At 65.9% G+C, this 453158-nt stretch carries 425 protein-coding genes, 12 tRNA genes, 3 pseudogenes and 1 riboswitch (2 of these 441 running past the window's edge); of the genes and pseudogenes, 209 read left to right on the forward strand and 231 right to left on the reverse strand.

Features of this window, described 5'->3' with window-relative positions; genetic code table 11:
- The 5 genes from pdxA to lptF all read right to left on the reverse strand — a co-directional run.
- On the reverse strand, nt 1–615 hold the 5' portion of the coding sequence (gene pdxA, locus J2X45_RS02745; protein ID WP_310211010.1) for a 4-hydroxythreonine-4-phosphate dehydrogenase PdxA. Its footprint begins 387 nt before the window's first position; only the first 615 of its 1002 coding nucleotides appear in the window; it begins with the start codon at nt 613–615; its stop codon lies beyond the left edge, outside the window.
- On the reverse strand, nt 612–1961 hold the full coding sequence (locus tag J2X45_RS02750) for a peptidylprolyl isomerase (RefSeq protein ID WP_310211013.1): 1350 nt from the start codon (nt 1959–1961) through the stop codon (nt 612–614). Before J2X45_RS02750 ends, pdxA begins: the two co-directional genes overlap by 4 nt.
- 165 nt (nt 1962–2126) lie before the next feature.
- A complete protein-coding gene (locus J2X45_RS02755) occupies nt 2127–4559 on the reverse strand; it encodes an LPS-assembly protein LptD (protein WP_310211016.1) in 2433 nt (810 codons plus the stop codon).
- On the reverse strand, nt 4552–5658 hold the full coding sequence (gene lptG / locus J2X45_RS02760; protein WP_310211019.1) for an LPS export ABC transporter permease LptG: 1107 nt from the start codon (nt 5656–5658) through the stop codon (nt 4552–4554). The genes J2X45_RS02755 and lptG overlap by 8 nt, the downstream gene beginning before the upstream one ends.
- The gene (lptF, locus tag J2X45_RS02765; protein ID WP_310211022.1) at nt 5655–6794 is read right to left on the reverse strand and encodes an LPS export ABC transporter permease LptF; all 1140 of its coding nucleotides are present in this window, start codon (nt 6792–6794) and stop codon (nt 5655–5657) included. The genes lptG and lptF overlap by 4 nt, the downstream gene beginning before the upstream one ends.
- Before the next feature lie 226 nt (nt 6795–7020).
- Between lptF and J2X45_RS02770 the strand changes: the two genes are divergently transcribed.
- The 5 genes from J2X45_RS02770 to J2X45_RS02790 all read left to right on the forward strand — a co-directional run bounded on the left by J2X45_RS02770 (nt 7021) and on the right by J2X45_RS02790 (nt 12477).
- Nucleotides 7021–8502 carry a leucyl aminopeptidase gene (locus tag J2X45_RS02770; RefSeq protein WP_310211025.1) on the forward strand — a complete coding sequence of 494 codons (1482 nt, stop codon included), beginning with the start codon at nt 7021–7023 and terminating at the stop codon, nt 8500–8502.
- Nucleotides 8503–8622: 120 nt separating this feature from the next.
- Entirely contained in the window at nt 8623–9084 is a 462-nt protein-coding gene (locus J2X45_RS02775) for a DNA polymerase III subunit chi (RefSeq protein WP_310211027.1), read from the forward strand.
- Complete coding sequence (locus J2X45_RS02780; protein ID WP_310211031.1) at nt 9081–9422, forward strand: peptidase inhibitor I78; 342 nt, start codon at nt 9081–9083, stop codon at nt 9420–9422. The genes J2X45_RS02775 and J2X45_RS02780 overlap by 4 nt, the downstream gene beginning before the upstream one ends.
- 84 nt (nt 9423–9506) lie before the next feature.
- Nucleotides 9507–11990: an MASE1 domain-containing protein gene (locus J2X45_RS02785; RefSeq protein ID WP_310211034.1), complete on the forward strand. Its 2484-nt coding sequence runs from the start codon at nt 9507–9509 to the stop codon at nt 11988–11990.
- 100 nt (nt 11991–12090) lie between these two features.
- Nucleotides 12091–12477, forward strand: coding sequence for a cytochrome c (locus tag J2X45_RS02790; RefSeq protein WP_310211036.1), 387 nt, complete (start codon nt 12091–12093; stop codon nt 12475–12477).
- Between the two features lie 9 nt (nt 12478–12486).
- On the opposite strand, the gene J2X45_RS02795 is transcribed toward J2X45_RS02790, so the two are convergent.
- Nucleotides 12487–12885 carry a hypothetical protein gene (locus tag J2X45_RS02795; RefSeq protein WP_310211038.1) on the reverse strand — a complete coding sequence of 133 codons (399 nt, stop codon included), beginning with the start codon at nt 12883–12885 and terminating at the stop codon, nt 12487–12489.
- 77 nt (nt 12886–12962) lie between these two features.
- Nucleotides 12963–14828 carry an ABC-F family ATP-binding cassette domain-containing protein gene (locus J2X45_RS02800; RefSeq protein ID WP_310211043.1) on the reverse strand — a complete coding sequence of 622 codons (1866 nt, stop codon included), beginning with the start codon at nt 14826–14828 and terminating at the stop codon, nt 12963–12965.
- A 96-nt stretch (nt 14829–14924) separates the two neighbouring features.
- On the opposite strand from J2X45_RS02800, the gene ndk reads away from it, so the two are divergent.
- Nucleotides 14925–15344, forward strand: coding sequence for a nucleoside-diphosphate kinase (gene ndk / locus J2X45_RS02805; RefSeq protein WP_062099633.1), 420 nt, complete (start codon nt 14925–14927; stop codon nt 15342–15344).
- On the opposite strand, the gene J2X45_RS02810 is transcribed toward ndk, so the two are convergent.
- The gene (locus tag J2X45_RS02810; RefSeq protein ID WP_310211049.1) at nt 15341–15583 is read right to left on the reverse strand and encodes a hypothetical protein; all 243 of its coding nucleotides are present in this window, start codon (nt 15581–15583) and stop codon (nt 15341–15343) included. The two genes, ndk and J2X45_RS02810, sit on opposite strands and share 4 nt — an antisense overlap.
- Between J2X45_RS02810 and J2X45_RS02815 the strand changes: the two genes are divergently transcribed.
- On the forward strand, nt 15467–16066 hold the full coding sequence (locus J2X45_RS02815; protein WP_310212076.1) for a DUF1275 family protein: 600 nt from the start codon (nt 15467–15469) through the stop codon (nt 16064–16066). The genes J2X45_RS02810 and J2X45_RS02815 overlap by 117 nt on opposite strands.
- On the opposite strand, the gene J2X45_RS02820 is transcribed toward J2X45_RS02815, so the two are convergent.
- From J2X45_RS02820 to purM, 3 genes are read right to left on the reverse strand one after another with little or no spacing between them, the layout of a single operon-like run.
- Nucleotides 16063–16680 carry a DedA family protein gene (locus J2X45_RS02820; protein WP_310211053.1) on the reverse strand — a complete coding sequence of 206 codons (618 nt, stop codon included), beginning with the start codon at nt 16678–16680 and terminating at the stop codon, nt 16063–16065. The genes J2X45_RS02815 and J2X45_RS02820 overlap by 4 nt on opposite strands.
- A gap of 57 nt (nt 16681–16737) precedes the next feature.
- The gene (gene purN, locus J2X45_RS02825) at nt 16738–17340 is read right to left on the reverse strand and encodes a phosphoribosylglycinamide formyltransferase (protein ID WP_310211056.1); all 603 of its coding nucleotides are present in this window, start codon (nt 17338–17340) and stop codon (nt 16738–16740) included.
- The gene (gene purM, locus J2X45_RS02830; protein ID WP_310211059.1) at nt 17340–18365 is read right to left on the reverse strand and encodes a phosphoribosylformylglycinamidine cyclo-ligase; all 1026 of its coding nucleotides are present in this window, start codon (nt 18363–18365) and stop codon (nt 17340–17342) included. The genes purN and purM overlap by 1 nt, the downstream gene beginning before the upstream one ends.
- 125 nt (nt 18366–18490) lie before the next feature.
- On the opposite strand from purM, the gene rnd reads away from it, so the two are divergent.
- A complete protein-coding gene (rnd, locus tag J2X45_RS02835) occupies nt 18491–19660 on the forward strand; it encodes a ribonuclease D (RefSeq protein WP_310211062.1) in 1170 nt (389 codons plus the stop codon).
- A 116-nt stretch (nt 19661–19776) separates the two neighbouring features.
- The gene (locus tag J2X45_RS02840) at nt 19777–21072 is read left to right on the forward strand and encodes a serine hydrolase domain-containing protein (protein ID WP_310211064.1); all 1296 of its coding nucleotides are present in this window, start codon (nt 19777–19779) and stop codon (nt 21070–21072) included.
- A gap of 32 nt (nt 21073–21104) precedes the next feature.
- Here the strand turns inward: J2X45_RS02840 and J2X45_RS02845 are convergent, their stop codons facing one another.
- Together J2X45_RS02845 and J2X45_RS02850 are read right to left on the reverse strand one after the other, a co-directional pair.
- Nucleotides 21105–21374: a hypothetical protein gene (locus tag J2X45_RS02845; protein ID WP_310211067.1), complete on the reverse strand. Its 270-nt coding sequence runs from the start codon at nt 21372–21374 to the stop codon at nt 21105–21107.
- Nucleotides 21375–21530: 156 nt separating this feature from the next.
- On the reverse strand, nt 21531–23030 hold the full coding sequence (locus J2X45_RS02850; RefSeq protein WP_310211070.1) for a Ppx/GppA phosphatase family protein: 1500 nt from the start codon (nt 23028–23030) through the stop codon (nt 21531–21533).
- Between the two features lie 189 nt (nt 23031–23219).
- Between J2X45_RS02850 and J2X45_RS02855 the strand changes: the two genes are divergently transcribed.
- Nucleotides 23220–24191 (forward strand): choline/ethanolamine kinase family protein, encoded by a 972-nt coding sequence (locus J2X45_RS02855; protein WP_310211073.1) that lies wholly within the window; start codon nt 23220–23222, stop codon nt 24189–24191.
- Here the strand turns inward: J2X45_RS02855 and J2X45_RS02860 are convergent.
- The 4 genes from J2X45_RS02860 to J2X45_RS02875 all read right to left on the reverse strand — a co-directional run bounded on the left by J2X45_RS02860 (nt 24188) and on the right by J2X45_RS02875 (nt 28371).
- Nucleotides 24188–24583: a hypothetical protein gene (locus J2X45_RS02860; RefSeq protein WP_310211076.1), complete on the reverse strand. Its 396-nt coding sequence runs from the start codon at nt 24581–24583 to the stop codon at nt 24188–24190. The two genes, J2X45_RS02855 and J2X45_RS02860, sit on opposite strands and share 4 nt — an antisense overlap.
- Entirely contained in the window at nt 24580–26790 is a 2211-nt protein-coding gene (locus J2X45_RS02865; RefSeq protein ID WP_310211078.1) for an RNA degradosome polyphosphate kinase, read from the reverse strand. Before J2X45_RS02865 ends, J2X45_RS02860 begins: the two co-directional genes overlap by 4 nt.
- A 256-nt stretch (nt 26791–27046) precedes the next feature.
- Entirely contained in the window at nt 27047–27742 is a 696-nt protein-coding gene (locus J2X45_RS02870; RefSeq protein WP_310211080.1) for a chromosomal replication initiator DnaA, read from the reverse strand.
- A gap of 122 nt (nt 27743–27864) precedes the next feature.
- The gene (locus J2X45_RS02875; RefSeq protein ID WP_310211083.1) at nt 27865–28371 is read right to left on the reverse strand and encodes a hypothetical protein; all 507 of its coding nucleotides are present in this window, start codon (nt 28369–28371) and stop codon (nt 27865–27867) included.
- Nucleotides 28372–29610: 1239 nt separating this feature from the next.
- Here J2X45_RS02875 and J2X45_RS02880 point away from each other — a divergent pair.
- Complete coding sequence (locus tag J2X45_RS02880; RefSeq protein ID WP_310211086.1) at nt 29611–30351, forward strand: EcsC family protein; 741 nt, start codon at nt 29611–29613, stop codon at nt 30349–30351.
- A gap of 225 nt (nt 30352–30576) precedes the next feature.
- Here J2X45_RS02880 and J2X45_RS20295 read toward each other — a convergent pair.
- The 4 genes and pseudogenes from J2X45_RS20295 to J2X45_RS02905 all read right to left on the reverse strand — a co-directional run bounded on the left by J2X45_RS20295 (nt 30577) and on the right by J2X45_RS02905 (nt 36239).
- Nucleotides 30577–30889 (reverse strand): annotated as a pseudogene (locus J2X45_RS20295) (hypothetical protein).
- A 233-nt stretch (nt 30890–31122) separates the two neighbouring features.
- The gene (gene parE, locus J2X45_RS02895; protein WP_310211089.1) at nt 31123–33216 is read right to left on the reverse strand and encodes a DNA topoisomerase IV subunit B; all 2094 of its coding nucleotides are present in this window, start codon (nt 33214–33216) and stop codon (nt 31123–31125) included.
- 201 nt (nt 33217–33417) lie between these two features.
- Nucleotides 33418–34770: an amidohydrolase family protein gene (locus J2X45_RS02900; protein WP_310211092.1), complete on the reverse strand. Its 1353-nt coding sequence runs from the start codon at nt 34768–34770 to the stop codon at nt 33418–33420.
- Nucleotides 34770–36239 carry an amidohydrolase gene (locus tag J2X45_RS02905; protein ID WP_310211094.1) on the reverse strand — a complete coding sequence of 490 codons (1470 nt, stop codon included), beginning with the start codon at nt 36237–36239 and terminating at the stop codon, nt 34770–34772. Before J2X45_RS02905 ends, J2X45_RS02900 begins: the two co-directional genes overlap by 1 nt.
- A gap of 162 nt (nt 36240–36401) precedes the next feature.
- Between J2X45_RS02905 and J2X45_RS02910 the strand changes: the two genes are divergently transcribed.
- Nucleotides 36402–36797, forward strand: coding sequence for a putative quinol monooxygenase (locus J2X45_RS02910; protein WP_310211096.1), 396 nt, complete (start codon nt 36402–36404; stop codon nt 36795–36797).
- A gap of 66 nt (nt 36798–36863) precedes the next feature.
- Here J2X45_RS02910 and J2X45_RS02915 read toward each other — a convergent pair whose 3' ends face one another.
- From J2X45_RS02915 to J2X45_RS02925, 3 genes are all read right to left on the reverse strand, one after another.
- Complete coding sequence (locus tag J2X45_RS02915) at nt 36864–39044, reverse strand: TonB-dependent receptor domain-containing protein (protein ID WP_310211099.1); 2181 nt, start codon at nt 39042–39044, stop codon at nt 36864–36866.
- 294 nt (nt 39045–39338) lie between these two features.
- Nucleotides 39339–40748 carry a type I glutamate--ammonia ligase gene (gene glnA, locus J2X45_RS02920; protein ID WP_310211102.1) on the reverse strand — a complete coding sequence of 470 codons (1410 nt, stop codon included), beginning with the start codon at nt 40746–40748 and terminating at the stop codon, nt 39339–39341.
- A 43-nt stretch (nt 40749–40791) separates the two neighbouring features.
- Nucleotides 40792–41130 carry a P-II family nitrogen regulator gene (locus J2X45_RS02925; protein WP_010919834.1) on the reverse strand — a complete coding sequence of 113 codons (339 nt, stop codon included), beginning with the start codon at nt 41128–41130 and terminating at the stop codon, nt 40792–40794.
- A 236-nt stretch (nt 41131–41366) separates the two neighbouring features.
- On the opposite strand from J2X45_RS02925, the gene J2X45_RS02930 reads away from it, so the two are divergent.
- The 6 genes from J2X45_RS02930 (at nt 41367) to J2X45_RS02955 (ending at nt 47434) form a co-directional block, all read left to right on the forward strand.
- The gene (locus tag J2X45_RS02930) at nt 41367–42917 is read left to right on the forward strand and encodes an acetyl-CoA acetyltransferase (protein ID WP_310211107.1); all 1551 of its coding nucleotides are present in this window, start codon (nt 41367–41369) and stop codon (nt 42915–42917) included.
- A gap of 5 nt (nt 42918–42922) precedes the next feature.
- Entirely contained in the window at nt 42923–43492 is a 570-nt protein-coding gene (locus tag J2X45_RS02935; RefSeq protein WP_310211110.1) for a histidine phosphatase family protein, read from the forward strand.
- Between the two features lie 10 nt (nt 43493–43502).
- The gene (locus tag J2X45_RS02940; RefSeq protein ID WP_310211113.1) at nt 43503–44954 is read left to right on the forward strand and encodes an NAD(P)H-hydrate dehydratase; all 1452 of its coding nucleotides are present in this window, start codon (nt 43503–43505) and stop codon (nt 44952–44954) included.
- 44 nt (nt 44955–44998) lie between these two features.
- Nucleotides 44999–45083, forward strand: a tRNA-Leu gene (locus J2X45_RS02945).
- Nucleotides 45084–45265: 182 nt separating this feature from the next.
- Nucleotides 45266–46624 (forward strand): trigger factor, encoded by a 1359-nt coding sequence (tig, locus tag J2X45_RS02950; protein ID WP_310212078.1) that lies wholly within the window; start codon nt 45266–45268, stop codon nt 46622–46624.
- Between the two features lie 168 nt (nt 46625–46792).
- The gene (locus J2X45_RS02955; RefSeq protein WP_012640374.1) at nt 46793–47434 is read left to right on the forward strand and encodes an ATP-dependent Clp protease proteolytic subunit; all 642 of its coding nucleotides are present in this window, start codon (nt 46793–46795) and stop codon (nt 47432–47434) included.
- Between the two features lie 78 nt (nt 47435–47512).
- Here the strand turns inward: J2X45_RS02955 and J2X45_RS02960 are convergent, their stop codons facing one another.
- The gene (locus J2X45_RS02960; protein WP_310211119.1) at nt 47513–48181 is read right to left on the reverse strand and encodes an HAD-IB family hydrolase; all 669 of its coding nucleotides are present in this window, start codon (nt 48179–48181) and stop codon (nt 47513–47515) included.
- 338 nt (nt 48182–48519) lie between these two features.
- Here J2X45_RS02960 and clpX point away from each other — a divergent pair, with 338 nt between their 5' ends.
- The 6 genes from clpX (at nt 48520) to J2X45_RS02990 (ending at nt 55675) form a co-directional block, all read left to right on the forward strand.
- The gene (gene clpX, locus J2X45_RS02965; RefSeq protein WP_310211123.1) at nt 48520–49782 is read left to right on the forward strand and encodes an ATP-dependent protease ATP-binding subunit ClpX; all 1263 of its coding nucleotides are present in this window, start codon (nt 48520–48522) and stop codon (nt 49780–49782) included.
- 394 nt (nt 49783–50176) lie between these two features.
- A complete protein-coding gene (gene lon, locus J2X45_RS02970; protein ID WP_310211126.1) occupies nt 50177–52576 on the forward strand; it encodes an endopeptidase La in 2400 nt (799 codons plus the stop codon).
- 143 nt (nt 52577–52719) lie between these two features.
- Nucleotides 52720–52998, forward strand: coding sequence for an HU family DNA-binding protein (locus tag J2X45_RS02975; protein ID WP_310211129.1), 279 nt, complete (start codon nt 52720–52722; stop codon nt 52996–52998).
- Between the two features lie 109 nt (nt 52999–53107).
- Nucleotides 53108–53182, forward strand: a tRNA-Val gene (locus J2X45_RS02980).
- Nucleotides 53183–53302: 120 nt separating this feature from the next.
- Nucleotides 53303–54196: an SPFH domain-containing protein gene (locus J2X45_RS02985; protein WP_310211132.1), complete on the forward strand. Its 894-nt coding sequence runs from the start codon at nt 53303–53305 to the stop codon at nt 54194–54196.
- A 267-nt stretch (nt 54197–54463) separates the two neighbouring features.
- Nucleotides 54464–55675 carry a glycosyltransferase family 1 protein gene (locus J2X45_RS02990; RefSeq protein ID WP_310211136.1) on the forward strand — a complete coding sequence of 404 codons (1212 nt, stop codon included), beginning with the start codon at nt 54464–54466 and terminating at the stop codon, nt 55673–55675.
- On the opposite strand, the gene J2X45_RS02995 is transcribed toward J2X45_RS02990, so the two are convergent.
- The 3 genes from J2X45_RS02995 to J2X45_RS03005 form a co-directional block, all read right to left on the reverse strand.
- Nucleotides 55672–56685 carry an LLM class flavin-dependent oxidoreductase gene (locus J2X45_RS02995; RefSeq protein ID WP_310211139.1) on the reverse strand — a complete coding sequence of 338 codons (1014 nt, stop codon included), beginning with the start codon at nt 56683–56685 and terminating at the stop codon, nt 55672–55674. The two genes, J2X45_RS02990 and J2X45_RS02995, sit on opposite strands and share 4 nt — an antisense overlap.
- A gap of 58 nt (nt 56686–56743) precedes the next feature.
- Nucleotides 56744–56820: transfer RNA gene (locus J2X45_RS03000), tRNA-Asp, on the reverse strand.
- 65 nt (nt 56821–56885) lie between these two features.
- Nucleotides 56886–56962, reverse strand: a tRNA-Asp gene (locus J2X45_RS03005).
- A gap of 199 nt (nt 56963–57161) precedes the next feature.
- On the opposite strand from J2X45_RS03005, the gene J2X45_RS03010 reads away from it, so the two are divergent.
- The 28 genes from J2X45_RS03010 (at nt 57162) to J2X45_RS03145 (ending at nt 81055) form a co-directional block, all read left to right on the forward strand.
- On the forward strand, nt 57162–57539 hold the full coding sequence (locus J2X45_RS03010) for an NADH-quinone oxidoreductase subunit A (protein WP_010919822.1): 378 nt from the start codon (nt 57162–57164) through the stop codon (nt 57537–57539).
- Nucleotides 57509–58111, forward strand: coding sequence for an NADH-quinone oxidoreductase subunit B family protein (locus tag J2X45_RS03015; RefSeq protein WP_082749279.1), 603 nt, complete (start codon nt 57509–57511; stop codon nt 58109–58111). The genes J2X45_RS03010 and J2X45_RS03015 overlap by 31 nt, the downstream gene beginning before the upstream one ends.
- Nucleotides 58108–58701, forward strand: a complete 594-nt coding sequence (locus J2X45_RS03020; RefSeq protein ID WP_310211150.1) for an NADH-quinone oxidoreductase subunit C — start codon at nt 58108–58110, stop codon at nt 58699–58701. Before J2X45_RS03015 ends, J2X45_RS03020 begins: the two co-directional genes overlap by 4 nt.
- A 21-nt stretch (nt 58702–58722) precedes the next feature.
- Nucleotides 58723–59118, forward strand: a complete 396-nt coding sequence (locus J2X45_RS03025; protein ID WP_010919819.1) for a hypothetical protein — start codon at nt 58723–58725, stop codon at nt 59116–59118.
- A gap of 2 nt (nt 59119–59120) precedes the next feature.
- Nucleotides 59121–60371, forward strand: a complete 1251-nt coding sequence (locus tag J2X45_RS03030) for an NADH-quinone oxidoreductase subunit D (protein ID WP_310211155.1) — start codon at nt 59121–59123, stop codon at nt 60369–60371.
- Nucleotides 60368–60700 carry a nuclear transport factor 2 family protein gene (locus tag J2X45_RS03035; protein WP_310211158.1) on the forward strand — a complete coding sequence of 111 codons (333 nt, stop codon included), beginning with the start codon at nt 60368–60370 and terminating at the stop codon, nt 60698–60700. The genes J2X45_RS03030 and J2X45_RS03035 overlap by 4 nt, the downstream gene beginning before the upstream one ends.
- On the forward strand, nt 60697–61383 hold the full coding sequence (gene nuoE, locus J2X45_RS03040; RefSeq protein ID WP_310211162.1) for an NADH-quinone oxidoreductase subunit NuoE: 687 nt from the start codon (nt 60697–60699) through the stop codon (nt 61381–61383). Before J2X45_RS03035 ends, nuoE begins: the two co-directional genes overlap by 4 nt.
- Nucleotide 61384: 1 nt before the next feature.
- On the forward strand, nt 61385–61609 hold the full coding sequence (locus J2X45_RS03045) for a hypothetical protein (protein WP_096051203.1): 225 nt from the start codon (nt 61385–61387) through the stop codon (nt 61607–61609).
- Nucleotides 61606–61872, forward strand: a complete 267-nt coding sequence (locus J2X45_RS03050; protein ID WP_310211168.1) for a hypothetical protein — start codon at nt 61606–61608, stop codon at nt 61870–61872. Before J2X45_RS03045 ends, J2X45_RS03050 begins: the two co-directional genes overlap by 4 nt.
- Before the next feature lie 3 nt (nt 61873–61875).
- Entirely contained in the window at nt 61876–63195 is a 1320-nt protein-coding gene (nuoF, locus tag J2X45_RS03055) for an NADH-quinone oxidoreductase subunit NuoF (protein WP_310211171.1), read from the forward strand.
- 5 nt (nt 63196–63200) lie between these two features.
- Nucleotides 63201–65261 carry an NADH-quinone oxidoreductase subunit NuoG gene (gene nuoG, locus J2X45_RS03060; protein ID WP_310211174.1) on the forward strand — a complete coding sequence of 687 codons (2061 nt, stop codon included), beginning with the start codon at nt 63201–63203 and terminating at the stop codon, nt 65259–65261.
- Nucleotides 65262–65265: 4 nt separating this feature from the next.
- On the forward strand, nt 65266–66339 hold the full coding sequence (gene nuoH, locus J2X45_RS03065) for an NADH-quinone oxidoreductase subunit NuoH (RefSeq protein ID WP_310211176.1): 1074 nt from the start codon (nt 65266–65268) through the stop codon (nt 66337–66339).
- Entirely contained in the window at nt 66339–66578 is a 240-nt protein-coding gene (locus J2X45_RS03070; protein ID WP_310211179.1) for a hypothetical protein, read from the forward strand. The genes nuoH and J2X45_RS03070 overlap by 1 nt, the downstream gene beginning before the upstream one ends.
- Nucleotides 66575–66799: a hypothetical protein gene (locus tag J2X45_RS03075; RefSeq protein WP_310211182.1), complete on the forward strand. Its 225-nt coding sequence runs from the start codon at nt 66575–66577 to the stop codon at nt 66797–66799. Before J2X45_RS03070 ends, J2X45_RS03075 begins: the two co-directional genes overlap by 4 nt.
- Nucleotides 66800–66809: 10 nt before the next feature.
- Nucleotides 66810–67301, forward strand: a complete 492-nt coding sequence (gene nuoI, locus J2X45_RS03080) for an NADH-quinone oxidoreductase subunit NuoI (protein WP_010919808.1) — start codon at nt 66810–66812, stop codon at nt 67299–67301.
- An 82-nt stretch (nt 67302–67383) separates the two neighbouring features.
- Entirely contained in the window at nt 67384–68001 is a 618-nt protein-coding gene (locus J2X45_RS03085; RefSeq protein ID WP_062093367.1) for an NADH-quinone oxidoreductase subunit J, read from the forward strand.
- On the forward strand, nt 67998–68303 hold the full coding sequence (gene nuoK / locus J2X45_RS03090; protein ID WP_010919806.1) for an NADH-quinone oxidoreductase subunit NuoK: 306 nt from the start codon (nt 67998–68000) through the stop codon (nt 68301–68303). Before J2X45_RS03085 ends, nuoK begins: the two co-directional genes overlap by 4 nt.
- An 8-nt stretch (nt 68304–68311) precedes the next feature.
- Nucleotides 68312–70378, forward strand: coding sequence for an NADH-quinone oxidoreductase subunit L (gene nuoL / locus J2X45_RS03095; RefSeq protein ID WP_310211190.1), 2067 nt, complete (start codon nt 68312–68314; stop codon nt 70376–70378).
- Nucleotides 70375–71877 (forward strand): NADH-quinone oxidoreductase subunit M, encoded by a 1503-nt coding sequence (locus J2X45_RS03100; RefSeq protein ID WP_310211193.1) that lies wholly within the window; start codon nt 70375–70377, stop codon nt 71875–71877. Before nuoL ends, J2X45_RS03100 begins: the two co-directional genes overlap by 4 nt.
- Nucleotides 71870–73330, forward strand: coding sequence for an NADH-quinone oxidoreductase subunit NuoN (gene nuoN, locus J2X45_RS03105; protein WP_310211196.1), 1461 nt, complete (start codon nt 71870–71872; stop codon nt 73328–73330). Before J2X45_RS03100 ends, nuoN begins: the two co-directional genes overlap by 8 nt.
- A 1-nt stretch (nt 73331) precedes the next feature.
- Entirely contained in the window at nt 73332–74084 is a 753-nt protein-coding gene (locus tag J2X45_RS03110) for a biotin--[acetyl-CoA-carboxylase] ligase (RefSeq protein ID WP_310211199.1), read from the forward strand.
- Nucleotides 74081–74866 carry a type III pantothenate kinase gene (locus tag J2X45_RS03115; protein WP_310211203.1) on the forward strand — a complete coding sequence of 262 codons (786 nt, stop codon included), beginning with the start codon at nt 74081–74083 and terminating at the stop codon, nt 74864–74866. The genes J2X45_RS03110 and J2X45_RS03115 overlap by 4 nt, the downstream gene beginning before the upstream one ends.
- Nucleotides 74866–76545 (forward strand): ribonuclease J, encoded by a 1680-nt coding sequence (locus J2X45_RS03120; protein WP_310211206.1) that lies wholly within the window; start codon nt 74866–74868, stop codon nt 76543–76545. The genes J2X45_RS03115 and J2X45_RS03120 overlap by 1 nt, the downstream gene beginning before the upstream one ends.
- 107 nt (nt 76546–76652) lie before the next feature.
- Nucleotides 76653–77072 (forward strand): methylmalonyl-CoA epimerase, encoded by a 420-nt coding sequence (gene mce, locus J2X45_RS03125; RefSeq protein WP_310211209.1) that lies wholly within the window; start codon nt 76653–76655, stop codon nt 77070–77072.
- Nucleotides 77072–77332, forward strand: a complete 261-nt coding sequence (locus J2X45_RS03130) for a DUF1467 family protein (protein WP_310211212.1) — start codon at nt 77072–77074, stop codon at nt 77330–77332. Before mce ends, J2X45_RS03130 begins: the two co-directional genes overlap by 1 nt.
- Nucleotides 77333–77764: 432 nt before the next feature.
- Nucleotides 77765–79096, forward strand: a complete 1332-nt coding sequence (gene proS, locus J2X45_RS03135; RefSeq protein WP_310211215.1) for a proline--tRNA ligase — start codon at nt 77765–77767, stop codon at nt 79094–79096.
- A complete protein-coding gene (locus J2X45_RS03140; RefSeq protein WP_310211218.1) occupies nt 79096–80376 on the forward strand; it encodes a lipoprotein-releasing ABC transporter permease subunit in 1281 nt (426 codons plus the stop codon). Before proS ends, J2X45_RS03140 begins: the two co-directional genes overlap by 1 nt.
- The gene (locus J2X45_RS03145; protein WP_310211222.1) at nt 80369–81055 is read left to right on the forward strand and encodes an ABC transporter ATP-binding protein; all 687 of its coding nucleotides are present in this window, start codon (nt 80369–80371) and stop codon (nt 81053–81055) included. Before J2X45_RS03140 ends, J2X45_RS03145 begins: the two co-directional genes overlap by 8 nt.
- Here J2X45_RS03145 and J2X45_RS03150 read toward each other — a convergent pair.
- Nucleotides 81052–82011, reverse strand: a complete 960-nt coding sequence (locus tag J2X45_RS03150; RefSeq protein WP_310211224.1) for a nucleoside hydrolase — start codon at nt 82009–82011, stop codon at nt 81052–81054. The two genes, J2X45_RS03145 and J2X45_RS03150, sit on opposite strands and share 4 nt — an antisense overlap.
- 164 nt (nt 82012–82175) lie before the next feature.
- On the opposite strand from J2X45_RS03150, the gene sidA reads away from it, so the two are divergent.
- From sidA to J2X45_RS03165, 3 genes are all read left to right on the forward strand, one after another.
- Nucleotides 82176–82265, forward strand: a complete 90-nt coding sequence (gene sidA, locus J2X45_RS03155; RefSeq protein WP_096051222.1) for a cell division inhibitor SidA — start codon at nt 82176–82178, stop codon at nt 82263–82265.
- 35 nt (nt 82266–82300) lie between these two features.
- Entirely contained in the window at nt 82301–85732 is a 3432-nt protein-coding gene (gene dnaE / locus J2X45_RS03160; RefSeq protein ID WP_310211229.1) for a DNA polymerase III subunit alpha, read from the forward strand.
- Nucleotides 85733–85799: 67 nt separating this feature from the next.
- Nucleotides 85800–86150 (forward strand): GFA family protein, encoded by a 351-nt coding sequence (locus J2X45_RS03165; RefSeq protein WP_310211232.1) that lies wholly within the window; start codon nt 85800–85802, stop codon nt 86148–86150.
- 179 nt (nt 86151–86329) lie between these two features.
- Here J2X45_RS03165 and J2X45_RS03170 read toward each other — a convergent pair whose 3' ends face one another.
- Entirely contained in the window at nt 86330–86980 is a 651-nt protein-coding gene (locus J2X45_RS03170) for a haloacid dehalogenase-like hydrolase (RefSeq protein WP_310211236.1), read from the reverse strand.
- A 318-nt stretch (nt 86981–87298) separates the two neighbouring features.
- Between J2X45_RS03170 and rpsB the strand changes: the two genes are divergently transcribed.
- The 17 genes from rpsB to J2X45_RS03255 all read left to right on the forward strand — a co-directional run bounded on the left by rpsB (nt 87299) and on the right by J2X45_RS03255 (nt 104248).
- Complete coding sequence (gene rpsB, locus J2X45_RS03175; RefSeq protein ID WP_310211239.1) at nt 87299–88105, forward strand: 30S ribosomal protein S2; 807 nt, start codon at nt 87299–87301, stop codon at nt 88103–88105.
- Between the two features lie 139 nt (nt 88106–88244).
- The gene (tsf, locus tag J2X45_RS03180; protein WP_310211242.1) at nt 88245–89183 is read left to right on the forward strand and encodes a translation elongation factor Ts; all 939 of its coding nucleotides are present in this window, start codon (nt 88245–88247) and stop codon (nt 89181–89183) included.
- A 176-nt stretch (nt 89184–89359) separates the two neighbouring features.
- On the forward strand, nt 89360–90100 hold the full coding sequence (gene pyrH, locus J2X45_RS03185) for a UMP kinase (RefSeq protein WP_310211245.1): 741 nt from the start codon (nt 89360–89362) through the stop codon (nt 90098–90100).
- A gap of 25 nt (nt 90101–90125) precedes the next feature.
- Nucleotides 90126–90692, forward strand: coding sequence for a ribosome recycling factor (gene frr, locus J2X45_RS03190; RefSeq protein WP_310211248.1), 567 nt, complete (start codon nt 90126–90128; stop codon nt 90690–90692).
- Between the two features lie 51 nt (nt 90693–90743).
- Nucleotides 90744–91523 carry a polyprenyl diphosphate synthase gene (gene uppS, locus J2X45_RS03195; RefSeq protein ID WP_310211251.1) on the forward strand — a complete coding sequence of 260 codons (780 nt, stop codon included), beginning with the start codon at nt 90744–90746 and terminating at the stop codon, nt 91521–91523.
- The gene (locus tag J2X45_RS03200; RefSeq protein WP_310212080.1) at nt 91483–92328 is read left to right on the forward strand and encodes a phosphatidate cytidylyltransferase; all 846 of its coding nucleotides are present in this window, start codon (nt 91483–91485) and stop codon (nt 92326–92328) included. Before uppS ends, J2X45_RS03200 begins: the two co-directional genes overlap by 41 nt.
- Entirely contained in the window at nt 92316–93515 is a 1200-nt protein-coding gene (gene dxr / locus J2X45_RS03205) for a 1-deoxy-D-xylulose-5-phosphate reductoisomerase (protein ID WP_310211254.1), read from the forward strand. The genes J2X45_RS03200 and dxr overlap by 13 nt, the downstream gene beginning before the upstream one ends.
- 22 nt (nt 93516–93537) lie before the next feature.
- A complete protein-coding gene (locus J2X45_RS03210) occupies nt 93538–94734 on the forward strand; it encodes a M50 family metallopeptidase (RefSeq protein ID WP_310211256.1) in 1197 nt (398 codons plus the stop codon).
- Between the two features lie 17 nt (nt 94735–94751).
- The gene (gene bamA, locus J2X45_RS03215) at nt 94752–97115 is read left to right on the forward strand and encodes an outer membrane protein assembly factor BamA (RefSeq protein WP_310211258.1); all 2364 of its coding nucleotides are present in this window, start codon (nt 94752–94754) and stop codon (nt 97113–97115) included.
- A 2-nt stretch (nt 97116–97117) separates the two neighbouring features.
- Nucleotides 97118–97756 carry an OmpH family outer membrane protein gene (locus J2X45_RS03220; protein ID WP_310211260.1) on the forward strand — a complete coding sequence of 213 codons (639 nt, stop codon included), beginning with the start codon at nt 97118–97120 and terminating at the stop codon, nt 97754–97756.
- Between the two features lie 53 nt (nt 97757–97809).
- Entirely contained in the window at nt 97810–98835 is a 1026-nt protein-coding gene (lpxD, locus tag J2X45_RS03225) for a UDP-3-O-(3-hydroxymyristoyl)glucosamine N-acyltransferase (RefSeq protein ID WP_310211262.1), read from the forward strand.
- Nucleotides 98832–99311: a 3-hydroxyacyl-ACP dehydratase FabZ gene (gene fabZ / locus J2X45_RS03230; RefSeq protein WP_310211264.1), complete on the forward strand. Its 480-nt coding sequence runs from the start codon at nt 98832–98834 to the stop codon at nt 99309–99311. The genes lpxD and fabZ overlap by 4 nt, the downstream gene beginning before the upstream one ends.
- Nucleotides 99308–100099, forward strand: coding sequence for an acyl-ACP--UDP-N-acetylglucosamine O-acyltransferase (gene lpxA / locus J2X45_RS03235; protein WP_310211266.1), 792 nt, complete (start codon nt 99308–99310; stop codon nt 100097–100099). Before fabZ ends, lpxA begins: the two co-directional genes overlap by 4 nt.
- A 9-nt stretch (nt 100100–100108) precedes the next feature.
- Entirely contained in the window at nt 100109–100951 is an 843-nt protein-coding gene (locus J2X45_RS03240; RefSeq protein ID WP_310211268.1) for a UDP-2,3-diacylglucosamine diphosphatase, read from the forward strand.
- Nucleotides 100948–102138, forward strand: a complete 1191-nt coding sequence (lpxB, locus tag J2X45_RS03245) for a lipid-A-disaccharide synthase (protein WP_310211270.1) — start codon at nt 100948–100950, stop codon at nt 102136–102138. Before J2X45_RS03240 ends, lpxB begins: the two co-directional genes overlap by 4 nt.
- A gap of 623 nt (nt 102139–102761) precedes the next feature.
- Entirely contained in the window at nt 102762–103988 is a 1227-nt protein-coding gene (locus J2X45_RS03250) for a flagellar hook-length control protein FliK (RefSeq protein WP_310211272.1), read from the forward strand.
- The gene (locus J2X45_RS03255; RefSeq protein WP_310211274.1) at nt 103985–104248 is read left to right on the forward strand and encodes an EscU/YscU/HrcU family type III secretion system export apparatus switch protein; all 264 of its coding nucleotides are present in this window, start codon (nt 103985–103987) and stop codon (nt 104246–104248) included. Before J2X45_RS03250 ends, J2X45_RS03255 begins: the two co-directional genes overlap by 4 nt.
- A gap of 56 nt (nt 104249–104304) precedes the next feature.
- Here J2X45_RS03255 and gltA read toward each other — a convergent pair whose 3' ends face one another.
- Together gltA and gltX are read right to left on the reverse strand one after the other, a co-directional pair.
- Nucleotides 104305–105585, reverse strand: a complete 1281-nt coding sequence (gene gltA, locus J2X45_RS03260; protein WP_268067711.1) for a citrate synthase — start codon at nt 105583–105585, stop codon at nt 104305–104307.
- Between the two features lie 67 nt (nt 105586–105652).
- The gene (gene gltX, locus J2X45_RS03265; protein WP_310211276.1) at nt 105653–107065 is read right to left on the reverse strand and encodes a glutamate--tRNA ligase; all 1413 of its coding nucleotides are present in this window, start codon (nt 107063–107065) and stop codon (nt 105653–105655) included.
- Between the two features lie 162 nt (nt 107066–107227).
- On the opposite strand from gltX, the pseudogene J2X45_RS03270 reads away from it, so the two are divergent.
- Both J2X45_RS03270 and J2X45_RS03275 read left to right on the forward strand, forming a co-directional pair.
- A pseudogene (locus J2X45_RS03270) lies at nt 107228–109398 on the forward strand (ComEC/Rec2 family competence protein); the annotation flags it as partial.
- A 39-nt stretch (nt 109399–109437) separates the two neighbouring features.
- Entirely contained in the window at nt 109438–110205 is a 768-nt protein-coding gene (locus J2X45_RS03275) for an isocitrate lyase/phosphoenolpyruvate mutase family protein (protein ID WP_310212082.1), read from the forward strand.
- Between the two features lie 67 nt (nt 110206–110272).
- On the opposite strand, the gene lexA is transcribed toward J2X45_RS03275, so the two are convergent.
- The 6 genes from lexA to J2X45_RS03305 form a co-directional block, all read right to left on the reverse strand.
- Nucleotides 110273–110977 (reverse strand): transcriptional repressor LexA, encoded by a 705-nt coding sequence (lexA, locus tag J2X45_RS03280; protein WP_310211278.1) that lies wholly within the window; start codon nt 110975–110977, stop codon nt 110273–110275.
- Nucleotides 110978–111148: 171 nt separating this feature from the next.
- Nucleotides 111149–111985 (reverse strand): class I SAM-dependent methyltransferase, encoded by an 837-nt coding sequence (locus J2X45_RS03285; RefSeq protein ID WP_310211280.1) that lies wholly within the window; start codon nt 111983–111985, stop codon nt 111149–111151.
- Between the two features lie 50 nt (nt 111986–112035).
- The gene (locus J2X45_RS03290) at nt 112036–112626 is read right to left on the reverse strand and encodes a lysophospholipid acyltransferase family protein (RefSeq protein ID WP_310211282.1); all 591 of its coding nucleotides are present in this window, start codon (nt 112624–112626) and stop codon (nt 112036–112038) included.
- A 95-nt stretch (nt 112627–112721) separates the two neighbouring features.
- Nucleotides 112722–113510, reverse strand: coding sequence for an indole-3-glycerol phosphate synthase TrpC (gene trpC, locus J2X45_RS03295; protein WP_310211284.1), 789 nt, complete (start codon nt 113508–113510; stop codon nt 112722–112724).
- Nucleotides 113507–114532, reverse strand: a complete 1026-nt coding sequence (gene trpD / locus J2X45_RS03300; protein ID WP_310211285.1) for an anthranilate phosphoribosyltransferase — start codon at nt 114530–114532, stop codon at nt 113507–113509. Before trpD ends, trpC begins: the two co-directional genes overlap by 4 nt.
- 9 nt (nt 114533–114541) lie before the next feature.
- Nucleotides 114542–115138: an aminodeoxychorismate/anthranilate synthase component II gene (locus tag J2X45_RS03305; RefSeq protein ID WP_310211286.1), complete on the reverse strand. Its 597-nt coding sequence runs from the start codon at nt 115136–115138 to the stop codon at nt 114542–114544.
- Between the two features lie 227 nt (nt 115139–115365).
- Here J2X45_RS03305 and J2X45_RS03310 point away from each other — a divergent pair, with 227 nt between their 5' ends.
- Complete coding sequence (locus tag J2X45_RS03310) at nt 115366–115575, forward strand: hypothetical protein (RefSeq protein ID WP_310211288.1); 210 nt, start codon at nt 115366–115368, stop codon at nt 115573–115575.
- Nucleotides 115576–115597: 22 nt separating this feature from the next.
- Here the strand turns inward: J2X45_RS03310 and trpE are convergent, their stop codons facing one another.
- Both trpE and J2X45_RS03320 read right to left on the reverse strand, forming a co-directional pair.
- Nucleotides 115598–117139, reverse strand: a complete 1542-nt coding sequence (gene trpE, locus J2X45_RS03315; protein ID WP_310211290.1) for an anthranilate synthase component I — start codon at nt 117137–117139, stop codon at nt 115598–115600.
- The gene (locus J2X45_RS03320; protein ID WP_310211292.1) at nt 117139–119103 is read right to left on the reverse strand and encodes a SurA N-terminal domain-containing protein; all 1965 of its coding nucleotides are present in this window, start codon (nt 119101–119103) and stop codon (nt 117139–117141) included. The genes trpE and J2X45_RS03320 overlap by 1 nt, the downstream gene beginning before the upstream one ends.
- Before the next feature lie 139 nt (nt 119104–119242).
- Here J2X45_RS03320 and tpiA point away from each other — a divergent pair, with 139 nt between their 5' ends.
- Together tpiA and aspS are read left to right on the forward strand one after the other, a co-directional pair.
- Nucleotides 119243–120004: a triose-phosphate isomerase gene (tpiA, locus tag J2X45_RS03325; protein WP_310211294.1), complete on the forward strand. Its 762-nt coding sequence runs from the start codon at nt 119243–119245 to the stop codon at nt 120002–120004.
- 121 nt (nt 120005–120125) lie between these two features.
- A complete protein-coding gene (gene aspS / locus J2X45_RS03330) occupies nt 120126–121964 on the forward strand; it encodes an aspartate--tRNA ligase (RefSeq protein WP_310211296.1) in 1839 nt (612 codons plus the stop codon).
- 75 nt (nt 121965–122039) lie between these two features.
- On the opposite strand, the gene J2X45_RS03335 is transcribed toward aspS, so the two are convergent.
- The 3 genes from J2X45_RS03335 to J2X45_RS03345 all read right to left on the reverse strand — a co-directional run bounded on the left by J2X45_RS03335 (nt 122040) and on the right by J2X45_RS03345 (nt 126307).
- Nucleotides 122040–122915 (reverse strand): pentapeptide repeat-containing protein, encoded by an 876-nt coding sequence (locus J2X45_RS03335; protein ID WP_310211298.1) that lies wholly within the window; start codon nt 122913–122915, stop codon nt 122040–122042.
- Nucleotides 122916–123009: 94 nt separating this feature from the next.
- Nucleotides 123010–123510, reverse strand: coding sequence for a pentapeptide repeat-containing protein (locus tag J2X45_RS03340; RefSeq protein WP_310211300.1), 501 nt, complete (start codon nt 123508–123510; stop codon nt 123010–123012).
- Nucleotides 123511–123583: 73 nt separating this feature from the next.
- Nucleotides 123584–126307, reverse strand: a complete 2724-nt coding sequence (locus J2X45_RS03345; RefSeq protein WP_310211302.1) for a ribonucleotide reductase — start codon at nt 126305–126307, stop codon at nt 123584–123586.
- 156 nt (nt 126308–126463) lie between these two features.
- Between J2X45_RS03345 and J2X45_RS03350 the strand changes: the two genes are divergently transcribed.
- Genes J2X45_RS03350 through J2X45_RS03360 form a run of 3 tightly spaced genes read left to right on the forward strand, consistent with a single transcriptional unit; the run spans nt 126464 to nt 127654 of the window.
- Entirely contained in the window at nt 126464–126586 is a 123-nt protein-coding gene (locus tag J2X45_RS03350) for a hypothetical protein (RefSeq protein WP_310211303.1), read from the forward strand.
- Nucleotides 126586–126981, forward strand: a complete 396-nt coding sequence (locus tag J2X45_RS03355; RefSeq protein ID WP_310211305.1) for an NADH:ubiquinone oxidoreductase subunit NDUFA12 — start codon at nt 126586–126588, stop codon at nt 126979–126981. Before J2X45_RS03350 ends, J2X45_RS03355 begins: the two co-directional genes overlap by 1 nt.
- Before the next feature lie 4 nt (nt 126982–126985).
- Nucleotides 126986–127654 carry a DUF2155 domain-containing protein gene (locus J2X45_RS03360; protein ID WP_310211307.1) on the forward strand — a complete coding sequence of 223 codons (669 nt, stop codon included), beginning with the start codon at nt 126986–126988 and terminating at the stop codon, nt 127652–127654.
- Here J2X45_RS03360 and aat read toward each other — a convergent pair.
- Genes aat through aroQ form a run of 4 tightly spaced genes read right to left on the reverse strand, consistent with a single transcriptional unit; the run spans nt 127591 to nt 130623 of the window.
- Nucleotides 127591–128244: a leucyl/phenylalanyl-tRNA--protein transferase gene (aat, locus tag J2X45_RS03365; protein WP_310211310.1), complete on the reverse strand. Its 654-nt coding sequence runs from the start codon at nt 128242–128244 to the stop codon at nt 127591–127593. The two genes, J2X45_RS03360 and aat, sit on opposite strands and share 64 nt — an antisense overlap.
- 13 nt (nt 128245–128257) lie before the next feature.
- Complete coding sequence (accC, locus tag J2X45_RS03370) at nt 128258–129604, reverse strand: acetyl-CoA carboxylase biotin carboxylase subunit (RefSeq protein WP_310211312.1); 1347 nt, start codon at nt 129602–129604, stop codon at nt 128258–128260.
- A 5-nt stretch (nt 129605–129609) separates the two neighbouring features.
- Nucleotides 129610–130122 carry an acetyl-CoA carboxylase biotin carboxyl carrier protein gene (accB, locus tag J2X45_RS03375; protein WP_310211314.1) on the reverse strand — a complete coding sequence of 171 codons (513 nt, stop codon included), beginning with the start codon at nt 130120–130122 and terminating at the stop codon, nt 129610–129612.
- A 60-nt stretch (nt 130123–130182) separates the two neighbouring features.
- The gene (aroQ, locus tag J2X45_RS03380) at nt 130183–130623 is read right to left on the reverse strand and encodes a type II 3-dehydroquinate dehydratase (RefSeq protein WP_310211316.1); all 441 of its coding nucleotides are present in this window, start codon (nt 130621–130623) and stop codon (nt 130183–130185) included.
- A 78-nt stretch (nt 130624–130701) separates the two neighbouring features.
- Between aroQ and thiS the strand changes: the two genes are divergently transcribed.
- Both thiS and J2X45_RS03390 read left to right on the forward strand, forming a co-directional pair.
- The gene (gene thiS / locus J2X45_RS03385; RefSeq protein WP_310211318.1) at nt 130702–130902 is read left to right on the forward strand and encodes a sulfur carrier protein ThiS; all 201 of its coding nucleotides are present in this window, start codon (nt 130702–130704) and stop codon (nt 130900–130902) included.
- Between the two features lie 129 nt (nt 130903–131031).
- Nucleotides 131032–131841 carry a thiazole synthase gene (locus J2X45_RS03390; RefSeq protein WP_310211321.1) on the forward strand — a complete coding sequence of 270 codons (810 nt, stop codon included), beginning with the start codon at nt 131032–131034 and terminating at the stop codon, nt 131839–131841.
- 110 nt (nt 131842–131951) lie between these two features.
- Here J2X45_RS03390 and J2X45_RS03395 read toward each other — a convergent pair whose 3' ends face one another.
- The 4 genes from J2X45_RS03395 to J2X45_RS03410 form a co-directional block, all read right to left on the reverse strand.
- A complete protein-coding gene (locus J2X45_RS03395) occupies nt 131952–132692 on the reverse strand; it encodes a DsbA family protein (protein ID WP_310211323.1) in 741 nt (246 codons plus the stop codon).
- Nucleotides 132693–132715: 23 nt separating this feature from the next.
- Nucleotides 132716–134137 (reverse strand): M48 family metallopeptidase, encoded by a 1422-nt coding sequence (locus tag J2X45_RS03400; RefSeq protein WP_310211325.1) that lies wholly within the window; start codon nt 134135–134137, stop codon nt 132716–132718.
- A 143-nt stretch (nt 134138–134280) separates the two neighbouring features.
- Nucleotides 134281–136983, reverse strand: coding sequence for a ribonuclease E/G (locus J2X45_RS03405; RefSeq protein WP_310211327.1), 2703 nt, complete (start codon nt 136981–136983; stop codon nt 134281–134283).
- Nucleotides 136907–137125 carry a hypothetical protein gene (locus J2X45_RS03410; RefSeq protein ID WP_310211329.1) on the reverse strand — a complete coding sequence of 73 codons (219 nt, stop codon included), beginning with the start codon at nt 137123–137125 and terminating at the stop codon, nt 136907–136909. The genes J2X45_RS03405 and J2X45_RS03410 overlap by 77 nt, the downstream gene beginning before the upstream one ends.
- A gap of 368 nt (nt 137126–137493) precedes the next feature.
- Between J2X45_RS03410 and J2X45_RS03415 the strand changes: the two genes are divergently transcribed.
- The 3 genes from J2X45_RS03415 (at nt 137494) to prfB (ending at nt 142405) form a co-directional block, all read left to right on the forward strand.
- The gene (locus J2X45_RS03415) at nt 137494–138681 is read left to right on the forward strand and encodes an N-acetylmuramoyl-L-alanine amidase (RefSeq protein ID WP_310211332.1); all 1188 of its coding nucleotides are present in this window, start codon (nt 137494–137496) and stop codon (nt 138679–138681) included.
- 160 nt (nt 138682–138841) lie between these two features.
- Nucleotides 138842–141211: a penicillin-binding protein 1A gene (locus J2X45_RS03420; RefSeq protein WP_310211334.1), complete on the forward strand. Its 2370-nt coding sequence runs from the start codon at nt 138842–138844 to the stop codon at nt 141209–141211.
- Between the two features lie 68 nt (nt 141212–141279).
- Nucleotides 141280–142405 (forward strand): peptide chain release factor 2 gene (prfB, locus tag J2X45_RS03425; protein ID WP_310211336.1). Its coding sequence is split into 2 segments (ribosomal slippage): nt 141280–141348 and nt 141350–142405, totalling 1125 coding nucleotides; the frame shifts between segments, so codons are not numbered across the junction.
- A gap of 72 nt (nt 142406–142477) precedes the next feature.
- Here the strand turns inward: prfB and J2X45_RS03430 are convergent.
- The 5 genes from J2X45_RS03430 to J2X45_RS03450 all read right to left on the reverse strand — a co-directional run bounded on the left by J2X45_RS03430 (nt 142478) and on the right by J2X45_RS03450 (nt 146391).
- The gene (locus J2X45_RS03430; RefSeq protein WP_310211338.1) at nt 142478–142963 is read right to left on the reverse strand and encodes a polymer-forming cytoskeletal protein; all 486 of its coding nucleotides are present in this window, start codon (nt 142961–142963) and stop codon (nt 142478–142480) included.
- Nucleotides 142944–144095, reverse strand: coding sequence for a peptidoglycan DD-metalloendopeptidase family protein (locus J2X45_RS03435; RefSeq protein WP_310211340.1), 1152 nt, complete (start codon nt 144093–144095; stop codon nt 142944–142946). Before J2X45_RS03435 ends, J2X45_RS03430 begins: the two co-directional genes overlap by 20 nt.
- A 233-nt stretch (nt 144096–144328) precedes the next feature.
- Entirely contained in the window at nt 144329–144790 is a 462-nt protein-coding gene (locus tag J2X45_RS03440; protein WP_310211342.1) for a peroxiredoxin, read from the reverse strand.
- 129 nt (nt 144791–144919) lie between these two features.
- Nucleotides 144920–146245 (reverse strand): tyrosine--tRNA ligase, encoded by a 1326-nt coding sequence (gene tyrS / locus J2X45_RS03445; protein ID WP_310211344.1) that lies wholly within the window; start codon nt 146243–146245, stop codon nt 144920–144922.
- Between the two features lie 95 nt (nt 146246–146340).
- Nucleotides 146341–146391, reverse strand: a complete 51-nt coding sequence (locus J2X45_RS03450) for a hypothetical protein (protein WP_310212084.1) — start codon at nt 146389–146391, stop codon at nt 146341–146343.
- 43 nt (nt 146392–146434) lie between these two features.
- Here J2X45_RS03450 and J2X45_RS03455 point away from each other — a divergent pair, with 43 nt between their 5' ends.
- Nucleotides 146435–147541, forward strand: a complete 1107-nt coding sequence (locus J2X45_RS03455) for an anhydro-N-acetylmuramic acid kinase (protein ID WP_310211347.1) — start codon at nt 146435–146437, stop codon at nt 147539–147541.
- A 40-nt stretch (nt 147542–147581) separates the two neighbouring features.
- Here J2X45_RS03455 and J2X45_RS03460 read toward each other — a convergent pair whose 3' ends face one another.
- The gene (locus tag J2X45_RS03460) at nt 147582–148232 is read right to left on the reverse strand and encodes an alpha/beta hydrolase (RefSeq protein ID WP_096051276.1); all 651 of its coding nucleotides are present in this window, start codon (nt 148230–148232) and stop codon (nt 147582–147584) included.
- Between the two features lie 179 nt (nt 148233–148411).
- On the opposite strand from J2X45_RS03460, the gene J2X45_RS03465 reads away from it, so the two are divergent.
- The 10 genes from J2X45_RS03465 (at nt 148412) to J2X45_RS03510 (ending at nt 155933) form a co-directional block, all read left to right on the forward strand.
- Nucleotides 148412–148873, forward strand: a complete 462-nt coding sequence (locus J2X45_RS03465) for an Rrf2 family transcriptional regulator (protein ID WP_310211349.1) — start codon at nt 148412–148414, stop codon at nt 148871–148873.
- Complete coding sequence (locus J2X45_RS03470) at nt 148870–150009, forward strand: cysteine desulfurase family protein (protein ID WP_310211351.1); 1140 nt, start codon at nt 148870–148872, stop codon at nt 150007–150009. Before J2X45_RS03465 ends, J2X45_RS03470 begins: the two co-directional genes overlap by 4 nt.
- The gene (gene sufB, locus J2X45_RS03475) at nt 150009–151478 is read left to right on the forward strand and encodes a Fe-S cluster assembly protein SufB (RefSeq protein ID WP_310211353.1); all 1470 of its coding nucleotides are present in this window, start codon (nt 150009–150011) and stop codon (nt 151476–151478) included. The genes J2X45_RS03470 and sufB overlap by 1 nt, the downstream gene beginning before the upstream one ends.
- Nucleotides 151475–151864 carry a hypothetical protein gene (locus tag J2X45_RS03480; RefSeq protein WP_310211356.1) on the forward strand — a complete coding sequence of 130 codons (390 nt, stop codon included), beginning with the start codon at nt 151475–151477 and terminating at the stop codon, nt 151862–151864. The genes sufB and J2X45_RS03480 overlap by 4 nt, the downstream gene beginning before the upstream one ends.
- The gene (gene sufC, locus J2X45_RS03485; protein WP_310211358.1) at nt 151857–152606 is read left to right on the forward strand and encodes a Fe-S cluster assembly ATPase SufC; all 750 of its coding nucleotides are present in this window, start codon (nt 151857–151859) and stop codon (nt 152604–152606) included. Before J2X45_RS03480 ends, sufC begins: the two co-directional genes overlap by 8 nt.
- A complete protein-coding gene (sufD, locus tag J2X45_RS03490; protein ID WP_310211360.1) occupies nt 152603–153631 on the forward strand; it encodes a Fe-S cluster assembly protein SufD in 1029 nt (342 codons plus the stop codon). The genes sufC and sufD overlap by 4 nt, the downstream gene beginning before the upstream one ends.
- Nucleotides 153631–154857 (forward strand): cysteine desulfurase, encoded by a 1227-nt coding sequence (locus J2X45_RS03495; protein ID WP_310211362.1) that lies wholly within the window; start codon nt 153631–153633, stop codon nt 154855–154857. Before sufD ends, J2X45_RS03495 begins: the two co-directional genes overlap by 1 nt.
- A 7-nt stretch (nt 154858–154864) precedes the next feature.
- Nucleotides 154865–155221 (forward strand): SUF system Fe-S cluster assembly protein, encoded by a 357-nt coding sequence (locus tag J2X45_RS03500; RefSeq protein WP_010919725.1) that lies wholly within the window; start codon nt 154865–154867, stop codon nt 155219–155221.
- 110 nt (nt 155222–155331) lie between these two features.
- The gene (locus tag J2X45_RS03505; protein ID WP_310211365.1) at nt 155332–155733 is read left to right on the forward strand and encodes an iron-sulfur cluster assembly accessory protein; all 402 of its coding nucleotides are present in this window, start codon (nt 155332–155334) and stop codon (nt 155731–155733) included.
- Nucleotides 155733–155933 carry a hypothetical protein gene (locus J2X45_RS03510; protein ID WP_310211367.1) on the forward strand — a complete coding sequence of 67 codons (201 nt, stop codon included), beginning with the start codon at nt 155733–155735 and terminating at the stop codon, nt 155931–155933. The genes J2X45_RS03505 and J2X45_RS03510 overlap by 1 nt, the downstream gene beginning before the upstream one ends.
- Here the strand turns inward: J2X45_RS03510 and J2X45_RS03515 are convergent.
- A complete protein-coding gene (locus tag J2X45_RS03515; RefSeq protein ID WP_310211369.1) occupies nt 155930–156724 on the reverse strand; it encodes a lysophospholipid acyltransferase family protein in 795 nt (264 codons plus the stop codon). The genes J2X45_RS03510 and J2X45_RS03515 overlap by 4 nt on opposite strands.
- A gap of 13 nt (nt 156725–156737) precedes the next feature.
- Nucleotides 156738–157298: a TetR/AcrR family transcriptional regulator gene (locus tag J2X45_RS03520; protein WP_310211371.1), complete on the reverse strand. Its 561-nt coding sequence runs from the start codon at nt 157296–157298 to the stop codon at nt 156738–156740.
- A 94-nt stretch (nt 157299–157392) separates the two neighbouring features.
- Between J2X45_RS03520 and J2X45_RS03525 the strand changes: the two genes are divergently transcribed.
- From J2X45_RS03525 to J2X45_RS03535, 3 genes are read left to right on the forward strand one after another with little or no spacing between them, the layout of a single operon-like run.
- A complete protein-coding gene (locus tag J2X45_RS03525) occupies nt 157393–158364 on the forward strand; it encodes a glycosyltransferase family 9 protein (protein ID WP_310211373.1) in 972 nt (323 codons plus the stop codon).
- Nucleotides 158365–158769, forward strand: coding sequence for a DUF6165 family protein (locus J2X45_RS03530; RefSeq protein ID WP_310211374.1), 405 nt, complete (start codon nt 158365–158367; stop codon nt 158767–158769).
- Nucleotides 158766–159173 carry an ACT domain-containing protein gene (locus tag J2X45_RS03535; protein WP_310211376.1) on the forward strand — a complete coding sequence of 136 codons (408 nt, stop codon included), beginning with the start codon at nt 158766–158768 and terminating at the stop codon, nt 159171–159173. The genes J2X45_RS03530 and J2X45_RS03535 overlap by 4 nt, the downstream gene beginning before the upstream one ends.
- On the opposite strand, the gene J2X45_RS03540 is transcribed toward J2X45_RS03535, so the two are convergent.
- Nucleotides 159160–159963, reverse strand: a complete 804-nt coding sequence (locus J2X45_RS03540; RefSeq protein ID WP_310211378.1) for an enoyl-CoA hydratase/isomerase — start codon at nt 159961–159963, stop codon at nt 159160–159162. The two genes, J2X45_RS03535 and J2X45_RS03540, sit on opposite strands and share 14 nt — an antisense overlap.
- Nucleotides 159964–160099: 136 nt before the next feature.
- Nucleotides 160100–161161, reverse strand: a complete 1062-nt coding sequence (locus J2X45_RS03545) for a diguanylate cyclase domain-containing protein (RefSeq protein ID WP_310211380.1) — start codon at nt 161159–161161, stop codon at nt 160100–160102.
- A 193-nt stretch (nt 161162–161354) separates the two neighbouring features.
- On the opposite strand from J2X45_RS03545, the gene J2X45_RS03550 reads away from it, so the two are divergent.
- Together J2X45_RS03550 and J2X45_RS03555 are read left to right on the forward strand one after the other, a co-directional pair.
- Complete coding sequence (locus J2X45_RS03550; RefSeq protein WP_310211382.1) at nt 161355–162812, forward strand: coniferyl aldehyde dehydrogenase; 1458 nt, start codon at nt 161355–161357, stop codon at nt 162810–162812.
- A 32-nt stretch (nt 162813–162844) separates the two neighbouring features.
- Nucleotides 162845–163996, forward strand: coding sequence for a DUF563 domain-containing protein (locus J2X45_RS03555; protein WP_310211384.1), 1152 nt, complete (start codon nt 162845–162847; stop codon nt 163994–163996).
- A gap of 75 nt (nt 163997–164071) precedes the next feature.
- On the opposite strand, the gene J2X45_RS03560 is transcribed toward J2X45_RS03555, so the two are convergent.
- Nucleotides 164072–165643 (reverse strand): DEAD/DEAH box helicase, encoded by a 1572-nt coding sequence (locus tag J2X45_RS03560; protein WP_310211386.1) that lies wholly within the window; start codon nt 165641–165643, stop codon nt 164072–164074.
- Between the two features lie 142 nt (nt 165644–165785).
- On the opposite strand from J2X45_RS03560, the gene J2X45_RS03565 reads away from it, so the two are divergent.
- From J2X45_RS03565 to mfd, 3 genes are read left to right on the forward strand one after another with little or no spacing between them, the layout of a single operon-like run.
- Entirely contained in the window at nt 165786–166499 is a 714-nt protein-coding gene (locus J2X45_RS03565; protein WP_310211388.1) for a class I SAM-dependent methyltransferase, read from the forward strand.
- A 23-nt stretch (nt 166500–166522) separates the two neighbouring features.
- Entirely contained in the window at nt 166523–166816 is a 294-nt protein-coding gene (locus J2X45_RS03570; protein WP_310212087.1) for a succinate dehydrogenase assembly factor 2, read from the forward strand.
- Nucleotides 166817–166820: 4 nt separating this feature from the next.
- Nucleotides 166821–170288, forward strand: coding sequence for a transcription-repair coupling factor (gene mfd, locus J2X45_RS03575; protein WP_310211390.1), 3468 nt, complete (start codon nt 166821–166823; stop codon nt 170286–170288).
- A 60-nt stretch (nt 170289–170348) separates the two neighbouring features.
- Here the strand turns inward: mfd and J2X45_RS03580 are convergent, their stop codons facing one another.
- On the reverse strand, nt 170349–170864 hold the full coding sequence (locus J2X45_RS03580; RefSeq protein WP_310211392.1) for a GNAT family N-acetyltransferase: 516 nt from the start codon (nt 170862–170864) through the stop codon (nt 170349–170351).
- A gap of 140 nt (nt 170865–171004) precedes the next feature.
- On the opposite strand from J2X45_RS03580, the gene secG reads away from it, so the two are divergent.
- The 4 genes from secG (at nt 171005) to J2X45_RS03600 (ending at nt 174644) form a co-directional block, all read left to right on the forward strand.
- Complete coding sequence (gene secG / locus J2X45_RS03585; RefSeq protein WP_310211394.1) at nt 171005–171466, forward strand: preprotein translocase subunit SecG; 462 nt, start codon at nt 171005–171007, stop codon at nt 171464–171466.
- Nucleotides 171467–171580: 114 nt separating this feature from the next.
- Entirely contained in the window at nt 171581–173233 is a 1653-nt protein-coding gene (locus J2X45_RS03590) for a CTP synthase (RefSeq protein ID WP_310211396.1), read from the forward strand.
- A gap of 114 nt (nt 173234–173347) precedes the next feature.
- Nucleotides 173348–173530, forward strand: coding sequence for a 50S ribosomal protein L32 (gene rpmF / locus J2X45_RS03595; protein ID WP_010919589.1), 183 nt, complete (start codon nt 173348–173350; stop codon nt 173528–173530).
- Nucleotides 173531–173642: 112 nt separating this feature from the next.
- Entirely contained in the window at nt 173643–174644 is a 1002-nt protein-coding gene (locus J2X45_RS03600; RefSeq protein WP_310211399.1) for a retropepsin-like aspartic protease, read from the forward strand.
- A 12-nt stretch (nt 174645–174656) separates the two neighbouring features.
- Here the strand turns inward: J2X45_RS03600 and J2X45_RS03605 are convergent, their stop codons facing one another.
- Nucleotides 174657–175427, reverse strand: a complete 771-nt coding sequence (locus J2X45_RS03605) for an enoyl-CoA hydratase (protein WP_310211402.1) — start codon at nt 175425–175427, stop codon at nt 174657–174659.
- Nucleotides 175428–175540: 113 nt separating this feature from the next.
- Between J2X45_RS03605 and eno the strand changes: the two genes are divergently transcribed.
- The 8 genes from eno to J2X45_RS03645 all read left to right on the forward strand — a co-directional run bounded on the left by eno (nt 175541) and on the right by J2X45_RS03645 (nt 184913).
- The gene (gene eno, locus J2X45_RS03610; protein WP_310211404.1) at nt 175541–176821 is read left to right on the forward strand and encodes a phosphopyruvate hydratase; all 1281 of its coding nucleotides are present in this window, start codon (nt 175541–175543) and stop codon (nt 176819–176821) included.
- A gap of 354 nt (nt 176822–177175) precedes the next feature.
- Nucleotides 177176–177478, forward strand: a complete 303-nt coding sequence (locus tag J2X45_RS03615; RefSeq protein WP_096033270.1) for a septum formation initiator family protein — start codon at nt 177176–177178, stop codon at nt 177476–177478.
- A gap of 164 nt (nt 177479–177642) precedes the next feature.
- Nucleotides 177643–178674 (forward strand): pyruvate dehydrogenase (acetyl-transferring) E1 component subunit alpha, encoded by a 1032-nt coding sequence (gene pdhA, locus J2X45_RS03620; RefSeq protein WP_062099884.1) that lies wholly within the window; start codon nt 177643–177645, stop codon nt 178672–178674.
- A complete protein-coding gene (locus tag J2X45_RS03625; protein ID WP_310211407.1) occupies nt 178671–180023 on the forward strand; it encodes a pyruvate dehydrogenase complex E1 component subunit beta in 1353 nt (450 codons plus the stop codon). The genes pdhA and J2X45_RS03625 overlap by 4 nt, the downstream gene beginning before the upstream one ends.
- Nucleotides 180024–180165: 142 nt before the next feature.
- On the forward strand, nt 180166–181452 hold the full coding sequence (locus J2X45_RS03630; RefSeq protein WP_310211409.1) for a pyruvate dehydrogenase complex dihydrolipoamide acetyltransferase: 1287 nt from the start codon (nt 180166–180168) through the stop codon (nt 181450–181452).
- A gap of 18 nt (nt 181453–181470) precedes the next feature.
- Nucleotides 181471–181953 carry a glutathione peroxidase gene (locus J2X45_RS03635; protein ID WP_310211411.1) on the forward strand — a complete coding sequence of 161 codons (483 nt, stop codon included), beginning with the start codon at nt 181471–181473 and terminating at the stop codon, nt 181951–181953.
- A gap of 82 nt (nt 181954–182035) precedes the next feature.
- Complete coding sequence (lpdA, locus tag J2X45_RS03640) at nt 182036–183436, forward strand: dihydrolipoyl dehydrogenase (RefSeq protein ID WP_310211413.1); 1401 nt, start codon at nt 182036–182038, stop codon at nt 183434–183436.
- 19 nt (nt 183437–183455) lie between these two features.
- Nucleotides 183456–184913: a DUF6880 family protein gene (locus J2X45_RS03645; RefSeq protein WP_310211415.1), complete on the forward strand. Its 1458-nt coding sequence runs from the start codon at nt 183456–183458 to the stop codon at nt 184911–184913.
- Nucleotides 184914–184926: 13 nt separating this feature from the next.
- On the opposite strand, the gene J2X45_RS03650 is transcribed toward J2X45_RS03645, so the two are convergent.
- Together J2X45_RS03650 and J2X45_RS03655 are read right to left on the reverse strand one after the other, a co-directional pair.
- Nucleotides 184927–186480 carry an AMP-binding protein gene (locus J2X45_RS03650; RefSeq protein ID WP_310211417.1) on the reverse strand — a complete coding sequence of 518 codons (1554 nt, stop codon included), beginning with the start codon at nt 186478–186480 and terminating at the stop codon, nt 184927–184929.
- An 87-nt stretch (nt 186481–186567) separates the two neighbouring features.
- Nucleotides 186568–187644: an alpha/beta hydrolase gene (locus tag J2X45_RS03655; RefSeq protein WP_310211418.1), complete on the reverse strand. Its 1077-nt coding sequence runs from the start codon at nt 187642–187644 to the stop codon at nt 186568–186570.
- An 82-nt stretch (nt 187645–187726) separates the two neighbouring features.
- On the opposite strand from J2X45_RS03655, the gene lipA reads away from it, so the two are divergent.
- Entirely contained in the window at nt 187727–188704 is a 978-nt protein-coding gene (lipA, locus tag J2X45_RS03660) for a lipoyl synthase (protein ID WP_096033277.1), read from the forward strand.
- Between the two features lie 3 nt (nt 188705–188707).
- Entirely contained in the window at nt 188708–189160 is a 453-nt protein-coding gene (locus J2X45_RS03665; RefSeq protein WP_310211422.1) for a type II toxin-antitoxin system RatA family toxin, read from the forward strand.
- Between the two features lie 4 nt (nt 189161–189164).
- On the opposite strand, the gene J2X45_RS03670 is transcribed toward J2X45_RS03665, so the two are convergent.
- Both J2X45_RS03670 and J2X45_RS03675 read right to left on the reverse strand, forming a co-directional pair.
- Complete coding sequence (locus J2X45_RS03670; RefSeq protein ID WP_310211424.1) at nt 189165–189656, reverse strand: CinA family protein; 492 nt, start codon at nt 189654–189656, stop codon at nt 189165–189167.
- Between the two features lie 38 nt (nt 189657–189694).
- Entirely contained in the window at nt 189695–190843 is a 1149-nt protein-coding gene (locus J2X45_RS03675; protein ID WP_310211426.1) for a bifunctional 2-C-methyl-D-erythritol 4-phosphate cytidylyltransferase/2-C-methyl-D-erythritol 2,4-cyclodiphosphate synthase, read from the reverse strand.
- Nucleotides 190844–190942: 99 nt separating this feature from the next.
- Between J2X45_RS03675 and dusB the strand changes: the two genes are divergently transcribed.
- The 8 genes from dusB to hflX all read left to right on the forward strand — a co-directional run bounded on the left by dusB (nt 190943) and on the right by hflX (nt 200801).
- A complete protein-coding gene (gene dusB / locus J2X45_RS03680; RefSeq protein ID WP_310211428.1) occupies nt 190943–191950 on the forward strand; it encodes a tRNA dihydrouridine synthase DusB in 1008 nt (335 codons plus the stop codon).
- Nucleotides 191947–193068 (forward strand): nitrogen regulation protein NR(II), encoded by a 1122-nt coding sequence (locus J2X45_RS03685; protein ID WP_310211430.1) that lies wholly within the window; start codon nt 191947–191949, stop codon nt 193066–193068. Before dusB ends, J2X45_RS03685 begins: the two co-directional genes overlap by 4 nt.
- Nucleotides 193065–194486 (forward strand): sigma 54-interacting transcriptional regulator, encoded by a 1422-nt coding sequence (locus J2X45_RS03690; protein ID WP_310211432.1) that lies wholly within the window; start codon nt 193065–193067, stop codon nt 194484–194486. The genes J2X45_RS03685 and J2X45_RS03690 overlap by 4 nt, the downstream gene beginning before the upstream one ends.
- A 63-nt stretch (nt 194487–194549) precedes the next feature.
- Nucleotides 194550–196793: a PAS domain-containing sensor histidine kinase gene (locus J2X45_RS03695; RefSeq protein WP_310211434.1), complete on the forward strand. Its 2244-nt coding sequence runs from the start codon at nt 194550–194552 to the stop codon at nt 196791–196793.
- Nucleotides 196790–198178: a nitrogen assimilation response regulator NtrX gene (gene ntrX, locus J2X45_RS03700; RefSeq protein ID WP_310211435.1), complete on the forward strand. Its 1389-nt coding sequence runs from the start codon at nt 196790–196792 to the stop codon at nt 198176–198178. Before J2X45_RS03695 ends, ntrX begins: the two co-directional genes overlap by 4 nt.
- Complete coding sequence (locus J2X45_RS03705; protein WP_310211436.1) at nt 198179–199042, forward strand: D-amino-acid transaminase; 864 nt, start codon at nt 198179–198181, stop codon at nt 199040–199042. It begins immediately after the preceding gene.
- A gap of 157 nt (nt 199043–199199) precedes the next feature.
- The gene (gene hfq / locus J2X45_RS03710; protein WP_010919613.1) at nt 199200–199448 is read left to right on the forward strand and encodes an RNA chaperone Hfq; all 249 of its coding nucleotides are present in this window, start codon (nt 199200–199202) and stop codon (nt 199446–199448) included.
- Nucleotides 199449–199460: 12 nt separating this feature from the next.
- On the forward strand, nt 199461–200801 hold the full coding sequence (gene hflX / locus J2X45_RS03715) for a GTPase HflX (RefSeq protein WP_310211440.1): 1341 nt from the start codon (nt 199461–199463) through the stop codon (nt 200799–200801).
- Here the strand turns inward: hflX and mazG are convergent.
- The 3 genes from mazG to J2X45_RS03730 all read right to left on the reverse strand — a co-directional run bounded on the left by mazG (nt 200798) and on the right by J2X45_RS03730 (nt 203490).
- Complete coding sequence (gene mazG, locus J2X45_RS03720; protein ID WP_310211442.1) at nt 200798–201625, reverse strand: nucleoside triphosphate pyrophosphohydrolase; 828 nt, start codon at nt 201623–201625, stop codon at nt 200798–200800. The two genes, hflX and mazG, sit on opposite strands and share 4 nt — an antisense overlap.
- Complete coding sequence (locus J2X45_RS03725; protein WP_310211444.1) at nt 201588–203000, reverse strand: MFS transporter; 1413 nt, start codon at nt 202998–203000, stop codon at nt 201588–201590. The genes mazG and J2X45_RS03725 overlap by 38 nt, the downstream gene beginning before the upstream one ends.
- Before the next feature lie 253 nt (nt 203001–203253).
- On the reverse strand, nt 203254–203490 hold the full coding sequence (locus J2X45_RS03730) for a hypothetical protein (protein ID WP_310211446.1): 237 nt from the start codon (nt 203488–203490) through the stop codon (nt 203254–203256).
- A 384-nt stretch (nt 203491–203874) separates the two neighbouring features.
- Nucleotides 203875–204064, forward strand: a riboswitch (cobalamin riboswitch).
- A gap of 134 nt (nt 204065–204198) precedes the next feature.
- Here J2X45_RS03730 and J2X45_RS03740 point away from each other — a divergent pair.
- Entirely contained in the window at nt 204199–206151 is a 1953-nt protein-coding gene (locus tag J2X45_RS03740) for a TonB-dependent receptor domain-containing protein (protein ID WP_310211448.1), read from the forward strand.
- A 64-nt stretch (nt 206152–206215) separates the two neighbouring features.
- A complete protein-coding gene (locus J2X45_RS03745; protein ID WP_310211450.1) occupies nt 206216–207670 on the forward strand; it encodes a cobyric acid synthase in 1455 nt (484 codons plus the stop codon).
- On the opposite strand, the gene J2X45_RS03750 is transcribed toward J2X45_RS03745, so the two are convergent.
- The gene (locus tag J2X45_RS03750) at nt 207667–208242 is read right to left on the reverse strand and encodes a DUF2939 domain-containing protein (RefSeq protein ID WP_310211452.1); all 576 of its coding nucleotides are present in this window, start codon (nt 208240–208242) and stop codon (nt 207667–207669) included. The two genes, J2X45_RS03745 and J2X45_RS03750, sit on opposite strands and share 4 nt — an antisense overlap.
- Nucleotides 208243–208297: 55 nt before the next feature.
- Nucleotides 208298–209368 carry an alginate lyase family protein gene (locus J2X45_RS03755; RefSeq protein ID WP_310211453.1) on the reverse strand — a complete coding sequence of 357 codons (1071 nt, stop codon included), beginning with the start codon at nt 209366–209368 and terminating at the stop codon, nt 208298–208300.
- Between the two features lie 202 nt (nt 209369–209570).
- Here J2X45_RS03755 and J2X45_RS03760 point away from each other — a divergent pair, with 202 nt between their 5' ends.
- The 5 genes from J2X45_RS03760 to J2X45_RS03780 all read left to right on the forward strand — a co-directional run bounded on the left by J2X45_RS03760 (nt 209571) and on the right by J2X45_RS03780 (nt 218973).
- Nucleotides 209571–210617 carry a LacI family DNA-binding transcriptional regulator gene (locus tag J2X45_RS03760; RefSeq protein WP_310211455.1) on the forward strand — a complete coding sequence of 349 codons (1047 nt, stop codon included), beginning with the start codon at nt 209571–209573 and terminating at the stop codon, nt 210615–210617.
- A 135-nt stretch (nt 210618–210752) separates the two neighbouring features.
- Nucleotides 210753–213614, forward strand: coding sequence for a TonB-dependent receptor (locus J2X45_RS03765; RefSeq protein WP_310211457.1), 2862 nt, complete (start codon nt 210753–210755; stop codon nt 213612–213614).
- Between the two features lie 114 nt (nt 213615–213728).
- On the forward strand, nt 213729–215252 hold the full coding sequence (locus tag J2X45_RS03770) for a tryptophan 7-halogenase (RefSeq protein WP_310211459.1): 1524 nt from the start codon (nt 213729–213731) through the stop codon (nt 215250–215252).
- Nucleotides 215253–215275: 23 nt separating this feature from the next.
- Entirely contained in the window at nt 215276–217564 is a 2289-nt protein-coding gene (locus tag J2X45_RS03775; RefSeq protein WP_310211462.1) for a beta-glucosidase, read from the forward strand.
- Nucleotides 217564–218973, forward strand: a complete 1410-nt coding sequence (locus J2X45_RS03780; protein WP_310211464.1) for a glycoside hydrolase family 30 beta sandwich domain-containing protein — start codon at nt 217564–217566, stop codon at nt 218971–218973. The genes J2X45_RS03775 and J2X45_RS03780 overlap by 1 nt, the downstream gene beginning before the upstream one ends.
- Before the next feature lie 40 nt (nt 218974–219013).
- Here the strand turns inward: J2X45_RS03780 and J2X45_RS03785 are convergent, their stop codons facing one another.
- A complete protein-coding gene (locus J2X45_RS03785; RefSeq protein ID WP_310211466.1) occupies nt 219014–219970 on the reverse strand; it encodes an alpha/beta hydrolase in 957 nt (318 codons plus the stop codon).
- Between the two features lie 213 nt (nt 219971–220183).
- Here J2X45_RS03785 and J2X45_RS03790 point away from each other — a divergent pair, with 213 nt between their 5' ends.
- Nucleotides 220184–221203, forward strand: a complete 1020-nt coding sequence (locus tag J2X45_RS03790; protein WP_310211468.1) for a glycoside hydrolase family 43 protein — start codon at nt 220184–220186, stop codon at nt 221201–221203.
- Nucleotides 221204–221224: 21 nt separating this feature from the next.
- Here the strand turns inward: J2X45_RS03790 and J2X45_RS03795 are convergent, their stop codons facing one another.
- Together J2X45_RS03795 and J2X45_RS03800 are read right to left on the reverse strand one after the other, a co-directional pair.
- Nucleotides 221225–223747 (reverse strand): FtsX-like permease family protein, encoded by a 2523-nt coding sequence (locus J2X45_RS03795; RefSeq protein ID WP_310211469.1) that lies wholly within the window; start codon nt 223745–223747, stop codon nt 221225–221227.
- Entirely contained in the window at nt 223744–224430 is a 687-nt protein-coding gene (locus tag J2X45_RS03800; protein WP_310211471.1) for an ATP-binding cassette domain-containing protein, read from the reverse strand. The genes J2X45_RS03795 and J2X45_RS03800 overlap by 4 nt, the downstream gene beginning before the upstream one ends.
- A gap of 57 nt (nt 224431–224487) precedes the next feature.
- Between J2X45_RS03800 and J2X45_RS03805 the strand changes: the two genes are divergently transcribed.
- On the forward strand, nt 224488–225120 hold the full coding sequence (locus J2X45_RS03805) for an arylesterase (RefSeq protein WP_310211473.1): 633 nt from the start codon (nt 224488–224490) through the stop codon (nt 225118–225120).
- A gap of 181 nt (nt 225121–225301) precedes the next feature.
- On the opposite strand, the gene cobA is transcribed toward J2X45_RS03805, so the two are convergent.
- The 12 genes from cobA to J2X45_RS03865 all read right to left on the reverse strand — a co-directional run bounded on the left by cobA (nt 225302) and on the right by J2X45_RS03865 (nt 241143).
- Complete coding sequence (gene cobA, locus J2X45_RS03810) at nt 225302–226078, reverse strand: uroporphyrinogen-III C-methyltransferase (protein WP_310211475.1); 777 nt, start codon at nt 226076–226078, stop codon at nt 225302–225304.
- Nucleotides 226068–228746 carry a nitrate reductase gene (locus J2X45_RS03815; protein ID WP_310211476.1) on the reverse strand — a complete coding sequence of 893 codons (2679 nt, stop codon included), beginning with the start codon at nt 228744–228746 and terminating at the stop codon, nt 226068–226070. Before J2X45_RS03815 ends, cobA begins: the two co-directional genes overlap by 11 nt.
- Entirely contained in the window at nt 228747–229091 is a 345-nt protein-coding gene (gene nirD / locus J2X45_RS03820) for a nitrite reductase small subunit NirD (protein WP_310211477.1), read from the reverse strand.
- Nucleotides 229088–231556 carry a nitrite reductase large subunit NirB gene (gene nirB, locus J2X45_RS03825; protein ID WP_310211479.1) on the reverse strand — a complete coding sequence of 823 codons (2469 nt, stop codon included), beginning with the start codon at nt 231554–231556 and terminating at the stop codon, nt 229088–229090. Before nirB ends, nirD begins: the two co-directional genes overlap by 4 nt.
- A gap of 30 nt (nt 231557–231586) precedes the next feature.
- Complete coding sequence (locus J2X45_RS03830; RefSeq protein WP_310211480.1) at nt 231587–232807, reverse strand: nitrate/nitrite transporter; 1221 nt, start codon at nt 232805–232807, stop codon at nt 231587–231589.
- Between the two features lie 241 nt (nt 232808–233048).
- Nucleotides 233049–234206 carry a CmpA/NrtA family ABC transporter substrate-binding protein gene (locus tag J2X45_RS03835; RefSeq protein ID WP_310211482.1) on the reverse strand — a complete coding sequence of 386 codons (1158 nt, stop codon included), beginning with the start codon at nt 234204–234206 and terminating at the stop codon, nt 233049–233051.
- A complete protein-coding gene (locus tag J2X45_RS03840) occupies nt 234203–234775 on the reverse strand; it encodes an ANTAR domain-containing response regulator (RefSeq protein ID WP_181242849.1) in 573 nt (190 codons plus the stop codon). Before J2X45_RS03840 ends, J2X45_RS03835 begins: the two co-directional genes overlap by 4 nt.
- A gap of 154 nt (nt 234776–234929) precedes the next feature.
- Complete coding sequence (locus tag J2X45_RS03845) at nt 234930–235715, reverse strand: ABC transporter ATP-binding protein (RefSeq protein ID WP_310211485.1); 786 nt, start codon at nt 235713–235715, stop codon at nt 234930–234932.
- Between the two features lie 12 nt (nt 235716–235727).
- Nucleotides 235728–236618: a nitrate ABC transporter permease gene (gene ntrB, locus J2X45_RS03850; protein ID WP_310211487.1), complete on the reverse strand. Its 891-nt coding sequence runs from the start codon at nt 236616–236618 to the stop codon at nt 235728–235730.
- A gap of 11 nt (nt 236619–236629) precedes the next feature.
- Nucleotides 236630–237922 (reverse strand): CmpA/NrtA family ABC transporter substrate-binding protein, encoded by a 1293-nt coding sequence (locus tag J2X45_RS03855; protein ID WP_310211489.1) that lies wholly within the window; start codon nt 237920–237922, stop codon nt 236630–236632.
- Between the two features lie 11 nt (nt 237923–237933).
- Nucleotides 237934–239346, reverse strand: a complete 1413-nt coding sequence (locus J2X45_RS03860) for an alginate export family protein (protein ID WP_310211491.1) — start codon at nt 239344–239346, stop codon at nt 237934–237936.
- A 345-nt stretch (nt 239347–239691) separates the two neighbouring features.
- Nucleotides 239692–241143, reverse strand: coding sequence for a ShlB/FhaC/HecB family hemolysin secretion/activation protein (locus tag J2X45_RS03865; RefSeq protein WP_310211493.1), 1452 nt, complete (start codon nt 241141–241143; stop codon nt 239692–239694).
- 295 nt (nt 241144–241438) lie between these two features.
- On the opposite strand from J2X45_RS03865, the gene J2X45_RS03870 reads away from it, so the two are divergent.
- The 3 genes from J2X45_RS03870 to J2X45_RS03880 all read left to right on the forward strand — a co-directional run bounded on the left by J2X45_RS03870 (nt 241439) and on the right by J2X45_RS03880 (nt 246210).
- Nucleotides 241439–243382, forward strand: coding sequence for a FecR family protein (locus J2X45_RS03870; RefSeq protein WP_310211496.1), 1944 nt, complete (start codon nt 241439–241441; stop codon nt 243380–243382).
- Nucleotides 243383–243388: 6 nt separating this feature from the next.
- A complete protein-coding gene (locus J2X45_RS03875) occupies nt 243389–245755 on the forward strand; it encodes a CHASE2 domain-containing protein (protein WP_310211498.1) in 2367 nt (788 codons plus the stop codon).
- Between the two features lie 62 nt (nt 245756–245817).
- Nucleotides 245818–246210 (forward strand): response regulator, encoded by a 393-nt coding sequence (locus J2X45_RS03880; protein WP_310211500.1) that lies wholly within the window; start codon nt 245818–245820, stop codon nt 246208–246210.
- Nucleotides 246211–246586: 376 nt separating this feature from the next.
- Here the strand turns inward: J2X45_RS03880 and J2X45_RS03885 are convergent, their stop codons facing one another.
- The 6 genes from J2X45_RS03885 to J2X45_RS03910 all read right to left on the reverse strand — a co-directional run bounded on the left by J2X45_RS03885 (nt 246587) and on the right by J2X45_RS03910 (nt 251389).
- On the reverse strand, nt 246587–246793 hold the full coding sequence (locus J2X45_RS03885; RefSeq protein ID WP_096051306.1) for a hypothetical protein: 207 nt from the start codon (nt 246791–246793) through the stop codon (nt 246587–246589).
- A gap of 222 nt (nt 246794–247015) precedes the next feature.
- Nucleotides 247016–247834 (reverse strand): MBL fold metallo-hydrolase, encoded by an 819-nt coding sequence (locus J2X45_RS03890; protein WP_310211502.1) that lies wholly within the window; start codon nt 247832–247834, stop codon nt 247016–247018.
- On the reverse strand, nt 247831–248619 hold the full coding sequence (locus J2X45_RS03895) for a TatD family hydrolase (protein WP_310211504.1): 789 nt from the start codon (nt 248617–248619) through the stop codon (nt 247831–247833). The genes J2X45_RS03890 and J2X45_RS03895 overlap by 4 nt, the downstream gene beginning before the upstream one ends.
- Nucleotides 248616–249626 (reverse strand): DNA polymerase III subunit delta', encoded by a 1011-nt coding sequence (locus J2X45_RS03900; RefSeq protein WP_310212090.1) that lies wholly within the window; start codon nt 249624–249626, stop codon nt 248616–248618. The genes J2X45_RS03895 and J2X45_RS03900 overlap by 4 nt, the downstream gene beginning before the upstream one ends.
- Entirely contained in the window at nt 249623–250249 is a 627-nt protein-coding gene (tmk, locus tag J2X45_RS03905) for a dTMP kinase (protein WP_310211506.1), read from the reverse strand. Before tmk ends, J2X45_RS03900 begins: the two co-directional genes overlap by 4 nt.
- A gap of 144 nt (nt 250250–250393) precedes the next feature.
- A complete protein-coding gene (locus J2X45_RS03910; protein ID WP_310211508.1) occupies nt 250394–251389 on the reverse strand; it encodes a septal ring lytic transglycosylase RlpA family protein in 996 nt (331 codons plus the stop codon).
- A gap of 103 nt (nt 251390–251492) precedes the next feature.
- Between J2X45_RS03910 and J2X45_RS03915 the strand changes: the two genes are divergently transcribed.
- From J2X45_RS03915 to J2X45_RS03930, 4 genes are all read left to right on the forward strand, one after another.
- Nucleotides 251493–251582 (forward strand) — tRNA-Ser (locus J2X45_RS03915).
- A 39-nt stretch (nt 251583–251621) separates the two neighbouring features.
- Entirely contained in the window at nt 251622–252530 is a 909-nt protein-coding gene (locus tag J2X45_RS03920; protein WP_310211510.1) for a class I SAM-dependent methyltransferase, read from the forward strand.
- On the forward strand, nt 252527–253267 hold the full coding sequence (locus J2X45_RS03925) for a pseudouridine synthase (RefSeq protein ID WP_310211512.1): 741 nt from the start codon (nt 252527–252529) through the stop codon (nt 253265–253267). The genes J2X45_RS03920 and J2X45_RS03925 overlap by 4 nt, the downstream gene beginning before the upstream one ends.
- Nucleotides 253260–253493, forward strand: coding sequence for a sulfurtransferase TusA family protein (locus J2X45_RS03930; RefSeq protein ID WP_310211514.1), 234 nt, complete (start codon nt 253260–253262; stop codon nt 253491–253493). The genes J2X45_RS03925 and J2X45_RS03930 overlap by 8 nt, the downstream gene beginning before the upstream one ends.
- Here J2X45_RS03930 and J2X45_RS03935 read toward each other — a convergent pair.
- Both J2X45_RS03935 and J2X45_RS03940 read right to left on the reverse strand, forming a co-directional pair.
- A complete protein-coding gene (locus tag J2X45_RS03935; RefSeq protein WP_310211516.1) occupies nt 253465–254451 on the reverse strand; it encodes a YihY/virulence factor BrkB family protein in 987 nt (328 codons plus the stop codon). The genes J2X45_RS03930 and J2X45_RS03935 overlap by 29 nt on opposite strands.
- A 140-nt stretch (nt 254452–254591) precedes the next feature.
- Nucleotides 254592–255719, reverse strand: a complete 1128-nt coding sequence (locus J2X45_RS03940) for a CaiB/BaiF CoA-transferase family protein (protein ID WP_310211517.1) — start codon at nt 255717–255719, stop codon at nt 254592–254594.
- Nucleotides 255720–255947: 228 nt separating this feature from the next.
- Between J2X45_RS03940 and J2X45_RS03945 the strand changes: the two genes are divergently transcribed.
- The 4 genes from J2X45_RS03945 to J2X45_RS03960 all read left to right on the forward strand — a co-directional run bounded on the left by J2X45_RS03945 (nt 255948) and on the right by J2X45_RS03960 (nt 261004).
- On the forward strand, nt 255948–257273 hold the full coding sequence (locus J2X45_RS03945; RefSeq protein ID WP_310211518.1) for a PleD family two-component system response regulator: 1326 nt from the start codon (nt 255948–255950) through the stop codon (nt 257271–257273).
- An 81-nt stretch (nt 257274–257354) separates the two neighbouring features.
- Nucleotides 257355–257999 carry a DsbA family protein gene (locus J2X45_RS03950; protein WP_310211519.1) on the forward strand — a complete coding sequence of 215 codons (645 nt, stop codon included), beginning with the start codon at nt 257355–257357 and terminating at the stop codon, nt 257997–257999.
- 121 nt (nt 258000–258120) lie between these two features.
- Nucleotides 258121–258573, forward strand: a complete 453-nt coding sequence (locus J2X45_RS03955; RefSeq protein WP_310211521.1) for a hypothetical protein — start codon at nt 258121–258123, stop codon at nt 258571–258573.
- Nucleotides 258574–258808: 235 nt separating this feature from the next.
- Nucleotides 258809–261004 (forward strand): DEAD/DEAH box helicase, encoded by a 2196-nt coding sequence (locus J2X45_RS03960; RefSeq protein ID WP_310211523.1) that lies wholly within the window; start codon nt 258809–258811, stop codon nt 261002–261004.
- Between the two features lie 132 nt (nt 261005–261136).
- On the opposite strand, the gene J2X45_RS03965 is transcribed toward J2X45_RS03960, so the two are convergent.
- Complete coding sequence (locus tag J2X45_RS03965) at nt 261137–262318, reverse strand: NAD(P)/FAD-dependent oxidoreductase (protein ID WP_310211525.1); 1182 nt, start codon at nt 262316–262318, stop codon at nt 261137–261139.
- Nucleotides 262319–262469: 151 nt separating this feature from the next.
- Between J2X45_RS03965 and J2X45_RS03970 the strand changes: the two genes are divergently transcribed.
- Together J2X45_RS03970 and J2X45_RS03975 are read left to right on the forward strand one after the other, a co-directional pair.
- A complete protein-coding gene (locus J2X45_RS03970; protein ID WP_310211527.1) occupies nt 262470–263810 on the forward strand; it encodes an Hsp70 family protein in 1341 nt (446 codons plus the stop codon).
- An 89-nt stretch (nt 263811–263899) separates the two neighbouring features.
- On the forward strand, nt 263900–266338 hold the full coding sequence (locus J2X45_RS03975; RefSeq protein WP_310211529.1) for a hypothetical protein: 2439 nt from the start codon (nt 263900–263902) through the stop codon (nt 266336–266338).
- Nucleotides 266339–266344: 6 nt separating this feature from the next.
- On the opposite strand, the gene J2X45_RS03980 is transcribed toward J2X45_RS03975, so the two are convergent.
- The gene (locus J2X45_RS03980) at nt 266345–267241 is read right to left on the reverse strand and encodes a LysR family transcriptional regulator (RefSeq protein ID WP_310211531.1); all 897 of its coding nucleotides are present in this window, start codon (nt 267239–267241) and stop codon (nt 266345–266347) included.
- A 126-nt stretch (nt 267242–267367) separates the two neighbouring features.
- Here J2X45_RS03980 and J2X45_RS03985 point away from each other — a divergent pair, with 126 nt between their 5' ends.
- Complete coding sequence (locus J2X45_RS03985) at nt 267368–268066, forward strand: pirin family protein (protein WP_310211533.1); 699 nt, start codon at nt 267368–267370, stop codon at nt 268064–268066.
- Between the two features lie 97 nt (nt 268067–268163).
- Here J2X45_RS03985 and J2X45_RS03990 read toward each other — a convergent pair whose 3' ends face one another.
- Together J2X45_RS03990 and ppdK are read right to left on the reverse strand one after the other, a co-directional pair.
- The gene (locus tag J2X45_RS03990) at nt 268164–269084 is read right to left on the reverse strand and encodes a DUF4861 family protein (protein ID WP_310211535.1); all 921 of its coding nucleotides are present in this window, start codon (nt 269082–269084) and stop codon (nt 268164–268166) included.
- A gap of 209 nt (nt 269085–269293) precedes the next feature.
- Nucleotides 269294–271984: a pyruvate, phosphate dikinase gene (gene ppdK, locus J2X45_RS03995; protein ID WP_310211536.1), complete on the reverse strand. Its 2691-nt coding sequence runs from the start codon at nt 271982–271984 to the stop codon at nt 269294–269296.
- Between the two features lie 321 nt (nt 271985–272305).
- Here ppdK and J2X45_RS04000 point away from each other — a divergent pair, with 321 nt between their 5' ends.
- The gene (locus J2X45_RS04000; protein ID WP_310212093.1) at nt 272306–272842 is read left to right on the forward strand and encodes a GNAT family N-acetyltransferase; all 537 of its coding nucleotides are present in this window, start codon (nt 272306–272308) and stop codon (nt 272840–272842) included.
- A gap of 237 nt (nt 272843–273079) precedes the next feature.
- On the opposite strand, the gene J2X45_RS04005 is transcribed toward J2X45_RS04000, so the two are convergent.
- The 12 genes from J2X45_RS04005 to flbT all read right to left on the reverse strand — a co-directional run bounded on the left by J2X45_RS04005 (nt 273080) and on the right by flbT (nt 283725).
- Nucleotides 273080–273760 (reverse strand): hypothetical protein, encoded by a 681-nt coding sequence (locus tag J2X45_RS04005; RefSeq protein WP_310211538.1) that lies wholly within the window; start codon nt 273758–273760, stop codon nt 273080–273082.
- Between the two features lie 156 nt (nt 273761–273916).
- On the reverse strand, nt 273917–274423 hold the full coding sequence (ssb, locus tag J2X45_RS04010) for a single-stranded DNA-binding protein (protein WP_310211540.1): 507 nt from the start codon (nt 274421–274423) through the stop codon (nt 273917–273919).
- Nucleotides 274424–274578: 155 nt separating this feature from the next.
- On the reverse strand, nt 274579–274977 hold the full coding sequence (locus J2X45_RS04015) for a hypothetical protein (protein WP_310211542.1): 399 nt from the start codon (nt 274975–274977) through the stop codon (nt 274579–274581).
- A 17-nt stretch (nt 274978–274994) separates the two neighbouring features.
- Complete coding sequence (locus tag J2X45_RS04020; RefSeq protein ID WP_310211544.1) at nt 274995–275684, reverse strand: hypothetical protein; 690 nt, start codon at nt 275682–275684, stop codon at nt 274995–274997.
- A gap of 61 nt (nt 275685–275745) precedes the next feature.
- Nucleotides 275746–278610: a hypothetical protein gene (locus J2X45_RS04025; RefSeq protein ID WP_310211546.1), complete on the reverse strand. Its 2865-nt coding sequence runs from the start codon at nt 278608–278610 to the stop codon at nt 275746–275748.
- A gap of 79 nt (nt 278611–278689) precedes the next feature.
- Complete coding sequence (gene pseH / locus J2X45_RS04030) at nt 278690–279244, reverse strand: UDP-4-amino-4,6-dideoxy-N-acetyl-beta-L-altrosamine N-acetyltransferase (RefSeq protein WP_310211548.1); 555 nt, start codon at nt 279242–279244, stop codon at nt 278690–278692.
- Nucleotides 279245–279309: 65 nt separating this feature from the next.
- A complete protein-coding gene (locus tag J2X45_RS04035; RefSeq protein WP_310211550.1) occupies nt 279310–280146 on the reverse strand; it encodes a flagellin in 837 nt (278 codons plus the stop codon).
- A gap of 182 nt (nt 280147–280328) precedes the next feature.
- Nucleotides 280329–280697 (reverse strand): flagellar protein FlaG, encoded by a 369-nt coding sequence (locus J2X45_RS04040; RefSeq protein ID WP_310211551.1) that lies wholly within the window; start codon nt 280695–280697, stop codon nt 280329–280331.
- A 112-nt stretch (nt 280698–280809) separates the two neighbouring features.
- Entirely contained in the window at nt 280810–281631 is an 822-nt protein-coding gene (gene fljK / locus J2X45_RS04045) for a flagellin FljK (RefSeq protein ID WP_310211553.1), read from the reverse strand.
- Nucleotides 281632–281907: 276 nt separating this feature from the next.
- A complete protein-coding gene (gene fljL / locus J2X45_RS04050; RefSeq protein ID WP_310211556.1) occupies nt 281908–282729 on the reverse strand; it encodes a flagellin FljL in 822 nt (273 codons plus the stop codon).
- A 248-nt stretch (nt 282730–282977) separates the two neighbouring features.
- Nucleotides 282978–283340 (reverse strand): flagellar biosynthesis regulator FlaF, encoded by a 363-nt coding sequence (gene flaF, locus J2X45_RS04055; protein ID WP_096051364.1) that lies wholly within the window; start codon nt 283338–283340, stop codon nt 282978–282980.
- Complete coding sequence (gene flbT / locus J2X45_RS04060) at nt 283300–283725, reverse strand: flagellar biosynthesis repressor FlbT (protein ID WP_310211558.1); 426 nt, start codon at nt 283723–283725, stop codon at nt 283300–283302. Before flbT ends, flaF begins: the two co-directional genes overlap by 41 nt.
- A 198-nt stretch (nt 283726–283923) precedes the next feature.
- On the opposite strand from flbT, the gene J2X45_RS04065 reads away from it, so the two are divergent.
- From J2X45_RS04065 to J2X45_RS04080, 4 genes are all read left to right on the forward strand, one after another.
- Nucleotides 283924–285714 carry a tetratricopeptide repeat protein gene (locus J2X45_RS04065; protein WP_310211560.1) on the forward strand — a complete coding sequence of 597 codons (1791 nt, stop codon included), beginning with the start codon at nt 283924–283926 and terminating at the stop codon, nt 285712–285714.
- Between the two features lie 128 nt (nt 285715–285842).
- Nucleotides 285843–286424: a UDP-4-amino-4,6-dideoxy-N-acetyl-beta-L-altrosamine N-acetyltransferase gene (gene pseH, locus J2X45_RS04070; protein WP_310211562.1), complete on the forward strand. Its 582-nt coding sequence runs from the start codon at nt 285843–285845 to the stop codon at nt 286422–286424.
- Between the two features lie 107 nt (nt 286425–286531).
- Nucleotides 286532–287401 carry a MoxR family ATPase gene (locus tag J2X45_RS04075; protein ID WP_310211564.1) on the forward strand — a complete coding sequence of 290 codons (870 nt, stop codon included), beginning with the start codon at nt 286532–286534 and terminating at the stop codon, nt 287399–287401.
- A gap of 99 nt (nt 287402–287500) precedes the next feature.
- Nucleotides 287501–288310: a hypothetical protein gene (locus J2X45_RS04080; protein WP_310211566.1), complete on the forward strand. Its 810-nt coding sequence runs from the start codon at nt 287501–287503 to the stop codon at nt 288308–288310.
- A gap of 70 nt (nt 288311–288380) precedes the next feature.
- Here J2X45_RS04080 and J2X45_RS04085 read toward each other — a convergent pair whose 3' ends face one another.
- Both J2X45_RS04085 and J2X45_RS04090 read right to left on the reverse strand, forming a co-directional pair.
- Complete coding sequence (locus J2X45_RS04085) at nt 288381–288755, reverse strand: hypothetical protein (RefSeq protein WP_310211568.1); 375 nt, start codon at nt 288753–288755, stop codon at nt 288381–288383.
- Nucleotides 288756–288786: 31 nt separating this feature from the next.
- Nucleotides 288787–289599 (reverse strand): universal stress protein, encoded by an 813-nt coding sequence (locus J2X45_RS04090; RefSeq protein WP_310211570.1) that lies wholly within the window; start codon nt 289597–289599, stop codon nt 288787–288789.
- Nucleotides 289600–289705: 106 nt separating this feature from the next.
- On the opposite strand from J2X45_RS04090, the gene J2X45_RS04095 reads away from it, so the two are divergent.
- A complete protein-coding gene (locus tag J2X45_RS04095; protein WP_310212095.1) occupies nt 289706–290350 on the forward strand; it encodes an HD family hydrolase in 645 nt (214 codons plus the stop codon).
- A 9-nt stretch (nt 290351–290359) separates the two neighbouring features.
- Complete coding sequence (locus J2X45_RS04100; protein ID WP_310211572.1) at nt 290360–291340, forward strand: NrtR DNA-binding winged helix domain-containing protein; 981 nt, start codon at nt 290360–290362, stop codon at nt 291338–291340.
- Here J2X45_RS04100 and J2X45_RS04105 read toward each other — a convergent pair.
- The 3 genes from J2X45_RS04105 to J2X45_RS04115 all read right to left on the reverse strand — a co-directional run bounded on the left by J2X45_RS04105 (nt 291337) and on the right by J2X45_RS04115 (nt 293289).
- Nucleotides 291337–292248, reverse strand: coding sequence for a sterol desaturase family protein (locus J2X45_RS04105; protein WP_310211574.1), 912 nt, complete (start codon nt 292246–292248; stop codon nt 291337–291339). The genes J2X45_RS04100 and J2X45_RS04105 overlap by 4 nt on opposite strands.
- Nucleotides 292248–292631 (reverse strand): hypothetical protein, encoded by a 384-nt coding sequence (locus tag J2X45_RS04110; protein WP_310211576.1) that lies wholly within the window; start codon nt 292629–292631, stop codon nt 292248–292250. Before J2X45_RS04110 ends, J2X45_RS04105 begins: the two co-directional genes overlap by 1 nt.
- A 124-nt stretch (nt 292632–292755) precedes the next feature.
- Nucleotides 292756–293289, reverse strand: a complete 534-nt coding sequence (locus J2X45_RS04115; RefSeq protein WP_310211579.1) for a porin family protein — start codon at nt 293287–293289, stop codon at nt 292756–292758.
- Between the two features lie 238 nt (nt 293290–293527).
- Here J2X45_RS04115 and J2X45_RS04120 point away from each other — a divergent pair, with 238 nt between their 5' ends.
- The 6 genes from J2X45_RS04120 (at nt 293528) to recG (ending at nt 299429) form a co-directional block, all read left to right on the forward strand.
- Nucleotides 293528–294643, forward strand: coding sequence for a beta-ketoacyl-ACP synthase III (locus J2X45_RS04120; protein WP_310211582.1), 1116 nt, complete (start codon nt 293528–293530; stop codon nt 294641–294643).
- Nucleotides 294644–294751: 108 nt separating this feature from the next.
- Nucleotides 294752–295537 (forward strand): cystine ABC transporter substrate-binding protein, encoded by a 786-nt coding sequence (gene tcyJ / locus J2X45_RS04125; RefSeq protein WP_310211584.1) that lies wholly within the window; start codon nt 294752–294754, stop codon nt 295535–295537.
- Nucleotides 295538–295541: 4 nt separating this feature from the next.
- On the forward strand, nt 295542–296201 hold the full coding sequence (tcyL, locus tag J2X45_RS04130) for a cystine ABC transporter permease (RefSeq protein ID WP_310211586.1): 660 nt from the start codon (nt 295542–295544) through the stop codon (nt 296199–296201).
- A complete protein-coding gene (locus J2X45_RS04135; RefSeq protein ID WP_310211588.1) occupies nt 296198–296938 on the forward strand; it encodes an amino acid ABC transporter ATP-binding protein in 741 nt (246 codons plus the stop codon). The genes tcyL and J2X45_RS04135 overlap by 4 nt, the downstream gene beginning before the upstream one ends.
- A gap of 66 nt (nt 296939–297004) precedes the next feature.
- Nucleotides 297005–297307 (forward strand): hypothetical protein, encoded by a 303-nt coding sequence (locus J2X45_RS04140; RefSeq protein WP_310211590.1) that lies wholly within the window; start codon nt 297005–297007, stop codon nt 297305–297307.
- A gap of 40 nt (nt 297308–297347) precedes the next feature.
- A complete protein-coding gene (gene recG / locus J2X45_RS04145) occupies nt 297348–299429 on the forward strand; it encodes an ATP-dependent DNA helicase RecG (RefSeq protein WP_310211592.1) in 2082 nt (693 codons plus the stop codon).
- A 9-nt stretch (nt 299430–299438) separates the two neighbouring features.
- Here the strand turns inward: recG and J2X45_RS04150 are convergent, their stop codons facing one another.
- Nucleotides 299439–300383 carry a DUF808 domain-containing protein gene (locus J2X45_RS04150; RefSeq protein WP_310211594.1) on the reverse strand — a complete coding sequence of 315 codons (945 nt, stop codon included), beginning with the start codon at nt 300381–300383 and terminating at the stop codon, nt 299439–299441.
- Between the two features lie 111 nt (nt 300384–300494).
- Here J2X45_RS04150 and J2X45_RS04155 point away from each other — a divergent pair, with 111 nt between their 5' ends.
- On the forward strand, nt 300495–301463 hold the full coding sequence (locus tag J2X45_RS04155) for a phosphotransferase family protein (protein WP_310211596.1): 969 nt from the start codon (nt 300495–300497) through the stop codon (nt 301461–301463).
- The gene (locus tag J2X45_RS04160) at nt 301460–301840 is read left to right on the forward strand and encodes a DUF6285 domain-containing protein (RefSeq protein WP_310211598.1); all 381 of its coding nucleotides are present in this window, start codon (nt 301460–301462) and stop codon (nt 301838–301840) included. The genes J2X45_RS04155 and J2X45_RS04160 overlap by 4 nt, the downstream gene beginning before the upstream one ends.
- Here J2X45_RS04160 and J2X45_RS04165 read toward each other — a convergent pair.
- The 5 genes from J2X45_RS04165 to kdsA form a co-directional block, all read right to left on the reverse strand.
- Nucleotides 301805–302959 (reverse strand): DUF3089 domain-containing protein, encoded by a 1155-nt coding sequence (locus J2X45_RS04165; protein ID WP_310211600.1) that lies wholly within the window; start codon nt 302957–302959, stop codon nt 301805–301807. The genes J2X45_RS04160 and J2X45_RS04165 overlap by 36 nt on opposite strands.
- Before the next feature lie 31 nt (nt 302960–302990).
- Nucleotides 302991–304193, reverse strand: coding sequence for an acetyl-CoA acetyltransferase (locus J2X45_RS04170; protein WP_299017382.1), 1203 nt, complete (start codon nt 304191–304193; stop codon nt 302991–302993).
- A gap of 10 nt (nt 304194–304203) precedes the next feature.
- Nucleotides 304204–305670 carry a hydroxymethylglutaryl-CoA synthase family protein gene (locus J2X45_RS04175; RefSeq protein ID WP_310211602.1) on the reverse strand — a complete coding sequence of 489 codons (1467 nt, stop codon included), beginning with the start codon at nt 305668–305670 and terminating at the stop codon, nt 304204–304206.
- A 101-nt stretch (nt 305671–305771) separates the two neighbouring features.
- The gene (gene rfaD / locus J2X45_RS04180) at nt 305772–306773 is read right to left on the reverse strand and encodes an ADP-glyceromanno-heptose 6-epimerase (protein ID WP_310211604.1); all 1002 of its coding nucleotides are present in this window, start codon (nt 306771–306773) and stop codon (nt 305772–305774) included.
- 2 nt (nt 306774–306775) lie between these two features.
- Nucleotides 306776–307639, reverse strand: a complete 864-nt coding sequence (kdsA, locus tag J2X45_RS04185; RefSeq protein ID WP_310211606.1) for a 3-deoxy-8-phosphooctulonate synthase — start codon at nt 307637–307639, stop codon at nt 306776–306778.
- Nucleotides 307640–307700: 61 nt separating this feature from the next.
- Here kdsA and J2X45_RS04190 point away from each other — a divergent pair, with 61 nt between their 5' ends.
- From J2X45_RS04190 to J2X45_RS04215, 6 genes are all read left to right on the forward strand, one after another.
- Nucleotides 307701–309152: a deoxyribodipyrimidine photo-lyase gene (locus tag J2X45_RS04190; RefSeq protein ID WP_310211608.1), complete on the forward strand. Its 1452-nt coding sequence runs from the start codon at nt 307701–307703 to the stop codon at nt 309150–309152.
- 55 nt (nt 309153–309207) lie between these two features.
- Nucleotides 309208–310437 carry a cyclopropane-fatty-acyl-phospholipid synthase family protein gene (locus J2X45_RS04195; protein ID WP_310211610.1) on the forward strand — a complete coding sequence of 410 codons (1230 nt, stop codon included), beginning with the start codon at nt 309208–309210 and terminating at the stop codon, nt 310435–310437.
- Between the two features lie 175 nt (nt 310438–310612).
- A complete protein-coding gene (locus J2X45_RS04200; RefSeq protein ID WP_310211612.1) occupies nt 310613–311611 on the forward strand; it encodes a cysteine synthase A in 999 nt (332 codons plus the stop codon).
- 73 nt (nt 311612–311684) lie between these two features.
- A complete protein-coding gene (gene sseA, locus J2X45_RS04205) occupies nt 311685–312542 on the forward strand; it encodes a 3-mercaptopyruvate sulfurtransferase (protein ID WP_310211614.1) in 858 nt (285 codons plus the stop codon).
- Nucleotides 312543–312565: 23 nt separating this feature from the next.
- Nucleotides 312566–313726, forward strand: a complete 1161-nt coding sequence (gene metC / locus J2X45_RS04210) for a cystathionine beta-lyase (protein ID WP_310211616.1) — start codon at nt 312566–312568, stop codon at nt 313724–313726.
- A gap of 130 nt (nt 313727–313856) precedes the next feature.
- Entirely contained in the window at nt 313857–314933 is a 1077-nt protein-coding gene (locus J2X45_RS04215) for an alkene reductase (RefSeq protein WP_310211618.1), read from the forward strand.
- Between the two features lie 54 nt (nt 314934–314987).
- Here J2X45_RS04215 and J2X45_RS04220 read toward each other — a convergent pair whose 3' ends face one another.
- The 5 genes from J2X45_RS04220 to J2X45_RS04240 form a co-directional block, all read right to left on the reverse strand.
- Entirely contained in the window at nt 314988–316628 is a 1641-nt protein-coding gene (locus J2X45_RS04220; protein WP_310211620.1) for an NAD(P)/FAD-dependent oxidoreductase, read from the reverse strand.
- Between the two features lie 44 nt (nt 316629–316672).
- Nucleotides 316673–319015 (reverse strand): glycoside hydrolase family 95 protein, encoded by a 2343-nt coding sequence (locus J2X45_RS04225; protein WP_310211622.1) that lies wholly within the window; start codon nt 319013–319015, stop codon nt 316673–316675.
- 12 nt (nt 319016–319027) lie between these two features.
- Entirely contained in the window at nt 319028–320578 is a 1551-nt protein-coding gene (locus J2X45_RS04230; RefSeq protein WP_310211624.1) for an alpha-N-arabinofuranosidase, read from the reverse strand.
- A gap of 113 nt (nt 320579–320691) precedes the next feature.
- Nucleotides 320692–322494, reverse strand: coding sequence for an IlvD/Edd family dehydratase (locus J2X45_RS04235; RefSeq protein ID WP_310211626.1), 1803 nt, complete (start codon nt 322492–322494; stop codon nt 320692–320694).
- A 175-nt stretch (nt 322495–322669) separates the two neighbouring features.
- Entirely contained in the window at nt 322670–323413 is a 744-nt protein-coding gene (locus J2X45_RS04240; protein ID WP_310211628.1) for a FadR/GntR family transcriptional regulator, read from the reverse strand.
- A 172-nt stretch (nt 323414–323585) separates the two neighbouring features.
- Here J2X45_RS04240 and araD1 point away from each other — a divergent pair, with 172 nt between their 5' ends.
- Nucleotides 323586–324596, forward strand: a complete 1011-nt coding sequence (gene araD1, locus J2X45_RS04245) for an AraD1 family protein (RefSeq protein WP_310211630.1) — start codon at nt 323586–323588, stop codon at nt 324594–324596.
- A gap of 40 nt (nt 324597–324636) precedes the next feature.
- Nucleotides 324637–325773, forward strand: coding sequence for an aldose epimerase family protein (locus tag J2X45_RS04250; protein ID WP_310211632.1), 1137 nt, complete (start codon nt 324637–324639; stop codon nt 325771–325773).
- A 107-nt stretch (nt 325774–325880) separates the two neighbouring features.
- Here the strand turns inward: J2X45_RS04250 and J2X45_RS04255 are convergent, their stop codons facing one another.
- The 5 genes and pseudogenes from J2X45_RS04255 to J2X45_RS04275 form a co-directional block, all read right to left on the reverse strand.
- Nucleotides 325881–326306, reverse strand: a complete 426-nt coding sequence (locus J2X45_RS04255) for a hypothetical protein (RefSeq protein WP_310211635.1) — start codon at nt 326304–326306, stop codon at nt 325881–325883.
- Nucleotides 326307–326332: 26 nt separating this feature from the next.
- Nucleotides 326333–326551, reverse strand: a complete 219-nt coding sequence (locus J2X45_RS04260; RefSeq protein WP_310211637.1) for a hypothetical protein — start codon at nt 326549–326551, stop codon at nt 326333–326335.
- A 255-nt stretch (nt 326552–326806) separates the two neighbouring features.
- Nucleotides 326807–328552, reverse strand: coding sequence for an adenylate/guanylate cyclase domain-containing protein (locus J2X45_RS04265; protein ID WP_310211639.1), 1746 nt, complete (start codon nt 328550–328552; stop codon nt 326807–326809).
- A gap of 10 nt (nt 328553–328562) precedes the next feature.
- Nucleotides 328563–328970, reverse strand: coding sequence for a hypothetical protein (locus J2X45_RS04270; RefSeq protein WP_310211641.1), 408 nt, complete (start codon nt 328968–328970; stop codon nt 328563–328565).
- Nucleotides 328967–331029: pseudogene (locus J2X45_RS04275) on the reverse strand (TIR domain-containing protein). Before J2X45_RS04275 ends, J2X45_RS04270 begins: the two are co-directional and overlap by 4 nt.
- A 35-nt stretch (nt 331030–331064) precedes the next feature.
- Here J2X45_RS04275 and J2X45_RS04280 point away from each other — a divergent pair.
- Entirely contained in the window at nt 331065–331811 is a 747-nt protein-coding gene (locus J2X45_RS04280) for a Crp/Fnr family transcriptional regulator (RefSeq protein WP_310211645.1), read from the forward strand.
- Here the strand turns inward: J2X45_RS04280 and hemN are convergent.
- The 11 genes from hemN to ccoN all read right to left on the reverse strand — a co-directional run bounded on the left by hemN (nt 331808) and on the right by ccoN (nt 342711).
- Complete coding sequence (gene hemN / locus J2X45_RS04285; RefSeq protein ID WP_310211647.1) at nt 331808–333172, reverse strand: oxygen-independent coproporphyrinogen III oxidase; 1365 nt, start codon at nt 333170–333172, stop codon at nt 331808–331810. The genes J2X45_RS04280 and hemN overlap by 4 nt on opposite strands.
- Before the next feature lie 51 nt (nt 333173–333223).
- Nucleotides 333224–333991 carry a cyclic nucleotide-binding domain-containing protein gene (locus tag J2X45_RS04290; protein WP_310212098.1) on the reverse strand — a complete coding sequence of 256 codons (768 nt, stop codon included), beginning with the start codon at nt 333989–333991 and terminating at the stop codon, nt 333224–333226.
- Nucleotides 333992–334176: 185 nt separating this feature from the next.
- A complete protein-coding gene (locus J2X45_RS04295) occupies nt 334177–334821 on the reverse strand; it encodes an OmpW family outer membrane protein (protein ID WP_310211649.1) in 645 nt (214 codons plus the stop codon).
- A gap of 130 nt (nt 334822–334951) precedes the next feature.
- Nucleotides 334952–335119 (reverse strand): cbb3-type cytochrome oxidase assembly protein CcoS, encoded by a 168-nt coding sequence (ccoS, locus tag J2X45_RS04300; protein WP_010919284.1) that lies wholly within the window; start codon nt 335117–335119, stop codon nt 334952–334954.
- Nucleotides 335116–337290, reverse strand: a complete 2175-nt coding sequence (locus tag J2X45_RS04305) for a heavy metal translocating P-type ATPase (RefSeq protein ID WP_310211651.1) — start codon at nt 337288–337290, stop codon at nt 335116–335118. The genes ccoS and J2X45_RS04305 overlap by 4 nt, the downstream gene beginning before the upstream one ends.
- On the reverse strand, nt 337287–337787 hold the full coding sequence (locus J2X45_RS04310; RefSeq protein WP_310211653.1) for a FixH family protein: 501 nt from the start codon (nt 337785–337787) through the stop codon (nt 337287–337289). Before J2X45_RS04310 ends, J2X45_RS04305 begins: the two co-directional genes overlap by 4 nt.
- Nucleotides 337784–339277: a cytochrome c oxidase accessory protein CcoG gene (ccoG, locus tag J2X45_RS04315; protein WP_310211654.1), complete on the reverse strand. Its 1494-nt coding sequence runs from the start codon at nt 339275–339277 to the stop codon at nt 337784–337786. The genes J2X45_RS04310 and ccoG overlap by 4 nt, the downstream gene beginning before the upstream one ends.
- Nucleotides 339278–339282: 5 nt before the next feature.
- The gene (ccoP, locus tag J2X45_RS04320; protein WP_310211655.1) at nt 339283–340149 is read right to left on the reverse strand and encodes a cytochrome-c oxidase, cbb3-type subunit III; all 867 of its coding nucleotides are present in this window, start codon (nt 340147–340149) and stop codon (nt 339283–339285) included.
- Nucleotides 340149–340316: a cbb3-type cytochrome c oxidase subunit 3 gene (locus J2X45_RS04325; RefSeq protein WP_096033060.1), complete on the reverse strand. Its 168-nt coding sequence runs from the start codon at nt 340314–340316 to the stop codon at nt 340149–340151. Before J2X45_RS04325 ends, ccoP begins: the two co-directional genes overlap by 1 nt.
- Entirely contained in the window at nt 340313–341056 is a 744-nt protein-coding gene (ccoO, locus tag J2X45_RS04330) for a cytochrome-c oxidase, cbb3-type subunit II (RefSeq protein WP_310211657.1), read from the reverse strand. Before ccoO ends, J2X45_RS04325 begins: the two co-directional genes overlap by 4 nt.
- An 8-nt stretch (nt 341057–341064) precedes the next feature.
- Nucleotides 341065–342711 carry a cytochrome-c oxidase, cbb3-type subunit I gene (gene ccoN / locus J2X45_RS04335; RefSeq protein WP_310211659.1) on the reverse strand — a complete coding sequence of 549 codons (1647 nt, stop codon included), beginning with the start codon at nt 342709–342711 and terminating at the stop codon, nt 341065–341067.
- A gap of 125 nt (nt 342712–342836) precedes the next feature.
- Here ccoN and J2X45_RS04340 point away from each other — a divergent pair, with 125 nt between their 5' ends.
- A complete protein-coding gene (locus tag J2X45_RS04340) occupies nt 342837–343100 on the forward strand; it encodes a hypothetical protein (protein WP_310211661.1) in 264 nt (87 codons plus the stop codon).
- A gap of 89 nt (nt 343101–343189) precedes the next feature.
- Here J2X45_RS04340 and J2X45_RS04345 read toward each other — a convergent pair whose 3' ends face one another.
- Nucleotides 343190–344785: a methyl-accepting chemotaxis protein gene (locus tag J2X45_RS04345; protein ID WP_310211663.1), complete on the reverse strand. Its 1596-nt coding sequence runs from the start codon at nt 344783–344785 to the stop codon at nt 343190–343192.
- Nucleotides 344786–345010: 225 nt separating this feature from the next.
- Between J2X45_RS04345 and J2X45_RS04350 the strand changes: the two genes are divergently transcribed.
- From J2X45_RS04350 to J2X45_RS04365, 4 genes are all read left to right on the forward strand, one after another.
- The gene (locus J2X45_RS04350; RefSeq protein ID WP_310211664.1) at nt 345011–345325 is read left to right on the forward strand and encodes a hypothetical protein; all 315 of its coding nucleotides are present in this window, start codon (nt 345011–345013) and stop codon (nt 345323–345325) included.
- Nucleotides 345326–345438: 113 nt separating this feature from the next.
- On the forward strand, nt 345439–345522 hold the full coding sequence (locus J2X45_RS04355; RefSeq protein ID WP_127847013.1) for a hypothetical protein: 84 nt from the start codon (nt 345439–345441) through the stop codon (nt 345520–345522).
- Nucleotides 345523–345617: 95 nt separating this feature from the next.
- Entirely contained in the window at nt 345618–346709 is a 1092-nt protein-coding gene (locus J2X45_RS04360; RefSeq protein ID WP_310211666.1) for a 3-deoxy-7-phosphoheptulonate synthase, read from the forward strand.
- A gap of 142 nt (nt 346710–346851) precedes the next feature.
- Nucleotides 346852–348030, forward strand: a complete 1179-nt coding sequence (locus J2X45_RS04365; protein WP_310211668.1) for a lactate 2-monooxygenase — start codon at nt 346852–346854, stop codon at nt 348028–348030.
- Between the two features lie 53 nt (nt 348031–348083).
- Here the strand turns inward: J2X45_RS04365 and J2X45_RS04370 are convergent, their stop codons facing one another.
- Complete coding sequence (locus J2X45_RS04370) at nt 348084–349601, reverse strand: phosphoesterase (RefSeq protein WP_310211670.1); 1518 nt, start codon at nt 349599–349601, stop codon at nt 348084–348086.
- A gap of 250 nt (nt 349602–349851) precedes the next feature.
- Between J2X45_RS04370 and J2X45_RS04375 the strand changes: the two genes are divergently transcribed.
- Nucleotides 349852–351192, forward strand: coding sequence for an MFS transporter (locus J2X45_RS04375; protein WP_310211672.1), 1341 nt, complete (start codon nt 349852–349854; stop codon nt 351190–351192).
- Between the two features lie 105 nt (nt 351193–351297).
- Here the strand turns inward: J2X45_RS04375 and J2X45_RS04380 are convergent.
- The 13 genes from J2X45_RS04380 to J2X45_RS04440 form a co-directional block, all read right to left on the reverse strand.
- Nucleotides 351298–351374, reverse strand: a tRNA-Arg gene (locus tag J2X45_RS04380).
- Between the two features lie 28 nt (nt 351375–351402).
- Entirely contained in the window at nt 351403–351708 is a 306-nt protein-coding gene (locus tag J2X45_RS04385) for an ETC complex I subunit (protein ID WP_310211675.1), read from the reverse strand.
- Nucleotides 351709–351734: 26 nt separating this feature from the next.
- A tRNA-Pro gene (locus J2X45_RS04390) sits at nt 351735–351811 on the reverse strand.
- Nucleotides 351812–351875: 64 nt separating this feature from the next.
- Complete coding sequence (locus J2X45_RS04395) at nt 351876–352472, reverse strand: DUF192 domain-containing protein (protein ID WP_310211677.1); 597 nt, start codon at nt 352470–352472, stop codon at nt 351876–351878.
- Complete coding sequence (gene cspD / locus J2X45_RS04400) at nt 352399–352989, reverse strand: stationary phase survival cold shock domain protein CspD (protein WP_310211679.1); 591 nt, start codon at nt 352987–352989, stop codon at nt 352399–352401. Before cspD ends, J2X45_RS04395 begins: the two co-directional genes overlap by 74 nt.
- 172 nt (nt 352990–353161) lie before the next feature.
- A tRNA-Glu gene (locus J2X45_RS04405) sits at nt 353162–353236 on the reverse strand.
- A 45-nt stretch (nt 353237–353281) separates the two neighbouring features.
- A tRNA-Glu gene (locus J2X45_RS04410) sits at nt 353282–353356 on the reverse strand.
- A gap of 116 nt (nt 353357–353472) precedes the next feature.
- On the reverse strand, nt 353473–355293 hold the full coding sequence (gene recJ, locus J2X45_RS04415) for a single-stranded-DNA-specific exonuclease RecJ (protein WP_310211682.1): 1821 nt from the start codon (nt 355291–355293) through the stop codon (nt 353473–353475).
- A gap of 67 nt (nt 355294–355360) precedes the next feature.
- Nucleotides 355361–356338, reverse strand: a complete 978-nt coding sequence (locus J2X45_RS04420) for a class 1 fructose-bisphosphatase (protein ID WP_310211685.1) — start codon at nt 356336–356338, stop codon at nt 355361–355363.
- Nucleotides 356339–356398: 60 nt separating this feature from the next.
- Nucleotides 356399–357352: a class II fructose-bisphosphatase gene (glpX, locus tag J2X45_RS04425; RefSeq protein WP_310211688.1), complete on the reverse strand. Its 954-nt coding sequence runs from the start codon at nt 357350–357352 to the stop codon at nt 356399–356401.
- A 74-nt stretch (nt 357353–357426) separates the two neighbouring features.
- Nucleotides 357427–358716, reverse strand: coding sequence for a homoserine dehydrogenase (locus J2X45_RS04430; protein WP_310211690.1), 1290 nt, complete (start codon nt 358714–358716; stop codon nt 357427–357429).
- 36 nt (nt 358717–358752) lie between these two features.
- On the reverse strand, nt 358753–359973 hold the full coding sequence (locus J2X45_RS04435) for an LL-diaminopimelate aminotransferase (RefSeq protein ID WP_310211692.1): 1221 nt from the start codon (nt 359971–359973) through the stop codon (nt 358753–358755).
- A gap of 108 nt (nt 359974–360081) precedes the next feature.
- Nucleotides 360082–360522: a hypothetical protein gene (locus tag J2X45_RS04440; RefSeq protein ID WP_310211694.1), complete on the reverse strand. Its 441-nt coding sequence runs from the start codon at nt 360520–360522 to the stop codon at nt 360082–360084.
- Between the two features lie 89 nt (nt 360523–360611).
- On the opposite strand from J2X45_RS04440, the gene J2X45_RS04445 reads away from it, so the two are divergent.
- Nucleotides 360612–362624: a class I poly(R)-hydroxyalkanoic acid synthase gene (locus tag J2X45_RS04445; RefSeq protein WP_310211696.1), complete on the forward strand. Its 2013-nt coding sequence runs from the start codon at nt 360612–360614 to the stop codon at nt 362622–362624.
- Nucleotides 362625–362710: 86 nt separating this feature from the next.
- A complete protein-coding gene (locus tag J2X45_RS04450) occupies nt 362711–363343 on the forward strand; it encodes a DUF1287 domain-containing protein (protein WP_310211698.1) in 633 nt (210 codons plus the stop codon).
- A 4-nt stretch (nt 363344–363347) separates the two neighbouring features.
- Here J2X45_RS04450 and argC read toward each other — a convergent pair whose 3' ends face one another.
- From argC to rplM, 3 genes are all read right to left on the reverse strand, one after another.
- A complete protein-coding gene (argC, locus tag J2X45_RS04455; RefSeq protein ID WP_310211700.1) occupies nt 363348–364301 on the reverse strand; it encodes an N-acetyl-gamma-glutamyl-phosphate reductase in 954 nt (317 codons plus the stop codon).
- A 91-nt stretch (nt 364302–364392) separates the two neighbouring features.
- Nucleotides 364393–364866: a 30S ribosomal protein S9 gene (gene rpsI / locus J2X45_RS04460; RefSeq protein ID WP_004624294.1), complete on the reverse strand. Its 474-nt coding sequence runs from the start codon at nt 364864–364866 to the stop codon at nt 364393–364395.
- Nucleotides 364867–364869: 3 nt separating this feature from the next.
- Nucleotides 364870–365343 carry a 50S ribosomal protein L13 gene (gene rplM / locus J2X45_RS04465; RefSeq protein ID WP_310211705.1) on the reverse strand — a complete coding sequence of 158 codons (474 nt, stop codon included), beginning with the start codon at nt 365341–365343 and terminating at the stop codon, nt 364870–364872.
- Nucleotides 365344–365579: 236 nt separating this feature from the next.
- Between rplM and J2X45_RS04470 the strand changes: the two genes are divergently transcribed.
- Nucleotides 365580–366980 carry an alkaline phosphatase PhoX gene (locus J2X45_RS04470; RefSeq protein WP_310211709.1) on the forward strand — a complete coding sequence of 467 codons (1401 nt, stop codon included), beginning with the start codon at nt 365580–365582 and terminating at the stop codon, nt 366978–366980.
- Nucleotides 366981–367023: 43 nt separating this feature from the next.
- On the opposite strand, the gene J2X45_RS04475 is transcribed toward J2X45_RS04470, so the two are convergent.
- A complete protein-coding gene (locus J2X45_RS04475; RefSeq protein ID WP_310211712.1) occupies nt 367024–368055 on the reverse strand; it encodes a COX15/CtaA family protein in 1032 nt (343 codons plus the stop codon).
- A gap of 149 nt (nt 368056–368204) precedes the next feature.
- Between J2X45_RS04475 and J2X45_RS04480 the strand changes: the two genes are divergently transcribed.
- Nucleotides 368205–368456: a GlsB/YeaQ/YmgE family stress response membrane protein gene (locus tag J2X45_RS04480; RefSeq protein WP_310211714.1), complete on the forward strand. Its 252-nt coding sequence runs from the start codon at nt 368205–368207 to the stop codon at nt 368454–368456.
- Nucleotides 368453–368704 (forward strand): DUF2842 domain-containing protein, encoded by a 252-nt coding sequence (locus tag J2X45_RS04485; RefSeq protein ID WP_310211716.1) that lies wholly within the window; start codon nt 368453–368455, stop codon nt 368702–368704. The genes J2X45_RS04480 and J2X45_RS04485 overlap by 4 nt, the downstream gene beginning before the upstream one ends.
- A 65-nt stretch (nt 368705–368769) precedes the next feature.
- Here the strand turns inward: J2X45_RS04485 and J2X45_RS04490 are convergent.
- The 7 genes from J2X45_RS04490 to J2X45_RS04520 all read right to left on the reverse strand — a co-directional run bounded on the left by J2X45_RS04490 (nt 368770) and on the right by J2X45_RS04520 (nt 373149).
- Nucleotides 368770–368846, reverse strand: a tRNA-Pro gene (locus J2X45_RS04490).
- A gap of 63 nt (nt 368847–368909) precedes the next feature.
- Nucleotides 368910–369335: a MerR family transcriptional regulator gene (locus J2X45_RS04495; protein ID WP_310211720.1), complete on the reverse strand. Its 426-nt coding sequence runs from the start codon at nt 369333–369335 to the stop codon at nt 368910–368912.
- Between the two features lie 12 nt (nt 369336–369347).
- Entirely contained in the window at nt 369348–369650 is a 303-nt protein-coding gene (locus tag J2X45_RS04500) for an integration host factor subunit alpha (protein WP_096051474.1), read from the reverse strand.
- Between the two features lie 213 nt (nt 369651–369863).
- Nucleotides 369864–370841, reverse strand: coding sequence for a beta-ketoacyl-ACP synthase III (locus tag J2X45_RS04505; RefSeq protein WP_310211726.1), 978 nt, complete (start codon nt 370839–370841; stop codon nt 369864–369866).
- Nucleotides 370838–371920: a phosphate acyltransferase PlsX gene (plsX, locus tag J2X45_RS04510; RefSeq protein WP_310211729.1), complete on the reverse strand. Its 1083-nt coding sequence runs from the start codon at nt 371918–371920 to the stop codon at nt 370838–370840. Before plsX ends, J2X45_RS04505 begins: the two co-directional genes overlap by 4 nt.
- Before the next feature lie 174 nt (nt 371921–372094).
- A complete protein-coding gene (locus J2X45_RS04515) occupies nt 372095–372634 on the reverse strand; it encodes a DUF177 domain-containing protein (RefSeq protein ID WP_310211734.1) in 540 nt (179 codons plus the stop codon).
- Nucleotides 372619–373149 (reverse strand): ubiquinol-cytochrome C chaperone family protein, encoded by a 531-nt coding sequence (locus J2X45_RS04520; protein ID WP_310211738.1) that lies wholly within the window; start codon nt 373147–373149, stop codon nt 372619–372621. Before J2X45_RS04520 ends, J2X45_RS04515 begins: the two co-directional genes overlap by 16 nt.
- A gap of 121 nt (nt 373150–373270) precedes the next feature.
- On the opposite strand from J2X45_RS04520, the gene J2X45_RS04525 reads away from it, so the two are divergent.
- Together J2X45_RS04525 and J2X45_RS04530 are read left to right on the forward strand one after the other, a co-directional pair.
- On the forward strand, nt 373271–373753 hold the full coding sequence (locus tag J2X45_RS04525) for an outer membrane protein assembly factor BamE (protein ID WP_310211740.1): 483 nt from the start codon (nt 373271–373273) through the stop codon (nt 373751–373753).
- A gap of 263 nt (nt 373754–374016) precedes the next feature.
- On the forward strand, nt 374017–374559 hold the full coding sequence (locus J2X45_RS04530) for a response regulator (RefSeq protein WP_310211742.1): 543 nt from the start codon (nt 374017–374019) through the stop codon (nt 374557–374559).
- A 95-nt stretch (nt 374560–374654) separates the two neighbouring features.
- Here J2X45_RS04530 and J2X45_RS04535 read toward each other — a convergent pair whose 3' ends face one another.
- The 7 genes from J2X45_RS04535 to glyA form a co-directional block, all read right to left on the reverse strand.
- The gene (locus J2X45_RS04535) at nt 374655–376793 is read right to left on the reverse strand and encodes a sodium-translocating pyrophosphatase (RefSeq protein WP_310211744.1); all 2139 of its coding nucleotides are present in this window, start codon (nt 376791–376793) and stop codon (nt 374655–374657) included.
- A 245-nt stretch (nt 376794–377038) separates the two neighbouring features.
- Complete coding sequence (locus J2X45_RS04540) at nt 377039–377533, reverse strand: hypothetical protein (RefSeq protein WP_310211746.1); 495 nt, start codon at nt 377531–377533, stop codon at nt 377039–377041.
- Between the two features lie 48 nt (nt 377534–377581).
- Nucleotides 377582–378640 (reverse strand): thiamine-phosphate kinase, encoded by a 1059-nt coding sequence (gene thiL / locus J2X45_RS04545; RefSeq protein WP_310211748.1) that lies wholly within the window; start codon nt 378638–378640, stop codon nt 377582–377584.
- Nucleotides 378600–379049: a transcription antitermination factor NusB gene (nusB, locus tag J2X45_RS04550; protein ID WP_310211750.1), complete on the reverse strand. Its 450-nt coding sequence runs from the start codon at nt 379047–379049 to the stop codon at nt 378600–378602. Before nusB ends, thiL begins: the two co-directional genes overlap by 41 nt.
- Nucleotides 379046–379510, reverse strand: coding sequence for a 6,7-dimethyl-8-ribityllumazine synthase (ribH, locus tag J2X45_RS04555; protein ID WP_310211753.1), 465 nt, complete (start codon nt 379508–379510; stop codon nt 379046–379048). Before ribH ends, nusB begins: the two co-directional genes overlap by 4 nt.
- A gap of 65 nt (nt 379511–379575) precedes the next feature.
- A complete protein-coding gene (nrdR, locus tag J2X45_RS04560; protein ID WP_062099500.1) occupies nt 379576–380049 on the reverse strand; it encodes a transcriptional regulator NrdR in 474 nt (157 codons plus the stop codon).
- A gap of 32 nt (nt 380050–380081) precedes the next feature.
- A complete protein-coding gene (gene glyA, locus J2X45_RS04565) occupies nt 380082–381368 on the reverse strand; it encodes a serine hydroxymethyltransferase (protein WP_310211757.1) in 1287 nt (428 codons plus the stop codon).
- 164 nt (nt 381369–381532) lie between these two features.
- Between glyA and J2X45_RS04570 the strand changes: the two genes are divergently transcribed.
- Nucleotides 381533–381979, forward strand: coding sequence for a MucR family transcriptional regulator (locus J2X45_RS04570; RefSeq protein WP_310211761.1), 447 nt, complete (start codon nt 381533–381535; stop codon nt 381977–381979).
- Between the two features lie 97 nt (nt 381980–382076).
- On the opposite strand, the gene hemA is transcribed toward J2X45_RS04570, so the two are convergent.
- The 6 genes from hemA to J2X45_RS04600 form a co-directional block, all read right to left on the reverse strand.
- On the reverse strand, nt 382077–383303 hold the full coding sequence (gene hemA / locus J2X45_RS04575) for a 5-aminolevulinate synthase (RefSeq protein WP_310211764.1): 1227 nt from the start codon (nt 383301–383303) through the stop codon (nt 382077–382079).
- Between the two features lie 175 nt (nt 383304–383478).
- On the reverse strand, nt 383479–384375 hold the full coding sequence (mmsB, locus tag J2X45_RS04580; RefSeq protein ID WP_310211768.1) for a 3-hydroxyisobutyrate dehydrogenase: 897 nt from the start codon (nt 384373–384375) through the stop codon (nt 383479–383481).
- Nucleotides 384376–384446: 71 nt separating this feature from the next.
- Entirely contained in the window at nt 384447–385244 is a 798-nt protein-coding gene (locus J2X45_RS04585; RefSeq protein ID WP_310211770.1) for a class I SAM-dependent methyltransferase, read from the reverse strand.
- 57 nt (nt 385245–385301) lie between these two features.
- On the reverse strand, nt 385302–386354 hold the full coding sequence (locus J2X45_RS04590; RefSeq protein ID WP_310211773.1) for an enoyl-CoA hydratase/isomerase family protein: 1053 nt from the start codon (nt 386352–386354) through the stop codon (nt 385302–385304).
- 9 nt (nt 386355–386363) lie between these two features.
- Complete coding sequence (locus J2X45_RS04595; protein ID WP_310211776.1) at nt 386364–386963, reverse strand: histidine phosphatase family protein; 600 nt, start codon at nt 386961–386963, stop codon at nt 386364–386366.
- Nucleotides 386960–388105, reverse strand: a complete 1146-nt coding sequence (locus tag J2X45_RS04600) for an isobutyryl-CoA dehydrogenase (protein WP_310211779.1) — start codon at nt 388103–388105, stop codon at nt 386960–386962. The genes J2X45_RS04595 and J2X45_RS04600 overlap by 4 nt, the downstream gene beginning before the upstream one ends.
- Before the next feature lie 262 nt (nt 388106–388367).
- Between J2X45_RS04600 and J2X45_RS04610 the strand changes: the two genes are divergently transcribed.
- From J2X45_RS04610 to J2X45_RS04625, 4 genes are all read left to right on the forward strand, one after another.
- A complete protein-coding gene (locus J2X45_RS04610; protein WP_310211782.1) occupies nt 388368–388826 on the forward strand; it encodes a DUF2147 domain-containing protein in 459 nt (152 codons plus the stop codon).
- 144 nt (nt 388827–388970) lie between these two features.
- Nucleotides 388971–390470, forward strand: a complete 1500-nt coding sequence (locus tag J2X45_RS04615; protein ID WP_310211785.1) for an NAD(P)/FAD-dependent oxidoreductase — start codon at nt 388971–388973, stop codon at nt 390468–390470.
- Nucleotides 390471–390528: 58 nt separating this feature from the next.
- The gene (gene hemB, locus J2X45_RS04620) at nt 390529–391533 is read left to right on the forward strand and encodes a porphobilinogen synthase (RefSeq protein ID WP_310211787.1); all 1005 of its coding nucleotides are present in this window, start codon (nt 390529–390531) and stop codon (nt 391531–391533) included.
- Nucleotides 391534–391541: 8 nt separating this feature from the next.
- On the forward strand, nt 391542–391937 hold the full coding sequence (locus J2X45_RS04625; protein WP_310211790.1) for an NUDIX domain-containing protein: 396 nt from the start codon (nt 391542–391544) through the stop codon (nt 391935–391937).
- Here the strand turns inward: J2X45_RS04625 and J2X45_RS04630 are convergent.
- Nucleotides 391934–392566, reverse strand: a complete 633-nt coding sequence (locus tag J2X45_RS04630; protein WP_310211793.1) for a TetR/AcrR family transcriptional regulator — start codon at nt 392564–392566, stop codon at nt 391934–391936. The genes J2X45_RS04625 and J2X45_RS04630 overlap by 4 nt on opposite strands.
- 56 nt (nt 392567–392622) lie before the next feature.
- Here J2X45_RS04630 and J2X45_RS04635 point away from each other — a divergent pair, with 56 nt between their 5' ends.
- Nucleotides 392623–393480, forward strand: a complete 858-nt coding sequence (locus tag J2X45_RS04635) for a metal-dependent hydrolase (protein WP_310211795.1) — start codon at nt 392623–392625, stop codon at nt 393478–393480.
- A gap of 145 nt (nt 393481–393625) precedes the next feature.
- Here J2X45_RS04635 and glyS read toward each other — a convergent pair whose 3' ends face one another.
- The 4 genes from glyS to J2X45_RS04655 form a co-directional block, all read right to left on the reverse strand.
- Nucleotides 393626–395620, reverse strand: coding sequence for a glycine--tRNA ligase subunit beta (gene glyS / locus J2X45_RS04640; protein ID WP_310211798.1), 1995 nt, complete (start codon nt 395618–395620; stop codon nt 393626–393628).
- A 6-nt stretch (nt 395621–395626) separates the two neighbouring features.
- Nucleotides 395627–396526 (reverse strand): glycine--tRNA ligase subunit alpha, encoded by a 900-nt coding sequence (locus J2X45_RS04645; RefSeq protein ID WP_310211799.1) that lies wholly within the window; start codon nt 396524–396526, stop codon nt 395627–395629.
- A 143-nt stretch (nt 396527–396669) separates the two neighbouring features.
- On the reverse strand, nt 396670–397533 hold the full coding sequence (locus tag J2X45_RS04650) for a fasciclin domain-containing protein (protein ID WP_310211803.1): 864 nt from the start codon (nt 397531–397533) through the stop codon (nt 396670–396672).
- A gap of 84 nt (nt 397534–397617) precedes the next feature.
- Nucleotides 397618–397968, reverse strand: coding sequence for a DMT family protein (locus tag J2X45_RS04655; protein WP_310211805.1), 351 nt, complete (start codon nt 397966–397968; stop codon nt 397618–397620).
- 326 nt (nt 397969–398294) lie between these two features.
- Here J2X45_RS04655 and J2X45_RS04660 point away from each other — a divergent pair, with 326 nt between their 5' ends.
- Together J2X45_RS04660 and J2X45_RS04665 are read left to right on the forward strand one after the other, a co-directional pair.
- Nucleotides 398295–398633, forward strand: coding sequence for a P-II family nitrogen regulator (locus J2X45_RS04660; protein ID WP_010919216.1), 339 nt, complete (start codon nt 398295–398297; stop codon nt 398631–398633).
- Between the two features lie 26 nt (nt 398634–398659).
- The gene (locus J2X45_RS04665) at nt 398660–400195 is read left to right on the forward strand and encodes an ammonium transporter (RefSeq protein WP_310211808.1); all 1536 of its coding nucleotides are present in this window, start codon (nt 398660–398662) and stop codon (nt 400193–400195) included.
- A 75-nt stretch (nt 400196–400270) separates the two neighbouring features.
- Here the strand turns inward: J2X45_RS04665 and J2X45_RS04670 are convergent, their stop codons facing one another.
- The 4 genes from J2X45_RS04670 to J2X45_RS04685 all read right to left on the reverse strand — a co-directional run bounded on the left by J2X45_RS04670 (nt 400271) and on the right by J2X45_RS04685 (nt 405315).
- Nucleotides 400271–400909: a peptidylprolyl isomerase gene (locus J2X45_RS04670; RefSeq protein ID WP_310211810.1), complete on the reverse strand. Its 639-nt coding sequence runs from the start codon at nt 400907–400909 to the stop codon at nt 400271–400273.
- 10 nt (nt 400910–400919) lie between these two features.
- Nucleotides 400920–401792: a 4-(cytidine 5'-diphospho)-2-C-methyl-D-erythritol kinase gene (locus J2X45_RS04675; RefSeq protein WP_310211812.1), complete on the reverse strand. Its 873-nt coding sequence runs from the start codon at nt 401790–401792 to the stop codon at nt 400920–400922.
- A 41-nt stretch (nt 401793–401833) separates the two neighbouring features.
- A complete protein-coding gene (locus tag J2X45_RS04680; protein WP_310211815.1) occupies nt 401834–403564 on the reverse strand; it encodes a tetratricopeptide repeat protein in 1731 nt (576 codons plus the stop codon).
- 74 nt (nt 403565–403638) lie between these two features.
- Nucleotides 403639–405315, reverse strand: coding sequence for an electron transfer flavoprotein-ubiquinone oxidoreductase (locus tag J2X45_RS04685; protein ID WP_310211818.1), 1677 nt, complete (start codon nt 405313–405315; stop codon nt 403639–403641).
- A gap of 150 nt (nt 405316–405465) precedes the next feature.
- Here J2X45_RS04685 and J2X45_RS04690 point away from each other — a divergent pair, with 150 nt between their 5' ends.
- Both J2X45_RS04690 and J2X45_RS04695 read left to right on the forward strand, forming a co-directional pair.
- A complete protein-coding gene (locus tag J2X45_RS04690; protein WP_310211820.1) occupies nt 405466–406284 on the forward strand; it encodes a uracil-DNA glycosylase in 819 nt (272 codons plus the stop codon).
- Nucleotides 406285–406336: 52 nt separating this feature from the next.
- Nucleotides 406337–407947, forward strand: coding sequence for a lytic transglycosylase domain-containing protein (locus tag J2X45_RS04695; RefSeq protein WP_310211824.1), 1611 nt, complete (start codon nt 406337–406339; stop codon nt 407945–407947).
- A 27-nt stretch (nt 407948–407974) separates the two neighbouring features.
- Here J2X45_RS04695 and J2X45_RS04700 read toward each other — a convergent pair whose 3' ends face one another.
- From J2X45_RS04700 to J2X45_RS04730, 7 genes are all read right to left on the reverse strand, one after another.
- Nucleotides 407975–408442, reverse strand: a complete 468-nt coding sequence (locus J2X45_RS04700; protein ID WP_310211826.1) for a cell wall biosynthesis glycosyltransferase — start codon at nt 408440–408442, stop codon at nt 407975–407977.
- 107 nt (nt 408443–408549) lie between these two features.
- Entirely contained in the window at nt 408550–409632 is a 1083-nt protein-coding gene (locus J2X45_RS04705) for a PA0069 family radical SAM protein (protein WP_310211830.1), read from the reverse strand.
- Between the two features lie 64 nt (nt 409633–409696).
- Nucleotides 409697–410941: an RNA polymerase sigma factor gene (locus tag J2X45_RS04710; protein ID WP_310211832.1), complete on the reverse strand. Its 1245-nt coding sequence runs from the start codon at nt 410939–410941 to the stop codon at nt 409697–409699.
- Nucleotides 410938–411309 (reverse strand): YciI family protein, encoded by a 372-nt coding sequence (locus tag J2X45_RS04715; protein ID WP_310211835.1) that lies wholly within the window; start codon nt 411307–411309, stop codon nt 410938–410940. The genes J2X45_RS04710 and J2X45_RS04715 overlap by 4 nt, the downstream gene beginning before the upstream one ends.
- Nucleotides 411310–411383: 74 nt before the next feature.
- Nucleotides 411384–412391 (reverse strand): acyltransferase, encoded by a 1008-nt coding sequence (locus tag J2X45_RS04720; protein WP_310211837.1) that lies wholly within the window; start codon nt 412389–412391, stop codon nt 411384–411386.
- A 54-nt stretch (nt 412392–412445) separates the two neighbouring features.
- A complete protein-coding gene (locus tag J2X45_RS04725; RefSeq protein WP_310211840.1) occupies nt 412446–413513 on the reverse strand; it encodes a class I SAM-dependent methyltransferase in 1068 nt (355 codons plus the stop codon).
- A 7-nt stretch (nt 413514–413520) separates the two neighbouring features.
- Nucleotides 413521–414768, reverse strand: coding sequence for a class I SAM-dependent RNA methyltransferase (locus J2X45_RS04730; RefSeq protein WP_310211842.1), 1248 nt, complete (start codon nt 414766–414768; stop codon nt 413521–413523).
- Between the two features lie 179 nt (nt 414769–414947).
- Here J2X45_RS04730 and J2X45_RS04735 point away from each other — a divergent pair, with 179 nt between their 5' ends.
- A complete protein-coding gene (locus J2X45_RS04735) occupies nt 414948–415580 on the forward strand; it encodes a hypothetical protein (protein WP_310211843.1) in 633 nt (210 codons plus the stop codon).
- Nucleotides 415581–415646: 66 nt separating this feature from the next.
- On the opposite strand, the gene J2X45_RS04740 is transcribed toward J2X45_RS04735, so the two are convergent.
- Nucleotides 415647–416378, reverse strand: a complete 732-nt coding sequence (locus tag J2X45_RS04740; RefSeq protein ID WP_310211846.1) for a TlyA family RNA methyltransferase — start codon at nt 416376–416378, stop codon at nt 415647–415649.
- 119 nt (nt 416379–416497) lie between these two features.
- Between J2X45_RS04740 and J2X45_RS04745 the strand changes: the two genes are divergently transcribed.
- Nucleotides 416498–417985 (forward strand): amidase, encoded by a 1488-nt coding sequence (locus J2X45_RS04745; protein WP_310211848.1) that lies wholly within the window; start codon nt 416498–416500, stop codon nt 417983–417985.
- A gap of 54 nt (nt 417986–418039) precedes the next feature.
- Here the strand turns inward: J2X45_RS04745 and J2X45_RS04750 are convergent, their stop codons facing one another.
- From J2X45_RS04750 to J2X45_RS04775, 6 genes are all read right to left on the reverse strand, one after another.
- Nucleotides 418040–418405, reverse strand: coding sequence for a DUF1801 domain-containing protein (locus J2X45_RS04750; protein ID WP_310211850.1), 366 nt, complete (start codon nt 418403–418405; stop codon nt 418040–418042).
- Nucleotides 418406–418410: 5 nt separating this feature from the next.
- Nucleotides 418411–420162: a class I adenylate-forming enzyme family protein gene (locus tag J2X45_RS04755; protein WP_310211851.1), complete on the reverse strand. Its 1752-nt coding sequence runs from the start codon at nt 420160–420162 to the stop codon at nt 418411–418413.
- A 220-nt stretch (nt 420163–420382) separates the two neighbouring features.
- A complete protein-coding gene (locus J2X45_RS04760) occupies nt 420383–423103 on the reverse strand; it encodes a valine--tRNA ligase (protein WP_310211853.1) in 2721 nt (906 codons plus the stop codon).
- Nucleotides 423104–423229: 126 nt separating this feature from the next.
- Nucleotides 423230–423766, reverse strand: coding sequence for a pole-organizing protein PopZ (gene popZ, locus J2X45_RS04765; RefSeq protein ID WP_310211856.1), 537 nt, complete (start codon nt 423764–423766; stop codon nt 423230–423232).
- A 128-nt stretch (nt 423767–423894) separates the two neighbouring features.
- Nucleotides 423895–425346, reverse strand: a complete 1452-nt coding sequence (locus tag J2X45_RS04770; protein WP_310211858.1) for a TolC family outer membrane protein — start codon at nt 425344–425346, stop codon at nt 423895–423897.
- 125 nt (nt 425347–425471) lie between these two features.
- A complete protein-coding gene (locus J2X45_RS04775; RefSeq protein WP_310211861.1) occupies nt 425472–426044 on the reverse strand; it encodes a protein-L-isoaspartate O-methyltransferase in 573 nt (190 codons plus the stop codon).
- Nucleotides 426045–426338: 294 nt separating this feature from the next.
- On the opposite strand from J2X45_RS04775, the gene J2X45_RS04780 reads away from it, so the two are divergent.
- Nucleotides 426339–426485 (forward strand): hypothetical protein, encoded by a 147-nt coding sequence (locus J2X45_RS04780; protein ID WP_310211863.1) that lies wholly within the window; start codon nt 426339–426341, stop codon nt 426483–426485.
- Between the two features lie 44 nt (nt 426486–426529).
- Here the strand turns inward: J2X45_RS04780 and J2X45_RS04785 are convergent.
- The 3 genes from J2X45_RS04785 to J2X45_RS04795 form a co-directional block, all read right to left on the reverse strand.
- A tRNA-Asn gene (locus J2X45_RS04785) sits at nt 426530–426604 on the reverse strand.
- 135 nt (nt 426605–426739) lie between these two features.
- Nucleotides 426740–426814, reverse strand: a tRNA-Asn gene (locus J2X45_RS04790).
- A gap of 214 nt (nt 426815–427028) precedes the next feature.
- Nucleotides 427029–427733 (reverse strand): glutathione S-transferase N-terminal domain-containing protein, encoded by a 705-nt coding sequence (locus J2X45_RS04795; protein WP_310212106.1) that lies wholly within the window; start codon nt 427731–427733, stop codon nt 427029–427031.
- 164 nt (nt 427734–427897) lie between these two features.
- On the opposite strand from J2X45_RS04795, the gene J2X45_RS04800 reads away from it, so the two are divergent.
- Nucleotides 427898–428293 (forward strand): hypothetical protein, encoded by a 396-nt coding sequence (locus J2X45_RS04800; RefSeq protein WP_310211867.1) that lies wholly within the window; start codon nt 427898–427900, stop codon nt 428291–428293.
- A 1-nt stretch (nt 428294) separates the two neighbouring features.
- Here the strand turns inward: J2X45_RS04800 and J2X45_RS04805 are convergent, their stop codons facing one another.
- The 3 genes from J2X45_RS04805 to J2X45_RS04815 are packed head-to-tail and all read right to left on the reverse strand — an operon-like array spanning nt 428295 to nt 431458.
- Nucleotides 428295–428732, reverse strand: a complete 438-nt coding sequence (locus J2X45_RS04805; RefSeq protein WP_310211870.1) for a VOC family protein — start codon at nt 428730–428732, stop codon at nt 428295–428297.
- A gap of 60 nt (nt 428733–428792) precedes the next feature.
- A complete protein-coding gene (locus J2X45_RS04810; RefSeq protein WP_310211872.1) occupies nt 428793–430724 on the reverse strand; it encodes an ABC transporter ATP-binding protein/permease in 1932 nt (643 codons plus the stop codon).
- Nucleotides 430652–431458 (reverse strand): hypothetical protein, encoded by an 807-nt coding sequence (locus J2X45_RS04815; RefSeq protein ID WP_310211875.1) that lies wholly within the window; start codon nt 431456–431458, stop codon nt 430652–430654. The genes J2X45_RS04810 and J2X45_RS04815 overlap by 73 nt, the downstream gene beginning before the upstream one ends.
- 72 nt (nt 431459–431530) lie before the next feature.
- Between J2X45_RS04815 and J2X45_RS04820 the strand changes: the two genes are divergently transcribed.
- Nucleotides 431531–432139 (forward strand): TIGR00730 family Rossman fold protein, encoded by a 609-nt coding sequence (locus tag J2X45_RS04820; RefSeq protein ID WP_310211877.1) that lies wholly within the window; start codon nt 431531–431533, stop codon nt 432137–432139.
- Between the two features lie 101 nt (nt 432140–432240).
- Nucleotides 432241–432549: a CC_3452 family protein gene (locus J2X45_RS04825; RefSeq protein ID WP_310211878.1), complete on the forward strand. Its 309-nt coding sequence runs from the start codon at nt 432241–432243 to the stop codon at nt 432547–432549.
- Nucleotides 432550–432623: 74 nt separating this feature from the next.
- On the opposite strand, the gene J2X45_RS04830 is transcribed toward J2X45_RS04825, so the two are convergent.
- From J2X45_RS04830 to J2X45_RS04845, 4 genes are all read right to left on the reverse strand, one after another.
- Nucleotides 432624–432761, reverse strand: a complete 138-nt coding sequence (locus J2X45_RS04830) for a hypothetical protein (RefSeq protein WP_310212109.1) — start codon at nt 432759–432761, stop codon at nt 432624–432626.
- A 354-nt stretch (nt 432762–433115) separates the two neighbouring features.
- The gene (locus tag J2X45_RS04835; protein WP_310211879.1) at nt 433116–434255 is read right to left on the reverse strand and encodes an acyl-CoA dehydrogenase family protein; all 1140 of its coding nucleotides are present in this window, start codon (nt 434253–434255) and stop codon (nt 433116–433118) included.
- 126 nt (nt 434256–434381) lie between these two features.
- A complete protein-coding gene (locus J2X45_RS04840) occupies nt 434382–435596 on the reverse strand; it encodes an acyl-CoA dehydrogenase family protein (protein ID WP_310211881.1) in 1215 nt (404 codons plus the stop codon).
- A 150-nt stretch (nt 435597–435746) separates the two neighbouring features.
- Nucleotides 435747–436637, reverse strand: a complete 891-nt coding sequence (locus J2X45_RS04845; RefSeq protein WP_310211883.1) for a nicotinate-nucleotide--dimethylbenzimidazole phosphoribosyltransferase — start codon at nt 436635–436637, stop codon at nt 435747–435749.
- A gap of 90 nt (nt 436638–436727) precedes the next feature.
- Here J2X45_RS04845 and J2X45_RS04850 point away from each other — a divergent pair, with 90 nt between their 5' ends.
- Together J2X45_RS04850 and J2X45_RS04855 are read left to right on the forward strand one after the other, a co-directional pair.
- The gene (locus tag J2X45_RS04850) at nt 436728–436952 is read left to right on the forward strand and encodes a DUF1289 domain-containing protein (protein WP_310211885.1); all 225 of its coding nucleotides are present in this window, start codon (nt 436728–436730) and stop codon (nt 436950–436952) included.
- 217 nt (nt 436953–437169) lie between these two features.
- The gene (locus J2X45_RS04855; RefSeq protein ID WP_310211888.1) at nt 437170–437688 is read left to right on the forward strand and encodes a TIGR02281 family clan AA aspartic protease; all 519 of its coding nucleotides are present in this window, start codon (nt 437170–437172) and stop codon (nt 437686–437688) included.
- A gap of 1 nt (nt 437689) precedes the next feature.
- Here J2X45_RS04855 and dusA read toward each other — a convergent pair whose 3' ends face one another.
- Entirely contained in the window at nt 437690–438718 is a 1029-nt protein-coding gene (gene dusA, locus J2X45_RS04860) for a tRNA dihydrouridine(20/20a) synthase DusA (protein WP_310211890.1), read from the reverse strand.
- Between the two features lie 89 nt (nt 438719–438807).
- Here dusA and J2X45_RS04865 point away from each other — a divergent pair, with 89 nt between their 5' ends.
- Entirely contained in the window at nt 438808–439902 is a 1095-nt protein-coding gene (locus J2X45_RS04865; protein ID WP_310211893.1) for a site-specific integrase, read from the forward strand.
- Here the strand turns inward: J2X45_RS04865 and J2X45_RS04870 are convergent.
- Nucleotides 439899–440276, reverse strand: coding sequence for a hypothetical protein (locus J2X45_RS04870; protein WP_310211895.1), 378 nt, complete (start codon nt 440274–440276; stop codon nt 439899–439901). The genes J2X45_RS04865 and J2X45_RS04870 overlap by 4 nt on opposite strands.
- Nucleotides 440277–440457: 181 nt before the next feature.
- Here J2X45_RS04870 and J2X45_RS04875 point away from each other — a divergent pair, with 181 nt between their 5' ends.
- From J2X45_RS04875 to J2X45_RS04885, 3 genes are all read left to right on the forward strand, one after another.
- Nucleotides 440458–441345, forward strand: coding sequence for a DNA-processing protein DprA (locus tag J2X45_RS04875; protein ID WP_310211896.1), 888 nt, complete (start codon nt 440458–440460; stop codon nt 441343–441345).
- Entirely contained in the window at nt 441342–441989 is a 648-nt protein-coding gene (locus J2X45_RS04880) for a hypothetical protein (protein WP_310211898.1), read from the forward strand. The genes J2X45_RS04875 and J2X45_RS04880 overlap by 4 nt, the downstream gene beginning before the upstream one ends.
- A gap of 68 nt (nt 441990–442057) precedes the next feature.
- Nucleotides 442058–442183 (forward strand): hypothetical protein, encoded by a 126-nt coding sequence (locus J2X45_RS04885; RefSeq protein WP_310211901.1) that lies wholly within the window; start codon nt 442058–442060, stop codon nt 442181–442183.
- Here J2X45_RS04885 and J2X45_RS04890 read toward each other — a convergent pair.
- From J2X45_RS04890 to J2X45_RS04950, 13 genes are all read right to left on the reverse strand, one after another.
- The gene (locus J2X45_RS04890; protein ID WP_310211903.1) at nt 442180–442725 is read right to left on the reverse strand and encodes an antirestriction protein ArdA; all 546 of its coding nucleotides are present in this window, start codon (nt 442723–442725) and stop codon (nt 442180–442182) included. The two genes, J2X45_RS04885 and J2X45_RS04890, sit on opposite strands and share 4 nt — an antisense overlap.
- Before the next feature lie 407 nt (nt 442726–443132).
- Nucleotides 443133–443357, reverse strand: a complete 225-nt coding sequence (locus tag J2X45_RS04895; protein WP_096051539.1) for a DUF2274 domain-containing protein — start codon at nt 443355–443357, stop codon at nt 443133–443135.
- Nucleotides 443354–444505, reverse strand: a complete 1152-nt coding sequence (locus tag J2X45_RS04900; RefSeq protein ID WP_310211908.1) for a TrbI/VirB10 family protein — start codon at nt 444503–444505, stop codon at nt 443354–443356. Before J2X45_RS04900 ends, J2X45_RS04895 begins: the two co-directional genes overlap by 4 nt.
- Complete coding sequence (trbG, locus tag J2X45_RS04905; RefSeq protein ID WP_310211910.1) at nt 444505–445281, reverse strand: P-type conjugative transfer protein TrbG; 777 nt, start codon at nt 445279–445281, stop codon at nt 444505–444507. Before trbG ends, J2X45_RS04900 begins: the two co-directional genes overlap by 1 nt.
- On the reverse strand, nt 445278–445964 hold the full coding sequence (gene trbF, locus J2X45_RS04910) for a conjugal transfer protein TrbF (RefSeq protein ID WP_310211913.1): 687 nt from the start codon (nt 445962–445964) through the stop codon (nt 445278–445280). Before trbF ends, trbG begins: the two co-directional genes overlap by 4 nt.
- Nucleotides 445961–447229 carry a P-type conjugative transfer protein TrbL gene (trbL, locus tag J2X45_RS04915; RefSeq protein ID WP_310211916.1) on the reverse strand — a complete coding sequence of 423 codons (1269 nt, stop codon included), beginning with the start codon at nt 447227–447229 and terminating at the stop codon, nt 445961–445963. The genes trbF and trbL overlap by 4 nt, the downstream gene beginning before the upstream one ends.
- A complete protein-coding gene (gene trbK-alt / locus J2X45_RS04920; protein ID WP_310211919.1) occupies nt 447226–447453 on the reverse strand; it encodes a putative entry exclusion protein TrbK-alt in 228 nt (75 codons plus the stop codon). The genes trbL and trbK-alt overlap by 4 nt, the downstream gene beginning before the upstream one ends.
- Entirely contained in the window at nt 447450–448166 is a 717-nt protein-coding gene (gene trbJ / locus J2X45_RS04925; RefSeq protein WP_310211922.1) for a P-type conjugative transfer protein TrbJ, read from the reverse strand. The genes trbK-alt and trbJ overlap by 4 nt, the downstream gene beginning before the upstream one ends.
- Nucleotides 448163–450607: a conjugal transfer protein TrbE gene (gene trbE, locus J2X45_RS04930; protein WP_310211925.1), complete on the reverse strand. Its 2445-nt coding sequence runs from the start codon at nt 450605–450607 to the stop codon at nt 448163–448165. The genes trbJ and trbE overlap by 4 nt, the downstream gene beginning before the upstream one ends.
- Before the next feature lie 3 nt (nt 450608–450610).
- The gene (locus tag J2X45_RS04935; RefSeq protein WP_310211929.1) at nt 450611–450877 is read right to left on the reverse strand and encodes a VirB3 family type IV secretion system protein; all 267 of its coding nucleotides are present in this window, start codon (nt 450875–450877) and stop codon (nt 450611–450613) included.
- Nucleotides 450877–451281, reverse strand: coding sequence for a TrbC/VirB2 family protein (locus tag J2X45_RS04940; RefSeq protein WP_310211931.1), 405 nt, complete (start codon nt 451279–451281; stop codon nt 450877–450879). The genes J2X45_RS04935 and J2X45_RS04940 overlap by 1 nt, the downstream gene beginning before the upstream one ends.
- Before the next feature lie 41 nt (nt 451282–451322).
- Entirely contained in the window at nt 451323–452231 is a 909-nt protein-coding gene (trbB, locus tag J2X45_RS04945; protein ID WP_404980004.1) for a P-type conjugative transfer ATPase TrbB, read from the reverse strand.
- 168 nt (nt 452232–452399) lie between these two features.
- Entirely contained in the window at nt 452400–452771 is a 372-nt protein-coding gene (locus tag J2X45_RS04950) for a hypothetical protein (RefSeq protein ID WP_310211935.1), read from the reverse strand.
- A gap of 206 nt (nt 452772–452977) precedes the next feature.
- Between J2X45_RS04950 and J2X45_RS04955 the strand changes: the two genes are divergently transcribed.
- On the forward strand, nt 452978–453158 hold the 5' portion of the coding sequence (locus J2X45_RS04955) for a site-specific integrase (RefSeq protein ID WP_310211938.1). 686 nt of this gene lie beyond the right edge of the window; only the first 181 of its 867 coding nucleotides appear in the window; the start codon lies at nt 452978–452980; the stop codon falls past the right edge of the window.

The following is a 453158-nucleotide window of genomic DNA, read 5'->3' on the forward strand; positions in this document are numbered from 1 at the left end:
TCGCGGCGCGGCGATGGCGAAATCTCGGCGCAGGGCCTGAGCCGTCACGAGGCCCGCGTTGACGATAGCTTCAGTGGTCAGCGCCGAGGGGACTTTTCCAAGCGCGCTATGGATCGTCACCAGGGTGGCGCGCAGGTCGCCGGCCGCCAGCATCATCACGGGCCCGCGCGCGCCGTCCATCGTGGCGGCGGCCGTCAGCTCCGCCAGGAACTCGGTGTGTCCTGGAAACGGGAAGCCAGCCTCGTAGAGAGGGGCTTTGGCGATGGGCGCGGTCACGAGGCCGCTGATCGCTCCGGAGAGCGCCAGACCGACCCCCGTCTCGATCCAGCGGATGATTTGTGGGGCGTGGCTGGGCGAGGGCCGGCCGGATACGACCGCCGAAAGCAAGGGTATGTCGATGACGGGTAGGGCGTCGGCGAACGCCTGAGCGGCCTCTTGCGGCCGGGTGACGGTGCGGACCTTTACGCCGCCTCCGGCTGACGCCAGCAACTGAGCGTCGCCGATGACGACGAAGGCCGGACCCTCATCGCGCAGCGCGCGCCACGCCTTGGCGATGATCTCCGCGCCGACGCCGGCCGGATCGCCGGCGCTGATGGCGAGGGGGCGCGACGTCACCGGGTTTCGATGGTGGCCTGGTTGCGCAGGTCGCGAAGATAGCGCTTGGCGATCAGGGCGAGCTGCTGGCCGCGCAGGCGGTTCTCGATCTGGTCGTGCGTCGGGGCGTTGGCCCCGCCCTGGCGCTTGCCGCAAACGGCGATGAGGTGCAGGCCCGCGTCGGTGCGGATCGGATCCGAGATCTGACCCATCTCCAGCTTGTTGGCCGCTTCCTGGAAGGCCGGAGCAAGGTCGGTGATCTCCGCCTCGCCCAGATCGCCGGCGACCAGACCATCGACCTTGCCGGCGGTGGCTTCCAGCGTCTGGCAGCTGGTGATCTTCGGCTTCAGGTCGGTCAGCAGCTTGGTCGCAGCGTCGATCTGAGCTTGCGTCGCGTCCGCCGCCAGCGGCGCGGCGACCTGCTTGAGATCGACGATCGCGGTCTTCGATCCGGCGCGCTTGTCGCGAAGATAGATGATGTACACGCCATCCCTGACCTGGATGGGACGGGACAGTTGGCCGGGGCGCAGCTGCTCGAGCGCGGCGTCGACCTCGGGCGGCATTTCGCCCTGGCTGACCCAGCCGACCTCGCCCCCGTTGGCTGCGGTCGCCGAGCCCGAGAACTGGCGCGCGACGGCCGCGAACGGGGCGCCCTGTTGCATCTGGCTGATCAGCTGAGTCGCGCCGTTGACGGCGACCTCCATGCCGCCGACCCGGGCTGCGTCGAGGAAAACCTCGCTGATCTGGTACTGCGGCTTGGCCGCTGCGTCGGCGAGGCGGCGCTGATAGGCCTTGATCTGGTCTTCGCCGATGCGAAGGCGCGAGCCGTAGCGGCCCTGGATCCACGACTGCCAGCTGGATTCGGCCCGCAGCTGCGCGCGCCAGGTATCCAGGCCGATCCCTTGGGCCACCAACTGCTGCTTCAGCTGTTCCGGCTGCAGCCGGTTGGACTGAGCGATGTCGCCGATCTGCTCCTCGACTTCCTTGTCGGTGGAGATGATCGTGATCTTCTGCTGCTTCTCGACCCGCTTGAGCTCCTGCATCTGCAGGCGCTCGTCGATCAGGGAGCGCAGGGCCTCCTGCTCGATCTGCGGCAGGTTCTCCTGAGTCGGCTGCATGCCCGATGTCGCCATCAGCAGGCGCATGCGCTGCATCAGGTCGTAGCTCGAGATGATGTCGTCATTGACGACGGCCGCGACGCTTTCCGACAGCGGTTGAGGCGCCGCGGGCGCTTGCACGGCGGGCGGAGCAGCCTCAGGGGCCGTCTGTTGCCGGGCCATGGCGGGCGCGCCGAGGCTCGCCATGGTCAGGGCGAGAATGGACGCGGCGCCGGCCGCGAAAGTCGTCACGCTACGCGCAGACCGCATGGATAGTGTCGTTCCTCTAGCCCAGCCGCCCCTTTCGGAGCGCGGTCGTTTATCACAGTCTCGGCGGCGGCGGTCGCCCAACTGGCGTTCCGTTCGGCCATCGCCCCCGATAGACGCGCTCAACTGGCCTGCGGGTCCGCCCGCACGCCCCCCAAGCGCGGTCAATTAGTTGCTGCTGTACCCTGTATCACCCAATGTGGCGAGGGTTAGGCGGAAGACGATCGTACGATCAGGTTGCAGCCTCAGACCGCTGGCCGTCGAGGCGTAGCGGTCTTCCTGCTGGTAGATCACATCGATGCGGATGCAGTCGTCCTGATAGGCGACGCCCAGGTCGCGGCGACGCCACACGTCCTGCACCATGTCGCGTTGCCCAAACGCGGTGAGGGAGAACCGGTTGGTCAGCTTGAGCTCGCCGCGAGCTTCGAAGTTTTCCTGGCGGTTGCCGTTGGCGTCCAGTTCGTCCTTCAGGTAGCGGACCGAACCGCTGCCGCGCTTGGTGAAGGCGTCAACGCCGGTCTCGACCCGGTGAATCTCACGCGTCTCGGAGTCGAGACGCGTGCGGACGAAGGCGTTGATCCCCCGGATCGGCGTCACCGTGGCCGCAACGATCCAGTCGGAAGATTTGGTCTGCAGTCCAGTGCGGGTTGGCAGGAGCGGGTCGAATTCCGAGCGGAAACTGCGGCCCACCAGAATGCTGCCGCCACGGCCGTCCGGGCGCGCATAGGTCGCACGGCCACCGACGTTCAGGCGCTGGCCGCCTTCATAGAGGTCAAAGCCCGGCGACTTGTTCGCTTGGAAGAGATTGGTCTCGTCGAACTCGAGAGTCGCGCTGTCCTCGTTGTAGAGATAGCGCTTGGTTCCATCGCGGGCGACGACCACGGGCACGCGCGAGCTATCGGAACCGACCGCGACCTGGGCCAGCGGTTCAAGCACCACGCTGCCGCCGTTGGTCAGCGGCTTGTAGAAGGGCAGGCTGAAGTCGACGCCCCCGACGCCCAGCGCGCGGGTGTAGGTTTCCTTTGCGTCGTCACCGAGCGCTCGGGCGGCGGGCGTGACAAAGGTCTTGATCGCGTACGCATCGCCGCGCGCCTGAACGAACGGCGAAACCTTGAGGCCCGGTCCGATGATGTTGCTGGCGCGCCAGTCGGCCTTCACGCTGGCTCGGCTGGAGTCGACGCCGTTCTGGCCCTTGTAGGCGCCGAGGAAGTAGGGCGCTTCACCGAACTGCGACTCCGACCGGTTCAGCATGACGCCAGACCCCTGAAGACGCAGGCGGCCGCCCAGAACCGGGCTTTCCGGCTCCCAGCGGGCCTCGACCAGCGGACCGATCAGCGGAAACGCGCCGCTGTTTTCGAAGGCGTTCGCAGAGTTGGTGGCGGCGTTGATGCCCACGACGCGCAGGCCCTGCACGGACACCGCCGAGACGGAGAACCACGACCTCTGCGCCTGACGCGTCGCGTAAAGCTGCGACACCAGTCGGTGGTCGTCGCTCGTGAACAGACCGCGCTGTTGGTAGACGTCATTGACCTTGTACTTGTCGAACAGAAGCGCGTCCGACACCCGCTCGGCCGAGAAGCCCCATTTCCAGTGCTGGTCGATGTCGAACTTGCCGTTCGCCAGGATGTAGCTTCGGAAGGTCTCTTCGCCGAAGCGATCGCCCTTGATGTCGAATTCCTTGTCGTAGGTGAAGCCGCCGCGCGCCTCCAGCGTCCCCGAGTAGAAGCGCTTGCGGTAGCTCACATTCAGGAACGGGTTGACCTGGCTGTTGATCTGCGGGGCCACGATCACGTCCGACGAGGGCGAGATCACGTGATAGTAGGGTTGGTTATACGAAACGCCGCGGCCCTTGGAGAAGTCGAGCTTCGGGGCCAGGAAGCCTGAGCTGCGCTTGGCCTGCGGGTCCGGGTGCCAGAAGAGGGGCAGGTAGAGCACCGGCGCGCCCCACATGCGGATGACCGCGTTCTTGTAGTAGATAAGCTGCTTGGGCTTGTCCTGGACGATCTTGTCGGCGGCGACCGACCAGGTCGGGGTCGGCTTTTCGGCGCAGACCTCGCAAGGCGTATAGATCGCCTTGTTCAGTTCCTGGATGTTCTCGTTGCGGCGCACGGCGCTGGCGGCGGCGACCTTCATGTTCTGGTCAAGCCGCGCCGCGAAGTTGCGCGCGAAGCCGGCCTTCATGTCCCGGTCCAGCTCCAGATGGTCCGCGAACTCGGCGGTGCCGTCGGGGTTGATCAGTTGAACGTTTCCGTCCGCTGTGATCGCTCCGGTCTTGCTGTTGTAGATCACCTTGTCGGCGCGAAGGGTGCGGCCCTGATAGCGGGCTTCGACCGAACCTTCCGCGGTCATGATCTGGTTCTTGTCGTCTCGGATCAGAAGGTCCGATTCCAGATAGTAGCCGTCGTCGCCCAGCCCGTCGGAGGGCGCGGCCTTCACGACGGGCGTCGCAGGGATGGTCGCGAGGCTCTGCTGGGCCTCTGCCGCGCCGGCGCAGGCCAGCGCCAGCCAAGCCGCGCCGCTCATCAGCAGCGCGCGGCCGGTGGACGGGACGCTGGAGCGCGTTTCAGTCATGGACGACCCTGGAAACAATGACTCACCCATCTTCCGTATAGCAAAGCAACGTGAAGCCCACCAAAAGCGCGATGGTCGGCGGGGTCCAGGCAGCGATGAACGGGGCCAGAACGTCGGCCTTGCCCAATGTGCTGCACAGCTCGTTGAAGAAAAAGAACCCAAAGCCCAGCGCGACGCCTGATCCCGCCAGCATGGCCAATCCGCCCAGTCGCATCAGGCGCAACGAGAAAGCGGCCGCCAGGACCGACATCGCCGCAAAGAGCAGGGGCGTCGCGAGATCCTGCTGCAGACGAAGCTTGAAGGGAGCCGCAGAGAAACCGGCGTCTTCGGTGCGCTGGATGGTGGCGGGCAAGCGCCAGAGCGCCACAGCCTGCGGTGTGTTGAACCGCTCCGAGGCCGTCCGGTCATCCAGGTTGGACGGGATGGACAGGCTGTCGGAACGAATGGCGCCCGCGCCCGGGGTGGCTTCACGAACGCCATTCAAGCGCCAGAAGCCCGGCTCGAGGCGGGCTTCGTTCGCCTCGATCCGACGGGTGAAGTCCATCACGCCCTTGGCGTTCAGCGTGTAGACGAAGAGCGACACGCCCCGCAGGCGCACGGAGCCATCGACGAGCTCGCGGGCGCGGGCGCGGATCACGATCTGGCTCTTGTCGTCGCCCTGGCGCAGCCACGTGCCCTTGGGCGCCTCCTTGAGGTAGCCGTTCATCGTGCGGTCGCGTTCGGTCTCGAACTTGGCCGTCATCGCCGTGGTGAGCGGGTTCAGAAGGGTGATCGTCAGCAGGCCGATGACGAACGACGAGGCCGCCGCCGGCATAATGAAACGCCAGGCCGAGATCCCGGCCGCGCGCATGGCGATCAGCTCGCTGCGGCGGTTCAGCTCGACGAACGCCCACATCGTGCCGAACAGGAAGACGAAGGGCGCCAACACCAGAATGGTCGCCGGGGCCTGGAGGATGGTCAGGTACAGTAGGCGCAGGAAGCTGGCGTCGGCGCGTGTGCCCACGTTGCGGGCGATGTCGACAAAGGCGATTAGCATCACCATCGCGCCAAGCACCGCCAGGGCGCCGACCAGCGCGCCCATGGTGCGCTTGAGCACATAGCGTTCCAGCATCCCCATGGTCAGCATCACGCCGCTCCCGAAAGCGCGGGCGCGGCGGCGCCGGGCCGGGTCTTGCGCCGGGGCGAGACCTTCTGCCGGAAGATCTGCGACATCGCCCAGGCCATGGCGGCCACCGGCACGACGTACTGCAGCACGTTAAGCCAGGGATCGTCCTCGCACGCGGCCTGCACGCCGAAGCCGACAATGCGGACGATGGCGGCCGCCGCGCCGACGGCGGCGATGCGCTTGCCATAGCCCATGCGGCTGAACGAACCGCCCAGCACGGCCGCCAGCGCCATGCTCATCAGGGCGATGTTGTAGAGCGGCCCTGCAAAGCGCGAGTGGCCCTCGGCCAGCAGCTTGTCCTTGTTGCGCTGCTCCCACTCCTGGGTCAGGTCGGGAAAGAACAGCTCGTGCGGATAGCGGTCAGCGATCTTGTAGTGCAGCAGCTCGTCGCTGGCGAACAGGCTGGAGAGGTCGAAGGTGTACTCGTCGAACGAGGTGTACTGCAGCACGCCCTCGCGGGAGAACTGCTGGTTGCTACCATGGCGCATGATCAGCACCGGCTCGCCCTTGCGCGTGGCGATCTCGGCCTCGCGCGACGAATAGGTCGACGCCGCGCCGTTGGGCAGCTCCTGGTGGATGAACAGGTTCTGGATCTTGTTGTCGCGGTCGATCGACTGGGCGTAGACGGTCAGGCCCGGGCCGGGTTCGGTGAACTGTCCTGGCTGGACGAGCGTCGAGGCGACGTCGGTCTTGATCTCGAAGGCCGTCTCGCGGATCTGGCGCGCGCTCCAGGGCTGCAGCCACAGGCCCGAGACCAGCGAGATCAGCGCCGCGATCACCGCCAGCCGCATGGCCGGCGAGATGACGCGCCAGCGACTCATGCCGCCGGCGAAGCAGACGACGATCTCCTGCTCGGTGTGCAGTCGGTTCAGCGCCACCAGGGCGGCGACGAACAAGGCCAGCGGCATCATGATGCCCAGCAGTTGGGGCAGGGCCAGCAGGATGATCTTCAGGAAGACCACGGCGCTCTGGCGCTGCTCCACCAGTACGTCGAACTCCGACAGGCTGCGCGCCAGCAAGGCGAGCGCCACCAGCGCCGCGGTCGCCAGAAGCGTCGGGCCTAGCAACTGCCGGAAGAGATAGCGTTCGATGAGGCGCATGAAGACGGGGATCGGGGCGGATGGATTCGTGGGACGAACCCCGAAGATGCGCCGTTCTACACGGGGGCTTAACGCCAGCACAACCGGGGACCTTGCTTGGCTGTCCCGAGTGGAGCCGAACGGAGCCTTTTCTAAGGCGCGGCATTGGACTATGCCGCCTTGATGAGGTGAGCCGGCGCGCGGTCCGACGCGCCGCTTACGGTCGCCCAAATTGCAGGAGCGCGGCATGCGTATCGAGTTCGTTTCCGTCGACACCCAGGCTGGCGCCACCGCCGCCCTCGCGGTCCTGGCTCACGAAGGCGCAGCCCTGTCGCCGGAGGCCCGCGCGGCGAACGAAGCCACGAACGGCGCGCTGGCTCGCGCGATCGCCGGCGGCCGTTTCACCGGCGCCAAGGGGCAGACGCTGGACATCGTCGCGCCAAACGGCCTGGAAGCCGCGCGCGTCGTTCTGATCGGTGTCGACGGATCCGGCGCGGTCGAGCCTGAGGCGATCGAGCTGGCCGCCGCGTCAGCCTTTCAGGCGGTGAAGACCTCGGGCGTCGTCGAGCTGGTGCTCAAGCTGGGCGCCGACGCCGAGACCGCCGCCCGCGCCGCCTTCGGCGCTCGCCTGGCCGCCTATCGCTTCGACAAGTACCGCACCACCGAGAAGGCCGAGAAGAAGCCCTCGGTCCAGGTGATCAAGATCGCCGCCGCCGATCCGGTGAAGGCGCAGAAGGCCTATGAGCCGCTGGCGGCCCTGGCCGACGCCATCGTGTTCAGCCGCGACCTCGTCTCCGAGCCGGCCAACATCCTGCATCCCGAAGAGTTCGCCGCCCGCGCCAAGGGCCTGGAGCGCCTGGGCCTGGAAGTCGAGATCCTGGGCGAGGCCGAGATGGCCAAGCTCGGCATGGGCAGCCTGCTGGGCGTGGGCCAAGGCAGCGTCCGCGAGAGCCAGCTTGTGATCATGAAGTGGATGGGCGCGGCCGATAAGTCGGCCCAGCCGATCGCCTTCGTCGGCAAGGGCGTCTGCTTCGACACCGGCGGCATCTCGATCAAGCCGGCCGACGGCATGGAGGACATGAAGTGGGACATGGGCGGCGCGGCCGCAGTGGCCGGCGTCATGCACGCCCTGGCCGGCCGCAAGGCCAAGGTCAACGCCATCGGCGTGCTCGGCCTCGTCGAGAACATGCCCGACGGCAACGCGCAGCGTCCTGGCGACGTGGTCACCTCGATGTCGGGCCAGACCATCGAGGTCATAAACACCGACGCCGAAGGTCGCCTCGTGCTGGCCGACGCCCTCTGGTACACGCAGGAGCGCTTCAAGCCGCAGTTCATGATCGACCTGGCCACCCTGACCGGCGCGATCATCATTTCGCTGGGTCATGACTACGCCGGTTTGTTCAGCAATAACGATGGGTTGTCGGAAAAACTTCTTGCCGCCGGCAAGGCCGAGCGCGAGGCCCTTTGGCGTCTGCCGCTGCCGGCCGCCTACGAAAAGCAGATCGAAAGCCCGATCGCCGACATGAAGAACATCGGCGGCCGGCCGGCCGGCTCGATCACGGCGGGCCTGTTCCTGCAGCGCTTCGTCAACGGCGTGCCGTGGGCCCACCTCGACATCGCCTCGGTGGCTTGGAAGAAGCCGTCGGCCGATCCGACCGTGCCTGATGGGGCCGTCGGTTTTGGCGTGCGTCTGCTCAACCGCCTCGTCGCCGACGCCTACGAAGGCTGATCCGAAAAGGCTGTCATCCCGGCCAAGCGCGCAGCGCGCCGAGCCGGGACCGCCCCACGCGCCGCGTTTGTCGCGGTCCCGGGTCTTCGCTACGCTCGCCCGGGATGACAGGAAATCTCCATGACCGCTAACCCCTGCGAGGTCTGGTTCTACCACCTCGAGCGCTCGCCGCTCGAGGCGGTGCTGCCCGAGCTTCTCGAGAAGACGCTCGGGCGCGGCTGGAAGGCGCTGGTGCGCGGCGGCGATCCGCGCCGGATTGAAGCGCTGGACCAGCACCTCTGGACCTGGCGCGAGGACAGCTTCCTGCCGCACGGCCTGGCCAGCGAGCCGATGGCCGAGCGCCAGCCCGTGCTGCTGACCTCTGCCGAGGGGAACCCCAACGGGGGCGATGCGCTGTTTCTCATCGATGGGGCTGAACCTGGAGATCTTTCAGGGGTTTCGCGCTGCATCCTGCTGTTCGATGGCCGAGACGATCAGGCCCTGGCGCAGGCGCGTGGACGGTGGTCGATGTTCAAGAAGGCCGGGCATCCGGTGTCTTACTGGCGCCAGGGCGCCGAGCGCGGTTGGGAGAAGCAGGCATGAGACGAGCCGCGGCAGCGTTGATCGCGATGATGGTCCTGGCGGGGTGCTCCAGCGCGCCTGAACCTGCGCCCCCGCCGCCGCCCACGACGCCCACCGCGCCGCCCGCCATCGCCCTACCCACCCCCTCGCCGCAGAGCGAGCCCAAGGACGAGTGCGGCCTGAAGGACGCTCAGCAGTTCATCGGCAAGCCCCGCACCAGCCTTCCGGCGCCCGTCGATCCGTCCCGTTGGCGCGTCGCGTGCACAACCTGCCCCGTGACCATGGACTACCGCGCCGACCGGCTGAACATCCTGTTCAACGCCGATACCGGTATCGTCCAGCAAGTGAAGTGCGGCTGAACAGTTTGGCGGCCAAGCTTTTCTGGCGTGTCGGCACGGCGCATGAAATAACAGAATCAGCCCTTTCAAAGGCTGGTTCAGAGTATGGTCGTCAAACCGACGTCGGAGACAGGATCACGGGGTGATCTGGGCGCCGCGGCCTTGGTGGCCGTGGTCGCAGCATTGGGCTTCGCGCTTCTCGCCTATCTTTGTGTCGAGACGCCGCGCGCCTACGGCTATGTGACGCCGATCTGGCTCTCTAACGGCTTCCTGGCCGCCGTGCTGCTGTCATCACCCTCCAGGCGGTGGCCGGCCATCCTCCTGGGCGGTCTGGTCGGCGGTCTGGCCGCCGGCGCGCACGCGGGCGATAGCCTCTTGGTCAACCTGACCCTGGTGCCCCTGAATGTGCTGCAGGCCGGTCTCGCGGCTGTCCTGGTGCGTAGGACGGTCGGCGATGCGATCGATCTGGGACGACCGCGCGACATGCTGGCTTTCGTCCTGTTGGCCGGCGGTTTGGCGCCGCTGGTGATCGGGTCGCTCGCGGCCGTCGTCCATACCGCCCTGCGTGGCGGCGATCTCGTGCACAACATCATCACCTGGTCGCTGAACGACATCCTGGGCATGTTGTGCATAGGGCCAGCGCTCTTGGTGCTGCCGAGAGCCAACCACTACCTTCGCGAACGCCCGTTGACGCGGGATGGGGTTCTATCGGTCGTGGCCTGCTGTGTGATGGCGCTGATCGTGTTCGGCCAGGCCCGTTATCCGCTGTTGTTCCTGCTGCCGCCCATGATGCTGATCGCAGCCTGGCGTCAGGAGGTCTTCGGGGCAGCGCTGTGTTCGGCGCTGGTGGCTACCATCGCCCTTGTGCTGACGCTCACAGGACGCGGACCGATCACCCTCATCCAGGGCGGGGCCTATGATCAGTCTCTGGTCCTGCAGCTTTTCCTGGCGGCCTCGACCTTCATCAGTCTGCCGGCGGCGGCCCTTCAGCGACAACGGCGCGAAATCATGGCCAACCTCGTGAAGGCGCGCTCCGAGGCCGAGCTGAGCGAAGCCCGCTATAGGCTTCTGGCCGAGAATGCGCTGGACGTGATCGCCCACAGCGATCTCGACGGCCGAATGACCTACATGTCGCCGGCCACGTATGCGATCCTCGGATATGCGCCCGAAGACCTGCTGGGCTGGGCCTATATGAAGGTCCTTCACCCAGAGGACATTCCGCGTATCGCCGACCTGGTACGGGCCCAGCGGGAGGCCAGCGGGCGAGGTGAGGTTATGGCCATCACCGTCGAGTACCGCGCTTTCCGTAAGGACGGCGCGATGATCTGGCTGGAGTCGCGACCCATGCTGGCCTGCAGTCCGGAAACAGGTCAGGCCGTGGGCGTCACCGACATCATCCGCGACATCACCGCGCGCAAGACGCTGGAGATGGAGCTGCGCGCCGCCCGCGCCGAAGCCGAGGCCGCGGCCGCCGTGAAGGGCGAGTTCCTGGCCAATATGAGCCATGAACTTCGCACGCCGCTGACGGCGGTCATCGGCTTCGCCAATCTGTTGGCCGAAGAGCCGGATCTGGGCGGGCGATCACGGCGCTATGTCGACCGTATCGCCACGGGCGGTCAGACCCTGCTGACGACCATCAACGACATCCTGGACTTCTCTCGCCTCGAACAGGGCCGCATCGCGCTCCAACTACGCCCGGTCGTGATCGCCGACCTGGTCGCCGACGTTCTCGAGATCCTCGCGCCCGCCGCCACCGAAAAGCAGTTGGCGCTGCGGCCCTTGGGGGGCGAAGCCATGCCTGAGCGCGTGATCCTTGATCCTGAGCGCGTTCGCCAAGTGCTGCTGAACCTTGTCGGCAACGCGGTGAAATTCACCGAGGTCGGCGAAGTGTCGCTGGAGGCGGCCTACGACAACGATAAGGGCCGTTTGCGCATGAGCGTGATCGACACCGGCCCAGGGGTTGGCAAGGCCGATCAGGCGCTGATCTTCACCCGCTTCGCGCAGATCGACGCGGCGCTGAATCGCGAGCATGGCGGCGCCGGTCTGGGCCTGGCCATCTCGCGCGGCCTGGTGGAGCTGATGGGCGGCGAGATTGGCGTGGCGAGCAACCTGGGGCAGGGCGCGCGCTTCTGGTTTGAAATCCCGGCTGCGATTGTGTCGACGCCGGCCGCCGAAGGTGATGATGAAGCCCCGGACTTTCCAATGCCGCCGCCCGGGCGTCGTGTTCTGGTCGTCGACGACAACGCCGGTAACCGCGAACTGGTCCGCTCCGTGCTTGAGGCTGTCGGCGTCGAGGTGGCGGAAGCGGTCGACGGCGAAGACGGCGTCGCCGCCGCGCGCGCGGGCTCCTACGACGCCATCCTGATGGATTTACGAATGCCGCGCCTTGACGGCGTGGCGGCCGCGCTGCGGATCCGCGCCGAGAGCGGCCCCAGCGCCAAGGCGCCGATCATCGCCTTCTCGGCTGACGTGCGCGCCGGGCCATTGGACCCGGTGTTCGATGGAGCCACACCCAAGCCGCTGACCGTGATGTCGCTGCTCTCGACGCTCGCGGAGGCTCTTGAGCCGCCCGAGCCCGTAACGGCCTGAGATGGCCAGCGGCTCCCGGAAGGCCCAGCCCCTACGCGGTCTTCCGGAGTTGGCGGCGTCATGGTGAGGAGGCATCTTCAGAGCGACGGGAGTGACCGACATGCGAAAGCTATTGATAAGCGCTCTGGCGATGGCGGCCCTCACGGCGCCGTCGATTTCATCGGCCCAATCGTCGCGATCCACGGGTATCGCCGATGACGCCATTCCAGGCTCGCCGGCCCGGGGCGCGGCCTTCGCTGCCAAGCAATGCGCGAGCTGTCACGCGATCAGTGCGGACGGCGTAAGCCCGCGTTCAGACGCGCCGCCGTTCGGCGAGGTGGCCAAGAAATATGCGGACTATCGTTTGGATTGGGAGCTGGAGGCGATCGCGTCGGTGGGCCACTACGCCATGCCCGCCAAGGCGATGACGGCCATCCAGATCGCTGACGTCACGGCCTATCTGCGCACGCTCTACGATAAGCCTCACGACGATCACCGCCGCCGTTGACGGGCTCGCTCAGCGCTTGCCCACGCCGGGAAACTGAGCGACTCCGTCCTCAAACACGCCCAGATAGCCGAGCTCGCCGAGCAGAGGCGTCAGGTCCTCGACCAGATCGCCGGACTTCGGCAGGTGGACCGGACGGTCCTTCTGATCGTGCAGACGATAGACCGTCCACATCTTGCCGCGCGGCGCGGGCGCGCCGGGCTGGATGAACTTGTGCTCCCAGCCGACCAGGGCGGGCGAGCGGCCCACCTCGATATCAAACGGGCGATCGCGGAAGGCCAGATCCATCTCGATCCGCAACGCCTCGCCAATGCGGGTGTTCACCCATTCGGCGAACGCCTCCAGCACGACGTGCGACGACAACCCTTCGGGGTTGGCCACGACATGGTTGCGGGGATGACCTGTGCTCATAGGCCGCAGGATGCGCCGACAGGCGTTCGGGAAGCGCTAAACGACATGGTTTAGCGGCCGTTCACCCTGAGGTTGGTTCAGGCCTCGGCTTCGGCCAGTTCCTCGGCCAGGGTCATCCAGGTCTCCTCGGCCTCGCTGAGCTTGGCCTGGGCGTTGTCGCGGCGCTTGGTCAGTTCCGCCACCTTGCCCGGGTTCTTAACGTAGAGATCCGGGTCACCGAGTTGTGCCTCCAGTTCGGCCAGGTCGCGGGTGCGCCGGTTCATCACCTGCTCGGCGGCCTCGACCTTGCGGCGCAGGGGCTCGACAGCGGCCTTCTTCGGGGCGGCAGCGACGGGCTTTTCGGGTTCGCGGGCCACCTGGGTCGGCTTCACGGCCAGCTTGGCGCGTTCCAGCACGAACTTGGCGTAGTCGTCCATGTCGCCGTCGAAAGGCTTGACCGTGCCGTCGGCCGCCAGCCAAAGGCGGTCAGCGACCAGTTCCATCAGCGAGCGGTCGTGGGTGATCAGGATCACCGCGCCCATGTAGTCGTTCAGCGCGTCCAGCAAGGCCCGGCGGCTGTCGATGTCCAGGTGGTTGGTCGGCTCGTCCAGGATCAGCATGTGCGGGGCGTCCATCGCCACCAGGTTCAGCAGCAGTCGCGCGCGCTCGCCGCCCGACAGGCTCTCGACCTTGGTCTCCTGCTTTTCAAAGCCGAGACCGAACTGGGCCAGCTTGGAGCGCCGCGAGCTTTCCGTCGCCTCCGGCATGGCCCGGCGGATGATCTCCAGCGGCGTGTCGTTGGGATCCATCGCCTCGATCTGGTGCTGGTGGAACCAGCCGACCTTCATCTTCTTGTCGCGGTGGAACTCGCCGGCCTGCACGCCCAGCGCGCCGGCGATCATCTTGGCGAAGGTCGACTTACCCGCGCCGTTGACGCCCAGAAGACCGATGCGGTCATCCAGGTCCATGCGCAGGTTCAGGTTCTTCAGGATCGCGCGGCCCGCCTCATAACCGACGCTGGCCTTCTCCAGCCGGATCAGCGGCGGAGGCAGGGGCTTGGGCGGCGAGGGCAGGGTGAAGGGGGCGACGCGTTCTTCGATCGTGGTCGCCACCGGCTCCATTTTGGCCAGGCGCTTCATGCGCGACTGGGCCTGGGCGGCCTTCGAGGCCTTGGCCTTGAACCGGTCGACAAAGGCTTGCAGGTGGGCGCGCTCGGCGTCCTGCTTGGCCTTGGCCGACAGTTGCAGGCGAGCCTTCTCGGCGCGGCGCTTTTCGAAATCGTCGTAGCCGCCGGTGTAGAGCTCCAGCTTGCCGCCGGCCAGATGCAGCATGTGGGTGCAGCTGTTGTTCAGCAGTTCGCGGTCGTGGCTGACGATCAGGGCCGTATGCGGATACTTCTGCAGTCGCGCCTCCAGCCAGAGCGCGCCTTCCAGGTCCAGATAGTTGGTCGGTTCGTCCAGCAGCAGCATGTCCGGCTCGGCGAACAGGGCTGCGGCCAGGGCCACGCGCATCCGCCAGCCGCCGGAAAACTCGCTCATCGGGCGGCGCAGGTCGTCCTGGGTGAAGCCCAGGCCCACCAGGATTTCCGAGGCGCGGGCCGGGGCGGAGTCGGAGTCGATCTCGATCAGCCGGGCCCAGATCTCGCCCATCTCCTCGGGATCGGCGGTCTCCAGACGCGTCATCAGCGTGTGACGCTCGACATCGGCCTCCAGGACGGTTTCCAGCAGGCTGACCGGCGTAGCGGGGTGCTCCTGATCGACCGAGCCGATGCGGGCGTTCTTGGGCAGGCTGATTTCGTCGTCGCCCGCATGCAACTGACCCAGGATCAGCTTGAACAGCGTCGACTTGCCGACGCCATTGCGCCCGATCAGGCCGACCTTGGCGCCCGGCGGCAGACTGACGGTCGCCTTGTCGAAAAAGCGCCGACCCCACGCGTTGAAGGTCAGGTCGTTGATCTGCAGCATTTTTGTGAAGCTTACGCGGTGGGGTTGGCGGGGGCGGGGCGCACGGCTATAAGCCCGCAACCTCCCAATTCACAACTTTTCTGTGAGATCACTACCGTGACCGAACGCACCTTCTCGATCATCAAGCCGGACGCCACGCGTCGTAACCTGACCGGCGCCATCAACGCTGTGATCGAGGCCGCCGGCCTGCGCATCGTCGCTCAGCGTCGCGTGAAGCTGACCGAAGCCCAAGCCAAGAAGTTCTACGAAGTCCACGCCGAGCGTCCGTTCTACGGCGAACTGGTGGCCCAGATGACCGCCGAGCCGGTCGTCGTCCAAGTGCTGCAAGGCGACAACGCCGTGGCCAAGTACCGCGAAGTCATGGGCGCCACCAACCCGGCCAACGCCGACGAAGGCACCATCCGCAAGCAATTCGCCCTGTCGATCGGTGAAAACTCGGTCCACGGCTCGGACAGCCTCGAGAACGCCGGCATCGAAATCGCCCAGTTCTTCACGGAAGAAGAAATCGTCGGCTAATCGCCGTCGACATTTCTGATGACGCAGAGCGGCCGGATCGGTGACGATCCGGCCGCTTTCTTTTGCGCGGGAGTCTGGGCGTGCAGCACTATGGACGCAGCGAGGTGGCGCTGGCGGTGACGCTGTCGGGCGTGGCCGGCTATGTCGACGCCATCGGCTTTCTGAAGCTGGGCGGCTTCTTCGTCTCGTTCATGAGCGGCAACTCCACCCGGCTGGGCGTGGCGCTGGCGACGACACACTGGACGGCGGCGCTCACGGTCATCGGGCTTGTGGCGGCCTTCGTCGCGGGCGTGGTGCTGGGCGCGCTGACCGCCCGGGCGCTGGGCGAGACCCGGCGCTCGCCCGTGCTGGTGCTGGAGGCTGTTCTCCTGGCGGCGGGCGCGATCCTGTTGGCGCTTGGTCATGACCGGGTCGGCGTCGCGGCGGTCGCGATGGCTATGGGCGCGGAGAACGCGGTTTTCCAGCGCAACGGCGACGTCGCTGTCGGCCTGACCTACATGACCGGCGCCCTGGTCAAGGCGGGCCAGCGGATCGCAGGCGCGCTGGTCGGCGGTGAACCGAATGACTGGTGGCGTTACGCGCTGTTGTGGACCGGCCTGGCGGCGGGCGGGGCGCTGGGCGCGCTGAGCTATCTGACGATCGGCGCTGCGGCCTTGTGGCTTGCCGTCTTGATCGTGCTGGGCGGCGCGCTCTGGGCCGAGCGTCGTTACAGAGCGATCTAGGCCAGGGCGGCGCGGGGGCGCTGGAAAGCCAGCCAGACCGTGGCGACGATGATCAGCGCCGCGACCGCCAGGGGACCGGCGACACCCGGGTCGAGATCCAGGCGCTGCAGGTTGCTGACGGCGAAATAGCCCGGGGCCATCAGCGACACGACCCAGATCGGCGCCGTCAGGGCGCTGGCGATATGGAACCGCCACGGGCGCGCGCGGCTCATGCCGGCCAGGATCGGGATCATCGGACGGACGGGGCCGAGATAACGGGCGGCGATGATCGCCACCGCGCCGTGGCGGCGGGCCAGGAGCTTGGCGCGGGCGAACAGGCGACGACGACCCGAGAACAGCATGCGCGCCCCATGACGCCCGCCCAGACGGTGTCCGAGCAGATAGGAAAGGGCGTCGCCGATCGCCGCGCCGGCGCTGCACCACAGCACCGCTTCGACGGGGTGCATGACCCCTTGCGCCACCAAGGCGCCGGCGGCCAGCATCACGCCGACGATCGGGATCAGAACGCCCACCACCAGCAGCGCTTCCAGCAGGGTCAGCACAAACAGCACCAGACCCGCCAACACGCTGTTGTCGGCCGCAAGGGCGAAGGTCTGAGTCAGGAAGGCGTCCATGTCGACAGTATCGTTACCGACTGTGACGATTCTCTGACCCAGCGTCGTAAACGCGCGTCAATCTTGAGGTTTTGCCGCTGAAAGACCGCGACAGAACGTCGCCAGCGTCTCGGCGTAAAGGCGGTGTTCCTGCGCCAGCACGCGGGCGGCGAGGGCATGCTCGTCGTCGTCTGGCAGAATTGGAACACGGGCCTGGCCCAGGATCGGCCCCTCGTCGACGCCGGCCGTGACCAGGTGCACCGTACAGCCGGCCTCGACCTCGCCGGCGGCGATGGCGCGGGCGTGGGTGTCCAGGCCCGGATAGGCGGGCAGCAGGGAGGGATGGATGTTGAGCATCCGGCCCGCCCAGGCGTCCACCAGGAAGGGGGTGAGGATCCGCATGTAGCCAGCCAGGGCGATGACCTCGATCGCGCGGGCGCGCAGGGCCGCGTCGATGGCGCGCTCGTGCGCCTCGCGGTCCTTGCCGAACGGCTTCTGGTCGACGCACAGCGCCTCGACCCCGGCCGCGCCGGCGATCTCGAGGCCCTTGGCGTCGGGCTTGTTGGCCAGCACGAGGGCGATCTCGAACGGGCAGCCGGACGCTTGGGCGGCGCGGACCAGGGCCTCCATGTTGGAGCCCCGACCCGAGATCAGGACGGCGACTTTGGTCTTGGGGCTCATCAGGCCTTGACCAGCTGCCCGCAGATAAAGGCGTCCTCGCCGGCGTTCAGCAGGGCCGCCAGCACCGGCTCGGCGTCGGCCTGAGCCACAATGATGATGAAGCCCACGCCGCAGTTGAAGGTGCGGCGCATCTCGTGTTCGGTGATCCCGCCGGTCTTGGCCAGCCAGTCGAACACGGGCGGCAGGGCCCAGCTGTTCCAGTCGAATTCGGCGGCCAGGCCCTCGGCGATGGCGCGCGGCGGGTTCTCGATCAGGCCGCCGCCAGTGATGTGGGCGCCGCCCTTGACGCGGCCTGACTTGAGCAGCGGCAGCAGCGACTTCACATAGATGCGGGTCGGAGCCATCAGGGCCTCGGCCAGGGTCTTGCCGGCTTCGAAGGGGCAGGGCGCGTCCCAGGCCAGCCCCGAGCGCTCGACGACACGGCGCACCAGCGAATAGCCGTTCGAGTGCGGACCCGAGGAGCCCAGGCCGATGATGATGTCGCCGGCCCGCTGCTGGTCCAGCTTGGGCAGCACCGCGTCGCGATTGACCGCGCCGACCGAGAAGCCGGCCAGGTCGTACTCGCCGTCGGCGTACATGCCCGGCATTTCGGCGGTCTCGCCGCCGACCAGGGCCGAGCCCGAGATCTTGCAGCCCTCGGCGATGCCGGCGACGACGCTCTTGGCGGTCTCGACGTCCAGCTTGCCGGTGGCGAAGTAGTCCAGGAACATCAGCGGCTCGGCGCCCTGCGCCAAGAGGTCGTTGACGCACATGGCCACGAGATCGATGCCGACCGTGGCGTGCATGCCGGTGTCGATGGCGATGCGCAGCTTGGTGCCGACGCCGTCGGTGGTGGTGACCAGCAGCGGATCGTCGTAGCCGGCCGCCTTCAGGTCGAACAGCGCGCCGAAGCCGCCCAGGCTGGCCTCCGCGCCCGGGCGGCGCGTGGCCTTGGCCAAGGGCTTGATGGCGTCCACCAGGGCGTTGCCCGCATCGATATCGACACCCGCCTGGGCGTAGGTCAGGCCGTTCGGCAGATCGCTCATTGGCTCGCTCTGGTCTGTCGGAAGGCGACGGCGCCCTCCGAACTCGCGGAAAATTTGCTTCCCGGCCACGCTTGGCGCGTCTTGACGCTTGCAGACTCGGGGGTGCGCGAGGCTATTAGCAGCGGATGAAGCTGATCACCACCACCGCCGAGTTGGCGGCGTTCTGTAATGGCCTTGCGGGCGAGCCTTTCGTCGCCGTGGACACCGAGTTCATGCGCGAGACGACCTATTGGCCCAAGCTGTGCCTGATCCAGGTAGCGTCCCCCACCCAGGAAGCCGTCATCGACCCGCTGGCCGATGGTATCGATCTGGAGCCGCTGCTGGCCGTGATGCGTGACGAACGCATCCTCAAGGTGTTCCACGCCGCCCGCCAGGACGTCGAAATCTTCAATAACCTGAAGGCGATGCCCAAGCCGCTGTTCGACACGCAAGTGGCCGGCATGGCGGCGGGCTTCGGCGAGCAGATCGCCTATGACGCCCTGGTTCGGCAGATGCTGCGGATCGAGATCGACAAGTCCAGTCGCTTCACCGACTGGGCCCGTCGTCCGCTGACCGAGGCCCAGCTTTCCTACGCCCTGGCCGATGTGACCCACCTGGCCAAGCTGTTCCCGATCCTGCGCGAGCGCCTGGAGACCTCGGGTCGTCTGGCCTGGGTCGAGGAAGAGATGACCGCCATCTCTGATCCGGCCGCCTATGACGTGGACCCGGAGAAGGCCTGGCGTCGCCTCCGCCCACGCAAGACTGCGGCGAAATACCTGGCGGTGTTCAAAGCGGTGGCCGCCTGGCGCGAGCGCACCGCCCAGAACCGGGACCAGCCGCGCGGCCGCATCCTCAAGGACGAGGCGATCGACGAACTGGCCACCCAGACGCCCGGCAGCCTTGAAGCCCTCAACAACCTTCGTGGCGTGCCCAAGGGCTTCGGCGGCAGCAAGTTTGGTCCCGATCTCCTGGCCGCCATCAAGGACGCCCTGGCCGATCCCGAAGGCTACGCCCCCGTCGTCGACAAGCCGGGCCCGCCGCCGCCCCAGAACGCTGGCGCCGTGGTCGAGCTTCTGAAGGTCCTGCTCAAGGCCCGCGCCGAGGAAGCCGGCGTGGCGTCCAAGCTGATCGCCACGGTCTCGGATCTCGAAAAGATCGCCGCCGACGACAACGCCGCGACCCCGGCGCTGGCGGGCTGGCGCCGTGAGGCGTTTGGCTCCGACGCCCTGAAGATCAAGCGGGGCGAGCTGGCGCTGGTGCTGGACGGCGCCCGCGTGCGGGTGGTCGAGGTGCGTCGCGCGCCCAAAAGCGAGTAGTTCTCCCCAAGCCGTGACTGGCCCCCTGGTTGGGCCGAACAGCGAGTCTGCCTAGAAGGGACCGCATCGGGCCTAGCGCCGCGATCCGGTCCCTTTCTGGTTTCAAGAGTAGACGCGTGTTGGACACTGGCGAACAGAGCGACTGGGAGCGGCGGCGGCGCCTGAAATGGCTGGCCGCCGGCGTTGGGGGCCTGGTGCTTGCAGGTCTGATCGCTCTGCCTTTTCTCAAGCGCGCCGCGCCCGCCATCCTGCCGCCGCAGCTTTCCAGCGTCGTGGCGCCGATCCCGGAGGACCCTGCGGACTGGCGTGGTCGGATCGACTATCGCGCCGTTGACGCGCGCTTGAGAGCGATGATGACCGATCGCTCGATGCAGGGCTTGGCCGTGGCCATCGTCGAAGACGGCCGGTTGGCCTTCGTGCATGGCTATGGCTACACCGCCGCTGACAACGCCGAGCGCGTCAGCGCCAAGACAGTGTTTCGCTGGGCGTCGCTGTCCAAGACGGTCGCAGGAACCCTGACCGCACGACTGGCGGCTGACGGCGCGCTATCGCTGCAGGATCCGCTTTCCGTCTTCAACACCAGCCTGAAGCTGCCGGGCGACGCGCAGGTCGGCTTGACGCTGGAGCAACTGCTCGCCCAGCGCACCGGTCTTGGCCGCAACGCCTATGATGGGAGGCTGGAGGACGGCGAGGATCCCACCGTCATTCGCGGCTCGTTCGCGAGCCTAAAGCCGGTCTGCCCGCCGGGGACCTGTCACACCTACCAGAACATCGCATACGACACGATCACCGAGGTCGTCCACGCCCGCACCGGTCTGGACTACGCCGAGGCGGTCAAGCGTCGCCTGTTCGAGCCGCTCGGGATGAAGAACGCAACGTTCGGGGAGGGCGGGCTGAAGTCTTCGGCCCATTGGGCCAAGCCGTCGCGGCACGGTCGCGCGCTGCCGTTCTCAGACGCCTATTATCATGTCCCCGCCGCCGCCGGCGTGAACTCCACGATCGTGGATCTCGCCATCTGGATGCAGGCGCAGATGGGCTTGCGCCCTGACGTGCTCTCGACCGGCGTATTGGGCGAGGTGCAGCGCTCTCGTGTGGGAACGGGGAGGCCCTATGGACGGCTCAACATCGCGCGCGAGCTGAAAGGGCCGGGCTACGGCCTGGGCATGCGCAGCTTCACCTATCGCGGCCACGACCTTGTGGGGCATAGCGGCGGCGTGGCGGGATATCGCTCGACGATGATGTTCGAACCGGCGACACGGACCGGGATTGTCATGCTCTGGAACAGCGACGCCAACCTGCCGTTCCGCTATCAGGCCGAGTTCTTTGACCGCGTCTACGGGCTGCCCTTCACCGACTTTCTCGAGCTGGATCGGGGCGATCCCATCCCGAGCGGCTCGGAGCTGGCGGACTAGCCAAAGCAGACGCGGTCAGGAAACGCGGCGGATCAATGGGCGAATTGCGCCAGAGCTCCGCCAGCGGCGAGGCCAAGAGCGCAGAAAACGCCGAGGTGGAAGACCACGCCAATCGCCACCGTGCGGCGGACCGACCATGTGCTTTCCTGGGCGAAGACGCGGCCCAGTTCAGATTGCAGGGTGCGCGCGGCGCTGGTCACGGGCGCGTCGTGGTCGTTGGCCACTCGGAGTTCGGGGCGCTTGCGAGCGGCCGGAGCCGGAGCGATCGCGTCGAGATAGTCGAACTTACGCTGCAACATCACTGACCTCCACATTTGTTGTTGGAGGAAGGTTGCGCGAGACAGGGCTAACAAACTGTGCTCATCGCACACGTTTTCGCTGCGTCAACTTGTCATTTTCCCCGTATTGGGGAAGTTCAGATCGGATTAATCATGATCGGAACTGGCCAATACCTGGATTTACGCCGTGATAATCTTCGGTTTCAGTCCAAGATGTTGGGCGGCCGTGCTGGCGCGCTTATGAGTTTGTTCACCAAGAAGAAGATTTGCAAAGCCCGGCTCGGCGGCCAGGATCAGGTTGTGCTTGTCCAGGCTGAGCCGAGAATGGGCCAGCAGGCTGGGGCTGCGGCCTGAGAGGTCGCAGGCCAGGCGGATCGTCGCCCCCAGGGCCCGCGCGCGCTTCAGTTGCACCGGGCTTAACAGCCGTTCCAACGTCTGAAGTTCAGGCGGATGGAAGTTGGTGGCGTGTCGGGCGTGGGCGGCGGCTGCGAGGAAGCAGCGCTCGGCGTGGCCCTGGCCGGCGATCGGGGCGCGCAGCACCTGCTCGAATACCAGATCGGCACGATGATCGGGGTGCAGGCGTACGCCCATATCGGCCAGGCGGCAGGCGGCCGAGATCAGCACGGCGTCGCGATCTTCGAACAAGGCGGGCAGTTGGCTGAAGGCCGGCGCGATCCAGGCGTCCAGAGCCTGGCCAAGGTCGTCGGCGACGCCCTGGCGATGGCCAAGCGCCCAGCAGCCTTCGATCAGCGGATCCAGTCCCCGCACGCGGGGCGGCATGGCTTCGAACAGCAAGCCCTCGCGCACGCCGTAGGCCGAGATCTCGATGCGCTTGAGATGGAGCTGCTCGATCAGCGCCTCCAGCACGATGGCGGCGTAGGGCAGGGTCTCCGAGCGCTTCTTGCTCATGCCCTCGATACGCTCCAGCGAGCTCTTGGACTGGTGGGCGACAAGTCGCGCGGCGTCCAGCGCTTCGCTTGCGCTGATCTTGTACTGATGGACGACGTGCAGCGGATAGCCCGACAGGCGCATGTGCAGCAGGGCCAGGTTCCGCCAGGCGCCGCCGACGGCATGGAAGGTGTCCGTGCGGAAGTCAGCGGCGACCGCCGCCAGCCGTTCGTGGACCAGTCGGCGGACGCGCTCGGCGTCAAAGCCGTTGGCGGTTCCCCCCGGGCCCGCCAGACTGAAGGGCCCGAGCGGCAGGGTGACGCCACGACCCGCGCCGGTCTCCGACAGGTGGACCAGTTCAAGGCTCGCGCCGCCGAGGTCGCCGACCACGCCGGCGGCGTCGGGCGCGCCGGCCAGCACGCCAACGGCGGCGTAGTGCGCCTCCTCCTCACCGGACAGAACACGGACATTGAAACCGGTCTCTTCCCGCACACGGGTGATGAAGTCCGGGCCGTCCTCCGCCTCGCGCGCTGCGGCGGTGGCGACGACAAAGGTCTCGGCGGGATTCACCGCCTCCAGCACGGCGCGGAAGCGCTTCAAGGCCTGCAGGGTCTGGACGACGCCCTCGGGCGCCAGGCGGCCTGTCTTGGCGAGATCGCGGCCAAGGCCGGCCAGCACCTTCTCGTTGAACACGGTCCAGATGGCGCGGCCCTCCAGCCGGTACACCACCAGGCGGACCGAGTTGGAGCCGATATCGATGACAGCCGCGTCGCGCGGGGCCTGGAAGGGCATGGGCGTCCTTTAGCCTATTCCCCGGCGGGGGAAAGCGGGACCGATCGTCTCGTGACGAATTTCCATGGGGATGAGCGCGCGCATGAGGCGCCGGAACACCCAGGGGCCGCATGGCCTCAAAATATTACCCGGACAATATTGACTCATATTCTATCCGGGTAAATAACGCGCCCCCAACGGAGACGCACGATGACCCAGCGAACCAACGACCATCCCGCTGTACGAAGGGGCCTCGAAACGGCCTTCGGGACCGCGCGCCTCGACGCTTGCCGACCCCTGTCCGGCGGGCTTTCCGGGGCGCTGCTATTCAGGATCCGGGTGGGCGGGATCGACTACTTGCTGCGGATCGAGCCGGCGCGCGACGCGCTGCGCGACCCGCATCGCGGCTATCGGTGCCTGGCCCTGGCGTCGGAGGCCTGCCTGGCGCCGCGCGTCCGCTTCGCCGATCCTGAGGCGGGAGTGCTGATCACCGACTTCATCGAGACCGCAGACCTTCGGCTTGCGCAACGCGAGCCGCTGGCGGTCGAACTGGGCCAGGCGTTGCGGGCCCTGCATGCGATCCCGGACTTTCCGCTGCTGGTCGACTATCTGGACGCCCTGGCCGAACGGGTCGGGCGCGCCGCGCGCAGCGGCGTGCTGCCCAGAGGCGCGTTCGCCGCCTGGCCCGCGCTCTATGCGGCGTGCAGCAAGCTTCAGCCGCAACTGGTCGCCAGTCACAACGACCTCAATCCCGGCAATATTCTCGACGACGGCCGGCGTCTTTGGTTGATCGACTGGGAGGCGGCGTTCCGGGCCGACCGCTATGTGGACCTGGCGGCCGCAGCCAATGTCTATGCAACGGAGGCGGAGGCCGAAGCGCGGTTGCTGGCGGCCTATTTCGGGCGACCGGCGGAACCTGGCGAGCGCGCGCGGCTGTATCTGTTCCGGCAGGTCAACCACATCTTCCACGCCGCGATCTTCGCCGCAGGGCTGGCCGGGCAGGCGCGGGCGGCGAGCCTGGACGGGCCGTCGCTCGACGCGATCCATCAGCGCGTAGCCGCCGGCGAGCCGGTGTTCGCCACGCCCCAGGGGCGGTTGGACTACGCCCTGGCGCGGTTGCGGACGGCGACGGCCAACATCGAGAGCGCCGCCTTCGCCAAGGCGGCCGCGGAGGCCGCCTAGCGGTTGATCCGGCAGGCCACGGTGCGCCAGCCGTTGGCCTCGCGCCGGTGGTAGCAGGTGCCGTAGGCGAGCTGGTGGCCGTCGGCGCGCGGACCGCCCTTGGTCAGGGCCCAGGGAGCGGGGCCGAGCAGCAGCATGTCGGTGCTCTTGGCGCTGGGACCGCAGGGGCCCCACCAGCGCACGCCGTAGCCGCCGGCGATCCCGGGGCCGTAGACCTCGGCCGTGGCCTGGGCGAGTTTCTCCAGGCCCGGCGGCGGGGCGCCGAACCGGTCGAAGCCGGGGCGAGCGGGCAGGGCCTGGATCGCGCAGATCGCCTCGCGCCGCTCGCCTTTCGGCGCGCAGCCGGCGAGGACGGGAACCAGCAGCAGGACGGCGAGGGCGGCGCGCCTCACCGCTTGGGCTTGGGGCCCACGTGATCGAAGGCGCGCGGCAGATCGCGGGCCCCGTGACCGCGTCCCGACAGGCTGGGATTGGTCATGAAGTAGTCGTGCGCCGAGAACGCCCCCTTCGTCTTCCAGGCCGGATCGCGGGCGTAGTCGCCTTCGCTGTCCAGCTTCCAGCTCTGGGCCTCGTCGTTGAGGTTGGCGACCATGATCTGGTCCAGCACCTGCTGGTGGACGGTCGGGTTCTCGATCGGCACCAGGCTCTCGACCCGGCGGTCGAGATTGCGCGGCATCCAGTCGGCCGAGCTCATATAGAGCCGCGTCTGGGCGCTGGGCATCGGCGCGCCATTGGCGAAGGCCACGATGCGCGAGTGCTCCAGGAACCGGCCGACGATCGACTTGACCCGGATGTTCTCCGACAGGCCCTTGATGCCCGGCCGCAGGCAGCAGATGCCGCGCACCACCAGGTCGATCTGCACGCCCGCCTGGCTGGCCGCATAGAGGGCGTCGATGATCTGCGGATCCACGACCGCGTTCATCTTGGCCCAGATCCCGGCCGGACGGCCCGCGCGCGCCGCCTCGGCCTCCAGGGCGATCATCCGCAGGAGATCGGGCTTCAGCGTCTGGGGCGAAAACGACAGCTTCTCCAGCCGTCCGGGCTGGGCGTAGCCGGTGATGAAGTTGAACAGCTTGCCGCCGTCGCGCCCCAGGGCCGGGTCGCAGGTGAACAGCGAAAGGTCGGTGTAAACCCTGGCCGTCTGCGGGTGATAGTTGCCGGTGCCGAAGTGGCAGTAGGTGCGCAGGGCCTCGCCCTCGCGGCGCACCACCACCGACAGCTTGGCGTGGGTCTTCCAGTCGACGAAGCCGAACACCACGTGGACGCCCGCCCGCTCCAGGTCGCGCGCCCACTTGAGGTTATTCTCCTCGTCGAAGCGGGCCTTGATCTCGACCAGCGCCGTGACGTTCTTGCCGTTGTCGGCCGCCTCGATCAGGGCCGCCACGATCGGGCTGTCCTTGGAGGTGCGATACAGGGTCTGCTTGATCGCCAGCACGTTGGGATCGCGCGCGGCCTGACGCAGGAACTGCACCACCACGTCGAAGCTCTCGAACGGGTGGTGAACGAGAATGTCCTTCTCGCGGATCGCCGCGAAGCAGTCGCCGCCGTGGTCGCGGATGCGCTCGGGGAAGCGGGCGTTGAAGGGCGGGAACTTCAGGTCCGGACGGTCCGGCGGGATCAGCTCGGACATCTGGGCCAAACCCAGCTTGCCGTCGACCAGCACCACGTCCTCGGGCTCGGCGCGCAGGCCCTCGATGATGAACGCGCGCAGATCGGCCGGCATGGTGGTTTGGATCTTGACCCGCACCACCTGGCCCAGACGCCGCTTCTTCAGCCGCGCCTCGAACTCGCGCACCAGGTCTTCGGCCTCTTCCTCGATTTCGAGATCGCTGTCGCGGATCAGGCGGAACAGACCCCGGCCCTCGACCTCGTAGCCGGGGAACAGGTGGTCCAGGAACAGGATGATGAAGCTTTCCAGCGCCACGATCTTGCGCTGGCGCTTCTTGCCGCGCGAGACCACCGAGCTGAGCTCCCAGAACCGGCGCACCTGCGAGGGGATCGGGGCCAGGGCGTAGAGGTGCTTGTCGTCGGCGATGCGCCGCAGCTTCAGCGCCAGGCAGAAGCCCAGGTTCGGGATGAACGGGAACGGGTGGGCCGGATCGATCGCCAGCGGCGTCAGCACCGGGAAGATCTGATTGCGGAAGATCTCCTCGGCGCGGACCTTGTCCTCGCCCTCGATGTCCTTGGCGTCGAGGAGCTTGAGCCCCTCGTCCCACAGCTCGGTGCGCACCTGGCGCCAGATCTTCTGCTGCTCGGCCATCAGCTCGAAGGCCGAGGCGTTGATGCGGGTCAGTTGCTCGCTGGGGATCAGGCCGTCCTGGCTGACCACCCGCACGCCTTCGCGCACCTGACCCTTCAGGCCGGCCACGCGCACCATGTAGAATTCGTCGAGGTTGTTGGCGCTGATCGACAGGAACCGCAGCCGCTCCAGCAGCGGGTGGCGCGGATTGCCGCTCTCCTCCAGCACCCGCTGGTTGAAGGCCAGCCACGACAGTTCGCGGTTGAAGAACCGCTCGGGCGAGGCCATCAGCTCGGCGTCGAGCGACAGGGCGTCAGCGGGGACTTCGGCGTTGGCGGCGATCGGCAGGGCTTCGGTCATGTCATCTATATAGGCGAACTTTGTTCGTTCATGGTGAACGAGACAAGTGACGCGGTGACGACAGGAGAAAATGAATCCCTCTCTCTTTGAGAGAGGGAGGGGCCCGCGCCACAGGCGCGGGAGGGTGAGTGGTTACAGCCCTTCAAGCCCTGGCGCTGATCGTCATTCGGCGGCGCGAACGCCCGAGACATTCTATCCTCTCACCCTCCCACCGCTGCGCGGCGGGCCCCTCCCTCTCTCGAAGAGAGAGGGATTTTTACCCCTCATCCTCCCCCTCGAACCCCTCCAGCACTTCCCGCGCCAGGGCCTTGTTCAGTTCGCGCCGGCGGGCGGCGGCTTCCTCGTCCAGCAGGTCCGCCGCGGCGATGGCTTCGGCGGCCGAGCGGGGCAGGCGGGCGACGAGGTAGGGATAGAGGTCCGGCTCGGGCTTCAGGAGCCGCTGGGCGAAGGCCCGCCGCAGCACCGCCTCCAGCACCGTATCGTCGGGCTCGTCGAGGGCCGCCACTGACAGGGCGTTCAGCCGCGAGCGCAGGTCCGGCACCGCCGTCTCCCAGGCCAGAGGCGCGACCCGGCCGGTCAGCAGCACGGTCCCGCCGTCCACCCCGGCCATGTTGAGAAGGTGAAACAGCGCCTCGTCGCCCAGCGCGCCGCCCTGCGCCCGGCGGTCGGCGTCCTCGACCAGCACCGGCCGGCCGCGCAGGGGCGCCAGGTCCAGCGGCGCGGCGGCCGGATCGGCGGCGTCCACCACCACGGCCCCGACCTCATCGGCCCAGGCCCGCGCCAGATGCGTCTTGCCGCTTCCCGCCGGCCCGACCAAAGCGAGCCGCCCCTCCGGCCACGCCGGCCAGGCATCGACCCGCGCCACCGCCTCGGCGTTGACCGACGAGACGGCGAAGTCCTCCCGGCCATAGCTGGGGGTGAGGGACAGCGGCAGTCGAAACTGGGTGGACAAGCCCTTGGGGTCCGGCGTGGTGAACGTCAGGGCAAGGATATAGGCCGCTTCGGCGGGGCGGGGGAGGTGGCGGGGCTGGGGATGATGGGGATGGAAGGTTAGTGGGTGTGGATGGGGGCGTGCTATTTGCGCCAGAGTGACCTTGTTTGTTGTATAGCCAAGGTCGCTACGCCCTCCGCAGCCTTTCGGCTTGCTCCATTCTTTATCGCCTTCTTTTCGAGGATACGGCGATAGCGCTTCTCCCAAATAGTACAGAATCCCGTATCGGGAACCTCGAGTATCAGCGCCGGAGAGGTCAAAATACTATATTTTCCACCGGCCGGGGTGCCGGTTTGCAGGTATAGAGCGCGAGTCTGAGCGATGTGGTCAATTGCCTGTGCAAATATCCTGGCATCAAAATTAATTGAGAATTCAATACTTGCTGGATTTATAGCTGTGATGTGAAGGCTAATTATATTGCTGTCATTTATAGCTCTTCCCCACTCTGTCTTTACGTCGCCAAATTCGTAGTGCTTATGATTTAATATGTAATCGGAAACTTCCTTGTGTCCGGTATCGTCGACAACAATATGAGGTATCGGTTTCCCATCCATAACTTTTGGGTTGGACGAAACTCCGTACTGAAACACCGGTATGTTGGTGATTGTCGATTTAAATCTAGGTATTATTTTGGGCATCGGTCTTATCTTGAAGAATTATCGGATCGAAAGACGAAATATTTCCATCTGAGTCGATTGCAATCACGGTTGTTTGCGTGATTGATATCTTGGATAGAATCTCCTTTGGGACTCTAAATCTAACATTTCCGCTATGAATTTGCTTGGCTTCAATCTTAAGGGGCGGCTGGAGAAATCTGTCTTTATTTTCTTCATATATATATGAATCAAACGTAATTGACTGATCCGTTGATCCGCTTTTGTATTTAATTAGATATCTAATATTTTCTATAGATATATTCGAATCTGATGGATTCTTTATGCTTACTGAAAATATATAGTATCGGTGCGGGTCATCTTTTTCGTTCAAGTAATGACCGGACTCGTACCGAATAGAGAATTTCTTCTTTATCCTATCTTCCTTCGCTTTATTAATTGCGAAGGTTCTCGCCGAATAAAAGGCGTTGAGAGCCGAAATCGCGAGAGCAATCCAAGCCGCAATGCAGCTAGCGATAACTGCCCAATTCGGAGGGTCTGGGATGGATGCGGTAGGTGCAGGCAAAAGTGAAATCGCATGTTTAAGCGGTTGACCGATGAACCAAGCTATCGCGAGAGATGTGATATGCAACAGTCATTGCAAGTTGGTCCGGCTGGCGTGATTGCCCGCGTCCTCTCGCGGTCCCATCCTTAAATCTCTCGAAGGCTGCAGCGTGCAGGACTGACCAAGTCAGTCAAGGACCGCCCTCCGGGCGGCCGCGCGGCGGCGACGCGGAGCGTCGTCCTTGAGTGACTTGGACAGCCCTGCGATCGTCTCGCCGTGAGATGTAAGGCGGGCTCCTTCTCGGGCGAGAAGGGGCGGAACTGGGTCCAACCAAACCCCCGACCTCCCCGGCGAACGCCGGGGCCCAGATTCATCCGGATCGGTTTGGGTGGGCGCGCCCTGCGGCCTTGCGAGCGTTTTGGGGGCGGCGGGTTCGATCTGGACCCCGGCGTTCGCCGGGGAGGTCGGCGTTTCCGGAACCCTTCTCCCCTTGCGGGAGAAGCTGGCCCGCGCAGCGGGTCGGATGAGGGGTTTCTCGACGGGTCAGCGGGCGAAGGGGCGGGCGAGGGCGGTGCGGCCCCTCATCCGGCGCTCCGCGCCACCTTCTCCCGCAAGGGGAGAAGGGAAGCCGTGGCCTTCTCCCGCAAGGGGAGAAGGATTATCTCCACCCCATGACCCTCTCCCCCGACCTCCTCGCCTGGCGCGCCGACCTGATCCAGCCGCCGGGGCCGCTCAACGGCCTGGCGCGGGCCGCGCAGCAGCGGATCAACAGGATCATCCCCGAGAAGGTCCACGCCGCCATCACCACGGCCATCGAGGGCATGACGCGGGCGATGCTGACCGGGGCCGACTTCGCGACGGGCTCGCCGCTGCATGACCTGACGCTGGACGAGCGCCGGGCGCGGGCGGCCAAGGCGATCGACGGCTGGAAGAAGACGGCCGCCGTCGAGGGCGGCGTCACCGGGGCCGGGGGCTTCCTGATGGCGGCGGCCGATTTCCCGCTGCTGATGAGCTTCAAGATCAAGCTGTTGTTCGAGATCGCCGCCATCTTCGGCCATGACGGCACGGCGCTGCCCGAGCGGCTCTTTATCCTGCACGTCTTCGAGCTGGCCTTTTCCGACGGCGCGCACCGGGCCGGGGCGCTGGCGGCGCTGGACCACTGGGACTCCAAGCCCCATCCCCAACACCTGGACGACTTCGACTGGCGGGCCTTCCAGCAGCAGTACCGCGACCACATTGACCTGGCCAAACTGGCCCAGTTCCTCCCCGTGGTCGGCGCGCCGCTGGGGGCCATCGTCAACTGGCGCCTGGTCGAGAAACTGGGCCACACCGCCGTGATGGCCTACCGCATGCGGGCCGAGCAGGGGGCCAATCCCCAGATCGGGACGGGCGCTGAAGTCCCTCTCCTTTAGGGAGAGGGAGGGGCCCGCCGCGCATCGGCGGGAGGGTGAGGGGTTACGGTGTCAGCCGTGAAAGCCTCGCCTTTTCAGGTTCTTGTTAGCCGCTACCTGGTCCGGAAGCGGTGAAACCCCTCACCCTCCCAAGCCTTGCTTGGGCCCCTCCCTCTCCCTCTGGGAGAGGGGATTGGTTGGGCGTTTTCGCTGTTTCATCCCCGGCCTGAAAACCTGTCGTAGTCTCTATCCACCTCGTCGCGAGGAAAGGGCGCATGGCCAGCGACCAGTTGCGGCGGCGGGGGGCGGTCGAGCGGGGACAGGTTCGAGGGGGATACTCGAACGGTCCGGGGATCTGGTTGCTGGCCAGACCCGCCCGCCGTCGGCGTGGTTGAGGGCAAAGGGATGTGTCTTAGCCTGGAGTGGCTCGTCCTCCTCGACCGCTGGGACTTTCCGGAAACGGAAGGCCCAGGTCCCGGTAAGGCCTGAACAGGGCCACCTGACGGGACGCTGGCGGATAACGGCTGCGCGGAGCGTTCGGGCTTCGTCGAAACGGTATTTATCAAAGTCTTCCGGACGATGTCCGGCGCTCCGCGTCCCTTTCCAGACCTTCAGCGGGAGACCGCGTGAAGCGGCGGGGGTGTGGGTGGTCAGCGGGCCAAGATCCTCCCCCGCATCGCGGGGGAGGTGGCCCAGAGGGCCGGAGGGGGCGAACTCGGCGCCCGTCCAGATTGCCCCCTCCGTCGCTCCGCGACACCTCCCCCGCATCGCGGGGGAGGAACCGGAGCGCCCCTACAAATCCAGATCCGCCGCCGCGAACTCGGCGTTTTCCTGGATGAACCGGAAGCGCAGTTCGGGCTTGCGGCCCATCAGGGTCTCGACCAGGTCTTCGACGCTTTCCTCGTGGCGGGGCAGGGTCACGCGGGCCAGGGTGCGGCGCTTGGGGTCCATGGTGGTCTCCTTCAGCTGGGAGGCCATCATCTCGCCCAGGCCCTTGAAGCGGCCGATCTCGGGCTTCTTGCCCTTGAACACCGTGGCCAGGAGCTCGTCCTTGTGGGAGTCGTCGCGGGCGTATTCGGACTTGCCGCCGTGGCTGATGCGGTACAGCGGCGGCAGGGCCAGGAACAGGTGCCCCTGGCGGATCACGTCCGGCATGGTGCGGTAGAAGAAGGTGATCAACAGCGAGGCGATGTGGGCGCCGTCGACGTCGGCGTCCGTCATGATGATGATCCGCTCGTAGCGCAGATCCTCCTCGCGGTACTTGGAGCCGGCCTGGGCGCCCAGGGCCAGCATCAGGTCCGACAGCTCCTTGTTGGCGGTGAACTTCTCGCCGCTGGCTGAGGCCACGTTGAGGATCTTGCCGCGCAGGGGCAGGATCGCCTGGAACTTGCGGTCGCGGGCCTGCTTGGCTGAGCCGCCGGCGCTGTCGCCTTCGACGATGAAGAGCTCGGCGCCGTCGACCGCGCTGCCGGCGCAGTCGGCCAGCTTGCCCGGCAGGCGCAGCTTGCGGGTGGCGCTGGCGCGGGAGACCTCCTTGTCCTTGCGGCGCTTGAGGCGTTCCTCGGCCCGCTCGATGACAAACTCCAGCAGGGCCTGGGCGTTCTTGGGGCTGGAGGTCAGCCACAGGTCGAACGGGTCGCGCAGCGCCGCTTCCACGAAGCGCTGGGCCTCGGTGGTGGAGAGCTTTTCCTTGGTCTGGCCCTGGAACTCGGGGTTCTTGATGAACACCGAGATCAGGGCGCCGGCCTGGGCGACGACGTCGTCGGCGGTGATGATCGCGCCGCGCTTCTCGCCCTTGAGCTCGGCATAGGCCTTGAGGCCCCGGGTCAGGGCGGCGCGGAAGCCGCTCTCGTGGGTGCCGCCTTCGGGGGTGGGCACGGTGTTGCAGTACGACTGCATGAAGCCGTCGTGCTCGCCAAAGCCCTGGGGCGTCCAGCTGACGGCCCACTCGACGGCGCCGGCCTCGCCCTGGCGCTCGATGCGGCCCGAGAAGCTCTCGGGCGTGATCGTGGTCAGGCCCTTGGTCCGCTCGGCCAGGAAGTCGGCCAGGCCGTTGGGGAAGTGGAACGTGGCCTCGGGCGGGGTCTGGTCATGGATCCGCGAGGGATCGCAGGACCATTTGATCTGGACGCCGCGGAACAGATAGGCCTTCGAACGGGCCATGCGGTAGAGGCGCGCGGGCTTGAAATTGGTCCCCTCGCCGAAGATCTCGTCGTCGGGCTTGAAGCGCACCATGGTGCCCTTCTTCTTCGACGGCGCGACCTGCTGGATCGGACCCAGCGGCTTGCCGCGGGCGAAGACCTGGAGGTGCTCGAAGCCGTCGCGCCAGACGGTGACCTCGACGCGCTCGGACAGGGCGTTGACGACGCTGGCGCCGACGCCGTGCAGGCCGCCGGAGGTCTCGTAGGCCTTGCCCGTGAACTTACCGCCGGCGTGCAGGACGGTCATGATGACCTCCAGCGCCGACTTGCCGGGGTACTTGGGGTGCGGGTCGACGGGCATGCCGCGACCGTCGTCCTTGACCGACAGGAAGCCGTCGGCGTCGAGCTTGACCTCGATGGTCTTGGCGAAGCCGGCCACGGCCTCGTCCATCGAGTTATCGAGCACTTCGGCGAACAGGTGGTGCAGGGCCCGTTCGTCGGTGCCGCCGATGTACATGCCCGGCCGCTTGCGGACCGGCTCCAAGCCTTCCAGCACCTCGATGTCGGCGGCCGAGTATTCGCCGGGCTTGCCGGCGGGCGCGGCCTTCGACGGCGGGGGCGGCGGGATCGGGCGCGGCGTCGGCTCGACGTGCGGCTCCACGCTGGCCTTGAACGGCGCGGCGGGGACGGGCGCCAGGGCGTCGTCGTCACCAAACAGGGAAGGGGTCTTATCGGAGGAGGACATCAGGGGAAGTCTAGGCGATTCGAACGCGGGGGCCTCGTATGGCGGGCCCGGGATCCCCTGAAAAGAGAAAGTTGGGGACGCCCCCTCCGTCACGAGGCTTCGCCTCGCGCCACCTCCCCCGCTTCGCAAGGGAGGAGGAGAGCTTCCTCCCCCGTAAAACGGGGGAGGTGGCCCGCAGGGCCGGAGGGGGCGCTTTCCCGCCTAGCGATAGGCCGGCGGGTAGCCGCTCTGGTCGCTGGCCGCGTAGCGGGCCTTCAGCTGCTGGTGGCGGCCGTCCTTGGGCTGCTCGACACCGCCGACCAGCACGGCCGTCGGCCAGCTGGTGGTCTCCAGCGGGTCGCCGTTCCAGACGACCACGTCGGCGACCTTGCCGACCTCGAGCGACCCGACCTTGTCGGCTTGGCCCCAGATCTTGGCCGGGACCAGGGTCACGGCGGCCAGAGCGGCCGGATAGGGCAGGCCGTTGGCGACCGCCAAGCCGGCGTTCAGGCGCTCCTGCCGCAGGTTGTTGAAGTCCCGCGAGCCGTTGATCGCCACCGAAACGCCGGCGGCGTGCAGCCTTGCGGCGTTGTCTAGGCGCGAGCCCAGGGTCTCGAAGCTGTCGGGCAAGTCAGCCTGCGGATCCAGGATCACCGGCACGCCGGCCTTGGCGATGTCGCTCGCGACCATCCAGCCTTCCTCGACGCCTTCGAGGACGATCTTGACCTTCTCCTCGGCCGCCAGCTTCAGCGCCTGGCGGATGTCGGCGGCGCGGGAGACGCGGATCAACAGCGGGGTCTTGCCCTGGACGACCGGGATCAGGGCCGCGAGGTCCAGACGCGAGAGGCCAAAGTCGCGGGTGGCGCCCTGCTCGAACGCCGCGCGGCGGTTGGCGAACGCCCGGGCGTCCTCCAGGGCCGAGCGGATCAAGATCAGGTTGGCGCCCCGCGAGCCGCCGGCCGACCGCGCGCCGCTTTCGCCCAGCGAGACGGTGACGGCCAGCTTGGAGGCCTCGACGATGTCCGGGCTGCCGGCCTTCAGGCGGATGAACGCCGCCTGGCCGCCGAACAGCGGCGGGTCGCCGTCGCCGTGGGCGCCGGCGGTCATTTCCTCGACCACGCCGTCGTCGGCGTGCTCGTGAGCGCCGCCGCCGGTTCCGGACAGCACGGGGGTGACCGCCGAGCTGGTGATCCCGCCGTCACGGGCCAGGCCCAGGAAGGTCGAGGCCGGGTTGATGGCGTAGCTGATGTCGAAAGCGGCGGAGAGCGCGCTGCCGGTGCCGTCATCGCGGGTCTCGCGCACGCCGCTGATCTCGGACGCGCCGAGGTTCGAGGAGGGTGCGATCAGGCCAGGGGTGACGACCCCGCCCTTGGCGTCGATAACGCGGGCCCCGGTCGGAACCTGGACGCTGGCGCCGAGGGCGGCGATCTTGCCGTCCTTGATCACCAGGGTCCCGCTCGGGATGGCGGCGCTGGAAACCGGCTCGATGCGGGCGTTGACGATGGCGACCGTTTCGGCCGCCGCAGGGAAGGCCAGGGCGCAGGCGGCGCTGGCGAGAAGCAGGGACCGGATCATCAGTTGAACGCTCCTTGGCCGGGTTGGCCGAGCTCGAAATCGGACTTGGGCTGGAAGCGCGGATCCTTGCGGTCGTAGGTCAGCGCGCCGTCGATATAGACCTGCTCGGCCTGGGCGTAGACGCTGAACGGATCGCGGCTCCAGACCACCAGGTCTGCGGCCTTGCCGGGCTCGATCGAGCCGGTCTTGTCGCCGATGCCCATGGCCTTGGCCGGGTTGGCCGTGATCCACTTGATCGCCTCGGCTCGCGGAATGTTGATCCCGAGCTTGGCGCCGGCGGCCATGCCGATCGCAGCCTCCTGGTTCAGGCGCTGGGTCATGATCGCGTCGTCGGAGTGGATCACCACGCAGGCGCCGTTCTTGGCCAGGATCGCCGCGTTGGCGTCGATACCGTCCAGGCTTTCCATCTTGAAGCCGGTCCACGAGGCCCAGGTGGCCGAGCAGATCTCTTCCTTGGCCAGCACGGGCGCGAGCTTGTAGCTCTCGATCGCATGGTGGAACATCGTGATCTTGTAGCCAAACTCCTTGGCGATATCGATCATCACGGCCATTTCGTCGGCGCGGTAGCAGTGGTTCTGCACCAGGATCTCGCCCTTCAGCACGCCGGCCAGGGTTTCCAGCTGCAGGTCGCGCTTGGGCGCGTCGGCCTTTTCGCCCTTCTGCTGCTTGGCGCGGAAATCGTCCCACTTGCGGGCGTAGTCGGCCGCATCGATCCAGGCCCGACGGAAGCCAAAGGCGTTGCCCATCGCAGTCGAGGGATTGCGACCCTTGCCGCCATAGACGCGCTTGGGGTTCTCGCCGCAGGCCATCTTCAGGCCGTAGGGCGCGCCGGGGAACTTCATGCCCTGCATCGTCAGCGACGGGACGTTCTTCAAGGTCACCGACCGGCCGCCGAACAGGTTCGCCGACCCCGGGAGGATCATCAGGGTCGTCACGCCGCCGGCGCGGGCGCGGTTGAAGCCAGGATCCTGCGGCCAAACCGAGTGCTCGGACCAGACCTGAGCGGTGTTGGGGTCCGTGGCTTCGTTGCCGTCCGAGCGCGCCGATACGCCCGGCGACGGATAGACGCCAAGGTGGCTGTGCGCGTCGATGATGCCGGGCGTAATCCACTTGCCCTTGGCGTCGATGACCGCGATGTCCGCCGGGATCGGCGTTTCCGGTCCGCCGACGGACGTGATCTTGCCTTCGGAGACAAACACCACGCCGTTCTCGATCTGCTGGCCGGTCGCCGTCAGCACCGTGGCGCCGACGAACGCGGTCGCGCGGGACGGCAGCGGCTTGTAGGTGGACGGGAAACCTGTGGAGGCCTGTCCGTCCAGGCCCTTGGGCAGCGGCTTGACCTCAGTCTTCTCCGCCGGCTTGGCGGGCGCGGACGCTTTGGCGGGACCGCCGGTCCCGGTCGTCGCGCAGGCCGAGAGGCCCAGCGCGAGCAGGCTGGTGGCCATCGCCACGGAACGCCATCTGATCATGAAAAACCCCGACTCTCGAAGAGGGCGGAAGGACAGACGAAACGAACCGCGTTATCAAGTCGAACGGCGCACATTAGGTCGCCGAACTGAAAAAACTTTGCGCGGCGCCTCGAACCGCGCTCGCTTGTCGGAGGCGAAGCGAGCGCCGCCATAGGAGCGGAAATGAGCGATACGCACATTGGGCGACGGCGCGTCGTCGCGGGCGGCCTGGCGGGCGCCGCGCTTCCGATCGCTTCGCAGACTGTGGAGAGACCCAAGGCCATGTATGGACTGATCGGCCAGATGCTGGCCGCGCCCGGCAAGCGTGACGACCTGTTGGCTATCCTCAGGGAGGGAACGGCCGAAATGCCCGGTTGCCTGAGCTATGTGCTTGCGACCGACCCTGGCAATCCGGAGGCGATCTGGATCACCGAGGTCTGGACCGACAAGGCCGCGCACGCGGCGTCGTTGACCTTGCCGGCTGTCCAAGCCGCGATCGCGAAGGCAAGGCCCATCATCGCGGGTTTCCCGCAACGCTTTGAAACCACGCCCGTCGGCGGCCACGGCTTGAAGGCCTAGCGTCAAACAAAAGAAAAGGCCGCGGATCGCTCCGCGGCCTTCCCCCATCTACCCAGATCTTACGGCTTAGAAGCGCGCGTCGATCGAGACGCCGATCACCCGCGGCTCGTTGACGAACGCGGTCAGGTTGTTGAAGTCGATCGCGCCCTTGATGTTGCTCTCGTTGGTGATGTTGCGAGCAAAGGCCGCGACCTCCCAGCCAGCTTCCTTGTTGGCGTAGCCCAGCTTCAGACCGCCTTCGAAGTCACCCTTCGAGTAGAACTCCTTCGATTCGTAGAGGAACAGGTTCGTGTAGCCCTGCACCTTCCAGTCGGTGAAGGCGAACAGTTCGCCGCTGGCCACGGGGTAGGCGTAGCGCGCGGTAAAGTCGAAGGTGTACTTCGGCGCGTTCGGGAAGGGATTGCCGTTCACCAGCGCGGCGCCCGTGGCGGTCGTCGGGTCGGTCACCGTGCAGGCGGCGCAGGCGGCCACGGCCAGGGTGCTGTCCTTGATCTCGGTGTGAGCGTAGCTGTAGCCAGCGGTGACGACGAAGTTCGGCGTGACCACGAATTCGCTGTCCAGCTCCAGGCCGTAGGCCTCGCCCTTCTTGGCGTTGATCAGGCGGTTGGAGTTGCTGCCGCCGCCGACCGCGCTGAACTGCGGATCGTCGATGGTGTAGGCGAACACCGCGCCGTTCAGGCGAACGCGACGGTCAAAGAGCTCGCTCTTCAGACCCAGCTCGTACGACATGATCGTCTCGGACTTCGCGGCGGAGGCCGGCGAGAAGAAGGCGATGTCGCGGCCCTGGATCGACGGACCGCGGAAGCCCGACGCGACCTTGGCGTAGACGCTGACGTCCTCGTTGACGTTGTAGAACGCCGACAGGTCCCAGCTCACTTGCGAGTCCGACACCGAAACGGGCGCGGCCATGTTCGGGCCCGAGAGCACCTTCATGTCCTTGTCGTCATCGGTGTAGCGAAGGCCGCCGGTCAGCGAGAGCTGATCGCTGACCTTGTACGACGCCTGACCGAAGATGGCCCAGGCGGTGTTCTTCTGCTGAAGCGTGGTGGCCGGGGCGAAGAACGGGTTGGTCTGGATGGCGTACTTCGTGTCGAAGTAGAAGCCGCCGACCTGCCAGCTCAGCGCACCGTCGGTGTTGCTGGCCAGACGGATTTCCTGGGTCCACTGATCCAGTTCCTTGATGCCGTCCTGGGTGTCCGACGGGAACGGAATGAACCCCGGACCGGTCAGGTTGCCGCCGTCGATGTCGCCCCGGCTATAGCCGTGGGTGTTCTCATAGGCGGTGATCGAGGTCAGCTTGGCGACGCCAAAGTCGTAGCCGATGTTCGCCGAGGCGCCGTAGCCCTTGTAGCTCTGCGGGTTATTGGCGCCGGCGTCGAAATAGACGGTGTCGCGGTCGTAGTTCGCGTTGAGCTTGTTGGAGCCCTTGGTCAGGACGTTGGCGCGGAAGACGGCGGCGGTGCCGTCCAGGTCGCGGCCGTGGACGTTGAACAGCGCATCGAGCTTCTCGTTCGGGGTGAACAGCAGCTGCAGACGGCCGGCGCGCTCGTTGAAGCCGCCCATGACGTTCTTCTTCTTCGTGAAGCCATTGTCGATCCAGTCGTCACGGTGCTGGAACAGGACCGAAGCCCGCGCCGCGACCTTGCCTTCCACCAGGGCGCCGCCGACACCGCCGTCGAAGGTGAAGGTGTTGAAGCTGCCGTAGGTCGCCGAGGCGCGGCCCTTCATTTCTTCCGACGGCTTGATCGTGTCGAACTTGACGATGCCGGCCGTGGTGTTGCGGCCGAACAGGGTGCCTTGCGGGCCGCGCAGCACTTCCACGCGGTCCAGGTCATACAGCGGCGAGCTCTTCAGCACGACGTTTTCGAGGACGACTTCGTCCTGGATGATCGACACCGGCTGCGAGGCGGCCAGATCGAAGTCTGCATTGCCGAGGCCACGGATGTAGAAGCGCGGCGCGACGCGGCCGTTCGAGGATTCCGCGTACAGGCCGGGCGCCTTGGCCGACAGGGCCAGGATGTCGTCGCCGGCGGCGAAGGTCGATTGCAGGCGCTCGCCGCTGATGGCGGCCACCGAGACCGGAACGTCTTGCAGGTTTTCGCTGCGCTTCTGGGCGGTGATGATGACTTCGCCCACCTTGGTGTCCTGGGCGAACGCCGCCGGCGCGGCGGCCATCGCCGTGACCAGCGCGGCGGCGCCGCACGAGAGCGTCAGGGCGCGACGAAGGGAGCTATTGAGGCTGTGCATGAGATGTCCTGTCGAGACGCCGCGTCGCCAAGTTGTGATCCAGGCGTTGGCGGCGATTCTGTTTGCGCTGCGATAGGCCAAGTCTCCGCCCTGGGGATATCGCGCATCACGACTTTTCAGGAACTTGGGGGCGATTGCGTCGCCAATGTTGCGAACTTGCGACAATTTTGTTCAGTGGGCGCCTCTTAAGTAATAAGTTGTTCTACCTTTCGAGCTGCGAGCGTTTGCGGCGCAACGAAAAGGGGCCGGAGATCGCTCTCCGGCCCCTTGCCGTTCGTCCTAAGCCTTAAGCGCTTAGCACTTGTAGTACATGTCGAACTCGACCGGGTGCGGGTGCAGTTGCAGGCGCATCACCTCTTCCATCTTCAGCTCGATGTAGCTGTCGATGAAGTCGTCATCCATGACGCCGCCGGCCTTCAGGAAGGCGCGGTCCTTGTCGAGGTTTTCCAGGGCTTCGCGCAGCGAGCCGCAGACTTCCGGGATCTTCTTCTGTTCGCGCGGCGGCAGGTCGTACAGGTTCTTGTCGGCCGGAGCGCCCGGATCGATCTTGTTGATGATGCCGTCCAGGCCGGCCATCAGCAGAGCGACGAAGGTCAGGTACGGGTTGCCCATCGGGTCGGGGAAGCGGGCTTCCAGGCGCTTGGCCTTCGGGCTGTCGACGTGCGGGATGCGGATCGAGGCCGAGCGGTTGCGCGAGCTGTAGGCCAGCTTCACCGGCGCTTCGTAGCCGGGCACCAGACGCTTGTACGAGTTGGTCGTGGAGTTCGAGAACGCGTTGATGGCCTTCGCGTGCTTGATGATGCCGCCGATGTACCACAGGCATTCCTGCGACAGGCCAGCATACTTGTCGCCGGCGAACAGCGGCTTGCCGTCCTGCCAGATCGACTGGTGCACGTGCATGCCCGAGCCGTTGTCGGCGAACATCGGCTTGGCCATGAAGGTGGCGGTCTTGCCGTAGGCGGCCGCGACGTTGTGGATGACATACTTATAAAGCTGCATCCGGTCGGCCATGGTGACCATGGTGTCGAACTTCAGGCCAAGCTCGTGCTGGGCGGGGGCCACCTCGTGGTGGTGCTTCTCCGGCTTCATGCCCAGCTCGCCCATGACGGCCAGCATTTCGCCGCGCAGGTCCTGGCAGCTGTCGACCGGGTTGACCGGGAAGTAGCCGCCCTTCGGCCCCGGGCGATGGCCCATGTTGCCTTCAGCATATTGCTTGTTCGAGTTAACCGGCAGTTCGGTCGAGTCGAACGAATAGCTGGTGTCGTGCGGGGCGGTCGACCAGCGCACGTCGTCGAAGATGAAGAACTCGGCTTCCGGGCCGAAGTAGACGGTGTCGCCCACGCCCGCCGTCTTCAGATAGTTCAGCGCGGCCTTGGCGATCGATCGCGGGTCGCGGTTGTAGGGGGTGCCGGTGTCGGGGTTCACGACGTCGCAGAACAGCGCCAGCGTGGTCTGCTGGTAGAACGGGTCGATGATCGCGCTCGACAGGTCGGGGCGCAGCTTCATGTCCGACTCGTTGATGGCCTTCCAGCCGGCGATCGACGAGCCGTCGAACATGGTGCCGTCGTTCAGGAAGTCGTCGTCGACCAGATCAATGTCGAAGGTCACGTGCTGCATCTTGCCGCGCACGTCCGTGAAGCGGACGTCGACGTACTTCACGTCCTTTTCCTTGATCAGGTTCAGGATGTCCTTGGCGGTGCTCATTCCGTATCCCCTTGTAGAACTCTTTAGTTGCTGACGAACCGGCCTAGACGGCGGCCGGGCCGTTTTCTCCGGTTCGGATGCGGATCACTTCCGCGATCTCCGAGACGAAAATCTTGCCGTCGCCGATGCGGCCCGTGCGGGCGGCGCGGGTGATGGCCTCCAGCGCGGGCTCGAGCTGGCTGTCCTCTACCACGACCTCCACCTTGATCTTGGGAAGGAAGTCCACGACGTACTCGGCGCCGCGATACAGCTCGGTGTGGCCTTTCTGACGGCCGTAGCCCTTGGCCTCAAGCACGGTCATGCCCTGGACGCCCATGTCTTGCAGGGCCTCCTTCACCTCATCCAGCTTGAACGGCTTGATGACGGCTTCGATCTTCTTCATCGGTTCCACTTTCGGGCCCGTCGGCGGCGAACCGCCTTCTCTGAGGCGCAACCATCACGCCGCCCCGCGAGCCGCAAGCGAGCCCTCGCGACAAATCTGACCGAACGATTGACTTACGAGCATGTGATTGGAAATTGGGCACCTAGCGCCCGTTGTTTGGGCAAATCCAAAACCGCGCCCAAATGGCCTTGCGGCGCTTCATTTGACGCCTACGATCACGCCCAACGAACGTTTGAATGGGGGCGGATATGCGCGATGACACGCCGGTTTTGATCGGGGCGGGCCAATTCACCTATCGAGGAGACGCGGCAAATTCGCCGTCGCCGCTGGAACTGCTGAAAGTTGCGGCGGAACGTGCCGTGCAAGACGCGGGGCTGGAGGGGGCGGTTTTTGCCGAACTCGACGCAATGGCGGTTGTCGCGTTCAGCATTGACGCGCCAGGCGGGTTATCGAAGCTCCCGCTACCCCGGCTGAAGAACCCGCCGGCGTCTTTAGCGCGCGCGCTGTCAGCGGCGCCGCGTTGGAGCGTTTACACGGAAACCGGCGGCAATAGCCCGCAGCAAGCGGTCAATGTCGTGTGCGAACGGATCGCCCAAGGTCAGAACGATCTCGCCCTCGTCACTGGCGCTGAGTTCCTGGGCTCACTGATGAAGCGGCTGAAGGGGGGCTCGGGCTTCGACGGATGGGGCGACGACATCGAGAGCGCGCCAGACCGCATCGGTGATCCGCGTCCGGGCGTCACCCCGCAGGAGGCCGCTCACGGTCTGGGCTATCCGGTCAACACCTATCCGCTGTTCGAGAACGCTCTGCGAGCGCGCGACGGGGTCTCATTGGAAGAGCATCAAAAGCAGCTTGGAGCCTTCTTCGCGCCTTTCACCAAGGTCGCCGCGGCCAATCCTCACGCCTGGTTCCCGATCGAGCGCACCGCCGAAGAGCTGGTGACGGTCACCGAGCGCAATCGCATGGTGGGCTATCCCTATCCGAAGTATCTCAATGCGATCATGGAGGTCGATCAGTCTGCGGCCGTCTTGATCGCCAGCGTCAGGAAGGCGCGCGAACTGGGCGTGCCCGAGGACCGGTGGGTCTTCCTCCACGGCTGCGCGGATGCTTCGGACCTTTGGTACCCGCTCGAGCGGCAGGACTATCACTCCAGTCCGGCCATGCGCCTTACTGGAGAGCGGGCTCTGGAGATGGCCGGGATCGGTGTCGAGGACCTCGATCTGATCGACCTTTACTCGTGCTTCCCGTCCGCCGTGCGGATCGGCGCCGAGGAGATCGGCCTGGCGCTCGACGATCCGCGCGGGCTCACCCTCACCGGCGGCCTGCCTTACTTCGGCGGCCCCGGAAACAACTATGCGCTCCACGCCATCGCCGAGATGGTCGCCAGGCTGAGGGCCCAGCCTGGCGCCTACGGGCTCTCGACGGCCAACGGCTGGTTCCTGACCAAGCAGTCCGTGGGCATCTATTCGACGCGTCCGATCGAAGGAGAATGGGAACGCGAGCCGCCCTCGGTCATCCAGGCCAAGATCGATGCGTTGCCGCATCCTGAGATCGTCGAAAAGCCGGAGGGCAGGGCGGTCATCGAAACCTACACCGTCGTTCATGGCCGCGAGGGCGTGCGGATGGGGATCGTCATCGGGCGCGATAGCGAGGGCCGTCGGTTCGTGGCCCAGACGCCGGATGATCCGGCTGTGCTGCGCGACCTGGAAAGCCGCGAGGGTGTCGGGCGGTCGGGGACCGTCGGGCCTCATCCAGACGGGGTCCGCAATCTATTCGTGCCGGATTGAGCGCCATGAAAATCGTGCATGTGATCCGCCATGGGCGGCCAGCCTCGACCTGGGGCGGCGCGGACGGGGATCCGGGTCTGGATGACGCCGGGCTCTCGCAGGCGAAGGCGGTTGCGGATGAGATCCTGGGGTTGCCGGAAGGCGAACGGCCCCGAGCCGTCGTATCCTCGCCGTTGCGGCGATGCCGGGAAACAGCTGCGCCTTTGGCGGATGCCCTGGGTGTGGAGATCGTTATCGATCCGCGCGTGGGCGAGATCCCGACGCCGGCGGCGCTTTCTGCGGAAGAGCGCCCTGCCTGGCTCCGCACGGCCTTTGGCGGTCGCTGGGATGAGATCAAGGGCGATCTCGACTACACGACGTGGACCAGGAGCGTTGCGGCGGCTTTGAGCGAGCACGGCGGCGCGGCGGTGTTCAGTCATTTCGTGGCCTTGAATGGCGCGGTGTCGGTCGCGACCGGGCGACCGGAGGTGATGGCGTTTCGGCCGGACCACTGCTCCCGTACGGTGTTCGAAATCGACGGCGACCGCTTGATCCTGATCGCGAAAGGGCGAGAAGCTCAAAGTCAGGTGCTTTGAGGGAGGCCGTGTGGCCCGAGAGATCCTGACCGTCGCCGAGATGACTGCGGCCGACCGGGCGGCTGTGCTGGCGGGAACGCCCACGCCGGTTCTGATGGAGCGCGCCGGCGAAGCTGTGGGGCGGGCGGTGCGCGCCCGCTATCAGCGCCGCCCCGTGGTCGTATGGTGCGGACCCGGCGATAACGGCGGGGACGGATACGTTGCGGCCCGTCACCTGCGGCGACACGGCTGGCCAGTCGTTGTCGAAGCGGCCTATCCCCCAGCCACGGACGCCTGTCGCTGGGCGGCGTCGCGCTGGCGTGGCGAGGTCAGGACGTTGTCTGCGACACTGTCCGATGACACGCTCTATATAGACGCGATCTTCGGCGCGGGCCTGTCCCGGCCTCTGGAAGGTGAGGTCGCCGGCTTGGCGCGTGACGCCGCGCGACAGCCGTTGACGATCGTCGCGGTCGATACCCCGTCGGGCGTTCACGGCGATACGGGCCGCTCCTTGGACGGTGTCGCGTTAGCGGCCGAACTCACCGTCACTTTTCATCGTCGCAAGCCCGCCCATGTCCTGATCGAGGGGCGCAAAGCCTCCGGCGATATCGTGGTCGCCGATATCGGCCTTGCCTCGATGGGCGCTGCATCGCTCTTCGAGAATGCGCCGGATCTTTGGCTGGAGCGCTATCCCTGGCCGGCGATTGACGCCCACAAGCACAGCCGCGGGCGTCTGAGCGTTGTCAGCGGTGACGCCTGGAACACAGGGGCCGCCCGCCTCGCGGCGCGGGCCGGATTGAGGATCGGCGCTGGTGCGGTGACCTTGCTTTCGCCGCCGGCCGCCCTCGCCGTGAACGCTAGCCACCTTGAAGCTGTCATGCTGGCGCCCTTCGAGACTGACGGCGACCTAGCCACCAAGGCGCAGAGGGCGGATGCGGTCATCATCGGCCCCGCCGCCGGGGTGGGAGAGGCGACGGCGCGCAATCTGCGCGCTCTAGCGCAAACCGGCGCGGCCCTGGTGGCCGACGCGGACGCTCTGACGAGCTTCCAAAACGATCCCTCCGAACTGTTCGCCTGCCTGGACCGTGATGACGTGCTGACGCCGCACCCTGGGGAATTCGAGCGGATCTTCCCGGGCCTGCTGACGCGGGCGCCGGAACGGATCAGCGCGGCCCGCGAGGCGGCGCGCCTTGCGGGCGCCGTCGTGCTGCTCAAGGGCGCCGATACGGTTGTCGCCGCGCCGGATGGGCGCGCGGCGGTCAGCCTCAACGGAACGCCCTGGCTGGCCACCGCCGGCTCGGGTGACGTCCTGGCCGGGTTTATCGGCGGTTTGCTGGCGCAAGGGATGGAAAGCTTCGAGGCGGCCTGCGCCGGCGCGTGGATCCACGCGGCGTGTGGCGCTCTTCATGGGGTCGGCCTGATCGCCGAAGATCTGCCAGGTCTGGCGCCGAAGATCCTCGCTCGACTCCATCAAGGCGCCTGAGCGGACTTGCGCGGCGCGCTTGCAACCCGTAATGCCGGGCGCACGCGGATGTGGCGAAACTGGTAGACGCACTGGATTTAGGTTCCAGCGCCGCGAGGCGTGGAGGTTCGAGTCCTCTCATCCGCACCATACCTCTCGCAAAGCCCTTTTAGGGCGTGCGAGTTTTATCGCCGCCGCTCTTGGATGCTCGCGCACGTCGTGACATAAGGGCGCTCTTTCGCCGCCCGGCACGTCGCGGGCGGCGTCGATCTTTTGGACCCCAGGGCGGAGCTCGGGCGCCCGGCGCCCCGACCCGAGAATTAAGAATGTCGATGCAGATCGTTGAAAAGTCGGGCGAAGGCCTCAGCCGCGTTTTTGGCGTCACGGTGCCCGCGAGTGAACTGGCCACGCGTCTTGAAGCGCGGATCGCCGAAGTCGCCCCGCAAATGAACGTCAAGGGTTTCCGTCCGGGCAAGGTGCCGAAGGCCCACGTTCGTCGCCTGTACGGCAAGGCCCTGATGGGCGAAGTCATCGAGCAGGCCCTGAACGAGACGACCACCAAGGTCCTCGAAGAGAACAAGCTGCGCCCGGCTGGCCAGCCCGAACTGAACCCCTCGTCGGACATGGAAAAGGTCATCGCCGGCGGCGAAGACCTGGCGTTCGACCTCGCCGTCGAAGTGATGCCAGAGTTCGAGCCGATCGACCCGACGTCGATCGAGCTGGTGAAGCCGGTCTACAAGATCGCGGACGAGGAAGTCCAAGAGGCCCTGGAAGAACTCGCCAAGCAGGCCCGCACCTATGAGCCGCGCACCGGCAAGAGCCAGAAGGCCAAGGACGGCGACCAGCTGTTGATCGACTTCGTCGGCACCATTGACGGCGTTGAGTTCGCCGGCGGCAAGGCTGAAGGCGCCGAGCTTGTCCTGGGCTCGGGTCAGTTCATCCCCGGCTTCGAAGACCAACTGGTCGGCGCCAAGCCGGGCGACGACGTGGTGGTGAAGGTGAAGTTCCCGGAAGACTACCAGGCCAAGGATCTGGCCGGTAAGGACGCCGAGTTCGCCACCAAGGTTCAGGAAGTTCGTGCGCCGGTCGACCGCAAGGCCGACGACGAGCTGGCCAAGCGCCTGGGTCTGTCGGACCTGGCCGCTCTCACCGAGCTGCTGAAGTCGAACTTGTCGAGCCGCTACGACAATTCCTCGCGCTTCAAGCTGAAGCGTGCGCTGCTGGACGTGCTGGACACCAAGCACGACTTCCCGCTGCCGCCGCGCATGGTGGACGCTGAGTTCGCTGGCATCTGGCAACAGGTCGAGGCCGACAAGGCCCGTGGCGGCCTGCCGCCGGAAGACGCCGAGAAGTCGGAAGAGCAGCTGAAGGACGAGTACAAGAAGATCGCCGAGCGCCGCGTGCGCTTGGGTCTCGTGCTCGCCGAGATCGGCCGCAAGAACGACGTGGTCGTCACCGACCAGGAGCTGACCGACGCGATCATGCGCGAAGCCCGCCAGTACGGCGCCCAGGCTCAGCAAGTGTTCGACATGTATCGTCAGCGCGCCGACCTGCAGGCCGCCCTGCGCGCCCCGATCTACGAAGACAAGGTCGTCGACCTGATCTTCGGCAAGGCCAAGATCGAGGAAAAGGAAGTCTCCAAGGACGAGCTCCTGGAAGAAGACGACCTTCCGGAAGGCTACGGCGGCTAAGGCTCGCTGAAACCGAAATTGTGAAAGGCGCGGCTCGCGAGGGCCGCGCCTTTTTCATTTGGGTCCACGCCGCGCGCTCCTTGCAACCTGTTAAGGGGAACGCGATATGCGTGAGCGACGCCGCGCGGGGGCTGATTCGTTTTCGCGCCGCCAGCACACACGAAAAGGGTGATCCCCATGATGTACGATCCGGTTTCGACGGCGATGAACCTGGTGCCGATGGTGGTCGAGCAGACCAGCCGGGGCGAGCGCGCGTTCGACATCTTCTCTCGCCTGCTGAAGGAACGGATCATCTTCCTGACCGGTCCGGTCGAGGATGGCATGGCCAGCCTGATCTGCGCTCAGCTGCTCTTCCTCGAGTCCGAGAACCCGAAGAAGGAAATCGCCATGTACATCAACTCGCCGGGCGGCGTGGTGACGGCTGGCCTCGCGATCTACGACACCATGCAGTACATCAAGAGCCCGGTCTCGACGGTGTGCATGGGCATGGCCGCCTCGATGGGCTCGCTGCTGCTGGCGGCCGGCGCCGCAGGCCAGCGCATCTCGCTGCCAAACGCCCGCATCATGGTGCACCAGCCGTCGGGCGGCTTCCGTGGCCAGGCCTCGGATATCGAGCGCCACGCCGAAGACATCATCAAGACCAAGCGCCGCCTGAACGAAATCTACGTCAAGCACTGCGGCCGCACCTATGAAGAGGTCGAGCGCACGCTGGATCGCGACCACTTCATGAGCGCTGATGAGGCCAAGGCCTGGGGCCTAGTCGATCACGTCTACGACTCGCGTGACGCCGCCGAGGCCGGCGCCGAGTAAGCCGTCCCGGCAAACGAAGAAGCCGCCGACTTTCGGGTCGGCGGCTTTTTTGTTTTGATGATCCTGGGCTCGCCAGGGTTAGGCTGGCTTGCCCCGGAACACGCGGTAGCCTTTCTCGTCGGCGATCGCGAGCATCTCCGTGTCCCCGGAGGTGTCGCCGTAGGCCGCTGTGAGCCGCACGTCCGGCCCGAAGACCTCACGCAGGCGCAAAACCTTCTCCTTGGCCCGGCAATTGTTTCCGTCGAGGCCGCCAAGGATGCGGCCGTCTTCAGAGCACCTCAGGCGCGTGCCGATCAGCATGTCCGCGCCGAGGCCGCGGGCGAACGGCGCCACGATCAGGTCGGGGGAGGCGGTTACGATCACCATCTTGGCGCCCTTGGCGCGCCAGCTGCGCCACACCGCCACGGCGTCTGGTCTCAGTAGCGAGGGCGCAAAAGCTTCGGCGAAGGCGCGGGCGTCGTTCTCGATCTGGGTGATCGTCGCACCCTTCAGGAACTGGCGCACCGCGGCGGCCTTTAGCTTGCCCCGATTGCGGTCAAACACATAGGTGAGCAGCGCCGGCGTCAGGCGCAGGACGCCCAGCGGCCAGCGGCCTCCGGCGCGCCATTTCAGGAACGCGTTGAAGCTATCCTTCACGGTCAAGGTGCCGTCGAAATCGAAGGCTACGAGCAATGGCTCATGCCCCATCTCGCCGGTCATCGGGCGCGACGCGCTCAATCCTTTGGCCATCCAAGAACGCTTAGCCATTCAACCTTCATGCGAGCGCGATCGGCGCTCCGCCACCCTGACGAATCCTGGCTTTGTAATACGGCGTTACCGGCGGCGCTGTAAGGGTCTAGGCGCTCGACGCTTGCGCTAGGACGCCAATCGCCCAATTTAGTTGTACAGCCTACGACACGATCGGGCGGGTTCATGCGTTTCAAGGGGCGAAAGGGCCTGGCGAGGCTTGTGAACCGAGCGCGGATCGGGGAATGTCAAGGATTAGACAACTCCCGGCGTGTATTCTGCTTGCTTCGGTGGCGGCGTACGCGCTCGGAAGGGGCGTCTCGGCGTAAGCCGTCGTCGCCATAGTGTGAGAAGCGATCATGACGAAAGCCGCGAGCGGCGACACCAAGAGCACCCTGTACTGTTCTTTCTGCGGAAAGAGCCAACACGAGGTGCGCAAGCTCATCGCGGGACCGACGGTGTTCATTTGTGATGAATGCGTCGAGCTCTGCATGGACATCATCCGCGAAGAGCACAAGATCGCCTTCGTGAAATCCAAGGATGGCGTTCCGACGCCTCGCGAGATCTGCGAAGTCTTGGACGATTACGTGATCGGACAAGGTCACGCCAAGAAGGTCCTCGCGGTCGCGGTTCACAACCACTACAAGCGCCTGAACCACGCGTCGAAGAACAACGACGTCGAACTGGCCAAGTCGAACATCCTGCTGGTCGGTCCGACCGGCACGGGTAAGACCCTGCTGGCCCAGACCCTGGCGCGAATCATCGACGTTCCGTTCACGATGGCCGACGCCACGACGCTGACCGAAGCCGGTTATGTCGGCGAGGACGTCGAAAACATCGTGCTTAAGCTGCTGCAAGCCGCCGACTACAACGTTGAGCGCGCCCAACGCGGCATCGTCTACATCGACGAAATCGACAAGATCAGCCGCAAGTCCGACAACCCGTCGATCACCCGCGACGTGTCGGGCGAAGGCGTGCAGCAGGCCCTGCTGAAGATCATGGAAGGCACTGTCGCGTCTGTGCCGCCGCAAGGCGGACGCAAGCACCCTCAGCAGGAGTTCCTGCAGGTCGACACGACGAACATCCTGTTCATCTGCGGCGGCGCCTTTGCTGGTCTTGAGAAGATCATCTCCGCGCGCGGCGCGGCCAAGTCGATCGGCTTCGGCGCTAAGGTCACCGATCCCGAAGAGCGCCGTACGGGCGAGATCCTGCGGAACGTCGAGCCCGACGATCTGCAGCGTTTTGGCCTGATCCCGGAATTCATCGGCCGTCTGCCGGTGGTCGCAACCCTGGAGGACCTCGACGAAGCCGCCCTGGTCAAGATCCTGACCGAGCCGAAGAACGCCTTCGTCAAGCAGTACCAGCGCTTGTTCGAGATGGAGAACATCGGTCTGACCTTCACCGACGACGCCCTTCATCAGGTCGCCAAGAAGGCCATCGCTCGCAAGACCGGCGCGCGCGGCCTGCGTTCGATCATGGAAGGCATCCTGTTGGAGACCATGTTCGAACTGCCGACCTACGAAGGTGTCGAAGAGGTGGTGGTCAACGCCGAGGTCGTCGAAGGCCGTGCGCAACCGCTGCTGATCTACGCCGAAAAGAAGGGCGGGGCGGCCTCGGCCTAACCGAATCCTTCGTGCTGAATCAGGCGCGCCTTCGTCCGAGGGCGCGCCTTTTTTCGTGGATAACACTGCGCGAGTGAGCGCGCTGAGCATCCTGTCGTCCCGTCCTGGTGAGAGGGTAGCGATGTTGATGCGCCTCTGATGCGCGTGTGCGGGGTCTATTCTTTCTGATTTGGCCGTTTGCGTGGCATGGATCACTCAACTTGACCGAGGCCGCGCGACCAGTCGCCGCTGGTGGGCGAGCGCGCTTGAACCGTGTTGTAAAACGTCCACATAAATAATGACCATTCGCCCAGTCCCGGGCGGACGGGCCGATCGACTCAGGCGCATCGTCTGGTGTTACGGCGGCCCGCGTGGCCAGGCGCCTTTCGAGGCTTCGGCCGGGAGTATTGAGAACATGTCCGAACTACGTACGCTTCCTGTTTTGCCGCTGCGGGACATCGTGGTGTTCCCGCACATGGTGGTGCCGCTTTTCGTGGGCCGCGATAAATCCGTGCGTGCGCTCGAAGAGGTGATGCGCGGCGACAAACAGATCCTGCTCGTCACCCAGAAGAACTCGGCCGACGATGATCCGGCGCCGGGCGACATCTTCGACGTGGGCGTGCTGGCCACCGTGCTGCAACTGCTGAAGCTGCCCGACGGCACGGTCAAGGTGCTGGTCGAGGGCAAGGCGCGCGCCGCCGTCGTCAGCTTCACCGATCAGGAGTCCTACTATGAGGCCCAGATCGGGGAGGTTTCCGAGGACGAAGGGGCCGGGCCCGAGGCCGAGGCGCTGTCGCGGGCGGTCGTCGAACAGTTTGAGAACTACGTCAAACTGAACAAGAAGGTCCCGCCGGAGGCCCTGGCGTCGATCCCGCAGATCGCCGAGCCGGGCAAGCTGGCCGACAGCATCGCCGCGCATCTGTCGGTGAAGATCGGCGACAAGCAGCATCTGCTGGAAATCTTCGACGTCGTGAAGCGGCTGGAGAAGGTCTTCGCCCTGATGGAGGGCGAGATCTCGGTGCTGCAGGTCGAGAAGAAGATCCGCTCGCGCGTGAAGCGCCAGATGGAGAAGACCCAGCGCGAGTATTACCTCAACGAGCAGATGAAGGCGATCCAGCGCGAGCTGGGCGATCCCGACGATGCACGCGACGAGCTGATCGATCTCGAAAAGCGGATCAAGAAGACCAAGCTTTCCAAGGAAGCCCGCGCCAAGGCCGAGAGCGAGCTGAAGAAGCTTCGCAATATGAGCCCGATGTCGGCCGAGAGCACTGTGGTCCGGAACTATCTGGACTGGCTGCTGTCGATCCCGTGGGGCAAGGCCAAGACCAAGAAGATCGACCTTTCCGAGGCCGAAGACATTCTCGACGCCGATCACTACGGCCTGGAGAAGGTCAAGGAGCGGATTCTCGAGTATCTGGCCGTGCAAGCCCGCACCAACTCGCTGAAGGGGCCGATCCTGTGCCTCGTCGGCCCTCCGGGCGTGGGCAAGACCTCGCTCGGCAAGTCGATCGCCAAGGCGACGGGCCGAGAGTTCGTGCGCATGAGCCTGGGCGGCGTGCGTGACGAGGCCGAGATCCGCGGTCACCGCCGCACCTACATCGGCTCGATGCCCGGCAAGGTCGTCCAGTCGATGAAAAAGGCCAAGACGACCAACGCCTTCGTCCTGCTGGACGAGATCGACAAGATGGGCAGCGACTATCGCGGAGATCCCGCTTCGGCGCTGCTCGAGGTGTTGGACCCGTCGCAGAACTCGACCTTCGGCGACCACTATCTGGAGGTCGATTACGACCTGTCGCAGGTGATGTTCGTCACCACGGCCAACAGCCTGAACATGCCCCAGCCCTTGCTGGACCGCATGGAGATCATCCGCATCCCCGGCTACACCGAGGATGAAAAGCTGGAGATCGCCAAGCGGCACATCCTGCCCAAGCTGGCCAAGGATCACGGCTTGAAGCCGGCCGAGTTCGTCGTGCCGGACAAGGCGATCCGCGACCTCATCCGGTACTACACCCGGGAAGCTGGCGTGCGGTCCCTGGAGCGGGAACTGGGCGCTTTGGCGCGCAAGACGGTGCGGGACCTGGCGCGCGAGAAGCTGGCTTCGATCACCATCGATGATGAGCGTCTGGCCAAGTACGCCGGGGTCAAGAAGTACCGGTATGGTGAGACTGACGAGGTCGACCAGGTCGGCATCGTCACGGGTCTGGCCTGGACCGAGTTCGGCGGCGACATCCTCACCATCGAAGCGGTGAAGATGCCGGGCAAGGGCCGGATGCAGATCACCGGCAACCTCAAGGACGTGATGAAGGAGTCGATCGCGGCCGCGAACAGCTATGTCCGCTCGCGCGCGCTGCAGTTCGGCATCAAGCCGCCGGTCTTCGAGAAGACCGACGTGCACATCCACGTTCCCGATGGCGCCACGCCTAAGGACGGGCCATCGGCCGGTATCGCCATGGCCCTGGCCATGGTCTCGGTCCTGACCGGCATTCCGATCCGCAAGGATATCGCCATGACCGGCGAGATCACCTTGCGTGGTCGCGTCACCGCGATCGGCGGCCTGAAGGAGAAGCTGCTCGCGGCGCTCCGCTCTGGTGTGAAGACGGTTCTGATCCCGCAGGAGAACGAGAAGGACCTTGCCGACGTGCCCCAAACCGTGAAGGACGGGCTGGAGATCATCCCGGTCTCGACGGTGGACGAAGTCCTCAAGCACGCCCTGATCGGTCCGTTGACTCCCGTGGAGTGGAACGAGGCCGAGGAGCCGATTGCGGCGTCTGCGAAGAAAGACGATGGCGACGCCGACGCCATGTTAACCCACTAGGTTTAACTTAACGACGATAACTTAGGCGGCGCGGGAGTTTCCCGCGCCGCTCGCGTTTGACGAGGCTTTCCCAGCCGCCATAATCGTTTTGAGCGCAACGCCGTCAGCGACAAACGCGTGGTCGCTCAGGCTGGGAGAGAAACATGACCACAAAAGCCGAGCTCGTTACGGCGATCGCCGAAAAGGCAGGTATCAACAAGGGGCAAGCCAAGGACGCTTTGGAGGCCTTCATCGACGCGGTCACCGACTCTCTGAAGTCTGGCCAGGATGTGCGTCTGGTGGGCTTTGGCACCTTCAAGGCCGTGACGCGCGCCGCCGGCACCGCCCGCAATCCGCGCACTGGCGAGACCGTCAACCGCCCGGCGTCGAAGACCGCCCGGTTCCAGGTCGGGGAAGGACTGAAGTCGTCTTTGAACGGTTAGGTGACGTTGCAGTGTTCTCAAAAGGGCGGGGCGTCAGGCGATGACGCGCCGCCTTTTCGTTTTGGGCTTTGCGCAGGCTCTGGAGACGGCTAGAAGCGCCCACCCAAGAGGGCAGTTAGCTCAGCGGTAGAGCGTCTCGTTTACACCGAGAGGGTCGGGGGTTCGATCCCCTCACTGCCCACCATTCCTTCCTTGAGATCGTCTAGCGTCAGCGCTCCGATGGCCCCGCGCCAGCAGTGGAGGTTCGTCTCTTGAGAAATGCAATCAAAGTGATATCACTTTGATCGCAACTTTGGAGGCGTGCATGTCGGACGTTCGCACAATCAACCGCACCAATGAACGCGTTCGTGGGGGTGTGGGCGGAGGCCTGCCTCTGCTGCTTGCGCCTGTGATGATCATGGCAGGAATTTGGCTGGTGAAGCAGGGCGGCGGCGGCGGCGGACCGCTGCTCGTTGTCGCGGGGGTCCTTCTGTTAGTTGCCGGGGGTCTGATCAGCGCAGGCTTCTACGCGCTGCAGCCGAACGAAGCCGTCGTCATTACGCTCTTCGGCTCATACGTCGGCACGGACCGGTCTACGGGTCTTCGCTGGGTGCTGCCTTGGTACGGTCGCAAGAAGATTAGCCTGCGTGTTCGCAACGTCACCAGCGAGACGCTGAAGGTGAACGATAAGCGGGGCAATCCTATCGAGATCGCCGCCAACATCGTCTGGCGCGTTCAGGATTCCGCCCAAGCTCTGTTTGATGTGGATGACTATGCGACCTTCGTGAACATCCAGATCGAGACGGGCCTGCGCGAGGTCGCGTCCCATTACTCTTACGATCATGCGGAGGAAGGCGAACCCACCTTGCGGGCTGATGCAGAGGAGGTGGGGGATCGTCTGCGCAATGACCTGCAAGCGCGAACCGCCGTCGCGGGCGTCGCCATCGATGAGGCGCATCTCATGCATCTCGCCTATGCGCCGGAGATTGCGGGCTCCATGCTCAAGCGGCAGCAGGCCGAGGCGGTGCTGGCCGCCCGTCGCACGATCGTGGCGGGTGCGGTCGACATGGTCGAGAACGCTTTGAGCGCGCTCAGCGAGCGTGGCGTGGTGACGCTCGATGATGAGCGCCGCGCGGCCATGGTCTCCAACCTGCTCGTCGTCTTGTGTGCGGATCGGGAGGCTCAACCCGTCGTCAACACCGGCACACTGTACGGCTGACGTGGCGGGAGATCCGAAAGAGGTCAGGGGAGGGCGGCGCGCATTTCTCATGCGCGTCAGCCCCGACGTGCTCAGCGCTGTTGAACGCCTGGCGGAAGCCGAACTCAGAAGCGTAAATGCTCAGGTCGAAGTCTTGCTGCGGGAGGCCTTGAAGCGACGGGGTGTCAACCCAAGGTCTTCCGGGAGCGCAGAGGAACCGTAGCTGTCGCAAAAGCTTTATCGTTCCGGCGCCGAATAGGTGATCACGAGTAGCGATGAGGATTCGGCGTGACTGACCTGAGACCCGACCAGAATCTTGGCCAGAGGGGTCTTGAGATCGGGGGGCGGCCGCCCGCCGAGAGTGCAGTCCGTCTAGTCGACACCACCATGCTCTACGCTCCCCGGAGCGGAGGTGTGCGTCGCTACCTTTCCTCCAAGCGGTCATGGCTTGCCGGCAATCGTCCCGAGGTCAGACATACGCTCGTTGTTCCGGGCGCCCGGGACTCTCACGACGGCCAGGGGCGGGTTTCGATCTACGCGGCGCCATTGCCGTTCGGGGCTGGCTATCGCTGGCCGGTCGTCAAGCAGGCATGGATGGAGCGCCTGATCCGTCAGCAGCCTGACATCATAGAGGCGGGCGATCCGTACACGCCTGGCCTGGCCGCGCTTAGGGCGGGCGACGCCCTAGGCGTGCCTGTGGTCGGGTTTTGCCACACCGACCTTGGAAAACTGGCTGCGCTTCACATCGGCGATTGGGCGGAAAAGCCCGTGCAGAAACGCTGGGCCGCGATCTATCGCCAATTCGATCAGGCGGTCGCGCCCAGTCGTTTCATCGCGGGGCGTTTGATCGATGCTGGCGTTCGCGATGCGATCGGCCTTCCACTTGGGGTGGACACGGCGGTTTTCCGACCGGATCGCGCCGACCGCGACGGCCTGAGGCGGCGGTTGGGGGTCGCGGAAAACGAGCGACTTTTGGTGTTCGCCGGTCGGCCCGCGAAGGAAAAGAAGCTCGATGTTCTGGTCGCCGCCATTGAGCGTCTGGGCCATCCCTACAAGCTGCTGTTTGTCGGCGCGGGGGGCGGGGCTCCCGTCAGCGACCGCGCGCTTTGCATTGACTATGTGCGCGATCCCTTGGAGTTGGCCTCCATCCTCGCCAGTTGCGACGCCTTCGTTCACGCCAACGACAACGAGCCGTTCGGGTTGATCGTCCTGGAGGCGATGGCCTGCGGCCTGCCGGTTGTGGGCGTCGCGGCGGGCGGGGTGGCTGAGTCGGTGGACGCGGCCGTGGGACAGCTGGCCTACGCCTCGGAGTCCGCCGCCTTCGCTGAAGCGATCGAGGCCCTGTTTGAGCGTGATACGCGCCTCGTCGGAGAGGCCGCGCGTCGCCGAGCGCTAGAGCGTCATGGCTGGGACGCGGTTTTTGTCGAGCTCTGCGCCATCTATGGCCGACTGACCGGCCGGGCAGCGTTTGAAGCCCCCGCCGCGCAAGCCGCGCATTAGCCGCGGATCGCGGCCAGGATCTCGTAGCTGCGTTTACGCGCGGCGTGGTCGTGGATTTGCGCCGCGGCCATCAATTCGTCAGCGCCGGTCATCTCGAGGATCTGATCGATCTTGCGTTTGACCGTCTCGGCCGAGCCAATGGCGGCGTATTGGAGCGTGTGCTCCAACCCAGCCAACTCGGCCAGCGATGCGTGCTCGCGGATATCGTCCACCGGCGGCGGCAGCAGGCCTGGACGTCCTCGGCGCAAGGCCAGGAACTGTTGTTGGGTGGACGTGGCGAGCCGCCTGGCTTCCTCGTCAGAATCTGCGGCGCAGACGCCAATACAGACCATGGCGTACGGGCGCTCCAGCGCAGCCGACGGTTTGAAGTGGCGGCGATACAGCGCCAGGGCTTCCAGCAGGGCGTCCGGGGCGAAGTGCGCGGCGAAGGCGTAGGGCAGGCCGAGCGCCGCCGCCAACTGCGCGCCCCAGGTCGAGGAGCCGAGGATCCAGATCGGTACGTCCTGTCCTTCGCCCGGCACGGCGCGGACGCTTTGCTCCGCGCTCGCCGGTTGAAACCAATGCTGAAGTTCGACCACGTCCTGGGCGAACGAATCGACCGCCCCGGCGTACCGCCGCAGAGCGCGCATCGTGGACTGATCCGTCCCTGGGGCGCGCCCCAAACCCAAATCGATGCGACCAGGGTAAAGCGCGTTCAGGGTCCCAAACTGCTCGGCCACCATCAGCGGTGCATGGTTTGGCAGCATGACGCCGCCGGAGCCGACGCGAATCGTTGTCGTTGCAGCCGCCACCTGGCCGATGACGACGGCCGTCGCCGCGCTGGCGATTCCAGGCATGTTATGATGTTCGGCCAGCCAGTAGCGATGGAAGCCGAGCGCTTCGGCGTGGCGCGCCAGATCGATGCTGTTCTTCAGGGCCTGACCAACACTGGAGCCCTGAGGAACGGGCGCGAGGTCGAGAACCGAGATTGGCGGAGAAGCGGCGCGAGTCATATCCGCTAGATGGCGCAAACGCTGCGCGACACAAGCCTTGGCCGCAGAACTTCAAGTCATTTAGGAAGATGGACGGTGGCGCGAATGACGGGGCTCGAACCCGCGACCTCCGGCGTGACAGGCCGGCGCTCTAACCAACTGAGCTACATCCGCGTCGTGCGCCAGGGCGCGACGGTTGTCCGTAACCGAATGAGGGAAGTCTAACACCTCCGAAAGGGTGGCGCGAATGACGGGGCTCGAACCCGCGACCTCCGGCGTGACAGGCCGGCGCTCTAACCAACTGAGCTACATCCGCATACCCCTTCGCCGAAGCGAAAGTGCGACCCGCCAATCGGCGAGGCGCGTCTGATATGTCGGGCGAAGACTCGTGTCAACGGCCATCTCGAAGAACCGACAAATCGCCTTTCTTTGCGAACGTTTCTCAATGTGCGCGGGGTGTTTGAAGCGCTGGCGACAGTGGGCTACAACCCGCTCGATTCAAGCCAAGGGCTGTCATGACCGCCTTCCTTCTCCAATACCTGCCGATCGTGATCTTTCTCGGGATCGCGGCGGCCATCGGTATCGTCTTCCTCCTCGCCGCCGCGGTGCTCGCGCCCAAGGCGCCGGACCCGGAAAAGCTGTCCGCCTACGAGTGCGGCTTCAACGCTTTCGACGATGCGCGCATGAAGTTCGACGTCCGGTTCTATCTGGTGTCGATCCTTTTCATCATCTTCGACCTGGAAGTGGCGTTCCTGTTCCCCTGGGCGGTCACGCTGATGAAGTTGCCGCAGGACGTGGCGCAGTTCGCCTTCTGGTCGATGATGACCTTCCTGGGCGTCCTGACCGTCGGCTTCATCTATGAATGGAAGAAGGGCGCCCTCGAATGGGAGTGATCGTTCCCGCCAATTCGTCGTCGGTTCCGGCGCTGTCCGCCGGGCGCTCGACGGTCGAGGGCTATGACCCGAAGCTGCACGACCCGTTCTTCGACGGCGTCTCGCAACAGCTGGCCGACAAGGGCTTCATCACCGCCGCCGCCGACGATCTCATCACCTGGGCCCGCACCGGCTCGCTGATGTGGATGACGTTCGGTCTGGCCTGCTGCGCCGTCGAGATGATGCAGGCCTCGATGCCGCGCTACGATCTCGAGCGTTACGGCTTCGCCCCGCGCGCCAGCCCGCGTCAGTCGGACGTCATGATCGTCGCCGGCACGCTGACCAACAAGATGGCTCCGGCTCTGCGCAAGGTCTACGACCAGATGCCAGAGCCGCGCTACGTCATCTCGATGGGCAGCTGCGCCAATGGCGGCGGCTATTACTATTACAGCTACAGCGTCGTGCGCGGCTGCGACCGCGTCGTGCCGGTCGACATCTACGTGCCGGGCTGCCCGCCGACCGCCGAGGCGCTCGTCTATGGCGTGCTGCAACTGCAAAAGAAGATTCGCCGGACGGGGACGATCGAGCGATGAGCGAAGCCCTGGAACTGCTTGGTCAGGACATCGTCGCCCGTGCTCCGGGCGTGCTGGGACATTCTGTCGCATTCGGCGAACTGACCATCGTCGCCCGTTCGGCGTCGGTGATCGACACGCTGACGTTTCTGCGCGACGACGCAGCCTGCCGTTTTCACCAGCTGATCGACCTGACCGGTGTCGACTACCCGGAGCGCGCCGCGCGCTTCGATGTGGTCTATCACCTGCTGTCGCTGGTGAAGAACCATCGGATCCGCCTCAAGGTCTCTACCGATGAGGACACCCCCGTTCCCAGCGTGACGCCGGTGTTCCCGGTGGCTGACTGGTTCGAGCGCGAGGCGTTCGACATGTACGGGATCTTCTTCGACGGTCATCCTGACCTGCGTCGAATCCTGACCGACTACGGCTTCCACGGCCACCCGCTTCGGAAAGACTTCCCGATGACGGGCTATGTGGAAGTGCGCTACGACGACGAGCTCAAGCGTGTCGTCTATGAACCTGTGAAGATTACCGAGTTCCGTGCGTTCGATTTCCTCTCGCCCTGGGAAGGCGCCAAGTACGCTCTCCCCGGTGACGAGAAGGCGCAATAGCGAGCAAGGGGATGCCGACTCATGGGTTTGCGACGGCCTTCGTTCCGTTCCGCCACAGCGTTCTTCTTGGTCGCCTTTTCGACCGCGTTTCTGATGACCATCGGGATGCGGCTGACGGGGTGGTTCACGAAGGCGCCGACGATCTCGGCGGATCAGAACAAGTCGCTGGGCGTCGCGATCATGATCTCGGTGATCACGCTGGCGATCGGGGCCAGCATCCGGCGGATGGAAGTGGCCGAGCTGCGCAGCGCGCTGCTGGGAGCCGCCTCGGTCTTGCTGGCCTTGCCTTTGTCTCAGGCCGCGATCTCTCAAAGCTGGGACGTCGCGACCACCATCATCACCTTGCTGGGCGTCGTCTTGCTGATCGCGGGACTGATCGTGTCGCTCAGCATCGAACAGCGTAACGAAGGTCCGTAGCCATGACCGGCACGAACTCGCCCGCCGCGGCGACCGACTTCTTCCGTGACGACACCACGGTTCCGGCGATCCCGGAAACGCCCGTTCGGAAGTTCAACATCAACTTCGGCCCGCAGCACCCAGCCGCGCACGGCGTTTTGCGCCTGGTGCTGGAGCTGGACGGCGAAATCGTCGAACGCGTCGACCCGCATATCGGCCTGCTGCACCGTGGCACCGAGAAGCTGATGGAGGCGCGGACCTATCTGCAGAACGTCCCGTACTTCGACCGCCTCGACTATGTGGCGCCGATGAACCAGGAACACGCGTTCTGCCTGGCGATCGAAAAGCTGCTCGGCGTCGAGGTGCCGATCCGCGGCCAGATCATCCGCGTCCTGTACTCGGAAATCGGCCGTATCCTGAATCACCTGCTCAACGTGACGACCCAGGCGATGGACGTCGGCGCGCTGACGCCGCCGCTCTGGGGCTTCGAGGAGCGCGAGAAGCTGATGGTGTTCTACGAGCGCGCCTGCGGCGCTCGTTTGCACTCCAACTACTTCCGTCCGGGCGGCGTCCACCAGGACCTGCCGCCGGAGCTGGTCGAGGACATCGACGCCTGGGCCAAGGCCTTCCCGAAGATCTGCGACGACATCGAAGGCCTGATCACCGACAACCGCATCTTCAAGCAGCGCAACGTCGACATCGGCGTGGTCAGCAAGGAAGACGCGATCAGCTGGGGTTTCTCGGGCGTGATGGTCCGCGGTTCGGGCATCGCCTGGGATCTGCGCCGTAGCCAGCCCTACGAGAACTACAACGACTTCGAGTTCGACATCCCGCTGGGCAAGAACGGCGACTGCTATGATCGCTACCTGTGCCGCATGCAGGAGATGCGCGAGTCGACCAAGATCATCCGCCAGGCCTGCGAGATGCTGCGCAAGACGCACGGCCCGGTGCTGTCGGAAGACAACAAGGTCTCGCCGCCGCGTCGCGCCGAGATGAAGCGCTCGATGGAAGCGCTGATCCACCACTTCAAGCTTTACACTGAAGGCTTCAAGACGCCGGCCGGCGAAGTCTACGCCTGCGTCGAGGCGCCGAAGGGCGAGTTCGGCGTGTTCGTCGTCTCGGACGGCACCAACAAGCCGTATCGCTGCAAGATCCGCGCGCCGGGCTTCCCGCACCTGGCGGCGATGGACTGGTTGAACCGCGGCCACCAGCTGGCCGACGTCTCGGCCATTCTGGGCTCGCTGGACATCGTCTTCGGGGAGATCGACCGGTGAGCCTGGCCGATATAGCCCAGGCGCAGCTCGACGCCTACAACGCCCAGGATCTGGACGCCCACTGCGCCCACTTCACCGACGACGTGGTCGTCGCGGGGTTGAACGGTGACGTCGCGCGCACGGGCATCGAGGCCTATCGCGCCTTTTACGCCAAGACCTTCGCCGAGTTCCCCAAGAACCAGGCGAAGCTGCTGAACCGCATCGTGGTCGGGTCCAATGTGATCGACCACGAGCATGTCGACCGCGGCAACGGCGATGCGCCGTTCCAGGTCGCCGCCATCTACACCTTCAAGGGCGACAAGATCGCCCGCGTGGATTTCGCCCGATGAGCGTTCGTCGTCTCGCTAAAGAACAGCCCGCCAGCTTCGCCTTCTCGAAGGAAAGCCAAGCCAAGGCCGACTGGTGGAAGGCCAAGTATCCCGCCGAGCGCAAGCAGTCGGCGGTGATTCCGATGCTGTGGCTGGCCCAGAAGCAGGAAGGCTGGATCTCCGAGCCCGCGATCCAGGAGATCGCCAAGCAGCTCGAGATGCCGGTGATCCGCGTGCTCGAAGTGGCCACCTTCTACGTGATGTTCCAGCTGCAGCCGGTCGGCAAGGTCGCCTTCGTGCAGCTGTGCGGCACCACACCGTGCCAACTGCGTGGCGCGCTCGATCTGCGCAAGGTGCTGGAAGACAAGATCGGTCCGGCCCACCACGTCTCGAACGATGGCAAGTTCAGCTGGGAAGAGGTCGAGTGTCTCGGCGCCTGCTGCAACGCGCCGATGGCCGCGATCAATGACTACTACTACGAGGATCTGACCCCGGAGAGCCTGGCGCAGATTCTCGACGACTTCGCCGCCGGCAAGGCGCCGAAGCCGGGCAGCTATGAGGGCCGTGGCGCTTCGGAGCCGAAGGGTGCGATCCACACCCTGACCGATCCCAAGCTGTACGACGGTTCGTACGCCCAAAAGATCAAGATCCCGAACCTGCCCGAGAAGCCGAAGAAGGCCCCGAAGTCGGAGCCCGCCGCCTAACATGACCGCCGACGCCGCCCTCCAGAAGAAGCGCCTCACCGCGATGCTCGTCATCAACGCGGTGTGCTTCGTGCTGGCCGGCGTGGCTATCTACGGCGCGGTCTCGCTGCGGATTGACTGGCTGCGGCTGGTCTTCCTCGGCGCCATCGTTGCGGGTCTGGGTTCGCACATCTGGTTCATCCTGGGCTGGATGCGCGCGACCAAGGGGGAGGGCGCCTCGTCATGATCGACGACAGCGACCTCAACATCCGCAAGGCGGCCTATGTCGACACCCTCCGGGGTCTGCATCGTCGCGAGCGCAGCGTCGGCTTCGTCGCCTGCCTGATCGGCGCGATCCTGCTGGTCTGGGGTCGTGTCGTCGAAGGCGCGCCGTTGTGGGCGGTCGTGGCCGGTCTCGCCATTATTGGCGTGGGTTGGTCGCTTTTCGCCTATGTCATCATTCGTCGGACGCGCTATGTGCGCGCCCATCCATTCGATCCGCAAAGCTGAGTCATGGTCGGTATCCTCGAAGACAAGGACCGCATCTTCACGAACCTCTACGGTCTCCACGACTGGGGCCTTGAGGGCGCGAAGAAGCGCGGCTGCTGGAATGGCACCAAGGACATCCTGGACGCCGGGCGCGACTGGATCATCGAGAACATGAAGAACTCCGGCCTGCGCGGTCGGGGCGGCGCCGGTTTCTCGACGGGCCTGAAGTGGTCGTTCATGCCCAAGGAAGTGAAGGAAGGTCGTCCTCACTACCTGGTGGTCAACGCCGACGAATCCGAGCCGGGCACCTGCAAGGACCGGGAGATCATGCGGCATGACCCGCACCTCCTGATCGAGGGCTGCCTGATCGCCTCGCGCGCGATGCTGGCCCACGCCTGCTACATCTACATCCGCGGCGAGTACGTCTTCGAGCGCGAGCGCCTGGAAGCGGCGATCAAGCAGGCCTATGAGGCCAAGCTGATCGGCAAGAACAATGTCCATGGCTGGGACTTCGACCTCTACGTCCACCACGGCGCTGGCGCCTATATCTGCGGCGAAGAGACGGCCCTGCTGGAAAGCCTCGAAGGCAAGAAGGGCCAGCCGCGCCTGAAGCCGCCGTTCCCGGCCGGCGCAGGCCTCTACGGCATGCCGACCACTGTGAACAACGTCGAGTCGATCGCTGTCGCGGGCACGATCCTGCGTCGCGGCGCCGCTTGGTTCGCGGGCTTTGGTCGTCCGAACAACGCCGGCACCAAGCTGTTCTGCGTCTCGGGGCACGTGAACCTGCCCTGCAACGTCGAAGAAGCGATGAGCATCCCGTTCCGCCAACTGGTCGAGGACCACTGCGGCGGCATTCGCGGCGGCTGGGGTAACCTGAAGGCCGTCATCCCGGGCGGCTCTTCGGTGCCGATGATCCCCGCTGAGCAGTGCGAAGACCTGCCGATGGACTTCGACGCCTTGCGAAATCTGAAGTCGGGCCTGGGCACCGCCGCTGTCATCGTGATGGACAAGGACACTGACCTTGTCCGCGCCATCGCTCGTCTGTCGTACTTCTACAAGCACGAGAGCTGTGGCCAGTGCACGCCTTGCCGTGAAGGCACCGGCTGGATGTGGCGCGTCATGGAACGCATGGTCACCGGCGAGGCCGATCCGAAAGAGATCGACACCCTGCTGGACGTCACGACCCAGGTCGAAGGTCACACCATCTGCGCCCTGGGCGATGCGGCCGCCTGGCCGATCCAGGGCCTGTTCCGTCACTTCCGCCATGAGGTGGAGGAGCGGATCGCTTCCTATCGTAGCGGTCGCCTGCACGTGCAGGGCGCCAAGCTGATCGCGGCGGAGTAACAAGAATGGCAATCGCCAAGGTCAATGGCGTCGAGGTCGAGTTCGAACCCGGCATGACGGTTCTGCAGGTGGCGGAGCTGGCCGGGGAAGAGATCCCGCGCTTCTGCTATCACGAACGCCTGTCCATCGCCGGCAACTGCCGGATGTGTCTGGTTGAAGTGAAGCCCGGCCCGCCGAAGCCGCAGGCCTCGTGCGCCCTGCCGGCAGCCGAGGGTCAGGAGATCTTCACCAAGACTCCGATGGTCAAGAAGGCCCGGGAAGGGGTGATGGAGTTCCTGCTCATCAACCACCCGCTGGACTGCCCGATCTGTGACCAGGGCGGCGAGTGCGACCTGCAGGACCAGGCGGTTGGCTACGGCCGTGACGACAGCCGCTACGAAGAGAACAAGCGCGCCGTCGAAGAAAAATCGATGGGCCCTCTCATCAAGACCGTGATGACGCGCTGCATCCAGTGCACGCGCTGCGTCCGCTTCATCACCGAGGTCGCCGGCTCGCCCGAGATCGGCCTGATCTCGCGCGGCGAAGACGTTGAAATCACGACCTATCTAGGCGCGGCGGTGACCTCGGAGCTGAGCGCCAACGTCATCGACCTGTGCCCGGTCGGCGCCCTGACCTCCAAGCCCTACGCCTTCGAAGCCCGTCCGTGGGAGCTGAAGAAGACCGAAAGCGTCGACGTCATGGACGCCCTGGGCTCCTCGATCCGCGTCGACGCGCGTGGCGCGGCTGTGCTGCGCGTGCTTCCGCGCATCAATGACGAGGTCAACGAGGAATGGATCTCGGACAAGACCCGTTATGCGGTCGACGGCCTGGGCCGTCAGCGTCTTGACCGTCCGTATGTCCGCGTCGGCGGCAAGCTGAAGTCGGCGACCTGGGCCGAAGCCTTTGCAGCCATCGCCGCCAAGATCGGGGCGACGGCTCCGGAACGCATTGGCGTGATCGCCGGCGACCTGCAGGACGCCGAAAGCCTGAAGGCGACCAAGGACCTCTTCACCGCCCTGGGCGTGAAGAACCTCGACAGCCGTCAGGATGGTTCGACCCTGGGCGCGGGTCCGCGCGAGGGCTGGCTGTTCAACTCGACCATCGCCGGCATCGAAAACGCCGATGTGGTGCTGTTCGTCGGCGCCAACCCGCGTCTTGAGGCGCCGGTGCTCAACGCCCGCTTCCGCAAGCAATGGCTGGCCGGCAAGACCCGCTTCGGCGTGATCGGGGAACAGGCCGATCTGACTTTCGGCTACGACTATCTCGGCGCCGGCGCCAAGACGCTGTCGGGCCTGGCCAAGAGCAAGAACGACTTCGTCGCCGCCCTGAAGGCCGCCGAACGCCCGGCGATCATCATCGGCCAGGGCGCGCTGGCGCGCGCCGACGGCGCGGCGGTTCTGAAGGCCGCTGCGGGCCTCGCCAAGACCATGAAGGTTGTCCGCGAAGGCTGGAACGGCTGGAACGTGCTGCACACCGCCGCCGCCCGCGTGGCCGGCCTCGACATGGGCTTCGTCCCGGCCGAGGGTGGCCTTGCGACCCCCGACATGCTCAAGCCCGGCGCGCTGGACGTGCTGTTCCTGCTGGGCGCCGACGAGTGCGAAACCGCCGCGTCGGACGCCTTCAAGATCTATCTCGGCACCCATGGCGACAACGGGGCCCACAAGGCGGACGTGATCCTGCCGGGGGCGGCCTATACTGAAAAGAACGGCCTCTATGTGAACATGGAAGGGCGCGTCCAGATGGGCCGCCGCGCCGTGTTCCCGAAGGGCGAGGCCAAGGAAGACTGGTCGATCCTGCGGGCGCTGTCCGAGGTGCTGGGTCACAAGCTGCCTTACGACAGCCTGGACCAACTGCGCGCCAAGCTCTTTGCCGATCACCCGACCTTCGGTCAGATCGACTACGCGCCGGGCTCGGTGGCCACTTCGTTCGACGTCGGCGCTCTGGGCGCTGATGGTGAGGTCTCGGACGCGCCGTTCGAAAGCCCGATCAAGGCCTTCCACCTGACCAACCCCATCGCGCGCGCCAGCGTGACCATGGCCGAGTGCGCGGCCGTGGCCTCGGGCGCCGCCAAGATCGCGGCGGAGTAGGCCGATGCAAGCGTTCTTCGCCAACCCCGCCGTCTCCTGGACCCTGCTGACCACCGGCGGGATCCTGCTGGTCGTGATCTGGGTGCTGCTGAGCCTGGCGTTCCTGCTGCTGGCCGACCGCAAGATCTGGGCCGGCGTCCAGATGCGCAAAGGCCCGAACGTCGTGGGCCCGTTCGGCCTCCTGCAGTCCTTCGCCGACTTCTTCAAGTTCGTGCTGAAGGAGATCGTGATCCCCGCCGGCGCCGACAAGGTCGTCTTCATCCTGGCGCCGCTGATCAGCCTGATCCTGGCCTTCGTGGGCTGGGCCGTGGTGCCGTTCGCGCCGGGCTGGGTCGTCTCGAACCTCAACGTCGGCATTCTCTACCTGCTGGCGATGAGCTCGCTGGGCGTCTACGGCATCATCATGGGCGGCTGGGCTTCGAACTCGAAGTATCCGTTCCTGGGCGCTTTGCGCTCCGCGGCTCAGATGGTTTCCTATGAAGTCTCGATCGGCCTGATCATCATCACGGTGATTCTGCTGGCCGGCTCGATGAACCTGTCGACCATCGTCGAAAAGCAGTCGGGCTGGATCTGGAACTGGAACGTCTTTGGCGGCGCCGGGCTGAATAACCTGATCCTGCTGCCGGTCATGGTCGTGGCCATGGGCATGTTCTACATCTCGGCCCTGGCCGAGACGAACCGCCCGCCTTTCGACCTGCCAGAAGCCGAGTCGGAACTCGTGGCCGGCTATCAGGTCGAGTACAGCTCGACGCCGTACCTGCTGTTCATGGTCGCCGAGTATTCGAACATCGTCCTGATGTGCGCGATGATCAGCGTCCTGTTCTTTGGCGGCTGGAACCCCGGGTTCCCGACCGATTTCCTGAACAGCTGGCATCCGTTCGCGGCCAACTTCTTCCTGGCCTTGGTGTTCTACGCAAAGATCTGCTTCTGGTTCTTCATGTTCGCTATGGCGAAGGCCATCGTGCCTCGCTACCGCTACGACCAACTGATGCGTCTGGGCTGGAAGGTTTTCCTGCCGACGTCGCTGGTGCTGGTTGCTGCGGTCGCCGCCTGGCGTGTGTTCGGTCCGGCGGCCTGATGCGCCAGACCACGATCCTGGCCTTGACCCTAGTGGGCGCCGCCCTGGCGGCCTGCCAGGCGGTCTCGGCTCCGGATCGATCGTATTCCCTCGGTGACGGCGTCGTCAGCTATGACGATCTCCGACGCGAGGGCGACAAGTGCAAGGCTTCGGGTGGAACCATCCGGGCCAAGCAGGACGGGGGAGACCCCGCCCAGCTATCGAACTACACCTGCGTCATTCCCCGGACCGGGAAATGAGGCGGGCTGCTCTGGGGATTGCAGCTGTCGGCTTTCTGGCCGGGTGCTCGACCTGGAGCGAAAGCATTCCGCGGCCGCCGGAGCGGACGCTTGAGGACAAGGTCGAGGCGCGCCGCAAGGCTGACGACAAGACTCGAAAGTGCGTCCTCGAGCAGACGTTGCGGCGGCAGCAAAAAGAGCAGGGTAGGGACGTCCGTCCCCTCCCTAAGGAAAAGTGTTAGGAGAGCTCTGGTGTTCCAGCGCATCACTCAGGCGGTCAAGGGCGCGGCCCTTCTGGACTTCGCGGGCGCGTTCGGCCTGGCCATGAAGTATATGGTCGCGCCGAAGAAGACCGTGATCTATCCGAACGAGCGCAATCCGCAGTCGCCCCGTTTCCGCGGTGAGCACGCCCTGCGCCGCTATCCGTCGGGTGAAGAGCGTTGCATCGCCTGCAAGCTCTGCGAAGCCATCTGCCCAGCGCAAGCGATCACCATCGAGGCCGAACCGCGCGAGGACGGCAGCCGCCGGACGACCCGCTACGACATCGACATGGTCAAATGCATCTACTGCGGCCTGTGCCAGGAGGCATGCCCGGTGGACGCGATCGTCGAGGGCCCGAACACCGAGTTCGCGACCGAGACCCGCGAAGAGCTCTACTACGACAAGGAACGCCTTCTCGATAACGGCGACCGTTGGGAACGCCTGATCGCGAAGAATCTGGAGTTGGACGCGCCGTACCGCTAAAGACGGGGCCGAATCCGGGGTAGGCGGCGCGTCACACGGCGCGCCGTTGTTGGACTTAAGATTTCAGGGGAGCCCAGGGCCAATGCCCGTGCAGGCGATCGCATTTTATCTACTGGCTTTCGTGACCATAGCGGCGGGTCTCCTCGTCGTGTCGGCGCGTAACCCGGTGCACTCGGTGCTCTTCCTGATCACCGCCTTCTTCTCGGCCGCTGGTCTCTTCGTCCTGCTTGGCGCGGAGTTCCTGGCGATGCTGCTGGTCGTCGTTTATGTCGGCGCGGTCGCGGTGCTCTTCCTCTTCGTCGTCATGATGCTGGATGTGGACTTCGCCGAGCTTCGCCAAGGCTTCGTGCAGTACCTGCCCTTCGGCGGCGTGATCGCCTTGGTCATCGCCACGGAGATGGTGATGGTCGTCGCGGCTGTGGCTACGAACGGAGCCGCCGCGAAGAACGCTCTGCCGAACGCTTCGCCGGGCGGAGTTCCCAACACCGAAGCGATCGGTCGGGTGCTCTACACCGACTATGTCTTCTTCTTCCAACTGGCGGGCCTGGTGCTGCTGGTCGCCATGATCGGCGCCATCGTCCTGACCTTGCGCCACAAGCCGGGCGTCAAGCGCCAGGACATCGGCAAGCAGGTCGCCCGCACGCCCAAGACCGGCATGGAGCTGGTTCAGATCAAGCCGGGTGAGGGGATCTCCGAATGATCGGCCTGCCGCACTATCTCGTCGTCGCCGCGATCCTGTTCACGATCGGCGTCTTCGGCATCTTCGTGAACCGCAAGAACGTCATCGTCATCCTGATGTCGATCGAACTGATCCTTCTGGCGGTGAACATCAACCTCGTGGCGTTCTCGGCCTATCTGCACGACGTGGCGGGCCAGATCTTCGCGATGTTCGTCCTGACCGTCGCCGCCGCCGAGGCGGCCGTGGGTCTGGCGATCCTCGTCACCTTCTTCCGCAACCGCGGCGATATCGCGGTTGACGACGCCAGCATGATGAAGGGCTAAGCGACGTCATGCAGACGCTTGTCACCATTCTCGTTTTCGCGCCGATCATCGCCGCGGCGATCGCCGGCCTGTTCGGCCGTCGCATCGGCAATGTCGCATCGCAGTCGGTCACGACCGGCGCGCTGATCCTGTCGTGCGCGCTGTCCTGGTACACGTTCAGCCAGTGGACCTGGGGGCACATGGAGGCCTTTACGGTCAACCTGTTGCCATTCATCCACATCGGCGACTTCCAGGCCAACTGGGCGATCCGCATCGACGCCCTGTCGGCGACCATGCTGATCGTGGTCACGACGGTCTCGGCCCTCGTGCACATCTATTCCTGGGGCTACATGGCCGAGGACGACAGCAAGCCGCGCTTCTTCGCGTACCTGTCGCTCTTCACCTTCGCCATGCTGTCGCTGGTCACCGCCGCCGACTTCATGCAGCTGTTCTTCGGCTGGGAAGGCGTGGGTCTGGCCTCGTACCTGCTGATCGGCTTCTGGTTCAAGAAGCCCTCGGCTAGCGCCGCCGCCATCAAGGCCTTCGTCGTCAACCGCGTCGGCGACTTCGGTTTCGCGCTCGGCATCATGACCACCTACTGGGCGTTCGGCACGATCCAGTTCGCCGAGCTGTTCCCGCTGATCCAGGCCAACGCCGGCAAGACCTGGGAATTCGCCGGTCACCTGTGGCCGCTGATGGATATCGCCTGCTTCCTGCTGTTCATCGGCGCGATGGGCAAGTCGGCGCAGTTCTTCCTGCACACCTGGCTGCCCGACGCCATGGAAGGCCCGACCCCGGTGTCGGCCCTGATCCACGCGGCCACCATGGTGACCGCTGGCGTCTACATGCTGTGCCTGCTGTCGCCGATGTTCGAATACGCCCCCGTGGCTAAGAACATCGTCACGGTCATCGGCGCGGTGACGGCCCTGTTCGCCGCCACGGTCGGCCTGACCCAGAACGACATCAAGCGCGTGATCGCCTACTCGACCTGCTCGCAGCTGGGCTACATGTTCTTCGCGGCCGGCGTCGGCGCCTATCAGGCGGCGATGTTCCACCTGTTCACGCACGCCTTCTTCAAGGCGCTGCTGTTCCTGGGCGCCGGTTCGGTGATCCACGGCATGCACCACGAGCAGGACATGCGTCGTTACGGCGCCCTGGCCAAGCTGCTGCCGGTGACCTTCATCGCCATGACGATCGGTACGATCGCCATCACGGGCCTTGGCTTCCCGCCTCTGCACTTGGGCTTCGCCGGCTTCTACTCGAAGGACACCATCATTGAGGCGGCGTTCGCCGCTGGCGGCCATAACGCCTTGGCCATGTTCGCCTGGGTGATCGGCGTGCTCGTCGCGGGCCTGACCTCGTTCTACTCTTGGCGCTTGGCCTTCTTCACCTTCAACGGCACGGCGCGCTGGGGCCATGACGCCCACGGCCACGATGATCACGCGCATGCGGCGCACGGTCACGACAACCATGCCCACGGTCACGACGATCATGCCCATGACGATCACGGTCATGGTCACGACCACAAGCCGCACGAAAGCCCTTGGGTGATGCTGTTCCCGCTGGTCGTGCTGTCGATCGGCGCGGTCGCCGCCGGCTTCGTCTTCACCGGCTACTTCGTCGGCCACCACCAGGAAGAGTTCTGGCGCGGCGCCATCTACACCGCCCCGACCAACCACGTGCTGCACGAAGCGCACGAGGTGGCGACCTGGGTGAAGTGGAGCCCGCTCATCGCTTCGCTGATCGGCCTGCTGATCGCGGTCTATGTCTACCTGATCAAGGGCAATGAGCGCCTGGGCCTGAAGCTGGCCGAGCGCAAGGGTCCGCTGTACGTCTTCTTCTACAACAAGTGGTTCTTCGACGAGCTCTACGAGGCCACCTTCGTGCGCTTCGCCAAGTTCCTGGGGGACCTGTTCTGGAAGGGCGGCGACCAGAAGATCATCGACGGCCTTGGCCCCGATGGCGTGAGCGCGGTCTCGTATGAGGTCGGCAAGCGCACCGGCAAGCTGCAGACCGGCTATCTCTACCACTACGCGTTTGTCATGCTGCTCGGCGTCGCCGGCCTGCTGACCTTCGCCCTGTACGCATTCCGTTGAGGGGGACGGAGCTCATGAGCGGCCTTCTCAGCCTTACGACCTTCGCGCCCCTGGCCGGCGTCGCGGTGATCCTCGCCGCACGCGCCCTGCATGGCGCCGGAGAAAAGACCGACACCCTGGCCAAGTGGATCGCGCTCGTGACCACCCTGGTCACGTTCGGCCTGTCGATCGTTCTCACCGCCCAGTTCGACCCGAAGAACCCGGGCTTCCAATTCGTGGAAGACGTCGCCTGGTTCGCCGGCCTGCATTATCGCATGGGTGTGGACGGCATTTCAGTGCTGTTCGTCCTGCTGACCGCGTTCCTGCTGCCGATCTGTATCGTGGCCAGCTGGAAGTCGGTCGAGAAGCGCGTCGTCGAGTACCTGATCGCCTTCCTCGTGCTCGAGACCCTGGTGATCGGCGTCTTCTGCGCGCTGGATCTCGTGCTGTTCTACCTCTTCTTCGAGGGCGGCCTGGTTCCGATGTTCCTGATCATCGGCATCTGGGGCGGCAAGCGCCGGATCTACGCGGCCTACAAGTTCTTCCTCTACACGCTGCTCGGTTCGGTGCTGATGCTGGCCGCGATCCTGGCGATGATCGGGATCTCCGGCACGGCCTCGATCCCCGAGCTGATGACGTTCAAGTTCGCTCCTTGGCTGCAGACTTGGCTGTGGCTGGCCTTCTTCGCCTCGTTCGCGGTAAAGATGCCGATGTGGCCCGTCCACACCTGGCTGCCCGACGCCCACGTCGAGGCGCCGACGGCCGGTTCGGTCATCCTGGCGGGCATCCTGCTGAAGATGGGCGGCTACGGCTTCATGCGCTTCAGCCTGCCGATGTTCCCGCATGCTTCGGAGATGTTCCAGCCGCTGGTTTTCGCGATGTCGGCGATCGCCATCGTCTACACCTCGCTGGTCGCCTTCCGTCAGACCGACATCAAGAAGCTGATCGCCTATTCGTCGGTCGCCCACATGGGCTTCGTGACCATGGGCATCTTCTCGGGCAATGCGGCGGGCGAGCAGGGCGCTCTCTTCCAGATGCTGAGCCACGGGATCATCTCGGGCGCGCTCTTCCTGTGCGTCGGCGTGGTCTATGACCGCATGCACACCCGCGAAATCGCCTTTTATGGCGGCCTCACCAGCCGCATGCCGATGTACGCGGCGGTGTTCCTGCTGTTCACCATGGGCAATGTCGGCCTGCCGGGCACCTCGGGCTTCGTCGGTGAAATCCTGACCATGACCGGCGTCTACAAGGCCTCGACCTGGACGGCGATCGTCTCGGCGACTGGGGTCATCCTGTCGGCCATGTACGCCCTGACCCTCTATCGCCGCGTGATGTTCGGCGAGATCACCAATCCGCAGCTGACCACGATCACTGATCTGGACAAGCGCGAGATCCTGATCTTCGCCCCGCTGATCGTGTCGACGCTGGTGCTGGGTGTTTATCCCAATCTCGTTTTCAACCTGACCGCGACGTCTGTCGACGCGCTCGTCGGCGCCTGGCGCGCCGCCGTGGGTGGGTGAGGAGCCAATGACGTTTTCCGCCAACTTCTCGCTCGTGCTGCCTGAGGTCGTTCTCGCGATCGCGGCGCTGGTTCTACTGGTCGCCGGCGCCTTTCGAGGCAAGGTCGGGGCCATCTTCACGCTGGCGGCCGTCGCCTCCCTGATCGCCGCCGCCGCCACGGCGGTGCTGGGGCCCAAGGGCGCCGCGTTCGGCGGGGTCTACGTCGCCGACGCGGCCGCGACCTACGCCAAGGTGGCTATCTATCTTTCGAGCGCTGTGGCCGTCGTCCTCGGCGACCGATGGCTGGCTCAGCGGGGCGACCAGAAGTTTGAGTACGCGGTCCTGGTGATCCTGGCCGCGCTGGGCATGGGTGTCACCGCTTCGGCCGGTGACCTGATCAGCCTGTATGTCGGCGTCGAACTGCAATCGCTGGCGCTGTACGTTCTGGCCGCCATGCGCCGCGACGACGCCAAGTCCTCGGAAGCGGGCCTGAAGTACTTTGTGCTGGGCGCGCTGTCGTCGGGTCTGCTGCTGTACGGCAGCTCGCTGATCTACGGTTTTACCGGCTCGACGCACTTCAGCCAGATCGCCCTGGCTGCTGCGCACGGCGGCTCGCATGGCGTTGGCCTGCTGTTTGGCCTGGTCTTCGTGATCTGCGGTCTGGCCTTTAAGGTCTCCGCCGCGCCGTTCCACATGTGGACGCCGGACGTCTATGAAGGCGCGCCGACGCCGGTCGTCGGCTTCTTCGCCGCCGCCCCGAAGCTGGCCGCCATGATGATGTTCGCCCGCGTTCTGGGCGACGCCTTCCCGGCGGCCGAGACGCAGTGGCGCCAGGTGCTGGTGATTGCGGCCCTGCTGTCGGTCTTCGTGGGCGCCTTCGCCGGTCTGGCGCAGAGCAACCTGAAGCGCCTGTGGGCCTACTCCTCGATCGCGAATGTCGGTTACGCCCTGCTAGGCGTCGCCGCCGGCGGCGAGGTCGGCCTCCAGTCGATGCTGATCTTCATGACGCTTTATATGGTGGACGTGACCGGCTTCTTCGCCTGCCTGCAGGCGTTGAACCGCGACGGCAAACCGATGGAGACGATCCAGGACATGGCCGGTCTCGTGAAGCAGCGGCCCGGCGTCGCCCTGGCGATGACCGCGTTCTCGCTGTCGGCGCTGGGTCTGCCGCCGTTCTCCGGCTTCTGGGCGAAGTACTTCGTTTTCAAGGCCGCCATGGGTACGGGCGACGTCGTAATGCAGTGGGCCGCCGTACTGGGTCTGGTGGGTTCGGTGGTTGCGGCGTTCTATTACCTTCGCCTGATCAAGGCGATGTGGTTCGACGACGCTGCGGGCGGCGTGGACGCGCCGTCGCCGTCGGCCCGGGCCGTGGGTTTCGCCGCCGCGATCTTCTCGTTCCCGATCGTGCTCTTGGCCCTGGTCTGGCTCGAACCGGCCGCCAAGGCCGCCGCCGCCGCCTTTGGTCACGCGTGACGTGACGGGCGTTTCGCCCGTCACTGTCCCCCCCATTGTCGTTCTAGACGAGATCGACTCGACCAACGCAGAAGCCCGGCGCCGGGCCGATGCCGGCGAGGCGGGCACTATGTGGCTTGTCGGTCTTCGGCAAACCGCCGGCCGCGGTCGTCGGGGACGCGCCTGGGAGACCGGCGAGGGCAATCTCGCCGCAACGCTCCTATTCCGAACCGACAGGCCGCCCGCCGAAGCGGCGCAAGTATCGTTTGTCGCTGCGCTTGCGGTCGCCGATTTGCTCGCCCGCTACGTTCCAAGCCACCTCATCAGCCTGAAGTGGCCGAACGACCCGCTGCTGGCCGGATTGAAGGTCAGCGGCATTTTGGTTGAGTCTGGCGCTTCGCCGTTGGGCGGCCTTTGGCTGGCGGTGGGGGTCGGGGTGAATCTTAAACGCAAGCCGATCGACGCCGAGCGTCCAGCGACCGCGATCGCCACCTATCTGGAGACGCCGCCATCGCCGCAAGAGGCCGCCGAGGTTCTGGCAGAAGCCTTTGAACGCTGGCTCCGCACCTGGGACGTCCTAGGTTTTCCCGCCATCGCCGACGCCTGGACCGCGCGCGCCCATGGGCTGGGCGAGCCTTGCGTCGCTCGTCTTGGGCATGAGACCGTCGAAGGGATCGCTGAAGCCCTCGACGCCGATGGCGCGCTCCGTCTGCGCCTGGCCGATGGAAGTCTTCGCCGGATCACCGCCGGCGACGTGTTTTTTGGAGGCGCTTGATGCTGCTGGCCATTGAGCAAGGCAACACCAACACCATGTTCGCCATCCACGACGGCGCGTCGTGGGTGGCGCAATGGCGCTCGGCGACCGAGAGCACGCGCACCGCCGACGAATATGTCGTCTGGCTCTCGCAACTGCTGTCGATGCAGGGGTTGGGTTTCCGGGCGATCGATGCGGTGATCATCTCCAGCGTCGTGCCGCAATCGATCTTCAACCTGCGAAATCTGAGCCGGCGCTACTTCAACGTCGAACCGCTGGTGATCGGCGAGAACGCCAAGCTGGGGATCGATGTCCGGATCGAAAAGCCCTCCGAGGCCGGCGCCGACCGCCTCGTCAACGCAATTGGCGCGGCGATGATCTATCCTGGGCCGCTGGTGGTGATCGACAGCGGCACCGCCACCACGTTCGACATCGTGGCGGCCGACGGGGCTTTCGAAGGCGGCATCATCGCGCCCGGCATCAACCTGTCGATGCAGGCGCTGCACGAGGCGGCGGCGAAGCTGCCGCGCATCGCTATTCAGCGGCCTGCGGGTAACAAGATCGTGGGAACTGACACGGTGTCCGCGATGCAATCTGGCGTCTTCTGGGGGTATATCTCCCTGATTGAGGGTCTCGTCTCGCGGATCAAGGCCGAGCGCGGCGAGCCCATGACCGTCATCGCCACAGGCGGCGTCGCCTCGCTGTTCGAAGGCGCCACCGACAGCATCGACCACTTCGACTCCGATCTCACGATCCGGGGTCTCCTCGAAATCTACCGCCGAAACACCATCTCCGAGACGTGATGAAAAAGTCCAAGAACGACGAGTTCGTCTTCCTGCCTTTGGGCGGGTCGAACGAGATCGGCATGAATTTCAATCTTTACGGCTTCGGGCCGGCGCACGATCGCAAGTGGATCGTTGTCGACCTGGGTGTGACGTTTGGCGACCAAACGACACCAGGCGTCGAGATCATCCTGCCGGACCCGACCTATATCGAGCCCTATGCCGACGATATTCTTGGGATCGTGCTCACGCACGCCCACGAGGATCACCTCGGAGCCGTGCACTGGCTCTGGCCGCGCCTGAAGGCGCCCGTGTTCGCCACGCCGTTCACGGCCTTCCTGCTGCGTGAGAAGCTGCGGGACGCCGATCTGTTGGGCGAGGTGCAGATCACCGAGGTCCCGCTGGGCGGCAGCTTCAAGCTGGGGCCGTTCGAGCTCGAGCTGATCACCCTGACCCACTCGATCCCGGAGCCGAACGGCCTGGCGATCAAGACGCCCTTGGGCACCGTGCTCCATACCGGCGACTGGAAGATTGATCCCGAGCCGCAGCTGGGCGCGCCGACCGACGAGGCCGCCATCCGCCGTCTTGGCGATGAAGGCGTGCTGGCCATGGTCTGCGACAGCACCAACGTCTTCCAGGAAGGCTCGGCCGGTTCCGAAGCCGATGTCCGAGAGGCGCTTGGAGCATTGATCAAGAGCCTCAGCGGCAAGATCGCCGTTGCCTGTTTCGCGTCGAACGTGGCGCGGATGGACACGGTGATCCGCGCGGCTCAGGCTTGTGGGCGCAAGGTCAGCCTCGCTGGTCGCTCTATGCATCGCATGGCGGCTGCGGCGCGGTCCGTCGGGCTGTTGGAAGGCCTGGAGCCGTTCATCAACGACGATCAGGCCAAGCATCTGCCCGAGAACGAGGTCCTCTATCTCTGCACGGGCAGCCAGGGCGAGGCGCGCGCGGCATTGTCGCGAATCGCCGATGGCAGTCATCCGCATGTGAAGATGGGTTCGGGTGATCACGTGATCTTCAGCTCGCGGGTGATCCCGGGCAACGAGATCCCGATCCGTAACCTGCAGAACAAGCTGGCCGACCGGGGGGTGCGCCTGCACACCGAGCGCGATACGCCGGGCATTCACGTGTCGGGCCACCCGTGCCGCGATGAGCTGCGCCAGATGTATGCCTGGGTTCGTCCGCACATCGCCGTACCGACCCACGGAGAGCGCCGCCACCTGATCGAGCACGCGGCCTTGGCCAAGGACCTCCAGGTGCCTCACGCCGTCAGCCCGCGTAACGGCGACATGGTGCTATTGGCGCCGGGGCAACCCGGGATCATCGATGAGGTCCCCGCGGGCCGCCTCTATGTCGACGGCGGCGTGGTCACGCCCGAGAACGGCGAGGCGCTGCGTGAGCGTCGCCACGCGGCGTTCAACGGCGTGCTGGCGGTGTCGATCGTGCTCGATGGCCGCAACAAGATCGTCTCCGGTCCACAGATCCGCGGCATCGGCCTGACGGGAGACGATGAATACAGCCTGGAAGATGCGCTGGACGACCTCTGCGAGGAGGCCGAGACCGCCTTCAAGAAGCTGGACGGCGACGCCCGCGAGATCGACGAAACGATCGAAGGCGCGATCTCCCGCGCCGTGAAGAAGGCCGCATTCCGTATCTGGGAACGTAAGCCTGTCGTCGAGACGACGGTCCTTCGGCTCTGACCTGTTGGGCGTCTGCGGCGGGTCCGTGGACGCCCCATCTTTCCGCGTTGCAGCACTGGTGCTAGGCCAACAGCCAACAACCAGAAAAGCAGCGGGAGTTCCTCCAGATGATCGGCAAGCTCAATCACGTTGGCGTCGCCACGCCGTCCATCGACGAGTCGGTGAAGATGTATCGGGACCTGCTCGGCGCCACGTCGATCACCGACAAGTGGGCGATGCCTGAGCAGGGGGTCTGGGTCTGCTTCGTCAATCTGCCCAACAGCCAGATCGAATTGATCGAGCCCTATGGCGAGAACTCTCCTATCCACGGCTTCCTGGCCAAGAATCCCAAGGGCGGCCAGCACCACATCTGCTTCGAGGTAGAGAACATCTACGAAGCGCGTGACGCGCTCGTGGCGAAGGGCGCGACGGTGCTGGGCGAGCCCCGCATTGGAGCGCACGGCACGTTGATCATCTTCGTCCACCCTAAGGACATGGGTGGCATGCTTGTCGAACTCATGGAAACGCCAAAGGACGCGCATCACTGATGAGCCCGATCACCTGGTTCGCGATCTACATGACCATCTGGTGGACCGTGCTGTTCGCGGTCCTGCCGCTGGGATCGCGCAGCTTCTTTGAAGCCGGGATCAAGCCGCCGCCGGGCGTCGAGCCCGGCGCGCCGATGAACCCGAACCTCAAGCGCAAGTTCATCACCACCACCTGGCTGTCCGCCGTGGTGTTCGCGCTGTTCTTCCTGATTGTGCACTTCAAGCTCATCACGCTTCCGGACCTGCCGGCGGCCGTGTGACGTGTGAATGCACAAGCCTTGAGCGGGGCGCGACCGATTTGCCTCCAAACGCTCAAGGCTTGGGCGAACGATCTCATTGTTAGCGCTTCCGGCGGATGGGCGTGCCCCACCACCTGTTCGGTCAGTAGGGTGTGTTCAGGAGATCGGCCTTGCCGGTCTCGCTCTGTGGCGTCTTCCCCGACGATGACTGACAGGCCGCGCGGCGATCCGCGCGGCCTCTCTTTTTCGCGGCCGGGGCCATAGTTTAGCCCGAAGCGCGACCGCAGAAGTGGCAGTGGTTTCTGCGATAGTCGCGCTTACAAGCTTGGATGGACGAGTCTGCTGATGCGGTTGAGATCAAAGATCTGAACCGGGAAGGCTCTACCGCGTTGCCAAGCTGTCGGGCGAGGGGCTATCTCAGGCCCTTCTTGAATTCCCGGAGTTTCCAAGCTGATGCGCTTGTCGCGCTATTTCCTGCCGGTGCTGAAGGAAGCGCCGTCCGACGCCCAGATCGTTTCGCATCAGCTGATGCTCCGCGCCGGCATGATCCGCCAGGAAGCGGCGGGCATCTACGCCTGGCTGCCGCTGGGCCTGCGGGTCCTGAACAAGATCGAGCAGATCGTCCGCGAGGAAATGGATCGCGCTGGCGCCATCGAGCTCCTGATGCCGACCATCCAGCTGGCCGAGCTGTGGCGCGAAAGCGGCCGCTACGACGACTACGGCGACGAGATGCTGCGCATCACCGACCGCCACAAACGCGAACTGCTGTTTGGCCCCACCGCAGAGGAAGTCGTCACTGACATCTTCCGCGCCTCGATCAAGAGCTACAAGGACCTCCCCAAGAACCTCTACAACATCCAGTGGAAGTTTCGGGACGAGCGCCGCCCGCGCTTTGGCGTGATGCGCGGCCGTGAGTTCTTCATGAAGGACGCCTACAGCTTCGACCTCGACGCCGACGGCGCGCGCAAGTCGTACAACCGGATGTTCGTGGCCTATCTGAACCTGTTCGCGCGGATGGGCCTGAAGGCCGTACCGATGCGGGCCGACACCGGTCCGATCGGGGGCGACCTTTCCCACGAGTTCATCGTCCTGGCCGAGACCGGCGAAAGCGCCGTCTTCTGCCACAAGGACCTTGTCGAGATGCCGGCGCCGGGGCCGGACCTCGACTGGATCAACGGCGACCTGCAGCCGATCGTGAACCAGCGCACCGCGCTCTACGCCGCGACCGAGGAAATGCACGACGAGGCGGCCTTCAACGCCCTGCCGGAAGCCGACCGCCTGTCGGCGCGGGGCATCGAGGTCGGTCACATCTTCTCGTTCGGCACGAAGTACTCCGAGCCTATGAAGGCCACCGTTCAAGGCCCCGATGGCCAGCAGGTCCCGGTGCAGATGGGCAGCTACGGGGTCGGCGTCTCGCGCCTGCTGGGCGCGATCATCGAGGCCAGCCACGACGAGGGCGGCATCATCTGGCCGGAAAGCGTCGCCCCGTTCGACGTCGGCATCGTCAACATGCGCCAGGGCGACGCCGCTTGCGACGCCGCCTGCGAGACCGCCTACAACGCGCTCAAGGCCGCCGGCCGCGACGTGCTCTATGACGACACCGACGCCCGCGGCGGCGCCAAGTTCGCGACCATGGACCTGATCGGCCTGCCCTGGCAGTTGATCGTGGGCCCGAAGGGCATCGCCGAGGGCGTGGTCGAGATCAAGAACCGCAAGACCGGTGAGCGGCATACCGCCTCGCTGGAGTCCGTTCTCGACGGCCTGACTAAGAGCAAGACTGCTTGATGAAAGACGCCCGCGCCGCCGGTCCCTTCAGCCGCTGGGAGCGCTCTGTCGCTCGCCGGTACCTGTTCGCCAAGCGCAAGAACGGCGGCGTGGCGCTGATCTCGATCATTTCGTTCAGCGCGGTGATGCTGGCGGTCTTCGCGCTCATCACCGTGATGAGCGTGATGAACGGCTTCCGGGCCGAGCTACTCGGGCGCATCCTCGGCTTCAACGGGCACCTCTACGCCCAGTCGCCGCTGATCAACGGGCCGGATCGCGACACCATCATCCGTCGGATCAAGGCCGCGCCCGGAGTCATCCAGGCCGCGCCGATGGTCGAGGCCCAGGCGATGGTGATCGGTCCCACCCAGGTGACCGGCGCGATCGTGCGCGGGGTGGCGACCAGCGACCTGCGGCACATGTCGCTGATCTCGGGCAACATCAAGAAGGGCTCGCTGGAAGGCTTTGGCCAGGGCGAGTACGGCGGCGACATCGTGCTGATCGGCGATCGCATGGCGCAGACCCTGGGCGTCCAGCCTGGCGATCCGATCACCGTGATCTCGCCTTCCGGACCGGCTACCGCGTTCGGCAGTTCGACGCGTGAGAAGAATTATATTGTCGGCGGGGTCTTCAGCGTTGGCATGAGCCAGTTCGACGAGGCGTTCATCTATATGCCTCTAGAGCAGGCCCAGCTGTTCTTCGGCCGCGACACCACGGTCGACTATGTGGAGATCAAGGTCGACGACCCTGACAAGGCCAAGGCGCTCAAGCCGGCGGTCGAGGTCGCGTCCGGCCCGGGCGCTCTGGTGAACGATTGGATGGACAAAAATCACAGCTACTTCACCGCGCTGCAGGTCGAGCGCAAGGTGATGCGGCTGATCCTGTTCTGCATCGTAGCGATCGCGACCCTGAACATCATCTCCAGTCTCGTCATGCTGGTGAAGAACAAGGGCAAGGATATCGCCATCCTGCGCACCATGGGCGCCAGCCAAGGCGCGGTGCTGCGGATCTTCCTGATGGCCGGGGCCTCGATCGGCGTTGCCGGCACCCTGTGCGGTCTGGCGCTGGGCGTTCTGTTCTGCGCCTACATCACCCCGATCCAGAACTTCGTGGAATGGGCCACAGGGACGTCCGTGTTCAACGCTGACGTCTACATGCTCTCGCACATCCCGGCGAAGATCGACTGGCGCGAGGTGGGCGGCATTGTTCTCGCCTCAGCGGCCATGAGCATCCTGGCCACCTTGCCGCCCGCCCTGCGCGCCTCGCGCCTCGATCCGGTGGAGGCGCTCCGCTATGAGTGATCCTGTTCTCGCCCTGCGCGGCCTGGAACGCGTCTACAAGACCGAAGCCGGCGATCTCCCCGTCCTGCGAGGGGTCGATCTGGACGTCTATCCCGGCGAGGTCGTCGGCCTGATCGGTCCGTCTGGCTCGGGCAAGTCGTCACTGCTGCATTCAGCGGGCTTGCTGGAGCGGCCGGATGCGGGCCTTGTGGCTCTTGAGGGGCGTGACTGCTCTAAGCTCTCGGAGCGGGCGCGCACGCGTATTCGCCTTGCCACCGTCGGCTTCGTCTATCAGTTTCATCACCTTCTGCCGGAGTTCTCCGCACTGGAGAACGTCGCCATGCCGCTGACCATCGCAGGCAAGAGCCGCCGTGAGGCCGAGGCACGGGCTAAAGAGCTTCTGGAGGGGCTTGGCCTTGGGCACCGTCTGAACCACCAGCCGGCCCAGATGTCGGGCGGCGAGCAGCAGCGTGTGGCCATCGCCCGGGCTCTGGCCAATCGTCCGAAGCTCCTGCTGGCCGACGAGCCGACGGGAAACCTGGATCCGGCCACCTCCAGCGCTGTGTTCCAGTCGCTCTATCAAGTCTGCCGCGAACAAGGCGTCGCGGCCGTGATCGCGACCCACAACATGGAGCTGGCGCGGTACATGGATCGCGTGGTCGCCCTCAAGGACGGCCATCTGGAAGTCCAGCGCGGCTAGAGCAGGGCGGCTCTCATCGCCGCGAAAAATCCCGCGCGATCGATCGACTTGATGACGCGGGCGTTTGGCGGACGGCGCTTCAGCGCCGGGTCGGCGATCTCAATGTCCGGCAGGATCGAATGTGAGACGCTCAGATAGCCTCGGGTGAGCTCGCCGATGGTCTCGACATCGACGGCGCAGTGCTCGGCGTCCAGGATCAGGCTCTCGTCAAGAGCGATCGCGCAGGTCAGCGCATCGGGATGCAGGCTGCCATCCAGGCCCTCGGTCTCGCGGGCGAAGGCGAGCGATGCGCGGTTCACATCGGTGAAGAAACGCGCCTTGTCGGTGCCTAGAGCGTGAAGCGCGTCCAGTTGCTGCGTCGTCCACAGCCCGTCCTTCAAGGTCAGGGTCCAGGTGGCGATGGAGAGGTTGAAACCGGCGTTGACGATGATCTTGGCCGCCTCGGGATCGGCGTAGAAATTGTACTCCGCCGCCGGCGTCACGTTGCCGACGCCATTGTCGGTGCCACCCATGACCCACAGGTGTTTCAGCGCCTTGGCGATGCGCGGCTCGCGCTGATAGGCGACGGCGATGTTGGTCAGAGGCGCCTGGGCGATGAGGGTGATCTCGCCGGGGGCGGCCATGATCCGCCGAACCAGCTCGTCGACCGCGTGGCCGTCTGCGGGACGCTGCGCCGTCTTCGCAAAGCCGTTGTCGCTCATGCCATCGCGACCGAACACATAGGCGGCGTCCAGGGGCGCGCGCATCAGAGGGAACTGGGCCCCCGGATAGACCGGAACCTCGCCGGCCCGCCCGCAGCGCTCCAGCGTGACCAGCGCGTTCTCGGCGTGCTGCTCGAAGCCCACATTGCCGTGCGCGATGGTGATGGCCTCGAGCTGCACCCCCGGACGGGTGAGGGCGAGCATCAGGGAGAACACATCGTCTCCCGCCGTGTCGGTGTCGATAATCAGACGCATGGCGCTGATCTGGCCGACTCCGCGGGGCTTGGCCACTTGTTTCAAGGCCCGCTGGGGCCTGACCGTGGTTTGCGCGAAGAAAATGCAACAGAGCGCGATGGAACATCTTGTGAACAGAACAAAACCGGAATACGGAACAAAACAAGAAATCTGTGGAGGTTCCGATGATCCGTGTAGCGCGTGAGTCTTTGGCCCTTGTTTCCGTCGTCGGCTTCGTCTGGATGATGTGCACGGTGGCCAATCTCGTGGCCTGAGTCGCCGGTTGGCGATGATCTAGCGGAGGGCGCTCATGTCGGACGGGGAGGGGCAAGGTTTCGTCCACCTGCGGGTCCGCTCGGCCTATTCGCTGCTGGAAGGCGCCATCAAGGCAGACCAGATCGGCAAGCTGGCCGCCGAGGCCAAGATGCCGGCCGCCGGCCTTGCTGACCGCGCCAACCTGTTCGGGGCGCTTGAATACTCCTCCTACGCCAAGGATGCGGGCGTGCAGCCCATCATCGGCTGCGCCATTCCAGTGGTCGGCATCGGCGGCGGCCCCACCGAGCGCTGGGCTCGAGCGCCGACCATCATGTTGCTGGCCCAGAACGAGCGGGGCTATCTCAACCTCTCCGAACTGTCTTCGATCGCCTATCTCGACAGCGCCGAGTTGCCGGAGCCTGTCGTTCCTTGGGCGAAGGTGGCTGAGTACAGCGAGGGGCTGATCCTGCTGTCGGGCGGCACGGACGGGCCGGTCGATGCGCTATTCGCCGCCGGCAAGACCGCCGAGGCCTCGGCGGCCCTGGCCGAGATGCATCGCGTGTTCGGCGACCGCTTCTATGTCGAACTGCAGCGCCACGGACTTCCGCGCCAGGCGGCGGCGGAGCCCGGTCTCGTCAACTGGGCGTATGACCAGGACGTGCCGCTGGTGGCGACCAACGACGTCTATTTCGCCAAGCCGGGGTTCTACGACGCCCACGACGCGCTGCTGTGTATCTCCGACGGCGCGTTTGTTGGTCAGGACGAGCGTCGGCGCGTCACGCCTGAGCATTGGTTCAAGCCGGCGGACGAGATGCGCAAGCTGTTCGCCGATCTGCCTGAGGCCTGCGACAACACCCTCGATATCGCCCGGCGCTGCGCCTTCATGGTGCACAAGCGCGACCCGATCCTGCCCAGTTTCCCGACGGGCGACGGCCGCAACGAGGCCGAGGAACTCGAGCATCAGGCGCGCGAAGGCCTGAAGATGCGCCTTGAGGGACTGACCCTGTCGGCGCCCGAGGAAGAGTATTGGAAGCGGCTCGATTTTGAGCTCGGCATCATCAAGAAGATGGGCTTCCCGGGCTACTTCCTGATCGTTTCGGACTTCATCAAGTGGGGTAAGGCGCACGGCATCCCGGTCGGTCCGGGGCGGGGCTCGGGGGCGGGCTCGCTGGTGGCGTGGGTGCTGACCATCACCGACCTTGATCCGCTGCGGTTCGGCTTGCTGTTCGAGCGCTTCCTCAATCCCGAACGGGTTTCGATGCCCGACTTCGACGTCGACTTCTGTCAGGAGCGGCGCGAAGAGGTGATCTCCTATGTGCAGGAGAAGTACGGCCGCGATCGCGTGGCTCAGATCATCACCTTCGGCTCGCTGCAGGCGCGCGCCGTACTGCGCGACGTCGGGCGCGTGATGCAACTGCCGCTGGGTCTCGTCGACCGGCTCTGCAAGATGGTGCCCAACAACCCCGCCGCGCCGGTGACCCTGGCCCAGGCGATCGATCTGGAGCCGCGGCTCAAGCAGGCCAAGAAGGAAGACGCCAACGTCTCGGCGTGCCTGGATGTGGCGCTGCAGTTGGAGGGCCTCTTCCGTAACGCCTCGACCCACGCCGCCGGCGTGGTGATCGGCGATCGGCCGCTGACGCAGTTGACCCCGCTCTACAAGGATCCGCGCTCGGATCTGCCTGCCACCCAGTTCAACATGAAGTGGGTCGAGAGCGCGGGCTTGGTGAAGTTCGACTTTCTGGGCCTGAAGACGCTGACGGTGCTGGACCGCGCCGTAAAGCATCTCAAGAAGCGCGGTTTCGAGATCGATCTTGGCAAGCTGCCCTTCGACGACTCGAAGACCTACGAGTTGCTCGCCTCTGGCCAGACGGTCGGCGTGTTCCAGCTGGAAAGCCAGGGCATGCGCGACACGCTGCGCAAGATGCGCTGCGGCTCGATCGAGGAGATCACCGCGCTGATCTCGCTTTATCGTCCGGGACCGATGGACAACATCGACACCTTCGTCGACTGCAAGTTCGGTCGGAAGCCTGTCGACACCCTGCACCCCTCGCTCGAGACGGTGCTGAAGGAGACCTACGGCGTCATCGTCTATCAGGAACAGGTGATGCAGATCGCCCAGATCCTGGCGGGTTACAGCCTGGGCGAGGCCGACCTGCTCCGCCGCGCCATGGGCAAGAAGAAGAAGGAGGAGATGGATCTCCAGAAGATCCGTTTCGTCTCCGGCGCCAAGGAGAAGGGCGTCCCCGAGGAGCAGTCCGGCTCGATCTTCGAACTGGTCGCCAAGTTCGCTGGCTACGGCTTCAACAAGTCGCACGCCGCCGCCTACGCCTTCATTTCGTACCAGACCGCCTGGCTGAAGGCGAACACGCCCGTAGAGTTCTTCGCCGCGTCGATGAGCCTCGACTTGTCGAACACCGACAAGCTGGCGGTTTTCCACCAAGACGCGCGGCGGTTTGGGATCACGGTGCGCGCGCCGGATGTGAATCGGTCCGGCGCTGACTTCGAGGTCGAGAACGGCGAGGTGCTCTACGCGCTGGGCGCCATCCGCAATGTCGGCCTTGAGGCGATGAAGCATTTGGTGGCGGTGCGCGAGGAGGGCGGGCCGTTCCGCGACATCTTCGACTTTGTCGAGCGCATCGACCCCAAGCAGGTCAACAAGCGGGCGATCGAAAACTTGGCGCGGGCCGGCGCTTTCGACTCGATCCACAAGAACCGCGCCCAGATCGTCGCCTCGGCCGACGTCCTGATCGCCCATGCCCAGCGCTGCCACGCCGATCGCCAGGGCGGGCAGGGCGGCCTGTTCGGCTCCGACCCCGGCGCCGGTCGCCCGCGTCTGTCCAAGACCGAGAACTGGAACCAGGTCGATCTTCTGGATGAGGAACTGTCGGCCGTCGGTTTCTATCTGACCGGTCACCCGCTGGAAGACATGGTCGGCATGCTGCGACGCCGCCGCACCGTCATGCTCGCCGAGGCCATGGCCCAGGCCGAAGCTGGGGCGGAAGCCTTCCGGATGTGCGGTGTCGTGCGCCGTCGCCAGGAGCGGGCCTCGCAAAGCGGCGAGAAATTCGCCTTCGTCTCGCTGTCTGATCCCACCGGCGAGTACGAGGTGCTGTATCCGCCGGAATCCTTGCGTAAATGCCGGGATGTCCTTGAGCCTGGCAAGGCCGTGACGATCAAGGTTCGCGCCAAGGCGCGTGACGGCGAGGTGCGCTTCTTTGGCGACGACGCCGAACCGATCGAGAAGGCGGTGGAGAATGTCGTGGCGGGGCTGCGGGTCCACCTGTCGCCGTCCGCCGCAGAGATTGACGCCTTGAAGCGTCGCCTTGAACCCGCCCAGGCCCAGAAGGGCGGCGAGGTCACCTTCGTCGCGGCGATTGGCGGCGGCCGGGAGATCGAGCTGCGGCTGCCTGGGCGTTACACCCTGGATGCGGCTCTGCGTGGCGCGTTGAAGACCGCGCCCGGTGTGGCGCTGCTGGAGGACGTCTAGGAATATTTTCCTAGATCTCTGTTTTCGCTGATAGGCTGCGCTCAAGGGTGCGGGGAGGGAGGAAGGGTTGTCGCGACATCAGGGCGGATGCCAATGCGGTCAGGTTCGGTTCGCAGTCGAGCTCGAGCTTGATAACGCCATTCAGTGCAACTGCTCGCGGTGCGGCAAGCTGGGCTCGGTGCTGGCCTTCGCAGACTCAGCGTCCTTTGCGCTGGAGCGAGGCGAGGACTCGCTGACGGAGTTTCGGTTCAATACCCACAAGGTGGCCCACCTCTTCTGTCGCACCTGCGGTATTCAATCGTTCGGACGGGGAACCGCGCCGAACGGCCAGGACGTCATCGCCGTGAACCTGCGGTGCCTGGACGGCGTTGATGTGTTTGCGCTTAAGCCGCAGCCTGTGGACGGAAAGTCCTTCTAGCAAAAGCGCTTCGCGATCCCGCGCCGTCGCTTCTCGGCGTCGACGCCAGGGGGCCGTCAGGGCGGGCGTTGGAGCGAGGGCCACGGCGCCTTGGGATGTCCTCGGGCCTTAAAGCCCCCGGCGCCTCGATCCCGGGATCCGTGAGGCGCTGACTGTTTGTCGTGACAGGGATGGGGGCCCTACCAAGCCGCCGCCCGGGCGTTCCGCAAACCGGCGCGGAGCAGTTTTCGCTCCGCCGCCTTGCCGCCCTTGACGATCACCGGCCGCTCGGCGGCGCGCAACAGCGGCAGATCATCCAGGCTGTCGGTATAGGCGTACGCCCAGTGCGCGCCATGGCCCGCTTGCGCGAGGGCCTGGCATTTTCGCTGATGACGACAGTGTATATCCGCGACCCAGCCTCCCATGACCGGCTTAAGCGATGTTCCGAGCAGTTCAACAGGACGGTCGAGCGTGTCGAGCAGGGCCCTAGCCAGGCAGGTCGGCGCCGCCGTGACGACCACGATACGATCGCCAGCTCGGGCATGATCCTCCAGAACGCGCAGAGCTTGCGACTTCCAGCCCAGGCTGTTGGTTCCGTCTTTGAAAGACCGCGCGAAGCGTTCGCACGACGTGACAAGTTGGCGCTCGGTAAGGCCGACCGTGGAGATCCAGAGCAGCATCGACGCTCCGGTTCGGCGGGTGCTGGGCAGGGCTACCATCGGGAGCGCGAAAGGCAGAACCGCCAGCGCGGCCAAGAGGCGAAGCGGTGATTGCTTTGCCCGCTCCCACAACCAGGTGGCGGTCGAGTCGCCGTCGAGCAGCGTGCCGTCCATGTCGAACACCGCGAGCATACCCATCTCCGCTGCGCTATAAGCGTCAGCATACAGCCATGGTCCCGTGGAGGATTTGCGACATCGTCGGCGCTTTCTGTGGACGAACGCGGTCAGGTTGGCGCGGCGGATCGCCCCAAGGAAGGATGATGTTGCGGCTTACGACCCAAGAGCGGGCTTGCCTTTTCGTCCAACAGCGACTATCTGCGCGGCCATTCCACACGTGGACGTTCGGCAGCAACGGGGAGACATCCCGGTGACGCCGTTCCGGTCCCGCTCCAGAATGGTCTGGGTCGGGGGTGTCCACGGAGGTTCAACCGGAAAAAGGACAAAGGCCCGATGGCTCTTCCCGAATTCTCCATGCGTCAGCTCCTGGAAGCCGGCGCTCACTTCGGCCACCAGACTCACCGCTGGAACCCGAAGATGGACCGCTACATCTTCGGTTCGCGCTCGAACATCCACATCATTGACCTGTCGCAGTCGATCCCGCTGCTGCACCAAGCCCTGGTGAAGGTCCGTGAAGTCGCCGCCGCCGGCGGTCGCGTGCTGTTCGTCGGCACCAAGCGTCAGGCCAGTGACCCGGTCGCCACCGCCGCCAAGCGCTGCGCCCAGTACTACGTGAATCACCGCTGGCTCGGCGGCACCCTGACTAACTGGCGCACCGTCTCGGGCTCGATCGCTCGTCTGCGCGAACTGGAAGGCGTCCTGGCCGGCGAAGCTCAAGGCCGTTCCAAGAAGGAACTGCTGCAGCTGACCCGCGAGCGGGACAAGCTGGAACTGTCGCTGGGCGGCATCAAGGACATGGGCGGCATCCCCGACATCATGTTCGTGATCGACACCAACAAGGAAGCGATCGCGATCCTAGAAGCCCGCAAGCTGAATATCCCGGTCGTCGCCATCCTCGACACCAACTGCGATCCGGACGGCATCACCTACCCGATCCCGGGCAACGACGACGCCGCCCGCGCCCTGCAGTTGTACTGCGACTTGATCGCCGACGCTGTCCTGGACGGTCTGGCCGCTGGCCAAGCCGCCGCCGGCGTTGACCTGGGCGCTTCGGTTGCTCCGGTCGAGCCGGCCCTGGCCCGCGAAATGGCTCCGGAAGCTCCGGCCGCCGAAGCGGCTCCGGAATCGGCCGAAGGCTGATTTCCAACGTGTCCTCGCTCCGCGCGGGGACCGTCGCGACCCTGACATGGGACCGGGCTAAATAGCCCGGTCCCAACTCTTTATCGATTTGGCGAGCTAACAAGCTCGGTCGCCAACCGTTTGAATCTGGAGATTTTCGATGGCTGAGATCACCGCCGCCCTCGTCAAGGAACTGCGCGAAAAGTCCGGCGTCGGCATGATGGACTGCAAGAAGGCGCTGGCTGAAAACAACGGCGACATCGAAGCGTCCATCGACTGGCTGCGCGCCAAGGGCCTGTCCAAGGCCGCCAAGAAGGCTGACCGCGCCGCCGCCGAAGGCCTCGTCGCGATCGCCACCGCCGAGCAAGGCGCGGGCGAGACCGCCACGGCCGTCGAAGTGAACGCCGAAACCGACTTTGTGTCGCGCAACGACCTGTTCCAGGGCGCCGCCCGTCAGATCGCCGGCGCTGCGCTCGGCACCGACGGTTCGGTCGACGCGATTACCGCCGCCAAGCTGGCCGGCGGTGAGACCGTACAGGACCACCTGACAAACCTGATCGCCACGATCGGCGAGAACATGATGGTGCGTCGCGCCGCCAAGTGGTCGGTCGAGAACGGCGTCGTCGCCTCGTACATCCACAACGCCACCGCGCCGGACCTCGGCCGTATCGGCGTGCTGGTGGCCGTCGAGTCGACCGGCGACAAGACCGCCCTGCGCGAGCTGGGTCGCAAGATCGCGATGCACGTCGCCGCGACCTCGCCGCTGTCGCTGTCGCCGGACGATCTGGACCCGGCCGCCATCGAGCGTGAAAAGGCCGTGTTCACCGAGCAGGCGCTGGAGTCGGGCAAGCCCGCCGCCGTCGTCGAGAAGATGATCGAAGGCCGTATCCGCAAGTTCCTGGAAGAAGTCGTGCTGCTGAAGCAAGCCTTCGTCATGAACCCGGACCAGACCGTCGAGCAACTGGTCGCCGAAACCGCCAAGACCCTTGGCGCTCCCGTTGCCGTGAAGGGCTTCACGCGCTTGGCTCTCGGCGAAGGCGTCGAGAAGAAGCAAGACGACTTCGCGGCTGAAGTCGCCTCGATGACCGGTCAGGCCTAAGGCCTGATCCCGGCGCCCGATGGCGTCGGATCGAGAAATTGGGCGCGGCGCGTTTGACGCGCGCCGCGCCCTTTTCACGCCTGCCATCCGGCGTACGCACCTTGGTTGGCAAAACCCATCCCACTTCTGTAGAACGCACGTAATGTGCGTGCCGACGACTCAGGAATAGCGGTCCCATGTCCGATACCAGCGCGCCCCAGAAATATCGCCGCATCCTGCTGAAAGTGTCCGGCGAGGTCCTGATGGGCGACACGCCCTACGGGATCGACACCAACACGGTGCAATCTGTCGCTGAAGACGTCGCCGAAATCGTCAAGTCGGGCGTCGAGCTTTGCCTGGTCATCGGCGGTGGCAACATCTTCCGCGGCATGGCCGGGGCCGCCAAGGGCATGGAACGCTCGAGCGCTGACTACATGGGCATGTTGGCCACGGTGATGAACGCGCTGGCCATGCAGGATGCGCTTGAGCGCATTGGCGTGCAAACCCGCGTGCAGTCGGCGATCCCGATGGCCACGGTCTGCGAGCCCTATATTCGTCGCCGCGCCCAACGCCACCTTGAGAAGGGACGCGTGGTCATCTTCGCCGCTGGGACGGGCAACCCGTTCTTCACGACCGACACCGCCGCCGCCCTCCGCGCCGCAGAGATGCAGTGCGACGCTCTGTTCAAGGGCACGAGCGTCGATGGCGTCTACACCGCCGATCCCAAGAAGGATCCGACCGCTCAGCGCTATGATCGCCTGAGCTATATGGATGTCCTGGCCAAGGATCTCCGCGTCATGGACGCTTCGGCTGTGGCGCTGATGCGCGACAGCAGTATTCCGATCGTGGTCTTCTCGATCAAAGGGCGCGGCAATTTGCTGACGGTCCTGCGAGGTGAGGGGACCCACACCGTGGTCGCCGAAGACCGCGCCGCCTGAAATCAAGTCTAGCGAGGAGAGCCACATGGCCGCCGCCGAAAAACCCGTCCTGTCGCGCTATCGCGACCGCATGGACAAGGCCGTTTCCGCCCTGAAGGAAGAGTTCGGCAGCCTGCGCACCGGTCGCGCCTCGGCCAGCCTGCTCGACCAGGTCATGGTTGAGGCCTATGGCTCCACGACGCCGCTGAACGCGGTGGCTTCGGTCAGTGTGCCCGAGCCGCGCCAGATCAACGTCAGCGTCTGGGATCGCGGTGTCGTGGTCTCGGTCGAGAAGGCCATCCGCGCCTCGGGCCTGGGGCTGAACCCTGTGGTCGAAGGCCAGAACCTGCGCATCCCGATCCCGCCGCTGACCGAAGAGCGCCGCCGGGACCTGCAGAAGATCGCCGGCAAATACGCCGAGCAGCAGAAGATCGCCGTACGTAACGTCCGTCGCGACGCCAATGACGACCTCAAGAAGGCCGAGAAGGACGGGGCCATCGCTGAGGACGAGCGCAAGAAGATGGAAACCGAGGTCCAGAAGATGACCGACGAGGCCATCAAGCGGATCGACGAGGCCTTGAAAACCAAGGAACATGAGATCATGCAGGTTTAATCGCCCGCCTCGCGAGTTTTGATGGGGAGCGAAGAGGGAAGGTTGAAGCGAATGCCGGCGACCACCGGTCCGCAGGATGTTTCGGGGCGCGCCGGGGGGCAGCCGTCCACGGACCGCCTGCACGTGGCCATTATCATGGATGGCAACGGCCGCTGGGCGAAGCAGCGAGGCATGCCGCGCGTGCTGGGGCATCGCGCGGGGGTCAACGCTCTCAAGCGCACCGTCGAGGGCGCTCAGAACCAGAATGTCGGCGTTCTGACGGTGTTCGGGTTCTCGACTGAGAACTGGCGGCGTCCCGCTCAGGAGGTTTCCGAGCTCATGAGCCTGCTGAAGGCCTATGTCGAATCGGACCTGGAACGTCTGGCCAAGGCCGGGGTGCGCGTTCGCATCATCGGACGACGCACGGGCCTGTCTGCTGACATCGCCGAGGTGATCGAACGCGCTGAGCGGCGCACGGCGCAAAACTCTGAGTTCGTGCTTCAGGTCGCCTTCAACTACGGCGGGCAGGCCGATATCACCGATGCGGCGCGTGCGTTCGCCGAGCAGGTGGAGCGCGGCGAGGCCAAGGCCTCCGACCTCACTGAAAAGACTTTCGAACAACTCTTGTCGACAGCCTCGGCGCCGCCGCCCGACTTGATCGTCCGCACGAGCGGCGAGCGTCGGATCTCAAACTTCTTGTTGTGGGACTGCGCCTACGCCGAGCTCGTCTTCCAGGACGTTCTCTGGCCCGACTATGGACCCGAAGCGCTTGCGGCGGCCATCGCCGAGTATCGCGGCCGTGACCGCCGTTATGGAGGGGTCGCTGCCGATGACGTCGCCGTCGCCGGCTAAGCGCTTCAACTGGAGCAATCTTAGAACGCGCGTGGTCTCGGCGACCGTGCTCGTTCCCACCGTCGTGGCCGCAGTCTGGCTTGGCGGCTATTGGTTCATGGCTCTAGCCCTGGTCTGCGTTGGGCTGCTCGCCCGCGAGTGGGGCAAGATCAGCGCGCCAAAGGCGCCGAACGCGGTCGGCGCCGTTGTCGGTGTCTTCTGCGGCATCGCGGTGATCGCGGCGTTCTTTCAGCAGTTCCTTATCGCCTGGGCGGTTGTTCTGGCGGGCTCGTTCCTGGCGGGGCTCATCGCGCGCGGTGCGGTCGAGCGGCGCGCCGACGCCGCCTATGGCGTCGTCTATATCGCGCCCGCAGTAATCGCTCTGGTCTGGGTGCGTTCGCTGGAGGACGGGCTCTGGTGGACCTTGCTGCTCTTCGTGGTGACCTGGTTCGCTGACATTTTCGCTTATGTCGCAGGCAGCATCTTCAAAGGTCCGAAGCTTTGGCCTCGGATCTCGCCGAACAAAACCTGGGCGGGGTTTGTTGGTGGCCTTGCAGCCTCCACGATCGGCGCCGTCGTTGTCGCGTCATTGGCCAAGCTCAATCTGATTTGGCCTGTCGCGGCGCTTATAGGCCTGTTGGGCGGTCTGGCGACAATGGCCGGCGATCTATGGGAGTCGATGCTCAAGCGTCGTTTTGGCGTCAAGGACAGCGGAGACCTGATCCCGGGGCACGGGGGACTGCTGGATCGCGTGGACGGGCTGATGTTCGCCGCCATCGTGATCGCCGCTGTGCGCCTGGTTGATCACATCGGATGGCCGCAGTGATCTCGCCCCGAACGGTGGCGGTGCTGGGCTCGACCGGATCGATCGGCCTTTCGACCCTGAGCCTCTTCGAAGAGTCCGGGGCGCCAGTGCAGATCCTGGCGCTGGCCGCCGGTCGAAACGTGCAGCGCTTGATCGAACAGGCGAGGCGTTGGAAGCCCACCCTGGCGGTGATCGAAGACGAGAGCCTTCTTGACCAGTTGAGGTCCGGGCTGGCTGGAACAGGCGTTAAGGCGGCCGCCGGCTCTGCGGCGGTGAGCGAAGCCGCCGCCATGGGCGCAGATTGGGTCATGTCGGCGATCGTCGGCGCGGCGGGCCTTGCGCCCACAGTCGCAGCGGCGCGCACCGGAGCCGTTGTCGCACTGGCCAACAAGGAAAGCCTTGTTTGCGCCGGGCCGGCGTTGCTCGCGATCGCCAAGGCGGCGGGCGGCGCGGTCATCCCCGTCGATTCCGAGCACTCCGCGATCTTCCAGGTGCTGCAGCCTGACTGCGCTCACCGCGTGTCACGGCTAATCCTGACGGCCTCCGGCGGGCCGTTCCGGACGTGGGATCGGGCGGCGATGGCGCGCGCCACGCCCGAACAGGCGATCGCTCATCCCAACTGGTCGATGGGCGCCAAGATTTCGGTCGATTCCGCGACCATGATGAACAAGGGCCTCGAGATGATCGAGGCGTCGTATCTGTTCTCAACGCCGGAAGACCGGGTCGACGTCGTGATTCATCCGCAGTCGGTGATCCATAGCCTAGTGGAGTACGTCGACGGCTCCACGTTGGCTCAACTGGGCCCGCCGGATATGCGCGCTCCGATCGCTTGCGCTTTCTCGTGGCCCGATCGGCTGCCATGGCCCGCGCCGCGCCTTGATCTTGCCGCCTACGGCCAACTGACTTTCGAATCGCCCGACTTGGATCGGTTCCCCTCGATTGGGATCGCGCGTGAAGCGCTACGTCTGGGCGGGGCCGCACCGGCGGCGATGAACGCCGCCAATGAAGTCGCTGTGGCTGCTTTCCTTGACCGCCGTATCGGGTTTCTCGATATTGCCGGCGCGGTGGCGGGGACCCTCGAGCGCATGAACAGCTTGGGTGATCTCTCCGTCTCTGAGGGCGACGCTGTCGAGAGCGCTATGTTGATCGATGGCAGCGCTCGCCGCATTGCGGCCGAGGTTGTCGCGCAGAAGCGTCTGCGGGCCTGACCGGGGAGAGTATTTTCGCGCGATGATCGGCTTTCTGATCATGCTTGTGTCGCTGGTGTTCGTGTTGTCCGTCGTGGTGACGGTGCACGAGCTCGGACACTATTGGGCTGCGCGCGCTTGCGGCGTGGCTATCGAGCGCTTTTCTATCGGCTTTGGCGCGCCGCTGATCTCGTGGCGCGACAAGCAGGGCGTCGAATGGTGTGTGGCGTCGATACCGCTCGGTGGCTACGTCCGCTTCGCAGGCGACGAGAACGCCGCTAGCGTGCCCGATCAGAACGACCTCGATGCGATGCGGAACGAAATCCGCCGGCGCGAAGGCGACGAGGCGGTCAATCGCTACTTCCATTTCAAACCGGTCTGGCAACGCGCCTTCATCGCCGTGGCTGGCCCCATGGCGAACTTCATCCTGGCGATCCTGGTCTTCGCCGTGATCCTGGTGTCTTTCGGGGCCCAGAAGACCTCGACAACCGTTGGAGAAGTCGTCGCCGGCACGCCGGCCGCTGTCGCGGGTTTCAAGCCAGGCGATGTGATCCTACAGGCGGATAACCGCAAGATTCGATCGTTCCAGGACATTCAGGGCTATGTGGCTTTGCGGGCCAACTTGCCGATCGACTTCGCGGTCGAGCGTGAGGGGCGCACTGTGCATCTCACCGCCACGCCGCGTCTCGTGGAGCGCCAGAATGAAATCAGCGGCCGCGTGAAGGTCGGCGAACTGGGCCTGCGAAGCGCAACCGGCGGTCGTTTTGAGCGCTCGTCGTTGCTCAGCGCCATCCCGGACGCGACGGTCGAGGTCTGGGACATGATCAAGACCATCGCCTTCTATCTCGGTCGGCTCCTGATGGGACAACTCCCTGCAGACCAGATCAGCGGGATCATCGGCATTGGCCATACGGCGGGCGCTGTCACTAACGGGGTGGTCGAGCAGGCGCCGAACGGGAAGGCCCTCGCAATTGGGCTGCTGTATTCGCAGTTCTGGTTGATCGCGAGCCTGTCGGTCAGCATCGGCTTCATGAACCTGTTGCCGATACCTGTTCTCGATGGCGGCCACCTTGTGATGTACGCCTATGAGGCCGTTGCGAAACGGCCGCTGCGGGCGGAGTTCCAAGCCGCTGGCTTCCGCGCGGGGCTTGCCTTGATCCTGGGTTTCATGCTGTTCGCGGCATGGAACGACCTCAACCGCTACGACGTGTTCAAATTCATCGGCGGGCTTTTCACGTGAACGCCCGTCCTCCGTCCATGATTGGTCAAATGAACAAACTTCGCGCCCAAAGCGCCGCGTTCGCCACGGGTATGGCGCTGCTCCTCGGCTCGACGGCCCTGGTGGCGCCGCAGCAGGCTTTCGCCCAAGCGGCCCAGACGAGCGTGGTCCAGCGCATTCTGGTGCAGGGCAACGAGCGGATCGAGCAAGGCACGGTGTTGTCCTATCTGCCGATCCAACCGGGCGATACGGTCGATTCCCAGCGGCTCGATCTGGCGCTGAAGACACTGGCCCGAACCGACCTTTTCGCGGACGTGAAGATCGACATGGTGGGTGGCGATCTTGTCGTAAAGGTCGTCGAGAACCCGATCATCAATCAGGTCGTCTTCGAGGGGAATTCGTCCCTGAAGGAAGACAAGCTGAAGGACGAGGTGCAGATTCGTCCGCGCGGCATCTTCACGCGCGCCAAGGTCCAGGCTGACGTCCAGCGTATCATTGAGCTCTATCGCCGTTCCGGCCGCATTTCGGCGACGGTGACGCCCAAGGTGGTCGAGCTGCCGCAGAAGCGCGTCGACCTCGTGTTCGAGATCAGCGAAGGCGCCAAGAGCGGCGTGCTCGGCATCAATTTCCTGGGTAACGCCGAGTTCTCCGACAACGACCTCCGGGACGTGATCGTCACCAAGGAGAGCCGCTGGTACAAGATCCTGACCAGCAACGATAACTACGACCCCGACCGGATCGAGTACGACCGCGAGCAACTGCGCAAGCACTATCGCAATCGCGGCTATTTTGATTTCCGCGTGGTTTCGTCCGTCGCCGAGCTCGCGCCGGACAAGAACGGCTTTGCGGTCACCTACACGCTCGAGGAAGGGCCCAAGTACAAGTTCGGCAAGATCACCGTCGAAACCGAGCTGAAGAAGCTGGACGGCAATCTGCTGGCCCAGATCCTGCCCGTTCGCACCGGTCAGCTCTATGAGGATGAGCGGATCGAGCAGGCCACGGACGCGCTGACGTTCGCCGCCGGCGCGGCCGGTTTCGCCTTCGTGGACGTGCGCCCGCGCTATGTTCCCAACCGCGAGACCAAGACGGTCGACGTCGTGTTCCAGGTTCGTGAAGGGCCGCGCGTCTATGTCGATCGCATCGACATCGTCGGGAACACCCGTACGCTCGACTATGTTCTTCGCCGCGAGTTGGAGGTCGCCGAGGGCGACGCGTACAATCGTGTCCTGGTCGACCGATCCAAGAACAACATGCGTCGCCTCGGCTTCTTCAAGGAAGTCGAGATCGAGGACGCGCCCGGTTCCGCGCCCGATCGCACCAGCCTCCGCGTCAAGGTCGAGGAGCAGCCCACCGGCGAACTCTCGTTCAGCGCGGGCTACAGCTCGATCGACAAACTGGTGCTCGACGTCGGCATCACCGAGCGCAACTTCCGCGGCCGCGGCCAGAATCTGCGCGCCCGGGCGTCGGTGGGTTCGTTGCGCCAGCAGATCGACTTCGGTTTCAGCGAGCCGCGCTTCCTCGGCCGCAATCTGGTCGCCGGCGTGAACCTCTACACCTTCCGCTACGATCTTTCGGAGTACGCGGCCTACGACACCAAGTCGATCGGCGGCGACGTTCGGTTCGGCTTCCCGCTGACCAACGACGCCTCGATGAGCCTGCGCTACACGGTGCGTCAGGACGAGGTGAGCGTCGCCGACAGCCTCTGCACCAGCGGCTCGGTCTCGCAGATCCTCTGCTTGCAGCGGGGCGCCTACATCACCTCGCTGATCGGCTATGGTCTGCGCATCGACAAGCGGAACGATCCGATCAACCCGACCCGCGGCTGGTTCGCCGATCTGAACCAGGACCTCGCCGGCGTCGGCGGCGACGTGAAGTACCTCAAGACCGAGGCCGATGCGGGCTGGTACTGGGGCTTCACCAAGGATCTGGTGTTCAGCGCGACCGGCTCGTTCGGTTACATCGAGGGCTGGGGCGGCGACAATGTTCGCATCAACGACCGCTTCTATCGCGGCGGCACCTCGTTCCGCGGTTTCGAGATCGCCGGTATCGGTCCGCGCGATATCTCGAGTTCCTACAATTCGATGGGCGCGAAGCTCTACGCCATCAGCACCTTCGAGCTGACCGTGCCAACCTTCCTTCCTGAGCAGTATGGCATCAAGGCCGCCCTGTTCAGCGATGTGGGTACGGCTGGTCTGTTGGATGACGTGGATCGTCAGAAGTCGCCTGGCGTCTTCGATCCGAACATCCGGGATAACCTTGGCCTGCGTGCCTCGGCGGGTATCTCGATCGACTGGAAATCCCCCATGGGCCCCATTCGCTTCGACTTCAGCCGCATTCTGTCCAAGGAAAGCTACGACCGAACCGAAACGTTCCGGTTCTCCACCTCCACAAGGTTCCAATAAACATGTCCAAGTTCCTGTCCGCGGCCGCCTCCAGCGTTGTCGCGCTCGCCATCGCGACCAGCGCCTCGGCCCAGACGGCTCCGGCCGCCCCGCCGGCCGCCCCCGCCGTGACGCATGGCCCTGCGCTGCCGGGCGTCTGTATCTTCTCAAGCCCCCGCGCCGTGGGCAGCTCGCAGGTCGGCAAGGCCGTCGATGCGCGCCTGAAGACCATCATCCAACAGGTGAACGCCGAACTGACCGGCGAGCGCACCGCGCTGGACAATGAAGCCAAGGCCCTGGACGCCAAGAAGGCGACCATCGCGCAAGACGCTCTTGAGCAGCAAGCCGCGACCCTGCAAGCCAAGGCGAACGCCTGGCAGCGCAAGGGTCAGCTTCGTCAGAAGGAAGTCGAAGCCACCGAACAGAAGGCCCTGTCGCGCGTCTATTCTGAGCTGAACACGCCGATCCAGCAGGTCTACCAGGCCCAGAAGTGCAGCATCCTGCTGGACCGCGAGTCCGTGATGCTGGCCAACCCGGCCATGGACATCACCGACGCGGTCGTGGCCGCCCTGGACGCGCGCATCAAGACGCTGACCTTCGATCGTGAGCGTCTGGACCAGCAAGTCCCGGGCGCCGCGGCGCTGCAACCGACGAACAGGTAAGCGAATCGTCCCCCGCGTGGTTACGTAGGGGGACCTTTTCGTCGTGAGGAACCATGCCGGACCCGCGTTTCTTTGATAGCCTGGGTCCGGCTTTGCTTTCCGAGTTGGCCCAGGCGAGCGCCGCCGAACTGGCGGATGTTTCCCTGGCCGACAGACGTATCGCCTATGTCGCCCCACTCGATACTGCGGACGGGCAGGCGGTCACCTTCTTCTCCGACATCAAGCGGAAAGATGCCGCTTCAGCGACCCGGGCCGGCGCGTGCTTCGTGCGGGCCGAGCACAAGGATCTCCTGCCCGCGACATGCGCCGTGTTGGTCACCGCGCGGCCACAGGCCGCCTGGGCCGCCGCCGCTAACCGCCTGCACGCGCCGCGCCGTCACCAGGCTGGGGCGGCGGCTCTTCATCCCGATGCGATGCTTGAGACCGGCGTAGAGCTATCGCCGAATGTGACGATCGGGCAGGATGTCCGGATCGGGCGAGGCACGCGGATCGGCCCTGGCGCGGTGATCGGGCCCGGCGTTCTGATCGGCCGCGATTGCCGCATCGGCGCCAACGCGGTCATTGGGTTCGCGCTGCTAGGCGACGGCGTATCGATCTCTGCTGGCGCTGTCGTTGGCGAAGCGGGCTTTGGCGCTGCGCTTGGCCCACGGGGCATGGTGGATCTTCCGCAGCTCGGACGCGTCGTCATTCAGGACAACGTGACGCTGGGGGCCAATAGCTGCGTCGATCGCGGCGCCTTTGAAGATACGATCATCGGCGAGAACACCAAGATCGACAATCTGGTCCATGTCGCGCACAACGTCCGTATCGGGCGCAATTGCGTACTGGCGGCCTACACCGGCATTTCGGGCAGCACCGTCGTCGGCGACGGCGTCGCCTTCGGCGGCAAGGCCGGGGTGGCCGATCATTTGAACATTGGCTCGGGCGCGAGCATCGGGGCCGCCGCCTCGGTGTTCAAGGACGTGCCGGACGGTGAAACTTGGACGGGATTCCCCGCGCGGCCGCTGAAGCGGTGGCTCAGGGAGACCGCGTGGCTGTCGCGCATGGCGGGCGGTCGAGGCACGAGGGGCAGACCATGAGCGACAACGCCGAGCAAGCGGTGCAGACCGATATCGACATCGCGGAGATCCTGGCGCGTATCCCGCACCGCTATCCTTTCCTGCTCGTCGACCGGGCCGAAGCCTACACGCCCCACCAGTCGATCGTCGGCATCAAGTGCGTGACGATCAACGAGCCGTTCTTCCAGGGCCACTTCCCGGGCAACCCGGTCATGCCGGGCGTGCTGATCATTGAGGCCCTCGCCCAAACCGGCGCGGTGCTGATGAGCAAGTCGCTGGAGGTCGACACCGAGGGCAAGACGATCTTCTTCATGTCGGTCGACAACGCCCGCTTCCGCAATCCCGTGCGCCCCGGCGACGTGATCCGCATGGAAGTCGAGGTGGTGCGCGCGCGGTCCTCGATCTTCAAGTTCAAGGGCGTGGCCAAGGTCGGCGACAAGGTCGCCGCCGAGGCTGAATTCGCCGCCATGGTCGTCGAGACGGGGCCCAAGGCATGACCATTCACCCCACCGCCATCATCGCACCCGAAGCCAAGCTCGCGCCGGACGTCGAGGTCGGGCCCTACAGCATCGTGGGTCGGGATGTGACGCTGGCGGCTGGTGTGCGCCTGCTCTCCCACGTGGTGGTTGAGGGCGCGACGACGATCGGCGAAGGGTGCGTCGTTCATCCGTTCGCTAACCTCGGCGGTCCCCCGCAGCACCTGGGCCACAAGGGTGAGCGCACCGAACTGATCATCGGTCCGCGCAATATCATCCGCGAACACGTGACCATGCACACCGGCACAGCCTCCGGTAGGGGCATGACCACGATCGGATCCGATGGCCTCTACATGGTCGGCTCCCACGTCGCCCACGACTGCGCGGTCGGTGACTTCGTCGTGCTGGCGAAAGGGGCGACGCTGGGGGGGCACGTCACCATCGGAGACTACGTGTTCATGGGCGGCTTGGCCGCCGCGCACCAATTCTCCCGCATTGGCCGCTACAGCTTCATCGGCGGTCTCGCCGCAGTGACCAAGGATGTCATTCCGTATGGTTCGGTGTGGGGCAATCACGCGCACCTCGAGGGCCTGAACCTCGTGGGCCTCAAGCGTCGTGGTTTCCCGCGCGAGACCATCAATGCGCTACGGGCGGCCTACCGCCTCATGTTCGCGGACGAGGGCACCTTCCAGGAGCGCCTCGACGACGTTGTCGAGATCCACGCCGGCAACGCCGAGGTGATGGAGATCGTCGATTTCATCCGCGCCGACGCCAATCGCCCGCTCTGTTTGCCGGAGCGGGAGGTCTAGGGTTTCGCGATGCGAAAGTTGGGCCTGATCGCTGGCGGCGGCTCGCTCCCCGTCGAGTTGGCGTCCCACTGCGAGGCCGCTGGACGAGCCTTCGCCGTTATGCGTTTGCGCACGTTCGCGGACGCCGCGTTGGCGCGCCACCCGGGCGCCGAGGTGGGACTTGGCGAGTTCGGCAAGATCTTCAAGTCTCTGCGAGACGAGGGGTGCCAGGTCGTCTGCTTTGCGGGCAACGTCAGCCGTCCCGATTTCTCGGCGCTGATGCCGGATGCGCGGGGACTAAAGGTTCTGCCAGGTCTGATCGTCGCTGCGCGAAAGGGCGACGATGCGCTGCTCCGCCGCGTGCTCGACGAGTTCGAGAAGGAAGGCTTCGAGATCGAGGGCGCCCATGAGGTGATGGGCGAAATGACCCTGCCGCGCGGCCGCCTAGGCAAGGTCTCGCCGGCCCAAGAGCATATGGCCGATATCGACAAGGCGCTGCATGTCGCGCGCGAGATCGGGCGACTTGATATCGGGCAGGGCGCAGTCGTCTGCGACGGCCTTGTCCTTGCTGTCGAGGCGCAGGAGGGAACGGACGCAATGCTCCGCCGCGTGGCCGACCTGCCCGAGGCGATCCGCGGCCGGGCCGAGCGCCGGCTTGGTGTTCTGGCCAAAGCGCCCAAGCCGATCCAGGAGACGCGCGTGGATCTGCCCACCATCGGCGTCGCAACGATTCACCGCGCCGCACGGGCGGGGTTGGCGGGTATCGTCGGCGAGACCGGGCGGTTGCTCGTGGTCGATCGAGAGGCCGTCATCGCGGCCGCCGACGATGTGGGTCTGTTCATCCTGGGAGTCGACCCGCAGGAGCGGCCGTGACGACTAACGGTGAGAAGCCTCTCAAGGTCATGCTTGTCGCCGCCGAGGCGTCCGGCGACGCGCTTGGTGCGGGCCTGGCCAGGGCGCTGCGCGCCCGCCTTGGGGATGCTGTGACTTTTGTCGGTATCGGCGGAGCCAAGATGGCCGAGCAGGGCGTGGAGAGCCCCTTCGATATCGCCCAACTGTCGATCCTGGGCATCTTTGAGAGCCTCAAGGCTTATCCAAGGGCGATGGCGCGGTTGAAAGACACCGTCGCGCTGGCTGCGCGGGAGAAGCCGGACGTAGCCGTTCTGATCGACAGCTGGGGGTTCAACATCCGCTTGGCGCACGCGCTGCGCAAACTGGATCCAAACCTCCCGCTCGTGAAGTATGTCGCGCCCCAAGTCTGGGCATACCGCGAAGGCCGGGCTCATGCGCTCGCCAAGGCCGTCGATCTGTTGCTGTCCATCCAGCCCATGGATAGGCCGTACTTCGACGCCGCAGGCCTTCGTAACGTCTTTGTCGGCAACTCAGCCCTCGCCAAGCGTTTCGATCACGCGGATCCCGCTCGCCTGCGTGCGTCCATCGGCGCTTCAGCCTCCGAGCCGATTCTTCTGGTCCTGCCGGGCAGCCGCCCGTCCGAGATAGAGCGCGTGATGCCGGCCTTTGAGGACGCGGTTCGACGGCTGAAAGGGCAACGGCCGGCGCTCCAGGTTGTGGTTCCGACCGCCTACACTGTCGCCGAGGCGGTGAAAGCCCGGGTCGCCGGGTGGCCGTTCCGCGCGCACGTGATCGAGGACGAGGGCCTCAAGGACGATGCTTTCCTTGCGGGAGATGTCGCCTTGGCCTGCAGCGGCACCGTGACCACCGAACTCGCCCTGGCTGGGCGTCCGATGGTGGTCGGTTACAAGACCGGTGCGATCACCTACGCCATCATCAAGCGACTGATGAAGCCGCGATGGATCACGCTGTTCAACATCGCAGCCGGTAGAGCAGTGGCGCCGGAGTTCATTCAACAGGATTGCGAAGGCGAGCGTCTCGCCCGTGAAATCGCCATAAGGCTGGATGATCCCGCTCTCCGCGATAAACAGGTGGCTGAACAGTACCTGGCGCTCGACAAGATGGGACGGGGCATGCCCGACCCATCTGAAGCCGCCGCCGAGGCGTTGTTGAGCTTCTTGCGCCTACCCACAAAAGTCCCTGCATAGCCCAGCGCCAAGCGCGATATCGAAAGTTAACCGCTGATTTACGGTCGCGGCTCTAGCCTCGGAAAAGCGCTCGCTGTGGAGTCGTTGTCGTGGCTGTAGACCCGACCGCGCCCGTCTCTCCGATCATTCCAACCGTTCCGGCTGGAACCGCTGTGGAATCCAGCGTGATCGCTCAGGCGCTGGCCCGTCAGGCCGTGGCTGCCTCCACCATGCAACTCGCCGAGATTGCTGGCCAAGCTGCGGACAAAGCTGCATCGGTTCCGAAACTGGCGATGTCGGCTTCACAGACGGCGGCGAAGGATGCTGGTCACTCCGCATCAACGCGGGACGCCCGATCCAACCCCGTGCAGGGCGCCTCAGGAGCTATCCAATCCAGGCCAACCTTGGACACACGGGCAACACGGGCCGTCCGATCGGCGACAGCTGAAGCCGTCCCGCGTCAAGCCGGCCTTGCGCCACTTATGGCGGATGTCCGAGCCATCGTTGAAGAGCCAGACACGCCGCCAGCGGTTCGAGACGCCGGGCGGGCTTTACTGTCCACCACCCCGACGATCCAGGATATCACGACGGGCCGGGGCCTTCGTCAGGCGGTCGAACGGTCCGGGGTTCTGCTTGAAGCACACTTGGCCAGAGCGTCTGCCTCGCCGCAGAGCGCCAGCGCCCCACGCCCCCTAGTCCTCGAAGGCGACATCAAGGCGGCGCTATGGGTGTTTCGTAGCGCTCTGTCCGCCTGGCTGGCCAAGGTCGAGCCACCCAGCGACGCCGGCGCGCCTCCCGCCGCCTTGGCGAGCGAGGACGAGACCGCCGAATCGCCAGGATCGCCAAGGCCCTTGGCGCGGGAAAGCTCGGCGGGCGATCCGAACACTAGCTCGGGCCCGGTGACCGCCACGCCGGCCAGACAGAGCCGCCCGACCGCCGCCGTCTCCGAAGCGCCCTTACCAGCCACGACGCAGACGCCGGCGCCTCGGGTGCCCGACGATGCGGACAGCGCAGCGCCGGCCCGTCCGGCGGTGGCGACAGCCGTTCTTACTGACGGCCAGGACGCCGACCCGGAGCTCGCCGCACGGTTTGGGGCGTTTGTCGCGATCCCGGGAAACGCTGCTGAGCGTGCGCCGAGCAAGGCCTCTACCACCGGATCGAGCCTGCCGACGCTGTTGCAGGTCGCGCCGGAGGACGGCGACGGCGCGTCGCAGCGCACGTCGTTGGCGGAACCTCGATCGCTCGTCACACGCGGCTATGCCGGCGTGGCCGAAGACCGCCCCCGGACGCCGGCCCCACCTTATGCCAGTGGCCCCACGACCGGGCAGAGGCCCCTGGAGCCAGGAACGCCGCTAACGGGCGCGCCAGAAGCGGTGGCGCGGCGCCTGTTGAAAGGGACGCAATCGGCCCTGGCCCGGCAGGACCTGATGCAGATCGCTTCGTTGCCCGAGAGTTTCATCCACGAACAAGAGGCGGCAGAAGCTAGACCGGTCGCGACAAAGCTGAATTTCGACCTGCCGTTCGTCACCCCGCAAGGCGTCGCCGTCGCACAGTTCGAGATCAGCCGCGACGGCGGCGGCGCAGGAGGCGGCGGCGCAGCGACTTTGGAACAGACCTACCGCGCGCGCTTCTCGATCGATATTGAGCCGCTTGGACCGGTGCATGCGCAGGTCGTGCTCGCTGGCGCGCGAGCCCGCGTTTCGCTGTGGGCGGAACGGTCAGAGACGATTGCGAGACTCCGAGCGGGCGAAGAGGCTTTGGGCGCGGCCCTGCGCCAGGTCGAGCTGACGCCGGACGTTATGGTGCACTCAGGCGCGCCGCCGACGCCCGGAAGCGGGCCGTTGGGGCACTTCGTGGATCAAGCCTCGTGAGCGGGATCTCCGGGCCGTCACCCAGACCGCGCATCGCCGTGGCGCTTCTCTATGAACAGCCAAACGCGCCCAAAGTCGTCGCCTCTGGCCAGGGCTGGATCGGTGAGAAGATCATCGAGACCGCCAAGGAGCACGGCGTTCCGATCGAGGAAGACCCGGCGCTAGCTCAGGCCTTGTCCACGATCGAGATCGACGAAGAGATTCCCGAAGCGCTCTATCGCGCCGTCGCAGAGGTGTTGAGCTTCCTACTCAAGCGCTGAAACGAAAAAGGCCCCGCCTAAGCGGGGCCTGATCCGTGAATACGCGTCGCTGGCGCCTAGCGCTTGTCGAGCGTGACGTAGTCGCGCTGCGTGGCGCCCGTGTAGAGCTGACGCGGACGACCGATCTTGCGGGTCGGGTCCTCGAACATTTCCTTCCACTGGCTGATCCAGCCCACGGTGCGGGCCAGGGCGAACAGCACGGTGAACATGTTGGTCGGGAAGCCCATCGCGCGCAGGGTGATGCCCGAATAGAAGTCGATGTTCGGGTACAGCTTGCGGTCGACGAAGTACGGATCGTTCAGGGCGACCTTTTCCAGTTCTTGGGCGACCTGCAGCAGCGGATCGTTGTTGTGGCCCAGTTCGGCCAGAACCTCGTGCGCCGTCTTCTGCATGACCTTCGCGCGCGGGTCGAAGTTCTTGTACACGCGGTGGCCGAAGCCCATCAGCTTGTACTTCCGGTCCTTCACGCCCTGGACGTAGTCCTTGATGTTATCGACCGAACCGATGGTCTCCAGCATCTCGAGCGCTTCCTGGTTGGCGCCGCCGTGCGACGGGCCCCACAGGCAGGCGATGCCGGCGGCGATACAAGCGAACGGGTGCGCGCCAGACGAACCGGCCAGACGGACGGTCGAGGTCGAAGCGTTCTGCTCGTGGTCGGCGTGCAGGATGAAGATCCGGTCCATGGCGCGGGTTAGCACCGGGTTCGGCTTCCAGTCCTCGGCCGGCACGGCGAAGCACATGCGCAGGAAGTTTTCCGAGTACGACAGGTCATTGCGCGGCGACACGAACGGCTGGCCAACCGTGTACTTGTAGGCGCGGGCGGCGATCGTCGGCATCTTGGCGATCAGGCGATGGGCGCTGATCTCGCGCTCACGCGCGTCATCGACATTGATGCTGTCCGAATAGAACGCTGACAGGGCGCCGACGGCGCCGGTCATCACCGCCATCGGGTGGGCGTCGCGGCGGAAGCCCTCGAAGAAGCGGTCGAACTGGGCGTGCAACATCGTGTGGTAGGTGATGTTGTGCTCGAATTTGGCGAACTCGTCGGCCTTGGGCAGTTCGCCGTTCAGCAGCAGGTAGCAGACCTCAAGGAACGAGGACTTCTCGGCCAGCTGGTCGATCGGATAGCCGCGGTGCAGCAGAATGCCCGCGTCGCCGTCGATATAGGTGATCTTGCTCTCGCACGAGGCCGTCGAGGTGAAGCCCGGATCGAACGTGAAGTGATCGCTCTCACCGTAAATCTTGCGGACGTCGATGACGTCCGGACCCGTGCTGCCCTTGAGGATCGGCAGCTCATAGCTCTTGTCGCCGATCGTCAGCGTGGCTTTATCGGTCATCCGTAGACCCCTTCATTATTGGGACGGGCAGTCCAACTTTCGCTTTTCGCGGGTGCGTTATAGCGCCTCATGCGCGAGGCGCCAGCGCGTCGTCAAGACGGCCAATCGCCTCATCGCGGGAGAGGGCCGCCATGGTCTTGTTCAGGTCAGGGGCGGGCGCGCCGCCGGTGAGGATCCCGCGGAGGGCCGGGCCGAACTTGCCAAAACCGACGCCTTCGGATTCCGCGAATGATTTCAACACGGTTTCCAGGGTTGAGGCGTCGAAGGCCGGCGCGGCGGCCAGCTGGTCGCGCAGACGCTTCAGGCGTTCGACCGTCTCTTCTGTAAGCTGCTTTTGAGTTTTCTCTTCCAGCGCCAATGGACGGGTCTTCAGCGCGAATGCGCAGTGATCGACCAGTTCAAGGATCGTCTTGGCGCCTTCCTTGACCTCTGGAACCGTGCGCGCGATGCGCTCGGCCGCATCGGCGGGCAGGGGTTCGCCGCGCTTTTCCGCCGCCGCTAGGGCGAGCGCCGTCAGGCGCGCGTCGTCGGCCTTGCGCAGGTGCTGGGCGTTGGTGTGGTTCAGCTTGGCCCAGTCCAGGCGCGCGGGGGCTTTGACGACATCCGCCACGTCGAACCAGCTGATCGCCTGCTCGTCGGTGAAGACCTCGTCGTCCCCATGACCCCAGCCCAGGCGGGCCAGATAGTTGCGCATGCCTTCGGGGATATAGCCAAGGTCGGCGAACTCGCCGACGGCCTGGGCGCCGTGACGCTTGGACAGCTTGGCGCCGTCCGGCCCGTGGATCAGCGGGATGTGCGCGAAGGCCGGCACGGCCCAGTCCATGGCCTGATAGATCAGGGTCTGACGGGCGGCGTTGTTCAGATGGTCGTCGCCCCGGATCACATGGGTCACGCCCATGTCGTGGTCATCCACCACGACTGCCAGGTTGTAGGTCGGCGCGCCGTCTGCGCGGAGCAAGACAAGGTCGTCCAACTCGATGTTCTTGAAGGTGACGGGGCCCTTGACCAGGTCGTTGACCACGGTCTCGCCGTCCAGCGGCCCCTTGAAGCGGATCACGTGCGGCGCGGAGAGGTCGCCTTCCGGGGCTTCGCGCCACGGCGAGCGGATCGCGCGGCCTTCGGCGCGGGCCTTTTCGCGGGCGACTTCCAGTTCCTCGACGCTCATCCAGCAGCGATAGGCGCGGCCCTTGGCCAGCAGCTCATGCACCACCTCCACGTGACGCGGCGCGCGGGTGTGCTGGAAGACCACCTCGTCGTCGGACTTCAGGCCCAACCAGTCCAGGCCCTCGAAGATCGCGGCCACGGCCGCCTCGGTCGAGCGCTCGCGATCGGTGTCCTCGACGCGAATTAGGAACTTCCCTCCCGTATGGCGTGCATATAACCAGTTGAACAGCGCCGTGCGAGCGCCGCCGATATGCAGGAAACCGGTGGGCGAGGGGGCGAAGCGCGTGACAACGCCGGTGGAGGTGGGGTTCGACATGGACTTCAAGGCTGCAGGACAATGCGCCACGGCGGCGCTGGGAGACTTTCGCCGCGATACGGTGCGGGCGAGGCGTCTTAGCACGCTGCTTATGGCCGGGCCTAGCGGTTTTCCGCAGCGCGAAATGCGGTGCCTCGCCGGAAAAAATATAGCTGTTTCCGCGTGTTAGGCGTCGGGCTCTTGCCAAGTGAGCGAGGGGCCGCGTTCGGCGCGACACGTTGGACGCGGCTGGGCCGCGCTGTGGCGGACGAGGTCAGCAATAACCTCGACCGCCGATTTCTGTGGGCGCCCGTCGCGTTCGGCTTAGGCGCGGCGGCCTATCTGGAAACGAGGGTGGAACCGGCGCTCTGGGTCTTGGGGCTCATGGCGGCGAGCCTTTGTGTTGCAGCTTGGGCTACCCGCCGCTGGCACGCGCCGCCGATCATCGCGGTCTTGTTGGGGCTGGTGGCGTTCGGCGCGGCGGGCGCCTTCGCCGCCAAGGTTCGCAGCGAGCGCGTCGCCGCGCCCGTCATGAGCGGCGAGCGGGTGGTGCGGCGCGTCGAAGGGTTCGTCGTGGACGTCGTCAGCCCCGGCGCCGGGGGGCAACGTCTCCTGATTGCTCCGGTCAGGATCGCTGGATTGTCGTCAGAAGAAACCCCGCGTCGGATCCGTGTGACCATCGGTGAAGGTCCAGTCCCTCAACCAGGAAGCGCGATTCAGCTTCGTGCGATGCTTGGACCGCCTCCACCGCCTGCCGCGCCCGGCGCCTACGATTTCGCCCGCGACGCCTGGTTCGACTCGATCGGCGGCGTCGGTTTCTCTATCGGCGACATGGAGAGCGCTCGGCTGGACCCTCCGCCAGCGCGGCTGCGACTTGCCATGGCGGTGAACGCCCTCCGGTGGGACCTGGCTGAGCGGCTCCTCGCGCGGATGGGGTCGACGAGCGGCGGCGTCGGGGCCGCCATGGTGACGGGCCATGAGGCCTGGATCTCGGAGGTGCAGACCGACGCGATGCGAGCTTCGGGCTTGGCGCACATCCTGTCGATCTCCGGCTTGCATATGGCGATCGTGGGTGGGTTTGTCTTTGTGGTTTTCCGCCTTGGGGTCGCCGCCTGGCCTTGGCTGGCGCTTCGTGCGCCGGGAAAGAAGATCGCCGCCGTAGGCGGGCTGGTCGCGGTCCTGGGCTATCTGGTCATCTCCGGCGCGCCGCCGCCTGCCGAGCGCGCCGCCATTACGGCCAGCGTCGCTTTCCTGGCGATCCTCTTCGATCGACGCGCCATCACGCTGCACGGCCTGGCGCTGGCCGCGCTTCTGATCCTTCTGCTCAAGCCCGAAACGGCGGGCGAGCCGGGCTTTCAGATGTCCTTTGCGGCGACGGCCGCGCTCGTAGCTCTAGCCGAAGCCTGGCCGAGGCCGGTGCGCGAGCTGTCGACACCTTGGTGGATTCAGGGGCCGCAGGCTGCCGTCGCCTGGCTCGCCGCCAGCGTCGCTGCCAGCTTTGTGGCGGGCTTGGCCACCGCGCCGTTCGCTATGCAGCATTTCAACCGTGTCGCGGTGTGGGGGCTGCCGGCGAACCTGCTCGTGGCGCCATTGTCCTCGTTCGTCATCATGCCGTTTCTGGCGATCGGCGCTCTTCTGGAGCCTTTGGGGCTGAGCGCGCCGTTCTTGGCTATCGCCGGCTGGGGCGTCGACGCCATGCTCGGGGTGGCGAACCTCTTCGCCCAAGCGCACGGCGCGCAGCACGTCGTCGCCAGCGCGCCGCCCGAGGTTCTGCTGCTGGCTTTCCTGGGCCTGATGGTCCTCTGCCTCTGGAAGGGTCGCCTCCGCTGGATCGGCGCGCCTTTAGCGCTGGCCGTCGCCGTGTGGCCAAGGCCGCAGCCGCCAGATGCCTGGATCGCCGCCGACGGCGCGACGGCTGCCGTGCGTTCGGGTGACGCCGCTGTTCTGCTGCGGACCGATGCAAAACGGTTCGGAGCCGAGCTGTGGGCGCGACGCAGGGGGCTTCAGCCCACTACGTGGAGCCTCTACAGCTGCGACCGATGGATCTGCGCGCCAGCCCTGGGCGCGCCTGTGCGCCTGTCTTTGGCTTGGTCTCGCAAGGGTCCGGACGCTGAAACCCTGAGCGGTCTTTGCGTTCTGAGCGAGGTCGTGGTGGTGCGCGGGCCGCCGCCGCCGCGCATCCCGCCGCTGTGCGCCGAGACGGTGCTGCTGACTGGCGATGAATTTGCACGCTATGGCGCGGCCGAGCTCTATCGACAGCCGGACGGCTGGCGGATTGTCTGGGCGCAGCCGTTGCGCGGCGTCCGGCCCTGGAGCGGCTACTGACAGTCCGTGACGCGAAGAGGGCTAGAGAACGACCGACGAGTCGCGTTCACATCAGGAGAGGCCTAGCCATGTCAGATCCTTACGCCCACCGCCGCGCCGTGTTTCGAGCGCTGCATGGTGAAGGTTGCTTTGTGCTGCCTAACCCATGGGACGCCGGCGGCGCCAAGCGACTGGAACGGGCGGGTTTCAAGGCTCTGGCCTCGACGAGCGCAGGCATGGCTTGGGCGCTGGGGAAGAGCGATGGAGCGGTGACGCGCGATGAGGTCATCGCCCACCTGAAAATGCTCTGCGCCGCTACTGATCTACCGGTTAATGCGGACTTCGAGAACGGCTTCGGCAATACGCCCGCCGAGGTCGCTGAGAGCGTGTGTCTAGCGATCGAGGCCGGCGTTGCGGGGCTCTCGATCGAGGACTGGACAGGAGTGGCGCTCTATGACCCTCCGGCCGCCGTAGAGCGGCTCAAGGCGGCGCGTGCAGCGATCGACGCCAGCGGACGCGACGTGATGCTTGTCGGGCGCACGGAAGGATACCTGCGCGGCCGCCGCGACCTTGGGTCGACGCTCGAGCGGCTGAAAGCCTATGCTGAGGCCGGCGCCGATTGCCTTTACGCGCCCGCTGTTGCGGATCCGGCGGAGATTCGGGCGATCGTCGAGGCGGTCGCGCCCAAACCCGTGAATATTCTGCTCTGGGGGGACGACATGTCCGTAGAGAGCCTTGCGGAGCTTGGCGTGCGCCGTGTCAGCACCGGCGGCGCGCTCGCGGCGGCGGCCTGGGCCGGCTTCGACGCCGCCGCGAAGCGGCTGGCTGAAGCCGGGCGTCTTACGCCACAGTCCTGAGTACGAGAAAGGCCCTGATCCGTGCTGGATCAGGGCCTGACATCGCCGACGCGCTGCTTGTCTGAGTCTAGTGGTAGCGCCGTATCAGACCCACCAACTTGCCCTGCACCTCGACCTGATCGGGACCGAAGATGCGGGTCTCGTATTTGGGGTTGGCCGCTTCCAGAGCGATCGAGCCGCCCTTCTTGCGCAAGCGTTTCAGTGTGGCTTCCTCGCCCACTAAAGCAACGACGATCTCGCCTGAGGTGGCGGTGTCGCCCTTCTTGATGATCACATAGTCCCCATCGAGGATCCCGGCCTCGATCATCGAGTCCCCCTGGACCTCAAGAACATAGTGCTCGCCGCCGCCAAGCATCGCCTCCGGCACCGGCAGACGATCGCGTTCGTGTTGTATCGCGTCGATCGGGGTACCCGCAGCGATCTTGCCTAGGATCGGCAGATCTCGGCTGTCATTGGCCGGAACGGCCGTGCTGCTGGACGGGGGCGGCGCCCCGCCGCCTTCAAAGACCTGCGGGCGGAATGCGCCGCGCCCCTTGGGCGGCGCGGCGGTCGTGGCCTGCTGCGGCAGTTTCACCACTTCCAGCGCGCGCGCTCGGTGCGCTAGGCGACGAATGAAGCCGCGCTCCTCGAGAGCCGTGATCAAGCGATGGATCCCGGACTTGGAGGCCAGGTCGAGGGCTTCCTTCATCTCGTCGAACGAGGGCGAGACTCCGGTCTCCTTGATCCGTTCATGGATGAACATCAGCAGTTCGTGCTGCTTGCGCGTGAGCATGTCGGCCTCGGCTGGAGCGCGGAACAAACCGCAAACCTTGCGAATGTTCTCGTGGTGTTCCGCGCCAAAGTCAAGCCGAGCTTCGTTAACAGGGGAAAGCTTCGAGATTTCAGCGAGTTAGGTTTGCGATGGGCCAAAATCGCCGCAGAATCAGAAGCTTAATGAAATCTTTCAGGGGCGCTTGCGCGCCACGATAATGTCCTGGTCTTGCAGGGGTTCGCGCCGCCAGACCCCCAGCGCCTGGTTCAGGATCTCAAGCCCCAGTTCGTCGTATTGCGCTTGAACCTGCGCCAAGTCGTAGCCGATCACGGCCTCAGGCAGATCAGGCGTGGCGGTCCAGCAGCCGTCCAGCGGGTGGGTGAAGTCGAAGGCGATCTGGCCAGAACCGGTCTTGGCCCGAGCCTCGTCGTCGATCAGATACCAGGAGACGATGCTGATGCCGCCGGGCCGCAGGACCCGGCCGATCTCGCGCGCGAACTGCGCCTGGTCGGCCGCGAGCAGATGGGTGAACACCGAACCCAGCCAGACATAGTCGAAGCTGGCGTCGGGGTAGGGAAAGACATAGGCGCTGGCCGGCTGGGTTCCACCCGGGTTGTAGCGGTCGCTGTGCATGTCGGCGTGGAGGAACTCAAACCTCGAGTCACCAACCGCGATGTTGGCGCGGCACCAGTCGATCGCCTCGGCCATGACGTCGAAGCCCGCGTATCGGCCGCTCGCATCGAGATAGTCAACGAGGGGGGCGGCTGCGCGTCCGATCCCGCAGCCGACGTCGAGGATGGCGTGGTGAGGTTGCAGGCCGGCGTCGAGGAACAGCGCCTTGAACTGTTGCCCGACCCGCACGAAGTCGGCGTCGGCGGCCCCGACCAGGTGCCAGAGTTCCTTGGGGGCCTGGAGCGCTTCGGCCGGCGCGGTGACGGCCGTGGCGGGCGGTGTTGAGCTGAGTCGACCGCGGACAGACCTGATCGGACGCTGTGCGAGGCGCTTCAAGGCGGTCAGCAAGGCGCGCATCCGATTCTCCCCGTTGGAACGGCGCATGCCTTATAGACCAGCCCCGTGCGTCACGCGTGCGGCGCTGCGTCGAGATCGTCGAACCGGGTGGCCATCTCGGGGAATTTTGGCGTGCAGCTCTGGTAGAAGCTGGCGATCCGGCGCATGTCGGCGGCGTAGTCGCCGGTCGGATAGATCGCGGGACCGAGCGTCACGACTTTGCGCTTGTAGTCCATCATGCCCAGCACCATCGGGACCTTCGCCCCCGTGGCGATGTGGTAGAAACCCGTCTTCCATTGGCGCGCCTTGCCGCGCGTGCCTTCCGGGGCGATCGTCAGCATGAAGGTGTCGCGGCGGCCGAATTCCTCGACCATCGCCTTGACCATGTCCTTGGAGCGTTCGCGGTCCAAGGGGATACCGCCCAGATCACGCATCATCTGGTCGAACGGCGCCTTGAACAGCGAGGCCTTGCCGATGAAGCTGAGATCAAGGTTCAGGGCGTCGGCGGCGCCGACGAAATAGACGAAGTCCCAGTTGCTGGTGTGGGGCGCGGCGATCACGACGAACTTCCGCGTTTCGGGCGGTGCACCCTCGATCTTCCAGCCCTGCAGCTTGAAATTCGTAGCCAGGGCCCATTTCACGACCCGCGCGAGCCAGTTCATGCACGTTTCCTCAGCCGCGTTCTCGGCGCGGCGACGTTCGGAGGATGGGACTGCTTCGCCCTCAGGCGCCAGCGTTTCGGAAGCTCGTTTTGGGTTTAACCGATCAGGGCGCGCGTGGCGCTGGTCACGTCCGCGTGACGCATGAGGCTTTCGCCGACCAGCATGGCCTTGGCGCCGGTGGCTTCCATGCGGACGACATCGTCGTGGGTGAAGATACCGCTCTCGGTGACCAGAAGGGCCCTTTCGGGCGCCTGGGCGGAGAGGCGCTCGGTCACCGCCAGATCGACGACGAAGCTCTTCAGATCGCGGTTGTTGATCCCGACGAGCTCTGCGCCCAGCGCGCCGGCGCGCGCCATCTCTGCCTCGTCGTGAACCTCGACGAGGGCGTCCATGCCCAGACGCTTGGCCTCGGACATCAACTCCGCCGCTAGGACGTCGTCGATCATCGCCAGGATCACGAGAATCGCGTCGGCGCCCAAGGCGCGGCTTTCGGCCACCTGCCAGGGGTCAACCAGGAAATCCTTGCGAATGCAGGGCAGGGCGACGGCGGCGCGCGCCGCGACCAGATAGTCGTCGGCTCCCTGGAAGCTAGGTCCATCGGTCAGCACCGACAAACAGGCCGCGCCACCCGCCTCATAGGCCTTGGCCAGAACCGGCGGATCGAAGTCCTCGCGGATCAGGCCCTTGGATGGCGAGGCCTTCTTGATCTCCGCAATCAGGGAGAGCTTGCCAGGAGAATGATGCGCTTCCAAAGCGGCCTTGAACCCGCGCGGGGCCGAAGCGGTCTTGGCGGCAGCGTCGATATCGGCTTGGGCGCGCGCAGCTTTGCGGCCTGCGACGTCCTCGCGCTTGTAGGCGGCGATCTTGGCCAGGATGTCGGTCACGCGAGAGCTTCCGTATGGGTGGCGGCCACCAGGCCGGCGAGGGCGGTCTTGGCGCGCCCGCTATCAATCACTTCGCCCGCCAGGGCCACGCCCTCCGCCAGGGTCTCGACCTTGTCGGCGACGAGGAAGGCGGCGGCGGCGTTGAGCAGGACGATGTCGCGATAGGGGCCCTTCTCGCCATCGAACAGACGCGTCAGCGCGGCCGCGTTGAACGCGGGATCACCACCGGTCAGATCCGACAACGCGGCGCGCGGCAAGCCGACGGCCTCGGGGGTGATCTTGAACAGGCGGATAACGCCATCGCGCCATTCGGCGACCTCCGTCTCGCCGGTGGTCGTCAGCTCGTCCATGCCCGAGCCATGCACTGACCAAGCGCGCTCGGCTCCAAGGACGCCCAGGGCCTTGGCGATCGGCTCGACGAAGCGCGGCGCCGAGACGCCGACGACCTGCCGCTTGGCTCCGGCCGGATTGGTCAGCGGGCCCAGCAGGTTGAAAATGGTGCGGAAGCCCAGCTGCTGACGGATCGGCGAGACATGCTTCATCGCGCCGTGGTGGGCCTGAGCGAACAGGAAGCAGATACCGGCCTCATCCAGCGCCTTGCGCTGCTGCTCGCGCGTGGCGTCGATATTGACGCCCAAGGCTGTCAGAACGTCAGCTGTGCCGGACTTCGACGTGATGGCGCGATTGCCGTGCTTGGCGACCTTGAGACCGCCCCCCGCAGCGACGAAGCCAACCGCCGTGGAAATGTTCAGCGTGTGCAGGCCGTCTCCGCCAGTGCCGCAGACGTCGATGACGTCGTACGGATGCTCCAGCGGTATGGCGGCGCGGCGCATAGCGCGCGCGCAGGCTGCGATCTCGCCGACGGTTTCACCGCGCAGGCGGATGGCCGTAACGGCGGCCGCGACTTGCGCGGGCGTCGGCTCGCCGCGCAGGCAGGCGGCGAAGAACAGCTCAGCATCGTTTTCGTCGAGGGTTTGACCGTCGGCGAGTTTCGCCAAGAGCGGCTTGAAGGCGTCGGACATCTGAAACGCCTAGACCCAGACCGTCGCGTCGCGCTTGACGCCGGCCAGATCCATGAAATTGGCCAGCATCTGATGGCCGCCCTCAGTGGCGATCGACTCAGGGTGGAACTGCACGCCGAAGATCGGGCGCGTCTTATGCTGCACGCCCATGATCTCGCCATCGTCGGTCCAGGCGGTGACTTCCAGGTCGGCGGGAAGGTCTTCGCGACGGACGGCCAGGCTGTGATAGCGCGTCGCGGTGAAGGGGTTGGGCAGACCCTTGAAGATGCCCTTGTCGTTGTGACGGACCTTGCTGACCTTGCCGTGCATGACCGCCTTGGCGCGGATCACCTCACCACCAAAGGCCTGCCCGATGGCCTGGTGGCCCAGGCAGACGCCCAGGATTGGCAGGTCGGCCGGCGCGGCTTCCAACAGCGGCAGGCAGATGCCGGCCTGATCTGGCGCCTTAGGCCCTGGGGATAGCAGCACGGCGGCCGGCTTGAGGCCCAGCGCCTCGGTGACGCTGAGCGCGTCGTTGCGATAGACAGCCGTGTCGGCCCCCAGCTCGTTCAGGTAGTGGACGAGGTTGTACGTGAAGCTGTCGTAGTTATCGATGACGAGGATCATGACGCCGCCTTTCGGAGCTCGGTTCTAGAGCGTGACGCCGAAAGTGGGAACCGGTTTCGGCGCGAGTCACGCTCTAAGCATTTGATTTAGAGCCTCGTTATCGCGTCAAAAGGGTACCGTTTTGACGCGCCAGGCTCTACCGCGAGGCGGGCGCATGTGTAGCGCCATTTTCGCCTGCGGCTTTCAGTAACGGTTACAGCGGTCGCGGACTTGAGCATCATGGGCGCATGGACCCGCGTGATTCCGCCTTGGACCCTGTCGCTGTCGCCTATGTGCGCGCACTGCTGCGGCCCAAGCAACGTGTCCAGAAGATGGGGCCGGTGCTGGCCGCTGCGGCCTTCGCCGCGTTCTGCGCGCTCAGCTTCGCCACCGTCATGGTGCTGGCGCCGCCGGCGGTGACGCAGCACATTCCCAGCGATCGGCTGGGCGGTCCCTAGCGGAAGAAAACAGCCCTAAGGCTCAGCTGAATCGCCAGGCTTCTTCGGCCGCGCGCTTTAGGGCGCGGGACTTGTGCAGGGTCTCGTCGTACTCGGCGTCCGGATCGCTGTCGGCGACGATGCCGCCGCCGGCCTGGACGTACATCATACCGTCCTTCACCAGGGCCGTGCGCAACACGATGCAGGTGTCGACCGCGCCATCGGCGCCGAAATAGCCGACCGCGCCCGCGTAGCTGATGCCGCGTTTCTCGACCTCGAGTTCGTCGATGATCTCCATGGCGCGCACCTTGGGGGCGCCCGAGAGCGTACCTGCGGGGAGGGCGGCCATCAGGACGTCGACCGGATCGACGCCCTCGGGCGCTGTTCCCTCGACGTTCGAGACGATGTGCATCACGTGGCTATATCGTTCAATCGTGAAGCTCTCCGTCACCCGCACGTTCGGACCCTTAGGGCGCGCCTGGTCGGGCGGTGTGTTGCGTCCGTGCTGGTTCAGCATCGCCACGCGGCCCACATCGTTGCGGCCAAGATCGAGCAGCATCAGGTGCTCGGCGCGCTCCTTGGGATCGGCCAGCAGTTCGGCCTCGAGCGCGGCGTCTTCCTCCGGCGTCGCGCCGCGCGGGCGGGTGCCAGCGATTGGCCGGATGGTGATCTTGCCATCGCGCAGGCGCACCAGGATCTCGGGGCTGGAGCCGACGAGATTGAAACCGTCCAGGTTCAGGAAGAACAGGAACGGCGACGGATTGGTCCGGCGCAGCGAGCGATACAGAGCGAACGGCGGCAGGTCGAACGGCGCACGGAACCGGTGACTGGCTACGACCTGGAAGATATCGCCGGCGGCGATGTAGTCCTTGGCCTTGGCGACCACCTCAGCGTAGTCGGCGCGGTTGACCGGCGTGGTGAAGTCCATAGGTCCACGCGGCGCACGCGGCGCGTCGTGGGCGAGAGGACGGTGCAGATCGGCGATCACGGCCTCGATCCGCGCCCGCGCCGCGTCATGCGCCGCCTTGGCCGAAACGCCCGCTTGCGGACGTACGGTCGTGGTCAGGATGATCTCCTGAGCGATCGCGTCGAACACGGCGACGATCGAGGGACGAGTCATGATCCCGTCGGGCAGGTTCAGGGCGTCCGGATTGACGTCGGGCAGACGCTCGACCAGGCGCACTAGGTCATATCCAAGAGCGCCGAACACGCCCGCAGCCATCGGCGGCAGGCCCTTGGGCAGGTCCATGCGCGACCGCGCCACCAGATCGCGCAGGCTGTCGAGCGCGCCGCCTGGTTGGGGTGTGAACCGGCCGGCCACGATGTCGTCGCCTTCGGCGATCTCGGCCTGGTCGCCGCGACAGCGCCAGACGAGATCGGGGTTCATCGTCACGATCGAATAACGACCGCGCCAGGCGCCGCCCTCGACGCTCTCGAACAGGAAGCTGTAGGGACGCGCCTGGGCGATCTTCAGATAGGCCGAAACCGGGGTTTCCAGATCGTCGATCAGGCGGGTCCAAACGACCTGCTGCCGTCCGGAGTCATAGGCTTCCGAGAAGGCGTCGAACGCGGGCTCCAAACTCATTACTCGGCTTTCTTTCCGGCCTTGGCGGCTTCGGCCTTGGCCAGGGCGTCGGTGTCAACGCCGATGGCCTGACGGGCAAGGGTCAGGTTGCTCTTGGCCTTCATCTGTGTACGGGCGACGACACGGGTTGCCTCAGCCAGATCGCGCATCAGCCCATTGGCGGCCTGGCCGGCGGCCAGGACAGTGATCTGCGCGACGCTTGCGGTCGGCGCGGCGCGGACCGCGTCGAGCTTGGCGACGAGATAGGCCTCGCCCTGTTGACCGGCGCGCGCCGTGAAGACAGCGCCCGGTTTGGCCGCGAAAGCCGCCCCTAGGAACTCCTGGCCCAATGCCATGTTCTGCTGGGCGTTCTGGCGCGTCAGGCCGCCGGGGATCTTCTGGACCTTCGACTGCGCCGCGGTTGCGACCGCTTCCAGGGTCTCGCCCTTCTTGGCGCGAGCGGCGAGTTCGTCGGCCTTGGCCTTCATCCGCTTAGCCATTTCCTGCCCGAACCAAACGGCGGTCAGTTGCGGTTTGATCTCGGCCAGTGGCGGCAAGGCGGCAGGGATGATCCGCTCGACCTTCACGGCGTAGTAATCGCCCTTGCCTGCCTCGACGAGTTCGCTCTCGCCGCCTTGCGAGAGGTCGAAGGCGGTCTTGACGATGTCGGCTGTGAGGCCGGCGACAGGTTGGCCCGTTTGGTCAGCGCCCTGCGCCGTCACCGGCGCCGTCGTGATCACCAGCGCGCCGGCCTTGCTGGCCGCCGAGAGCAAGTCAGCGCCCGCGTCGCGTGCGTCCTGATAGGTTTGGGTCTGCTCATAGGCCTTGGCCTGCGCTGTCTGGGCGCGAACCTCGGCTTCGATCTGCGGGCGGACGCTGTCCAGCGAGGCGACGGCGCCGGGCGTGATCTTGGTCACCTTGACCACGGCGACACCCAGGTCGCCTGTGATCGGGCCGCTGACCTGGCCAGCCTGGAGAGCGAAGGCGGCTGCCGCCACCTTGCGGTCAGGCACCGCGGTCTTGGGCTTGTCGGTAAGGACCAGCGGCGTCTTGCCGTAGGCCTTGGCGACGGCGGCCGGATCTTCGCCCTTGGCGAGCCGCTGCGAGATCACCGCAGCCGACTTGGCGTCCGGCGCGGCGATTTGAATGATCGTCCGGGTTTCCGGCTTCGCCAGGCTGTCCTTCCGGAAGTCGAAGGCCTTCTGGACATCCGCCGGATTGATCGTCACCGAGGGCTCCAGCGCCGCAGCGCTCACGCGCATTATCGACAGCACGCGCGTCTCAGGGCGCGTCAGGCGGTCCGCGTTCTCCTTCATGAACGCCGTCAGCTGAGCGTCGGTCGGCGGGTTGGGGCGCTGAACGGAAGCAGGATTGACGACAAAGGCCGAGATTTCCCGGGCCTCCAGCATGTAGGCGCCCTGGAGTGCTGCATAGATGCGAGGGGCCTTCAGGCCGTCGGCGATCGCCGAAAAGAAGTGGGTCTGGGCGATTTCGTCGCGCAGCGAAGCCTCGTAGCCCTCCGGCGTCATGCCATTTTGCTGCATCAGCACCGCATAGGCCTGAGCGTCGAACTTGCCGGTGATCGGGTCGAATGGGCGCGTCGTTGGCGGCAATTGGCTCATCTGCTCGCGAACGGTGTCGGCGACCAGTTTGTCGGACGGCGCGACGCCCATCTTGTGCAGGGCGGCGGCCAGTGATTCTTGCAGCACCAGTTCCTGTACGATCTGGCGATCGACGCCTTGCTCGACAGCCTGATCAGGCGTGAGCGTCGCGCCATTTCGCTGCTCCATCGCCTTGCGGTAGTTGTCGAAGCGCTGCTTGAAGTCCGCCGCCGACATGGTCCGCGAGCCGGCGCTGATCACGCCGGAACCTTGCGGCCCCTTGAACACGTCGCTGATGCCGAAGATGGCGAAGCTGACAATCAGCAAGCCAAACAGCACCACCGCGAAGGGCGATTTGGCGAACTTGCGGAAACCGGCGAGCATGAGCGCGAAAACCTTCCAGACGGACCGCTGCGCATATGGACGCAACGGTCGAGAGCAGCGGGTATAGTAGAGCCGAAGGCGAGGGGGCAAGCGGCGTGGGCTTGACTTCCCAAGGGAGCGTGACCTCAAGAAGGCGCTCATGACCCTTTCGAGCACAAAGCCCCGGCCTCTGATCGCCGGAAACTGGAAGATGAACGGCCTTGCAGCCGCTCTTGACGAGGCGCGCGCTGTTGTCGCCGACCTTGAGATACAGCCGGCCGCCGCGCGCGTGGCGATCTTCCCGCCCGCCACCCTGCTGTCGAGATTGAGCGAGGCCGTGGGAGGCTCCGCTGTCTTAACGGGCGCGCAAGACTGCCACGGCAAGCCGAATGGCGCGCACACGGGCGACATCTCCGCCGGGATGATCGCCGACGCCGGGGGATCGCTTGTGATATGCGGTCACTCGGAGCGACGCACCGACCACGGCGAGTCCTCTGAACAAGTGGCCCGCAAGGCCGAAGCGGCGATCGCGGCGGGCCTGGAGCCGATCGTTTGTGTCGGCGAGACCCTGGAGACGCGAGAGGCCGGCGACGCCGTGGCGTTTGTTGTCGCCCAGGTGCGCGAGTCGCTTCCGCCGTCGGTGGCCGGCAAGGCATTCTGCGTGGCCTACGAGCCTCTCTGGGCGATCGGCACCGGTCGCACGGCGTCGGTCGACAACATCATCGAGATGCACGCGGCGATCCGGGCGGAGCTAGCCGCGATTTTCGGAGAGCAGGGCAAGGCGGTTCCCATTCTCTACGGCGGTTCGGTGAAGCCCGAAAACGCGGGCGAGATTCTGGCCGCAGCCGAGGTGGGCGGCGCCTTGGTGGGCGGCGCATCCCTCAAGGCCGTCGACTTCCTGGCCATCATCCGCGCCGTCTAGACTCCAAGATCATTCCAAAGGCGGGCCGAGCGAGCGCACGGTCCGCCCCAGAATCCTTGACATCGCGGCGCCCACGTGCGCCTTACCGCGCCTTGCAAATCAGCGCGTATTCAAGACTTTCATGACCACCATGCACGCCTATCGCACCCACAACTGCGGCGCCCTGCGCGCTTCCGACACCGGCGCGGCCGTGCGTCTGTCCGGCTGGATCCACCGCAAGCGCGACCACGGCGGGTTGGTTTTCATCGACCTGCGCGACCACTACGGTCTGACGCAGTTGGTCCTGCACCCTGAAACCCCGGGCTTCAGCGTGGTCGAGCGGCTCCGCGCCGAGAGCGTGATCCGCGTGGACGGCGAAGTCATCGCGCGTGACGCCAGCGTCGTGAACCCGAACCTGCCGACCGGCGAGATCGAGATCCGCGTGTCGGCCGTCGAGGTGCTGTCTGAGGCCGCCGAGCTGCCGCTGCCGGTCTTCGGCGAGCCGGATTATCCCGAAGAGATCCGCCTCAAGCACCGTTATCTCGACCTGCGTCGCGAGACGCTGCACAAGAACATCGTTCTGCGCTCGCGCGTGATCCAGTCGATCCGCAACCGCATGTTTGCGCAGGGCTTCAACGAGTTCCAGACGCCGATCCTGACCGCCAGCTCGCCAGAAGGCGCGCGCGACTTCCTGGTGCCCTCGCGTCTGCACCCCGAAAAGTTCTACGCGCTGCCGCAGGCGCCCCAGCAGTTCAAGCAGCTGCTGATGGTCTCGGGCTTTGACCGCTACTTCCAGATCGCCCCCTGCTTCCGCGACGAAGACCTGCGCGCTGACCGCAGCCTCGAGTTCTACCAGCTCGACGTCGAGATGAGCTTCGTCACCCAGGAAGACGTCTTCGCAGCGATCGAGCCGGTGATGCACGGCGTGTTCGAGGAGTTCTCGAACGGCAAGCCGGTGTCGCCGATCGACGGCGTCCACACTTTCACCAACGACTTTGGCCAATCGTTCGAGCACAAGGGGTTCGAACGACTGACCTACGCGCAGTCGATGGCTTGGTACGGCAGCGACAAGCCGGACCTGCGTAACCCGATCAAGATGCAGAACGTCTCGGAACACTTCCGTGACGGCGGCTTTGGTCTGTTCGCCAAGATCCTGGGCGCTGACGCTAAGAACCAGGTATGGGCGATCCCGGCTCCGACGGGCGGCAGCCGCGCCTTCTGCGACCGCATGAACAGCTGGGCTCAAGGCGAAGGCCAGCCGGGCTTGGGCTACGTGTTCTGGTCGGAAGACCAGGGCGGCTGGGGCGGCCCGATCGCCAAGAACCTGGGCGAGCCGACGCAAGCTCTGATGGAGTCGCTGGGCCTCGGCGCCGGCGACGCCGCCTTCTTCGTGGCCGGCGATCCCGCCGTGTTCGCCAAGTTCGCGGGCCTGGCCCGCACGCGCGTCGGCACGGAGCTGAAGCTGGTCGACGAGAACCAGTTCAAGTTCTGCTGGATCGTGGATTTCCCGATGTTCGAGTGGAACGAGGACGAGAAGAAGGTCGACTTCTCCCACAATCCGTTCTCGATGCCGCAGGGCGGTCTGGAGGCCCTGGAGACGCAGGACCCGCTGACTATTCGCGCCTATCAGTACGACATCGTCTGCAACGGGTACGAGCTCTGCTCGGGCGCGATCCGGAACCATAAGCCCGAGATCATGCTCAAAGCCTTCGCCACCGCAGGCTACGGCCCAGAGGTGGTCGAAGAGCAGTTTGGCGGCATGCTGAACGCCTTCCGCTACGGCGCGCCGCCGCACGGCGGCCTGGCGCCTGGCATCGACCGCATTGTCATGCTGCTGGCCGACCAAGTCGCCATCCGTGAAGTCATCGCCTTCCCGCTGAACCAGCAGGGTCAGGACCTGCTGATGAACGCGCCGGCCAACGTGCTCGACAAGCAGCTGAAGGAGCTGCACATCCGCACCGCGCCGCCGATCAAGGTGTAAGGCCCCTTCGAGGCGCCTATGAAAAAGCCCTCCGGTCCAGTGACCGGAGGGCTTTTTTGCTTCTGACGCAGAGGGTCAGTTCTTGGGCGGCTTGGGGGGCTTTGGCGGGGCCGGGGGCGCCGGCGGAGCCTTTGGCACAGCGCGCAACAACATGAAGTGCTGGCCACCACGAAGGCCGTTGCAGGGGCGGACGCTCAGGCCCGACGGCAGGCGCGTGCTGCTGTCGCCGCAGGCCTCGTCCAATTGGTCCTGATCTAGACCTCGGGCGCTAGATAGGTCCGCGCCGGTGAGATTGACCATGGTCAGGTCTGCGTTGCGGAAATCAGCGCCGTTGAAGATGGCGCCGCGAAGGCTCGAGCCTGTCAGATCGGCGTTGTGGAACCGTGCCCCGTCGAAACGCGCGCCCTGGAAGTTGGCGTGATTGATGTCGGCGTTCGAGAAGTCGGCGTCGCGGGCGTTGGCGCCGGACAGGTTCGCAGCGGTCAGTTCCGCATTGGAAAAGCGCGCCTTCTGCAGATTGGCGCCGACCATGTTGGCGGCGTGGAGCTCCGAGGAAGACAAGTCAACGCGGACCAGGGTGGCCTGGGTGAAATTGGCGCCGCTGCTCTCGATGCCGGACATCCGGGCGTCAGTGAAGTTGGCGCGGGTGAAGTTGGCGCCGCGCATCTCGGCGCCACGCAGGTCGGTCCGGCTCAGATCAGCCCAACCGAAGTCCGAGCCGTAGAACGCCGCGCCGCGGAGGTCGGCCCCGATCATGACGGCCTTGGCGAAGTTCGCGCCGGTGAACTTCGCGTTCATCAGCTTGCGCCCGGCCAGATCACAATTGGCGCACATACCGCCAAAGGAGGTCAGCTTGGCGACATCCTTGTCTTCAACCGACGCGTGGGCCGAGCTGGTCATGGCCAGCAGGCTCAGCGTCAAGGCGGCGATGGAAGCGCCCAAGCGGGACATAGACTTCTCCGTGCAGTCCATACGCGACTGTGTGAGTTACGGTTTGGACCGTCGGAGGCCTAGAGACCACTTAAATTGCGGTAATGACGGGGATTTAACGGCAGCGGGGAACGGATAACCCGCGCGGTAACAACGTGGAGTCGTCGCCACAAGCCTGACTCAACTGACTCTGTTTCAAGCCCGTGGCTCGGTCCATTTCAGCGCCTGAGAGGTTGACCCCAGAAAGCCTTGCGCCGGCGAAATTCGCGCCCTGCAGATAGGCGCCGACGAAGCTGGCGTTGGTGAGGTCGGACCGAACAAAGCTGGCCCCTGTCAGCACCGCGCCATAGGCGTTGACGTCTCGGAGGTCGCCGCCCGCAAAACTGGTCCGGTTCATGACGGCTGTTGAGAGGTCCGCCTGCCTCAACCGCGCGCCGGCGAGGTTCTTTCCCTTCAAGGTCAGGTTGGAGAGATCGGCCTGGAAGAGGTTGCAACGGGGGCAATTGGCGCCGTTGCGCACGGCCGCGATCTGGCCGGCGTTCTGGGCGTTGACCGGGGGCGCGGCGGCGAGCGCCATGCCGAGGACGGCGGCTGCGGGCAGGGCGATCGGTTTCATTCTGGCGCAGGTCCTGAGCGGAAAGGCTTGTCCGCACCCTGACCCAGCAAGCTTAACGCCAGCCAAACGGCCTTTACGACGACGCCATCGGGCCGGGACGTTCGGACTGCGCCCCGCAAGTGTCACAGACGGTCATGCCGCCGCGGCGCACCAGCGAAAGGTCGCCACAGGCCGGGCACATCTCGCCATCGGCCCCCGGGCGGTCGGCGCCCTCGACCCTACGCCGGCCGAAGCTGGCAAAGACCAGGTTGTCAGGCGTGGCGCCGCGCGAAAAACCTTTGGAAATGAAGCGGCTGGCGGGAACCGGATCGATGTCGTCGTCCAGCAGGTCATCCTCGGCGAGACGTTTGCCGGCGCCGAGTCCGTCAGCGTTGAACTCACCGGGATCGCCGTTGGCGAGGTCGTCGCGGCCGAGGTACGACACGCCGAGCTCGCGGAAGATGTAGTCGAGGATGGAGGTCGCGGACTTGATCGAGTCATTGCCCGTGACTGGGCCTGCCGGCTCGAACTTGGTGTAGACAAACGCATCGACGAACTCGTCCAGAGGCACGCCGTGCTGCAGGCCCAGCGAGACGGCGATGGCGAAGTTGTTCATCAGGCTCCGGAAGGCCGCGCCCTCCTTGTGCATGTCGATGAACAGCTCGCCGAGCTCGCCGTCCTCGTACTCGCCCGTATGCAGGTAGACCTTGTGCCCCCCGACAGCGGCCTTCTGGATGTAGCCCTTGCGACGGTCGGGCAGGCGGCGGCGTGAGCGGTCGCGTTCGACGATCCGCTCGACCACGCGCTCGGTCACTATCGGCTCGCGCGGCGGAGGAGGGCGAGGCGCTTCGGCCGCCGGTTCCTCGGGCAGATCCAGCTTGAAGTCGTGCGGCGTGGGCGCACGCTGCAGGCGCAGGGCGCGTACCCCGGCCCTGGCCGCTGCGGCCTGCGCGCGCACTGCGTCAGCCGGACGCGCATCGTGCGGGATCAGCACTGTCACGGCCGTCGGCAGACAGGCGAAGCTTTCCACGGCCGCCAGCATGGCCAGGCGTTCTGGGAACGTGGCGTTTTCGACGGAGCGGAACGCCTCGCGAAGGTCGGGATTGAGCGCCTCGCAGTCGCCCAGCGTACCTGCGCCCAGGGCGTGGCGTTCAGCTGCTGCGATCTCCGCGACCGAGAAGTCGGCGAAGGCCAGGGTGTCGAAATCGCGGCGGGCGACATCCTCGGCCGAGGCGCCGAGCACGTCGCGTAGGAATCCGGCCCCAACCACGGACGGGGCGAAGGCGGCGCGGATGCCGTGATGCTCGCGCAGGGCGCTCTCGGCCTTTTCAATCTCGTGAGCGGTAAAGCCACGCGCCTGCAGCATGGCGTGGTCGATCGCCGGGCTCTCGGCCAGAGAGCCATGGCCCAGCGCGTGGCGACGGGCGGCGTCGAGGTCGACGCCCTCGGAGGACAGCGCCTCGAACGCAGCGGCGCTGAACGTCGGCATCAAGAAGCCATCGGCCGTCTGGGCCACTGACACCGGCGCCATCGCACCCGCCGGGCCCACGGGCGCGCCGCCAAGGCGTAGCGTCGCCTCGGCGTCGACGAACGGACCGACCAGTCCGGCCGAGCGGAGGCCGTGCTTGCGGGCCAGGGCGTGCGCAGTCGCCAGTGAGGCCGCCGCTTCCGTCGCCAGCGCCGAGCGCAGGGCGGCGGCGCGAACCCGGCGTTCGGCTATGGTCTTGAGGACGCCTTGGCGGTCATGATCGAACGCGGGATCCTGACCCAGTACGGCGGCGGCCTCGGCGCTGGCCGACAGGGCGGCGCCGACGGCGAGAGCCCAGAGCGCGGCCGCGCCGTCTTTGCCTTCGATGCTCGTCTGGCTGTAGCCTTGGCTCAGCAGGCAGTCGCCCACGCCCGCCAGCGACAAGCGGGCCGGGCGATCGCCGCGATCCAGCTCCAGGGCCGTGGCCCACAGATGGCAGACAAAGGTGAAGCGCTCGATGTCGAACCCTTCGGCGTCCAGAAAGACGCTGGCGTCGATCGCCGCGCCGATCGCCGCGCCGCGAGACAGGGCTTCGGCGTCGGTCGGCGACAGCGCCAGGGTCAGGGCGCTGGTTTCCCAACCGACCTGGGCGGCGAGGGTGGCGTCCTCGTCGCCGGCGGAAACCGCTTGGCGAGTCGCGGCGGCGACCAGGGGGCGCTCGTCGTTCTCTGGGGGCGCGATCAGCGGCGCCCGAGGCTGGTCAGCCAGGGCGATGGCGTCGATGATGGTCTGATCGTCAGCGCCCAGCTCGCGCGCTTTCCGCGCCGCGCGGGCCAAGGCGGGGTTCTTGCGCACATCGCTGCAAGCGCGGCTGTCGCCCTGGCAGCGACGCACCGCATCGGCGACCTGATCGAGCGCGGCGTTCAACCGCGCGGCGGCTTGTGACGCCAGGACGCGCGCCCGGCGTTGGCTCAAGATGTCTCGCGCCTGACTCTGGAACTCAAAGTCGGTGATATCCGGCAGCTGTCGCAGGCCGGTTTGACCCGAGGTCGGTGTCGCGACCCCCGCCAGCATGGTCGTCAGCAGGGCCTCGCGGAACGCGTCGGCGTCGGCCTTGTCGCCGAAAAGACCGCGCGAGAGGCCCAGTTGCGCGACGCGGGCGGCGTATCGCGCCGGACCGCCGCCCAGCGGCGCCTTGGGCTCGACCTCGCCACCCCAGTCCAGCCAGGCTTCGACGCGCGCGTCCGACCAGGACGACGGCGCGGACACGACAACAACGCTGTCCGCCCGCTCCAGGTCACGCCATTCCATCGCGGGAGCAAGACCTGCGGCTTTGGCGGCGGTGCGCATGGGCGTTTCCTGGTCCGGGTGCCAGCTTAAGTGCTTACCAAATCCCTAACGCGTGATTCCACGCGGCCGGGATGGGCGTAAGGTCGCACCACAAGTTAGAACCTTGGTTCGTGACCCTCAATAGATGTTGCGGGTTATGAGGTGCTAATCCACAAGATGTTGAAGTTCGCCGCGGCGGGCGCGCGGCTGGACGGTGACGGCGCGGGGCGCTATGGTCCGGCCGCTTCGCCGCGCTCGTCGCGGCCTCGCAAAGCCTTGCAGATTCAGGTGCGAACGTAGTGCTGAAAGCGATCTTCACGTGGTGGAACGGCGCGACCCTCGGGCAGCGTTTCCACATCGGCCGCCGCGGTGTCTTCGTGGGTCAGGACGACTACGGCAATCGATACTTCGAAGCGCGCGACAACAGCGATAGCTACGATCAGCGTAAGCGCCGCTGGGTGATCTATAACGGCTATGCCGAGGCCTCGAAGGTCCCGGCTGAATGGAGCGGCTGGCTGCACTATACGCTGGACGAGCCGCCGACCCGCGAGCCTCTGAAGCGCCGCGAGTGGGAAAAGGACACGCTCCCGAACCTGACCGGCACCGTGCACGCCTGGCGTCCCAAGGGCTCGCTGACCCGTGGCGGTGAGCGTCAAGCCGCCACAAGCGACTATCAAGCCTGGTCTCCGGAATAGGGACATGGCCCGCCGGGCGTGCCTGATCGCGACGGTTAGCGTCCTCTCCGGCTTGGCCGTGGCGGGTATCGCTGTCGCGCGCCAAGCGGGAACGCCTCAAGCCCAGGCGCCAGCTACCGCGCCCGCTGCTGCGCCAGCGCCAGTAGCGCCCACCCCGAGACCGGCGCCGACGACGCCGGCCGCTGAGTTGAGGCCCGCCCAGCCCGTCCAGGTCGCGCCCGCCACGGCCAACCCGAACCCGCCAGCGTCGCCCGCGCCGGGCGTCGCAACCCAGGCTAAGCCGCCCACCTCGACGACCAAGCCTGCCGAGCCTGCCAAACGCGCGCGTTACTCGGTGGCCATCCTGCAGGCGCTAGATAAGGTCACCACCGAGACCATGCGGTTCGAGGTCCCGATCGGTCAGCCGATCCGGTACAAGACCCTGATCTTCACCGTACGGGCCTGCGAAACCGCCGCCGCCGACGAGGTCGCGCCGGAATCGGCCGCCTATGTGGTGGTCGACACCCAACCCAAGGCTCAGGCCGGTCGCGCCGCCCCGCCAGGGCGCCAGATCTACAAGGGCTGGATGTACGCCAGCTCGCCGGGCCTGAACCCGCTGCAGCACCCGGTCTATGACGCCTGGCTGATCGCCTGCAAACAGTCGATCCCGGTCGCGCCGGCCGCCAAGCCGTAGAAGTCGCCCTGGATCGTCAGGGCCTTGGATAGCCGGCGGCGATAGTCCGCTCGACTGATCTCCGTGACGCCGAACTGGGCCAGATGCTCGGTGAGAAACTGGGTGTCCAGCAGTTCGTACCCGCCCGCAGTCAAGCGCGCGACGAGGTGGACCAGCGCCACCTTGCTGGCGTCTCGCGCGGTCGAGAACATGCTCTCGCCGAAGAACGCCCCGCCCAACGACACGCCATAGAGTCCGCCGACAAGCTCATCGTCCAGCCACGTCTCGACGCTGTGGGCGAGGCCTCGGGCGTAGAGCTGACCATAGAGCCGCTGGATCGGATGATTGATCCAGGTGTCGAGCCTTCCGGGCCGCGAGGCGGCGCAGTTCTCGATCACCGCGTCGAATGCGGTGTCGACGCGAACCTCGTACGATCCATTGCGAACCGTGCGGGCTAGGCGCTTGGGAATGTGGAAAGTCCCGAGCGGCAGCACGCCGCGCCGCTCGGGATCGATCAGAAAGAGGCTCTCGTCCTCTCTTGCGTCGGCCATCGGAAAGACGCCGCGCGCATAGCAGGCGATCAGATCGTCGACCGTGAAGGCGTCGTCCATCGCAAACCGGACCTCAAGCTTCTTGGGCTTTGATCCAGCGTTCCAGCCAGTGGATGTTGTAGTCGCCGGCTAGGATGTCGGGCTGGACCAGCAGGTCCTGGAACAGCGGGATCGTGGTTTCGACGCCCCCCACCACCATCTCGCCCAGGCAACGCTTGAGGCGTGCGATGCACTCGGCGCGGTCACGGCCGTGCACGATCAGCTTGCCGATCAGGCTGTCGTAGTACGGCGGGATCGCGTAGCCGGTGTAGATCGCCGAATCCAGGCGAACGCCCAGGCCGCCCGGGGCGTGGAAGTCGGTGATCACGCCCGGCGAGGGCGTGAAGGTCCGCGCATTCTCGGCGTTGATCCGGCATTCGATGGCGTGGCCTTCGAAGACGACGTCCTCCTGGGTGAACGACAGCGGCAGGCCGGCGGCGATGCGGATCTGCTCGCGCACCAGGTCGATGCCGGTGATGGCTTCGGTGACCGGGTGTTCGACCTGCAGGCGGGTGTTCATCTCGATGAAGAAGAACTCGTCGTTCTCCCACAGGAACTCGATGGTCCCCACGCCCAGATAGCCGATGGCCTTGACCGCATCGACGACGATCTTGCCGATCTTGGCGCGACCTTCGGCCGACAGGGCCGGCGAGGGGGCTTCTTCCAGCACCTTCTGGTGACGGCGCTGCAGCGAGCAGTCGCGCTCGCCCAAGTGCACCACGTTGCCGTGGCTGTCGGCGATGACCTGCAGCTCGATGTGACGCGGCTTCTGGAGGTAGCGCTCCATATAGACCGTGTCGTCGCCGAAGGCGGCGCGGGCCTCGGCGCGTGCCGTCGACACCGCTTCGGCAAGGTCTTCACGCGTCTGGGCGACCTTCATCCCCCGCCCGCCGCCGCCAGCGGCGGCCTTGATCAGCACCGGGAAGCCGATCTTCTCGGCGGCCTCGAAGGCCTCTTCCTCGGTCGAGACGCCGCCGTCCGAGCCGGGGACGACCGGGATGCCGGCGTCCTTCACGGCCTGCTTGGCGGTGATCTTGTCGCCCATCATCCGGATGTGCTCGGGCTTAGGACCGATGAAGGTGAAGCCGTGCGCGCCCACGATCTCGGCGAAGCGGGCGTTCTCCGACAGGAAGCCATAGCCCGGGTGGATCGCCTGGGCGCCGGTGATCTCGGCGGCCGCGATGATCGACGGGATGTTCAGATAGCTCTTGGCGGCGGGCGCGGGGCCGATGCAGACGCTTTCGTCGGCCAGACGCACCCACATGGAGTTGCGGTCCGCCTCGGAGTGAACCGCCACGGTGGCGATGCCCATTTCCTTACAGGCGCGGTGAACCCGGAGCGCGATCTCGCCCCGGTTCGCGATGAGGATCTTGTCGAACATGAGCGTTACTCGATGACGACGAGCGGCTCGCCGAACTCGACGGGCTGGGCGTCGGCGACCAGGATCTCGACGATCTTGCCGGCCTTCGGAGCGGCGATCGGGTTCATGGTCTTCATGGCTTCGACGATCAGAAGGGTCTGGCCCGCCGAAACGGTGTCGCCGACCTTCACGAAGGCGTCAGCGCCCGGTTGCGGCGACAGATAGGCCGTGCCGACCATCGGCGACTTGACGGCGTCTCCACGCGCAGCGGCGGGCGCCGGGGCGGCTTCAGCGACTGGAGCGGGCGCAGCGGCAGCCGCAGCCGCGACGGGCGCCGGAGCATAGGCCGGCGCGGAAGCCTGGACGTAGTTGACCGGCGCGGCGGTCAGCTCGCGCGCGACGCGGATCTTCAGGCCGGCGTGCTCGACTTCGATCTCGGACAGGCCCGTGTCCTTCAGGATGTCCGCGATCTTGCGGACCAGACGGGCGTCGATCGCGGGAGCTTCGACCGGATCGGCGGGGGCCTTGGGGTTCGACATGGAAGCTTACCTTGTTCTTCTGATGCGCCGGGCGGCGGAAGGCGCCGGACGTTATCGTTGCTATTCGCGGATCAGGCCGAAGGCGGCCTCGATCGCCAGTTCGTAACTCGCCGCGCCGAAGCCGGAGACGATCCCCGTGGCCGCCAGCGAAACGTAGGTGTGGCGGCGGAATTCCTCCCTCGCCGCCGGGTTGGACAAGTGACACTCGATCACGGGAATGCTCAAGGTCTTGAGCGCATCCAGAAGCGCGATCGAGGTGTGGCCATAGCCGGCCGGATTGATGACCAGCGCCGAGGCCGACTCACGCGCCTCGTGCACCCAATCGATCAGCACGCCCTCATGGTTGGACTGGCGGAAGACCACCGAAACGCCACGCGAAGCCGCCCGCGCCTCACAGCGCGTCCGGACATCATCGAGGGTGTCCTTGCCGTAAATCTCGGGCTCGCGTTTCCCCAACAGGTTAAGGTTGGGCCCGCTCAGCACGTGGATCGGTTTTACCATGCGGCTCCGCCGTCGATTCCGAGGGTCTTGTATAGCCGCTTCCTCCGGGTCACAAGCACGGCTCGCTTCGGAGGAGAGATGAGGCTTTTACTGAACGGGGAAGAGCGGGATGTGGCCGGGGTGGTCACGATCGCTGATCTGGTGAGCAGCCTGGGCCTGGACGCCCGCAAGGTGGCGGTCGAGCGCAACCTCGAGATCGCGCCGCGCTCTAGCTACGCCGATACGGCGCTGGCCGATGGCGACCGCATCGAGATCGTCACTTTTATCGGCGGCGGTTGACCTTAAAGGCTGTCATCCCGGCTAAGTGCGAAGCACGCCGATCCGGTACCTCGGGATGCGCCGAGTTTGTTGCGCTCCCGGGTCTTCGCCCGGGATGACAGGGAAAGGACGGGGGCGTAAACCAGCCGCATGAACGCGCATGTTTCCCCCGACTCCGTCACCGCTGACAGCGACGAGACCTGGACCGTCGCCGGCCGCACCTTTCGCTCGCGCCTCATCGTGGGCACGGGCAAGTACAAGGACTATGCGACCAACGCCGCCGCCGCCCGCGCGGCCGGGGCCGAGATCGTCACGGTGGCCGTGCGGCGCGTGAACCTGACCGATCCCAGCCAGCCGCTGCTGGTCGACTACGTCAAGCCAACCGAATTCACCTATCTGCCCAACACCGCCGGCTGCTTCACCGGCGAGGACGCGGTGCGCACCCTGCGTCTGGCTCGCGAAGCGGGCGGCTGGGACCTCGTCAAGCTGGAGGTCCTCAGCGACCCCAAGACGCTGTTCCCCGACATGGAAGAGACCCTGCGCTCGCTGAAGCTGCTGGTCGCCGACGGCTTCCAGGTGATGGTCTACTGCTCGGACGACCCGGTCTACGCCCGCAAGCTGGAAGAGGCGGGCGCGGTGGCTATCATGCCGCTGGGCGCGCCGATCGGCTCAGGGCTCGGCATCCAGAACCGCGTCAACCTGCGCATCATCATCGAGAACGCCAAGGTGCCGGTCCTGGTCGACGCCGGCGTTGGCACGGCGTCCGACGCGGCGATCGGCATGGAGCTGGGCTGCGACGCCATCCTGATGAACACCGCCATCGCCGAGGCCAAGGACCCGATCCGTATGGCCAAGGCGATGAAGCACGCCGTCATCGCCGGCCGCGAGGCCTATCTGGCTGGCCGGATGCAAAAGCGGCTCTACGCCGATCCCAGCTCGCCGCTAGCAGGACTGATCTAGTTTGGAGAGATCGAAACCTCGCCCTTCGACAGGCTCAGGGTGAGGTTTCTAGTTGTACGCGGTTTGAATTAGCCCTCACCCTGAGCCTGTCGAAGGGCGAGGGCGGCGGCTCAACCCGCCTTGGCTCGCGCCGCCCGCGTCTGCTCAATCGCCAGCTTCAGGGCGTTGATGTCCGCGCCGGGCACCAGGGTGTCGCCGACGATGAAGGCGGGCGTGCCCGATAGGTTCAGGGCCCGCGCCAGAGCCTCGGTGTCGGCCAGATGCTGGGTGATGGCCTGGCTTTCGCCGACCGCCTTGGCCTTGTCCATGTCGATGCCGAGGCCCTTGGCGATGCGCAGGGCGCCCATCGCGTCGAGGGCGTTCTCGGCCATCAGCGCCTTGTGCAGCTCCAGGCTCTTGCCCTGGTCCTTGGCGCCCAGGGCGATGCGCGCGGCCGCTTCGCTGTCGTTGCCGAAGATCACGAAGTCCTTCAGCACCAGCCGGATGTCCGGGTTCTTCTGGACGAGCTCAAGCACCGCCGGCGTGGCCTGTCTGCAGAAGCCGCAGCGATAGTCGAAGAACTCGGTCACCGTGATCGTGCCGGCCGGATTGATGACGATGTCGCGCGGGTCGCGTTCGATCGCCTGCCGGTATTCGCCAATGGCCTTTTGCGACGACACCGCCTGCTGCGCGGCCTGCTTCTCCTGCAACTTCTGGCTGGCCTCCATCAGAACTTCGGGGTGTTCCAGCAGGTAGGCGCGAACCTTCTCGCCAAACGCCTTGTCCGGCTTGGATTGATCGCAGCCCGAAAGGGCCAGTCCGGCGATGGTCAGGGGAAGAACGAAGGTCGCGGCGCGACGAAGCAGGATCATGGAGGTCTCTGGAGGCGGGGCGGTCAGTGACCGGCGGAGGAGGGCATGGCGCTTTCCTTCGCCAGGTCCTTCAGTTCCTGGTTCGAGGGGCGCGAGGCCAGAACGATATCGGTCGCACGACGCCAGTCGGGCGTGTTTTTGGTCAGCAGTTCCCGAGCGCGCATGGCGAACACCTTGGCCTCGCGAACAGCGCCGAGCGAGAAGTACTGCTCGGCCGTCGCCAGACGCGCCTCACCATCCTTCTTCTGTTTGTCGTAGGCTTGGGCCAGCAAGCGCCAGGTCACCGGGTTGTCGGGCTCGTTCAGAAGGCTGCGCTTGAGCTCCTGAACGCCTTCCTCGACCTTCTTGGGATCATTCAGGTTGATCAGCGTCTGGCCCAGATTGATGCGCAGCAGGGCCGCGTCCGGCTTCAGCGCCACCGAGCGGCGCTGCGGCTCCTCGGCCTGCTCGACGCGGTTGAACTCGAAGAGCACCTGGCCCTTTAGCTCCCAGAGGTAGGGGTTGTCGGGATGGTCGGCGATCAGGCCATCGAGCAGCTTCAAAGCCCGATCCGGCTCCTTCATCTGATAATAGGCGATAGAGCGCGCGTAGCGGGCCGGAAACCCTGTGTCGGTCTCCTTGTACTTCATCAGCGCGACCTGGGGGTTGAGGAACCCTTCAAGCTTGGCCTTCATCACCTCGTGGCGGGCCAGATCCTCGGGCGTGTCGACAGTGTGGTAGTGCGACTGGCGCTCGACGCGGCTGCGCAGCACCTCAATCCGTTCCGAGGAAAGCGGGTGGCTCCGGAAGTAGGCGTATCGCCGGGCCTGATCGAAGACCTCCTGGTAGCGGAAGTTGTCGAAAAACTCGACGAGTCCGCGTCCCGATTGGCCGGTGGCCTCCAGGAACCCGGCGCCGGCCTGGTCGGCGCGCGACTCCTGCTCGCGGCTGTAGCCCAGTGCGCCCAGTGCGCCGGCGTATTGCGCGTTACCGATCAGCATGGCGCCCGCGTCCGGCGCGCCCGCGAGCGCAGCCAGCACGCCAAGGCCCATGGTCAGAATCATCGGCTTGAGGCCAGCGCGCATCATCTCGTCGGAACGGATGGGGTGGCCGCCAGCAAGGTGGCCGGTCTCGTGGGCGATGACGCCGCGCAGTTGATTGGGGTTCTCGGTCTGAAGGATCAGGCCCGTATTCAGGCCCATCTGCAGGCCTTGAGTCGCGAAGGCGTTCAGTGACTTGTCGCCCACGATCAGGATCCGGACGTTCTTCGGATCCAGTCCCGCCGCCGCGAAGATCGGATCAGAGTCGCGATGCAGGATCTCTTCGATTTCCGTGTCACGGATCAGAGAGGGGCCGTCGCTCTGGGCCTTGACCGATTGGGGCGTTGACAGGGTGGAGGCGAGCACGGCGAGGGCGCAGACAGCCCCACCTAGTCTCTTACTGGCCCGCCCGCTGCGCGAGGTCATCAAGTGATCTCCAGATCGCGCCCCCGCGAACCCTGACCAGTCTAACTTGGATCGCGAAGGCGAGGGAACAAGGGTTCTTCCTCGTCATGCGAAAGAATTCGACCCGCGCGCCGGGAAGACGCGCGGGTCGCTATCACTAGAGCCTACCGGCGCCACCAGCCCCGACGGGGCTTCTCCGGCGGCGCAGTGATCTCATTGGGATCGGGCTCGGCGGGTTTGGCCTCTTCGACGGCCGCGACCACCGGAGCGGGCTTTGGCGCAGCCTCGACAGCCGGGGCGGGCGGAGCCACCTCGACGGCCTCGGGCTCTGCAGCGTCGGCCACAAGAGACTCTGTCGTCGCCTCGGTGACGGCTTCCACCGTCTCCACAGCAGCTTCAGCGGCCTTCTTGCCGCGCGAACGCGAGCGCTTGGGCTTCTTGGGCGCTTCCTCGACTTCCGGCAGTTCGACCCAAACGTCCGCAGGCGGCGCGGCGATCACGGGCGGAGCCAGGATCGGCGCTTCGAAGGGCTCGGCCGGTTCGGCGGTCACGCTTTCGACGGCAGACACCTCGGCGATCGGGGCCTCATCACGCTGGCGACGGCCGCGGTCGCGACCGCGACGCCCGCGCTCTCGGCCCGGGCGCTCCTCGCGCTCGGCCCGTTCAGGACGCGGCGCGGCCTCGCTCGACGCCTCAGAGCGGGGCTCAGGCGCCGGACGACGCGACTCGCCGCCGCCGACCAGTGCGGCCGGATCATGCCAGGTGAAGACGTTCTCGCCGAAGGGCACCCGCGGACGGATCCACACAAAAGCGTCAGTCGGACGATCACCGTCCTCGCGACCGCCACGGCGACCACCCCGACGACCCCGACGGCGGCGACGGCGGCCGCCCTCATCGTCATCGCCGAATTCGGCGCGATCGTCATCCGCGGCGTCGGCGGCGACGTCCTCGTCTTCGCCCTCAGCCTCACCATCGCTCTCGCGATCATCACGGCGACCACGGCCGCGGCCGCGATCACGACGCCCACGGCGGCCCTTCCGGTCACCACGATCGTCATCACGGGCCGACTTGCGCGCCGACGCGTCGTCGTCGTCGGTATTCTCGCGGTCGATATCGTCCTCGTCCTCGAGGATGACCTCGTCTTCTTCTTCCTCGTCCTCGTAGGCGTTCGGATCGAAGTCGTCGTCTTCCTCGACAAACGGCGGCGGCGCCACGGCGATGCGCTCACCGAGCTCGGTGCGCTCTATCTCCTGGTCCCCGGCGTGCAGGCTGTCATCGACCACGACCGACACGAACAGGCCGTGCGTGGCCAGGAGGCGCTGCAGGTAGTCACGCTTTTCGTTGAGGATGTAGAGACCGACCGAGCGCGAGACCTTCAAGATCACGCTGCCCGAGCCCTTCAGGGCCTCGGCTTCGACCGCGCGGAGGGCGGCCAGGGCGCTCGATTCCACCGAACGGACACGTCCCGTGCCTTCGCAGTGCTCGCAGACATGGGTGGTGCCTTCCAGCACGCCGGTGCGGCGACGCTGGCGGCTGATCTCCATCAGGCCAAAGCCCGAGATCTTGCCCATCTGGATCCGCGCGCGGTCGTCCTTCAGCGCGTCCTTCAGCACCTTCTCGACCGTACGATTGTTCTTGGCTTCATCCATGTCGATGAAGTCGATGACGATCAGGCCAGCCAGGTCGCGCAGACGCAGCTGGCGGGCGGCTTCCTCGGCCGCTTCGCAGTTGGTCTTGAGGGCCGTCGCCTCGATGTTGCGCTCGCGCGTAGCCTTGCCCGAGTTGACGTCGATGGCGACCAGGGCCTCGGTCTGGTTTATCACCAGATAACCGCCGGAGCGCAGCGGCACGACCGGCGAGTAGATTTGGGCCAGATGGTCCTCGATCTTGTGCTTGACGAACAGCGGCGTCGGATCGCGGTAGTTGAAGACCTTCTTGGCCTGGCTCGGCATCAGCATGCGCATGAAGTCGCGCGCTTCCTTATAGCCGGCGTCGCCTTCGACCCAGATGCCGTCCAGGTCCTTGTCATACATGTCGCGGATGGCGCGTTTGACGAGGTCTTCTTCCTCGTAGATCAGCGCCGGCGCGATCGAGTGGAGCGTGTTCTCGCGGATATTCTCCCACAGACGCAGCAGATACTCGTAGTCGCGCTTGATCTCGGCCTTGGTCCGCTTGGCGCCGGCCGTACGGACAATCAGGCCCATGCCCTGCGGCACGTCCAGGCTCTGGACGACGCTCTTCAGACGCTTGCGGTCGGTGACGGCCGTGATCTTGCGGCTGATGCCGCCGCCACGGGCGGTGTTGGGCATCAGGACGCCGTAGCGGCCGGCGAGCGACAGGTAGGTGGTCAGGGCCGCGCCCTTGTTGCCGCGCTCTTCCTTGACGACCTGAACCAGCATGATCTGCCGGCGGCGGATTACTTCCTGGATCTTATACTTGCGCATCAGGCGGCGCTTGCGGCGCGCCAGCTCTTCTTCGACGTCGTCCTCGTCGTCGTCGACCGCGCGATCGCCGCCATTGACGTCGTCCTCGTCGTCACCGCCCGAGGCGCGACGCGAGATCGGCGTGTCATCCTCGTCATCGCCGGAGTCGTCGCGCATCAGCGCTTCACGGTCGGCGACCGGGATCTGGTAGTAGTCGGGGTGGATCTCGTTGAACGCCAGGAAACCGTGACGGTTGCCGCCGTACTCGATGAACGCAGCCTGCAGGCTGGGTTCGACGCGCGTCACCTTGGCGAGATAGATGTTTCCACGAAGCTGTTTGCGGGTCTGGCTCTCGAAATCGAACTCTTCAACCCGGGTACCGTCCACGACGACCACACGCGTCTCTTCGGCGTGTGCTGCGTCGATCAGCATCTTCTTCGACATAAAGGAAGTCTCCGCGGCGCGCTGCGGGCGCTGGGCCCGGTCGCCGATATGAATGAAGGGCGCGCGCGTCGCCGACCGTCGCACCGTCAGCGCGGTTGCGAAGGGTCAGGTGCCAAAGGCGGTCGGGTGCGGCGCAGCCCATTGAGGTTCGTTTGTCCCTACCGCGTCTGGCGCGGGATTGGATGGCGCGTCGTCGCCGGGACGGCGTTTGAGCCCGACGCGGGCCCCGTGGCGCGGCGTCTCTGCAGGCGTCTTGCCCGCCAGGTCGACCACGTCTCGAACACAATCTAATCTGCCGCCCCAGTGTCGAAAGGGGTTCAAGACCAAATTCGACGCCTGAGCGGCTCACGCGGAGTCGTGACGATCACGGATTTCGCGTGCGGCGGGACTGTAGCCACATTGGCGCGCAAAAGAAAAGGTTTCCCAGGGCGAACGCGACTTAACTCTTTCGCTACCCAGGGTGATCGATATTGAGCTCCAGTTCACCAGTTCCGGGTATCGCGGGCGGAAATGCGTAGACGTCTCATCAGTTTCGCTCGGATGGGCTGGGTCAGAGCCATGCTGATCGTTGGCGGGATGACGCTCGCCGGCGTGGCCGTGGCCACCGCTAAAGGTCCTGCGGCCCCTGCGGGTGTGCAGAAGGTTCGCTTTGGCGGGGATCGGGTCGAAACGCGGGTCGTCATTGATCTAGACCGCGCGGCGGCCGGAAAGCTGCTCGCGGATGGCGCGGCCGACCAGCGCCTCGTCATCGCTCTCCCGAACGTCATGGTTTCCGGCGATCTGCAGGGCGCCGGCCAGGGCCTTGTGAAGCGCTGGTTGATAGACGAGGTCGCCGGCGGCGCGCGGTTGCGGCTGGATCTGGCGAGCAAGGTCGAAGTCCGTCGGCGCTTCCTGTTGCCGCCGGGTGATGGCGCGACCGCTTATCGCTACGTGATCGACCTCAAGGCCGTGGACGGCGCCGTCGCGCCACAGGCGCCGCAGCCGACACTTGTCTCAGCGCCGGTCAAGGCGCCGCCCCTTCGCCTGAAGAAGGTGGTCGTGATCGATGCCGGACACGGCGGTAAAGACTCTGGCGCTGTCGGCGCCAACATCTTTGAGAAAGAAGTGACCCTGGCGGCGGCCAAGGCGCTCAAAGAGCGCCTCGAGCGGACGGGCCGTTTCCAGGTCGTGCTGACGCGCGAGACAGACACCTTCGTCCCCCTCGAATCGCGCGTGCAGATCGCGCGCCGCGCCGACGCGGATCTTTTCATCTCGCTTCACGCTGATTCTGGACCCGACGCGACGACGCGTGGGGCTTCGGTCTACACCTTGTCCGAGAAAGGCGCCGACCGTGTCGGCAGGGTCCTCGAGAAGGATGATTGGCTTATGAAGGCCAACATGCCGGGCCGTGACCGCGCGGTGAGCCAGATCCTGCTCGACCTGTCGCAACGGGCGACCAAGAACCGTTCGGCGGCCTTTGCGCAGTTGCTCCTGGCCAATGTGGGTGAAGAAACTGCTCTGCTGCGCCGCAGCCACCGCGACGCGGGCTTCATTGTGCTGCTCGCGCCGGATGTTCCGGCCGTATTGCTCGAAATGGGCTTCATCACCAATCCAGATGATGAAGCCTTCCTGAGCTCCAAGGCCAGTCGTGCGCGTCTCGTCGACGCTGTTGGCGACTCGATCGAGGCCTATTTTTCCTCCGGCGTTCGCAAGTCTTAGGCGACCACGCTTCCCCTTTCGACTGTCGCGCTCTAATCACAGGCATGATCGATCGCGTCGTCGCCGGCGAGGTGCGACCGCGAAACCGCTTACGGTTCCGCGACAAGCGATCTAGTGAAGAGTGTGCAGCGGGCGAGGGGGCCCGTTCGACGGAGGTCGCGTGGATCTGAAACCCACCGAACGATGGATGGCCATCGCGGGCGTGGCGGTGCTGTCGGCGATCGCCGTCGCGGGGTTCGCGATCGCGATCTATGCTGCCTGGCTGTTCCATGACATGCCCGACGCCGGTGAGCTGCAGGACTATCGTCCGCCTACCGCGACGCGCGTTTACGCCTGGGACGGCACCCTGATCGGCGAGTACTCCAAGGAGCGCCGGATCTTCATCCCGTACGACCAGATCCCACCGCAACTGGCGCAGGCGTTCCTGGCCGCCGAGGACCGCAACTTTTTCCAGCACGGCGGTGTCGACGTGGGCGGCCTGTCGCGCGCGATGATCAAGAACGTCGGCAATGCCGTTCGCGGGCGGCGTCTTGAGGGGGGGTCGACGATCACCCAGCAGGTGGCCAAGAACGTCCTGCTGACGTCCGACGCCACGGTGGGTCGCAAGTTCAAGGAAGCCATCCTGGCGCATCGCCTGGAGCAGTCGCTGACCAAGCAGCAGATCCTGGAACTCTATCTCAACGAAATCTGGCTGGGTTATCGCTCGTTCGGCGTTGGTGCGGCGGCCTACAACTATTTCGGCAAGGCCTTGCCGGACCTGACCCTGGCCGAGTGCGCCTATCTGGCCTCGCTGCCTAAGGGACCGGATAACTATCACCCCATCAGAAACCGAGCCAAGGCGATCACCCGTCGCAACTGGGTTCTGGGTCAGATGGCTGAGCAGGGATGGGTCTCTAAGGCCGACGCCCAGAAAGCTATGGCCGAGCCGCTGTCCGTCCAGGCCGCGCCCAAGCGCGCCGCCTATCGCGACGCCGACTACTTCGTCGAGGAAGTCCGCCAGCGCGGCATGGCCACCCTGGGTCCCCGCCTGAACGAAGGCGGCTATTACATGCGCACCACACTGGACCCGCGATTGCAGAGCGCGGCGCGGATAGCCTTGATGGACGGCCTGGAGAAGTACGACCGCCGCCATGGCTGGCGCGGAGCGTGGGGTCACGTTCAACCCAGCGACCTGAACTGGGAGAAGACGGCCCTGACCAAGGCAGCGCCTTCCGAACGTCGTCAATGGCGCGCGGCGCTGGTCACGTCCAACGATGGCCGGGTCCGGTTGGTCAAGAAGGAGGGCGAGGGGCAGATCGTCGCCGAGGACATGACGTGGGCCAAGGCTGGCAAGGGCTTGAAGGCCGGCGATCTTGTCTTCGTGGAAAGGACCGCTCAGGGCGGCTACCGGCTGCGTCAGATCCCCGCCGTCAACGGCGCCTTGGTGGCGATGGAGCCCTATACGGGGCGCGTCGTGGCGCTGGTCGGCGGCTACAGCTACTCGCTCTCAAACTTCAATCGAGCCACCCAGGCAATGCGCCAGCCCGGCTCGTCGTTCAAGCCGTTCGTCTACGCCGCCGCTCTGGAGAACGGTTACACCCCCGCTAGCGTGATCGTCGACAGCGCCATCACCTTCAAGGGCGCGAATGGCGAGGAGTGGAGCCCCGAGAACTATCACAAGGAGTTCTACGGCGCACAGCCGCTGCGCAAGGGCCTGGAGCAATCGATCAACGCCATGACCGTGCGCCTGGCCCAAGGCGTGGGCATGAAGAAGATCGTCGACTTCGCCAAGCGCACCGGCGTGGTTCGCGACATGGATCCGGTTCTCGCCATGGCCTTGGGGGCCGGGGAGACGACGCCCTTTAAGCTGACCGCGGCCTACGCGCCGTTCGTCAACGGCGGCCGCCGCGTCGAACCCCACCTGATCGAGCTGGTCCAGGACCGCGAGGGCAAGGTAATCTTCCGCGCCGACAAGCGCGACTGCGAGCGCTGCGACGCCGGGTTCAACGGCGACGAGAGCCCTAGGTTCGCCGCGCCAGGCGAGCAGGTCATGGACCCGGTCACCGCCTATCAGGTCACCTCGATGCTGCAGGGCGTGGTCCAGCGCGGCACCGCCGCCGCCGTCAGTTCGCTGGGGCGGCCCCTGGCGGGCAAGACCGGCACCACGAACGAGTATCGCAGCGCCTGGTTCGTCGGCTATTCGCCCAATCTGATCGTCGGCGTCTTCATCGGCTTCGACGACAACCGCTCGCTGGGCGAGGGTGAAACCGGCGCGACCGGTCCCGTGCCGATGTTCATGGATTTCATGAAAGTGGCGCTGGAAGGCCAGCCGGTGGTCGACTTCAAGCCTCCGAAGAACGCCAAGTTCGCCCTAGTTCGCGGCGTGCGCGAGGCCTTCCGGCCTGGCACCGAGCCTAAGGTCGAGGTCGCCCCGACCGAGGGTCCGATCCCGTATCAGGATTTGCCGCCTAGTCTGCCGCCCGTCTCCCCGCCGGCGACGCAGCCTGGTAAGCCCACCCAAAAGCCAGACCCGTTGAGCGGGCTCTACTGACGTCCATTGCGCGGGACAGCGACGCAAGTTATGTCCCGCGCCCTTCAACACTGTCACGGAGTTACGTGATGCGACCGGATGTCGAGGCCGCTGCGGCCGACATCGAGCAGTCCGTGGGACTGCTCAGGAGGCGTCTTTGACTGGGACGTCGCTCTCCGCAAGCTCGATGAGCTGAACGCCCGGGTCGAGGATCCGACCCTGTGGGACCGTCCGTCCGAGGCCCAGGCCGTATCCCGCGAGCGCGCGAACCTGGCCGCCAAGGTCGAGGCCGTGCAGTCGATCGAGCGCGACCTCAAGGACGCCCTCGAATACGCGGAACTGGCCGAGATGGAGTCCGACGAGGACTCGCTGAACGACGCCCGCACCCAGTTGAAGTCGCTGAAGGAACGCGCAGGTCGCGCCGAACTGGAGGCGCTGCTGTCGGGCGAGGCCGACGGCAACGACTGCTATGTCGAAATCAACTCCGGGGCCGGCGGCACCGAGTCCTGCGACTGGGCCGGCATTCTGCTGCGCATGTACACCCGTTGGGCCAACGCCCACGGCATGACGACCGAGCTGATCGAAGAGACCGACGGCGACCAGGCGGGGATCAAGTCCGCCACCCTGCTGGTCAAGGGCCCCAACGCCTATGGCTGGCTCAAGACCGAGGCGGGCGTCCACCGCCTCGTGCGGATCAGCCCGTATGACAGCAGCGCGCGCCGTCACACCTCGTTCGCTTCGGCCTGGGTCTATCCGGTGGTCGACGACAATATCGAGATCGAGATCAATCCGTCTGACGTGCGGACTGACACCTACCGCGCCTCGGGCGCCGGCGGTCAGCACATCAACAAGACCGACTCGGCGGTGCGCCTGACGCACATTCCGACCGGGATCGCAGTGGCCTGCCAAGCCGGCCGTTCGCAGCACCAGAACCGCGAAGAGGCCTGGAAGATGCTGCGCGCGCGCCTCTATGAGGCTGAACTCCAGAAGCGCGAGGCCGCGCAACAGGCGCTGGAGGACACCAAGACCGACATTGGCTGGGGCCACCAGATCCGTAGCTACGTCTTGCAGCCCTACCAGATGGTCAAGGACCTGCGGACCAACGTCGAGACCTCCGACACGCAAGGGGTCCTCGACGGCGATCTAGACGCCTTCATGGCGGCGTCGCTGGCTCAGCGCGTGGGTCACACCCGCGACGGCGGCGAAGCGTCCTAGTCCGCGCCGGACGACCAAAAGAAAACGCCCCGGAGCGATCCGGGGCGTTTTTGCGTTTCCGATGACGGGCGATCAACCGGCGGTCTTGGCGATCGCCAGGTGTTCAGGATGCGGCGCCGGTTGCGACGGGGCGGGGGCGGGGCGCTGGAACTTCAGGCTGCGCCCCTGGAAGAAGGCGCCGGTTTCCATGGCCAGTTGCTCGTGGGTGATGTCGCCGTCGACGTACGAGGTGCCGTATAGGCGAACCTGTTTGGAGGTGATTGCGCCGACAACGCGGCCGCGCACTTCGACCGCCTCGGCGTAGACCGAACCTTCGACATGACCCGTTTCGCCAACCGTGAGGCGGCCGACGCGAACATCGCCCTTCACCACGCCGTCGATCTGCAGTTCGCCTTCACCAGTGACACCACCCTCGATGGTCAGGTCGGCCGACAGAAGCGAGGCGACCTTCGGCGGCGCACGCCGCGTGGGTTCGGTCGGCGCGGCGGCCATCGGAGTCGGCAGCGGCTCGATGCGCGCGGGGGTCTTGTTGTTCGACTTAGCTTGCTTGCTGAACATACTCACCAGCCTTCAAGAAGCGGTTGGGGTTCTGAGCCTTGCCGTTGACCCAGACTTCATAGTGCAGGTGCGGCCCGGTTGAGCGGCCGGTCGAGCCCATGCCGCCGACCCGCGAGCCGATGGCCACACGCTCACCGACGCGGACGCTGATCGCGGCGAGGTGGGCGTAGCGGGTTTTGAAGCCGCCGCCATGGTCGACTTCGACAGTCTTGCCGTAGCCCGATCGGACGCCCGTGAACGACACGACGCCAGGGGCGGTGGCCATGATTGGCGTATGATAGCCGCCCGGGAAGTCGAGGCCCGAATGGAACGCCGGACGGCGGGTGAACGGATCGAACCGGACGCCGTAGCTGGAGGACAGGGCCGGGTTGCTGGTGGGCCGATAGAACGGAAGTTTCTTGGCGGCCGCCCCGAGCGAGCGCATGTCCGACATGTCGTTGGCGGCGCGCTGGATACGGGTGGCGAAGTCTTCGTCGACGTCCAGGACGGCGGCGAGGGCGCGGGGATCCTTGGCTTCGATCAGCGGACCGCCCAGCGACACGCCGCGACCGGTGTAGTTCCCCGCGTCCAGACCGGCCATCCGCATGGCCAGGCGCAGGCGCTCGGCGCGGCTCTTGGCGAAGCTTTCGGCGGCGTCAATCAGGCGCTCCTGGTCCATTCGAGTGGCCTGGACCCGCTGCACCGGGCTGGCGGCGAGCAAGCGCGGTTTGGCCACGGTCAGGGCTTCGGCGGCGCCGGGAACGCCCTTGAAATCGGAGACCAGAAGGGCGAGAGCGGCGTGTCGCTTCTCGACCGAGGCGGCGAGCTCTTCCAGCGAGCCGTTGGTGGCCGAGAGTTGCGCGACCGCGCTGTTCAGGCGGGCCTGACGATCAGCGTTCAGACGTTCATAGTAGGCCTTCTGCTTGATGACCTGCTGATCGGTCGAGCTGACTGCCAGGGCGTTGACCATCATCGCCGCAGTGCAGACGCCCATCCAAAGGGCGCCCACGGCGACGCCGGCGGCGCCCAGCAACTGCTTGTTGGTTGAGAAGACATAGCCGCGCATCTCGCCGCCGGAGCGGATGTAGATGTGCCGTTCGGGAAAAAGGGCTTCCAGAGATTGCCGCAGTCGCTTGAAGCGTTTGATCGCCATCGGCCCAGGAAACCCCCCGTTTCAGGTCCCGGCGATATGCAATGATAAAACGGAAGCGCGCAAGGGTCTTCGCGCCCGAAGAGAGCGCGAGTCGCAAAATTGAACTTTGCGCCTCAATGCTTAACGATCTCTGACCAGAACGGCCACGGCAGAACCCTGGTTCCGCGCCGAAACGTCACAAGCCGATGCGTTGTTGCAACACCCGGGCGCGTCTCCCGCGCGAGCCAACGGCGCTATTTGATTGCTTTAGCGGCGTTCATCACCGCCTTGATGTGGCCTGGGACCTTCACCTTGCGCCAGATCTCGCGGACAACGCCCTCGCGGTCGATCAGGAACGTCGAACGATCAATACCCATGTACTTGCGGCCGTACATGCTTTTTTCGACCCACGCGCCATAGGCCTCGACGACATCGCCCAGCGTGTCGGCGGCCAGCTCGATTGTCAGGTCGTGCTTGGCGCGGAACTTGGCGTGCGAAGCGGCGCTGTCTTTCGACACGCCAATGATCACTGCGCCCAGCTTCTGGAACTCCTCGACTTCCGACGAGAATTGCAGCGCCTCTGAGGTGCAGCCGGCGGTGTCGTCCTTCGGATAGAAATAGAGGACGACGTTCTTGCCTTTCAGGGCCGACAGGCTGACGCGACCGGTGTCGGTCGGCAGGTCGAAATCGGGAGCCTTGTCGCCGGGCTGCAGCATCGAACGCTTCCTTGAAGTTTGTCGTCCCGGCCCAGCGCTGAACACGCTGAGCCGGAACCGCCAATGGCCGTGAGTCTGGCCGAGTCCCGCCTTCGCTACGCCAGGGGCGGGATGACAATCAACTCATAACTAAACAGGCTTCACCAACACGATCTTCTTCTTGCCGGCCGCCAGCTTGACCACGCCTTCGACGAGGTCGGCGGCGGTGATCAAGCGGTTGGCGTCGGCCTCGGCCTTGTCGTTGACCTTGAGGCCGCCGCCTTGGGCCAGGCGGCGTGCTTCGCCGCGCGAGCCGGCCAGACCCGCGTCAGCAAACAGGGCCGCCAGCACGACGCCAGCCTCCAGATCGGCCGAGGGGATCTCGAAGGTCGGCAGGTCGGCCGAAAGCGCGCCTTGCTCGAACGCCTTTTCGGCGGCGTCGCGGGCCTTGCGGGCTTCTTCCTCGCCGTGGGCCATGCGGGTGGCCTCGTCGGCCAGCACCTTCTTGGCCTCGTTGATCTGGGCGCCTTGGAGCGCTTCCAGTTCAGCGATCTTGTCTAGCGGCAGATCCGTGAACAGCTTCAGGAAGCGGCCGACGTCGGCGTCCTCGGTGTTGCGCCAGAACTGCCAGTAGTCGTAGGGGCTCAGCTGCTCGGCGTTCAGCCACACCGCGCCCGCCGCCGTCTTGCCCATCTTGGCGCCGGAGGCCGTAGCCAAGAGCGGCGTCGTCAGGCCGAAGGCGCTCTTCTGGTCGACACGGCGGGTCAGCTCGACGCCGTTCAGGATGTTGCCCCATTGGTCCGAGCCGCCCATCTGCAGCACGCAGCCGTGGGCCCGATTGAGCTCCAGGAAGTCGACCGCCTGCATCAGCATGTAGTTGAACTCGAGGAACGTCATCGGCTGCTCGCGCTCAAGGCGCAGCTTGACCGAGTCGAAGGCCAGCATCCGGTTGACCGTGAAGTGAACGCCGTACTCGCGCAGGAACTGGACGTAACCGAACTTCGACAACCACACGTCGTTGTCGACCATGATCGCGTCGGTCGGACCGTCGCCGAAGGTCAGGAACTTCGAGAACACCGTCTTGATGCCCGCGATATTGGCCTGGATGTCGGCGTCGCTCAGCAGCTTGCGGCTCTCGTCCTTGCCCGTGGGATCGCCGACCTTGGTCGTGCCGCCGCCCATCAGGACGATCGGCTTGTGGCCGGCCTGCTGCAGGCGGCGCAGCAGCATGATCTGGATCAGCGACCCGACGTGCAGGCTGGGCGCGGTGGCGTCGAAGCCGATGTAGGCGACAATCGGGCCGCCTTGCGCCGCTGTGTCAAGTTCCTCCGGATGGGTGATCTGGTGGATGTAGCCGCGCGCCTCCAGGGTTCGCAGGAACTCTGACTTGAAGGACGAGGCGGCGGACATGGATTGACTCTCTGATTGGCTTGGCGGGCCGTCTAGCACGGCTTGGACTGTGTGTGAGGGGTTCATTTTGGACTCCGGGAGGATGCCGGAGCGCATGATCGACTGCGTTGAAGCGACCCCGGCGAGGCGGGGGCTAAGCGACGTGTCTGGTCGGCCTCCCGCTATGGCAGCGGGCGGTAATAGAAGCGGGCCAGGACGAAAGCGTCGATCATGGGGCCTAGCTACCGTTTAACGGGCATGGCAGTCAACGTTCCCATGAAGATCCTGGGATTCATGACCGGCACCTCGCTGGACGCGGTCGACATGGCGGTGCTTGAAACGGACGGCGTCGACATTCACGCTTTCGGACCGGCGGGGGAGCGCAAGCTGCGGGAGGCGACCCGTGACCTGCTGCTCAAGACCACCGACGTCGCTCGCGCCTGGCCGCGTGGCGCGCCCGAGCCGGTAATCTTCGAGGAGGCCCGCCGCGCGGTGGCGGACGAGCATTTTCAGGCCGCGGAAAGCTTCCTGGACGAGCACGGCCTGTCGTGGAGAGAGTTCGACCTGCTGGGCGTGCACGGCCAGACTGTCCTTCACGAGCGCCCAACGGCCGAGCGGCTAGGTCGCACAGTGCAGCTGCTGGACGCTGAGCGCCTGGCCAAGGCCTGCGGCCGGCCGGTGGCTTTCGATTTCCGCACCGCCGATGTCGCCGCGGGCGGGGAGGGCGCGCCTCTGGCCCCAATCTATCACGCCGCGCGCGCCCGGGCCTCGGGCCTCTCCGCGCCGGTCGCGGCGCTTAATGTTGGCGGGGTCGCCAACATCACCCTGATCGGCGCGGGCGGAGAGTTGTTGGCTTTCGACACGGGACCCGGCAACGGCATGATCGACCTGATGCTGCAGGAGCGGGGCCTGGGCCGCTTCGACGAGGACGGCCGGCTGGCCCGGGCCGGCCGCATCGATGAGGCCGCCTTGGCGGCCCTGCTCGACAGCGCCTACTTCGACGCGCCGGCGCCCAAGTCGCTGGATCGCTACGATTTCTCGCTGGCGCCGATCGAGCATCTGTCGGCGGAGGATGCGGCGGCGACCCTGGTGGCCTTCACCGCCGAGGCCGTGTTCAAGGCCTTCGCCCAGACCGGCGAGGCGCCGAGCGCCCTGATCGTCTGCGGTGGCGGGCGACACAATCCGGCGATCATGCAGACCCTGGCCAGGCGCGCGCCCGTGCCGGTCCATACCGCTGAGGCCTATGGCTGGCGCGGCGACAGCATCGAGGCCGAAGCCTTCGCCTATCTGGCGGCTAGAACGGCCCAGGGCCTGCCGATCAGCTTCCCCGGCACCACGGGTGTGACGGCGCCCATGACCGGCGGGCGGATAGTCGAACCCTGAAATAAAGAAGGCCTCCGCGAGGGAGGCCTTCTGAACGTCGCTAGATCGGGTTTTCCGCCAGGCGCTTGTCGAGATAGTCGCTGACGCTCTTCTCGACGCTGGGCAGGTGCTCGGCCCAGAAGTGGGTGGCCTTGTCGATGACTTCGTAGTCGATCGTGATGCCCTTCTGGGTGCGCAGCTTGGTCACCACGCGCTCCACCTCGACCGGCGGGGTGATGGTGTCGGCCGAACCGGTCAGGAAAAGGCCCGAGGCGGGGCAGGGCGCCAGGAAGCTGAAGTCGTACATGTTGGTCGGCGGCGAGACCGAGATGAAACCGTCCGTCTCGGGACGGCGCATCAGGAGTTGCATGCCGATATAGGCGCCGAAGTCGAAACCCGCGACCCAGGTCTGGCTGGCGGTCGGGTTGCTAGTCTGCAGCCAGTCCAGCGCGGTAGCCGCATCGGCCAGCTCGCCGATGCCGGCGTCAAACTCGCCCTGGCTGCGACCCACGCCGCGGAAATTGAACCGCAAGGTCGCGAAACCGCGCTTCATGAACAGGTGATACAGTTGCACCGAGACCGGGTGGTTCATATGACCGCCGGCTTTGGGGTGCGGGTGCAGGATCAGCGCGATCGGCGCCGTTTCGGTCTTGCCCGGAGAATAGCGACCTTCGATCCGGCCGGACGCGCCGGTCAAAATCACATCAGGCATATCGTCCCCTTTAGCTGGCCACGGCGGATCCTGGCCTTTTTGAGGGCCAGAATACTTGACCGCCGCGCTTGGTCTTCCTAAATCGCAGCCGCAATGCGGACACACCGTCCGCGCGCGAAGTCGCGGCTTGTAGCACACGCAAAAGCCGATGCGCGCGGAATCTGCAAGGGGTAAGGCTGATGCGCCTGAGCACCAAAGGCCGATACGCCGTGATGGCGATGACCGACCTGGCCAAGCGTCAGGACGAGAGCGATGGCCGCGCCGTGGCGCTGGCCGAGATCGCTGCGCGCCAGCAGATCTCGCTTTCCTATCTGGAGCAGCTCTTCGCGCGCCTGCGTCGCAAGGGTCTGGTGATTAGCGCCCGGGGGCCCGGCGGCGGCTATCGCCTAGCCAAGGCCTCAGATGAGACCTTCATCGCCGACATCGTGCTGGCGGTCGACGAGCCGCTGCGCGCCACCCGCTGCAACTTCACCAAGGGTCAGGCCAAGGGCTGCATGGCCGGCGGCGAGCGCTGCATGACGCATAACCTCTGGGAAGAGATGGGCCGCCAGATCCACGGCTATCTGGCTTCGGTCTCGGTCGCCGACGTGCTGGCGGGTGAACTGCGCCCGGCGCGCCCGATGGAGATCGCGGCCGAGTGAACGCTTCCCGACCCTCGGTCTATCTCGACTACAACGCCACGGCCCCCCTGAGGCCCGAGGTGCTTAAGGCGCTGCTGGACGCCTTGGAGAGTCCGGCCAATCCCTCGTCTGTTCATGCCGCCGGCCGCGCCGCCCGCGACCTGGTCGAGCGCGCCCGCGCCGAAGTCGGGGCCTTGGTCGGGGTGCCGGCCGGTTCGGTGACCTTTGTCAGCGGCGGCACCGAGGCCAACGCCTTGGCCATCGAGAGCGCCAAGGTCGCGGGCGTCGAGCGCATCATCATCTCCGCGATTGAGCACGACGCGGTGACCGAGACGGCCAAGGTCTCGGGTCTGCCGGTCGAAGTCCTGCCTGTGGATAGCAGCGGAGTCGCCGATCTCGACTGGCTGGCGCAAGCGCTTGCCAAGCCTGGCAAGGCCTTGGTCTGCCTGATGCTGGCCAACAACGAGACGGGCGTCATCCAGCCTGTGGATAAGGCCTCGCCTCTCGTCCGCGCCCACGAAGGCTGGCTGCATGTCGACGCCGTCCAAGCCGCCGGCAAGATCGCGATCGACTTTTCCGGTCTGGGCGCCGACACCATGGCGCTGTCTGCCCATAAGCTGGGCGGGCCGCAGGGCGTCGGCGCGCTGGTCGCCGGGACTCGCGCGAGCGTCTCCCGTCGCCTGCATGGCGGCGGTCAGGAGCGCGGCCGTCGGGCCGGCACCGAGAACGTTGCCGGGATTGCGGCGTTTGGCGCCGCCGCCAAGGCCGCCCATGAGGGTCTTGCCTCGATGGCCGAACAGGCCCAATGGCGCGACGCCCTGGCCGATCGGCTCAAGGCGGAAGGCGCGGTCGTGTTGGGCGAAGGCGTGGACCGGCTGCCGCAGACCCTGTGCTTCGCGGGCGAGGGCTTCGGGTCCGAAGTCCAGGTGATGAACATGGATCTGGCCGGGATCATGGTCAGCGCCGGCAGCGCTTGCTCTTCGGGCAAGGTCAAGGCGAGCCGCGTGGTGGAAGCCATGGGCCGCGCTGATCTCGCCCCATTCGCCCTGCGTATCAGCGGCGGCTGGGCGAGCACGGAGCGGGACTGGATCAAGTGCGGCGACGCCTGGCTCGCCGCGTGGAAGCGTATCGGCGCACGGCGCCGGGAGGTGGCTTAATGGCCGCGGTCAAAGAGACTGTCGAAACCGTCGCCGCGCTCGAGAAGTACGAGCACGGCTTTACCACCGACATCGATCAGGAGTTCGCCCCCAAGGGCCTCTCCGAGGACATCGTGCGCTTCATCTCGGCCAAGAAGGAAGAGCCGGAATGGATGCTGGAATGGCGGCTTGAAGCCTATCGCCGCTGGCTGGCGATGGACGAGCCCGACTGGGCCAAGGTCAGCTATCCGCCGATCGACTACCAGGACACCTACTACTACGCCGCCCCGAAAACCAAGGAAGGCCCCAAGAGCCTGGACGAAGTCGATCCGGAGCTGCTGGCCGTCTACGAAAAGCTCGGCATCCCTCTGAAGGAACAGGCGGTTCTGGCCGGCGTTGAAGGCGCGCCGCGCTACGCCGTCGACGCCGTGTTCGACAGCGTCAGCGTGGTGACCACCTTCAAGAAGGAACTGGCCCAGGCCGGCGTCATCTTCTGCTCGATGAGCGAGGCGGTCCGCGAGCATCCGGAGCTGGTGCGCCAGTACTTGGGCAGCGTGGTGCCGACCTCCGACAACTATTTCGCCTGCCTCAACAGCGCGGTCTTCTCGGACGGCAGTTTCGTCTACGTCCCGCCGGGCGTGCGCTGCCCGATGGAGCTGTCGACCTATTTCCGGATCAACGCCAAGGATTCTGGCCAGTTCGAGCGCACCCTGATCATCGCCGACAAGGGCGCGTACGTTTCGTATCTGGAAGGCTGCACGGCCCCAATGCGCGACGAGAACCAGCTGCACGCGGCCGTGGTCGAGCTCGTTCTGCTGGACGACGCCGAGATCAAGTACTCGACCGTCCAGAACTGGTACCCGGGCGATCCCGAGACCGGCAAGGGCGGCATCTACAACTTCGTGACCAAGCGCGCCGACTGCCGCGGCGACCGCAGCAAGGTGTCCTGGACCCAAGTCGAGACCGGCTCGGCCATCACCTGGAAGTATCCGTCCTGCGTGCTGCGCGGCGAGGGCTCTTCGGGCGAGTTCTATTCGATCGCCGTGACGAACGGTCATCAGCAGGCCGACACAGGCACCAAGATGATTCACCTGGGCGCCAACACCCGCTCGCGGATTGTCGCCAAGGGCATCAGCGCCGGCAAGTCGACCTCGACCTATCGCGGCTTGGTTTCGGCCCACCCCAAGGCCAAGGGCGCGCGCAACTTCACCCAGTGCGACAGCCTGTTGATCGGCAAGGACTGCGCGGCCCACACCGTGCCCTATATCGAGGCTCGTAACGGCCAGTCGGTGTTCGAGCACGAGGCCACCACCACGCGGCTGTCGGACGACCAGCTATTCTACTGCCAGCAGCGCGGCCTGTCGGAAGAGGAGTCGGTGGCCCTGCTGGTCAACGGCTTCGTCAAGGACGTGCTGCAGCAACTGCCCATGGAATTCGCCGTCGAGGCTCAGAAGCTCGTGGCGATCAGCCTGGAGGGCAGCGTGGGATGACCAACGTCACCCTCTACCAGCCTGTCGGCCTGGAGGAGCTGCAAGCGATCAAGGCGTCGGACTGGAGAGCCTTTCCGCCGCATGACATCGAGCAGCCGATCTTTCGGCCGGTCACCAACGAAGCCTTCGCGGCCCAGCTGGCGCGGGACTGGAACGCGGCGCACTCGACCTATCGCCGCGGATACGTCGTTCAGTTCGCCGTGTCGAAGACGTTCCTCGACGCCTATGAGAACAAGGTCTCCGGCACGCCCGGGCACGAGGAATACTGGATCCCGTCTGAGGATCTTTCGCTGCTAAACGCCGCCATCCAAGGCCAAATCGCCGTCGCCGGAACCTTCGCGGGGCACGACGCCGAGTACAGAAAACTCAACGAGACCCATGCTTAAGATCCAGAACCTTCACGCCCGCGTCGAGGACAAGCCGATCCTGAAGGGCGTCACGCTGGACGTGCCGGCCGGCGAGGTCCACGCGATCATGGGGCCGAACGGCGCCGGCAAGTCGACCCTGTCCTACGTGCTGACCGGCCGCGACGGCTATGAGGTCACCGAGGGCTCGGCCAGCCTGAACGGCGAGGACCTGTTGGCCCTGGAACCCAACGAACGGGCGGCCAAGGGCCTGTTCCTGTCGTTTCAATATCCGCTTGAAATTCCGGGCGTTCCGGCCCTGACCTTCATCCGCACCGCCCTCAACGCCCAGCGCCGCGCGCGGGGCGAGGACGAGATCGCCGCGCCGGCTTTCCTGAAGCTGGCCAAGGAAAAGGCCGCGGCGCTGAAGATCGACTTCGAGATGCTCAAGCGCGGCCTCAACGTCGGCTTCTCGGGCGGCGAGAAGAAGCGGATGGAAATCCTTCAAATGGCGATGCTTTCGCCGAAATTCCTGATCCTCGACGAGACGGACAGCGGACTCGACATTGATGCCCTGAAGATCGTGTCGGAAGGCGTTAACGCCCTGCGCTCGCCCGAGCGCGGCATGCTGGTCATCACCCACTACCAGCGCCTGCTGGACCACATCAAACCCGACAAGGTCCACGTGCTGGCCGCCGGCCGCATCGTCGCCTCGGGCGGTCCGGAACTGGCCCTGCAGCTGGAAGCCGAAGGCTATGACCGCATCGTGGGGGCGGCGGCTTGACCCTTTCGACCGCCCTCAAGACCGGCGACCTCTCGGCGCTGCCGTCGCGGCGTGACGAGGACTGGCGCTGGACCGACCTGCGGGGCCTGCTGAAGACCCTGCCGCCGGCCGCGCCGGCGCATGACGGCGAGGTTCCGGCCGGCCCGTTCGCAGGCTTGGCCGACGCCGAGACCGTGTTCGTCAACGGCCGCCGCACTGTCGCGTCGGACGTCGCCTCAGGCGTCGTCGCCCTGCGCTTCGTCGCGCTGGCCGACAAGACCGCGCAGGGCGCCAGCCACGCCTTGGTCGTCAAGCCAGGCGAAAGCTTGGTGCTGTTGGAAAGCCATGAAGGCCGCGCTGGGGCTTCTGTCTCCGACGTCGCGCTCGACATCGCCGTGGGCGAGGGCGCCTCGCTGGAGCGGATCGTGCTGGTCGATGACGAGGCCGAAGCGGTCAACGTCGTCACCGCCGAGGTCGCCCTGGCCCCCGGCGCCAAGTTCGCCCAGACCGTTCTGACCTCCGGCGCCCGTCGCCAGCGGATCGAGACCCGCGTCCGTCATCCCGGCGCCCATGCCGAGGTTCGCCTCGACGGCGCCTATCTTCTGGACGCCCAGCGGCACGCCGACCTGACCAGCGTCGTGACCCACGGTGGCCTCGACGGCGTCACCAGCCAGCTGACCAAGGGCATGGTCACCGACCAGGCCCGCGGTGTCTTTCAAGGCCGGATCGTGGTCGAGAAGGGCGCCGACCAGACCGACGCCCGGATGGGCCACCACGCCCTGATCCTGTCGGACAAGGCCGAGATCGACGCCAAGCCGGAACTGCTGATCTTCGCGGACGACGTCTCCTGCGCTCACGGCAACACGATCGGCGCGCTGGACGACGAGGTGCTGTTCTACGCCAAGCAGCGCGGTATCCCAGAAGCGGACGCCAAGGCCATGCTGACGCAAGCCTTCGTCGGTGAAGTGATCGAGCGTATCGTCCATGACGGCGCGCGCGAGCTCGCCGCCGCCTGGGTGGCCCGCAAGCTGGGGAGCGAGGCCTGATGGCTTTTGACGCGCCCTACGATGTCGCCGCGATCCGCGCACAGTTCCCCATCTTGGCGCGAGAAGTCCACGGCAAGCCGTTGATTTATCTCGACAGCGCCGCCAGCGCCCAGAAGCCCGACGCGGTGCTGGACGCCATGATGGGCCTGGCGCGGACCTCCTACGCCAATGTCCATCGCGGCCTGCACACGCTGGCCAACGAAACGACTGAAGCCTATGAAAAAGCGCGGGAAACCGTCGCGCGCTTCATCAACGCCGATCGCGACGAGGTCGTCTGGACCAAGAGCGCGACCGAGGCGGTGAACCTGGTCGCCAGCTCGTTTGGCCTGTCGCTGAACGCCGGCGACGAGATCGTGCTCTCCGAGATGGAGCACCATGCCAACATCGTCCCGTGGCACTTCCTGCGCGAGCGCAAGGGCGTGGTGTTGAAGTTCATCCCGGTGCTGGATGACGGGCGCCTGGACATGCAGGCCTATAAGGGCCTGCTGTCCGAGAAGACCAGGATGGTCGCCGTCACCCACATGTCCAACGTGCTGGGCACGGTCAATGACGTGGCCGAGATCGTCCGCCTGGCCCATGCGGCCGGCGCGCCGGTGCTGCTGGACGGCTGCCAGGGCGTGGTTCACACTAGGGTCGATGTGAAGGCCCTGGACGTCGACTTCTACGTGTTCTCCGGCCACAAGCTGTACGGCCCGACCGGCATCGGCGTGCTCTACGGCAAGGCCGAGCGCCTGGCGGCCTTGCCACCTTACCAGGGCGGTGGCGAGATGATCGCTTCGGTGGCGCTGGACAAGATCACCTACGCCGACCCGCCGCATCGCTTCGAAGCCGGCACCCCAGCGATCCTGGAGGCCGTGGGCTTGGGCGCGGCGATCGAGTGGCTGAACGGCCTGGATCGCGACGCCATCTTCGCTCACGAGCACGCCCTCTACGAGCGGGTCGCCGAGCGGCTGCGCGGCGTCAACGGCGTGCGGATCCTAGGCGAGGCGCCCGGCAAGGGCGCGGTTTTGTCCTTTACGGTCGAGGGCGCCCACGCCCACGACATCGCCCAGGTGCTGGACCGCTACGGCGTGGCCGTGCGCGCCGGGACCCACTGCGCCGAGCCCTTGATGCGCCGTTTCGGCGTCACGTCGAGCGCGCGCGCCTCCTTCGCCCTATATAACACCGAGGCCGAGGCCGACGCGTTCGTCGACGCGCTGGCCAAGGCCCGCAGTTTCTTCAGTTGAGCTCCCGATGACCGACGCCGCCTCCCAGGAAACCGTTACGGCTCTGACCCAGGACGAGCTGAATCGGCTGACGGATCAGCTGATCGAAAAGCTGAAGACCGTCTATGACCCGGAAATCCCGGTCGACATCTATGAGCTGGGCCTGATCTACAAGGTCGATGTCAGCGACTCCAAGGACGTCGCCATCGACATGACCCTGACCGCGCCGGGCTGCCCGGTGGCCGGCGAGATGCCGGGCTGGGTCAAGGACGCGGTGATGGAGATCCCGGGCCTGAAGTCCTGCACGGTCGAGCTGACCTTCGACCCGCCGTGGGACGCCTCGCGCATGAGCGACGAGGCCAAGCTGCAACTGAACATGTTCTAGTGTCTTTCCTCCGATCTTCCCGGCGAATGCCGGGACCCAGGTGAAGCCCGGAGCCGTTCCGGATGGATCTGGACCCCGGCGTTCGCCGGGGATGTCGGGTTAGGGAGTGTTTGAGCCTTATGGAACCGACCATCACAACGCGTCCCCGCCGTCCGCGCCCCAAGGTCGTCACCCTTACTGACGCCGCGGCCGCGCGCGTGAAGGAGATCATGGACAAGGCCGACCAGCCCTATGCGGGCTTGCGGGTCGGGGTGAAGAATGGCGGCTGCGCGGGCCAGGAGTACGTGTTCGAATACGCCAAGGAGAAAGGCCCGATCGACGAGGTCGTCGAGGACAAGGGCGTTACCATCCTGATCGAGCCCAAGGCCGTGCTGTTCCTGGTCGGGACCGAGATCGACTACGAGGTCACCAAGCTGTCCTCAAAGTTCGTGTTCCATAATCCCAACGAGACCGACGCCTGCGGCTGCGGCGAGAGCGTCACGATCCAGCCGGCGGCGGAGGTACAGGACTGATGCTGGCCAAGACCCCATCCTGCGTGGAATGCGGCCTGGCTTGGGGGGCTCCGCGCTTCAAGCATGAGGACGACGCGCCGCTCTACTGGTCGGACACGGGCTTGCTGTGCTCCTCGGCCTGCGCCCAGACCCATTTCGCCAAGCGGCGCGCCGAAGGGACCTTTGTGGCGATCCCGGCCGAGTGTCCGGTCGAGGTCTAGGCCGACGCCTCCGCCGCTCGAGGCGTCGAGGGCACGTTCTTCTTGCCATCCCACTCGACCAGCACGGAGGGCCTCACCGGCTCGCCGCGCGCTTGCGCGATCAGCGTATTGGTACGCCCCTCGATCGTCGTCTGCATCAGCGCCATGAAGTCGTCCTTCTCCAGGCCCTGGGGCAGGGCGGGCAGGAACTCGATCGTCGCGACGCCCGGCGTCTTCGCCTTCTCCTGCTGCTTCCAGAAGCAGCCGAGGTTTGTGGCGACAGGCACCACCGGCAGGCCGAAGTCCTTGCTCATGTAGTAGACGCCCGTGCGGTAGCGGAAATGCTCGCCCGGCGCGGCGAGGTGGCCTTCGGGATAGATCAGGATGCGCCGGCCTTCCGCCGCGATCTGGGCGGCGCTTTTGGACAGCGCCTCGCGCGCTTCGGGACCGCCGCAGCTGTCGACGACGATGGCGCCGAACTTTTTCAGGATCGCGCCGACCAGCGGGAACTTCTCCAGGTGATCGCCGGTGACGAAGCTGAGGTTGTCGACATGGGCGAACATTACAAAGCCATCGCCCCAGCTGTGGTGCTTGGCGGCGATGATGCAGGGACCCGAGGGCAGGTGCTCCTGGCCCTTCACCTGCACCTTGACGCCCGCCAGAGCGTCCAGCGCCCACAGCATACGACGGCTGTAGAGCCGCAGGGTGAAGGTGACGGCCTCGCGGCCTGGCGCCAGGGCGGCGAAGGCCGCCGACAGGCCGTAGAAGATCGACAGAACCCAATAGTAGGCGTTGAACAAAACGCTGCGCATTGAAGGGTGTCCTTTATCGCGCGAACAGCACGGCCTGGACGGCCGCGGTCATCAGGGGGGCGTGGGCGGAGAGGGCGTCGTCGCCCAGGCGGCCATAGGCCTTGTTCTGGGCGGTCTGGGTGATCACGCCGATGGCCATGGCGGCCAGCACGCGCGGGTCGCCCGGCGGCAGCTCGGCGTTGATCATCGCTCGCTTGATCAGGTCCTCGACCAGGGTGACCGGATCGCGGCCGTCTTCCTGATAGTAGGGCAGGAAGTGGTGTAACTGCAGCAGGTGGAACGAGAACAGCAGCCAGTCCTCGTCGGCGACCGCGCAATAGGCTTTCACCAGCGCCGCGGCCTTGGCCTTGATCCCGCTGGCGGCGGCGGCCTCCTCAGCGATCAGTGTCGAGAGCCGTCTGTGGCAACCCATGAAGAGGCCCAGCGCCAGGGCGTCCTTGCTCTTCCAGTGGCGATAGATCGCGCCTTCGGACACGCCGGCTCGGGCGGCGATGGTCTTGGTGGTCGTGGCGTCGACGCCTTCGGTGACGAAGGCCTCCAGCGCCCCGCGCTCGATGCGGGGTTTCGCGCTCATGAAACGAGCATTGCAGGCGGGCGAGGAATTGCAAGTGAGTGCTCACTTACATTTCCGTGATTGACCGTGATCGAGGAGGCGGCGACACACGGCCATGGTCCAGACGGTTCTTGTGTATTCGATGGGCGAGGTGATCGGCGACGGCCTGATCAAGCTGCCCTTCATCGCCGGCCTACGCGCGGCGTTTCCCGACGCGCGGATCAGCTGGTGCGCCGCCAAGGGCGAGACCGTCTATACGGGGCCGCTGAAGGCCGTCGTGGCCGGCTATGTCGACGAGGTGATCCTGGAGGGGCGTAACGGCGCGGCCGCGCTGGACAGTCTGCCGTGGTCGAGGCCGTTTAGCGGCCGAAGGTTCGACCTCGTCATCGACACCCAGGAGAACCTCCGCCGCAGCGCCGTCGCCCGTCGCGCCGCCGCCGGCCGCTTCGTTTCGGCCGCGCATCAGGCGCGTAACCAGGACTGGCCGGTCGCGGTGACCGACCGTCTGGCGCGACTACTGGCCCTGGCGACGGACGGGCAGGGCGCGCCGAGGCCCCTGACCCTGGCCCATCCCGACGCGCTGAAAGCCGCAGAGCTTCTGTTACCGGCCGGCCCGACCTATGTCGGCCTGGCCCCCGGCGCTGGCGGACAGGACAAGCGCTGGCCGCTCGAGAACTATCTCGAGCTGGCGCGGCGCGTGCAGACCAAGGGCTGGACGCCGGTCTTTCTGTTCGGTCCTGATGAAGCCGACGATGCGGCGATCGCCGCGCGTGAGGTTCCGCAGGCGCTGCAGCCCGAGCGCAACCGCACAGACGGTCTGTCCGTGAAGGGGCCGCTGCTGGTCATCGCTCTGGCCGGTCGCATGGCCGCCGGGGTCGCCAATGATGCGGGGCCCGGCCACATGCTGGCCGCCGGTGGCGCGCCCTTGCTCTCGCTGCAGCAGGACCGTCGCAAGGCTGTGAAGTTCCGCCCCGCCGCCCAGCAGCTTGAGATGCTGGTCGCGGAGGACTACGGAAGCGGCATGGGCGCACTGCCGGTCGACGCGGCTTGGGAGGCGCTCGAGAAGCTGGTTTCCGGAGCGTCCTGAATGTCCATCCTCGCGCCGATCTCGGCGGGCGAACTGGTCGACAAGATCACCATCCTGCGCGTGAAGGCCCAGCGCATCGGCGATCCGGCCAAGGAGGCCAATGTCCGCAAGGAGCTCGCGCTGCTGGAGGCGACGGCCCGCGAGCACCTGCCGGAAAACGCTGAGATCGCCCAGCTGACCGAAGCGCTGACCGCCGTCAACGCAGCCCTCTGGGACATCGAGGACGGCAAGCGCGACTGCGAGCGCCGCCAGGACTTTGGTCCTGACTTCGTGGCCCTGGCGCGCCGAGTCTATATCGACAACGACCGGCGCGCCGCGATCAAGCGCGCCATCAACGAAGCGGCCGGGTCTGAGATCGTCGAGGAAAAGAGCTACAAGCCCTACCTCGACGCTTCGGATAAATGACGGAGGTCGTTCGCGAAACTCGCGAAATGATCGCCGGTATGACGCCGGAGTTGAAGCCGGGACACTATGTCTTCTGCGCCGCCGGCGATCAGGACTGGGCGTCTCTGCAGCCGCTGGCGATGTTTCGCGAGGTCGAAGGCGTCAGCGTGATCCTCGAGCGCCGCACTGCGGAGGCGGCGGGGTTTGCGACTGAAGCGCCCATGGCTCTGATCACGTTGAACGTCTATTCGGCGCTGGGCGGCGTGGGTCTCACCGCAGCCGTGTCCGGCGCACTCGCCGCTGCGGGGATCGCCTGCAACATGGTCGCGGCGCTGCGCCACGACCATGTTTTTGTCCCCGCGCAGCAGGCGGAAGGAGCGATGCGCATCCTTCTGGACCTGCAGGCGTCCGCTAGCGTCCCTTGAACGCCGCAGCGCGCTTCTGGAGGAAGGCGGTGACGCCCTCGATGAAGTCTTCGGTCTTGCCGGCGATCTTCTGGGCTTTGCGCTCTGCGTGCAGTTGTCCGATCCAGTCGCTGTCCAGGCTGTCCCAGACAAGCTTGCGAATGACGCCCAGGGCAGCCGGTCCCTTGGCGAGCTCCAGCGCCAGGGCGTGCGCCGTCGCCATCAACTCGGCGTCCGGGACGCAACGGTTCACCAGGCCCCACTGCAAAGCTGTGGCGGCGGGAACCTTGTCGCCCAGCAGCATCATTTCCATGGCTCGCGCCTTGCCGATCAGGCGCGGCAGCAAGTAGGTCGAACCGCCGTCGGGCACGAGACCGATACGGCGGAACGCCTGCAGGAAGTAGGCGCTCTCGGCGGCGACGATCAGGTCGCCCATCAGCGCGATCGAGCAGCCGACCCCTGCGGCCGGGCCGTTGACCGCTGTGACGATCGGCAGCGGAAAGTCGCGCAGCAGCGTCATGAGCGGGTTGTAGACGGTTTCAAGCGCCGATCCGGCGTCGGGCTTGCCGTCGACGTCCGCCTCACGGCCAGCCGCGCCGCCGCCTGAGAGGTTGGCGCCCGAGCAGAAGCCACGACCTTCGCCGGTCAGGATCACCGCGCGAGCCTCGATCTTGCCGGCGGCGATCGAAGAGAAGGCGTGATGCAGTTCGCGCGCGACCTCGGGGCTGGCGGCGTTCAGCGTGGCCGGATCGGCGAGGGTGACAGTGGCGACGCCGTCCTGCGTCGAGACACGGATCTTCTGATAGTCCACGGCGGAGCCTCCCTTGTTCGTTGGGCCAGACTCTAGGCGCCTTTGCCCTTTGGGAAGGCTAGCGAAATCTTCGCAAACAGAAACGCCGCCGATCAGGGACCGGCGGCGTGAAGGTAGGTCTTCTGCTGAAAAAAGATCAGGCGGCGTTGGCTGCCCCGGGCATCGACTCCGCCGCCGTCACACGGTTGCGACCGCCACGCTTGGAGGCGTAAAGCGCCGCGTCCGCGCGTTCCATGACCGAGTGGCCCGACTCGCCCGCCTTGCGCTCGGCGAAACCCGAGGAAACCGTGATGGCGCCGAGATCCTCGTTGGTCGAGCGGCGCTTGAGCATGCGCGACGACACCTCAACGCGGATTTCCTCCAGCGTGGTGGCGACAATCGCAGCGCTTTCGCGCGGGAAGATCATGGCGAACTCTTCGCCACCGTAGCGGGCGGCGAAGCGGGGCGGGGCGGCGACACGGCCGATGACCGAAGCCACGTAACGGATGACCTGGTCACCGGTCTGGTGACCCCAGGTGTCGTTGAAGCCCTTGAAGTGGTCGATGTCGAGGACGGCCAGGCAAATCGAGGCGCCGTTCTCCTCGGCCTCGGCGCAGGCGCGGTCGAGCTCTTCGTCGAAGGCTTTGCGGTTAGCCAGGTTGGTCAAGCCGTCGGTCGTGGCGTCGCGGCGGACCTGTTCAAGATGCTCGCGCAAACGCTCGACCTCGGCGGTCGAGTCGGCGAGGCGCGCCTCCAGCGACTGGTTTTCCTTGTGCACGCGCCGCGTGGCTTCGGCGATGCTCCCGACGACCGCCTTGATCGCGGCGACGTCGGTCTGTGTATCCAAGCTCTTGCTCGCGCCGGCCAGTTCCTTGCCAAACGCAGCATTCGACTTCTGGGCGTTCTGTATGGCCTTGGAGACAGCCTCCAATTCCTTTGACAGGATGTCGCCGGCGTCACGGATCTGTTCGTTCAAGCGCGCCTTGGGCAAGAAGGTCGCTGCCAGCTCCTCGCTGACCAGCTCGGTCATGGGCTCTCCGAGCGAGATGAGCCGCGTCAATTCACGCGCGAGGGCGCCGTTCGGGTCGGCCACATAGTGCGTCCAAAGCTCAAAGTTCAGCGCGGTTGGCCAAACCTGATGCCGCTCCATGAGCTCCAGGGCGCGCGAGGCGATCTTATAAGCCTCGGGACCGCGCAGCGTGGTTTCGACGTCCGACATGTTTTCTTCCCTCATCGCCGCTGCCCTTGCGGCAACGTCGATCGCTTGGGTCCGGAGAGTACGCCGTAGAGTTCTTACGAGGCGTTAAGAACGAACGACGTTCGCTTGCGTCCCGTCGTCGCCTCCCGCATGGTGATCATTGATAAGATGAGCGCCGCGCCTTTGGGCCGGCCCCTGGGAGGAGCGACGAGCCATGAACGCACCGGTGAATCTGTCGTTCGACGCACACAAGGCGGCGATGAATGACGTGTTACAGCGCCAGAAGGCCGCACACCTCCGAGAAGGGCCGCCCAGCGCCGAGACGCGAATCGATTGGCTGAACCGGAGCATCGACCTGCTGGTCGGACACCAGGCTGAGATCGCCAAGGCGGTGAACGCCGACTTTGGCTCGCGGTCGCCCGAAGCGACCTCATTGACCGACGTCGCTGGCTCCATCGGGCCACTGAAGCACGCCCGCGATCATCTGACCAAGTGGATGAAACCGGAGAAGCGCAAGACGACGCCGACGATCCTGGGCCTATTCGGCGCCAAGGCCACGGTGCAATGGCAGCCCAAAGGGGTGGTCGGCGTGATCAGCCCCTGGAACTTCCCCGTTAACCTGACCTTCGCGCCCCTGGCCGGCGTATTCGCCGCCGGTAACCGGGCGATGATCAAGCCGTCGGAGTTCACGCCAGCGACCTCGGACCTTCTTAAGGCCATGTTCGCCAAGGCGTTCAGCGAAGAAGAGGTCGCGGTGTTCGTGGGCGGCCCTGAGGTCGGGCAGGCTTTCTCCGGTCTTGCGTTCGACCATCTCGTCTTCACGGGCGCGACCTCGGTGGCCAAGCACGTGATGCGCGCAGCGGCGGAAAATCTGGTGCCTGTGACCCTGGAGCTCGGCGGCAAGAGCCCCGTGATCCTCTCGCGCGGCGCGGACATGGGCACGGCCGCCGCGCGGATCATGAACGGCAAGACGCTGAACGCAGGTCAGATCTGCCTGGCGCCCGACTACGTTCTGGCCCCGCAGGAGGATGTCGAGCGCTTCGTTCAGGAAGCCCAGGCCGCCGTCGGACGCTACTTCCCGACGATCAAGGACAATCCCGACTACACCGCCGTGGTGGCCCAGCGCCATTATGACCGGGTGAAGGGCTATGTCGACGACGCCCGCGCCAAGGGCGCCCGGGTCGTCGAGATCAATCCAGCGGGCGAGGATCTTTCGCAACAGGAACACCGAAAGATCCCGCCGACCCTGATCATTGACCCCACCGACGACATGAAGGTCATGCAGGAAGAGATCTTCGGACCCGTCTTGCCGGTGAAGGGCTACAAGACCGTCGATGAAGCGGTCGACTATGTGAACGCGCACGACAGACCATTGGCCCTCTACTGGTTCGGAACCGACGAGGCCGAGAAGGACCGAGTTCTGGAGCGTACGACCAGCGGCGGGGTCACCGTCAATGACGTCATCTTCCATGTGGCGCAGGAGGACCTGCCATTCGGCGGTATCGGTCCGGCGGGCATGGGCGCCTATCACGGCTACGACGGCTTCCGAGAGTTCAGCCACCGCAAGGCCGTTTTCCAACAATTGAAGAAAGACATCGCTCCTATGCTGGGCCTGCGGCCACCCTATGGCGAGGGCATCCGCAAGTACCTCGCCGGGCAGATCAAGAAGTAGCCAATCGCGGCGCGGCATGCTCCAAGCGGGCCATGACCGCGCCGATTTCCCTGCGCCCCGTTGTGGAGGCGCGCGACCTGCCGCCTATGCTGCCGGACGCCCTGCGCGAGCGCTTCGCCCGGGGCGAAACCGGCGTGGCGTGGTCGCCCGAGCATGACGCTTCGGACGGCGCGCCAGTCGGCGTGCTAGGCGGCCCTGCAGCGTTGGCTTGGCCGTTCACGCTACCAGCGCCGCCGCCGGTGAATGTTCCGGCCTTGTGCGCGGTGGGTCCTTGCTGGTGGTATCCGGGCTTCGGCGCGGTGATCGGGACCGATGGCGCGCTTTACAACGCCACGGTTGGCGAGGCGCGACACGGCTCGGCCGATCTTTCCGCACTCCCGGGCGTCATATCGAGCGGCGCTGGCCTGTCAGCGCCCAAGGACGCGCCGTTCCTTGAAAGCGGCGCGGTTTTCCTGCCTTGGGGGGCGGGATTCAACTACGGGCACTTCGTCATCGACGCTCTTTCGTCGATCCTGGCGCTCGAGCAGGCGGGTCTTCTCACGGATACGCCGCTTCTGGCTCCGCGCCTGACGGACTGGCAGCGCGATCTGATCGCTATGGCCGCGCCCGGGTTCCAGTTGCAGGAGGTCGACGCGGCGATCGTCCGGCTTGGACGGGCGGCGTTCGCCACCAGCATGGATCATTTCCTGCACCACCCGAACGGCCTTCTGGCGACCTTGGCCGAGCGAGTCGCCGCGAACGCGCCTCCCGGCGCCGGTGCGCGGCGAATCTATCTGTCGCGTCGCGGCCAGTCGATGCGGGTAATGGTCGGCGAGGCGGCCTTCGAGCGGGCCCTGCAGGCGCGGGGCTTCAAGATCGTGCGTCCTGAAACCCTCGGCGCGCGCGAGCAGGTCGCTTTGATGCGCGACGCTGAGATCGTCGTGGGCGCTAGCGGCGCCGCCCTGGCCAACGCCGTGTTCCTCCCGCGCGGCGCGCGGGTGATCGAGATCCAGCCCGCGAACTTCACCAGCCAGTGGGTGAGGGCGGCCTGTCGTCAGGTCGGGGTCGAGTGGCGCGGCTATGTCTGCGCCTCGCCCAGTCCGGCGCACGCAGCGCCGCTGCTGGCGCGTCTGAGACGAGGCTTCAAGTTCGCTTTCAGGCCGGATCTGACCGACCTTCTCCGTTTCGTCGAAGCCGCGCTTTAGGCGCCCCGGACGTCAAACGAAAAAGCGCCGGACGATCGCCCGGCGCCTTCGTAAAGTTCGACCGTTCTTCGCAGACTATTTCGCGCCGCGCGGGGGACGGGCGAGGAAGGCCGGAACATCCGAGCCGAAGCCGACGACGCGGCGATCATCATCATCGCGATCGCGGACCGGCTGAACGCCGCGTACCGGACGTTCTGGACGTTCTGGACGTTCTGGACGTTCAGGGCGCTCGGCGCGGGCCGGGCGCTCGGCTTCGACCGCCGTCGGGGCGGGCGCGGCGGCCTTGGGTTCGCGTTCGCGGCGCGGGCGGCGTTCGCGCGCCGGTCGCTCTTCGGCCATCGCGGGCGCCTCGGCGACTTCGGCGACGGACTCGACGGGCGCTTCGACCGTCTCTTCGGCGCGATCACGGCCGCGAGCGCGTCCGCGTGCGGGACGATCGCCGCGCTCGCCACGGTCACGGTCACGACCACCGCGCTTGCGGTCGCCTTCGCGCTTTACCGTCACGGCGTTGGAGTAGTCGAGATCGAGCTTTTCTTCCTCGGGCGTCGAGCCGATCAGCTTGATGACCTTGTCGAAACCCTTGTCGTCGGCCGGGGTCACCAGCATGTAGGTAATGCCCGTCCGTCCAGCGCGACCGGTGCGGCCGATGCGGTGGACATAGTCGTCGGCATGGTGCGGGACGTCGTAGTTGAAGACGTGGCTGACGGCGGGGATATCGAGGCCGCGCGCGGCGACATCCGAGGCCACCAAGATCTTCAGCGCGCCAGACCGGAAGTCGGCCAAGGTCTTCATGCGCTGGGTCTGGTCGAGGTCGCCGTGGATCGGCGCGGCGTCGTAGCCGTGCACCTTCAACGACTTGGCGACGATGTCGACCTCGGTCTTGCGGTTGCAGAAAACGATGCCGGTCTCAATGCCGGCCTTCTCGATCAAGGCGCGCAGCGCGAGGCGCTTTGCCTTGGGATCAGAGGTTGGGACCTTGACCAGCAGTTGAGTGATGTTGGCGTTGGTGGTCGCCGGACGCGCCACCTCGATCCGAACGGGATCGCGCAGGAACTGCTTGGTCAGGCGGGTGATTTCCGGCGGCATCGTCGCCGAGAAGAACAGAGTCTGCTTCTTCGGCGGCGTCATCTTGAAGATGCGCTCGATGTCCGGGATGAAGCCCATGTCCAGCATGCGGTCGGCTTCGTCGACGACCAGGAACTGCACGCCGGTCATCAGCAGCTTGCCGCGCTCGAAGTGGTCGAGCAGGCGGCCCGGCGTGGCGATCAGGACGTCGACGCCGCGGTCCAGCTTCTTTTCCTGGTCGCCGAACGACACGCCGCCGATCAGCAGGGCCCAGGAGAGCTTGGTGCCCTTGGCGTACTTTTCGAAGCTGGCGGCCACCTGGTCGGCCAGTTCACGGGTCGGAGCGATGACCAGGGCGCGCGGCATGCGGGCCTTGGCGCGTCCCGACTGCAGACGGTCGATCAGCGGAAGGGTGAAGGCGGCGGTCTTGCCGGTGCCCGTCTGGGCGATGCCGAGGACGTCCTGGCCGGCGAGGGCCACCGGGATGGCCTGGGCCTGAATGGGCGTGGCAGTGGTATAGCCGGTGTCGGCGACCGCCTGCAGGGTCGTGGGCGAGAGCCCGAGGTCGGAAAATTCGGTCATTTACACGCTGGTCTGCTCGGAGCCGCCCGTGCTTGGGCGAGCGGGCGGCGCGGATTCGCCAGACCTGCTCCGAAGCTGGGGATAAATAGGCCGAAAGTCGGCAAAGTCAATCGTCGCAAGGGCGAAGCGGAGTATTCGAAAGATGAACGACGGGGGGTGGAAAAACTCCGCCAAGGCCTGGATCGCCGACATGGGCGAGCGGGGCGATTACGGTCGGCGGTTTGTTCTTGATGCGCCGATGATCGCGCGGCTGCGGCGCTTGGAAGGTGGCAAGGCGCTGGATGTCGGCTGCGGGGAAGGGCGGTTCTGTCGGATCCTTCGGGCCGAAGGCTTTGATCCTACGGGGCTGGACCCGACCGCCGAGTTGCTCGAAGCGGCGCGGGCGCGTGACCCCCAGGGCGCCTATGTCGACGGTCGCGCCGAGGAGCTGGGGTTCGCCGACGCGAGTTTCGATCTTGTGGTGTCGTGTCTGTCGCTGATCGACATAGCGGCGGCCGATCGCGCCATCGCCGAGATGGCCCGGGTGCTCAAGCCCGGAGGGACTTTGCTGGTCGCCAACCTCACGAGCTTCTCCACCGCGCGCGCCAATGACGGCTGGCAGAGGAACCTACTGGGTCACCCCAAGCATTTCGCGATCGACCACTATCTGGAGGTTCGCGCCAAGTGGGAGGCTTGGCGCGGCATCCGGATCATCAATTGGCACCGCCCCTTGAAGGACTACATGCAGTGGTTCCTGGCGCAGGGCCTCGTCCTCACTCACTTCGACGAGCCTGCGCCCACCGGCGGCGATCCGTCGCGTGCTGACAGGTACCGACGTGCCCCATGGTACGTGATCATGGAGTGGCGCAAGCCCTGACGCCGCTCTATATCCGCCCGCACATGACCATCGACCACGACTCCCGCCTTCGCCGCCTTCGTTTCCGCGCCTGGCACCGCGGCTTTCGCGAAGCGGACCTCATCCTGGGGCCGTTCGCGGACACCCATGGGCCGAGCCTGACGCCCGAGCAGTTCGACACGCTCGAGACCCTGCTCGAGCAGTCGGATCGCGAGATCTACGCCTGGATCGTGGGACAGGAGCCGACGCCGGCGGAATTTGAAACTGATGTCATGGCGAAGATCCGCGCGTTCAGGTTCGAGGCGCATGCTTCGCGCCCGACTGGAGATGGCGCCTGACATCATGAGCTACGACGCCAAGCAGATCGCCAAGGCCGCCGGCGGCCTGACCCTGGCCGGCGCGCCGGAGGGCTTTGACGCCCTGGTCATGGCCGACATCGCCCGCGCGCGCGGCGGCCTGACCGCCTTCGTCGCCCGCGACACCGCCCGAGCCGGCGCCTTTGTCGACGCGCTGAAATTCTTCGCGCCCGAAATCGAGGCGGTGCTGTTTCCGTCATGGGACTGCCTGCCTTACGACCGGATCGGTCCGTCCTCGGGCGTCTCGGCGACCCGCATGGCGACGCTGTCTAGGCTGGCGCGCGGGCTTGGCGACAGCAAGGCCGCGATCTTGGTGATCGCCGCGCCGGCGCTCCTGCAGCGCGTGCCGACCAAAGAGGTGCTGCTCCGCGCCTCGTACTCGGCCAAGGTCGGCAACAGCGTCGATATCAAGGACCTCGAGCGCTATTTCGCCGTGAACGGCTACACGCGCGCCTCCACGGTGTCGGAGCGTGGCGAGTTCGCGATCCGCGGCGGGGTGATCGACGTCTATCCGCCGGCCGCCGAGGAGCCGGTGCGCCTTGATCTGTTCGGCGACACGCTGGAAAGCATCCGCGCCTTCGATCCCGAAACCCAGCGTTCGACCAAGCAACTGAAGGAGATCGATCTCCTGCCGGTCAGCGAGGCGCTGCTGGACGCCGACGGCATCTCGCGCTTCCGCAAGGGCTATGTCGCCGAGTTCGGCGCGCCAGGCGATGATCCGCTGTACGCGGCCGTCAGCGAGGGCGGTCGCCGGGCCGGTCTCGAACACTGGCTGCCGCTGTTCTACGAGCGGATGTCGACGCTGTTTGACTATCTGCCCGCCGGGGCGCTGATCGGCGTCGACAACCAGGCCGCCGAGGCGCGCGATGAGCGCCTGGCCATGATCCAGGACGCCTATGACGCCCGCGCGAGCGCCGACCGCAAGTCGGCCTATCGTCCTCTGGCGCCCGAGGCGCTGTACCTGACCGCCGAGGAGTGGGAGCGCGAACTCTCTGACCGCCCCCATCGGCGTTTCACCCCGTTCCAGCCGCAAGGACTCGATGTCGTTGACCTGGGCGCCAAGCTTGGCCGCGTGTTCGCCGCCGAGCGGGCGCAGGACAGCGTCAATCTCTTCGAAGCGACCGCCGACCACGCCAAGAAACTGGCTGCGGAGGGCAAGCGGGTGTTGTTCGCCTCGTGGTCCGAGGGCTCTTCGGAACGCCTGGGGACCATGCTGGCCGATCACGGCCTGAAGAAGATCCCCTATGCCGGCTATTGGCAGGCGGCCAAGGCCAATGACCCCAAGGTTCCTCAGCGCGTCGTGCTGCCGCTGGACCACGGCTTCGAGACCGACAGCCTGGCGGTCATCTCCGAGACCGACATCCTGGGCGATCGCTTGGCGCGCCCGCGCAAGAAGCGCCGCGCCGCCAACTTCCTGGCTGAGGCCAGCGCCCTGACGCCGGGGGATCTCGTCGTCCACATCGACCACGGCATCGGCCGCTATGAGGGCCTCAAGACCCTCGACGTCCAGGGCGCGCCGCATGACTGCCTGGACCTGCTGTATGGCGGCGAGGCCAAGCTCTATCTGCCGGTCGAGAACATCGACCTCTTGACCCGCTACGGCGCCGCCGACGCCGACAACGTGCAGCTGGACAAGCTGGGCGGGGCGGCCTGGCAAGGCCGTAAGGCGAAAGCCAAGGAGCGCCTGCGGGTCATGGCCGAGGGCCTGATCCAGATCGCCGCCGCCCGCCAGCTGAAGACCGTCGAGGAGACCGACCCGCCGTCGGGCGTGTTCGACGAGTTCTGCGCCCGCTTCCCCTACGAGGAGACGGACGACCAGCTCAGCGCCATCCACGACGTTCTGGAAGACCTGTCGTCGGGCAAGCCGATGGACCGCCTGATCTGCGGCGACGTCGGCTTCGGCAAGACCGAAGTCGCTTTGCGCGCGGCCTTCGTGGTGGCGATGAGCGGCAAGCAGGTCGCGGTCGTCTGCCCGACGACCCTGCTGGCGCGCCAGCACTACAAGACCTTCAAGGACCGCTTCCAGGGCTGGCCGGTCAAGGTCACGCGCCTGTCGCGCCTGGTCACTGGCAAGGAAGCCGCCGAAACCCGCGAGGGGTTGGCCAATGGCCAGTTCGAGATCGTGGTCGGCACCCACGCCGTCCTGTCCAAGCAGGTGGCGTTCAAGGACCTGGGCCTCGTCATCGTCGACGAGGAGCAGCACTTCGGGGTCAAGCACAAGGAGAAGCTGAAAGAGCTTCGCGCCGATGTGCACATGCTGACGCTTACGGCCACGCCGATCCCGCGCACCCTGCAGATGGCGCTGAGCGGCATCCGCGAGATGTCCATCATCGCCACCCCGCCGGTCGATCGCCTGGCGGTGCGGACCTACATCAGTCCGTTTGACCCGGTGACCCTGCGCGAGGCCTTGCTGCGCGAGAAGTATCGTGGCGGCCAGTCCTACTATGTGGTGCCGCGCATCAAGGACCTGGAGGACATCGAGAAGTTCCTCCGCACCCAGGTGCCCGAGGTGAAGTACGTCGTCGGCCACGGCCAGATGGCGGCCACCCAGCTGGAAGACGTGATGACGGCCTTCTACGAGGGCCAGTACGACGTGCTTCTTGCGACGACGATCGTGGAAAGCGGCCTCGATATCCCGTCGGCCAACACCCTGATCGTCCACCGCGCCGACATGTTCGGCCTGGCTCAGCTCTATCAGATCCGAGGCCGCGTCGGCCGCTCCAAGGCCAGGGCCTACGCCTATCTAACGACCCCGGTCGAAAAGTCCCTGACCCTGTCGGCCGAGAAGCGCCTGCAGGTGCTGCAGTCGCTGGACAGCCTGGGCGCCGGCTTCCAGCTGGCCAGCCATGACCTGGACCAGCGCGGCGGCGGCAACCTCCTGGGCGACGAGCAGAGCGGCCACATCAAGGAGATCGGCGTCGAGCTCTATCAGCAGATGCTGGAGGACGCCGTCGCCGAGTTGAAGCAGCGACAAGGCCAGGAGGCTCTCCTGGAAGACCGGGGCTGGTCGCCGCAGATCAACACCGGCGCGGCCGTGATGATCCCGGACGACTATGTGCCGGACCTCAATGTGCGTCTGTCGCTCTATCGCCGCCTGTCCGAGGCTGAGCAGGCCGCCGACCGCGAAGCCCTGGCCGCCGAGATGATCGACCGCTTCGGCCCGCTGCCGCCCGAAACCGACAGCTTGCTGAAGGTCGTGGCCATCAAGGGCCTGTGCCGCGAGGCCAATGTCGCCAAGATCGACGTCGGCCCAAAGGGCGCAGTGGCCAGCTTCCGAAACGACAGCTACGCGAACCCGCTGGGGCTGATGCAGCACGTCGCCAAGAACAGCCTGATCTGGAAGGTGCGCCCCGACCAGAAGGTCGTGATCAAGGGCGAATGGGACACACCCGCCCAGCGTCTCGACGCGGCCGAGAAGATTCTGACGGTCCTGGCCAAGCTGGCGAAGGGGTAGCGGCGTGAAAGGGTGGCCTAGGCGACCCCGGCCTCGCCAGGCGCAGGAGGATTGGAGCGCTTACAGCTTCAGCACATAGACCCGCCGGTCGCGGCGTTCGCCGTCGCGGTGCACCGCGCCCTTCATGTAGCCGTCAGCGCGGAAGCCAAGCTTGGCCAACAGGCGCTCGGCGGCCGCGTCGCCGACATGGACGCGAGCTGTGATGGTCTTCAGGTCCTCGGCGGCGACCTGGGCGAGCAGGGCGCTCAGGGCCTCCAAGCCAAAACCCTGGCCCCACCCCGCGCGGGCGATGGCGAAGCGGATCTCGGCGCTGTCGCGTCGGCGATCGATATCAAAGAATTCGCAGAAGCCGATGAACGCGCCATCGTCGGCGCGGCGGATGGCCCAATAGGCGGCGTCGCCAGCGGCCATCTCCTCGACCTGAGCCGCAACGCGACTCGCCACCTCATCCGGGTCCTCGATCGGCTCCTGGTCGAGACCGGACATCACCTCGGCGTCGCTGAAGAATGGATAGACCAGCGGCGCGTCGTCCACCGTGAGGGGGGCGATGATGAGGCGTTTGGTCTCGAGGATCATGCGGTCCTTGGAAGAGGCTTGAGGGCTTGCGTTCGCGACGACGCTTCCCAGCTATGGCGTGTAGCCGCCTCTAGTGGTAGAGGGGCCGCTTCGTTTTTCGCGCGGGTTTGGCCTGCGCCCGGATCGAGAATACATTCGTCATGCTCATCGGCGTTCTGCTGGCCATCAACATCGTCGTTTGCCTCGCCTTGATCGGGGTGGTGCTGCTGCAGCGTTCCGAGGGCGGCGCCCTGGGCATGGGCGGCAACTCGGGCGGCTTGATGACCGCACGCGGCGCTGGCGACCTGCTGACGCGGATCACCTGGATTCTGTTCTCGATCTTCCTGATCATCAGCCTGACGCTGACCATCCTGACCGGCCGTCTGGACAAGAGCGGCTCGGTCGCCGACAGCATCCAGGGCCTGGACGCAAAGACGCTGCAGAACGTGCCGGCCCCGACGCCGGCTCCGGGCTCGCTGAACTCGCTCCCCTCGTCGGCCCAGCCGGGCGCGATCCAGGCGCCGGCGCCGCAGATCAACACGCCCGCGCCGGCCGCCCAGCAGCCCGCGCTCCTGGCTCCCGCCGAGCCGGCCCCGGCTCCGGCCAGCCAGCCCAAGCCCTAACCGTCCCCGACGGCGCTTTCACCGACCCCCGAGGGCCACCTCGGGGGTTTAATCTTGTTGATGAACGCGGGTCTTTCTCCCCGCGTCCACGAATCACGGGTAATCTGGTCGCCCATGACGCGGTACATCTTCATCACCGGCGGCGTGGTTTCCTCGCTTGGCAAAGGTCTGGCCTCGGCGGCGCTCGGCGCGCTGCTGCAAGCGCGCGGCTACAAGGTCCGCCTCCGTAAGCTCGACCCCTATCTCAACGTCGATCCGGGCACGATGAGCCCGTATCAGCACGGCGAGGTCTTCGTGACCGACGACGGGGCCGAAACCGACCTCGACCTTGGCCACTACGAGCGCTTCACCGGCGTGTCGGCGACCAAGGCCGACAACATCACCACTGGCCAGATCTACAAGACGATCATCGAGAAGGAGCGCCGCGGCGACTATCTGGGCGCGACCGTCCAGGTGATCCCGCACGTGACCAACGAGATCAAGGACTTCGTCCTGTCGCCGGCCATGGACGAGACGGGCGAGAAGGCCGTTGACTTCGTGCTGGTCGAGATCGGCGGCACGGTCGGCGACATCGAGGGGCTGCCGTTCTTCGAAGCCATCCGCCAGCTGCGCCAGGACCTGCCGCGCGGCCAGAGCTGCTACGTGCACCTGACCCTGCTGCCGTTCATCAAGACGGCCGGCGAGATGAAGACCAAGCCGACCCAGCACTCGGTCAAGGAGCTGCGCTCGATCGGCATCCAGCCGGACATCCTGCTGTGCCGCTGCGAGCAGGAGATCCCGGCCGAGGAAAAGCGCAAGATCGCCCAGTTCTGCAACGTGCGGCCCAGCGCGGTGATCCAGGCGATGGACTCATCGTCCATCTACGCCGTGCCGATCGACTATCACGAGCAGGGTCTGGACGCCGAGGTGCTGGACGTGTTCGGTATGCGCGACGCGCCGGCGCCGGACCTGTCGCGCTGGAAAACCATCGACGACACCGTCCAGCATCCCGATGGCGAGGTCACCATCGCCGTGGTCGGCAAGTACACGGTGCTCAAGGACGCCTACAAGTCGCTGATCGAGGCCCTGCATCACGGGGGCTTGGCCAACAAGGTCAAGGTCAACCTCGACTGGGTCGAGAGCGAGACCTTCGAGGGCGACGAGGGGGCGGCTGCAGCGCGCCTGGAGAACGCCCACGCCATCATGGTGCCCGGCGGCTTCGGCGAACGCGGCGCGGAAGGCAAGATCCGCGCGGCCCAATTCGCCCGCGAACGCAAGGTGCCGTACTTCGGCATCTGCTTCGGCATGCAGATGGCGGTCATCGAGACCCTGCGGAACGTCGCGGGGATCACCGACGCCAGCTCCAGCGAATTTGGCCCTACGGAGCGTCCTGTGGTCGGCATCATGACCGAGTGGATCAAGGGCAACGAGACCGTCCAGCGCCGCGCCAGCGACGACTTGGGCGGGACCATGCGCCTGGGCGCCTATGACGCCGTCCTGACGGCCGGTTCGAAGGTCGCCGAGATCTATGGCGCGACTGAGATCAGCGAACGCCACCGCCACCGCTACGAGGTCAATATCGGCTACGTCCACCTGATGGAGGATGCAGGCCTGAAACTGACCGGCCGCTCGCCCAACGGCGTGCTGCCCGAGATCGTCGAGCGGGACGACCATCCGTGGTTCATCGGGGTGCAGTATCACCCTGAACTGAAGAGCCGTCCGTTCGCCCCGCACCCGCTTTTCGCCAGCTTTATCGCGGCCGCGAAGGAGCATGGACGCCTCGTCTGATGACGAGGTTGCATCTTCCTACAGATTCGGGCATAAGCCCGCCCTCACGCGGCGGCTCGGGCGCTCCCAAGCCGCCGCTCTCGATTTTCACGCTCAGCGAGCAGAGTCACTTCGATGGCCGTTCCTAAAAGAAAAACTTCGCCTTCTCGCCGGAACATGCGCCGGTCGCACCACGCCCTGGGCGCCAACTCGTTCATCGAGGACAAGGACACGGGCGAACTGCGTCGTCCGCACCATGTCGATCTGAAGACCGGCATGTACAACGGCAAGCAGATCCTGACGCCGAAGGAAGACTAAGTCTCCTTTCGCCTCTGACGATTTGAAAGCGCCGCCGGGCTGGTACCGGCGGCGCTTTTCGTCGTGCGCGCCGAAAAACGGTGTTACCCTTCCCGTTGGGAGGAGCGAGCCGATGGTCACACGTCGCGCGCTGGCCGGAGGATTGGGATCAATCCTTGCCGGGCCTGGCTTATTGAGCACAACCGCTGTCGCCGGCGGAGTTGGCCAGACTGCGCCTAAGGGCGGGAAGAACGAGCGCGCCGCCAAGCTGGCCGAAGAGCCGCTCGTGATTCTCGATGCGGCGCTCGACAGCGACTCCCGGCTGACCGTCGCGACGACGATCAATGGCGTGAGCGGCTTCCGCTTTGTCGTCGATACTGGCGCGGATAGGACCGTGCTGACCCCTGGCTTGGCCGAGCGCCTCAACCTGCCGCGAGGACCCGATGTCCTTGTCCATGGCGCCACCGCCGCAGTCACCTGCCAGACAGCGCTGGTCCAGACATTGCGGGCCGGAGAAACCGGTCTGACGAACAGCATCCTGCCGGTATTGCCCTACGATCGCGTTGGCGCCGATGGACTGCTTGGGGTCGATGCTCTCGAAGGACGAAATGTCGTCATCGACTTTCGTCGGAACCAGCTCGAGGTCCGGCGAAGCTCGCCCAGCTTCGAGCCCTATGTCAGTTCGCGCGAGGTGTCGGTCGTCGCGGATTCGCGCTACGGGCGGCTCACGCTGGCGGACTCGCGGATCGCCGGCGCCCGATCCTTGGCTTTCATCGACTCCGGCGGTGGGGTCAGCATCGGCAATATGGCTTTGGCGCGTGCGATCGCGGCGAAGCGCCGCCGCTCACCCGACCCGGTCGAACGGATCCGTTTGCTTACCGCGAGCGGCGAAATTCAGTTGGGCGAATTCCGCATCATCCCAAACATCAAGATGGGCGACCTGCGGCTGACCAATACCCCGATGGCGTTTGCGGATCTCCACGTCTTCAACCACTGGGGTCTCAACGAGCGACCTGCGGCCCTGTTCGGAGTCGACCTCCTGAGGCTGTTCGCCAGGGTCGAGTTGGATTTCGGCGCTGGAAAAGTCCTGTTCCGGCTCGGGCAGGGCGGTTTTCCCACGGTGCTACAGGCGTAGAACCGGGCCGTACTACTGCCCCCGACCACGTTCCATAACGTGATGTCGCTGCTGCTCGACCGCCTCGGGCGTCACGGCGCGATTGCGATCACTTGACCTGCTGTTCTCCAGCGAAAGGCCTTCGCCGAGGGCCAAGGCGTATCCATCGTCGATCAGGGACTTGTAGAAGGCGAGCGTGTCCACGGGGATGCTGGACATGGCCTCGGCCATGCGCAGCGCCGCCGGCAACAATTCGCTCGCGGACGTGACGCGATTGACCAGCCCCCAGTCCGCAGCGGTGCGAGCGTCCAGGAAGTTCCCGGTCAAGGACAGCTCCTTGGCTCTGTAGGGCCCGATGAGGCGGGAAAGCTTCTGGGAAAGCCCCCAGCCCGGCATGATCCCAACGCGTGCATGGGTGTCGGCGAACCGCGCGTTCTCTGACGCCAGCAGGACGTCGCATGCCAACGCCACCTCGAACCCACCGGTGATCGCGACGCCGTTGATCGCTCCGATGACGGGCTTGCGGCAACGTTCGATCGCGCGCACCGGATTAGAGCGGGCGTCCTGATCGTTCGCCGCACCTAGCGCTGTGGGATCGCCGCCCAGCTCCTTGAGATCCAGTCCGGCAGTGAAGGCTCGATCGCCGGCGCCCGTCAGGACGACCACGCTGACGTCGGGATCCTGGTCCAGTCGCACCATGGCGTCATGCAGCGCCAGCCGAAGGGCCTTGGAGAGGGCGTTCATGGCTTCGGGTCGGTTCATCGTGACAACCGCCACGGATCCATGTCGTTCGACCAGCAGCATGGGGTCCTCCCTTGGATTATTGACGATCACGCGGCCTCCCATGGGGAAGTCAAGTTGCGCCCCGGACGCTTGGGGGCTAAGGCTCCCGCGCCTTTGGCCTTGAGGAGAAGTCCATGACCGAGATCGTCGACATCATCGCCCGTGAAATTCTCGACAGCCGGGGCAACCCGACCGTCGAAGTCGATGTCATTCTCGAGGACGGCGCCTTTGGCCGCGCCGCCGTGCCGTCGGGCGCCTCGACGGGCGCGCACGAAGCCAACGAAAAGCGCGATGGCGACAAGGCGCGCTATCTGGGCAAGGGCGTCCAGCAGGCTGTCGACGCCGTCAACGGCGAGATCTTCGACGCGCTGTCGGGCGTCGACGCCGAAGACCAGCGCCGGGTCGACAACTTGCTGATTGAGCTGGACGGCACGCCGAACAAGGCGCGCCTGGGCGCCAACGCCATCCTGGGCGTGTCGCTGGCCACCGCGAAGGCCGCCGCCGAGTCGGCCGGCCTGCCGCTCTACAAGTACGTCGGCGGCGTCAACGCCCGTGTCCTGCCGACCCCGATGATGAACATCATCAACGGCGGCGCCCATGCCGACAATCCGATCGACATCCAGGAATTCATGATCCTGCCGACCGGCGCCAAGGACTTCCGCGAAGGCCTGCGGATGGGCGCGGAGATCTTCCACGCCCTGAAGAAGGCCCTGAAGGACGCCGGTCACAACACCAATGTCGGCGACGAAGGCGGCTTCGCCCCTAATCTGGCGTCGGCTGAAGCTGCGCTCGACTTCATCGTCAAGGCTGGCGAGAAGGCCGGATACAAGGCTGGTGACGACTTCGTCCTGGGCCTCGACGTCGCCTCGACCGAGTTCTTCAAGAACGGCAAGTATGAGCTGGAAGGCGAGGGCAAGTCGCTGGATCCCGCCGCCATGGTCGACTACCTGGCCGGCCTGGTCGCCAAGTTCCCGATCCTGACGATCGAAGACGGTATGGCCGAAGACGATTTCGACGGCTGGAAGCTGCTGACCGATACGCTGGGCAAGAAGGTGCAGCTGGTCGGCGACGATCTCTTCGTCACCAATCCCAAGCGCCTGCAGATCGGCCTCGACAAGGGCTTGGCCAACTCGATCCTGGTCAAGGTCAACCAGATCGGCACGCTGTCGGAGACGATCGACGCCGTCGAGCTCGCTCACCGTCATGGCTACACCAGCGTCATGAGCCACCGCTCGGGCGAGACCGAAGACAGCACGATCGCCGATCTGGCGGTCGCGCTGAACTGCGGTCAAATCAAGACGGGCTCGCTGGCGCGCTCGGACCGCACGGCCAAGTACAACCAGCTCCTGCGTATCCAGGAAATGCTGGATGACCAGGGCGTCTACGCCGGCCGGGCGGCGCTCAAGGGTCGCTAGGACGACTGGTTCAAGTTTAAGCTGAAGGGGGCGCGCCTGCGAAAGCGGGCGCGCCCTTTACGTGTGCGATTCCCGCTCGGATCGGCTTAGCGAGGGGGAAGCAGACTTCGTCGAACATCGTTTACCCACAAATTTTCTAAAAGCGGCTCGGTCGTTTCAAACGAGACCAATTTCCTCGCCTTCGCTACCGCGAAATAGCTTCGGCGGCGCGGTATCTAGATGCGGATGAAACGATCTCAGATGAAAGCATCATTCGCCTGTCTGGCGATCGGTCGATAACCCTGCTCAACACCCGGATTTAGAAGGCGTTAAGGCCAGTCGGCGATCCTGCGAATCCCTCTTTGGGACGCCAAGATGTTCGCCCGACTGCAACCCTTCCTGCCGACCGCGGCGATCTTCTTCCTGATTTTTTACTTCGCCTTTCACGCTCTGACGGGCGATCGAGGCCTGCTTTCCATTTCGCAGCGCAATGCGGACCTCGCAGCAAAAACGAGAGAACTCAGGAAGATACGCGCGGAGAGGATGGACCTGGAGGCCCGCGCTCGTCTATTACGCAGCGGCAGTCTGTCGGCTGATCTTTTGGAAGAGCGCGCTCGCTCGCTCCTAGGATACGCCGATCCGAGGGACTATGTGATCCGGGTCAAGCGTTCGCGCTGATCCGTCATTACACTCGGGGATGACGGCGGATCGTACGAGGATCGCCGAGATTCGCGTTCGATTTGAGTAGACACCAGGGCGTGACCTTCGCGGAACCGACGAATTTTCGGCCGGAAGCGCTCATCGGATGAAGGCCGCGATGAAGATTGGCCAGGGAGATTTGAATGGCGCGCACGCGCAAGGCTGACGCCTCCGAGGGAAAGGCGCCGGAAACCGGTGTCAACGCCTTCGTCGGCAAGGACGAGCTCCTGAAATTCTATCAGGACATGCTGCTGATCCGCCGCTTTGAGGAGCGCGCCGGCCAGCTTTACGGCATGGGTCTGATCGGCGGCTTCTGCCACCTGTACATCGGTCAGGAAGCCATCGCGGTCGGCATGCAGTCGATCTCCCAGAAGGGCGACCAGATCATCACGGGCTACCGTGACCACGGCCACATGCTGGCGGCGGGCATGGATCCCCGCGAAGTCATGGCTGAACTGACCGGCCGGGCCGGCGGTTCGTCCAAGGGCAAGGGCGGGTCGATGCACATGTTCGACATCGCTACCGGCTTCTACGGCGGTCACGGCATCGTCGGCGCTCAGGTGGCGCTCGGCACCGGCCTGGCTCTGGCCAACAGCTACAAGAACAACGGCAACGTCTCGTACGCCTACATGGGCGACGGCGCGGCCAACCAAGGCCAGGTCTACGAAAGCTTCAACATGGCTCAGCTGTGGAAGCTGCCGGTCGTGTACGTGATCGAGAACAACCAATACGCCATGGGCACGGCCGTCGAGCGCGCCGCCTCGGAAACCGCGTTCCACAAGCGCGGCGTCTCGTTCCGCATCCCGGGCGAGGAAGTCGACGGCATGGACGTCATCGCCGTCCGCGAAGCCGGCGCCCGCGCCACCGAGCACGCCCGCAGCGGCCAAGGTCCCTACATCCTCGAGATGAAGACCTATCGCTATCGCGGCCACTCGATGTCGGATCCGGCCAAGTACCGGACCAAGGAAGAGGTCGACGAGGTCAAGACGACCCGTGACCCCATCGACCACATCAAGGAACGTCTGGCCAAGGCCGGCGTCACTGAAGACGACCTGAAGGGTGTCGACGCGGAAGTGAAGCGCATCGTCGCCGAGGCCGCCGAATTCGCCCGCACAAGCCCCGAGCCCGATCCCTCGGAACTGTATACCGACGTCTACCTGGAGGCCGCCGAGTGACGGACATCCTGATGCCCGCGCTTTCCCCCACGATGGAGGAAGGCACCCTGGCCAAGTGGCTGGTGAAGGAAGGCGACACCATCAAGGCCGGCGACGTCATCGCCGAGATCGAGACCGACAAGGCGACGATGGAAGTCGAAGCCGTCGATGAGGGCGTGATCGAAGCCATCCTGGTTCCGGCCGGTAGCGAGAACGTCAAGGTCAATACGCTGATCGCGCGCCTGAAGGGCGAAGGTGAAGCTGCGGCTCCTGCCGCTGCCGCTCCCGCCGCAGAAGTCGCGCCGGCCCCGGTCGCGGCGGCTCCGGCTGCTGGCGGTCCGATCTCCGCCGTGTCGACCTTCGCCGATCCCGAGATCGACGGTAAGCCGCTGAAGAAGATCACGGTCCGGGACGCCCTGCGCGACGCCATGGCCGAAGAGATGCGCCGCGACGACCGCGTGTTCCTGATGGGCGAGGAAGTCGCCCAGTACCAGGGCGCTTACAAGGTCAGCCGCGAGCTGCTGCAGGAGTTCGGCGACCGTCGCGTCATCGACACGCCGATCACCGAGCACGGCTTCGCCGGTATGGGCGTCGGCGCGGCCATGGCCGGCCTGAAGCCGATCGTCGAGTTCATGACGTGGAACTTCGCCATGCAGGCGATCGACCACATCATCAACTCGGCCGCCAAGACGCTCTACATGTCGGGCGGCCAGATCAAGTCGTCGATCGTGTTCCGTGGCCCGAACGGCGCGGCTTCGCGCGTCGGCGCCCAGCACAGCCAGGACTACGCCGCCTGGTACGGCAATGTTCCGGGCCTGAAGGTCATTGCGCCCTACGACGCTGCTGACGCCAAGGGCCTGCTGAAGGCCGCGATCCGCGATCCGAACCCGGTCGTCTTCCTCGAGCACGAGATGATGTACGGCCATGAGTTCGACATCCCGGACGTTGAGGACTGGGTCGTGCCGATCGGCAAGGCCAAGGTCCGTCGTCAAGGTTCGGACGTCACGCTGGTCGCCTACAGCCGCATGGTCGGCTTCGCCCTGAAGGCGGCCGAGGAGCTGGAGAAGGAAGGCATCGCCGCCGAGGTCGTCGACCTGCGCACGATCCGTCCAATGGACCACGCGACCATCCTGGAAAGCGTCAAGAAGACCAACCGCCTGGTCACGGTCGAGGAAGGTTGGGGCCCGATGGGCGTCGGCGCCGAAATCGTCGCCCGGATCACCGAGTTCGGCTTCGACTACCTGGACGCCCCGCCGCTGCGGGTCTGCCAGGAAGACGTGCCGCTGCCCTATGCGGCGAACCTGGAAGCCCTCAGCCTGCCTTCGGTCGAGAAGATCGTGAAGGCGGCCAAGACGGTTTGCTACCGCTAAGAGATCGCGGCCCTCGCCCCCGGGCGGGGGCCGCTGCTCTTGGCCAAGACATTCATCCCGCGTCAAAGCGGGGTATCGTGGACGCCGGCCCTTTCCGAAAAAGGGGCTCCACAACGTCCCGAACGATTGAGGAAAAAGCTCAATGTCGATCGACATTCTGATGCCCGCCCTGTCGCCCACCATGGAGGAGGGGACCCTCGCCAAGTGGCACGTCAAGGTCGGCGACACCGTCAAGGCCGGCGACGTGATCGCCGAGATCGAGACCGACAAGGCGACGATGGAAGTCGAAGCCGTCGATGAAGGCGTCGTGGAAGCGATCCTGGTCGAGGCCGGGACCGAGAACGTCAAGGTCAACGCGCTGATCGCCAAGCTGGCGGGCGAGGGCGAAAGCCCCGCGCCGGCGCCGAAGGCCGAGGCGCCGAAGGCCGCGGCTGCGGCGGCGGCTCCCGCTGCTGCGGCTCCTGCCGCTGCTCCGGCTGCTCCCGCTCCGGTCGCTGCTGACGGTTCGCGCGTGTTCGCGTCGCCGCTGGCTCGCCGCCTGGCTTCGGCCGCCGGCCTGGACTTGAAGGCCATCAAGGGCACGGGGCCGCATGGTCGCGTTATCAAGTCGGACGTCGAAGCCGCTAAGTCCGGCGCGCCCTCCGCCAAGGCCGCTCCGGCTTCGGCGCCCGCCGCTGCAGCTCCGGCCGCCGCCGCGCCGCGTCAGGCCCAGTCGCTGGAGCAGATGGGCATCCCCGCCGGCTCCTACGACCTCGTTCCACTGGACGGCATGCGCAAGACCATCGCCCGTCGCATGACGGAGAGCTTCCGCGACGTCCCGCACTTCCCGCTGACGATCGATCTCGAGATCGACGCCCTGCTGGCCGCTCGCGCCAAGATCAATGGCCTGCTTGAGAAGCAGGGCGTGAAGGTCTCGGTGAACGACATCGTCATCAAGGCCGCCGCCGTGGCTCTGAAGCAGGTGCCGGAAGCCAACGCCAGCTACACGCCGGAAGGCATCGCCATGCACCACCACGCCGACATCGCCGTCGCCGTGGCGGTCGATGGCGGCCTGATCACCCCGATCATCCGCAAGGCCGAGACCAAGGGCCTGGCCCAGATCTCCGCCGAGATGAAAGACCTGGCCCAGCGCGCCAAGGACAAGAAGCTGAAGCCCGAGGAATTCCAAGGCGGCACCTTCTCGATCAGCAACCTCGGCATGTTCGGCATCAAGTCGTTCGCCTCGATCATCAACGAGCCGCAGGGCGCGATCATGAGCGTCGGCGCGGGCGAGCAGCGTCCGGTCGTCAAGAACGGCCAGCTGGCCGTGGCCACGGTCATGACCGTGACCCTGACCTGCGATCACCGCGTGGTCGACGGCTCGGTCGGCGCCAAGTTCCTGGCGGCGTTCAAGCCGCTGATCGAAGAACCGCTGACCCTGATCGTCTGATCAGGGCGCGGGGAGGGGATGGCCATGTCGGTCTACGACTATTCCGCCAAGACGCTGGACGGCCAGGACGTGAGCCTGGCCGACTATCGCGGACAGGTTCTGCTGATCGTGAACACCGCCAGCAAGTGCGGGTTCACGCCTCAGTACGAAGGCCTGGAGGCGCTCTACAAAGCGTACAAGGATCGTGACTTCACGGTGCTGGCCTTCCCCTGCAACCAGTTCGGCGCTCAGGAGCCGGGCGACGCCGCCGAGATCGCGAACTTCTGCTCGCTGACCTACGACGTGAGCTTCCCGGTCATGAGCAAGATCGATGTGAACGGCGCCGACGCCCATCCGCTCTACAAGTTCCTCAAGAAGGAACAGAAGGGCGTGCTGGGCACCGAGGCGATCAAATGGAACTTCACCAAGTTCCTGATCGGCAAGGACGGCCAGGTCGTCGATCGGTTCGCGCCGACCGTGAAGCCGGAAGACCTGAAGGTCGCGGTCGAGGCGCTGCTCTAGTTTCTCCCAGACCGGTTTGCAGACTGGTCGATCGGCGTCGCGCGCTCCCTCGTGCGGTCGCCAAAGTCAGGGTTAGAAGAACATGTCCACGGAATTCGATGTCGTCGTCATCGGCGCCGGTCCTGGCGGCTATGTGGCCGCGATCCGCGCCAGCCAGCTGGGCCTGAAGACGGCCATCGTCGAGCGTGAAAACCTGGGCGGCATCTGCCTGAACTGGGGCTGTATCCCGACCAAGGCGCTGCTGAAGTCCGGCGAGGTCTACGAGCAGCTGTCGCACCTGGGCGGCTATGGTCTGTCGGTCGAGAAGGCCTCTTTCGACTTCGGCAAGATCATCGAGCGTTCGCGCGGCGTGGCCAAGAACATGTCGGGCGGCATCGCCTTCCTGATGAAGAAGCACAAGATCGAGGTGATCGAAGGCGAGGCCAAGCTCGAGAAGGGCGCCCCGGCGCCCAAGGTCGTCATCGCCCTGAAGGCCGGCGGCAGCCGCACTGTGCAGGCCAAGAACGTGATCCTGGCCAGCGGCGCCCGCGCCCGCGAAATTCCGGCCATCGGCGCAGTTTCGGACGGCGACAAGATCTGGACCTATCGCGACGCCCTGGCGCCGAAGTCGATGCCGAAGTCCCTGGTCGTGATCGGCTCGGGCGCCATCGGCATCGAGTTCGCGAGCTTCTATCGCGCCTTGGGCGCCGAAGTGACCGTCGTCGAAGCCATCGACCGCATCATGCCGGTGGAGGACGAAGAGGTCTCGAAGGCCGCCCAGAAGGCGTTCGAGAAGCGCGGCATCAAGTTCCGCGTCGGCGCCAAGGTCAGCAAGATCGAGAAGACCAAGGACGGCGTGGCCGTCACCGTGGAAGCCGGCGGCAAGATCGAGCAGCTGACCGCCGAGAAGTGCATCGTGGCCGTCGGCATCGCGCCGAACAACGATGGCCTGGAAGCCCTGGGCGTCAGCCTGGATCGCGGCCACGTCGTCACCGACAAGCACTGCCGCACCAATGTGCCCGGCCTCTACGCTATCGGCGACATCGCCGGCGCGCCCTGGCTCGCCCACAAGGCCAGCCACGAAGGCGTCCACGCTGCGGAAGCGATCGCCGGCTACAAGACCCCCAACGTCCACTCGCCGATCCCGGGCTGCACCTACGCCAACCCGCAGGTCGCCTCGGTCGGCTACACCGAAGCCGGCGCCAAGGCCGCCGGCATCGAGGTCAAGGCCGGCCGCTTCCCGTTCCGCGTCAACGGCAAGGCCGTGGCGGCGGGCGAGGTCGAAGGCTTCGTGAAGACCGTGTTCGACGCCAAGACCGGCGCCCTGATCGGCGCGCACATGATCGGCCACGAAGTGACCGAGATGATCCAGGGCTTCGTCACCGCCATCACCCTGGAAGCGACCGAGGAAGACCTGCACGGCGTCGTCTACGCCCACCCGACGATGTCGGAAGCGATGCACGAAGCGGCTCTGGACGCCTACGGACGCGTGCTGCACATCTAGGGCAGCATAGGGAGTCTGGATGGCGCGCAAGGCCGCCGCGACAGCGGGTGAAAAGCCGAAGGTGCGGAAGGGGTCCAAGACGACCCTTTCCGAGGCCAATCTGGCGGATCTCGGCGCCGAGCGGCTCGCCGCCATCCTGCTCGACCTCGCCAGCGACAGCCACGTCAAACGCGTGCTGCGGCTGGAACTGTTCGCCGAGGCCAGCGCCGAAGGCCTGGCGTTGGAAATCTCCAAGCGCCTGGCGACGATCGGCAAGTCGTCGTCCCGCATCCACTGGCGCAAGCGCCCGGCTTTCGCCCGGGACCTCGATTTGCATCGCCGGATGATCGAGCGGCTGGCCCAGGACGATGCGACCGCCGCGCTCAGCCTGATGCTCGATCTGCTGGACTTGGCGTCTCCGACCCTGGATCGCCTGAGCCAACCCGATGGGCCGATCGGCGATGTCTTCCTGACGGCTCGCGACTCCATCGGCGCCATCGCCGAGAAGGCCGTGCCCGAGCCGATCGCTCTGGCGGAGCGGACCGCCAAGATCTTGGCGACCGACTATCACGCCCAGATGGGATCGCTCGCCAGCGCCCTGGCCTCCGCCATGGGGCCACAGGGGCGGGCCCATCTGCGGCAGGTGCTGGAGACCGTTCTGGCGATGAACGCCAAGAGGCTGCGCGGCGCGGACCCGATGGCGGCGGTCTACAAGGACGCCTTGCGGCGCCTTGCGGACGCTAGCGGCGATATCGACGCCTTCGAGGCGACCTTCGCGCCGGAGCTTCGTCGCACGCCGCTCGTCTCGGCCGAGATCGCCCGGCGCTTGCTCGCGGCCGGCCGTGGCGAAGACGCCTTGGCCACGCTACAGGCCGGCGCGCCCGGCGAAGCGCGGGGACGCCATCCCACGTCCGTCGAGGAGCGCGCCGCCTGGGAAGAGGTGATGCTGGAGGCGCTGGAGGCCACCGGGCATCGTCAGGAGGCCCAACAGCGCCGCTGGGCGGAGTTCGAGCGCACGCTCTCCATTCCGCTTCTGAGAACCTACCTGAAGGGCCTTCCAGACTTCGACGACGTCGAGGCCGAGGACCAGGCCAAGGCGGTCGCGCGACGCTTCCCGCGCTTTGACACCGCGCTGGCGTTCTTCGTGTCTTGGCCGGACTTCCCGGCGGCCTCGCGTCTGGTCCTGTCCCGTTCGGGCGAGATCAACGGCGCGGACGACGTCCTCATCACCGAGGCGGCGCGGCGGCTCGAGGGGAGCTATCCGCTAGCGGCCACGCTGCTGTTGCGCGCCTCCATCCAGCATGTGCTGACCTACGGCGTGGCGACACGCTACAGCGACGCCGCGCGTCAGTTGCTGGAGGCCGAGTCTCTCGCCGTCATGGTCGGTGACTTCGGCGAATATCCGGACCACGCGAGCTTCGTCGCCGATCTCCGGGCGACGCACGCCCGCAAGCAGGGTTTCCGCGCCGAGCTTGAAGCGCTCGGCGCGTCCTTCTAGCCGGCGTAACGCCTCAGGCGGCTTGGGTGTCGGTTTCCGCCATGCGCTGGATCGCGACATAGTCGGTCTTGCCGCTGCCGAGCACGGGGACTTCCGTGACCTTGAGGATCTTGCGCGGCACCGCCAGTTCCGGGGCGCCGATCGTCTGGGCGTGCGCCACAAGCGGCGCGACATCTGCGTCGTGGCGATCGGTGACCAGAATGAGCTTTTCGCCCTTCTTTTTGTCGGGCATCGAGATCACCGCATGCCGTCCGTCCGGCCAGACCGCAGAGGCGAGGTCTTCGGCGGCGGTCAGAGAGACCATCTCGCCGCCGATCTTGGCGAAGCGCTTCACGCGGCCCTTGATGGTGATCCACTGGTCGTCGGTCATGCTCACGACATCGCCGGTATCATGCCAACCACCCTCGGGGGCGTCGACGCCGCCGTCTTCGCGCAGGTAGCCCGCCATGATGTTGGGACCCCGCACAAAGAGCCGGCCGCCTTCTGGAATGCCCTCGACCGGTTCGATACGCACTTCCTGACCGGGGAGCAGACCGCCCACGGTGCCGGGACGGTTGTCGGTGGGCTTGTTCACCGCGATGACGGGCGAGGCCTCGGTCGCGCCGTAGCCTTCCAGCAGCGGCACGCCGCCGAAGCGCTCCTTAATCAGTGTATGAGTCTCATCGCGCACCTTCTCGGCGCCGCAAACCACGAACTCCAGGCCCGACAGTTCGTCGGACTCCGCCGCGCGGGCGTACTGGTTCACGAAGGTGTCCGTCGCCAGCAGGATCGAGGCCTTGGCGTCCTTGATCAGCGGCGGGATCTGCTTGGTGTGCAGCGGCGAAGGATACTGGAACGCCTTCATACCGGTCAGGATCGGCAGGATCACGCCGCCGGTTAGCCCGAAGCAGTGGAAGACGGGCAGGGGATTGAACATCACCCAATCCGGGTCTAGCTCGATGTGCGCGGCCACCTGCATGGCGTTCTGGACCAGGTTCTCCTGGCTCAGCACCACGCCGCGGGGGGCGCCGAAGCTGCCGGACGTGAAGAGAACAACGCCCTTATCCGAGGGCTTGGCCGGCGCACGAAACTGACGCGGGAACATGCCGGCTGCGGCGGCGAACAGCTTGTCCGGTAGGCCGATCGTGCCGCGCACGTCCTCCAGATAGGTCACCTGCGCCTGCTCGCCGATCGCATCGACGATGTCATGCAGCTTGCCCAGTTCGATAAACTTGTGGGCTGTGAGCACGCGGTTGATCTTGGCCAGCTTGCAGGCGGCCTTGATGTTCCGGATCCCCGCCGTGAAGTTCAGCATCGTCGGCACGCGCCCGAAGGCGTGCAGGGCGAAGAAGGTGACGACCGAACCCGCGCCGGAAGGCAGGAGCACACCGACGTGCTCGCCTGGTTTGGTCATGGCGGCGATCTTACGGCCCAGCGCGAAGCTGGCCCGGATAAGATCGGTGTAGGTCAACGGATTGCGATCCTGGTCCTCCAGGATCGGCTTCTTGGCGCCATACTTGTCGCGGGCGTCGATGAGGGCGTCGAAGATGGCCTTTTGGCCGTTCCGCACGTCGTAAGCTACCGGCATCCCGGCGAAACCTCCCCGATGAGCTAAGGCGCTCTCGTTCGTTAAACGCCGAGTCTGCCGGGGAAGGTCCAGCTTTGCAAGAAAGAGTCACAATCCGTGACGATCATCCTTGCCGGGCGGGGTTTGGGTCGGCTTTCGAGGCGCGGCGAACGTCGTAACCTCCGCCAACCAGGCGTTGCGCACGCTGTCCGATTCCATATGCAGATCATGACCTGCGTTGGGGTAGCGGACCTGCTTGCACGCCTTCATCTCGTGACACAGCTGCGCTTGCGGACCGGCCGTGGCGACGCCGTCCTGTTCCCCACTGAGCAACAGGACCGGGACAGCCACCTTACGGGCGTCCTGCGCGGCAGCTTCTGACGCATCGAAAAAGGCGGCGAACCAGCCAAGGCTTCGACCGCCCATCCGGAGGTCCGGGTTCGCAAGCATCCATGCGGCCTGCACCTTGCCGCGCGTGACGTCATGGGTGAGTCCTTGGACCGCGCCGTCAGGCGCGTCCCGACGCCAGCCCGGCTGGTCCGGGGATCGAACCCAGCCAAGCCGCAGCGCCCTGAGCGCCGGCGCGAACCGCGCAAAGTCCGCGCGAGGCCGGGGGAGGCTCTTCAGGCCGAACGTCGGCGCGGAGAGCACCAAGGCTTCCATGGGGAGGCCGGTCTGCGCGGCTCTCAGGGCGATCAAGCCACCTTCGCCGTGACCCAATACGACCAAGGGCGTGTCGCCCCGTGGGCGGATCACGGTTCGGACGAACGCCTTCACCGTCGCAACGTCCGGATCAAGGCTATCGACATGTCCAAGGTCGCGCCAAGGCGTCAACCGCTCAGACCCGCCTTGACCCTGGCGCTCCAGGACCCAGACGCTAAAGCCCTGACGGGTGAGATCGGTGACCGTCTCGAACCACTTTTCAGCGCTCTCGCCATAACCGGGGAGCACGAGGATCGTGGCGCGGGGCGCGACAGGGGGCGCGGCCACCCCATAGCGCTGTACGGTCGCCTCGCCACTCTTCACGTATCCCCACGCCCAACCCTGCGGCGGATAGAAGCGTGACGTCACAGCAGGAGGCGTGCGGCTCTCGGCGAACGGCGCGCGCGAAGCTCCGTCACCGCACGCGGAAACGGCCAGGCAGAGCGCGATAGCCGGAGCGGCTGTGAGGGGGCGATGACGCATACACCTCAGTCATTTCGCGCCTTGGGGCCTTACGCAAGATCAAGCGCTTGATCCGAAGGGCAAGAAGACCGATTTAGGCGCCATGGCCACGGTGATCGACACGCTGAAGGCTCGCGGCTCGGAAGACCGGGCGGCGCGCCATCCCGAAAAGCAGAACCGCCCGGATACGCCGGTGCTCCGCAAACCGGAGTGGTTACGCGTGCGCGCGCCCGGCTCGGGTCAGTACAACGAGACCAAAGGCATTGTGCGGGAGCACAAGCTTCACACGGTCTGCGAGGAAGCGGCCTGTCCGAACATCGGCGAGTGCTGGAGCCAGAAGCACGCGACCATGATGATCATGGGCGAGATCTGCACCCGCGCCTGCGCTTTCTGCAACGTCACGACGGGCCTGCCCACCCAGCTGGATCCCGATGAACCGCGGCGAGTCGCCGAGGCCGTCGCCAAGATGGGCCTCAAGCACGTCGTCATCACGTCGGTGGACCGCGATGACCTTCTGGACGGAGGCGCGCGCCACTTCGCGGAGGTCGTCACGTCCATCCGGGCCGCCGCTCCGGGGACGACGATTGAGATTCTGACCCCGGATTTCCTGCGCAAAGAGGGCGCCGAGAACGTGGTCATCGACTCCAAGCCGGACGTCTTCAACCACAATCTCGAAACCGTGCCGCGGCTCTATCTCAAGATCCGTCCCGGGGCGCGTTACTACAACTCGCTGCGCCTGCTGGACCGCGTGAAGCAGCGCGATCCCTCCCAGTTCACCAAGTCGGGCCTGATGGTCGGCCTGGGTGAAACCAAGGAGGAGGTCATGCAGGTGATGGACGACATGCGCTCGGCCGGGGTCGACTTCATCACCATCGGCCAGTACCTGCAGCCCACCCGCAAGCACGCGGCGATCGACCGCTTCGTGACGCCCGAAGAGTTCAAGGCCTATGAGGCGATCGCGCGGGCCAAGGGTTTCCTGATGGTCTCGTCCAGCCCACTGACGCGCTCGTCGCACCATGCCGGCGAGGACTTCGCCAAGCTGCAGGCGGCGCGGCGCGCCCTCGACGCTCGCACGGCGTAAGCCTTGCATCGACACGTCGTTTCGAGGGTGCTGCCTTACACGCCCGAGCAGCTGTTCGAGCTGGTCGGCGATGTCGAGACGTATCCGAAGTTTGTCCCGTGGATCACCGGCATGCGGACCTGGAACGGTCGCGTCGACGGGGCGGTCAGCACGGTCGACGCTGAAGCCCAGGTCGGCTTCTCGTTCCTTCGGGAAAAGTTCGCCACGCGCGTTCGACGCGATCGCGACGCCCTCTCGATCGACGTCAGCCTGCTCTATGGTCCCTTCAAGCGTCTCAGCAACGGCTGGCGCTTCGTACCTGACGGCGATGCGACGCGGGTCGAGTTCGTGATCGACTTCGCTTTCAAGTCAGCGCTTCTGGACGCCATGCTGGCGGCGAATGTCGACAAGGCGGCCGGCAAGCTCATCGCCTGTTTCGAAGAGCGCGCGCGTCAGCTGCACGGCGCGCGGGCCTAGCGCCTCAGGCCACCGCTTCCCGGAGCATCTCGAGCGCGGTGCGCACCGCCGCCAGTTGCACGGCCTCGCGGGTCTCTCCGTCGAAGCGCTCGAGGCGATGAACGACAGAGCGGTTGGCGCGGGCGACGGCGAAGTGAACCGTTCCCACGGGCTTCATCGGCGATCCGCCGCCGGGGCCCGCAACGCCCGTGATCGCGACGGCGACATGGCCGTGGCTCTCGCGCAGCGCGCCCTCGGCCATCATCCGCGCGACAGGCTCAGAGACCGCGCCATGGTCGGCGATCAGGTCGCCCGGGACGCCCAGCATCTCGGACTTGGCGCGATTGGTGTAGGTTACAAAGCCGCGCTCGAAGACGTCTGACGCGCCCGAGATCGAGCAGATCGCCCCAGCCACAAGACCGCCCGTACAGCTCTCGGCTGAGACGAGGCGCAGGGACCGCGCACGGGCCTCGTCGATCAGCAGGCGCGCCAGGGTCTGGATTTCAAGCGGGAACATCAGAACCTCCGATCTCGCGAGTTTGCAGACTATCCCAATCAGGCCGGGGTCTCGACCGAGACGACCGCCGACGCCGCCAAGCCCTCGCCGCGGCCGGTGAACCCCATCTTCTCGGTCGTGGTCGCCTTCACACTCACGCGATCAATAGGCAGGGAGAGGATCTCGGCCAGGCGCTCACGCATCGCCTGGCGGTGCGGCTTGATCTTGGGGCGCTCGCAGATCAGGGTCACGTCGACATTGACCAGCGCCCCGCCCTTAGCCGCCACAAGGTCGACCGCATGCTTGAGAAACTGGTCCGACGCCGCGCCCTTCCACTTCGGATCGGTCGGGGGGAAGTGGTCGCCGATGTCGCCTTCACCGATAGCGCCAAGGATCGCGTCGGTCAGCGCGTGCAGGCCCGCATCCGCGTCTGAGTGCCCAATCAAGGTCTCGTCATGCTTGATGGCGACGCCGCAGAGCCAGACTTCCTCGCCAGGCCCCCAACGGTGCGCATCGAAGCCTTGGCCGACACGGGTGACGCGCGCGGCGCCGGCAAGACGTTCGGCCATGGCGAAATCCTCGGGATAGGTCAGTTTGTTCAGGAGCGGATCGCCAGGGATCATGGCGATGCGACCGCCGGCGGCCTCGACCACCTGGGCGTCATCTGTCGGCTCGCCGTCCGCCCATCGGGCGTAGGCGGCCAGCAACCTGTCGCGCGGCGCCGCTTGAGGCGTCTGTGCGCGCCACAGGTGCTCTCGGGAAACGGTCCTGGCTGATGCGTCGGGCGATGCTAGCTTGAGGGTGTCCGCAACCGCCAAGGCGGGCAGGGCGAGATCGGCGTTGGCCAGCGCACGCAGAAGACCGTCAATGATCTTCCGGTTGACGAAGGGGCGCGCGGCGTCGTGGATCAAGACAGACTCGTCGCCAGGGCGCTCGGAGAGCGCGGCAAGGCCTGCCTGGACTGAGAGCGCCCGCGTCGCGCCGCCGAGCGTGGTGCGCCAGCCGCTTAGGCCCGCCAGAACGTCTGTAGCCGCGCTTTCGCCGTCGCGTGTCGTGACAATGATGATCTCCGCCGCGCCTGCGGCGAGGAAGGCCTCAACCGACCAGCGCAACACGGGTTTGCCGGCCAAAAGCCGCCACTGTTTAGCTTGGCCCGGCCCGGCTCTTGTCCCTGAGCCAGCGGCCACGATGACGACGGAAAAACTCATGCGGGCTGTTTAGTCGCGCGCCGCCGCTTGTCCAGTCGATACGGGCTTTACTGCGGCGCACAATATGCCTAAAAAGACGGCTTCGGGGATGATTATAAAATGAGCAAAGCGCTCGATATCGGTGGCGTCGAGGTTCCGGGCCGGGTGTGGATAGCACCCATGACGGGCGTATCGGATCTGCCTTTCAGAGAAACGGCCTCGGCGCTTGGCGCGCCCTATGTGGCCACCGAGATGGTCGCCAGCGCCGAATTTGCGAAGGGGCGTCCCGATGTCGTCCGGCGGGCGGCGGTCGGTGAGGGCCTTCCCCTGACGGTGATCCAGCTGGTGGGTCGCGACGTCGACTTCATGGCGCAAGGCGCGCGGATGGCCCAAGAGGCCGGCGCTGAGATTATCGATTTGAATTTCGGCTGCCCGGCCAAGGAGGTCGCCGCCGGCGCGGCTTGTGGATCAGCTCTGATGCGAGAGCCGGATCTCGCGGAAGCCTTGGTCGCCGCCGCCGTCGAGGCTGTCGACGTGCCGGTGACGGTCAAGATGCGACTGGGCTGGGACATCGACTGCCTCAATGCGCCAGATATTGCGCGGCGCGCCGAAGCCGCCGGGGCCAAGGCCGTCACGGTGCATGGGCGGACGCGCAATCAGTTCTACAAGGGCGTCGCAGACTGGTCGGCCGTTGCGGCCGTTAAGCGCGCGGTCTCCGTCCCGGTTTTGGTCAATGGCGATATCGTCGACGGTGACAGCGCCCGGGAGGCGCTGGAGCAGTCCGGCGCTGATGGGGTGATGATCGGTCGCGGCGTTTATGGTCGGCCCTGGATCGCAGGGGCGATCGAGGCGGCCCTGGAGGGGCGAGGTTTCGAAGAGCCCGCCGCCGAGGAGCGGCTAGCGATCGCGGTCACCCACTTTCGCCGCAGCCTCTCATTCTACGGAGAGCGTCTCGGACTGAAGATGTTCCGCAAGCATCTTGCGTCCTACATCGAGGCGGCGCCGTGGCCGGAAACTGCCGAAGCGCGCCGGGCGGCGCGGGCCAGCTTGTGCAGACTTGAAGATCCCGCCGCCGTGGAACGGGCGTTGCGCGACCTTTGGCTGGTGGGCGGGAGACAAGCCGCATGACTGACCGTGCTCGCGTTCTCGGCGGTCTCGCGACCGAGGCTCTGAAGGCTGCGGCGTTCGATTTGAGCCCAGAGCCGGCTCTCGTCGTCGACCAAGACGGCGGCCTGGTCGCAGTAAACGAAGCTGCAGAGGCCTTGTTCGGCCATGGCCTGTCGCTCCTGGCGCGCGGGCGATTCCGCGCGGCGCTTCCTCCCGGTTCAGTGCTGGTCTCTCTGCTCGATCGAGCGGTGTTCGAAGGCGCTCCGGTTCGGGAGCACGGCGTCGAGGTCAATCTCTTTGGCCAACCGCCCTTCGAGGCGGATGGCGCGGCGGTTCCGTTGGGCGATGGCTCAGTGCTGCTGACCCTGCACGTCAAGGGCGTGCTTGGCGTGGACCGCAGCGCCGACGCGGCGGGGCTTCGCTCGGTGGTGGGCCTTGGCAAGATGCTGGCACACGAGATCAAGAATCCGCTGGCCGGCATCCGCGGCGCCGCGCAGTTGCTGAAGACCGGCGCGAGCGCGGTTGACCAGCCCCTGGCGCAGTTGATCGTCGATGAGACGGACCGGATCAGACGCCTGGTGGATCGCATGGAGGCGTTCTCAGAGCAGGCGCCGACGTCTCGGGAGCCCGTCAACATCCACCAGGTGCTGGATCGGGTCCGCGCCTTGGTGGCGAATGGCGTCGCCGACGGCCTCACGCTCAAGGAGAGCTATGATCCCTCGTTGCCGCCGGTCTGGGGCGACGAGGATCACCTGATCCAGATTTTCCTGAACCTGATGAAGAACGCAGCCGAGGCCGCGCACATGCGCGGCGACGATCGCGGCGTGTTGTCGATTCATACGGCGTGGCGGCCCGGCGTCCGTGTCCGCGGCGCTGACGGAAAAGCCGCCAGCGGCGCGCCAATCGAGGTTCGTGTGATCGACAACGGACCGGGCGTGCCATCCACCCTGCGCGACCATCTCTTCCAGCCGTTTGTCACCACCAAGTCTAACGGGACAGGGCTCGGCCTGGCCTTGGTCACAAAATTAGTCACCGCGCACGGCGGTTTGATCGATTTCGAGTCTGAGCCCGGCCGCACCGTCTTCCGCGTGTTGTTGCCTGTTGCCCCTGAAGTCAGTTCCGGAGACGTCCGAGCATGAACGCCGCGAGCAAGAAAATCCTGATCGCCGACGACGACAGCTCGGTCCGTCTCGTCCTCAGTCAAGCCTTCACCCGCCTGGGTTACCAAGTTCGGGCCACTGGCAACGCCACCACTCTTTTGAAGTGGGTGACCGATGGCGAAGGGGACCTTGTTGTCACCGACGTGATGATGCCCGACGAAAACGTCTTCGACGTTTTGCCGCGAATCCGGAAAGAGCGGCCGAAGCTACCGATCATCGTGATGAGCGCGCAGAACACGCTTCTCACGGCCGTCAACGCTGCTGACGCTGGCGCCTTCGAGTATGTCTCCAAGCCCTTTGATCTGGACGACGTCACCGCTGCGGCGCGTCGAGCCCTGTCGCGGCCAGCGGACACCGAAGCCTCGAAGGCGCAGGCGCGTGCGATGCGCGACGAGCGCCTGCCTCTCATCGGCCGTTCGGCGCCCATGCAAGAGGTCTATCGCACGATCGCGCGGCTGGTCGGCGCGGACCTGACGGTCCTGATCCTCGGCGAAAGCGGAACGGGCAAGGAGCTGGTGGCGCGCGCGCTCCACGAGCTAGGCCGCCGCCGCGATGGGAAGTTCGTGGTGATCAACCTCGCCGCCGTCCCGCGCGAGCGCGTCGAGGCCGAGCTCTTCGGGCGCGGGGAGGGCGACAACGGTCGCCTGGTCGAGGCCGACGGCGGCACGCTGTTCCTCGACGAGATTGGCGACATGCCGCTCGACGCCCAGACCCGCCTGCTGCGTGTGATCGATGGCACCGAGCCGGTGATCAACCCGAAGACCGGGCGGCGCCCAAATGTTCGGATCATCGCCGCGACCAACCGTGATCTGCGGGGCCTGATCCAGCAGGGACTGTTCCGCGAGGATCTGTTCTTCCGGCTCAACGTCGCGCCCGTCCGTTTGCCGCCGCTGCGCGATCGCGCCGAAGACATTCCCGATCTGGCGCGGACTTTCCTGCTCCGGGCTGCGCGCGAAGGGCTGCCTGCCAAGACGATCGATCAGGGCGCTCTGGACCGTCTCAAGAGCCACCCGTGGCCCGGAAATGTTCGTGAACTCGAAAACCTGATGCGACGGATGTGCGCGCTCTACGCCGAAGAGCTGATCACAGCGCGTATCGTCGACAGAGAATTGCAAGACCACGCGCCGGCGGTTCGAGCGGATGAGGGTCCGGTCACGTTGTCGATGCTGGTCGAGCGTCACCTGGCGTCGCACTTCGCCGATCAGCCCGACGGCGTTCCCGCGCCAGGCCTCTATGATCGCATTCTGGAGGAGGTGGAGCGCCCCCTGATCCAGCTGACGCTCTCCGCGACCCGTGGGAACCAGGTGCGAGCCGCCGAGATCCTCGGCCTGAATCGCAACACGCTCCGCAAGAAGATCCAGGATCTGGGAGTGGAGATGACCCGGGGGCGTCGCTGAAGTTGCAGCTTTCTTGGCACATAACTGTTGAATTTGAGCCACACGCTCCTAAACTCGTGAGCGATGTCTTCAGTGGCTTATGCGACGGGATCCGATAGTCCGCCGACCCGGTTTAGCCGGGCCTGGTGGCGGGGGGTTTTGCGGTCGCGCTACCTGATCGGTGGTGGCTACGCGCTGGCGGTGATCCTGACCGTCGCCGGCGTGGCCCTGGCCTCGTCGCCGCCGCGAACCGACTCGATCGGCGCCGCCAGCACGGTGATCCTGGTCGTTCTGGGCTTCAATCTGGTCCTCATTTTAGGCGTGGCGACCGTCGTCGGGCTCCGGCTCTACGAGCTGATCGACGCGCGGGCGAGCGACGCCGGGGCGCGGCTGCACTTGCGGTTCGTGGGCCTGTTTTCGCTGGCGGCGGTCGCGCCCGCCGTGATCGTCGCCCTGTTCTTTGGCGTGCTGGTCAATCGCGGGGTCGACGGCTGGTTCAGCGAGCGTGTCCAGACCGTGGTCGGCAACTCGGCCAAGGTCGCCAACTCCTACGTCGAGCAGCAGAAGAACTACATTTCCGAGCATATCGGACCGATGGCGACCAGCCTGAACCAAGCGGCCCCAGCGCTGGCGCAATCGCCCGTCGCCTTTGGTCATTTCCTCGCCGGCCTGACGCAGGACAACGGCTTCTCCGCCGCCTATGTGCTTGATCGCGACGGCAGAATCCTCGCCCGCACCGAGTCGGAAGGCGCGCCGCCATTCCTGGCGCCGCCACCGGCAAGCTTCGATTGGGCCGACGGCGGTGAGGCGAGCGCGCAGCGCTTCGTTTCGACCGACCTTTTCCGCACCCTCTATAAGCTCAAGGGCTTCGACGACGGCTATCTCTACGTCGTTCGGCCGATCGAGAAGGGCATTCTCAATCACCTGATCGAGACCCAGGACGCGCTGATCTCGTATCGTGACGCCGAGCGCAGTCGGGGGCGTATACAGGCGATCTTCGGCTTGAGCTACCTCGAGACAGCCCTGCTCGTCCTCGTGGCCGCCATCTGGGTGGGGATCGCGGCTGCGAACTCGATCGCCGGGCCTGTGGCGGGGCTCGTCGAGGCCGCCGGGCGCGTGTCTGGGGGCGATCTCGACGCGCGGGTGGAAGTCGAAAGAGGCCCCGAAGAGATCCGGGCGCTCTCAAACGCCTTCAACATGATGACCAGCGAGCTACAGCTGCAACAAGCGGCGCTGAAGGCCGCGAGCCTGGATGCAGAGAGTCGTCGACAGTTCATCGAGACAGTGCTCTCAGGCGTCAGCGCGGGCGTTGTCAGCCTGGATGATCGCGGCAAGATCTCGGCCGTAAACCGACGCGCGGTGGCGTTGCTTGGTCTGCCGAACGACGCGATTGGCGTCGATCTGATCGCGCTGGCTCCCGAGTTCGAAACGGTCATGACCGCGCTGTTGGAAAGCCGGCCCGATACGGACGTCGAGGTCGACATCATGCGCGAAGGGGAGACTCGGCGCTTGCGGGTGCGCGCGGCAGGCCATTTCGCCGAAGGGCTGGTGCTCACCTTCGATGACATAACGCGCCTCGTGGCGGCCCAGCGGAACGCCGCCTGGAAGGATGTCGCGCGACGGATCGCTCACGAGATCAAGAATCCCCTGACCCCGATCCAGCTGTCGGCTGAACGCCTGCGACGCAAGTATCGCAAGGAGATCGCCAGCGATCTCGAGACCTTCGATCGCTGCACCGACACCATTATCCGACAGGTTGGCGATATCGGGCGGATGGTGGACGAGTTCTCGGCCTTCGCCCGGATGCCGGCGCCGCGCTTCGAGCCCGCGAACCTGACTGAAATGCTGCGGCAGGCGGTCTTCGCCCAACGGTTCCAGGACGCCGAGATCGAGGTCAAGCTTGAGGAGCCGGGCGACGGGGATGTCTGGATCACGAGCGACGAGCGCATGATCGGTCAGGCGCTGACGAACATCCTCAAGAATGCTGGCGAGGCGGTCGGCGCCCGACGGGTGAACGAACCCGAGCTCCGTGGGCGCATCATGGCGACCCTCGTCTGGGACGGTGAGGAGCTCTGCGTCACGATCGAGGACAACGGCGTGGGCTTACCCGCCAAGGATCGGGACCGCTTGACCGAACCCTATGTGACCACCCGCGAGAAAGGCACGGGCCTTGGCCTGGCCATCGTCAAGCGGATCATGGAGGACCATGGCGGCAGCCTGGCCCTCGTCGATGCGCGCGAACCGCCTGGCGCGCGCGTCGTCATGAAGTTTCCAACGACCGCGCGCCTGCCCGTCGCGGCCCAGAGTGGCGTTGAGGAGATGATATGAGCGCCGACGTTCTAGTGGTGGATGACGAGGCCGATATCCGGGACCTCGTGGCCGGCATCCTCGAGGATGAGGGCTACGCCGTCCGGACGGCTGCGGATTCCGATCAGGCCCTCGCGGCGATCCGCGCGCGCAAGCCCGCGTTGCTGGTTCTGGACATCTGGATGCAGGGCGGCGGCATGGACGGGCTGGAACTGCTCGACATGGTCAAGGCGCTGGACGCTGACCTGCCCGTCATCATGATTTCAGGACACGGCAATATCGAGACGGCCGTGAGCGCGATCAAACGGGGCGCCTATGAGTTCTTGGAAAAGCCCTTCAAGTCCGACCGCCTTCTTCTGGTCGTCGAGCGCGCGCTGGAGGCCGCCGGCCTTCGTCGGGAAAACCGCCGGCTCCGCGCGCAGACGCTGGCGCCGGATGGTCTGATCGGCAAGTCTGCGGCTGCGCAAGCTTTGCGCCAGCTGATCTTGAAGGTCGCGCCGGCGAATAGCCGGGTTCTCGTGTCCGGTCCGCCCGGCTCGGGCAAGGAGCTGGTCGCACGCCTGATCCATGGCGCGAGCGCTCGCGCCCGGCAGGAGTTCGTCGCAGTCAGTGCTGCGGGCATGGCTCCAGAGCGGCTGGATGTGGAGCTCTTTGGCGAAGAAGGCGAGGGCGGTCGGCCCCGCAAGATCGGCGTCTTCGAACGCGCGCATGGCGGAACGTTGTATCTCGACGAGGTGGCGGACATGCCTCGCGAGACTCAAGGCCGGATCCTGCGTGTCCTGGTGGAGCAGCGCTTCCGTCGGGTCGGCGGCGACAACGATGTGCAAGTGGACGTGCGGGTCATATCGTCGAGTTCGCGCGATCTGCGAGACGAGATCGCGGCTGGCCGGTTCCGGGAGGACCTTTTCCATCGCCTCAACGTGGTGCCCGTGCGCGTGCCGGGTCTTGCAGAGCGGCGAGAGGATATTCCGGAGCTAATCACCTACTTTGTCGATCGTATCAGCGAGGCCACGGGACTGGCCCGGCGCCGGCTTGGGGAAGACGCTCTGGCCACGCTCCAGGTCCAGACCTGGCCCGGAAATGTGCGCCAGCTGCGCAATAACGTCGAGCGCATGCTGATCTTGGCCTCCGGCGAGCCGGGCGACTTGATCACCGCCGAGATGCTGTCTGGTTCGGAACAGCCCAGCGCCGGCAACGCCGGTGCGATCGGCGCGGAGCGGATCATCGCCTTGCCCTTGCGGGAGGCGCGGGAACTCTTCGAGCGGGAGTATCTGAACGCGCAGATCCTGCGGTTTGGCGGGAACATCTCGCGCACGGCCAATTTCATCGGCATGGAGCGCTCAGCGCTGCACCGCAAGCTGAAGTCCCTGGGCGTTTCGGGCGCCCGGGGTGACGAGGAAGAATAGATGTCGCGTTTCGCCTATGTGAACGGCCGCTTTGTCCGCCATGGCGAGGCTGCGGTGCATATCGAGGATCGCGGCTACCAGCTCGCCGACGGCGTCTACGAGGTCTGGGCGGTTTTTGACGGCAAGCTGGCGGACGCGGAAGGCCACTTCGCACGCCTGTGGCGCAGCCTTGATGAGCTGCGGATCGCCCATCCGATGAGCGAGGCAGCATTGACAATGGTCCTGCGCGAGGCGGTGCGGCGCAACAAGGTCCGTGAAGGCCTTTGCTATCTTCAGGTGACGCGAGGCGTCGCGCGGCGCGATCATGCCTTCCCGAACCCAGCGGTTCTCCCGTCCGTCGTCGTGACCGCTCGGTCGCTTGATCGCGCCGCCAGCGAGGCCAAGGCGGCGCTGGGCGCTTCGGTCATCTCCGTGCCGGAGAACCGCTGGGGCCGTTGCGACATCAAGTCGATCGGTCTCCTGCCGAACGCCCTGGCCAAGCAGGCCGCCCGCGAGCGCGGCGCGATCGAGGCCTGGTTTGTCGATGACATGGGCTTGGTCACCGAAGGCGCATCGTCCAACGCCTGGATCATTGATGCGGACGGCGTGCTGCGAACCCGCGACACCAACGCCAACATCCTGCGTGGCGTTACGCGCTATACGCTCCTGGATGTGATCCGGGAGAGCGGCCTGACGGTCAGCGAAAAGCCCTTCACCATCGCCGAGGCTCAGGAGGCCAAGGAGGCTTTCATCACCGGCGCGGGCTCGCTGGTGACCTCGATCGTTCAGGTGGACGGGGTGACGTTGGGCGACGGAAAGCCAGGCCCCGTGGCGAAACGCCTTCGTGCGCTCTATATCGAGAAGGCGCGCCAGAAAGCCGTCTGAGATCGGAACAATCTCCGGACTTGGCGGTCCTCGGGCGCAAGGCTGGATGGAATTTTTCGCTGCGAGCGTGTCGCTTTCGGCGAAAAATGATCTAGCATGATCCTGTTTGTGTGGGGGGCGTGTGGCCCTCCGAGAACAATGAGAGGGGAACCCCCGTATGTCCGCCGAGAAGAAGCAGAACCTTCAAGACACCTTCCTGAACAGCGTTCGCAAGTCGAAGACGCCGCTCACCATCTTCCTCGTCAATGGCGTCAAGCTGCAGGGCGTGGTCAGCTGGTTCGACAATTTCTGCGTCCTGCTGCGTCGCGACGGCCAGTCGCAACTGGTCTACAAACACGCCATTTCCACCATCATGCCGGCTCAACCCGTTCAGCTCTATGAGCCGAGCGCCGACGCCGACGACTGACCCTAGAGCCGTTTGTCCAAATCCATTTCCAAGTCGATTGACCACGCTGCGCCGATCCTGAAGGCGCTCGTGATCCATCCCTCGCGTCCTTTGCGCGGCCAGGCGGCCCTCGAAGCCCGGGATCCCAACGCCCGGCTCGAGGAGGCCGTCGGCCTCGCGGTGGCGCTTGACCTCGACGTCGTGGAGGCGCTGGTCGCGCCCCTGCGCGTCGTCACGCCCGCCACCCTGTTCGGCAAGGGCAAGGTCGAGGAGTTCGCCTCCATCTGCGAGGTCGAGCACGTCGACGTCGCGGTCTTCGACGACCAGCTCACGCCCATCCAGCAGCGCAATCTCGAAAAGGCGCTGAAGGTGAAGGTCGTCGACCGCACCGGCCTGATCCTCGAGATCTTCGCCCGCCGGGCCCGGACCCGCGAGGGCCGTCTGCAAGTCGAACTGGCCAGGCTGGAGTACGAGCGCTCGCGCCTCGTGCGGACCTGGACCCACCTGGAGCGCCAGCGCGGCGGCACCGGCTCGACCGGCGGCCCGGGCGAAACCCAGATCGAAATCGACCGCCGCCTGATCGCCGGCACGATCCTCAAGCTCAAGAAGGAGCTCGAGGAAGTCCGCCGGACGCGGACGCTTCACCGCAGCGCCCGCAAGAAGGTTCCGTACCCGACCGTCGCCCTGGTCGGCTACACGAACGCGGGCAAGTCCACGCTGTTCAATCGGCTGACCGAGGCCGAGGTTCTGGCCAAGGACATGCTGTTCGCCACGCTGGATCCGACCCTTCGCACCGTGAAGCTGCCGGACGGTCGCCCGGCGATCATGTCCGACACGGTGGGCTTCATCTCCGACCTGCCGCACGAGCTGGTCGAGGCCTTCCGCGCCACCCTTGAGGAGGTGCAGGAGGCCGACGTCGTGCTGCACGTTCGTGACGTCGCCAATCCCGACAGCGAGGCGCAGGCCCGCGACGTCGAGACCGTGCTGTCCGAACTGGGTGTCACGTTCGACGAGGGCAAGACCGTCGTCGAGGTGTGGAACAAGGTGGACCTGCTCTCGGAAGACGATCGCGAGATCGTCGAGGGCCAGGCCCGGCGCAATGACGCCTCGGCGGTTTCGGCGGTCACGGGCGAGGGCTGCGAAGCCTTGCTGCGCCGGATCGCCGGCCTCATCGACGACTCGCCGCCGGTGGAGGTGAGTCTCGCCGCGCAGGACGGCCAGGCTCTGGCCTGGATCTATCGCAACGGCCGCGTGCTCAGCCGCTATGACGGCCCAGCCGGGGAGGTGACCTTGGTCGCCCGCCTCGATGCCCAGGCCCTGGGCCGGTTCGAGCGCCAGTTTCCGGGCGCGCAGGTTTCGGCGGCGGTCGACTAAGGCGCTTTCTCCGCCGCTTTCGCATCGTTCCAGAGCGCGTCCATTTCGGCCAGATCAGACTGGTCGGGCGCCTTGCCGCGCTTGGCCAGTTCGGTCTCGACGAAGCCGAAGCGGCGCGTGAACTTGGCGTTGGTGGCCCGCAGGGCGTCCTCGGGATCCACGTCCAGCTTGCGAGCCAAGTTGGCGCAGACGAAGAGGATGTCGCCCAGCTCCTCGCGCGCCTTGGCCAGGTCGCCGGCTTCGATCTCGACCGCGATCTCTTCGGTCTCCTCGCGTAGCTTGTCGAGCACCTCATGGGCCGTCGGCCAATCGAAGCCGACGCGGGCGGCGCGCTTGGTCAGCTTCACCGCGCGGGTGAGGGCGGGCAGGCCGGTCGGCACGTCGTCCAGCACGCCCGTCTTGGCCTTGGCCTGCCGTTCCTGCGCCTTCAACTGCTCCCAGCCGGCGACCTGGTCCGAGAGGGTCTCATAGGCGTGATCGCCGAAGACGTGCGGGTGGCGGCGGATCATCTTGTCGGAGATGGCGCGCGCCACGTCCGTGATGTCGAAGGCCCCTTGCTCCTGCGCCATGCGCGAGTGGAACACCACCTGCAGCAGAAGGTCGCCCAGCTCCTCCTTCAGGTCCGAAAGATCGCCGCGCTCGATGGCGTCGGCGACCTCATAGGCTTCCTCGACCGTGTAGGGCGCGATGGTCGCGAAGGTCTGCTCCAGATCCCACGGGCAGCCGCCCTGAGGGTCCCGCAGTTTCGCCATGATCTCGATCAGGGCGAACAGCGGGTGCTGGTCGTCACTCGGCGGGGCCAAGGGCGGCGTTTGAGGGGACATGCGAATCCGAGGGGCCTGAGGACTTGGAAGCGTCCGCCGCCGCCGCGTCCCGCGCCGCAAGCTGGCGCTGGATTTCGGCGAGGCGGGTCGCGTCCAGCGGATAGCGCATCATGATCGCAGCGACCACCAGTCCCAGCACGGCCGGCGCGATCGCGTACATGCCGATCAGGGCCGCATCGCCCTCGGGGGTGGACACCTTGGGATCAAAGCCCATCCAGCCCAGGGCGATGAACACCGCCACCGCCAGGGCGTAGCCCAGCTTCACCGTGCCGGTGACGATGGCGTAGAGCAGGCCGGTCTTGTCGACGCCGCTCTCCAGGCGCTCCTCGTCGCCGATGTCGGCCATCATCGAACGCACCAGCACCGGCGCGGCGGAGTAGGGCAGGCCGGCCAACACCAGCAGGAACATGCCCATCACCGAGCTTCCGGCCGGCATGAACATCGCGGCGACCTGGACAAAGGCGTAGACGATGGCGGCGACGACGAGCGCCTTGTGCTTGCCCAGCTTCTTGGCCAGAAGCGGCCAAAGCGGCGCGCCCGCCAGAGCGGCCAGGAAATAGACCAGCAGCAGCACGCCCGCCTGGGTCTTGTCGAAGCCCTTGATCCGCTCGAAGAAGAACAGGAACAGCGTGCCGGCGATCCCGGGGGCCAGGCCCATCAGAAGGTCGGCGAACAGCAGACGCTGCACCGAAGGCCGCATCAGCAGTCGCCAGTATTGCGCCAGGCCGGTCTTGCCGTGCTGGGGCGGGGCCGCTGGTTCCTTCACGGTCATGACGGCGAGCAGCACCGTGATCGGCAGCAGAATGACGATGAACCAGCCCATGGCCCGGACGCTGTCGATGTGGTCGCCCTTGAGCACGCCGGTGATGAAGGGCGGCAGGCACAGCACCAGGATCATCCCGACGACGTTCGCCGCCTGCCACCAGCCATAGACGCGCGAGCGTTGCTCGTAGTCGCTCGACAGCACCGCGCCCCAGGCGGTCTGGGACAGCACCACGATCGAGTAGCCGCCGTAGAGCACCGCGAGCCAGAACCAGAGATAGAGCGAGCCGACACCCGGTTCAGCCATGAACAGCGCGTAGCAGCCTGCGGTCAGAATCGGCGCGCCGATCAGCATCCAGGGGCGAAAGCGCCCCATCCGCATGCGGGTGCGATCCAGCAGGCCGCCGAAGAGGGGGTCGAACAGGATGTCGATCAGCTTGACGATCAGGAACGCCGAACCGACGACGGTCAGCGAAAGGCCCAGCGAGTTGATGTAGTATTCGGGCAGATAGACCACGAGCGGCAGGCCCATGGCCGCAACCGGAATGCAGGGCGCGGCGAACGCCGCCAGCGTCCACGAAGACGCCTTCTGAGGAGACTGGGCCTCGGACATACTCAAACTTCTCCCCGCGCCGTTGATCGCGCTTTCAAACGAGTGTGCGAGGATTATCCGGCCAGCGCTAGCCTGTTCCTCGATATGAGCACGGCGCCGCCGCTTCACGCGGCCGACCGCTGAAGGGATGGAAAGGGACGCGGAGCGCCGGACGTTCGTCCGGAGTGTGAGAGTTGAATACCGTTTCGACGAAGCTCGACGCTCCGCGCAGCCGTTATCCGTCCGCGTCCCGTCAGGTGGCCCTGTTCAAGCCTTACCGGGACCCGAGCGCTTGGTTTCCCAGACGCTCGACGGTCGGAGAGGACGAGCCACTACAGGCTAAGACACATCCTTTTGCCTCCAACCACGCCGACGGCGGGCGGGTGAGCCCAGCAAGCTCAGCCCCGGACCGTCCGAGTATCCCCCTCGAACCTGTCCCCGCTCGACCGCCCCCCGCCGCCGCAAATGGTCGCTGGCCATGCGCCCTTTCTTCGCGACGAGGTGGGACCATTGTGCGGACGGTTTGGCGGGGGATGCGTCGATTTTGGATGGGCCCGAGGTTGAGCAGGCTAAGGCGTTGATTGTGTTGGGTCGGGAAGGCGACGATCCCCGTGCGATAACGGGGATTGGGGTGTCTGGCGCTTACGTTGCGAAGCGGACGTCGCCAATGTCGGTGAAGGGTGGAAGTCGGACACGCCGCAGGCCCCCACCGGACCATGCTTCGCATGGTCGTCCGCCCCCTGGGGGGCAGAAGGTTCGCGCTACTTCTTCCCCCTCCGGGGTAGGAGCGCCGAAGGCGCGGAGGGGGCAAGAATGGGTCGTGAACAGAACCCAGGCCTGCGCCCGCAAAGCCAGTCACCCAACCTCCACATTGACCGTGTGCGGCGCAGCCTATAGCTCTGGCCCCGCGTCAGGTTCCTCGCGAGAGGATGAATAGGGAACGAGGTTGAAGACCTCGGCTGCCCCCGCAACTGTAAGCGGCGAGCTTCGCGTCACATGCCACTGGGCCCCAAAGGCCTGGGAAGGCGACGCCCAGAAGCATTGACCCGTGAGCCAGGAGACCTGCCCGGCGCAGTCGTTCATCGCTCGGCCGGGGTGCGCCGAACGAACGGGATCTCCCGAGAAACGACAGTCAACAGGCCGCGCGGCGGCCTGAGCGTCCGCGTCTTCGCGGGCGTTCGGGATGTCGTGTGGGTCGTTCATAACGGGAAGACTGAACATGATCCGAGCCCTTTTGAGCTCCACCGCCCTGGCCACCGCGCTGATCGCCGCGCCCGCCTTCGCCGACGACCAGAAAGCCCCCGAGGCCGACGTCGCCGGCGCGGCCGGCGCCAACGGCGTCGCCGAGCTGGTAGTCACCGCCACCCGCACCGCCCAACCGATCGAGAAGGTCGGCGCGTCGGTGACCGTCCTGACCGAGCCGGTGATTCAGGCCAGCCAGGCGATCTCGGTCACCGAACTGCTCGCCCAGACGCCCAGCGTCACCTTCGCGCGCAACGGCGGCGTCGGCTCGGCGACCAGCCTCTACATCCGCGGCGCGGAGAGCCATCACACGGTCGTGCTGATCGACGGCGTGAAGCTGAACGATCCGTCGTCCACCCAAGGCGGCTTCAACAGCGGCAACCTGCTGGTGGGCGACGTCTCGCGCATCGAGGTGCTGCGCGGCGCCCAATCCACGCTTTGGGGCAGCCAGGCGATCGGCGGCGTCGTCAACATCGTCACGGCCGAACCGACCACGCCGCTTACGAGCACGCTGTCGGCCGAGGCTGGCGCGCGCAAGACCGGCTATCTGCGCGGCGCCGTCGGCGGCGCTTCGGACAAGGTCACCTGGCGCGTCGCGGGCGGCTACTACACCACCGACGGCTTCTCCTCGTACAAGCTGGGCCAAGAGAAGGACGGCTATCAGAACACGGGCCTGTCGGGCCGTCTGCGGGTGAAGCTGAGCGACGCGGTTTCGGTGGAGACCCGCGCGGTCTATTCGCGCGGCAAGAATGACTTCGACGGCTTCAACACCGACAGCCCCGAGTTTGGGCGCACCAAGGAGCTGGTGGTCTATCAGGGCCTGAACGCCGCCCTGCTGGACGGCCGCTGGAACAACCGCGTCGGCTTTGCCTACACCGACACCGACCGCCAGAACTACAATCCTGCCCGCGCCGCCGTGCCGATGACGTTTGACGCCGCCGGCAAGAACAAGCGCTGGGAGTATCAGGGCGTCTTCGCGATCACCGAAACCTGGACCGCCACCTTCGGCGCCGAGAGCGAGCGCTCGCGCATGCGCACCCGCTCGCCGTCGGTCGCGAATCCGAACGTGGCGTTCCGCACCGGCAAGATCAGCGCCGACAGCCTGTATGGCCAACTGCAGGCCGAAATCGCGCCGGGCCTGACTGTGACCGGCGGTCTGCGCTACGAGGACCACGACGCCTACGGCGCCCACACGCTGGGCCAGGTCGGCGCGGCCTGGGCGCTGAACGACAACGCGACGGTGCTTCGTGCGGGGTACAACCAGGGTTTCCGGGCGCCGGGCCTCTATGAGCTGTTCAGCGAGTACGGCAACGCCGTGCTCTCGCCCGAGGAGTTCGACAGCTGGGAAGCCGGGGTCGAGCAGCGCTTCCTGGAAGGCAAGGTCCGCGCCTCAGCCACGGTCTTCCACCGTGAGGCCGACAACGAGATCCGCTTCTTCTCGTGCGCGTTCGGCGCGACCGACTCGATGTGCGCGCCGGGCGGGGTCTTCCGGTTCGGCTACTACCGCAACCTCCAGAAGACCAAGGCGCAAGGCCTGGAGCTGATCGCCGAGGCGCGCCCGACCGCGCGCCTGACGGTCACCGGCAACTACACCTATACCCAGGCCGAACTGGCGGCGGGCGCCAATGACGGCAAGCAGCTGTCGCGTCGTCCGAAGAACCTGGCCAATCTGTCGGCGACCTATCGCTGGCCGGTCGGCCTCTCGACGACGGTGGCGGTCCGCCATGTGGGCAAGACCTACAACAACGAGGCCAACACTGTGGCGGTCTCAAGCTACGCCACCGTGGACCTGCGGGCGTCCTATCCGATCAGCGACACCCTCGAGGTCTACGGCCGGGTCGAGAACGCCTTGGACAAGGACTATCAGACCATCCTGAACTACGGCACGCCGGGCCGTGGCGCGTTCGTGGGTCTGCGGGCGCGCTTCTAAACTGAGGAGGGGCGGGGAACTGTGTTCCTCGCCCCTGGCTCATTCGCGTGAGGGAGACCAGCGTATGGCCGCCTTGATGATCCAGGGCTGCGGCTCGGATGTCGGAAAGTCGGTGCTGGTCGCCGGCCTGTGCCGGGTGTTCGCCAATCGCGGCTTCGCCGTGCGGCCCTTCAAGCCTCAGAACATGTCGAACAACGCCGCCGTCACCGCTGACGGCGGCGAGATCGGCCGCGCTCAGGCCTTGCAGGCGATCGCCTGCCGGACGCCGCCGACGGTCGACATGAACCCCGTGCTGCTCAAGCCGCAAAGCGATGTCGGCGCCCAGGTCGTCGTACGCGGCCGGATGGCGGGGTCTTGGGCGGCCCGTGGCTATCAGGACCATAAGGCCAGCCTCTTGCCCACGGTGCTGGAGAGCTTTCGCACGCTCGAGCGCCAAAGCGATCTCGTCGTTGTCGAGGGGGCCGGCAGCCCGGCCGAGATCAATCTGCGGGCCGGCGACATCGCCAATATGGGCTTCGCCCGCGCCGCCGATGTGCCGGTCGTCCTGGTCGGCGATATCGACCGGGGCCATGTGATCGCCGCCTTGGTGGGGGCGCACGCCGTGCTCGATCCGGAAGATCGGGCGATGATCAAAGGCTTTTTGATCAACAAGTTTCGCGGCGATCCGGCGCTGTTCGACGACGGGCGGCGCGCCATCGTGGAGCGCACCGGCTGGACGGATCTGGGCATGGCGCCGTGGCTGGCGGCGGCGCGGCGGCTGCCGGCCGAGGACGCGGTTGTACTGGACGCGCTGCCGGCGGGGCGGAGCGGTAAGGTTCGTATCGTGGTTCCGATGTTGTCCCGCATCGCCAATTTCGACGAGTTCGACGCGTTGCGCGCCGAGCCTGGCGTCGAGTTCGCCTTCGTGCCGCCTGGCGCGCCCCTGCCGGGCGATATGGATCTGGTGATCCTCCCCGGCACGAAGGCGACGCGCGCGGACCTCGATTTCGTTCGTGTCCAGGGTTGGGACATCGACCTGCGCGCTCATCTGCGTCGCGGCGGCCGGGTGCTGGGGATCTGCGGCGGCTACCAGATGCTGGGGCGGCGGGTGGCCGATCCTGAAGGCGTCGAGGGTGCGCCGGGCGCTTCGGAAGGTCTTGGCCTGCTCGACGTCGAAACCGTCATGACCAGCGACAAGACGCTGCGGCCGGTGGCGGGGCGGCTCCAGGGCGGCGCGCGCTTCGAAGGCTATGAGATGCACGTGGGTCGCACCACGGGCGCGGCGCAGCCGATGCTGACCTTCGACACGGGCGAGGCGGACGGCGCCGTCTCGACGGATGGGCGCGTCAGCGGCTGCTACGTCCACGGCCTGTTCGATGGCGGTGAGGCCCGCGCGGCCTTGCTGTCGGCGCTGGGCGCCACGTCTGACGCCGTTGATCAAGCCCGCCGTGTGGACTTGTCCCTGGATGAGATCGCCGCCGCCCTAGAAACCGCGTTCGACATACCCGCCCTGGCGAAACTCGCCGGCCTCTCGCTCTAGGTCGCTTGCGAAAGGTCGATCCGCACCAGCTTCCAGCGGAAGAGACCCTGGCGCTCCAGGGTGAGGCCGAACGCGGGCTCATCGGGCTTGGCCTTGTCGCGGTAGGTCGCCTTGAAACGATCCAGCCCCTCATAGCCGTAGCGAATCTCGGTGTCGGACTTGGCGCGCGGCTTGGCGGTCTCGACGCGCGGCCCCTGATCGGAGGGCGATATCTTCGCCGGCGCGCGGCTGGTGGCGACCATTTCCGCGATGGCGTCCGGCGTGGCGAAGCCGTCGACGGCCTTGTCGACCACGCCGATCATCAGGAGCTGGCCGAACGCGGCGAACGGATTGTCGCGCAGTTCCGGGTCCTGCTCGACCGCCCGGGTCATCGCCGCCTTGAGCTGGGATTTCAGGCTGTCACGAACGGCGGGGAAGTCGACAAGGCGTTCCAGTTTGGCGCGGTCGCCGGTCTTGGCGGCTTTGGTGAGGCTATGCAGCGCCAGCACTGGCGAGGCGAAATAGGCCGCAACGAAAGCGACCAAGACCAGGCCGATGGCCCCGCCGGTCAGGATACGCTTGGCACGAGTCATGACGTCCTCCTGGCCCGATTGGGTCAGAGCCGGGCGGGGCGGTCAACCGATGGCGCTACCCGGCCGGGGCGCGGGAAGCGCGAAGGATCTCGATCCAGACAGGCGGCCGCTTGCCCGTTCGCCTTACCAAATCTTCGCGGAGCGCGAGGAACCGTGCGTCCAGAAGGCTGGCCAGGCTGTAGGTCCCGACGCCGTTGGCGACGTCCCAGGCGTGCGGCGCGTACTCCTTCTGGCCCGACGCGGCGCGGTCTCGGTCGAACTGGATCTTGGAGTTGGCGAACTCGATGTGGGTCTTGTCGCCCCGCGCATAGGCGGCAAGCCAGTCAAGCGATTTGGGTAAGCTGGAATCCTCCGCGCTGGTCCACCCGAACCAGTCCTCGCCGTGGGCCTGGGCAGCCAGGGCGGCCATCATCAGCGGATCCAGGTTGTAGGTCACATAGTGCAGGGCGTCGCGCTCGTGGAAATCGTACGTCGACCCGTCAGCGTAGAGATTGACGCCGATCTGCTTGCGAAAGGCCTGCCGCGCTCGGGCGATGACGGCGGCCTCGCCGGTCTGGTAGGCGGCCAGGGTCGCCAGCTTGATCCGGTGGCTCTGCCAGTTGGTTTCAGCGTTGCGCGGCCCTGCGTCCATGGCGTCGAGATAGCCGATCGCCATCTTGCACCAGAAGGCGTCGAGCTTGGTCTGGGTCGACGGCGCCAACTCGGTGCGCGTCAGGTCGTAGGCCATGATCAGGGTGTCGAAACCCGTCTCGTCGATCGGGTTGAACGACATCTGATAAACGTCCGCCCAGGCCTCCAGATAGCGCCCCGTGGCGTCCAGGAAGCGACGGTCCCCGGTCAGGCGCCAGGCGATGGCGAGGTTGAGGACGATCGGCTGATCCTGCTTGGCCCTGATGCTGATGTCGCGGATGCCATGGCCAGGCAAGGTGCCTTCGGTGTGCAGGCGGGGCAGGGGGGCCGGAGGACGGTCGACCGTTTCCAGCGCTCGGGCGACGACCGCCTCGCGCAGCGCGGGGGCGAGGGGTCCTTGGCCGAAGGTTTTTCCCAGGATCGCGAACTCCGCAGCGTGCGCCGCGACCGGCGTCAAAAACGCGGCGGCCAAGATGGCGAGCCCCTTGGTTCTCATGGCGATCTCCCAACACAGCTCGTCACGAAAGCCGCGAGCCTGACGAAAGATATCTGGCCACTGGTACGATCTGTCAATAATTGGTCATGCCAATAAATGAAAATTGGCAAGCTCAGATCCGCGCCGTACCTCGCGGGCGTTGAGCGGCTTGTGTTGCTCTGCTTTCCTGACCATCTTCCCGGCGCTCGGAGGGGGAGCCCATTTGACGACCAAGAGACCCACAATCGACGATGTCGCCCGGCTGTCGGGCGTGGCGCGCGTGACGGTCTCGCGGGTGCTCAACGGCGGGCCTAACGTGCGCGACGAGGTCCGCGCTCGGGTCATGCAGGCGGTGGAGACCCTCGACTACAAGGTCAATCCGCAGGCGCGCAGCCTCGCGGGCGGGGCCAGCCGGCTGCTGGCCTTCGTCTTTGCGTCTGACCCCGAAAACGAGCCGAACTCCTACTATGAATCGGCGCTGGAACTGGGCGCCCTGCGGGCCTGCCTGGCGCTGGGCTATCAGGTTCTGGTCCAGAACGTGCCGCAGCAGACCCCGGATCGTGAGAAGCGGATCCTGGACCTGATCACGACCCAACGCTGCGAGGGCCTGATCCTGTCGCCGCCCTATAGCGACGACGTCGCGCTGATCGAGGCGGCGCTCGCGCAAGGTTGTAAGGTCGTGACGGTCTCTCCCGGCGGACCTGGACGCGGCAAGGCCGACGGCGTCGGCGTCGACGACGAAGCCGGCGGTTACGACATGACCCGCGAACTCCTGCGCCTGGGTCATCGACGATTCGGCTTTATCGCCGGTCTTGAGGGACACCTTTCCGCCGATCGCCGCCTCAAGGGCTTTCGCAAGGCGCTCGCCGAGCAAGGGTTGGGGGAGGGCGACTCTGTCGTCGTGCGCGGGGATTTCACCTTCCGCTCTGGCACCCGACTGGCGCCGGAGCTTCTCGACCATCCGCTCAAGCCCACCGCGCTGGTTTGCGCCAATGACGACATGGCGGCGGGCGTGCTGTCCGCCGCCCACGCGCGGGGCCTGAGCATCCCGCAGGACCTGTCGATCACGGGCTTCGATGACGCCCCGGTCGCCGGCATCGTCTGGCCGCCGCTGACCACCGTGCATCAGCCGGTGAAGGTCCTGGGACAGCGCGCCGTCGAGCTTCTGGTGGCGCGCCTGACCGGGGTGAACGTCTCCAACGCGGCGGTCTTCGACGAGCTTGAGCACGCCGTCGTCACGCGGCAAACGACGACTGTCCCCCGCCTCTAGATCGACTGATCTTGACAACGTTGTCGCTCATAGCGCAATTGGAAGCGCTTCCATAGAGGCGCTTTCACGGCTATTGAGCCTGACAACGAGAACGATACGTCGCCGCAGCAGGGCGAGATCAGAGGGGGAGAGCTAATGCGAAACCGCACCAACAGCGGCGCGCGTCCGTCCAACAAGCGATTCTACGGCACGGCTTCGGCCGCCGCGATCACCCTGGCTCTGGCCGGGTCGGGCGCCGCCTGGGCGCAGACCGCGCCCCAGACGACCACGCCCGAAGATGACGCCGTCGAAGCCATCGTGGTGACCGGCATCAAGGCCGGCATCCAGAACTCGATCAACATCAAGAAGAACGAAACCTCGATCGTCGAGGCCGTCTCGGCTGAAGACATCGGCAAGCTGCCGGACGTTTCGATCGGCGAGTCGATCGCGCGCCTGCCGGGCCTGGCCGCCCAGCGCGTCAACGGCCGCGCCCAGGTGATCTCGATCCGGGGTCTTGCGCCGGACTTCACCACGACGCTGCTGAACGGCCGACAGCAGGCCAGCTCGGGCGACAACCGCGCCGTCGAGTTCGACCAGTATCCGTCGGAACTGCTGTCCAGCGTGGTGATCTACAAGACGCCGGACGCCCAGGTCTCGGGCATGGGCCTGTCGGGCACGGCCGACCTACGCACCGTCCGCCCGCTCGAGTTCGGCAAGCGCGCCCTTGCGGTCAACATCCGCGGCGAGAAGACCGCCGGCAAGAAGCTGAATGACGACGTCAGCAATTGGGGCGGCCGCTACAGCGCCAGCTACATCAACCAGTTCGCCGACGGCACGTTCGGTGTGGCGCTCGGCTACGCCCACCTGGATTCCCCGTCGCAGGTGAAGCACTACAAGGCCTACGGCTACGAAGCCTTCGGCTTCGCCGTCACGCCCGACAGCGCCGACAACGCTCTGATCCTCAACGGCCAGGAGCTTTTCGCGACCTCGCGCCTGAACAAGCGCGACGCCGTCATCGGCATCTTCGAGTACCAGCCGAACGACCAGATCCACTCCACCCTGGACCTCTACTATTCGACCTTCCGCCAGAAAGAGACCACGCGCGGCGCGCAATGGTTCTCGAACGGTTGGGCCGACAACGCGACCTTCACCAACGTCAAGACCGAGGACCTGGGCGGCTCCCAGTTCGCCCGCAGCGGACTGCTGAACAACGCGGTCCCGCAGTTGCGCAATGACTACAACACCCGGATGGACCAGCTGTTCGCGGCGGGTCTAAACAACGAATTCCAGCTTTCCGAGCGCACCAAGCTTGTCGCCGATCTGTCCTATTCCTCCAATAAGCGGAAGGAACAGATCATGGAAACCTACGCGGGCTATGGCCGCGGCGTCGGCGGCGTGACCCCGAGCACGCCGAACATCGGCCGGGTGTTCGACAAGATCGGCTTCCAGGTCGCCGACAACGGATTCTCGCAATACGACGAAGGCTTCAACTACGCCGACGCCAGCAAGGTGACGCTGGGCGACCGCGCCCCCTGGGGCGGCTGGGGCCACGACGGGGCGATCCGCTTCCCGCACGTGAAGGAAGACGTCACCACGATCGACGTTCACCTCGAACACGACATGGACGGCTTCATCACCCAGGTCAGCGCGGGCGTGAACCACACCAAGCGCGACAAGGGCAAGACGGTCTCGGACAACGACCTGTTCCTGAAGAACGCCCGTCAGCAGGTCTATGTCGACGCGGCCGATCTCGTGGATCCGACCCAGCTGGGCTTCGCCGGATTTGGCGGGGTTCTCAGCGTCAACATCGGCGACGTCTGGCGCAAGTACTATAACTGGGCGCCGATCCTCGACGCCAACTACTACGACAAGACCTGGGACATCACCGAGAAGGTTACGACCTTCTTCGCCCGCACCAACTTCCAGGCCGGCGACCTGCGCGGCAACCTGGGCGTTCAGGTGGTCAAGCAGGAGCAGGCCTCGTCGGGCGTCGTGATCAACGGCACCGAGCCGGGCAAGCCGATCACGCCCAGCAAGATCGCGGTCAAGGACGACTACACCGACGTCCTGCCCAGCATGAACCTGATCTACGACCTGGGCGGTGGCCATCGCCTGCGCTTTGCGTTGTCCAAGACCATGGCGCGTCCGCGCATGGACGACATGCGGGCCAACGTCACGCCCGGCTTCAATTCGCTGGTCTGTTCGGGCCAACCCTGCGCACCGGGCACGACGGTTAATCCGTGGTCGGCCAGCGGCGGCAACCCGAACCTGAAGCCCTGGATGGCCAAGGCGGCTGACCTTGCCTACGAGTGGTACGTCAGTCCCGCGACCTACGTCTCGGTGGCCGGCTTCTACAAGAAGCTCGACACCTACATCTATTCGCAAAGCGGCAAGTTCGACTTCACTGGCATCCCGCTGCCGACGACGGCGACGGCGATCCCGCCGGGCATCACCATCAGCCCGATCGGTCAGATCACCCTGCCGGCCAACGGCAACGGTGGCGTGGTCAAGGGTCTGGAGTTCAGCGGCGCGGTGGATCTTGGCCAGTTCGCCGACCTGCTGAAGGGTTTCGGCATGCAAGGCAGCCTGTCGCTGACCAAGTCGAACCTGAACCCCACCACCAGCACCGACCCCAAGCAGAAGGTCCGCATTCCGGGCTTGTCGGGTACGGTCTACAACGTGACGGGCTATTACGAGCGCGCCGGCTTCCAGGCGCGGATCAGCCAGCGCTATCGCTCGGCCTTCAAGGGCGAGGTCGTGCAGCTGTTCGCCACACGCGGCTTCACCGAGATCCTGGCCGACAAGCAGGTCGACGCCCAGATCGGCTACACCTTCCAGGACGGGCCGATGGAGAACCTGGGCCTGTTGCTGCAGGTCAACAACCTGACGAACTCGCCGTACCGGACCCGTCTGGGCCTGGATGGCGGCGGCACCAAGACCAGCGGCGGCGGCGCGCTGCCGGAAACCTACGAAAAGTACGGCCGCCAGATCCTGTTCGGCGTGAACTATCGGTTCTAGGCAAGGGGCTGAACGGGCCGCTCTCCCCAGCGGACCTGTTCGCCAGGCAAGAACCCATCGGGGCGGGGTCGTCGCAAGACGGCCCCGACCTTCGACCTAACGGGAGGCGGGTGGTTGAAACCGCTCAAGAAGATACTGATCGCTGGCGGCGGCTCCGCCGGATGGATGACGGCCGCGCTGTGCTCGCGCCTGTTCCACGGCCTGTACGAGATCGTCCTCGTTGAGTCCGAGGAGATCGGCACGGTCGGGGTAGGGGAGGCGACCATCCCCGCCATCAAGAAGTTCAATGAGCTCCTGGGGCTCGACGAGGACGACTTCCTGCGCAAGACGCAGGGCTCGTTCAAGCTGGGCATCCAGTTCAAGAACTGGTGGCGCAGAGGCGAGAGCTATCTCCACGGCTTTGGCGTCATCGGTCAGGACCTGGGCTGGCTGCGCTGCCACCAGTACTGGCTGCGGATGCGGGAGCTGGGTCGGGCGGGCGACTTCGACAACCTGTCGATCAACAACGCCATGGCGCTGGGCAACAAGTTCATGCGCGCCCGCGCCGATATGGCCGACTCGCCGATCGGCCATATCGCCCACGCCTTCCATTTCGACGCCGGCCTCTACGCCAAGCACTTGTCGACCTACGCCCAGGCGCGGGGCGCCAAGCGCCGCGAGGGCAAGATCGTCGATGTCATGTTGCGCGCCGACGACGGCTTCGTGCAGTCAGTGACGATGGAGGACGGCGAGGTCATCACCGCCGACCTCTTCGTCGACTGCTCGGGCTTCCGGGGTCTGATCATCGAGCAGGCGCTCAAGACCGGCTACGAGGACTGGACGCACTGGCTCCCCTGCGACCGCGCCGTCGCCGTGCCGTGCGACCGTTCGGAGCACTTCACGCCCTACACGCGCTCGACCGCCCATGACGCCGGCTGGCAATGGCGGATCCCGCTGCAGCACCGAACGGGCAACGGCCACGTCTACTCCAGTCAGTACATCGACGACGACGAGGCCGAGCGCGTCCTGCTGTCGAATCTCGACGGCGCCCAGCGCGCCGACCCGCTGCGCATCCGGTTCAAGACCGGCAAGCGCAAGAAGATCTGGAACAAGAACTGCGTCGCGATCGGCCTCGCCAGCGGGTTCCTGGAGCCTCTGGAGTCGACCAGTCTGCATCTGATCCAGTCGGCCGTGATCCGCATGGTGCGGCTGCTGCCGGACGCTGAATTTGACCAGGCGACGATCGACGAGTTCAACCGCCAGACCGACTTCGAATACGAGCGGATCCGCGACTTTATCATCCTGCACTACAAGGCCACCGAGCGCGACGACAGTCCGTTCTGGCGCTATTGCCGCGACATGGAGATCCCCGCCACGCTGCAGCGGAAGATGGATCTCTTCCGCGCCAACGGCCGGGTGTTCCGCGAAGACGACGAATTGTTCACCGAGGAGAGCTGGATCCAGGTCTTCCTCGGCCAGGGCGTGATACCGCGCGCCTACGACCCGCTGGTGCACGTCCAGACCGACGATGAGATCGCGCAGTTTCTCGGCGATATCGAAACGGTCATCGGCAAGTGCCTGAACGTGATGCCCTCGCACGCCGAGTTCGTCGCGCGCGCCTGTCCGGCGCCGCCGCTCGCGCCCCCGTCCACCTCATAGTCACGCTTATCCGGAGCACCGCCATGACGACCGCCGCCCAGCCTTCATCTGCCTTGCGGATCCTGCGCCGGACAACCGCCGCCATGGCATTGCTCGCATTCCTGCCCATGTCGGGCGCGGTCGCCCAGGTCGTGCCGACGCAGGACAGCGCGCCCCTGGCCGCTCGGGCGAACGACCCGGCTTGGGTGCGCGCCGACGCTCTCGTCAAGCAGATGACGCTCGACGAGAAGATCGCGTACCTGCACGGCCTGTTTCCGCCCAACACCAAGCCGGCCCCGGCCGACATGATCCCATCGGCGGGCTATGTGCCGGGCGTCCCGCGCCTGAAGATCCCGACCCTGCGCGAGAGCGACGCCAGCCTGGGCGTCGCCAACCAGGTGGAGCAGCGCAAGGGCGACGTGGCCACGGCCCTGCCGTCCGGCCTGGCTCTGGCATCGACCTTCGAGCCGAAGCTGGCCTTCGATGGTGGCGCGATGATCGGCGCCGAGGCGCGCGCCAAGACCTTCAACGTGTTGCTGGCCGGCGGCGTGAACCTGACCCGCGACCCGTGGGCCGGCCGCAACTTCGAGTATCTGGGCGAGGATCCCCTGCTGGCCGGCGAGATGGTCGCCGAGCAGATCAAGGGCGTGCAGTCCAACAAGATTGTCTCAACGATCAAGCACTTCGCGCTGAACGCTCAGGAGACGGGCCGGCACGTGATGGACGCCCAGATCGATGAGGCGGATCTTCGCGAGAGCGACCTCCTGGCCTTTCAACTCGCGATCGAGAAGAGCAACCCGGCCTCGGTCATGTGCGCCTACAACAAGGTCAATGGCGACTGGGCCTGCGAGAACGATTTCCTGCTCAACAAGGTGCTCAAGCGCGACTGGAACTATCCAGGCTGGGTGATGTCGGACTGGGGCGCGGTGCACAGCACGGTCAACGCCGCGCTGGCGGGGCTGGACCAGCAGTCGGGCCAGGAGCTCGACACCCAGATTTTCTTCGGCGACGATCTGAAGGCCGCCGTGGCCAAGGGCGAGGTCAGCCAAGCGCGTCTGGACGACATGGTCCGGCGCATCCTGCACGGGGTGATTAGCTCGGGCCTGATGGACAATCCGACCCCGGCGACGGCCCAGCCGATCGACTACGACGCTCACGCTAAGGTCGCCCAGACCGTCGCCGAGCGCGGCTCGGTGCTGCTGAAGAACGATCGCGGACTGCTGCCGCTGGCCAAGACCGCCAGGCGGATCGTGCTGATCGGGGCCCATGCCGATGTTGGCGTGCTCTCGGGCGGCGGCTCGTCGCAAGTCCGCTCGGTGGGCGGGGCGCCGGTCGAGATCCCGCTGAACGGCGGCGAGGCGGCGTCCTTTGTGCGGGTCACCTGGCACGCGTCCTCACCGCTGCAGGCGATCAAGGCCGCCAATCCGGGCGCCGAGGTGTCGTACGTCGACAGCAAGGACCCCGCCGCCGCCGCGGCCGCCGCCAAGGACGCCGACGTCGCCATCGTCTTCGCCTGGCACTGGCAGACCGAGGCCCAGGATGCGCCGTCGATCGCGTTGCCCGAGAACCAGGACGCCCTGATCGAGGCGGTGTCGGCGGCCAACAAGAACGCGGTCGTCGTGCTTGAGACCGGCGGTCCGGTGCTGATGCCCTGGCTCGATAAGGTCGGCGCGGTGCTGCAGGCTTGGTACCCGGGCCAGCGCGGCGGCCAAGCCATCGCGCGTCTGCTGTTTGGCGAGGTCAATCCGTCGGGCCGCCTGGCCATGACCTTCCCGAAAACCGAGGATCAGGCGCCGCGCGCCAGCGCCCCGGGTTTCGCCGAGCAGGCGGCGATCGATGACGCCCGCCGCGCCGGCCAGAAGGCGGGCCCGATCAAGGGCTTCCCGGTGCGCTACGTCGAAGGCGCGGCGGTCGGCTACCGCTGGTACGCCCAGGAAAAGCGCCAGCCGCTCTATCCGTTCGGCTACGGCCTTTCCTACACCACGTTCGGCTACAAGAACCTCAAGGTCGAGGACGGCGAGGGCCTGAAGGTCAGCTTCGACGTCACCAACACCGGCAAGGTCGCCGGCGCAGACACGCCGCAGCTCTATGTCACCTCGGGCCAGCGCAAGGCCATGCTCCGGCTGGCGGGCTACCAGAAGGTGGATCTGGCGCCGGGCGAGACCAAGCGGGTCACCCTCAGCGTCGAGCCGCGCATCCTGGCCGACTACGACACCGCCAAGCCGGGCTGGACCATCGCGGCGGGGACCTATCCGCTATATGTGGGTCGCAACGCGGGCGAGCCGGTCCTGACCGGCAGCGCCAAGCTGAAGGCCTGGTCGAGGAAGCCCTGATGCGTCTACGCCTTGTGTCCCTGACGGTCGCGGCTCTGGCCGCGACCTCGCCGGTCCTGGCCGCGCCCAAGCTGCGCGCCTGGGTCACGACCGGCGACAAGAGCCAGCTGCTGACCGCGCAAGCGCCTGCGGCGGCCGCGTCCGTCGAGGCGGTGGCGGGGCTGCCGGTCATCACGGTCGACGCCCAGGAGCGCCACCAGTCCATGGTCGGCTTCGGCGCCTCGATCACCGACGCCTCGGCCTGGCTGATCCAGAACAAGCTCAAGCCCGCCGAGCGCGACGCGCTCCTGCGCGAGCTGTTCGGACGCGGGGAAGGCGGTCTGGGCTTCAGCTTCACCCGCGTGACCATCGGCGCGTCCGACTTCTCGCTGGACCATTACAGCCTCAACGATCCGGCAGACGGCGCGTCCGATCCGGATCTGAAGCACTTCTCGCTGGCGCGTCCGGAGCAATACGTTTTCCCCACCGTCCGGGCGGCCCTCAAGATCAATCCGGACCTGAAGGTCATGGCCTCGCCCTGGAGCGCGCCAGCCTGGATGAAGACCACGGGCTCGCTGGTCAAAGGCCAGCTGAAGGACGAGGCCTATCCGGTCTACGCTCGCTTCTTCGCCCGCTACATCAAGGATGCCGCCAAGGTTGGCGTGCCGACTGACTACCTCAGCATCCAGAATGAGCCGGATTTCGAGCCCGAGAACTATCCGGGCATGCGTTGGCTGCCGCAGGACCGTGCGCGGTTCTTCGGCGAGCATCTGGCCCCGGTGTTCCAACGCGAGAAGATCAAGACGCGCGTGCTCGACTGGGACCACAACTGGGACCAGCCGCAGCAGCCGCTGACGGTTCTGGCGGATCCCAAGGCTCGAGCGTTCCTGACGGGCGTGGCCTGGCACTGCTACGCGGGCGACGTCTCGGCGCAGGACAAGGTGCGCGCGGCCTATCCGGATAAGGAGGTGTTTTTCACCGAGTGTTCGGGCGGGGAGTGGGCGCCCAAGTTCGACGACAGCTTCTCGTGGATGGTCGAGCAACTGATCATCGGCTCGACCCGCGGCGGCGCGCGCGGCGTGCTGATGTGGAACTTGGCGCTGGACGAGAAGTTCGGCCCGCACGCCGGCGGCTGCGGCGACTGTCGCGGGGTGGTTTCGATCGACAGCCAGACGGGCGCGGTAACCCGCACGCAGGAATATTACGCCTTTGGCCACGCCAGCCGTTTCGTGAAGCCCGGCGCGGTGCGGATTGGTTCGCCGGCAAAGGTCGAGGGGCTGCGGACCGTGGCGTTCCAGAACTCCGACGGCCAGCGCGTCTTGATCGTCTTGAATGTGTCGACCGCCCCAGCCGACTTCGCCATCTTGTCCGCGAACACGCGGTTCAAGGCGTCCTTGCCCGCGAGATCCGCCGGTACCTTCGTCTGGTAGCCAGCGGCCGGCGCTCTACAGCGCCGGCCGCTCGTTCGGTTCAGGCCTTCGGCTTGAGCATGCCGTGCATACCGATCCAGCGGACATAGGCGTCGAACCAGCCGGTGCTGGTGGTGGTTTTCGGATACATGCCAAAGCCGTGGCCGCCTTGCTCATACAGGTGGAACTCGGCCGGACGCTTGGCCGTGCGCCAGCTGTCGATCAGGCCAAAGCCGCTGTTGGCGAAGAAGGGATCGTCGGCGGCCAGCGCCACGAACATCGGCGGCGCGTCGGCCGGGGTCGTGACCGGCGACAACGGCCCATAGATCAGGCCGATGAAGGCGGGTTTGGCGTCGCCACCGCTCAGGGTCGTCGTCAGAGTCAGCATGGCGCCGGCCGAGAAGCCCAGCATGCCGATCCGGTCCGGATCCACCCGCCATTCGGCCGCGCGCTTGCGGACGAGCGCGAAAGCGGCGCGGGAGTCGGCCAGTTGCGGCGCGAGGCCCGCCATCGCCGCCTGCGGGTCAGGCCGGGGCCGCTGCGCCGTGCCGGAGAACATCTCCTGCATCGACCGCTCGAAGCCCGCCATGTCCGGCGGGGTCTGGTTGAGGCGGTACTTGAGGACGAATGCGGCGACGCCCTTGTCGGCCAAGGCGCGCGCCGCGTCCCAGCCTTCGTTTTCCATCGACAGGGTGCGGAAGCCGCCCCCCGGTGCGATGATCACCGCCGCGCCCGTGGCCTTGGCGGGGTCCGGAAGGAACGGCGTCAGCGTCGCTTCCGTGACGTTGCGGGCGAAGACGCTGCCATACTGGCTGTGCCAGGATTCCGGCGCCGTCGCGCCGGGCAGGGGACCCGTACCGAGCGCGATCGCAGTCGGCTGCGCCGGAATAGCGATCGGCGTCATCTTGTCGTTCTGGGCCGCCGCAGCTCCCGCGGTGGCGATGCTCAGCGTGAAGGCGACTAGAGCCAAGCCCATGGATCCCCGTAGCCCGCCCGAGCGCCGTATCTTACCGTTCATGCGTCTCTCCCTTTCGCATGCCGATCGCGCGCCTAGCCCGGTTTGCCACCGTTCGCTTTCGACTGACGCGCGATCTCGTTGTTTCATGTCTGACAAAAGAATCCGTGATGCGCCAGATGTCTCGCTCAGACTGTAGAGTCGATGACGTCATTTCTCGGCGTTGACGGTTTGATTTGTCCGAGTAAATGTCGCGCGTTGTTTGGGAGGCGCATGATGAAGCTGAAGCTCGCCGCGGCCACGCTGGCCCTTATCGCTAGCCTGAGCGGGCCAAGCCTCGCCGCGGAGGAGGGGGGCTGGCTGCCCCTGAGCGCCAATCCGATCTTCCGCGACAAGTTCACGGCGGATCCCGCGCCGCTGGTCGTCGGCGATCGTCTGTACCTCTATGTCGGCCGAGACGAAGCGCAACGCGACGAGATGTTCAACATGCGCGAGTGGCTGGTCTATTCCACCACCGACATGAAGACGTGGACCTCGCATCCACCGATCATGAAGGTCGCCGACTTCAAGTGGGCGCAGAAGGACGCCTGGGCGTCACAGGCGATCCAGAAGAACGGCAAGTTCTATTTCTACGCCGCCGTCGAACACGACAAGACGCGGCCCGGCAAGGCGATCGCCGTCGCGGTGTCCGACAGCCCGACCGGACCGTTCGTCGATGCGCGCGGCTCCGCCCTGATCACCAACGATATGACCCCCAAAGGCACGCACAGCTGGGAGGATATCGATCCGACCGTCTGGACCGACGACGACGGCACGACGTGGATCGCCTGGGGCAATCGCCAGTGCTACATCGCCAAGCTCAAGCCCAACATGATCGAGATCGACGGCCCGATCACCGAGATCACGCCGCCGCATTTCGAGGAAGGGCCCTGGCTGCACAAGCGCGACGGGCTCTACTACCTGACCTACGCCTCCCTGGATCGCTCCACGCAGCGCGACGAGCACGTATCCTACGCCACCGCACCGGCTATCACGGGACCCTGGACCTATCGCGGGCTGCTGACCGGCTCAGGCAAGTACAGCTTCACGATCCACCCCGGCATCGTGCAGTTCAAGGGCGCTTGGTACATCTTCCTGCACAACGCGACCCTGACGATCGGCGACCTGAACGGCGCGATCGGCCGGCGCGCGGTCACCGTGGAACCGCTGAGCTATAATCCAGACGGCACGATGAAGCCGGTGGTCCAGACCGACCGCGCGGACTCCTTCGTGGCGACGGTCGTCCCGGCGAAGTGACTGAAGCCGGTCCTGCGGGCGCTAGTCGCCCCGCAGGACCGGCGCAGGTCTTTGCGCAAGAGCCAGGCTGGCGGCGATAAGGCCTCCCAGCGTCGCCAGGCCCGTCGCGCCCGCCAGCAGCGCCAGAACGCCGCTCCAGTCGACACTCCAGCTGGCCTCGAAGACCTTGACCACCACGGGCCAGGCTGCGGCGAACCCGAAGATCACGCCGGCCGCTCCGGCGATCAAACCGACAGCGCCGTACTCGATCACGTAGGCCACGAGGATCTGACCCCGGGTGGCGCCCAGCACCTTGAGGGTCGCCGCTTCCCGGGCGCGCGCCCGGGCGCCGGCCGCGATGGCGCCGGCCAGGACCAAAAGGCCAGCCAGGCCCGCCACCGCCGCTGCGCCGCGCACCGCCAGGGCCAGGCGGTCGAAGAGGGCGGCGGCCGACTCCAACTGCTCGCGCACGCTGATTACGTTGACGGTCGGCAGGGTCTGGCCAAGCTTGCGGGTCAGGGCGGCTTCCTGGGCCTTGTCCATCCGCGCGATGGCCACGCTGCGAAGCTCGGCGCCCTCCAGCGTTGCGGGGTTGAGGATCAGGTTGAAGTTCGGGCCAAAGCCGCCGAACTCCACTTTGCGCAGCACCGTGATCCACGCTTCGATCTCTTGTCCCAGAACCAGCAGGGTGACCTTGTCGCCCAGCTTGAGCCCGGCGGCTTCAGCGATCTCGGCGCTCATGGCCAGCTTGGGCGGGCCGGCGTCGTTCTCCGCCCACCAGCGCCCGGCGACGACGCCAGCGTTCTTCGGCTCCTTGCCCAGGGTCGACAGGCTGATATCGTTGTCGAACGCCCATCGCGCCGAGGGCTTGACGCTCCTCGGATCGATCGGCTTGCCCTTCACCGCGATGATGCGGCCCGTGACGAACGGCATGCGCAGATAGGTGTCCTCGGTCAGCGGCCCCATGACCGAAGCCGCCGTCGCGTCGAAGGTCGCGGCCTGATCGGCCGGGATCTCGGTGAACACCATGGCCGGCGCGGTGCGCGGGGCCACGTCGCTGACCTGGGCCAGGAGCGCCGACTGGATCAGCACCACGCATGCCAGCAGCGCGACGCCCAGGCCGATCGCCGGGCTGGCCGTTCGGGCCGCCGAGCGAGGGCCTGCGAGGTTGGCGAGGCCAAGCTTGGCGGGACCTCGGGTGAGGCCGCGCGCCTTGCCGGCCGCCCAGGCGGCGGACCGGCCCAGCGCGGCCAGCAGGCCAAACGACACCGCCACCCCGGCGATCATGATGGCGGCGGCCATCGGGGTCGGGGCGGTGGCGACCGCCAGCGCGGCCAAACCCAGGCCGGCCAGACCCGCACCGACGGTTTCGACGCCGAACGGAAGCCGGCCTTTGGGCGCGCGCCGGAACAGGGCCGACGGCGGCGTGGTTCGCGCTCGCGCCAGGGGCAGCAACGAGAACGCCGCCGCAGCCAGAAGCCCGAACAGCGCGGCCTTGGCCAGGGGTAGGGGATAGATCTTGAACAGCGCGGGCACCGGCAGACTGGAGCCCGCCAACTGCCCCAGGATCAACGGCGCGGCGCCGCCGACGACGAGGCCGATCGCGATGCCCAGCAAGGCCAGAACCGCGATCTGGATCAGGTGCAGATCGCGGATCAACCCGCTTTGTGCGCCCAGGGCCTTCAGCACGGCGATCGCCGGCTCCCGCGCCGAGAGATAGGCCGAAACGGCCCCCGCGACGCCCAGACCGCCCGCGACCAGCGAGGCTAGGCCGATGAAGCCCAGGAAGTATTCGAGCTGGTCGATCAGGCGACGCGCGCCCGGCGCGGCGTCCAGGCGGTCGCGCACTCGCATCCGCGAGTCCGGAAGCGAAGCCTGCACCGCCTTGCCGATGGCGCGAGGGTCCTGATCGGGCGAAAGCGCGACACGCACCGTCCGGCTCGTTAGGCCGCCGGGCGCCAAAAGACCGGATCGCTCCAGCACCTCCCCCCGGACCAGGACACGGGGCGCGATGGCGAAGCCGCGCGACAGGCCGTCTGGCTCGCCGGTCAATCGCGCGCCCACGATCAGCGTCATGGGGCCGGCCTCGAAGCGGTCGCCGATCTTCAGGTTCAGGCGATCCAGCAGCGCCGGCTCCACCGCCGCGCCCGGCACACCGTTTCGATCGGCCAGGGCGGCTTGCAGGTTCGGCGCGCCGTCCAGGGTCACGGCGCCGGCGAGCGGAAACTGTCCGTCCACCCCGCGCAGATTGACCAGCCGCCGCTCGCCGCTGGGAGCCTGCGCCATGGCGCGCGCGGTCGCGGCGTAGGTGGTCACGCCCAGCTTGTCGAAGGTCTGGCGCTCCTTGGGCGTGAAATCGCGGTTCTCGATCGAGAACGCCAGGTCGCCGCCCAGGATCTCACGCGCCTGGCTGGCCAGGCCCTGCCGGAAGGCTTCCGCCGTCGAGCCGGCGGCCGCGATCGCCGCGACGCCCAGCGCCAGGCAGGCCAGGAAAATGCGGAAACCACGCACGCCCGAGCGCAGTTCGCGGGCGGCGAGGCGGAAGGCGAGGGGCGTACGGCTCACGAGACGATCCGTCCGTCTGCCATCCGCACAATCCGGTCGGCGCGGGTGGCTAGCACCGGGTCATGGGTGACCATGACCATCGCCGCGCCGACCTCAGACACCAGGTTGAACATCAGGTCCGCCACCGAGGCCGCGGTCGCGCCATCAAGGTTGCCTGTGGGTTCGTCGGCGAAGAGCAGGGCGGGGCGGGCGGCCAGGGCGCGGGCGAGGGCGACGCGCTGCTGTTCGCCGCCCGACAGCTGGTGGGGGTAATGGGTCAGGCGGCCCGACAGACCGACCCGGCCGAGCCAATCGCGCGCCGTGGCCATCGCGTTCCGCGCGCCGTCGATCTCCAGCGGCGTCGCGACGTTCTCCTCGGCGGTCATGTTGGGCAGCAGGTGGAACGACTGGAACACCAGGGCCGCGCGACCGCGTCGCAGGCGCGCGCGGCCGTCCTCGTTCAACTTGGCCAGATCCTGGCCAAACAGGCGAACCTGCCCCGCCGTCGGCTCCTCCAGACCCGCGCCGACGGCGATCAGCGACGACTTGCCCGAGCCTGACGGACCGATGATGGCGACACGTTCGCCCGGGTTCACGACAAGGTCGACGCCGCGCAGGATATTCACAGGACCGGCGGAGGAGGGCAGGGTCAGGGCGACGGCGTCGAGGACCAGGGGCGCGGCGGGCGTAACGTCGTCGGACATGGCTTTTCCTGCAGGGCCGGTCCTTGTTTGGCCGGCAGCAAGACTACATAGGAAAGCATGAGCCCGACCGCACACCGTTTTCCCAACCGTCGACGTTTTTTGCTGGGGATCGGCCTGTTGAGCCAGATCGCCGCCGCGCCAAAGCCGGTCGTGATCACCGTGCTGGGCGACTCCATCACGGCAGGCCTCGGCTTGCCCGCACGCGATGCCATGCCCGCCCAGTTGCAGGCGGCGCTGGGACGGCGCGGCGTTTCGGCGATCGTGCGGCCTGCCGGCGTCTCCGGCGACACCAGCGGCGGCGGCTTGGCCCGTGTCGGCTTCAGCGTGTCGAAGGATACGAAACTCTGCGTGGTGGCGCTGGGCGGCAACGATCTCTTGCAGGGCGTCGATCCGGCCCAGACCAAGGCGAACCTGCGTGGCGTCCTGCAAAAGCTCAAGGCGCGCAACGTGCGAGCGGTGCTGGTCGGCGTGGCGGCGCCCCCAAGGATCGGCGCCAGCTACGCGCGTGAGTTCAACGCCATTTATCCGAGCCTCGCCAAAGAGTTCGGCGTGCCGCTTTACGCCAATATCCTGGCCGGCGTCGTCGGCGACCCCGCGCTCATGCAGCGCGACGGCATCCATCCCAACGCCAAAGGCGCGAAGCGGATCGGCGAGACCCTGGCCGCGATTGTCGCCAAGGCCCTGAAATAGACTGAAGGCTGGAGCGGGCCTCGGGTTGCAGCTATCGCAGCCATATCTCGTCTAAGATATATTATCGGAAGTTGGCGCCTTTTTCGGGCGTACCGCATCGAGCGCTTCTTCAACAAGCTCCGGCGCGATCCAAACGGACTAGCAGCGCGTCATGGGCGCGAGCGAGTCAGCGGTGGAGCGTTCACGATGCGCGCTCTCGGAAGCCGTCGCTGGCGTTGCTGGCTTGAGCTTGCGCCGCAGCGGCGACCTCGCCGACGACGATAAGCACAGGACCGCCATGCGTCGTAATCGGTCCTGCCGTCAGCGCCGCGAGAGATGTCGTCGTCAGACGCGCGTCAGCAGCGCCAGCCCGTTCGATCACGGCCACGGGCGTTGAGATTGTGCGCCCTGCAGCGACCAAAGCCCTGGCGAGGTCGGGAGCAGCCTCAGCCCCCATATAGACTGCAAGGGTCGCCTCGGGGTCAGCGCCCGAGCGCCAGTCATGCGCCATCGCACCGTCCTGAACCCGAGCCGTCGTGAAGACCACACGTCGCGCCTGTCCACGATGGGTCAGCGGGAATCCAAACTGGGCCGCAGCGGCGCAGGCCGCCGTAACGCCAGGCACCACCTCGGTCGCAACACCGTAAGCGTTCAGGAACGCCGCCTCTTCGCCCACGCGGCCAAAGATCGATGGATCCCCGCCCTTCAGACGCACCACCCGCAGACCGCGCCGCGCCAAGCGCAGCATGATCCGGTTGATCTCGCCCTGCGTCATACTGGGCTTGCCAGCGCGCTTTCCGGTCTGGATTCGGATACAGCCAGGCGGAGCCAGGGCGATGGCCTCCTCCGAACACAAGGCGTCGTAAAGAAGCGCCCCGGCTTCCTTGACCGCGCGCATCGCCCGCACCGTCATCAGATCGACAGGCCCAGGTCCCGCGCCGACCAACAGAACCCGCCCGGGCTCAACGCTAGAGGACATCGGCGGTCTCCCGTTTGGCGTCGGCGAGGACGCGGATCATGCGGCTGATCTCAGGGCGGCAGGAGCCGCAGTTCGTGCCCGCGCCGGTGGCGGCCGCGACGGCGTCGGTCGTGGAGGCTCCGGCGGCTATGGCCGCCTCGATCGCCTTGCCGCCGACCTTGAGGCAAGCGCAGACCATCGGACCCTTGTCGACCGGCGCGCCCGGTGGGAAGCCATGCAGCAGGGTTGCGCGAGTCTCGGCCGTCAACGACGCGCCGAACAGATCGACCAGCCAATCGCGTGGCGGCAAGCGGCCGGACTCTGTCATGTAGAGGACGGCGATCAGCGTGTCGTCGCGGATCCAGGCCTCTCGCATCGCGCCGGTGGCGGCGTCTTCGTAGGCGACGATCTCGCCCGTCAGGCCCCGCGCGAGACGCTTGCGCAAAGCCGTGCGCTGAGAGCGATCTCCCCGTCCGGCGAACTCGTGTTGGTGGCAGGCCTCTCGCGGCGTGCGTCGCCAGACTAGCTCTGGGTCGACGACGACCGCCGGTTCACGCGCGAGGAAAAACCCCTTCCAGGTTTCGCGATAGGCGCCGAGGCGCGCCGGCGTGTGCTTGAACTCGGGCTGGCCCGAGGTCGGGTCCGTCATCGGCGCCACGAGGGCGTTGGCGCGACCGGCCGGCGCGAAGGCGTCGGTCCAGTGCATCGGCATGAACAGCGAACCACGCCGCTGCCGATCACTGAGCTTGGCGACGGCCACCGCCTCGGCGCGGGTCGTCATGACCCGAGCCAGCGCGCCGTCGGTCAGTCCGACCGCCTTGGCGTCATCGGGGTGAACCTCGACATAGGGCTCGGGCGCGTGCCGACAGAGGTCGGGCGCGAGGCTCGTACGGGTCATGGTGTGCCACTGATCGCGGATGCGGCCGGTGTTCAGCGCCATCGGGAACTTGTCGCTGGTCGCCTCGGCCGGTCCGCGAGGCCGCACCGGAACCAGCCGCGCGCGGCCATTGGCGGTCTGGAAGCGTCCGTCCTCGAACAATCGCGCCCTGCCCTGCCCCTGGGCGTCGACGGGCCACTGAACCGGCCCCAGCGCGTCGTAGGCCTGAGGATCCAGCCGGGTGAGCCCCTCCAGATTGAGCACGCGCCCCTGGTTCTCATAGGCCGTCAGGCGGGCCCACTCCCGAAACACGCTCGCCGCGTGCGGCCAACCAAAACCGTCGAAACCCATCGCGGCGGCGACGTCCGCGATGATCCGCCAATCGGCGCGGGCCTGGCCTGGCGGCGGAAAGAGCGCTCGTTGGCGCGAGATCCGCCGCTCGGAGTTGGTCACCGTGCCGTCCTTCTCGCCCCAGGCCAGGGCCGGCAGCTTGACGTCGGCGAAGGCCGTGGTGTCGGTCTCGACGCAGTCTGAGACCACCACGAACGGGCAGCGATCCAGCGCTTCGCGGACAGCGCCGCTGGCCGGCAGGCTGACCGCAGGATTGGTGGCCATCACCCACAGCGCCTTTATGCGTCCGTCACGGACCGCCTCGAACATGTCGATCGCCTTCAGCCCCGGAGCGCGGGCCGTGTTTGGCGCGCCCCAGAAGCGGGCGACGCGGTCGCGCTCCTCCGGGGCGAAGTCCATATGGCCGGCCAGGGTGTTGGCCATGCCGCCGGTCTCCCGGCCGCCCATGGCGTTCGGCTGTCCTGTGATCGAGAATGGGCAGGCCCCGGGCTTGCCGACCCGGCCCGTCGCGAGGTGAGCGTTGATGATGGCCAGCCCCTTGGCGACGCCCTGAGCCGACTGGTTGGCCCCCATAGAGAACAGGCTGACCGTACGCGGATGGGCGGCGAAGAGATCAAAGAAGGTCTTCAGGTCCGCAAGGGCCAGGCCGCAGTCGGCCGCCACCGCTGAAGGCGACTGGTCGTCCTCCTCCAGCGCCGCGACCACCGCCGCATAGCCGTCGACATGGTCGCGCAGGAAGTCTCCGTTGATCGCGCCGCGCCGGATCAGATCGGCCAGCAAACCGTTCCAGAGCCGCACGTCGCTCTGTGGCGCCAGGGCCAGATGCAGGTCAGCGCCCTCGGCGGTGTCTGTGCGGCGCGGGTCAATGACGACATGCTTCTGCCCCCGCGCCTTGGCCGCCTCCATCCGCCGGAATAGCACCGGGTGGGTCCAGGCGGCGTTGTGGCCGCTGAACACCACGAGGTCCGCCAGGTCGAGATCCTCGTAGCAGCCGGGCACGAGATCCGCCCCGAACGCCTGCTTGTGGGCGACCACGGCCGAGGCCATGCACAGGCGGCTGTTGGTGTCGATATTGCCCGAGCCGATGAAGCCCTTCATCAGCTTGTTGGCGACGTAATAGTCCTCGGTCAGCAGCTGTCCCGAGACGTAGAAGGCGACGCTGTCGGGACCATGCCGGGCGATCGTCTCTCGAAAACGCCGGGCGACAAGGCTCGTGGCTTCGTCCCAGCTGGCGGCGCGTCCCTGGATCGTCGGTTCCAGCAACCGGCCCGCCAGCGAGACCGTCGCGCCCAGCGCGGTCCCCTTCGAACACAGTCGGCCATGATTGGCGGGGTGAGCCGCGTCGCCGGAGATCGCCACCGCGCGCGTTCCGGCCGCCGTCGCGCCGATCACGCCGCAACCCACCCCGCAATAGGGGCAGGCCGTGCGAGTGGCAGTCAGAGCGGCGGAGCCATCGGCCATCTAGAGATTTCCATCCAGGCTGAGCAACAGGCGGCCGTCCTCGACGCGCAGGGCGACGACGGGCGTGCAGCCCTTACCCTTGTCGGCGCCCATCGCCTCGCCGGTGGCCAGGTCGATGTTCCAGGCGTGCAGCGGGCACGTCACGGCGCGACCATGAACGATGCCTTCGCTGAGCGGACCGCCCTTGTGCGGGCATTTGTCCATCAGGGCGAAGACGTCGCCGTCGCCGGTGCGGAAGATGGCGATGTCCCCGCGCGGGCTGGGCACGCGCCGCGCGCCGCGTCGCGGCACGTCGGTCACCGCGCCGACATCGATCCAGGCCGGGGCCTTCACATGCGTGTTCATGCGGGGGCGAACTCCATCCGGCGGCTCATCGGGGTGAATTCCTCGTTGTGACGGCCCGCCACGCGCTCGGCCCACGGATCGATCCGGGCGAAGCGCTGCGAGTAGGCGAAGCGGTCGTAGAGGGCCTTGCGCTGATCGGGATCTGTGACCTGGGCACGGATCGTCTCCAGGCCCACGCGGTCCATCCATTTGTAGACCCGCTCCAAGTACCAGCCCTCCTCACGGTAGAGTTGCATGGCCGCAGCGATGACCCAGACCGCCTCGTCCTCGGTCGCCACCCGGGTCAGGACCTGGGTGCCTTGGATGTGCAGGCCGGCCGCGCCGCCGATGTGGATCTCGTAGCCGCTGTCGACGCAGACCACGCCGAAGTCCTTGCAGGTGGCCTCGGCGCAGTTGCGTGGGCAGCCGGACACGGCCAGCTTGACCTTGGCCGGGGCCCACGAGCCCCAAAGGAACTTCTCCAGCCGCATGCCAAGGCCGGTGGAGTCCTGGGTGCCGAACCGGCACCAGTCGGAGCCGACGCAGGTCTTCACCGTCCGCAGGCCCTTGGCGTAGGCGTGGCCGCTGACCATGCCGGCGGCGTTCAGGTCGGCCCAGACGGCCGGCAGGTCGTCCTTCTTGACGCCCAGGAGGTCGATCCGCTGGCCGCCGGTGACCTTGACCGCCGGGATGGCGAACTTCTCGGCGACGTCGGCGATGGCCCGAAGCTCGGCCGGACTGGTCATGCCGCCCCACATGCGGGGCACCACCGAATAGGTGCCGTCCTTCTGGATGTTGGCGTGGACTCGCTCGTTGATGAACCGCGACTGTTTGTCGTCGCGGTATTCGTCGGGCCAGGCGCACAACAGGTAGTAGTTCAGCGCGGGTCGACACGAGGCGCAGCCATCGGGCGTGGACCACTCCAGGGCCTGCATGACCGCAGGCATCGACTTCAGGCCCTGATCGACGATCGCCCGCCGCACCTCGCCGTGGGTCTTGGACGAGCACTTGCAGATCGGCTTGGGCCCGGTCTGGGCCTGGAAGCCGTCGCCCAGGGTCAACTTCAAGACCTGCTCCACCAGCGGCGTGCAGGATCCGCACGAGGCCGAGGCCTTAGTCACCGCCCGGACATCGTCCAGCGTGGTGAGGCCTTGAGCCGTGATCGCAGAGGTGATCGCCCCTTTGCAGACGCCGTTGCAGCCGCAGATTTCCTGCGTATCGGGCATGGCCGCAACGGCCGCGCTAGGGTCCAGGCCGGCCAACCCCTCCGTGATCGCCTGGCCGAAGATCAGGGTCTCGCGAATGCCGGCGACGTCGGCGCCGGCCTTCATCAAGTCAAAGTACCAACCGCCGTCCGCCGCATCACCAAACAGCACAGCGCCGGCGACCTTGCCCTCCTCGATCACCACCCGCTTGTAGACCCCGCGCGCGGCGTCCCGGAAGACGATGTCTTCGCAGCCCTCGCCGCCCGCGAACTTTCCGGCCGAGAACACGTCAACGCCGGAGACCTTGAGGCGGGTCGAAAGAACCGAGCCCTGATAGGCCCCCTCCCCGTCTGTCAGCGCCTCCGCCAGCGCGCGACACATCTCCCAGATCGGCGCGACGAGACCGTAGCATTGGCCGCGATGCTCGACGCATTCCCCGACCGCGAAGACATCCGGATCGGAGGTTCGCATGGCGTCGTCGACGACCACGCCGCGGTTTACGCCAAGACCGGCGGCCTTGGCGAGGGTCGCGTTCGGACGGATGCCCACCGCCATGACCAGCAGGTCGCAGGGCAGCACGCGACCGTCCTTGAGCTTGAGGCCCGTGACCTGGCCTTCCGCCCCGACGATCTCCTCAGAGTGCGCGCCCAGCACCGTCTCGACGCCGCGATCGGCCAGGGCCTCGCGCAGCAGGAAGCCGGCGCTTTCGTCAAGCTGGCGCTCCATCAGCACGTCCATTAGGTGGACGACGGTGGCGGCCATGCCGCGCCGCGCCAGGCCATAGGCGGCCTCCAGCCCCAGAAGGCCGCCGCCGATGACCACCGCCCGCGCGTCCGGCTTGGCCGAGGCCGCCAGCATCGCGTTGACGTCGTCGAGGTCGCGGAAGGTGACCACGCCCTTCAGGTCACCGCCGGGCAACGGCAGGCGGAACGGATCGGAGCCGGTGGCCAGGATCAGCTTGTCGTAGCCGACCTCCAGTCCCCCTTCGGCGGTGACGGTGCGGGCGGCCAGATCGATCGCGGTGACCGCGCGGCCGGCGTGCAGGGTGATGGCGTTGTCGCGGTACCAGGCCTCGTCATTGATGACGATGTCCTCGAAGGCCTTCTCGCCGGCCAGCACGGGCGAGAGCATGATGCGGTTGTAATTCACCCGCGGCTCGGCGCCGAAGATGGTGACGTCGTAGCGGTCGGGATCGCGCTTGAGCACTTCCTCGACCGCCCGGCAACCGGCCATGCCGTTACCGATGACGACCAGGCGCAATTTGGGCGTGGCTTGGGTCATAAGGCTTCTCTTTGAGGGAGGCGTTGGGGGTTAGACGCGAACCGGCGCGGAGTCGCCGTGCAAGGTCGGCCACACGGCCCGCCAGCGGGCCTTGAGGCTGAACAGCGCGATCAAGGCGAAGACGGCCAGGAGGGCGAAACCGATGAAGCCGGACTGGTAGGAGCCGGTCATCTTCTTGGCCAGACCCAGGGTCGAGGCCAGGTAGAAGCCGCCAATCCCGCCGGTCATGCCGATCAGGCCGGTCATCACGCCGATTTCCTTGCGGAACCGCTGCGGGGCCAGCTGGAACACCGCGCCGTTGCCGGCGCCCAAGGCCAGCATGGCGAACAGCAGGACCGCCAAGGCCACGGCCGCCGTCGGCAGCTGGAAGCTGGCCACCGTCAGGCCGACCGCAGCCAGAACATAGACCACGCTCAGCGTCCGCACCCCGCCGTAGCGGTCGGCGAGCGCGCCGCCGACCGGACGGATGAACGAGCCGGCGAACACGCAGGCGGCGGTGAAGAACCCGGCGATCACCGGATCCAGACCGTACTCGGAGTTGAAGTACATGGTCAGCGACGAGGCCAGGCCCACGAAGCCGCCGAAGGTCACCCCGTACAGCAACATCAGCCACCAGGCGTCGGGAACCTTCAGGACATCCAGGTACTCGGCGAGCTTCTTGGGCGCAGGCTGCTCGGGCGCATCCTTGGCCAGGACCAGATAGGCGACGAAGGCGAAGGCCAGAGGGATCGCCGCCAGGCCGATGACGTTCTGCCAGCCGAAGGTCTTGGCCAGGGCCGGCGCGAACAGGGCGGCCAGGGCCGTGCCGGAATTGCCGGCGCCGGCGATGCCGAGAGCCAGACCCTGATGCTCCTGCGGATACCAGCGCGAGGCCAGCGGCAGCGCCACCGCGAAGGATGCGCCGGCCACGCCCAGCACCACGCCCAGGGCCAGGATCTGCTGATAGTTGTGCAGTCCCACGCCCCAGGCGGTGACCAGACCCGCCAGCACGATCAGTTGACCGATGATGCCGGTTTTCTTGGGACCGATGCGATCGACGAGCACGCCGTTCACGAGCCGCAGCACCGCGCCGGCGAGCACCGGCACGGCCACCATCAGGCCCTTCTGGGCGGGATCAAGGCCGAAGTCCTTGGCGATCGCCACGCCCAGCGGGCCCAGGATCACCCAGACCATGAAGCTGAGGTCGAAATAGAGAAAGGCGGCGAACAGGGTCGGGGTGTGTCCGGCCTTGAGGAATTCGCGGGAGATCATGATGGCCTCGATCGTCTGCGTGTCTGCGTGTCTGCGAGAGCGAGGCGGCGGCGCCTCGGGCGACTGACCGCATCGGAGCGGTCCTCTGGCAGCCGCGAACGCCGTTGTTCGTTGGCCTGGACGTCAGTGGAACGCGAGAGCGCCGGGGAGTCACCCACTCGTTTGCGACGCAGCACACCCCGGACGGGTTCGAACGATTGCTCAGCAAACGGGCGGCGCAAACGCCTTGAAAATAGGCAGGTCAGCGCCGCGCACGACCGATCGCGAAGCTCGCAGCATAGGCCGCTGGCGCCGCCGGGTCGAACAGGCGGCGATCAAACAGCCTTGCTTCGACCGGCTGGGCGGCGTCCTCGAAGCTGATCGCCGGATCCAGGATCGGGTCCAGCGACAGGGCTGCAGCGCGATAGAGGTCGGGGCGGTAGACACTGTGGACCAGCGCCGCCAGATCGACTCCAGACTCCACCTGACCCCAGCGGACCATCTGCGAGGCGAACCACAGCCCGTGCTCGGGACGGGGCAGGCCCGCCCCGTCCCGGTGGAACACGATCTCGCCCCTGAGGGCGCGGGCGATGGTCTCCGGCGCTGCGCCGATCCACTCCGGCCGCGCCAGCAGCTCGACCAGGGCTTCGCGGTTCTCGGGCGCATCGGCCCAGGCCGCCGCCCGCATCACAGCCCGCAGGCAGGCCTTGAGATCGTCGGGCCGGCTGGCGGCGAAGCCCGCCGCCATACCCAGGATCTTGTCGGGACCCGAGGGCCAGAACTGAGAGGCGGTGATCAGCATGCGGCCGACGCCCTCGGCCTCGGCCACGGCATTCCAAGGCGCGCCGACGCAGAACCCGTCCACCGCTCCGGCCCGCATCTGCTCGACCATGCGCGGCGGCGGGATGACGACAATGCGGACGTCCTGGTCCGGATCGATCCCGCCCTCGGCCAGCCAGTAGCGCAGCAAGTAGTTGTGCATCGAGGCCGGAAACACGACCGCGAAGGTCAGGGGCGGTTCGCCCCGCGTCCGCCGCGCCGCCGCCACGCCGGCCAGCGCCGTAGCCATGGTCAGCGGACCGTCCAGCGCCGACGGAGCAACCGCGCGCATAGCCTCGGCCAGGGCGGACGACACCGTCACCGCGCTGCCGTTCCGGTTCAGGGCCAGCGGGGCGATGATCCGCCCCTCTTCCGCCCCTTTTGCCACCCCATTGGCGGCAAGGGCCATCGGGGCCAGCATATGGGCGCCGTCCAGCGCCCCCACAGCGACCTTGTCGCGCACGGTGGCCCAAGAGGCCTCGCGCGAGAGCTCGACCTCAAGCCCCTCCTCGGCGAAGAAGCCCATGGTCTTGGCGACGGCCAACGGCGCGCAGTCCGTTAGAGGAATGAAGCCCAGGCGCAGATCCAGGAAGCCGCTCACGCGCCGTCTCCCCGCAGCACCCCGGCGAAGGCCAGCAGATCGGCGGCCACCGCCCCGATGGGCTTGCCTCGATCCATGGCCAGCTTCCTCAGCAGCCGATAGGCGCCGTCCTCATCAAGGCCGCGCTCCTTCATCAGAAGGCCCTTGGCGCGCTCGACGGTCTTTCGCGCCTCCAAGTCGGCCTTGGCCTTGGCGAGATCGCCGCGCAACTGCTGGGTCAAGGCGAAGCGGCTCATGGCCACGTCCAGGATCGGCCGCACCCGCCCCGGAGCCAGGCCGTCGACCACATAGGCCGCCACGCCGGCGCGCACGGCCTGTTCGGCCAGGCCCGGCTCGGAGCGGTCCACGAACATCACCACCGGGTGGCCCTGGCTGGACTCCCTCAGGCTGTCCAGCGTGTCCCGGTCGGGGCTCTCGGCGGCGATCACGACCACATCGGGCGCGAATGCGACGACTTCGGCTTCGTTGTAGACGGCCGCGTGGCGGACCTCCAAGGGCTGAACACCCTCGAGGCCCTGGGCCACAAGCGCCGCCCGGGCGGCGTCAGGATCGATCACGAGCACGCGCATCGCCCGCAGTCCTAGGTCCGCGCGCCGGGATCGGGAGCGGGAATCCGCCCCATATCGCCTCGACGCGCGGAATGCTGAAAATGAAGGCGCCGACGCCCAGAAGACCGGCGCCTCGGTGCGAGGGGCCCCAACGGCGACGCCGACGCCCAAACCGTCACGCCGCGCGGCGTGCGTAGAGGAACTCGATCACCGCCGCGCGCGCATGGACATAGGTCGGATGCTCCGCCACCGCCAAACGGTCGCGCGGCCGCTCCAGCGGCACGTCCAGCACCTGCCCCACGCAGGCGCGCGGGCCGTTGGTCATCATCACGATGCGGTCGGACAGCAGCGTCGCCTCATCGACATCGTGGGTGATCATCAGCACCGTGTTCTTCAGCGCCGAATGGATCTCCATCACGCTGTCCTGAAGGTGCGCCCGGGTCAGGGCGTCCAGCGCGCCGAACGGCTCGTCCAGCAGCAGGACCTTGGGCTCCATCGACAGGGCGCGGGCGATACCGACCCGCTGCTTCATCCCCCCCGAGATTTCGGAGGGCCGCTTGTCCAGCGCATGGGTCATTTTCACCAGATCGAGATTGTGAAGCACCCAGTCCTTGCGCTCAGCCGGCGATTTGACGCCGCCGAACACCTTGTCGACCGCGAGCGAGACGTTCTCGCGGACCGACAGCCATGGCAGCAGCGAGTGGTTCTGGAACACCACCGCCCGGTCGGGGCCCGGGGCGTTGACCTCCTGGCGATCCAGGATCACCGCGCCCGTGGTGACGGGCACGAGGCCCGCCACCACGTTCAGCAAGGTCGACTTGCCACAGCCGGAGTGACCGATGATCGAAACGAACTCGCCCTTGTCGATCTTCAGGTCGACACCGGTCAGCACCTCGCTGCGGGTCGCCCCCTTGGCGAAGGTGACGCCGACGTTCTCGATGGAGAGATAGGCCTTGGCCATATGCGTCGATCCCTAGCTGGCCGCGCTGCCGCGCGACACGACGTGGCCGACCAGGGCCACCAAACGGTCAAGGAAGAACCCGGTCAGACCAACCCAGGCCAGTCCCACGAGAATGTCGGAGATGCGCGAGGCGTTGTACTGATCCCAGATGAAGAAGCCGATGCCGACGCCGCCCAGCAGCATTTCCGAAGCGACGATGGCCAGCCAGCTCATGCCGATGCCGATCCGCAGGCCCGTGAAGATGTAGGGTGTGGTGGCCGGCAGCAGGATCTTGAAGAAGTACTCGACCGGCGACAGGCGCAGCACCTTGGCGACGTTGACATAGTCGCTGGGGATGTTCCGCACGCCCACGGCCGTGTTGATGATGATCGGCCAGATGGCGGTGATGAAGATCACGAACAGGGCCGAGGGTTGGGCCTGATGGAAGGCCGCCAGCGAGATCGGCAGCCAGGCCAGCGGCGGCACCGTCCGCAGGACCTGGAAGATCGGGTCCAGGCTGCGGTGCGCCCAGCGGTTGGAGCCGACGAACACGCCAAGCAGCACCCCGACGACCGCCGAGATCGAGAAGCCGATCCCCACGCGCTGCAGGCTGGTCGCCACGTGCCAGAACAGACCCTTGTCGACGCCGCCATTGTCATAGAACGGGTTGAGGATCAGCTCCTTGGACTCCAGCCACACCTGCTTGGGCGACGGCAGTCCCGTATAGGACTCCCCGACGATGGCCTGCCACACGCCGAGGATCACCAGCAGGGTGACCAGCGGCGGCAGGGTCGTGGCGGCGACGGCGGCGGCGCGCCGTCCCAGCTCCGACAGGATGGAGGGCCGCGACGGCGCCGGCGTCGGCTCCAACGACGGTGGCGAAGTCGGCGAAGCCGGACTGAACACGGGCTTGGGATAGGCCATCGTCCGTCTCCCTAGACCAGCTTCTTGATCGGCTGGCTGGCCAGGTAGGCGCCCGGATTGGCCGGGTCGAAGACCTTGCCGTCGAAGAAGCGCTCGACGCCGCGGCTGTCGCCGGCCGGACCCGCCTGGCCAATCGACTTGGCGGCGGCGCGCCAGATGTCAGAGCGGTTGACCTTATCGACCAGGGCCTTGGTGTTGGTCTTTTGCGGCAGCACGCCCCAGCGGATGTCTTCGGTCAGGAACCACAGATCGTGGGACTTGAACGGGAAGCTGGCGTTGTCGGCCCAGAACTTCATCCGGTGCGGCGAGTTCTTCAGCGTGCGACCGTCGCCATAGTCCACCGTGCCTTGCAGGCGGGGCAGGATGTCACCCATCGGCACGTTGATGTACTGGCGGCCCGACACGATCGAGCACATCTGCGGTAGGTTCGACGCCTTGTCGCACCACATCTGGGCTTCCTGCACCGCAGCCGTGATCGCCTGGGCCGCGCGCGGATACTTGTCGACCCACGAAGCCCGCATGCCGAGCGCCTTCTCGGGGTGGTTCATCCATAGCTCGGAGGTCAAGCAGGCCGTATAGCCGACCTTCTGGTTGACCAGTTGGCCGTTCCAGGGTTCGCCCACGCAGAAGGCGTCCTGCGTGCCGGCCTTCATGTTGGCCACCATCTGCGGCGGCGGGATCACGATGGTCGAGACATCGACGTCAGGGTTGATGCCGCCCGCCGCAAGCCAGTAGCGCACCCAAAGGTCGTGCGTGCCGCCGCGGAAGGTCATGGCGACCTTGGCGATGTTACCCGCTGCCTTCATCTGCAGGAACTTGGCCTTGGCCCCGGCGCTGTTGAGGCCGACCTTCACGCTCTTGAGGTCGTTGCCGACCGAAATCCCCTGCCCGTTCGTGTTCAGGCGCGCCAAGATGTACATCGGCGTCGGCGCGCCGCCGGTGATCGTTCCGGTGGTCATCAAATAGGGCATAGGCGTCAGGATGTGCGCGCCGTCGATGCCGCCGCGTTCAGCGCCCAGCACCAGGTTGTCACGGGTGGCGGCCCAGGAGGCCTGCTTGACCACCTCGATGTCGGGCATGCCGTACTTGGCGAACAGGCCGCGTTCCTTGGCGATGATCAGCGGCGAGCTGTCGGTCAGGGCGATAAAGCCCAGCCGCGCCTTGGCGACTTCGGGGCCCGCCCCGGCGGCGTGAGCGCCGCCCGGGAAGGCGACCTTGGCGGCGGCGAGCGTGGCGGCCGCGCCCATCAGGGCGCCGCGACGGGTCAGGCCAGACGCTGGCTTGTCAGTCTTGGTCATGATCACAGATCCCAGGTCTAGAATTTGTATTCGAGGGTCAGCCAGGTCTTGGTGCGCGAGGCTGGCGGCGCGGCGGTCCCGACGGGCACGGTCTTGGCCCGCTCGAAGTCGGCGTACTTCAGTTGAACCGAGAGTTTGGTGGTGATGGCGGCCGTGTACTGGAGGTTCCACTCGTGGCCGAGGTCCACGCCGGTCCGCTCGCTGGTGAAGTCGTGGTAGCGGACGATCAGATCGATGTTGAAGAAGTAGGTCGCCCGGAAGCGCGGCTTGACGTTTAGGGACAGGTTCAGGTCCTTGATCCCATCGACGAAGCTCTTGTTGCCGCCGGGGGAGACGAAGGCGTCGCTCCAGCCGTTGAAGGCATGGACCGTGGCCAGCGGCGTGGTGAAGCCCCTAGCACCGTCGCCCTCGAGGGACTCGTAGGCCAGCTTGACCGAATAGATGTCGAATGTGCCCGCGATGTCTGCCGACAAATAGTCCAACGCGTAGTCTGCGGTGTTGCGATGGTAGTCGGACTGTCGGGCGAAGGTGGCGTTGTAGGCCACCTGATAGAGACCTAGCCACGTCTTACCCGAGGCCTTCACCCCCTTGGTCAGTGACGAATTGATCGCCGAGTTGCCAAAGTCGAGCGCGTAGACGAAGCCCTGCACGCGCAAAGCCTCGGCTGGCGACCAAGTAGCGTTGAACAGGTGGCTGTCGCTGTCCCAGTCGCGCAGTTCGCCCAAAATCCGGTTGATGTGCGTGACGTAGGCGTAGGTCGCCTTTAAGCGGCCGTAAGACAGATCTGCTCGGACGGCGTCAAATGTCTGCTCGTCCTGCCGCCAGCCGACATTGCCGACAAAGCGTTGGTCATCCAGCAGGATGCGTTGGCGACCTGCGGTGATCTGAACCGCCGCGTTCGGCGTCCAGGTCAGTTGGGCCCGGTTCAGTTCGGTGACGTCTGGATCGTTGATGATCGGATAGCGCGCCTTGTCGGCCCCGTTCAGCGGAGGCGTCGTCGCACCGGGCACGTTGACAGCGTAGTGCTCGTTGCCGACCTGACGGACATCCTCGAACTCAACCAGACCCTTCACGGCCTTGAACTCAGCCGTTTCCCAGCCCACACGCGTGCGGACGGTGAAGGCGTCGCCCTTTTCACGCAGAGTGGCCGTGCGGGTCTGATCGACGGTTTCGTAGCGGCTCCGCACCTCGAGGATCAGCTTGCCTGCGCCGATCTGGTCGCTGAGCGTCGGTGGCGGCGGCGCGGGTGGTGGCGCGGGCTCGGGTTCGGCGGCTGACTCCGCAACGGGTTCTGGCGCCAACTGCTGCGCAGCCGCTTCGTCAACCGGCTTTGCGTTCGGATCGGGCGCCGCCTGCGACCAAGCGGCTGTACTCCAGGCGAGCGTGCTCACGGCCGCGCCGCAGCGCAGCAGAAACCGGACAGATTTCATGCCTTCATCCCCTAAGGCCAAAACAAAAGACGCCCGGCGAGACCACGCGCAGTGGTCTCCCCGGACGTCGTTGTCCAAGCTTGCCAGACGGCCTACAGCGCCGCCGGCGGCTCTTGCGAGCCAACGGGAAACCTCGTTGTTCCCCGTGTCTCGAACAGTTGACGAGAGCCTTGCGGCGACGACAACCGATAAGCGGCCTGACTCTCCCGTCTAAGCGTCCGCGCACGAATATTGCACAGCAGCAAAGCACGACTGCGCAGATCTCTGCCCACTATTGTCGCGCTTCAAGCCAGTCGGCGAGATGCGACAAAGGCTAGCGCGCCTGAAACCTGCGGAAACGAGCGCCTAGAACCATGCCCAGAGCGAGCCGAACGCGCGCCAGTCTTTGTCGCCCGTCTCGAAGGGCGTCCGGCTGAGTGGCCTTGCGGCTTCCAGCTTGGCGGTAAAGCGGCCATGGAGCGTCACGCGCAGCCCCGCGCCCGCCGATGAAAACGCCGCAGACGGCACGCTGACGGCGCTGGCCTTGTTCCAGACCTTGGCCGCATCGACGAAGACATAGGTCTGAAAGAAGGTGATCGCCGATTTCTTGGGGGCGAACCCGTAGCGAAGCTCGGCCAGCCCGGCCACACCACTGTCGCCGGAAATCTCAGCATAGTTATAGGCTCGCCCGTACGGCTGACCGCCCGGCGCGAACTCCTCGGACAGCAGCAAAGCGCCAGGACTCCATTGCCCGTCGGCGGCAAGGTAGACGCCGGCCCGGGACCCGATGTCGCGATAATGACTGGCGCCGAAATTGACCTTCCAGAAGTCGCCGTCCGCGTCATAGCGCGAGTGCGACGTGCCGGCGTCGCGCGTCGCGCCAAGAACTTCCAGCCCCTTGGACACCTGAACGTAGCCGCTGATTGAACTGTCGCCGCCGCCGTGATCCGCCTGCAGCGAGCCGCGCAACACACGAAGGTCGTCGGAATAGGCGCCATTGTTGCGGAAAACCTGCTCGACGTGGCGCCCATCGACGGTGACCGCCGCCCATAGCGATTGCTTGCGCCCCCGAATGAGTGGTTGGGCCACGCGCAGGCTCGCCGCACGGCTCTGGGTGCCGACCTTGTTGTTTAGCGGGGTGGAGCCCTGCCGCGACTCCGAGGCCGAGACGGCGGCCCGCATGCGCGCCCCCGAAGCCAGAGAGGCCCCGTAGGACAACTCTCCCTGGACGAACTCGCCCGGATCGTCCGGCACGGTCAGGACGGAGATCGCGAGTTGGTCTCCCGATCGGAGCAGGCTATTGCGGGCGATACGCGTGTTGGCCTGAACAGGACCGACCGACTTGGCGCCACGATTGTCCAAATAGACGCTTCCACTCCAACGCTTCAGCCCGGCGGCGACGACAAGCTTGTGGCGAGCCGGGTCTTCCAGGAACGGCTCGAGCCGCGAGCGCGGCTGGACGCCGGGAAGGTCTGCGGCCAGGGTCAGTCGGCGTTCCAGATCGGTCAGACGAAGCGGCCGCCGCTCGGTAAGCCCGGCCAGCATGGCTTCCAGCGCCGGCGCGGCGTCACCGGTCACCTCGACCTCGCCGACATAGCCCTCATAGACCCGGATACGCGCATGCCCGCCCGGCGGCTGGGGCGGAACGATAGCGCGTGTGAGGAAGTATCCGTCTGCGCGGTACTTATCAGTGATCGCCTGGGCGATCTTCACCAGATCGTCCATCGTGATCTCCCGCGCCAGGTAGGAGGCGTAGAGCGGCGCCAGATCCTTCAGGGGATAGGCGCTCACGCCGTCGACCGTGACACTGGTCAGCACGAAGCGCGCGTGAGCAGGGGCAGCCGAGGGAGTCGCCTCTCGGGCGGAAGCCGGAGCAAGAAAGCCGGACGCGACCAGAAGTGGAGCGACCATCATGAGCTTAACCTTCAGAAATACTTCGCCCCTCCGCACGTCGCCTCGCACCTCCAATATCAACCGCAAGATGTTCTAGTATATGTAAGAGATAAACCCTCCATTAACGCAGTTTGTAAACCAGGCCGGTTAGCTTGGAGTTAGAAAGTCCGCTTTATACCTAGGCAAATACACCGGGGCTATGCGGCGAAGGAACCGTCAAATGAGCATCTCGCGCGGGCCTATCGCCATCTCTGTCACGGCGCTGCTGACCCTGTACGGCGGCTGTGTCTTTGCCGCCGACTGGAAACTCGTCGAAGTCAACGGCGTGGTCCGTATCGCTGCCCCCGGAAAAGCCCCCGCTACCGCGCAGGCCAATCAGGTCGTGCCGGTCGGCAGTGTCGTCACCACCGCAGCCGGCGGTCGCGCGGCTCTCTACAATGGCGCGCAGCGCATCACGCTGGCGCCCAACAGCCGCATGACTGTCGCTCCGGAGTCGAATGACGGCTTGACCCGTGTGATGCAGGACCTGGGCTCGATCCTCTTCCAGATCAACAAGAAGCCGACCCAGCATTTTCGTGTCGAAACGCCGCTGCTGGCGGCTGTCGTCAAGGGCACGACGTTTACCGTGAACGTCGAGCTGAACGCCGACTCCGTCCACGTGGCTGAAGGTCTGGTAGAGGTGCGGGCCAATCAGGGCAACGCCGTCCGCGATGTGAGCGCGGGCGCGACCGGGGCCGTCATGCGCGATGCGCCGCAGCAGCTGAACGTCGAGGTTCCGAGCGCCGCTACCGACGCACCCCTGCCGCCTCAGACGGCCGCGATCGACTACAACCTGGTTTCCGGCGGCCTGATCGAAGGCCCGATCCAACAAGGTGCGATGGTTTCGACATCGGGCCTGCACGCAGCGGCGGAGGCTGCAGCGCCGGCGCAAAATGAAAATCCTGCGGCGACCGTTCTCGCGCTCGCCTCCCCGCCGCCCTACGCGCCCACCAGCACCGAGGCCAGTGGGGACGCCGTCCTCGCGGCCACGGTGACCAACAGCGCCGCCGGCGCGAACGCCGGGACAGACGGTCTCGCTGCGGGCGCCGCCGCCAACGGCTCGGGCAACGGCAACAGCGGCGGCAACACCGGCGTCGGCTCGGACAACAGCAACGCCGGCGGCAACGGCAACAGCGGCGGCTCAGGCAACAGCAATGCCGGTGGCAACGGAGCCAGCGGCTCAAGCAACAGCAACGCCGGTGCAAACGGCAACGGCAACAGCGGCGGCAACGGCAACGCCGGCGGAAACGGCAATGGTAACGCCGGCGGCAACACCGGCGGCGGCTCAGGCAACAGCAATGCCGGTGGCAACGGAGCCAGCGGGTCGAGCAACAGCAACGCCGGTGCAAACGGCAACAGCGGCGTCGGCACCGACAACAACAACGCCGGTGGCAACGGCAACGGCAACGGCAATGCCGGCGGCGGCTCCACGTCCGGCGCCTCGGGCGGCTCCAACGGTGACGGCAACACCTCCACCGTCTCCAGCAACGGGAGCGGGAACGGCAACGGCAATGCCGGCGGCGGCTCCACGTCCGGCGCCTCGGGCGGCTCCAACGGTGACGGCAACACCTCCACCGTCTCCAGCAACGGGAGCGGGAACGGCAACGGCAATGCCGGCGGCGGCTCCACCACCGGCGCTACAGGCGGCTCCAACGGCGACGGCAACGGCAACGCCGGCACCAGCAACGGGAACGGCAACGGCAACGCCGGCGGCGGCTCCACCACCGGCGCTTCGGGCGGCTCCAGCGGGGACGGCAGCACCTCCACCGGCTCCAGCAACGGCAACGGCAACGGCAACGGTAACGCCGCCGGCGGCGGCGGCTCCACCTCCGGCGCTTCGGGTGGCTCCAACGGCGACGGCAACGGCAACGCCGGCACCAGCAACGGGAACGGCAACGGCAACGCCGGCGGCGGCTCCGCCACCGGCGCTACAGGCGGCTCCAACGGCGACGGCAGCACCTCCACCGGCTCCAGCAACGGGAGCGGGAACGGCAACGGCAACGGCAACGGCAATGCCGGCGGCGGCTCCACCACCGGCGCTGCGGGCGGCTCCAACGGCGACGCCTCGACAGGTTCGGGCAACAGCGGCGGGAACGGCAACGGCAATGGCGGACCGAAGGAATAGGTCCTGATGAAAGCCGGATCGCCTCGACGCAAAGACACCCTTGCGCGCCTCCAGCGCGCGGCTGGCGTATTGATCGTCGCGGCGGCCGCATGCCTGGCCTATGCCCTGGGCGCACTGTCTCCACTTGACGACGCCCTATCGCAGCAACGCTTCAGGCTGCTCTCGCGACAGCCCAGCGCCACCCTCACAGTGGTGGAGATCGACGTCGACAGCCTCCGGGCGGCCGAAACCTGGCCCTGGAGCCGCGAACGCTTCGCCAAGGCCATCGACAACCTCAACCGCGCCGGGGCTCAAACTGTCGGCCTGGACGTCGACTTCAGCGCCCGCTCGTCCGTCGCCGCCGATGACGCGCTGGCGACGGTCATCCGCCGCTGGCCCGGCCAGGTGATCCTGCCCACCTTCGTCCAACAGGCCGGGCATGGCGCCGACAGGCGCCAAGTGGCGACCCGCCCGCTCGCCGCTCTGGCGGAAGAAGCGATCCTAGCCAGCGTCAACGTCCCGGTGGACGCCGACGGCCGGGTGCGACGATATCCGAACGGCTTCGAGACAGTGGACGGCCTGCGCCCATCGATGGCCGCCACACTGCTGGGTCGGTCGCCAAGGGCGGCGAGCTTTCTGATCGACTACGGCCTCGACGCCAAGGCGATCAACCGGATCAGCTTCCAGGACGTCTATGCGGGTCGCTTCGATCCCGCCCTCGTGCGCGGCAAAAACGTGCTGATCGGGTCGACGGCGATCGAGCTGGGCGACCAGTTCGCTACACCAAAGCGCGGCGTGCTCCAGGGTGTCTATATCCACGCTCTGGCCTATGAGAGCCTGCTGGCCGGCCGCGATCTGCGCCCGCTCGGATGGCCGTTTCTGGTCATGGCCGTCATCTTGACCGCGACGTTTCTGCGTCCGAGAGCCAAGGCCGATTACGGCAGCGCTCTGCGCCGGCACGTCCTGGTCCTGACCCTTGCGCTCGGCCTGCCCGTCGCGCTGCAGGCCTGGGCGCCGATCTCGGTCGACGCCGCCCCCGTCCTGGTCGCTCAAGGACTGAGCCTGGTCTGGCTGGTCCGCACTGAACTCAAGCGTCGCGCCGACAGTGTGATCGAAGCGCGCGAGACGCATCTGCGACAACTGGCCGACCACATGCGTGAAAGCCGCGACCGCATCCGTGTGGCGCACGACGAGCTCGCCGTCGCCAACGCCGCGCTTGACCGCGCGCTCAGGGCGCGAACCGACTTCCTCGCCATGACCAGCCACGAGATCCGCACGCCGCTGAACGGCGTGATGGGAATGACCCAGGTCATCCTGGCCGATCCCAACTTACCCGCCGGGGTGCGCGAGAAAGTGCGCCTCGCCCACGCCAGTGGCGAAACCATGCTCGCGCTCGTCAATGACCTGCTGGACGTCGCCAAGATGGAAAGCGGGACGATCTCAATCGCCAAGGCCCGGATGGACCTTCACAGCCTCTTCGACGAGACGCTCGCGCTCTGGTCGGACAAGGCCCGCGCGAAGGGGCTGTCTCTGTACGGCGATCGCGCTGGAACACCGTCGCTGATTGAGGAAGACGCCGGCCGCCTTCGCCAGATTCTGTTCAACCTGTTGGGCAATGCGATCAAGTTCACGGATAAGGGCCAAGTGTCACTTACGGCAGGTGTCGATGCGTCGGATGCCGGCGACCAACTTGTGATCCAAGTGTCCGACTCCGGCATAGGCATAGCGCCGGAAGACATCGAACGTATTTTCGAACCCTTCACCCAGGCCGACGCCAGCACGACGCGAAAGCACGAGGGAACCGGGCTTGGCCTGGCGATCTGCCGACGCCTCGCCGTCGCCATGGGCGGAACGCTTGTGGCGGAAAGCGAAATTGGCTCCGGCTCGGTCTTCACGGTCAGGCTACCTCTCCGTGCGATCTGCACCAAAGGCCGTCAGGCAGGCGCCCCCGAAACTCTCTCCACTGCGTCGGCGCTGCTTGTCGAGGGCAACCCCCTGGCCCGGGGCGTGATGAAGGCGACACTTTCAGACAGGGTCGCGTCTCTCGAAATCGCCGCGTCGCTCGCCGAGGCGCTTTCGGCGATGGCGCTCCGCAACTACGACGTCCTGCTCGTCGAGGGGAAGGTGCTGGGCGGGCTGCCCGACGAGCTCATCAACAATCTTCGCCACCTGAAGAAATCCGGCGCCGCTCAGCGGGTTGCCTTAATGTGGGGCGGAGATCCGGGCGAGGTCGCGGCGCTGTCGGAAGTCGCCGATCTGGTGGTGCAGAAGCCGATCTCCCCCGCCGAACTGGTCGAAAGACTGGACGGGCTGTTCATGACGTCGCCAGCGCCCAGCGCAGAGGTTTACAAAGACATTTTGTCGCAGCCAACCGAGGAAGGGCGGGCCGCTTAGTGTTTTGTAAGACCGAAGGATCAATCCTCTCCCCCCGAAAGACAACGTATTGAGAGGTCCAGATGCGCGTGCTCTTCGTCGATGACAACGCCATGAACCGGACGGTCGTGAAGAGCATGCTCACGGCCGCAGAGGTGGTGATGGTCGAAGCCGAGAGCGCCGAGATCGGCCTCGACCTGATCGAGGCGGACCACTTCGACCTGATTCTGATGGACCTGCGCATGCCGGGCATGGACGGGCTGGCGGCGATCGCCCACATTCGCGCGCGCCTGGACGAAAAGGCCCGTCTTCCGATCATTGTCGTGACCGCCGACAATGGCCCCGACATCCGCGCCAGGGCCTGCGCAATCGGCGCGAATGACCTCCTCCACAAACCCGTGCAGATGGAGACCCTGTTCGACGCCATTGGCCGAGCCATCGCCGCCAGCGGCGAATCCAGAGCTGTTCTAGCTTAGATCCTTCGCCGACGCTTTTCACAGCGCCCTCGCGCTTCGCGCGATTGGAGGTTGAGTGAAGCGATAGAACAGATTTTCCCGATCGCGGGAGCCAGCACCTCTGCCGCCGTCAAAAAGCGGACCTTCCCAACTTCGGTCATTGAGTCAAATAGAGGCCTGAGAGGGAGTGCGGATTCTCATCCACAGAGGAAGTCTGAACGTCAAAGCCACGTCTGGCGCCGATGGCGGTTCATAAACTCAGATTTTTCAGCCAGTTGCTAAAAGCAACATCCCCCGGACATGCGCAGGTTCGGAAATAATAATGGTACTGCGTTGATGGTGCTGCGCGCTCCAGTGGCGCTGCGCAGAACATAAGGTAATCAGGGAAAAACAGCGCCTAGGCGGCGACGCGAGCGTCTAGAGCGGCCAGCTTGGCGAGCACCCGATCAAGTGTCGAGCGCTTCACTGGTTTGCCGTCGCGAAGCTTCGTCCAGGTCGTTTCGCTGATCGCGTAACAGTCGAACAAATGCTCACGCGTGACCGCCGGCAGGCGCGCCCGCAGGCGTTGGAATACTTCTCGCGAGATGGTGACGGTTTCGGCCATGGTCTTTGGGCGAGTGAATCTCGGGAAAATGACTCTACCGCGTCCCTATGACGGTGTTGTTGGACGAGCTTATTTCAACGCTGTTACGTAAGGCCAAGTTTTCACCAAACTGACGCTTCGGCGAGTTTGCGCGCCCAGACGTCAAGCCGCCGTTCCTGCGGTGAGCAATGACGACGCAATGCCTGCAAATGCGCAAACTTGCCAGGCAAGCGCGCGTCGTTCCTAGCGCGTCCCTGAAACGCTGATGCGCATGCCATCGTAGCCAGGCTCGACATTCGCGGGCAAACGCGCCGCCAGCGCCTGGTAGTCCAGGTCGATGTGCAGATTGGTCAGGATTGCGCGGCGGGGCTTGGCGCGCGCGATCCATTCCAGGGCAAGATCGACATGGGCGTGCGTGGGATGCGGAGTCCAGCGCAGCGCGTCGACAATCCAGACATCCAGGTCCTGAAGCGCCGCCCAGCTTTCCTCGGGTATGGCGCGCGCATCCGGCGTATAGGCTACGCCGCCGATCCGATAGCCGACCGCGCGCACCTCGCCGTGATCCACATCGAAGGTCTGGACGGCGATATCGCCGCTCGGGCCCTCGATCGTGAAGTCCACGCCGAGCGGCGGGATCAGCCGCGGCTCGCAGATCGCGGGGTAACCGCCCTGACTGACGAAGATGTAGGTGAAGCGCTGCGTCAAACCGTCGTACGTCGCCTGATCCATATAAGTCGGGATTCTGGCGCGCTGATTGAGAAAGAACGGACGCAGGTCATCGATGCCGTGGGCCTGATCGGCGTGGTCGTGGGTGAACAGCGCCGCGTCCATGCGGCGCACGCCCGCCCTCGCCGTCTGCAGCCGCAGATCTGGCGAGGTGTCGATGATCAAGGTCGTCTCGTGCAACGGGCCCGCTGGCGACGGACGACGCACCAGCAGCGAACAGCGCGACCGGTGATTTCGCGGGTCGCTCGGATCACAGTCGCCCCAGTTGCCGTCCGCGCGCGGCACGCCGCCCGAGGATCCGGAGCCCAGGATCGTGAACTCGAGCGCGCCGCTCACGGGCGCGGGATCCGATCGAACAACGCGAAGAACGCGTCTTCGGTCCGCTGCTCGGTTTCGGCGCGGCTCCAGCCCCGGATCTCGGCGAGCTTATCGTAGATGTGCGGCAGGAAAGCCGGCTCGTTGCGACGCCCGCGCATGGGCACGGGAGCCAGATACGGGCAGTCGGTCTCGACGATGATGCGGTCGGCGGGCATGTCGCGGATGACCGCCCTCACCTCTTCGGCCGCCTTGAACGTCGCGATGCCCGAGACCGAGAACCAGGCGCCCAGCGCGGCCGCCCGCGCGGCCAGTTCGGCGCCGCTGGTGTAGCAGTGCATCAGGATCTTGAATGGCCCCGCCGCATGCTCGGCCTCGAGGATCTCGCCCATAACCTCGTCGGCTTCACGCGTATGCAGGACCAGCGGCAGCCCGCTCTCGCGCGCCGCGATACAGTGTTGGCGGAAGACGGCAGCCTGCACCTCGCGGGGCGACAGGTCGTAGTGGAAATCCAGCCCGCACTCGCCGATGCCGACCACACGCGGTCGCTGGGCCAGCTCCACAAGGGTCGCGGCGGTCAGGTTCGGGTTTTCCTTGGCCTCGTGGGGGTGCGTGCCGACGGTGCACCAGATGTCCGGCTCGGCCATGGCGATGGCGTGGACGGCCTCGAACGAGGAGACCTTGTCGCAGATGGTCACCATCATGGCGATCCCGGCCTCGCGCGCGCGCGCGATGACGGCGTCCTTGTCTTCGGCGAACTGAGGCGCGTGAAGGTTTACGTGACTGTCGATGAGCATGCGGCTCACATCGCCGTCTTGGCCGCCGCGCGCAAGTCCGAGATCACACTCCAGAACACATCGGCCCGGTCAAGGTTCACCGCCTCGGCCTCGGCCGGCCAGCTCGAGAGCCGCTCCCACGCCGCCGCCCAACGGTCGAGGCCCGGGGAGTTCTTGCCGTCTGCGGCGACCTGGGTTGCGAAGATGCGGACCTGATCGGCCAGGCGATCCATAAGAAGCTCGAACCGCGCCGCGCCCTCGGCGCCGCGGAAGGTGTCGGCCATGGCCAGCAGCGCGCCCTCGTCGAGCTTTGGCAGGCTGCGCAGAATCTCGTTGGCGGCGTCGTCGATCGCAATCGCCCCGGCGGCCGCCAGTTGCAACGCCCGTCCCGGCGCGCCATGCGCCATCCGCGCCAGGCGTTCGGCGTCGCGGTGCGGAACGTCCGCCATACGCTCAACCATCTCGGCGGCGGCCGCCACGCCCGGTGCGGGAATGGCGAGCCGGCGGCAGCGCGAGCGGATCGTCGGCAGCAGCTTGCCCGGGGCATGGCTGATCAGCAGGATCACACCTCGCGCCGGCGGCTCCTCCAGAGTCTTCAGCACCGCATTGGCGGCGTTGACGTTGAGATCGTCTGCGGCGTCGATAATGGCCACGCGATAGGGTGAGACGGCGGGCGAATTGGCGAAGAATTCCGGCAGTTTGCGTGCTTCATCGACCGGAATGGATTTACGCGCCTTGCCATCGTCGGTCAGGCGCTCCAGCACCATCAGATCGGGATGCGACCGCGCGGCGACCTGACGGCTGACCACATCCGAAGGGGCGGCGCCTAGAAGGCCTTGCGATGGGTCCGGGCGAGCACCCAGGAGGCGGCGCGCCATACGATAGGCCAGGGTCGCCTTGCCGACGCCCTCGGGGCCCGTGAGCAGCCACGCGTGGTGCAGTCGCCCGCGATCCAGCGCGTCCAGGAACGCCGCCTCGGCCGCAGATTGACCATCCAGTCGGTAGACGTCGCGAGGATGGGCCGGAGCAAGCATCAGAGGCCCAGGCGTTGCGCGACGACGTCCGTGATCGCCGCCGTAACGGCGTCGAGCTCGGCGTCGGCGTTGATCACCACGCAGCGCTCAGGCTCCTGGCGAGCAATCTCAAGATAGCCGGCGCGAAGCCGCTCGTGGAACGCCAGGCCCTTCGACTCGAACCGCGCCGCGCCGCCGCGCGCTTCGGCCCGTTGCAGGCCAACCTGAGCGGGCAGGTCAAGGATCAGCGTAAGCACTGGAATCGTACCGCCCAGCACATGCTCTTCCAAGGCGGCGATTAGGCTGGCCGGCGCATCGCCGCCTGCGCCCTGATAGGCGCGCGTAGAGTCCGCATAGCGATCGCAAAGAACGACCGCGCCGCGCGCCAGGGCCGGGCGGATCACCCGCTCAACGTGATCGCGGCGGGCCGCGTACATCAAGAGGCTTTCGGTGACCGGCGACCAGCGATCGGCGGCGCCGTTGACCAGCAGGTCGCGGATCGCCTCGGCGCCCGGACTGCCCCCCGGCTCACGCGTGACAATCACGTCGTGGCCGGCCGCGCTGAGGCGGTCGGCGAGGCGACGGATCTGGGTGGACTTTCCTGCCCCCTCCCCGCCTTCGAAACTGATGAAGAAACCCTGGGTCACCGGTCTCCATTCGACCGGTTTGAAAGGCTTGTCCAGAGCTTTGCGCGTCAGAGCAGAAGGGCTCCGACGCGATAACAGGGCCCCAAATCAAACACTTAGTGCGCGACTCGTGCCGAAACCGACTTCCACTTTCGGCGTCACGCTCTAGGGGCGCAGGATGGTTGCTCCGGAATAGCCCAGTTCCTCGACCTGGCGCCGCAGGGTCCAGGCCGCGCTCTCATCCTCGCCAGCCGCGACGGTGACCCGATAGAGGGTGCCCGTCGCCCGCTCGATCGCTTCGATCGACGCGCGGCCAGCGCTGGTGAGCTGCCTCACCGCCTTTTCGGCGTTCTCGCGGCTTGAGAACGAGCCGGCCTGAATTCGAAACGCCGACTTGCTGCTCGCGAACACCGGATCTGGCGGATTGATCGGCGGCGCGGACTGCTGGATCGGCGCAGGAGTCCAGGTCGGCTCGCGACGCGCCGGCAGCACTTGAACGCGTTGCGGCGGCTCCTGGATGTCCTCGAAGCTGCGCAGCGACGGTCGTGGTCGCGGCGGTGGCGCCTGCGGCGGCGCCGGCGCGGCTTGCGCATACTGACGGGGAGCCTCGATGGCGCGGCGGGGCGCAGGGCCAACATACTTGACCCGAACCCGCGCGACGCCCTGTCGACGATAACCCAGTTCCTCGGCGGCCGCCTTGGACAGGTCGATGATCCGGTCGCCGACGAAGGGCCCTCGATCATTGACGCGGACGATCATCTTCCGGCCGTTGTCGAGATTGGTCACCTCAACGAGGCTCGGCAAAGGTAGCGTCTTGTGGGCCGCCGACGGCAGATCCATGTCGAAGATCTCGCCGTTCGACGTCCTGCGGTTATGGAACTGCTCGCCGTACCAGGACCCGATGCCGACGACGTTGTAGTCCTTGTCCTCGTGCGGATAATACCAGACACCCTTGATCTGATAGGGCTTTTCCGTCCCGCGCAGCGGCTTGCCGTCACGGCCGATCATCGAGCCCGGTCGCGGCGCGCTGCCCGTACTGGTCGCCACCGTGCGGCCGACCTCGTACTTGGGCGTGGCGCAGGCGGCGAGGCTGAAGGCCGCCAAAGCCATCATGCTAAAGCGCCGCGCGAACCGCCAAACCTGTTCGATACCCTGGTTCATCCGATCGTCGTCCGACGGGCAGCACCCTTCCGAGCGTTAAAGTTGGCAGGTTTGTTTTGAAGTCTGGTTAAGGCGCGAGCACGCTGATATAGCCGCCTGCTCCGGACAGGTGGCCGAGTGGTTTAAGGCAGCGGTCTTGAAAACCGCCGTAGGTGGAAGCCTACCGTGGGTTCGAATCCCACCCTGTCCGCCAGACGCTTCCGCGCAGGCGGAAAACGCTTTCAGGACAAGCATGTCGGCGAACCGCACCGCGCTCTATGGCCAGCCCGATCATGATCTGGCGCCCTCTGCTTCCGACGCCGTGCAACTTTCGCCCCTGATCGTCGGATCCACGAATCTCACCGACGTCGCCGACGAGTCCTTCGACGCCGTGACGGTGCGCGCGCCGGCGGGCGCGATCGAGCGGCGGTATGTGCTGGCGCACGCCCTGCGCGTCCTGGCCCCTGGCGGCCGCCTGACGGCGTTCGCGCCCAAGGATCGCGGCGGTCTGCGCTTGAAGAAGGAACTCCAGGCGCTGGGCTGTGAGGTGGGCGAGAGCGCGCGTCGCCACAACCGGATCTGCGTGTCGCTGCGCCCCGTATCCAGCGCCGCTCTTGAAGACGCCATAGCGGCGGGAGCCCCGCGCCAGATCGCCGAAAACGGGCTCTGGACGCAGCCTGGCGTTTTCAGCTGGGATCGTCTGGACGCAGGCACCAACGCGCTGTTGCAGGTCCTGCCGCCCTTCTCCGGCGTCGGCGCGGACCTTGGCAGTGGCATCGGATTGCTGGCCCTGAATGTGCTGGCTTCGCCGAAGGTCACGAAGCTGACGCTGGTCGAACTGGACCATCGGGCGGTCAAGGTCTCTCGGCGCAATGTCACCGATCCTCGGGCGGAGATCGTCTGGGCCGACGCGCGTCAGGCCGGCTTGAAGGATCTCGACTTCATCGTCAGCAATCCGCCGTTTCATGACGGCGGTGGCGAAGACAAGGCTCTGGGGCAGGCTTTCATCCGAGCGGCCGCCGACGCCCTGCGCAAGGGCGGCGCGCTGTGGATCGTGGCCAACCGCCACCTGCCGTACGAGGCGATCCTGGCCGAGAGTTTCGCCAAGGTCCGTCTCGTCGCCGAAGGCGGCGGCTACAAGGTGTTCGAGGCCAAGAAATGAGCAAGGCGCTGATGGCGCGCCTGGACCGGCTGCTGGCCAACCTCGGCTATGGCAGCCGCAAGGACGTCCAGGCCCTGGTCGCCAGCGGCAAGGTTACGCTGGACGGCGCCGTGCTGAAGGACGCCGGGGCCCGTATCGCGGTTGACGCAACCTTGCCCGAGCGCATGACCATCCGCGGCGCGCCCGTGGATCCGCCTGCGCCCCTGGTGCTGATGATGCACAAGCCTCTCGGCGTCGTGTGCTCGCACAAGGAGGACGGCGATAAGATCTACGACCTTCTGCCCCGCCGCTGGCGCTTGCGTGACCCGGGACTCTCGACGGTGGGGCGCCTCGACAAGGACACGAGCGGCCTGATCCTGATCACCGACGACGGCGATTTCCTGCATCGGGTCATCTCGCCCAAGCGCCATGTGCCCAAGACCTATCTGGCGACCCTGGACCGCCCGCTGACCGGCTCTGAAGGTGAGATTTTTGCCGCTGGGACGCTGATGCTGGACAGCGAGGAAAAGCCCCTGCTCCCGGCCAAGCTCGATGTCGTGGACGCCCTAACGGCGCGCCTGACGATCACCGAAGGGCGCTATCACCAGGTACGGCGCATGTTCGCGGCGGTCGGCAACCACGTCGTAACCCTGCACCGCGAGCGGATCGGTGGCATCGTGCTGCCCGACGACCTCGCGCCTGGCCAGCATCGTATTCTGCCGGCGGCGCAAGCCGAACAGGTGTTCGCCGATGGCTGAGCCGATCCTCGTCGACGCGCGGGGGCATCATTGTCCGGTGCCGACCTTGAAGCTGCGCAAGGCGCATGAGGCCGCAGCGGCGGGCGCGGAGCTGGTGCTTCTGGCGACCGATCCCATGGCCCGCATCGACGCGCCGCATTTCGCGGGTCAGGTCGGCGCCACCGTGCTCGACGTGACGGACCTGGATGGCGGCGTGATCAGGATTCGGGTTCGGAAGGCGCCTTGAGCGCGATCCGGCGCGGACCTTCCAGCAGCGCCCGCGGCCGCTCGTCCAGCGCGATCTCGACCTCGGTCGCCAGAGCGCCGCCGAAGAAGATGGCGTTCACGCTCCACGAGAGCCAGATCAGGAAGATGATCACGGCCGAAATCGAGCCGTACGTCGCGCCCAGATGGACGATCTTCTCGACGTAGAAGGCGCTGGCCCACGACATGAAGACGCACAGCGCCGCAGCAGTGACCCCGCCCGCGATCGAGGCGCGCCAGCCGACCACCTCGCGAGACATCGCATAGCGGTAGACAAGGCTCATCCCGACCACGATGCCGAAACTGGCCCAGGTCCATTCGGATTGGATCCACGAGACCCCCGCCAGCGGCCGCAACTCCAGGGCCGAGCCGAGCAGGCGCAGCGTCAGGAATATGCCCGACATGATGAAGAGCAGGCCGAAGGCCGCCATCAGCACGAGCAAGGCCATCAGGTTGAAGCCCAGAAAGCCGCGCTGGTTCTCCTCGTCGTGGATGAACGAGAGGCCAGCGAGCAGGGCCTTGAAGCCCCGATGCGCGGCGTAGGCGCCGACGATCAGGACGACGCCGCTCTGTAGGGAGATGGTCTGGCCGGGCGCGTGGGCGAGCCGGGTGAGCTCGTCCTGAACGATTGATCGCGCGCCGGCTGGAATCAGTTCGGCCAGTTTCACCGCCTGCCAAGCGGCGGTCTCGGGCGTGAGAAAGAAGCTGTAGAGACCGATCAGAATCGCCAGGCCCGGGAAGACGGCCAAGAGCGCGAAAAACGAGACACCGCCGACGTAAAGCATCACGTCGCGGCCCCAGAGACGGGACAGCGCGAGCCCCAGGACGCGAAGGATTTCGCGGGCCCAGTGGGTCGGGTCAAGGTCGAGATCGCGCCAGCGGATGCGTTGCAGCGGGTCGTGCATCCGCCGGACCATGGCCGCGCAGCCCCTCGAAGTCAAAGACGCGCCACCTGGGGGAGGTGGCGCGTCTCCGCAGGACTTGCCTGAGAACCGATCGCCGCTTCGAGGGACGGATGGGCGCGACGACCGATCGACGCTGGCACCCTAGAAAGTCCCGCCTGAACGGCGCCTGAACGAAATCAGAGCGCGCCGGACGCCTTCAGCGCCTCGATCGCCGCAGGGCTGAAGCCCCAATCGGCGAGGGCTTCGTCGTTATTCCCGCCGATCTTCGGCGGCGGTCCCTGGATCGCGCCCGGCGTCGCCGAGAAGCGCGGCGCAGGCGCGGGCTGGGTGACGCCGGCGACCTCGACAAAGGTCTGGCGGGCGGCGTTGTGCGCGTGGTTCGGCGCCTCGTCCATGGTGAGGACCGGGGCGAAGCAGACGTCCGTGGCGTCCATGATCGCGCACCACTCGGCCTGGGTCTTGGTCTTGATGACGGCGGCCAGTTTGTCGTGCAGTTCCGGCCACTCTTCGCGGCTCATCTGGTGCTGGAACTGCGGATCGGTGATCCCGGTCTTTTCCAGCAGGAGCAGGTAGAACTGTGGCTCGATCGAACCGATCGAAACCCATTTGCCGTCCGAGCATTCGTAGGTGTCGTAGAAGTGGGCGCCGCCGTCGAGCATGTTCGACCGCCGTCCCTCGCCCCACATCCCGGCCGCCTTGAAACCATAGAACATGGCCATCAGCGAGGCCGCGCCGTCGCTCATGGCGCAGTCGATCACCTGGCCCTGCCCGGTCGACCGCGCATGGATCACCCCCGCCAGCAAACCGAACGCCAGGTACAGCGCCCCGCCCCCGAAATCGCCGACCAGATTCAGCGGCGGCACCGGTTTGTCCGTCGTGCCGATGGCGTGCAGGGCGCCGGTGATGGCGATGTAGTTCATGTCATGGCCGGCGGCCTTGGCGTAGGGGCCGGTCTGACCCCAGCCCGTCATGCGGCCGTAGACCAGCTTCGGATTGCGGGCGAGGACGACGTCGGGACCAAGCCCCAGCCGCTCCATGACGCCGGGGCGGAAGCCCTCGATCAGGCCGTCGGCCTGTTCCAGCAACTTCAGGCACGTCTCGATCGATTCGGGGTTCTTCAGATCCAGCGCCACGGAACGGCGGCCGCGCGCCGTGACATCGGCGGGTGAACCTCGACCCTGTCCCTTGCGGTCGATGCGCACGACATCCGCGCCGAGGTCCGACAGCAGCATGCCGCAGAAGGGGCCCGGTCCAATGCCGGCGAACTCAACGATCTTCAGTCCCGAAAGCGGCCCCTGGCCCATGACGCAATCTCCCTGTCAGCCCTATGAACCTGGCTGATTGGAGCCAGTAGAGCGATACTGACGTTCGGTCAGGCAAGCCGGGATCAGCGAGACGCGGCGGTTCTTCGATTCACCCCCAGCCTGCGGCGTTGCGCGGCTTTGACGACGCGAACCCTCTGCTATGGTGCGCCGTCGAATCCTGCGGGCCCCGACGGGGTCTGCGTCGTATGAGTTCGGGCGGAGGTTGGTTTGGCGGTTGACGCCCGGATCCTGATCGTGGCGCGCGATGATGTTCGCGCCGGACCGCTGGCCGAGGGGCTGGACCGGTTGGGCTGGCGCACGATCACCGCGCGAGGCCCCTACGCCGCGCTCGCCGCCTTGGGCGACCTGCCCATTGAGGCGGTGATCGTCGATCTCGCCAGCGCCGGTCCCGAAACACAGACCCTGGCGCGCCGCCTGAAGGCGGCGGTCGCTCCACGCCGCCTGCCGGTCATCGCGATCAGCGAACCCGACACCGATTTCCGCAGTCAGTCGTTCGATCTGACGCTCTCCCCGCCCCTGCACCCCTCTCAAGCCGCCTTGCGGCTGGAGTCGCTGGTGCGTACGGCGATCGCCGAGGAGGAGTTCGAGCTCCGTCTTGAAACCTTCGGCGAACGCGGCCGACGGCTCGATCTGCCGGAACCTTCGGATGCGCCCTATCGCATCCTGGCCGTCGGCGAACCCGCGCCGCAATTCCTGGCCCTGTCCAACGCCCTGCAGGCCAGTGGCGCAGAGGTTGTCGGCGCGTTCACCGCCTATACGGCCTTTGACTATCTGCACGAGCGGCCGTTCGACTCGGTGGTGCTGTGGGCTGGCGACAGCCAGCAGGAGGCGCTGTCGATCGCTGCGGGCATGCGGCGCAACACGCGCCTATTCCACATCCCGGCCCTGCTTTACCTGAAGGCCGAAAGCTATGTGACGATGTCGGAGGCCTTCCATCGGGGCGTGTCCGACGTCGCCTCGCCCGAGACGCCGGAGAGCGAGACGGCGATGCGGGTCATGGAGCTGGCCCGCAGCTTCCGCCGAGGCGAAGCCATCCGCGGCGCGCTCGAAAAGGCGCGCAGTTCGGGCCTGATGGACGCCGCCACGGGCCTCTTCACGCGCGACCTGTTCGCTGCGCACCTCGCGCGGCTGGCCAGCGCCGCGCGAGAACGGGCGCGGCCGCTTTCGATTTGCGTTCTGCGCGTCGCCGACAAGCCCGAGACCGTCTGGGCGCGCCAGAACGGCTGGCTGGATCGCGCCATTCCGCAGATCGGTTCGATGGTCGGACGCCTGGTGCGGGTCGAGGATACGCCCGCGCGTCTGGCGACAGAGGTCTTCGCCTTGGCCCTGCCCGCCACTAACCAGAACGCCGCCCGCGCCGCGGCCGAACGGATCGCCGCCGTGATCGGCTGCACCGCCTTCGACGCGGGCGAGGACCGCGCGCCGTTCGTCTGCGAATTCGATATCGGCGTGGCCGAGGTCCAGCCGGGCGAAGGCGCGGTAAAGGCCCTGGAACGGGCGGCGGCCGCCGCGCTCAAGCGCGAGGCTGGCTGAAGCTTGGCGCTTGGGGCGCAAGGCCGCGCGTCCTATATGGAACACGTCCTGTAGCGGACGTTTTTTCCTTGGGAGTTCGCCATGAGCCAGCCGCAAGCCATGATCATCGACGTCGTGGCCGATGTCGTCTGCCCATGGTGCTATCTCGGCTGGCGTCGCCTGAAGTCGGCGGTCGCCCTGCGCCCGGACCTAACGGCGCAACTGATATGGCGCCCCTATCAGTTGGATCCGACGCTCCCCGAGGAGGGCGTCGATCGCAAGACCTACATGGCGCAGAAGTTCAAGGATCCTGACAAGCTGAAGGCCGTCCACACCGCGCTGGTCGAAGGGGGCGTCGAGGAAGGGATCGTCTTTAACTTCGACGCCATCGCCCTGTCGCCGAACACCAATGCCGCCCATCGCCTGATCCGTTGGGCCCTGACGGCCGGGGTGCAGGACCAAGTCGTCGAAGCGCTGTTCAAAGCCTATTTCGAGCAAGGCCTCGACATCGGTGACCCTATCGTCCTGGGCGACATCGCCGAGGCGGCGGGCATGGAGCGTCTTGTGGTGCTGCAGCTGCTCTCCGAGGGGGCCGACAAGGAGGCCGTAGCCCGCGAGCACGCCATGGCTGTCCAGGGCGGCGTGACCGGCGTGCCGTTCGCGATCTTCGCCGGCAAGGTTGCGGTCGTCGGGGCCGAGGCTCCGGAGCGTATCGCCCAAGCGATCGATCAGGCGCTGGCAGGTTAGCCTCCCCTGACACCCGGCGTTCCGGTCAGGATGACGGCAGAGAAGGCGACGGCTTGACACGTAGAATTACACTCGTAATTATCCATTGAGTATTACGGCTGTAATCAAGCAGGAGCTTTCGATGCGCCTACGCCCCCTATTCCCCGTCGCGGTCGCCGCCGCGATGTTGGCAACCCCCGCCCTGGCCTCGACGGTCCTGACACCGTCGGGCGACAACCCCTTGACCCTCATGGCGATCTTCGCGAACGCCGCCGCGCCCGTGCAGCTGATCGCCTTGCTGCTGGTCGCCGGACTGTTCGTCAGCCCAATCGTAGCCGCCCTACGTCCGCACGCCCGTTTGCTGCGGGCGATCAACAAGAGCGCCCTGCCCCTGGGCTTTGCAGCGGCCGCCTACACCTTGCTGGCCGGCGCCGTCGGCATCGCTAATCTCGGCGCCACGCCCAGCCTTGCTGTTGTGGCTCCAGGTCTGGCTGAAGCTTTGATGATGGCCATGCTAGGCCTGCTGACCGCCGGCGTGGCGCGCCTGGCGAGTGAACTGACGTCGCGGCGCAAGGCCGAAACCGGCGTCGTCTAGCCGCGACAAAAACGCCGCTCGCACAACCCCGCTTGCTTTTTGCACCGCAACAAGCGCATAAGGCCGCTCATCGAGCCCCCTTTGTGTCGCTTCGGCGGCGGAAGGGGGCTATTTTTGTTGGAATTCGACCAAGAAGCGGTCCGAGGGAAGCGTTCAAGGCTTCAAAGGGGCCCGATTTGGTCATGGCGCGAGCCGCGCGTGTTTGTGTGCGGCCGCAGACGTGAATTGGACCCATATGCCCTTCCCCGCCTCCCACCCCGCTCTTGAGCGGGCTCTCGCCGCTCAAGGTTACGCCGAGCCCACCCCCGTCCAGGCCGCCGTGCTGGCCGCCGACGCCGCTGACCGCGACCTGCTGGTCAGCGCCCAGACAGGCTCGGGCAAGACCGTCGCCTTCGGCCTCGCGGCCGCCCCCACCCTACTGGGCGACGCCGAGACCTTCGGCCAGGCCGCCGAGCCGCTGGCCCTGGTCATCGCCCCCACCCGCGAACTGGCCATGCAGGTCAATCGCGAGCTGGGCTGGCTGTACGCCGAAGCCAAAGCCGCGGTGATCAACTGCGTCGGCGGCATGGACGCCCGCCGCGAGCAGCGCGCGCTGAACTACGGCGCGCACATCGTCGTCGGCACGCCGGGCCGCCTGCGCGACCACATCGAGCGCGGTCACCTGGATCTCTCCAAGCTGAAGGTCGCCGTCCTCGACGAGGCCGACGAGATGCTGGACATGGGCTTCCGCGAGGACCTCGAGTTCATCCTCGACGCCGCGCCGCCCGAGCGCCGCACCCTGCTGTTCTCGGCCACCCTGGCGCGCGACATCGTCGAGCTGGCCAAGCGCTATCAGAACGACGCCGTCCGCATCGACACGATCGGCCGCAACGAACCGCACCGCGACATCGAGTATCGCGCCGTGCGCGTGGCCCCCAACGAGGTCGAGCACGCGGTCGTCAACCTGCTGCGTTTCTTCGAGGCCCCCGGCGCCCTGGTGTTCGCCAACACCCGCGAGAGCGTCCGCAGCCTGCACGCCAAGCTGCGCGAGCGCGGCTTCGCCGTCGTCGGCCTGTCGGGCGAGCTGTCCCAGCGTGAACGCGCCGACGCCCTGCAGGCCCTGCGCGACGGTCACGCCCGCGTCTGCGTCGCCACTGACGTCGCCGCGCGCGGCCTTGATTTGCCTGACCTGGGCCTCGTCATCCATGCCGAGCTGCCGATCAACAAGGCTACGCTCCTGCACCGTTCGGGCCGCACCGGACGCGCCGGCAAGAAAGGCGTCAGCGCTCTGGTTGTGCCCTACACCCGTCGCCGCAAGGCCGAGCAGCTGCTGTACGCCGCCGGCGTCGAGGCCGACTGGGGCGGCGCCCCCAGCGCCGACTCGATCCGCGAGAAGGACCAGGAGCGGCTGCTCGAGGACCCGATCTTCAGCGAGGCCTCGACCGACGAGGACATCGCCCTGGCCGAGGCCATGCTGGCCAAGCGAACCCCGGTCGAGATCGCCGCAGCGCTTATCCGCACCCGCCGCGCCAAGCTACCCTCGCCGGAAGACATCTATGACGACCCGCGCCACGGGGCCGATCCGGGTCCGCGCTCGCGTGAACCCCGTGAGCCTCGCGAACTCGGGGAACGCCCCGAGCGCGAGCCGCGCGTCAGCATGGAAGGCTCGGAGTGGTTCCGGATCAGCGTCGGCCGTCGCGGCAATGCGGACCCCAAGTGGCTGATCCCGATGATCTGTCGCCTGGGCCACATCACCAAGAAGGACATCGGCGCGATCCGGATTTTCGACTATGACACCAAGTTCGAGATCTCGGCCGAGGCGGCGGTGAAGTTCGGCGCGGCGGTCCAGACGACGGTGCGCGAGGACGTCTCGATCACCCCGACCACGGCGCCAGCGGCGCGCGAAGCCGGCCCGCGCCGTGAGTTCACGCCGCGTCCGCCGCGCGGCGACAACGACGGTCCGCGCGAGTACAAGCCGCGCCCGCCGCGCGCCAACGCCCCTGGTTCGCGCGATCACACCCCGCGGCCGTCCAGCTTCGGCGACGACGGCTTCAGCAACGCCAAACCCTATAACCGTGGCGAAGAGCCCAAGGGCGACTACAAGCCCCGCCGCGCCCCGCGCGACAACGACGCGCCGCGCCCGTACTCGCCGCAGGACTCCGACGGCGCTCCCAAGCGCGCCTTCAAGCCGCGCCACGAGGCCGGCGCCGACGCGCCGCGCGAATACAAGCCCCGCGCTCCCCGCGCTGACGGCGATGCGCCCAAGAAGCCCTTCAAAAAGGCTTTCAGCGACAACGCCGCCGGTCCCAAGCCGTACGCTAAACCTTACGCCGGCAAGCGCGACGGCGATGGTCCCGCCAAGCCGTTCCGGGGCCCCAAGCCGTTCAAGGCCAAGAACTTTGACGCCAAGCCCGGCGGCAAGCCAGCTGGAAAGCCGTTCAAGAAGAAGTAGTTAGCGATCTAAATCCTCCCCCCCAGTGGGGGAGGTGTCGGCTCGAAGAGACGAACGGGGGGGAAGCGGCAGGCTCTGCAGCACTTCCCTCTCCGGCCTTCGGCCACCTCCGCCTCTAGGGGGAGGATTTTGCTAGACGCTCTGCCCCGCGCTCCAGCCTGAACTCCAGGCCCACTGGAAGTTATAGCCGCCCAGCCAGCCGGTGACGTCCACCACCTCGCCGATGAAGTAGAGCCCGGGCACGGCCTTGGCCTCAAGGGTGCGGGAGTCCAGCGCTTCGGTGTCGACCCCGCCCAGCGTTACTTCAGCGGTGCGATAGCCTTCCGAACCGACGGGCTTGAAGGTCCAGGCGTTGACCGCAGCGGCCAGCCGCCCCAGCTTCTTGTCCGAACAGTCAGCGATATTGCCCTTATCGGCGGCTTCTTCCTCGGCGATCACTTGCGCGACGCGCTTGGGCAGCAAGCTCGAGAGCACCGTCGCCACCGCCTGACGCGGCGTGGCCGTACGCGCGGTCTTCAGCGCCGCCAGGGCGTCGACGCCGGGCGCCATATCGACCCGGATCTCGTCGCCTTCCCGCCAGTAGGACGATATCTGCAGGATCGAGGGACCCGAAAGCCCTCGGTGCGTGAACAGCATGCCTTCCTGGAACTTGGTCTTGCCGTGGGCGACCACGGCGTCCAGCGCCACGCCCGAGAGTGGGGTCAACCGCGCCAGCATGCCCGCCTCGAAGGTCAGTGGCACAAGCGCGGGGCGGGTCTCGATGATATTGAGGCCAAACTGCCTAGCGATATCGTAACCCAAGCCCGTAGCGCCCATCTTCGGGATCGACTTGCCGCCGCTGGCCACCACGAGCGAGGCGCAGCCGACCTTGCCTGAAGAGAGGAAGACCTCGAATCCGGACGCAGCCTTGGCCACGCTCTCCACGCTGGTCTCCAGCCGCAGCGTCACGCCGGCGGCCTTCATCTCCGTCAGCAGCATGGTGATGATCTGCTTGGCCGAGCCGTCGCAGAAGAGCTGTCCCAGGGTCTTCTCGTGGTAGGCGATGCCATACCGCTCGACGAGCGCGATGAAGTCGCGCGGGCGATAACGCCGCAGCGCCGACAGGGCGAACTTCGGATTGGCCGACAGGAAATTATGGATCGACGCGCCAGTGTTGGTGAAGTTGCAGCGCCCGCCGCCGCTGATGCGGATCTTTTCGCCGGGCGCCTTGGCATGGTCGATAATCAGGACCGAGCGTCCGCGCTTGCCGGCCTCGATGGCGCACATCATGCCGGCCGCACCCGCGCCGATCACCACAACGTCGAAAGTTTCCAAGGTTTTTCCGTTCTTTGCTGGCCCTCCTTCGAGCGGAGGCGGCCGCGCAAGTCAACTGATCCAAGGGCGGCGAACCGCCACATCGGCTTGACCTTCCAGCGGAAGGCGTTACGACGCTCGCCCCCTCCCGCACCGCACGATCGAGCCCCCCATGACGGCCGCTTCCTCCGCTTCGGCCCCAGGCGCGCCGACCATCGGCGTCGACTTTGGCACCACCAACACCGTGGTCTCCCTGACCCTGGGCGATGATCAGGCGCGGCTGGTCCGCTATTCGATCAACAACCGCGACCTCTTCGCCTTCCGCTCCGCGCTCAGCTTCCACAGCGTCCAGGGCGTGGGCGAGGCGGCGAACGAGCGGGTGGTCGAGGCCGGTCCCTGGGCGATCGAGTCCTATCTGGAGGATCCGCTGGAGACGCGGTTCATCCAGTCGTTTAAGACCTTCGCCGCCTCGGCCGCCTTCACCGAGACCCGCATTCTCAACAAGCGCTACCAATTCGAAGATCTGCTGGCCGCCTTCCTGCTGCGCCTGCGCGACCATGCGGGCGCGCAGCTGTCTGACCTGCCGCCGCGGATCATCGTCGGCCGCCCGGTGACGTTCGCGGGCTCCTCGCCCGACGAGGCGCTGGCGTTGACGCGCTATGAGGCCGCCTTCCAGCGCCTGGGCTTCACCGACATACGCTACGCCTATGAGCCCGTCGGCGCGGCCTTCTTCTTCGCCCGGCAACTGCAGCAGGACGCCACCGTGCTGGTGGCCGACTTCGGCGGCGGCACCAGCGACTTTTCGCTGGTCCGGTTCGAGCGCGCCGCGGACGGGACGCTACGCTCCACGCCGCTGTCGCGTTCGGGGGTCGGCGTCGCTGGCGACGCCTTCGACTACCGCATCATCGACCAACTCGTGTCGCCGGAACTCGGCAAGGGCTCGGACTACCGCTCGTTCTCCAACAGCCTGCCGATCCCGCAGCGCTACTACGCCGCCTTCGCCCGCTGGGACCAACTGGCCCTGCTGCGCGCCTCTAAGGACATGCGGGACATTCGCGCTCTGGAGCGCACCGCGCTGGAGCCCGACAAGATCGCCGCGCTCATCGAGGTGCTGGACGGCAATCACGGCTACGCCCTCTACCGTTCTGTCTCGGCGCTGAAGGAGGCGCTGTCGAGCCAGGACCAGGCGACCTTCCGGTTCGAAGCCGGCTCGGTGCGGATCGAGAAACCCGTGACGCGGCCCGAGTTCGAAGCCTGGATCGCTCCCGAGCTGGCGGCCATCGAAACCGCCGTCGGCCAGGCCCTCGATGAGGCCAACCTCACCGAGGCCGGCGTTGATCGGGTGTTCCTGACCGGCGGCAGCTCTTTCGTACCCGCCGTACGCGAGATCTTCCTGCGTCGTTTCGGCGCCGACAAGATCGAGACTGGCGGCGAGTTTGAGTCTATCGCCTCGGGCCTGGCGCTGATCGGGCGCGAGGCGGACCTTGATCTCTGGACCATGCGCGCAAGCTAGGCCCTCTTCGCCGCATGGTGGCGCCCCGCGCTTTGGCTTAGGGTTAACGCGAACGATTCGCGTCGCGACCTTGTGGGGCAACGAATCCAGTGCCGATTTCGTATCTGTCCGCCGCCCAGATCGCCGCGCTGGCGACGACGACGATACAGACCCTGTCGACCACCAAGCTGGAGGGCCTGACCAAGACGCAGGTCGGCGCGCTCTCGGACGCGGCGATCGGCACGCTGGACGCCAGTCAGGTCTCGGCGCTCTCGGCGACCCAGGTCAAGGGTCTGACAGCCACCCAGATCCCGGCATTCGCCCAGAACCTCTTGTTCGATGTCGACCAGCTTCAGGCGTTCAGCGGCGCGCAACTGAACGCCCTGACCTCAACCCAGCTAGCCAAGCTCGACGCCGACCGACTGCAAGCGCTGAGCGCCGTCCAGATCGGCGCGCTGGACGCCACCCACTTCACGGCGTTGGACGCAACCCAGATCGCGGCGCTGAGCACGACCCAGCTGACACAGCTGACCACGACCCAGATCTCCGCTTTCAGCGCAACCGACCTTGAAGAGCTGTCTCCGGCAAAGCTCTCTGCGCTGACGGGAACCCAGCTCGGGGCCCTGCCCGCTGATCTTATCCCATCGCTGCAAGGCGCCAGGCTGTCAGCGCTGAGCACCACCCAGCTCCAGAGCATGACTGCGACGCAGGTCGCGGCCTTGTCGACGACCCAGCTGAGAAGCCTGGACGAAAACCTGAAGGTGCTAGGCGTCGCTCAGATCGGCGCTCTGTCGGCGGCCCAGGCTGCCGTTCTGTCGGACGCGGTCGTGGGCGGACTCACCGCGACGCAGCTTGGCGCGCTGAGCGCCGACGGCCTGTCCGGACTCTCGGCAACGCAGGTAGCGGGCCTTACCGGGACACAACTGGCTGGACTGAAACCGGCCCAACTGCGGGCGCTGAGCGAAAATGATCTAGCCGAGTTCACGCCGGCCCAGATGCGCCACTTCAGCGCTGCTCAGCTCTCGGCCCTGACCACGACGGGCCTGAACAGCCTGGCCGCTGATCGGGTCCAGGTGTTCGATGCGACGCAGTTGACCGCCTTGACGACCACTCAGATCGCTGGCCTGACCGGCGATGATCTGGCCGAATTCACGCCGGCCCAGGTGGAAGTGCTGGCCACGACGCAGTTGGCCGCTCTGTCCCCGACGGCGCTCAACAGCCTTGGCCGTGATCAGGTCCAGGCGCTGACCGGGACGCAGCTGAAGAGCCTCAGCCGAACCCAGATCGGCGGCCTGTCCGAGACGAGCCTCGCGGCCTTCACGCCCGATCAAGTGCAAGTCTTCAGCACGACGCAACTGAGCGGCTTGTCGCCGAGCGCGTTCAACAGCCTGAACGCCAGTCAGGTCCAAGCCCTGACCGCGACCCAGCTTGCCGGGCTGACCACGACACAGATTGCCGGACTGACCGAGACGGATTTCGCCGAGTTCACGCCGGATCAGGCGGCGGCCTTGAGCGGCGTCCAAATCGCGGCGCTGGCTACGACGACCTTGAACGCCATCGCTCAGAGCCAGATCCAGGGCCTAAGCGAAACGCAGCTCGCCGCGCTGACCTCGACCCAGATCACGGGGCTCTCCACAACCAGCCTCGACAAGTTCTCCACCACCCAGCTCAAGGCCTTTGCGCCATCGCAGCTGGCGGCCTTAACGACCACCAACTTCAACCGTTTGAGCGCCAGCACGATGCGGGCTCTATCCGCCACGCAATTGGCGGCGGTCAGCCTCCCCCAGATTAGCGCCTTGAATGAAACGGACTTTGCGCGCTTCACGGCCACCCAGGTGGCCAGCTTCAGCGGCGAACAGATCGGCGCGCTGTCGACGACCAACTTTAACGGTCTCAGCCAAACCCAAGTCGCGGCGCTATCGTCCGGCCAGTTGGCGGGCGTCAGTACGACCCAGATGGGCGGCCTCACGAACACCGACTTGGCCGAGCTCTCCGCAACTCAGTTCGCAGCCCTCAGCGGGACTCAGGTCGGCGGACTATCGACGAGCCATCTCACCGGCCTGGATCGGACGGCTTTCCAGACGTTGACGGAGAACCAGATCGCCGGCCTGAGCGCCAGCCAACTGAGCGCCCTCTCACAGACCGACATCGCCGACTTCACAACCACCCAGGTGGCGGCCCTGACCGCGAGCCAGCTGGTGGCGATCTCAGTAACCAACCTGATTGCGCTTTCGCCCGACCAGTATGCGGCCCTGACGCCCGGCGCGCTGAAGGGGCTCTCGTCCTTCCAGCTGCGCAATCTGTCGCCCACCGTTTTCAGTCAGCTCAGCGAGACCCAGGTTCAGGCGCTGAACGCCAGCCAACTGGGCTCGCTTTCGACCGCCGTCATCGCGAGCCTGACCACGACCCAGATCGGGTATCTGGCCCCAACGCAGATTCCGGGCCTGACCATCAATCAACTGGATTGGCTATCGACCACCAACATCGCCGCCATGACGCCGCTCCAGGTCGGCGCGTTCACGCCGGCGCAGGTCGAGAGCCTCGGCTAACCGGCTTCAGCGCGCCAGCGCCTTGGCCAAATAGCTCGCCAGGACCTCGACCCGCGCGGGACGCGGGCCTCCCGGCGGCATGACGAGATGCAACGCGATCGGCGCGGAGCACCACTCGCCGAGCACCGCTTCCAGGCGCCCTTCGGCCAAAGCCGGCCCCACGATGAAGTCCGGCAGCATCGCCACGCCGGTTCCCGCCAGCAGTGCCGGCAAGAGCGCATCGCCGTTGTTGGCGCGCACCACGGCGCGGGGGCGGACGGCCGCCTCCTCGCCACCCGCTCTCTGGAAACGCCAAGTCTCCGGCGTCGTCTGGTGGCCATAGGTCAGGCCGCGATGCTCGGCGAGGTCCGCTGGGCGCCCTGGACGGCCGTGACGATCCCAGTACGCTGGTGCAGCGACGACGTAGCGCTGCACCGGCCGCAGTCGCCGCGCGACCAAGGAGCTGTCTGGCAAATCCGCGACACGCAGGGCGATATCGAATCCCATGCCGATCAGGTCGACGGTCGCATCCGAAAGATGCAGGTCGATGGAAACGTCCGGATAGGCTTCCAGAAAGGCGGGCAGCACCGGCGCGAGACTGGCCAGACCCAGCGACATCGGCGCAGCCATGCGGACAAGGCCTCTCGGCGCGGCGGACTGGCTGGAAGCCTCCTCCTCGGCGGCCTCAGCCTCGGCCAACACACGGCTGGCGCGGTCCACGAGCGCCTGACCGGCGTCCGTCAGCGCCAGACGACGGGACGTGCGGTTGAAGAGCCTGGCGCCCAGGCGAAGCTCCAGCCGCGTCACGGCCTTGGACACTGTGGCCTTCGACATGGCCAGGGCTTCGGACGCGGCGGCGAACGAGCGCAACTCCGCAACCTTGGCGAAGACGGCTAGACCCTCGAGATCAGGAAGCTTGGACATGAATATATGCTATTTTTAGAAACGATGAATTTCAATAGTTTCCATTTATAATCCCGACGCCAACCCTATCTTCTCCTCAACAGGACGCGCCGACGCGGCGCGCCAGAGAGACTGAAAGGTAGAGCCATGATCGACCGCAAACCGTTCGACAAGCTTGGCGGCGCCGACCACGGTTGGCTGAAAGCCAAACACCACTTCTCGTTCGCCAGCTACTATGACCCCAACAACATGAACTGGGGCGCGCTGCGGGTTTGGAACGACGACGAGATCGCTCCGAACACCGGCTTTCCGCCGCATCCGCACAGCGACATGGAAATCATCACCTATGTCCGCGACGGCGCGATCACCCACCAGGACAACCTGGGCAACAAGGGCCGCACGGTCGCTGGCGACGTCCAGGTAATGAGCGCGGGCTCGGGCATCCGTCACGCCGAGTACAATCTCGAGCCGGAAACGACCCGGATCTTCCAGATCTGGATCGAGCCCAAGTCGTTCGGCGGCGCCCCCTCCTGGGGCTCCAAGCCGTTCCCCAGGGGCGACCGCTCGGGAAAGTTCGTGACGCTGGCCAGCGGCTTCTCGGATGACGCCGACGCCCTGCCGATCCGCACCGACGCCCGCGTTCTGGGCGCGACGCTGAAGGCTGGCGAGACCACGACCTACGCCTTGGGCAAGACCCGCAACGGCTATCTGGTGCCGGCGGTCGGTTCGGTCGAGGTCAATGGCGTCAAGCTGAACGCCCGGGACGGCGCCGGCATCAAAGATGAGGACGTGATCACCGTCACCGCCCTGGAAGACGCCGAACTGGTGCTGGTCGACGCGGCCTAACGACGGATCGAACTGGCTGTCCGCCCCCTCCCCCATGGCGGACAGCCATGCGCCGCCCCGAGGATACCCCGCCTCGGGGCGGCTTTTCGTTAGGCTGTCAGTTCGCGGGGTCGAAGTCGGGCGTCTGGGCCGCGACATAGGCGTCCCATTCAGCGGCGCTATGGAAATCCAGACCTTTGTCCCAAGCCGCGCCCATATAGTAGACGAACGGCTTGCCGGGCTCGACCTTGATCAGCACGAGGTAGTTGTCGAAGTCCTGCCGCACCTCAACAACGGCTTTCGGGTCGACCATGAGAGCGATCGCCATTGAGCCCTTTTGGGGATCCGCAGGCTCGAAGAATGTGACGCGGCCGGGCGCCAGGTCCTTGCGTAAGACCCCTGCGCCGCTGGGCCGCTTGCGTTTGGAAATGCCGATCCCGACCACGATGGGTCCTGGCTTGTCTGAGCGGATCGTCGACACCATGCGGGTGAAGTTGGTTCCCATCGGCAGCGAGAACGTCCGCGTCTCCCAGACCTTGCGGTCCACATCGACTGGCCAGGGCGCATAGTCCACGCTGAAGGCGGCTACATCCGGCCCGTTTATATGGACCTTCACGTCGCTCCAGTTACGCGACGTCCAGAGCTTGTTGTCGTGCCAGACACCGAGGCCGCCCGCGCCGCGGGCCGTGCCGACATCGTAGAAGTCCAGGCCTTCGCCATGGTCGGTGTGCTGGTCGCCAGTGCGCAACTGGCGGTCCATGTAGGGCCAGCGGACGCTCTTGCCCCAAGCGTCGATGCCCGAAGTCGACGGCGGCTCGGTCTTTTCCAAGTCACGGCTATAGATGCGGTGCGCTGTGCGGTCGTTCTCCCAGAGGATGTCGTTGAAGCGATACGGCGCCAGGGTGACCGCTGCGCGCGGTACCTGACCTGCAGCGTCGGGCTTCTCCAGGGTCTTGCCCGGGAGATGCGCCTGGGCCAAGGCGAAACTGGGGACGGCTGACAGGGACACGGCCAGGACGGCGACGAGGGTCTTCCACATCACAAGCGCTCCTCGAAGGCGGCGCGTCGTTGGCGCGCCATAAAGGCTCAGGCGGTTGGGATATCGCGGCCCCCAGAAATGGTCTAGCCAAATTGCAGAACTGGACAGACCAAAGCGCAGTAGCCCAGGCCTGAAAGGCAAGGCCCAACGAAAGGAGCCCCGGACCTTTCAGCCCGGGGCTCTTCCCGAAAGAATTAGATAAAGCCGGCTCAGCCCTTGGCGTTCGCCAGGGCCGCCTGGGCCGCCGCCAGACGCGCGATCGGCACGCGGTAGGGCGAGCAAGACACGTAGTCCAGGCCGACCTTCTCGCAGAAGCCGATCGAGGCGGGATCGCCGCCATGTTCGCCGCAAATGCCCAGCTTGACGTCCGGACGCACCGCGCGGCCGCGTTCGGCGGCCAGACGGATCAGGTCGCCGACGCCGTCCTGGTCGAGGCTGACGAAGGGGTCCTTCTCGAAGATGCCCTTCTCGATATAGGCGTTCAGGAACTTGCCCGCGTCGTCACGGCTGATGCCGAACGTCGTCTGGGTCAGGTCATTGGTGCCAAAGCTGAAGAACTCGGCGTTGTCGGCCAGGTCGCCGGCGCGCAGGGCCGCGCGGGGCAGCTCGATCATGGTGCCGACCGTGTACTTCAGGTCCACGCCCTGCTCTTCCAGCACCGCCTTGGCGACGCGGTCGGTCAGGTCGCGCAGGTACTTCATCTCCTCGCCCTTGGCGACCAGCGGGTGCATGATTTCCGGCACCGGCGCGGCCTTGCCCGACTTGGCGATCTCGCACGCCGCCTCGAGTATGGCGCGGACCTGCATCTCGTAGATCTCGGGATACGAGACACCCAGACGGCAGCCGCGGTGGCCCAGCATCGGGTTGGTTTCGTGCAGCTCCTTGGCGCGGCGCATGAGCTTGGCCGCGTCCAGCCCCGTGGCGTCCGCCACGGCCTGAACGTCTTCCTCGGTGTGCGGCAGGAACTCGTGCAGCGGCGGATCCAAGAGGCGGATCGTGACCGGCAGGCCTTCCATGATCGTGAAGAGCTCGACGAAGTCGGCTTTCTGGAACGGCGCAATCTTCGCCAGGGCGGCGCGGCGGCCCTTTTCGTCATCCGCCAGGATCATCTCACGCACGGCGGCGATCCGGGTGTCGTCGAAGAACATGTGCTCGGTGCGGCACAGGCCAATGCCCTCGGCGCCGAACTGGCGGGCGGTCTTGGCGTCCAGAGGCGTCTCGGCGTTGGCCCGCACCTTCAGGCGACGGACCTGGTCGGCCCAGCCCATCAGGGTGGCGAAGTCACCGGTCAGCTCGGGCTCGATCATCTTCGGCGCGCCGACCAGGATGTCGCCGGTGGAGCCGTCGATGGTGATGATCTCGCCGGCCTTGAAGTCGCGGCCACGAACGCGGAACAGGCCTTCCTTCTCGAAGATGGCCACGTCGCCGGCGCCCGAGACGCAGGGTCGGCCCATGCCGCGCGCCACCACAGCGGCGTGGCTGGTCATGCCGCCGCGCGCCGTGATGATGCCGCGCGCGGCGTGCATGCCATGGATGTCCTCGGGGCTGGTTTCCTCGCGCACCAGGATCACCGACTCGCCGTTTGCGGCGGCCTTCTCGGCGGCGTCGCTGTCGAAGACGATCTTGCCGGTGGCCGCGCCAGGCGAGGCCGGCAGGCCCTTGGCGATCACGTCACGATGGGCCGACGGATCGATGGTCGGGTGCAGCAGCTGGTCCAGCGAGGCGGGCTCCACCCGACCGACGGCTTCCGAGGTCGAGATTACGCCTTCGGCCGCCATGTCGACAGCGATCTTCAGCGCGGCCTTGGCGGTGCGCTTCCCGTTGCGGGTCTGCAGCATGTAGAGCTTGCCCTGCTCCACGGTGAACTCGATGTCCTGCATGTCGCGGTAGTGGCGCTCCAGCGTCTCCACGACCGTCTTGAACTGACCGAACACCTCCGGCATCGCCTCTTCCATCGAGGGGGCGACGTCACCCATCTCCTCACGGGCGGCCTTGGTCAGGGACTGCGGCGTGCGGATGCCCGCCACCACGTCCTCGCCCTGGGCGTTGATCAGGAACTCGCCGTACAGGCGGTTGTCGCCGTTCGACGGATTGCGGGTGAAGGCCACGCCGGTCGCAGAGGTCTCGCCCATGTTGCCGAACACCATCGACTGGATGTTCACGGCCGTGCCCCAGCTTTCGGGGATGTCGTGCATGCGGCGATAGAACTTCGCGCGGTCGTTCATCCAGCTGGCGAACACGGCGCCCACGGCGCCCCACAGCTGCTCCTGGGCGTCCTGCGGGAACGGCTTGCCCAACTGCTCGCGGACGGCGGCCTTGTAGTCCTTGATCACGGCGGCCCAGTCGTCGGCGGTGAGGCCGGTGTCGACATGGACGTCCAGGCGATCCTTATGGTCGTCGAGGATCTCCTCGAACATATGATGCTCGAGGTTTAGCACGACGTTCGAGTACATCTGGATGAAGCGACGGTAGCTGTCGTAGGCGAAGCGGCGGTCGCCCGACAGCTTGGCCAGACCCTCGACGGTCTCGTCGTTGAGGCCCAGGTTCAGCACCGTGTCCATCATGCCCGGCATCGAGGCCCGAGCGCCCGAGCGCACCGACACCAGCAGCGGGTTGGTCACATCGCCGAACTGCTTGCCGGTGATCTCCTCGATCTTGACCAGCCCCGCCTGGACCTGAGCGGCGAGCTCGGCCGGGTACTGCTTGCCGTTCGCATAGTAGTGGACGCAAGCCTCGGTGGTGATCGTAAAGCCGGGCGGCACAGGCAGACCCAGGGACGACATCTCCGCGAGATTGGCCCCCTTGCCGCCAAGGAGGTTCTTCATCGAGGCGTCGCCGTCCGCGCCGCCTCCGCCGAATGCATAAACCCATTGGGCCTTGGTCAGCGTCTCAACCGGCATCTTTGAATTCACCCTGCGATAAGTGAAAAGGCCGCGCCCCTCTGATGGGGGTCGTCTCACCTTGGAACAGCGCTGCTTTGTTGCGATCCCGCAGTGCAATATCCGGGGGTCTCAGTAGCACTTCGGTCAAGAACGCGTCCACAGGCCGTTGGCGTTCCAAGCCACAACACGAGAATTCGGCAAATAATTCCAATGACAACGTTGTCCGCCATGGGTGGCTGGCGATGTTCTCGGCAAACTTGGCTCAATCGCTCGACTTGCACCTTGAACGAACGATTGTCGGACCTTGTCTTCGCGCCACAAAACGCCTTCGATCGCTCCATGACGGCGCGGATCATTCGACTCGGGACTTTATTGCGGGACGCTGACGCCATCGCCGACCTGCATACGCGCAGCCGTCAGCATGCTTATCGTGGACTCTATGGCGACCACTATCTGGACCATCAACTCCCCGCCATTTCACGCGCGGTCTGGCGCGAGCGCTTTCAGGACTATGCCCCCAGCACCGACCTGATCCTGGCCGCCATGGACGACGGACAAACCGTCGCCCTCGCCTACGCCTCTTTTAGGGTGAATCCCGATGTCGGTCTCCTTATCGACAACCTTCACGTCGCCCCTGAACGGAAGGGCCAGGGCCTTGGCTCGCGGCTGCTGACCAAGATCGCCCGGTGGCTGCGCGATGAGCACGCGGGCGCGGCCTTGCATCTGGAGGTCTATGCGCCGAACGTGGAGGCCTTGGGCTTTTACGCGCGCAAGGGCGGTGTGGAGGTGGCGCGCTACCGCGAAACGCCGCCTGGCGGACGCGAGGTTGAGGTCGCTCGCTTCCGGTGGTCGCGACCAGAGGATCTGTTGGCCTGACCGCCAGACGCACCGCGTGAAGAGAACGACGGAACCCTCACAGGCATCCGTCGCTCGCCCCCGATCGGTTCGCGTCTAAGGCTCTGACGGCCATTGCACGCGGAACCCATCGCCCCACCGGTCCAACTCCCACAAGAGCAGACACCCTGTCGTAGCCGCTGCGGAGTCGCCGCGATGTGACGTTTCGCACAAGGCGCGCGTCCAGTTCGTCTGCGCCAACAGCGAGAACGGCTCTCTCTAGCGGGCGCGGTAAACGCTGCGCAGATAGGCTTGATCCGCCTCCGTCAGCGCTTTGGGCGCGCCTGCGCTGGCGTCGAACAAGGTCATGATCGAGTCCGACGGCGCGGGGCGCACGCGCACATCCGCAAGCGAAACCATGGCGAGGTAGTCCGCCAAGGCTGACACCTTGACGTCCTGCGCCTTGGTCGCGTCGACAACAATCAAGGTGTTGTGCGGCCGCGCATCGCCGGCGGCCGAACCGCGCACATCACCACCGTGGACCCAGCGGACCGGGCGGGCCTCCGCTCTGAAGGCCTCAGCCGACTCGGCGGGCACGCCTCGGTAGTTGAAACGCTTGGCGCGCGAGGCCTCGCGGATCAGCGCGTCCGGCTCGGCCGAGAACAGCACAACGACGTTGGGTTCGCAGGCGCGTTTGGCGTAGGTCGCACCGGCTTGCCGGGCGACCTGGTGCATACGCGCGGCGACATAGGCGTTCACGTCCGCAGAGGCGCCGCGAACCAGGGGGCACACCCCTTCGCGGGCGCTGCCAGGCGATGTTTGCCGAAGCCGAGACATCTCCGCCTCGAGCCCATTCTGACGTCGAGCGTCGCCCATGAGGGTGTCGGCCTGTCGCGCCGAAACGCCAGACGCAGCCGCCAAGGCGGCTGTAACTGCGAGACCAAAAATCACGGCTTCCATGATTGCTCTCCGCTGATACGAAAAGCAAAACACAACCTAGAAACGATGTCGAGGCGACTTTCCCGCAAACGTGAAAACGGCGGATGCTCCCTCCGGACCATCCGCCACGCATTTTCAGACGGGCGAGAGATCGACCATCCCGCCGCTGCTCGCGCCCTAGAACGGGATCTCGTCGTCCAGGTCCGCCGAGAAGCTCTCGCGCGGGCCACTGGGCTGGCTGCGCTGGCCGCCGCCGAAGCTGGAACCGCCGCCGCCCGAATAGCCGCCGCCGTACTCGTCGCCGCCGCCCGACGACATGCCGGCGTCACCGCCGCGGCCGCCCAGCATCGTCAGTTCGCCACGGAACTTCTGCAGCACGATCTCGGTCGAATACTTTTCCTGGCCGGTATTGTCAGTCCATTTGCGGGTCTGCAGCGCGCCCTCGATGTAGACGGTCGAGCCCTTGCGCAGGTACTGCTCAGCGACCTTGACGAGGTTGTCGTTGAAGATCACGACGCGGTGCCATTCGGTCTTTTCCTTGCGTTCGCCGCTGGTGCGGTCGCGCCAAGTTTCCGACGTCGCGATCCGCAGGTTGGCGACGCGGTCGCCCGAACCCAGGCTACGGATCTCGGGATCCGCCCCGAGATTACCCACCAGAATGACCTTGTTGACGCTGCCCGCCATCGCTTGGACCTTGCTCTCGCCCGGCGACCCATGCGCCGGAATCTGAGGCGAGACGTTAACGGGCCACTAACACGGAAGCAAGTTTTGTTCTCGTAACGTTCTTGTGGGCAAGCCGGACGATTGTGGACAGACCGCGCCGCTGTCGACTGCGCGCCCTACTCGGCTGGAACGCGCTTGATGGCGCCCGGAACCGCCAGCCGGCCATCGCCCGTCCGCACGAGCGACATGAAGCGCGGCCCTTCGTAAGTCTGACCGACGTAGATCCCTTCCTTCTCAATGAAGATGAAGGAACCCTGGTACGATCCGACCATGCTGCGGCTGTTGGACTGGCCAAGGCGCACGAACCGCATCCGCATGCCTTCCAAGGTGGCCGCGCATTCTTCCAGTTGCGGCACATTCCGGCTAACCGGATTGAAGCGCAGCGTCTTGTCCTTGTTGGTCGCGACATGGAAGCAGACGCCCTTCTCGAACGGCGCCTTGGTCTGCTTCTGGCAACCAGCGAGCACGAGACCCGAAAGGGCGATGACGGCGGCGGCGAGGACGGTCTTCTTCATGGATTACACTTATAAGCCTATCCGGCGTTCGGGATAGAGCAGTTCGCGGCCTGCTCGAACGCGGTGTGGAAGCTGCGGTTATCCGACGAAATCTCGACGCGCCCAGGAACCAAGCGCAAGGTTTCCTCACCCCAACGCCCATAGGTCGCACCGCCTGTTTTCTCGCATCGCCCGCCGAACAGTTGCTGGGCGCAGGCGTTCAGCGTGATGTCTCCAGGCAGTCGCCGCCACTCGTTGCCAGCATAGCGCCAGCATGCCGCCAGCGGCGCAGTCGCGGAGGCGGACGCTGGCGTCGCCTGTGTCGCGGTCTGGGCCGGTGCAGTCGCCGGCGGCGTAGCGACAGTCGGGGTCGGAGGAAGCGGCGTCAACACCATCCCGGCCTGGTCAGCGGCGGCCAAAGCGCCCGTCTCGTCGACGCCCACATCCAAGGCGCCCGTGGCGACCCCGTTCTTTTTGGCGCACTCCGCCAAGGTGATCTCGCCCGCAAAGGCGCCGCCCACGAAACAGCGCAGCGGACGCGCGGGATCCAGCTTGGTGTCGTCGGCGCGGCCAGTCTCGACGATCAGGCCTGCACGCGCAGCCGGTGGCTCCTCCGCCGGCTTCTTGTCATGGCCTGACATCAGGGCCACAGCGATGCCGAGACCTGCGACAAGCGCCAGCGCCGCGCCGCCGCCCAGGATGATCCGTCGATCGTTCAGAAGGTCCATGTCTCTTGGCTACGACGCGACGATGACGCTTTCAAGCGCGGCGGTCGTGGAAAAGAGCAGGTTAGCCGCCCGTCAGGCGATTGAGCGCCGCCTGATAGTTCGCGACCTGGTTTTTCAGATAAGCCGGAACCGTGCCCCCCGTCTTGCCGGAGCTCGTCCCGCCGTCGGCCTTGATGCCAAGCGCCGTGTCGGCGATTTCGCGATAGGCGCTCCGAACCTGCGACATCGCCCGGGTGATGACCATGTTGGCGTTCTTGCGCCCCGCCTCGGTCGTCAGGTCCAGTTCGGGCGGGAGCTGCAAGCCATAGACCGGGCCCTTACCATCGGCCGAAACGGTCTTGCCGTCCTCGGTCTTGGTGGCTCGAACGACGCCGCCCGCGATGCCGAGTGAGCGGAGGACATCGGTTCCGCCCTTACCTGGCACGATCTCGAGGGTGGCGTTATTGGACGCGGGGCTGATCTTCAGAACACGACTGTTGCCGCTGGAGGCGGTCTCGACCTTGGCGCGGAAGCCCGAGGCGCGCTTGATCTTGTCGGCGAGGGTTTCCAGCGTGTCGTTGGCGTCGATCGTAACCGTTGTCAGAGCGCCGCGTTCGCGCGTGCGGATCTGGAAGGTGTCGCCAGCGCGCGCCGATGTGGCTGACACGATGCGATTGGACTGGCTGAAGTCCATGGCGCCGCTCGGCAAGCCGAACGCGTCCAGGGCTGACGCGCCGGACGCAGAGACGGCGACCGAAGTCGGGGCGGCGTAGCCATCCTTGCCGGTGACGCGCTGGCTCCAATCGACCTGGCCCGTACCGACATTAATCTGAGCGACGTAGCCGTCCTTGGTTCCGACCGTTTCTTCGCCGTCCAGGTTCTTGCCCGCCGCGCCGACCAGCCAAGCCGTGCCGTTAGAGACAGCGAAGCCCGTAACGGTATCGTCTCCGGTGCCGCCATAATAGGTCAGCGTATCGTTGGTGTTGTCCGAGATATCGAGGGACATCCGCCCCACGAAGCCATCCATGCCTCCTGATGGCGGCGTCGTCGCGCCGCCGATCGACATCAGGTTGTTGGCCGTGTAGCCGCCCACATAGAGTTGGCCGCCATCGATCTTCAGGCCGACAATGTCGCCGCCCTTCAGCGAGCCCAGATCGCGGGTCGCGCCCGCCGTCAGGGTCGCCGTCTTGGTGTAGGTGACGGGCACGCTCTCGTAGGCGCCGTACTGGTTCTGCTTGGTGACGTTCTCGGTCACCACCGACGCGTTGACCTCGAAGCTGCGAAGCATCGCCTGGCCGTTCTCCTTGGACCCTACGATGACCTGGGAGCCATTGACGACGATGTCCGAGACGGAATCGTTCTCCGCCGTCCCGAACTTCTGGGTGAACAGCGCCGCAGGTTTGCCATTGGCGTCCGTCGCAAAAGCCGACAGGTAGGCGTCCCAGCCGCCGGTGGGATCCGTGCCCACCGACCCCGGAAGATCCGACTTGCTGCGGCCGCCCACGTAGAGAACGCCATTGGCGCCAAAAGCCACGGCGGTCGCCTCATCCTCCTGCAGGCCGCCCCGACGAACCGTCCATTGCTCGTCGCCCTTGGCGTCGTAACGCGTGACGAAGCTGTCGGTGGTGTTCGAGCTGTCGCTGTTGTTGATGGGGCCGTTGACCGCGCCCTGCAGCCTGCCGCTGACCGACCCGGCCACAGCGACGCTGCCATCATCGGCGACGGCCAGCGACAGGCCGCTGGCGTTGTCAGTGGCGCCCAGCGAGCGGGCGTACAGAAGGTGGCCCGCGCTGTCATACTTGAGTAGCGCGACGTCGCTTTCCCCCTTGATCGGTTGACCGTTGATATCGGTCTTGCCGTCGACCTCGGTGGCGACGTCCGCCAGCATGTAGATCGAGCCGTCCGCGCCGGTGACCGACTTGCGAACGCTGGAAATCGTACCCTGGAGCGTCTCACTGAAGACCTTGCCGCCAGGCGCGCCCGCGCCAGGCCCGCCGGCGGTTCCGGCGGCGCTGTACTTGGTCAAGGTCGTTTCGAAGACGCCGTCGTCTGTCTCAGTCTTCTTGTCGGGATCCGGATCGCCGGCCCGGGTGGTGACATAGACCGCGGGCGCCGTGGTCGGCGCGCTGAAGGTCAATTGCTCAACGGAGTCGCCGTTGACCCGCAACGCGAAGTCATCGCCGGTGGCCGGCAACTTTACGGGCTTGCCGTTCACCTGAACGGTGCGCTCCTCGCCGACCGTGCGTTGCACGGAGAAGTCGGTGTTGAAACCCGCCGCCTTCATCTTGCCGTTCATGTAGCTGACGACGTTCGACATGGTCCGCGGCGTCGTGCCCATGTCGACCAAGTTCATGGTGACGGTCGAAGTGACGCCGAAACTCTTCACAGAGATATCGAACGACACGTTCCCCTGGAACCTTGGAACTTCGTCATCGACCTGGCCACTGTACAGCGTGTCGGTCGTATAGCTGTAGGTCGCCTTGGGCACGCCGACCGTACCCTTGTCGCTGGTCATGACCGCGCCGGTCGTCAGGCGCATCTGGTCGAGGGACAGGTTCTGCACATAGCCGCTGACCTCGCCGAGTCCCTTGGTCAGGGCCGTCTGCAAACGCGAAACCTCGCCGTCGGTTACGCCTTTCTCGCCGGCGCGTGCGGCGATCGCAGAAAGGGTATTGAGCGCCTGATACGTAGCGAACAGCTTTTTGTAGTCGGGACTGACGCCCTTCAGGCTGGAGGTGTTGGCGCCCTCGTCGATGAGCTTGCGCCCCGCCAGCGCCGATCGCACGAGTTCACTGGCGGGCGGAGATGCGTTGCTAAGCCACGGCGCGCTCGGCACCACGGCCTTGGACCGCGATGGCGAGGTCGAAACACTCGACGTGCCAGCGCCCGTCAGGCCCGTGCGGGCCTGATAGTAGCTAAGCAGCGCGCTGGAATCGAAAGTGATCACGGCGAGTCCTGGCCGGGGCGCGAATCTCCCCGCTGTTACCCTTGCCTCAGGATCGCTGACGACTCGTTAAGACTTGAGATTAAGCGGCGATAAGGTGGGCGTCGGAGAGCGCACGTCGCGCCGCCTCACGCAACTCGGACCACTCCGACGCAAGGATCCCGAGCAGAACAACGTCGCGAGGTTGACCGCCCTTCAACACGTGACCGCGGAGGTAGCCCTCGCGGCGGAAACCGGCGGTCGACTGGGCCTTCAGAGCGGCGTCGTTGTCGGCCATCACCTCGGCGAAAACCTTATGCAAACCCAACTCCTGGAAAGCGCGATCCAAGCCCAGAACCTGGGCCGCGCGCCCAACACCCCTGCCCCGCGCTTCGGCCGAGCCCAGGAACCAGTTCCAGCTTGCACGACGATGGTGGCTGGTCAGCCCTGTGAGCGTGAGAAGCCCCATGGGCGCTCCGCCTCGCGTGATCATCCAGCCGCGCAGGTCCGGATCGCTGCGCAACGCCTGAAACCAGAGGGCGTGAGCCTCTCGACTAGGGAAATCGGCGTCCGACATCCAGCGGTCGACCTCGGGTTCGGACCGCCACTGAAAGAGGATCGCCTCGTCCTCGTCCAACAAGTCTCGCAGCTCGATCATGCCCGTAGCCGAATCCCCGGTTCGCCCAGCGGCAGCTTAGTCCCTGGGCGCGGCGGGACCTAGCGTTACCCGCCCTTGAACAGCGAGAGGATGATCTGCGGCGCGCCGTTGGCGATCGAAAGAGCCTGGGCGCCAAGCTGCTGCTTTACCTGCAGGGCCTGCAAGCGAGCGCTTTCCTTGGCGAGGTCGGCGTCCACCAGGTTGCCGACGCCCGTCTCCAGCACGTCGTTGAGCTTGGAGACAAAGGTGTTGTGTGCGTCGATCTGCTTGGCCTGGGTGCCGATATTGCCAACGGCCTGGTTCACGGCGCTCAGCGTCGCGTCCAGTCGCGTGAGAACATTCCCCGCGTTCGTGGGATCAAGAATGTCGTCGGTCGCCGTCAGCGTATTGATCGTACCGCCCAGTGACAGGTTCTGCAGGGTCAGGGTGATCGCTTGGCCAGCGTCCGCGTCCGCAAGGAAGTTCATGTCGGCGGCTTGGCTGCCATCGAGCAGATTGGCGCCATCGAACGTCGCACTCCGGATCACCTGGGTCAGGTTCTTCACCAGTCCCTGGAAGTCGGCGTTCAGGGCTTGGCGCGATGTCGTGGTAAGCGAGGTGTCCTTGGCGGCGACCACCTTCTCGCGCATCAGCTTGAGCAGGTCGGAAACGGACTCGCCGGCCGCCAGAGCGACATCGGCGATCGACGTGGCCCGATCCAGGCTCATCTTCACGGCGCCAAGCGCGCTCATGTCGGCGCGCTGCGCCTGAGCGATCGACCAAACTGCGGCGTTATCCTTGGCGGTCGAGATCGCCTCACCCGTATTGATACGGGTCTGCACCGCTTGCATGTCGTCGTTGGTGCGGTTGAGATTCTGCAGCGCGATCAGCGCGGGCTGGTTCGTGTTGACGCTAAGCGCCATGCGCGGCCTCCGATCGGCGATTTTGCCGTTGGTTGCGATCGCGCGCGATTCGGCGAGCGATCTAATCGCCGCCGACATTGACCCCAGAAAGTAAGATTATGGTTAACGCTTATAAACCATATCTGTTTACGCCTGCGGCGCACAGCCGCACGGCGACCTAAGGGACGGGTCGTCAGTCGACCTCAGGCCTGGCCGTCGAAAACATCGCCCGTTTCGTAGTCGGGACCATCACGCATCTTCAGGACCTCCTCGCGAGGAAACTGCTGCAGCGTCTCTCCCGTGCGGCGGTCAACGGTCTTGTAGACAAAGGCGCCGGAGGCCTCGTCGTGCTCGATCACCAGGCGCAGATCGCCAGGTTGCGGGCCGTCATCAACCGGCTTCTCGGCCTCAGCGGCCTGGGCGCGATCCGATTTGACCGCCGCCTCGGCGTCCGCCACCTTCGCAGCCTGATCCACAACGGACTTTGCGCCCTCGGAGAGATCCAGGGCGTTCGACGGCGCGACAGGGGCTATAAAGTCTCTGATGGCCGACAGTGCGGCTTTAGGTTCCATGTCTTACTTACCGACGTTTTTGGGTCGGCCCTCCATTTCTGTTGTGGCCTATCCCGCAACCGAACCGGAGAAGGCGGGGGCGAGCCGAGCGGCTCGCCCCCGTCCCTGCCCCTTAGCGGAACAGGCTCAGGATCGACGACGAAGACTGGTTCGCGATCGACAGCGCCTGGACGCCCAGCTGCTGCTTGGTTTGCAGCGACTGCAGCTTGGCGCTTTCCTTGGCGAGGTCGGCGTCCACCAGGTTGCCCACGCCGGCGTCCAGACTGTCTTGCAGCTTGCCGACGAAGGTCAGGTGGGTGTCGAGACCAACCGAGCTGGTGCCCAGCGAGGCCAGCTTGTTGGTCGCCGTCTGCAGCGCCGTGTCGATGGTGGTGATCATCGTCTTGGCGGCGGCGGCCGTCGTGAAGGTCGAGGCCGAGGTCAGGCCCAGGCCCGCCAGCGAGATGGTCTTGGCGTTGACGGTGAAGCCCGAGCCGTCCGAGTTGGCCAGGAAGGTCAGCTTGGTGGTCGAACCGTCCGCGATGCTGACGCCGTTGAACTTGGCGTTCGTCGCCGCCTTTTCGATCTGGTCGCGCAGCGAGTCGAAGTCTGACTTGAGGGCGTTGAACGAAGCGGTGTTCAGCGAGGTGTCGGAAGCGGCCAGGGCCTTTTCCTTCATCTTGCCGAGCAGGTCGGTAATGGTGTCGCCGGCGGCGAGCGCGACGTCGATCGTCGACTGGCCACGCTGCAGCGAGTCCTTCACGGCGTTCATGCTGGCGGCGGTGGCCGACTGGTTCTTGGCGGTCGCCCAGATGGCGCCGTTATCCTTGGCGCTGGCGATCTTCTTGCCCGTGTTGATCCGCTGCTGAACGGTGGTCAACTCGGAGTTCGTGCCGTTCAGGTTTTGCAGGGCGATCATCGCGCCCGCGTTCGTATTGATGCTGTTCAGCGCCATAACGAAAGAGTCCTTTTCAAGGTGTCCGACGCCATTTTGGCTGCCGGGAGCTTTTTGCTCGGAAGGACTAGAAGCAATTGCCGGGCCAATTCTGCCCAGCGGCAACGCCGAGCTAAATCACTGAAAAGTATGCGTTATAGTTCCATTAACGACGAAGACCCCCGGCAATTTCTGCCGGGGGCCTTTCGCCATGGGAAATTGTTGCCGGGCACTATCTGCGCACCCAGCAGGAAAGAGGCGCCGGACGGCTTTTGACGACCGTCCGGCGTATCGGGATCACCCCTTGAACAGCGACAGGATCGACTGCGGCGTCTGGTTGGCGATCGAGAGCGCTTGAACACCGAGTTGCTGCTTGGTTTGCAGCGACTGCAGCTTGGCGCTTTCCTTCGCCAGATCCGCATCCACCAGGTTGCCGACACCGGCGTCCAGGCTGTCCTGCAGCTTGCCCACGAAGGTCAGGTGCGTATCCAGACCGACAGAGGACGTACCGAGAGACGACAGCTTGTTCGTGGCCGTCTGCAACGAGGATGTGATCGTCGCGATCATGGTCTTGGCCGTAGCGGCGTCGGTGAAAGTCGAGGCCGCCGTCAGACCGATGCCCGTGAGGGACAGGGTCTGAGCAGTCACCGTGAAGTTGCTGCCATCCTCGTTGGCGAGGAAGGAGAGCTTCGTGGTGCTGCCGTCAGCGAGGCTGACGCCGTTGAACTTCGCATTCTCCGCGGCCTTTTGTAGCTGGTCGCGCAGAGACTCGAAGTCCGCCTTGAGAGCATTGAACGAGGCGGTGTTCAGCGAGGTGTCGGAAGCGGCCAGGGCCTTTTCCTTCATCTTCGTGAGCAGATCCGTGATGGTGTCACCCGCAGCGAGCGCCACATCGATCGTCGACTGACCGCGTTGGAGAGAGTCCTTCACGGAGTTCAACGATGAGGCGGTCGCGCTCTGCATCTTTGCCATCGACCAGATCGCGCCATTGTCCTTGGCGTTAGCGACCTTCTTGCCGGTGTTGATACGGCCCTGAGTGGCGGCGAGCTCCGTGTTAGTTGCGTTCAGGTTCTGGAGCGCCAGCAGCGCACCAGGATTGGTGTTGATCGAGTTCAGCATTTGATACCTACCGTTTTGGTGGGATTTGTCCGGCGTATTGCCGGGCTGGCGTTTTGCCCGCGCGAACCATCGCAAGCGGCGGGCCAGTTCCGAGCCGCCCTCAAACCAAAATTATCTATATGTTTTTGCTGAACTTTTCCGAGCGTCAGAGCCGGAAACAGAACCGCCCGGCGAATGCAACATTCGCCGGGCGGCAGGTTTTTCCAGAAGGGCTAGGCAAGACATTCAGTCTTGCCTGAAATTCAGAATCAGGCCGCGTCGGCGCGTCCAGCCAGCCCCTGCATGATCATGCGATTGATCTCGATAAGGGGTTCAAAATCCTCCTCCTTGCGCATCACGGCGCTGGAGTGACGACCGACCCAAAGGCTCAGCGAAATGATGCTGGCGCGCAGCTCCATCGGGAGCTGGTTCTCAGGAAGAGAGCAATCGGTCGCAAGCGCTGACCAGACCTTCCGGTTCCAGTCCAGCGCGTCAATCCGCGTGGCGATGTCGTCCGCCGGGGCTTGCGACGCGTCCATCAGGGCGCGCGTCACCTGCCCGAACAGGCGGTACTCCATTTCACGGGGATTCTCAGCCCGCGTCGCCGCCTGCTGATACGCCCGAAGAGACATGCCCCAACCTCTCGTCTTCGTACTCGATAAGCTTCCGGCTCAACATGAGAGCCTTGTAGTATTCTCGCGCCATCACGTGCTTTGAGATGGCGATGCAATCCTGAAGGACTACAGGGTTGCGCACAACGCCCATAAATTCGTTAAGGCGAGTGGCGAATTCCTCGTAAAACTTCTCAGCCCCGGTCTCGTCTAGATACATCATCATCACCGGGAAGTAGATGTGACGCGCAGGCGTCGTCACCTGGTCCGGCTGCATGATGTCCTTCTCGCGAAGGACGGAGGCCTTGTTCTGGAGCACCAGAACACCGCGCCGGTCTCCGTTCTGGACCACGGCGCCGTTGAGAACGAACTTCTCTCCAGGCTTCAGCGACAGCTTCAAAGGCACTTGATGCCGCTCCCTTTCGTTGACGCTGCAAGCCCAGACCCGTCAAGACGACGGCTTCGACAGCAAGCTAGGCGAACACATGTTAACGCCACCTTGCCGCCCCCAGCGACCGCGTTTGCGACCGTAAGACGCAGCTTAGGACTCAGTTAAGCATAGCGCCTCAAAACATGGTTAACAGCAAAGTCTGAGACCTCCGCCATGTCCCGTAAAAGCGCTCTGGAAACCTCAGCAAGCGTCCTCGCCCAGGCCGATGTCGGCGCATCAGGCATCCATCCGGGGGTGATCGCCAACGCGATGGGCGATTCGGCTTCCAGCGAAGCGCTGGATCGCCTGAAACGTGCGGCGCAGGACACCAAGAACGCCGAAAACGCCAAGGCGTTGGCGCGCGCGGTTCAGGCCGTGCAACTGCAGGACTACGCCAAAGCCGACAAACTGGCTCTGAAACTCCTCGAAAAGGACGAGCGCCTGGGCCTGGCCTGGCACATCCTGGCGATCGCGCGCGAAAAGACCGGAGACTTCGCCTCGTCGCTCCGCGCTTACGAAGCTGCGCTGTCCCTGCTCGCCGACCATGGCCCCGTCGCGGGCGACCTTGGCCGCCTCGCCTTCCGGATGAACATGCCGGAGCTGGCCGCCAAGTTCTTTGCGCACTACCGCCTAGCCCGGCCCGACGACGTCGAAGGTGCCAACAACCTTGCGTGCGCGCTCCGCGAACTGAACCGCGAAAGCGAAGCCATCGAAGTGCTGAAGGCGGCGCTCGGCGCCAACCCCGAGGCGGCGGTGCTCTGGAACACCCTGGGCACGGTGCTGTGCAATATCGGCGATGGCGCCGGCTCGATCGTGTTCTTCGACGAAGCCCTTCGCTTGGCGCCGGATCTGGCCAAGGCCTATCACAACCGCGCGTTCGCCAAGCTGGACCTTGGCGATATCGAGAGCGCGTTGGCCGATTGCGAGGCGGCCATGCGCAACCCAGGCTCGCCGGAAGACCTGGCGATGATGCAGTTCGCCCGCGCCACCATTCTCCTGGCGCTGGGCCGCGTGGCCGAAGGCTGGGAGGCTTACGAGTCGCGCTTCTCACCGGCGCTGAGCGATGCGCCACGGTTCCAGATTCCCGGCGTCCGCTGGTCAGGACAGGATCTCAAGGGCAAGTCATTGATGATCACCACCGAGCAGGGTCTCGGCGATGAAGTCATGTTCGCCAACATGCTGCCCGATATCCTTGAGGCGCTCGGGCCGGACGGGTTTCTGTCCCTGGCGGTCGAACGCCGCCTGACGCCCCTGTTCGAGCGCTCGTTCCCGAGCGTCGAGGTCACCGCTCACCGGACGGTCGCCTATGAAGGCCGCGTGTTCCGGGCGGCGCCCTACATCGAAAACTGGGACCGTTTCGACTACTGGGCGGCGATCGGCGACTTCCTCCCCAGCCTGCGCGCCTCAGCCGCGGCGTTTCCCAAACGCCAAGCCTTCCTTCAGCCGGATCCGGCGCGCGTGGCGCATTGGAAAACGCAACTTGAGAAGCTTGGCCCCGGCCCCAAGGTCGGCCTTCTGTGGAAGAGCCTGAAGCTCAACGCCGAGCGCGCGCGGCAGTTCTCACCGTTCCATCTATGGGAGCCCGTGCTGCATACTCCCGGCGCGGTTTTCGTGAACCTGCAATACGGTGATTGCGACGAAGAGATCGCGTTCGCCAAGGAGGAGCTTGGCGTCGAGATCTGGCAGCCTGATGGAATCGACCTGAAGGCTGATCTCGATGATGTCGCAGCACTGTGCGCGGCGGTCGATCTGGTCATCGGCTTCTCTAACGCCACCATAAACCTGGCCGGCGCGGTGGGGACCCCGATCTTCATGCTGACCGGGGCCTCGTCCTGGACACGCCTTGGGACCGACTACTACCCTTGGTATCCGAGCGTGCGCTGTTTCGTCACCGAGCAGTACGGCGTCTGGGAGCCGACCATGGGCCGCGTGGCCGATGCGCTGCGCGATTTCGCCACACCGTGACTGGCCGCCTCGGTTGAGGCGGATCAAAGCCTGAGCCCTTGAACTGGACAGACTGGACCAGCGTTGGGGTTGTCGCCTCAACGCTTCCACATGCGCGCCAGCGCGCGCGCTGGTCCGGAGCTCGGGACATGGTGGCGGTGAGACTGCGCAGTGTCGCAGAAGATGATCGCGAGAGGCTTCTGACCTGGCGCAACAGCCCAGATGTCTCGGCCTACATGTACTCAGACCACAAGATCGGTCACGAAGAGCACGATCACTGGTTCGACGTCGCGCGGCATGACCCGCGGCGTCGCTACTGGATCATCGAGGCCAACCACGAACCGGTCGGTTTGGCGAACTTGGCCGATATCGATCTCGTCCACAGGCGTTGCGCCTGGGCCTACTACCTAGCCAGCCCCAAGGTCCGGGGCCTTGGCGTAGGATCCCGGGTCGAGTTTGAGGTCATCGAGTACGTGTTCGGGCAACTGGGCCTCAACAAGCTTTGGTGTGAGGTGCTTGTTTCGAACGAGAGCGTCTGGCGACTGCACGAGCTCTACGGTTTCCAGCGCGAAGCGTTGTTCCGGCAACATGTGATGAAGCAGGGCCACGAGGTCGATGTGGTGGGCTTGGGACTGCTGGCCAGCGACTGGGCGGTCCGACGCGACGCCATGGCGGAACGGCTTCGAGCGAAGGGATACGACATCCCGAGCAGCACCTGCCGAGCAGCCTAGGCTCGCCTTCCCTATCGACACCCTTGCCAAGCGCGCGAGCGCCGGTAGTTTGATCCGCTGAATTTGAACAACTGTTCGAACCGGATCCGATTCCGGCGGAGATAGGCATGAGCCAGCGCTTCGAAGGTACTTCTGACTACGTGGCCACCGACGACCTCAAGGTCGCGGTCAACGCCGCCGTGGCGCTTGAGCGCCCGCTTCTGATCAAGGGCGAACCCGGCACGGGTAAGACCGTCCTGGCCTACGAAGTCGCCAAGGCGATGGGCGCGCCGCTGATCACCTGGCACATCAAATCGACGACCAAGGCCCAGCAGGGTCTCTACGAGTACGATGCGGTTACCCGCCTGCGCGACAGCCAGCTGGGCGACGAGCGCGTCAAGGACGTCAAGAACTACATCAAGAAGGGCAAGCTCTGGGAAGCCTTCGAGAGCGAGGTTCGCCCGGTGCTGCTGATCGACGAGATCGACAAGGCCGACATCGAGTTCCCGAACGACCTTCTGCAGGAGCTCGATCGCAACGAGTTCTACGTCTACGAGACGAATGAGACGATCAAGGCCAAGGTCCGGCCGATCATCATCATCACCTCGAACAACGAGAAGGAACTGCCGGACGCGTTCCTGCGCCGCTGCTTCTTCCACTACATCCGCTTTCCGGAAGCCGACACGATGCAGGCCATCGTCGACGTCCACTTCCCGGGCATCAAGCAGAAGCTGGTAGCCGAGGCTCTGCGCATCTTCTACGACATGCGCAAGGTGCCGGGCCTGAAGAAGAAGCCGTCGACGTCTGAGTTGCTGGACTGGCTGAAGCTGCTGCTGGTCGAGGATATCGACGATCAGGTCCTGCGCGAGAAGGATCCCACCAAGCTGATCCCGCCGCTGCATGGCGCGCTGCTCAAGAACGAGCAGGACGTCCATCTGTTCGAACGTCTGGCGTTCCTCGCCCGCCGTGAGGGATCGGGCGCGCGTCCGGGTCAGTAGCCCGGCTGCGACGAAACGGCACTTACCGGGATTTCACTGGACGCGCGTCAGACGCACGGCCACCTTCCCCGCTATATGCGGGTAGGCCAAGGGAACACCATGCGTCACTCAAAATGGCTGGTCGCGACGCTACTGATCGGCGCGGGCGTGTCCGCCTTGACCGCTTGTCAGCCTGCGGCGTCGGACAAGGAGACGCGCACAGAACGCCGCCTTGGTCGCGAGGCGGTCCGCGCGATCGAGCGTCTGGATTGCCCGGAACGCCAGGGCGGACTTACCCGCGTCAGCGCCGCTGCGGACGGCCAGTCGTGTTCGTACGCGTCGAGCGAAGGGACGGTTGATCTGCGGCTTGTTCACCTGAACGGCGGCGACGCCGAGGCGGCTCTGGCCCCGATCGAAGCTGAACTGAAGGGCGTGATCCCCACGCCAGAAGCCCCGCCTAAGCCCCCCGAGGCTAAGGCGGGCAAGAACAAGACCAGCATCCATCTGCCGGGCGTCTCGATCGACGCTCACGGAGACACCGCAGACATTCGGATCGGCCACCTAACGATCAATAGCGACGGCGGGACCGCGGAGGTCAAGGTCAACAAGAACGTCAACATCAAGAGCAACGACGGCCACGCCTCCGTCAATGTCAGCGCTGAGGACGGCCACGAAGGCGACGTCACCATCAGGGCGAATGATAACGGCGCGGAAATCCGCGCCTTGAAGGGCGGCGACGCCGTGCGCTCCACTCTGATCCTCGCCAATGACAAGGCTCCGAATGGTTATCGCGTCGCGGGCTACGAAGCCCGTGGCCCTAAAGGCGGTCCGCTGGCCGTGGCGATTGTCAAGGCCAAGAACCGTAACACCGACGACCATGATCTCTTCAAGGACATGAAGGCGTTAGTTCGCCACAACGTCGGCGGCTGACCACGAGAGAAACCCCGGCTGCGCGATTGCTTGGCAGGGGTTCGTGTCCCGACCACGCTGCAGTTTACGTCTACTGCAGCGGCGTGACCTCCATGACCTTGTAGGTCAACGGGCGGCCATCCTCATCCGTCACGGTGACATACTCGCCCAACGCAAAGCGATGGTCGCCCAGGCGATGCAACGGCTCGTCGTCGGCCTCTTCAGCCGCGTCATAGTCGAAAAACCAGCGCTGACCGCGCTTGTTCAGGCGACCGTCGACGGCGTCCTCGTCAGGCGCGAAGCGCCGTACGCTGCACGACCCCTTGACCTTGGCGTACTCGCCTTCGTCGATGCGACCGTCCTCGGTGAGCGGCGCTGTCAGGGCGTAGCCGCGATGATCATCGCCGCCAGCGAACTCGGTGCCAGGATTGCGCGCCAAGCGCATGACGATCCGGGATAGAGACATAAGCCTCCCTTTCTTCTATAATTTCAGTCTTTTAGTGCGACAGGAACAACGATGGGCCGTCACTGTTCAGTAACGTGCGGGTGGTGCCCCCGAAGATGAACTCCTGAAGCCGCGGGTGACCGAAAGCCCCCGCGACCAGAAGGTTGGCATTGACGTCCTTGGCCGCGTCCAGCAGGAGCGATCCTGCGTCGCCGCTTCCTTCCAGCGCCCGCACGCTGGCCTTGACCCCGCGCGCGGCGAGGAATTCGACAAGGCGATCCAGTTCGAAAGCCCGCGACGAGGCAGCCGGCGCGCCGGCCACAACCACAGCGCTGGCCTTTTCCAGAAGCGGCAAGGCCGTGCGTACGGCGCGGCTGGCCTCCTTGCCGCCATCCCAGGCGACCAGGGCCACGCCATCCGTCCTAAAGCCTGGACGAGCCACCAGGGTGGGACGCTGCTCGTCGGCCACCAGTTGCTGGAAAGACTCGGCCAACGGCCCCTTCCCGCGCGCCGCAGCGTCGTCGAACACGATAACGTCGGAGAGCCGGCCTTCCATCGCCAAACCGGCCCAGACGGGCGAGTCCAGGCTGATGACGCGCGTGCGACCATAGCCGAGCTCGGCGGCCAGCTTGCCAACAGCCTTGGCCCCTTCCTGGGCGGCTTCCTTCAGGCTTTCCAGCGCGGTGACCTGCACCCCGCCCATGAAACCTTCACCCATCCAGGGCATCAGGTCGGCCATGTCGGCCGGCGCGTGGACGCAAGCCAGTTCCGCCTCGAAGGCGGCCGCCAAGGTCGCGGCGGAGGTCAGGACGCCTTGGTCGTTTGGGGTTCCGGCCAGCGGAACCATGATTCTCGCCCAACTCATGATCGAACTCCCTTTCGAGGGCATTTCCACAGATGACCGCGACGCCCTCATTGATCTTTCGCAACCAATGCGCCAGTCAACCGACTTCATCGTGAGGAACGATCTCGTGGCCAAAGGGCTGCAAAGGGGCGGACCGCCCCGCGCGTGGCAAAGAATGCTCTCCGGACGTCGGCTCGACCTGCTCGATCCGTCGCCGATGGACATCGAAATCGAGGACATCGCCCATGGCTTGGCGCGCGTGGCGCGCTGGAACGGCCAAACCGTCGGCGAACACGGCTTCTCCGTCGCCCAGCACAGTCTGGTCGTCGAGGAGATCGCCGCGCACATCAAGCCCGACTTGGAACCGCGCTGGCGCCTGGCCGCACTGCTGCACGACGCCAGCGAGTATGTGATCGGCGACATGATCAGCCCGTTCAAGGCGGCGCTGGGCGTCAGCTACAAGGATTTCGAGACCCGGCTGGAGGACGCGATCCACATTCGCTTTGGTCTTCCGGTAAAGACCCCCGCGCCGATCAAGAAGCTGATCAAGCAGGCCGACCGCGCCTGCGCCTTCTTCGAGGCCACCCAGCTGGCGGGCTTCGAGCACGGCGAGTCGCTAGCCATCTTCGGCGCGCCGCCAGCCGGCTATGATCTGCAGATCACGCCGCTGGCGCCCTTCGAGGCCCAGACGCGCTATGTGCAGCGCTTCCACGTACTGTCGCGCGCGGCGGGCTATGAGTCCGCGCCCGACGCGGCGTTCGAAACCGAGTAGCGGGGTGCGATGAACACGGCGGTCGTCATCGGTCTGTCGGCGGTAGTCGTCGCGATCCGCGACGGCGAGGCCGTGGTCCTGACCGTGCGGCCGCACGACGCGGTCACCGACATCGCCTCGCCGCTCTCAGGCCTGCCGTTCGGCCCGTTCGATCCCGAGGCGCACCGCACCTTCGAGCTGGGCCTGAGGGCTTTCGTGACCCAGCAGACTCGCTTCCAGCTGGGCTATGTCGAGCAGCTCTACACCTTCGGCGACAAGGGCCGCGACGCGCCCCGCGCCGAGGTGGGGGCCGGCGCCGCGCGCGTTGTTTCAGTCGGCTATCTGGGCCTGACGCCCAAGGCGGTCGACACCGACGCCCCCGACACCGCCTGGGCCCCGTGGACCCAGTTCTTCCCCTGGGAGGACTGGCGCGCCGGCCGCCCCGCCCTGCTCGACGACGCCATCACGCCTGCGCTCAAACGCTGGGCCGCTGATGACGCAGGCAAGTGGTCCCGCGCCCGCCTGGCCTTCGCTCTGGACGGCGCGCCGTGGAACGAGGAGCGGGTGCTGGAGCGGTATGAGCTTCTCTATGAGGCGGGCCTCGCCCCCGAAGCCGCCCGCGACCGGGCCCGCGCCGACGGTCAGGACCCCGCCGAACCCGCCGCCCTGTCGGCGGCTCTCGGCGAACCGATGATCTCAGACCACCGGAGAATCCTGGCCACAGGCCTTTCGCGCCTGCGCGGCAAGATCAAGTATCGCCCGGTGGTGTTCGAGCTGACCCCCGAGGAGTTCACCCTCTCGACCCTGCAGCGCACGGTCGAGGCCATCGCCGGCGTACCCCTGCACAAGCAGAACTTCCGCCGCGTCGTTGAGCGTGAGGAACTGGTCGAGGGCCTGGGCCGGCTCGACGCTGAAACCGGTGGCCGTCCGGCCGAACTGTTCCGCTTCCGCCGCGAGATGCTGGCGACGCGGCAGGCGACGGGGCTGTCGCTTCCGCTGCTGCGAGACTAGCTCGCCTTTTCGGCTTCGACCCGCGCCCGCCACTTGGCCTTCAAAGTGTGCGAGGTGTCGCGCGAGCCGTCTGGGCTCCAGCCTGGCGAGCCGAACACATAGCCTAGCGCCTCCTTCGGCGACTTCGAGCCCGCGACGTCCTTGGCGATGCCGACCCACTCGTGGAAGACGTTGTGCAGCAGGTTGAAGTTCCCAAGGTTCTTCACCGTGCCATAGCGGCAAGGCTCCTCGTCGACCTCGGGGATGAAAGTGCCGAACATCCGGTCCCAAATGATCAGGATGCCGGCGTAGTTGGCGTCCAGATAGCGCGGGTTGCGGGCGTGGTGGACGCGGTGATGCGAGGGCGTATTGAACACCGCCTCGAACCAGCGCGGCATGCGCTTGACCGCTTCGGTGTGGATCCAGAACTGGTAGACGAGGCTGATCCCCTTCTGGATCGCCACCATGGCTGGCGGAAAGCCCAGGAACGATAGCGGCAGCCACAGCAGCCAGGTTCCGGCGACGCCGCCGGTCCAGGTCTGTCGCAGGGCGGTCGACAGGTTGTAGTGTGTTGAGGTGTGATGGTTCACATGGCTGGCCCACCAGAACCGCCGCTCGTGGGCGATGCGGTGGAACCAGTAGTAGGTCAGGTCCTCCAGGAAGAAGACGGCGACCCACGCCCAGACCGCCGTCATCGGGATCGTGAACAGCCGGTGCTGATAAACCCAGACCGTGGTGGCGAAGACCACGCCGCCGAACAGCGCGCCGGCGATCGTGCTGCCAAGGCCCATGCTGAGCGACATGGCCGTATCGCGCGTCTCGTAGTTCGCCTTGGCCTTGCCAAAGCGGCCCAGCAGGATTTCCAGGATGATGGCGAGCACGAAGAACGGTATCGCCAGCTGGACGGGGTCGAAGGGGGCTTTCAGCATCAGGCGAGCTCTTTCGGCGGCCAGACGTCGTCGTTGACGGCGAAGGTGGGACGGGCGTCGGAAACACGAACGGCCAGACGGCCGCCGGTCGGCTTCAGCGAAGCGACTTTGGTCCACGGAAGGTCCCGCGCGACATAGCCGTCGCCACGCCGATAGAGGATCAGCGCGAGGTCCGCGTCACGGGCGATCAAACCGGCGCCATCGGCGGCGATCCAGGTCGCCTTGGGACGATGATCTGGGAATTCGACATCGAGCAGCGCCTTGGCCGACTCGGCGTCAAGAGGGGGCGTTGGGCGAGCCACGCCCAGCCAACGAACGAACGCCACCAACAGCGTCACAGCGACGACAGAGCCGCCCAACTGAATCAACAGCGCCTTGTCCAAGACCGCCGCATCCCCCCGTAACTTATTGCCGTTCAGATTGACGACCGGGGAACCGTCGTCAAGCGCCCAAAGAGAATGGCGCGCCCGTAAGGACGCGCCACACTCAGGGTCGAGGGCCTGTCAACTAGAAGTGGCGGACGTAGCCAACCGACACGGTGTTCGAGCTCAGGTCGCTCTTGGTGTACTCCGACTTCGTCCAGTCGGCGCGAATGCCGTTCTTGCCGTCCAGCTTGTACTCGGCGCCGACGCCATAGTTCCAGCTGTCACGGCTGCCATCGAACTGCGTCGCCGCAGGATTGTTGGTGCTGAACTTGGTCGTGCCGTAACCGACGCGCGCCGTCAGGTCCAAGTTCGGATTCACGGGGAGGTAGCCCACGGCGTAACCCGCGACCTGATGCTCCATCTTCACTCGTGCAGGACCGCCCGGGGTGTAAATCTTGTCGCTATCGACGCCGCCGGCGACCTCGCCCTCGACGCCGAAATAAGGCGTAAGCTTGGCGCCGACGCGCCCCTGAATTGCGCCGGTGTCAGCGCCCTTGGTTCGAGTTTGACCATAGTTCAGCGAACCATAGATGTCCGGAGAGGTCTGGGCTTGGGCGAACATCGGGGCCGCGAGAACCGAACCAGCGACCAGGGTGGTAGCGATGAGAGTTTTCATTCTTATACTCCAATTCTACTCGTAGTCTTCAGCCCACTCAGCCATCCCCTGCTAGGAGCATAACGCGGCGACCATGCGGCGGTTCACGGCCCCGTTTGGGGCCATTGCGTGTCGATCGCCCGACCGCGGGTGGATGACGAGACCGCCAACCGTGCTATCTACGCGCTCAAACAAGCGTCAGAACGCAGACCCGACTCCCACCGGAGCGAGGTCCGCGCGCATCATCGGGACCGTCGTCTTGCCGCAAGCCGTCATCGCCGCCACGGGGCTGTACACCCCGCCTCACAGCATCTCGAACGCCGAGCTGGTCGAGGCCTTCAACACCTTCGTCGAGCGCTTCAACGCCGCCAACGCCGAGGCCATCGCGGCCGGCGACGTCGTGGCCCTCGCCCCATCCTCACCCGAATTCATCGAGAAGGCCTCGGGCATCAAGTCGCGCTTCGTCGTCAACAAGGACGGCATTGTCGACCCCGACCTGATGCGGCCGATCATCCCCGAACGCCCGAATGAAGAGATCTCGATCCTGGCCGAGATCGCTGTCGAGGCGGCCAAGCAGGCGATCGAACGCTGGGGCAAGCCCGTCTCGGAGATCGGCGCGGTGATCTGCGCGGCCTCGAACATGCAGCGCGCCTACCCGGCCATGGCGATCGAGGTGCAGCAGGCGCTCGGCATCGAGGGCTTCGCGTTCGACATGAACGTCGCCTGCTCCTCGGCGACCTTCGGCATCAAGACCGCCGCCGACTTTGTCACCAGCGGGAGCGCCAAGACGGTGCTGATGGTCAATCCCGAGATCTGCTCGGGTCACCTGAACTTCAAGGATCGCGATAGCCACTTCATCTTCGGCGACGTCGCCACGGCGGTAATCATCGAGGACGCCGACCAGGCGCAAGGCGGCTGGGAGATTGTGGGCACGCGCCTGAAGACCCAGTTCTCGAACAACATCCGCAACAACTTCGGCTTCTTGAACCGCGCTGCGCCGGAAGGGATCGGCGCCAAGGACAAGCTCTTCGTTCAGGAAGGCCGCAAGGTGTTCCGCGAGGTCGTGCCGATGGTTAGCGAGATGATCGTGCAGCACGCCCAGGACCTGGGCGTCGATCCTACGGGCCTCAAGCGTTTGTGGCTTCACCAGGCCAACATCAACATGAACGAAATGATCGGCCGCAAGGTGCTGGGTCGCGATCCCGCGCCGGGCGAGAACGTCATCATCCTGGACGAGTACGCCAACACGAGCTCGGCCGGCTCGATCATCGCCTTCCACTCGGCGAACGACGACTTCGCGCCAGGCGAGACCGGCCTGATCTGCAGCTTCGGCGCCGGCTATTCGGCGGGCACGGTCTTCGTCCGCAAGCGCTGATCCGGACCAGCGGGGGCGTAGGCGCCCCCCTTTCTCCAGATGCTGGCTAGCGGACCGCGCGCGCCTGTATAGAAATGCGCGACATTGTTTCGCCGTAAGGTCTATTCGATGCGATTCCCTGCCCGCCGCGCTGTGATCTCCGGCCTTGCCCTCGCCCTGCTCGCCGCATGCGGTAAGAAGACGGAGGCCGATATTGGGGGCTGGGATCGGATCAAGGCGTCGGGCAAGTTGCGTGTCGGCCTGGAAGGCACCTACCCGCCGTTCAATTTCCAGGACAAGGCGGGCCAACTCGCAGGCTTCGAGGTCGATTTCGCCAAGGCGCTGGCCGAGCAATTAGGCCTTGCGGTCGAGTTTAGCCCGGCGCCGTTCGCCGGGCTGTTGGGCTCATTGGAGTCGGGCCGCGTCGATGTGGTCATCAACCAGATCACCATCACCCCCGATCGTCAGGCCAAGTACGACTTCTCCGAGCCCTACACCGTCTCAGGCATTCAGATCATTGCGCTGAAGGGCAAGCCTGCGCCTAGCAAACCCGAAGACCTCGCAGGCAAGAAGGTCGGGGTGGGGCTAGGAACCAACTACGAGCAGTGGCTCCGCGCCAACGTGCCCAGCGCGGACGTGCGCAGCTATGAGGACGATCCCACCAAGTATCAGGACCTGCGCGCCGGCCGGATCGATGCGGTGCTGAACGATCGTCTGGTCGCCGCCGACTTCGTCAAGACCTCCCCCGAGTTCGTCGCCTCTGGACAGCCGTTCGCTGCGCAAGGCTCGGGCGTCGCCATGAAGAAGGATCCCGGCTTGAAGGTCGTGATCAACCAGGCCATCGACGCCCTGCGGGCTAACGGCAAACTCGCGGCGATCTCGCAGGCGTGGTTTGGCATGGACGTCACCCAATAGCGCCATGGACACCGGCCTCGACCTGCTGCGCCAGTCGGCCCCGCTCCTGCTGAAGGGCGCGGGCTATACGATCATCCTCAGCGTCATCGGGATGAGCCTTGGAGTGGCTATGGGCTTCGTCCTGGCCCTGATGCGCCTGTCGCGTTCGGCGCTGCTGCGATGGCCGGCCGCTGTCTATGTGTCGGCGTTTCGAGGCACGCCGCTGCTGGTCCAGCTGTTCCTGATCTACTACGGGCTGCCCGAGTTCGGGATCGAGATGCCGCCCCTCCTGGCGGCTGGTATCGGCTTTTCGCTGAACGTGGCGGCCTACAGTTGCGAGATCCTGCGCAGCGCGATCGCCGCCGTCGACAAGGGCCAGTGGGAGGCCGCCAGCGTACTGGGCATGAGCCGTGGCCAGGCCCTGCGCCGTGTGATCCTGCCCCAGGCGGCGCGAACCGCCGTCGCGCCGCTCTCGAACAGCTTCATAAGCCTGGTGAAGGACACCTCGCTGGCTGCGACCATCCAGGTGCCGGAACTGTTCCGCCAGGCCCAGCTGATCACCGCGCGGACCTACGAGATCTTCACCATGTATCTGGCTGCGGCGGCGATCTACTGGATCCTCTCCACGATCCTGGCCGCCGTCCAGACGCGCCTTGAGCGCCGTGCCGCAGAGGGCCGCCGATGAGCGCGATCGACGCCAAGTCCCTGAAGAAGAGCTTCGGCGACACGCCCGTCCTGGCGGGCGTGGACCTGGCTGTCGCGCCCGGCGAGGCGGTGGCGATTATTGGTCCCAGCGGCTCGGGCAAGAGCACCCTGCTCCGTTGCCTGGCCGGTCTTGAGCCTATCAACGACGGCGCCCTGACGATCGCAGGGGTGAACGCCGACACCAAAACGCCCCTGGCCAAGGCGCTGAACGGACGGGTCGGCTTCGTCTTCCAGAGCTTCAACCTGTTCCCGCACCGAACGGCTTTAGAGAACGTGATCGAAGGCCCGATCGTCGTTCGCAAGGAAGATCCAGCCAAGGCGCGCGCCAAGGGTTTGGCGTTGCTGGAAAAAGTCGGGCTTTCCGATCGCGTCGAGGCCTACCCCTCCGCCCTCTCCGGCGGCCAGCAGCAACGCTGCGCCATCGCTCGCGCCCTGGCGATGGACCCCGAGGTCATTCTGTTCGACGAGCCCACCTCCGCTCTGGACCCCGAACTGGTGGGCGAAGTCCTGGCTGTTATCAGGGACCTCGCCGCAGAGAAGCGCACGATGGTGATCGTCACCCATCAGATGGATTTCGCCCGCGACGTGGCCGAGCGGACGATTTTCATGGACGGCGGCGTGATCGTGGAGCAAGGACCGTCGCGTCAGCTCCTCGCCTCGCCGCGCGAAGAGCGGACCCGGCGGTTCCTGGCCAGATCGGGCGTCCTGCAGCCATAATTTGGCCCACGGGACGCTTCACGACCTGACCGCCGACGCCGGGTGGCTTTTTATGGCGAGGACAGCGTGAAGCCTTACATCGAACTCAAGGGCGCCTCGGGCGCCGTGTACCGCTATAAACTGGCCGAGAACGGCGAACCTGGGACAACGATCGCTGGGAATTTTGTCTATCTCGACGCCAAGGGCGCGGTGGTGTTCGCCGGTCAGGCCAACAATCTCGTGGACGCCAAGGCCCGCTGGTCGGAGGCCTACGCCCGTCATGGCGCTACGGGCCTGTACACCCGCCTCAACGTCTCGGGAGCCTCGCGCGCCGAGGAGTACTCCGATCTGGTGATCGCGCTTCAGCCTGTGATGAATCAGGCCGACTAGGCTCGCCCGCAAGGCGGTGGGGCGGCTAAGGTCGTGACGCATGCGCCCGGAGATTCTCTTCCCCCTGTTCACCTCAGTCTCCACGCTCAAAGGCGTGGGGCCGCGCGTCGCGCCGCTGGTTGAAAAGCTGGCCGGACCCATCGTTCGGGACGTGCTGTTCACCGCGCCGTCAGGGCTGATCCGGCGTATGACCACGACGGTTGACCAAGCGGTCGAAGACCAGGTCCAGACCTTCCTCGTCACCATCGACGGTCACCAGCCGCCGCATCGCCTGGGGCAGCCCTGGAAGATCCGGGCTTGGGACGGGACGGGATTCCTGACGCTGGTCTGGTTCAAGGGTCACGGGCCGCATCTAGAGCGCCAGCACCCTAAAGGGGCCCGCCGAGCCGTCAGCGGCAAGGTCGAGCGGCCTGAAGGCTTCGCCTCCGAACTGCAGATCGCCCACCCCGACTACATCGTCGCCGAGGAGAAGGCCGGCGATATTCCGTTCGTGGAAACGGTCTATCCCGCTACCCATGGATTGCCCTCGCGGACGTTTCGAAAGTTCGCGCTTGAGTCGTTGGAGCGCGCCCCCGCGCTGCCGGAATGGCAAGACGCCGCCTGGCGCGAGCGCGAAAAGCTCCCGACCTGGCGAGAGGCCCTGGCGGCGCTGCATGCGCCCGCAAGTGAAGCGGATCTATCGCCTCTTGCGTGTCCGCGCCGACGCTTGGCCTACGATGAGCTTCTGGCGCATCAACTGGCGCTGGCGCAGCGCAAGGCGACCCGCCGCGCGCACCCCGGCCCGCGTGTCCCGGCCGGCCCGCTTTCAGACGCGGCCGAGAAGGCCCTGCCCTTCAAGCTGACCGGCGCACAAATTCGCGCGCTCTCCGAAATACGGGGCGATCTTGCGTCCGGCGAGCGGATGAGCCGCTTGCTGCAGGGCGACGTCGGTTCCGGCAAGACAGTGGTCGCGATGCTGGCCATGGCCGACGCCGCCAGCGCGGGCCTGCAGTCGGCCTTGATGGCCCCGACCGAGATCCTGGCCCGGCAACACTTCGAGACCATCGCCGCGCCTCTTGAGGCCTTAGGCCTGTCGGTGATCCTGCTCACGGGACGCGACAAGGGCGCTGGTCGTGCGGCCAAGCTGGCGGGCCTCGCCGAGGGGACTCATCACATCGCCGTGGGCACTCACGCACTTTTCCAGGACGACGTCAAATTCCGCTCCCTAGCCCTGACCATCATCGACGAACAGCATCGTTTCGGCGTCAACGAGCGTCGCCGCCTACAGGAAAAGGGCGAAGGCGTGCATCTCTTGGCCATGTCGGCGACGCCCATTCCCCGGACGCTGGAACTGACCGTCTTTGGCGACCTCGACGTGTCCCGGATCGACGAGAAACCGCCGGGCCGCACGCCCGTCGCCACCCGCGCCGCGCCAACGCCGCGTGTGCCGGAGATCATCGAACGTCTGCGCGGCGCGATCGCCGGCGGCGCTCAGGCCTTCTGGATCTGCCCTCTGGTGTCAGAGTCAGACAAGGTCGACCTGCGCGCCGCCGAAGACCGCGCAGCCGATCTCGCGCGCCATCTGCCGGGCGTTGGCCTCGTCCATGGCCAGATGCCGCCCGCCGAGAAGGACGCAGTCATGCAGCGCTTCGTCGACGGCGAGGTCAGCGTGCTGGTCGCCACCACAGTGGTCGAGGTGGGCGTGAACGTGCCCAACGCCAGCATCATGGTCATCGAGCACGCCAACCGCTTTGGCCTGGCCCAGTTGCACCAACTGCGCGGGCGGGTGGGCCGGGGAACGCGCGAGAGCGCCTGCGTGCTGCTCTACGACCCGCCGCTGTCGGAGGTGGCCCAACAGCGCTTGGACATCCTTCGGCGCAGCGACGACGGCTTCGAGATCGCTGAGAAGGATCTTGAGCTTCGAGGCGGCGGCGACCCGCTCGGTCTGAAACAGAGCGGCTTCCCGGCCTATCGCTTGGCCGACCCTGTCGCGCACCGCGACCTGATCGCCGTCGCGGCCGACGACGCCCGCCTGATCCTGGCGCGCGACCCGGCGCTTACCTCGCCGCGCGGCCAAGCGCTGCGGATGCTGCAGGAACTCTTTGACTGGAAGCCGACATCGGCGCTGAACGAGGCGGGCTAGTCCCCGGGGTCAGTGCGCCGCCGCGCCCTTGCGGTGATGCCAGAGGTGCATGACCCCCGCCAGGACTCCGCCGATCGCCAGGCCGACAACCGCCGAGCCCAGAGCGAAAGCCAGCCAACCGGTCACAGGTCCCACAACCGGCGCCTGAGCCCCCCAACGTGAGAGGCCCTCAACCCAGTGGGGGATCGGCGTGAAGTGGAAGTGCTCGAGTCCGTGCACGATAATGCCACCGCCAACCCAGAGCATGGCCGCTGTTCCGATCACCGTGAGAGCCTCCATCGTCACCGGCATGGCCTTCACCAGACCTCTCCCGAAAGCCTGCGCGCGCATGTTCGGGCGGCGGGACAGGTGCAGGCCGATGTCGTCCATCTTCACGATCAACGCGACCGCGCCATAGACAACCACGGTCAGCAACACGCCCACCAAGGCCAGCGCGCCGGCCTGCAGCGGCAGGCTAAGGTGCGCGACCTCGGCCAAGGCGATCGCCATGATCTCGCCCGAGAGGATCAGGTCGGTGCGGATCGCGCCGTCGACCTTCTGCTTTTCGAGATCAGGACCGCTGAGCGCCAGCTCTTCGATCGCTTCGCCTTCGGCTTCGGGAGTGAACGCCTCCAGGACCTTCTCCGTCGCCTCGAAGGCGAGATAGGCGCCCCCGACCATCAGGATGGGCGTCACCGCCCAGGGCGCGAAGGCCGATAACAGGAGGGCCCCAGGCAGCAGGAAGATCAGCTTGTTGCGAAGCGAGCCCACCGCGATCTTCCAGACGATCGGCAGCTCCCGATCAGGCGTGAAGCCCATGGCGTAGCCGGGCGTCACCGCAGCGTCGTCGACGACCACGCCGACCGCCTTTGTCCCCGCCTTGCCCGCGGCGGCGCCGACGTCGTCGAGCGAAGCGGCGGCGAGCTTTGTGATGGCCGCGACGTCGTCGAGCAGCGCGGCAAGGCCGGAGGGCATGGGAGATCCTGTTTCAAGCGCGTGAGCGACCTGTGCGTAAGGCGCGCCGCGTTCGTCGTAAAGCGCGGAGGCTCTTGCGTGACGCAAGGTGAGGCCGGAAACCATCCGTCCATGGACGTCGCCACCGCTCTCGACCTGCTCGCTCCTCGCCTGTCGCCCGCAGCAACCGGCGTCGTCAATGCACGGCGCCTTTCGGGCGGGGCCAGTCTCGAAACCTGGGCTTTCGACTTGAGCGACGGCACGCCGCTGATCCTGCGTCGTCGCCCGGATGGCGCCCTGCCCCGTGAAACCGCCTTGCCCCTCGCGTCCGAAGCCGCCCTGATCCGCGCCGCTGGCGCCGCAGGCGCGCCGACCCCCGGCGTGGCCCACATCTGTGAGCCGGGCGACCGGTTGGGCGAAGCCTATGTGATGCATCGGCTCGAAGGCGAAACCCTGGGTCGCCGTATCGTCCGCGATGAGGCTTTCGCCGGAGTTCGTGCGGGGCTCGCCCGCCGCTGCGGCGAGGTGCTGGCCCAGATCCATGCCACGCCGGCCGATCAGCTGCCGCCGCTGGCGACTTCGGATGCGTGCGGCGAACTGGCCCGCTACGAGGGTGTCTATCGCGACCTTGGTGCGCAGCGGCCAATCCTGGAGGCCGCGTTCCGGTGGCTGGAGGCCATTGCGCCGTCGCCGCCCGAGCGGCCCGTACTGGTCCATGGCGACTTCCGAAACGGCAATCTGATGATCCATCCGGACCGAGGTCTCGTCGGCGTACTCGACTGGGAGCTGGCCCATCTAGGCGACCCGGCTGAGGACCTGGGATGGATTTGTGTCAACTCGTGGCGCTTTGGGGAATGGCGAAAGCCAGTCGGCGGCTTTGGTGACTACGCCGAACTGCTGGCGGGTTATGGCGGTGAGATCGCGCTAGACCGCGTCCGGTTCTGGCAGGCGCTGGGCTCACTGAAATGGGCGGTGATGTGCCTGATGATGTACCAGAGCTTCGCGACCGGCGCGGACACCTCGGTCGAGCGCGCCATGATCGGGCGGCGGACCAGCGAAGCCGAGATCGATCTGGTGACCCTGATGGAGAGCGCGGCGTGATCAGCCATCCGACCGCCGCCGAGCTAGAGCAAGCCGTCGCCGCTTTCGACGCCGAATCCGCCGCCCCAGGCGACGCACGCCACGTCTTTCTCGCCCGCGTGGCCGACAACGCTCGCGCGATCCTCGCGCGTGAGGCCGAGCAAGGTGGGCCGCTAGAGGCCGAGGCGACGGGACGGCTGACGGATCTCCTTGGCCAGACAGGCGACTTCCAGACGCTCAACCATCAGCTCTGCCTGGCGCTCAGAAGCGGGCGGCTATCCCCACAGGACCCGCGCGTTCTCGCCCATCTGAAGGCGACCGCGATCGGTCAGATCGCCATCGATCAACCGACCTACGGCGGGCTAGCCGCCCTGCTGGCCGGCGGCGACGGGGCCTAGTGGGCGACCTATCTTGGCCTCGGCTCGCATCACGGCATCAGCTTCGATGTCGGCATAGAATAGATTGAAGCCGTCGACCTTGCGCCGATCCGCCCAGGACCCCGTGTCGCGTAGCGCGTTCGACTTCGGCCGGCTGGTGCGCAGGAGTCCGTTTTCACACCGCGCGGAGACCTGGCGCTGCAAGAAAGCCGGACGGGCGCCCCAGTCCAGGCCGGTGGCGTTGGCCGCGCCCAGGTTCATGCGCGCCGGGGCGCGCTCGGTCGTGACAGCGCCCAGCAGCGGATTGAAGCACAGCGGCTGACGATGCTCGAGGTTCACCAGCTGGTCCGCGCCGTCCCAGACGAGAGAGCGTCCCGTCAGCTCCTGGGCGGCGCGGAAGTCACCTTCCTGGGCCGAAGCCCAGGCCGCCACGCAGCCGGTCTGTCCCCGCTTGAGACAGGCCCTCAGAGGGGCGTCGGCGCCGTATTCGTCGGCCGGCACGATGGTCTCGATCAGATAGGCCGCCACCAGACGGCGCTTGAGCTCGGGCTTGCCCGCGATCTCCTCGCGGAGCAGCCGCGCGACCATTGAGCCGCCCTGCTCGACCCCGACGATCACGAACGGACGATCCTGACCGTAACGCGCGGTATAGGCCCGGAAGGCCTGGAGCACGTCGCCATAGGCGAAACGGCGCGCGTCGCGAGCGTCGTCGCGCAGGGTCAGATAGGTATAGAGGCTGGCTTGGCGATATCGCGGCGCGAAGAGCCGCCCGACCCGCTCGAACGGCCCCGCATAGTTCGGCAGCACCACCCGCGAGAGGAAGCGCTGGGCCTTCGGCTGGTCGATGCCGCCATTCCAGTCGCGGCCGCCATCAAAGGTGGTGGGATGGACGAAGAACACATCGACAGGCGACGTATCTGCGCTCGGAGCTTCCGCCTTGGCCGGCAGCAGGGCCCAGGCCTCGCGCTTGCCATAGTCCGGCGCCGGCGGCGGCTTGTAGGTCAGAAACGGGATCTTGGGATCCAGCGCGTTGCTGAGGATGTCGTAGCGCCAGATGAAGGCGGCCGCGAGGATCAGCGCCAGAAACAGCGCCACCCCCGCGAAAATCCAGCGCTTGAAGCCTTGGAAAGATCCGCCCATGCGCTTGGGTTACACCAAGCCTTGGACGGCTTTAAGCCCCTTCCTGGCCGATGATGGCGACCGAGCAGACATTGCTGGCCGGCGCGCCACCCAGATTGTGAGTCATGCCAAACACCGGGTTGGCCAACTGCCGCTCGCCCGCGCGCCCTTGGAGCTGCAGGTACATCTCGTACAGCATCCGCAAGCCCGACGCGCCGATCGGGTGGCCGAAGCATTTGAGACCACCGTCGATCTGGCACGGAACGCCGCCGTCGGCGTCGTAGAAGCCATCCAGCACGTCGCGCCAGCCCTGGCCTTCCGGCGAAATGAACAGGTCCTCCATGGTCACCAGCTCGGTGACGGAGAAGCAGTCGTGCACCTCCATCATCGAGATCTGCTCGCGCGGACGCTCGATGCCGGCCTCCTTGTAGGCCTTGCCAGCGGCGATGCGGGCGGTGTGGAAGTGACTGCCGTCCCAGCCGTTGTACTGGCTCTCGTAGCCGTTGGAGACCGACAGCTGCAAGGCCTTGACGGTGACCAGGTCGTGCTTGCCGAGGGCGCGTGCGATCTCGGGCGTGGTGACGATGGCCGCCGCCGCGCCGTCCGAGACGCCGCAGCAGTCGAACAGGCCCAGCGGTTCGGCGATCAGCGGCGCGTTCAGCGCCTGCTCCTCTGTGATCGGCTTGCGCAGGTGGGCCTTGGGGTTCTTGGCGCCGTTGGCGTGACTCTTGACCGAAACGTGGGCGATGGCGCGCTTGAGGTCTTCCTTGGAAACCCCATGCTTCGCGCGGTAGGCGCTGGCCAGCTGCGCGAAGTTCCCGGGCGCCGACCCGTTTGGCATGACCTGCGGGCTTAGCGTGCCTGGGTTAGCAACCGGCAGACCACCGTACCCGGTGTCCTTCAGCTTCTCGACCCCGACGGCCAGGGCGATGTCGGCCGCGCCGGCCGCGACCGCGTAGACCGCGCCGCGGAAGGCTTCTGAACCGGAGGCGCAGAAGTTCTCGACGCGGGTGACGGCGATGTTGGGCAGACGCAGGGCGATCGACAGCGGCGTGCCGCCCTTCCCCGAGCCGATCTCGTCGATATGGGTGGAGAACCAGGCCGCATCCAACTGGGTCGGTTCGATGCCGGCGTCCTGCATGGCCTCCAAATAGGCCTCGACCATCAGGTCGTCAGGACCAGCGTCCCAGCGTTCGCCGAACTTGCTGCAGCCCATCCCGAGAATGGCGACCTTATCGCGGATACCTTGAGGCATGTCGGTCTCCCTATTCGGCGGCTTGCGAGGTTTGAGCGGCGATGGCGGCCCGGTCGGGCGTGGCCTTCCAGAAGTAGCGGACGAAGCCGCGCTTCTCGTCGACCTCCTTGATGCGGAACACCATCCGCACCGGCAGGCCGGTCTCGACGTCACCCGGCGAGACGTCGGTGATGTCCATCATGATCCGGCCACCGCCCTCGAAAACGACCATGCCATAGTGGTTCGGCGGGGCCATCGAAAAGGTCAGATAATCAGCCGAGTAGCTGAGAATGCTCGCGCGGCGTTCGGCGAACTTGTACGGCTCCTGGGTGTCGACGGCGGGATTGTTAGGGGCCACCGAAATGCGGGTGCGCGGGAACTGAATGACCCCCGTCTCGCGGCAGCGGCCGCCCACAAGGCCCAGGATCATGTCCTCATTGCGATAGAGGGTGGTCAGGGCCGTCTTGTTGTCCTTCTCGGCCCGCATGCCCTTGTCCCAGTCAACAAGGCCATTGAAGGTCAGGAACTTCAGATAGTTGGTCTCAACTTCTCGATCGGCGAGAGAACCGGTCACGCCCCGCGCAGGACGCGCGCCCTCGCCTGTGGCGCGAAACACCAGGGCCTCGGCCCCTTGGCCGAACTGGGCGACCAGGATGGTGTCCCCGGCCTTGGCCTGCTCCAACGCGTGGGCCAGCATGATCGGACCATGCGCGCAGCCCGCTTCACCCATGACGGCGGCGAGGTTGTCGCGGACGGCCTCCGGCCTGATCCCGACAGACTTCGCGACGGTGGCGGCCATGCCGGCGAATGTCGACGGGAAGCAGAAATGATCGATATCCGAAGCACTTAACCCCGAAACCTCAAGCGCCCTGCCGATCGCCGGCGGAACCAGTTTGACGATTCCCTCGTCGCGGATCCAGCGCTCTTCCCAGTAGTAGTCAAAGCCCCCGTCATCGCCCCGGAAGTGGTCGACGAAGTCGTCGGTGACGCTGCCGCGCCCCAGGAACTCGGCCGCGCCGGGACCATCCGAAATCACGAAGGCGGCTGCGCCGTCGCCGAAGTCCAGCTCTTGAGCCGAGACCGCACGGGCCTTGCGGTGCTCGCCCACCGCGACGAGAGAGGTTCCGCCCGCAGCCAGCGCCTGCCCCAGCGCCGTCAGCCCGCAACGCTGTGAGCCCGTCACGTCGCTGGCGGTGATCGACTTCTCAAGGGTCAGCGCCGCCGACACGATCCCCGCGTTCAGCCGGTCGGCGAACGGCGCGGTCGTCGAGGCGAAATAGAGGCTGTCGATCTGCGAGCGATCGTCTTCGGGACCAAGGGCGTCGCGCGCCGCCTCGACCGCCATGGTCAGGGCGTCCTCGTCCCAGTTGGCCATGGACCGCTCGCCCTTGCCCTTGGCCTTGAGGTTCGGCGCGACCCAAGCGTTGGCCTCGGTGACGGCCTTGCGGCTCAAACGCAATCGCGGCGCATAGGCGCCCCAGGCGGCGATGCCGACCATTTCTCGCTCCCTGCCTGCCGGGGCTCGACCCGACTTATCGGCGTTCAGCTTACGCTCGCGGAAATGGACGGCAACCGTGCCCCGACGTTAGCGGGGCGCGCCTAGCGGTAGGGATCGTCGGTGTTCAGATAGCCCGCCACATAGTCGGCCACACCGTCCTCCAGCGCCGTCATCGGGGCGTTGTAGCCAGCCGCGCGCAGGCGGCTCATGTCGGCCTGGGTGTAGTACTGGTACTTGCCTCGCAGCACCTCGGGCATGTCGATATAGGTGATATCGGGCTCGCGGCCCGCCGCCTCGAAGGTGGCCACGGCCAGATCCCGGAACGAGCGCGCCTTACCCGAACCGAGATTGAAGACGCCGTTGACGGCCGGGCTGTTGGCCAGCCAGCCGACCACGTCGACCACGTCGCGGACATAGACGAAATCGCGCAGCTGGCCGCCGTCCTGGTAGTCCGGGTGATGCGACTTGAAGAGCTTCACCCCTTCGCCCGCCGCGATGCGCGGCCAGATCTGGGCCACCACAGACTTCATGCCGCCCTTGTGGTCCTCGTTGGGGCCATAGACGTTGAAGAACTTCAGGCCCGCCCACTGGGCCGGCGCATGGCCACGTTGGGCCTCACGCACGGCATAGATGTCGAAGAGGGCCTTGGACCAACCATAGGCGTTCAAGGGCCGCAGGGCCCGCAGCGAGGCCAGATCGTCCTTGCCGTCGAAACCCAGGCCGCCGTCGCCATAGGTGGCGGCGGACGACGCGTAGAACAGGCGCTTGCCGTGCTGGGCGCACCAGTCCCACAGGTCGCGCGAAAGCACGAAGTTGGACTGCACGATCTTGTCGGCGTCGACTTCGGTGGTCGAAGAGACCGCGCCCATGTGGACCACCAGCTCGACCTCGGCGCCGCGCTTGGCGAGCCAGTCGAACAGCTGCTCGGGCGCGACGAAGTCGGCGATCGTATGCTTGGCGATGTTGCGCCACTTGCCGCTGGCCGCGTCGCGCAAGCGATCGCAGACGACAACATCCAGCGCCGGGTCTTCGCAGAGCCGCGCGACGATGTTCGAACCGATGAAACCGGCGCCGCCGGTGACCAGGACGATGCGGCGGCTCATGCTCAGGCGGCCTTGGTCAGGGCGTCGTAGCGCAGTAGGTTGGCGACCAGGGCCTCGAACTGGTTCATCGGCACCATGTTCGGACCGTCCGACGGCGCATTGTCGGGATCGGGATGGGTCTCGATGAAGACGCAGGCCACGCCCACCGCCACGGCGGCGCGGGCCAGGGTCGGCACAAACTCGCGCTGGCCGCCCGAGGACGTGCCCTGCCCGCCCGGCTGCTGGACGCTATGGGTGGCGTCGAACACCACGGGGCAGCCGATCTCCTTCATGATTGGCAAGCTGCGCATGTCGCTCACCAGGGTGTTGTAGCCGAACGAGGCGCCGCGCTCGCAGGCCATGACGTTGGGGTTGCCCGCACCCGTGACCTTGGCGATCACGTTCTTCATGTCCCAGGGGGCCAGGAACTGACCCTTCTTGATATTGATCGCGCGGCCGGTGTTGGCGGCGGCGACCAGCAGGTCGGTCTGGCGGCAAAGGAAGGCCGGGATTTGGATGACGTCGACGGCCTCGGCCACGATCGGACAGTGGCTGGTCTCGTGCACGTCGGTCAGGGTCGGCAGGCCGGTGACCTCGCGGATCTCCTGGAAGATCGCCAGGCTGTCCCTCAAGCCGATGCCGCGCTGGGCGTTAGCCGAGGTGCGATTGGCCTTGTCGTAGGAGGTCTTGTAGATCAGGCCGACCCCCAGACGGTCAGCCATCTCCTTCAGCGCGTGCGCCGTCTCCAGAGCGTGCTGGCGGCTCTCCATCTGGCAGGGGCCGGCGATGATCGACAGCTTTTCGCCGTTGCCGATGCGAACGGGCGCGCCGTTCGGCGTCTTGATCTCGACGACGGCGTTGGGGGCGACGGCTTTGGGCTGATCCACGGCGGCTATTCCAGCGTATTAGGGCTTCGGGCGCCCCAGAGGTGACCCTTGGGACAAGACGGTGCAAGTGCGGAACGACTCTGGCGACAGCAAGGCGGGCTCTGACGCCGTCATCGTGTGGTTTCGCAAGGACCTGCGCATAGCCGACAATCCGGCTCTGCGCCATGCTGCGGAGAGCGGCCGTCCGGTGATCCCGCTCTACATTCTCGACGAGACGCCTGGCGTGCGCCCGATGGGCGGCGCTTCACTCTGGTGGCTCGACAAGTCGCTCACGAGCCTGGCTGAGCGCCTCGAGGCCTTGGGCGCCAAGCTCATCCTCCGCAAAGGCGTCGCAGCGCAGGTGCTCGATGAGGTCATCGCGCAATCCGGCGCGACCTGTGTCCTGTGGAACCGGCTCTACGACCAGGCCTCCATGGACCGGGACGCGGCGATCAAGGCCGCCCTCAAGGATCGCGGCGTCGATTGCCAGAGCTTCAACGCCAGCCTTTTGAACGAGCCCTGGACGGTCAAGAACGGTTCGGGCCAACCCTACAAGGTCTTCACCCCCTACTGGCGCGCGGCGCGCGAGCATCTGACCCGCGTGGAGGCGACCGGCGCGCCTGGTCGCCTGGCGCCGTCGGACTGTGCTCCCCATGGCGACCGCCTCGCCGATTGGGGGCTGCACCCGACAAAGCCCGACTGGTCCCAAGGCTTCGCCGCCTGGACGCCCGGAGAAATGGGCGCCCACGCGCGGCTTGACGCCTTCCTCAAAGGTCCGATCGACGGCTACGGAGACCAGCGCGACGTCCCGGGCGTCGAGGCGACATCAAAGCTCTCGCCGCATCTCCACTTTGGAGAGATCGGGCCTCGCCAGGTCTGGATGGCGACCCGCAACGCCGCGGACCAGGGGGACATCCCGGTCGCCGAGGCCGACAAGTTCCTGTCGGAGATCGGCTGGCGCGAGTTCAACCATTCGATCCTGTTCCATTGGCCGCAGATGCCCAGCCGAAACTTCAAGCCGGAGTTCGACAGCTTTCCCTGGATCAAGGACGAGCGCGCGCTGGAGGCCTGGAAAAAGGGCCAGACCGGCTACCCAATCGTCGACGCCGGGATGCGTGAACTCTGGACGACAGGCTTCATGCACAACCGGGTACGCATGATCGTCGCCTCGTTCCTGATCAAGCACCTGATGATCGACTGGCGTGAGGGTGAGGCCTGGTTCTGGGATACGCTTGTGGACGCCGATCTGGCCAACAACGTGGGCAACTGGCAGTGGACCGCCGGCAGCGGAGCTGACGCCTCCCCCTACTTCCGGATATTCAATCCCATCGCCCAAGGCGAAAAGTTTGACCCCAAGGGTGACTATGTCCGACGCTGGGTTCCCGAGCTGCGCAGCATGCCTGACGAGGTTATCCACAAGCCATGGACCAAACCCCTGCATCTGACCGCCGGCGCCAAACGTCTCTATAGCCGACCGATCGTGGACCACGCCAAGGCGCGGGAGCGTGCGCTGGAGGCTTATCACAGCCTCTAGATGAGCGCGGGGTTTACAGGGCGGTCGTCGAAGGCGTTAATGAACGCGTAACCGGATGCGAGGCCTAGCCTTGGAAACTGCGCTCTGGAACGATCCCGATCTGCGAACCGCCCCCACAGCCTTCCGCGCGGCCTTGCGTGTCGTCGCCAGCAATTGGGACGCTGGCTCGATCACCTGGATCCTGCCGACTGGCAAGACGCTCAGGATCACCGGGCCGAATCCGGGTCCTGATGCGACGCTCAAGGTCAATGATTACAATTTCATGCGACGGGCTTTTACGTCCGGCGCTATCGGCTTCGCCGAGGGCTTCATGGCGGGCGAATGGGAAACACCTGACCTGTCGGCCGTGCTAGAGGCGTTCTCACTGAACTTCGACAAGCTGGGCGCGCTGGTGTCGGGCAATCCGCTGATGCGGGCCATTCACAGTCTCTACCACCTCCTGCACCGCAATAGCCGCTCGGGCTCGAAGAAGAACATCCACGCCCACTACGACCTGGGGAACAGTTTCTACTCGCGGTGGCTAGACCCCACGATGACCTATTCATCAGCGCTCTACGAACGGCCCGGCCAATCGCTGCCGGAGGCGCAGCGCGCCAAGTATGCGGCGCTGGCCCGCACCATCGATCTTGCGCCGGGCAAGCATGTGCTGGAGATCGGCTGCGGCTGGGGCGGCTTTGCGGAGTTCGCCGCCAAGGAGGTGGGGGCCAAGGTCACCGGCATCACCATTTCGCAGGCGCAGTACGATTTCGCCCGCAAGCGTCTGTTCGAACAGGGTCTTTCGGAGAAGGCCGATATCCGACTGGTCGACTACCGGGATGTCGAAGGCCGCTACGACGCCGTCGCCTCCATCGAGATGTTCGAAGCGGTGGGCGAGGAGTACTGGCCTGCCTATTTCAGCAAGGTCCGCGACGTTCTCGCGCCGGGCGGGCGCGCCGGCTTGCAGATCATCACCATTCGCGACGAACTGTTCGACGAGTATCGCGGACAGACCGATTTCATCCAGCGTTACATCTTCCCGGGCGGCATGCTGCCCAGCGAAGCCCGCCTGAAGGAAGAGACCGAGCGCGCAGGCCTGGAATGGAGTGATCTCAAGCGCTTCGGCCAGAATTATGCCGACACCCTGGCCGAATGGGCCCGCCGGTTCGAAGCCGCCTGGAGCGAGATTCGCAAGGACGGGTTCGATGAGCGCTTCCGTCGTCTATGGCGGTTCTATCTGAGCTACTGCGAAGCGGGCTTCCGGACTGAGCGGACCAACGTGATCCAGCTGGGTCTCAGTCGAGCCTAATTGGTCAGCCTTTGGGCTCAGCTTTCGATCCGGTGTCTTGTGGATAAGGGCCTAAGCACCTCCATCCATTGATGCTTTACCCGTGCACGTGTTGCGCCTTCAGGAAAACTGGGGTTGCGCACGGGCGGCGCGACACGATCTACCAGCGATCCGAAAAACTGCCCCAAGGCTCGCCATGTCCGTCCTGCCCAGCGTCCTCGACGCGATCGGAAACACACCCCTGATCCGTCTCGCCCGCGCCAGCGAAGCGACCGGATGCGAGATCCTGGGCAAGGCCGAGTTCATGAACCCGGGGCAGTCGGTCAAGGATCGCGCGGCGCGGGCCATCATCCGGGACGCGGAAGCCAAGGGCTTGCTCAAGCCCGGCGGCCGCATCGTCGAGGGCACGGCGGGCAACACCGGCATCGGCCTTGCCATGGTCGCCTCGGCGCTGGGCTACAAGACGACCATCGTCATCCCCCGCACACAGAGCCAGGAGAAAAAGGACGCGATCCGCTTGCTGGGCGCGGAGTTGGTTGAGGTGGACGCGGTCCCCTACTCCAATCCTGACAATTACGTCCGCTATTCCGGGCGCTTGGCCGAGGAACTTGCCAGAAGCGAACCCAACGGCGTGATCTGGGCCAACCAGTTCGACAACACCGCCAATCGCGACGCGCACTACCGCACCACGGGCCCGGAAATCTTCGAGCAGACAAGCGGTAAGGTCGACGGATTCATCTGCGCTGTCGGCTCGGGCGGGACCCTGGCCGGCGTGGCTGCGGCGCTGCGCGAACGCAATCCCAGCGTCAGGATCGGCCTGGCTGATCCCTACGGCGCGGCGCTCTATTCCTGGTACAAGGACGGTGAACTGAAATCGGAGGGCTCATCGATCAGCGAGGGGATCGGCCAGGGCCGGATCACGGCCAATCTCGAGGACCTGGTCATCGATGATCCATTCCGCGTCTCCGACGAGGAGATGTTGCAGGTCCTCTATGATCTCGTTCAACACGAAGGCCTGTGCCTGGGCGGATCGGCGGGGATCAACGTCGCCGGCGCGATCAAACTGGCCAAGGCGATGGGTCCGGGCCACACCATCGTGACGGTGCTTTGCGACCATGGCTCGCGCTACCAGTCCAAGCTGTTCAACCCCGTCTTCCTTAAGGAAAAGGGCCTGCCGACGCCGCCCTGGATGTAGCTTGCGATCGAGGCGCGTGGGGGCGATGTTGCCCGGCCCGCAACGTGGCGAGTCAGACCCCGAAAGGCGCCCCATGACCACCCCGTCCGATCCGCTTGTGACCACCGCTTGGCTGGCTCAGCATCTCGACGCTCCGGACGTAAGAGTGGTCGACGCCTCATGGCACATGCCCGCCGCGCAGCGCGACCCGCACAAGGAGTTCCTCACGGCGCATATTCCGGGCGCCGTGTTCTTCGATATCGACGAGATCGCCGACGAGACCAGCGATCTTCCGCACATGATCCCGTCGCCCACAAAGTTCGCCTCACGGGTCCGCAAGTTGGGGCTCGGCGATGGCTCGCGCATTGTGGTCTACGACAGCACCGGCATTCTGCCCGCCGCGCGCGTCTGGTGGCATTTCCGCGCCATGGGCCACGAGGATGTCGTCGTGCTGGACGGCGGTCTTCCCAAATGGATCGCCGAGGGTCGCCCGACGGAGGATGGCCCTGCCATGCCGCAAGAACGGCATTTCACGCCGCGCTATCAAGCCGACGTCTATCGCTCGCTGGAGCAGATGCGCGACATCGTCGCGACCGGTCGCGAGCAGATCATCGACGCGCGCGCCGCAGGACGGTTCGAAGGCGTCGATCCCGAACCCCGCGCCGGCCTGCGCGGCGGCCACATGCCGGGCGCCCGCAACATCCCCCTGTCGGCCTTGATCGCGCCGGATGGGACCCTGCTGTTGGCGGATAAGCTGAAGCCGGTGTTCGAAGCCGCCGGCGTCGACATCAACCGGCCCGTCGTCTCCACCTGCGGCTCTGGCATCACGGCCTCGGTCGTAGCCCTTGCGCTGGCCCGCATGGGCAAGCCGCGCTCGGCGGTTTATGACGGCTCGTGGACGGAATGGGGCGGCCTGGCGGATACGCCGGTCGTCACGGGCCCGGCCCAGTAGTCCCCCCGACCTCGAGACCCGCCATGGATGAAGAAACCCGCCTGATCCACACGGGCTCGGAGCCCGCTCGCCTGGGACGGACGGTCAATCCGCCTATCCAGCGCGGCTCGACCGTCCTGCTGCCCGACGCCGCTTCGCTGTACGACGACGATCAGCTGACCTACGGCATCACGGGCCTCTCCACGCCAACCGCGCTGCAGAGCGCGCTCGCCGAGTTGGAAGGCGCGACGAATGTCACCCTCTATCCGTCGGGCCTCGCCGCGATCACCGGGGCCCTGTTGGCCGTCCTGAAAGCCGGGGACGAGGTGCTCGTCGTCGACAGCGCCTACAAGCCGACCCGCCGTTTCTGCGACCGCGTGCTGGGCCGCTTCGGCGTGACCACGCGTTACTACGACCCGAAGCTCTCGCCCGATGCGCTGATGGCCCTGGTGACGCCTAGCACCCGTCTGATCGTGCTAGAAGCACCTGGCTCGCTGACCTTCGAGATGCAGGACATTCCCGCCATCGCCGCAGCGGCCAACGCGCGGGGCGTCATGACCCTGATCGACAACACCTGGGCGGCGGGCCTGCTGTTCAAGCCGCTGGCGCATGGCGTCACCCTCAGCGTCCAGGCCCTGACGAAGTATGTCGGCGGGCATTCGGACTGCTTTATGGGTTCAGTCGCGACGCGTGACGACGCCGTCGCCAAGCTGCTCGGCGACGCCATGTGGGACATCGGCTGGTCGGTGTCGTCCGATGACGCCTACACCATGCTGCGCGGCCTGCGCACCCTTTCGACGCGCCTTCCCCGCCACGCAGAGAACGGTCTGACCATGGCGCGCTGGCTGCAACAGCGTCCCGAGGTCGCACGCGTGCTGCATCCCGCCCTCCCCGGCGATCCCGGCCACGCGATCTGGAAGCGGGATTTCACCGGGGCCTGCGGCCTGTTCGGAGTGGTGCTCAAGCCGTGCTCCCAGAAGGCGGTCCATGCGTTCATGGACAGCCTGACGCTGTTCGGTCTGGGATTCTCCTGGGGCGGTTACGAGAGCCTGGCGCTGCACTGCGACCCGCAGCTGGGCGCGCGCTCGATCCCGGTGACGCTGGAAGGGCCACTGCTGCGTTTCCACATTGGTCTGGAGAGCATCGAGGACCTCAAGGCCGATCTCCGCCGAGGCTTCGAGGCCCTGACGGCGCATCCGGCCTAGCCGGCTTCGAGAATTCCACAGGCCGCTTTCAGAGGAAATCAGCCCCTGTCTCGGTTGCGGTTCGGGCCGGCGTGACCAGATAGGTCCGCAGACGCCGACGGTTGGTCGGCGCATGCCTAGGGACGAGTTCATGCCCAACCTGTTCGATCCGCTGCGCGTCGGCGACCTGACCCTGCCCAATCGTGTCGTGATGGCGCCGCTCACGCGACTGCGCGCCGGTCCGACCCATATCCCGAACGCCTTGATGGCCGAGTACTACGCCCAGCGCGCCTCCGCCGGCCTGCTGATCAGCGAAGGCGTGCCGGTCTCGCCGCAGGGCGTCGGCTACCCGGGTGTTCCGGGCATCTGGTCGGCCGAGCAGACCGAGGCCTGGAAGCAGGTCACCAAGGCCGTGCATGACAAGGGCGGCCGCATCTTCATGCAGATCTGGCACGTCGGCCGCATCTCCGACCCGTCGCACCTCAATGGCGCCTCGCCAGTGGGCCCCAGCCCGATCGCCGCCAAGGGGCATGTCAGCTTGCTTCGCCCCGAACGTCCCTACCCGGTCCCGCACGCCCTCTCGATCGAAGAGATCCAAGGCGTCGTCGAAGACTTCCGGCGCGCAGCCGAGAACGCTCAGGCCGCCGGCTTTGATGGCGTGCAGCTGCACGGCGCCAACGGCTATCTGCTCGACCAGTTCCTTCAGGACGGCAGCAACCAGCGCACCGACGCCTATGGCGGTTCGATCGAGAACCGCGCCCGTCTGCTGCTCGAGGCGACGGACGCGGCGATTTCGGTATGGGGCGCCGACCGGGTCGGGGTGCACCTCGCCCCCCGCCCGGACAGCCACACCATGGGCGACAGCGATCTGGCCAATACTTTCGGCCATGTCGCCGCGGCGCTGAGCCAGCGCAAGATCGCCTTCGTCTCGGCGCGCGAATACGAGGCGCCCGACAGCCTCGGCCCAGCGCTCAAGGCGGCGTTCGGCGGCCCCTACATCGCCAATGAGAAGTTCGACCTGGTCAGCGCGAACGCAGCCATAGAGGCCGGGCGCGCCGACGCGATCGCCTTCGGCAAGGCCTATATCGCGAACCCGGATCTGGTGGAGCGTCTCAAGGCCGGCGCGCCGCTGAACGCGCCGGACCCGTCGACCTTCTATGGCTACGACAACGGGCCGCGCGGCTACACGGACTATCCGACCCTGGCAGAGGCCACCGAGGCCGCCTAGAGAGAGCCGCACGAAACGGCGCGCCGAGCCCGTACGATCCGGCTCGGCGCGCTTTCAGCAGGCGCTGACCAAGCCCTCGGCGATGTATTGCTTGGCAACGGCTTCGGCGACCTTGATGCCGTCGACGGCCGCCGAGAGGATGCCACCGGCATAGCCTGCGCCCTCGCCCGCCGGATAGAGGCCGGCGGTGTTGAGGCTCTGGAAGTCCTTGCCGCGGGTGATCCGCACCGGCGAGGAGGTCCGGGTTTCCACGCCGGTCAGCACGACGTCGGGATGATCATAGCCAGGAATCTGGCGACCGAAGACCGGCAGAGCTTCGCGCATGGCCTCGATGGCGAAGCCGGGCAGACATTGCGCCAGATCCGTCAGATGGACGCCCGGCTTGTACGACGGCGTCACGGCGCCGAAGGCGGTCGAGGGACGCCCGGCCAGGAAGTCGCCGACCAGCTGGCCCGGGGCCTTGTAGGTGCCTCCGCCCGCCTGGAACGCCAGGCTCTCCCACTTCCGCTGAAAATCGACGCCAGCCAGCGGATGCCCCGGATAGTCGCGCTCAGGATCAATATCGACAACGAAGCCGGAATTGGCGTTCCGCTCATTGCGCGAATACTGGCTCATGCCGTTGGTCACGACGCGACCCGGCTCGGATGTCGCGGCTACGACGGTGCCGCCCGGGCACATGCAGAAACTGTAGACCGTCCGCCCGTTCTTGGTGTGATGCGAGATGGCGTAGGCCGCCGCGCCCAGGTCCTTGTGTCCCGCGCAGTCACCAAAGCGCGCGCGATCGATCCAGGATTGCGGATGCTCGATCCGCACACCAATCGAGAACGGCTTGGCTTCAATATGGACGCCGCGATCATACAGAACCTGGAACGTGTCGCGGGAGCTGTGCCCCAGGGCCATGACCACGTGGCTGGCCGGCAGGTACGGCTGGCCGGCGATGTGCAGCCCCTTCACGCGCCGCACGCCGTCCTCGCCCACCGCGATGTCGAAGTCCTCGACCCGGTGCTGCCAGCGATACTCACCGCCCAGGCTCTCGATCAGGGCCCGCATGTTCTCGACCATGTGCACCAGGCGGAAGGTGCCGATATGCGGATGGGCCTCTGTCAGGATCTCCTCGGGCGCTCCGGCCTTGACGAACTCGGTGAGCACCTTGCGGCCCAGGAAGCGCGGATCCTTGATCTGGCTGTAGAGCTTGCCGTCCGAGAAGGTTCCCGCCCCGCCCTCGCCGAACTGGACGTTGGACTCCGGGTTCAACTCGCTGCGGCGCCAAAGCCCCCAGGTGTCCTTGGTGCGCTCGCGCACGACCTTGCCGCGGTCGACGATGATCGGCTTCAGGCCCATCTGCGCCAGGATCAGGCCGGCGAACAGCCCGCAAGGACCCGCGCCGATGACGACCGGGCGCGGCCCATCAAAGCCTTCGGGGGCCTTGGCGACGAAGCGATAGCCGGTGTCCGGCGTGACCCGCACATGGTGGTCGCCCTCGAACCGGCGCAGCACCTCGGCCTCGTCGCGCAGGACGACATCGACCGAATAGACCATCTGGATGGCGGACTTCTTGCGCGCGTCGTTGGCGCGGCGGGCCACCGCGAAACTCACTAGGTCCGAGGCCGGCACGCCCAGACGCGCCAGGATGGCGGGCTCCATCGCGTCCGGCGGGTGGCCGAGCGGCAGCTTCAGTTCCGAAATACGCAGCATGACGCGCCTCTTAGCCGGAACGCGGCCGATGCGCCATCCAGGAGCTAGATCTGAACCAGCCGGCCTGCGCGCAGACCAATGCGGCGGGCTTGCCCCTTCCGCAGATCGAGCACCAGATGTGAGCTCCCGCAGACGAGCCGAACGGAGCCATCCGCTCCAGCTCTGACGATCGCCTCCTCAAGCCGCCCCGCCCGCCAGCGTACGTCGACACCCACTGCGCCCCGCGCGCGAAGGCCCGTCATGTGTCCGGTCGGCCAGGCGGACGGCAAGGCCGGCAGCAGGTGGATGTGATCGTTGCGACTTTGCAGGATCATCTCGGTCATGCCCGAGACGCCACCGAAATTGCCGTCGATCTGGAACGGCGGATGGGAGTCGAACATGTTCGGGTAGGTGCGCTCGGGCCCAAGCAGCAGCTTGAGAATGTGATGGGCGTGATCCCCCTCGCCCAGCCGAGCCCAGAGGTTCAGTCGCCAGGCGATGGCCCAGCCCGTCGACAGATCGCCCCGCGTCTGGAGGCTGGTCCGCGCCGCCGCCGCCAAGGCGGGCGTCTGGTCGATCGTGATCTGGTCCGACGGGAACAGGCCGTAGAGATGCGAGACGTGGCGGTGCTGGATGTCCGGCGCCTCGGCGTCCCAGTCCTCGAGCCACTCCTGCAGTTGTCCGTCCTTGCCGATCTTGTAGGGCGCCAAGCGGGCGCAGGCGGACGTCAGCTCGGCGACGAAGGCTTCGTCCCGCCCGAGGATCGCCTCGGCCTTCAGGCAGTTATCGAACAGGTCCCTGAGGATGGCCTGATCCATCGTGGGCCCGGCGACGAGAGCGGCGCCGCGAGCGTGCTCGTTCTCGGGCGAGATCGACGGGCTTGTCACCAGCGCGCCGGAGACAGGGTCGACCACCAAGGTGTCGAGGAAGAAGCGCGCCGCGCCCTTCATGAGCGGATAGACGCGCGCCAGATAAGCCCGGTCGCGCCCGTAGTCATAGTGATCCCAAACGTGCTTGCAGAGCCAAGCCCCGCCGGTCGGCCAGACCCCGTACTTCGCGCCGTCGATGGGCCCTGTCGCGCGCCACAGATCGGTGTTGTGGTGTGTGACCCAACCGCGTGCGCCATACACCGCCTTGGCCATGCGCTCGCCTGTCTGCGCGATATCCGAAACCAGGGCGATCAATGGCTCGACCAGTTCGGGGAGCGCCGTCGGCTCGGCCGGCCAGTAGTTCATCTCGGTGTTGATGTTGATCGTGTACTTGCCACCCCAGGGCGCTGAGGTCTTGTCGTTCCAGATCCCCTGCAGGTTGGCCGGTTGGCTTCCGGGTCGCGAACAGGCGATCAGCAGGTAGCGCCCGTATTGGAAGTAGAGCGCCGCGAGGGATGGGTCGTCCGTCATGGGCGAGCGACGGACCCGCTGGTCGGTCGGCGCCAGCGCAGCCCGCGTGTGACCAAAATCGACGCTCACGCGCCGAAAGAGCGCGCGGTGATCGGCTTGATGTCGCTCGAGCAACCGGGGCCACGACCGGCCGGCCGAGCGCGCCAGTGTCGCCACATTGAGCGCGCGGGGATCGCCGGAGACATCATCATAGCGGCGAAAGCTGGTCGCGGCCGCGATCAGCAGGACGACCTCGTCCGCCGCCTCCACGCATAGTTTGCCGTCACGGCGCATGACCCGGCCGCCCATGGCGCGAACCTGGACGCGGCATTCAAACCGCAGACGCGCCGGTACGCCTTGCTGACTGTCGTTGACGCCAGACAGAACCAGCGCTTCCCCCTCAACGGCGACATCGCTCTTGAGGGGCGAGGCGAAGCTCAGCTCTACAGAGATCGCGCCGGCTCGGCTGGCTGACAGTCGAAAGACGATCACCCCGTCCGGCGCGCTGGCGAAAACCTCGCGCTGGTGCGCCACGCCGCCCAGCCGAAAGCGCGTCGTCGCAATCGCCCCGTCGAGATCCAGCTCTCGCCTGTAGTCCGAGATCGGCTGGGTCAGACCCGGAAAGTCCAGACGCAGGTCGCCGATCGTCTGGTAAGACATCTGATGCTTGGGTCGCGCCAGGAACTTGGCGTCGGCCAGCGCCTCGGCCTTGGCGTACTCCCCCGCCGCGATCAGGCGTCGGATCTCAGGCAGCGCGGCGCTAGCCTCGGGATTGATCGGCTCATAGGGCCCGCCCGCCCACAGCGTGTCTTCGTTCAACTGCAGCCGTTCGGCCGCCACGCCGCCAAAGACCATCGCGCCAAGCCTGCCGGAGCCGACCGGCAGGGCCTCGACCCACTCGACGGCGGGCTGCCGGTACCAAAGGCGTTGGTTCAGCGCCTCGACTGAGCGGGCGCGCACTGGCGCGGCGCCGACCAGCGCCGAGCCGCCCAGAGCAGCGACGGCGCTACGGCGCGTAGGCCTGATCACCACGCGCCGTCCCTAGTCCAGCTTGACCACAACGACAGACTTCGACGGGATGTCCAGGGTCAGGCGATCACCGGCCAGCCTGGCGCCCTTGAAGTCGACCGGAACCACAGCGGGCTTGGCGCCGAAGGCGTTCATCGCGTCCATCTTGTCGGCGGTGAGAACCTGTCCGCTCACGGCCTTGGCCTTCAGGCCCGCCAGGGAAACGCTCAGCTTCACGCCATCATCCGGAGACATGTTGGCGATCGCGACATAGACCTTGCCGTCCTTGCCCTTGGCGGCCGAGGCGTTGAAAGCCGGGATCTTGCTGCCGGCGACGTCGATCTCTGGCGCCTTGGTCTCAAACGGGATCGCCGTCGAGTCCTGGAACGGCACGTACATCTGGTGGGCGTAGTAGGTCGGGGTCAGCACCATCTGGTCGCCCTTGGTCAGGATGACCGCCTGAAGGACGTTGATGGTCTGGGCGATGTTCGCCATCCGCACGCGCTCGGCGTACTGGTGGAAGATGTTGAAGTTCGCCGCAGCCAGCACGCCGTCACGCAAGGTGTTCAGCTGGTAGAGGTGGCCGGGGTTCGTGCCCGGCTCGGGATCGTACCAAGTCCCCCACTCGTCCACATAGAGCCCGATACGCTTCTGGGGATCATTGCGATCCATCACCGCGATGTGCTGGCGAAGCAGGTCGTCCATCCGCAGGGTCTGCGCGAACGACTTGCCCCAGGCGGCCTTGTCGAAGCCGGTGGCCGCGCCCTTCTTGTTCCAGTCGCCAGTCTGGATCGTGTAGTAATGCAGCGAGATGGCGTCCATCTGCTTGCCTGCCGCCTTGGTCAGAACGTCGGTCCAATTCACGTCGAACGAATTGGCGCCAGAGGCTACCCGAACCGCGGGATTGTCGCTGTTCTTATGGAAGAATGACGAGAAGCGGCGGTATTCGTTGGCGTAGTAGTCCGCCGTCATTTCGCCGCCGCAGCCCCAGTTTTCGTTGCCGATACCGATGAAAGGCACCTTCCACGGCTTGTCGCGACCGTTGGCGCGGCGCTCCTGGGCCAAGGTGTCGTCACCCGGCGAGGTCATGTACTCGATCCACTCGCGCATCTCGGTCGGGTTGGACGAGCCGACATTGACCGCGACATAGGGATCGGCGCCGACCTGCTCAGCGAAGTCCATGAACTCGTGGGTGCCGAACGCATTGGTCTCGGGCGAGCCGCCCCACCAGTTGTTCTTGCGCGAGGGACGCTTGTCGCGAGGACCAATCCCGTCGCGCCAGTGATATTCATCGGCGAAACAGCCGCCCGGCCAGCGGATCACGGGCGTCTTGATCGCCTTCAGCGCCCCGACGACGTCGCTGCGAACGCCTCGGACGTTGGGGATCTTCGAGTCCGGCCCGACCCAGATGCCATCATAGACGCCGGCGCCCAGATGCTCGGAAAATTGACCGTAGATGTAGCGCGAGATCGCGGGACCGGTCTGGTCGGCCCTCAACGTCGCCGAGGCGGCGATTTCGCCCGCCTGCGCCCCCGCCGCCATGGCCAGCAGCGCGACCGCCGCGCCTAACCACTTGCCGCCCATGGTTCTCTCCCTATCGACGATCTGTCGTTGAGGAAGCCATAGCAGTCGACCATTTGTCCGACAATATAGTTTCAGGATCGCCGTTCGCCGAAGGTTGTAACCCGCGATGATCCCTAGTGATTATCGCGCGGCAGGCCCTTGGTCTGGGCGATCCGCTGGTACTTTACGGCGGGCTCAAGCACCGCCCCCGCATCCATCTGTCCGACAACGGCGCGCTGGATCTCCTGCCAGGGCGTCTGGCTTTCGGGATAGGCGTAGCCGCCTACGGCTTCCAAGGCCCTGCGACGCTCCACGACTTCAGACGCGGAGATCAGCACGTCCACTCGGGACTTGCGCAAATCAAAGCGAACCCGGTCCCCCGTCTTCAGCAGAGCAAGCCCACCGCCGGCCGCGGCTTCCGGCGAGGCGTTGAGGATCGACGGCGACCCTGACGTGCCCGATTGGCGTCCGTCGCCGATGCAGGGCAGCTGATGAATCCCCTGTTTGATCAGATAGTCCGGCGCCCGCATGTTCACGACCTCGGCCGCGCCGGGATAGCCGATGGGGCCTGCGCCACGCATGAACAGGATCGAGTTGGCCGTGATCCCCAAGGTCGGATCATCGATCCGGTGGTGATAGTCCTCGGGCCCGTCGAAGACGATCGCGTCGCCCTCGAAAGCGTCCGGGTCCTCAGGGTTGGACAGATAGCGCGCGCGGAACTCGTCGCTTATCACGCTGGTCTTCATGATGGCGGAGTTGAACAGATTGCCGCGCATGATCGCAAAGCCGGCGCGTTCGACGAGCGGACGCGTAAACGGACGAATGACGTCCTCATCCTCGATGACGGCGCCGCGATATTGCTCGCCGATGTTCTGGCCGGACACCGCCCGAGCGTCTTCGTGGATCAGGCCCTGCGCGATCAGTTGGCCAAACACCGCCGGCACGCCGCCGGCACGATAATAGTCCTCGCCGAGATATTCGCCAGCGGGCTGCAGGTTGACCAGCAGCGGCACGTCCTTGCCGGCAGCCTCCCAATCCTCAAGCTTGAGCTCAACATCCATGTGACGCGCCAGGGCGTTCAGGTGGATCGGCGCATTGGTCGAGCCGCCGATGGCGGAGTTGACCACGATCGCGTTCAGGAAGGACTCGCGGGTCAGGATGTCCGATGGCTTGAGGTCCTCGGCCACCATCTCGACGATCCGGAGGCCCGTGCGATAGGCGTTCTCCTGGCGGTCTCGGTAAGGCGCGGGGATCGCGGCCGAGCCCGGCAACGACATGCCGAGGGCTTCGGTCAAGGAGTTCATCGTCGTCGCCGTGCCCATGGTGTTGCAATAACCGGTCGACGGCGCGGAACTGGCCACGAGCTTGATAAAGCCGGCGTTGTCGATCTCGCCGGCGGCCAGCATCTCTCGCGCCTTCCACACGATGGTGCCCGAGCCGGTGCGCTTGCCCTTGTGCCAACCATTCAGCATGGGGCCAACCGACAGGGCTATGGCGGGAATGTTGACCGTCGCCGCCGCCATCAGGCAGGCGGGCGTGGTCTTGTCGCAGCCGATCGTGAGCACCACCCCGTCCAGCGGATAGCCGTAGAGCAGCTCGACAAGGCCCAGGTACGAAAGATTGCGATCCAGACCCGCAGTGGGCCGTTTGCCAGTCTCCTGGATCGGATGCACCGGGAACTCCAGCGCGATCCCGCCAGCGCTGCGGATGCCCTCGCGCACGCGCTCCGCCAAAACTAGGTGATGGCGGTTGCACGGCGATAGGTCCGAACCGGTCTGAGCGATCCCGATGATGGGCCGGCCCGACTGCAGCTCTTCCAAGGTGAGGCCAAAATTCAGGTAGCGCTCCAGATAGAGCGCCGTCATGTCGATATTGTCCGGATTGTCGAACCAGGCCCGCGAGCGGAGCGTGCGGGGGGAGACTTTAGGGACGCTCATGACAACCCTTGATGACCAGGAACCGGCGGCTGCGACCGCCGGAATTCGACGCGGAACGACCACGCCGGCCTGTCACCGCCTCGCTTTTCATTTGTCTGACTATACCCTGCATCACAGGGCGTCAACGCAAGCGTCTCCCGGCCTTAGGGGTGACGAAACCAACCCGATACAGGGCTTAAGCCGTCATTGATGCGCGGGTGTCTTCCAGGGCGAGCGTGACCAACCGCTCCATCGCCTCGCGGGCTTGGTCCTCACGTCCGGCGGCGATGGCGTCGAACACTTTCCAGTGGTCCGGAACAGGATCCCGCGCGAGATCGCGGGAGCGTTGCTTGAAGATCGTGGTCCAGCGGACCGCCGCGCCGATGCTGCTGCTGAGTGTGAACAGCGGTCCGTTCGCCGTGGCCTCCAAAACCGCGTCGTGGAAGTCGCGATCAGCCGCCTGCCCCGCTTCGGTCGCCAACGTCTCGTGCTGCATGGTGACCAGCGCAGCGCGCATACGCTCCAGCTGGCCAGCGTCCCGGCGCTTCGCCGCGAGCGCAGCCGCAGCAGGTTCAACGATCATACGCAGCTCATAGAGCTCCTGGAGAAAGGACTCGCTGGGCTCGGACTCGAAGAACCAGGACAGAACCTCGGGATCCAGAAGACGCCACCGCGCGCGGGGACTGACCCGGGTCCCCGTTTTTGGTCTGCTCTCGACAAGGCCCTTCGCCGCGAGGATCCGGATAGCTTCGCGATAGGCGCTTCGCGAGACCTGGAGCCTTTCGCTGGCCTCAATCTCGTTGGTCAGCACGTCCCCCGGTTGGTGCTTTCCCGAGACAATCGCCGCGCCGAGCGATCGTGCGATCGCCCCGTGGAGGCGACCTGGCGCTTCTTCGCGCTCGGGTTCGCCGCCGCCCTCATCGCGTCTCGCCTTGGCCACTCGCTCATCGCTCCAACTTGCCTTGCAGGCGATGGACCTGCGGTGGCGGAGTCTAGGAATGTCACAGGGCCTGGAACAAGGAAATTCGGTCGCGGTCCGGACGACAGCGGTTTGACAGCGCGGTCAGGACAGTTATTTGTCTGACCATTATCAATCTCTGGAGTTCAGACGGGTGGTGCTTCGATTCGCGCAGCTGAAAACACCGGAAGGCGACCGGCGGCTCGTCGCGATCGATAATTCGCGCCGCGCGCGCCGAGTGGAGGTCGCAGATACGCTCTATGAGCTGGCCCAGGTCGCTATCCGCGTCGACGCCACGCTATCAGAGGCGGCTCAAGCGCGGCCTTTGGGGGAAACCCTTGATTTCGACGCTGCCCTCGTCGAGGGCCGGGTGCTGGCGCCGATAGATCATCCTGATCCCGCACACTTGCTGCTGACCGGCACCGGCCTGACCCACTTGGGCTCCGCCGAGAGCCGCGATCAGATGCACAAGGCCGCAATCGCCCACCAGGCCGGGACAGACGAGCCACTGACCGATTCCCGCCGGATGTTCCTGATGGGCGTGGCAGGCGGTAAGCCGCCGGCTGGCGAGATCGGCGCGCAGCCCGAATGGTTCTATAAGGGCGACGGCTCGCAACTGGTTGGTCCCGGCCAGCCCCTGGTCTCCCCGTCCTTTGCCGAGGACGGTGGCGAGGAGCCCGAGATCGCGGGCGTCTATATCGTGGGCCCAGACGGAACGCCCTACCGCCTAGGCTATTGCCTGGCGAACGAGTTCTCCGACCATGTCGTCGAGCGCGGCAACTATCTCTGGCTGGCGCACTCCAAGCTTCGCAACGCCGCCCTTGGCCCTGAACTGCTGACGGGACGCCTGCCCGAGGAAATCCATGGCGCCAGCCGGATCATCCGGAACGGCAAGGTCGCCTGGGAACAGCCATTCCTGTCCGGCGAGGGCAACATGTCCCACGCCCTGGCGAACCTGGAACACCATCACTTCAAGTACGACCTGTTCCGACGCCCCGGCGACCTCCACGTCCACTTCTTCGGCGCGGCGACGCTATCGTTCGCCTCAGGGTTCCAGACCCAGGAAGGTGACGTCTTCGAGATCGAAGCGCCGCCGTTCCATTATCCCGCGCGCAATCGGCTCGCGCGGGGGGCGTCCACCGTGACGACCGTCAAGTCACTGTAGAGCGGCCTCGCCGCCAATAATGATATCGAGGGAGAGGACCATGAAGCTGAAGACTATCGCGCTGTGCGGCGCGGCCCTGCTTTTCGCCGGGACAGCGCAAGCGGCGGACCTCTCGCGCAAGCCTTTCGGCAAGCTGCCCTCGGGCGAGGCGGTCGAGGCTCTGACTCTCACCAACGCAAACGGCGTGAGCGCCACAGTCATCACCTACGGCGCGACCCTGCAGTCGCTGATCGCGCCGGGCCGCGACGGTAAAACCGCCGATGTCGCCCTCGGCTTTGCGGACGCCGCCGGTTACGCCAGCAATAATAGCTATTTCGGGGCCAGCGTCGGCCGGTTCGCCAACCGGATCGGCAAAGGGCGCTTCACCCTGGACGGCAAGACCTACCAACTGGCCTTGAACAATGACGGCGTCGCCGCGCTTCATGGCGGGGTCAAAGGCTTCGACAAAGTCGTCTGGAAGGTGCTGGACGCCAAGTCTGGGCCAGTCGCCTCGGTGACCTTTGGCTATGTCAGCCCCGACGGGGAGGAAGGCTATCCGGGCACGCTGACGGTCACGGCGACCTATGCTCTGGACGAGCAGAATCAGCTGACGATCACCTACGGCGCGACCACCGACAAACCGACGATCGTCAACCTGACCAACCACGCCCTGTTCAACATGGCCGGCGAAGGCGCTCCCGAGGGCGCTCTGGGCAACGTGCTCACCATTCCGGCTGACGGCTACACCCCCGTCGACGCCGAGCTAATCCCGACCGGGCTGGTGACCCCCGTCGCAGGGACCGCCTTTGACTTCCGAAAACCCACGGCGGTTGGTGATCGTATCCGTGACGCTAACGATCCGCAGTTGGTTATTGGACGGGGCTACGACCACAACTATGTCCTGAATGGTCCGTCGGGCGGGGCGCTGCGACTGGCGGCCCGCCTGTCGGATCCCAAGAGCGGCCGTGCCCTGGAGATCCTGTCCACCGAGCCTGGGATTCAATTCTACGCCGGCAACTTCATGAATGGCCTGATGATCGGCAAGAGCGGCAAGATGTATCGACAGGGCGACGGCATCGCGCTTGAACCCCAGCACTTTCCCGATGCGCCCAACAAGCCGCAGTTCGCGTCGACGAGGCTCAATCCCGGTCAGACCTATCGGAACACGATGGTGTTCCGCCTGACTGTCGATCGCTAGAGCGTGATAGCCGAAAGTGTGCGCGGCTTCGGCGGCTATCACGCTCTAAACGTTTGATTTAGAGCGTGATAGCCGCTTCAAATGTAGCCATTTGAAGCAGACAGGCTCTAGCCAGGATCAGACCACGTGCGGGGCTCGTTCAGCGCCTCGCCGATGAGTCGGTTGGCGGTCTCCACACGACTCTCCCCTGCAGTGGGATCTGCGGCGAGCAGGCGCTTGATCCGCGCCTCACGCGCCTTTGCGCGCGAGGCCTCGGCTAGCCGCTCGTCGATGAGGGCCATGCTCAGCCGCACGCTATCGCCTTGGGAAGCAAGGCGGTGCTCAAGGTCGGCGATGGTCTGACGGCTCTGTTCTAGGGCGTTCCAAGCCTCGTCTCGTTGGTCGCTGACAAGCTGCAACACGCGCATGGTCTCAGCTAAGCGCCCCCGTACCGTGATCGCGCGAACGACGAAGAAGGCGACCATCGCAACGGACAGCAGCCAGAGCGCCTTGATGAAAAGAGGCGCTAGCGCCGCGCCGGCCAGAGTGTCCATCGCCACAATCCCGCAAGCCTCGAAAACTAGACTCCGCCGCGGCCGAACCGGGCTTCGTTGATCGTTGTCGTGGCGTACCGGAGGACGTCGTTGACGACGCCCGAAAGGGTTTCGCCCGAGAGATCGTGCTCACGAGCCCAGACATTCACGGCATGGCGAAGAAACGTGCTCGCCACCTCGGTGGCGCCCTCTCCGCCTCCGGCGACGACGGTTGGTTCTGAGATCAAGGTGCGGTCCAGGCTCATACGCGGCTCCTCCGGCGGCACGAGACGCTGCTCGCTCCACCAATCCTGAAAAGACGGACCCAGCCGGCGGGTGGCTGGGTCCGCAGTCGGGTCTCACGGCGACGAACGGCGGAGCTGAGTAGCCATGGCCTCAGGAAGACATAGGACCTCTCATCCCCACAGAGCGCGACGCAGTCGACGCGTGAACTGTGTTCAAGTCAGCGCAGTCTGGATGTGAGGATTTGCACAGCGCGCCGGACCAAAGCGCGAATTCGATCAGATGGCTCGGGTCAGGCTGAAGATCGGCGTCGCCGGGAATCCCTTGCGTCCCTGGGTTCGCCCGACATAGCCGCAGCGCAGCGTGTCGCCGTGAAAGGTCGCCAACGCCCCAGCGAGCGCCTCGCTGACGCAGATTGATCCAGGGGCGACATCGGGTTCGATCCTGGCGGCCACCACGACGTGGGCGCCCATCACTGCGGGCGCCTTCGTCATCGGATTTGTGCGAAGGTGGACCGGGCCGTAGTGCCCCGCGATGCGTAGGCCAAGGCTCCTCGGCAGGCCCAACGCTCTCAGATCCAGAGCGCGATGCGCTTCCATCAGCGCCAGAGCCGCGCGCGCCGCGTCGATGGGGGCGTCGAATACCAGGAACAAGCCGTCACCCCAAGTTTCGAGATGAATCGGGCGAGCGGAAAGCGACTCAATCGCACTCGCCAAGCGCGCCATCACTGCATCCACGAAGACGGGGATCTGATCATCGCGAAGCGCGCCAAATCCCTGCACGTCGGCGAACAGCATGGCCTTCATGCCGCGCCTGGGGTCGGCGCCAGCGCCTGGCGGGCGGGGTGCCGGCAGCGGCCGCTCAATTTCGATCACCGCGCGTTGTCGGCCGCTTTGCGACCAGTAGTTCAAGTCCGCGTGCACGCCTGCAGGCCCGGCCCCCGCGTGACCGTCCCAGATCGCCAGTTGCATAGCCTTGGTCGACAGCGTCGCCGCGCGCAGCACCGCGCAGCCCATCGCGAACTGGCTTGAGTACGCGAAGACCTGTTCGTCGCCTAGGAAAGGGTCTGAGGAAGCGTATCTGAGCGAGGTGGCGCGAGACAAGCACCGCTCGAAACGGTCAATCCACGCGTCGCCATACGGCGCGACGGATACGCGCACAAAAGAGCTTTGCTCAACGGGTAGCACCACATGCAACTCAGCCCCGGAGGCCAGAAGCGCCTCGGCGAAAATAATGTCGCCGCCCGCCGCCAAGCTTCCGTAGCCAAAGCCGACTCTCTCACTCACGAGCAAGGCATCGACACGCTGACGTAGCGCGGAACCGCAAAGGGCCGCGCCGCTGGTGTCGAGGATATGCCCCGTAAAATGCGCGCAGGCTGGAGGCCGCAAGGGCTCAAGCCAAGCCACGTCCACGCGCGTCTCGCGGCACAGCACCTCCAACTGTCGAAGCGTCGACGCATGCGCCGCATAGGCGGTGGGCGCCAGGCTGACCGCGTCGGTCATAGCGTCACGCGCAGCGTGGAGATCACCGGTGAGGAAGTGGGCCTCGGCGCGGCTCGCAGCTTCGTAATAGGCCCCTTCGCCAGTTAAGCCGTTAGCCGGGGACATGGCCAGCACAGCCCGCGCACGTGCAGCAGCGCCCGACGCGTCCCCCGCTACAAGCGTCATGGTCGCAGCGTTGATGGCCCCGTAAACGCCACCGTATGCCCCAAACAGCTTTTCATACTGGCGGATCGACGCCCTAGCGAACGCAAGCCGGCGTCGTCCCCGCGCCGACAGCGCGACATCCTTCAACAGGCGCGCGCCTAGCGCTATGGCCTCATGGTTCTCGGTGCGATCCAGTCCCAGTCGCACATACTCCGACCGGGCGAAATCCAAGGCCCCGGCGCGCGCCAAGCATAGGACCGCAAAGTAGGCGGCCTGCTTGTCGTCATGCCGGGTCTCAACCGCAGCATGGGCTATGTCATAGGCGGCAAGGACCTCGCCTCGCCGTATGAGCGCGACCACATGCTCTGGATCAAACATCCCGCCAGGATCAGGGAATGCGGCCAGCGCCGTTATCAATGTTGGGATCGAGATCGATCTTCTGGCCGTGCGAATCCAGCATCAGGAGGCTGTAGGTGTACTCACCCATCCGCTGATCCTCGTAGATGATCTTGAAACGCGACCGCGGGGCCAAGTCGCCGCCATCGATAGAGTATGGCACCCAGACATAGCTTGAGAAGTTCACGCCGAAATCGCGCTGGATTTCGATGGGTCTGCGCTGAAACGACCAACCCGCATTGATGAGCTGATCGCTTAGAGTGAACACCAGTTCGCAGCGCTCGCTCAGATCCAGGAACAGCCGTTTGGGCCGCCGCGGGTCTACAAAGTTCATGAAGTTGTAGCGCTCATCCAAGCCAATGACGAGTTCCACAACTTTTTCGGGTGCTGGTTCGGTCATTTCAAGTCTCCCGACTGAGAATGTCACCTGCAGGCGACTCTCGCCAAAACGCAACAAACCCAGGGTGCGCGTATCCCTCTTGCCTGAGATACCGCACGATTCTCATCGCTTCGTCGCGCTGGCCGACAGTCCAATAAGCGCGCGCCAGGACGTCGAGACTGGCGGGCGGAAGCGATTTGCGACGGGGCGACAGCGTCTTGATGGCGGCGGCGGGCTTCCCCTCAGTGAACTGCGCATAGCCGAGCAGGTCAGAGTGACTGGTCATTGTATCAGGAGCGCCCTTGGAAGACGCAAGGCGCTCACCAAGGCGCTTGGCCATGACCTTGGCCCCGGCGGTGTCGCCAGCGCTCAAAGCCAGAACGATCGTCTGCCGAGCTAGGCGTCCGTCAAGATCGGCTCGCCAATCCGTCGCTTGTTGCCCTTTCCGAGATCGCGCCAAGGTCGCGCTCGCAGCGGCATGCCGGGACCTTGCCGCGGCCAGAGCGCCGGAGCGCGTCTCAACGTCGATCAGGTCGAGTTCACCAACGAGAACATATTCCCGCCAGCGCGTGTTGGTGGGGTCCAGGGCTGCAAGCTCTCGCAAGCGAACGTTCGCGGCGGTCAATCGACGGCGCGCGTCCTCAAGCCGACCCAAATCGATCTCAAGCCTGCCAAGACCAAGCTGTGTCGCGACACTCTTCGCCGCCAGCCTCTGGTCCTTCGGGAACGCCGCCACGCCCTCTTCCAAAAGATCGGCGGCGGCCTTGCGCTCTATGAAAGCGTCGCGCGGCTTGGCCAGCATAAGCAGAGCGTCTGCGATCCATGCGCGCGCGTTGGCCGCATCGGTCAGGCGCTGCTTGTCATCCGGAGACCTCAGGCGCTCGGCCTCGAAGATCTTGAAGGCGGTTCGAAACGCCACGAGCGCCTCCTCGGCGCGCCCCTCTTCAAACAACAGCGTTCCGAGATTGCTTCCGGCGTAAGCCTCCTCGACCCGCCACTCCGCACGATTGGGATTGATCGCAACCAAGCGCTGGGCGAGTTCGGCGTAACGCTTGAAGCCCCGCTCGGCCTGCGCGACCTCGCCGCGACGCCATTCCATATAGGCCAGCCAGTAGACGTTCTGGGCTTCGTCGAAGACACGGTCGCCATCATTCGGAGAGCGCTCCACAAGCGCGTGTGTCGTCGCAGCAGCCTGGGCGAAGGCGTCTTGCGCGCCAGCCAAATCGCCACGCTGCTCCCGGATCGTTCCCAAAAGGGTCTGCGCCTTTGCGCGCTGGGCCAACGCCTTGTCGTCCAGTCGGTCGCTTTGCGCCTTGGCGTAGTAGGCCAGGACCTTGGCGCTCACGCCGTCCAGGAGATCCAAACGACCGACGGGCTCCAACTGTTCACGAAGATCACCCAGCATGTAAGCGACGAGGGCTTCAGTCTCATCGCGCTGCTCGCGTGCAATCTGGCGCGACTTCAAGGTCACGACGGTCATCGCGCCCATCCCAACCGTGATCGCTAGCGCCAGGCTGCTGAAGGCCGCCATCAGGCGTAGTCGCCGACGCGCGTCGCGCTGCACCAACCGATCCAGATTGACGCCCAACAGGCGCGCGGCGATCCGGAGCTTGGCGAGCCTCTTTCCGTCGGCGTCCTGCCGCAGGTCCACCGCCAGAGGCTCGACACCCGCCGGCAGCGCTGCGTTCAAGGCGGGCGGCAAGAGTTCCCTAAGGGAGACCTGCTCTGGCGCGTCGGGCGCGATCACGCTGATCACATGGTCCGCGCCTCTCGAAGCGAGAAAATAGGCGACTTCCTTGTCCACCCAGTGCGATGCGGCGGACTGGGGCGAGCACAGGATGATGAGGGTATCGGAACGATCCAGCGCCTCGCGGATCACCTCGCTCAGGTCAGCGGCCGCTGACAGCTCATCCCGATCGCGGAAGATCGGCTTCAAATCGCTCTCAGCCGCCTCCGCGCCACCAGACCGGAGCCCACGGGGCGGGCGATAGCTCTCGAGGCCGCGATGGAGCCATTCGGCGGCTTTGCGATCGTGATGACTATAGCTGATAAAGGCCTTGTACCGTTGTCGGCTATTCATCATCGCCCCCGATCGACAGCGCAGGAGCGTAACAAATGACCGTGATTCCACCGTCGGCTCAGCGCGTCGTGACCCATACGCCGAACGGGGGAGCGCCAGAAGACCATCGGAACAACAAACTGTTTCGACACATGACACGGGAAGAGATCGAGGCGCTGGCGCCGCGCCTCGAGCAGTTGCGCTACGGTAAGGGCGAGATGATCGTCCAGCGTCACGACCAGGATGAAGGGATCTATCTCTTGCTGGAGGGCGCGCTCTTGGCCAACCAGTACGCACGGTCGGGACGCGAGGTCGGTTATCGTCGCCTGAGTCCCGGGGCCTATTTCGGAGAGATCTCGGCGATCGACGGCCTGCCAAGATCGGTGAACATCGTAGCCTTGGAGGATGTTCGACTTGTCCGGCTGCCGGCGCGCCTGATCCGGGACCTCTTCGAGTCGTCACCCCGCTTCATGCGAGCCCTGCTAGAAGACATGGCGGCGCTAACGCGCTCTCTTACCGATCGCCTGTTCGAGTTGACCGCGATTTCGGTCGCCTGCCGCGTCGACATAGAACTTCTGCGAATAGCCTCGGCCGCAGGGGGCGACGGACGCACGGCCGTTATCCACCCCTGCCCTACGCACGCCGAGCTAGCCGTTCTGGTGGGCAGTCAACGCGAACCGGTCACACGCGAGCTGAACCGGCTCGCCAGCCTCAACATCGTCCGCCAGACGGGGCGCTCGCTGCACGTGCTGGACATGGAAGCCCTGGCCAAAGAGGTCGAGCGGATCGGTGGAGAGCTTTAGACGGCCTTGGCATGGCGGTTGACCGCGACCGGCAGCCGTTCATCGAACGCAGCAGCGACCACACGCATCAAGCGGCGCGCCGACTCTGGGATCACGACGGAGCTGCCATCGAGCACGCAAAGGCCGGCGACTTCGACAGCCGAGAGACTGGCGAGACTGCTCGCTAGATGATCCGGCGCAAAGCCATGGGCCGCGCAAATAGCCGCGACATCGACCCGCATGTCGCACATCAGTCGCTCGATCACGGCCGAGCGCAGGCGGTCTTCGTCGGTGATCGCCAAGGCGCGCCCCAAAGGCGGCTCGTCCCGGGCGATCTTGGCCGCCCAAGCGTCAGTCGGCGTCAGGTTCTGGACGAAACCCTCTCGAAACTGGCCGATCGAGGACGGACCAATCGGAACCAGCACAGGCGCGGGATCATCGGTGTAGCCTTGGAAATTCCTGCGGAGCCGCCCCTCCGCCGCAGCCCGGCTCAGCGGGTCGTCGGGCAGCGCATAGTGGTCGAGACCGATCCGCACATAGCCCGCTTCGATCAACGCGGCATCGGCGGCATCCGCCTGCGCCCACCGGCCGTCGATATCCGCGAGATCCGCCTCGCGGATCATTGTCTGGTGCTTCTTCATCCACGGCACGTGGGCGTAACCGAACACCGCGATGCGATCCGGCCTCAGTTCCAACGCAGCCTTCGTGGAGGCGTAGACATTGTCGACGGTCTGCCCGGGCAAGCCGTACATCAGGTCGAAGTTCAGCGCGTCAATGCCCGCAGCGCGCAGGCGATCGACGGCGGCGCTGACCTGTTCGAAGGGCTGGACGCGGTTGACCAGCGCCTGCACCCCCGGATCGAAGGTCTGCACGCCTAGGCTCACGCGGGTCACGCCAGCCTCGCCGGCTGCGTCCACGAACGCGTCCGAAAGCATTCCTGGATCGAGCTCGGCGGCGATCTCGGCGCCGGGCCGAACATGGAACGTGCTCGTGAGTTGCGCCACGAGGCGCTTGAAGTCGACGGGACTCAGTGCGTTGGGACTGCCGCCGCCGAAATGAAGATGCGCAAGCCCGTCATGCTCGCCCAGGCGGCGAGCCGTCAAATCGATCTCGCGCGCCAGGACCTCGGCATACGTCCCCACCCGTTCATAGGTGTGAGCGATCGAGGTGTTGCAGCCACAATACCAGCATAGCCGCCGACAAAACGGCACGTGAACATAGACCGACAGGTGATCGTCAGACCGGGTCTGAGCGAACCAGCCGGCGGCCTGATCGATTTGCGCAGCGTCGAACGCCACCGCAGTGGGATAGCTCGTGTAGCGCGGCAGGTTGCGCTCGGCGTGCGCCCGCTGAACGGACGAAAGAACGGTCTGGGTGATCATCGGTTCGGATGCTTTGTGAAGTTGGTGCTGGAACGGCCTGGCCTGTCAGCGCTAGTGCGACGCCATCATGGTGCGAGCGCCACGGCGACGCTCGCGCTCGGCCTGGCTGAAGGCTTCACCGATATCGTTGTCGATCATGGCGTCGGGATGGGCCAACTGCGCCAGGCTGTCAGACTGACGGAGCGTGACCGTGGCTCCATCGATCTCGACCCCATGCGGGGTCAGGCTGGAGAAGGCCCGTGAGAGGTTTTCCGGCGTCATACCGAGCAGTGAGGCCAGGACGCGCTTGCGACAGGGCAGCTTGACCACGGATCCGCCCCCTTGCCGTTCTTGCTGCGCCAACAGATAGCTGACCAGCCGTTCCCTGGCCGTCCGCAGTTTGCAGTTTTTCAGGGAGCGCACCGCGCCGCTGAAGCAACCGGCGAGTTCTTCCGCCACCGCGCGGGCCAACCCCGCATCCTGGCTCAGCGCCTGCCTGAAGGCTTCGCCAGGGACCATGAGGATCAAGCTTGCCTTGGTGGCTCGCGCCGTCATCAAGCTCGGGCTGTCCAGGACGATGGAAGCCAGGCCCAACGTGGCGGTGGGCCACAGCAGCGCGAGGGTGGACTCGCGGTCACTGGAGCTCCCCTCCAGCTCGATCGCCCCCTCAAGGAGCACGAACAGGAAGTTGTCCGGCAGTCCTTGGGTCGTCAGTTGCGATCCGCGCGGAAAGCGTTGGAGGAAGGCGCCGCGCATGAGCCGATCAAAGACCTCGTCAGTTGCAGCCTCGAACAGCGGTAAGGCCTGAACGCGTACAAGATCGGGGGCTTCTAGAGACATGATCGGCGCGCTCCTCGGCTTCTTGCGAGCTGTATGCGCGGATGGGGCCAGCGTGACCTTGACGCCGATCAATCGGCCTCACGATCTGCGTCACGTCCCGATCAAGCAGAGAAACAAAAGCTCCCCGCCGGCGGACCGACGGGGAGCAAGAGAACGGACGACCGGGGGGGACGTCCGCCGGGGGGTTAGAATTGGCGCGAGAGGCCGATCGAGGCGACGACCGGATCAAGGTCGACCTTCGCCTTCAGCGCGCCGCCGTTGATCTTGGCGTCAGTGCTGAAATAGACCTTCTTGACGTCGGCGTTCAGTAGCCAGCTGTTCTTCATCTTGATGTTCACCCCGGCCTGCAGCGCATAGCCGACACCGTCGTCGACCTTCACGGTGAAGCCATTCTTGTTCTTGTCGCTGTAGAACAGCATGTAGTTCAGGCCGGCGCCGAAATAGGGGCTGACCTGCGAGGCCGGCAGCGGGTGATACTGCAGCGTGACGACGGGCGGCAGGACCCAGGTCTTGTGCACCAGTACGTCGGTGCCCGGACCTTGAGCGCGGATGTTGTGTTCCGTCGTGCCCAAGATCGCCTCCACGGCGACCTTGTCGGTGAGGAAGTAGGTGAAGCCGAGCGTCGGCTTGATGTCGTTGCCGACGTGCGCCTTCAGGCCCGAATTGGCGCCGGCGGCGGTCAGGATGGCGGCGTCCTTGGCCGGCGCGACCTGCGTCAGGCGCGCGTGGACGATCAGATCGCCCTTGGCGTTCGGCGTGAAGTCTTGAGCCTGGGCGGCGCCGGCGGCGAGCGCGCCAAAGGCGACGAGCGAAAGAGCGAGCTTCTTCATTGTCTATCCCCAATTCCCGCGACGTCTTGTTTCTTGTCGCGAGGGGAATGTGGATGACTAGGCCCGTTCAGTATTTGACCTGTGTCAGACTAGAAAGCCGCATAACCGATTGCGGCTCCTTAAGTATTGCTCACCGTTCGCTGGCTGGCGGCTTGTCGTCGAGATGATCATAGAGGATCCGCTCGGCGTCGCCCTTGGGATCGTCGTACTGCCCTGCCTTCATCGTCCAGAAAAACGCCAGCAGGCCCAGTGCGCCCAGACCGATTGAGGCGGGCGCCAGGAAGAGGACGATGTTCATCGGCGGAAACTCCGGAGGCGCGGGCGAGCCGCGTTGAGTAAGACCACGATCGACGAGCCCGACATCGCCAGGGCCGCCACGAACGGATTGACCAGTCCGAACATCGCCGCCGGCGTGGCGACAAGGTTATAGAGCGCCGAGAAGCCGAAGTTCTCCAGAGCGCGACGGCGGGACTCGCGGGCGGTCTCGATCGACTCGACAACGGCGGCGAGCTCATCCCCCGTGAAGACCAGATCGGCCGCGTTCTGGGCGGCGTCCACCGCCGCGCCTGGCGCCATCGAGGCGTGCGCCTTGGCGAGGGCGGCGGCGTCGTTGAGACCGTCGCCAACCATCAGCACCTTTTTGCCCTGGACCTTTAGCGCATCGACCGCTGCGGCCTTCTCGACCGGCGTCAGGCCCGCGCGCCACTCGCTGACACCGACCTCGCGCGCCACGTCGCGGACCGGCCCTTCGACATCGCCCGAAAGGATCTCGACGGACAGACCCAGCGCGCGAAGTTGGGCGATCGCCGCCTGGGCGTCGGCTCTCGGACGATCTTCGAAGGCGAAGCGGATCTTCACGTCGTTCTCGAAGCCGAACCACAGCTCGGTCTCCCGGACGCCGCCGGCCTCGACGCCGACAAAGGCGGCGCGGCCCAGACGGGCGCGGCGACCGTCGATCACGCCCTCGACGCCCTGCCCGGCCGTCTCGACGCAGTCTTGTGCGACCGGCCCGGCGCCGGCTTCGGCCGCCAGAGCGCGCGCCAACGGGTGGCGGGAGGCGCGCGCCAGCGGCGCCGCCAGCGTCACCAGGTGAGCGGGCGCGTCGATAAGCGCCGGACGCCCCTCGGTCAGAACGCCGGTCTTGTCGAAGACAACGTGGTCAGCCTCGGCCAGCCGCTCCAGAGCCGCGCCGGACTTGACCAGGACGCCTTTGCGAAACAGCCGGCTGCTCGCTGCGATCTGGACAGCCGGAACCGCCAGGCCCAAGGCGCACGGACAGGTGACGATCAGCACTGCCGCAGCGCGGAGCAGCGCCTCGCGCGGCCCAAGGCCCAGCGCCCAACCGCCGACGAACGTGAGGGCCGCGGCTGTGTGGACCACCGGCACATAGAGCGCGGCGGCCTTATCGGCGAGCCGCACATAGGTCGAGCGCGCCTGGGCGCCGGCTTCCATCAGTCGGGCGATGGCGGCGAGCGTGGAGTCCTCGCTCCGCGCCGTGGCGCGCATGACCAGTCGGCCCGACAGGTTCAGCGCGCCGGCATGCAGACGGGCGCCGGCGGCGACGGGCGCGAGCGCCGTCTCGCCGGTGATGAGGGCGTTATCGAGTTCGGAAGCGCCCTGCTCGACCAGGCCGTCGACCGGAATGCGCTCGCCGGGCGTAACCGCCAGCAGGTCGCCTACGCGAATGTCCGCGACGGGAACGCCCTGCTCGATCCCGTCGGTAAGACGCATGGCGACTGGCGCCTGGAGCGCCAGAAGATCACGCGCGGCAGAGCGGGCGCCCGCCCGCAGGCGGTGATCCAGGTAGCGACCGATCAGCAGCAGGAACAGCAGCGTGACCGCTGCGTCGAAATAGGCGTGCTTGCCGCCCAGCAGGGTCTCGGAGAAGCTGACGACCAAAGTGAGGATCACGCCGATCGAGATCGGCACGTCCATGTTGGCCTTGCCGCGCCGCAATGAGGCCCAGGCCGAGCGGAAGAACGGCCGGCCGGCGAACAATGCACAGGGCGTGGCGACGATCGCCGCCATCCAGTACATCAAGGTCAGCGTGGCGGGCGTCAGTTCCTGCCCGAACAGTCCCGCCCAGGCCGGCACGGTGAACATCATGACGTTTCCGGCGCCAAAGCCCGCGACGCCGAGGGCCAGGGCGAGTTCCTTGCCCTCCTTGTCCTGCGCCGCCTCGGCCTCGGCCGGATCGAACAGGCAAGCGCGGTAGCCGAGATCCTCGACGGCTTCCAGCACGCGCCCGGGATCGGAGACCTTGCCAGCCAATTCCACCGACAACTTTCCGGTCGTCAAATTCAGTCTCGCGGCCTCCACGCCCGGAAGGGCGCGGACCGCCTTCTCGATCTTGCTGATGCAGCCGGCGCAGCGGGCCCCGCGCACGAGTAGTTCAAAACGCCCTCGCCCGGCGTCGTCGCGCCGAACGAAAGCCTCCAGATCACGATGCAGGGCGAGGCTGTGGCTCATTGCGACACCAGGCGCGCTTCCAGTTCAAAGGCGTTCTGGGCGTCGCGCGCCGTCGCGCGCAGATCCCAGGCGCCGTCCAACTTGGCTGTGGCCCGATAGCGGCCGTCGCCCAGCGGCTTGAAGTCGAGCACCTGCTTGCCAACCTCGGTGGCCGGACGCGCGAGCGATCCGGTCACCGAAAGCCGATCAAGCGGCCGCCCAGCACGGTCGCGCACACGAACGACCACCGCGCCTGCGCTCTCCGTCTCCACGGACGCCCCCCAACCCAACGCGGCCTCGCGCTCGCGTTGGGCCAGGGTCTTGTTGAAGGCGAGACCCGCCTCATAGGGATTGGACGCGACCTGACCCGAGAAGGTCCGGTAGGCCAGCACCATGAACACGACGTCCACGGCGATGATCAGGACGAAGAAGGCGACCACGCCGATCAGAACATGCCAGCCGGTGATCTGGCCCTTGCGCGAGGTGGCGGTCGTGACGGATTGCGCGGCGATCGTCATTGCGGGTTCGCAGCTCCAGAAAGAAAAACGGTCTTGGACTCGGCCGTGATGTCGCCGGACTTGGCGATGAACCGAGCAGGCACGCTGCCGGCCAGATTGGCGTCAGCGGGAGCCGTGACGAAGATCCTGGCCGAGACCACCTGGTCGGCGGGCGCAACCAAGGTCACGGTCTGAGCGGTCTGTCCGGGCTGGCTGAGCCGCGCGCCCGGCACGCCTTCGAACGTGATATCGAAGCGACGTTCGGCGAAGGTGCGGTTGGTGATCTTCAGCGTGTAGCCGTCGCGCACCGCGCCGTCGTGCATCCGCACGAACGTCGGGTTGCGGTCACGGATGACGTGAAGGTCAGCCTTGGGGCGCGTGACCAAGGACCAGAGCGTCAAGCCGCCCACCAGGGCGAGCGCCACGGCGTAGTAGATCGTGCGCGAGCGGACAGGCTTGTAGACGGCCTTCTGGCCGCAGGTGCGCGCGGCGACCGCCGCGTCCGTGTCATAGGCGATGAGGCCTGTGGGCCGGCCCAGCTTCGCAAGAATGTCATCGCAGGCGTCGACACAGAGGCCGCAGTTGATGCACTCCAGCTGCGAGCCGTCGCGGATGTCGATGCCCATCGGGCAGACCACGACGCACTGGCGACAGTCGATGCAGTCACCGCGTCCTTCCCAGCTCTGGCCCTTCTTGTGGGCCCCGCGCGGCTCGCCGCGTTCGCGCAGATAGGTCACCTGCAGCGAGTGCTGGTCCAGCATCGCGCCCTGGATCCGGGGCCAGGGACACATGTACGTGCAGACCTGCTCGCGCATCCAACCGGCGAAGATGTAGGTGGTCGCCGTCAGCAGGGCGCAGGACACATAAGCCGTGGCGGGCGCCTGGCCGATCCAGAAGGTGCGGATCAGGGTCGGCGCGTCGTGAAAATAGAAAATCCAGGCGCCGCCCGTGCCGAAAGCGATGCCCAGCCAGGTCAGGTGCTTGCCGGTCTTGCGCCAGATCTTGTCGAAGGACAGCGGCGCGGCGTCCAGACGCATCCGGGCGTTGCGATCGCCCTCGAAGAGCCGCTCGACGACGATGTAGAGGTCCGTCCAAACGGTCTGCGGACAGGCATAGCCGCACCAGAGGCGGCCAAACAGCGCCGTCGTGAGGAACAGCGCCAGCGCTGCGGCGATCAGCACGCCGGTAAAGAGATAGACTTCCTGCGGCCAGAGCTGGATGTCGAAGAAGTAGAAGCGCCGGCCAGTGAAATCGACCAGCGCCGCCTGCTGCGGAAAGCCTTCCGGCCGCCCCCAACGGATCCAGGGCGTGATGTAATAGACGCCGAGGGTGGCGATCAGCAGAACCCACTTCACCATCCGCCACTTGCCATGGACAAGCTTGGGATAGATCGGTTGGCGCGGCTTGTAGAGGCTGCCCTTGGCGTCGCCCTTGCCTTTGGCCCGCTCGGCGGCGGAGACCGCCGAGCGGGTGTCAGGTTTGGGCGGAGTGTTGTCGATAAGCGTGGGCATGGGCCCTACTGACCGCCTGCGTTACTGTGGATGTAGACGCTGAGCGCCTTGATCGTTTCGGGGCTCAAACGACCGCCCCAAGCGGGCATGACGCCGCCGTTGCCGGCATAGATCTGGCCGCGAATGGACGCGCGATCCGAGCCGAACAGCCAGTCGGCGTCCGTCAGGTTCGGCGCGCCAAGCTGCTGGTTGCCGAGGCCCTGCGGACCATGGCAGGCCGAGCACTGGGCCTCGAACAGAGGCGCCGCGCGCGCGACCCCCCCGGCGTCGGCGGGGCGACGCGACAGGTTCACCACATACTCGGTCAGATCGTCGATCTGCTCGGGCTTGAGCATCTCGTCGCGGCCGTAAGCGGGCATTTGCGAGACGCGCGCGCCCTCCGCTCCCGAACGGATCCCGTGGGTGATGGTGTACTGGATGTCCTCCAGCTTGCCGCCCCACAGCCAAACGTCGTCGCGAAGGTTGGCGTAGCCCTTGGAGCCCGTGCCGCCGATGCCGTGGCAGGTGGCGCAGTTGTCGCCGAACACCGACTGGCCGACCTGCTGGGCGTAGGCCTGAAGCTTCGGGTCCTTCTCGATCTGCTCGAGGCTGGCGGTGCGCAGCATGGCCGCGCCCTCACCCCGATGCGCCTCGAGCGCCTTGAGCTCCTGGCCAACCTCCGCCCGGTCGGACTTGTTCAGCAGACCTTTGGTGTAGCCATTCAGTCCCGGCCAAGCGGGCATCAGCACCCAGTAGCCGATCGAGAAGGCGATGGAGGCGTACCAGATCCACAGCCACCAGCGCGGCAGCGGATTATCCAGCTCGCGAATGCCGTCCCATTCGTGGCCGGTGGTTTCGACGCCCGTGGCGTCATCGATCTTACGGTCGGCCATCAGGGTTGCTCCCCGTCGTCCAGCGGCATGCGCGCGGCGTGTTGGAATTCGGCCTTCTTGGAGGGCCGGAGGGCGTAGGCGACGCCGGCGAGGAAGATCAGGCCGAAATAGATCAGCCCGAACTGCTGCGCGAAGCGCGCCACGGTTTCGTAGGAGAGACCGCTCATCGTTGGTTCTCCGGCGCGTGGGCCTTGTACGTCTTGAAGTCGACGGTCGTGCCCAGCATCTGGAGATAGGCGACCAGGGCGTCCATCTCGCTGACCTTGTTCGGGTCGCCGTCGAAGTCGCGGTTGACGACCTTGGCGTCGTACCGGCCGCGCAGGGCCACGGCGTCGGTCGAGAACGGATCGGCCTGCGCCTCGAGATCCTTCTTGGCGTTGGTGATCTGATCGGCCGTGTAAGGCACGCCGACCGCCTTCTGGGCCTTCATGCGATCGGCGATGTCGCTGTAGTCCAGCTCATTGGTGGCCAGGAACTTGTAGGGCGGCATCACCGACTCCGGCACGACCGAGCGCGGATCGATCAGGTGATCGCGGTGCCAGCTGTCGGAGTACTTGCCGCCGACACGCGCCAGGTCAGGACCGGTGCGCTTGGACCCCCATTGGAACGGGTGGTCGTACATGCTCTCGGCCGCCAGGCTGTAGTGGCCGTAGCGCTCGACCTCGTCGCGTAGCGGGCGGACCATCTGCGAGTGGCAGAGGTAGCAGCCCTCGCGGACATAGATGTCGCGCCCGGCCAGCTCCAGCGGCGTGTAGGTGCGCACGCCCTGGACCTTCTCGATCGTGCCCTGCAGCCAGAACAGCGGGGCGATTTCAACGAGGCCGCCAATCGAGACGACCAGGAGGATGCCGACGACGAGCAGCAGCGAATGCCGCTCGAACTTGGCGTGGTGCTTCCAGATGGACATCAGGGACCTCAGGCGATCGCGGTGGCGGGAGCAGCCGAAGCGTCGGCCGGCGCGGCGGAGGGCGAAGCGATCGTCTTCCACATGTTGACGATCATGATCAGGGCGCCGCTCAGGTACATGAGGCCGCCGACCGTCCGGATGACGTTCTCGATGTGCTTGGCCGACACCGTCTCGATGAAGCTGTAGGCCAGGAAGCCCTGCGGGGTGTATTCCCGCCACATCAGGCCTTCCATGATGCCCGACACCCACATCGCGGCGATGTAGAGCAGGATCCCGGTGGTCGCGATCCAGAAGTGCCACTCGATCAGCTTGTTCGAGTACATCCCTGGTTTTTTCCAGAGCCACGGCACCAGACAGTAAATCGCGCCGAAGCTGATGAAGCCGACCCAGCCCAAAGCGCCGGAGTGCACGTGACCAATGGTCCAGTCGGTGTAGTGGCTGAGTGCGTTGACCGCGCGGATCGACATCACCGGGCCTTCGAAGGTCGACATGCCATAGAAGGCGATCGAGACGACCATCATGCGGACGACGGGGTCGGTGCGCAGCTTGTCCCACGCGCCCGACAGGGTCATCAGGCCGTTGATCATGCCGCCCCAGCTGGGCATCCACAGCATGATCGAGAAGGTCATGCCCAGGGTCTGCGCCCACTGCGGCAGCGCCGTGTAGTGCAGGTGGTGAGGACCGGCCCAGATGTAGATGAAGATCAGCGCCCAGAAGTGCACGATCGACAGACGGTAGCTGTAGACCGGCCGTTCAACGCGCTTGGGCACGAAGTAGTACATCATGGCCAGGAAGCCGGCGGTCAGGAAGAAGCCGACGGCGTTGTGGCCGTACCACCACTGGACCAGAGCGTCCTGAACGCCGGCGAACACGCCGTAGGACTTGGAGCTCAGGAGACCAACGGGGACGCCGGCGTTGTTCACAAGGTGCAGAAGCGCGACCGTGACGATGAACGCCAGGTAGAACCAGTTAGCCACATAGATGTGGGGTTCCTTGCGCCTCCAGATCGTGCCGAGGAACACCAGGAGATAGGCGACCCAGACGATCGTCAGCCACAGGTCGGTGTACCACTCAGGCTCAGCGTACTCCTTGCCCTGGGTCGCGCCCATCAGATAACCGGTGGCGGCCAGCACGATGAACAGCTGGTAGCCCCAGAACACGAACCACGGCGTGATGCCGCCGGCCAGTCGCGCCTTGCAGGTGCGCTGCACGACATAGAAGGACGTCGCAATCAGGGCGTTGCCGCCAAACGCGAAGATCACCGCCGAGGTGTGCAGCGGCCGCAGACGGCCGAAGTTCAGGAAGCCCAGGTCCGGGAAGTAGAAGACCGTCGGCCAGGACAGCTGGGCGGCGATGATCACCCCGACGAGTAGGCCCGCCGCGCCCCAGAACATGGTGGCGATCACGCCCGCCTTGACCACGTTGTCTGAATATTCATCGGGATGATCCTGCAGCGTCCCGCCCGCCAAACCGGCGTTCAGGGCGAAGGCGGCGAGGACGCCAGCCAGCGCGAACGTTCCGATCTGCAGACGGAATATCGGATCATGGGTGAGACCAGCGCCGAGAATCGCCAGGAAGGCGCCGACGACAGAAATGGCGAGAAGCGCCGCGGAGCCCGCTGGCGGGCCGGCGCTTCTAAGTGTGGTTGCGGACATACGGACTCCCTGGGGCGAACCTCGCCCCTGGATGTCATGCCACGACTCCTCCGGCTTTGACACGCATCAAAGCCCCCTTCCCAAACAAGGGCCATGGTGCGCCCATGTCATGGGAGATTGATCACGTGCCCCATCTTGAGGTCCTGGTCCGCAACAGCGTTCCGCTCGCCGGCGCTTTGGCGTTCGTCAGCTGGGCGGTGGCCTTGGGTGAAGCCGCGCCTCGCCTCCTGACGGGCTCACTCTGCACATCCAGCCAAGACGCTTGGGCGTTCGCTGGGCACTGCCCTGCGTGCTACGTCGCCGTCGGTTTCACAATGGTGGCCGTTGGTCTTGCCATGGCGCGCCTTCGCAGCCCTGCGCGAGCCGCAGCGCGCGTCACCGCGATCTAGGAAACGCCGGGCTCATGCCGCTAGGCGACGGGCACGTTCGGCGTTGACCCGGAGCAACGCTAGAAGCGTTGCTCCGCCTTGTAACTCGGTCAGGCGACGCGTCGGACGCCGCTGCTTACGCTTCTCGCGATCTTAAAAAGACCCATGCGATCGCTGAGATCCTGCGCTTCTGATCGAAGCGCATGCGCCGCGGCCGTTGTCTCCTCCACCATGGCCGCGTTCTGCTGCACCACACGGTCCATCTCGCCAACGGTGGTGTTCACCTCCCGCAGGCTCTGGGCTTGATCGTTCGCGGAGCGAGCAATGGCGTTGACCTGGCTATCGATCTCGGCGACTCGCGCGACGATCCTCTGCAGCGCCTCTCGTGTCCGCGCCACGCGCTCAACCCCCGCCGAAACCTGGGCCGTCGAAGCGCTGATCAAGGTCTTGATCTCGCTGGCTGCGTCGGCGGACCGCTGAGCCAGCGCCCGGACTTCCTGGGCGACGACGGCGAAACCCCTCCCCGACTCGCCCGCACGCGCCGCTTCCACGCCGGCGTTCAACGCCAGGAGATTGGTCTGGAAGGCGATCTCGTCGATCACGCCGATGATCCGCCCGATCTGGCCGGACGAGGTCTCGATCTGAGTCATGGCGTCGACCGCTTCGGTCACGACCGGGTCGGAACGTTCAGCCTCCTGGCGCGCGCCTTCGGCGGCGGCGTTGGCCTGGCGCGCATTCTCGGCGGTCTCGTTGACCGCGACGGTCACTTGGCCGAGGGCGGTGGCGGTCTGGACTAGGCTGGCGGCCTGCTGTTCGGTGCGACGGGCCAGTTCATCCGAGGCGCGGCTCATGTCGTTGACCCCGGCGCTCATGGTCGAAGCGCGCGTGGTCACATCGGCCATAGCCGCCTCCAGGCGTTCAAGCGCCTGATTGAAGTTGGCGCGAAGCCCCTCGTAGCGTTCGGCGAAGCTCTGGTTCAGACGCGAGGTCAGGTCACCATCGGCCAGTTTGGTGATCGCGGCGTCCAACTCTGCGACGACCAAGTTCTGCTCGGCTTCCATCGCGGCCTTAAGGGCGGCGCGTTCGGCGACGGATTGCTCGCGCGCATTGCGCTCGGCCAACACCGCTTCACGGGCCTCCTCAGCCTGTTCGGCCGCTCTCTCGGCGTTGTGGGTGCGCGCCGAAACCGTCGAGAACAGGCGCGAGACCCCTGCGGTCATCCAGATCAACGACCAGGCCGTGGCGGCCGTTACGCCGATTGCAAACGCCGTGGCCATCAGCCCCCCGCCACCGCCCAGCGCATGGGGCGCGATGAGTTCCGCAGCGCCATGGCATACCGCAACAGCGAGCGCCCCCGCGGCGATGATCCGCCACTCCCCATACGCCACCAGCAGGGCCAGCGCGGCCAGGAAGGCCATTCGCGCCTCTTCCTGCAGGGGGCTACCGCTGAACGCGAGGACGAAGAGCCCAACCTGGGCGACAAGAACAAGCGCCGAGACAAGCCGCTGAACAAAATGATCAGCTGCGAGCCGGTAGGCGACGAACGCCACCAGCGCCAAAGCGGTCGCGACGCCCGCCAACGGGATGATCGGATTGCTCGCAACCAGGCTCGCGATCGGCGTCAACACCACCATCGCCGCATTGCAAGCCAGGACCAGCTTTCCGCCCGTGCGCCGCTGCGCTTCAATGCTATCGAACCCGATCATGACCGCCCCTACAAACTCGGACAAGCATTCAATCTAGAGATTAACCGTCGGTGACTTCCGTGCGATCGCGCGCAGCTTGTCGCATACGCACGACTACCTAGTTTGATCTCGATTCCTGAGACGATCGCTTGAAGCCGCGTGTCCTCGAAACGCAACGGCTGGCCTTGACCGCAGGCGTCAGACTGCTGTCCTCTGTGAGTCCTCTTTCAAAATGGAGCATCCCAGATGCGTTTCGCGACCGGCCTTGTCCTCGCCGCACTTCTGACCACGCCGGCCTTGGCTCAGAACGCATCGCCGCCGCCGGCGGCGGCGGCGGCGAGCGCCTTCTCCGCAGACACCCCGCTGCAGGCGGTGGTCGCCGATCCAGCCGCCAAGGCGGCCCTCGAAAAGACCTTGCCCACGCTCGCCAAGCATCCCGCTTTTGAGCAGTTCAAGTCGATGAGCCTGCGGGAGCTCCAAGCCTACGCCGAAGGCCAGATCACCAACGAGATGGTCGCCAAGGTCGACGCGGATCTCAAAGCGTTGTCCGCCAAGCCTTAGTCTGGACGAGAGCTCGCCATGCAGCGGGCTCTCTTGCGCCCCCAAGTCGCTCGCGTAGCAAAGCGAACTTGGGGGCGTGACATCTGGCAATCTTGTGTCTAGGCTTCAACCTGATGACCCTCGCCGCCTGCCAACAGCAGTTTTGGTATTTTAGCTATCCGACGCCTCTGGCGCCGGGAGGGGATCGTTTGGCCTGAGATCAGGCCCATCGAATATCTTCACCAGCCGCCAGGGGTCTCCCGGGCGGCTTTTTTGATGGCCGCCGGACCTCCCAGTTTCCGGAGTCGCGCCAATGCCTTCCACCGCCCACCTCGTCACTCTCCCCGTTCCCACCGATGACCTGCGGATCGAAAAGCTCCAGACCTTGAGTCCACCGGCTCAGGTTATCGGGGAGGCGCCCGCCACCTCGTCGGTGGCCGAGATCGTCGGAGGGGCGCGACAGGCGGTTCACCAAATCCTGCACGGCAACGACGACCGGCTCGTCGTGGTCATAGGTCCTTGCTCGATCCATGATCCCAAGGCGGCGATCGATTACGCCCGCCGCCTGGCCGCCGAGCGCGAGCGGCACGCGGGCGAGTTGGAAGTGATCATGCGTGTCTATTTCGAGAAGCCGCGTACGACCGTGGGCTGGAAGGGCCTCATCAACGATCCCGGCCTGGATGGCGGTTTCCGGATCAATGAGGGCCTGCGTCTCGCGCGTCGGGTTCTTCTGGACGTCAGCGCGCAAGGTCTGCCCGCCGCCTGCGAGTTCCTGGACGTCACCACCCCACAGTACATCGCCGACCTCGTCGCCTGGGGCGCGATCGGCGCCCGCACCACGGAGAGCCAGATCCACCGCGAGCTGGCGTCCGGCCTTTCGTGCCCGGTCGGCTTCAAGAACGGCACCAATGGCGATGTGAAGATCGCGGTCGACGCCGTCATGGCCGCGTCCCAACCGCACCACTTCCTGGCGGTCACCAAGGAGGGCCGCGCGGCGATCGCCACGACAACCGGGAATGGCGACTGCCACCTGGTTCTGCGTGGCGGCAAGACCCCGAACTACGACGCCGCCAGCGTCGCCGCCGCCGCCGAAGTGCTGGCCAAGGCCGGGTTGCCACAGCGCATCATGGTTGACGTCAGCCACGCCAACAGCGGCAAGAACCATGAGAACCAACCCGCCGTGGTCGCCGAGGTCTGCGCCCAGATCGCGACCGGCGCTTCGCCGATCATGGGCGTGATGATCGAGAGCAATCTGGTCGCGGGTCGTCAGGATATCCTTCCCGGGCTGCCCCTGACCTATGGTCAGTCGGTCACAGACGCCTGCGTCGACTGGGACACCTCGGTGCGCCTCCTGGATGACCTGGCCCAAGCGGTGCGCGCTGGCCGGCTGGCCCGCGGCGCTTAGGGCTCATAAGCCCCCGACGGAATAGCGTCGGGGGCGTTTCAGGACGCTGGACAAGTCCGCGCTGTCGCGCCGAACGCCCCTTCAAACATGCGTTTGGCGCGCTACAGTGAGTCAAAGCAAAGACATACGGGAGGCGGGGTCCATGGCTCACTACGGCGACTACCAGAATGAGATCTATGGGGCCGGCCTGCAGGGCGTCCGCCCCAAATGGCCGGTCGACTTTAAAACCCTGGAGGCGCGCGCCACCGCCGCTATGTCGCCCGATCTGCTGAGCTATGTCCAAGGTGGCTGTGGCGATGAGTTCACCCAGAGACGCAACGCCGAGGCGTTCCACGACTGGGGGGTCGTGCCGCGTATGATGGTGGATGCGTCAAAGCGCGACCTGTCGATCGAGCTCTTCGGCCTCAAGCTGCCGACTCCGCTGTTCATGAGCCCTATCGGGGTGATTGGCATGTGCGCCCAGGACGGTCATGGAGACATCGCCACTGCGGTGGCCGCCCAGCGAACGGGAGTTCCCGTCATGGCCTCAACCTTGGCCAATGACCCGATCGAGGCGGTCGGCGCGGCGCTCGGCGACGGAGTGGGCTTTTTTCAGCTCTACACGCCCAAGGACCAGGAGCTGGCCGAAAGCCTCATCCGACGCGCCGAGACGGCCGGATTCAAGGCTCTGGTGGTGACCCTCGACACCTGGGTGACCGGCTGGCGGCCGCGCGATCTCAACGACGCGAACTTCCCGCAACTGCGCGGCCATGTCCTGCAGAACTACTTCACTGATCCGCGTTTCCTGCGCCTCTTGGGTAGGCCGGTCGCCGAAGACCCGGCCACAGCGATCCGCACCTGGGGCGGCCTGTTCGGCAAGACTCTGACCTGGGAGGATCTGCCCTGGTTGAGGTCCGTCACGAAACTGCCGATCGTGCTGAAGGGCATCTGTCACCCAGACGATGCGCGTCGCGCCGTCGACCTTGGGGTGGATGGCGTCTTTTGCTCGAACCACGGTGGTCGCCAGGCCAACGGAGGGATCGCCGCGATCGATCTCTTGGAAGACGTCGTCGCGGCCAGTGGGGACACGCCGGTCTTGTTCGACTCAGGGATCAGATCCGGCTCAGACGCGGCCAAGGCGCTGGCGATGGGCGCGCGCGCGGTTGGGATTGGCCGCCCCTACGCGTACGGCCTTTCGGTCGGCGGTGTCGACGGCGTCGCTCACGTCCTGAAATGCATCCTCGCCGAGCTCGACCTGCTGATGGCCGTGGACGGCTTCCCAACGATCGCCGCGCTCCGCGAGGCGGGAGTACGGCCGGTCCGTAAAGCCGGCGCGGTGTAGGCGGAACGGCTAATCCGCAAATCCGCCCGGACGGCAGCCTGCGCCGGCCTTGCCTACTTCGTGACGATGAAGATCGGGTTGGCGTAGAACCACAGGTCTGACCAGGGATCCTCCCCCAGAGGATCCGGCAGCGGCTCACCTTCTGCGCCGTTCGTCCCGCGCACGCGGATGTAGGTCGGGCCGCGAACGTTTTTGAGCACATGGACCATCGACAGCGTCTCGCCTTCGCGCGCCCAAGACGACGGCGGGAAGGCGCGCACGACGCGCGTGGTGGGGTTGGCGTCCAGCGCGCGGTCACTCGCGGGGCCCACGATATCGCCTTGGATCAGGTCGATGCGTGCGACGCTGGGCGAGAAGCCGCCAAAGTTCTTGCCTGCAGGGTCACGCACGCGGATCACGACCGTGACATCCGAGCCGGCCGGGACCTCCAGACGGCCGCCGATATCGGCCTTGGCGCCGGCGGCAGTGGCGGTGACGTCAACTTCCGAGACCAGATCGCCCAACGTCACGAAGATGCGGCCAGTGCGCAGACCATCCAGGACGTCGTCGTACGTGCGTGCGGCCTTCACATAGGTCTTGGAATACTCGCCAGGCCAGAAGTCCTCGCCGCCGTCCGTGTAGTGGCGGTGGGAGTCCGAGGTCGAGGTGACCCACCAGCGACGCCCCTCGCCCAGCATGGCGTCCCAGAAGCCGCCCAGCTTGGCGGTCATCTGGTCAAATCCCCCCATGGTCGGCGCGCGCCCGTAGCCGCCACGATCGCCTTGCGGCTTCGGCGAGCCGTCCGGCTTGAGGCTCGACGCTTGGTGACCTGGCGCGCCTTCCATGCCGACGGCGACGTCGGGGGCGGTGTCGTTCCAGTTGCGCAGCTCGGCGGGGGACACCAACCCATACTGGCCCACGCCCGTAGCCGACCTCGACGGATGGTTGGCGATCACGATCGGGGGATCGGCCAAGGCTTTCATGTGCCTCAAGGCCTCCAGCATGAAGGCCTCCTGATTGCGCGCCGGATCGGCCGGCCAAGGCTCACGCCGATTGTAGCGACTTTCAATGCCAAACAACGCGTCCCGTTCACCCGCCGAATGCGGGAGGATCACGCTGGAATGCTCAGCGGCGGGCGTATCGAGCTCCATACCCCAGAACTGCAGGACGCTCGGCGTCTCGACGCGCGCACGTAGCAATTCGGGATAGGCTTCATCGCGGTTCAGTTTCGAATGGTTCGGGCCGCCGTGATCAGTGGCGACCATCCACGCCAGGCCATGCCTGGCGGCCATCCGGGCGTTGACGGTGATCGGATTCACCGCGTCGCCCGCCTTGACCAGGATCGGAGGCTGCGACGGATCGGCGCCAGGCTTCAAGGAGACGCTGAACCAGCTATGCACGTGATGATCGCCCGCCAGCCACCGGCGCTCGGAGGCCTTGACCGGCGGTGATTTCCGGTGGGCCGGGGCGACGGGCTGAACCGCGTGTCCAGGATGGGCGAAGGCGGTCGTCGTCATGACGTCCGCAAAAAGCGCCATCACCACCGCAGCGCCCAAAAGGCCTTGGCGCGTCTTACAAGAAATCATCGGCATGGCGGCGTCCTAGCCTGCGGTTGTGACAGTTTCACCGTCGATGAATAGCAGCCCAGCCCGGGGCCGTCTGGCCAAGAGCCCTCTGAACACACGCCGGACCTCGACGCGAACACGGCCCATCGGTGCGCCCGGCCGGACTCATCGAACTGGATTGCGTCGACTTTCCGCGTCGTGGAATGTGATCAGATAACAAGAACCAAGTCGGGAGGCCGCCATCAGCCAGGGCGATAGAAAAGGCGACCTTGCGCCGATGAGCACATGGCGACTCGCCGCCTTTGCGCTGCCGTGTGTTCCGGTCGCTGCAATGCTGATGCCTGTGGTCGTCTATCTGCCAAACTACTACGCCACAGACCTCGGCGTAGACCTTGGCGACATTGGTCTTGCCTTCGCGATCGTTCGACTTTTCGATCTGTGGCTGGATCCGACCCTTGGGTTCGCGATCGACAAGACAAATACTCGTTTTGGCCGTTTCAGGCCTTGGCTGCTGACCGGACTACCGATCGCCGTGCTCGCGGTCTGGATGTTGTTCATGGCGCGGCCGGGCGTCGGCGGCGGCTATATTCTCCTCTGGCTGATCATGGGATTTCTGGGACAATCCATGGCGTCCATGGCGCATGTCGCTTGGGCCGCGCGCATCGCCCCGGAGTATAGCCAAAGAACGCGGCTGTTTGGCTGGTGGCAGGCGTTCACGGTGCTGGGCACGCTGATCGTGCTGACGATGCCGCCGTTGATGAAGAGCGTCTTTGGACTCGACTACGCCGCTGGCGTTCGCGCGATGGGCTGGTTCGTGGTGTTGGCCCTGCCGGCCGCCATTCTTGTCGCTCTTATCGCCGTCCACGAGCCTTTCACCCCGCCGAACGCCAACACCTCAGATTGGCGGCAGTACGTCACGCTCCTGCGTCGCCCTTCTGTCTTGCGTCTGCTTGGAGCGGATATCTTGATCGGTACGGGCCCCGTCATTGCGGGCACGCTGTTCTTCTTCTTTTTCGAAGCCGTTCGAGGCTGGGACCGTTCTGAAGCCGGCCTGCTCTTACTGCTCTATTTCGTCGGGGCTCTCGCCGGCGCGCCGCTCTGGTCCCGGTTGGGTCGCACGTTCGGCAAGCATCGCGCTTTGACCATCGCCGCGATCGCCTATTCGATCGCGCAGGCAGCAGTGTTGATCGCTCCGCACGGCTTGGCCTGGGCGATCGTCACCATGACGCTGGCCGGTCTTCCGTACAGCGCGGGCCCGATCCTTCTTCGGGCGATGATGGCGGATCTGGGGGACGAAGAGCGCTTGCACAGCGGGGTCGACCGCAGCGGCCTGCTTTTTGGCCTGCTCAGCGGCTCCGTTAAAATCGGGTCCGCTTTCGCGGTCTTCGCGGCGGTGACCGCGATCGAAGCCATGGGCTTCCGGGCCGATCTCGGGGCCAACAATGATCCGACCGCCCTAGCCGCGTTATCGAGCGCCTTCTCCTTGGCGCCGGCATTGCTGGGACTTGCAGGGGCGGCGCTGATCTTTGGCCACAGAATGGACAAGGCCGCACACGACGCCATTCGTCAGCAATTGGCCGCCCGCGACGCCGCACCGAACACTAGAACAACGGCTTGAGCACGGGACGGAAGGCGCCGCATGCCGCCTTCGACCAAGCGCCCAGTCGAACGCAATGGCCTCCCAGGCAATCGCGACACCGGCTTGCATGCCTATTGTCTGGTCTGGCGCGCCCTGCAGGATTCGAACCTGCGACCGTTCGCTTAGAAGGCGAATGCTCTATCCAACTGAGCTAAGGGCGCGCGCTCGCCGGCTCGGGACGCGGCAGTCCTAGTGAGTCCAGGGCTGCTTGCGGTTCGCCGCGAAATTGTCGGCGTAGGCCTTCAAAATGCGCTTCGGAGTCTTGGGTTCGAAGAGCTGGAAGGCGATCTCATAGCGCTGAGCATAGGCGATGGCCTCGTCGCGCGTTTCGAAGGTCAGGCGGACCTGGCCGTTCATGTCGCTGGAGGTGGTCCACCCCATCAGCGGGTCGGGCTTGCGCGCGCTGGCCGGTTCGAACTCTAGCACCCAGTCCTTGGTCTTGGCCTTGCCGGACTGCATGGCGTTCTTGGCGGGGCGATAGATGCGGGCCAGCATGGACCTCTCCCAAAGTGCCTTACCGATGGTCGGAGCGGCAGGATTTGAACCTGCGACCCTCTGCTCCCAAAACAGATGCGCTACCAGGCTGCGCTACGCTCCGAAACATCGGCAGGCGGCTGCTCTACAGGGGTTCGGCGCGCGGATCAACAAAGGCTCGCACCTGTTTACTTCGGAAAGATGCGATGCAGCACGCGATCGCCCGGCAGGATGCCCAGCTGCGCGGCGCGACCGCCCGCGATTTCCAGCACGCCCAGCACAGGACCACCCGACGCCAGGGGGGTGAGGTCGTGAGGGCGCGCGTTGCGAGCGATGGACAGAACCCGGCCATCGGCCTGGATGTAGAGGATATCCAGGGGGATAAGCGTGTTCTTCATCCAGTAAGCGACCGGTTGCGGGCGCTTGTAAGTGAAGAGCATGCCGCGATCAGGCGCGAGCGACTTACGGAACATAAGGCCCCGCTCCTGCTCTGCCTTTGTCGCAGCGATCTCGACCTGAAACCGCGTGCGCCCGCGGCTCGTAATGATCTCGACGGTCTCCAGCTTGCTCGCGGCGAACGCCGACCCGCCGCTGGCGACGAGCGCGGCCCCGGTCAAGAAGGTCCGCCTATGGATCATCGACTCGGTCACACATCGCCTCACGGAAAGCCAGCCTCTCGCGAGGTTAGCTTTCCGAGACGAACGGGGAAAGTCAGGTGTCGCCCGCAGTGATCTCGGCGACGACCAGCCCCTTGGGGCCGCGCGCGAACCGCACCAGAACGTCATCACCCGGCTGCAGATCCTCAAGACCGCCGCGTCGCAGCGTCTCGATATGCACGAAGATATCGCCGGGTTCAGCGTCCCGGATGACGAAGCCATAGCCCTTGGTGCGGTTGAACCACTTCACCTTGGCGTGCTCGGCGGGACCTTCCGGCGCCAGAGCGCCGCGACCGTGGCCGTCACGGAGACCATCCCGTCTTACGGGATTTTCGGCGAACGTGCGCCTCTGACGCTCCAACGGCGACGGGGCGCTGCTCTCGTCGAGATTCACGACCTCGCTGACCTGCCAGCCTTTCGGCCGACGAACGACATCGCACACGATTACGGCGCCTTCCATGGCGGTTTCGCGTCCGCAATTGCGCAGCGACGTCACATGCAGAAGCACGTCCTTGAGCCCGGTCTGCCCGGGGTCATCCGGTACGATGAACCCGTAGCCTTTGCCGGCGTCGAACCACTTCACCTTGCCGCAGATGCGCACGAACTCTTCGTGCGCCGCAGCGTCCTCAAAATCGTAACCAGACATCCCACCCCTCTGGCTTGCCCAATCAGCCCATCGGAGCAAGCACTACAAGAACAGTGTTCTCGCGTGAGGAGAGCCGTCAATGGCGGAATCGCGCGAAAATCGCGCGAAAGCACGCTCCGCGACATTTCGTCGCAGCCACAATGTAGAAACAATTCTGAAATACAGCCGAAGATGGCAGTCCCTAGGGGAGTCGAACCCCTCTCTCCAGATTGAAAATCTGGCGTCCTAACCGATAGACGAAGGGACCACATCACCGCCGAAGCGGAACATAGCCGATATATGGCCTCGCGGGTGGCAGTCCCTAGGGGAGTCGAACCCCTCTCTCCAGATTGAAAATCTGGCGTCCTAACCGATAGACGAAGGGACCACGGCCCCGCGAGGAAGCGGGTGTATAGCCGCACCGTTTGGGGTGCGCAACCCGCTCCAAAGTACTTTTTTTAGTCCGTACTTTTCCCCGTCCCCACCTTCATGGCGCGTCGCAAGTCAGCCCGCGTAGCGCGCTCGGGGATCATGGGCGTCCTCGATCTCGAGCTGCACGCCATTGCGGCCCATGTAGTCATCGGGCTTGAGCTTGCCGACCACATCCAGCGGACCGTCGCCCGCCAGCAGTCGTTGCCCCAGTGGGGTCTCGGCGCTTCGCCAGCTGATCGCCTTCAGGCGATCGCCCGTCGGACCAACCAGATCCATCCGGACATGCCCCCCCTTCAGCACGGAGACGCGGTCGGGCCTAACCTGGGTCAGCGCGAACAAGGGCTCGGGGTTTCCCGGACCGAACGGCGCGAGGCGCTGGAAGTCATCCAGCAGAGCCCGATTCGCCGCTCTCGGCTGAACCAAGGCGTCGATCTCCACAGCCTCGACGCCAACAGCCTCCATTTCGCCCGCCAAGCGCTCTTCTAGAAAGGCGCGCAACTCAGGAATCATCTCGGGACGGATCGACAACCCCGCGGCCATCGCGTGGCCGCCGCCGGCCATGAGAAGGCCCGCCTCGAACGCCGCCTGGATCGCTTTGCCGAGATTGACACCGGGCTGCGAGCGGCCGGAGCCCTTGCCGACATTGGCCGCGCGATCGATCCCGATCACCACGACGGGCTTGCGATAGCGCTCGCGAAGGCGGCCGGCGACAATGCCGATCACGCCCGGGTGCCAATTGTCGCCAGCCACCACGATCACCGGCGCGTCGGGGTTGAAATTGCTGCCACGCTCCAGCATCGCCGCTGCTTCTTCGACGACGGCGGCCTCGACCGCCTTGCGCTCAGTGTTGAGGCTGTCGAGCTCTTCGGCGAGCGCGCGCGCTTCCAGCGGATCATCCGTGGACAGAAGACGCGCACCGAGGTCGGATCGCCCCACCCGACCGCCGGCGTTGATGCGGGGGCCAAGGATGAAGCCGGCGGTGAACACCGAAGGATCGCCCGAACCCTTGCCAACCTCGAAGAGCGCCTTCAGGCCAGGGTTGGCCCAACTCCCCATGGCGCGCAGACCCAGCGACGTTAGCGCGCGGTTGAAGCCAACCAACTGAGTGACGTCGCAGACCTCGCCAAGCGCGACGAGATCCAGCCATTGGCGTGGATCGGGCTGCGGTCGATCCTCGGTGACCAGGCCCCGTTTACGCGCTTCGCGGTTCAGCGCCGTCAGCAGCACGAACGTGACCCCGGCAGCCGCCAGCACGCCCTGCCCGCTTTGGCATCCTGGCCGATTCGGGTTGACTACGGCTGCGGCGGCCGGCGGGTCCTCGCGCATAAGGTGATGGTCGATCACCACGACCTCGAGCCCGATTTCTCCGGCGCTGGCGATCGCGTCGTAAGCCGCCGCGCCGCAATCGAGAGTGACAACCAGCTCAGCGCCGCTATCTCGGATTTTGCGGAACGCCGCCGGGCTCGGTCCATAACCCTCGGTCAGGCGGTCTGGAATATAGATCGGCAGCTCAACGCCCATATGGCGGAACCACCGGACCAACTGCGCGGCGCTGGTGGCCCCGTCGACGTCATAGTCGGCGAACACCATGGTCGGTCGGCCGCGCTCCAGAGCGTCGATCAGGATCTCGGCCGCCCGGTCCATGTCGGTGAACCGCGATGGATCTGGAAACAGCGCCTTAAGCGTCGGGCGCAGGTAGTGCTCCGCCTGTTCGAGGGTCACGCCCCGCGACACCAGCGCCCGGGCCAAGGGCTCGATCAGGCCGTGACGTTGCTGGATTTCACGGACAACCGCCATATCCGCCGGCCGCTCGCGCCAGCTGCGACCGCTCAGCGATCGTTCAACGCCCAAGAAGGCGCTAGGGGGAATAGAGGTGACACCATCGGCGGGCATCGGGCGAGCCTAGCTTGTCGCGAGGATTCGAACCATGCGGCGCCCGCACGACAGGGCCGGACGTCGGTCAGCCGGCCCGCATCTGAGCGCGGATGACTTCGACCTCGTTCGCCGAGCCCAGGATGACGGGCACGCGCTGGTGAAGCTTGCTCGGCTTGATATCCAGGATTTCGGCCAGGCCTTCGATCGACTTGCCGCCCGCGCGTTCGACCAGCAGACTCATCGGGTTGGCCTCGTACATGAGGCGAAGCTTGCCCGGTTTGTCCGGCTCACGCGCATCCCAGGGATACATGAAGACCCCGCCGCGCATCATGATCCGGTGGACGTCAGCCACCATCGACGCCACCCAGCGCATGTTGAAGTTCTTGCCCCGCGCGCCGTCCTTGCCCTGAACGCAGCCGTCGATGTAGCGGCGCACAGGCGCCGCCCAATGACGCTGATTGGACATGTTGATCGCGAACTCGGCCGTGTCCGGCTTGATGACCAAGTCGGGGTGGGTCAGCAACCAACGGCCGTCAGCGCTGAGCGTGAAGCCGTTCACGCCGCTCGAGAGCGTGACGACCAGCATCGTCTGGGGCCCGTAGACCGCATAGCCCGCCGCGACCTGGTTGCGGCCCGGCTGCAGGAAATCAGCTTCAGCCGGCGCATGGCCGGCGGGCGCCGGCAAAACCGAGAAGATCGTTCCCACCGAGACGTTGACATCGATATTGCTGGAGCCGTCCAGCGGGTCGAAGGTGACCAGGTAACCGCCGACACGGCCGGTGGGCTCGACCTCTTCCAGCTCCTCAGAGGCCAGGCCCGCCACGGGACCACAGGCCTTCAGGGCGTCGCTCAGCATGTCGTTGGTGATGACGTCGAGCTTCTTCTGCTCTTCGTCCTGGACATTGGTGCTGCCCGCAGCGCCCAGACTTCCCGACAGCGCCCCCGACGCCACGGTGCGGCTGATCCTCGCGCACGTCTCGGCGATGGCAAGGACCACGTCCTTCAGGGCGGCGTCCGCCGGCTCGGCCGCGAGCCGGGCGGCCAGGTCGACAAAAGCAGTCATTCTCGTCCTCAAACCGAAATCAGGGCGGCCGATCTTGGCGACGGCCGTGACAGGAAGATTTCAGACCTTCCGCTTCATGCGAACTTCACGGACCGTGCCCGTCGAGGAGTTCATCACCAGCGTATGGGTGTGAACACAGCCGTCGCGATAGACGACGCCGTCCAACAGGCCGCCACGGGTAACGCCTGTCGCAGCGAAGATCGCCTCGTCACGAACAATCTCGTGGAGGTCGTACTTCTTGTCGAGGTCCGTGACGCCCCAACGCACGGCGCGCGCGCGTTCGTCGGCGTTGCGGAACAGCAGGCGTCCCTGGAACTGCCCGCCAACGCACTTCAGCGCCGCGCAGGCCAGCACGCCTTCGGGCGCGCCGCCGGAACCGAGATAGAGGTCGATGCCCGTCGACGGATCCGTCGTGTTGATCACCCCTGCGACATCACCGTCGGTGATCAGGTGGATCCGGGCGCCCGCAGCGCGCACGCCGGCGATGATCTCGGCATGGCGCGGTCGGTCGAGAACGCACACGGTGATCTCGGACGGCGCCACGCCTTTGGCGTCGGCCACCGCCTGAATGTTCTCGGCGGGAGAACGATCTAGGTCGATTACGCCAGCCGGCAGGCCAGGACCGCAGGCGATCTTGTCCATATAGGTGTCTGGCGCGTTGAGGAGCGTGCCCTTCGGCGCCCAGGCCATCACCGTCAGCGCATTGGGCTGGGACTTGGCGGCCAGGGTCGTGCCTTCCAGCGGGTCCAGCGCGATGTCGATGCGTGGGCCCTTCCCCGTGCCCACCTTCTCGCCGATGTAGAGCATCGGCGCTTCATCGCGCTCGCCTTCGCCGATGACGATCTCGCCATCGATATCCAGTTCGTTGAGGGCGTTGCGCATCGCGTCGACCGCAGCCTGATCGGCGGCCATCTCGTCGCCGCGGCCCAGCATCGTCCACGAGGCGATGGCGGCGGCTTCGGCCACGCGAACGGCGTCCAGGACCAGCGCGCGGTCCAGGGTGTTCGAACTCATCCGTTTCTCCCGACCGCCCCGAACGAGGCGGCCTTGTTCCCAATGTCGCCTTCGTCGCCCGATTTTTCGGGTCGTTAGATGCGCGCGACGCGCAGAAGGCGGGGACGCTCTAGCACGGTCTGCAGCTTTTCGATGCGGCTAATCGCGTCCAGGAGGTTCGATTCCGGCGTCGCATGGGTAACGAGCACGATCGGCACCCCGCCCGCCCCTTCCACGGGCTTCTGCAGGAAGCTGTCGATCGACACGCCGCATTCGGCCAGGGTTTCCGAGATCGCCGCGATGACGCCCGGCTGATCCTGCACCATCACGCGCAGATAGGCCTTGCCGACCGCCTTGGACGGATCGATCGATACGAAGGGCTTAAGGTCGCCAGCCGGCGCCTGGAACACTGGGCGCACCGCCTTGGTCATCACGTCCGCGATATCCGCCGCGACCGCCGCCGCGGTCGGCCCCGCGCCTGCGCCCGGTCCTTGCAGGAAGATCCGCCCGATGCGCTTGCCCTCGATAAACAGGGCGTTCAGCGCGCCGCCGGCCTGGGCCAGCGGATGATCCAGCGGCACCAGCGAAGGGTGCACCTTCACGGCGACGCCGTCTTCGGACTTGGCCGCGCCGGCGATCAGCTTGATCCGGTAGCCCAGATCCTTGGCCAGCTTGATGTCGAGGAGGTCGACTTCGCTGATGCCCTCGATCTCGGCGGCGGCGAAGTTCGGCGCGCAGCCGAAGGCCAGAGCCGCCAGGATGCTGACCTTGTGTCCGGCGTCGAAACCGCCGACGTCCATGGTCGGATCAGCCTCGGCGTAACCCAAGCCCTGAGCTTCGCGCAGCACGTCGGCGAACGAGCGACCGGTCTTCTCCATCTCCGACAGGATGAAGTTGCAGGTGCCGTTGAGGATGCCGGCGACCGAGATGATGTCGTCGCCCACCAGGGCCTCGCGCATCATCTTCACCGCCGGGACGCCGCCCATGACCGCTGCTTCGAACAGCAGGGGCGTGTTGGTGGCCTCGGCCAGGGCGGCCAGCTCTGAACCGTGCTCGGCGATCAGCGCCTTGTTGGCCGTGACCACCGGCTTGCCGGCCTTCAGCGCGGTCTCGACGGCGGCCTTGGCCGGACCATCCGAACCGCCGACCAGCTCGACGAAGATGTCGATGTCCGGCGAAGCGGCCAGGGCCACCGGATCGTCGAACCAAACGAGATTCGAGATGTCGACCGTGCGCGGCCGCGACTTCGATCGGGCCGACACCGCCGTCACGACCGCCTGGTCACCAGCCGGCGCGAAGCCGGGCCGTTCCGCCAGGAACTGCAGGAGACCGCCGCCAACCGTGCCCAGGCCGGCGACGCCGATGCGCCAGGTCTTGTTCGTCATCTTCGAATCCTCGTTACGCCGTCCGACGCAGCCGTCTTAGGCCTGTTCCATCTTGTTGTGGGCCTTGGCCAGGATGGAGTCGGCGTTGGCGATGAATTTCTTCACGTTGCGCGCGGCCTGACGGATCCGGTGCTCGTTCTCGACCAGACCGATCCGCACATAGCCTTCGCCATACTCGCCAAAGCCGATGCCCGGAGCGACGGCGACGCCGGCCTCCTCGATCAGCAGGCGCGAGAACAGCATCGAGCCGGCCTCGCGATAGGGTTCGGGAATCTTGGCCCAGGCGAACATCGAGGCCGGCGGGTTCGGGATGTCCCACCCCGCAGACTTCATGGACTTGATCAGCGTGTCGCGGCGGCTCTTGTAGATTCCTCGGATCTCGTCGACGCAATCCTGCGGACCATTCAGGGCGGTCGCGGCGGCAACCTGCACGGGCGTGTAGGCGCCATAGTCGAGATAGGACTTCACCCGGGCCAGGGCCGCGCAGATGCGGGCGTTACCGACCACCATGCCCACCCGCCAGCCGGCCATGGCATAGGTCTTGGACAGCGAATTGACCTCGACGGCGATGTCCTTGGCCCCGTCGACCTGCAGGATCGAAGGCGGCGGATTGTTGTCGAAATAGATCTCACCATAGGCGACGTCGCTGATGACCAGCAGGTCGTGCTTCTTCGCCAAGGCGACGGCGTCCTTGTAGAAATCCAGGTCCACCCACTGAGCGGTCGGGTTCGACGGGTAGGACAGGATCAGCACGCTGGGCGGCGGCACCGAGTGCTTCACCGCGCGGCTGATGTTGGAGAGGTACTCCTCCGGCGACAGCGCGGGCACGTGGCGGATGATTCCGCCAGCCATGATGAAACCGAAGGCGTGGATCGGATAGGCCGGGTTCGGGCAGATAATGACATCGCCCGGCCCCGTCAGCGCTTGGGCCAGGTTGGCGAAGCCTTCTTTGGAGCCCAGCGTGGCGATGACCTCGGTGTCCGGGTTCAGCTTCACACCGAACCGTCGACCATAATAGTTGGCCATGGCCTTGCGCAGACCGGGCACGCCCTTCGAGGCGGAGTAACGACCGGCCTTGGGGTCGCGCGCAGTTTCGATCAGCTTATCGACGATATGCTGCGGCGTCGGCATGTCGGGATTGCCCATGCCGAAGTCGATGATGTCAGTGCCCTCGGCGCGGAGCCGGGCCTTGATCTTGTTGACCTCCTCGAAGACGTAAGGCGGGAGGCGGCGGATACGGTGAAAATCGGTGCTCATGAGGGCTCTATGCGCCGCTTCGGCGCTTTGGGAGCGAAAGTCGGGCATGGATAGACCCCAAGCGGGGCCAAGCCAAGCCAGCTAAAGGAAGATTATGCCTCCGTCGCCCTATTGGGGCTGGGACGGAGGCGCGCTAGCTCGGCCGCGGGCTGCGCGGGCGAAGGCTTCGGTGTTTGCGCGGTCGGCTTCGGTCGGCGCGGCGAGCGCCGGCGGGTTAGCGTCCCGGCGCGCCCTGGCGGCGTACGACTCGGAGTCCTTGAGCTCCCAAGTGTTCGGCGCGGTCGCCTTGTTCAGCGCCGCGCCCGCGGCTTGCTGCTGCACGACACTGGCCCGAATCTGATCAACCGTCGGCACGTCCGTCGGAATAGCGGGGATGTCGGCGAACTTCCGGCGGGGCCCCTTGACCTTAGCTGCCGCTGTCGCGGCCGCCGCGACCGGAGAACTCGGGTCGACCTGGCCGGATGAGAACGGGCTGGCGCACGCGGTCGCTCCGGCCGCGAAGCCGAGGATCAGACCCATGCGCACGATTTTGCGGGTTTCGCCGTTCATCTTGTTTCTGGTCTTATGCGATGATCGCGGCGAGTGAAAGGCGTTCAGCGCTTTTCTCGAACCGGCTTTGGACTCGCGGAGGAAACCTCATGGCCACGGCGAAGGCCGCCCCCAAGGCTCGCAAGAAGGCCGCGTCAAAGGCCGATGAGGGCGTCAAGACCAACAAGGTGCCCACAAAACCTAAAGCCGCCGCCAAGCCCGCCAAAGCAAACGGCAAGCCCGAAGCCACCCAAACTCCGCCCCAAGGCGATTCGCCGCGCGCTGCGCCGCCGCCGCCAGGAGCGGAGGCAGCGCCCTTCCCGCCGTTTGAGTCAATGTTGTCGCCAGACCAGTTGAAGATGGTTGAGACCCTGTCAGCGAATCTCGCGCGCGCGGCCGTCACCGCTCAGGGCGCGATCGCCGAGGCGGCGCTGCGCCAAGCCGACCGTCCCGCCGCCCTGACGCCCGACCCGTTCCACGTGGCCCCGGCCCTGAACGAGGTTATGACGCGGCTCGCGGCGCAACCTGACCGATTGATGCGAGCCCAGGCTGACCTCTTTGGCCAGTACATGGAGCTGTGGCAGACCGCAGCGCGTCGCGCCGCTGGCGAAGACGTCGCGCCGGTGGTCGCCCCGGCCGCGGGCGACAAGCGGTTCAACGACCCCGACTGGGCGTCGAACCCCATGTTCGACCTGATGAAGCAATCCTACCTGCTGTCGTCGAATTGGCTCAACGGCCTGATCGCCGAGGTGGACGGGGTCGACCCCGCCACCAAGCGCCGGGTCGAGTTCTTCACCAAGATGCTGACCGACGCGTTCTCACCGTCGAACTTCCTGATCTCGAACCCGGCCGCCCTACGCGAAGTCGTCCAGACACAAGGGCAGAGCCTGGTGCGCGGCATGGAGAACTTTGCGGCCGATCTTGAGCGCGGCGGCGGCCAGTTGGCGATCAGTCAGACGGACCTGGCCAAGTTCAAAGTCGGCGAGAACGTGGCGACTGCGCCGGGCAAGGTCGTCTATCAGAACGACATCCTGCAGCTGCTGCAGTTCGACCCGACCACGGACACGGTGTGCGAGATCCCGCTGCTGATCTTCCCGCCGTGGATCAACAAGTTCTACATCATGGATCTGCGGCCCGAGAACTCGATGATCCGCTGGTTGACCGGCCAGGGCTTCACGGTGTTCGTGGCCTCCTGGGTCAACCCGGACCAGAAGCTCGCGGCAAAGACCTTCGAAGACTACATGTTCGAGGGCATCTACGACGCCGCTCAGCAGGTGATGACGCAGTGCGGGGTCGATCGGGTCAACACCGTGGGATACTGCATCGGCGGCACCCTGCTCTCGGTCGCCTTGGCGCACATGGCCGCGCGCGGTGACAAGCGGATCAATTCGGCCACCTTCTTCGCCGCCCAGCAGGACTTCGCCGAGGCCGGCGACCTGTTGCTGTTCACCAACGAAGAATGGCTGCAGTCGATCGAGCAGCAGATGGACCAGGCGGGCGGCTTCTTGCCCAGCCAGTCGATGGCCGACACCTTCAACGCCCTGCGCGGTAACGACCTGATCTGGTCGTTCTTCGTCAGCAACTACCTGATGGGCAAGGAGCCGCGCCCGTTCGATCTCCTGTTCTGGAACGCCGATCAGACGCGGATGCCAAAGGCGCTGCATCTCTTCTATCTGCGCAATTTCTACAAGGACAACGCCCTGACCACCGGCAAGCTCAGCCTGGGCGGTGAGCGGCTGGACCTCTCGAAGGTCAAGATCCCGATCTATGTGCAGTCCTCAAAGGACGACCACATCGCCCCGTACCGCAGCGTCTATCGCGGGGCCAAGGCTTTCGGCGGTCCGGTGACCTTCACCATGGCGGGCTCTGGCCACATCGCCGGGGTCATCAACCACCCTGACGCCAAGAAGTACCAGCACTGGACCAATGATCAGCTGCCAACCGATGTCTCACAATGGATCGCGGGCGCGCAGGAGCATCCGGGATCTTGGTGGCCGCACTGGTCGAAGTGGCTGAAGGCGCTCTCGGGCGAGCAGGTTCCGGCCCGCGATCCGGCCAAGGGCAAGTTGAAACCGTTGGAGGACGCACCGGGATCGTTTGTGCTCGTAAAGTCACAACCGTAGCGCTTATCAAGAACCGCGCTCCGTATCGCCTCAAACGAACTCGGTTCGCCCAAAAGTCGCCAGGATCGTGGCCAAGCTTCCGCGCCATGCTCACCGTCGACCGCCGAACCGCCTTGGCCATGCTCGCCGCAGCGCCCGCGCTGACGCGGGCTGGCGTCGGCCGTGCGGCGATTCAGGACGCAGGGCGCAAACTGGCGGTCGCGGCGCGTGCTCAGATCGGCGTGACGCTGGCTTACGACGCCAGCTACCGCTCCATAGGTTATCCGAACGGCGATGTCCTGCGTACGAGCGGCGTCTGTTCGGACGTGCTGATCCGGGCTGCGCGTGACGCCTGGGGCGTCGATCTGCAGCAGCGGGTGCATGAGGACATGAAAGCGGCGTTCGACGCGTATCCGTCACGCCGCGAATGGGGACTGAATTCCCCGGACGCCAACATAGATCATCGGCGAGTCTTGAATCTCGAGGTGTTTCTCGCGCGCCAGAACGCCCGACTGGCCCTGCGCGCCCCTCGCCTTTTGGGCGGCGACGCGTTCGAAAACGTCGCGCCTGGCGATATCCTGACCTGGAGGCTGACGGGCGGCCGCCCGCATCTCGGCGTTGCGCTCAGCGGTCCGGATCATGTGCGGGTGGCGCACAATATCGGCGAGGGCGTCAGGGAGGAGCCGTTATGGCGCTTCAAGCTGCACAAGCCCGCCGGCCACTATCGCTGGCGGGCTTGAGCGCCTAGAGGCCGGCCGCTTCGTCTAGGCCGAGTGCGATATTCAGGTTCTGAACCGCTGCGCCGGAGGCCCCTTTGCCGAGATTATCGAGCAAGGCCACTAGGCGGGCCTGACCGCTGGTGTCCGAACCGAAGACGAACAGCTTGAGGCGGTTGGTTCCGTTGAGACCTTCAGGGTCGAGGGTCGTGATGGCCTTGGCCTCATCCAGCGATGCGACCTCCACGAACCGCTCGCCGGCGTAGTGGTCGGCCAAGGCCTGGTGGATCGCTCCGAGCGACGGGACACCGTGCAGCGTCGCGAAGTGCAGCGGCATCTCGACGATCATGCCTTGGAGGTAGCGCCCGACGGCCGGGGCGAAGAAGGGACGGGTCAGCAGTCCGCCATGCTTCTGCATCTCTGGGACATGCTTGTGGGCCTGGGAGAGGCCGTAGATGCGGAACGGGACCTTGGTGAAGTTGGCGGCGCTCTCGTCCTCGAACTCGGCGATCATCGCCTTGCCGCCGCCGCTGTAGCCCGAGACAGCGTTATAGGAGACCGGCAGTTCGGGCGGGAGGATCCCCGCCGACACGAGCGGTCGCGTCAGAGCGATGGCGCCCGTCGGGTAGCAGCCCGGATTGGAGATCCGCTTCGAGGCGGCGATCTTGCCGCGCTGCTCCTTGTCCAGCTCCGGAAAGCCGTACGCCCATCCTTCGGCCGTCCGGTAGGCCGTCGAGGCGTCGATGATCACAGTGGTCGGGTTGCTCACCAGCGAGACGGCTTCCTTGGCCGCGTCGTCGGGCAAACAGAGAATCACGGCGTCGGCGCTGTTCAGCATCTCGGCCCGGGTGTCGGCGTCCTTGCGCTTGGTCGGATCGATCGAAACCAGTTGCAGGTCGGTGCGGCCAATCAGGCGCTCGCGGATCTGCAAGCCGGTCGTGCCAGCTTCGCCGTCGATGAAGACCTTGGGAGCGTTCGCCATGGCGGACTCCAATCCGAACTAGAGACAGAACAAGAAAAAGGGCGCTTCGGCCGAACCGAAGCGCCCCTTCCCATAGACGTAATCGTCGCGATTAGCGCTTCGAGAACTGGAAGCTGCGGCGGGCCTTGGCCTTGCCGTACTTCTTACGCTCAACGACGCGGCTGTCGCGGGTCAGGAAGCCGTGCGGCTTCAGGACCGGGCGCAGGCCGGGTTCATAGTAGGTCAGAGCCTTCGACAGGCCGTGGCGGATGGCGCCGGCCTGACCCGACAGGCCCGAGCCTTCGACGGTCACGACGACGTCGAATTGACCCAGACGGTCGGTCACTTCCAGCGGCTGAGCGATCATCATGCGCAGCACCGGACGGGCGAAATAGACTTCCTGATCACGACCGTTGATCGTGATCGAGCCCTTGCCCGGCTTGATCCAGACGCGGGCAATCGCGTTCTTCCGCTTGCCGGTCGCATAGGCGCGGCCTTGGGCGTCGATCTTGGGTTCGGCCGGAGCGGCAGCTTCCGGGTTGCTGGACAGGCTGGCCAGCGCGTCAAAGCCTTGAGCGTCAGTCATAGCTTAGAGGCTCCGGATGTTCTTGGCGTTGCGACCGGCGAAGTCGACGACTTCGGGGTTTTGCGCTTGGTGCGGGTGCTCGCCGTTGTTGTAGATGAGCAGGTGGGTCAGCTGCTTGCGAGCCAGCGGGCTTTCCTTCGGCAGCATGCGCTCGACGGCCTTCTCCAGGACGCGTTCCGGGAACTTGCCGCCCAGCACCTTGCGCGGGGTGGTTTCCTTGATGCCGCCCGGGTGACCGGTGTGACGGTAGTAGACCTTGTCGTCCAGCTTCTTGCCGGTGAACTTCACCTTGTCGGCGTTGATGACGACGACGAAGTCGCCGCAATCGACGTGCGGGGTGTAGTCAGGGCGATGCTTGCCGCGAAGACGCATGGCGATGAACGAAGCCAGACGACCAACAACGGCGTTCTCGGCGTCGACCACGATCCACTTCTTCTCGACCTCGGCTGGCTTCAAGGAAGCCGTGATCTTCTGCATGGGATTGATCCGTAATTTCTGGGCGTCCGAACCCGAGAAAACCGGTTTCGTCCGTGTGAGGCGCGGCATGTACGGGAGGCGTCAGGCGCTGTCAACAACCGCACAGCCAGAAACTTACAAAGTTATGCAATTACAATAACTTATATAACGCGGTATTATAATACCGTATTGCTGTGTTCGAACCGTCACGAACCTTCGGCATAGGCATGCCATCAACAGCTCCACGGACCTCGACCATGGCCTTTTCCCGCAGAAGCTTCCTCGGAGCCGCCGCCACCAGCCTGGCGTTCAGCGGCTTTTCTGTCCGGGCCCAGGATGAGGCCGTAGAGGCTGAAACCTACCTGAACGAGGTCGAGGGTTACGGCGAGCTCATCGCGGATCCCAAGGGCCTGCTCGATCTGCCACAGGGCTTCCGCTATCGCGTGATCGCTCAGGCGGGAGAGACCATGAACGACGGTCTTCTAGTCCCCGGAAAGTTCGACGGCATGGGCTGTTTCGCGGCGGGCGAGGACAAGGTTCTACTTGTTCGTAATCACGAACTGTCCGTCAGCGACATCCATGACGGCCCGTTCGGTCTTTCCCAACGACTGATCGATCGGATCGACCGCAAACGCGTGTGGGACTTCCAGAACGGTGAAGTCCCCCTGCCCGGCGGCACGACCACGCAGCTCTACAATCTCAAGACCGGACAGACTGAGCGTCAGCACATGAGCCTGGCTGGAACCATCGTGAACTGCGCCGGCGGCGTCACCCCGTGGGGCTCATGGCTCACCTGCGAAGAAACGACCCTGGAGGCTGGCCTCGAGGTCGGCAAGGATCACGGCTATGTCTTTGAGGTCCCCTCCGCGCACATCGGGCTGGTTGAGCCGGTCGCGCTTAAGGGACTTGGCCGGTTCAAGCACGAGGCGGCCTGCATTGATCCCCGAACGGGCGTCGTCTACCTCACGGAGGACCTGGCCGACGGCCTGTTCTACCGGTTCCTGCCCCACGACCGGCGCAACCTCGCGGCGGGTGGCCGCCTCCAGGCTCTTGGCCTCGTCGACGCACAGGAAGGCGGCGATACGCGGAACCAGGAGGAGAAAAGCTTCCCCATCAAGGGCTGGAAGGCGGTCCGCTGGATCGACCTCGATGGCGTAGACAACCCCTATGACGATCTACGACGTCGAGGCCATCGGGCGGGCGCGGCGATCTTCTCGCGGGGCGAAGGGGTCCACTTCGGCGCGGGCGAGGTCTACTTTACGGCCACGGCCGGTGGCGCAGCCGGCTCGGGGCAGATCTTCCGCTATGTTCCCTCCCCTGCGGAGGGACAGGTCGGCGAGAAGGATCAGCCGGGCAAGCTGCAACTGTTCGTCGAAAGTCAGAACGATCGCGTACTGGACTACGCCGACAATCTCACAGTGGCGCCCTGGGGCCACCTCATCATCTGCGAGGACCGGTATTCGGACACGCTACGCAACCATCTGCGCGGCGTGACGCCTAGCGGGAAGGTCTACACCCTCGGGCGCAACGTCTTCGCCGGGAATTCCGAATTCGCCGGCGCATGCTTCTCGCCGGACGGAACGACGCTGTTCGTCAATGTTCAGTCGCCCGGCATCACCTTGGCGATCAGCGGTCCTTGGGCCACCGTTAAGGCCTAGCCCCCTTGCGGCGTCGCGGGCCTTGCTCGTGGCGCCGACGCCCTTACGGGCGGCGGACACGCCAAGCGAAGGAAGTCGCCACCGCCAGCAACACTGCAGCGCCGGCCTGGTGCACAACGCCCAGGCTGATGGGCACGGCCGCGACAAGAGTCCAGACGCCCAGGACCGCCTGCAGACAGACCACGACGGCCACGGCGACTGCGATCCCTTTGGCGTCGGCGACCAACAGCCGGTCACGCTTGGCCACGACCGCCATCAAAATCGCCGCGACCAGGAGCGCGTAGGCGAAAATCCGATGGTTGAACTGGACCGCCGCCTGACTGTGGGCCAGCGTGCCCCAGAAGCCCGCGCCGACATAATCGCTTGGGAACCAGCGTCCGTTCATCAACGGCCAGTCATTATAAACCAATCCCGCATCGTTGCCGGCGACGAGCGCCCCGAGCAGGCTCTGGAAGAACACCGCGCCCAGAAAGGCCAACGCCCACACCCGCCAGGGGCTACGCTCCTCGACGCGCGGTGATCCGTTCCAGGCGTCCAACGCCGTCCAGATCAGCACGACGAAAAGCGCCAGGGCCAAGCCCAGATGGGTCATCAGCCGCTCGGGAGCTACGGATACGCGCTCCGACAACCCGCTGGAGACCATCCACCAGCCGATTAGGCCCTGCAGACCGCCCAGCCCCAACATGGCTGCGCAACGCCAGATCAGGCGCCGGGGGATGTCCTTGCGGATCAGGAACACGACAAACGGAATGGCGAAGGCCATGCCGACAACGCGCCCAAGGAGTCGATGCGCCCATTCCCACCAGAAGATGCCCTTGAACGCCTCAAGGGACATGTCGGGGTTCACCAGCTGGTACTGCGGTATCTGCTTGTAGAGCTCGAAGCTCTCGCGCCAGGCCTGTTCCGACATGGGCGGCAGAGCACCCATGATGGGTTTCCACTCCGTGATCGAGAGGCCAGAGTCCGTCAGGCGGGTCGCCCCGCCCACCACCACCATGGCGAACACCATGGCGGCGACGATGAAGAGCCAGATCGCGACCGGGCGCGAGCGGTCTGAACGCAGGAAAGACGTCATGGGGTCGGAAAAGCGTCACTTCTGGGCCGAATTGCGGCGGCTCCTTCCCTACGCCTGAGAATGGACTGCATCAATCTCTCTGTGGCCCGACATGACGGGGCCATCGCTTCGTGCGAAAGATCGCAAGTGCGGACATTGCGGAGCGATCGATGAGCGGAATGGGGGTTTTCGCGGCCGCGGTGATCGGCATTCTGGCGGGGTGGATCGCGGATATCGTCCTGGCCCGCCGCCACTCGCTGTTCATCAAGCTCTTGATCGGCGTCGTCGGCTCATTCATCGGAGCCTTCATCGCCTCGCGGATCGACCTACATCTGGCCGGGTTCGTCGGCGAGCTGATCGTGTCCAGTGTCGGCGCGATCCTGTTCCTGGCCATCCTTGGCCTCGTTCGGAGACCTACGTGAACGCCCCCTCAAATCCACCCCGCCTGATTCCCGCCCGCCTGCGGAAGCTGATCGGCTCGATCGGCGTCATGGTGATTCTGTTCGCGTGGATCTGGATCTTCACTAGCCTGTACGACCACTTGCCGCAGAACCGCTTCGTGCATCTGGTCTATTTCGTGGCCCTGGGTATGGGCTGGATACTGCCGGTGATCCCGCTCATCAGCTGGATGGGCAAGGCTGACCAGCCTCTCGACACCGGCGTGCGCTAGCATCGCATAAGAAAAAGGCCGCCCTTGCGGGCGGCCTTTCATCTTCCACGCTTTCCCGAAGGAAATGGTCGGAGCGACAGGATTCGAACCTGCGACCCCTTGACCCCCAGTCAAGTGCGCTACCAGGCTGCGCCACGCTCCGACGCGGAAGGAGCGCCCTTATAGGCGCCGCTCCTGCCTTGGGCAACACCGATTTGGGCAGAAATCAACCGCGCGCCAAAAGTCCGTCGAGACGAGATTTGATGGCGGTAAGGTCGGCTAGCGCGAAGGCCAATCGATCACGCCGCTCATCGACCCGGGCCGCCTCTTCTCGGGGCGCCTCATAGTCAAAGTCGGAGTCCAGGCTCGCTGAACCGTTCGAACCCAGACCTGCGGCAATGACGTGCGCCAGACCTTGATCCCGATGCAACTTCTGGACGCCCTTGATCGTCAAGCCTTCGCTGTGCAGCAGGGCGCGGACGCCGTTGAGCACAGCGATGTCCTGAGGGCGATAGAACCGGCGTCCGCCGGCGCGTTTCATCGGTCGGATGAAAGAAAACTTCGTTTCCCAGAAGCGAAGCACGTGCTGCGGCACGCCAAGCTCCTCGGCGGCCTCTGAGATCGTGCGGAAGGCGTTAGGTCCCTTCGCCACCGCAAACAGTCCCTAGTCGCCCAAAGCGCGGTCGATACGCGCCTTCATGACCTGTGAAGCCCTGAAACCGATCACGCGACGGGGTTCGATCTCGGCCGGTTCACCGGTCTTGGGGTTGCGACCCATGCGGGCGCGCTTGGCGCGAACCTGAAAGACGCCAAAACCCGATAACTTGACGGTCTCACCCTGCTCCAGCGCCTCGGCGACGAGATCGAGAGTGCGCTCGACCAGCCCCGCGCAATCTTGGCGGGTCAGCCCGACTTCCTCATGAACCGCCTCACACAGGTCGGCTCGGGTCAAAGTAGCGCCCTTCATGCAACCCCCTTCACGCGTATCGCTGCGACCAAGCGGCCGCTCTAGATGGAGCACTCGCGGCGAACCCTGTAGCCGCGCGGTCGCCCTCAACTAACCGCGCTTAGGTTCACCGACGACCTCATGCCGCGATTACCGCATGAAGTCAAAGACTCAACGCCAGGAGTTCATGCCCTGACAGAGGATCGCGCAAGGCGATATCGACTTCGGATCAACCTATAGCCGGATGACGCAGGCGCCCCAGGTCAGCCCGCCGCCCATCGCCTCGAGAAGCAGCAGGTCGCCCTTCTTGATTCGGCCGTCCTTGATCCCGTGCGCGAAGGCCAGCGGGATCGAGGCGGCTGAGGTGTTGGCGTGGATCGCCACGGTCGAGATGACCTTCTCCTCATCGATGCCACAGCGATGGGCGACGCCTTGAAGGATGCGCTGGTTAGCCTGGTGCGGGATGAACCAATCGACGTCGGCGACCGCGACGCCAGCCTGTTCAGCGGCGGCTCGGATCGCTTCAGAGATATTGACGACCGCGTGCTTGAACACCTGATTGCCCAGCATGCGCAGCTTGCCGACCGTACCGGTCGTCGACGGTCCGCCGTCGACATAGAGCAGGTCCTGCTTGGTCCCGTCCGCGCGCAGGGCGAAGCCGAGCATGCCGCGATCTTCGGTCGTGCCCTCCCCTTCGCCCGGTTCGAGCACGACGGCCCCGGCGCCGTCACCGAACAGAACGCAGGTGCCGCGATCGCTCCAGTCCATGAGGCGGGTCATCGCCTCGGCGCCAATGACCAGGGCGCACTTGGCGTGGCCGCGCGCGACGAAGCCGTCAGCGACACTCAGGGCGTAGACAAAGCCCGAGCAGACGGCCTGGACGTCGAAGGCGACACCCACCGGCGCGCCGAGCTTGCGCTGAACGATCGTGGCGGTGGCCGGGAACGTCAGGTCGCCCGTCGTGGTGGCCACGATGATCAGGTCAACATCGGCTGCGGTCTTGCCCGCCGCCGCCAGCGCTTCCTTGGCCGCCTCGAAGGCCAAATCCGACACAGGTTGATCGTCAGCCGCCTGGTGGCGCTGGCGAATGCCAGTCCGCTCCACGATCCACTCGTCGCTGGTGTCGACGAACTTGGCGAGGTCGTCGTTGGTCACGACCTTAGGCGGCAGATAGGCGCCGACGCCCGTTACAACGCTTCGCACTACGCTCACTCGGCCGCTCCCTGGGCGTCAGCGCCAGACCCCAGCCCGTCCTCGGACTTGGTCGTCGCCGCCGTAGCGGTCAGGCGCTTGAGATTTCTATCGATCTCCGCGCGAAAATCACTGCGCGCGAGGTTCGTCGCGACCCGGATCGCCGAAGCGAAGCCGTTGGCGTCCGCGCCGCCATGGCTCTTCACCACAATCCCGTTCAGGCCGAGCAATGGCGCGCCGTTCACGCGGCTGGGGTCCAGGCGGTGGCGCATCTTCTTCAACGCGCCCGAAGCGATCAGAGCGCCCAACATGGCCAACGGCCCTGAGGTCAAGGTCGACTTGATCTCGTTCGAGAAGAAGCGCGCCAACCCCTCGGCGGTTTTCAGGGCGACGTTGCCGGTGAAGCCGTCAGTCACGACAACATCGACCGTCCCGTGAGCAATATCGTTGCCCTCGACGAAACCGTGGTAGTCAAAATCGAGCGTCGTTTCGCGGAGAATAGCGTGCGCCTCACGCACCTCCTCATGGCCCTTCTGGTCTTCGGAGCCCACGTTCAAAAGCCCGACGGTGGGCCGCTTCGCGCCATGGACAGCGTGGTGGAACGCCGCCCCCATGATGGCGAACTCCACCAGTTGAGAAGCGTCGCTTTCCACATTGGCGCCGACATCCAGGACGGTCGTGACGCCCTTCATGGTCGGCCAGTTGGCGACGATCGCAGGCCGCTCCAACTCGGCGCCCATACGCAGGATTAGTTTGGAGATCGCCATGAGGGCGCCGGTGTTCCCGGCGGACACACAGGCCTGGGCCTGGTTCTCGCGAACGGCTTCAACGGCGTTCCACATACTGGAGCCCTTGCCCCGGCGCATGGCCTGGGCAGGCTTCTCGTCCATGCTGATCGCCTTGTCGCAGTGGCGAACCTCGCTCACGGCCTTGGCGGCGGGACACTTCGCCAGTTCGGCCTCGATCGCGGCGCTATCGCCGTGCAGCAGGAAGCGCACGCCTGGAAGAGCTCTCAGTGCTTGAGCGATCCCGGGGACAACGATGGAAGGGCCGTGGTCGCCGCCCATGGCGTCGACGGAGATGACGAGGGATTGTGACACGTGGCGCTGTGAGCTCCGGCAGGCGGTCGCGCCGCCCTTGAAGCGGCGGACGATACATCCGCGTGATTATCACGCAAGCAGGCGAGTCGGACCTAATCCCGCCCGCACGGGCTGGGCCAAACTCTTCAAGAGGCGTCTCACGGCCCCATCGCCGCGATCCGTTCCCAGGCGACGTCAGTCTTCCTCGCGCTTGAGGTTGAGACTCTTCAAGGCCGAGAAAGGCGAGATTTCCGTCGGCTCCGGCGGCTGGACGAAGACCGCGCCGGGCTTGCGGGGAAACGGATCCAACTCCAAAGCCAGATGCTCGACGACATAGCCCGACACATCGATCGCTTCGCCTTCCAGCACATCCGGCGGGTCGTCGCCCTCGGGATCCGCGCCCAAGTCACCGAACTCCTCCTGCGGCGCGTTCTCGCTGTTCGCAGGAAGGACCTTCAAGGAAAAACGCGCATCGATCGGAGTCTCGAAGTCGTCCGCCGTTGCGCTGCAGGTCTGGACGACCCGAGCGCGGAGCAGACCGGAGATGCTGGCGCCGTCGAGCCACGACGCGAGATAAACCTCGGCGCTGAGCGCCTCGAGGCTGACCAAGCCGAGTTGCTTGGCGATCGCCTTCCGCTGATCAGCCGAAGGCTCGAGCCGCAGGCTGACCGCGCCGCGATCCACCTGAGACAAAGAAATCTCGCAGGGCCAGGGGGCGCTCACGGGGTTGGCCAAGTCACATCTCCTTGCAGCAAGGCGTCCAGCGGCTGAGCCGCCAACGCTTCGCGCGTTCTTGTCACATAGGCGGTCAGGGCCGCGGCGTCGCCCTCCCCGCGTTCTTCCAGCGCGGTCCGCGCCATAAGTTCGCGGGTCGCAACCACGTCCGGAAGACTTTCGACCGCTTCGTCATAGGCCTTCAACCGGCCGTAGAACGCGCCCGCAAGCTTCTTCATCTTCTTGCCAACGGAGGTGTCGGAAACGCCGATCTCGCGAAACGCGTCGTCCAGCCCCTTAACATAGGCGTCGAAGACAGCCTGCGAGGTCTCGGCCGCCGCATCGCCCTGCCCCTTCAAGCGCTCGATCAAAAAAATGACGTGAAGACTGAAGAGCTCAAAGCGCCCCTCCATCGAGTCACGGACACCGTAGTCGCGATAGAACGTCGCGGATCGGGCCTGTCCAACTGCAGACGCATAGAGCTTGCCCCCCGCCAGCTTGGCGGGTCTCGGCTTCAGCCACCTGTCCAGAAACATTCAAACGCCTCGATTTCGCCGCGACATCCCGCTATCCGCGGAGTCCGCCTTCACGCGGGCATTGAACTAAGCCCGCGCGGGCGATAGGTCAAAGTCTGCATTTTTCCGGTTCGGAGCCTTGATGTCTCGCCCCGCCGTTTTCGCCGCCGCCGCTCTGGCCTTGGCGCTCGCTTCCTCGGCGTGTACGCCGCTGACAAGCTACTCCGGATTCCAGGCCATCGAGGCCAAGCCGGCCGAGATGAAAGTCGGTGAGGACAGCAAGTCCACGCTCATGGAGAAGCTTGGCTCGCCGTCGGCGGTTTCGACCTTCGACAGCAACACCTGGTACTACATCTCGCAAACGACGGATCGTGTGGCCTTCTACATGCCCCGCGTGATCAAGCGCGATGTCGTGGCGATCAAGTTCAACCCGGCAGACGAGAAGGTCGCCTCGGTGGACACCTACACGCTGCAGGACGGAAAGGTCATCGCGTATAACGGTCGCGAGACGCCGACCCGTGGTCGCGAGATGACCATTCTCGAGCAGCTGCTCGGGAACGTCGGACGCGGCGGCATGCTACCTCAGGACGATACCGCTCCGGGCCAGCGCCCCGGCAATCGATAGACCAAAGTCGACAAGTCGACTGTAGAAGAGGCCGCCTACCACCTGGTAGGCGGCCTTTTTCGCGCTTTGATGATCGGAACCCCAGAAGCACCACTCAAAATGGTAAGATAAGACACGGCATTTTATTCTCAACGCGCGATTCACCGCCCCAATTCGAGTCCCAAGGGACGGTTGAAAGACTCTATCAACTCAATCCGATGTTTCCTCGACTCCAGCCGCCAAGATTTCACGGCCCGAATTCACGATGACGAGGGAGGCGCTTTGTGGAGGGAATGGATTTCCGCGATGTGTCGGTCCTGTTGGTCGACGACAACGCGAACATGCGCAAGTTGGTCGGCACGATGTTGAAGGCGGCCGGCTTCCGTCGGATTCGCGAAGCCAATGATGGTCTCGAAGGCCTGAAGATTTTTCAGACCCAGGAAATCGACATCATCTTCACCGACCTGATGATGCAGCCGGTGGATGGCCTGGCGTTTATCCGTTGGGTGCGCACGTCGACGGCCAGCCCGAACCACTTTGTGCCGATCATCATGATGACCGGTCACGCCACGCAGCGCACCTTGAATGAAGCACGGATGGCCGGCGTGACGGAGTTCCTCGCCAAGCCGTTGACAGCGCGCGGCGTGATGCACCGCATCAACGAGATCGTGAACAATCCTCGCCCCTTCGTTCGGGCCAGCGAGTACTTCGGACCGTGCCGACGCCGGCGGATTGACCACGACTTCCAGGGCGTGGATCGTCGCGGAACAGCGCCCAACGCCGTGCAGGACGCGCTTGAGGAAATGAACCTCGAAGACATCTACTAAACAGCCGCTGAGCTGGCCAGCGGCCAAGCCGCGCAATGCAGAACGCCCCGAAGCAGGCTCCGGGGCGTTCGCATTTCAGACTGCTCTCAGAGAGATCAGGCGCCGTGAGCCAAAACCGCCAGCAGCAGCAGCGCCACGATGTTGGTGATCTTGATCATCGGGTTCACGGCCGGGCCCGAGGTGTCCTTGTAGGGATCGCCCACGGTATCGCCGGTGACAGCGGCCTTGTGCGTTTCGCCGCCCTTCTTGTGCAGGACGCCGTTCTTGTCGGTGAAGCCCTCTTCAATGACCTTTTTGGCGTTGTCCCAGGCGCCGCCGCCGCTGGTCATCGAGATGGCGACGAACAGGCCGGTGACGATCACGCCCATCAGCATGGCGCCGAGCGCCGCGAAGGCGTCGACCTTGCCCGCAATGGCCTGGATCACGAAGAACAGCGCCACCGGAGAGACTACCGGCAGCAAGCTCGGCACGATCATTTCGCGAATGGCGGCCTTTGTCAGGATGTCCACGGCCTTGCCGTACTCCGGCTTGACCTCGCCCGTCATGATGCCGGGATTTTCGCGGAACTGACGGCGCACCTCGGCGACCACCGACTCGGCCGCGCGACCCACGGCGGTCATCGACAAGCCACCGAACAGGAACGGCAGCAAGCCGCCGAACAGCAGGCCGACAACGACGTAGGGGTTCGAGAGATCGAACGTCACCGCGCCCATGCCGTCGAAGAAGCTGCCCGGCGCGGCGTTGGCCGAGAAGAACTTCAGGTCTTCGGTATAGGCGGCGAACAGCACCAGGGCGCCCAGACCGGCCGAACCGATCGCATAACCCTTGGTGACGGCCTTGGTGGTGTTGCCGACCGCGTCGAGCGCGTCGGTCGTCACGCGAACTTCCGGCGGAAGGCCGGCCATTTCGGCGATTCCGCCGGCGTTGTCGGTGACCGGGCCAAACGCGTCCAGAGCGACGATGAACCCCGCCAGCGACAGCATGGTCGTGGTCGCGATGGCGATGCCGAAGAGGCCCGCGAGGTTATAGGTCACCACGATGCCGACGATGATGGTGAGAGCCGGCAGAGCCGTGGCCTCGAGAGACATGGCCAGACCCTGGATCACATTGGTGCCGTGACCCGAGACCGAAGCCTGAGCGACGGACTTCACCGGGCGGAAGCCGGTGCCGGTGTAGTACTCGGTGATCATCACGATCGCAGCCGTCACGACTAGGCCCGCCAGGCCGCAGTAGAACAGCGCGTCGGCGCCGTAAGAGCGACCGTCCACTTCGACAGCGTTCGGGACCAGTTGATGGATCACGTACCAGACCGCCGGGATCGACAGCACGCCGGTCACGATGAGGCCCTGGTAGAGCGCGCCCATGATGTTCTGGCTCTTGCCCAGGCGGACGAAGAACGCGCCGATGATCGATGTGACGATACAGACCGCACAAATGGCCAGCGGCAGCAGCATCATCGCGCTGACGGCTTCGGTTCCGCGGAAGAAGATCGCCGCCAGAACCATCGTGGCGACCGTGGTCACCGCATAGGTTTCGAAGAGGTCAGCGGCCATGCCAGCGCAATCGCCAACGTTGTCGCCGACGTTGTCAGCGATCGTCGCGGCGTTGCGCGGATCATCTTCCGGAATGCCGGCCTCGACCTTGCCGACGAGGTCGCCGCCCACGTCCGCGCCCTTGGTGAAGATACCGCCGCCCAAACGGGCGAAGATCGAGATCAGCGAAGCGCCGAAGCCGAGGGCGACCAGCGAGTCCACGACAACCCGGTCGGTAGCCTCATGGCCCGTTGACAGCAGGACATAATAATAGCCCGCCACGCCGAGCAAGGCGAAGCCGGCCACCAGCATGCCGGTCACGGCGCCTGATGTGAAGGCCATCGACAGGCCCTTGGCGAGGCTCTCGGATGAGGCTTGGGCGGTGCGGACGTTGGCGCGCACCGAGATCAGCATGCCTGCAAAGCCGGCCGCGCCCGACAGCGCTGCGCCCAGAGCGAAGCCTACCGGCTGCTCCCACGATTTGAAGAAGAACGCCAAAGCGGCGACGACAACCACACCGACGATACCAATCGTCGTGTACTGGCGGTTCAAATAGGCTTGCGCGCCTTCCTGGATCGCTGCGGCGATCTCCTGCATGCGCGCGTTGCCGGCTGAGGCCCGCATTAGACTCGCTGTCTGCACGGCGCCGTACAGCACCGCCAGAAGCCCGGCCGCAATGGCCAGATAAAGCCAAAGACTCATTAGTTCTTCGCCCCTTCGCGTTTCTCAATCACGAGGGGACGCCGATCCAGGCGCACGAGCTATGACGCATGTCAAACCCGCCACCCTGATCGACGAGCGGGCCTTTTGGCCTCGTTCCCCCTCGATGCTCCCTAAAATGACGCACGGAACAGCGTCATCCGAACGAGACTGTCAGATGGTCGGAGGGTGCGCAACCCGGCTCGAAACAAGCGTTTGCCGCGCGGAAGCTTGGCCGGAACGCCTGATCAGGGGCGAACGACTTCGCGATCAGCCTGTATCGCCGCGTTGGATTTCGGCGGCATCAGTTGCTGCCGAGGGATCTGTTTGACGATTTCGACCGACGCCACCTTGCCCTTGCCGAACAGAACGGCGCACTGGCCCAGAACGAAAGCGGTCAGACGGGGACCGTCGACCTCCTTCCAAGTGTCTGCACGCGTGAACGGGGTCTTGTAGGCCGCACGCACGATCGCGTCGCGCAAGGCCGGCTCCTTATCCTTGAAGGACTCGACTTCCGTCCCGGAGGTTAGCTTGAGCGTCATCGCCACGAAGACGTAGTTGACGATCCGGCCATTGGCGATGATCGGAATGGTCATCGAGCCCAGCTTGTAGGTAGGGTCCAGCGCCTGTTCGCCGCCCTCCTTCTTCTTTTCCGAAGCAAAGGCCGGACCAGCCATAGAGACCACAGCACTGACGGCGGCGGTGATCAAAACGCGGCGCGTGAGAATGTTTCGCGGGCTCATGCGCCCAGCCATACGTCAAAGGCCTTGAAATAAGCCTAATCGACGGCGCTAGCCGTGAAGCCAGCCTAGGCGGGACGGCGTGACGTCGCGCCCTTTGTAGTAAGCCGAAACCCCCTCGCCCTCGACGAATTCACCGATCTCGCTGACCTTCACGCCAGCGGCGGCGGCGGCGACACGGAAGGCCCAAGCCTCATTGGGATCGACGGCGCAGACGATCTCGTAGTCGTCGCCACCGGACGCCAGTGAGATCCGTCCCTCGACCTGTTCGGGCTGCTGATCCAGCCAAGCCTGAGCGCCGGGCGACAGCGGCAAGCGCTCCAGATCGACACGGACCCGGCACCCACTCGCCTTGGCGATGTGGCTGCTGTCCGCCAGCAGCCCATCGGAAACATCGGCGGCGGCCTTGGCGTGCACCCGCATGGCGTCGCGCAGCGTCACGCGCGGCTCGGGCTGGCGATAGCGGCGCAGCATCGCGCCGTCCGCGTCCAAGACTTCGCCCCACTGCGCCAGAAGGCCCAACCAGCCGTCGCCGATTGTGCCGGAAACCATCAACCGGTCTCCGGGCCTAGCGCCACGGCGAAGAATGGTCTCTCCCTGCGGAGCCCACCCCAAGAAAGTCGCGGAGACGACCAGGGGACCCGACGTCGTGACGGTGTCCCCCCCCAGAAGTGAGATATCGAAGGCGGCTCCGTCCTCGGCCAGTCCCCTGGCGAACGTCTCGCGGGAGGCCACGTCAGAGCCGGAGGGCCAACCGACCGCCAGGAAATAGCCGTAGGGTTCGGCAGCCTTGGCGGCGAGGTCCGACAGGTTGGTGCGCAGGAGCTTTCTTGCCACCACGTCCAACGCTTCATCGGCGAGGAAATGGACGCCGGCGACCATCGCGTCCTTGGTGATGACCAGGTCATAGCCTGGCCGGGAGGGCAGCACTGCTGCGTCGTCCAAGAGATCCAGCGCGACAGGGTCGCCCCGCGTCAGCGGCCGCAACAACCGCGCGATATGATCGAATTCAGTCGCCGGCGCCGCTGCGGGAGCCGCAGCGTCGTCTTCGGCGAACCAGTCTTCTTCGTCAGTCTCGTGCATCACGGGCGATCGCGTCGAGGGCGCCATTGATGAAGCCTGACTCGGGACCCTCAAAAAAGGATTTCGCGATCTCTACATATTCATTGATGACCACTTCGGTCGGAACATCGGGTCGATACATCAACTCGAACGCTCCGGCGCGGAGCACGGCGCGGGCCGTCGCATCCAGCCGCTCAAGCCGCCAGCCGGAGGCCAGGCGCTTGACGATGCCTTGATCGATCTTGTTCTGATTGGCCACGACACCTCTCGCCAAGTCGGCGAAGAAGGTCTCGTCGGCTGCCGCTAGCTGCTCCCCCTCGACATCCCGATCGAAGCGATGCTCGCCAAACTCGCGGATGACGGAGTCGACGCCAGCGCCCGAAACTTCCATCTGATAGAGGGCTTGTACAGCCGCTAGACGCGCCACCGAGCGCGGTTGGATACGTGCGCCGCTCATCGGGTCTGCCCCAGCAGTTGACGTTTCAGGGCGATTGTCTCCAGGCAGGCCTTGGCCGCGCCGCCGCCTCGATCCCCTTCACTGACCCGCGCCCGCGTCAGAGCCTGGGCTTCGTCATCAACCGCCAGCACGCCAAATCCGATCGGCAGCCGTTTGGCGACCCCGAGATCCTGAAGGCCTCGGGCGGTTTCATTGGCGACCAGTTCGAAATGGTAGGTCTCGCCCCGAATGACGACACCCAAGGCGATGTAGCCGTCGTAGCGCACGCCGACAGGCCGATGCCCCGCGTCTTCCGCCATGGCGATCACGGTCGGAATCTGCAGCGCGCTGGACACGGTAATCACGTCGTACTCAGCGCCCTGCGCCTCGATGGCTTGTGTGGCTCCACGCAGCAGTTCGTCGGAGATACCCGAATGGCTTCGGCCCTCCACGATCAGCAGGCGGATGTTCTCTTCAACCATCTAGCTCAACTCTCCACGGCCACGCGCGCCGCGCGACCCAACAAACACACATCAGGATTAACGGATCATGGCTCTTCTTCGCCGCCGTCGCTCAGACCTTCCTCGGTCAGGAACTTGGCGAAGTCGCTGGTTTCCTTGAAATCCCGGTAAACGGACGCGTAGCGGACATAGGCCACGTCATCGAGGGATTTCAACGCCTTCATGACCATTTCACCCACAGTCGAAGACGGAAGCTCGGTTTCGCCCATGCTTTCAAGCTGCCGAACAATACCATTGATCATGCGTTCGACGCGTTCGGGATCCACCGGACGCTTCTGCGTTGCGAGCCCAACCGATCGTACAAGCTTGTCCCGATCGAACGGCGACCGCCGCCCGGAACGCTTGACGATGATGAGTTCACGAAGCTGAACGCGTTCGAAGGTGGTGAAGCGACCACCACATTCGGGACACATGCGACGACGCCGGATAGCCGCCCCGTCTTCCGACGGGCGGCTATCCTTGACCTGGCTCTCGGCATGGCCGCAGAATGGGCAACGCATGATCTAGCCCCCTCCGCGGCGCAATCACCCTATTAGTTGTAGATCGGGAAGCGCCCCGTCAAGGCCAGCACTTCTTCGCGGACCTTGGCCTCCACAGCGGCGTTGCCGTCAGGACCATTGACCGCCAAGCCATTGACGACCTCGCCGATCAGTTCGCCGACGCGAGTGAACTCTGCCTCCTTGAAGCCGCGGGTCGTCCCGGCGGGCGTACCCAAGCGAATCCCCGAGGTGATCGTGAACGGCGCAGTGTCGAACGGCACGCCGTTCTTGTTGCAGGTCATGTAGGCGCGCTCGAGGCTGTGCTCAGCGTCACGTCCGGTCACGCCCTTGGGGCGGAGGTCGACGAGCATCAGGTGGCTGTCGGTGCCGCCCGAGACGATATTCACGCCCGACTTCAAAAGCGCCTCGGCCAGAGCGCGCGCATTCGCGACAACTTGTCGCGCGTAGTCCTTGAACGGAGGCTGCAGCGCCTCGCCGAACGCCACGGCCTTAGCCGCGATGACGTGCTCGAGCGGACCGCCCTGCAAACCGGGGAACACCGCCGAGTTGACCTTCTTGATGATCGCCTCGTCGTTGGTCAGCACCATGCCGCCGCGTGGACCACGCAGGGTCTTGTGCGTGGTCGTGGTCACCACATGGGCATGCGGGATCGGGTTGGCGTAAGCGCCGCCGGCGATCAGGCCCGCGTAGTGCGCCATGTCCACCATCAGGTAGGCGCCGATCGAGTCGGCGATTTCGCGGAACTTGGCGAAGTCGATCTCGCGGCTATAGGCGCTGCCGCCGGCGATGATCAGCTTGGGCTTCTCGCGCTGCGCGACCTCGGCGACGCCGTCGTAGTCGATCAGCTGGTCCTGCTGGCGCACCGAGTAGGAGATCGGCTTGAACCACTTGCCCGACTGGTTGGCTGGGCTGCCGTGCGTCAAATGGCCGCCGGCGGCGAGGTCCATCCCCAGGAACGTGTCGCCCGGCTGCAGCAGCGCCATGAAGACGGCCTGGTTAGCCTGCGAGCCTGAGTGAGGCTGGACATTGGCGAAGGCCGCGCCGAACAGCGCCTTGGCGCGCTCAATCGCGATCGTCTCGATCTCGTCCACATACTCGCAGCCACCGTAGTAGCGCTTGCCGGGATAGCCCTCGGCGTACTTGTTGGTCAGGATCGAGCCCTGAGCCTCCAGCACAGCCTTGGAGACGATGTTCTCCGAGGCGATCAGTTCGATCTGGTTCTGCTGGCGACCCAGCTCGCGACCGATGCGATCGAAGATGTCGCGGTCCGCGGTGGCGAGGTCCGCGCCGAAAAAGGCGCTGAGGTCAGTTTGGGTCATCACGCTCTCCTGGCGTTGCGGGGAGTCGGCAGAGGCGCCCTCTTTAACGGGATAGGCGCGGCGATCAATCTCGGAACCACTCGGGATGTTGCGCGTTGTCGACCCGCAGGGCGCGTCTCGCCCCTGCACGAACGGCGACGATAACAACAGGAGTGGGGTATCTCATGGCGTCTCAGGGCGGCGGAAGCACCGATGCGACGAACAGCAACGACGTCGACATTCTGGGGCTCAGCGCGGAGATCGTGGCGGCCTATGTCGGTCAGAACACAGTCGCTCAAGCGGCCATCCCGGACCTGATCCGAACTGTTCACGAGGCGCTGGCGACGCTGAGCAATGGGGGCGAGGCGCCACGTCCCGCAGAGAAGGCCAAGCCCGCGGTTCCCGTAAACCGCTCCGTGCAGCACGATTACATCGTCTGCCTTGAGGACGGAAAAAAGCTCAAGATGCTCAAGCGCTACCTGCGCTCGCATTACGACATGAGCCCGGAAGACTATCGTCGCAAATGGGGCTTGCCCCCGGAGTATCCAATGGTGGCGCCCGCCTACGCGGCGCGACGTTCGGACTTCGCCAAGCAGATCGGCCTGGGCAAGGGCGTGCGGCGCGGCAGCTGAACCGCCAAACAGACAAGAGAACGCCGCCGGCTCTCGGCGGCGTTCTTCGTTCCGGGAACGTTGGCGGCGTCCAAAGCTGAAGGTTCGCGTCTTCCCCTTAGGCCGCGTAGCCGCCCATCCGGGCGACGTTGCAGTGGGCCCATAGCTTCTCCATCGCCACGACCAGCTTGCGCATCATGTCGTCGGTGTGGAACGGCGTCGGCGTGAAGCGCAGGCGTTCGGTGCCACGCGGAACGGTCGGATAGTTGATCGGCTGCACATAGACGCCGAAATCGGCCAGCAGCATGTCGCTGATCATCTTGCAGTGCACCGGATCACCGACCAGCACAGGCACGATGTGGCTGACGCTGTCCATGACCGGCAGGCCCGCAGCCTTGAACATGGCCTTCAGGGTCGCGGCGCGCTCCTGGTGGATTTCGCGCACCTCGGGGTGTTGCTTGAGCCACCGGACGCTGGCCAGCGCCCCGGCCGTCAAGGCCGGCGGAAGCGAGGTCGTGAAGATGAATCCAGACGCCATTAGGCGAATGGCGTCGATCACTTCGGCGTCGCCGGTGATGTAGCCGCCCATCACGCCGAACGCCTTGCCCAGCGTGCCTTCGATGATGTCGATCTCGCCCATCAGGCCGTCGCGCTCGGCGACGCCGCCGCCGCGCGGCCCATACATTCCGACTGCATGGACCTCGTCGAGATAGGTCATCGCGCCGTACTTCTTGGCCAGAGCCACCGTTCCGGCCAGATCGGCGATGTCGCCGTCCATCGAATAGACGCTCTCGAACGCGATCAGCTTCGGAGCATCGGCCGGCGCTTCGGCCAGAAGCTGCTCAAGATGGGCCAGGTCGTTGTGCCTGAAGATCTTGCGCGGGCCACCGCCGTTGCGGATGCCGGCGATCATCGAGGCGTGGTTCAGCTCGTCCGAAAAGATGATCAGGCCGGGCAGAATCTTCTGGACGACCGAGAGGGTCGCCTCGTTGGACACGTAGCCGGAGGTGAACAGCAGCCCAGCTTCCTTGCCGTGCAAGTCCGCCAGTTCCTGCTCGAGCAAAACGTGGTCGTGGTTGGTGCCGGAAATGTTGCGCGTACCGCCCGAGCCCGAGCCGTGCTCATCCACGGCGGCCTTCATGGCGTCCACCACGACCGGGTTCTGGCCCTGACCGAGATAGTCGTTGCTGCACCAGACCACGACCTCCTGCTCGGAGCCGTCCTGGCGTGTCCAGGTAGCGCGCGGGAACTGGCCGCGCTGACGCTTCAAGTCGGCGAACACCCGGTAGCGACCCTCTTCGCGGATCTGCTCAACGGCGCTGCGGAACGCGGCTTTGTAGTCCATGTCGATCTCTAAACCACCGCCCAGTCGGGTCGGGAGTCCCCTAAGTCCAGGCTCGGCTTTTCGCACCAGTCGCCCGCAGTGTCCATCTAAGGGCGTTTACCTAGCAAATCGAAAGGCCTGATAGCCTTCATCGAGTTTATCGATAGACGCCCTAAACCATCGACTCTGGGCCGATTCAGTGGAGATCGGCCATCCTTCCGCGCAGTAACTCGATCACTGCGGAGAAATCCTTTCCGCCGAACCCGTTGGCGTCGAAAAGCGCGTAAAGAGCCTCGGCCTGCGCGCCCAACGGCGTAGAGGCGCCAGCCTTGGCCGCCGCTTCCTGGGCCAGCTTGAGGTCCTTCAGCATCATCGCCGAGGCGAAGCCGCCTTCGTAGCCGCGATCTGCGGGCGTCTGAGGTCCCACCCCGGGAACGGGGCAATACGAGGTGATCGACCAACACTGACCGGACGACTTGCTGGCGATCTCGAAGAACCGGTCGGCCGCCAGGCCCAGCTTCTCCGCCAAGGCGAAGGCTTCGCAGGTCCCCAGCATTGACACGCCCAGCAGCATGTTGTTGCAAATTTTGGCCGCTTGGCCCGCCCCGTGATCGCCGGCATGGATGGTTACGCGCGACATCGGCGCCAGGGCGGCCTCGACAGCCGCGAAGTCCCCAGCGGCGCAGCCGACCATGAAGGCCAGCGTCCCCGCCTCGGCGGCCATGATCCCGCCGGACACCGGCGCGTCGGCGAACCGGAAGCCGGCGTCCGCGGCTTGCCTGGCCACGGCGCGGGCGCTGTCCACGTCGATTGTCGAACAGTCGATCAGCAGGGCGGAGCTGGGCGCATGGGCTAGGATCTGCTCGCCATAAACCGCGCGCACATGCGGCCCCGCCGGCAACATAGTGATGACCACCTCGGCGTCCGCCACCGCGTCAGCGACCGAACCAGAGGCCCGGCAGCCCGCCGCCACGGCGCGCTCGACCGCAACCGCCGACAGGTCGAACGCGCGAACCTGATTCTGAGCCTTCGCCTGGTTCGCGGCCATGCCGCCGCCCATATTGCCCAGGCCGATAAAGGCGATACGCGTCATCTGGAACTCCCTGCAAAAGCGAACCGCGCCTCATGGGCGCGGCTCTTATCGTTGATCTCGTTCGACTGTTCCTAGCGAACAGGCTTCCGGAACTTGTAGACGAACTGGTCGGTCTTGCCGCGGATGCCCGCGTCATAGACGTTGGCCGCGCGAGGGTCGGCGGGATTGCGCAGCACGCGAGTCTCGCCCTCGAAGATGAAGCCGGCCGCCGTGACCTCGGCCTTGACCACCGCCGGATCGATGCGATGCAGCGTTTCGGTGTCCCGCAGACCCGTCCCGCTGTTGGCGACGTGGTCGAGAACCAGATAGACGCCGCCGGGCTTCAGCGCACGGAACACCTGCCGGTTCACGACGCCGAGGTCAGCAGGCCCCATGAACTTGTTGTGCATGTCGTGATAGTTCTGGGCCGTGAAAACCAGATCCAGCTTTTCGGGCGCGCCGAAGTTCGGCAGCGTGTTGAGGATGACCTGCACGTTCGAATAGGCTGGGTCGCGCGCGATCGCATTCACGGCCGGCTCGCGCTTGGCGAGTTTGGTCAGTTCGTCGGGAACGTAGGCGTAGACCTTGCCCCTCGGCCCGACCGCCTTGGCGAAAATCCGAGTGAAGTAGCCGCCACCCGGGATCAGGTCCGCGACCTTGGCGCCGCTCTTTACGCCGGCGAAGGCCAGCACCTCCCCAGGATGGCGATCCTTGTCGCGGACCATGTCGGCAGCGGGGCGCGACGGATCGCTCAGGGCTGCGGCGATGTTGGCGGGCAGCACGATCGCGACCGGACCAGACGGCGGCGGAGGCGGCGGCTCCATCATCGGCTGAGAGGCGCAGGCCGCCAGACCCAGCACGGCGACGAGACTTAGTAGCGGCTTACGCATGGCAATCCTTCCGAACCGACGTGTTCTTCTTTCCGGCACGTTAGCGCACGCCGTCCGCTACGTCAGCGGTATCCATTCCTCTCCGGCCGGCAGCGGGGCGAAGATCTCCGCCAGCGCTGCGTCGGTGACGTCTTCCACGCGGGCCGGCGACCAACGCGGCGCGTTGTCCTTGTCGACGATCACGGCCCGCACGCCTTCGATAAAGTCGTGCTTCATGACCACCCGCGAGCCGATCCGGTACTCCATGGCCATGTTGTCAGCGAAGTCGGCCATGGCCGCCCCCCGCTTCAGCTGTTCAAAAGCCACCTTCAGGGTTTGAGGCGATTTGGTCTTCATGACCTCAAGCTGCGCCTTGCCCCAATCGCTGGAGTCGAGGGTGAGGAACTCGAAGATCTGCTCGACGCTTTCGCCAACGAACAACCGGTTCAGGTCCTGCTCGAAGCCCAGAAGCGCGGCCTTTCCGGCATCGGCGCGATACTTCCTGAGCGTTTCTTCGACACGGCGCGGATCGGCCACGATCGCCTTCTTCAGGCCTTCTACGGCGCCAAACTCGACGAAGTGCGTGGCGATGCCCAAGCGCATGCAGTCGGCGCCCTTGATCCGCGCGCAGGTCAGGGCCAGCCAAAGCCCCGCCTTGCCCGGCAAACGCGGCAGATACCAGCCGCCGCCGACATCGGGGAACAGCCCTATGCCCGTCTCCGGCATCGCGAAGGTCGTGCGCTCGGTCGCGATGCGGATGTGAGCCGGCATGGAAATCCCCACGCCTCCGCCCATCACGATCCCGTCCATCACCGCAACGACAGGCGTGTCGTAGGTGAACAGAAGATGGTTCAGCTGATACTCGGTGTGGAAGAAACGTCGCGCCTCGACGCCGTCCTTGGCCCCGCTGTCGGCCAGCATGCGGATATCGCCGCCGGCGCAGAAGCCGCGCTCGCCCGCATGGTCGATGAGGACCATGTAGATCTCGGGATCCTCGCGCCATTCCAGCAAGGCGCCGATCATAGTCTCGCACATCCCCAGCGTCAGGGCGTGCAGCGCCTTGGGTCGATTGAGGGTGATCCGCCCGACGTTCTTATCGACGCGGATCAGGACTTCGGGTTCGTCGGTCATTTCCAAGTCCTAAGACGGTTCGGCCAGGGGTTCACAGTCGAAGCGATCGATCTGGCCGTTCGCGAGGCGGAAAACAGCGTCCTGGGGGATGTCGAGCCGCAGGGTCTCTTCCCGCGACAGGCCAGCATAGGCGCCGCGCAGCAACCGGCCGGCGACGCCGTGGCTGACGACGATCAGGCGTCGTTCGGGCTCTTCGGCCTGATCTTGCAGCCAGGCCGTCAGACGCGTGCTCATGGCCTCATAGGTCTCGCCGCCCGGGGCGTAGAATCCCCAGGCGTCATCCCCGGAAAGGTGCGGGTTCTCGCCATGCACCTCTTCGCGCAGACGGCCCGACCATTCGCCGACATCGATCTCGACCAGACGCTCGTCGAAATCGACCGTAAGCCCCAGCCGCGCGCCGATCGCTTCGGCGGTGTGCCGCGCCCGGCGCAGCGGGCTGGCGACCAGCCGCCACGGCGCGGGCGGGTCTCTGCGGATGAGATCGTGCAGAAGCCCGCCCATGGCGCGGGCCTGCGACACGCCCAGAGGCGTAAGATCAGACTCGGTCCGCCCCTGCAGACGGCCCTCGCGATTGTGGAAGGTCTGACCGTGACGGCAGAGATAGATCACTGCCTGAACATCTCGCGGGCGATGATGACGCGCATGATCTCGTTGGTTCCTTCCAGGATCTGGTGCACCCGCAGGTCGCGCACGATGCGCTCCAGCGGGTAGTCCTGGAGGTAGCCGTAGCCGCCATGCAGCTGCAAGGCGTCATTGGCGACCTGGAACCCGGCGTCGGTGGCAAAACGCTTGGCCATGGCGCATAGCTTGGTCGCCTCGGGATGCTTGCTGTCCAGCGCGTGAGCCGCGCGGCGCACCATCAGGCGGGCGGCCTCCAGCTCGGTGGCCATGTCGGCCAGCTTGAATTGCAAGGCCTGGAAGTCCTTGAGCGGCCGGCCGAACTGGTTGCGGGTCTCGAGATAAGTCTTCGCGGTGTCCAGGGCGAACTGAGCGCCGCCCAGCGAGCACGAGGCGATGTTCAGCCGTCCGCCGTCCAGGCCCATCATGGCGAAGCGGAAGCCCTCGCCTTCCTGGCCGATGCGGTTTGCGACCGGCACCCGGCAGTTGTCGAAATTGACCTGCGCGGTCGGCTGGGCGTTCCAGCCCATCTTGCGCTCGTTGGCGCCGAAGCTGAGGCCGGGCGTTCCCTTCTCGACCACAAAGGCAGAGACGCCCTTGGCGCCCTCCCCGCCCGTCCGCGCCATGACGACATAGATGTCCGAGACGCCACCGCCCGAGATGAAGGCCTTGCCGCCGTTCAGGACATAGTGATCGCCATCCAGCTTGGCCGTCGTGCGCATCGCCGCCGCGTCCGAGCCCGAACCCGGTTCGGTCAGGCAATAGCTGGCGATCAGCTCCATGCTCGTCAGGCGCGGCAGGTAGCGCTTGCGCAGATCATCCGAGCCGAAGCGGTCGATCATCCACGACGCCATGTTGTGGATCGTCAGGTAGGCCGCGACCGGCACATCCCCATAGCTGAGCGCCTCAAAGATGATCGAGGCGTCGAGCCGTGACAGGCCCGAACCACCGACGTCTTCATTCACATAGATGCCGGCGAAGCCCAGCTCGGCGGCCTGGCGTAGCACGTCGACAGGGAAATGCTTCTTCTCGTCCCAATCGGCAGAATGCGGGGCAAGCTGTCCTTCGGCGAAAGCGCGGGCGGCGTCCTGGATTGCGACTTGATCTTCGTTCAGCGCGAAATCCATGCGCACTTCCTCCCGTTCGGGGCAGAACCGCCCTCACATCATTGACGGCTGACGTGCCGCGACGGCGGCGCGGTGTCAATCATGCGCCGCCAGCATTTCACCGCGTCGGCGGGACTATGGGAAAGCCGAGGTCGGTGTGACCTGAAATCCTCCGTTACACGGTGTGAATCGCCCGTTGGGGCGCACCCTCTTGATAACCATCACCTTTCGCTCCAAATGCGCTCCTCCGGGGATGGCGTCCTCCACCACACTTTTTGCACTGACTGTGATGCGTTTCTTCAAATCCGTACTCGCCGCCTTGACGGTGGCTCTGTCCGTGACCGCGTTCGCCGCGCCCGCCTATGCCGGCGGCGACATCACGCGCAGCTATGGCGTCTGGCGCAATCCGAAGAACACGGTTCACCTCGAGATCAAAAACTGTGGCCCGGCGACCTGCGGCGTCGTGGTGTGGGCCAGCGCCAAGGCGGAAGCCGACGCGCGCAAGGCCGGCGCCGACACTCTGATCGGCAAGCAACTGCTCCGCGAATTCGAGGCCCAGGATAACGGCTCTCTGAAAGGCCGCGTGTGGGTCCCGACGTTGAGGATCACTCTGGTCGGCACCGCTGACGTGCTCGACGCCAAGACCATGCGCGCCAAGGGCTGCGTGATCGGCAACCTGCTCTGCAAGTCGCAGGTCTGGACGCGCCTGGATGGGCCGTCGGTGCTGGCCTCTCGCGCCGCCCCGTAGGCCGCGCCAAGCTCAGCCCTCGCGAACGGGCTTGATTAAGCGCAAAACACGCGCGACCCTCTAAGTGTACGCTGATAACTTAGGCGCCCGTCAGAGGCGTCCGGTTCGACTGGCCGCGCAGCGGCCTACACGGGAGGAACGGGCATGGCCGAGGCGGCGACGCTTCAGAAGACCGCGCATGGCGCGGCGACACATCATTTCGATGTCATCATCGTCGGCGCTGGCATCTCCGGGATCGGCGGCGCCTATCACCTGACGACGCAGAGGCCGGGAACACGCTTTGTCGTGTTGGAAGCCTTGGACAGCTTCGGCGGCACCTGGCTGACCCACACCTATCCCGGCATTCGCTCGGATAGCGACCTTTACACCTTCGGCTATCGCTTCAAGCCCTGGGTCGGTCCCCCGATCGCTACGGCCGCCGAGATCCTCAGCTACATGGGCGAAGTGATCGAGGAAAACGACCTTGCCCCGCACATCCGCTATCAGCGCCGGATCAGCGCCGCACGCTGGTCCTCGAAGGACAAGCTGTGGACGCTGGAGGTGACAGGCCCGGACGGCGTCGAGATTTACACAACCAACTTCCTCTGGATGTGCCAGGGCTATTACCGGCATTCGGTCGGCTATACGCCCGACTGGCCGGGCATGGAGGATTTCGGCGGCCGGATCGTCCACCCCCAGACCTGGCCGGCGGATCTCGACCTGAAGGGCAAGAAGGTCGTCGTCATCGGCTCCGGCGCCACCGCTGCAACCCTCGTCCCCAACATCGCCGGCGACTGCGAGCACGTGACGCTTCTGCAGCGCTCGCCAACCTATTTCGTGCCGGGCCGCAACGAGAACGAGCTGGCCAACACCCTGCGCCAGCTCCAGGTCGACGAGACCTGGATCCATGAGATCGTCCGCAGGAAAGTGCTGTTCGACCAGCATGACTTTACGCGCCGCGCGATCGAGGAATCCGACGCCGTCAAGGCCGAACTGCTGGAAGGCGTGAAGATGTTCCTCGGCGAGGACTTCGATATCGCCAAGCACTTCACGCCGCGCTACCGCCCCTGGCGCCAGCGGATCGCCTTCGTGCCGGACGGCGATCTCTTCCAGGGCGTCGCCTCGGGCAAGGCCAGCGTCGTCACCGACGAGATCGAGCGCTTCACCACGACCGGCCTGCTGCTGAAGTCTGGCGAAACCCTGGACGCCGACGTGATCATCACCGCCACAGGCTTTGACCTCTCGGTGCTAGGCGACATCGCCTTCGAGATCGACGGCCAGCCGCTCGACTTCGCCAAGACGGTCACCTACCGCGGCATGATGTTCACCGGCGTGCCGAACCTCGTCTGGGTCTTCGGCTATTTCCGCGCCAGCTGGACCCTGCGCGCCGACCTGATCGGCGACTTCGTCTGCCGCCTGCTCGCCCACATGGAGGAGAAAGGCGCCAAGCAGGTCGAGGTCGCCCTACGCCCCGAAGACAAAGACATGAAGATCGGGAGCTGGATCGATCCCGAGGACTTCAATCCCGGCTACCTGATGCGCAACATGCACCTCCTGCCCCAGGCCGGCGACAAGCCCGAATGGCGGCACACCCAGGACTACTGGACCGAGAAGGATCTCTTCCCGACCATCGACCTGGACGACGCGGCGTTCCGCTATTCGTGAGGACGCTTAAGGCGTCTGGAAACTTGCTTAGGCGGGCGGCGCGGTCCAAATCAACGCCATGACCACGCCGCCCCTCGCCCCCTATCCGCACACCCGCCTGCGCCGCGTGCGCCAGAGCGACTGGGTCCGCCGCCTTGTTCGTGAGACCGAGGTCCGGCCTTCGGACCTTATCTGGTCGATGGTGGTGCATGAGGGCGAAGGCGTGATCCCGGTCGCCTCGATGCCCGGCGTGGAGCGCCTGTCGGTCAAGGAAGCCGCCAAGGCCGCCGTCCGCGCCCGTGATCTGGGCATCCCGGCCATCGCCATCTTCCCGCACATCGATGGCTCGCGGAAGGACGCGGCCGGCTCCATCGCCGCCGATCCGGACGGCGTGATCCCGCGCGCCGTTAAGGCCATGAAGGACGCCGCCCCCGAGGTCGGCATCATGTGCGACGTGGCGCTGGACCCCTTCACCGACCACGGCCACGACGGCGTTGTCGAGGGCGGCAAGATCCTCAATGACGCCACAATCGAGCGCCTGATCGAACAGGGCCTGATGCAAGCCGAAGCCGGCGCCGACATCCTGGCGCCGTCCGACATGATGGACGGCCGCATCGGCAAGCTGCGCGCGGCGCTGGAAGCCGCCAGCTATCAGGACGTGATGATCATGTCCTACGCGGCCAAGTACGCCTCGGCCTTCTACGGCCCATACCGCGACGCCATTGGCTCGGCCAAGCTGTCCGCCGGCCAAGGCGACAAGAAGACCTATCAGATGGACCCGGCCAACACCGAGGAAGCCATTCGCGAAGTCGCCCTCGACATCGCCGAGGGCGCCGACATGGTCATGGTCAAGCCGGGCATGCCCTATCTCGACATCGTCCGCCGCATCGTCGACGAGTTCCGCATGCCCACCTACGCCTTCCAGGTGTCGGGCGAGTACGCGATGATCATGGCCGCCGCGCAGAACGGCTGGATCGACAAGGACCGCGCCATCCTGGAAAGCCTGACCGCCTTCAAGCGCGCCGGGGCCGCCGGGATCATCACCTATTTCGCGCCTTGGGCGGCGGAGAAGCTGGGCGCTTAGAGCCCCGCATGACCCGAGTGCTCGACATCGTCACCGCCGTCATCCGCGATGCGGAGGGCCGACTGCTGCTGGTCCGCAAGCGTGGAACGGCCATCTTCATGAAACCCGGCGGCAAACGCGACGCCGGCGAGGAAGACCTGACCACTCTGGCCCGCGAACTGCGCGAGGAGCTGGGTTGTGAGCTTGTGTCGGCGACCCTGCTCGGCCATTTCAGCGCCCGAGCCGCCAACGAGGCCGGCTTCACGGTGCAGTCGGCGACCTATCTCGCCGAGGTGACGGGTGAGATCGGGCCGCGCGCCGAGATCGAGGAACTGGCCTGGGTCGATCCCACAGCGCCCGGCGATCGGCGTCTGGCGCCGCTGCTGACCGACGCCGTGCTGCCGGCCTTGAAAGCTCGGGGCTAGCCCCGCGCGGCGGCCACGACCTGATCGATCCGCTCCTGGATCAGCGCCTGGGCCAGCTCGCGCGCCCGGCCTGAAGGGCGCCCGAGCAGTTCGCTCAGGGTCGGGCCGAAGAGGCCCACTCCCACCGCCAAGATGATGTTCAGCAGGATGAAGTCCACGACCGCGTCGCGGTTGGGCACGGCCTCGCGCGCCACGCGGGTGTCGATGATCTCGTCGACGACATCACGCACCAGGGTCATCCGCTTGCCCTCGCCGGTCATCTCCAGCCAGGCCGCCAGACGCGCCGCGCCCTTGGTCTCGAAGGCGTCGAACAGAGCCTGAGCGCCCAGGCCGACATAGGAGTCGTCTCTCTGGATGACGGCGATCACCTTGTCGGCAAGCTGGCGGATCATCCGTTCCATCAGCGCCGTCTCGACGCCCCCGATCGACCCGAAGTGGTGGATGACATTGGCGTGGACCACGCCGGCCGCCTTGGCCACGTCAGCCAGTTTCAAGGCCTGGGGCCCCTGCTCCACCAGGATCGCCTCGGCGGCCGCCAGAATGTTCTCGCGGGCGGCTTCCGGCGAGCGGCGCACGCGCGGCGCGCGGGATTGCGGGACCTCTATTGACATTTTTGTCAGTACAACCAAATCTCAAGAGCAACGGAGGCTGACCAAGCCCCAACTCGGCCCAGGACACAACGCCCATGACCGCCGCGCCCCAATCCAAGCACACCCCCGATGATCTCGCCGTCGCCCCGCGCGACATCCGCTTCGACCTGGCCTCGGCCCAGAAGGGCCACTGGCTGGGCGGCGATCCGGTCGGCACCGCCGTCTTCAACGCGCTGTCCCTCACCTTCCCGGACGGCGAGCGGATGTTCATGGATGCGGTGAAGGCCTATCGCGACCGCCTTTCGGGCAAGCTCGCCGAGGACGCCAAGGGCTTCATCGCCCAGGAGGCCATCCACTCGCGCGAGCACCATCACCTCAACAGCCTGATCGACCGCGAGCGCTATCCGGTCGCCGAAATTGAGGAGACCATTCGCGGCCGGGTGAAGATGGCCCGCGAGCGCGGGCCGATGGCCATGCTGATCTCGACCATCGCGCTGGAGCACTTCACGGCCATGATGGCCGAGATGCACGCCCGCCACCGTAACCTGTTCGACACCACCGATCCCGAGATCGAAAAGCTGTGGCGCTGGCATGCGGTCGAGGAGACTGAGCACAAGGCCGTGGCCTATGACGTCTTTCTGGAGGTGACCAAGGACTGGTCGCCCCTGAAGCGCTACATGATCCGCTGCCGGGCGATGGTCTTTGTGACCATCATGTTCACCCGCAACATCAGCCGCTATGCGGCGCGCCTGCTGGAGGCTGACGGCTATACGCCCGAGGCGGCGCTGAAGGCGGTGAAGCGCTTCGTCTGGGGCGATCCAGGCATCTTCCGCCGCGGCTGGAAGACCTATTTCGCCTGGTACCGCCCGGGCTTCCACCCGTGGGACCAGGACGACCGCCCGCTGGTCGCCGACTGGATGGCCGAGTTCAACGCGGCGGCGGTGCGGGCTTAGGGTTCAACATATCCGATCGCCCCGGCGAAGGCCGGGGCCCAGATCGTAAGGCTGTGAGGTCCTCGCAGAAACGCCCGCGATCCTTTCGGATACGCGGGCGTTCTTGCATCTGGACCCCGGCCTTCGCCGGGGAGATCGGGTTGGGTTACCCCGCGATCAATCCAAAGTCCGCCACCTGGCCCATCGCATCCCGCACGGCCGCCAGCGTGCGCAGGCGGTTGTCGCGGTGCTCGGGCTCGTTGACGAAGACGCCGTCGAGGTAGGCGTCGACCGGACCGCGCAGCTCGGCCAACTGGGTCATGGCGCCGGTGAAGTCTTCCTTGGCCAGCGCGTCCTTCAGCGGTTTGTCCAGCAGGCGCAGGGCGTTGTAGAGGCCCACCTCGGCGGCGCTGTCGGCGGCCGGCTCGGCAGGCGCGCCGGTCGGCAGCGGGCCCTTCTTCTCCTCGGCCTTGAGGATGTTGGAGGCGCGCTTGTAGCCGGCCAGCAGGTTCTTGCCGTCGTCGGTCTTCAGGAAGCCATCCAGAGCCTCAACGCGGGCGACGATGCGCGCGAGGTCATCGTCGCCGAGGGCGAAGACCGCGTCGACGAGGTCGTGGCGCTTGCCCTGGTCGCGGAGCGTGACTTTCAGGCGGTCGGCGAAGAAGGCTATGAGGTCCTCTTTGCCGAACTTGGCAAGCGAGACCCGCAGCCCGTTCTCCAGAATAATCCGGATCACACCCAGCGCCGCGCGACGCAGCGCATAGGGGTCCTTAGACCCAGTCGGCTTCTCGTCGATCGCGAAGAAGCCGACCAGCGTGTCCAGCTTGTCCGCCAGCGCCACAGCGATGCTGACCGGCGCGGTCGGCACAGCGTCCGAGGGCCCTTGCGGCTTGTAGTGGTCGCGCACGGCGTCGGCGATCTCGCCGTCCAAGCCGAAGGTCCGGGCGTAGTAGCCGCCCATGATCCCCTGCAGTTCGGGGAACTCGCCGACCATCTGCGAGGCCAGATCCGCCTTGGCCAGACGGGCGGCTTCCTTGGTCTTTTCGACATCCGCGCCGACCAGCGGGGCGATCTCACCGGCCAAAGCAACGATGCGCTCGACGCGCTGGGCCATCGTCCCGAGCTTGGCGTGGAAGGTCACGCCGTCCAGCTTCTTGAGCCAAGGTTCGAAGCCGACCTTGACGTCCTCGTCCCAGAAGAAGCGGGCGTCGGACAGGCGCGAGGACAGCACCTTGGCGTTGCCGGCCGCAATCACCGCGCCGCCGTCGGCCGCCTGGATGTTCGCGATGGTGATGAAGTGCGGGGCGAGGCCCTCTTCACCGGCCTTACGAACGGCGAAGTACTTCTGGTGCGTGCGCATCGAGGTGCGGATCACCTCGGGCGGCAGGCTGAGGAAGGCCGGGTCCATGTCGCCCAGCACCGGCGTCGGCCATTCGGCCAGGCCCGCGACTTCTTCCAGCAGGCCCTGGTCCTCGACCAATTCGAGATGACGCGCGAAGCACAGGGTCTTGCAGCCCTCGAGAATGCGCTGCTTGCGCTCCTCAACGTCCAGCACGACGAAGTGCTTTTCCAGGCCCGCGACATATTCGTCGAAGTCCTTGGCGACGAAGGGCTTGGCCTCACCCATGAAGCGGTGGCCTTCGGTGACGTCGCCGCTCTCGATGCCCTCGATCGAGAACGGCACGACCTCGCGGTCCAGCACGCACAGGATGCGCTTCAGCGGGCGCACCCAGCGCAGCTTCTTCGTGCCCCAGATCATCGACTTGGGCCACGGGAAGCTGCGCACGATGGCCTCGACCATCTCGGCGATGATCTCAGCGGTCGGGCGGCCCTTCTTTTCGATGAAGGCCATGTAGACGCCGTCGCGCTCGACCAGTTGGTCTTGCGTCAGGCCGGCCTTGCGCAGGAAGCCTTCCATGGCTTGCGGCGGGGCCCCGACGCGGGGGCCCTTCAGCTCTTCCTTGCGGTCGGCCTGGGCCAGCGGCAGGCCTTCGGCCACCAGGGTCAGGCGGCGCGGGCCGGCGAAGGTCTTCAGCGCCTCGGGCAGGAAGCCGGCGGCGGCCAGGTGCTCGCGCGCCATGCGCTCCAGGTCCTTGGCGGCCTGGGCCTGCATACGGGCGGGGATCTCTTCCGAGAACAGTTCGAGGAGAAGTTGGGGCATCAGACTTTACGCGGCTTCCTGCTGCTCGACCCAGGCGCTGGCGCACATCCTACAAAGGTCGCGGATGCGGCCGATGTAGCTGGCGCGCTCGGCGACGGCGATCGCGCCGCGGGCGTTCATCAGGTTGAAAAGGTGGCTGGCCTTGAGGACCATGTCGTAGGCGGGCAGCACCAGGGCCTTGTTCTGGTACGAGCGGGCCAGCATCAGCGGCACCTGCTCTTCCATCTGCTCGAACTGCTGCTTGAGCACCGCGACGTCGTAGCCGTGGAAGTTGGCCTCCGACTGCTGGCGCTCGTTCTCCAGGAACACCTCGCCATAGGTCGTCGCGCCGAGCGGCGAGTCCGGATCGTTGAACGGCAGGTCATAGACGTTGTCGACGCCGAACACGTACATGGCCAGGCGCTCCAGGCCATAGGTCAGCTCGCCCGCCACTGGGTTCACATCCAGGCCGCCGACCTGCTGGAAGTAGGTGTACTGCGACACTTCCATGCCGTCGCACCAGACTTCCCAGCCCAAGCCCCAGGCGCCGACGGTCGGGTTTTCCCAGTCGTCCTCGACGAAGCGGATGTCGTGGGTGCGCAAATCCAGGCCGATCGCTTCCAGCGAACCCAGATACAGGTCCTGCATGTTCTCGGGGTTCGGCTTCAGGATGACCTGATACTGGTAATAGTGCTGCAGGCGGTTAGGGTTCTCGCCATAGCGACCGTCGCCCGGACGGCGCGAGGGCTGCACGTAGGCGGCGTTCCAGGCCTTGGGGCCAAGGGCGCGCAGCACTGTCGCGGGGTGCAGGGTCCCTGCCCCCACCTCAACGTCATGCGGCTGCAGGATCACGCAGCCCTGCCGGCTCCAGTAGTCATGGAGCGTCAGGATCAGGCTTTGGAAGGACTTGGGTTTTTCGCGCGACATCTATTGAAGCAGGCCTAGAAAAAAGTCGGCGGACCATAGGGCCCGCCGACTGCTGCTTCAAGCGATGTCAGGAGCGCGTCAGGCGAAAGTGTGAGCGGTTTCGCCGCACGACGCGCGACCAGCAAGAAATCTTGGAAAAGGCCTTAGTTGCCCTTGGCCGCCGTGCGCTTGCCGGCGTTCGACATCGGCTTGCCGTACTTGGCGCGGTTCTCAGGCGTGTCGGCGACGGGCGGGTTGGAGACGACGTTGGCGTCACCGGCCTTCAGCGTGGCCTGCTCGTCAGGCGACTTCGAAGAGACGGCCATCACCGCCGAGGCGTCAACGCCGGCGGCCGGCGCGGCCATCGCGCTGGGCGCCGGCGCCGCGTCCGTGGCGGTGGTCGATTGCACCATCGCCGTCATCTGTTCGCTGGTCGAGACGTTGGTCGTCGCGCCAGAGTCCGAGGCCGATACGGCGGCTTGCAGCCCCGGCACGTCCTTGGGCAGCAGCACCTTGTCCACGACGTGCAGCACGCCGTTCGTGGCCATGACATCCGCCTGGATGATCGTGGCGCCGTCCACCATCGGGGTCGCGCCGCTGCCATCCAGCATCAGAGGCGAGCCCTCGACGCTCTTCACGTCGCCCTTGGCGCCCTTGATCTTGCTGGAGTCCACCTTGGCGTTGATCAGGTGATAGGTCAGCACCTTCTGCAGCATAGGCCCGTTCTCGGGCAGGAGTAGATTGTTCAGCGTCCCCGCTGGCAGGGCGGCGAAGGCCGCGTCGGTCGGCGCGAACAGGGTCAGATTCTGGTTGGTCTTGAGCACGCTGGTCAGGTTCACGGCCGATACGGCCTTGAGGAAGGTAGTGAACTGCCCTGCAGCCTGAACAGTGTCGATCAGGTCGCCCTTGGCGACGACCGGCGCCTGCGCGGCGGGCGCCGGTGCTTCGCTCGCGGCGGTCTGGGCTTGGGCGGCGCCGGCCATCAAGGCGACTGCGGCGGCGGCGGTCAGAATGCGCTTTGAGATCATGGTCGAGCTCCTCTCGGTTCGAGCGATCTACGCCTGACGCCAAGAGTCGGTTCCGCGATCACGGGCACGTGATTGCGGTGAAGCTCACTTGAAAAAGAACACGAGCCCTGCGCCACAGACGATCAACGCAAACCCCAGGAGGGTCGTCATCTTGATCTGCTCTCCAAGATAGAAAACCGAGAATAGGGTGAATACGATCAACGTGATCGCCTCTTGCCCGGTCTTGAGCTGAGCTGTCGAATACATAGTGCTTCCAAGCCGATTGGCGGGAACGGCCAGCATGTATTCCGGAAGGGCGATCATCCAGCTGGTCAGGATCGCGACAGGCAAAGCCATGCTCTTGTTCTTCAGATGCCCGTACCAGGCGAAGGTCATGAACACGTTGGACGCCACGAGCATCAGCCACGGCGCGACCTTCAGGATGATAGGCGGCATTTCCAGGAACTCCGGGTCTGTCGGAAGGGAGGCGCAACCTAGGCGAACCCGCCCGTCGCGCGCCAGCGGTCATCCCGTGGGCCGAAAACGCCGAATTCTGTCGCAGCAAGGACCCCTGAAGCCCATTTTTTGGGCGCCGCGCCCATTTCGTTTCCAAAACCTTGCTCGCATGCCCCGTCACGGAACCGTCGCCGATAGCCTGGCCGGGCCGGGGAAACGATGCAGCGCGCAAGGGCCGCGTCGGCGGTGATCACAAACGGGGGCGATTTCGTCTTCGAACAATCAAGCAAATCAAGCCCGCGTCTCGGCGGGCCGGAGCAAGGCGGATGAAACTGATCATAGCGGTCGTCAAACCCTTCAAGCTGGACGAGGTGCGCGAAGCGCTCGTCGCGGCCGGCGTCGAAGGCCTGACGGTGTCTGAAGTGAAGGGCTACGGCCGCCAGAAGGGCCAGACCGAGATCTACCGGGGAGCCGAGTACCAGGTGAATTTCGTGCCGAAGGTGAAGCTGGAGGCCGTCGTCGATGACGCTTCGGCCGCCAAGGCCGTCGAGGCCATCAAGGGCGCAGCCGCCACCGGCAAGATCGGCGACGGCAAGGTCTTCGTCCTCAATGTCGAGGAAGCCGTCCGCATCCGCACCGGCGAAACCGGCTCGGCCGCTCTGTAACGCATCGGGAAAAGGGGATACCGACGATGAAACTCACCTTCAAACCGCTGGCGGGGCTTATGCTCGCCGCGACCATCGCGGGGGCTCCGCTGGGGGCGACCGCGTTCGCTCAGGAGGCTGCGCCAGCCGCCGCCGCCGCGCCCGCCGAGGCCGCACCGGCGCCCGCCGCCGCCGCGCCTGCGGAAGCCGCTCCGGCCCCGGCCGCCGCCCCGACCATCGAAGACAAGATGGACAAGGGCGACAACGCCTGGATGCTCACCTCCGCCCTGCTCGTCCTGCTGATGATCCTGCCGGGTCTGGCGCTGTTCTACGGCGGCCTGGTGCGCTCCAAGAACATGCTGTCGGTCATGATGCAGGTTTCGACCGTCGCTCTGATCGGCTTCGTCGCCTGGTTCCTGTGGGGCTACAGCTTCGCGTTCACTGATGGCGGCAGCTGGGACAAGTTCGTCGGCGGCCTGGGCCGCGTCTTCCTGAAAGACGTGACCCCGGCCAGCAACGTGGCGACCTTCTCCACGGGCGTCGTGATCCCGGAACTGACCTTCATCGCCTTCCAGGCGACCTTCGCGGCGATCACCGCCGCCCTCGTGGTCGGTTCGCTGGTCGAGCGCATGAAGTTCGCCGCCATCGTCGCCTTCGCGATCCTGTGGCCGCTGCTGTCGTACTATCCGATCGCGCACATGGTCTGGTGGTGGCCGGGCCCGAACGCCATCGCGCTGGCGCCTGAGGATCCGGTGAAGTCGGGCCTGCTCTGGGGCTTCGGCGCTCTGGACTTCGCCGGCGGCACTGTCGTGCACATCAACGCCGGTATCGCGGCTCTGGTCGGTGCCCTGATCCTGGGCAAGCGCCAAGGCTACGGCAAGGAGCCGATGCCGCCGCACTCGCTGACCCTGACCCTGGTGGGCGCTGGCCTGCTGTGGGTGGGCTGGTTCGGCTTCAACGCCGGCTCGAACCTGGAGTCGAACGGCTACGCCTCGCTGGCCATGGTCAACACCTTCATCGCCACCGCCGGCGCAGGTCTGTCGTGGATCCTCGTTGAGTGGGTCACCCGCAAGAAGCCGTCGGCCCTGGGCCTGGCTTCGGGCATCGTTGCCGGCCTCGTCGCCGTCACCCCTGCCGCCGGCTTCGCTGGCCCGATGGGCGCCCTGATCCTGGGTCTGGTCGTTTCGCCGATCTGCATCATCTTCTGCTCGATCGTGAAGAACGCCCTGAAGTACGACGACAGCCTGGACGCCTTCGGCATCCACGGCGTCGGCGGCATCGTGGGCGCCCTTGGCACCGGCCTGGTCGTCAACCCGCTGTGGGGCGGCGCAGGCATCGTCGACTACACGACCTGCGGCAAGGACGGCGACCTGTCGACCTGCGACGCCCTGGCCTCGTACGAGCCGATCGCCCAACTGTTGATCCAAGCCAAGGCCGTCGGCGTGACGGTACTGTGGTCGGCTGTGGCCTCGGCCATCGTGTTCTTCATCATCAAGCTGGTGATCGGCCTGCGGGCTGCGCCGGAAGCCGAGGAAGACGGTCTGGATATCTCGGAACACGGCGAACGCGCCTACCACAGCTAAGGTTGGGGCCAGGCTCAACGTCGAAGGGCGCGGAGGGAAACCTCCGCGCCCTTTTCTTTTCGCCGCGCCAGCTGTCTAGAGGCGGCGCGCGCTGAGGATCGGGACCACCGGGTCCAGCATCTGGCCTTCCATCATGGGATTGGTGGCCTTGCCTGGGGTCGGCAGGTTCAGGATCTTGCGAACGATCTCCATGCCCTGCACCACCTGACCGAACGCGGCGAAGCCAAGGTTATCCCCCTCGCCGGCCGGATTGGCGTCGAGATAGGGCGCGTCGCCCACGCAGATGAAGAAATCGCTGTCGCCGGTGCCCGGCCCCTTGCGGGCCAGCGACAAGGTCCCGTCGACATGTCGAAGACCCGTCTGGGTGGTGGGCTCGTGTGCGATCGGCGGCAGCAGCTTCTGTGGATTCCCCTGTAGCCCGCCTTGGATCAAGCCATAGTCCACCGCGCTCGGTGCCTTGGCCGAGCGCCAGAAGCTCGACCCGTCATAGCGCTTCTCGTCCACATACCGCAGGAAGTTCGCCACGGTCAGCGGAGCCTGACGAGCCTTCAGGGCGATGATGATGGGACCCAGGCTGGTGTCGAGCCGGACCAGAACATCACCGGCGCCGGGCACGATCGGCGTCGCGGGCAAGCTGAGGATCTGCGCCGAAGCCAGGCTTGGCGGAGCGGCGAAGACGCCGAGGCCCCCCAGGACGTCGCGGCGTTTCATCATCGTCATCTCCTCAAGTCAGGCGGCAACGTCGCACCCACCAGTCGGGGCGCATCGCCTCCAGGCGTTCGGCCAGGCCCTCGGCCTCGATGTCTCCGGCGCAAAGCGCGAAACAGGTCGCGCCGGAGCCTGACATGCGGACCAGCAGGCTCTCGGGTTCCTCACGCAGCGCGCTCAGGACTTCGGCGATGCGCGGCTCCAGCGCCACGGCGGGCGCCTCCAGGTCATTGCGTGTGGCCACGGCCAGCCAGGCCGCCGTCTCTTCGGCGCTCTCCAGATGGTCCGGCATGGGCGGCGGCGCGGCGCCGCCGGGATGCACACCCGCATCATAGGCCCGATAGACGGCGCCGGTTGGCGAAGGCGCGCCGGGATTGACCAGCACCGCGTTCAGCTCGGGGAGCCTTGGCGCCGACGAGAGCTGCTCGCCCCGTCCTTCCGCGATCAAGGCGCGCGCACGGAAACAGGCCGCGCCGTCCGCGCCGAGGCTCGCCGCCAGCGGCTCGAGATCGTCGTCCGACAAAGTGGGCGCCAGAGCGTCGCGGAGCAGCCTCAGCGCCGCGCCGGCGTCGCTGGAGCCGCCGCCCAAGCCGGCGGCGATCGGCAAATGCTTTTCGAGGATCAACCGATAGGGCGGGATGGGCCCGCCCAGCCGCCGATGAAAGACTTGGGCGGCGCGAACCACGAGGTTGTCGCCGCTATCGGGGATTGCGCGACCGAAAGGCCCGGAGGTCTCGAACGCCGGCGCATCGCTCGGCTGGATGTTCACCTGATCCCCGATATCGGCGAAGACCATCAGGCTGGAGATCGGGTGATAGCCCTCAACGTCCGGCCCGCCGACGTGCAGGAACAGATTGACCTTGGCCGGGGCGAACGCTGACAGCCGCATGATCTCGTGACTCAAGGCTTGGAGGGGCTCAAGCCGATAGCTCAGTTGTGGGCGATCGTCGACGTCGTCGCCGGCGCAGAGAGACCTAGACCGTTCTTCAGCTTGTCCTCGGAGTCGACTTTCTGCTTGTCCGTCGGCTCAAGGCTCAGGACACGCTGCCACTGGAACCGCGCCTCAATCGTGCGGCCCGCCTTCCAGTAGGCGTCCCCCAGGTGACCGTTGATGTCGGGGTCGCCAGGTTCGAGCTCGACGGCGGCCTCCAGCTTTTCAATTGCGGTCTTGTAGTCGCCAAGACGGAAATAGGCCCAGCCCAGCGAGTCCAGCATGGCCCCCGACTGCGGTCGCGCCGCGACGGCCTTTTCCACCATGGCCAAGGCCTCAGGAAGGCGCTGATTACGGTCAATCCAGGAATAGCCGAGGAAATTCAACAGCTCGGGTTCATCGGGATTGACCTTCAGAGCCGCCTGCAGGTCGCGTTCGGCCTCGGCCCAGCGTCCGCCTTGCTCCAGAGCGACGGCGCGCAGATAGAGCAGCCGCCAGTCTGGCGTCGTCGCCTCCCGCGCAAGGATCGGGTCCAGCACGGCCACCGACTCGTCCCAGCGGCTGCTGGCCCGCAGGAGATCGGCCAGGGCGACTGCGGCGTCCCGGTCATTCGGCGCGGCGACCGTCGCCGCTCGCGCCACTTCGAGGGCCTTGGTCTTATCGCCCAGTTCGTTCCAGGCCCAGGCAATCTTGCTCTGGGCCGAGGCGTAGTGCGCGGAGCCTGACGGCACCCGACCATAGGCTTCAATCGCCGCCTGATGATCATCACCCTGGTTCAGCAGATCACCGACCAGAACCCACGCCTCATCACGTTCAGGATCCAGACGCAGGGCTAGGCGCAGATAGGCCAGCGCGAACTGAGTTTGCCGCTCGCCCGCGAATGTGGCGGCGCAGGCGATCAAACCCTCCGCGGCGCCCTGGCGAACCGTCGGCGCTGGCGGCGGCGCACCTCGGGCGGCGGCGCGGGCGCGGGCGCGCTGCAAACCGGTATCGGCAGGCGCGGCGCGAAGTGCGGCGTCATACAGCGCGACCGCATCGTCATGGCGTTTGCGACGCTCGAGGAACGCGCCGTAGTCCAGCGTGAAGATGCTGGCCGTCGCGGCGTTGGAGGTCAGGGCCTTGTAGTCGGTCTCGGCCTCGTCATAGCGTTTGGCGCGTTCGAACAAGCGCGCCTGACCTTGCTGACCGAAGTACTGCACCAGCTTGTCGTTACGCAGCACAGGCTGGACGATCGCGCCGTCCTTGTCGCCAGCGGCAGCGGCGGTCCACGGCCCGAGCAGCGCGACGGCTTGTTGGTGGGGGAAGCCGGGAGGATCGGACTTGAGGAGGGCTTGCGCCTCCTTACCCTTGCCGAGCGCCAGCGCCTCGACGACGCGTGTCAGGACGCCCAAGCGCCGGATGGCCTCGGTTCCACCGGCTTCGGTCGGCGCGCTGGCTGCGGCGCGACTGATCTCTCCAGACAGCAAGAGCGCAGTGAAAGAGCGCTCGGCGATGACGCCAGGGTCATCGCCCAGCACCGCCGCCGTACCGAAATATGTCGCCGCGTCCTTGGAGTTGCCGTCGCGCAGCGCCGCCTGCCCCGCCAGAAACTGACCGTAAGATGTGCGCGTGTCGAACAGCGCATAGCTCTGCCCGACAGGGCCGCGCATCGAGACCGAGCCAGGCGCTGAAGCGCAGGCGGCCAAGGCGGAGACGGATACGCAAGCGAGCAGGACTTTGAGACGCGTCATGCCGCCACCCTCTGAGGTTTCGAGGCGGTCCGCAAGAAAAAGCCTCCCGACCGGAAGGGCGGGAGGCTGCTTCGTCACATGTTCGGATAGTTCGGTCCGCCGCCGCCTTCCGGCGTGGTCCAGACGATGTTCTGCGACGGGTCTTTGATGTCGCAGGTTTTGCAGTGGACGCAGTTCTGCGCGTTGATCTGGAAGCGCGGGTCCTGGCCCTGCTCGTTGTAGAGCACTTCGTAGACACCTGCCGGGCAGTAGAGGCGCGCCGGCTCGCCGTACTTGGGCAGGTTCACCTGGATCGGCACCGAAGGATCCTTCAAGCGCAGGTGCGCAGGCTGGTCTTCCTCATGGTTGGTCGCCGACAGGAACACCGAGCTGAGCTTGTCGAAGCTGATCACGCCGTCGGGCTTCGGATAGACGATCGGCTTGTAGTCCTTCGCAAGGCCGGTCGAGGCCGCGTCTGTCTTCTCGTGCTTCATCGTGCCGAACAGGCCGAAAGCGCCGCCCGTCAGGTGATTGACCCACATGTCGGCCATGCCGAGCGCACCGCCCAGGGCCGTGCCGAACTTGCCCAGCAGCGGCTTGGCGTTGCGGACGATCTTCAGCTCCTTGGCCACCCAGGACTTGTCGTAGGAGGTCTGGTAGGCGGTCAGCTCGTCGCTGGCGCGGCCGGCCTGCACCGCCTCGAACGCGGCCTCAGCGGCCAGAATGCCGGTCTTTACGGCGTTATGGCTGCCCTTGATGCGCGGCACGTTCACAAAGCCCGCCGAGCAGCCGATCAGCGCGCCGCCCGGGAAGGTCAGCTTCGGCACCGACTGATAGCCGCCTTCGGTGATCGCGCGTGCGCCGTAGGCGATGCGCTTGCCGCCTTCCAGGTGCGGGCGGACCGCCGGGTGCTGCTTGAAGCGCTGGAACTCATCGAACGGCGAGAGCCAGGGGTTCTTGTAGTTCAGGTGCACGACGTAGCCGATGGCCACGTAATTGTCCCCGAAGTGGTACATGAAGCTGCCGCCGCCTGTCTGGTCGTCGAGCGGCCAGCCTGTGGTGTGCTCCGCCAGGCCCGGCTGATGGTTCTCCGGCGGCACCTGCCAGAGTTCCTTGATGCCAATCCCGTACTTCTGCGGCGACTTGCCTTCGTCCAGCTTGAACTTGGCGATCAGCTGCTTGGCCAGCGAGCCGCGCACGCCCTCGGCAATGAAGACATACTTGCCGTGCAACTCCATGCCCGGCTGATAGTCGGGCTTCTTCTCGCCGTCCTTGGCGATGCCGACCACGCCGACCACCACGCCTTTGACCGAACCGTCTTCATTCCAGACGAGGTCGGAGGCGGCGAAGCCCGGATAGATCTCGACGCCCAGCTCCTCGGCCTTGCCGGCCAGCCAGCGGGTCAGGTTGCCGAGAGAGGCGATGTAGCAGCCGTGGTTGTGCATGAACGGCGGCATGGCGAACATCGGCAGGCTGAGCTCGCCTTGCGGGCCCAGCAGCTTGAAGCGGTCCTTGGTGACCGGCGTCTCCAGCGGCGCGCCCTCCTCCTTCCAGTTGGGGAAGAGTTCGGACAGGCCCTTGGGGTCGATCACCGCGCCCGACAGGATGTGGGCGCCGACTTCGGAGCCCTTTTCAAGCAGAGCGACCGAAATCTCGGTCCCGGCCTTGGCGGCCATCTGCTTCAGACGGATCGCCGCAGAGAGGCCCGCGGGACCGCCACCGACGATGACGACGTCGTATTCCATCGACTCGCGTTCGAGGTCTTCGCTCATGGGATCTCCCGGTGAGGCCCTACGGCCGCTCTTATGACTGTTTGAATCACAGCTTATCCGAACGTGACGCGGGGGTGGTCAAGCACCTAGCCGGATTTTTTGCTGCAGCGCAGCGTGGAGACCGACGACAATCCGAGCTAAGACGGTGACATGAGCCTCGCCGTCGATCAACGCGCCGTCGAAAGCCTGCTGGCCTTCTGGGCCGATGCGGGTGTCGAGGCCCTGTACGCCGAAGCGCCGATCGATCGGCTGGCGGAGGGCGCGGCGATGCTCCGCGCCAAGAGCCAACCACCGCCGCCTGCGCCCGTCGCCCGCCCCGGCATGGCCATCGTCCGCTCGCCCGACATCGCCTCGGCCGTCGCCGCCGCTAAGGCCGCCGCCGCTGCCTGCAACGATCTTGAGAGCCTGGCCGCCGCCATCGCCGCCTTCGAGGGCTGCCCGCTGAAGAGCCAGGGTGCCAAGCAGGCTGTGTTCTCGCGCGGCGTCAGCGACGCCCCGCTGATGATCATCGGTGAAGGCCCCGGCGCCGACGAGGACGCCCAGGGACAACCGTTCGTGGGCCGCGCGGGCAAGCTTCTCGATCGCATGCTCAAAGCCGCAGGCCTCGAAGATCGTGTGTTCATCACCAACACCGTGTTCTGGCGCCCGCCGGGCAACCGCACCCCGACGCCGCAAGAGCAAGCCGTCTGCGCGCCCTTCGTCGAGCGCGCCATCGCGCTGGTGAAGCCCAAGATGCTGCTTCTGGCCGGCGGCGCGTCGGCCAAGGCCATGCTCAAGCGCGATGAAGGCATTCTGACCATGCGGGGGCGCTGGTTCGAGTGGGTCGCCGAAGACCAGTCGATGGAACTGCCGGCCATGCCGACGCTGCACCCGGCCTTCCTGCTGCGGACGCCCGCTCAAAAGAAGAAGGCCTGGCAGGATCTTTTGACCCTGACCGAGCGACTTGATCGACCGGACCGCCCGCACTAAGATTTCAGCAACCAGTCGGAACGGGGACGCGCATCTTTCGGGGGAGCGCGTATTGCTTTTGCAGCTTTGGGCTCGCCTTCTGGCCGTGCTGTCGGCCTTTGTGTTGTCCGTCGCCGCCTTGGCCGCACAGGCCAGCGGGCTTGAGCCCCTGTCTCCCGATGATGTCCGGTACTACCGCGCGGCGTTCGCCGCCGCCGATCGCGGCGACTTCGCCAGCGCCGAAGCCGCCTTCGCCAACACCCGCGATCGCACCCTGGCCGGCCGCCTGACGTTCGCAAAGATCATGCATCCGACGCGCTATTCGGCGAGCTACGGCGAGCTGACCCGCTGGCTGGACAGCCATGCCGAGGAGGCCGGCGCAGATCGGGTCTACAGCCTGGCCCTGAAGCGCATGCCGAAGGGCAAACGCGTGATCGAGCCCACGATCCCCACCCTGTTCATCGCCGACGAGACCGGCCCGCCGCCGGCGGACAAGGGCCGCGCGGCGCGTGAAGCCTACTATTCAGGCGACGTGAAACAGGCGCTCGCCCTGGCCATCGCCGGGGGCGAGCGTTGGATCGCGGGGCTGTCGGCGATCCGGCTCGGCGACGCCGCCCAGGCGCAACGCTTCTTCGAACAGGTCGCCGACGACGAACACGAGGACGAGTGGCTGCGCGCCGCCGGCGCCTTCTGGGCCGCGCGCGCCGCCAGCCAGCAGGGCCATGGCGGTCAGGCGCGTGATCTGCTGCTCAAGGCCGCCCATTCGCCCCACACCTTCTATGGCATGATCGCCGCGCGACAGCTGACCCTGGCCGGCGTTCCCGTGACGGAGCCGCGGGAAGATCCGATCGCCACCCTGCTCACGCGGGTCGCCTATACCGGGCCCGACACCGAGTCGCTGAACGCCCTGGTCACCGTCGATCCCCGTGCGCGACGCGCCGCCGCCCTGGCGCAGGTCGGTCGCTGGCGCGAAGCGGGCGAGGAGCTGCGCGCCGGACTCTCGCTGGCCGACACCGGGGCCCTTCGCGCCGACTGGACCACCCTGGCCCTGGCGCTGAACGCCAAGGCGCCGCTCAACGCCGGCCGCCCCGTGCGGCGCGTGGGCGGCGAGGACTATCCGCTGCCGCCGCTGGATCCGATCGGCGGCTTCACGATCGACAAGGCCATGGTCTACGCCCTGGTGCGCCAGGAAAGCCGTTTCGATCCCCTCGCCGTCTCCAACGCCGGCGCGGTGGGCCTGATGCAGGTGCGCCCGACTTCGGCCGCCGACGTCGTCGGCGACGACCGGCTGCGCTCCGACAACTCGCCGTTGTTCGACCCCGCCTTCAATCTGCGCGCGGGTCAGGACTATTTCACCTGGCTGATGGACCGGGGCCTCAAGAGCCCGGACGTCCTGCGCGCGGTGGCGGCCTATAACGGCGGTCCCGCCACCCTGAACCGGACGCTCGCCCAACTGGGCGCCGACTGCGACAGCCTGCTGCTAATCGAGAGCCTGCCATTCAAGGAAACCCGCAACTACGTCGAGAAAGTGATGGCCAGCTACTGGACCTACCGCCGGCTGATGGGCGCGGAGAACCGGACGCTCGACGCCGTGGCCAGCGGGGCTCGGACCGTGGACTTCCGCCTGGATCCGCAGGTCGAGATGCCCACGACCATCGACCAGTTGATGGCGCAGTTGCCGTAAGGCCTCAGCGCCCCTTCTTTTCTTCCCCTAGTAGGCCAGGACCTTGGCCTTGATGGCCTTGGCCAGCCCCTTCTCGTCCATCGCCGCGCCTGCGGGCCAGTCCAGGCGACGCAGCAGGACACCGTGAGGCTTGGGGGCCAGGCGCCCCAGCCAGCCGCCCGGCGCGATCAGCAGCCCTGGCGCGCCGGCGCCGCCGGCCAGATGCCGCTCCACCGGCTCGCGCCAGCCCTCGCGCAGCACCGGATCCGTCCGTAGCGTCAGAATCCAGTCGCCCCGTGACGCCCCTGCGCCCGCCGCCAGCCGATCCTTGACCTCACCCTTGGCGCGCACTAGCTGAGCGCCACTGTCCTCGGCCAGGGCCTCGACGCCTGGCTCATCGCCGGCGACCAGCACCACTTCCTTGACAAGACCATCGACCGCAGCAGGCACCAGCATGGCCATCTGCGCGGCCAGGCCCGGCAGGTCTTCGGAGGCGACGAGAACGACGGAGATCATGTCCCTGCTTCGCGAGCCAGGACGGCGCGGTCAAGAGGCCGGAGGTGGTCTTTTGTTCGGCGCTTTTTTCTTCACGCAAACCGGGACCACTTCGCTGGAAACAGACTCTAGCCAAAGAGATCCATCTGCGCGGCCGGCGGGCGCGGCGGTTTGAACTGGCTGATGTCCAGAGCGGTCCAAGGCTGGTCCAGCCCAAACCGCTTGACCGCGAGATGGAACCGCTGCCGGAGCACCTCAGCGACCGGACCGTCGCCGACCATGCGATCGCCCCAGGCGGCCCTATAGACCTCGCCCGATCGGATCTGGCGGACCAGCGACATCACCTTGCGAGCACGGTCTGGGTGGTCACTCTGGAGCCACTCCTCGAACAGTTGGGCGATCTCGCGCGGCAGGCGCAGCGCTACATAGCCCGCCCCGCGCGCGCCGGCCTTGCCGGCCGCCTCCAGCACCGCCTCAACCTCATGGTCGTTGAGGCCAGGGATCGCCGGCGCAAACATGACGGTGACGGGAACGCCCGCCTCCGTCAGCCGGCGCACCGCCTCGACGCGCTTGCCGGGCGTGGCCGCGCGCGGCTCCATGCTGCGCGCCAGCCGGCGATCCAGGGTCGTGATCGAGATCGCCACCCGTGTCAGCCCCCGCTCGGCCATGCGGCTCAGCACATCCAGGTCCCGCAGGATCAGCGTCGATTTGGTGATCAGCGTGAACGGATGGCCGAACCGCTCCAGGGTCTCGATCACCTGTCGGGTGACGCGCAGCGTCTTTTCGTCAGGCTGATAAGGATCGGTGTCACCGCCGATATGGATCGTGGCGGGCTTGTAGCCGGGCTTGGACAGCTCCTTGGCGAGCAGTTCGCCCGCCTGCGGCTTGAAGAAGATCTTGCTCTCGAAATCCAGGCCCGGCGACAGGCCCAGATAGGCATGCGCCGGCCGGGCGTAGCAGTAGATGCAGCCATGGCTGCAGCCCCGATAGGGATTGATCGAACGGTCAAACCCGACGTCCGGGCTCTGGTTGCGGGCGATGATCGTCCGCGACTTCATGGGCTGCAGTTGGGTGAGGACTTGAGCGGGCTCTTCGTCCCCACTCCAGCCATCGTCAAAGGTCTCGCGCACCTGAGACTCAAAGCGCCCCGTCCGGTTCGATTTCGCGCCCCGCCCTCGCGCGGCGGGCCCAAGTTTCGCTGCCTCTGCCATGTTGGCATGATGCGCGATCAACATGAACATAACAAGAACATTTGTACGACATCGCCGGGTGCGCTCAGCCCCTGGTCGCCAACCCGTCCAGATACTGGCGGATATTCGCCGCCTGCGCCGCCGTGCCGGCCAGAGCGATGGCGCGGTCGAAGGCCCGACGCGCGTCGGCGACCCGCCCCGCCTGCATCAGGAAAGCCCCGCGCGCGCCGTGATAGTGAAAATAGGCGTCGAGCCGCTCGCCCAGAGGCTCGATCATCGCGAGCGCGGCATCCGGCCCGCGAACCTTAACGACCGCCACCGCCCGGTTCAGGGTGATCACGGGCGAAGGCTGCATGATCTCCAAAACGGCGTAGAGGCGGTCGATCCCCGCCCAGTCGGTGTCTTCGGCCCGCGCCGCCCGGGCATGCAGCGCCGCGATCGCAGCCTGCACCTGATAGGGGCCCGGAGCCTGCTTGAGCATCGCCTTGTCGATCAGGGCGAGCCCCTCATCGATCATCCTGCGATTCCAGAGACTTCGGTCCTGATCCTCCAGCAGGATCGCCGCGCCGTCATCGGCGAAGCGGGCGTCGGACCGCGCATGTTGGAGCAGCAGCAGCGCGGTCAGACCCATCATCTCCGGTTCGGCCGGCAACAGGCGCAGCAACAGGCGCGCGAGACGAATGGCCTCGTCGCAAAGACCGCCCTTGGCCTCAAGCGCCTTGCCGCTGGCCGAATAGCCCTCGTTGAAGACCAGATAGATCATCGCCGCGACCGCCGCAAACCGCTCGGCGCGCTCGACGGGACCCGGCGCCTCGAACGGCGCGTCGCCGGCGCCGATCCTGGCCTTGGCCCGCGTGATGCGCTGCTCCATCGCCGCGTCGCTGACCACGAAGGCCCGCGCGATCTCCCTGACCGAGAGGCCCGAGACAATCCGCAGCGCCAGGGCGATCTGCTGCGTCGCCGGGAGGTCCGGATGGCAGCAGATGAACAGCAGCCGCAGGACATCATCACGGTAGTGCGCGCTGTCCAGCCGTTCGGCCGCCTCAGCCTCGGCGTCTTCGAGATCAGAGAGCAGGTGCTCGGGCGGCAGCGCCGTGTTTCGGCTGGTCTTGCGAACCGCGTCGATGGCGGCGTTGCGGCCGACCATGATCAGCCAGGCGGTCGGGTCACGCGGCGGCCCATTCTTTGGCCAGGCCTTCAGGGCGCGCAGGCAGGCGTCCTGAAAGGCCTCCTCGGCGGCGTCCATGTCGCGGAAATAGCGCAACAGCGCCGCCATGGCCTGGGGCCGAGCGGCGGCGATCGCGCCCTCGATCCAGCCGAGGTCGATCACGCGCCCGCCGGACCCGGCTGAAACATGGCGATGGGACGGATCTCGTAGGACCCGCCGGGATTGGCCTTGCCCAGATCCTTGGCGATCTGCAGGGCGCCGTCGAGGGACTCGCAGTCGACGACGTAGAAGCCCAGAAGTTGCTCCTTGGTCTCGGCGAAGGGCCCGTCCAGCACCAGGGGCGGTTCGCGATCCTTGCGCAGGGTGGTCGCCGCCGTCGTCGGCATCAGGCGCGCGACGGGGCCCAAGCGCCCCTCCTCGGCCAAGCGCTGCTGGACCGCGCCGAGCTTCTCCATCACGACCTCGTCCTCCGCCTTGGACCAGGCGCAGACGACGTCTTCGTAGTTGTAGCAAAGAATGGCGTAGAGCATGGGCGGTCCTCTTCTCCCCTTACAAGGACGGCGGACTATGGCGTCTTCCGACAGCGCACGGGAAGATTTTGAGTTCAGGCCCCGAGCGCGCGAAGGCGACGACGGACGGGCTCGTCATAGACCTTGAGCACGACCCACGCCCCGATGACGATCAGCAGCATCGCGGTGATCGCAAAGCCGGCGGGATAGCCTTCTCCGCCCAAGGCGCGGTAGGCCCGAAGCAACAGCTCCCAGCCCAGCCAGTGCAGCGCATAGAGCGGATAGGATATCGCTCCGGCGACACGACAGACCTCGCCGACGAGGCCAGTCGGATCCTGGCGTCCGGCCAGGACCATCAACGGAAAGACGATGCTGACGCAGGCGAAGTCGTAAAGCCAGTTGAGCGGCGTCCAGGGCGCGCAGACCACCGCGCCCAGAAGGATCGCCAGCACCCAGACCGGCGCCGTCCAGGCGACGAAGGCCTGCATGCGGTAACAGCCCCAGCCCAGCAGGAACGCGAAGAGGGTGCGCAGGAAACTGATGACGAAGGTGCCGCGATCCCAGCCCGTCAGGACGCCGCCCATGCCGTGGGCGACATAGAGCATCACCGGCAGCAGCAGCACGACCAGCAGCACATGCCCCAGGACGCTCAACCGGCGTAAGGGGAACCAAGCGGCGCCCACCGCCAGCTCGAAGAACAGCGACCAAGCAGGCGGGTTCAACGGAAAGAGCGGCGAGAAGCCGTTCTCGTCGATCCAGATCCGCGGGATCATCAGCAGGCCCAAGGCCAGCCAACCCGGCACGGCCTCGCGATGCTGGATGATCACGAAGGCGCCGCCCAGCATGGTGAGCGCGATCAGGGGCCAAAGGCGCACCAGGCGCTGGCGCATGAACCCCAGCCAGCTGATCGGACGCGCGCCATAGGCGTGGGCCAGCACGAAACCGGACAGGCAGAAGAAGAAGTCGACGGCCAGATAGCCGTGCGGAACCAGCCACGGCCGGCCCGTCCAACTGCCGATGTGGTAGAGCATGACCCCCACGGCGGCGACACCGCGCAGGCCGTCCAGGGCCTCATACCGCCGCCCCGCCTCGTAAACCCGCAAACTCTCGCCCTCGCGCCCGCCTCTGATTAGCCGGGCGGACGCGCCGCTGGCAACTCAGCCGGCCGGCTTCTCGAACAGCAGGGCCTTGGTGAGAAAGGCGCGGTCTTCGGCGACCAGCCGCAGCCCAACCTCGCCGAACAGGCTCGGCAGGTCGGTCTCGGCATAGCTGCCGTAGTAGGGCTCGTGGAAATAGACGGGGAAGGCCTCCAGGAGGCGCGCGAGATCGGGCGTATCCGCTGGCTGGACGGAGTCGACCAGCACCAGAACCCCGCCGGGCTTGAGCACCCGCGACAGGCTGGCCGCCACCACCGGGCGCACGCGCGGCGGCAACTCGTGGAAGAGATAGACGCAGGTGACGGCGTCCAGAGCGCCATCCGCGAACGGCAGCGCCTCGGCCATGGCCTTGACGCCGCCGACGCCGGTGCGTTGTCGCGCCTTGCCTAGATAGGCTTCGGACAGATCCAGGCCAGCCAGCGCGGCGCGCGGAAACGTCGCCCGCAGATCCTTGAGGAACGCGCCGGAACCGCACGCCACATCGAGGATTTTGGCGTCGCGATGATCACGAGCGCGCCAATGCCTGGCTAACAGCGAAAGCCCGCGCCGCCGCATCGCTCCCGCCGTGCCGGAAAACAACGCCTCGACCTGAGCGTCATAGCGACGGGCGCTTTCTTGGGTGAACCAGCCCCCCGATTGATAGTGAAAGTTCTGCCGATAGTAGGTCGGATAGACCGAGGGATCGGCCGCCTCTCGAACCTCGACTCCATCCCCACGACGTCGGCGTTGATCAACCTCGAAGGCGTCTGCAATGAAGTCCGCGGCCTCCCGCAGGGCGGCCGACGGCCGGGCCGGTCCATCCTCGATGGCGGGATAAAGGCCTGCCGAGACATCCCGGGCGTCCTTCTCGAAGGCCTCCAGATAGGCCCGCCGAAGACTGGTCCGGATCGGCGCCGGGGTCGTCGGCGAGAAGCGCCGGGCCTGCGGCCCGTCGGACGGTCGGGTCAGGGAGCGAGCCAGACCGCCGGTCGCGGTCCACCAGACCGCCTTGACGGCGGCCTTGGCGCCCTGGCCTACCGCGTCGAGCGCGAAGGCGGGTCGTCCACGTCCGCTGCTGGTCTGGACCATAGCCCCCTCACCGCGTGAAGACTCCGACCAGCTCAATATGGGGCGACCACACGAACTGGTCCACAGGCGTCACCCTCACAAGCTTGAAGCCAGCGTCGACCAGCACGCGCGCATCCTTGGCGAAGGTCTGCGGGTTGCACGAAACGCCCACCACCTTGGCGACCTTGGACTTGGCGATCTCGACAGTCTGCTCAGCGGCGCCGGCGCGGGGCGGGTCGATAACGACGACATCGGTCTTGGCCAGTTCGGTGCTCAGCACGGGACGCCGCACCAGATCCCGCGTCTCGGCGGTGATCGGCTTGAGCCCGGGCGCGCCGCCGATCGCGGCCTTGAGAGCGCTGATGGCCGGCGCGCTCATTTCGGCAGCGTAGACCTGGGTCACCTCGGCCAGAGGGAAAGTGAAGGTGCCAACGCCGCAGTAGAGGTCAGCCACGCGGCTGGCGCCCTGGGCCTCGGCGACCGCGAGCTCGACCATCGCCTTCTCAGCGGCGGGGACGGCCTGCAGAAAGCTTCCGGGCGGCAGGGCGACGACGGCGGAACCGAGCTTCACCAAGGGCTGGCGCGCGCCATAGATCGTCTCACCGGCCAGGGTGACTCGGGCGAAGTCGCCTTCGCCCGCCGCCATGGCCGCACGCATCCGGGCGTCGGCCGACAACCCGCCGCTCTTGCGCTCGACACCGGTGATGTCGATGTCGAGGCCCGTGGCGGTGAGCGTGACGTGGAGGGTCGGCGCCGACTTGGGATGCTCCAGAAAGGGTTCGGCAAGGCGCGCCAGGGCCGGCAGCGCCGCCACGAGACGCGGATCGGTGACGGGGCACTCTTCGATCGACACGAGGTTCCAAGAGCGTCGCTCCTTGAAACCAAGACGCGCGCCCTGCCCCTTGCCACCCTTGCGGGCATGCAGCGCCACGCGACGCCGCGACGCCGGGGGCGCCGCGAAGGTCGGCAGGATTTCGGTCTCAAGCCCCTCCATCGACAGCTGGAGCCGAACCTGTTCGGCCTTCCAGGCGCGATAGGGCTCAGCCGCCCAGTACTGCAGGGCGCAGCCGCCGCACGTCCCATAGTGACGACAAGTCGGCGTCACGCGCTCCGGACTCGGCGCCAGAATCTCGACGACCTCTCCGCGCGCGCCGTCGAACTGGGCTCGAACAATTTCGCCGGGAAGCGTGAGCGGAATGAAGGCGGGCTTGCCGTCGGCGGTGCGCGCGAGCCCGTCGCCCTGGGCGCCCACCGCGTTGATCGTCAGGTCTTGCATCCGCAGTCCATACCCCAAAACCCAGATGAGGGCGCGCGCCGCAGCGGTTTTTTCCGTCGGACGGGGAACGGCATGCGTTCTGTCAGGCTCCGTTCATGTTGGCTGCGCCACAACGGTGACAACGGATGAGCTAGGCCGTACGCCGAAAAGCGGCGGCCTTAAGAAAGACAGGTTCTCTCATGACCATGAGCGCGAACAAGAACAGGACCTCCAAGATGAAGACCGTTCTGGGCGTGACCGCAGCCCTCGTCTGCGGCGTGCTGACGCCGACCCTGGCCTCGGCCCAGGCTTACGGCTCGCAAGGCTACGGCGGCGCCTATGACCGCCAGGGCTACTATTACGACCCCTGCCAGCGCTCGACCACGCAGCGCGGCACGGGCGGCGGCCTGGCGGGCGCTGGCCTCGGCGCGGCGATCGGCGGCGGCGTGGCCGCGCGCGGCGCCAAGACCGAGGGCGCCGTCCTCGGCGGCCTTCTGGGCGCCGTGATCGGGTCCAGCATCGGCAAGAAGTCCGCCGCCTGCGCCCCGGGTCGCGCTCCGCCGCCGCCGACCGCCTATAACGGCGCCTATGAAGATCAGGCCTATCGCTCGAGCGCGTATGAGGACGCTCGCCGCGAGGCAAGCCGCGACACCTACTACGAGCGCAGCTACGAGCGTCAGGAAGGCTATCGGGTCGACAACCGGGCCCAACAGGCCGACGTGAACGGCTGCACCCTGGCCGAAAGCCCGATCTACCTGCCGGACGGCCGCGTCCAGAAGCGCTTCGTGCGCGTCTGCCCGGACTCCAACGGCAAATATCAGGTCGTCGACTAAGCGCGACGACCTCTTGCGGAAAATGATCGGCCGCCCCCTGTGGGCGGCCGATTTCGTTCGGTCGGGCTAAAGCTTGGTCGCCCAGACCAGCCGTTCGACCTGCCCCTCCCCGCCCGCGATGGGACTTTCGGAGAGGCCCCGCACCGACCAGCCCGCAGCTTCCAGAAACGCGACGACCTCTCGTTCGACACGGACGATCACTTCGGGATCCTTGACCAGTCCGCCCTTGCCGATGTGTTCGCGCCCGGCCTCGAACTGCGGCTTGATCAGCGCCACCAAGTCCGCGCCCTGGATCGCCAGATCGAGCGCCGCCGGCAGAGCCTTGGTCAGCGAGATGAAGCTGACGTCGCTGACGATCAGGCCGGGCGCTTGGTTGATCCGATCGGAATCCAGACTACGCGCATCCACCCCCGAAAGATCCGCCACCCGATCGCTGCCCTTCAGACTGGCGTGCAGCTGGCCGCGCCCGACGTCGACCGCGAACACGAAGGCGGCGCCCCGCGACAACAGCACCTCGGTGAACCCGCCCGTCGACGCGCCGACGTCGACAGCCACCCGCCCCTCGACCGCGATGGGCCAGAGATCCAGGGCGTGAATTAGTTTCAGCGCGCCGCGCCCCACCCAGGGATGTGCGGCCTCCGCTACGATCTCGGCGGCGTCGTCGACAGACTCAGAGGGCTTGACCACAAGCCGGCCGGCTACCGACACCCGGCCAGCCTCAATCGCCGCGCGCGCCTTTGCGCGACTGTCGAAGACGCCAGTTTCGACAAGCAGTTGATCGATGCGCTTTCTGGCCAAGGCCTTTCCCCGAAAACTCGAAGCAGGCGTCTAGCACAGGCTTGCGGTGAAGGTCTCTTCGGGGTCAACTGAACAGCGATTACCGGCGCGAAGACGTCGGTCCTGTCGGGAGGAATTCCATGCGTTTCAGCCGCCGTGGCCTGATGGCCGCTTCCGCCGCCATCGCCGCCGCGCCTTCGGCCTTCGCCAAGCCCAAGTCGTCCGCCGCCCCCGCCCCCTGGGCGCCCGACGCCACCGAAATCGCCGGCCGCATTCGCCGCAAGGAGATCAGCGTCGCCGAGGCCGTCGAGGACGCCATCCGCAAGGTCGAGACCCTGCAACCCCACGTCCAGGCCGTCGTCGATTCGGACTTTGAGCGGGCGCTCGCCAAGGCCAAGAGCGGCCAACTGAGCGGCCCCTTCGCCGGCGTGCCTTTCCTGGTCAAGGATCTGGACCCCTACAAGGGCGTCCGCACCCGTTACGGCACCCGAGCGACGCTGGGCGCCAAGCCCGATACGGAGCAGACGCCCTATGTCGACGCCTTCGACGCCGCCGGCTTCGTGACGATCGGCAAGTCGTCGACGCCGGAGTACGGCTTCTTGCCCACGACCGAGCCGATGGGCTTCCTGCCGACGCGCAATCCCTGGAGCCTCAAGCATTCGTCGGGCGGCTCTTCCGGCGGGGCGGCGGCGGCCGTGGCGTCGGGCATGGTGACGATCGCCCACGCCAGCGACGGCGGCGGCTCGATCCGCATCCCGGCCGCCAACTGTGGCCTGTTCGGCCTGAAGCCTTCGCGCGGACGCATGATCCCGAACCGGCCGACCAACCGAGGCATCGACCTGTCGGTGTCGCACTGCGTCTCCCACAGCGTGCGCGACTCGGCCGCTCTGTTCGCCGCTTCGGAGCGCACAGACGCGGGCGCGGCGTTCAAGCCGATCGGCGTGGTCACCGCCCCGCTGAAGCGGAAGCTGAAGGTCGGGCTGGTGATGAACACCGGTACAGGGCTCACGCCCCATCCGGAGGTCCAGACGGCCGTCAATAACGCCGCCAAGCTGCTGAAGGATCTCGGTCACCGTGTCGAGCCGACAGCGTGGCCTATGGACGGCAATCAGTTCGGCCAGGACTTTACGGCGCTCTGGGCCAGCGGCGCGGCCGAACTGGTGGCGGGGATCGGCAAGGCCATGGGCCGTAAGCCCGACGCCAACGTGCTGGAGCCCTTCAGCCTGGGCATGGCTGAGTTGGTCAACACCCTGCCGCCTGGCGCGCTGCAGGCGGCCCTGGAGCGACTGCAAGCGACGATCAAGGCCTACGACGCCTGGCTGACCAAGTACGACATCATCCTGTCACCCGTACTGGGCAAGCCGCCGGTGGAGCTGGGCTATGTCGCCGGCTGGGTGCCGTTCGAGGAGCTGCAGGCGCGCCTGATGGCCTATGTCGGCTACACACCGGTGCAGAACGTGGCCGGTGCGCCGGCCATGAGCGTACCGCTGCACTGGACGCCGGACGGCCTGCCCGTCGGCGTACAATTCGCCGGTCGCGCGGGCGATGAAGCGACTCTGTTCGCTCTAGCCTACCAGCTTGAGGCCGCCGCCCCTTGGGCGCACCGCAAGCCGCCGGTCAGCGCTTAGGACCGTCATGGGCGGGTTTACTGTCTGGTTCAGGTCATCTGAACCAGACAGCGCCTACGCTGGGTCCTGCTTCGTACTGAGGCGGACATGCTCGAGCATGTCTGCGATCAGGTCGAAGTCCATCTTGTCAGGACGACGCCAACGCACACAGCCTTTGCCGTGATCGATGTCGGCTAACCGCGCGGAGAAGGCGTCCATCGCCGTCTGCCCGACATAGAACGCGATGTGTTGTTTCTGGCTGTTGAAGGCGATCCAAGGCAGCTTCGGCGGACCATAGGCGGGCATGCCGAAAGCCATGCACTCGCTCTCTGGCCCAAAGGCGCGAAGGCAAAGCGCTCTCAGTTGGTCCAGGGCCGGGCGGCGCTCCGGCGCGACCTCCTGCATGAAGTCGTCGACGTTCGCCGCCTTGGACTGGACCATGGCCCCTACCCCTCCACGAACACCTTCTTCAGTTCGTTCTTCATGATCTTGCCATTGGCGTTGCGGGGCAACGTCTCATGCCAGAACACCACCTTCACCGGCACCTTGAAGGCCGCGAGGCGATCAGCGACGAAGGCGCGCAGCTCGGCCTCGGTCGCTTCCGCGCCCGGCTTCAGGGTGACGACGGCGGCCGGCTCTTCGCCCAGCGTCTTGTGCGGAATACCGACCAAGGCGGCGTCCATGACCGCCGGATGGTCATAGAGGCAGTTCTCGACCTCGATGCAGTAGATGTTCTCGCCGCCGCGGATCAGCATGTCCTTGGCGCGGTCGATGATGAAGCAGAAGCCCTCGGCATCGAGACGGGCCAGATCTCCGGTCCGCACCCAGCCGTCGACGAAGGTCTGGGCCGTCGCCTCGGGCTTGTTCCAGTAGCCGCGCACGACCTGTGGGCCCTTGCACCACAGCTCGCCGACCTCCCCAATCGGCAACTCGCGGTACGGCGCCTCAACCGTCATGATCTTCAGGTCCGTCACCGGGACGGCCGGACCACAACTGTCGGGACGGTTTTCGTAGTCCTCGGCGGAATTGCTGGTCGCGGTGGCCGAGGTTTCGGTCATGCCCCAGCCATTGCCTGGCGAGGACTTTGGCCAGATCTCCTTGATCTTTCGCACCAGCTCCGGAGCCGACGGCGCGCCGCCATAGGCCACGGCCTCGATCGACGACAGATCGTAGTTGGCGCGATTGGGATGCTCGATGATCTGCCAGGCGATGGTCGGAACGCCGCCCATTTGCGTCAGCTTCTCGTCCTGAATCAGCTGCATCGCCTTTTCCGGATCCCACTTGCGGATCATCGCCAGCTTGGCGCCGCCGAACAGCGACGGGTTCAGCACGGCGAAGCAGCCTGTGGCGTGGAAGAACGGCACCGAGATCAGCGAGCCCTTTTGCGGCAGGCTTGGATCGGGCTGGGGCGGCGCCTCGCCGCGACGCAGGAACGCGCGCGCGCCAGCGGCGGCGGCCGCGAAGATGTTGCTGTTGATGTTGCGATGGGTGCCGATCGCGCCCTTGGGCTTACCGGTCGTGCCCGAGGTGTAGAAGATCGTGGCGTCATCGTCCGACGCTATGGCGACGGTCGGCAGCGGCTTCTCCTCCAGCTTCGCCCAGTCGTTCGGGCATCCGATCTTGGACTCGAGCGGGATCACGTAGGGATGGGTGATCTCCTCCCTGGCTCGGCTGACGTAGACGCGCTTGAGATCCGGACAGTTGTGCAGGTGCTCGCCCATCCGCTCGTAGCGCTCGACATCGACGATGGCGACCTTCGCCCCGGAATCGACCAAGCCGTATTCCAGCTCCGGCCCGGTCCACCAGGCGTTCAGCGGCGTGACGATGGCGCCCAGAGACAGCGCCCCGTAGAAGGCCACCGGCCATTCCGGCAGGTTGCGCATGATGATAGCGACGCGGTCGCCCTTCTGGACGCCGAACGCTTCGAGCTCGGCCGCCATATGAGTGACGGCGCGGTAAAAGGCTTCGAACGTGACCCGCTCGTCCTCGTGGACGAGAAACACCTTCTCGCCGTGGGCCCGCCCCAGCAGCAGGGTGTCACGCAGGGTTGGCGGCGCGTTCTTCCAGGTCCGCGTCTTGACGCCGCGGATCTCGACCTCCTCCATCTCGCCCGGCGTGCCTGGCTGAGTGATCAGCGCATAGGCTTGCTGCACCGACATGGCGGGCCACGGAATGGACGCGGGGGCGGCCTGGGTCATGATGCTAACTCTCCCGGTATCGTGTCGCGCCTTGTTTGCTGAGCGCGTTCAGCGACCAGAGAGCACAGCCGCAAGCGGGATGCAAACGTCCGTTTGACCCTAGGAGAACATTGATAAGTTAGAAGCGCGACTTGCCCGGTTTCCGCAGCGTCATAACGCCAGCAAAAAGGGCGACGCCTCTCGTGAGACGCCGCCCCAACTCTTCGATCGCCTTCAGTGCTTAGCCGACTGATTCCAAGCGCGCCAGCGCAGCCTCGAGCTTGGCCTTGGCGGCTTCCGACTCGGCCAAGCGCTCGCGGTTCTCCTCAATGACCTCTTCCTTGGCGCGTGCCAGGAAGTCGGGGTTGCCGAGCTTCTTGTTGACCTTCTCGATCTCGCCGGCGTGGCCAGCGATGTCCTTGGTCAGCCGAGCCTTCTCAGCGGCGATGTCGATGAACTCGGCCACGCCCAGCGCGCCGGTCGCCTCGCCCATGACCACCGGCGCCGAGCCGGCAGGCGCGGCGTCGGCCTCGCGGACACTGTCGAGACGCGCCAGGGTCAGCAGCAGGTCGCGGTGACGGGCCAGACGGGCCTTGGTCTCTGCGCCAGCGCCGACAACCGTAAGGCCCGGCTTGGCCGACGGCGGCACGTTCATCTCGGCGCGGATCGAGCGAATCTCGCCCACCGTCTCGACCAGCCAGCCGATCTCGGCCTCGGCCTCGGCGTCGATCCAGTCGGCGGGCAGCTCCGGCCACTTCGCCGAGATCAGCATGCTGTCGCGGGCCGGACCAAACTCGGCGGTCTTCTCCCACAGCTCCTCGGTGATGAACGGCATCACCGGGTGCAGCAGCTTCAGGATGACGTCCAGCGCCCAGGCGGCGGTGGCGCGGGTCTCGGCCTTGGCGGCGGCGTCATCGCCGTTCAGGATCGGCTTGGCCAGCTCCAGGTACCAGTCGCAGAAGACGTTCCAGACGAAGCGGTACAGAGCGCCAGCGGCCTCGTCGAACGACGGGGCTTCCAGGGCCTTAGTCACCTCGGCGACGGTCTTGACCGTCTCGCCGCGGATCCACTTGTTGATCGGCTGCTGGACGGTCGCGGGATCGAAGCCCTCGACGCGGACGCACTCGTTCATCTGGGCGAAGCGCGAGGCGTTCCACAGCTTGGTGCCGAAGTTGCGGTAGCCTTCGATCCGCTGCTTGGAGAGCTTGATGTCGCGCGCTTGACCCGACATCGCCGTCAGGGTGAAGCGCACCGCGTCGCAGCCCAGTTCGTCGATCAGGATCAAGGGATCCATCACGTTGCCCTTGGACTTGCTCATCTTGGCGCCCTTCTCGTCACGAACGAGGGCGTTGATGAACACCTGCTTGAACGGGGCCTCACCCATGAAATGGATGCCCATCATCATCATCCGGGCGACCCAGAAGAAGATGATGTCGAATCCCGTCACCAGGGTGCTGGTCGGGTAGAACTTGGCGAGGTCCGCGGTCTTTTCCGGCCACCCCAGGGTCGAGAACGGCCACAGGGCCGAGCTGAACCAGGTGTCGAGGACGTCCTCGTCCTGGGTGAGGATGACGTCGGCGCCGAACTGCGCGCGGGCGGCGGCGTAGGCGGCTTCCTCGGTCTCCTCGACGAAGATCGAGCCGTCCGGACCAAACCACGCCGGGATCCGGTGCCCCCACCAGAGCTGGCGCGAGACGCACCAGGGCTCGATGTTACGCAGCCATTCGAAGTAGGTCTTTTCCCAGTGCTTGGGCTCGAAGACCGTCTCGCCGGTCTCGACGGCCTTGAGCGCGGGCTGGGCCAGGGTCTTGGCGTCGACGTACCACTGGTCGGTCAGGAAGGGCTCGATGACCACGCCCGAACGGTCGCCGTGCGGGACCATGTGCTTGGTCTTCTCGATCTCCTTCAGCCAGCCCTCGTCCTCGGCGCGGCCGACGATGGCCTTGCGCGCGACGAAGCGGTCCATGCCCTGGTATTCGGCCGGAACGTTCTCGTTCAGCTTGGCCTCGACCGTCAGGATGTTGATGGCTTCCAGGCCCGCGCGCTTGCCGACGCCGAAGTCGTTGAAGTCGTGGGCGGGCGTGATCTTCACCGCGCCTGAGCCCTTGGTCGGGTCAGCATAGTCGTCGGCGACGATCGGGATGCGGCGGCCGACGATCGGCAGGGTCACGAACTTGCCGACCAGGCCCTTGTAGCGCTCGTCGTCGGGATGGACCGCGACGCCGGTGTCGCCCAGCATCGTTTCCGGACGCGTGGTGGCCACGACGATGTAGTCGCGGGTCTCGTATTCGGTCGGCTTTCCCTCGTCGTCGAAGGCGATCGGGTGCTGATAGGTGACGCCGTCGGCCAGCGGATAGGCGAAGTGCCAATAGGCGCCGTCGACCTCCTTCTGCTCGACCTCGAGGTCGGAGATGGCGGTCTGGAACTGCGGGTCCCAGTTCACGAGGCGCTTGTCACGATACAGCAGGTTCTGCTTGTAGAGCTGGACAAACACCTTGCGGACAGCGGCCGACAGGCCCTCGTCCAAGGTGAAGCGCTCGCGCGACCAGTCGCAGGACGCGCCAAGCCGGCGCAGCTGGTTGGTGATGGCCCCGCCGCTCTCGGCCTTCCACTCCCAAACCTTGTCGACAAACGCTTCACGGCCCATGTCGCGACGGCCGATGTTGCCGGCGGCGGCCAGCTGGCGCTCAACGACCATCTGGGTGGCGATGCCCGCGTGATCGGTGCCCGGCAGCCACAGGGCGGCCTTGCCGCGCATCCGGTGGAAACGGGTCAGCACGTCCTGCAGCGTGTTGTTCAGCGCGTGACCGATATGCAGCGAGCCCGTCACGTTCGGCGGCGGGATCACGATCACAAACGACTCGGCGTTCGGATCCTCGCTGGGCTTGAAGGCTCCGGAGGCCTCCCAGGCGGCGTACAGGCGGGGTTCGACGGATTTGGGATCGAAGGTTTTTTCGAGCATGGCGGAGCGGATATGCCATCTGCGGCCCGCCCGGGGAACCGGCGGGCCTGGGTTTTCTGAAGGATTGAGCAACGAAAAAGGCGGCCGCCGCAGCGACCGCCTCGATTTTCCGACGGTTCGGAAGCTTTAGGCGCCGCGCCCCCGAGAGATGCGCTGCACTTCTTCCTCGACCTTGGTCTCGACGATGCGCGGCAGGTTCTGGTCCAGCCACTCCTTGAGCAGCGGACGCAGCAGCTCGCGTACGACGTCTTCCAGCGTACGCCCGTCCTTGGGCATCAGCAGGGCCGAGCTCAGGCTACCGAAGGCGCTGGCGGCGGCCGACGCGGCCGAAACACCGACCAGTTGGTCAGCGACCTCGTCGCGATCGAACACAGGCGCGGCGGGCGGCGGCGTGTAGGCGGGCTCGGGCTCAGGCTCAGGCGGTGAATAGATGTCGATATCACCGACAGTCTCGAGCGGCGGCAGCTCGGGCTCCGGCGTGATCGGGTCCGTCAGCTCCAGAACGTCGTCGTCGAACGACACCGGCTCGGGCTCAGGCTCCGGCTCTGGCGGCGGAGGCGCCGCTTCGGCCGCAGGCTCCGCCGGCGCGTCATCCTCCGAGATGATGCGTCGAATGGAGGCGAGGATTTCCTCCATTGTAGGTTCTTGAGACTGATCGGACATGTGCGGGGCCGTCGTAAAGAGGTACGAATCCTTGCGCGCCTTGGGGCGCGCTTAGCCGCGATGGTGCAGACTTACGCGTGTTAAGCAAGCGCAAGTCCGCGCCTGGGCGGAATCGACGCGGTTCGAACCTACTTCGACGCGTCCTTCGGCTTAGTCGAAGCCGCGCCGACGCTGTCGATCGCTTGCACCACCGGCTCCCACGGCACCCAGCCCACGCCACGCGTGACGCGGTTGTAGGAAGCTTTCGGATCGTACGCGGCGGTTGCCGACGACAGCTTCGCCACATCCAGCTGGCCCATGGCCTGCAGGACGACGGCGCCGGCCAGGTATTCGTCGCGACGGGCCGAGACCAGCGCCAGCTCAGCGTTGGACAGTTCCAACTGAGCGTTCAGCACGTCCAGGGTGGTGCGCAAACCAACCTGCTGCTCCTGACGCACGCCTTCGAAGGCGATACGGGTCGCACGGACCTGCTCTTCGTTCGACACGAGACCCGCGCGAGACGCCAGGAGGTTGCTCCACGCGTTGGAGACCTGCTGGATCGCCGTGCGTTTAGCGCCTTCCACGGCGCTTCGGGCGGCGTTTTCACGCTCCGTGGCGGCGCGAACCTGCGAGGTCGTCAGACCCCCGGTAAAAAGCGGAATTGAAGCGGTGATCGCACCGGAGACGCTGCGATCGTAGTCGTCGAACTGGCTGCCGACGCCCGAGCGCTTGTCGGCGGCGTAACCAACCGAAGCGCGCGCCGAAACCGTCGGACGATAGCCAGCCTTGGCCACGGCCACACGCGCTGCGGCGGCCTCCTCGTTGAACTTCGCGGAGGCCACCCCCGGATTGGTCGTCTGCGCGGCCTCAAAGGCTTGATCAACGCTGACCGGAAGCAAACCGGCGAGGCTCGGCTCCGGAGCCAGTTCGCCCGGGGTCTGCCCCACGACGGCGGCGTAGGCGGCGCGACTCACTTCAAGCTGCGCCTGCGCCGCTGACAGCGCGGCCTTGGCCGAGGCCAGTCGCGCCTGCGACTGCGCGACGTCAGTTCGGGTGATCTCGCCAACATCGAAGCGCGCGTTCGACTCGTCGAGCTGCCGCTGCAGAACCGCGACGCTTTCCTTTGCGATGCGAAGGCGTTCTTGGTCGCGGCGGACGTCGACATAGGCCTGGACGACACTAACCAGCACGCTCTGCTCAACCGACCGGAGCCCCTCGCGCGCCGACAACACGTCAGCTTCGGCAGCGCTGACGCTCGCGGAGGCGCGGCCGCCCGTGTAGAGCGGCTGGCTGATCGACAGAGCCGCGCTGCTGCCAGAGACTCTTACGTTTGCGCCCGAAGCGGCGGGGTTGGTCTCCGAGCCGGTGATGTCGGCGGTGGCCCCGATGGTCGGACGAAAGCCCGTCTTGGCCTGGACGACGCCTTCATCCGTCACCCGCGCGCTGGCGCGCTGTTGCTGCAGCGTAGGATTGGTCTGATAGGCGAGCGCGATCGCATCGGCGAGGGTCTCGGCGTTCGCGACGGAAAAGGCCCCAGCCAGGAGGCCAGCGCTGCAAGCGGCGGCCAGCAACCCGGCCCGTCGACGGTACGACATCAACATTCTATCCCCAATCACGCGAAGCCCGCGCTCGCCACAATATGATCGCGTGTAAGTCGCTCCGCCAGTCGTCGCCAGTTAAGCTTTTTTCACGCAAACGTTGCGGCGGCTCGCCCGAGCCCACGATGTCAGAAGCTGAAGCCAGTCTCGGCTTCGAAGCCGGCCAGAACCGGCGGCGCGGCGTCAAACGCGGCGCGACGGCCGACACCGTCTTCCGCGCGTAGGTAAATCGCGGCGCGGCCGACCGGACCGGTGCGCTCGACGACACCCAAGCGCCCGCCATGCGCTAAGGCCTCTTGCCAAGCCTTGGGGGCCACGGCGACGGCGCCTTCGCAAATGATCACGTCGTATGCGCCGGCGGGTACTGTTTTGAGGTCATCGCCGTCGTGCCGCGTGACCGAAAGTCCCATCTTCTCCAGAACCGCAGCTGCATAGGGCGCGGCGATGGCAAGGGCGGTCTCGCCTTCACGCGGCTTCAGCGCCTGCAACAGTTTGCCGACCTCCCGAGGACGCAGGAGCCAGCGCCCGGGCGCGTACTCAATATCGGCGTCGGCGTAGGCGAGGTAAGCCTTCGAGGCCGGCACAACGCGTTCGCGCGCCACGACACGCAGGGCGTCCTGCAACGGCAGGTCGGTCACGTCGGCGGTGCGAATTTGGCTCTCGACCATGTTCAGCCGCGCGGCGGCGAAGTCGGTGCTCATGGAATCCCTCGAAGGACTGGACTTTCGAGCAGGCTTATAGGTCCGCCGCTCGTCGAAACGCAATGCGATCCCAGACCTCAGCGCCGTAAAGCCCCCTCGCCTGAGGTTGGAAAATCATCACACGGCGGCGGACGGAGACGCTCATAGAGCAAATCAGGAGCGATCGAGCTTTCAATTAAGCGTTGTCATGGAAGCTTGGTTGATCCCCCATACGCTAAGCAACATAAGGTTTCTTCGCCGACATGATCGGCGACGGAGGAAATCGCTCGCAGCACGACGAATTGGGGTTCTGTCATGCATAGTGCGCCGATCGTGATCATCCTCGCGGTGATCGCCTTAGTGCTGATCTACTTCCTGCCGTGGATCGACGAAAAGCTGAAGCGCGCTTACGGCCGCTGGCGTCGCAAGCAGCGTGAACGGCGGCAAGAGCGGATGCGCTGACGTTTGAGCTTGTTGGCGCGTTAGTCGACAACGCCGTCGGTGAGTGGCTCCGCGGGTAGGATTCGAACCTACGACCAGCCGGTTAACAGCCGGCTGCTCTACCACTGAGCTACCGCGGAACAGGTCGCTCTCAAGAGAGGGCGGGAGATAGCTATCTCACCGAGTCGATGCAAGCCAGAAAAACGCGCAACACCGCACGCGACCGCGCGGACGCGCCGACAGGGGAACATACTGATTTTCGGGAAATCAGAGAGTGGCTCCGCGGGTAGGATTCGAACCTACGACCAGCCGGTTAACAGCCGGCTGCTCTACCACTGAGCTACCGCGGAACAGGTCGCTCTCAGAAGAGGCCGCGTGATAGCCGCCTCATGGCGCCGATGCAAGCGCCGAATCCAAAAAAAGCAGCCCGGCTTTGCGGCCGGGCTGTGGAAGTCAGTGATGGTGGGTGCCTTCAAAGAAGACAGGCAAAAAATCGCCTGATTATGGTTAATCAGGACTTAATTCTTAACGCCGCGACCAAAAGGTCGCAGGACCAGCAAAGCTTCAAGCGCGTGCTGGGATTTGCAATCCGCGCTGGACCGCCGGACGGGCGAGCCCCGCCGCCAACCAACGCGGGACATTCTGAAGATCGCCGTAGTCAACGAGGTCGCCCGCCTCATAAAAGCCGATCAGATTCCGGACCCAGCCAAGGGTCGCGATGTCGGCGATCGTGTAGTCGTCGCCCATGATCCATGGCCGCTCAGCCAGCCTCCCCTCCAGCACGCCCAGCAACCGCTTTGACTCCGCAGCATAGCGTTGCAGGGGTCGCCTATCCTCGTATTCGCGGCCGGCGAACTTATGGAAGAAGCCTAGCTGTCCAAACATCGGGCCGATGGCGGCCATCTGGAAGAAAACCCATTGCAGGGTTTCGTAGCGAGCCGTCGGCTCTGTCGGCAAAAACTTTCCGGTCTTCTCCGCGAGATAGACCAGGATGGCTCCGCTCTCGAACAGCGCGATCGGCCTCCCCTCGGGCCCAAAGGGATCGATGATGGCGGGGATCTTGCCGTTGGGATTGAGCGACAGATACTCCGCGCCCCAGGTCTCGTTCTTCCCGATGTCGATCAGGTGCGGCTCGTAGGGCAGTCCGGTCTCCTCCAGCATGATTGAGACCTTCACACCGTTCGGCGTCGGTAGCGAATAGAGCTGGATCTCCTCAGGCCTCGCGGCGGGCCAGCGCTGAGTAATCGGAAAAGCGGACAAGTCGGACATGGGTAATCCTTGGGGCGAGCGCAGAACGGCCGCCTCCATCTGGAGACTCCACATTTGATTTTCCAGGCGCCCCGAAACGGGGAGAGCAGGCTCTGTCGCCTTTGATCGCAGAGCGAACATCGCTATCCGATAGAAACCACACGCTCGGGGGGGCGCGATTTTTCATGACGACAGCCGATGACCATTGGCCGACGACTCTTCAACGCGTCGTCGGTGCGCTGAGATTCGAGATTGAAGATCCTGGCCGCAGCCAGTTGCAGATCCGCGCAAAGTCGAAGGACGACGCCAGCCAACTCCCAGCTCTGGTGACCTTGGCGCTTCAAGCGGCGTTGGAGATGGATCGCCGGGTGGCCAACGCCGATCCCGAGCCGCCCGTCGATCGGGCCACCATTCTGGCCCGCAAGGATCTCGCGCGCGCCATGACGGACGGCGCTCATAGTATGTTGCTCACAGGATACGCCACAGCGTACCGACTTGAACTGGCGCGCGTTCTCTGGGCCGGGATCGCGGATGCGCCGCGTCGCCGGCTGGAGGAGCTGGCTCGGCCGCAGGCCTCCTGACCTACCAGGCGCCCACGTTCGGCATAGAGGCCCAAGGCTCGGCTGCCGGCAGATCGCCGTCCTGCAGCAGTTCGATGGAGATGTTGTCGGGCGAGCGCACAAAGGCCATGTGACCGTCGCGCGGCGGGCGATTGATCGTTACGCCCATGTCCATAAGGCGCTGGCAGGTCTCGTAGATGTTGTCGACCCGGTAGGCCAGGTGGCCGAAATTGCGACCGCCGCCGTACTCCTCGTCGTCCCAGTTGTAGGTCAGCTCGACTAGCGGCGCCTTGCGCGCCTTTGCCAGTTCGACGTCCTCCGGAGCAGCGAGGAAGACCAGGGTGAAGCGGCCCTTCTCGTTCTCCATGCGATACATTTCCTGCAGGCCAAGGCCGTCGCAGTAGAACCGCAGCGAGGCGTCCAGGTCGCGAACGCGGATCATCGTGTGCAGATAGCGCATGGCGGTGCTCCAGGAAGTTGGTTGATGGCGATATAGGTCCCGCAGAGCCGGCGGCAATCCCTAAACCGGTTCGCGTTCACGGGTCTGACGACGCCAGAGTGCGGCGTACTCTCCCCCGGCGGCCAGCAGGGCCTCGTGGCGACCGCGCTCAACGACCTTGCCTCGGCGAAGCACGACAATCTCGTCGGCGTCGGCGATCGTGGAAAGGCGGTGCGCCACCACAAGGGTCGTGCGCCCAGCCCTCGCCTTGCGCAAGGTCGCCTGGATGGCCGCTTCGGTGCGACTGTCGAGCGCACTGGTCGCCTCATCCAGGATGAGCACGCGCGGCTCGGCCAGCAGCGCGCGGGCGATCCCAACGCGTTGGCGCTCACCGCCCGACAGCTTCAAGCCACGCTCGCCGACCTTGGTCGCCATGCCTTCCGGGAGACTGCGGATAAAATCGCCGAGCTCGGCCGCTTCAGCGGCCGCCCAGACTTCGCTTTCACTAACCTCGGGCTTGGCGAAGGCGATATTGGCCGCGAGGGTGTCGTTGAATAGCGCCACATCCTGCGGCACCAGCGCGACGGCCTTGCGCAGCGACGCCTGGGTCAGGGTCTTGAGGTCTTGGCCGTCCAGCGTGACCCGTCCAGCTTGAGGATCGATCATCCGCAACGCCAGGCGCACCAGGGTTGTCTTTCCGGCTCCCGAAGGTCCCACAATCGCAACGGTGGAGCCTGGTGCTACGGTGAGCGACACCTCGCTGAGCCCCTCAGATCGCGCGCCATGGCGGAACGAGACCGTTTCGAAGGCCACAGCTCCGCCACGCTGGTCGGCGCACGGCGGCAGATCCTTGGCGTCCGGCGCGTCGGCCACGTCGGCCGATTGCCGGCGAAGATTCAACATCGCTTCCATGTCGATCAGCGACTGGCGGATCTCGCGGTAGGCAAAGCCCAGAATGTTCAGCGGGGCATAGAGGTTGATCAGAATCAGTACGGCCGCCGTGACGTCGCCGGGGCCCATCCGGCCATGTGCGGCTTCCGATCCCGCCAGCACCGCCATGACGCCCAAACCGACGCTCATGACCGCCGATTGGACAAGGTTCAGCAGGTTCAGAGACTGCGCCGCCTTGATGTTAGCCCGGCCATAGACGTCCAGCGCGCGCTCATAGCCCGCCACCGCCCGCGCCTCGCCGCCGAACGACTTGACCGTCTCATAGTTCAAGAGGGCGTCGACCGCGCGACCGGCCGCCTCAGCGTCGGCCTCGTTCAGAGCGCGGCGATGACCGATCCGCCAGTCCGAAATGGCGAAGGTCAGGTAGCCGTAAATGGCGACCGTCACCAGCGCCACCGCAGCGAACCGCCAGTCATAGGCCTTGGCCAGTACGGCGGCGGCCAGGATCAGCTCGATCCCGGTCGGCGCCAGGTTGAACACCAGGCTGCGCAGCAAGAAGTCCATTGACCGTGCGCCGCGATCGATGACCCGCGACAGAGAACCGGTGCGCTTGGACTGATGGAAATCGATCGACAGGGACAGAGCGTGCGAGAAGGTCTCGACCGCTGCGCGGTTCTGCGCCGCCTGGGCCACGGGCGTGAAGATCGTGTCGCGCGCCTGAGGCGCTGCGGCCGAAATGAAACGCACCAGAGCCCAGCCCGCCGCAAGGCTTGCGAAGGTCAGGGCGATCGTCACCGCCACGCCTTGCCCCGCGGACAACCGGTTCACCGCTTCGCCCAGCATCAGCGGCGCGAGCACGCCGAGCACCTTGCCCACCAAGGTCAGCAGCAGCGCGACAGCGACCCGCCAGCGCAAGCCTGGCGCATTGGACCGCAGCACCAAGCGCGCAAGATCGCCCATCGCTTTCCAGAAGCGAACAGGCTGGTCAGCCTTGGCGATCGCTCCGGCGACCGCTTCACGGCCGGGCGATGGCGGCCCGCCCAGGCCTCTCATCGACGACTGTCCTGGATGAGTAGGGTGGTCTGGACGCCGCCGCCCGGCGTCACCCAGTCGATTCGCCAACCTGTCGCGACACGTTCGGACCGAACGGGACCCGAGGTGAGCGCCAAGGGTGGCGTCGCCGGGATCGTCACCTGATCCTCGCCCCCCTCCCCGCCCACCTGGACGTCGTGAGCGCTCCGAGACATCGGGTCCTTCAACGCCACGAAGAAGCGGCCGGCGTCATCCGCGCGACCGCCGCCGCTGACGACGCGGTCAACCCGGACATTCAAGCCCGCGCCAGGCGCGGCGACACCCGAGACAACAGCGCCGCCCGCGCGATCGATGTCGACCGCCAAAATTCTGGGCGCGTTCGACGTCGGGGCCAGCCGCCACGCGCCGGCGCCCGCGCGGAGCAGAGCGACGTGCCCCTCCTCCGAGACCATGACATAGCCTTCGGCCTGCACCGTACGACCGTCACGGGTCATGGAAAGGCCGAACAAGCGAACGCCCGCCTGTATCGGCACGACAACCGCCCACCGCCCCTCGCCGTCCGCCTTGCCCAAGACGACCTCCCCCTCGGGCGAGCCCAGACGAAGGTCAGCGTTTGGCAACGCCACGCCCGCCAGGGTTAGGCGCCCGCCGGCTCGCTGAACGCTCTCAAGCGCCGGCGGCGGGAGATAGCCCGCTTCGGCGCTATCCGCCTTCTCCGAGCGCTTGGAGTCGCTCGACGCTCCACGATCACAAGCCCCCAGCAGCGTCGCTGCGGCGAGCACTGAGATCGATAGCTTGAAACCCCGTGAGCGAATCCTGATCATGCGGCCTCAAATAGGAACGAACCGGTGGCGCGCGATCCCCGTGCGCCATTGTCTTTTTTGGAGTGGACGACGATGTCCCACGAGTCCAGGCGCCTGGACGCTGTCTGCGTCTATTGCGGCTCGTCGAACGACGCCGACCCGGCCTATGTCGCCGCGGCGTTCGCCGTCGGCGAAAGTTTCGCCAAGGCCGGTTTGAAGCTGGTCTATGGCGGCGGCGGCGTGGGATTGATGGGGGCCGCGGCTCGGGGCGCTCACGCGGCCGGCGGGGCGGTTCTGGGGATTATTCCAACCTTCCTGCGCGGTCGAGAACAACCCTTCGACGACGTGGAGACTGTCATCGTCGACAGCATGCACGAGCGAAAGATGATGATGTTCGAGCGTTCGGACGCCTTCGTCGTGTTGCCCGGCGGCATCGGCACCCTGGAAGAGATTGTCGAACTGCTATCTTGGCGCCGTTTAGATCTTCACCAGAAGCCGATTGTGTTCCATAACCCCGGCGGCTTCTGGGACCCGCTGTTCGCCCTGATCCGGCACACGATCGACCGAGGCCTAACCCCACCCGATCTCGCGAGCGCTTGGCGTTCTGTCGAAAGGGCCGAGGACGTGACGCCCGCCCTTCTGGCTTGGGACACCGAAATCTACCAATCGGGCGCGCCAGAAACGCTTCGGCGCTTGACTTAGTTTTCAAAGAAAACGCACTATGCCCGGAGGTGCGCGGCGCTCCCGATCGCGCGCTCATGCGCTGGAACTCCCATCCAGCGCGGGGATAGGAGACTGTAGGAATGCGTACCGCTATTTTCGCGGGCCTTTTGGCCTGCGCGCTCGTCTCGCCGGCCTTCGCCGCAGACACCGAGGGCGCCTCGCTCAAGCTGAAGACGGCCCTGACGACCGAGTCGTTCATTCACGATGGTTCGGCCTGGCGCTGCGTCGGCGACACCTGCACGACGGCCAAGGCCCGTTCCCTGCCGGCCGCTCGCGCCTGCCGCAAACTGGCCGCCCAAGTCGGTGAGCTGACGGCGTTCACCTATCGCGGCGCCGCGATCGAAGGCGAAGCGCTGGCCGAGTGCAACACGGCCGCCAAAAAGGGCTAAGGCCCTTCGGCGAACCCAAAAAGCAGAGGCCTCCGCCCTAGCTGGCGGAGGCCTTATTTTTTCGGTGACGTTCGCTACTTTCGCCCAGATTTCGGCGCGGAGGACTTCGGCGGTTTCGAACTGGGCCTGCCGCCCACAAGCATGCCGCCCAGCAAGGCGAACGAAAGCATGGCGTGGTTCATCTTCGATACGTTCATGGCGGCGTCTCCCAGATAGTGCCGTTAGGACCAGGAGACGCGCGCGGCTTACAGGGGCTTTCACCCTCCTAGTCGTCAGCGCGTCGTCGCCAAGAATGCGCGCATGGCGCGACCTTGCAAGCTAAATTAGTCCGTATAGAGATCATGTCCGCATGCGGATGAGCTGAGGAGAGACACCTGAAAAGCTTCGGAATTTTAGTCCGCACACTGTCAGTTCTGCGACAGGCTTTGCAGCGCCGGCATTTCCCGATCTCCGAAGCTGAGAACAGCTGACACCTGCTCCAGATGACTACCACGCAAAGCAAAGCCGCCCGCGTCGCGATGACGCAGGCGGCCTCTGCAGTTCAATCCGTTGGTCCGTAGACGGCCTTAGGCGGCCGCGTCGAACGACAGAGATTCATAGCGCTTCAGGTGATGATCGACCGAGCCGAACAGGCCTTCGATCATCGTCGCGCGCTTGAAGTAGTGGCCGATCGCCAACTCGTCGGTCATGCCCATGCCGCCATGGATCTGAATGGCGTTCTGGCCGACGAACTTGCAGGCGCGACCGATGCGGACCTTCATCGCCGAGACGGCCTTGGCGCGCTCGGCGGCGCTCTCGCCGACCTTGATGGTGGCCATATAGGTCATCGACACCGACTGTTCGACCTCGATGAACATGTCGACCATCCGGTGCTGCAGCACCTGGAAGTTGGCGATCGAGGTGCCGAACTGCTTGCGCTGCTTGGCGTAGTCGAGGGTGCCCTCGTGCAGTTTGCGCAGCACGCCGACAGCCTCGGCGCCCACGGCGGCGGTGGCTTCGTCCATGACCTGCTCGACCAGCGCCAGGCCGCTTTCCGAGATCAGGGCCTCGGCCGGGATCGAAACGTTCTCGAAATAGACTTCCGAAGCGCGGTTGCCGTCGACCGTGGGATAGTCGCGGGTCACGACGCCCGACAGGCTCTTGTCGATGATGAACACGCCCACGCCGCCGGCGTCGCGCTGGGCGCCGGCCGTGCGGGCCGTCACGATCAGGTGCGTGGCGAACGGCGCGCCGACCACCACAGCCTTGTGACCGTTCAGGACCCAGCCCGAGCCGTCCTTCTTGGCGGTCGTCTTCAGATCCTGCCAGGTGTAGCGGGCCTGCGGTTCGGCATAGGCGAAGGCGATGGTCGTCGAGCCGCCGACGATGCCCTCGATGACCGACGCCGCGCCGGCGTAGCCCGAGTGCTTCATGAAGCCGCCGCCGATCACCACGGTGCCCAGATAGGGCTCGATGACGAGCGCCTTACCGAACTCTTCCATGATGATCATGTTGTCGATGGCGCCGCCGCCGAGGCCGCCCAGTTCCTCGCTGAACGAAGCGCCCAGGATGCCCAGCTCCTCGGCGAAGGCCTTCCAGTAGTCGGCGCGCCAGCCGGCGTCCGAGCTGACGATCTTGCGGCGGGTGTCGAAGTCGTACTTGTCCTGAAGGAAGCTCGCGACGGAGTCGCGGACCATCGACTGCTCTTCTGTGAAGTTGAAATCCATCCCTGGGTTTCCGTTCTTTTTGATTGTCATCCCGGCCGCAGCAAAGCGGAGCGCCGGGATCGTCAAAGTCAGTGAATTGGGTGGTCCCGGGTCACGCCTCCGGCGCGCCCGGGATGACAGCCTGCGCTAGAGCCCCAGCACCATCTTGGCGATGATGTTGCGCTGGATTTCGTTCGAGCCGCCGTAGATCGACGTCTTGCGGACGTTGAAATAGGTCGGGGCGGAGCGGTGGGCGAAGTCCGGACCGATCGGATGGGCGTTGTCGCCGTCCTTCGGGAAGCCGCGGAAATAGGGCGCGCCGTAGTGGCCGGCGGCCTCCAGCACCAGTTCGGTGATCCGCTGCTGGATTTCGGTGCCCTTGATCTTCAGGACGCTGGATTCCGGCCCGGGGCCCTTGCCGGCGGCTTCGCCCGCCAGGGTGCGCAGCTCGGTGTACTCTAGCGCCGTCAGGTCGATCTCAAGTTCGGCGACCTTGCGCTTGAACATCGGATCCTTGATCAGCGCGTCGCCGTCGTCGCTCAGCTCCGTTGAGGCGATCTGGCGGATGCGCTCGATGCCGCGCTTGGAACGTGCCACGCCAGCGATGCCGGAGCGCTCGTGGGCCAGCAGGAACTTGGCGCAGGTCCAGCCTTTGTTCTCTTCATAGATGCGGTTCTCGACCGGCACCTTGACGTTCTCGAGCCAGACCTCGTTGACCTCGTGCTCGCCGCCCAGGGTGATGATCGGACGCACAGTGACGCCCGGCGACTTCATGTCGATCAACAGGAACGAGATGCCTTCCTGGATCTTGGCGTTGGGGTCGGTGCGGACCAGGCAGAAGATCCAGTCACCGTGCTGGGCCATGGTGGTCCAGGTCTTCTGGCCGTTGACCAGATAATACTCCTTGCCGTCATCGCCGGTGAAGCGCTCGGCCTTGGTCTTGAGGCTGGCGAGGTCGGAGCCGGCGCCCGGCTCGCTGTAGCCTTGCGACCACCAGATGTCGCCCGAAAGCGTCGCCGGCAGGAAGCGTTCCTTCTGCTCGGGCGTGCCGAAGGTGTAGATCACCGGGCCAACCATGTTGATGCCGAACGGCAGGATCGGCACGCAGTCGGCGCGCGCGGTCTCTTCCGACCAGATGTAGCGCTGCACCGAGGTCCAGCCCGGACCGCCGTATTGCGTCGGCCAGGCCGGAGCCACCCACCCCTTCTTGGCGAGAACGCGGTGCCAGGAGAGGAAATCCTCCTTGGCCATCTCCTCGCCTTCTTCCTGCTTGTCGCGCAGCCCGGCCGGATAGTTCTCGGCGATGAAGGCGCGAACCTCGTCGCGGAAGGCGAGGTCCTCGGGCGAGAAGTCGAGATTCATGGCGAGCTCCCGTTCAATCGGTCCCTCGGATGGGGGCCGTTATTGCGTTTCGGGAGTCATGATATGGGTCGAACGCCCGTTTGGAAAGATGACGTTAGCGTCAACGGAAGTGAATATTATCCGCGTTCACTTAAGCCCTCTCGAACGCCCCTACCGGACCTCGCAAGCCAGCTTCACCAAAGCCAGCGCCGAAACGCCGCCGACGCCCTCCTCGTCGTTGGTTTCGAGGGTCAGGAGCGGGGACTTGCCAAGCCGCGCCAGCAACCTGGCGTGCCCAGTCGCCGGACTCACGTGCGCTGCGAGACAGTGGTCGATCGCCGTCGCCTCGATCGCCTGAACAATCGCGGCGGCTGCGCAGGCGGCGTAACCGTCAAGCAGCACGGGGACTTTCTGGACGCGCGCGGCCAGGATGGCCCCAGCCACGGCGGCGGTCTCCCGACCGCCCAACTGGCGGAGGATCTCAAGCGGATCATCGCCCATCCCCTCGCCCCGGGCTCGCGCGACGGCTGCGGAGACAGGCTCCGGATCATCCGACCAGTCCGACGCCTCGCCGCCAAACAGCGCCAGGCAGACAGCAGCCGCGGTGCGCGCAGGCTCGGCGACGATGACGCCGGGGATCAGCAGATCGGGTTGCTTGGCCAGAGCCTCCATGCCGAACGCCATCGTGGCGGCCGCCTCTTTCTCACTCATCGAGGCCTTGGCCACCATGTCCGGCGAAGGCCGGTCAATCGCCAGGTCGAAGGCTTCCAGGCCCGCGCCCTGAACGCCGGCCAGGCGGGAAACGGTCGCCCCCCCGGCCGCAATCGCCTCCAGACGCTCCCGCGCCCACCCCCGAGGGCCCACGCCCTGACGGGCGCCGGCGTAAAGCGCGACGACCGGCCGATTGACGGCGGGCGGAGTCTTGCCGGACCAGGCCGTCAACCAAGCCGAAGTTTCGGCCAGACGCCCACCCTGTCCGAGCGTCGGCGACGGTCCCGGCTGCGGCGGCGAGATCGCGAGCTGGCGAATGTCAGAGAAGGGAGAAGCGGTCTGGTCGGTCATGGGGCGGACTTAAACCGGTCCTCGCCCAAAGCAAGCCCCCTCCCCCGCAAACCCTTGCGCCCGCAGCGGCGAACGGGAATGCTGAGAAGCATGACGACGAGCGCCCAACCCCCACGCCCTATTGTCACCCCCTGCGTAAAGGTCTGCGCTGTCGACGGCGCTTCCGGGTATTGCCTAGGCTGTCGCCGAACCCTGCCCGAAATCGCCGGGTGGGCGCGCCTCACCGACGCTGAACGCGACGCGGTGATGGCCGCGCTGCCCCATCGCCCCGACCCGATGGTCGCGCTGATGGCTTCAACGCAAGGACCTCGGTGACCCGAGCGAAAGCGTCACCTAGAATAACTGGCTCTTAGCTTAAGGAACGATCCATAGTTCACCGAACCCTAGGACAAAATGAGTTACACGAACGCTTCGTTATTATTTCAGTAACCAATTTCAAAAATTAGCACTCCCGATTCATCCATTGAAAACGCCTCGCCGCTAATCATTCAGGCAACGATCGCAGAAGCGGTCTCAAGGCCTACAAGGCAGGGTGTCTTCTATGTTGAGGTTCGCGGTCATCGCCCTTGTCGGGGCCCTGTCGGCGGTCGGCGCCGCGAAAGCCGTCGTCTCGCTGGACGACCTGCGTCATCCGCAACTTCGCGCACCGTCGGCCGCGACGGCGACCCTTGGCGGAGCCGAAGGCGGCGCAGCCCAGCTTTCCAAAGACAGCGATGGCCACTTCTGGGCCCAGGGCAATGTTGACGGCAAGGCCGTGCGGTTCCTGGTCGATACGGGCGCGACCGCCGTTTCGCTCAGCATGGCCGACGCCCAGCGCTTGGGCATCGACACCAGCCGGCTCACCTACGACTACAATGTGATCACCGCTGACGGCCGCACCCGCGCCGCCGCCGTGAAGCTGGCCAGCGTCTCCATAGCCGGCGCCCGGGTCCGCGACGTCGACGCCCTCGTCATCGAGAAGGGCCTGGAAAACTCGCTGCTGGGCATGAGCTATCTGGGTCGCCTGTCACGGTTCGAAGCCACCCAAACCTCGCTGATCCTGCACCCCTGAACTATTCGGCCGCCGGGACCGACCGCTCCTCGCGCGACGCCAAGGCGACTCGAACGGCCTCTAGAGCGCGGTCCACCACGTCCAGACCGGCGCCCGCCTTGACGCCCTCAACCGTCAAAATCCGCCGCCAGGCGCGCGCGCCGGGCAGGCCATGGAACAGACCCAGCATGTGTCGGCTCATCGCCGCCAGATGCGTTCCGGCGGCCAACTCCCGCGCGAGGTAGGGCTTGTAACGCTCAACAGCCTGGAAGCTGTCGACATCATCGACGTCGAGCCCGAACACGCGACGGTCCACCTGCCCGAGCAAGCCCGCCTCGTGATAGGCCGCGCGCCCGAGCATGACCCCATCCACGCCCTTCGCCAGGTGCTCCAACGCGGCGTCGACGCTCGGCACGCCGCCATTGATCGCGATCGTCAGGCCGGGGCGCTCGCGCTTCAACCGATAGACGAGATCGTAGTCGAGCGGCGGGATGTCACGGTTCTCCTTGGGCGACAGCCCCTGGAGCCAAGCCTTGCGCGCATGTACGACGAAGGTCTCGATCCCGGCCGCCGCGCAGCGATCGACCAGCGTGAAAAGACTGTCCTCGGGATCCTGGTCGTCGACGCCGATCCGGCATTTCACCGTGGCCGGAACCTGCACAGCATCCTTGATCGCCGCCATGCACTCGGCCACCAGATCGGGCTCGCGCATCAGACAGGCGCCGAACCGGCCGCTTTGGACACGATCCGAAGGGCAGCCGACATTCAGGTTGACCTCGTCGTATCCGAAATCCTCGGCGATCCGCGCCGCCTGCGCCAACTCGACCGGGTCCGAACCACCCAACTGCAACGCGACCGGATGCTGGCCGGGGTCATAGCCCAGCAGCTTGTCGCGATCCCCATGCACCACCGCGCCGCTGGTGACCATCTCGGTGTAGAGGAGCGCCTGCGACGAGAGCACGCGATGCAGTGACCGGCAGTGCCGATCCGTCCAGTCCATCATCGGAGCCGTAGAGAATCTATGAGCTTGAAATTTCATATTTTTTATCATAGTATCAACGAGTTGGACACGTAGAGAAACCGCCGAAAACACGCCGTTCCACGCAGATTTTCTCCACCGTCCGACGCCTCAATGTTCACATGGCGTACACGAAAATGGCCACCTTTGTGAATCTGCCGTCCGGGTCATGGCGGGCCATCATCCGTCGGAAGGGGCGCTATATAAGCGAGACCTTCAAGCTGCGCGAGGACGCGCGGCGTTGGGCCACGGCTCAAGAGCGCGCGATCGACAAGGGCAGCACGCCGAAGAAGACATACATCGCCGATAAGACGTCCCTCGGGCATCTGATCGATCTGCACATCCAGGACATGGCCGACGCCCGGAAGCGTGTGGGACGGACCAAGCTCGAAGCGCTGCTTCACTTGCGCCGCACGATCGGTGAAACGCCCTACGCCAAGATCGATCGGCAATTCATCATCGATTTTGGTCGCGCGCGCGCCCGTGGGGGCACAGGCCCCGTGACGGTCGGCATGTACGTCGGCTGGATCAAGCTGGTGTTCGCCCACGCCTCGGCGGTGCACGAGATCGACACCAAGCTCGAACCTATCGAGAAGGGCCGCCTGGCGCTCAAACACCTCGGATTGATCGGCAAGAGCCAGGAGCGCGATCGTCGCCCGACCCAGGAGGAGTTGGAGCGCCTCTTCGCGGCGTTCGACAACAATCCTTGGCAACGCAATCCGATGACCCGGATCATTCAGTTCGCGATCGGCACGGCCATGCGCCAGGACGAGATTTGCCAGATCACCTGGAGCGACCTTGATGTCCGCGCCAGAACGGTGATCATCCGCGATCGCAAGGACCCACGCGACAAATACGGCAACGACCAGCGCGTCCCGCTCGTCGACATCACCGGCTACGACCCGCTAGGCCTAATCGAGGCCCAGCGCGCGATCCGGACCAATGCCGACAATCGCATCTTCCCCTATACGGCCAACGCGATCAGCGCCGCCTTCACCCGCACCGCCGCAAAGCTGAAAATCGACAATCTCCATTTCCATGACATGCGCCACGAGGCCACCAGCCGCCTGTTCGAGGCTGGCCTAAAGCTCGAGCAGGTCGCGCTGATCACGGGACACAAGGACTGGAAGATGCTGCGGCGCTACACACACATTAAAGCCACAGCCGTCCACGCCGCGGCCGCCCTACTCCCAACCTGGACAGATCCGGACGACTAATCGACAGCGGTCGGGCGCGGCTTTTTCCGATCCGCCGCATCGGCCGTTTCGAGCAACTGGCGCGCCAGATCGCGCAGCGCTTGCGGCGTGGTGGTGATGTAGGCGGACTTTCTGTGTCCCCGAACCTGGTCCGGCGCCTGGGTGGTCAATTCCGCGCGGATCTCAACGCGCCCGAGCAGCACTGGCCGCGCCTCGAACACCAAGGAGCGTTTCCCCCACTGATTGTCCTCGTGGTCGAATTGCACACCGCCCGCTCCAGGCATGGCGCCGCTGCCCTTGGGGCCAATAGCGTAGGCCTGATGCTCGGACCGCGCTTGGATCTCCTGCTGGTGCTCGATGGCCCAACGCTCAAGATGGGGGTCTTTGGCGCTCATAGGTCAAAGGTAGCGCATTCGCTTCCAGGCCCATAGAGCCCCCCTGCCCAGCGGACCTGCCAGCAGGAGGCGCGCCTTGGAGCGGTTTGTATCAGGCGATCCGGTCCTGGTCTCAAACTCGCCTCGCTAGCCTTCTAGGGTGCTGATGTCGTAGCTTCAGACCTGCGGAATGAGAGACTCAATGCAACTGGCGCTCAGGAGCGATGGACCCGCCCTATCGGCGATTTCGCCGAGGCTCGAAATCGGCGCCTATGAAGCGCTGTGGCTGGAACCTGGCGCGACGTTCAAGACTCTCGCTGACCGCTTCGCCGCCGATCCCAGCGCCCTGCCCTCTGACTTCGTCGCTCCGACAATCGCCAACGAAGCCGCCGACGCAGTCTTTGCGGCGATGAAGCGCGCCGGCGTGCATCAGTTTGGTGTCCGGCTGCATCACGCTGGTGACTATCCGAAGAAACTACGCGACGCCCGCCATCCGGTGGAGATGCTCTATTATCGTGGCGGATGGGAGCTGACCGAAACACGATCGATCGCCATCGTCGGCAGCCGCAAGGCCACGCCGGAGGGCCGCCAACGCGCCGCGCGCCTGGCGCGGGAGTTCGTGCGCCGCGACTTTACGGTCGTATCTGGCCTGGCTGAAGGCATCGACACGGCCGCCCATACGGCGGCGCTCGAGGCCGGCGGGCGCACCATCGCTGTGATCGGCACGCCGCTCAATTCGGTCTACCCTAAAGCCAACCGCGACCTGCAAGAGACCATTGCTCACGAGCACCTGGTCGTTTCACAGGTTCCCGTGCTGCGCTATGCGCGCCAAGGCCCTCAGCAGAACCGCCTCTTCTTCCCTGAGCGCAATGTGACGATGAGCGCCCTGACCGAAGCGACGGTGATCGTTGAGGCGGGCGAGACGTCCGGAACACTGACCCAGGCCCGCGCGGCCGTCCATCAAGGCCGCAAGCTCTTCATTCTCGACTCCTGCTTCCACAATCGCGAGATCACCTGGCCCGAGCGATATCTGAAGGAAGGCGCGATCAGGGTTCGATCGCCCGACGATATCTGGGCGGCGCTCGATTGACGCTGCGGCTTTCGCGGATCGACGCCAGTAACATCCTCGACCACCCGAGGCTGGTTGAAAGCGACACCTGCCTTTATGTCTACGAGTACACCAGCGGGCGCAATTACGCGTTCAGCCAGACCAATAACCTGATCAACAACCTCAAAAAGCGCCCCAGCACGGCGAGCCCAGCCGAGCTACGCTACAAGGCCGGCGCCATAGCCGATTGCGCGAAGCTGTTCGCCGATACGCTAAACCCCGAGTGGCTCGATATCGCCACCCTTGTTCCGGTCCCCGGCTCGAAGGCGGCGGACCATCTAGACTTTGACGATCGAATGGCGCGGGTTTTGCGAGGAATTCGGCCGGGCCTGGACATGCGCGAGCTTGTCCGCCAGCGCACCTCCACCGTGGCGGCGCACGAGGCCGCCCCGGGCGAACGCATTTCGGTTCAGGCGCTGATCGACGACTATGAGATCGTCGAGGCCCTCGCCGAACCGCCGCCGCGTCAGATCGGGATCTTTGACGATGTTCTCACCGCAGGGACGCACTTTCGGGCGATGCACTCTGTCCTTTCGCAGAGGTTTCCAGGCGTCCCCATCACAGGCTTGTTCGTAGCGCGCCGGGTTTTTCCTCCCGAGCACGGACAGGCTGCGCAATTCACCTGATCGCATAGCGGCGCGCGACGCCTAGCTCACGCCTAGCGCCGCCCGTCTCAAGCTCCTAACCTCTACCGATGCCTCCTCGCCTTCGCCCGACCGCCCGTCTTCTAACCCCCGCCGGGTGGGCAGGCCTCGTCACCCTGGCGCTGCTGGTCGTCGGCGCGGCCGCCGCTGTCCTGACGGCCCTGTCCCGCGTCTAGCGCGTCCAGAAAACGTGAACCTGATCGTGAGCGGTCTCGATCGTGAAGACCTCGCCGTTCAGTCGCGCATCGCGAGCCATGGCCTCGTAGTCGATGTAGAGCCGTAGGGCCTGCGGGATGTCGACCGTCTCCTCGGTCAGCGCCTGCAAGCTGTCAGCGAGACTTGAAAAGCAGCCGCGATACTGGTCGTCGAGCGCGGCGCCCGCCGCCTCCAAATCTCCCCCGACCTGCGCCAGCACCAAGGCGCCAAACCGCCCCCGCGCGCGCAGGAAGCTTGCGATCTCGACCACCCGCGCGATCCCCGCATATTCGGCGATCTCGACCCCGCCAAATCCCTCGTGATCGTGGATCGCGAACTCTTCGGCCATGGGCTCAGGCGAGGCCTCCAGCATCGACCGGATCGCGGCCCAGACCGCATCGGCGTCGCCCCCGACCTCGATCCAGGCCCCATGCAGAACGCCCGCGTTATAGGCGGCCAGACACGCCACGTAGATACGGGGCGCCAAAGCTTCAAAGCCAAGATCATCAACAACTTGTCCCATGATCCTCATCCTTCAAGTCAGGGGTTCGTACACACGAACCCTTGCCCGTCGGCGAGACCGGGGGTGCAAGCGGAGGGGCGGCTTCGCGGGGACCCGGCTGCAGGGCGGCAAGGCCGACCGAAGCTGGGCGGAAGCCGATCCGAAGCGCGCCAGGGGCGGCGCCCCAAGCCCCGGCTTTGGCGAACGCCAAAGCCCCTCAAAACCATGAAGCCCGCCAGGAGACCGCGCTGGCGCGGTCGGGAAGCGGCGTTGAGCGCGCGGCGGCGGCTCTTAAGCCTGGCTTGAGAGCCGCCCGTCAGGGGCGCGCCCGAGGGAGCGGCGAAAGCCGCGGGACCGAGCGTGACCGCCGCGCGCTCGCCGGCCCTGGCGCAGTGCGGCGCGAAAGCGCCGCGCGAAGCCATCCTGGACTAGCCCTCGCGGCCCTTACGCCCCCGCACGAACGCGCGATCGCTGGCCATGAACTGATCGAGCATGGGCACGACCAGGCGCGCCGGCTCAGCGGCCTTGCCGCCGGTCTGGGCCGCATGGGCCTGGGCGTAGGCCAAGAGGTTGCGATGGGTCGCGGCCGGCAAATCAACCGTGACCTTGACCGGCGTCTCGTCCTCCAGCGGACGAAGCTTGAGCTTGTTCATTCGCGATCTCCTCCAGCATAGGGCTCCAAAACAAGGTCCTTGGTCAGCAGAACCCGCAACGGCGTTCCTGGGCGAATGCGCAGCGTCGGCGCCCGTTCAAGACTTCGGCCCACGACCTGGCGCCCCACATCGGTGACCGCATCGGCGCCGCCGCGACGCAGCGCCCGGACAAGGTCAGACTCGTCGCTCGACGATCCGCTCTGCGCGCCGATCGCCAGGAGCGTGCTCAAGGCGCCCGCCGCCAGGATCTGGTCGCCGTGGCGATCCACCTGATCTTGCAAGCCGGCCATGCCCTCAAGATCAACGCCCGGCAGGCTGTCAAGAACCACCGATCGGCCCGACGGCAGGATCAGCCGGGTCCAGACCACGGAAAGCCGGCTTTGGCCGGTCTTAATCGCCGCCTCATAGGTCCCGACCAGGCGCGCGCCGGCCGGGATCAGCAGATAGCCGCCGCCCAGGCTGTCATGGACGTCCTGGGTGACCTGGGCGACCGCGACACCGGGGGTGTCAGACGACAGGCCCGTGATCAGGGCTGCGGGGATCACGGTTCCGGCCTGTAGCAGATAGGGCGAGGCCGGCGCCTGTAACCGCTCAAGGCTCGTTGTTCGCGGATCCTGCGGTGTCGATATCCCCGCCGCCAGGGGCGAGGCGCCCCGCGTAACGCCGCGCCCAGGCGCCCCGGCCACAAAGAGATCGCTGGGCGCCGCCGCGCGCCGCACAGCCGTCCGCGTGTCCAGGGCCGGTTCGACGGGCGGGCGAGCCGCAACGGGAGCCAACGCCGGCGCACCGTCCACGCCGCCCCCTGCCCCGTCAGCGCCCTGCGCCCTCTGGGCGGCCAGGATGGGGCGACCAAGATCGCCCGGCAGCGGCGGCCCAAGAACCGGAACCGCCGCCGAACCGGTATAGCCCTTGGGCAACGCGGTGACGCGCTCCGACGGTGTAGCGGCGACTGCAACCTCCGCAGGCTTAGGCGCTGGCCGCACACGCTCGCGCATCGACCAACCGACCGCGCCGAAAATCCCCACCAGGACGATGGCGCTCGCGGCCATCAGGGCGCGGCGCGAGATCTTGGCCACGGGGATGGGCGTCGCCCGCAGGCGCAGCGCCTTGGCGATCTCGGCGTCGGACCTTGCCGGCTCGGCGCTCATCAGCGGGCCTCCAAATCGTCGGCGACCCGAACAACCCGCACCCGTTGAACCCTGGACTTCAGGCCCAGCCGCAGCTCGACGCGGTCGAACAGGCGATCGACCACGATCTGACGCCCTTCGATGCGATAGTTGATCAGCTCCCGGGTCTTGCCATCGGACGACAGGCGATAAAGCGGTGGTAGGTCCCCAAACTGAACATCCGTCCCAAAGGTCAGATAGACGCGCTGGCCATCGTCATGGGCCGCGAGCGGCCGCCAGGACGGATGGTCCCCCTCAATGCGATAGCGGTGATGGATCGGGCCCGCCGCACGAGCCGGCGCCGGCGGCGCGGCGACAACCAGGGGCGCGGGCGGGGTTGGATAGCGCCAGGAGACCTGCGCCTGCCAGGTCCTGGCCGAGGCGCGAAGCTCCAGATGGTAGGTGCGCCGGTCGGTGTTGATCAGAAGGTTGGTGGCCAGATCCGGCGCGGTCGGCTTGACCAGCACATGCACCCGCCGCGAGCTGCCTGCGCCGCTTGTCGTGTCGCCGATCACCCAGCGCGCGGTGTCGCCGGCCGCGATGGCGCCGGCTTCGACCAGGACTTCGCCAGGCTCCAAGGCGATGTCGGTGATGCGTCCGGGCGTGGCGATCACCGGATAGACCGTATGCTCTGTCCAATCCACGCGGGCCATGCCGGCCGGCGCCGCCAACTGCGCGTCGCCCTCAGGCGGCCGCGCCAGAGCGCTCGAGGCCAGCAACAGCCAGACCCCACTTGCCCCCAAGAATAGACGGCTCATGTGCTGAACTCCTTGGACCAGGACAGGGCGGTGACAAGGACGCCCAACGGATTGGCGCGCAGGCCTTCGGCCGTCTGCGGCGGCCTGAGATCGACGGTCAGAATCGCGGCCCAGCGCTCGGTGGCCACCAGCTGCCCGGCCTCGAACCGCTGCTCGGTCCAGGCCACCCGAAAGCTCCTGGGCGAGGCGCGCACCACGCTGCTCACCGCCACGGTGGTCTGGCTCTTGCCCACCTGACTGAAGGGATCGGCGCGCCGGGCGTAGTCGGACAAGGCCGCCGCCCCGTCCGGCGTTGTGAAGTCATAGGCCCGCAGCCAGGCCTGGCGCATCACCACCGGATCACTGGAGACGGTGCGCACATCGCTGATGAACCGCGCCAGGCTCCAGGCGATCACCGCATCGCTGGCCTGAGCGCCCTGGACGGCGGGCGCGACGAGGCGCGGCTCGCCCAGCTTGTCGACCTCGACCACCCAGGGCGTGACCCCGCCGCGCAAGGACAGGGTGACCAACCCTGCGGTCAGCCCCGCGCTCAAGGCCAGGAGCCCGAGCGCCACGAGACGCCAATGAAAGGCCTGAACGCGCGCGGCGCCGATCCGATCATCCCAGGCCTGGCCGGCTCGCTGATAGGCGGTCTGCGGCTCTGGCGTCGCCCCATAGCGGGCCGATCCCTTGAGCGGGCTCATGACTTGTCCTCCGAAAGGTTGGGGGCTGGGCCTGCGCCCGGGCTGTCGCCCGCGCCAAGGGCATGGACGGCCATGGCCGCGCCGTGGGTCAGGGCTTGTCGGCGCTGCAGATCCCGGGCCCAGGCCGGCGGCGCGGACGCCTCATCGGTTTGGCTGGCCAGGACCGATCCCTCGGCCGCGCCCTTCCCGGCCCGCTCACCAGGGTCACCGCTTGGCGCGGCCGAAGGGCTCGCGCGCTCTGCATTCCCCCCGCCGCCGCCCGGCGGCGATCGGGGCGCAAGGTCGCCAGAAGGCCCCGCACCTGTTGGGGGCGAGCGGCCGCCGCCGGCTGCGGCCGCGGCGCCGGCGCCACCGCCCGCAACCGCGTTGGCGACTCCGCCGGCGACCATCTGGGCGCCGGCCGCGCCGGCCATGGCCATGCCACCGACGAGGACGCCGGTTCCGACCGCCGCGCCCGCGCCCAGTTGCGGCGCGCCCGACACCAGGCCTGCGGCGACGCCAGGTCCAAAGATGGAAAGGCCAAGCAAGGTCAGCGCCGCCAAGGCCATGGCCAACACCGCCTCCAGGGTCGGTTGGCCCGGCGCGGCGGCGTTGAACTCCGAAAAGAGTGAAGCGCCGATCCCCACGATGATGGCCAGCACCATGACCTTGACGCCGCTGGCGATGACCGCGCCCAGAACCTTTTCAGCCAGGAAGGCGGTGCGCCCAAAGAGCCCAAACGGCACGAGCACAAAGCCGGCCAGGGTGACCAGCTTGAACTCGATCAGCACCACAAAGATCTGCACGGCGATGATGAAGAAGGCGACGATCACAAAGAGCGCCACCAGGAGCAGGATGAGGATCTGGACGATGTTCTCAAAAAAGCCGGGAAAACCGCCCAGCTCAGCGGCCGCTTCCAGGAGCGGCTTGCACGAGGACACGCCCAGCGCCGCCAGACGCCCTGGCCGCAGGAAGTCCTCGGCGGAAATCCCCGCGCCGCTCGCCTTCAGGCCAAGCCCTGAAAAGCTCTTGAGCACAATCAGCGACAGGGCCTGGAAGTTGCCGATCAGGAAGGCGAAGAACCCGACATAGAGGGTCTTCTTGATCAGCCGGGCCAGCACATCCTCATGGGCGGCCAAGGTCCAAAAGAGCGCCGCCAGGGTGACGTCGATAGCCACCAGGGTCGTGGAGAGAAACGCCACCTCCCCGCCCAGCAGCCCAAAGCCGCTGTCGAGATAGCGATTGAAGGTGTCGAAGAACCGGTCGATGACGCCGACGTCGCTCATGCGCCGGCCTCGCCAAAGAACCGCGCCCGGGCGCGCGCCCACGCCGCCTGGCAACGCGCGTCCTGGCCCGCCGCCTCACCCAGGCGCTGACACCGCGCCAGCTCAGTATCGCGCGGCGTCCCCCCGGACTGCGCGGGCGCGACCGGCCGCGAGCCCTGGCCCGCCAAGACCGCCGCGCCAACCAAAAGGACCAGCGCCAGACTCCAGATCAAGACACGGCTCATGGCGCGCCGGCCTTGCCGATGAACCTGGAAAACCGCGCCTTGGCGTCAGCCCGCGCCGCAGCCCGATCGGCCGCCTCCAGGGCCTGGGCCCGCCCCTGGGCCGCGCTCAGCGCCAGAAGATCGGCCAGTTGCGCAGCCTGCAGGGCCAGGAGTTGATTGCCGGCCTGGGCGGCCTGCAGCGCGCCGACCGCGCCCTGGCTTTGGTCGATGAGGGCCGCCCACTGATCGCGGCTGCCCCTTAAGCCGCCGACCACGCCGGCCTGAACCTTCAGGGCGTCCTCAAACCCGGCCACCGCCGCGCTCCAGCGCGCCTCGGCGCGCGTGCTGAGAGCCGCGTCGTCCAGACTAAGGTCCGCCGTCCCGTACTGCGTCAGGAACGCAGAGCGGATCTTGGCGACGTCATAGGCCAGGCCTTGGGCTTCATTCAAAAGCGCGCGCGTGCGATCGACCTGCGCCTGCAGCGCGCTTAGCGACGAATAGGGCAAGCTCGCCAGGTTCCTGGCCTGCCCCACCAGCATCTGCGCCTGGTTTTGCAGGGCGGTGATCTGGTTGTTGATGGTTTCCAGCGCCCGGGCGGCCTGCAGAACGTTCTGGGCGTAGTTGGTCGGATCAAAGACCGTGAACTGGGCCAAAGCCCTGGCCGGTGCAAATGACGTGGCGGCCAGCCAGCCTGCAGCCATAGCCTGGGCCAGGCGTCGACGATTGAGGCTCATGACGTGATCTCCGGAAAAGTCAGCGCCGATGCGGCCGAGGCGCCCGTCAAAAGCTCGGCGGCCCAGCCAAGGCCCTTGGCCCGCAGCCAGGCGGGCGCGAAACCCGCCGGCCCGTGCTGTTCCAGCAGCTTGGCGATCAGCGCCTGATCGGCCTTGGACGAGGCGGCGCAAAAGGCCAGGGCCACGGGCCCAAGGCCCAGATCAAACAGGCGATCCCCAAGCCTTGATTGCAGGTAGTAGTCGCGGGCCGGGGTCGCGCGCGCCAGTATCTGGATTTGCCGCTCATTGAGGCCAAACCGCCCATAGGCGGCCTCGCCCTGCGGCTCCAGGGCGCGCGGATTGGGCAGGAAGATCCGGGTTGGACAGCTTTCGACAATCACCGGCGCAAGGGCGCTATCGGTGATATCGGCCAGGGACTGGGTGGCGAACACCACCGAGGCGTTCTTCTTGCGCAGGGTCTTGAGCCAGGCGCGGAGCTGGGCGGCAAAGGCCGGATCGTCGAGCGCCAGCCAGCCCTCGTCGATCAGGATCAGGGTTGGCCGGCCATCGAGGCGCGCGCTGATCCGATGAAAGAGATAGGCCAGGACCGCCGGCGCGGCCGCAGAGCCCGCCAGTCCCTCGGTCTCGAAAACCTGGACATCGCCCGCCTCCACGGTTTCGTCGGCGCCGTCCAGCAGACGCCCATGGGCGCCGCCCAACACAAACGGAGAGAGCGCCGCCTTGAGCGGCGGACTGGCCAACAGGGCCACAAGCCCCGTCAGGGTGCGCTCGGGCGCCGGCGCGCTGGCCAGGCTCTCCAGCGCCGCCCACACGAGCTCGCGCACCGTCGGGGTGATGGAAACACCCTCACGGGCCAGGATCGCCGCGAGCCACTGCGCCGCCCAGGCGCGCTCCTCGCGCAGATCGATCCTGGCCAGGGGTTGCAGGCTCAAACGCGCCGCGCCCTCCGCGGAGAGGTCATGGAACGCTCCGCCCATGGCCAGCACCGCCGCGCGGCTGGAGGCGCCAAAGTCGAAGGCGAAGACCTGAGCGCCCGGATAGCGCCGGAACGACAGGGCCAGCATCCCTAAGAGCACGCTCTTGCCCGCGCCCGTTGGCCCCACCACCAGGGTGTGGCCCACATCATCGACATGCAGGCTGAGCCGGAACGGCGTCGAGCCGGCCGTGCGGGCGATCAGCAGCGGTGGGCCGTCCAGATGAGCGTTGCGCTCAGGCCCCGCCCAGACCGCTGACAGCGGCGCCAGATGGGCAAGGTTGAGGGTCGAGAGCGGCGGCTGGCGGATATTGGCGTAGGCGTGCCCAGGCAGGGTTCCAAGCCAGGCTTCGACGGCGTTGATGCTCTCGCGGATGACCGTGAGGTCGCGACCTTGGATGACCTTTTCGGCTAGGGCGAGCTTGGCGTCGGCGCGGGCCGGATCCTCGTCCCAGACTATGAGGCTCGTGGTGACATAGGCGTAGGCGACCGCATCGCCGCCAAGGTCCTGCAAGGCCAGGTCCGCCTCGGCGGCCTTGTTGGCCGCATCATTGTCAACCAGGGCGGCGGGCTCCTGGGTCAGGGCCTCGCGCAGCAAAACCAGCACCGACTTGCGCTTGGAAAACCACTGTCGGCGGATCTTGGCGAGCAAGCCCGCCGCCAGCGTCTTGTCCAGGCAAAGCGCCCGCGTCGTCCAGCGATAGGCAAAGCCCAGACGATTGAGTTCGTCGAGCAGACCCGGCGTCGTCGCCGGCGGAAACCCAACCACAGTCAGGACCCGCAGATGCGCCCTTCCAAGGCGCGGTTCCAGACCGCCGGTTAAGGCGTCCGTGGCCAGGAGGCTGTCGAGATAGATCGGGGTCTCAGGCACGGCCACGCGCTGGCGCGTGGTCGAAACCGCGCCGTGCAGGACGCTCAAGGTTGCGGCGTCATCGAGCCAGGCCAAACGCGGCAAAAGACCCTCGAGCAAGGCCAAAACGCGATCAGTGCGGTCGATGAAGGTGGCCAGCTCGGCGCGCCAGTCGAGTCTGGCCTGTTGCTGGCCTTCGACGAACCATTGCGCGACCTGGCCCTGTTGCTCCGCCGGCGGCAGGTAGCTCAAGGTCAGGAAATAGCGGCTCTCATAGTGCTCGCCGCTGTCGACAAAATCGGCGCGGCGCTCTGCATCGACCAAGGCCGACACCGGATCGGGAAAGACGCTCACCGGATAGTCCGCCGCCGGATCACGGCGGGCCTCGATGAAGATCGCCCAGCCCGAGCCCAGGCGCCGCAGGGCGCTGTTGAGGCGCGCGGCGACAACGGCGACCTCAGCGTCGGTGGCGCTGTCGAGATCTGGCCCCCGAAACTCAGCGGTGCGCTGAAAGCCGCCGTCCTTGTTGAGCACCACGCCCGGCGCGACCAGGGCGGCCCAGGGCAGATAGTCGGCCAGGCGCGCGGGGCGGCGGCGATATTCGCGAAGATCGAGCATAGCTCAGACCTCCAGATGGGCCGGCAGACGCACATGGCGCATGCCGACCTCGAAGATCTGCGGATCACGCCGCGCGGCCCAGACAGCCAGCGCATGGCCGGCCAGCCAGACGATCAAACCCACGATCCAAAGACGCAGGCCAAGGCCAAGGGCCGCGGCCAGGGTGCCGTTGACCAGGGCGATCGCGCGCGGGGCGCCGGCCAGCAGCATCGGCTCGGTGAGCGCCCGATGGACCGGCGCGGCGAACCCCAGGGCGCGATCCTGGGCCATCAGATCAGCGCTCCGCCGCCGAACGAGAAGAACGACAGGAAGAAGGAACTGGCGGCGAAGGCGATCGACAGGCCAAACACAATCTGGATCAGCTTGCGCGAACCGCCGGAGGTTTCGCCAAAGGCCAGGGCCAGGCCGGTGATGATGATGATGATCACCGCGATGATCTTGGCCACCGGCCCTTCGACCGACTCCAGGATCTGTTGCAGCGGCGCCTCCCAGGGCATGCCTGAGCCGGCCGCCCGGGCCTTCGCGCTCAAAAGGGTCAGGCCGGTCGCCAGAAAGCCGATAGTCCAAGGACCCTCGCCAAGACGCTGGAGCCGATGGCCGCGCGCGCCTGGCGTCAGATCAGGCTTGCGACGAAGCGGGGCCGGAATGACCGCGCCGACGGGGCAAAAAGGCATGTGACGATCTCCTTGATTGATGGGGGTTGCAGGCGTTGCCCTCAAGCGGGGCCAAGCTCGTAGGCGCCGCCTGGCCCAAGGCCCTCGACCCGGACAAGCTCGGTCAAGCGCCTCGCCTTTCCGCGTCCAGCCAGCACGGCGATGAGATCGATGGTGTCGGCGATCAGGCCGCGCGGGGCGGTGATCACCGCTTCCTGGATCAGCTGCTCCAGGCGCAGCAAGGCGCCCAGGGCCGACCCGGCGTGCAGGGTCCCCACCCCGCCCGGGTGGCCTGTGCCCCAGGCCTTGATGAGGTCGAGGGCTTCGGGCCCGCGGACCTCGCCGATGATGATGCGGTCGGGCCGAAGCCGCAAAGCCGACCGGACCAGATCGGTGAGGCTGGCCAGGCCCTCGCACGTGCGCAGGGCGACCTGATTGGGCGCGGCGCACTGCAGCTCGCGCAGGTCCTCCAGGAGGATCACCCGATCCTCGCCAAGGGCGATCTGCGCCAACAGCGCATTGACGAGCGTGGTCTTGCCGCTGGAGGTCGGCCCCGCGACCAGGATATTGGCCCGGTCCGCCACGGCCTGCGCCAGAACCCGCCCTTCCCGCGCGCCCATCACCCCGGATGCGACATAGTCGTCGAGCTTAAAGACCAGACTCGCGGGTTTGCGGATCGAAAAGGTCGGGGCTCTCGCCAAGGGCGCGATCAGCCCCTCGAAGCGCTCGCCGCTTCCCGGCAGCTCCGCCGAAAGGCGCGGCCGGCCCGCATGGATCTCGGCGCCGACATGATGGGCCACCAGACGCAGGACCCGCTCGGCGTCCGCCGGCAAGACCGTCAGCTCGGCGTCGACCAGGCCCACATCAAAGCGATCGATCCACACCCGGCCATCGGGATTGAGCATGACCTCGCCCACGGCGGGGTCTTCAAGCCGGGTCAGAAGCTCCGGTCCCAGGGCCGTGCGCAGCATCTGGCGGCTGCGCGCGCGTCCAGCCTCGATTTGCAAAAGGTCCATGGCCGATCCCCGTGGATGACGGGGATGAGTAAGAGGACCGCAAACCAGCCGATCTCAACAGCCAAATGGGCGGATCGCACCCTAGCGGACAAAGACAGGCGATCGGCGGTGCGCGCCCACGTCTTAGGCCGCCAAAGCTCGTGTCGCCGGCGCAACGACACCGCCGCTGCGCCCTGGCGCGCTCGCCCGATGCGCGAAAACCCAAGCCTCAGCCAAGATTTCTGCGGCCACGCCCGCATCAATCGCCGCGAGCCGCATCAGGACGATGCCCGCCTTACGCCGTCGCCCCGGTTCGGCGATCACACCCTCGCCCCGCGACAGCGCCCAAGCCTGACGAGACGGCGCCAGCTTGACGACTGCCCAGCCTTCGGCCGGCCAGCCCAAGGTCGCAAAAGCCCTGCCGCCCAACCGAAACTGAACGGCTTCAAGGATTGGCTTGGCCTGAACGCCTGGTCCAAAGCCCATCGCCAGCGCTGAAAATTCATCAGGGGTCATCGGATCCTCGTCAGCGGCGAAGATCAAAATCCGAGTCGCCGCTTCGAGGCAAAGTCGCGCCGAGGAACGTCAAAGTCGGTCGTGCGCCAGAGTACTAACCCGCTCGCGCGGGAGGGGCATTTGTTCGGCGCTGAGGGACATCGGGATCCTCCTGTCTGAAGAGGAACGTGGGTCGGCCACGTCCTCCTCGAGACAGGAGACGAGTGATGCCCGAAGAAGCGATCCACCCGTTGCGTCGCAGGATGGTCGAAGACATGACCCTCCGCAACTTCGATCCGCGGACCCAGGAGACCTACATCCGAGCGGTTCGATCCTGCAGCCGCTACTGCGGTAGGACCCCAGGCGAGCTGACGTTCGAGGATGTGCGGCGCTACCAGCTGCACCTGA

Source organism: Caulobacter sp. BE264, from assembly GCF_031457805.1.
GTDB lineage: Bacteria > Pseudomonadota > Alphaproteobacteria > Caulobacterales > Caulobacteraceae > Caulobacter.

Bases quoted from the DNA above. Each gene is read 5' to 3' on its own strand.
- J2X45_RS04260 (WP_310211637.1), bottom strand. From the start codon at position 326,551: ATGAGCCTGGACCGCACCTTGATCTCAGAACCAACCGTCGTCGCCGGA.
- J2X45_RS03670 (WP_310211424.1), bottom strand. From the start codon at position 189,656: ATGTTCCCGCTTGAAATCCAGACCCTGGCGCGCCTGCTGATCGACGAG.
- J2X45_RS03410 (WP_310211329.1), bottom strand. From the start codon at position 137,125: ATGGGCTGCGCCGCACCCGACCGCCTTTGGCACCTGACCCTTCGCAAC.
- J2X45_RS04475 (WP_310211712.1), bottom strand. From the start codon at position 368,055: ATGACGTCTTTCCTGCGTTCAGACCGCTCGCGCCCGGTCGCGATCTGG.
- J2X45_RS03725 (WP_310211444.1), bottom strand. From the start codon at position 203,000: ATGTCCGAGGCCCAGTCTCCTCAGAAGGCGTCTTCGTGGACGCTGGCG.
- J2X45_RS03335 (WP_310211298.1), bottom strand. From the start codon at position 122,915: ATGTCCCGCTTGGGCGCTTCCATCGCCGCCTTGACGCTGAGCCTGCTG.
- J2X45_RS04770 (WP_310211858.1), bottom strand. From the start codon at position 425,346: ATGTTGATGTCGTACCGTCGACGGGCCGGGTTGCTGGCCGCCGCTTGC.
- J2X45_RS04100 (WP_310211572.1), top strand. From the start codon at position 290,360: ATGAACACGGCGGTCGTCATCGGTCTGTCGGCGGTAGTCGTCGCGATC.
- dusB (WP_310211428.1), top strand. From the start codon at position 190,943: ATGAGCAAAGCGCTCGATATCGGTGGCGTCGAGGTTCCGGGCCGGGTG.
- nuoH (WP_310211176.1), top strand. From the start codon at position 65,266: ATGCAAGCGTTCTTCGCCAACCCCGCCGTCTCCTGGACCCTGCTGACC.
- J2X45_RS03690 (WP_310211432.1), top strand. From the start codon at position 193,065: ATGAACGCCGCGAGCAAGAAAATCCTGATCGCCGACGACGACAGCTCG.
- J2X45_RS03860 (WP_310211491.1), bottom strand. From the start codon at position 239,346: ATGAAATCTGTCCGGTTTCTGCTGCGCTGCGGCGCGGCCGTGAGCACG.
- J2X45_RS03840 (WP_181242849.1), bottom strand. From the start codon at position 234,775: ATGCGCGTGCTCGTGATCGATCCTGACGCCGCCCGGGCGGCGCTTGTG.
- J2X45_RS03845 (WP_310211485.1), bottom strand. From the start codon at position 235,715: ATGGCCAAGGCCTATCTCTCCATCGAGAACGTCGGCGTCACCTTCGCC.
- purN (WP_310211056.1), bottom strand. From the start codon at position 17,340: ATGAGCCCCAAGACCAAAGTCGCCGTCCTGATCTCGGGTCGGGGCTCC.
- J2X45_RS03460 (WP_096051276.1), bottom strand. From the start codon at position 148,232: ATGCCTGATGTGATTTTGACCGGCGCGTCCGGCCGGATCGAAGGTCGC.
- J2X45_RS04585 (WP_310211770.1), bottom strand. From the start codon at position 385,244: ATGCGTAAGCCGCTACTAAGTCTCGTCGCCGTGCTGGGTCTGGCGGCC.
- J2X45_RS03390 (WP_310211321.1), top strand. From the start codon at position 131,032: ATGAACGCGCATGTTTCCCCCGACTCCGTCACCGCTGACAGCGACGAG.
- mazG (WP_310211442.1), bottom strand. From the start codon at position 201,625: ATGTCCCCTCAAACGCCGCCCTTGGCCCCGCCGAGTGACGACCAGCAC.
- J2X45_RS03570 (WP_310212087.1), top strand. From the start codon at position 166,523: ATGACCATCGACCACGACTCCCGCCTTCGCCGCCTTCGTTTCCGCGCC.
- J2X45_RS03525 (WP_310211373.1), top strand. From the start codon at position 157,393: ATGGTCCAGACGGTTCTTGTGTATTCGATGGGCGAGGTGATCGGCGAC.
- dusA (WP_310211890.1), bottom strand. From the start codon at position 438,718: ATGATAAAAAATATGAAATTTCAAGCTCATAGATTCTCTACGGCTCCG.
- trbG (WP_310211910.1), bottom strand. From the start codon at position 445,281: ATGAGCCGTCTATTCTTGGGGGCAAGTGGGGTCTGGCTGTTGCTGGCC.
- ntrB (WP_310211487.1), bottom strand. From the start codon at position 236,618: ATGGCCTATCCCAAGCCCGTGTTCAGTCCGGCTTCGCCGACTTCGCCA.
- lptF (WP_310211022.1), bottom strand. From the start codon at position 6,794: ATGCGCCTCATCGAACGCTATCTCTTCCGGCAGTTGCTAGGCCCGACG.
- J2X45_RS03805 (WP_310211473.1), top strand. From the start codon at position 224,488: ATGAGCCCGACCGCACACCGTTTTCCCAACCGTCGACGTTTTTTGCTG.
- rpmF (WP_010919589.1), top strand. From the start codon at position 173,348: ATGGCCGTTCCTAAAAGAAAAACTTCGCCTTCTCGCCGGAACATGCGC.
- trpD (WP_310211285.1), bottom strand. From the start codon at position 114,532: ATGTCCGACGCCTTCAAGCCGCTCTTGGCGAAACTCGCCGACGGTCAA.
- nuoF (WP_310211171.1), top strand. From the start codon at position 61,876: ATGGTCGGTATCCTCGAAGACAAGGACCGCATCTTCACGAACCTCTAC.
- J2X45_RS02850 (WP_310211070.1), bottom strand. From the start codon at position 23,030: ATGCCCTTCCAGGCCCCGCGCGACGCGGCTGTCATCGATATCGGCTCC.
- purM (WP_310211059.1), bottom strand. From the start codon at position 18,365: ATGAGCGATCTGCCGAACGGCCTGACCTACGCCCAGGCGGGTGTCGAT.
- tcyL (WP_310211586.1), top strand. From the start codon at position 295,542: ATGGACACCGGCCTCGACCTGCTGCGCCAGTCGGCCCCGCTCCTGCTG.
- J2X45_RS04345 (WP_310211663.1), bottom strand. From the start codon at position 344,785: ATGATCGGGTTCGATAGCATTGAAGCGCAGCGGCGCACGGGCGGAAAG.
- J2X45_RS04935 (WP_310211929.1), bottom strand. From the start codon at position 450,877: ATGGCCCAGGATCGCGCCCTGGGGTTCGCCGCGCCGGTCCATCGGGCG.
- J2X45_RS03200 (WP_310212080.1), top strand. From the start codon at position 91,483: ATGGAGGGGTCGCTGCCGATGACGTCGCCGTCGCCGGCTAAGCGCTTC.
- trbJ (WP_310211922.1), bottom strand. From the start codon at position 448,166: ATGAGCCTCAATCGTCGACGCCTGGCCCAGGCTATGGCTGCAGGCTGG.
- J2X45_RS04650 (WP_310211803.1), bottom strand. From the start codon at position 397,533: ATGATCTCAAAGCGCATTCTGACCGCCGCCGCCGCAGTCGCCTTGATG.
- J2X45_RS03290 (WP_310211282.1), bottom strand. From the start codon at position 112,626: ATGAACTGGCTCGCGCGGGTCGTGAAATGGGCCCTGGCTACGAATTTC.
- J2X45_RS03920 (WP_310211510.1), top strand. From the start codon at position 251,622: ATGTCGGCGAACCGCACCGCGCTCTATGGCCAGCCCGATCATGATCTG.
- J2X45_RS04355 (WP_127847013.1), top strand. From the start codon at position 345,439: ATGACCCTCGCCGCCTGCCAACAGCAGTTTTGGTATTTTAGCTATCCG.
- J2X45_RS04840 (WP_310211881.1), bottom strand. From the start codon at position 435,596: ATGAATCTCGACTTCTCGCCCGAGGACCTCGCCTTCCGCGACGAGGTT.
- J2X45_RS04820 (WP_310211877.1), top strand. From the start codon at position 431,531: ATGTCCCACGAGTCCAGGCGCCTGGACGCTGTCTGCGTCTATTGCGGC.
- rnd (WP_310211062.1), top strand. From the start codon at position 18,491: ATGAAGCTGATCACCACCACCGCCGAGTTGGCGGCGTTCTGTAATGGC.
- J2X45_RS04255 (WP_310211635.1), bottom strand. From the start codon at position 326,306: ATGGACACTCTGGCCGGCGCGGCGCTAGCGCCTCTTTTCATCAAGGCG.
- J2X45_RS04940 (WP_310211931.1), bottom strand. From the start codon at position 451,281: ATGCCTTTTTGCCCCGTCGGCGCGGTCATTCCGGCCCCGCTTCGTCGC.
- J2X45_RS03985 (WP_310211533.1), top strand. From the start codon at position 267,368: ATGATCGACCGCAAACCGTTCGACAAGCTTGGCGGCGCCGACCACGGT.
- nuoE (WP_310211162.1), top strand. From the start codon at position 60,697: ATGAGCGTTCGTCGTCTCGCTAAAGAACAGCCCGCCAGCTTCGCCTTC.
- J2X45_RS03310 (WP_310211288.1), top strand. From the start codon at position 115,366: ATGGACCCGCGTGATTCCGCCTTGGACCCTGTCGCTGTCGCCTATGTG.
- J2X45_RS04105 (WP_310211574.1), bottom strand. From the start codon at position 292,248: ATGCTGAAAGCCCCCTTCGACCCCGTCCAGCTGGCGATACCGTTCTTC.
- J2X45_RS03580 (WP_310211392.1), bottom strand. From the start codon at position 170,864: ATGATCCTCGAGACCAAACGCCTCATCATCGCCCCCCTCACGGTGGAC.
- cobA (WP_310211475.1), bottom strand. From the start codon at position 226,078: ATGTCCTCTAGCGTTGAGCCCGGGCGGGTTCTGTTGGTCGGCGCGGGA.
- J2X45_RS04195 (WP_310211610.1), top strand. From the start codon at position 309,208: ATGCGAGGCCTAGCCTTGGAAACTGCGCTCTGGAACGATCCCGATCTG.
- rfaD (WP_310211604.1), bottom strand. From the start codon at position 306,773: ATGAGCCGCCGCATCGTCCTGGTCACCGGCGGCGCCGGTTTCATCGGT.
- J2X45_RS03145 (WP_310211222.1), top strand. From the start codon at position 80,369: ATGAGTGATCCTGTTCTCGCCCTGCGCGGCCTGGAACGCGTCTACAAG.
- J2X45_RS03440 (WP_310211342.1), bottom strand. From the start codon at position 144,790: ATGCTGCAGCCCGGCGACAAGGCTCCCGATTTCGACCTGCCGACCGAC.
- J2X45_RS03015 (WP_082749279.1), top strand. From the start codon at position 57,509: ATGGAAGAAGGGCGCCCTCGAATGGGAGTGATCGTTCCCGCCAATTCG.
- recG (WP_310211592.1), top strand. From the start codon at position 297,348: ATGCGCCCGGAGATTCTCTTCCCCCTGTTCACCTCAGTCTCCACGCTC.
- J2X45_RS04040 (WP_310211551.1), bottom strand. From the start codon at position 280,697: ATGGAACCTAAAGCCGCACTGTCGGCCATCAGAGACTTTATAGCCCCT.
- J2X45_RS03360 (WP_310211307.1), top strand. From the start codon at position 126,986: ATGGCCCGCCGGGCGTGCCTGATCGCGACGGTTAGCGTCCTCTCCGGC.
- J2X45_RS03455 (WP_310211347.1), top strand. From the start codon at position 146,435: ATGAAGATCCTGGGATTCATGACCGGCACCTCGCTGGACGCGGTCGAC.
- hemB (WP_310211787.1), top strand. From the start codon at position 390,529: ATGACCACGCCGCCCCTCGCCCCCTATCCGCACACCCGCCTGCGCCGC.
- J2X45_RS03495 (WP_310211362.1), top strand. From the start codon at position 153,631: ATGGCTTTTGACGCGCCCTACGATGTCGCCGCGATCCGCGCACAGTTC.
- J2X45_RS03745 (WP_310211450.1), top strand. From the start codon at position 206,216: ATGGCCGCCTTGATGATCCAGGGCTGCGGCTCGGATGTCGGAAAGTCG.
- J2X45_RS02750 (WP_310211013.1), bottom strand. From the start codon at position 1,961: ATGCGGTCTGCGCGTAGCGTGACGACTTTCGCGGCCGGCGCCGCGTCC.
- trbE (WP_310211925.1), bottom strand. From the start codon at position 450,607: ATGCTCGATCTTCGCGAATATCGCCGCCGCCCCGCGCGCCTGGCCGAC.
- J2X45_RS04155 (WP_310211596.1), top strand. From the start codon at position 300,495: ATGGACGTCGCCACCGCTCTCGACCTGCTCGCTCCTCGCCTGTCGCCC.
- J2X45_RS03555 (WP_310211384.1), top strand. From the start codon at position 162,845: ATGACCGCGCCGATTTCCCTGCGCCCCGTTGTGGAGGCGCGCGACCTG.
- J2X45_RS02755 (WP_310211016.1), bottom strand. From the start codon at position 4,559: ATGGGTGAGTCATTGTTTCCAGGGTCGTCCATGACTGAAACGCGCTCC.
- J2X45_RS03045 (WP_096051203.1), top strand. From the start codon at position 61,385: ATGACCGCCGACGCCGCCCTCCAGAAGAAGCGCCTCACCGCGATGCTC.
- J2X45_RS02770 (WP_310211025.1), top strand. From the start codon at position 7,021: ATGCGTATCGAGTTCGTTTCCGTCGACACCCAGGCTGGCGCCACCGCC.
- J2X45_RS03630 (WP_310211409.1), top strand. From the start codon at position 180,166: ATGTCGATCGACATTCTGATGCCCGCCCTGTCGCCCACCATGGAGGAG.
- pdhA (WP_062099884.1), top strand. From the start codon at position 177,643: ATGGCGCGCACGCGCAAGGCTGACGCCTCCGAGGGAAAGGCGCCGGAA.
- dnaE (WP_310211229.1), top strand. From the start codon at position 82,301: ATGTCGGACGGGGAGGGGCAAGGTTTCGTCCACCTGCGGGTCCGCTCG.
- ccoS (WP_010919284.1), bottom strand. From the start codon at position 335,119: ATGAACATCGTCCTCTTCCTGGCGCCCGCCTCAATCGGTCTGGGCGCA.
- J2X45_RS03910 (WP_310211508.1), bottom strand. From the start codon at position 251,389: ATGAACCAGGGTATCGAACAGGTTTGGCGGTTCGCGCGGCGCTTTAGC.
- J2X45_RS04450 (WP_310211698.1), top strand. From the start codon at position 362,711: ATGCTCACCGTCGACCGCCGAACCGCCTTGGCCATGCTCGCCGCAGCG.
- J2X45_RS02785 (WP_310211034.1), top strand. From the start codon at position 9,507: ATGGTCGTCAAACCGACGTCGGAGACAGGATCACGGGGTGATCTGGGC.
- J2X45_RS04705 (WP_310211830.1), bottom strand. From the start codon at position 409,632: ATGGCAGAGGCAGCGAAACTTGGGCCCGCCGCGCGAGGGCGGGGCGCG.
- J2X45_RS04570 (WP_310211761.1), top strand. From the start codon at position 381,533: ATGGCGTCTCAGGGCGGCGGAAGCACCGATGCGACGAACAGCAACGAC.
- J2X45_RS04420 (WP_310211685.1), bottom strand. From the start codon at position 356,338: ATGACTGCTTTTGTCGACCTGGCCGCCCGGCTCGCGGCCGAGCCGGCG.
- nirD (WP_310211477.1), bottom strand. From the start codon at position 229,091: ATGAACACGCATGTGAAGGCCCCGGCCTGGATCGATGTCGGCGCGGTG.
- J2X45_RS03515 (WP_310211369.1), bottom strand. From the start codon at position 156,724: ATGCGCAGCGTTTTGTTCAACGCCTACTATTGGGTTCTGTCGATCTTC.
- aspS (WP_310211296.1), top strand. From the start codon at position 120,126: ATGACCACCATGCACGCCTATCGCACCCACAACTGCGGCGCCCTGCGC.
- J2X45_RS04635 (WP_310211795.1), top strand. From the start codon at position 392,623: ATGACCGCCGCGCCCCAATCCAAGCACACCCCCGATGATCTCGCCGTC.
- J2X45_RS03750 (WP_310211452.1), bottom strand. From the start codon at position 208,242: ATGACTCGTGCCAAGCGTATCCTGACCGGCGGGGCCATCGGCCTGGTC.
- J2X45_RS03655 (WP_310211418.1), bottom strand. From the start codon at position 187,644: ATGCGTCATCGCCCCCTCACAGCCGCTCCGGCTATCGCGCTCTGCCTG.
- glyA (WP_310211757.1), bottom strand. From the start codon at position 381,368: ATGACCCAAACTGACCTCAGCGCCTTTTTCGGCGCGGACCTCGCCACC.
- ntrX (WP_310211435.1), top strand. From the start codon at position 196,790: ATGAGCGCCGACGTTCTAGTGGTGGATGACGAGGCCGATATCCGGGAC.
- J2X45_RS04815 (WP_310211875.1), bottom strand. From the start codon at position 431,458: ATGATCAGGATTCGCTCACGGGGTTTCAAGCTATCGATCTCAGTGCTC.
- J2X45_RS03875 (WP_310211498.1), top strand. From the start codon at position 243,389: ATGAAAGCCGGATCGCCTCGACGCAAAGACACCCTTGCGCGCCTCCAG.
- mmsB (WP_310211768.1), bottom strand. From the start codon at position 384,375: ATGACGCGTATCGCCTTTATCGGCCTGGGCAATATGGGCGGCGGCATG.
- J2X45_RS03210 (WP_310211256.1), top strand. From the start codon at position 93,538: ATGATCGGCTTTCTGATCATGCTTGTGTCGCTGGTGTTCGTGTTGTCC.
- frr (WP_310211248.1), top strand. From the start codon at position 90,126: ATGGCCGCCGCCGAAAAACCCGTCCTGTCGCGCTATCGCGACCGCATG.
- J2X45_RS03785 (WP_310211466.1), bottom strand. From the start codon at position 219,970: ATGAACGGTAAGATACGGCGCTCGGGCGGGCTACGGGGATCCATGGGC.
- J2X45_RS04900 (WP_310211908.1), bottom strand. From the start codon at position 444,505: ATGAGCGCCGAGCCGGCAAGGTCCGACGCCGAGATCGCCAAGGCGCTG.
- J2X45_RS03740 (WP_310211448.1), top strand. From the start codon at position 204,199: ATGATCCGAGCCCTTTTGAGCTCCACCGCCCTGGCCACCGCGCTGATC.
- J2X45_RS04865 (WP_310211893.1), top strand. From the start codon at position 438,808: ATGGCGTACACGAAAATGGCCACCTTTGTGAATCTGCCGTCCGGGTCA.
- J2X45_RS04295 (WP_310211649.1), bottom strand. From the start codon at position 334,821: ATGAAGAAGCTCGCTCTTTCGCTCGTCGCCTTTGGCGCGCTCGCCGCC.
- J2X45_RS04625 (WP_310211790.1), top strand. From the start codon at position 391,542: ATGACCCGAGTGCTCGACATCGTCACCGCCGTCATCCGCGATGCGGAG.
- lpxD (WP_310211262.1), top strand. From the start codon at position 97,810: ATGCCGGACCCGCGTTTCTTTGATAGCCTGGGTCCGGCTTTGCTTTCC.
- sidA (WP_096051222.1), top strand. From the start codon at position 82,176: ATGATCCGTGTAGCGCGTGAGTCTTTGGCCCTTGTTTCCGTCGTCGGC.
- pseH (WP_310211548.1), bottom strand. From the start codon at position 279,244: ATGATCGAGCTGCGAGACTTGTTGGACGAGGACGAGGCGATCCTCTTT.
- rpsB (WP_310211239.1), top strand. From the start codon at position 87,299: ATGGCTCTTCCCGAATTCTCCATGCGTCAGCTCCTGGAAGCCGGCGCT.
- J2X45_RS04445 (WP_310211696.1), top strand. From the start codon at position 360,612: ATGGCCACGGCGAAGGCCGCCCCCAAGGCTCGCAAGAAGGCCGCGTCA.
- J2X45_RS03600 (WP_310211399.1), top strand. From the start codon at position 173,643: ATGGTCACACGTCGCGCGCTGGCCGGAGGATTGGGATCAATCCTTGCC.
- J2X45_RS04135 (WP_310211588.1), top strand. From the start codon at position 296,198: ATGAGCGCGATCGACGCCAAGTCCCTGAAGAAGAGCTTCGGCGACACG.
- J2X45_RS03545 (WP_310211380.1), bottom strand. From the start codon at position 161,161: ATGTCGGACGTCGAAACCACGCTGCGCGGTCCCGAGGCTTATAAGATC.
- trbK-alt (WP_310211919.1), bottom strand. From the start codon at position 447,453: ATGAGCCGTGTCTTGATCTGGAGTCTGGCGCTGGTCCTTTTGGTTGGC.
- J2X45_RS04795 (WP_310212106.1), bottom strand. From the start codon at position 427,733: ATGTCCGACTTGTCCGCTTTTCCGATTACTCAGCGCTGGCCCGCCGCG.
- J2X45_RS02905 (WP_310211094.1), bottom strand. From the start codon at position 36,239: ATGATCAGATGGCGTTCCGTGGCGATGGCCACCAGCCTGCTCGCGCTG.
- aroQ (WP_310211316.1), bottom strand. From the start codon at position 130,623: ATGGTAAAACCGATCCACGTGCTGAGCGGGCCCAACCTTAACCTGTTG.
- J2X45_RS03320 (WP_310211292.1), bottom strand. From the start codon at position 119,103: ATGCTCGCCGGTTTCCGCAAGTTCGCCAAATCGCCCTTCGCGGTGGTG.
- pyrH (WP_310211245.1), top strand. From the start codon at position 89,360: ATGTCCGATACCAGCGCGCCCCAGAAATATCGCCGCATCCTGCTGAAA.
- J2X45_RS04085 (WP_310211568.1), bottom strand. From the start codon at position 288,755: ATGTCTCTATCCCGGATCGTCATGCGCTTGGCGCGCAATCCTGGCACC.
- pseH (WP_310211562.1), top strand. From the start codon at position 285,843: ATGGTGGCGGTGAGACTGCGCAGTGTCGCAGAAGATGATCGCGAGAGG.
- J2X45_RS04875 (WP_310211896.1), top strand. From the start codon at position 440,458: ATGCAACTGGCGCTCAGGAGCGATGGACCCGCCCTATCGGCGATTTCG.
- J2X45_RS03500 (WP_010919725.1), top strand. From the start codon at position 154,865: ATGACCGACGCCGCCTCCCAGGAAACCGTTACGGCTCTGACCCAGGAC.
- J2X45_RS03075 (WP_310211182.1), top strand. From the start codon at position 66,575: ATGAGGCGGGCTGCTCTGGGGATTGCAGCTGTCGGCTTTCTGGCCGGG.
- J2X45_RS04870 (WP_310211895.1), bottom strand. From the start codon at position 440,276: ATGAGCGCCAAAGACCCCCATCTTGAGCGTTGGGCCATCGAGCACCAG.
- J2X45_RS03685 (WP_310211430.1), top strand. From the start codon at position 191,947: ATGACTGACCGTGCTCGCGTTCTCGGCGGTCTCGCGACCGAGGCTCTG.
- aat (WP_310211310.1), bottom strand. From the start codon at position 128,244: ATGGACGACGCCTTCACGGTCGACGATCTGATCGCCTGCTATGCGCGC.
- thiS (WP_310211318.1), top strand. From the start codon at position 130,702: ATGAGGCTTTTACTGAACGGGGAAGAGCGGGATGTGGCCGGGGTGGTC.
- J2X45_RS03550 (WP_310211382.1), top strand. From the start codon at position 161,355: ATGAACGCACCGGTGAATCTGTCGTTCGACGCACACAAGGCGGCGATG.
- J2X45_RS03345 (WP_310211302.1), bottom strand. From the start codon at position 126,307: ATGCGCACCGCCGCCAAAGCCGCAGGTCTTGCTCCCGCGATGGAATGG.
- J2X45_RS04170 (WP_299017382.1), bottom strand. From the start codon at position 304,193: ATGCCTCAAGGTATCCGCGATAAGGTCGCCATTCTCGGGATGGGCTGC.
- J2X45_RS04235 (WP_310211626.1), bottom strand. From the start codon at position 322,494: ATGAGCGTCCCTAAAGTCTCCCCCCGCACGCTCCGCTCGCGGGCCTGG.
- sufB (WP_310211353.1), top strand. From the start codon at position 150,009: ATGGCCGCGGTCAAAGAGACTGTCGAAACCGTCGCCGCGCTCGAGAAG.
- J2X45_RS04670 (WP_310211810.1), bottom strand. From the start codon at position 400,909: ATGATGAAACGCCGCGACGTCCTGGGGGGCCTCGGCGTCTTCGCCGCT.
- J2X45_RS04350 (WP_310211664.1), top strand. From the start codon at position 345,011: ATGCGTTTCGCGACCGGCCTTGTCCTCGCCGCACTTCTGACCACGCCG.
- glyS (WP_310211798.1), bottom strand. From the start codon at position 395,620: ATGCCCCAACTTCTCCTCGAACTGTTCTCGGAAGAGATCCCCGCCCGT.
- flaF (WP_096051364.1), bottom strand. From the start codon at position 283,340: ATGTCTCTTCGGGCGTATCAGCAGGCGGCGACGCGGGCTGAGAATCCC.
- J2X45_RS04645 (WP_310211799.1), bottom strand. From the start codon at position 396,526: ATGTCGCGCGAAAAACCCAAGTCCTTCCAAAGCCTGATCCTGACGCTC.
- nrdR (WP_062099500.1), bottom strand. From the start codon at position 380,049: ATGCGTTGCCCATTCTGCGGCCATGCCGAGAGCCAGGTCAAGGATAGC.
- J2X45_RS04000 (WP_310212093.1), top strand. From the start codon at position 272,306: ATGACGGCGCGGATCATTCGACTCGGGACTTTATTGCGGGACGCTGAC.
- J2X45_RS04825 (WP_310211878.1), top strand. From the start codon at position 432,241: ATGCGTACCGCTATTTTCGCGGGCCTTTTGGCCTGCGCGCTCGTCTCG.
- J2X45_RS02795 (WP_310211038.1), bottom strand. From the start codon at position 12,885: ATGAGCACAGGTCATCCCCGCAACCATGTCGTGGCCAACCCCGAAGGG.
- J2X45_RS03130 (WP_310211212.1), top strand. From the start codon at position 77,072: ATGAGCCCGATCACCTGGTTCGCGATCTACATGACCATCTGGTGGACC.
- J2X45_RS04890 (WP_310211903.1), bottom strand. From the start codon at position 442,725: ATGGGACAAGTTGTTGATGATCTTGGCTTTGAAGCTTTGGCGCCCCGT.
- J2X45_RS04615 (WP_310211785.1), top strand. From the start codon at position 388,971: ATGGCCGAGGCGGCGACGCTTCAGAAGACCGCGCATGGCGCGGCGACA.
- J2X45_RS04470 (WP_310211709.1), top strand. From the start codon at position 365,580: ATGGCCTTTTCCCGCAGAAGCTTCCTCGGAGCCGCCGCCACCAGCCTG.
- ribH (WP_310211753.1), bottom strand. From the start codon at position 379,510: ATGGTTGAAGAGAACATCCGCCTGCTGATCGTGGAGGGCCGAAGCCAT.
- J2X45_RS04065 (WP_310211560.1), top strand. From the start codon at position 283,924: ATGTCCCGTAAAAGCGCTCTGGAAACCTCAGCAAGCGTCCTCGCCCAG.
- J2X45_RS04440 (WP_310211694.1), bottom strand. From the start codon at position 360,522: ATGAACGGCGAAACCCGCAAAATCGTGCGCATGGGTCTGATCCTCGGC.
- J2X45_RS03510 (WP_310211367.1), top strand. From the start codon at position 155,733: ATGCTGGCCAAGACCCCATCCTGCGTGGAATGCGGCCTGGCTTGGGGG.
- J2X45_RS04310 (WP_310211653.1), bottom strand. From the start codon at position 337,787: ATGACGATCGCCGCGCAATCCGTCACGACCGCCACCTCGCGCAAGGGC.
- J2X45_RS03800 (WP_310211471.1), bottom strand. From the start codon at position 224,430: ATGTCCGACGACGTTACGCCCGCCGCGCCCCTGGTCCTCGACGCCGTC.
- J2X45_RS03590 (WP_310211396.1), top strand. From the start codon at position 171,581: ATGACGCGGTACATCTTCATCACCGGCGGCGTGGTTTCCTCGCTTGGC.
- J2X45_RS03405 (WP_310211327.1), bottom strand. From the start codon at position 136,983: ATGTCGAAGAAGATGCTGATCGACGCAGCACACGCCGAAGAGACGCGT.
- J2X45_RS03885 (WP_096051306.1), bottom strand. From the start codon at position 246,793: ATGGCCGAAACCGTCACCATCTCGCGAGAAGTATTCCAACGCCTGCGG.
- rpsI (WP_004624294.1), bottom strand. From the start codon at position 364,866: ATGACTGACGCTCAAGGCTTTGACGCGCTGGCCAGCCTGTCCAGCAAC.
- J2X45_RS03415 (WP_310211332.1), top strand. From the start codon at position 137,494: ATGCGTAGACGTCTCATCAGTTTCGCTCGGATGGGCTGGGTCAGAGCC.
- proS (WP_310211215.1), top strand. From the start codon at position 77,765: ATGCGCTTGTCGCGCTATTTCCTGCCGGTGCTGAAGGAAGCGCCGTCC.
- J2X45_RS02910 (WP_310211096.1), top strand. From the start codon at position 36,402: ATGAGCGATACGCACATTGGGCGACGGCGCGTCGTCGCGGGCGGCCTG.
- lpxA (WP_310211266.1), top strand. From the start codon at position 99,308: ATGACCATTCACCCCACCGCCATCATCGCACCCGAAGCCAAGCTCGCG.
- trbF (WP_310211913.1), bottom strand. From the start codon at position 445,964: ATGAGCCCGCTCAAGGGATCGGCCCGCTATGGGGCGACGCCAGAGCCG.
- ccoP (WP_310211655.1), bottom strand. From the start codon at position 340,149: ATGGCCGACCGTAAGATCGATGACGCCACGGGCGTCGAAACCACCGGC.
- J2X45_RS04020 (WP_310211544.1), bottom strand. From the start codon at position 275,684: ATGGACCTTCTGAACGATCGACGGATCATCCTGGGCGGCGGCGCGGCG.
- J2X45_RS03070 (WP_310211179.1), top strand. From the start codon at position 66,339: ATGCGCCAGACCACGATCCTGGCCTTGACCCTAGTGGGCGCCGCCCTG.
- J2X45_RS04715 (WP_310211835.1), bottom strand. From the start codon at position 411,309: ATGCTCTACGCCATTCTTTGCTACAACTACGAAGACGTCGTCTGCGCC.
- nuoG (WP_310211174.1), top strand. From the start codon at position 63,201: ATGGCAATCGCCAAGGTCAATGGCGTCGAGGTCGAGTTCGAACCCGGC.
- argC (WP_310211700.1), bottom strand. From the start codon at position 364,301: ATGGCGAACGCTCCCAAGGTCTTCATCGACGGCGAAGCTGGCACGACC.
- J2X45_RS04735 (WP_310211843.1), top strand. From the start codon at position 414,948: ATGACCATGAGCGCGAACAAGAACAGGACCTCCAAGATGAAGACCGTT.
- J2X45_RS03650 (WP_310211417.1), bottom strand. From the start codon at position 186,480: ATGCCGGTAGCTTACGACGTGCGGAACGGCCAAAAGGCCATCTTCGAC.
- J2X45_RS03815 (WP_310211476.1), bottom strand. From the start codon at position 228,746: ATGGCCGATGGCTCCGCCGCTCTGACTGCCACTCGCACGGCCTGCCCC.
- bamA (WP_310211258.1), top strand. From the start codon at position 94,752: ATGATTGGTCAAATGAACAAACTTCGCGCCCAAAGCGCCGCGTTCGCC.
- J2X45_RS03645 (WP_310211415.1), top strand. From the start codon at position 183,456: ATGGCGCGCAAGGCCGCCGCGACAGCGGGTGAAAAGCCGAAGGTGCGG.
- J2X45_RS04655 (WP_310211805.1), bottom strand. From the start codon at position 397,968: ATGCCGCCTATCATCCTGAAGGTCGCGCCGTGGCTGATGCTCGTGGCG.
- ssb (WP_310211540.1), bottom strand. From the start codon at position 274,423: ATGGCGGGCAGCGTCAACAAGGTCATTCTGGTGGGTAATCTCGGGGCG.
- J2X45_RS03340 (WP_310211300.1), bottom strand. From the start codon at position 123,510: ATGAAACCGATCGCCCTGCCCGCAGCCGCCGTCCTCGGCATGGCGCTC.
- J2X45_RS03305 (WP_310211286.1), bottom strand. From the start codon at position 115,138: ATGATCCTCGTCATCGATAACTACGACAGCTTCACGTACAACCTCGTC.
- nusB (WP_310211750.1), bottom strand. From the start codon at position 379,049: ATGAGCGGCGCACGTATCCAACCGCGCTCGGTGGCGCGTCTAGCGGCT.
- J2X45_RS04200 (WP_310211612.1), top strand. From the start codon at position 310,613: ATGTCCGTCCTGCCCAGCGTCCTCGACGCGATCGGAAACACACCCCTG.
- mfd (WP_310211390.1), top strand. From the start codon at position 166,821: ATGAGCTACGACGCCAAGCAGATCGCCAAGGCCGCCGGCGGCCTGACC.
- J2X45_RS03925 (WP_310211512.1), top strand. From the start codon at position 252,527: ATGAGCAAGGCGCTGATGGCGCGCCTGGACCGGCTGCTGGCCAACCTC.
- J2X45_RS02780 (WP_310211031.1), top strand. From the start codon at position 9,081: ATGAGACGAGCCGCGGCAGCGTTGATCGCGATGATGGTCCTGGCGGGG.
- J2X45_RS02900 (WP_310211092.1), bottom strand. From the start codon at position 34,770: ATGATCCGGTCCCTGCTTCTCGCCAGCGCCGCCTGCGCCCTGGCCTTC.
- J2X45_RS04375 (WP_310211672.1), top strand. From the start codon at position 349,852: ATGAGCACATGGCGACTCGCCGCCTTTGCGCTGCCGTGTGTTCCGGTC.
- J2X45_RS04610 (WP_310211782.1), top strand. From the start codon at position 388,368: ATGCGTTTCTTCAAATCCGTACTCGCCGCCTTGACGGTGGCTCTGTCC.
- sufC (WP_310211358.1), top strand. From the start codon at position 151,857: ATGCTTAAGATCCAGAACCTTCACGCCCGCGTCGAGGACAAGCCGATC.
- J2X45_RS03350 (WP_310211303.1), top strand. From the start codon at position 126,464: ATGTTGAAGTTCGCCGCGGCGGGCGCGCGGCTGGACGGTGACGGCGCG.
- J2X45_RS03430 (WP_310211338.1), bottom strand. From the start codon at position 142,963: ATGTTCAGCAAGCAAGCTAAGTCGAACAACAAGACCCCCGCGCGCATC.
- J2X45_RS04760 (WP_310211853.1), bottom strand. From the start codon at position 423,103: ATGCTCGAAAAAACCTTCGATCCCAAATCCGTCGAACCCCGCCTGTAC.
- J2X45_RS03880 (WP_310211500.1), top strand. From the start codon at position 245,818: ATGCGCGTGCTCTTCGTCGATGACAACGCCATGAACCGGACGGTCGTG.
- J2X45_RS03400 (WP_310211325.1), bottom strand. From the start codon at position 134,137: ATGACCTCGCGCAGCGGGCGGGCCAGTAAGAGACTAGGTGGGGCTGTC.
- J2X45_RS02935 (WP_310211110.1), top strand. From the start codon at position 42,923: ATGAAAATCGTGCATGTGATCCGCCATGGGCGGCCAGCCTCGACCTGG.
- glpX (WP_310211688.1), bottom strand. From the start codon at position 357,352: ATGAGTTCGAACACCCTGGACCGCGCGCTGGTCCTGGACGCCGTTCGC.
- J2X45_RS02925 (WP_010919834.1), bottom strand. From the start codon at position 41,130: ATGAAGAAGATCGAAGCCGTCATCAAGCCGTTCAAGCTGGATGAGGTG.
- metC (WP_310211616.1), top strand. From the start codon at position 312,566: ATGGATGAAGAAACCCGCCTGATCCACACGGGCTCGGAGCCCGCTCGC.
- J2X45_RS04175 (WP_310211602.1), bottom strand. From the start codon at position 305,670: ATGGTCGGCATCGCCGCCTGGGGCGCCTATGCGCCGCGATTGCGTTTG.
- J2X45_RS02820 (WP_310211053.1), bottom strand. From the start codon at position 16,680: ATGGACGCCTTCCTGACTCAGACCTTCGCCCTTGCGGCCGACAACAGC.
- J2X45_RS03170 (WP_310211236.1), bottom strand. From the start codon at position 86,980: ATGCTCGCGGTGTTCGACATGGACGGCACGCTGCTCGACGGCGACTCG.
- J2X45_RS02985 (WP_310211132.1), top strand. From the start codon at position 53,303: ATGTCGGACGTTCGCACAATCAACCGCACCAATGAACGCGTTCGTGGG.
- J2X45_RS04220 (WP_310211620.1), bottom strand. From the start codon at position 316,628: ATGCTGCGTATTTCGGAACTGAAGCTGCCGCTCGGCCACCCGCCGGAC.
- J2X45_RS04290 (WP_310212098.1), bottom strand. From the start codon at position 333,991: ATGTCTCTAGAAGCCCCCGATCTTGTACGCGTTCAGGCCTTACCGCTG.
- J2X45_RS03275 (WP_310212082.1), top strand. From the start codon at position 109,438: ATGTCAGATCCTTACGCCCACCGCCGCGCCGTGTTTCGAGCGCTGCAT.
- J2X45_RS03480 (WP_310211356.1), top strand. From the start codon at position 151,475: ATGACCAACGTCACCCTCTACCAGCCTGTCGGCCTGGAGGAGCTGCAA.
- J2X45_RS04270 (WP_310211641.1), bottom strand. From the start codon at position 328,970: ATGACCGAACCAGCACCCGAAAAAGTTGTGGAACTCGTCATTGGCTTG.
- nirB (WP_310211479.1), bottom strand. From the start codon at position 231,556: ATGACCCAAGCCACGCCCAAATTGCGCCTGGTCGTCATCGGTAACGGC.
- J2X45_RS03010 (WP_010919822.1), top strand. From the start codon at position 57,162: ATGACCGCCTTCCTTCTCCAATACCTGCCGATCGTGATCTTTCTCGGG.
- J2X45_RS03150 (WP_310211224.1), bottom strand. From the start codon at position 82,011: ATGCGTCTGATTATCGACACCGACACGGCGGGAGACGATGTGTTCTCC.
- J2X45_RS04660 (WP_010919216.1), top strand. From the start codon at position 398,295: ATGAAACTGATCATAGCGGTCGTCAAACCCTTCAAGCTGGACGAGGTG.
- J2X45_RS02930 (WP_310211107.1), top strand. From the start codon at position 41,367: ATGGGGGCGGATATGCGCGATGACACGCCGGTTTTGATCGGGGCGGGC.
- J2X45_RS04115 (WP_310211579.1), bottom strand. From the start codon at position 293,289: ATGAAAACTCTCATCGCTACCACCCTGGTCGCTGGTTCGGTTCTCGCG.
- accC (WP_310211312.1), bottom strand. From the start codon at position 129,604: ATGTTCGACAAGATCCTCATCGCGAACCGGGGCGAGATCGCGCTCCGG.
- J2X45_RS04385 (WP_310211675.1), bottom strand. From the start codon at position 351,708: ATGCTGGCCCGCATCTATCGCCCCGCCAAGAACGCCATGCAGTCCGGC.
- thiL (WP_310211748.1), bottom strand. From the start codon at position 378,640: ATGGCGCCCTCGACGCGATCGCCCGTGATGCACGAGACTGACGAAGAA.
- fabZ (WP_310211264.1), top strand. From the start codon at position 98,832: ATGAGCGACAACGCCGAGCAAGCGGTGCAGACCGATATCGACATCGCG.
- J2X45_RS03635 (WP_310211411.1), top strand. From the start codon at position 181,471: ATGGCCATGTCGGTCTACGACTATTCCGCCAAGACGCTGGACGGCCAG.
- J2X45_RS04895 (WP_096051539.1), bottom strand. From the start codon at position 443,357: ATGAACAAGCTCAAGCTTCGTCCGCTGGAGGACGAGACGCCGGTCAAG.
- trbB (WP_404980004.1), bottom strand. From the start codon at position 452,231: ATGCTGCGCACGGCCCTGGGACCGGAGCTTCTGACCCGGCTTGAAGAC.
- J2X45_RS04015 (WP_310211542.1), bottom strand. From the start codon at position 274,977: ATGAAGAAGACCGTCCTCGCCGCCGCCGTCATCGCCCTTTCGGGTCTC.
- J2X45_RS03960 (WP_310211523.1), top strand. From the start codon at position 258,809: ATGCCCTTCCCCGCCTCCCACCCCGCTCTTGAGCGGGCTCTCGCCGCT.
- J2X45_RS04365 (WP_310211668.1), top strand. From the start codon at position 346,852: ATGGCTCACTACGGCGACTACCAGAATGAGATCTATGGGGCCGGCCTG.
- J2X45_RS04480 (WP_310211714.1), top strand. From the start codon at position 368,205: ATGAGCGGAATGGGGGTTTTCGCGGCCGCGGTGATCGGCATTCTGGCG.
- J2X45_RS03790 (WP_310211468.1), top strand. From the start codon at position 220,184: ATGAAGCTGAAGCTCGCCGCGGCCACGCTGGCCCTTATCGCTAGCCTG.
- J2X45_RS04535 (WP_310211744.1), bottom strand. From the start codon at position 376,793: ATGAGTCTTTGGCTTTATCTGGCCATTGCGGCCGGGCTTCTGGCGGTG.
- ccoG (WP_310211654.1), bottom strand. From the start codon at position 339,277: ATGCCCACGCTTATCGACAACACTCCGCCCAAACCTGACACCCGCTCG.
- J2X45_RS02855 (WP_310211073.1), top strand. From the start codon at position 23,220: ATGACCCAGCGAACCAACGACCATCCCGCTGTACGAAGGGGCCTCGAA.
- J2X45_RS04725 (WP_310211840.1), bottom strand. From the start codon at position 413,513: ATGGTCCAGACCAGCAGCGGACGTGGACGACCCGCCTTCGCGCTCGAC.
- lon (WP_310211126.1), top strand. From the start codon at position 50,177: ATGTCCGAACTACGTACGCTTCCTGTTTTGCCGCTGCGGGACATCGTG.
- J2X45_RS02790 (WP_310211036.1), top strand. From the start codon at position 12,091: ATGCGAAAGCTATTGATAAGCGCTCTGGCGATGGCGGCCCTCACGGCG.
- J2X45_RS03830 (WP_310211480.1), bottom strand. From the start codon at position 232,807: ATGATCTCCCGCGAATTCCTCAAGGCCGGACACACCCCGACCCTGTTC.
- J2X45_RS04075 (WP_310211564.1), top strand. From the start codon at position 286,532: ATGAGCCAGCGCTTCGAAGGTACTTCTGACTACGTGGCCACCGACGAC.
- trbL (WP_310211916.1), bottom strand. From the start codon at position 447,229: ATGAGCGACGTCGGCGTCATCGACCGGTTCTTCGACACCTTCAATCGC.
- J2X45_RS03240 (WP_310211268.1), top strand. From the start codon at position 100,109: ATGCGAAAGTTGGGCCTGATCGCTGGCGGCGGCTCGCTCCCCGTCGAG.
- J2X45_RS03605 (WP_310211402.1), bottom strand. From the start codon at position 175,427: ATGCTGCTGGTCGAACGACATGGATCCGTGGCGGTTGTCACGATGAAC.
- J2X45_RS02975 (WP_310211129.1), top strand. From the start codon at position 52,720: ATGACCACAAAAGCCGAGCTCGTTACGGCGATCGCCGAAAAGGCAGGT.
- parE (WP_310211089.1), bottom strand. From the start codon at position 33,216: ATGTCCTCCTCCGATAAGACCCCTTCCCTGTTTGGTGACGACGACGCC.
- J2X45_RS04035 (WP_310211550.1), bottom strand. From the start codon at position 280,146: ATGGCGCTTAGCGTCAACACGAACCAGCCCGCGCTGATCGCGCTGCAG.
- J2X45_RS03435 (WP_310211340.1), bottom strand. From the start codon at position 144,095: ATGGCGATCAAACGCTTCAAGCGACTGCGGCAATCTCTGGAAGCCCTT.
- J2X45_RS04780 (WP_310211863.1), top strand. From the start codon at position 426,339: ATGCATAGTGCGCCGATCGTGATCATCCTCGCGGTGATCGCCTTAGTG.
- J2X45_RS03465 (WP_310211349.1), top strand. From the start codon at position 148,412: ATGCGCCTGAGCACCAAAGGCCGATACGCCGTGATGGCGATGACCGAC.
- dxr (WP_310211254.1), top strand. From the start codon at position 92,316: ATGGCCGCAGTGATCTCGCCCCGAACGGTGGCGGTGCTGGGCTCGACC.
- J2X45_RS04395 (WP_310211677.1), bottom strand. From the start codon at position 352,472: ATGACGTTCTGGTGCGGTTCGCGCGCGGCCCCAAGGGGCTGGTCGTCG.
- J2X45_RS04590 (WP_310211773.1), bottom strand. From the start codon at position 386,354: ATGACCGACGAACCCGAAGTCCTGATCCGCGTCGATAAGAACGTCGGG.
- J2X45_RS04090 (WP_310211570.1), bottom strand. From the start codon at position 289,599: ATGAGTTGGGCGAGAATCATGGTTCCGCTGGCCGGAACCCCAAACGAC.
- J2X45_RS04775 (WP_310211861.1), bottom strand. From the start codon at position 426,044: ATGAGCACCGACTTCGCCGCCGCGCGGCTGAACATGGTCGAGAGCCAA.
- recJ (WP_310211682.1), bottom strand. From the start codon at position 355,293: ATGCCCGCCGATGGTGTCACCTCTATTCCCCCTAGCGCCTTCTTGGGC.
- J2X45_RS04430 (WP_310211690.1), bottom strand. From the start codon at position 358,716: ATGACGAACAAGACCTGGCGCATCGGCGTCGCCGGCCTGGGCACGGTT.
- J2X45_RS03930 (WP_310211514.1), top strand. From the start codon at position 253,260: ATGGCTGAGCCGATCCTCGTCGACGCGCGGGGGCATCATTGTCCGGTG.
- J2X45_RS03025 (WP_010919819.1), top strand. From the start codon at position 58,723: ATGGGTTTGCGACGGCCTTCGTTCCGTTCCGCCACAGCGTTCTTCTTG.
- hemA (WP_310211764.1), bottom strand. From the start codon at position 383,303: ATGGACTACAAAGCCGCGTTCCGCAGCGCCGTTGAGCAGATCCGCGAA.
- J2X45_RS04730 (WP_310211842.1), bottom strand. From the start codon at position 414,768: ATGCAAGACCTGACGATCAACGCGGTGGGCGCCCAGGGCGACGGGCTC.
- J2X45_RS03950 (WP_310211519.1), top strand. From the start codon at position 257,355: ATGAGCCAGCCGCAAGCCATGATCATCGACGTCGTGGCCGATGTCGTC.
- J2X45_RS04690 (WP_310211820.1), top strand. From the start codon at position 405,466: ATGAGCCTCGCCGTCGATCAACGCGCCGTCGAAAGCCTGCTGGCCTTC.
- cspD (WP_310211679.1), bottom strand. From the start codon at position 352,989: ATGTCTGGTTACGATTTTGAGGACGCTGCGGCGCACGAAGAGTTCGTG.
- eno (WP_310211404.1), top strand. From the start codon at position 175,541: ATGACCGAGATCGTCGACATCATCGCCCGTGAAATTCTCGACAGCCGG.
- J2X45_RS04950 (WP_310211935.1), bottom strand. From the start codon at position 452,771: ATGACCCCTGATGAATTTTCAGCGCTGGCGATGGGCTTTGGACCAGGC.
- nuoK (WP_010919806.1), top strand. From the start codon at position 67,998: ATGATCGGCCTGCCGCACTATCTCGTCGTCGCCGCGATCCTGTTCACG.
- J2X45_RS04700 (WP_310211826.1), bottom strand. From the start codon at position 408,442: ATGATCTCCGTCGTTCTCGTCGCCTCCGAAGACCTGCCGGGCCTGGCC.
- J2X45_RS04745 (WP_310211848.1), top strand. From the start codon at position 416,498: ATGCGTTTCAGCCGCCGTGGCCTGATGGCCGCTTCCGCCGCCATCGCC.
- J2X45_RS04150 (WP_310211594.1), bottom strand. From the start codon at position 300,383: ATGCCCTCCGGCCTTGCCGCGCTGCTCGACGACGTCGCGGCCATCACA.
- J2X45_RS04250 (WP_310211632.1), top strand. From the start codon at position 324,637: ATGAAGCTGAAGACTATCGCGCTGTGCGGCGCGGCCCTGCTTTTCGCC.
- J2X45_RS04850 (WP_310211885.1), top strand. From the start codon at position 436,728: ATGACGACGAGCGCCCAACCCCCACGCCCTATTGTCACCCCCTGCGTA.
- J2X45_RS03520 (WP_310211371.1), bottom strand. From the start codon at position 157,298: ATGAGCGCGAAACCCCGCATCGAGCGCGGGGCGCTGGAGGCCTTCGTC.
- J2X45_RS03705 (WP_310211436.1), top strand. From the start codon at position 198,179: ATGTCGCGTTTCGCCTATGTGAACGGCCGCTTTGTCCGCCATGGCGAG.
- J2X45_RS03395 (WP_310211323.1), bottom strand. From the start codon at position 132,692: ATGATCCTGCTTCGTCGCGCCGCGACCTTCGTTCTTCCCCTGACCATC.
- lipA (WP_096033277.1), top strand. From the start codon at position 187,727: ATGGCCACGGTGATCGACACGCTGAAGGCTCGCGGCTCGGAAGACCGG.
- J2X45_RS04305 (WP_310211651.1), bottom strand. From the start codon at position 337,290: ATGAGCCACAGCCTCGCCCTGCATCGTGATCTGGAGGCTTTCGTTCGG.
- J2X45_RS04325 (WP_096033060.1), bottom strand. From the start codon at position 340,316: ATGAGCGGTCTCTCCTACGAAACCGTGGCGCGCTTCGCGCAGCAGTTC.
- J2X45_RS04750 (WP_310211850.1), bottom strand. From the start codon at position 418,405: ATGGTCCAGTCCAAGGCGGCGAACGTCGACGACTTCATGCAGGAGGTC.
- J2X45_RS02960 (WP_310211119.1), bottom strand. From the start codon at position 48,181: ATGGCTAAGCGTTCTTGGATGGCCAAAGGATTGAGCGCGTCGCGCCCG.
- lpdA (WP_310211413.1), top strand. From the start codon at position 182,036: ATGTCCACGGAATTCGATGTCGTCGTCATCGGCGCCGGTCCTGGCGGC.
- J2X45_RS04265 (WP_310211639.1), bottom strand. From the start codon at position 328,552: ATGTTTGATCCAGAGCATGTGGTCGCGCTCATACGGCGAGGCGAGGTC.
- rplM (WP_310211705.1), bottom strand. From the start codon at position 365,343: ATGCAGAAGATCACGGCTTCCTTGAAGCCAGCCGAGGTCGAGAAGAAG.
- J2X45_RS03530 (WP_310211374.1), top strand. From the start codon at position 158,365: ATGTCCATCCTCGCGCCGATCTCGGCGGGCGAACTGGTCGACAAGATC.
- J2X45_RS03220 (WP_310211260.1), top strand. From the start codon at position 97,118: ATGTCCAAGTTCCTGTCCGCGGCCGCCTCCAGCGTTGTCGCGCTCGCC.
- hfq (WP_010919613.1), top strand. From the start codon at position 199,200: ATGTCCGCCGAGAAGAAGCAGAACCTTCAAGACACCTTCCTGAACAGC.
- J2X45_RS03695 (WP_310211434.1), top strand. From the start codon at position 194,550: ATGTCTTCAGTGGCTTATGCGACGGGATCCGATAGTCCGCCGACCCGG.
- J2X45_RS04520 (WP_310211738.1), bottom strand. From the start codon at position 373,149: ATGTTTCTGGACAGGTGGCTGAAGCCGAGACCCGCCAAGCTGGCGGGG.
- J2X45_RS03285 (WP_310211280.1), bottom strand. From the start codon at position 111,985: ATGCGCGCCTTGCTGACCGCCTTGAAGCGCCTCGCACAGCGTCCGATC.
- J2X45_RS04005 (WP_310211538.1), bottom strand. From the start codon at position 273,760: ATGGAAGCCGTGATTTTTGGTCTCGCAGTTACAGCCGCCTTGGCGGCT.
- J2X45_RS03140 (WP_310211218.1), top strand. From the start codon at position 79,096: ATGAAAGACGCCCGCGCCGCCGGTCCCTTCAGCCGCTGGGAGCGCTCT.
- tcyJ (WP_310211584.1), top strand. From the start codon at position 294,752: ATGCGATTCCCTGCCCGCCGCGCTGTGATCTCCGGCCTTGCCCTCGCC.
- J2X45_RS04165 (WP_310211600.1), bottom strand. From the start codon at position 302,959: ATGGGCGGATCTTTCCAAGGCTTCAAGCGCTGGATTTTCGCGGGGGTG.
- J2X45_RS02865 (WP_310211078.1), bottom strand. From the start codon at position 26,790: ATGACCGAAGCCCTGCCGATCGCCGCCAACGCCGAAGTCCCCGCTGAC.
- J2X45_RS03765 (WP_310211457.1), top strand. From the start codon at position 210,753: ATGCGAAACCGCACCAACAGCGGCGCGCGTCCGTCCAACAAGCGATTC.
- J2X45_RS04665 (WP_310211808.1), top strand. From the start codon at position 398,660: ATGAAACTCACCTTCAAACCGCTGGCGGGGCTTATGCTCGCCGCGACC.
- J2X45_RS04685 (WP_310211818.1), bottom strand. From the start codon at position 405,315: ATGAGCGAAGACCTCGAACGCGAGTCGATGGAATACGACGTCGTCATC.
- gltX (WP_310211276.1), bottom strand. From the start codon at position 107,065: ATGTCGAACCCCACCTCCACCGGCGTTGTCACGCGCTTCGCCCCCTCG.
- J2X45_RS03050 (WP_310211168.1), top strand. From the start codon at position 61,606: ATGATCGACGACAGCGACCTCAACATCCGCAAGGCGGCCTATGTCGAC.
- J2X45_RS04680 (WP_310211815.1), bottom strand. From the start codon at position 403,564: ATGACGCGTCTCAAAGTCCTGCTCGCTTGCGTATCCGTCTCCGCCTTG.
- J2X45_RS04230 (WP_310211624.1), bottom strand. From the start codon at position 320,578: ATGGGCGGCAAGTGGTTAGGCGCGGCGGTCGCGCTGCTGGCCATGGCG.
- J2X45_RS04805 (WP_310211870.1), bottom strand. From the start codon at position 428,732: ATGCGCTATCTGCACACGATGATCCGCGTTCGCGACCTGGACGCCTCG.
- ppdK (WP_310211536.1), bottom strand. From the start codon at position 271,984: ATGCCGGTTGAGACGCTGACCAAGGCCCAATGGGTTTATGCATTCGGC.
- J2X45_RS04885 (WP_310211901.1), top strand. From the start codon at position 442,058: ATGCCTCCTCGCCTTCGCCCGACCGCCCGTCTTCTAACCCCCGCCGGG.
- J2X45_RS04080 (WP_310211566.1), top strand. From the start codon at position 287,501: ATGCGTCACTCAAAATGGCTGGTCGCGACGCTACTGATCGGCGCGGGC.
- mce (WP_310211209.1), top strand. From the start codon at position 76,653: ATGATCGGCAAGCTCAATCACGTTGGCGTCGCCACGCCGTCCATCGAC.
- sseA (WP_310211614.1), top strand. From the start codon at position 311,685: ATGACCACCCCGTCCGATCCGCTTGTGACCACCGCTTGGCTGGCTCAG.
- fljL (WP_310211556.1), bottom strand. From the start codon at position 282,729: ATGCTGAACTCGATCAACACCAATCCTGGTGCGCTGCTGGCGCTCCAG.
- tig (WP_310212078.1), top strand. From the start codon at position 45,266: ATGCAGATCGTTGAAAAGTCGGGCGAAGGCCTCAGCCGCGTTTTTGGC.
- nuoL (WP_310211190.1), top strand. From the start codon at position 68,312: ATGCAGACGCTTGTCACCATTCTCGTTTTCGCGCCGATCATCGCCGCG.
- J2X45_RS04435 (WP_310211692.1), bottom strand. From the start codon at position 359,973: ATGAGCACCGATTTTCACCGTATCCGCCGCCTCCCGCCTTACGTCTTC.
- tyrS (WP_310211344.1), bottom strand. From the start codon at position 146,245: ATGAACCCCTCACACACAGTCCAAGCCGTGCTAGACGGCCCGCCAAGC.
- J2X45_RS03020 (WP_310211150.1), top strand. From the start codon at position 58,108: ATGAGCGAAGCCCTGGAACTGCTTGGTCAGGACATCGTCGCCCGTGCT.
- J2X45_RS03940 (WP_310211517.1), bottom strand. From the start codon at position 255,719: ATGGGCCAGGGGCCGCTTTCGGGACTGAAGATCGTTGAGTTCGCCGGC.
- J2X45_RS03730 (WP_310211446.1), bottom strand. From the start codon at position 203,490: ATGGTCCCACCTCGTCGCGAAGAAAGGGCGCATGGCCAGCGACCATTT.
- fljK (WP_310211553.1), bottom strand. From the start codon at position 281,631: ATGGCGCTGAACAGCATCAATACGAACGCGGGCGCGATGATCGCCCTG.
- glnA (WP_310211102.1), bottom strand. From the start codon at position 40,748: ATGAGCACCGCCAAGGACATCCTGAACCTGATCAAGGAAAAGGACGTG.
- clpX (WP_310211123.1), top strand. From the start codon at position 48,520: ATGACGAAAGCCGCGAGCGGCGACACCAAGAGCACCCTGTACTGTTCT.
- J2X45_RS03990 (WP_310211535.1), bottom strand. From the start codon at position 269,084: ATGTGGAAGACCCTCGTCGCCGTCCTGGCCGTGTCCCTGTCAGCCGTC.
- J2X45_RS04800 (WP_310211867.1), top strand. From the start codon at position 427,898: ATGACGACAGCCGATGACCATTGGCCGACGACTCTTCAACGCGTCGTC.
- J2X45_RS02915 (WP_310211099.1), bottom strand. From the start codon at position 39,044: ATGCACAGCCTCAATAGCTCCCTTCGTCGCGCCCTGACGCTCTCGTGC.
- J2X45_RS04540 (WP_310211746.1), bottom strand. From the start codon at position 377,533: ATGAGCCCGCGAAACATTCTCACGCGCCGCGTTTTGATCACCGCCGCC.
- J2X45_RS04525 (WP_310211740.1), top strand. From the start codon at position 373,271: ATGTCTCGCCCCGCCGTTTTCGCCGCCGCCGCTCTGGCCTTGGCGCTC.
- J2X45_RS03030 (WP_310211155.1), top strand. From the start codon at position 59,121: ATGACCGGCACGAACTCGCCCGCCGCGGCGACCGACTTCTTCCGTGAC.
- uppS (WP_310211251.1), top strand. From the start codon at position 90,744: ATGCCGGCGACCACCGGTCCGCAGGATGTTTCGGGGCGCGCCGGGGGG.
- tsf (WP_310211242.1), top strand. From the start codon at position 88,245: ATGGCTGAGATCACCGCCGCCCTCGTCAAGGAACTGCGCGAAAAGTCC.
- J2X45_RS03560 (WP_310211386.1), bottom strand. From the start codon at position 165,643: ATGACCGAATTTTCCGACCTCGGGCTCTCGCCCACGACCCTGCAGGCG.
- lexA (WP_310211278.1), bottom strand. From the start codon at position 110,977: ATGCTCACGCGCAAGCAGCACGAACTGCTGATGTTCATCCATGAACGG.
- J2X45_RS04280 (WP_310211645.1), top strand. From the start codon at position 331,065: ATGACCGTGATTCCACCGTCGGCTCAGCGCGTCGTGACCCATACGCCG.
- J2X45_RS03970 (WP_310211527.1), top strand. From the start codon at position 262,470: ATGACGGCCGCTTCCTCCGCTTCGGCCCCAGGCGCGCCGACCATCGGC.
- ccoO (WP_310211657.1), bottom strand. From the start codon at position 341,056: ATGTCCATCTGGAAGCACCACGCCAAGTTCGAGCGGCATTCGCTGCTG.
- gltA (WP_268067711.1), bottom strand. From the start codon at position 105,585: ATGACCGATAAAGCCACGCTGACGATCGGCGACAAGAGCTATGAGCTG.
- J2X45_RS02775 (WP_310211027.1), top strand. From the start codon at position 8,623: ATGACCGCTAACCCCTGCGAGGTCTGGTTCTACCACCTCGAGCGCTCG.
- J2X45_RS03565 (WP_310211388.1), top strand. From the start codon at position 165,786: ATGAACGACGGGGGGTGGAAAAACTCCGCCAAGGCCTGGATCGCCGAC.
- J2X45_RS03120 (WP_310211206.1), top strand. From the start codon at position 74,866: ATGAAAAAGTCCAAGAACGACGAGTTCGTCTTCCTGCCTTTGGGCGGG.
- J2X45_RS03775 (WP_310211462.1), top strand. From the start codon at position 215,276: ATGACGACCGCCGCCCAGCCTTCATCTGCCTTGCGGATCCTGCGCCGG.
- J2X45_RS02800 (WP_310211043.1), bottom strand. From the start codon at position 14,828: ATGCTGCAGATCAACGACCTGACCTTCAACGCGTGGGGTCGGCGCTTT.
- J2X45_RS04755 (WP_310211851.1), bottom strand. From the start codon at position 420,162: ATGACCCAGGCCGCCCCCGCGTCCATTCCGTGGCCCGCCATGTCGGTG.
- J2X45_RS04835 (WP_310211879.1), bottom strand. From the start codon at position 434,255: ATGGATTTCAACTTCACAGAAGAGCAGTCGATGGTCCGCGACTCCGTC.
- J2X45_RS03535 (WP_310211376.1), top strand. From the start codon at position 158,766: ATGACGGAGGTCGTTCGCGAAACTCGCGAAATGATCGCCGGTATGACG.
- J2X45_RS04215 (WP_310211618.1), top strand. From the start codon at position 313,857: ATGCCCAACCTGTTCGATCCGCTGCGCGTCGGCGACCTGACCCTGCCC.
- trpE (WP_310211290.1), bottom strand. From the start codon at position 117,139: ATGAGTTTGGAGCCCGCGTTCGACGCCTTCTCGGAAGCCTATGACTCC.
- hemN (WP_310211647.1), bottom strand. From the start codon at position 333,172: ATGATCACCCAGACCGTTCTTTCGTCCGTTCAGCGGGCGCACGCCGAG.
- secG (WP_310211394.1), top strand. From the start codon at position 171,005: ATGCTCATCGGCGTTCTGCTGGCCATCAACATCGTCGTTTGCCTCGCC.
- tpiA (WP_310211294.1), top strand. From the start codon at position 119,243: ATGACCCTTTCGAGCACAAAGCCCCGGCCTCTGATCGCCGGAAACTGG.
- J2X45_RS04370 (WP_310211670.1), bottom strand. From the start codon at position 349,601: ATGCCGATGATTTCTTGTAAGACGCGCCAAGGCCTTTTGGGCGCTGCG.
- popZ (WP_310211856.1), bottom strand. From the start codon at position 423,766: ATGTCCGATCAGTCTCAAGAACCTACAATGGAGGAAATCCTCGCCTCC.
- ccoN (WP_310211659.1), bottom strand. From the start codon at position 342,711: ATGTCCGCAACCACACTTAGAAGCGCCGGCCCGCCAGCGGGCTCCGCG.
- J2X45_RS03615 (WP_096033270.1), top strand. From the start codon at position 177,176: ATGTTCGCCCGACTGCAACCCTTCCTGCCGACCGCGGCGATCTTCTTC.
- J2X45_RS03675 (WP_310211426.1), bottom strand. From the start codon at position 190,843: ATGAGTTTTTCCGTCGTCATCGTGGCCGCTGGCTCAGGGACAAGAGCC.
- J2X45_RS03755 (WP_310211453.1), bottom strand. From the start codon at position 209,368: ATGAGAACCAAGGGGCTCGCCATCTTGGCCGCCGCGTTTTTGACGCCG.
- J2X45_RS04360 (WP_310211666.1), top strand. From the start codon at position 345,618: ATGCCTTCCACCGCCCACCTCGTCACTCTCCCCGTTCCCACCGATGAC.
- J2X45_RS04845 (WP_310211883.1), bottom strand. From the start codon at position 436,637: ATGACCGACCAGACCGCTTCTCCCTTCTCTGACATTCGCCAGCTCGCG.
- J2X45_RS04500 (WP_096051474.1), bottom strand. From the start codon at position 369,650: ATGAAGGGCGCTACTTTGACCCGAGCCGACCTGTGTGAGGCGGTTCAT.
- J2X45_RS02880 (WP_310211086.1), top strand. From the start codon at position 29,611: ATGACCCTCTCCCCCGACCTCCTCGCCTGGCGCGCCGACCTGATCCAG.
- J2X45_RS03085 (WP_062093367.1), top strand. From the start codon at position 67,384: ATGCCCGTGCAGGCGATCGCATTTTATCTACTGGCTTTCGTGACCATA.
- J2X45_RS03955 (WP_310211521.1), top strand. From the start codon at position 258,121: ATGCGCCTACGCCCCCTATTCCCCGTCGCGGTCGCCGCCGCGATGTTG.
- J2X45_RS03780 (WP_310211464.1), top strand. From the start codon at position 217,564: ATGCGTCTACGCCTTGTGTCCCTGACGGTCGCGGCTCTGGCCGCGACC.
- J2X45_RS04675 (WP_310211812.1), bottom strand. From the start codon at position 401,792: ATGCGGCTGTCAGCGTTCGCCCCGGCCAAGGTCAATCTGTTCCTGCAC.
- J2X45_RS03980 (WP_310211531.1), bottom strand. From the start codon at position 267,241: ATGTCCAAGCTTCCTGATCTCGAGGGTCTAGCCGTCTTCGCCAAGGTT.
- J2X45_RS03870 (WP_310211496.1), top strand. From the start codon at position 241,439: ATGAGCATCTCGCGCGGGCCTATCGCCATCTCTGTCACGGCGCTGCTG.
- accB (WP_310211314.1), bottom strand. From the start codon at position 130,122: ATGTCGAACCCCAAGGCCCCCGCCGATCCGGTCGAAGCTCCCGCGATC.